General features: G+C 31.0%; 424 protein-coding genes, 3 tRNA genes, 4 pseudogenes, 3 riboswitches and 3 other annotated features (2 of these 437 only partly in view). Of the genes and pseudogenes, 109 read left to right on the top strand and 322 right to left on the bottom strand.

Going from position 1 to position 461,373, the window contains the following annotated elements:
* A protein-coding gene (locus bsdtw1_RS12650) for a hypothetical protein (protein ID WP_183277922.1) crosses the window boundary here: on the top strand, positions 1-377 show its 3' portion. The gene continues 211 nt to the left of window position 1, outside the view; only the last 377 of its 588 coding nucleotides appear in the window; its start codon lies off the left edge, out of view; the stop codon is at positions 375-377.
* A 131-nt stretch (positions 378-508) separates the two neighbouring features.
* Here the strand turns inward: bsdtw1_RS12650 and bsdtw1_RS12655 are convergent, their stop codons facing one another.
* Positions 509-1,090, bottom strand: coding sequence for a LysE family transporter (locus bsdtw1_RS12655; protein WP_183277923.1), 582 nt, complete (start codon positions 1,088-1,090; stop codon positions 509-511).
* 283 nt (positions 1,091-1,373) lie between these two features.
* On the opposite strand from bsdtw1_RS12655, the gene bsdtw1_RS12660 reads away from it, so the two are divergent.
* Positions 1,374-2,291, top strand: a complete 918-nt coding sequence (locus tag bsdtw1_RS12660) for a LysR family transcriptional regulator (protein ID WP_183277924.1) — start codon at positions 1,374-1,376, stop codon at positions 2,289-2,291.
* An 81-nt stretch (positions 2,292-2,372) separates the two neighbouring features.
* Here the strand turns inward: bsdtw1_RS12660 and bsdtw1_RS12665 are convergent, their stop codons facing one another.
* The 5 genes from bsdtw1_RS12665 to bsdtw1_RS12685 all read right to left on the bottom strand — a co-directional run bounded on the left by bsdtw1_RS12665 (position 2,373) and on the right by bsdtw1_RS12685 (position 9,363).
* The gene (locus bsdtw1_RS12665; protein ID WP_183277925.1) at positions 2,373-3,851 is read right to left on the bottom strand and encodes a DUF4153 domain-containing protein; all 1,479 of its coding nucleotides are present in this window, start codon (positions 3,849-3,851) and stop codon (positions 2,373-2,375) included.
* Positions 3,852-3,863: 12 nt separating this feature from the next.
* Entirely contained in the window at positions 3,864-4,070 is a 207-nt protein-coding gene (locus bsdtw1_RS12670; protein WP_183277926.1) for a helix-turn-helix domain-containing protein, read from the bottom strand.
* A gap of 19 nt (positions 4,071-4,089) precedes the next feature.
* A complete protein-coding gene (locus tag bsdtw1_RS12675; RefSeq protein WP_183277927.1) occupies positions 4,090-4,584 on the bottom strand; it encodes a DUF2975 domain-containing protein in 495 nt (164 codons plus the stop codon).
* A 382-nt stretch (positions 4,585-4,966) separates the two neighbouring features.
* Positions 4,967-7,612 carry a glycosylhydrolase-like jelly roll fold domain-containing protein gene (locus bsdtw1_RS12680; protein WP_183277928.1) on the bottom strand — a complete coding sequence of 882 codons (2,646 nt, stop codon included), beginning with the start codon at positions 7,610-7,612 and terminating at the stop codon, positions 4,967-4,969.
* A 383-nt stretch (positions 7,613-7,995) separates the two neighbouring features.
* Positions 7,996-9,363 (bottom strand): PTS transporter subunit EIIC, encoded by a 1,368-nt coding sequence (locus tag bsdtw1_RS12685; protein WP_183277929.1) that lies wholly within the window; start codon positions 9,361-9,363, stop codon positions 7,996-7,998.
* A gap of 262 nt (positions 9,364-9,625) precedes the next feature.
* Here bsdtw1_RS12685 and bsdtw1_RS12690 point away from each other — a divergent pair, with 262 nt between their 5' ends.
* Positions 9,626-10,621, top strand: coding sequence for an AraC family transcriptional regulator (locus tag bsdtw1_RS12690; RefSeq protein ID WP_183277930.1), 996 nt, complete (start codon positions 9,626-9,628; stop codon positions 10,619-10,621).
* 71 nt (positions 10,622-10,692) lie between these two features.
* Here bsdtw1_RS12690 and bsdtw1_RS12695 read toward each other — a convergent pair whose 3' ends face one another.
* From bsdtw1_RS12695 to bsdtw1_RS12745, 11 genes are all read right to left on the bottom strand, one after another.
* Entirely contained in the window at positions 10,693-11,571 is an 879-nt protein-coding gene (locus tag bsdtw1_RS12695) for an AraC family transcriptional regulator (protein ID WP_183277931.1), read from the bottom strand.
* A gap of 151 nt (positions 11,572-11,722) precedes the next feature.
* Entirely contained in the window at positions 11,723-12,283 is a 561-nt protein-coding gene (locus bsdtw1_RS12700; RefSeq protein WP_183277932.1) for an RNA 2'-phosphotransferase, read from the bottom strand.
* A 264-nt stretch (positions 12,284-12,547) separates the two neighbouring features.
* A complete protein-coding gene (locus bsdtw1_RS12705) occupies positions 12,548-13,672 on the bottom strand; it encodes a radical SAM protein (protein WP_183277933.1) in 1,125 nt (374 codons plus the stop codon).
* 219 nt (positions 13,673-13,891) lie between these two features.
* A complete protein-coding gene (locus bsdtw1_RS12710; protein ID WP_183277934.1) occupies positions 13,892-14,107 on the bottom strand; it encodes a hypothetical protein in 216 nt (71 codons plus the stop codon).
* 152 nt (positions 14,108-14,259) lie between these two features.
* Positions 14,260-14,817, bottom strand: coding sequence for a GNAT family N-acetyltransferase (locus bsdtw1_RS12715; RefSeq protein ID WP_183277935.1), 558 nt, complete (start codon positions 14,815-14,817; stop codon positions 14,260-14,262).
* Between the two features lie 530 nt (positions 14,818-15,347).
* Positions 15,348-15,503, bottom strand: a complete 156-nt coding sequence (locus bsdtw1_RS12720; protein WP_183277936.1) for a hypothetical protein — start codon at positions 15,501-15,503, stop codon at positions 15,348-15,350.
* Positions 15,504-15,638: 135 nt separating this feature from the next.
* Entirely contained in the window at positions 15,639-16,073 is a 435-nt protein-coding gene (locus tag bsdtw1_RS12725; protein ID WP_183277937.1) for a hypothetical protein, read from the bottom strand.
* Positions 16,074-16,257: 184 nt separating this feature from the next.
* Positions 16,258-17,811: an ABC-F family ATP-binding cassette domain-containing protein gene (locus bsdtw1_RS12730; RefSeq protein WP_183277938.1), complete on the bottom strand. Its 1,554-nt coding sequence runs from the start codon at positions 17,809-17,811 to the stop codon at positions 16,258-16,260.
* A 481-nt stretch (positions 17,812-18,292) separates the two neighbouring features.
* Complete coding sequence (locus tag bsdtw1_RS12735; protein WP_183277939.1) at positions 18,293-18,568, bottom strand: CD3324 family protein; 276 nt, start codon at positions 18,566-18,568, stop codon at positions 18,293-18,295.
* A gap of 208 nt (positions 18,569-18,776) precedes the next feature.
* On the bottom strand, positions 18,777-19,292 hold the full coding sequence (locus bsdtw1_RS12740; RefSeq protein WP_183277940.1) for a 2'-5' RNA ligase family protein: 516 nt from the start codon (positions 19,290-19,292) through the stop codon (positions 18,777-18,779).
* A gap of 63 nt (positions 19,293-19,355) precedes the next feature.
* Entirely contained in the window at positions 19,356-20,114 is a 759-nt protein-coding gene (locus tag bsdtw1_RS12745) for a class I SAM-dependent methyltransferase (RefSeq protein WP_183277941.1), read from the bottom strand.
* A gap of 651 nt (positions 20,115-20,765) precedes the next feature.
* Here bsdtw1_RS12745 and bsdtw1_RS12750 point away from each other — a divergent pair.
* Both bsdtw1_RS12750 and bsdtw1_RS12755 read left to right on the top strand, forming a co-directional pair.
* A complete protein-coding gene (locus bsdtw1_RS12750; protein WP_183277942.1) occupies positions 20,766-21,458 on the top strand; it encodes a GNAT family N-acetyltransferase in 693 nt (230 codons plus the stop codon).
* A gap of 128 nt (positions 21,459-21,586) precedes the next feature.
* Positions 21,587-22,528, top strand: coding sequence for a DMT family transporter (locus tag bsdtw1_RS12755; RefSeq protein WP_183277943.1), 942 nt, complete (start codon positions 21,587-21,589; stop codon positions 22,526-22,528).
* A gap of 120 nt (positions 22,529-22,648) precedes the next feature.
* Here the strand turns inward: bsdtw1_RS12755 and bsdtw1_RS12760 are convergent, their stop codons facing one another.
* The 7 genes and pseudogenes from bsdtw1_RS12760 to bsdtw1_RS12790 form a co-directional block, all read right to left on the bottom strand.
* On the bottom strand, positions 22,649-23,911 hold the full coding sequence (locus tag bsdtw1_RS12760) for a Ger(x)C family spore germination protein (protein WP_183277944.1): 1,263 nt from the start codon (positions 23,909-23,911) through the stop codon (positions 22,649-22,651).
* A complete protein-coding gene (locus bsdtw1_RS12765; protein ID WP_183277945.1) occupies positions 23,898-25,001 on the bottom strand; it encodes a GerAB/ArcD/ProY family transporter in 1,104 nt (367 codons plus the stop codon). Before bsdtw1_RS12765 ends, bsdtw1_RS12760 begins: the two co-directional genes overlap by 14 nt.
* A gap of 32 nt (positions 25,002-25,033) precedes the next feature.
* On the bottom strand, positions 25,034-26,533 hold the full coding sequence (locus bsdtw1_RS12770; protein ID WP_183277946.1) for a spore germination protein: 1,500 nt from the start codon (positions 26,531-26,533) through the stop codon (positions 25,034-25,036).
* A 383-nt stretch (positions 26,534-26,916) separates the two neighbouring features.
* Positions 26,917-27,933, bottom strand: a complete 1,017-nt coding sequence (locus bsdtw1_RS12775; RefSeq protein ID WP_183277947.1) for a glycosyltransferase family 2 protein — start codon at positions 27,931-27,933, stop codon at positions 26,917-26,919.
* 35 nt (positions 27,934-27,968) lie between these two features.
* Positions 27,969-28,595, bottom strand: a complete 627-nt coding sequence (locus bsdtw1_RS12780; RefSeq protein ID WP_244638164.1) for a hypothetical protein — start codon at positions 28,593-28,595, stop codon at positions 27,969-27,971.
* Between the two features lie 2 nt (positions 28,596-28,597).
* Positions 28,598-31,063, bottom strand: coding sequence for a beta-glucosidase family protein (locus bsdtw1_RS12785; protein WP_183277948.1), 2,466 nt, complete (start codon positions 31,061-31,063; stop codon positions 28,598-28,600).
* A 229-nt stretch (positions 31,064-31,292) separates the two neighbouring features.
* Positions 31,293-32,033, bottom strand: a pseudogene (locus bsdtw1_RS12790) (glycoside hydrolase family 3 N-terminal domain-containing protein); the annotation flags it as partial.
* Positions 32,034-32,729: 696 nt separating this feature from the next.
* Between bsdtw1_RS12790 and bsdtw1_RS12795 the strand changes: the two are divergent.
* Complete coding sequence (locus bsdtw1_RS12795; protein WP_183277949.1) at positions 32,730-33,461, top strand: LytR/AlgR family response regulator transcription factor; 732 nt, start codon at positions 32,730-32,732, stop codon at positions 33,459-33,461.
* Positions 33,461-34,750 (top strand): sensor histidine kinase, encoded by a 1,290-nt coding sequence (locus tag bsdtw1_RS12800; protein WP_183277950.1) that lies wholly within the window; start codon positions 33,461-33,463, stop codon positions 34,748-34,750. Before bsdtw1_RS12795 ends, bsdtw1_RS12800 begins: the two co-directional genes overlap by 1 nt.
* A 96-nt stretch (positions 34,751-34,846) precedes the next feature.
* Here bsdtw1_RS12800 and bsdtw1_RS12805 read toward each other — a convergent pair whose 3' ends face one another.
* From bsdtw1_RS12805 to bsdtw1_RS12825, 5 genes are all read right to left on the bottom strand, one after another.
* Positions 34,847-35,659, bottom strand: a complete 813-nt coding sequence (locus bsdtw1_RS12805; protein ID WP_183277951.1) for a hypothetical protein — start codon at positions 35,657-35,659, stop codon at positions 34,847-34,849.
* A 134-nt stretch (positions 35,660-35,793) separates the two neighbouring features.
* The gene (locus bsdtw1_RS12810; protein WP_183277952.1) at positions 35,794-38,739 is read right to left on the bottom strand and encodes a beta-glucosidase; all 2,946 of its coding nucleotides are present in this window, start codon (positions 38,737-38,739) and stop codon (positions 35,794-35,796) included.
* A gap of 61 nt (positions 38,740-38,800) precedes the next feature.
* A complete protein-coding gene (locus tag bsdtw1_RS12815; protein ID WP_183277953.1) occupies positions 38,801-39,343 on the bottom strand; it encodes a hypothetical protein in 543 nt (180 codons plus the stop codon).
* Positions 39,344-39,815: 472 nt separating this feature from the next.
* Positions 39,816-40,037, bottom strand: a complete 222-nt coding sequence (locus bsdtw1_RS12820) for a DUF2922 domain-containing protein (RefSeq protein ID WP_183277954.1) — start codon at positions 40,035-40,037, stop codon at positions 39,816-39,818.
* A 155-nt stretch (positions 40,038-40,192) separates the two neighbouring features.
* The gene (locus bsdtw1_RS12825) at positions 40,193-40,414 is read right to left on the bottom strand and encodes a DUF1659 domain-containing protein (protein WP_183277955.1); all 222 of its coding nucleotides are present in this window, start codon (positions 40,412-40,414) and stop codon (positions 40,193-40,195) included.
* 420 nt (positions 40,415-40,834) lie between these two features.
* Between bsdtw1_RS12825 and bsdtw1_RS12830 the strand changes: the two genes are divergently transcribed.
* A complete protein-coding gene (locus bsdtw1_RS12830; RefSeq protein ID WP_183277956.1) occupies positions 40,835-41,023 on the top strand; it encodes a YvrJ family protein in 189 nt (62 codons plus the stop codon).
* Positions 41,024-41,086: 63 nt separating this feature from the next.
* Here the strand turns inward: bsdtw1_RS12830 and bsdtw1_RS12835 are convergent, their stop codons facing one another.
* The 9 genes from bsdtw1_RS12835 to bsdtw1_RS12875 all read right to left on the bottom strand — a co-directional run bounded on the left by bsdtw1_RS12835 (position 41,087) and on the right by bsdtw1_RS12875 (position 50,250).
* Positions 41,087-43,036, bottom strand: a complete 1,950-nt coding sequence (locus bsdtw1_RS12835; protein WP_183277957.1) for an FtsX-like permease family protein — start codon at positions 43,034-43,036, stop codon at positions 41,087-41,089.
* Between the two features lie 127 nt (positions 43,037-43,163).
* Positions 43,164-43,925: an ABC transporter ATP-binding protein gene (locus bsdtw1_RS12840; RefSeq protein ID WP_183277958.1), complete on the bottom strand. Its 762-nt coding sequence runs from the start codon at positions 43,923-43,925 to the stop codon at positions 43,164-43,166.
* A 388-nt stretch (positions 43,926-44,313) separates the two neighbouring features.
* Positions 44,314-45,339, bottom strand: a complete 1,026-nt coding sequence (locus bsdtw1_RS12845) for a sensor histidine kinase (protein WP_183277959.1) — start codon at positions 45,337-45,339, stop codon at positions 44,314-44,316.
* Positions 45,336-46,010, bottom strand: a complete 675-nt coding sequence (locus bsdtw1_RS12850; RefSeq protein WP_183277960.1) for a response regulator transcription factor — start codon at positions 46,008-46,010, stop codon at positions 45,336-45,338. The genes bsdtw1_RS12845 and bsdtw1_RS12850 overlap by 4 nt, the downstream gene beginning before the upstream one ends.
* Before the next feature lie 317 nt (positions 46,011-46,327).
* Complete coding sequence (locus tag bsdtw1_RS12855) at positions 46,328-47,197, bottom strand: aldo/keto reductase (RefSeq protein ID WP_183277961.1); 870 nt, start codon at positions 47,195-47,197, stop codon at positions 46,328-46,330.
* 54 nt (positions 47,198-47,251) lie between these two features.
* Positions 47,252-47,617: an ArsR/SmtB family transcription factor gene (locus bsdtw1_RS12860; RefSeq protein WP_183277962.1), complete on the bottom strand. Its 366-nt coding sequence runs from the start codon at positions 47,615-47,617 to the stop codon at positions 47,252-47,254.
* 249 nt (positions 47,618-47,866) lie between these two features.
* Positions 47,867-48,703, bottom strand: coding sequence for an ABC transporter permease (locus bsdtw1_RS12865; RefSeq protein WP_183277963.1), 837 nt, complete (start codon positions 48,701-48,703; stop codon positions 47,867-47,869).
* Between the two features lies 1 nt (position 48,704).
* Positions 48,705-49,625, bottom strand: a complete 921-nt coding sequence (locus bsdtw1_RS12870; protein WP_183277964.1) for an ABC transporter ATP-binding protein — start codon at positions 49,623-49,625, stop codon at positions 48,705-48,707.
* A 202-nt stretch (positions 49,626-49,827) separates the two neighbouring features.
* A complete protein-coding gene (locus tag bsdtw1_RS12875) occupies positions 49,828-50,250 on the bottom strand; it encodes a pyridoxamine 5'-phosphate oxidase family protein (protein ID WP_183277965.1) in 423 nt (140 codons plus the stop codon).
* Positions 50,251-50,384: 134 nt separating this feature from the next.
* Between bsdtw1_RS12875 and bsdtw1_RS12880 the strand changes: the two genes are divergently transcribed.
* On the top strand, positions 50,385-51,341 hold the full coding sequence (locus bsdtw1_RS12880) for a helix-turn-helix transcriptional regulator (RefSeq protein ID WP_183277966.1): 957 nt from the start codon (positions 50,385-50,387) through the stop codon (positions 51,339-51,341).
* Positions 51,342-51,537: 196 nt separating this feature from the next.
* Here the strand turns inward: bsdtw1_RS12880 and bsdtw1_RS12885 are convergent, their stop codons facing one another.
* The 4 genes from bsdtw1_RS12885 to vanR form a co-directional block, all read right to left on the bottom strand.
* Positions 51,538-52,062, bottom strand: a complete 525-nt coding sequence (locus tag bsdtw1_RS12885) for a VanZ family protein (RefSeq protein ID WP_183277967.1) — start codon at positions 52,060-52,062, stop codon at positions 51,538-51,540.
* A 248-nt stretch (positions 52,063-52,310) separates the two neighbouring features.
* Positions 52,311-53,336, bottom strand: a complete 1,026-nt coding sequence (locus bsdtw1_RS12890; RefSeq protein WP_183277968.1) for a D-alanyl-D-alanine carboxypeptidase family protein — start codon at positions 53,334-53,336, stop codon at positions 52,311-52,313.
* A gap of 104 nt (positions 53,337-53,440) precedes the next feature.
* The gene (gene vanS / locus bsdtw1_RS12895) at positions 53,441-54,583 is read right to left on the bottom strand and encodes a vancomycin resistance histidine kinase VanS (RefSeq protein ID WP_371874694.1); all 1,143 of its coding nucleotides are present in this window, start codon (positions 54,581-54,583) and stop codon (positions 53,441-53,443) included.
* Positions 54,561-55,259, bottom strand: a complete 699-nt coding sequence (gene vanR / locus bsdtw1_RS12900) for a VanR-ABDEGLN family response regulator transcription factor (protein WP_183277970.1) — start codon at positions 55,257-55,259, stop codon at positions 54,561-54,563. The genes vanS and vanR overlap by 23 nt, the downstream gene beginning before the upstream one ends.
* A 661-nt stretch (positions 55,260-55,920) precedes the next feature.
* On the opposite strand from vanR, the gene bsdtw1_RS12905 reads away from it, so the two are divergent.
* Complete coding sequence (locus tag bsdtw1_RS12905) at positions 55,921-57,327, top strand: MATE family efflux transporter (RefSeq protein ID WP_244638165.1); 1,407 nt, start codon at positions 55,921-55,923, stop codon at positions 57,325-57,327.
* Positions 57,328-57,751: 424 nt separating this feature from the next.
* Here the strand turns inward: bsdtw1_RS12905 and bsdtw1_RS12910 are convergent, their stop codons facing one another.
* The 8 genes and pseudogenes from bsdtw1_RS12910 to bsdtw1_RS12945 form a co-directional block, all read right to left on the bottom strand.
* The gene (locus tag bsdtw1_RS12910) at positions 57,752-58,375 is read right to left on the bottom strand and encodes a class I SAM-dependent methyltransferase (protein ID WP_183277971.1); all 624 of its coding nucleotides are present in this window, start codon (positions 58,373-58,375) and stop codon (positions 57,752-57,754) included.
* 748 nt (positions 58,376-59,123) lie between these two features.
* Positions 59,124-60,457: pseudogene (locus bsdtw1_RS12915) on the bottom strand (IS3 family transposase).
* 168 nt (positions 60,458-60,625) lie between these two features.
* Positions 60,626-60,904 carry a DUF3892 domain-containing protein gene (locus tag bsdtw1_RS12920; RefSeq protein WP_183277972.1) on the bottom strand — a complete coding sequence of 93 codons (279 nt, stop codon included), beginning with the start codon at positions 60,902-60,904 and terminating at the stop codon, positions 60,626-60,628.
* 133 nt (positions 60,905-61,037) lie between these two features.
* Positions 61,038-61,190, bottom strand: a complete 153-nt coding sequence (locus tag bsdtw1_RS12925) for a hypothetical protein (protein ID WP_183277973.1) — start codon at positions 61,188-61,190, stop codon at positions 61,038-61,040.
* A 163-nt stretch (positions 61,191-61,353) separates the two neighbouring features.
* Positions 61,354-62,421, bottom strand: coding sequence for a hypothetical protein (locus bsdtw1_RS12930; protein ID WP_183277974.1), 1,068 nt, complete (start codon positions 62,419-62,421; stop codon positions 61,354-61,356).
* Positions 62,418-64,556 (bottom strand): hypothetical protein, encoded by a 2,139-nt coding sequence (locus tag bsdtw1_RS12935; RefSeq protein ID WP_183277975.1) that lies wholly within the window; start codon positions 64,554-64,556, stop codon positions 62,418-62,420. Before bsdtw1_RS12935 ends, bsdtw1_RS12930 begins: the two co-directional genes overlap by 4 nt.
* A 14-nt stretch (positions 64,557-64,570) precedes the next feature.
* Positions 64,571-67,351 carry a tubulin-like doman-containing protein gene (locus bsdtw1_RS12940; protein WP_183277976.1) on the bottom strand — a complete coding sequence of 927 codons (2,781 nt, stop codon included), beginning with the start codon at positions 67,349-67,351 and terminating at the stop codon, positions 64,571-64,573.
* 165 nt (positions 67,352-67,516) lie between these two features.
* On the bottom strand, positions 67,517-69,826 hold the full coding sequence (locus tag bsdtw1_RS12945; protein ID WP_183277977.1) for a VWA domain-containing protein: 2,310 nt from the start codon (positions 69,824-69,826) through the stop codon (positions 67,517-67,519).
* Between the two features lie 407 nt (positions 69,827-70,233).
* Here bsdtw1_RS12945 and gdhA point away from each other — a divergent pair, with 407 nt between their 5' ends.
* From gdhA to bsdtw1_RS12960, 3 genes are all read left to right on the top strand, one after another.
* Complete coding sequence (gene gdhA / locus bsdtw1_RS12950) at positions 70,234-71,565, top strand: NADP-specific glutamate dehydrogenase (protein WP_183277978.1); 1,332 nt, start codon at positions 70,234-70,236, stop codon at positions 71,563-71,565.
* 967 nt (positions 71,566-72,532) lie between these two features.
* Entirely contained in the window at positions 72,533-74,584 is a 2,052-nt protein-coding gene (gene nrdJ, locus bsdtw1_RS12955; RefSeq protein ID WP_183277979.1) for a ribonucleoside-triphosphate reductase, adenosylcobalamin-dependent, read from the top strand.
* A 234-nt stretch (positions 74,585-74,818) separates the two neighbouring features.
* Positions 74,819-75,262 (top strand): hypothetical protein, encoded by a 444-nt coding sequence (locus bsdtw1_RS12960; protein WP_183277980.1) that lies wholly within the window; start codon positions 74,819-74,821, stop codon positions 75,260-75,262.
* Positions 75,263-75,447: 185 nt separating this feature from the next.
* On the opposite strand, the gene bsdtw1_RS12965 is transcribed toward bsdtw1_RS12960, so the two are convergent.
* The 7 genes from bsdtw1_RS12965 to bsdtw1_RS12995 form a co-directional block, all read right to left on the bottom strand.
* A complete protein-coding gene (locus bsdtw1_RS12965; RefSeq protein ID WP_183277981.1) occupies positions 75,448-76,017 on the bottom strand; it encodes a hypothetical protein in 570 nt (189 codons plus the stop codon).
* The gene (locus bsdtw1_RS12970) at positions 76,004-76,474 is read right to left on the bottom strand and encodes a DUF5643 domain-containing protein (RefSeq protein ID WP_183277982.1); all 471 of its coding nucleotides are present in this window, start codon (positions 76,472-76,474) and stop codon (positions 76,004-76,006) included. Before bsdtw1_RS12970 ends, bsdtw1_RS12965 begins: the two co-directional genes overlap by 14 nt.
* An 815-nt stretch (positions 76,475-77,289) precedes the next feature.
* A complete protein-coding gene (locus bsdtw1_RS23740) occupies positions 77,290-77,394 on the bottom strand; it encodes a DUF1398 family protein (RefSeq protein ID WP_205245285.1) in 105 nt (34 codons plus the stop codon).
* Positions 77,394-78,872 (bottom strand): Lsa family ABC-F type ribosomal protection protein, encoded by a 1,479-nt coding sequence (locus bsdtw1_RS12980; RefSeq protein ID WP_183277983.1) that lies wholly within the window; start codon positions 78,870-78,872, stop codon positions 77,394-77,396. Before bsdtw1_RS12980 ends, bsdtw1_RS23740 begins: the two co-directional genes overlap by 1 nt.
* A gap of 850 nt (positions 78,873-79,722) precedes the next feature.
* Entirely contained in the window at positions 79,723-80,235 is a 513-nt protein-coding gene (locus bsdtw1_RS12985) for a flavin reductase (protein ID WP_183277984.1), read from the bottom strand.
* 262 nt (positions 80,236-80,497) lie between these two features.
* A complete protein-coding gene (locus tag bsdtw1_RS12990) occupies positions 80,498-80,986 on the bottom strand; it encodes a hypothetical protein (protein ID WP_183277985.1) in 489 nt (162 codons plus the stop codon).
* A 451-nt stretch (positions 80,987-81,437) separates the two neighbouring features.
* Positions 81,438-82,823, bottom strand: coding sequence for a tetratricopeptide repeat protein (locus bsdtw1_RS12995; protein WP_183277986.1), 1,386 nt, complete (start codon positions 82,821-82,823; stop codon positions 81,438-81,440).
* A gap of 628 nt (positions 82,824-83,451) precedes the next feature.
* On the opposite strand from bsdtw1_RS12995, the gene bsdtw1_RS13000 reads away from it, so the two are divergent.
* Positions 83,452-84,018 (top strand): TetR/AcrR family transcriptional regulator, encoded by a 567-nt coding sequence (locus bsdtw1_RS13000; protein WP_183277987.1) that lies wholly within the window; start codon positions 83,452-83,454, stop codon positions 84,016-84,018.
* A gap of 340 nt (positions 84,019-84,358) precedes the next feature.
* On the opposite strand, the gene bsdtw1_RS13005 is transcribed toward bsdtw1_RS13000, so the two are convergent.
* A complete protein-coding gene (locus bsdtw1_RS13005) occupies positions 84,359-86,131 on the bottom strand; it encodes a M3 family metallopeptidase (protein ID WP_183277988.1) in 1,773 nt (590 codons plus the stop codon).
* 313 nt (positions 86,132-86,444) lie between these two features.
* Between bsdtw1_RS13005 and bsdtw1_RS13010 the strand changes: the two genes are divergently transcribed.
* From bsdtw1_RS13010 to bsdtw1_RS13030, 5 genes are all read left to right on the top strand, one after another.
* A complete protein-coding gene (locus tag bsdtw1_RS13010) occupies positions 86,445-88,673 on the top strand; it encodes a serine hydrolase domain-containing protein (protein WP_244638166.1) in 2,229 nt (742 codons plus the stop codon).
* Positions 88,674-89,121: 448 nt separating this feature from the next.
* Positions 89,122-89,736, top strand: coding sequence for a TetR/AcrR family transcriptional regulator (locus tag bsdtw1_RS13015; RefSeq protein ID WP_183277989.1), 615 nt, complete (start codon positions 89,122-89,124; stop codon positions 89,734-89,736).
* 247 nt (positions 89,737-89,983) lie between these two features.
* Complete coding sequence (locus bsdtw1_RS13020; RefSeq protein ID WP_183277990.1) at positions 89,984-90,865, top strand: ABC transporter ATP-binding protein; 882 nt, start codon at positions 89,984-89,986, stop codon at positions 90,863-90,865.
* A 4-nt stretch (positions 90,866-90,869) separates the two neighbouring features.
* The gene (locus bsdtw1_RS13025) at positions 90,870-91,670 is read left to right on the top strand and encodes an ABC transporter permease subunit (RefSeq protein ID WP_183277991.1); all 801 of its coding nucleotides are present in this window, start codon (positions 90,870-90,872) and stop codon (positions 91,668-91,670) included.
* A gap of 39 nt (positions 91,671-91,709) precedes the next feature.
* Positions 91,710-92,504 (top strand): ABC transporter permease subunit, encoded by a 795-nt coding sequence (locus tag bsdtw1_RS13030; protein WP_183277992.1) that lies wholly within the window; start codon positions 91,710-91,712, stop codon positions 92,502-92,504.
* A gap of 299 nt (positions 92,505-92,803) precedes the next feature.
* On the opposite strand, the gene bsdtw1_RS13035 is transcribed toward bsdtw1_RS13030, so the two are convergent.
* The 3 genes from bsdtw1_RS13035 to bsdtw1_RS13045 all read right to left on the bottom strand — a co-directional run bounded on the left by bsdtw1_RS13035 (position 92,804) and on the right by bsdtw1_RS13045 (position 94,430).
* Positions 92,804-93,112, bottom strand: coding sequence for a nucleoside triphosphate pyrophosphohydrolase (locus bsdtw1_RS13035; RefSeq protein ID WP_183277993.1), 309 nt, complete (start codon positions 93,110-93,112; stop codon positions 92,804-92,806).
* A 281-nt stretch (positions 93,113-93,393) separates the two neighbouring features.
* Positions 93,394-94,116 carry a DUF1700 domain-containing protein gene (locus bsdtw1_RS13040; protein ID WP_183277994.1) on the bottom strand — a complete coding sequence of 241 codons (723 nt, stop codon included), beginning with the start codon at positions 94,114-94,116 and terminating at the stop codon, positions 93,394-93,396.
* Positions 94,113-94,430, bottom strand: coding sequence for a PadR family transcriptional regulator (locus bsdtw1_RS13045; protein WP_183277995.1), 318 nt, complete (start codon positions 94,428-94,430; stop codon positions 94,113-94,115). The genes bsdtw1_RS13040 and bsdtw1_RS13045 overlap by 4 nt, the downstream gene beginning before the upstream one ends.
* Positions 94,431-94,731: 301 nt before the next feature.
* Between bsdtw1_RS13045 and bsdtw1_RS13050 the strand changes: the two genes are divergently transcribed.
* Complete coding sequence (locus tag bsdtw1_RS13050) at positions 94,732-95,295, top strand: hypothetical protein (protein ID WP_183277996.1); 564 nt, start codon at positions 94,732-94,734, stop codon at positions 95,293-95,295.
* Between the two features lie 359 nt (positions 95,296-95,654).
* Positions 95,655-96,323, top strand: coding sequence for a hypothetical protein (locus bsdtw1_RS13055; protein WP_183277997.1), 669 nt, complete (start codon positions 95,655-95,657; stop codon positions 96,321-96,323).
* Positions 96,324-96,493: 170 nt separating this feature from the next.
* Here bsdtw1_RS13055 and bsdtw1_RS13060 read toward each other — a convergent pair whose 3' ends face one another.
* Together bsdtw1_RS13060 and bsdtw1_RS13065 are read right to left on the bottom strand one after the other, a co-directional pair.
* Positions 96,494-97,852, bottom strand: a complete 1,359-nt coding sequence (locus bsdtw1_RS13060) for a DUF6179 domain-containing protein (RefSeq protein ID WP_183277998.1) — start codon at positions 97,850-97,852, stop codon at positions 96,494-96,496.
* Entirely contained in the window at positions 97,852-98,355 is a 504-nt protein-coding gene (locus bsdtw1_RS13065; protein WP_183277999.1) for a DUF6323 family protein, read from the bottom strand. Before bsdtw1_RS13065 ends, bsdtw1_RS13060 begins: the two co-directional genes overlap by 1 nt.
* Before the next feature lie 662 nt (positions 98,356-99,017).
* Here bsdtw1_RS13065 and bsdtw1_RS13070 point away from each other — a divergent pair.
* Together bsdtw1_RS13070 and bsdtw1_RS13075 are read left to right on the top strand one after the other, a co-directional pair.
* Positions 99,018-99,398 (top strand): nuclear transport factor 2 family protein, encoded by a 381-nt coding sequence (locus bsdtw1_RS13070; protein ID WP_183278000.1) that lies wholly within the window; start codon positions 99,018-99,020, stop codon positions 99,396-99,398.
* A 275-nt stretch (positions 99,399-99,673) separates the two neighbouring features.
* Entirely contained in the window at positions 99,674-99,988 is a 315-nt protein-coding gene (locus tag bsdtw1_RS13075) for a demethoxyubiquinone hydroxylase family protein (RefSeq protein WP_183278001.1), read from the top strand.
* A gap of 223 nt (positions 99,989-100,211) precedes the next feature.
* On the opposite strand, the gene bsdtw1_RS13080 is transcribed toward bsdtw1_RS13075, so the two are convergent.
* The 16 genes from bsdtw1_RS13080 to bsdtw1_RS13155 all read right to left on the bottom strand — a co-directional run bounded on the left by bsdtw1_RS13080 (position 100,212) and on the right by bsdtw1_RS13155 (position 122,674).
* Positions 100,212-101,600, bottom strand: a complete 1,389-nt coding sequence (locus bsdtw1_RS13080; protein ID WP_183278002.1) for a DUF4179 domain-containing protein — start codon at positions 101,598-101,600, stop codon at positions 100,212-100,214.
* Positions 101,601-101,608: 8 nt separating this feature from the next.
* Positions 101,609-102,142: a sigma-70 family RNA polymerase sigma factor gene (locus bsdtw1_RS13085; RefSeq protein WP_183278003.1), complete on the bottom strand. Its 534-nt coding sequence runs from the start codon at positions 102,140-102,142 to the stop codon at positions 101,609-101,611.
* A gap of 272 nt (positions 102,143-102,414) precedes the next feature.
* Positions 102,415-103,221, bottom strand: a complete 807-nt coding sequence (locus bsdtw1_RS13090; RefSeq protein ID WP_183278004.1) for a Cof-type HAD-IIB family hydrolase — start codon at positions 103,219-103,221, stop codon at positions 102,415-102,417.
* Between the two features lie 41 nt (positions 103,222-103,262).
* Positions 103,263-104,015 (bottom strand): DeoR/GlpR family DNA-binding transcription regulator, encoded by a 753-nt coding sequence (locus bsdtw1_RS13095; RefSeq protein ID WP_183278005.1) that lies wholly within the window; start codon positions 104,013-104,015, stop codon positions 103,263-103,265.
* A gap of 71 nt (positions 104,016-104,086) precedes the next feature.
* Positions 104,087-104,704, bottom strand: coding sequence for a DeoR/GlpR family DNA-binding transcription regulator (locus bsdtw1_RS13100; RefSeq protein WP_183278006.1), 618 nt, complete (start codon positions 104,702-104,704; stop codon positions 104,087-104,089).
* A gap of 822 nt (positions 104,705-105,526) precedes the next feature.
* Positions 105,527-106,135, bottom strand: coding sequence for a histidine phosphatase family protein (locus bsdtw1_RS13105; RefSeq protein WP_183278007.1), 609 nt, complete (start codon positions 106,133-106,135; stop codon positions 105,527-105,529).
* Positions 106,136-106,688: 553 nt separating this feature from the next.
* Entirely contained in the window at positions 106,689-107,468 is a 780-nt protein-coding gene (locus tag bsdtw1_RS13110; protein WP_183278008.1) for a PD-(D/E)XK nuclease family protein, read from the bottom strand.
* Positions 107,469-107,777: 309 nt separating this feature from the next.
* Positions 107,778-108,200: an SRPBCC family protein gene (locus bsdtw1_RS13115; RefSeq protein ID WP_183278009.1), complete on the bottom strand. Its 423-nt coding sequence runs from the start codon at positions 108,198-108,200 to the stop codon at positions 107,778-107,780.
* Positions 108,201-108,389: 189 nt separating this feature from the next.
* A complete protein-coding gene (locus bsdtw1_RS13120; RefSeq protein ID WP_183278010.1) occupies positions 108,390-110,969 on the bottom strand; it encodes a UvrD-helicase domain-containing protein in 2,580 nt (859 codons plus the stop codon).
* A gap of 60 nt (positions 110,970-111,029) precedes the next feature.
* On the bottom strand, positions 111,030-112,421 hold the full coding sequence (locus tag bsdtw1_RS13125; protein WP_183278011.1) for an MATE family efflux transporter: 1,392 nt from the start codon (positions 112,419-112,421) through the stop codon (positions 111,030-111,032).
* Between the two features lie 187 nt (positions 112,422-112,608).
* Positions 112,609-114,228: a beta-N-acetylhexosaminidase gene (locus bsdtw1_RS13130; RefSeq protein WP_183278012.1), complete on the bottom strand. Its 1,620-nt coding sequence runs from the start codon at positions 114,226-114,228 to the stop codon at positions 112,609-112,611.
* 454 nt (positions 114,229-114,682) lie between these two features.
* Positions 114,683-114,910 carry a single-stranded DNA-binding protein gene (locus bsdtw1_RS13135; protein ID WP_183278013.1) on the bottom strand — a complete coding sequence of 76 codons (228 nt, stop codon included), beginning with the start codon at positions 114,908-114,910 and terminating at the stop codon, positions 114,683-114,685.
* 366 nt (positions 114,911-115,276) lie between these two features.
* Positions 115,277-115,915, bottom strand: a complete 639-nt coding sequence (gene pgmB, locus bsdtw1_RS13140; RefSeq protein ID WP_183278014.1) for a beta-phosphoglucomutase — start codon at positions 115,913-115,915, stop codon at positions 115,277-115,279.
* A 78-nt stretch (positions 115,916-115,993) separates the two neighbouring features.
* The gene (locus tag bsdtw1_RS13145) at positions 115,994-117,682 is read right to left on the bottom strand and encodes a glycoside hydrolase family 3 protein (protein ID WP_183278015.1); all 1,689 of its coding nucleotides are present in this window, start codon (positions 117,680-117,682) and stop codon (positions 115,994-115,996) included.
* Positions 117,683-117,851: 169 nt separating this feature from the next.
* On the bottom strand, positions 117,852-120,743 hold the full coding sequence (locus bsdtw1_RS13150; RefSeq protein ID WP_183278016.1) for a glycoside hydrolase family 78 protein: 2,892 nt from the start codon (positions 120,741-120,743) through the stop codon (positions 117,852-117,854).
* 542 nt (positions 120,744-121,285) lie between these two features.
* Positions 121,286-122,674, bottom strand: a complete 1,389-nt coding sequence (locus tag bsdtw1_RS13155; protein ID WP_183278017.1) for an MFS transporter — start codon at positions 122,672-122,674, stop codon at positions 121,286-121,288.
* A 494-nt stretch (positions 122,675-123,168) separates the two neighbouring features.
* Here bsdtw1_RS13155 and bsdtw1_RS13160 point away from each other — a divergent pair, with 494 nt between their 5' ends.
* From bsdtw1_RS13160 to bsdtw1_RS13170, 3 genes are all read left to right on the top strand, one after another.
* Positions 123,169-124,221 carry an AraC family transcriptional regulator gene (locus tag bsdtw1_RS13160; protein ID WP_183278018.1) on the top strand — a complete coding sequence of 351 codons (1,053 nt, stop codon included), beginning with the start codon at positions 123,169-123,171 and terminating at the stop codon, positions 124,219-124,221.
* 804 nt (positions 124,222-125,025) lie between these two features.
* A complete protein-coding gene (locus tag bsdtw1_RS13165; RefSeq protein WP_183278019.1) occupies positions 125,026-125,478 on the top strand; it encodes an NUDIX domain-containing protein in 453 nt (150 codons plus the stop codon).
* Positions 125,479-125,857: 379 nt separating this feature from the next.
* On the top strand, positions 125,858-126,427 hold the full coding sequence (locus bsdtw1_RS13170) for a CPBP family intramembrane glutamic endopeptidase (protein ID WP_280514167.1): 570 nt from the start codon (positions 125,858-125,860) through the stop codon (positions 126,425-126,427).
* Positions 126,428-126,602: 175 nt separating this feature from the next.
* Here bsdtw1_RS13170 and bsdtw1_RS13175 read toward each other — a convergent pair whose 3' ends face one another.
* Positions 126,603-128,282, bottom strand: a complete 1,680-nt coding sequence (locus bsdtw1_RS13175; protein ID WP_183278021.1) for a ribonuclease J — start codon at positions 128,280-128,282, stop codon at positions 126,603-126,605.
* A gap of 905 nt (positions 128,283-129,187) precedes the next feature.
* On the opposite strand from bsdtw1_RS13175, the gene bsdtw1_RS13180 reads away from it, so the two are divergent.
* The gene (locus bsdtw1_RS13180) at positions 129,188-129,415 is read left to right on the top strand and encodes a hypothetical protein (RefSeq protein WP_183278022.1); all 228 of its coding nucleotides are present in this window, start codon (positions 129,188-129,190) and stop codon (positions 129,413-129,415) included.
* 170 nt (positions 129,416-129,585) lie between these two features.
* On the top strand, positions 129,586-130,287 hold the full coding sequence (locus tag bsdtw1_RS13185; RefSeq protein WP_183278023.1) for a GNAT family N-acetyltransferase: 702 nt from the start codon (positions 129,586-129,588) through the stop codon (positions 130,285-130,287).
* A gap of 224 nt (positions 130,288-130,511) precedes the next feature.
* Here bsdtw1_RS13185 and bsdtw1_RS13190 read toward each other — a convergent pair whose 3' ends face one another.
* Entirely contained in the window at positions 130,512-131,465 is a 954-nt protein-coding gene (locus bsdtw1_RS13190) for a flavodoxin family protein (RefSeq protein WP_183278024.1), read from the bottom strand.
* Positions 131,466-131,898: 433 nt separating this feature from the next.
* Here bsdtw1_RS13190 and bsdtw1_RS13195 point away from each other — a divergent pair, with 433 nt between their 5' ends.
* Positions 131,899-133,152 carry a PucR family transcriptional regulator gene (locus bsdtw1_RS13195; RefSeq protein ID WP_183278025.1) on the top strand — a complete coding sequence of 418 codons (1,254 nt, stop codon included), beginning with the start codon at positions 131,899-131,901 and terminating at the stop codon, positions 133,150-133,152.
* Positions 133,153-133,417: 265 nt separating this feature from the next.
* Positions 133,418-133,939, top strand: a complete 522-nt coding sequence (locus tag bsdtw1_RS13200) for a GNAT family N-acetyltransferase (RefSeq protein WP_183278026.1) — start codon at positions 133,418-133,420, stop codon at positions 133,937-133,939.
* Between the two features lie 179 nt (positions 133,940-134,118).
* Here bsdtw1_RS13200 and bsdtw1_RS13205 read toward each other — a convergent pair whose 3' ends face one another.
* From bsdtw1_RS13205 to bsdtw1_RS13215, 3 genes are all read right to left on the bottom strand, one after another.
* Positions 134,119-134,988: a cation diffusion facilitator family transporter gene (locus bsdtw1_RS13205; RefSeq protein WP_183278027.1), complete on the bottom strand. Its 870-nt coding sequence runs from the start codon at positions 134,986-134,988 to the stop codon at positions 134,119-134,121.
* A gap of 29 nt (positions 134,989-135,017) precedes the next feature.
* A complete protein-coding gene (locus bsdtw1_RS13210) occupies positions 135,018-135,725 on the bottom strand; it encodes a TMEM165/GDT1 family protein (RefSeq protein ID WP_183278028.1) in 708 nt (235 codons plus the stop codon).
* A gap of 721 nt (positions 135,726-136,446) precedes the next feature.
* Positions 136,447-137,445: a tetratricopeptide repeat protein gene (locus tag bsdtw1_RS13215; protein WP_183278029.1), complete on the bottom strand. Its 999-nt coding sequence runs from the start codon at positions 137,443-137,445 to the stop codon at positions 136,447-136,449.
* Positions 137,446-137,751: 306 nt separating this feature from the next.
* On the opposite strand from bsdtw1_RS13215, the gene bsdtw1_RS13220 reads away from it, so the two are divergent.
* On the top strand, positions 137,752-138,345 hold the full coding sequence (locus tag bsdtw1_RS13220; RefSeq protein ID WP_183278030.1) for a carboxypeptidase-like regulatory domain-containing protein: 594 nt from the start codon (positions 137,752-137,754) through the stop codon (positions 138,343-138,345).
* 384 nt (positions 138,346-138,729) lie between these two features.
* Here bsdtw1_RS13220 and bsdtw1_RS13225 read toward each other — a convergent pair whose 3' ends face one another.
* A complete protein-coding gene (locus bsdtw1_RS13225; protein WP_183278031.1) occupies positions 138,730-138,951 on the bottom strand; it encodes a YdbC family protein in 222 nt (73 codons plus the stop codon).
* A 255-nt stretch (positions 138,952-139,206) separates the two neighbouring features.
* Between bsdtw1_RS13225 and bsdtw1_RS13230 the strand changes: the two genes are divergently transcribed.
* Together bsdtw1_RS13230 and bsdtw1_RS13235 are read left to right on the top strand one after the other, a co-directional pair.
* Positions 139,207-139,923, top strand: coding sequence for a GNAT family N-acetyltransferase (locus bsdtw1_RS13230; RefSeq protein WP_183278032.1), 717 nt, complete (start codon positions 139,207-139,209; stop codon positions 139,921-139,923).
* Between the two features lie 114 nt (positions 139,924-140,037).
* A complete protein-coding gene (locus bsdtw1_RS13235; protein WP_183278033.1) occupies positions 140,038-140,415 on the top strand; it encodes a hypothetical protein in 378 nt (125 codons plus the stop codon).
* Positions 140,416-140,626: 211 nt separating this feature from the next.
* Here the strand turns inward: bsdtw1_RS13235 and bsdtw1_RS13240 are convergent, their stop codons facing one another.
* The 3 genes from bsdtw1_RS13240 to bsdtw1_RS13250 form a co-directional block, all read right to left on the bottom strand.
* A complete protein-coding gene (locus bsdtw1_RS13240) occupies positions 140,627-142,717 on the bottom strand; it encodes a glycosyltransferase family 39 protein (protein WP_183278034.1) in 2,091 nt (696 codons plus the stop codon).
* A gap of 335 nt (positions 142,718-143,052) precedes the next feature.
* A complete protein-coding gene (locus tag bsdtw1_RS13245; protein ID WP_183278035.1) occupies positions 143,053-144,003 on the bottom strand; it encodes a metallophosphoesterase family protein in 951 nt (316 codons plus the stop codon).
* Positions 144,004-144,281: 278 nt separating this feature from the next.
* Positions 144,282-144,704, bottom strand: a complete 423-nt coding sequence (locus tag bsdtw1_RS13250; protein WP_183278036.1) for a hypothetical protein — start codon at positions 144,702-144,704, stop codon at positions 144,282-144,284.
* Between the two features lie 233 nt (positions 144,705-144,937).
* Between bsdtw1_RS13250 and bsdtw1_RS13255 the strand changes: the two genes are divergently transcribed.
* On the top strand, positions 144,938-145,507 hold the full coding sequence (locus tag bsdtw1_RS13255) for a hypothetical protein (protein ID WP_183278037.1): 570 nt from the start codon (positions 144,938-144,940) through the stop codon (positions 145,505-145,507).
* A gap of 13 nt (positions 145,508-145,520) precedes the next feature.
* On the opposite strand, the gene mnmH is transcribed toward bsdtw1_RS13255, so the two are convergent.
* The gene (mnmH, locus tag bsdtw1_RS13260; RefSeq protein WP_183278038.1) at positions 145,521-146,627 is read right to left on the bottom strand and encodes a tRNA 2-selenouridine(34) synthase MnmH; all 1,107 of its coding nucleotides are present in this window, start codon (positions 146,625-146,627) and stop codon (positions 145,521-145,523) included.
* 415 nt (positions 146,628-147,042) lie between these two features.
* Between mnmH and selD the strand changes: the two genes are divergently transcribed.
* Positions 147,043-148,080 (top strand): selenide, water dikinase SelD, encoded by a 1,038-nt coding sequence (gene selD / locus bsdtw1_RS13265; protein WP_183278039.1) that lies wholly within the window; start codon positions 147,043-147,045, stop codon positions 148,078-148,080.
* Between the two features lie 121 nt (positions 148,081-148,201).
* Here the strand turns inward: selD and bsdtw1_RS13270 are convergent, their stop codons facing one another.
* The 6 genes from bsdtw1_RS13270 to bsdtw1_RS13295 form a co-directional block, all read right to left on the bottom strand.
* Entirely contained in the window at positions 148,202-148,414 is a 213-nt protein-coding gene (locus bsdtw1_RS13270; protein ID WP_183278040.1) for a PF20097 family protein, read from the bottom strand.
* 86 nt (positions 148,415-148,500) lie between these two features.
* Positions 148,501-149,097 (bottom strand): sulfurtransferase-like selenium metabolism protein YedF, encoded by a 597-nt coding sequence (gene yedF / locus bsdtw1_RS13275; RefSeq protein ID WP_183278041.1) that lies wholly within the window; start codon positions 149,095-149,097, stop codon positions 148,501-148,503.
* Positions 149,098-149,189: 92 nt separating this feature from the next.
* On the bottom strand, positions 149,190-149,657 hold the full coding sequence (locus bsdtw1_RS13280) for a DUF3189 family protein (protein ID WP_183278042.1): 468 nt from the start codon (positions 149,655-149,657) through the stop codon (positions 149,190-149,192).
* Positions 149,658-149,867: 210 nt separating this feature from the next.
* Positions 149,868-150,230: a C-GCAxxG-C-C family (seleno)protein gene (locus bsdtw1_RS13285; protein ID WP_183278043.1), complete on the bottom strand. Its 363-nt coding sequence runs from the start codon at positions 150,228-150,230 to the stop codon at positions 149,868-149,870.
* Between the two features lie 132 nt (positions 150,231-150,362).
* Positions 150,363-150,683 carry a rhodanese-like domain-containing protein gene (locus tag bsdtw1_RS13290; RefSeq protein WP_183278044.1) on the bottom strand — a complete coding sequence of 107 codons (321 nt, stop codon included), beginning with the start codon at positions 150,681-150,683 and terminating at the stop codon, positions 150,363-150,365.
* 244 nt (positions 150,684-150,927) lie between these two features.
* Positions 150,928-151,173 carry an SHOCT domain-containing protein gene (locus bsdtw1_RS13295; protein WP_183278045.1) on the bottom strand — a complete coding sequence of 82 codons (246 nt, stop codon included), beginning with the start codon at positions 151,171-151,173 and terminating at the stop codon, positions 150,928-150,930.
* A gap of 441 nt (positions 151,174-151,614) precedes the next feature.
* Here bsdtw1_RS13295 and bsdtw1_RS13300 point away from each other — a divergent pair, with 441 nt between their 5' ends.
* The 3 genes from bsdtw1_RS13300 to bsdtw1_RS23745 all read left to right on the top strand — a co-directional run bounded on the left by bsdtw1_RS13300 (position 151,615) and on the right by bsdtw1_RS23745 (position 154,521).
* The gene (locus bsdtw1_RS13300; protein ID WP_183278046.1) at positions 151,615-152,328 is read left to right on the top strand and encodes a response regulator transcription factor; all 714 of its coding nucleotides are present in this window, start codon (positions 151,615-151,617) and stop codon (positions 152,326-152,328) included.
* On the top strand, positions 152,328-153,719 hold the full coding sequence (locus tag bsdtw1_RS13305; protein ID WP_183278047.1) for a HAMP domain-containing sensor histidine kinase: 1,392 nt from the start codon (positions 152,328-152,330) through the stop codon (positions 153,717-153,719). Before bsdtw1_RS13300 ends, bsdtw1_RS13305 begins: the two co-directional genes overlap by 1 nt.
* A 307-nt stretch (positions 153,720-154,026) precedes the next feature.
* A complete protein-coding gene (locus bsdtw1_RS23745; RefSeq protein WP_371874753.1) occupies positions 154,027-154,521 on the top strand; it encodes a CBO0543 family protein in 495 nt (164 codons plus the stop codon).
* Between the two features lie 181 nt (positions 154,522-154,702).
* Here the strand turns inward: bsdtw1_RS23745 and bsdtw1_RS13310 are convergent, their stop codons facing one another.
* On the bottom strand, positions 154,703-155,092 hold the full coding sequence (locus tag bsdtw1_RS13310) for a hypothetical protein (RefSeq protein ID WP_183278048.1): 390 nt from the start codon (positions 155,090-155,092) through the stop codon (positions 154,703-154,705).
* A gap of 247 nt (positions 155,093-155,339) precedes the next feature.
* On the opposite strand from bsdtw1_RS13310, the gene bsdtw1_RS13315 reads away from it, so the two are divergent.
* From bsdtw1_RS13315 to bsdtw1_RS13340, 6 genes are all read left to right on the top strand, one after another.
* Positions 155,340-155,564, top strand: a complete 225-nt coding sequence (locus bsdtw1_RS13315) for a DUF1659 domain-containing protein (protein WP_183278049.1) — start codon at positions 155,340-155,342, stop codon at positions 155,562-155,564.
* A 43-nt stretch (positions 155,565-155,607) separates the two neighbouring features.
* A complete protein-coding gene (locus bsdtw1_RS13320) occupies positions 155,608-155,823 on the top strand; it encodes a DUF2922 domain-containing protein (protein WP_183278050.1) in 216 nt (71 codons plus the stop codon).
* Positions 155,824-156,155: 332 nt separating this feature from the next.
* Positions 156,156-156,539, top strand: coding sequence for a GntR family transcriptional regulator (locus bsdtw1_RS13325; protein ID WP_183278051.1), 384 nt, complete (start codon positions 156,156-156,158; stop codon positions 156,537-156,539).
* Positions 156,532-157,395, top strand: coding sequence for an ABC transporter ATP-binding protein (locus tag bsdtw1_RS13330; protein WP_183278052.1), 864 nt, complete (start codon positions 156,532-156,534; stop codon positions 157,393-157,395). Before bsdtw1_RS13325 ends, bsdtw1_RS13330 begins: the two co-directional genes overlap by 8 nt.
* Positions 157,388-158,047 carry an ABC-2 transporter permease gene (locus bsdtw1_RS13335; RefSeq protein WP_183278053.1) on the top strand — a complete coding sequence of 220 codons (660 nt, stop codon included), beginning with the start codon at positions 157,388-157,390 and terminating at the stop codon, positions 158,045-158,047. Before bsdtw1_RS13330 ends, bsdtw1_RS13335 begins: the two co-directional genes overlap by 8 nt.
* A gap of 476 nt (positions 158,048-158,523) precedes the next feature.
* Positions 158,524-159,891, top strand: a complete 1,368-nt coding sequence (locus tag bsdtw1_RS13340) for a glycosyltransferase (RefSeq protein ID WP_183278054.1) — start codon at positions 158,524-158,526, stop codon at positions 159,889-159,891.
* A 523-nt stretch (positions 159,892-160,414) separates the two neighbouring features.
* On the opposite strand, the pseudogene bsdtw1_RS23750 reads toward bsdtw1_RS13340, so the two are convergent.
* The 9 genes and pseudogenes from bsdtw1_RS23750 to bsdtw1_RS13380 form a co-directional block, all read right to left on the bottom strand.
* Positions 160,415-160,576, bottom strand: a pseudogene (locus bsdtw1_RS23750) (hypothetical protein); the annotation flags it as partial.
* Positions 160,577-160,844: 268 nt separating this feature from the next.
* Positions 160,845-162,371 (bottom strand): hypothetical protein, encoded by a 1,527-nt coding sequence (locus tag bsdtw1_RS13345; protein ID WP_183278055.1) that lies wholly within the window; start codon positions 162,369-162,371, stop codon positions 160,845-160,847.
* 4 nt (positions 162,372-162,375) lie between these two features.
* Positions 162,376-163,683, bottom strand: coding sequence for a hypothetical protein (locus bsdtw1_RS13350; RefSeq protein ID WP_183278056.1), 1,308 nt, complete (start codon positions 163,681-163,683; stop codon positions 162,376-162,378).
* A gap of 17 nt (positions 163,684-163,700) precedes the next feature.
* Positions 163,701-164,510 (bottom strand): hypothetical protein, encoded by an 810-nt coding sequence (locus tag bsdtw1_RS13355; RefSeq protein WP_183278057.1) that lies wholly within the window; start codon positions 164,508-164,510, stop codon positions 163,701-163,703.
* Positions 164,510-164,884 (bottom strand): hypothetical protein, encoded by a 375-nt coding sequence (locus bsdtw1_RS13360; RefSeq protein WP_183278058.1) that lies wholly within the window; start codon positions 164,882-164,884, stop codon positions 164,510-164,512. The genes bsdtw1_RS13355 and bsdtw1_RS13360 overlap by 1 nt, the downstream gene beginning before the upstream one ends.
* 12 nt (positions 164,885-164,896) lie before the next feature.
* Positions 164,897-165,271, bottom strand: coding sequence for a hypothetical protein (locus bsdtw1_RS13365; protein WP_183278059.1), 375 nt, complete (start codon positions 165,269-165,271; stop codon positions 164,897-164,899).
* Complete coding sequence (locus bsdtw1_RS13370; protein ID WP_183278060.1) at positions 165,258-166,211, bottom strand: ATP-binding protein; 954 nt, start codon at positions 166,209-166,211, stop codon at positions 165,258-165,260. The genes bsdtw1_RS13365 and bsdtw1_RS13370 overlap by 14 nt, the downstream gene beginning before the upstream one ends.
* A gap of 167 nt (positions 166,212-166,378) precedes the next feature.
* Entirely contained in the window at positions 166,379-167,305 is a 927-nt protein-coding gene (locus bsdtw1_RS13375) for a helix-turn-helix transcriptional regulator (protein ID WP_183278061.1), read from the bottom strand.
* 74 nt (positions 167,306-167,379) lie between these two features.
* Positions 167,380-167,667 (bottom strand): helix-turn-helix transcriptional regulator, encoded by a 288-nt coding sequence (locus bsdtw1_RS13380; protein WP_183278062.1) that lies wholly within the window; start codon positions 167,665-167,667, stop codon positions 167,380-167,382.
* Between the two features lie 428 nt (positions 167,668-168,095).
* On the opposite strand from bsdtw1_RS13380, the gene bsdtw1_RS13385 reads away from it, so the two are divergent.
* The gene (locus tag bsdtw1_RS13385) at positions 168,096-168,500 is read left to right on the top strand and encodes a hypothetical protein (protein ID WP_183278063.1); all 405 of its coding nucleotides are present in this window, start codon (positions 168,096-168,098) and stop codon (positions 168,498-168,500) included.
* Between the two features lie 3 nt (positions 168,501-168,503).
* Positions 168,504-169,100, top strand: coding sequence for a VanZ family protein (locus bsdtw1_RS13390; protein WP_183278064.1), 597 nt, complete (start codon positions 168,504-168,506; stop codon positions 169,098-169,100).
* Positions 169,101-169,204: 104 nt separating this feature from the next.
* Here bsdtw1_RS13390 and bsdtw1_RS13395 read toward each other — a convergent pair whose 3' ends face one another.
* From bsdtw1_RS13395 to bsdtw1_RS13445, 11 genes are all read right to left on the bottom strand, one after another.
* A complete protein-coding gene (locus bsdtw1_RS13395; RefSeq protein WP_183278065.1) occupies positions 169,205-170,482 on the bottom strand; it encodes an FAD-dependent oxidoreductase in 1,278 nt (425 codons plus the stop codon).
* Positions 170,479-171,435 carry a sulfide/dihydroorotate dehydrogenase-like FAD/NAD-binding protein gene (locus bsdtw1_RS13400; RefSeq protein WP_183279810.1) on the bottom strand — a complete coding sequence of 319 codons (957 nt, stop codon included), beginning with the start codon at positions 171,433-171,435 and terminating at the stop codon, positions 170,479-170,481. The genes bsdtw1_RS13395 and bsdtw1_RS13400 overlap by 4 nt, the downstream gene beginning before the upstream one ends.
* A gap of 215 nt (positions 171,436-171,650) precedes the next feature.
* Positions 171,651-171,821 carry a hypothetical protein gene (locus tag bsdtw1_RS13405; RefSeq protein WP_183278066.1) on the bottom strand — a complete coding sequence of 57 codons (171 nt, stop codon included), beginning with the start codon at positions 171,819-171,821 and terminating at the stop codon, positions 171,651-171,653.
* Positions 171,822-171,863: 42 nt separating this feature from the next.
* Positions 171,864-172,043: a DUF4177 domain-containing protein gene (locus bsdtw1_RS13410; RefSeq protein WP_183278067.1), complete on the bottom strand. Its 180-nt coding sequence runs from the start codon at positions 172,041-172,043 to the stop codon at positions 171,864-171,866.
* A gap of 39 nt (positions 172,044-172,082) precedes the next feature.
* Positions 172,083-172,430, bottom strand: a complete 348-nt coding sequence (locus tag bsdtw1_RS13415) for a hypothetical protein (RefSeq protein ID WP_183278068.1) — start codon at positions 172,428-172,430, stop codon at positions 172,083-172,085.
* Positions 172,431-172,655: 225 nt separating this feature from the next.
* On the bottom strand, positions 172,656-174,767 hold the full coding sequence (locus tag bsdtw1_RS13420) for a sensor histidine kinase (RefSeq protein ID WP_183278069.1): 2,112 nt from the start codon (positions 174,765-174,767) through the stop codon (positions 172,656-172,658).
* 876 nt (positions 174,768-175,643) lie between these two features.
* Positions 175,644-176,546, bottom strand: coding sequence for a LacI family DNA-binding transcriptional regulator (locus bsdtw1_RS13425; protein WP_183278070.1), 903 nt, complete (start codon positions 176,544-176,546; stop codon positions 175,644-175,646).
* A 131-nt stretch (positions 176,547-176,677) separates the two neighbouring features.
* Positions 176,678-178,846, bottom strand: a complete 2,169-nt coding sequence (locus bsdtw1_RS13430) for an alpha-amylase family glycosyl hydrolase (RefSeq protein WP_183278071.1) — start codon at positions 178,844-178,846, stop codon at positions 176,678-176,680.
* Positions 178,847-179,315: 469 nt separating this feature from the next.
* Complete coding sequence (locus bsdtw1_RS13435; RefSeq protein ID WP_371874696.1) at positions 179,316-180,488, bottom strand: AI-2E family transporter; 1,173 nt, start codon at positions 180,486-180,488, stop codon at positions 179,316-179,318.
* A gap of 45 nt (positions 180,489-180,533) precedes the next feature.
* Entirely contained in the window at positions 180,534-181,253 is a 720-nt protein-coding gene (locus bsdtw1_RS13440) for a phosphatase (protein ID WP_183278073.1), read from the bottom strand.
* Between the two features lie 155 nt (positions 181,254-181,408).
* Positions 181,409-181,702, bottom strand: coding sequence for a hypothetical protein (locus bsdtw1_RS13445; protein WP_183278074.1), 294 nt, complete (start codon positions 181,700-181,702; stop codon positions 181,409-181,411).
* Between the two features lie 204 nt (positions 181,703-181,906).
* Here bsdtw1_RS13445 and bsdtw1_RS13450 point away from each other — a divergent pair, with 204 nt between their 5' ends.
* The gene (locus bsdtw1_RS13450; protein WP_183278075.1) at positions 181,907-183,625 is read left to right on the top strand and encodes a methyl-accepting chemotaxis protein; all 1,719 of its coding nucleotides are present in this window, start codon (positions 181,907-181,909) and stop codon (positions 183,623-183,625) included.
* A gap of 226 nt (positions 183,626-183,851) precedes the next feature.
* Positions 183,852-185,057, top strand: coding sequence for an AGE family epimerase/isomerase (locus bsdtw1_RS13455; RefSeq protein ID WP_183278076.1), 1,206 nt, complete (start codon positions 183,852-183,854; stop codon positions 185,055-185,057).
* Positions 185,058-185,418: 361 nt separating this feature from the next.
* On the opposite strand, the gene bsdtw1_RS13460 is transcribed toward bsdtw1_RS13455, so the two are convergent.
* From bsdtw1_RS13460 to bsdtw1_RS13515, 12 genes are all read right to left on the bottom strand, one after another.
* The gene (locus tag bsdtw1_RS13460; protein WP_183278077.1) at positions 185,419-185,763 is read right to left on the bottom strand and encodes a hypothetical protein; all 345 of its coding nucleotides are present in this window, start codon (positions 185,761-185,763) and stop codon (positions 185,419-185,421) included.
* A 272-nt stretch (positions 185,764-186,035) separates the two neighbouring features.
* Positions 186,036-186,485 (bottom strand): helix-turn-helix transcriptional regulator, encoded by a 450-nt coding sequence (locus bsdtw1_RS13465; RefSeq protein WP_183278078.1) that lies wholly within the window; start codon positions 186,483-186,485, stop codon positions 186,036-186,038.
* Between the two features lie 279 nt (positions 186,486-186,764).
* On the bottom strand, positions 186,765-187,184 hold the full coding sequence (locus tag bsdtw1_RS13470; RefSeq protein WP_183278079.1) for a YfjL-like protein: 420 nt from the start codon (positions 187,182-187,184) through the stop codon (positions 186,765-186,767).
* A gap of 129 nt (positions 187,185-187,313) precedes the next feature.
* Positions 187,314-188,690: a glycoside hydrolase family 1 protein gene (locus bsdtw1_RS13475; RefSeq protein WP_183278080.1), complete on the bottom strand. Its 1,377-nt coding sequence runs from the start codon at positions 188,688-188,690 to the stop codon at positions 187,314-187,316.
* A gap of 280 nt (positions 188,691-188,970) precedes the next feature.
* Positions 188,971-190,353 carry a DUF4179 domain-containing protein gene (locus bsdtw1_RS13480; RefSeq protein WP_183278081.1) on the bottom strand — a complete coding sequence of 461 codons (1,383 nt, stop codon included), beginning with the start codon at positions 190,351-190,353 and terminating at the stop codon, positions 188,971-188,973.
* Position 190,354: 1 nt separating this feature from the next.
* Complete coding sequence (locus tag bsdtw1_RS13485; RefSeq protein WP_183279811.1) at positions 190,355-190,915, bottom strand: sigma-70 family RNA polymerase sigma factor; 561 nt, start codon at positions 190,913-190,915, stop codon at positions 190,355-190,357.
* A gap of 139 nt (positions 190,916-191,054) precedes the next feature.
* A complete protein-coding gene (locus tag bsdtw1_RS13490) occupies positions 191,055-191,948 on the bottom strand; it encodes a DUF1028 domain-containing protein (RefSeq protein ID WP_183278082.1) in 894 nt (297 codons plus the stop codon).
* 520 nt (positions 191,949-192,468) lie between these two features.
* Positions 192,469-192,858: a hypothetical protein gene (locus bsdtw1_RS13495; protein WP_183278083.1), complete on the bottom strand. Its 390-nt coding sequence runs from the start codon at positions 192,856-192,858 to the stop codon at positions 192,469-192,471.
* Positions 192,859-192,863: 5 nt separating this feature from the next.
* The gene (locus bsdtw1_RS13500; protein WP_183278084.1) at positions 192,864-193,547 is read right to left on the bottom strand and encodes an ABC transporter ATP-binding protein; all 684 of its coding nucleotides are present in this window, start codon (positions 193,545-193,547) and stop codon (positions 192,864-192,866) included.
* Positions 193,548-193,553: 6 nt separating this feature from the next.
* Positions 193,554-194,867 (bottom strand): ABC transporter permease family protein, encoded by a 1,314-nt coding sequence (locus tag bsdtw1_RS13505; protein WP_183278085.1) that lies wholly within the window; start codon positions 194,865-194,867, stop codon positions 193,554-193,556.
* A 2-nt stretch (positions 194,868-194,869) separates the two neighbouring features.
* Positions 194,870-195,955, bottom strand: a complete 1,086-nt coding sequence (locus bsdtw1_RS13510) for an ABC transporter permease (protein WP_183278086.1) — start codon at positions 195,953-195,955, stop codon at positions 194,870-194,872.
* Between the two features lie 70 nt (positions 195,956-196,025).
* A complete protein-coding gene (locus bsdtw1_RS13515) occupies positions 196,026-196,331 on the bottom strand; it encodes a hypothetical protein (protein ID WP_183278087.1) in 306 nt (101 codons plus the stop codon).
* 705 nt (positions 196,332-197,036) lie between these two features.
* Here bsdtw1_RS13515 and bsdtw1_RS13520 point away from each other — a divergent pair.
* Complete coding sequence (locus bsdtw1_RS13520) at positions 197,037-197,945, top strand: IS1/IS1595 family N-terminal zinc-binding domain-containing protein (RefSeq protein ID WP_183278088.1); 909 nt, start codon at positions 197,037-197,039, stop codon at positions 197,943-197,945.
* Between the two features lie 800 nt (positions 197,946-198,745).
* Here the strand turns inward: bsdtw1_RS13520 and bsdtw1_RS13525 are convergent.
* Positions 198,746-198,898 carry a hypothetical protein gene (locus bsdtw1_RS13525; protein ID WP_183278089.1) on the bottom strand — a complete coding sequence of 51 codons (153 nt, stop codon included), beginning with the start codon at positions 198,896-198,898 and terminating at the stop codon, positions 198,746-198,748.
* Between the two features lie 148 nt (positions 198,899-199,046).
* Between bsdtw1_RS13525 and bsdtw1_RS13530 the strand changes: the two genes are divergently transcribed.
* The gene (locus tag bsdtw1_RS13530) at positions 199,047-200,642 is read left to right on the top strand and encodes a recombinase family protein (protein ID WP_183278090.1); all 1,596 of its coding nucleotides are present in this window, start codon (positions 199,047-199,049) and stop codon (positions 200,640-200,642) included.
* 680 nt (positions 200,643-201,322) lie between these two features.
* Here bsdtw1_RS13530 and bsdtw1_RS13535 read toward each other — a convergent pair.
* Positions 201,323-202,156, bottom strand: a pseudogene (locus bsdtw1_RS13535) (D-alanyl-D-alanine carboxypeptidase family protein); the annotation flags it as partial.
* 547 nt (positions 202,157-202,703) lie between these two features.
* On the opposite strand from bsdtw1_RS13535, the gene bsdtw1_RS13540 reads away from it, so the two are divergent.
* Entirely contained in the window at positions 202,704-203,195 is a 492-nt protein-coding gene (locus bsdtw1_RS13540; protein WP_183278092.1) for a DUF2953 domain-containing protein, read from the top strand.
* A complete protein-coding gene (gene ytfJ / locus bsdtw1_RS13545; protein ID WP_183278093.1) occupies positions 203,185-203,598 on the top strand; it encodes a GerW family sporulation protein in 414 nt (137 codons plus the stop codon). The genes bsdtw1_RS13540 and ytfJ overlap by 11 nt, the downstream gene beginning before the upstream one ends.
* A 202-nt stretch (positions 203,599-203,800) precedes the next feature.
* Here ytfJ and scpB read toward each other — a convergent pair whose 3' ends face one another.
* The 42 genes from scpB to bsdtw1_RS13755 all read right to left on the bottom strand — a co-directional run bounded on the left by scpB (position 203,801) and on the right by bsdtw1_RS13755 (position 237,588).
* Positions 203,801-204,415: an SMC-Scp complex subunit ScpB gene (gene scpB / locus bsdtw1_RS13550; RefSeq protein ID WP_183278094.1), complete on the bottom strand. Its 615-nt coding sequence runs from the start codon at positions 204,413-204,415 to the stop codon at positions 203,801-203,803.
* Positions 204,393-205,139, bottom strand: a complete 747-nt coding sequence (locus bsdtw1_RS13555) for a segregation/condensation protein A (protein ID WP_183278095.1) — start codon at positions 205,137-205,139, stop codon at positions 204,393-204,395. The genes scpB and bsdtw1_RS13555 overlap by 23 nt, the downstream gene beginning before the upstream one ends.
* Positions 205,140-205,597: 458 nt before the next feature.
* The gene (locus bsdtw1_RS13560) at positions 205,598-206,761 is read right to left on the bottom strand and encodes a D-alanyl-D-alanine carboxypeptidase family protein (protein WP_183278096.1); all 1,164 of its coding nucleotides are present in this window, start codon (positions 206,759-206,761) and stop codon (positions 205,598-205,600) included.
* 243 nt (positions 206,762-207,004) lie between these two features.
* Positions 207,005-207,874, bottom strand: a complete 870-nt coding sequence (locus tag bsdtw1_RS13565; RefSeq protein WP_183278097.1) for a tyrosine-type recombinase/integrase — start codon at positions 207,872-207,874, stop codon at positions 207,005-207,007.
* An 11-nt stretch (positions 207,875-207,885) separates the two neighbouring features.
* Entirely contained in the window at positions 207,886-208,515 is a 630-nt protein-coding gene (spoIIM, locus tag bsdtw1_RS13570; RefSeq protein ID WP_183278098.1) for a stage II sporulation protein M, read from the bottom strand.
* 116 nt (positions 208,516-208,631) lie between these two features.
* Positions 208,632-209,156 (bottom strand): NUDIX hydrolase, encoded by a 525-nt coding sequence (locus bsdtw1_RS13575; protein WP_183278099.1) that lies wholly within the window; start codon positions 209,154-209,156, stop codon positions 208,632-208,634.
* Positions 209,157-209,352: 196 nt separating this feature from the next.
* Positions 209,353-209,706, bottom strand: a complete 354-nt coding sequence (locus bsdtw1_RS13580; RefSeq protein WP_183278100.1) for a hypothetical protein — start codon at positions 209,704-209,706, stop codon at positions 209,353-209,355.
* A 103-nt stretch (positions 209,707-209,809) separates the two neighbouring features.
* Positions 209,810-209,910: riboswitch (SAM riboswitch) on the bottom strand.
* A gap of 519 nt (positions 209,911-210,429) precedes the next feature.
* Positions 210,430-210,876 (bottom strand): MerR family transcriptional regulator, encoded by a 447-nt coding sequence (locus bsdtw1_RS13585; protein WP_183278101.1) that lies wholly within the window; start codon positions 210,874-210,876, stop codon positions 210,430-210,432.
* Positions 210,877-211,223: 347 nt separating this feature from the next.
* The gene (gene spo0A / locus bsdtw1_RS13590; protein ID WP_183278102.1) at positions 211,224-212,039 is read right to left on the bottom strand and encodes a sporulation transcription factor Spo0A; all 816 of its coding nucleotides are present in this window, start codon (positions 212,037-212,039) and stop codon (positions 211,224-211,226) included.
* A 162-nt stretch (positions 212,040-212,201) separates the two neighbouring features.
* Positions 212,202-213,389, bottom strand: a complete 1,188-nt coding sequence (gene spoIVB, locus bsdtw1_RS13595; protein ID WP_183278103.1) for a SpoIVB peptidase — start codon at positions 213,387-213,389, stop codon at positions 212,202-212,204.
* A 222-nt stretch (positions 213,390-213,611) separates the two neighbouring features.
* Positions 213,612-215,309 (bottom strand): DNA repair protein RecN, encoded by a 1,698-nt coding sequence (recN, locus tag bsdtw1_RS13600; RefSeq protein WP_183278104.1) that lies wholly within the window; start codon positions 215,307-215,309, stop codon positions 213,612-213,614.
* 21 nt (positions 215,310-215,330) lie between these two features.
* On the bottom strand, positions 215,331-215,783 hold the full coding sequence (locus tag bsdtw1_RS13605; protein ID WP_183278105.1) for an arginine repressor: 453 nt from the start codon (positions 215,781-215,783) through the stop codon (positions 215,331-215,333).
* Between the two features lie 12 nt (positions 215,784-215,795).
* Positions 215,796-216,632, bottom strand: coding sequence for an NAD(+)/NADH kinase (locus bsdtw1_RS13610; RefSeq protein ID WP_183278106.1), 837 nt, complete (start codon positions 216,630-216,632; stop codon positions 215,796-215,798).
* Positions 216,633-216,645: 13 nt separating this feature from the next.
* Positions 216,646-217,455: a TlyA family RNA methyltransferase gene (locus bsdtw1_RS13615; protein ID WP_183278107.1), complete on the bottom strand. Its 810-nt coding sequence runs from the start codon at positions 217,453-217,455 to the stop codon at positions 216,646-216,648.
* Between the two features lie 246 nt (positions 217,456-217,701).
* Entirely contained in the window at positions 217,702-219,561 is a 1,860-nt protein-coding gene (gene dxs, locus bsdtw1_RS13620) for a 1-deoxy-D-xylulose-5-phosphate synthase (RefSeq protein ID WP_183278108.1), read from the bottom strand.
* 22 nt (positions 219,562-219,583) lie between these two features.
* Positions 219,584-220,456, bottom strand: a complete 873-nt coding sequence (locus tag bsdtw1_RS13625; RefSeq protein ID WP_183278109.1) for a polyprenyl synthetase family protein — start codon at positions 220,454-220,456, stop codon at positions 219,584-219,586.
* A gap of 44 nt (positions 220,457-220,500) precedes the next feature.
* The gene (gene xseB / locus bsdtw1_RS13630) at positions 220,501-220,722 is read right to left on the bottom strand and encodes an exodeoxyribonuclease VII small subunit (protein WP_183278110.1); all 222 of its coding nucleotides are present in this window, start codon (positions 220,720-220,722) and stop codon (positions 220,501-220,503) included.
* A gap of 8 nt (positions 220,723-220,730) precedes the next feature.
* A complete protein-coding gene (xseA, locus tag bsdtw1_RS13635; protein WP_183278111.1) occupies positions 220,731-221,930 on the bottom strand; it encodes an exodeoxyribonuclease VII large subunit in 1,200 nt (399 codons plus the stop codon).
* Positions 221,896-222,768 (bottom strand): bifunctional 5,10-methylenetetrahydrofolate dehydrogenase/5,10-methenyltetrahydrofolate cyclohydrolase, encoded by an 873-nt coding sequence (locus tag bsdtw1_RS13640; protein WP_183278112.1) that lies wholly within the window; start codon positions 222,766-222,768, stop codon positions 221,896-221,898. The genes xseA and bsdtw1_RS13640 overlap by 35 nt, the downstream gene beginning before the upstream one ends.
* Before the next feature lie 26 nt (positions 222,769-222,794).
* Positions 222,795-223,199, bottom strand: coding sequence for a transcription antitermination factor NusB (nusB, locus tag bsdtw1_RS13645; protein WP_183278113.1), 405 nt, complete (start codon positions 223,197-223,199; stop codon positions 222,795-222,797).
* A 388-nt stretch (positions 223,200-223,587) separates the two neighbouring features.
* Positions 223,588-223,980 carry an Asp23/Gls24 family envelope stress response protein gene (locus bsdtw1_RS13650; protein ID WP_183278114.1) on the bottom strand — a complete coding sequence of 131 codons (393 nt, stop codon included), beginning with the start codon at positions 223,978-223,980 and terminating at the stop codon, positions 223,588-223,590.
* A gap of 85 nt (positions 223,981-224,065) precedes the next feature.
* Positions 224,066-224,572, bottom strand: coding sequence for a SpoIIIAH-like family protein (locus bsdtw1_RS13655; RefSeq protein ID WP_183278115.1), 507 nt, complete (start codon positions 224,570-224,572; stop codon positions 224,066-224,068).
* Positions 224,573-224,610: 38 nt separating this feature from the next.
* On the bottom strand, positions 224,611-225,207 hold the full coding sequence (gene spoIIIAG / locus bsdtw1_RS13660; RefSeq protein ID WP_183278116.1) for a stage III sporulation protein AG: 597 nt from the start codon (positions 225,205-225,207) through the stop codon (positions 224,611-224,613).
* 7 nt (positions 225,208-225,214) lie between these two features.
* On the bottom strand, positions 225,215-225,769 hold the full coding sequence (gene spoIIIAF / locus bsdtw1_RS13665; protein ID WP_183278117.1) for a stage III sporulation protein AF: 555 nt from the start codon (positions 225,767-225,769) through the stop codon (positions 225,215-225,217).
* A gap of 5 nt (positions 225,770-225,774) precedes the next feature.
* The gene (gene spoIIIAE, locus bsdtw1_RS13670) at positions 225,775-226,935 is read right to left on the bottom strand and encodes a stage III sporulation protein AE (RefSeq protein WP_183278118.1); all 1,161 of its coding nucleotides are present in this window, start codon (positions 226,933-226,935) and stop codon (positions 225,775-225,777) included.
* A gap of 2 nt (positions 226,936-226,937) precedes the next feature.
* Positions 226,938-227,327 carry a stage III sporulation protein AD gene (spoIIIAD, locus tag bsdtw1_RS13675; protein WP_183278119.1) on the bottom strand — a complete coding sequence of 130 codons (390 nt, stop codon included), beginning with the start codon at positions 227,325-227,327 and terminating at the stop codon, positions 226,938-226,940.
* Between the two features lie 8 nt (positions 227,328-227,335).
* On the bottom strand, positions 227,336-227,533 hold the full coding sequence (spoIIIAC, locus tag bsdtw1_RS13680; protein WP_128212850.1) for a stage III sporulation protein AC: 198 nt from the start codon (positions 227,531-227,533) through the stop codon (positions 227,336-227,338).
* 14 nt (positions 227,534-227,547) lie between these two features.
* The gene (spoIIIAB, locus tag bsdtw1_RS13685; RefSeq protein WP_183278120.1) at positions 227,548-228,069 is read right to left on the bottom strand and encodes a stage III sporulation protein SpoIIIAB; all 522 of its coding nucleotides are present in this window, start codon (positions 228,067-228,069) and stop codon (positions 227,548-227,550) included.
* The gene (spoIIIAA, locus tag bsdtw1_RS13690; RefSeq protein ID WP_183278121.1) at positions 228,059-228,973 is read right to left on the bottom strand and encodes a stage III sporulation protein AA; all 915 of its coding nucleotides are present in this window, start codon (positions 228,971-228,973) and stop codon (positions 228,059-228,061) included. Before spoIIIAA ends, spoIIIAB begins: the two co-directional genes overlap by 11 nt.
* A gap of 339 nt (positions 228,974-229,312) precedes the next feature.
* Positions 229,313-229,678 (bottom strand): CD1247 N-terminal domain-containing protein, encoded by a 366-nt coding sequence (locus bsdtw1_RS13695; RefSeq protein WP_183278122.1) that lies wholly within the window; start codon positions 229,676-229,678, stop codon positions 229,313-229,315.
* 89 nt (positions 229,679-229,767) lie between these two features.
* Positions 229,768-230,325, bottom strand: coding sequence for an elongation factor P (gene efp, locus bsdtw1_RS13700; protein WP_183278123.1), 558 nt, complete (start codon positions 230,323-230,325; stop codon positions 229,768-229,770).
* Positions 230,326-230,574: 249 nt separating this feature from the next.
* Positions 230,575-231,093 carry a shikimate kinase gene (locus bsdtw1_RS13705; protein ID WP_183278124.1) on the bottom strand — a complete coding sequence of 173 codons (519 nt, stop codon included), beginning with the start codon at positions 231,091-231,093 and terminating at the stop codon, positions 230,575-230,577.
* Positions 231,086-231,499: a hypothetical protein gene (locus tag bsdtw1_RS13710; RefSeq protein WP_183278125.1), complete on the bottom strand. Its 414-nt coding sequence runs from the start codon at positions 231,497-231,499 to the stop codon at positions 231,086-231,088. Before bsdtw1_RS13710 ends, bsdtw1_RS13705 begins: the two co-directional genes overlap by 8 nt.
* Positions 231,496-231,936, bottom strand: coding sequence for a hypothetical protein (locus tag bsdtw1_RS13715; protein WP_183278126.1), 441 nt, complete (start codon positions 231,934-231,936; stop codon positions 231,496-231,498). The genes bsdtw1_RS13710 and bsdtw1_RS13715 overlap by 4 nt, the downstream gene beginning before the upstream one ends.
* A complete protein-coding gene (locus tag bsdtw1_RS13720) occupies positions 231,926-232,534 on the bottom strand; it encodes a hypothetical protein (protein WP_183278127.1) in 609 nt (202 codons plus the stop codon). Before bsdtw1_RS13720 ends, bsdtw1_RS13715 begins: the two co-directional genes overlap by 11 nt.
* Entirely contained in the window at positions 232,531-232,701 is a 171-nt protein-coding gene (locus bsdtw1_RS13725) for a hypothetical protein (protein ID WP_183278128.1), read from the bottom strand. Before bsdtw1_RS13725 ends, bsdtw1_RS13720 begins: the two co-directional genes overlap by 4 nt.
* A complete protein-coding gene (locus tag bsdtw1_RS13730) occupies positions 232,680-233,147 on the bottom strand; it encodes a hypothetical protein (RefSeq protein ID WP_183278129.1) in 468 nt (155 codons plus the stop codon). The genes bsdtw1_RS13725 and bsdtw1_RS13730 overlap by 22 nt, the downstream gene beginning before the upstream one ends.
* Positions 233,147-233,620 (bottom strand): hypothetical protein, encoded by a 474-nt coding sequence (locus bsdtw1_RS13735; protein WP_183278130.1) that lies wholly within the window; start codon positions 233,618-233,620, stop codon positions 233,147-233,149. The genes bsdtw1_RS13730 and bsdtw1_RS13735 overlap by 1 nt, the downstream gene beginning before the upstream one ends.
* Positions 233,601-234,092, bottom strand: a complete 492-nt coding sequence (locus bsdtw1_RS13740; RefSeq protein WP_183278131.1) for a prepilin-type N-terminal cleavage/methylation domain-containing protein — start codon at positions 234,090-234,092, stop codon at positions 233,601-233,603. Before bsdtw1_RS13740 ends, bsdtw1_RS13735 begins: the two co-directional genes overlap by 20 nt.
* Positions 234,038-235,066 carry a type II secretion system F family protein gene (locus bsdtw1_RS13745; protein ID WP_183278132.1) on the bottom strand — a complete coding sequence of 343 codons (1,029 nt, stop codon included), beginning with the start codon at positions 235,064-235,066 and terminating at the stop codon, positions 234,038-234,040. Before bsdtw1_RS13745 ends, bsdtw1_RS13740 begins: the two co-directional genes overlap by 55 nt.
* Positions 235,063-236,466, bottom strand: a complete 1,404-nt coding sequence (locus tag bsdtw1_RS13750; protein WP_244638167.1) for a GspE/PulE family protein — start codon at positions 236,464-236,466, stop codon at positions 235,063-235,065. The genes bsdtw1_RS13745 and bsdtw1_RS13750 overlap by 4 nt, the downstream gene beginning before the upstream one ends.
* Before the next feature lie 123 nt (positions 236,467-236,589).
* Positions 236,590-237,588 carry a hypothetical protein gene (locus bsdtw1_RS13755; RefSeq protein ID WP_183278133.1) on the bottom strand — a complete coding sequence of 333 codons (999 nt, stop codon included), beginning with the start codon at positions 237,586-237,588 and terminating at the stop codon, positions 236,590-236,592.
* Positions 237,589-237,669: 81 nt separating this feature from the next.
* Between bsdtw1_RS13755 and bsdtw1_RS13760 the strand changes: the two genes are divergently transcribed.
* On the top strand, positions 237,670-239,385 hold the full coding sequence (locus bsdtw1_RS13760) for an Rqc2 family fibronectin-binding protein (RefSeq protein ID WP_183278134.1): 1,716 nt from the start codon (positions 237,670-237,672) through the stop codon (positions 239,383-239,385).
* 97 nt (positions 239,386-239,482) lie between these two features.
* Here the strand turns inward: bsdtw1_RS13760 and bsdtw1_RS13765 are convergent, their stop codons facing one another.
* The 22 genes from bsdtw1_RS13765 to ychF all read right to left on the bottom strand — a co-directional run bounded on the left by bsdtw1_RS13765 (position 239,483) and on the right by ychF (position 260,248).
* Positions 239,483-240,598 carry a THUMP domain-containing class I SAM-dependent RNA methyltransferase gene (locus tag bsdtw1_RS13765; RefSeq protein WP_183278135.1) on the bottom strand — a complete coding sequence of 372 codons (1,116 nt, stop codon included), beginning with the start codon at positions 240,596-240,598 and terminating at the stop codon, positions 239,483-239,485.
* A gap of 28 nt (positions 240,599-240,626) precedes the next feature.
* The gene (pyrR, locus tag bsdtw1_RS13770) at positions 240,627-241,163 is read right to left on the bottom strand and encodes a bifunctional pyr operon transcriptional regulator/uracil phosphoribosyltransferase PyrR (RefSeq protein ID WP_183278136.1); all 537 of its coding nucleotides are present in this window, start codon (positions 241,161-241,163) and stop codon (positions 240,627-240,629) included.
* A gap of 53 nt (positions 241,164-241,216) precedes the next feature.
* Positions 241,217-242,119 carry an RluA family pseudouridine synthase gene (locus bsdtw1_RS13775; RefSeq protein ID WP_183278137.1) on the bottom strand — a complete coding sequence of 301 codons (903 nt, stop codon included), beginning with the start codon at positions 242,117-242,119 and terminating at the stop codon, positions 241,217-241,219.
* Positions 242,120-242,151: 32 nt separating this feature from the next.
* On the bottom strand, positions 242,152-242,763 hold the full coding sequence (locus bsdtw1_RS13780; protein WP_183278138.1) for a TraR/DksA C4-type zinc finger protein: 612 nt from the start codon (positions 242,761-242,763) through the stop codon (positions 242,152-242,154).
* Between the two features lie 292 nt (positions 242,764-243,055).
* On the bottom strand, positions 243,056-243,658 hold the full coding sequence (locus bsdtw1_RS13785) for a DivIVA domain-containing protein (RefSeq protein WP_183278139.1): 603 nt from the start codon (positions 243,656-243,658) through the stop codon (positions 243,056-243,058).
* Positions 243,659-243,672: 14 nt separating this feature from the next.
* Complete coding sequence (locus bsdtw1_RS13790) at positions 243,673-244,437, bottom strand: YlmH family RNA-binding protein (protein WP_183278140.1); 765 nt, start codon at positions 244,435-244,437, stop codon at positions 243,673-243,675.
* A gap of 1 nt (position 244,438) precedes the next feature.
* The gene (locus tag bsdtw1_RS13795) at positions 244,439-244,723 is read right to left on the bottom strand and encodes a YggT family protein (protein WP_503826565.1); all 285 of its coding nucleotides are present in this window, start codon (positions 244,721-244,723) and stop codon (positions 244,439-244,441) included.
* 90 nt (positions 244,724-244,813) lie between these two features.
* Entirely contained in the window at positions 244,814-245,263 is a 450-nt protein-coding gene (locus tag bsdtw1_RS13800) for a cell division protein SepF (RefSeq protein ID WP_183278142.1), read from the bottom strand.
* Between the two features lie 15 nt (positions 245,264-245,278).
* On the bottom strand, positions 245,279-245,932 hold the full coding sequence (locus bsdtw1_RS13805; protein ID WP_183278143.1) for a YggS family pyridoxal phosphate-dependent enzyme: 654 nt from the start codon (positions 245,930-245,932) through the stop codon (positions 245,279-245,281).
* A 79-nt stretch (positions 245,933-246,011) separates the two neighbouring features.
* The gene (locus bsdtw1_RS13810) at positions 246,012-246,752 is read right to left on the bottom strand and encodes a DUF881 domain-containing protein (RefSeq protein ID WP_183278144.1); all 741 of its coding nucleotides are present in this window, start codon (positions 246,750-246,752) and stop codon (positions 246,012-246,014) included.
* 12 nt (positions 246,753-246,764) lie between these two features.
* Positions 246,765-247,103 carry a small basic family protein gene (locus tag bsdtw1_RS13815; protein ID WP_128212825.1) on the bottom strand — a complete coding sequence of 113 codons (339 nt, stop codon included), beginning with the start codon at positions 247,101-247,103 and terminating at the stop codon, positions 246,765-246,767.
* 13 nt (positions 247,104-247,116) lie between these two features.
* Complete coding sequence (locus bsdtw1_RS13820) at positions 247,117-247,830, bottom strand: DUF881 domain-containing protein (RefSeq protein WP_183278145.1); 714 nt, start codon at positions 247,828-247,830, stop codon at positions 247,117-247,119.
* Positions 247,831-247,842: 12 nt separating this feature from the next.
* Positions 247,843-248,592, bottom strand: coding sequence for a cell division protein FtsQ/DivIB (locus bsdtw1_RS13825; RefSeq protein WP_183278146.1), 750 nt, complete (start codon positions 248,590-248,592; stop codon positions 247,843-247,845).
* 508 nt (positions 248,593-249,100) lie between these two features.
* A complete protein-coding gene (gene spoVE / locus bsdtw1_RS13830) occupies positions 249,101-250,219 on the bottom strand; it encodes a stage V sporulation protein E (RefSeq protein ID WP_183278147.1) in 1,119 nt (372 codons plus the stop codon).
* 20 nt (positions 250,220-250,239) lie between these two features.
* Positions 250,240-251,202 carry a phospho-N-acetylmuramoyl-pentapeptide-transferase gene (mraY, locus tag bsdtw1_RS13835; protein ID WP_183278148.1) on the bottom strand — a complete coding sequence of 321 codons (963 nt, stop codon included), beginning with the start codon at positions 251,200-251,202 and terminating at the stop codon, positions 250,240-250,242.
* Between the two features lie 36 nt (positions 251,203-251,238).
* Positions 251,239-252,603 carry a UDP-N-acetylmuramoyl-tripeptide--D-alanyl-D-alanine ligase gene (locus tag bsdtw1_RS13840; RefSeq protein WP_183278149.1) on the bottom strand — a complete coding sequence of 455 codons (1,365 nt, stop codon included), beginning with the start codon at positions 252,601-252,603 and terminating at the stop codon, positions 251,239-251,241.
* On the bottom strand, positions 252,597-254,069 hold the full coding sequence (locus bsdtw1_RS13845; RefSeq protein WP_183278150.1) for a UDP-N-acetylmuramoyl-L-alanyl-D-glutamate--2,6-diaminopimelate ligase: 1,473 nt from the start codon (positions 254,067-254,069) through the stop codon (positions 252,597-252,599). Before bsdtw1_RS13845 ends, bsdtw1_RS13840 begins: the two co-directional genes overlap by 7 nt.
* Before the next feature lie 171 nt (positions 254,070-254,240).
* Positions 254,241-256,445: a stage V sporulation protein D gene (locus bsdtw1_RS13850; RefSeq protein ID WP_183278151.1), complete on the bottom strand. Its 2,205-nt coding sequence runs from the start codon at positions 256,443-256,445 to the stop codon at positions 254,241-254,243.
* 408 nt (positions 256,446-256,853) lie between these two features.
* Positions 256,854-257,348, bottom strand: a complete 495-nt coding sequence (locus bsdtw1_RS13855; RefSeq protein ID WP_244638223.1) for an FtsB family cell division protein — start codon at positions 257,346-257,348, stop codon at positions 256,854-256,856.
* Positions 257,349-257,386: 38 nt separating this feature from the next.
* Complete coding sequence (gene rsmH, locus bsdtw1_RS13860) at positions 257,387-258,325, bottom strand: 16S rRNA (cytosine(1402)-N(4))-methyltransferase RsmH (protein ID WP_183278153.1); 939 nt, start codon at positions 258,323-258,325, stop codon at positions 257,387-257,389.
* Between the two features lie 11 nt (positions 258,326-258,336).
* The gene (gene mraZ, locus bsdtw1_RS13865; RefSeq protein ID WP_183278154.1) at positions 258,337-258,765 is read right to left on the bottom strand and encodes a division/cell wall cluster transcriptional repressor MraZ; all 429 of its coding nucleotides are present in this window, start codon (positions 258,763-258,765) and stop codon (positions 258,337-258,339) included.
* A gap of 385 nt (positions 258,766-259,150) precedes the next feature.
* Entirely contained in the window at positions 259,151-260,248 is a 1,098-nt protein-coding gene (gene ychF / locus bsdtw1_RS13870; RefSeq protein WP_183278155.1) for a redox-regulated ATPase YchF, read from the bottom strand.
* A 273-nt stretch (positions 260,249-260,521) separates the two neighbouring features.
* On the opposite strand from ychF, the gene pdaA reads away from it, so the two are divergent.
* From pdaA to bsdtw1_RS13890, 4 genes are all read left to right on the top strand, one after another.
* Positions 260,522-261,343: a delta-lactam-biosynthetic de-N-acetylase gene (pdaA, locus tag bsdtw1_RS13875; RefSeq protein ID WP_183278156.1), complete on the top strand. Its 822-nt coding sequence runs from the start codon at positions 260,522-260,524 to the stop codon at positions 261,341-261,343.
* A 358-nt stretch (positions 261,344-261,701) separates the two neighbouring features.
* A complete protein-coding gene (locus tag bsdtw1_RS13880) occupies positions 261,702-262,814 on the top strand; it encodes a glycosyltransferase family 4 protein (RefSeq protein WP_183278157.1) in 1,113 nt (370 codons plus the stop codon).
* Positions 262,815-262,826: 12 nt separating this feature from the next.
* Positions 262,827-263,738 (top strand): glycosyltransferase family 2 protein, encoded by a 912-nt coding sequence (locus tag bsdtw1_RS13885; RefSeq protein ID WP_183278158.1) that lies wholly within the window; start codon positions 262,827-262,829, stop codon positions 263,736-263,738.
* A gap of 62 nt (positions 263,739-263,800) precedes the next feature.
* Positions 263,801-264,436, top strand: a complete 636-nt coding sequence (locus tag bsdtw1_RS13890) for a cyclodeaminase/cyclohydrolase family protein (protein ID WP_183278159.1) — start codon at positions 263,801-263,803, stop codon at positions 264,434-264,436.
* Positions 264,437-264,710: 274 nt separating this feature from the next.
* Here the strand turns inward: bsdtw1_RS13890 and bsdtw1_RS13895 are convergent, their stop codons facing one another.
* The 10 genes from bsdtw1_RS13895 to bsdtw1_RS13940 form a co-directional block, all read right to left on the bottom strand.
* Positions 264,711-265,448 carry a WecB/TagA/CpsF family glycosyltransferase gene (locus tag bsdtw1_RS13895; RefSeq protein ID WP_183278160.1) on the bottom strand — a complete coding sequence of 246 codons (738 nt, stop codon included), beginning with the start codon at positions 265,446-265,448 and terminating at the stop codon, positions 264,711-264,713.
* Between the two features lies 1 nt (position 265,449).
* Positions 265,450-266,580, bottom strand: a complete 1,131-nt coding sequence (locus bsdtw1_RS13900) for a glycosyltransferase family 4 protein (RefSeq protein ID WP_183278161.1) — start codon at positions 266,578-266,580, stop codon at positions 265,450-265,452.
* A 12-nt stretch (positions 266,581-266,592) separates the two neighbouring features.
* Positions 266,593-267,816, bottom strand: a complete 1,224-nt coding sequence (locus bsdtw1_RS13905; protein ID WP_183278162.1) for an O-antigen ligase family protein — start codon at positions 267,814-267,816, stop codon at positions 266,593-266,595.
* Positions 267,817-267,869: 53 nt separating this feature from the next.
* Positions 267,870-269,264, bottom strand: a complete 1,395-nt coding sequence (locus bsdtw1_RS13910) for a sugar transferase (protein ID WP_183278163.1) — start codon at positions 269,262-269,264, stop codon at positions 267,870-267,872.
* Positions 269,265-269,471: 207 nt separating this feature from the next.
* Positions 269,472-270,242 carry a tyrosine-protein phosphatase gene (locus tag bsdtw1_RS13915; protein ID WP_183278164.1) on the bottom strand — a complete coding sequence of 257 codons (771 nt, stop codon included), beginning with the start codon at positions 270,240-270,242 and terminating at the stop codon, positions 269,472-269,474.
* A 5-nt stretch (positions 270,243-270,247) separates the two neighbouring features.
* Positions 270,248-270,928 carry a CpsD/CapB family tyrosine-protein kinase gene (locus tag bsdtw1_RS13920; RefSeq protein ID WP_183278165.1) on the bottom strand — a complete coding sequence of 227 codons (681 nt, stop codon included), beginning with the start codon at positions 270,926-270,928 and terminating at the stop codon, positions 270,248-270,250.
* 12 nt (positions 270,929-270,940) lie between these two features.
* Positions 270,941-271,606 (bottom strand): YveK family protein, encoded by a 666-nt coding sequence (locus tag bsdtw1_RS13925; RefSeq protein WP_183278166.1) that lies wholly within the window; start codon positions 271,604-271,606, stop codon positions 270,941-270,943.
* Between the two features lie 3 nt (positions 271,607-271,609).
* Positions 271,610-272,698: a tetratricopeptide repeat protein gene (locus bsdtw1_RS13930; protein ID WP_183278167.1), complete on the bottom strand. Its 1,089-nt coding sequence runs from the start codon at positions 272,696-272,698 to the stop codon at positions 271,610-271,612.
* A gap of 311 nt (positions 272,699-273,009) precedes the next feature.
* Positions 273,010-274,740 carry a phospho-sugar mutase gene (locus bsdtw1_RS13935; protein WP_183278168.1) on the bottom strand — a complete coding sequence of 577 codons (1,731 nt, stop codon included), beginning with the start codon at positions 274,738-274,740 and terminating at the stop codon, positions 273,010-273,012.
* A 311-nt stretch (positions 274,741-275,051) separates the two neighbouring features.
* A complete protein-coding gene (locus bsdtw1_RS13940; RefSeq protein WP_183278169.1) occupies positions 275,052-275,636 on the bottom strand; it encodes a 50S ribosomal protein L25 in 585 nt (194 codons plus the stop codon).
* A gap of 147 nt (positions 275,637-275,783) precedes the next feature.
* Here bsdtw1_RS13940 and bsdtw1_RS13945 point away from each other — a divergent pair, with 147 nt between their 5' ends.
* Positions 275,784-277,247, top strand: coding sequence for an aminotransferase class I/II-fold pyridoxal phosphate-dependent enzyme (locus bsdtw1_RS13945; protein ID WP_183278170.1), 1,464 nt, complete (start codon positions 275,784-275,786; stop codon positions 277,245-277,247).
* A 431-nt stretch (positions 277,248-277,678) separates the two neighbouring features.
* Here the strand turns inward: bsdtw1_RS13945 and bsdtw1_RS13950 are convergent, their stop codons facing one another.
* The 13 genes from bsdtw1_RS13950 to ytxC form a co-directional block, all read right to left on the bottom strand.
* A complete protein-coding gene (locus bsdtw1_RS13950) occupies positions 277,679-278,119 on the bottom strand; it encodes a 2-thiouracil desulfurase family protein (protein WP_183278171.1) in 441 nt (146 codons plus the stop codon).
* A gap of 17 nt (positions 278,120-278,136) precedes the next feature.
* Positions 278,137-280,494, bottom strand: coding sequence for an endonuclease MutS2 (locus tag bsdtw1_RS13955; protein WP_183278172.1), 2,358 nt, complete (start codon positions 280,492-280,494; stop codon positions 278,137-278,139).
* A 12-nt stretch (positions 280,495-280,506) separates the two neighbouring features.
* Positions 280,507-282,867 carry a U32 family peptidase gene (locus bsdtw1_RS13960; protein ID WP_183278173.1) on the bottom strand — a complete coding sequence of 787 codons (2,361 nt, stop codon included), beginning with the start codon at positions 282,865-282,867 and terminating at the stop codon, positions 280,507-280,509.
* Between the two features lie 171 nt (positions 282,868-283,038).
* Positions 283,039-283,713: a cell division protein ZapA gene (gene zapA, locus bsdtw1_RS13965; RefSeq protein ID WP_183278174.1), complete on the bottom strand. Its 675-nt coding sequence runs from the start codon at positions 283,711-283,713 to the stop codon at positions 283,039-283,041.
* 574 nt (positions 283,714-284,287) lie between these two features.
* Positions 284,288-286,666 carry a phenylalanine--tRNA ligase subunit beta gene (gene pheT, locus bsdtw1_RS13970; protein WP_183278175.1) on the bottom strand — a complete coding sequence of 793 codons (2,379 nt, stop codon included), beginning with the start codon at positions 286,664-286,666 and terminating at the stop codon, positions 284,288-284,290.
* Between the two features lie 12 nt (positions 286,667-286,678).
* The gene (gene pheS / locus bsdtw1_RS13975; RefSeq protein WP_183278176.1) at positions 286,679-287,698 is read right to left on the bottom strand and encodes a phenylalanine--tRNA ligase subunit alpha; all 1,020 of its coding nucleotides are present in this window, start codon (positions 287,696-287,698) and stop codon (positions 286,679-286,681) included.
* A gap of 60 nt (positions 287,699-287,758) precedes the next feature.
* Positions 287,759-287,964 (bottom strand) — a binding site (T-box leader).
* A gap of 50 nt (positions 287,965-288,014) precedes the next feature.
* Positions 288,015-288,791 (bottom strand): TrmH family RNA methyltransferase, encoded by a 777-nt coding sequence (locus tag bsdtw1_RS13980; protein ID WP_183278177.1) that lies wholly within the window; start codon positions 288,789-288,791, stop codon positions 288,015-288,017.
* Positions 288,792-288,807: 16 nt separating this feature from the next.
* Positions 288,808-289,473 (bottom strand): potassium channel family protein, encoded by a 666-nt coding sequence (locus tag bsdtw1_RS13985; RefSeq protein WP_183278178.1) that lies wholly within the window; start codon positions 289,471-289,473, stop codon positions 288,808-288,810.
* Between the two features lie 11 nt (positions 289,474-289,484).
* Positions 289,485-290,831: a TrkH family potassium uptake protein gene (locus tag bsdtw1_RS13990; protein WP_183278179.1), complete on the bottom strand. Its 1,347-nt coding sequence runs from the start codon at positions 290,829-290,831 to the stop codon at positions 289,485-289,487.
* 500 nt (positions 290,832-291,331) lie between these two features.
* Positions 291,332-291,691, bottom strand: coding sequence for a 50S ribosomal protein L20 (gene rplT / locus bsdtw1_RS13995; RefSeq protein WP_183278180.1), 360 nt, complete (start codon positions 291,689-291,691; stop codon positions 291,332-291,334).
* Positions 291,692-291,716: 25 nt separating this feature from the next.
* Positions 291,717-291,914, bottom strand: coding sequence for a 50S ribosomal protein L35 (gene rpmI, locus bsdtw1_RS14000; protein ID WP_183278181.1), 198 nt, complete (start codon positions 291,912-291,914; stop codon positions 291,717-291,719).
* A gap of 20 nt (positions 291,915-291,934) precedes the next feature.
* Positions 291,935-292,456 carry a translation initiation factor IF-3 gene (gene infC / locus bsdtw1_RS14005; protein WP_183278182.1) on the bottom strand — a complete coding sequence of 174 codons (522 nt, stop codon included), beginning with the start codon at positions 292,454-292,456 and terminating at the stop codon, positions 291,935-291,937.
* Positions 292,457-292,482: 26 nt separating this feature from the next.
* Positions 292,483-292,606 (bottom strand) — a sequence feature (ribosomal protein L20 leader region).
* Positions 292,607-292,648: 42 nt separating this feature from the next.
* Complete coding sequence (gene ytxC, locus bsdtw1_RS14010; RefSeq protein ID WP_183278183.1) at positions 292,649-293,539, bottom strand: putative sporulation protein YtxC; 891 nt, start codon at positions 293,537-293,539, stop codon at positions 292,649-292,651.
* A 264-nt stretch (positions 293,540-293,803) separates the two neighbouring features.
* Between ytxC and bsdtw1_RS14015 the strand changes: the two genes are divergently transcribed.
* The 3 genes from bsdtw1_RS14015 to bsdtw1_RS14025 all read left to right on the top strand — a co-directional run bounded on the left by bsdtw1_RS14015 (position 293,804) and on the right by bsdtw1_RS14025 (position 295,926).
* Positions 293,804-294,508: a DUF6873 family GME fold protein gene (locus bsdtw1_RS14015; protein ID WP_183278184.1), complete on the top strand. Its 705-nt coding sequence runs from the start codon at positions 293,804-293,806 to the stop codon at positions 294,506-294,508.
* A gap of 285 nt (positions 294,509-294,793) precedes the next feature.
* Entirely contained in the window at positions 294,794-295,189 is a 396-nt protein-coding gene (locus tag bsdtw1_RS14020; RefSeq protein ID WP_183278185.1) for an HsmA family protein, read from the top strand.
* A 164-nt stretch (positions 295,190-295,353) separates the two neighbouring features.
* Complete coding sequence (locus tag bsdtw1_RS14025) at positions 295,354-295,926, top strand: GNAT family N-acetyltransferase (RefSeq protein WP_183278186.1); 573 nt, start codon at positions 295,354-295,356, stop codon at positions 295,924-295,926.
* Positions 295,927-296,165: 239 nt separating this feature from the next.
* Here the strand turns inward: bsdtw1_RS14025 and bsdtw1_RS14030 are convergent, their stop codons facing one another.
* From bsdtw1_RS14030 to bsdtw1_RS14050, 5 genes are all read right to left on the bottom strand, one after another.
* A complete protein-coding gene (locus bsdtw1_RS14030) occupies positions 296,166-296,855 on the bottom strand; it encodes a putative ABC transporter permease (RefSeq protein WP_183278187.1) in 690 nt (229 codons plus the stop codon).
* Between the two features lie 494 nt (positions 296,856-297,349).
* Positions 297,350-298,819 carry a nicotinate phosphoribosyltransferase gene (locus bsdtw1_RS14035; protein ID WP_183279813.1) on the bottom strand — a complete coding sequence of 490 codons (1,470 nt, stop codon included), beginning with the start codon at positions 298,817-298,819 and terminating at the stop codon, positions 297,350-297,352.
* A gap of 63 nt (positions 298,820-298,882) precedes the next feature.
* Positions 298,883-299,422 carry a cysteine hydrolase family protein gene (locus bsdtw1_RS14040; protein WP_183278188.1) on the bottom strand — a complete coding sequence of 180 codons (540 nt, stop codon included), beginning with the start codon at positions 299,420-299,422 and terminating at the stop codon, positions 298,883-298,885.
* Between the two features lie 12 nt (positions 299,423-299,434).
* Positions 299,435-300,226 carry a phosphoribosyltransferase family protein gene (locus tag bsdtw1_RS14045; protein ID WP_183278189.1) on the bottom strand — a complete coding sequence of 264 codons (792 nt, stop codon included), beginning with the start codon at positions 300,224-300,226 and terminating at the stop codon, positions 299,435-299,437.
* Between the two features lie 20 nt (positions 300,227-300,246).
* Positions 300,247-301,137, bottom strand: coding sequence for an NUDIX hydrolase (locus bsdtw1_RS14050; protein WP_183278190.1), 891 nt, complete (start codon positions 301,135-301,137; stop codon positions 300,247-300,249).
* A gap of 101 nt (positions 301,138-301,238) precedes the next feature.
* Between bsdtw1_RS14050 and bsdtw1_RS14055 the strand changes: the two genes are divergently transcribed.
* Positions 301,239-301,601, top strand: coding sequence for a GNAT family N-acetyltransferase (locus tag bsdtw1_RS14055; protein WP_183278191.1), 363 nt, complete (start codon positions 301,239-301,241; stop codon positions 301,599-301,601).
* A gap of 38 nt (positions 301,602-301,639) precedes the next feature.
* Here the strand turns inward: bsdtw1_RS14055 and bsdtw1_RS14060 are convergent, their stop codons facing one another.
* The 7 genes from bsdtw1_RS14060 to bsdtw1_RS14090 all read right to left on the bottom strand — a co-directional run bounded on the left by bsdtw1_RS14060 (position 301,640) and on the right by bsdtw1_RS14090 (position 310,563).
* Positions 301,640-302,668 carry a LacI family DNA-binding transcriptional regulator gene (locus bsdtw1_RS14060; RefSeq protein WP_183278192.1) on the bottom strand — a complete coding sequence of 343 codons (1,029 nt, stop codon included), beginning with the start codon at positions 302,666-302,668 and terminating at the stop codon, positions 301,640-301,642.
* 152 nt (positions 302,669-302,820) lie between these two features.
* The gene (gene malQ, locus bsdtw1_RS14065; RefSeq protein WP_183278193.1) at positions 302,821-304,299 is read right to left on the bottom strand and encodes a 4-alpha-glucanotransferase; all 1,479 of its coding nucleotides are present in this window, start codon (positions 304,297-304,299) and stop codon (positions 302,821-302,823) included.
* 40 nt (positions 304,300-304,339) lie between these two features.
* Complete coding sequence (locus bsdtw1_RS14070) at positions 304,340-305,173, bottom strand: carbohydrate ABC transporter permease (RefSeq protein ID WP_183278194.1); 834 nt, start codon at positions 305,171-305,173, stop codon at positions 304,340-304,342.
* Positions 305,173-306,015, bottom strand: a complete 843-nt coding sequence (locus tag bsdtw1_RS14075; RefSeq protein ID WP_183278195.1) for a carbohydrate ABC transporter permease — start codon at positions 306,013-306,015, stop codon at positions 305,173-305,175. Before bsdtw1_RS14075 ends, bsdtw1_RS14070 begins: the two co-directional genes overlap by 1 nt.
* A 322-nt stretch (positions 306,016-306,337) precedes the next feature.
* Entirely contained in the window at positions 306,338-307,696 is a 1,359-nt protein-coding gene (locus tag bsdtw1_RS14080; RefSeq protein ID WP_183278196.1) for an ABC transporter substrate-binding protein, read from the bottom strand.
* Positions 307,697-308,259: 563 nt separating this feature from the next.
* Positions 308,260-309,588 carry a ferredoxin reductase family protein gene (locus bsdtw1_RS14085; RefSeq protein WP_183278197.1) on the bottom strand — a complete coding sequence of 443 codons (1,329 nt, stop codon included), beginning with the start codon at positions 309,586-309,588 and terminating at the stop codon, positions 308,260-308,262.
* A gap of 228 nt (positions 309,589-309,816) precedes the next feature.
* Positions 309,817-310,563, bottom strand: coding sequence for a nitroreductase family protein (locus tag bsdtw1_RS14090; protein WP_183278198.1), 747 nt, complete (start codon positions 310,561-310,563; stop codon positions 309,817-309,819).
* Positions 310,564-310,955: 392 nt separating this feature from the next.
* Here bsdtw1_RS14090 and zupT point away from each other — a divergent pair, with 392 nt between their 5' ends.
* The gene (gene zupT, locus bsdtw1_RS14095) at positions 310,956-311,750 is read left to right on the top strand and encodes a zinc transporter ZupT (protein ID WP_183278199.1); all 795 of its coding nucleotides are present in this window, start codon (positions 310,956-310,958) and stop codon (positions 311,748-311,750) included.
* Between the two features lie 479 nt (positions 311,751-312,229).
* The gene (locus bsdtw1_RS14100; RefSeq protein ID WP_183278200.1) at positions 312,230-312,748 is read left to right on the top strand and encodes a nitroreductase family protein; all 519 of its coding nucleotides are present in this window, start codon (positions 312,230-312,232) and stop codon (positions 312,746-312,748) included.
* 104 nt (positions 312,749-312,852) lie between these two features.
* Here bsdtw1_RS14100 and bsdtw1_RS14105 read toward each other — a convergent pair whose 3' ends face one another.
* The 15 genes from bsdtw1_RS14105 to bsdtw1_RS14175 all read right to left on the bottom strand — a co-directional run bounded on the left by bsdtw1_RS14105 (position 312,853) and on the right by bsdtw1_RS14175 (position 324,115).
* A complete protein-coding gene (locus tag bsdtw1_RS14105) occupies positions 312,853-313,860 on the bottom strand; it encodes a WYL domain-containing protein (protein WP_183278201.1) in 1,008 nt (335 codons plus the stop codon).
* Entirely contained in the window at positions 313,844-315,127 is a 1,284-nt protein-coding gene (locus bsdtw1_RS14110) for a WYL domain-containing protein (RefSeq protein WP_183278202.1), read from the bottom strand. Before bsdtw1_RS14110 ends, bsdtw1_RS14105 begins: the two co-directional genes overlap by 17 nt.
* Before the next feature lie 104 nt (positions 315,128-315,231).
* On the bottom strand, positions 315,232-316,452 hold the full coding sequence (locus bsdtw1_RS14115) for an RtcB family protein (RefSeq protein ID WP_183278203.1): 1,221 nt from the start codon (positions 316,450-316,452) through the stop codon (positions 315,232-315,234).
* Positions 316,433-317,893, bottom strand: coding sequence for a TROVE domain-containing protein (locus bsdtw1_RS14120; protein WP_183278204.1), 1,461 nt, complete (start codon positions 317,891-317,893; stop codon positions 316,433-316,435). Before bsdtw1_RS14120 ends, bsdtw1_RS14115 begins: the two co-directional genes overlap by 20 nt.
* Positions 317,894-318,314: 421 nt before the next feature.
* Positions 318,315-318,860: a cysteine hydrolase family protein gene (locus bsdtw1_RS14125; protein ID WP_183278205.1), complete on the bottom strand. Its 546-nt coding sequence runs from the start codon at positions 318,858-318,860 to the stop codon at positions 318,315-318,317.
* A gap of 78 nt (positions 318,861-318,938) precedes the next feature.
* Positions 318,939-319,217, bottom strand: a complete 279-nt coding sequence (locus tag bsdtw1_RS14130) for an ArsR/SmtB family transcription factor (protein WP_183278206.1) — start codon at positions 319,215-319,217, stop codon at positions 318,939-318,941.
* Between the two features lie 146 nt (positions 319,218-319,363).
* The gene (locus bsdtw1_RS14135; protein WP_183278207.1) at positions 319,364-319,684 is read right to left on the bottom strand and encodes a rhodanese-like domain-containing protein; all 321 of its coding nucleotides are present in this window, start codon (positions 319,682-319,684) and stop codon (positions 319,364-319,366) included.
* A 155-nt stretch (positions 319,685-319,839) separates the two neighbouring features.
* Entirely contained in the window at positions 319,840-320,535 is a 696-nt protein-coding gene (locus bsdtw1_RS14140) for a hypothetical protein (RefSeq protein ID WP_183278208.1), read from the bottom strand.
* Positions 320,519-321,178 carry a nucleoside deaminase gene (locus tag bsdtw1_RS14145; protein WP_183278209.1) on the bottom strand — a complete coding sequence of 220 codons (660 nt, stop codon included), beginning with the start codon at positions 321,176-321,178 and terminating at the stop codon, positions 320,519-320,521. Before bsdtw1_RS14145 ends, bsdtw1_RS14140 begins: the two co-directional genes overlap by 17 nt.
* A gap of 417 nt (positions 321,179-321,595) precedes the next feature.
* Positions 321,596-321,670, bottom strand: a tRNA-Cys gene (locus bsdtw1_RS14150).
* Positions 321,671-321,689: 19 nt separating this feature from the next.
* Positions 321,690-321,765: transfer RNA gene (locus tag bsdtw1_RS14155), tRNA-Phe, on the bottom strand.
* 3 nt (positions 321,766-321,768) lie between these two features.
* Positions 321,769-321,845: transfer RNA gene (locus bsdtw1_RS14160), tRNA-Asp, on the bottom strand.
* Positions 321,846-321,904: 59 nt separating this feature from the next.
* Complete coding sequence (gene hslO / locus bsdtw1_RS14165) at positions 321,905-322,789, bottom strand: Hsp33 family molecular chaperone HslO (RefSeq protein ID WP_183278210.1); 885 nt, start codon at positions 322,787-322,789, stop codon at positions 321,905-321,907.
* A 2-nt stretch (positions 322,790-322,791) separates the two neighbouring features.
* Positions 322,792-323,541, bottom strand: a complete 750-nt coding sequence (locus bsdtw1_RS14170; protein ID WP_183278211.1) for a class I SAM-dependent DNA methyltransferase — start codon at positions 323,539-323,541, stop codon at positions 322,792-322,794.
* Positions 323,542-323,863: 322 nt separating this feature from the next.
* Complete coding sequence (locus tag bsdtw1_RS14175; protein WP_183278212.1) at positions 323,864-324,115, bottom strand: alpha/beta-type small acid-soluble spore protein; 252 nt, start codon at positions 324,113-324,115, stop codon at positions 323,864-323,866.
* A 540-nt stretch (positions 324,116-324,655) separates the two neighbouring features.
* On the opposite strand from bsdtw1_RS14175, the gene bsdtw1_RS14180 reads away from it, so the two are divergent.
* Genes bsdtw1_RS14180 through dapB form a run of 3 tightly spaced genes read left to right on the top strand, consistent with a single transcriptional unit; the run spans position 324,656 to position 327,350 of the window.
* A complete protein-coding gene (locus tag bsdtw1_RS14180) occupies positions 324,656-325,645 on the top strand; it encodes an aspartate-semialdehyde dehydrogenase (RefSeq protein WP_183278213.1) in 990 nt (329 codons plus the stop codon).
* A gap of 48 nt (positions 325,646-325,693) precedes the next feature.
* Positions 325,694-326,575, top strand: a complete 882-nt coding sequence (gene dapA, locus bsdtw1_RS14185) for a 4-hydroxy-tetrahydrodipicolinate synthase (protein WP_183278214.1) — start codon at positions 325,694-325,696, stop codon at positions 326,573-326,575.
* A 13-nt stretch (positions 326,576-326,588) separates the two neighbouring features.
* Complete coding sequence (dapB, locus tag bsdtw1_RS14190) at positions 326,589-327,350, top strand: 4-hydroxy-tetrahydrodipicolinate reductase (protein WP_183278215.1); 762 nt, start codon at positions 326,589-326,591, stop codon at positions 327,348-327,350.
* 110 nt (positions 327,351-327,460) lie between these two features.
* Here dapB and bsdtw1_RS14195 read toward each other — a convergent pair whose 3' ends face one another.
* On the bottom strand, positions 327,461-328,600 hold the full coding sequence (locus bsdtw1_RS14195) for a pyridoxal phosphate-dependent aminotransferase (protein WP_183278216.1): 1,140 nt from the start codon (positions 328,598-328,600) through the stop codon (positions 327,461-327,463).
* A 1-nt stretch (position 328,601) separates the two neighbouring features.
* Positions 328,602-329,141, bottom strand: coding sequence for a cob(I)yrinic acid a,c-diamide adenosyltransferase (gene cobO / locus bsdtw1_RS14200; RefSeq protein WP_183278217.1), 540 nt, complete (start codon positions 329,139-329,141; stop codon positions 328,602-328,604).
* Between the two features lie 479 nt (positions 329,142-329,620).
* On the opposite strand from cobO, the gene dapD reads away from it, so the two are divergent.
* On the top strand, positions 329,621-330,331 hold the full coding sequence (dapD, locus tag bsdtw1_RS14205; protein ID WP_183278218.1) for a 2,3,4,5-tetrahydropyridine-2,6-dicarboxylate N-acetyltransferase: 711 nt from the start codon (positions 329,621-329,623) through the stop codon (positions 330,329-330,331).
* Positions 330,332-330,455: 124 nt separating this feature from the next.
* Here dapD and bsdtw1_RS14210 read toward each other — a convergent pair whose 3' ends face one another.
* The gene (locus bsdtw1_RS14210; protein ID WP_183278219.1) at positions 330,456-331,115 is read right to left on the bottom strand and encodes a single-stranded DNA-binding protein; all 660 of its coding nucleotides are present in this window, start codon (positions 331,113-331,115) and stop codon (positions 330,456-330,458) included.
* 117 nt (positions 331,116-331,232) lie between these two features.
* A complete protein-coding gene (locus tag bsdtw1_RS14215) occupies positions 331,233-331,991 on the bottom strand; it encodes a polysaccharide deacetylase family protein (protein WP_183279814.1) in 759 nt (252 codons plus the stop codon).
* 131 nt (positions 331,992-332,122) lie between these two features.
* Between bsdtw1_RS14215 and bsdtw1_RS14220 the strand changes: the two genes are divergently transcribed.
* From bsdtw1_RS14220 to bsdtw1_RS14240, 5 genes are all read left to right on the top strand, one after another.
* Positions 332,123-332,653 (top strand): DUF4364 family protein, encoded by a 531-nt coding sequence (locus bsdtw1_RS14220; RefSeq protein ID WP_183278220.1) that lies wholly within the window; start codon positions 332,123-332,125, stop codon positions 332,651-332,653.
* Positions 332,654-332,874: 221 nt separating this feature from the next.
* A complete protein-coding gene (locus tag bsdtw1_RS14225; protein ID WP_183278221.1) occupies positions 332,875-333,126 on the top strand; it encodes a TIGR03905 family TSCPD domain-containing protein in 252 nt (83 codons plus the stop codon).
* Positions 333,127-333,530: 404 nt separating this feature from the next.
* Positions 333,531-334,175 carry a hypothetical protein gene (locus tag bsdtw1_RS14230; protein WP_183278222.1) on the top strand — a complete coding sequence of 215 codons (645 nt, stop codon included), beginning with the start codon at positions 333,531-333,533 and terminating at the stop codon, positions 334,173-334,175.
* 257 nt (positions 334,176-334,432) lie between these two features.
* Positions 334,433-335,470: a glycosyltransferase family 4 protein gene (locus tag bsdtw1_RS14235; RefSeq protein ID WP_183278223.1), complete on the top strand. Its 1,038-nt coding sequence runs from the start codon at positions 334,433-334,435 to the stop codon at positions 335,468-335,470.
* Positions 335,471-336,487 (top strand): lysylphosphatidylglycerol synthase transmembrane domain-containing protein, encoded by a 1,017-nt coding sequence (locus bsdtw1_RS14240; RefSeq protein ID WP_183278224.1) that lies wholly within the window; start codon positions 335,471-335,473, stop codon positions 336,485-336,487.
* Between the two features lie 135 nt (positions 336,488-336,622).
* On the opposite strand, the gene bsdtw1_RS14245 is transcribed toward bsdtw1_RS14240, so the two are convergent.
* Positions 336,623-337,819: a glycosyltransferase family 4 protein gene (locus bsdtw1_RS14245; RefSeq protein WP_183278225.1), complete on the bottom strand. Its 1,197-nt coding sequence runs from the start codon at positions 337,817-337,819 to the stop codon at positions 336,623-336,625.
* Between the two features lie 589 nt (positions 337,820-338,408).
* Between bsdtw1_RS14245 and bsdtw1_RS14250 the strand changes: the two genes are divergently transcribed.
* Both bsdtw1_RS14250 and bsdtw1_RS14255 read left to right on the top strand, forming a co-directional pair.
* Positions 338,409-339,764, top strand: a complete 1,356-nt coding sequence (locus tag bsdtw1_RS14250) for a putative DNA modification/repair radical SAM protein (RefSeq protein ID WP_183278226.1) — start codon at positions 338,409-338,411, stop codon at positions 339,762-339,764.
* Between the two features lie 12 nt (positions 339,765-339,776).
* Positions 339,777-340,517: a TIGR03915 family putative DNA repair protein gene (locus bsdtw1_RS14255; RefSeq protein ID WP_183278227.1), complete on the top strand. Its 741-nt coding sequence runs from the start codon at positions 339,777-339,779 to the stop codon at positions 340,515-340,517.
* A 363-nt stretch (positions 340,518-340,880) separates the two neighbouring features.
* Here bsdtw1_RS14255 and bsdtw1_RS14260 read toward each other — a convergent pair whose 3' ends face one another.
* The 5 genes from bsdtw1_RS14260 to bsdtw1_RS14280 all read right to left on the bottom strand — a co-directional run bounded on the left by bsdtw1_RS14260 (position 340,881) and on the right by bsdtw1_RS14280 (position 352,168).
* Positions 340,881-341,183: a hypothetical protein gene (locus tag bsdtw1_RS14260; protein ID WP_183278228.1), complete on the bottom strand. Its 303-nt coding sequence runs from the start codon at positions 341,181-341,183 to the stop codon at positions 340,881-340,883.
* A 12-nt stretch (positions 341,184-341,195) separates the two neighbouring features.
* The gene (locus bsdtw1_RS14265; RefSeq protein WP_183278229.1) at positions 341,196-343,055 is read right to left on the bottom strand and encodes an LTA synthase family protein; all 1,860 of its coding nucleotides are present in this window, start codon (positions 343,053-343,055) and stop codon (positions 341,196-341,198) included.
* A gap of 265 nt (positions 343,056-343,320) precedes the next feature.
* Positions 343,321-344,628: a bifunctional folylpolyglutamate synthase/dihydrofolate synthase gene (locus bsdtw1_RS14270; protein ID WP_183278230.1), complete on the bottom strand. Its 1,308-nt coding sequence runs from the start codon at positions 344,626-344,628 to the stop codon at positions 343,321-343,323.
* 14 nt (positions 344,629-344,642) lie between these two features.
* Entirely contained in the window at positions 344,643-347,285 is a 2,643-nt protein-coding gene (locus bsdtw1_RS14275; RefSeq protein ID WP_183278231.1) for a valine--tRNA ligase, read from the bottom strand.
* Positions 347,286-347,535: 250 nt separating this feature from the next.
* Positions 347,536-347,837 (bottom strand) — a binding site (T-box leader).
* A 56-nt stretch (positions 347,838-347,893) separates the two neighbouring features.
* Positions 347,894-352,168 (bottom strand): 2-hydroxyacyl-CoA dehydratase, encoded by a 4,275-nt coding sequence (locus bsdtw1_RS14280; protein WP_183278232.1) that lies wholly within the window; start codon positions 352,166-352,168, stop codon positions 347,894-347,896.
* Between the two features lie 177 nt (positions 352,169-352,345).
* On the opposite strand from bsdtw1_RS14280, the gene bsdtw1_RS14285 reads away from it, so the two are divergent.
* Positions 352,346-352,702: a tetratricopeptide repeat protein gene (locus bsdtw1_RS14285; RefSeq protein ID WP_183278233.1), complete on the top strand. Its 357-nt coding sequence runs from the start codon at positions 352,346-352,348 to the stop codon at positions 352,700-352,702.
* Positions 352,703-352,715: 13 nt separating this feature from the next.
* On the opposite strand, the gene bsdtw1_RS14290 is transcribed toward bsdtw1_RS14285, so the two are convergent.
* Genes bsdtw1_RS14290 through bsdtw1_RS14300 form a run of 3 tightly spaced genes read right to left on the bottom strand, consistent with a single transcriptional unit; the run spans position 352,716 to position 355,797 of the window.
* A complete protein-coding gene (locus bsdtw1_RS14290; RefSeq protein ID WP_183278234.1) occupies positions 352,716-353,885 on the bottom strand; it encodes a transglutaminase domain-containing protein in 1,170 nt (389 codons plus the stop codon).
* A 6-nt stretch (positions 353,886-353,891) separates the two neighbouring features.
* Positions 353,892-354,533, bottom strand: a complete 642-nt coding sequence (recX, locus tag bsdtw1_RS14295) for a recombination regulator RecX (RefSeq protein WP_183278235.1) — start codon at positions 354,531-354,533, stop codon at positions 353,892-353,894.
* Positions 354,526-355,797, bottom strand: a complete 1,272-nt coding sequence (locus bsdtw1_RS14300; protein WP_183278236.1) for a M16 family metallopeptidase — start codon at positions 355,795-355,797, stop codon at positions 354,526-354,528. The genes recX and bsdtw1_RS14300 overlap by 8 nt, the downstream gene beginning before the upstream one ends.
* A 373-nt stretch (positions 355,798-356,170) precedes the next feature.
* Between bsdtw1_RS14300 and bsdtw1_RS14305 the strand changes: the two genes are divergently transcribed.
* Together bsdtw1_RS14305 and bsdtw1_RS14310 are read left to right on the top strand one after the other, a co-directional pair.
* The gene (locus tag bsdtw1_RS14305; protein WP_183278237.1) at positions 356,171-356,845 is read left to right on the top strand and encodes a response regulator; all 675 of its coding nucleotides are present in this window, start codon (positions 356,171-356,173) and stop codon (positions 356,843-356,845) included.
* A complete protein-coding gene (locus bsdtw1_RS14310; protein ID WP_183278238.1) occupies positions 356,842-358,335 on the top strand; it encodes a sensor histidine kinase in 1,494 nt (497 codons plus the stop codon). Before bsdtw1_RS14305 ends, bsdtw1_RS14310 begins: the two co-directional genes overlap by 4 nt.
* Positions 358,336-358,410: 75 nt before the next feature.
* On the opposite strand, the gene ymfI is transcribed toward bsdtw1_RS14310, so the two are convergent.
* The 3 genes from ymfI to glyA all read right to left on the bottom strand — a co-directional run bounded on the left by ymfI (position 358,411) and on the right by glyA (position 361,645).
* Positions 358,411-359,154 carry an elongation factor P 5-aminopentanone reductase gene (ymfI, locus tag bsdtw1_RS14315; protein WP_183278239.1) on the bottom strand — a complete coding sequence of 248 codons (744 nt, stop codon included), beginning with the start codon at positions 359,152-359,154 and terminating at the stop codon, positions 358,411-358,413.
* 61 nt (positions 359,155-359,215) lie between these two features.
* Complete coding sequence (locus bsdtw1_RS14320) at positions 359,216-360,151, bottom strand: dipeptidase (RefSeq protein WP_183278240.1); 936 nt, start codon at positions 360,149-360,151, stop codon at positions 359,216-359,218.
* 258 nt (positions 360,152-360,409) lie between these two features.
* Positions 360,410-361,645, bottom strand: a complete 1,236-nt coding sequence (glyA, locus tag bsdtw1_RS14325) for a serine hydroxymethyltransferase (RefSeq protein WP_183278241.1) — start codon at positions 361,643-361,645, stop codon at positions 360,410-360,412.
* Positions 361,646-362,104: 459 nt separating this feature from the next.
* Between glyA and bsdtw1_RS14330 the strand changes: the two genes are divergently transcribed.
* Both bsdtw1_RS14330 and bsdtw1_RS14335 read left to right on the top strand, forming a co-directional pair.
* On the top strand, positions 362,105-362,872 hold the full coding sequence (locus bsdtw1_RS14330; protein ID WP_183278242.1) for a threonine/serine exporter family protein: 768 nt from the start codon (positions 362,105-362,107) through the stop codon (positions 362,870-362,872).
* A gap of 1 nt (position 362,873) precedes the next feature.
* Positions 362,874-363,341: a threonine/serine exporter family protein gene (locus bsdtw1_RS14335; RefSeq protein ID WP_183278243.1), complete on the top strand. Its 468-nt coding sequence runs from the start codon at positions 362,874-362,876 to the stop codon at positions 363,339-363,341.
* Positions 363,342-363,406: 65 nt separating this feature from the next.
* Here the strand turns inward: bsdtw1_RS14335 and bsdtw1_RS14340 are convergent, their stop codons facing one another.
* From bsdtw1_RS14340 to bsdtw1_RS14435, 20 genes are all read right to left on the bottom strand, one after another.
* Complete coding sequence (locus bsdtw1_RS14340) at positions 363,407-363,703, bottom strand: metal-sensitive transcriptional regulator (RefSeq protein WP_183278244.1); 297 nt, start codon at positions 363,701-363,703, stop codon at positions 363,407-363,409.
* Positions 363,704-363,897: 194 nt separating this feature from the next.
* Entirely contained in the window at positions 363,898-365,682 is a 1,785-nt protein-coding gene (gene aspS, locus bsdtw1_RS14345; protein WP_183278245.1) for an aspartate--tRNA ligase, read from the bottom strand.
* An 11-nt stretch (positions 365,683-365,693) separates the two neighbouring features.
* Complete coding sequence (gene hisS, locus bsdtw1_RS14350; protein ID WP_183278246.1) at positions 365,694-366,950, bottom strand: histidine--tRNA ligase; 1,257 nt, start codon at positions 366,948-366,950, stop codon at positions 365,694-365,696.
* Between the two features lie 16 nt (positions 366,951-366,966).
* On the bottom strand, positions 366,967-368,391 hold the full coding sequence (locus bsdtw1_RS14355; protein WP_183278247.1) for a coproporphyrinogen III oxidase: 1,425 nt from the start codon (positions 368,389-368,391) through the stop codon (positions 366,967-366,969).
* 26 nt (positions 368,392-368,417) lie between these two features.
* Positions 368,418-369,017 (bottom strand): MBL fold metallo-hydrolase, encoded by a 600-nt coding sequence (locus tag bsdtw1_RS14360; protein ID WP_183278248.1) that lies wholly within the window; start codon positions 369,015-369,017, stop codon positions 368,418-368,420.
* Positions 369,018-369,029: 12 nt separating this feature from the next.
* Entirely contained in the window at positions 369,030-369,479 is a 450-nt protein-coding gene (dtd, locus tag bsdtw1_RS14365) for a D-aminoacyl-tRNA deacylase (RefSeq protein ID WP_183278249.1), read from the bottom strand.
* A gap of 15 nt (positions 369,480-369,494) precedes the next feature.
* Positions 369,495-371,678, bottom strand: coding sequence for a RelA/SpoT family protein (locus tag bsdtw1_RS14370; protein WP_183278250.1), 2,184 nt, complete (start codon positions 371,676-371,678; stop codon positions 369,495-369,497).
* Positions 371,679-371,857: 179 nt separating this feature from the next.
* Positions 371,858-372,376: an adenine phosphoribosyltransferase gene (locus bsdtw1_RS14375; protein ID WP_183278251.1), complete on the bottom strand. Its 519-nt coding sequence runs from the start codon at positions 372,374-372,376 to the stop codon at positions 371,858-371,860.
* Between the two features lie 38 nt (positions 372,377-372,414).
* Positions 372,415-373,266, bottom strand: a complete 852-nt coding sequence (locus bsdtw1_RS14380; protein ID WP_183278252.1) for a DHH family phosphoesterase — start codon at positions 373,264-373,266, stop codon at positions 372,415-372,417.
* A 146-nt stretch (positions 373,267-373,412) separates the two neighbouring features.
* Complete coding sequence (secF, locus tag bsdtw1_RS14385; RefSeq protein WP_183278253.1) at positions 373,413-374,282, bottom strand: protein translocase subunit SecF; 870 nt, start codon at positions 374,280-374,282, stop codon at positions 373,413-373,415.
* A 5-nt stretch (positions 374,283-374,287) separates the two neighbouring features.
* Positions 374,288-375,553 carry a protein translocase subunit SecD gene (gene secD / locus bsdtw1_RS14390; protein WP_183278254.1) on the bottom strand — a complete coding sequence of 422 codons (1,266 nt, stop codon included), beginning with the start codon at positions 375,551-375,553 and terminating at the stop codon, positions 374,288-374,290.
* A 76-nt stretch (positions 375,554-375,629) separates the two neighbouring features.
* Positions 375,630-376,991, bottom strand: coding sequence for a thioether cross-link-forming SCIFF peptide maturase (scfB, locus tag bsdtw1_RS14395; RefSeq protein ID WP_183278255.1), 1,362 nt, complete (start codon positions 376,989-376,991; stop codon positions 375,630-375,632).
* A gap of 70 nt (positions 376,992-377,061) precedes the next feature.
* Positions 377,062-377,199, bottom strand: a complete 138-nt coding sequence (scfA, locus tag bsdtw1_RS14400; RefSeq protein WP_128212712.1) for a six-cysteine ranthipeptide SCIFF — start codon at positions 377,197-377,199, stop codon at positions 377,062-377,064.
* Positions 377,200-377,268: 69 nt separating this feature from the next.
* The gene (locus bsdtw1_RS14405) at positions 377,269-377,637 is read right to left on the bottom strand and encodes a TIGR04086 family membrane protein (protein ID WP_183278256.1); all 369 of its coding nucleotides are present in this window, start codon (positions 377,635-377,637) and stop codon (positions 377,269-377,271) included.
* 53 nt (positions 377,638-377,690) lie between these two features.
* Positions 377,691-377,969: a preprotein translocase subunit YajC gene (yajC, locus tag bsdtw1_RS14410; protein ID WP_183278257.1), complete on the bottom strand. Its 279-nt coding sequence runs from the start codon at positions 377,967-377,969 to the stop codon at positions 377,691-377,693.
* A gap of 32 nt (positions 377,970-378,001) precedes the next feature.
* Positions 378,002-379,141 carry a tRNA guanosine(34) transglycosylase Tgt gene (gene tgt, locus bsdtw1_RS14415; RefSeq protein WP_183278258.1) on the bottom strand — a complete coding sequence of 380 codons (1,140 nt, stop codon included), beginning with the start codon at positions 379,139-379,141 and terminating at the stop codon, positions 378,002-378,004.
* A 23-nt stretch (positions 379,142-379,164) separates the two neighbouring features.
* Positions 379,165-380,190: a tRNA preQ1(34) S-adenosylmethionine ribosyltransferase-isomerase QueA gene (gene queA / locus bsdtw1_RS14420; RefSeq protein WP_183278259.1), complete on the bottom strand. Its 1,026-nt coding sequence runs from the start codon at positions 380,188-380,190 to the stop codon at positions 379,165-379,167.
* An 11-nt stretch (positions 380,191-380,201) separates the two neighbouring features.
* Positions 380,202-381,227 (bottom strand): Holliday junction branch migration DNA helicase RuvB, encoded by a 1,026-nt coding sequence (gene ruvB, locus bsdtw1_RS14425; RefSeq protein WP_371874754.1) that lies wholly within the window; start codon positions 381,225-381,227, stop codon positions 380,202-380,204.
* A 25-nt stretch (positions 381,228-381,252) separates the two neighbouring features.
* Positions 381,253-381,858 (bottom strand): Holliday junction branch migration protein RuvA, encoded by a 606-nt coding sequence (ruvA, locus tag bsdtw1_RS14430; RefSeq protein ID WP_183278261.1) that lies wholly within the window; start codon positions 381,856-381,858, stop codon positions 381,253-381,255.
* Between the two features lie 265 nt (positions 381,859-382,123).
* Positions 382,124-382,711: a hypothetical protein gene (locus bsdtw1_RS14435; protein WP_183278262.1), complete on the bottom strand. Its 588-nt coding sequence runs from the start codon at positions 382,709-382,711 to the stop codon at positions 382,124-382,126.
* A gap of 208 nt (positions 382,712-382,919) precedes the next feature.
* Between bsdtw1_RS14435 and sufC the strand changes: the two genes are divergently transcribed.
* The 7 genes from sufC to bsdtw1_RS14470 all read left to right on the top strand — a co-directional run bounded on the left by sufC (position 382,920) and on the right by bsdtw1_RS14470 (position 393,022).
* Positions 382,920-383,672 (top strand): Fe-S cluster assembly ATPase SufC, encoded by a 753-nt coding sequence (sufC, locus tag bsdtw1_RS14440; RefSeq protein ID WP_183278263.1) that lies wholly within the window; start codon positions 382,920-382,922, stop codon positions 383,670-383,672.
* An 8-nt stretch (positions 383,673-383,680) separates the two neighbouring features.
* Positions 383,681-385,081, top strand: a complete 1,401-nt coding sequence (gene sufB, locus bsdtw1_RS14445) for a Fe-S cluster assembly protein SufB (RefSeq protein WP_183278264.1) — start codon at positions 383,681-383,683, stop codon at positions 385,079-385,081.
* 13 nt (positions 385,082-385,094) lie between these two features.
* A complete protein-coding gene (gene sufD / locus bsdtw1_RS14450; protein WP_183278265.1) occupies positions 385,095-386,204 on the top strand; it encodes a Fe-S cluster assembly protein SufD in 1,110 nt (369 codons plus the stop codon).
* Positions 386,197-387,423, top strand: coding sequence for a cysteine desulfurase (locus bsdtw1_RS14455; RefSeq protein WP_183278266.1), 1,227 nt, complete (start codon positions 386,197-386,199; stop codon positions 387,421-387,423). The genes sufD and bsdtw1_RS14455 overlap by 8 nt, the downstream gene beginning before the upstream one ends.
* Positions 387,410-387,838, top strand: a complete 429-nt coding sequence (gene sufU, locus bsdtw1_RS14460) for a Fe-S cluster assembly sulfur transfer protein SufU (RefSeq protein WP_183278267.1) — start codon at positions 387,410-387,412, stop codon at positions 387,836-387,838. The genes bsdtw1_RS14455 and sufU overlap by 14 nt, the downstream gene beginning before the upstream one ends.
* A 253-nt stretch (positions 387,839-388,091) precedes the next feature.
* Positions 388,092-390,317, top strand: a complete 2,226-nt coding sequence (locus tag bsdtw1_RS14465) for a sensor domain-containing diguanylate cyclase (RefSeq protein ID WP_183278268.1) — start codon at positions 388,092-388,094, stop codon at positions 390,315-390,317.
* Between the two features lie 683 nt (positions 390,318-391,000).
* Positions 391,001-393,022, top strand: coding sequence for a DUF5050 domain-containing protein (locus bsdtw1_RS14470; RefSeq protein WP_183278269.1), 2,022 nt, complete (start codon positions 391,001-391,003; stop codon positions 393,020-393,022).
* Positions 393,023-393,439: 417 nt separating this feature from the next.
* On the opposite strand, the gene bsdtw1_RS14475 is transcribed toward bsdtw1_RS14470, so the two are convergent.
* The 7 genes from bsdtw1_RS14475 to hflX all read right to left on the bottom strand — a co-directional run bounded on the left by bsdtw1_RS14475 (position 393,440) and on the right by hflX (position 400,172).
* Complete coding sequence (locus bsdtw1_RS14475; protein WP_183278270.1) at positions 393,440-394,180, bottom strand: YebC/PmpR family DNA-binding transcriptional regulator; 741 nt, start codon at positions 394,178-394,180, stop codon at positions 393,440-393,442.
* Between the two features lie 175 nt (positions 394,181-394,355).
* A complete protein-coding gene (locus tag bsdtw1_RS14480; protein ID WP_183278271.1) occupies positions 394,356-395,003 on the bottom strand; it encodes a YigZ family protein in 648 nt (215 codons plus the stop codon).
* Entirely contained in the window at positions 394,984-396,420 is a 1,437-nt protein-coding gene (gene pdxR / locus bsdtw1_RS14485) for a MocR-like pyridoxine biosynthesis transcription factor PdxR (protein ID WP_183278272.1), read from the bottom strand. Before pdxR ends, bsdtw1_RS14480 begins: the two co-directional genes overlap by 20 nt.
* A 43-nt stretch (positions 396,421-396,463) precedes the next feature.
* Complete coding sequence (locus bsdtw1_RS14490) at positions 396,464-397,357, bottom strand: nucleotidyltransferase domain-containing protein (protein WP_183278273.1); 894 nt, start codon at positions 397,355-397,357, stop codon at positions 396,464-396,466.
* 115 nt (positions 397,358-397,472) lie between these two features.
* A complete protein-coding gene (locus bsdtw1_RS14495) occupies positions 397,473-397,694 on the bottom strand; it encodes a hypothetical protein (protein ID WP_183278274.1) in 222 nt (73 codons plus the stop codon).
* A gap of 52 nt (positions 397,695-397,746) precedes the next feature.
* Positions 397,747-398,304 carry a hypothetical protein gene (locus bsdtw1_RS14500; RefSeq protein ID WP_183278275.1) on the bottom strand — a complete coding sequence of 186 codons (558 nt, stop codon included), beginning with the start codon at positions 398,302-398,304 and terminating at the stop codon, positions 397,747-397,749.
* Positions 398,305-398,381: 77 nt separating this feature from the next.
* Entirely contained in the window at positions 398,382-400,172 is a 1,791-nt protein-coding gene (hflX, locus tag bsdtw1_RS14505) for a GTPase HflX (RefSeq protein WP_183278276.1), read from the bottom strand.
* 339 nt (positions 400,173-400,511) lie between these two features.
* Between hflX and hpt the strand changes: the two genes are divergently transcribed.
* A complete protein-coding gene (hpt, locus tag bsdtw1_RS14510) occupies positions 400,512-401,039 on the top strand; it encodes a hypoxanthine phosphoribosyltransferase (protein WP_183278277.1) in 528 nt (175 codons plus the stop codon).
* Between the two features lie 17 nt (positions 401,040-401,056).
* Here hpt and yunB read toward each other — a convergent pair whose 3' ends face one another.
* On the bottom strand, positions 401,057-401,716 hold the full coding sequence (gene yunB, locus bsdtw1_RS14515; protein ID WP_183278278.1) for a sporulation protein YunB: 660 nt from the start codon (positions 401,714-401,716) through the stop codon (positions 401,057-401,059).
* Between the two features lie 92 nt (positions 401,717-401,808).
* On the opposite strand from yunB, the gene bsdtw1_RS14520 reads away from it, so the two are divergent.
* Positions 401,809-404,328, top strand: coding sequence for a transglycosylase domain-containing protein (locus bsdtw1_RS14520; RefSeq protein ID WP_183278279.1), 2,520 nt, complete (start codon positions 401,809-401,811; stop codon positions 404,326-404,328).
* A gap of 68 nt (positions 404,329-404,396) precedes the next feature.
* Positions 404,397-405,751 (top strand): IS3 family transposase gene (locus bsdtw1_RS14525; RefSeq protein ID WP_183276183.1). Its coding sequence is split into 2 segments (ribosomal slippage): positions 404,397-404,856 and positions 404,856-405,751, totalling 1,356 coding nucleotides; the frame shifts between segments, so codons are not numbered across the junction.
* A 48-nt stretch (positions 405,752-405,799) separates the two neighbouring features.
* On the opposite strand, the gene bsdtw1_RS14530 is transcribed toward bsdtw1_RS14525, so the two are convergent.
* The 3 genes from bsdtw1_RS14530 to bsdtw1_RS14540 all read right to left on the bottom strand — a co-directional run bounded on the left by bsdtw1_RS14530 (position 405,800) and on the right by bsdtw1_RS14540 (position 407,868).
* A complete protein-coding gene (locus bsdtw1_RS14530) occupies positions 405,800-406,198 on the bottom strand; it encodes a hypothetical protein (RefSeq protein ID WP_244638168.1) in 399 nt (132 codons plus the stop codon).
* A 45-nt stretch (positions 406,199-406,243) separates the two neighbouring features.
* Positions 406,244-406,669, bottom strand: coding sequence for a DUF2721 domain-containing protein (locus bsdtw1_RS14535; protein WP_183278280.1), 426 nt, complete (start codon positions 406,667-406,669; stop codon positions 406,244-406,246).
* Between the two features lie 107 nt (positions 406,670-406,776).
* Positions 406,777-407,868, bottom strand: a complete 1,092-nt coding sequence (locus bsdtw1_RS14540) for a GNAT family N-acetyltransferase (RefSeq protein WP_183278281.1) — start codon at positions 407,866-407,868, stop codon at positions 406,777-406,779.
* A 338-nt stretch (positions 407,869-408,206) separates the two neighbouring features.
* Between bsdtw1_RS14540 and bsdtw1_RS14545 the strand changes: the two genes are divergently transcribed.
* The 5 genes from bsdtw1_RS14545 to bsdtw1_RS14565 are packed head-to-tail and all read left to right on the top strand — an operon-like array spanning position 408,207 to position 412,478.
* A complete protein-coding gene (locus tag bsdtw1_RS14545) occupies positions 408,207-408,746 on the top strand; it encodes a helix-turn-helix domain-containing protein (protein WP_183278282.1) in 540 nt (179 codons plus the stop codon).
* A gap of 19 nt (positions 408,747-408,765) precedes the next feature.
* Positions 408,766-409,812: a spermidine/putrescine ABC transporter ATP-binding protein gene (gene potA, locus bsdtw1_RS14550; protein ID WP_183278283.1), complete on the top strand. Its 1,047-nt coding sequence runs from the start codon at positions 408,766-408,768 to the stop codon at positions 409,810-409,812.
* The gene (locus tag bsdtw1_RS14555; RefSeq protein WP_371874755.1) at positions 409,809-410,648 is read left to right on the top strand and encodes an ABC transporter permease; all 840 of its coding nucleotides are present in this window, start codon (positions 409,809-409,811) and stop codon (positions 410,646-410,648) included. The genes potA and bsdtw1_RS14555 overlap by 4 nt, the downstream gene beginning before the upstream one ends.
* Positions 410,642-411,418: an ABC transporter permease gene (locus bsdtw1_RS14560; protein ID WP_183278284.1), complete on the top strand. Its 777-nt coding sequence runs from the start codon at positions 410,642-410,644 to the stop codon at positions 411,416-411,418. The genes bsdtw1_RS14555 and bsdtw1_RS14560 overlap by 7 nt, the downstream gene beginning before the upstream one ends.
* Before the next feature lies 1 nt (position 411,419).
* Positions 411,420-412,478, top strand: coding sequence for an ABC transporter substrate-binding protein (locus bsdtw1_RS14565; RefSeq protein WP_183278285.1), 1,059 nt, complete (start codon positions 411,420-411,422; stop codon positions 412,476-412,478).
* Between the two features lie 22 nt (positions 412,479-412,500).
* On the opposite strand, the gene ndk is transcribed toward bsdtw1_RS14565, so the two are convergent.
* A complete protein-coding gene (ndk, locus tag bsdtw1_RS14570) occupies positions 412,501-412,917 on the bottom strand; it encodes a nucleoside-diphosphate kinase (protein ID WP_183278286.1) in 417 nt (138 codons plus the stop codon).
* A 251-nt stretch (positions 412,918-413,168) separates the two neighbouring features.
* Between ndk and bsdtw1_RS14575 the strand changes: the two genes are divergently transcribed.
* A complete protein-coding gene (locus tag bsdtw1_RS14575; protein ID WP_183278287.1) occupies positions 413,169-413,438 on the top strand; it encodes an acylphosphatase in 270 nt (89 codons plus the stop codon).
* 141 nt (positions 413,439-413,579) lie between these two features.
* On the opposite strand, the gene speE is transcribed toward bsdtw1_RS14575, so the two are convergent.
* The 4 genes from speE to bsdtw1_RS14595 form a co-directional block, all read right to left on the bottom strand.
* Positions 413,580-414,431: a polyamine aminopropyltransferase gene (speE, locus tag bsdtw1_RS14580; RefSeq protein WP_183278288.1), complete on the bottom strand. Its 852-nt coding sequence runs from the start codon at positions 414,429-414,431 to the stop codon at positions 413,580-413,582.
* 17 nt (positions 414,432-414,448) lie between these two features.
* On the bottom strand, positions 414,449-414,865 hold the full coding sequence (speD, locus tag bsdtw1_RS14585) for an adenosylmethionine decarboxylase (protein WP_280514168.1): 417 nt from the start codon (positions 414,863-414,865) through the stop codon (positions 414,449-414,451).
* A gap of 243 nt (positions 414,866-415,108) precedes the next feature.
* Positions 415,109-415,282, bottom strand: a complete 174-nt coding sequence (locus bsdtw1_RS14590; RefSeq protein WP_183278290.1) for a small, acid-soluble spore protein, alpha/beta type — start codon at positions 415,280-415,282, stop codon at positions 415,109-415,111.
* A gap of 116 nt (positions 415,283-415,398) precedes the next feature.
* On the bottom strand, positions 415,399-415,965 hold the full coding sequence (locus tag bsdtw1_RS14595) for a hypothetical protein (protein WP_183278291.1): 567 nt from the start codon (positions 415,963-415,965) through the stop codon (positions 415,399-415,401).
* A gap of 570 nt (positions 415,966-416,535) precedes the next feature.
* Between bsdtw1_RS14595 and dapF the strand changes: the two genes are divergently transcribed.
* Positions 416,536-417,504, top strand: coding sequence for a diaminopimelate epimerase (dapF, locus tag bsdtw1_RS14600; RefSeq protein WP_183278292.1), 969 nt, complete (start codon positions 416,536-416,538; stop codon positions 417,502-417,504).
* A 70-nt stretch (positions 417,505-417,574) separates the two neighbouring features.
* On the opposite strand, the gene adhE is transcribed toward dapF, so the two are convergent.
* On the bottom strand, positions 417,575-420,175 hold the full coding sequence (adhE, locus tag bsdtw1_RS14605) for a bifunctional acetaldehyde-CoA/alcohol dehydrogenase (protein WP_183278293.1): 2,601 nt from the start codon (positions 420,173-420,175) through the stop codon (positions 417,575-417,577).
* Positions 420,176-420,508: 333 nt separating this feature from the next.
* Between adhE and bsdtw1_RS14610 the strand changes: the two genes are divergently transcribed.
* Positions 420,509-420,994 (top strand): HD domain-containing protein, encoded by a 486-nt coding sequence (locus bsdtw1_RS14610; protein WP_183278294.1) that lies wholly within the window; start codon positions 420,509-420,511, stop codon positions 420,992-420,994.
* A gap of 53 nt (positions 420,995-421,047) precedes the next feature.
* On the opposite strand, the gene bsdtw1_RS14615 is transcribed toward bsdtw1_RS14610, so the two are convergent.
* The 3 genes from bsdtw1_RS14615 to bsdtw1_RS14625 all read right to left on the bottom strand — a co-directional run bounded on the left by bsdtw1_RS14615 (position 421,048) and on the right by bsdtw1_RS14625 (position 422,844).
* Positions 421,048-421,437 (bottom strand): hypothetical protein, encoded by a 390-nt coding sequence (locus bsdtw1_RS14615; RefSeq protein WP_183278295.1) that lies wholly within the window; start codon positions 421,435-421,437, stop codon positions 421,048-421,050.
* A 66-nt stretch (positions 421,438-421,503) separates the two neighbouring features.
* Positions 421,504-422,232 carry a PAS domain-containing protein gene (locus bsdtw1_RS14620; RefSeq protein WP_183278296.1) on the bottom strand — a complete coding sequence of 243 codons (729 nt, stop codon included), beginning with the start codon at positions 422,230-422,232 and terminating at the stop codon, positions 421,504-421,506.
* Positions 422,233-422,262: 30 nt separating this feature from the next.
* Positions 422,263-422,844 carry a DUF1836 domain-containing protein gene (locus bsdtw1_RS14625; RefSeq protein ID WP_244638170.1) on the bottom strand — a complete coding sequence of 194 codons (582 nt, stop codon included), beginning with the start codon at positions 422,842-422,844 and terminating at the stop codon, positions 422,263-422,265.
* A 227-nt stretch (positions 422,845-423,071) separates the two neighbouring features.
* Here bsdtw1_RS14625 and trhA point away from each other — a divergent pair, with 227 nt between their 5' ends.
* Entirely contained in the window at positions 423,072-423,719 is a 648-nt protein-coding gene (trhA, locus tag bsdtw1_RS14630; RefSeq protein ID WP_183278297.1) for a PAQR family membrane homeostasis protein TrhA, read from the top strand.
* Positions 423,720-423,985: 266 nt separating this feature from the next.
* On the opposite strand, the gene bsdtw1_RS14635 is transcribed toward trhA, so the two are convergent.
* Entirely contained in the window at positions 423,986-425,260 is a 1,275-nt protein-coding gene (locus bsdtw1_RS14635) for a DL-endopeptidase inhibitor IseA family protein (RefSeq protein ID WP_183278298.1), read from the bottom strand.
* A gap of 274 nt (positions 425,261-425,534) precedes the next feature.
* Between bsdtw1_RS14635 and bsdtw1_RS14640 the strand changes: the two genes are divergently transcribed.
* Together bsdtw1_RS14640 and bsdtw1_RS14645 are read left to right on the top strand one after the other, a co-directional pair.
* Entirely contained in the window at positions 425,535-426,647 is a 1,113-nt protein-coding gene (locus bsdtw1_RS14640; protein WP_183278299.1) for a M20 metallopeptidase family protein, read from the top strand.
* 31 nt (positions 426,648-426,678) lie between these two features.
* A complete protein-coding gene (locus tag bsdtw1_RS14645; RefSeq protein ID WP_183278300.1) occupies positions 426,679-427,359 on the top strand; it encodes a DUF554 domain-containing protein in 681 nt (226 codons plus the stop codon).
* Positions 427,360-427,485: 126 nt separating this feature from the next.
* Here the strand turns inward: bsdtw1_RS14645 and bsdtw1_RS14650 are convergent, their stop codons facing one another.
* Positions 427,486-428,685: an aspartate kinase gene (locus bsdtw1_RS14650; protein WP_183278301.1), complete on the bottom strand. Its 1,200-nt coding sequence runs from the start codon at positions 428,683-428,685 to the stop codon at positions 427,486-427,488.
* Between the two features lie 246 nt (positions 428,686-428,931).
* Positions 428,932-429,104: riboswitch (Lysine riboswitch) on the bottom strand.
* A 355-nt stretch (positions 429,105-429,459) separates the two neighbouring features.
* On the opposite strand from bsdtw1_RS14650, the gene dusA reads away from it, so the two are divergent.
* Complete coding sequence (gene dusA / locus bsdtw1_RS14655) at positions 429,460-430,485, top strand: tRNA dihydrouridine(20/20a) synthase DusA (RefSeq protein WP_183278302.1); 1,026 nt, start codon at positions 429,460-429,462, stop codon at positions 430,483-430,485.
* Between the two features lie 70 nt (positions 430,486-430,555).
* On the opposite strand, the gene bsdtw1_RS14660 is transcribed toward dusA, so the two are convergent.
* From bsdtw1_RS14660 to bsdtw1_RS14695, 8 genes are all read right to left on the bottom strand, one after another.
* On the bottom strand, positions 430,556-432,289 hold the full coding sequence (locus bsdtw1_RS14660) for a ferredoxin hydrogenase (RefSeq protein ID WP_183278303.1): 1,734 nt from the start codon (positions 432,287-432,289) through the stop codon (positions 430,556-430,558).
* A gap of 640 nt (positions 432,290-432,929) precedes the next feature.
* Positions 432,930-433,790: a DegV family protein gene (locus bsdtw1_RS14665; RefSeq protein ID WP_183278304.1), complete on the bottom strand. Its 861-nt coding sequence runs from the start codon at positions 433,788-433,790 to the stop codon at positions 432,930-432,932.
* 130 nt (positions 433,791-433,920) lie between these two features.
* Entirely contained in the window at positions 433,921-436,242 is a 2,322-nt protein-coding gene (locus bsdtw1_RS14670) for a VIT and vWA domain-containing protein (RefSeq protein ID WP_183278305.1), read from the bottom strand.
* A 338-nt stretch (positions 436,243-436,580) separates the two neighbouring features.
* Entirely contained in the window at positions 436,581-437,573 is a 993-nt protein-coding gene (locus bsdtw1_RS14675; RefSeq protein ID WP_244638171.1) for a DUF4003 family protein, read from the bottom strand.
* 358 nt (positions 437,574-437,931) lie between these two features.
* Positions 437,932-438,483 carry a GNAT family N-acetyltransferase gene (locus bsdtw1_RS14680; protein ID WP_183278306.1) on the bottom strand — a complete coding sequence of 184 codons (552 nt, stop codon included), beginning with the start codon at positions 438,481-438,483 and terminating at the stop codon, positions 437,932-437,934.
* Positions 438,484-438,495: 12 nt separating this feature from the next.
* Positions 438,496-439,392 (bottom strand): DUF2156 domain-containing protein, encoded by an 897-nt coding sequence (locus bsdtw1_RS14685; RefSeq protein WP_183278307.1) that lies wholly within the window; start codon positions 439,390-439,392, stop codon positions 438,496-438,498.
* Positions 439,393-439,462: 70 nt separating this feature from the next.
* The gene (locus bsdtw1_RS14690; protein ID WP_183278308.1) at positions 439,463-440,449 is read right to left on the bottom strand and encodes a Gfo/Idh/MocA family protein; all 987 of its coding nucleotides are present in this window, start codon (positions 440,447-440,449) and stop codon (positions 439,463-439,465) included.
* Between the two features lie 111 nt (positions 440,450-440,560).
* Positions 440,561-441,541 (bottom strand): ribonuclease Z, encoded by a 981-nt coding sequence (locus tag bsdtw1_RS14695; RefSeq protein WP_183278309.1) that lies wholly within the window; start codon positions 441,539-441,541, stop codon positions 440,561-440,563.
* Positions 441,542-441,863: 322 nt separating this feature from the next.
* On the opposite strand from bsdtw1_RS14695, the gene bsdtw1_RS14700 reads away from it, so the two are divergent.
* Together bsdtw1_RS14700 and rpsD are read left to right on the top strand one after the other, a co-directional pair.
* The gene (locus tag bsdtw1_RS14700; protein WP_183278310.1) at positions 441,864-442,304 is read left to right on the top strand and encodes a tellurite resistance TerB family protein; all 441 of its coding nucleotides are present in this window, start codon (positions 441,864-441,866) and stop codon (positions 442,302-442,304) included.
* Between the two features lie 345 nt (positions 442,305-442,649).
* The gene (rpsD, locus tag bsdtw1_RS14705; RefSeq protein WP_183278311.1) at positions 442,650-443,228 is read left to right on the top strand and encodes a 30S ribosomal protein S4; all 579 of its coding nucleotides are present in this window, start codon (positions 442,650-442,652) and stop codon (positions 443,226-443,228) included.
* A gap of 111 nt (positions 443,229-443,339) precedes the next feature.
* Here rpsD and bsdtw1_RS14710 read toward each other — a convergent pair whose 3' ends face one another.
* The 8 genes from bsdtw1_RS14710 to bsdtw1_RS14745 form a co-directional block, all read right to left on the bottom strand.
* Positions 443,340-444,698 (bottom strand): APC family permease, encoded by a 1,359-nt coding sequence (locus bsdtw1_RS14710; protein ID WP_244638172.1) that lies wholly within the window; start codon positions 444,696-444,698, stop codon positions 443,340-443,342.
* 477 nt (positions 444,699-445,175) lie between these two features.
* Entirely contained in the window at positions 445,176-446,636 is a 1,461-nt protein-coding gene (locus tag bsdtw1_RS14715) for an MFS transporter (RefSeq protein ID WP_183278313.1), read from the bottom strand.
* The gene (locus tag bsdtw1_RS14720; protein WP_183278314.1) at positions 446,620-447,093 is read right to left on the bottom strand and encodes a MarR family winged helix-turn-helix transcriptional regulator; all 474 of its coding nucleotides are present in this window, start codon (positions 447,091-447,093) and stop codon (positions 446,620-446,622) included. Before bsdtw1_RS14720 ends, bsdtw1_RS14715 begins: the two co-directional genes overlap by 17 nt.
* A 269-nt stretch (positions 447,094-447,362) precedes the next feature.
* Complete coding sequence (locus bsdtw1_RS14725) at positions 447,363-448,184, bottom strand: YdcF family protein (RefSeq protein WP_244638173.1); 822 nt, start codon at positions 448,182-448,184, stop codon at positions 447,363-447,365.
* Positions 448,185-448,548: 364 nt separating this feature from the next.
* On the bottom strand, positions 448,549-449,424 hold the full coding sequence (locus bsdtw1_RS14730; RefSeq protein WP_183278315.1) for a DMT family transporter: 876 nt from the start codon (positions 449,422-449,424) through the stop codon (positions 448,549-448,551).
* Between the two features lie 29 nt (positions 449,425-449,453).
* Positions 449,454-449,921 carry a chemotaxis protein CheX gene (locus tag bsdtw1_RS14735; protein WP_183278316.1) on the bottom strand — a complete coding sequence of 156 codons (468 nt, stop codon included), beginning with the start codon at positions 449,919-449,921 and terminating at the stop codon, positions 449,454-449,456.
* 440 nt (positions 449,922-450,361) lie between these two features.
* Positions 450,362-450,826: a chemotaxis protein CheX gene (locus bsdtw1_RS14740; RefSeq protein ID WP_183278317.1), complete on the bottom strand. Its 465-nt coding sequence runs from the start codon at positions 450,824-450,826 to the stop codon at positions 450,362-450,364.
* On the bottom strand, positions 450,808-451,683 hold the full coding sequence (locus tag bsdtw1_RS14745; protein WP_183278318.1) for a response regulator: 876 nt from the start codon (positions 451,681-451,683) through the stop codon (positions 450,808-450,810). Before bsdtw1_RS14745 ends, bsdtw1_RS14740 begins: the two co-directional genes overlap by 19 nt.
* 241 nt (positions 451,684-451,924) lie before the next feature.
* On the opposite strand from bsdtw1_RS14745, the gene infC (bsdtw1_RS14750) reads away from it, so the two are divergent.
* Both infC (bsdtw1_RS14750) and bsdtw1_RS14755 read left to right on the top strand, forming a co-directional pair.
* A complete protein-coding gene (gene infC / locus bsdtw1_RS14750) occupies positions 451,925-452,458 on the top strand; it encodes a translation initiation factor IF-3 (RefSeq protein WP_371874702.1) in 534 nt (177 codons plus the stop codon).
* Positions 452,459-452,671: 213 nt separating this feature from the next.
* Positions 452,672-453,154: a CarD family transcriptional regulator gene (locus tag bsdtw1_RS14755; RefSeq protein ID WP_183278319.1), complete on the top strand. Its 483-nt coding sequence runs from the start codon at positions 452,672-452,674 to the stop codon at positions 453,152-453,154.
* A 181-nt stretch (positions 453,155-453,335) separates the two neighbouring features.
* Here the strand turns inward: bsdtw1_RS14755 and bsdtw1_RS14760 are convergent, their stop codons facing one another.
* From bsdtw1_RS14760 to cbiB, 4 genes are all read right to left on the bottom strand, one after another.
* Entirely contained in the window at positions 453,336-455,288 is a 1,953-nt protein-coding gene (locus bsdtw1_RS14760) for an elongation factor G (protein WP_183278320.1), read from the bottom strand.
* Positions 455,289-455,691: 403 nt separating this feature from the next.
* Positions 455,692-456,252 carry a nitroreductase family protein gene (locus bsdtw1_RS14765; RefSeq protein ID WP_183278321.1) on the bottom strand — a complete coding sequence of 187 codons (561 nt, stop codon included), beginning with the start codon at positions 456,250-456,252 and terminating at the stop codon, positions 455,692-455,694.
* A gap of 199 nt (positions 456,253-456,451) precedes the next feature.
* Positions 456,452-457,525, bottom strand: coding sequence for a pyridoxal phosphate-dependent aminotransferase (locus bsdtw1_RS14770; RefSeq protein WP_183278322.1), 1,074 nt, complete (start codon positions 457,523-457,525; stop codon positions 456,452-456,454).
* The gene (gene cbiB, locus bsdtw1_RS14775; protein ID WP_205245286.1) at positions 457,506-458,468 is read right to left on the bottom strand and encodes an adenosylcobinamide-phosphate synthase CbiB; all 963 of its coding nucleotides are present in this window, start codon (positions 458,466-458,468) and stop codon (positions 457,506-457,508) included. The genes bsdtw1_RS14770 and cbiB overlap by 20 nt, the downstream gene beginning before the upstream one ends.
* 217 nt (positions 458,469-458,685) lie before the next feature.
* A riboswitch (glycine riboswitch) is annotated at positions 458,686-458,777 on the top strand.
* Positions 458,778-459,086: 309 nt separating this feature from the next.
* Between cbiB and bsdtw1_RS14780 the strand changes: the two genes are divergently transcribed.
* From bsdtw1_RS14780 to bsdtw1_RS14790, 3 genes are all read left to right on the top strand, one after another.
* Positions 459,087-459,356, top strand: coding sequence for an ACT domain-containing protein (locus bsdtw1_RS14780; protein ID WP_183278323.1), 270 nt, complete (start codon positions 459,087-459,089; stop codon positions 459,354-459,356).
* Positions 459,357-459,391: 35 nt separating this feature from the next.
* On the top strand, positions 459,392-460,750 hold the full coding sequence (locus bsdtw1_RS14785) for a PFL family protein (protein ID WP_183278324.1): 1,359 nt from the start codon (positions 459,392-459,394) through the stop codon (positions 460,748-460,750).
* A gap of 392 nt (positions 460,751-461,142) precedes the next feature.
* Positions 461,143-461,373, top strand: the beginning of a protein-coding gene (locus tag bsdtw1_RS14790; protein WP_183279822.1) for a DEAD/DEAH box helicase. It continues 1,002 nt past the right edge of the window; only the first 231 of its 1,233 coding nucleotides appear in the window; the start codon lies at positions 461,143-461,145; the stop codon falls past the right edge of the window.

A 461,373-nucleotide genomic window follows, 5' to 3' on the forward strand; every position in this document is an offset into this window, starting at 1 on the left:
ATTTTGTAATATCTCCTGGAACTTACTTCGTGGATCATGAAATAGTTGAGGTTGGAGATGATGTCACAGGATTTTATGATGCCACTAAACCTGCAATCCTTATATATCCCCCTCAATTTCCCGCAATAGTAATGACAAAAAACTCTTCACAGCAAAATGTTACTGTAGACTACTTTAACAATGATCTAATAAGCAGCGATGGTATGTTGAAGCTAAATATTTCTCCTTCTACTGAGGTCTTTTTAACAAATGATCAGCCTTTTGAAAGACCACTTGAAAATAGAAATCTAGTGGTTATATTCGGTCCGACTACTAAGAGCATACCAGCACAGACTACTCCCTATAGGATTATTGTGCTTTGTCAAACTTGTATATAATTATTCTATCTCTTACCATAGAATAGATAGCAAAATTTATATAAGTATTTCAAACATATGAAAACCCGGGCATTAACTCCCCTGGGTTTTAGAGTTGCTAACACAGCTACTAATTTATACATGCCAATAGATTATATTATTAAGGTAATTGCAGAATAAACTAAAAGCAAAGCCATTATTATATTTACTGCAACACTATACTTTTCAAAAAATCTCTGGAATACTGCTCCAAAAATAGCCCAAGATAAAACCCCCGAACATCCAAAAACTGTGATTAGCAGTGTGAAAGCCCCAATAGAAAAGAAAGAGCTGTAAAAAGGCAGGATAAAAGTAGAAATAGCTGTTATACCATATAATATAATTTTTACATTTACAAATTGAAGGATAAAACCTGTGATAAAGCTATCTGCTTTCTCTGTACTTTCTTCCTGTGACTGTGATTTACTTTTAACCACATGCCAGGCAAGCCATAAGATATACGCCACTCCAATATAAGTCATAACAGGTTTAATCCTTGGGATTATATTTATAAGGATTAAACTAAAAATACTGCATAATACCATCACAGATAAAAAACCCGTAAAAATCCCTTTAATCAATCCAATACTTTTCTTCAATCCATGCTTGCTAGTGTTAGACATGGCTAATATATTATTTGGACCAGGTGTAAAGGCTGTTAAAAGAGTAAAACTTAAAAATGCTGCTAAATTCATAATATAAATCTCCTTCTAAAAATACTTCTTGAAGATACTTGTCCTATATTTGATTTCTCAAGATCTCCTCCGTTAATTTATACTAACAAACCATCATATATTTGTAAAATTGATGTTTTCGAATTGACAATTCATTTTTTTCAATATATCATTTATAGTTAGTAATCAATAGATTTGAACTCAGCACTTTTCTGATTCTCTAAATAGATTTATATACCCTTATTTTATATGTGAAAATGAGTTCAGATTTAAAATTTACTATAGATAAGTTGAGGTAAAATAAATGGATATAAGGCATTTCAAAACCTTTAAATGTATAATTGAGGAAGGCAGTTTTTCAAATGCAGCATTAAAAATTGGGTACACTCAATCTACTGTTACATCGCAGATTCAACAATTAGAACAAGAGCTTTCAATAAAACTATTCGAAAAAATAGGACGCAACATGGTATTAACGCCTCTCGGAAAAGAGCTGATATCATATACAGACGAGCTACTTGAAACGGTAAAGAAGATTGAAAGTATAGGAAAAAATGATAGTATCCCTAGGGGTGAATTAAAAATTGCTATAGCAGACTCATTGATGTCCTATAAACTGCAAAATGTCCTTGGATTATTTAAACAAAAGGCTCCTGATGTGAAAATTTCTATAGTTTCATTAAATTGCTTTGTGATTAACGATATGTTATCGAAGGGTGAGATAGATATCGGTTTACTTTATGATGTAGGAACTCATAAGGAAAGTTTAACTTCTGTTGAACTAACTGAGTTTTCATTAGCTCTAGTATGCTCACCTTTGTTTAATCATGATAATGTTGACTTTAATAACCCAAACCAAGTAATAGATACAAGCCTTGTTATTAATGAACCTAATTGTATTTATAGAAGAATATTTGAGAATTATCTTCGTGAGAATAACATAACCATGAATAATACAATAGAGCTATGGAGCATTGAAGCAATCAAAAACTGTGTTGCAAGCAATTTAGGAATATCTTTCTTGCCTCGTTTTGTAGTGGAGAATGAACTTAAAAATAATCGATTAAAAGAAATTAAAACGAACTGCTCTGATACTAAAATTACAGCAATATATTCTTATCACAAAAATAAGTGGGTAAGCCCTGCAATGTCATTGTTTATGCAGTTAGTTAGAGAAAACTTTGAAAGCAACTCTTGTGTTGGAGCTTATGACCCAATTTAATATTGAATTGTAACAGCTACAAGGCAATACTTACCTCTTTTTAAGTATACCATCTTATTATTAATTCAAAAAACCAGGGCATTAACTACCCTGGTTTAACAATTTCCTAACATTATTCTTACTAAAGTTGAATTCAGTCCATGACTTCTCTCTATCAAGTACTTCTTTTCTATACTTTAAATTTCCATTAATAATATTTTTTATATTATTGTCCCCCTTATCTCTAAGTTCAATCAGATAAGGAACGGCTTCAAAAGATAAAGAAGTCAAATAATTAACATCAATCTTTCCGGTTTGATTATAGATCTCTATATTCTTTTTAGCAATAAAGCCATCTATATTAAGATAGTTTATCACTGTATACATACTTATTGTTATCACAATTATGCTTTTCATTATAGGAATCTTTTTATACCAAATACCCGCAACTATAACTAAACATAGTATGAAAAGTAGTAACATAAACAAATGCACTGATACCCTTAAGAAGGTATACCCGAAAGCAGCTTCATACAAAGTAAGTTTGAAATTTGCGGAGAAAAGCATATTTAAGGTAAATATTACAAGCACAGTTAAAAGAAGATTTGCTAATTTTAAAGTTTTTGTATTATCTTTTTTTATATATTTTAAACAACTTAGTACTATTACAAAATTAATAACGGTAACTGCTGCAAGTTCAAAGAAACCTCTTCTAGCATAATCCGCATAAGTAAAACCTGCTGGAAGTGCTAACTTACCACCACCATATAGATAAGAAAATTGAATCATTGTGAAAATCAGATAAAGTATATTTAACGCAATTAATACTGTTATTACAGTGATGCTACCCCAGTTTTCAGCAGTAGGGTTTAAGTTTTTCTCAATGGTTTTTTTATCATCTTTAAAACTCCAAACATACCCAAATAGATAAAATGAAACAACTAAAACTATTATGGTATGAGGTACAAAGTCTCCTATTTCTATATTATTAAAAACCTCTGTCAGATTAGAAAAATAATATCCAAAAACCATATCTGCAGAGCTTAAAAGTACTATTAGAATCACAAGCAAAGGCAGAGAAACAAGTATTCCAATTAATATCTGCTTTTTTCCTTCCTCCATTTTAACAGTTTTTCTTATTTTTATTGAAGCTTTTAAAATCGAAAAAGGCTTAGGGATATTGTCAAACATTTTTGCCACTGCTCTCCTTAGCATATCACCTATAAAGCTAGCTTTATCCCATCTAAGTTTTGGATTCACTATTAAGATTGAGCTTGCAATCATAAGTATTGGAACTGCTAAAAAATCCAAAAAATTAAACACTTGATTAGTATGAATGGTGAAGCTAAAAGATAGTAAAGCTATAGGTACAAGTAAAAACCAGCCAAAGCTTTTTTCAATTCTTCTAACTTTTACGGTCCATAAGAAAAATATAATGCATAGCCCTATAAATATGAAGAAGGATATTCCAAGGGCCTTATCGATAAATAATCTGTCAAATATCACACCAAGTAGCAGTGAAAGTAGTATACAGTATAATCCATCCTTAGTTATAGCTTCTAAATTTTTATTATCTTCCATTTCTTCACCCCTCTATTCCTCTCTATACTCTAAGATATCTCCCGGCTGGCATTGGAGCTCCTTACAGATGGCCTCCAGAGTAGAAAATCTTATTGCTTTTGCCTTTCCGGTCTTTAATATAGATAAATTGGCATTGGTTATACCAACCTTTTCAGCAAGTTCATTAAGAGATATTTTACGTTTTGCCATCATTACATCGAGATTTACAATTATAGCCATAATAAGCCTCCTTTACTGTCTAAACTGTGAAGTCATTTTCTTCTTTTACTTCTACAGCCTGCTTGTATATTTGAGCTAGTATCAAAACAAAGCACCCAGCAAAGAAGAATATCAAAAATTCTGTATCCGTATGTATGCCTGTTTGGTCTATCTCAATTAGCTTAAAGCTCTTAAATTGATTGTTGTAAAAGAAGTTTATTAAGTAAGCTACAGTTATAACAAAACAACTAAAAGCTATATTTTTTAGGCTTCTTACATTACTCATATTAAATGGTCCTTCCTTTATAACAGACTTTAGAATTTTTCTAAGACAGTAAAGAATGAATACCAAAGAAGAAGTACCACCAAAAAACAATAAGCAGTTCACTATATATTTTCCGCTTGCCATTCCTGAGTTTCCTGAAGTTAAAGTGCTTATAACTATGCTTAGAAAGGTTACTACTCCAACAACAATTAGCACATTTAGTACCATTATCAAAATTTTTGCCATAGAATTATAATTGTTTTCTTTCATATATTAATGCCTCCATTTATATTGATGTATCACTTCATAGTAAAACTTATTATTTTTAAATTCTCTCACCAGAGCCGGTGAGAATTTTAAAAATATATTTCGGATTAAAGTGGTACATCTTTACAAGTTTCTGATTTCATAATACTATACCTTTTTAATAATTTCAATAATTATTTATCGAAAAACAATAAATAATTATTGAGTATACATAAACACACAAAAAAGAGGATATTAAAAAACTCGCTGAAGCTACCTTTCTTCAGCGAGTTTTTGTGCATCTGCCTTTCCCAATATATATCGGAAAATCTGGCTGTATAATATATTTTGTTTTTTACTACATCACCTACTCCAAGTAATGTAGCTTTTTACCTCACGATACTATTTATTCTAGAAATGTTGATACCTTAACTGGTCCTAGTAAACCCACTGGTTCTTGTACTGCATATTGAGAAAATGCATCTTTATGAGCCTTAACTAATGTATTAGTAACCTCAACTACTAAGGAATTAACGCCTTTTTTTATATAGTTTGAAATATCAAACTTGTATGGTGGACATATTCTCACTCCAAGATTTTCTTCGTTTAACCACAGCTCTGCAACCTCATAAACTCTGCCGAGATCCAATAGAGCTTTTTCTGCAGTTTCTTTTACTTCAAAATTTATTTCATATCGTGCAGTCCCGGAGAAACTTGGATATAGCTTAGGCTTTGCTAAATTCACTAATTCATCTAACTTTATCTCTTCCTTAAAGTTTGGATAATCTAAAGGTCCTGCCATAGAAACCTTCCAGCTTCCTTCGATGTTAAACTTTTCTGATGCTTTTAAGACTTCTATATTGTCCACATCATAATTTTCAAAATCATCACTACTAAATATAATGATCTTGGACTCATACGCACTTAATTTTAAATCTATTTCTACGCCTCCATCTTTAAGCTGAGATTTACAGGCTTTTATTGAATTATTAAAAGCGTCATAAGATACAGATTTTTTATTCAATGGAATATATACCTTTGTATCTATGCTTTCATATGGATGCTCATTGAAAAACATAAATATATCTTCATCCTTATGCTTATAGTGATAGTAAGTTACATTAGGTTCAAAACTATCTAATGTAATTTCATTTATACTTAAACTTTTTATTTTCTCTGCTATACTACTAAGCTTTGCTATTTCACAGTTATCTCTTTCTTGCAAAGTAACTATAAGTTCCTCAACCTCAACACCTTCACTTGCTCTCTCAGGTAGCTTATCTATAAAAATCACTTTAAGCCCTTTTTCTGTGAGTTCAGCGATACTCTTTAATAAATTCTGTGGTAAAGCTTCAGCATAAGGTATTACAACACATTTAAAGCTTTCATTATTTAAAAATATCTTTCCATCTTTCACAGGTAAATCGCCACTGAAAACATCTGCTGGAACTACATCACAATCAATTTGATTTTGTAACAGTTCCTTAACTACTTTATTGAAAGGCATATATTCTCCTGACCATTCAGCTTCTCCATGGTATAACACAGCAGCAGGTGCTATATGAGTTCCTTCTGAAAGTAGGTGGCTTATCCTATTTGTATAATCTGACCATTTTTTCATGAACCTGAACTGAGGATCATTTCCTCCAGCATAAAAATGTGGCGGACAGTCCCAATCTGGGAAAGGCTTTGGTGAAAATGCATGTGGTACAAAATTGTTGACACCTCTTACTAAAAGATGATCAGTAAGCCACTTCATAAGCTTTAATCCTTCAACCCATCCATAGGCTCCGAAAAGTTCACACATAGTTCTGCCCTTTTTCTTTGGATCAAGGTGACCCAAGGAAGCCCCTAATTTCGCTAATCCATAATGAAAGAATTCTCCGTCCCAGCCTGCTGCAGTAAATCCGCTATGTGAGAAATCCATTCCAGGAACGATTTGACCTCCAATAACATCAATGCCAGACATGTCCTGTCCTTCTAAAGCTCTAAAGAAATGGCCTGGTCCATATCCTAATCTACTGTGTGCTCCGTTATCTTCAATTACATGTCCTATATATTCCACTTCATGCTCTCTGCACCAATCACCTAACTGCGTAGTGAAATTTTTGCCATAAAGTCTGCTTACAATATCCATATAGTGATATCTGATAGTATGATCCTTATCTTCTACACCATCAACAAACAGAAGTGGTAGGTTTACTAGAGCCTCTTCTCCAACTTCACCTTTCAATATTTCAAGCATCTCATCGCTCCACGGAAGTACCATTTTAGTCCTACCGATAGATCCTTCAAAGCCTTTTAGATTTCCGAACCTTGGCTCATCAGAAAAGAATCCAGCCAAAGTTTTCCCAAAGTCTTCTTTATATCTATTGTAATGTGGTTCATATACTGCATCTATCAAAACTCTTGTAGCTTCAGCAACTATTGGATTTAAATAATCCTTAGTTATTTCTTCCCCTCCGTCACGAGTCATAAAGACAACAAATATACTCCAGTTTCCTTCCGGTAAGTCCCAATAAAGAACTCCATCCTGAACAAATTCCGAAACGTCAATAAGTGTCTTTTCATCAATTGCACCTGTTTCTATATTTGATATTTTAGCAGCTATAACTACCAAAACCTTATCTTCACCTTTATAACCAGGTATTGCTGAGGCCCGTCCTGGATAATATTTTATTATAAAAGAAGAATCTTTCATTGGTCCTGGAACATCAATACGGTGTGCATTTAGATACCACTTCTTAAGCTCTGGATATTCCTCTTTTATCTTACCTGCTGCATAGCCTGTAGGAAAATGGCTGTCATCCAATACCCATACCTTCATCCCACGATTTCTTGCTTCCTCCATTATGATATCCATATCTCTCCACCATAAAGGTCCAACAAAATCTGGATGAGGTCTTGATTCTATGCAAACTGCTTTGATACCTGCTTCATTTATATGCTTCATATAATCTCTTAGAGTTTCTTCATCTTCACCATGCTGCCAAAAGAAAGGCAGTATATAGTTTTTTTCTTCATTATTTAAAACTTCATTCAATCTTTTCATAGTTTACCTTCCTCGTCTGCTAATCTTTAAAATGCTCCATTACAGAAACTTAATCTGTACATGCTTGATATTCATCATTTCAAAGGAATAATGATTATATGGGTACAACAATTCATAATTAAATTTATATTTTCAAAATTGCTCTCAGAACCATGAGTAGTTTTAAGAATAGTTTTCAAATCAGAGTGTTACATCTATAGTAAGTTATATTATCATTTATATATTTTAATAAAAATATCAAAACACAACATATTTACTGACCAAACTTAACATCAGTACTATTTACCTTTAATTTTCAGCTAGATTCAAATAGGAGGATTAGCCATTTGTACATCTTTAACAAAAGTAATCCTCCTAAATTTACCAAATATAGCTTTTAAATATTATTTCTCGTCTCCTTTTACTCCAATAAAGAAGCTTAGAACACCGGAAACTGCAAATGAAACTACTGAAGCTATTATATATATGACAAATCCACTATTGCTGCCTGATGGGTTGATAAACATTGGTGCTGATAGCAGTCCACCACCAGCGAAACCATACATAACAACATGGCCAGCTGCTGTGATTGCACCACCTATAGCTCCACCAATGAAGGCACTTACAAAAACCTTCCTATAAGGTAATGCTATACCGTAAATGATAGGTTCAGTAACACCTAGTAAACCTGTAATAACATTAGAGAAACCAAAGGCTTTCTTTTCTTTATCCTTAACTTTCAATGCAAACCCTAAAGTTGCTCCTGACAATGCAAATACAGTTACTGATAGAATGGCATTTACTGGATCTTGATGCATAGTTGCAATATTGTTTATTAGAATTGGAATAAATGCATAGTGAAGCCCAAATATTACTATTAGTTGCCAGAATGCTCCAAGAATTATACCTGCAAGTATAGGACTAAAATTGAAAATACCTGAAGTTAAAGCTGCTAATCCACTACTGATATATGTTCCTATAGGTCCAATTACCAAGAAAGTTAGTGGCACTACTATCAATGCTGTAAAGAAGGGTGTAAACATCAATTGCATTTGTGTAGGTAATGTTTTCTTAAAGAACTTTTCAACTTTTGATGCTACATACACTGCTAGTATGATTGGGAAAACAGAACTTGTGTAATTCATCAAAATTACAGGTATTCCTACAAACGTCATACTTGCTTGCTTACTAAAAGCTGTTATGATATCAGGATATACCAGTGCTGCACCAATTGCTGCACCGAGGTATTGATTTGACTTGAATTTTGCTGCAGCTGAGAAACCTAAAATTATTGGTAAAAAGTAGAAGAATCCATCTGCAAATGCATATAGAATTTTATAGGTTCCTGTATCCGCTGATAATAGGTGAAAAGTAGTGCATATAGCTAGAGTTGCTTTCATAAGACCAGCTCCACCTAATGCTCCAAGCACTGGACCGAAAATGCCTGAAAGAGTTTTAAAAAGCGTATTAAACCAAGTATCCTTTTTCCCATTTTCAGATGCTTCAACTATAGCAGCATCTTGTTTAATACCAAGAATTTCAGTCACTGCGGCGTATGCCTTTCCTACCTCATTACCTATAACTACTTGATACTGTCCCCCTTGGCGTACTACAGATAAAACACCCTTTGTGCTCTTGATTGCCTCTGTATTTGCAATCTTCTCATCTTTCAATACAAAACGTAGTCTTGTTATACAATGTGTTACACTTTCAATATTATCTTTTCCACCAACAAGCTCTACTACCTGTTTTGCTAAAGCCTTGAAATCCATTTTTTCTCCTCCCATCAATAAAAAACAAATTATTATAATTGCTACATGTAAATGATAACATTTTATATAATGCTTCAAAAATATCAAAACAAAAGATGTTGACTAACCAAACTTAATATTATAACCTATAGATATTATTATATGTATTTACCACAAAGTAATAAAGTTTATATTTTTAAATTCACTCACCAAAACCCGTAAGAGTTTTAAAAATAGATTTCTGATTGAAGTGGTATATCTTTAGCAAAGGATGGATTTTTATATGGAATATGTTGAGTTAGATAAGAAGCTGCAAGCCTTAACAGAAAGTGAAAAGCGACATAAGGAAAAACCTTTTACTTCTGAAATATATAATAGTATGGAGCAAGTAAATGTAAATGGCAAACCTGCATATGTATTTAATTTTGATGAGGCTTTTCAACAGGGTAAATTTCTTATAAATAAACACACTCGTTTTTCAGAAGTTCCTATGCATATACATACTCATATAGAGCTTAACTACATATATTCAGGTCAATGCACCCAAATCATTAACGACAAGGAAATAATACTTAGAGAAGGACAGGTTTGTATTGTAGATACGGGCGTTCCCCATGCAGTTTTGGCAACTACAGAGAATGATATTATAATCAATTTTCTAATGAGTAAAGAATACTTTTCCACCGCTTTCCTAAGCAGACTATCAGGAAAAGGAATTATATCAGAGTTTTTGATAAACGCTTTATCAGACAGAAAAGAACATGATAACTACATTATTTTTAACTCTGAAAATAATAAAAAGCTCCCTAATCATATAAGAGAACTTCTATGTGAGTATTTTGACAAATCACTATACTCTGATGAAATAATAGATTGTTATATGATACTTATATTTACAGAACTAATGAGAGTATTTCAGTATGAAACCAATCAGTCTCAAGCAACATCAAACAGAAATGCTACAATAATTGATATACTTCAGTACTTAGAAGAAAATTATATGACCTGCACTTTAGCCTCAACAGCATCACATTTTAATTTTCATCCTAATTACTTAAGTTCTTTGATTAAGAAAAGCACCAATAAATCCTTTAAGGAACTGATCCAGGCTCAGAAACTAACTCAAGCTTCTATTTTACTTACCAACAGTGATTTACCTATTTATGAGATAGCAAATAATATTGGCTACGAAAATTTAAACTTTTTTTATAAGAAATTTAAGAGTTACTTTGATGTTACACCAAATGAATTTCGTGAAAAGCATAAAGGATATAATTAATGAAGATTTAAATCTATATACTAAAACCTCCTCTGAAAATCCAGAGGAGGTTTTTTTACATATGTTTTAGATTAAAGTGATACCCCTTTAACTGGTATCCAAATCTCACTTTTAAAGTTTGGTGAAGATACATCCTTGCTTTCGTTCCATAAAATTTCAGGACCTTCTGCCTGCTCATAGTTTGAAGATGGAAACCATTCCGAATATATACGGCCCCACACATTTTGAAGTGTACCCGGAAATGGTCCTACAGCCTCAAATACAGCCCATGTTGATGCAGCAACATCAAGCTTAGTTAAGTTTACGGGACACTCTTCTGTTGTGGCAACTCCTATATAGTGATCAAGCTCTCCTCTTTCTTCCATTCTTCCTTCTGAGAAGTTTGTAGATGCACTTATTATTCCTCGTGGATCTATATTTGAAAGTTCTTTAAGCTGATGAATCATTTCTTCATTTAAACTTTTCCACATCTCTGCAATACCTGGATTAACTCCGTTAAAGACAATTGGAACCCTCTTCTTTATACCTACTATACTAAATGCCTCTTTTTCTACAATTCTATAATTCATTTCATTTCCCCCTTTAATTGTTAGTTGAAAGGTCATTCTTGGATATGCTTTCAATGATTGACCCTTCAGTCTTGCTTCAGAAGGCGTTATCCCATGCAAGTTTTGAAAAGCTCTTGTAAAGGAATCTGGTGAGCTGTATCCATATTTAATTGCAATATCAATCACCTTTACATTGCTATTATTAAGTTCAAAAGCAGCAAGAGTAAGCCTTCTTCTACGAATATATTCAGATAAAGATATCCCTGCTAGGAAAGAAAACATTCTTTGAAAATGATATTCTGAGCATAATGCCAATCTAGCTACTTCTTTAATATCAATATCATCTGTAAGGTTCTTTTCAATATAATCTAATGCTTCATTCATTCTTTTTAGCGAATCCATTTTGTAACCTCTCCTTTCATTAATAGAATATCAGAATTTACAGAGGTCTATCCGACTTATCTAGTTCAATTTTGTAGGGTATACTGTTTACCGATATTTTAACAATAAATTCATAGGAAAACTAAAAAAGAACCCTGATCGTTCAAGGTTCCTATTGGTTATTACTTTGAATTACTATATATTCCACAGGAACAGAATCAGTTAACCAAACTTTATTCTTTGAAAGATAGAATTTATGTCCATTATTAAACATTCTTATAGAATCAATCTTAAGTACAATGGGCTTTCCATGACGTTTGCCTACTGACAAGGCTGTGTCAAAATCCATAGACAAATGTACATATTGCCTACTTTGTTTTTGTATACCTAAATCCATAATACTATCAATAAATCTTTTTGAGGTTCCGTGATAAAGGTGCTTTGGCGGAATACTTTCCGCTAATTCCACATCAACCTCTATTGAATGACCTTGATTAGCTCTTATTTTTGTTCTATCATCATTAAAACTATATCTTTGCTTATTATTCTCCTTAACAATGCGTTCTAGAGTATCAAAATCTATCCTTTTTCTTGCTCTATTTATTCCTTCAATTAAATCTTCTACCTTTGCCCATCCATTTTCATCTAGGGTAATCCCTATAGTCTCTGGGCTATGTCTTAAAATCAAACTAATAAATTTTCCTAATTCTATGTCTTCTCTATTTTCTTTCACTTTTAACACCACCGTTTTTCCTCAATTCAAAGACCTTCTATAAATTCATTATAAGACTAATTTATCCAGCTCACAATGGAGATACATTTAAGTTTCAGAAAAGAACTTGAAGGATCTTCAACTACAAAAATTAAATTTTAGCTAGTTATAGTTTTTGTCTAATGAAAAAAAGTGCTCCGTCCACTTTAAAATAGCCTTGACATAAGGTCCATTTTAACTAAACGTAAGCACTTCTTCTTAATTATCTATTTTATATACCTGAAACTAAAAAACTAGCTCTCCTGGTCTGTATCCACTTGGCAATTCTTCTTCTACTAAAAACTTGAAGTTGTCATCACGTAGTATTGGTAAAAATACTTCGTATGGGATTTTTGAGAACTCACAGCCATAACTGCTTGCTCCGAACCATTTACCTTCTTTGCTGCTCAAATTTAAGTCTCTAGCAAATTTTGTATGATTTGAGCAATCATGAACTGCTAAATCCCAACCTTCTTCATCAGCTATTTTCATGAATTTTAGAGTTAATTCTCTACTCCAAGTTGGAGATATGTAACCATGTCTTGAGATATACATGTTTTCCCCATAATAGTTGTCTATGTTATTCTCATTTAAATGTAACTCTGCACAATTGATAAAATCTACTTTTGTATCTAATATCGCTTGCTTTTTCTCAAAGAAAGTTTCAAAGAACTCAGGAGTCATTGGAGTTTCAATACCTACACTCTTAAAATACTTCTTTGCTATTTTAATATTTTCAATAACTTTGTCAGAGCAATTAGAAGCACCTAAGTTAAAACGTATCTCGTCAAGACCAGCTTCTGCTAATGCCTTCAATGTCTCTTCTGTAGCTAAAAGACCATTTGTATATAAATGTTGATGAATATTAGCATCTCTAAATTTCTTTACTACTGAGTAGTATTTTTCTATTTCCATAAATGGTTCTAAATAAACGTAGGAAATACCAGTTGGTTTCTTGTGTATTGAAAGAAGAAGATCTATATCCTTCTCATAAAACTTTGTTTCTCCAATTTGCCACATACCTTCACCAATTGGAGGAATATAATCTAGTTCTCCATAGTTGTAGCAGAACTTACACTGTATATTACATTTGTTTGTTTTTCTAATAGCACTCAAACCAGTTCCAAACAGACAAGAGCTACATCCTTTTGAAAACTTATTATCATTTCCTACATAATAAGTTCTATTTCCCAAGGTTTTAAAATTTTTAATTTCTGACATTAACATTTCATTTCTATGATCAATCGCTGCCTCAATTTGGGCAAAGGTAGCGTATATGATTTCTTGTTGCTTTGTCATTGGTTCCTCATCCTCTGGTAACATTGCAAAAAACTCAAACCAACTCAATGCATCCTTTTTTGAAATTTTCATAAAGTTCCTCCTCTAATTATCCTCTTGAAGACTCAAATTAAATCTTCTAGCTATGCTTTTCACATACTCTTCTTCAAAAGACATACATGAACTCATATAATTATATAGCAATTTTGATGTTTTGTATGCAAATTGAGAGTATAATTTTCAATATTGTTATTTAGCATAGAATTCAATTTTAGCATGTGAGTATGATAATGAAAATAAAAACTTGTGGACTTATTCTACTATTATCTCTATCCTTTTTAATTTTTCCTGAACTTCGAAAAACTTTTCTGCTAACTCATCATACTTATCATCTAAATGTTTTCTTACTGCTTCATCTTCTGTCTTGCCCTTTTCTTCCATCAATTTGTCCATATCACTCATTATTGAAAAAAACTCCATAGCTATCATATATGCTGTTCCAGCGTTTGATATATAGTTTGCTATCATATCTCTTACCCCTTTTTTATGCTATTTTTAATATATTGTAGCAACTTATATACTTTATAGCTCGTATTATCTTGAGAATTTTAGTAATATATAAACTTTTTCTATCTCCATCTCATGAATACAGGACTAATTTTACTATTTCGCTTTTAAGTTTACTTCTCAATTCTCCACCATATTATTCCGTCAGTTTCCTTATACTTAACAGCCCCTAAATTTTCTAAAAGCTTATTTGATGGTGTATTGGTTTTTTCCGTATCTGCAATAACCGAAAGTGCTTCAGGATTTTTAAAAATCCATTGAGTCAATTCCTTTAATGCTTCAGTAGCATACCCTTTTCTTTGATGGCTTTCCTCAATTACATATCCAACTATTACCTCACCAAGTTCATTAGGACATCCTTTAAGTATTATGAAACCAATTATTTGATTCTCTTCTTTATGAATTATAGCCCAATTAGTTAGCCATAAATAATTTTCAACATCCTCCAGTACCTTTCTTAACCTTACTTTCATTGCATATTCCATTTCTTCATCAAGAATTACACTTACTACGTTCAATCCTAAATCAGTTTGCATTTTTGCATAATCTTCTAATGCTAATGCAAGTTGATGTGATTGTAATGGGGATATGGTCAATCTTTCGGTCTCCAAACTATGGCTTATTTTCTTTACAGCTATATTCTCATCTCTTTTAATTAACTTATAACTCATTCTTACTTAGCCTCCATAAAATCAATATTAGGGCATAACTATACCCTAGAATAACTTTTTACCTACTCCAATATAGCTATCTATATATTATGAAGACATAAATTAATATCCTTTTTAAATGTACATCAAAATGTTCTTAATCTCTTACATTGGAAGTAGTCCTATTGATGCATCACTTCGTAATAAATCTTATTATTTTTTAAATTCTCTCACCAGAAGCGGTGAAAGTTTTAAAAATAGATTTCGGTTCGAAGTGTTACATCTTTATATAAATTCTGAAATATTAATATCTTACTCATTGGCAACCACTCCTTTAAATACTTCCAATATATACTATAACATAAAGATTTTATAACATGCATCTTTATCTCAAACCCAGATTCCTAGTGTCTTCGAAACTACAAAACTAAAAGGAGCTAGTTATTAAAACTAACTCCAACTAATCTGAAACTATTAAACAATTTTAGTAGCCAATGCCTCACATATAGTTACATAATCATAATTAGCTTTATGGTCGTAAATACTATCTACTAACTATCGATATCGTTACTATCATGCTCTGAAACATAAAAGCAAATAGGAACATGCCTTTCATAACAATCTTCACACATTTCCTTTAAACATTCCGGACATTCTGTCATATCCTCTTCATCGAAATACTCTTCACATAACTGGCATTCTATCATACGTTTTAACCTCCAAATATATATTCTAAGATTATACCACTACATTATATCTCTGTAAAAAATTCTATTTCTTTATACTAAACAAATTTTAATATATAGTAGCTACACCTTTATTTAATATATATTAAGTTATCTTTATAAGACAGTTACTACAAACTTACAACAAGATGCCCCTTGCAATATTGTTTGAACTAATTCAATATTTACCTTACCTTCACCAAATATGGTTTCCCAATTATATAGCAAACTATTTCGTGAACATTCACAAATGTAAGGTGTATTTATATAATTTTTATTAACTAAATCGCACGCACAGAATTTATATTTTATATGATATAAATGTTCTTTTTCTATTACATCAATAATAATTTCCGGAAATGCTTTCTTTAACTTTTCAATAAATTCTTCTTCATTACTTGAATTATTTTTTACATTCAAATAAACCTGCTTAGTATATGAATTTGAACAAGCTTTTCCACATTCTTTTAATATTTGCTTTCTGCTAATATCATCAATTTGATCCAAGGATTTCTGAAAGCCATTAAACCAATACTTTAAAAAATTATCCATTCCCAATCCCTCAATTATACAAATAAAGTTTCCTCACATTATATTCAAATCATTAAACATTATTACACTGTAAGTATACTCCAATCGCAATCTTTCTAAGTAAAATACAAGCAGCAATAATACCCTTTGATATTATTGCTGCTTGTATTATTATCTATATTAGTTTGTAGATTAATTATATATATTATACGATTTTAGTTGTCCATTCCTCACAATTCCAAACATCCGTCACAATATCACTATAAAACTCTGGTTCATGGCACACTAGAATTATGCCGCCTTCATATTCCTTTAAGGCACGCTTTAGTTCATCTTTAGCATGAAGATCCAAATGGTTTGTAGGTTCATCTAAGACCAGTATATTAGAAGGCTTATTTATTAGCTTACATAGTCTTACTTTAGCCTGTTCTCCTCCACTTAATATATTAAATGGACTTTCTATATGCTGCCAGGTTAATCCACACTTTGCAAGACTTTTTCTTACTTCAGTTACAGTAAAGTCCGGGAACACATTCCACACATCATATAAAACCGGGGTTGTATTATCCTCTGTGAGCTCCTGCTCAAAATACCCAATCTTTGTGTATTCACTTAAAGCTATCTCTCCATCTATAGGTTTTAGAAGTCCAAGTAGACTTTTTAGAAGAGTGGTTTTTCCTAAACCATTGGCTCCAGTTATAGCAATCTTCTGTCCCCTCTCCATCTTTAAATTAAGAGGCTTACTTAATGGCTTGTCGTAACCTATATATAAACTATTTGTTTGAAAAATTATCTTTTCTGGCATTGCTACAGTTTTAAAATTGAAATATGGCTTTTTAATATCCTTCTTTATCTCTATTCTTTCAATTTTATTGAGCCTTTTTTCTCTAGCTTTAGCCTGCCTAGCAGTTGCAGTTCTCACCTTATTTTTTCTTATATATTCTTCAAGTTTTTCGATTTCCTTTTGCTGCTCTTTATATTCAATTAACCTTTGCTGTTTTCTTATATCGTAAAGTCTAAGGAAGTAATCATAGTTTCCTTCGTATCTTGTAAGTTCCTTATGCTCAAGATGATAAACTACATTAACTACACTGTTTAAAAAAATATTATCATGGGATATTACTATAAAAGCACCTTTATAGTCTATCAAGTATCCTTTAAGCCACTCTATATGCTCTTCATCAAGATGATTAGTTGGTTCGTCTAAAAGTAAAATATCTGGCTTTTCTAAAAGCAGTTTGGCAAGTAAAAGCTTAGTTCTCTGACCTCCACTTAAGGTTGAAACTTCTTTCTCTAAAAGCTCCTTAAATCCAAGTCCCGCTGCAGTTGCCTGAACTATTGAGTTAATGCTGTAAAAATCATTTTTATCTAATGCTTCCTGCATTGTGGCTATTTTGCTTAGTGTTTTGTTCATTTCTTCTGTATCCATATTTCCAAGCTTATTATATAAATCATTAATTTTATTTTCCATATCATATAGCTTTTTGAATGCTTCTTTCAAGAAATCTATGGCAGTAATTCCTTCTTTTAAATCCACAAGCTGATCCATATATCCAATACTGAATTTTCTATTCCACTGAATAGTGCCACCATCAGGTAATATTTGATTTGTAATAATCTTCATAAAGGTTGATTTACCTTCTCCATTAGCACCAATAAGACCAACATGCTCTCCTTTAAATAATTTGAAGGATGCATTACTGAACAATATTCTATCGCCAAAGGAATGGTTCATGTTTTCAATTGTTAAAATGCTCATGTATCTACACCTCCTTGAACTGTCATAAGGTATATAATGAAGTTCCATCTTTAAATTCTATATATATCAGTTCTATTTGGTAGAATTTAAATAATAATATTATTAACTTACGTGCTAATTTATATTTTATTTAGAACTGGTCTATCTTGAGTTGGAACTGGTGTATATACCATTTCAATTCATAAATCTTTTTAGGACTCCTTCGGGCTCTAAAAGGAGAGCTAAAAAAATAAATTATGAAACGAAGCGGTACATTTAAAGATGAAACACTTCAATCCGAAATCTATTTTCAAAACTCCTCTGGGTTCTGAGAGGAGAATTTGAAAATATAAGTTCAATTATGAAGTGGTTCATCTATATATACTATCACCGGTCGCTCAATGGTCCAAGGTCGCAAATATTTCTGTAATAAATATGATCATATTAAATAACAAAAGGCATATTCTCCACAGAACTAACTGTGAAAAATACGCCTCATCTATCATCCATATTTTCTTTTATTCCTTATTATTCTTCTAATACTGCTTTCAGTTAGGAAATACTGCTCAGCTAAGATCTTTACTGATATTCCAGAGGAATATTTATAAAAAATCTCATTATCTCTAGTACCAAGCTGCTTTTTAGTATCAGTATTTTCTCCCCAAGCCTTTTTGTTTTCGTCTTTTCTAGGGATATAGATATATCCGCCATCAATGTATTTTTGAATTTGTTCTATTATACTGTTTGGTAATATATTCTGTGCTTTCTCATATCTCATAATCTTCGCTCCAATCAACATTTAATTTCTAAATGAAGATGCAACGCTCTATAAAATATGAAAAACTAATCTTTATCTATTGGCTCCAAGCAAAAGTTTTTCATATTCTACAAGCTTTGCATGGAGCTTACTACTATTGCTAAATACATCATAATTCACTTCCTTTTTATCACATGATAAACTACTTTGAGGCCCCTTGTCAATTTTGTCACTTTAGTTCGTATTCTATTACAATAATTGATTCTTCATGCTCGCCAATCATTTCAACGGATATCTTATTAACCACAGTGGAAAATCTATCATTGCACTTACTTACATCATCAAAGGCATTATCAAGCAACTCTTTAGAAGGTAGTTTTCCAACTGTCATATGTGGAATATAATCGTACCCTGAATTAAATTTCTTTAATCTATCTTTATATAGTATGCTATGAATATTTATTATTTCATCCGTACCTTGTACAATATTTAAAAATAGGTAGTTTCCATATTTATCTTGTCTTTTAGTAAAACCGTTCAATTCTATTTTAAATGGATGTATTCCTCTCAAACACTCTTCTAAATGCAAATTAAGTTCCACATTAGTCAACTCACTATTAAAAGGAAATACTAAAGTAATATGCGGCAACACCAGATCTGCCAATTGGTCATATTTCTTACGAATATCATCTATAATATGAATATTTTCAAACTTAGGGAAAATCATAATAGTCCTTGTATCCATAATCATATCTCCTATATAAATTTCTATTTTCTTTCCCAATCATAGGCAACCATAAACATGCAATTACTTTTTCTTTCTGCAAACTATAATAAATCTGTGTTCAGTACTTTCAACATATCCTTTGGTCTTTACCTCTTCATGCAATTTACATAATTCTTCAAAACAGTTCTCCACAGAAAAATTGGGGAATTCCCATTGAATCTTCCTTGCAAAATATACTAATGCTCCAATATCCTTAAAACGTAGATATGGAAAAAACTCTTTAGCATATAAGACCTCAAAAAAGTCTTCTTCTATTTCCTTCAGGTTATTCTCCAAAGTATTCTTAGAGAATAGCGGTTCAAAATCCTTAATTAATGTTTTTGATAAGCTTTCGTTATTTCTGCCTCCTACTTGTTGTGTGATAAATATCCCATTTGGCTTCAATAACCTTTTTACTTCTTTAATATCAAAAGATTCATGTCTATTAATAATCATATCAAAAGCTTCATCTTTGAAAGGTAACTCTGAATCATCAAATACCCGCTTTACTTCTATTCCAAGTGGTGCTAATCTTTTCTCGCACAATTTTACATTAGGGTCCCACTTTTCTGTAACAGATGTATTGCTGAAGAGATGCTTCAATGATAATAGGAATTCGCCTCCACCAGTGCCCATATCAAGTAATTTAAAATCTGGTTTTAAATACTTTCTCACTATCTCTTTATAGTCCCAAGGTAAATCTTCTTCCTCACTTCTATTCTCTAAATGAGAAAAATCCCATCCTTCACTTGTATCTTTCTCTTCTTTTTCCCACAATTCTTTTAATTCTCTATAATCCATGATGCCCCTCATATCTCCCATTTAACTATTTCACTATCTAAAGATTCATCCATATATTACATGCTTATTTTAATACACCACTATTGAAACTCTCCTTTTTCAGGAACATATTCACCAGTAACTTCAATAATATTTCCATCAGGATCAGTCAATTGAAAGTAATAATATGGACTTACATTGCAAACCTGTCCATATTTTTTCTGGTCACTGGAATCTGTAGTAACTTTTCATAAAATTTAATTGATTTATTAAAATCATCTACAATCAAATAAATTGAACCTAAATGCATTTTATCTCTCCTATCAAATAAGTGTTTGTTACTTATTTAGCCCATACCAAAAAGTTTATTATTCTTTTGATTATAACATATTTTGTAAATTTATATTATTTTATTAAAGGATTTTTCATCAAAAAATATAGCCTTATATTAGTTTTTTCTATCATTAATCTTTTGTAAACTTCTCATACTTTAATTATTTTGTGGTGATTGGTTATTTGTTATTTCATATATTTACATACATTATTTTCAAACTTATATTATAATTATGATATCTGTTAAGCGACTTATATCATAATTACGATTTATAAAGTCGTAAGTAGTTATCTATGCATAAAGGATTTCAAAACAAATAAATAATTAAAGGTGAAAAAATGAAAGATATAGCAATTAAATATTTAATAAAAAACCCATTATTACATATGGGCATACTTGAGCCAATACGTAGAGGCACTGCAATCATACTGTATGCTGACACTGATGGCGTATTACTAAAAGAACAAAAGAGTAATGCCTATATGCTTTCAGTAGCTAATTTTGAAAAAGGAAAAGAACTAGTGGATAGCATATCGAGCTGTAACCTAATTCTTTCACATCAAGAATTTATGGTTGACTATATAATAGATAGATTCAGGCTGTCTAAAAAACTTGAATGTTTTCAGGCAGTTTATATAGATAAAGCTAAACTTAGTGTAAGTGAAGAATTAGAAATCAAACAGTTAGATAAGATCCATGTAGAAATCATATTAGAGCATTATGGTAAATTATCAAAGAGCGAACTTGAAACGATTTTAGAAGATGGAAATTTATTCGGAGGATATAAAAACGGTATACTCATAGGTTTTATAGGAAATCACCTTGAAGGAAGCATGGGACTTTTAGAGATATTTCCTCAGTATAGGCGTTTAGGCTATGGCACAATGCTTGAAAGTTATATGATAAATCACATGCTTGAAAAAGATTTAGTCCCTTTTGCGCAAATAGAAGTGGATAATGAAAAATCACTGGCCTTACAAAAGAAGCTTGGATTTAGCATATCAAAGGATAGGTTGTTCTGGTTATTTTAGCAGATTGTTGTAAATATAAGCTTGACATAAAGTTACTTTAGTGTGATATATTTATTTTGCCATTAACCTCATGGTACGGCAATTATAAAGAACTACTATAGTAACTTTTTCAAATTAGGAGGTTTCATATGTTTACAGCAGCTTTAGCTATAGTTATTGGGGTGGGACTCGCAAATCAAACAGCTATTAATTCATATTTAAGAAAATTTGTTGGTTCACCATTCTTGGCTTCAATGATCTCATTTGTAATTGGAACTATTTTTCTAACAGCAGCTACTCTAATTAGCGGTTCCTCACTTACAGTTGCATTGCATCTATTTGCCACTGAGCCTTATTGGTTGTGGTTAGGAGGTGTTTGCGGTGTTATTGCACTTACTTCAAATATTCTTCTATTTTCAAAACTAGGAAGTGTACAAACAACTGTAATGCCGATTTTAGGAATGAGTGTCATGGGAATGCTAATTGATAATTTTGGTTGGTTTAATTCAATAAAACATTCCTTTGGTTTTAATAGAATTATTGGTATTGTTCTAGTATTATTAGGAGTATTTCTATCTGTTGCCGTAAATTCATTTAGTGCTAATAGCGACAATGTCTCAGGGAAAGAAAAGAAAAAATTCGAGCTTTTAATATGGCAGATTATCGGAATATTAGTAGGTTTTTTAATGGCAATTCAATCAGCAATTAATGGTCAGTTAGGTCGTGTGGTTCACTCCTCTTTTCATGCAGCTTTTATTTCGTTTTTTGTAGGTTCATCTCTTTTGATTGTTATAGTAGGATTAAAAGAACGCTCCTATTCAAATGTAATAAACCCAATTACTCAAGGTGCACCTTGGTGGGTCTGGGTTGGTGGTTCTATTGGAGCATTATACATTCTTATCAATGTCTATTTAGTTGGACAAATCGGAACTGGTCAAACTGTAGTTCTTGCTTTATTTGGACAAATTGCAGGAAGCTTACTAATTCAGCAATTTGGTTTATTAAATTCAGTTAAAAACAAAATCACTCCAATCCAAATAGTTGGATTGTTTCTTATGTTGACAGGAGTTGTTTTGATTAAAATATTTTAAAAACAAAAGAACTGCTAAATAACTTAAGGGAAGTGATATTTTTCACTTCCCTTAAAAATTACTACTATGCAAGTTTTTACGTTCTGTTGCTATCATACCTCTTATAATCTAAAAAAACATCTACTTTATAGAAAACCCTTTAATATTTGTTCCTGTGTTATTGACTTTAGCATCTACATTTACTTTAACAGAAACATCACGAAATATATCATCCCAATTCCATTGATAATTATTACGCCATTCTTTAGTATGCTGCCTATAGAAATTAAATCCGAATCCAAATATATCTGAATTAAATTCCTCTTTACCTCTTCTAAGTGCCGCTTCAATATCTGAATATATACTCTTTTCTAAGTTCTTCTCAATTTCATCCACTTCAGCTGAACTTATAAATTCTGCTTCACCACCTTCAAAGCTAAAGTATTTCCTTAATGCTGCCTCAATCTTAACATTTACATATATAACCGGTCTATCATCTTCTATTTTAACTTTAATTTTACTTCCCGACCTAGTTATGTAGAAATACTCTAATTTTGTTGGATCTGAGTAAAGAGGAAAACTGCTATCAGTAGTTAATTCTTCTGAACTAGCAGCCTTATAGGTATTAATTTTATTTCCTAGTATCCAGTTCAATCCTAAGGTTTCCTTATCGTTAAGCCAGCCAACAAATTTATCTCCTTTGAAAGCTGCCATACCGCTAGCCACTATATTACCTTGTTTTTCTATAGCAAATCTAAGATCATCTGAAGCACCGCCTAAGGCTGTACCTTCATTATTTATAGAAGTAGTTAGAATTCTTGGAACCACTGGTTCTACCCCTTCTCTCGTTAACATTATCAAAAGATCATGTAATGTAACGGAATACACATTTCCATTGCTGTTATATGAAGTTAATAGGGTACGTATTTTTTTCCCTGAGGAGGTTGAAGAATTAGGATCAAGAGTTGCAATTACACCTTCCGCTTTTCCAGGTACAACTACCATACTTACAGAGTTACGGACACTTGGGGTACGACGAAAATACTCAGCTATGTCCTTCATAATATATTTCGCTGTATCCTCACCAAGCACTAAAACTTGCAAGTAACCAAAAAATAATTTATTCGGACTTGCTTGCTGCAATTTTGTTAATGCCTCCTCCAAATTTATTGCTGATGCAGAATAGACCGTTCCTTTACTTGAAGCATCTGCTTTTTCCCCTAGAGACTTACTTATTGGAATAAATTGAAGGGTTGCAGTTATATTCTTAGAGCTACTATCCAGGTCTATTCCTAAGGAATAGACCTGAGTCATACTCTCATATTCTCTATAATCCCAACAGCCATTAAAAAAAAACAATAAACTTAATATTGGTAATAATAATATTTTCTTATTCTTTTTCATAACTTCCACTACCTCTTTTAATTATGAGTGTACCTAAAAAAGTAAATACTATGACCACTAATACAAAAGGAAAAACCACATAATACTCCATAAATAGGGAAATAAAAAAGGCTTTATTATAAGAATCTAACCTAGTTGAAAGTACAAAAATCACCAAAGATATTAGCAATAATATTATCACCGAATATCTTTTATTAAATATCTTTTTTATAGGTATCCATGAACAATATAAATACAATGACAATCTCATGATACAAATAAGCTGATAAGTGACTAAGATGAATACTTCTAATCCCCTTAAAAAATCTCCAAAGAAAATACTTCTTGATATTTCAACTCCTGCTGAAGAAGTACTTAATAGTAACTCAGTGCCAGATATGCCCTGCATAATAAATTCTGCTAATGGTAATATAAAACTCCATAATAAGATCCCTTTTATGATACTCTTTTTACAACCAGCAGTCTGGGGCATATGTCCGCCAACTACTATGACGAAGAGTAGTATTTCTGCTGATGAGCAGAATGAAAACAATACTGCTTCTCCAAACTTTAATAGGGTCGTATCAAATATAGGATATATATTTCTAAAATCAAATTCTTGAAAAAAACTAAGCGAGAATCCAGTAAAATAGTTAATTACATACCATATAGTAAGTAGCTCAACAGTTCTTCCAAATAATAAAATCTTATTATTTACAAATAAAAAAGCTAGAATAATATTAATAATTATAATAATCCAAATAGGTGTTAACTGCAGGAAATAAATCTTAATGGTTCCAGCCAAAAAGTTTAAAATAGTTACTGCTAAAACAATATTTATTGCCAAATTAATTGTCACAATAATTATGTATATGAACTTTCCAAATTTAATCTGAATGATATCAAATATGCTACATTTAGGATATCCTTTACTCAAATATAAAATTGCAAGAGTGAAGGGAATTGTTAATAGTATTCCTATTGCTAATGCAATCCAGGAGCTTCTTCCACATAAATATACAGCCCAAGTAAAGTTAAAAGCTATATTGCTACAGCCGCTTGCAAATGTGAGAAAAATTATTTGTTCTTTAGTGAACATATCATACTTCAATGAAATCCACCTTCTCCGAAGAAAAAAATTAGTTATTCATCGCTGTTCTCTTCTTCTTTGTTATTGGTAATAAGCCTAAGCTTTGTTTTCAATACTTTAAAAGGAGCTCTAACTAGGACATCCTTCCATGCTGCAAATTCTACTGGTATAACTGGGTACAAATATGGAACACCAAAAGACTCTAAAATTGACATCCTCCATAAGATGATAAAAATGCCGTAAAACAAACCAACTGTACCTAAAAATCCTGCTATCAATATTAAAAAATAGTTAATTATTCTTGAGGTATTTACTAATACGGTAGATGAAATAGCAAAGGACGCTATAGCTGAGAAAGCTACAACTATTATAAGAGAAACACTTACGTATCCAGCAGATACAGCTGCCTGACCAATAATAACGGCGCCTAAAGTGCCTATAAAATAACCTACCATCCCTGGCATACGGGTTCCTGCTTCACGGATTATATCAATTATAATAGTCATGACAATTAATTCTATTATCGATGGAAAGGGCACACCTTCTCTTCCTTGAGAAATATTTAGTGCCAGTGACAATGGAACTATAGAATGATTGTATGTCACAAAAGAAAGATATAACGCTGATATGAAACTTGATATAAAAAAAGCTATTATCCTAGTAATTCTTAGCATGGTAGCTGCAATAGGCATTTGTGAATAATCATCCATGTTCTTAAAGCTATCCCAAAACATCATTGGTACTATCATTGCAAATGGACTATTGTTACAAAGTATAGCAATATATCCGTCAGTTAATGCCCTTGCTACTAAGTCAGGCCGTTCCGTTAACCTATAGGTTGGAAATACTTGACTAGGCTTATCTTGTATCAATTCAGCTAAAATAGTAGTGCCATCCACCATTTCGATATCAACATCCTTAATCCTCCTTCTTAATTCATCTAAAATCTCGTCGTTGGCTAATCCATTTATCCATGCTATTTTTGTTTCTGTATGAGATAAACTTCCAATACTGAAGGTTTCAAACCTTATTTCTGGTATAGGAAGCCTTCTAATTATCATACTTATATTAGTATGAATATCTTCAATAAAAGAATCTTTTGCAGCAAAAACAGCTGCTTCATTTTCTGGTTTATCTATAGATCTCTTTTCATGCTTTTGACTTTGAATTATAAGAGCGTCCGTATACCCCTCAAAAAAAACAATTGTATTTCCTTTTAGTAAACCAAATATTATATCTTTCATTTGATTAACTTCATTAGTATTTAGTGACGGGATATACAAACTCTTTGCTAATGTAGCTATGCTTTTACCTTTAATGGTATCACGTAGTGAACCCTGTAGTAATGAGGATATCACCTGCCCGTTTACAAGCTCTTCATCGCAAAGAATACCAATATATATAATACCTGCTTCTATTTTTCCACCAAGCACATTAAATTTACCTATAGATAATCCTATACCATCTCCTAAATAACTTTTTATAAACTGTAAGTTTTTATCTATAGATGCATCAACTGATTTATTTTCAAAATCTATATTATGCTGCTGCATATTAATCACATTCCCTATAAAACTTATTAATATTGCTATTTTGTTATATTCTTGTGTATTTTTAAACGTTTATATTCATTATTCACTTAACAATACCTTCTTTAATATACCCAGTCTGTTTTCAGATACTGTTTAAGTTCATAAACTGTCATTCTTAAAATATAATTTAACCTTAATTCGCCAGATTTACTACTACACAAATACCAATTATAAAAAAATAATAACCAAACAACCTCCCCCTATATATCCTACTTTTTCAGTAAAATAAACATAATAGGATGGTGTTTGGTTAAGTTACTTGGTAGGGCACTTTTCTTTAATCATTAGATAAATATTCCTTAATCCAAGCTTATTTAATCTTTCTCTTTTTTCTTATAAATATATTAGTTAAATCCTACAACCTTTTGTGATACTTTGTATATTCCTATTGAAATACTTCTTCCCAATCGTCCAGGTAAATTCAGAATACGCCCCATAATCCCATATCTAATGTTGTTATATAACTCTAGATTTGTATCTTTAACATACTGCCATAATTGTTTTTTCTTCTCTAAGTTTTCTGTTGTTCCAGAACGTATTAATAAGATAGTCGATACTACTGTAACAATTTCTAGGTAGTTAAACATATACTTACGAAGCTTTATATTATTAATATTTTCTAATTGCACTTGCTCTATCATAAGCTTGTTCACTTTAATCTGTTGATCAATTCTTTTTATCATCACACTCTCATTAACAGATTGATCTCCTCTACCTATAAAATATCTATAAAAATCAACATTAACATAGTAGATTTTATTAACATGTTCAAGTGGAACATATACAAATAGGTTATCAACGTAGAAGGTATGCTTTGGCAGTTCTAATCCACAATCTCTTAACAATTGTGTTCTATATATAACAGAGTGCATCAATATATACTGACCTTTTCTAAAATGCTTAATGTCATCCCAAGTAAAGATTGTCCCTTGTGGGAGTGCATTTTCATACTTCATAACCTTCTTATTTTTTGCGCCTTCTTTTTCATACACAAAATTACTTATAAGCATATCAACAGGAGTTTCATCTGAAGTTAGCTTATTTAATACCATTAATATTTCTTCATATGCACTAGAATCTACCCAATCATCGCTATCCACAACTTTAAAATATAGTCCTGTTGCATTTCTTATTCCAGCATTTACAGCCTCTCCATGTCCTCCATTTTGTTGATGTATCGCGGTTACGATAGTTGGATATTTTCTTGCGTATTCATCTGCAATCTCTGCTGTTTTGTCAGTGGAACCATCATCCACTATCAGTAGCTCTACGTCTTCCCCACCTGGTAAAAGTGATTCTATACAATATCTCATATATTCCTGCGAATTAAAGCATGGAATAACTACTGATAATATCTTCATATTTTCACTCCTCTTAAATCTATTACTGTTTTTTCCTACTTCTCAGACTCACTCTTAAAAATAATCTTAAATATAGGGAAAAATACCCAGAAGGAAATAGCACAGTTTATAATCATTGTAATGAAATCTGCTATGGTTTCCCCAGCTGAACCTATTCCCAATTTATTAATGAACAAATTGTAGATTGGTGCTTTATAAATTCCCTGAAGTGCTGCAGCACCTATTGATATTACTATATAAGCTATTACATACCAGAATGCAGCCTTCCAAACGTTGCTGTTGGACTTAAAGGTTATATTTCTCTGTGCAAAGAAATTTATAATCTGTGCAATTGCCATAGTTATTTGAACTGCAAGAAAATATGCAAGTCCACCGCCTCCACCTTGTGCAAGTGAACCAGCTGCATAATTAAATACATAATAAGGACTTCCATCAAAATTATGTCCAACCTGCATAATCTGAAAGCTCGTACTTACTAATGATGTATGTGAGAATATGCCTTTAAAAACTGGCATTAAAATCATCTGTAAAACAGTTATCCCATTGCTAAGCATAAAAAACACTAGAAATTGAGCAAGATTTGGATGGTTATCCTTAAATTTTGTCCAAATGCTTATATTTCCTGCAGCAATTTTATTATTTTCAACTTTTCCACCACTCATTTTTACCTCTCCTTTGCTGCTTCTGTTGATATTTTTTCTACTTTACTAGCACTCTTTATCTTGTTATTCTTAAGCATTTTCCTTCTTTCCTTTAAAAAGTGATTTAACCCTTTAAAGAAGTGTCCATTTGCCATCATCAGTATGCCATCAACCATAGGCATATTTATAACCCCACCTGTCATTCTGGCAATTCCCCTGAATGGCATATGATAAATAGACATCATTATAATATTGGCAGTTTTTCTCTTTCCTATTTTTCTTAAGAACCAATAGGCAAAAGAAATCAGCTTAAATGCAAATCGAGCTACAGCTCCCTTTGCATATTGACACTGTGCAACCGTATCATTATAACCAAGAGGTTTGCTCCTATCCCATTTAGCTTCAGGTAGCTTTTTTTCAATAAGGGCTTCAAACTCATCTTCACTAACATTTTTTACTTCTCCTGAAAAATAAGATGGAAGTTTATATTTATCATAAGGAAGAGAAGCCCCAGTACCCTCTATAAAAATGACATCTGTAAGTTTTATATCTCTACTTGATGCACCAACCATAATTTCATAATCTGCTTCTTCTACTTCCCACTTATTGGTTTTTACGTTAAAATAACGGAAGGTTTTATCGTCAAAAGGTATAGTAACTTTCTTTGTCTCACCAGCATTAATAAATACCTTAATAAAGCCTTTTAACTCCTTTGCTGGCCTAAAGATATTCTTTGACGTACAGCCTATATAAAGCTGTGCAACTTCTTTTCCTGCAAATTTTCCGATGTTTTTTATCTTAAAAGTTACTCCCTCTCTGTTAACCTCTATATCCGAATATTCAAATGTTGTGTAGTTTAATCCATATCCAAAAGGAAAGAGAACCTCTATATCTGCTGTATCATAGTAACGATATCCAATATATATACCTTCTCTATATTCTACAGTAACTTCCTTTCCTGGAAAGTTGTTAAAAGATGGTGTATCTTCATAAGAAATTGGATAGGTTTCTGCTAATTTCCCTGATGGGTTCACATCACCTGATATAATCCTAAGCATAGCTCTTGCTCCAGCCTGCCCACCCAGATATCCATGTAATAATCCTTTTACCTTATAAATCCACGGCATCTCAACTACTGAACCACAGGAGAGAACTGCAATTATATTTGAATTTACTTTACTTACCTCTTCTAATAGGTCGATTTGATTCTGTGGTAACTTCATGTTTTGTCTGTCTAAACCTTCTGCCTCAGTAGCTTCATCTAAACCTAGATATAAAAGTACTACTTCTGCTTTTTGTGCAAGCTCGCAGGCCTCCCTAATCAGTTTAGAACTTTTCTTTCCATATCTCTTAAAACCAGGTGCATATCCTAGGCTTACAATACCTGATTCATCTAAACATTCAAAAGTCTTATCCAATTTTGTTGGATTAACCACTGAAGAACCTGCTCCTTGATATCTTGGATTCTTTGCAAAATCCCCAATGACCCCAACCTTTGTTCCTGGTTTTAGAGGCAAGATATTTTTTTCATTCTTAAGCAACACAATAGATTCCTCGGCTGCAAGCTGAGCCATTCTGTGGTTCTTGTCTAAATTAAAATCCTCACTAGATTGCTTGAATACATCTTCAGTAGTAAAAATCAAATCCAGTATTCTATCTACACATTCATCTAGTACCTCTTCTTTTATTTCTCCACTCCTAATAGAGTTTTCTATATCAATGTTTGTCTCTCCACCGGTAGTAGGCATTTCTAACTCGTTGCCTGCAAGAAGCCCTGCTACACGGTCATTGCTGCCCCCCCAGTCGGTAACTACCACACCTTTATATCCCCATTCATCACGTAGAATATCTTGCATTAAGTGAAGATTTTCGTTTGCATAGGTACCGTTGAGCATATTGTAGGAAGACATTACAGCTTTTGTACCACCTTCTTTTATTGCCATCTCAAAGGCAGTGAGGTATATCTCTCTCAATGTTCTTTCATCTACAATAGTATCAATAGCCATTCTTCTTTCTTCCTGATTATTTACAGCAAAGTGTTTAACGCAAGCTGAAATACCCTTAGATTGTATACCTTTGATGTAATTGGCTGCCATTTTCCCAGCTAGATATGGATCCTCACTGAAGTACTCAAAGTTTCTTCCACACAAGGGGTTTCTTTTCATATTTATGCCTGGTCCAAGAAGCACATTAACCTTCAGTGATACTGCCTCTTCTCCCAGAAACTCTCCTAGTTTTTCCCCAAGTCCTTGGTTCCAACTGTTAGCAATTGTTGCCGCTGTAGGAAAACAAGTAGAAGGAATACTAGGATTTAATCCGAGATGGTCTGCTGCAGCTGCCTGTTTTCTGATACCATGAGGTCCATCAGATAAGAACATACTATTTATACCCAAACGCTGAATATCCATAGACTGCCAAAAATCCTTCCCGGACATAAGAGATGCTTTCTCTTCTAAAGTCATTTTTTCGATTAATTTTCTATATTTCATAAAATCCTTCCCTTTTATATTTCAGGTGGTAGCTTTCGGTATCCTTTACGAAAACCTAAGTCATGCATGTTTGATAATCGTGGATTGTAGCGATTGTCGCAACATACATAATTTAATAGTTGACGTTGGATACCTATAAAGAAGCTACTACCAAAAAACTTAAACCTAATTTTTATATTGTCATTCTGGCTTTTATATTTTAAATATTTATTATTGCACGTAATCTTTGTTACTGTAAGTTTGCAACTTTTTCTTTTCGTTTGTGTAAAAAGCATCTATAAAGAGAAAATAAACAAGCTACATAAATCACTACACTACCTACAATCAATAGTATCTCCCATAAAGGTAGTGATGTATCTGCTTTAAGATGATTAGTGTTAGATACTGCATATAAAATATTATGAGCTCTTTCTCTCATTAAGGAGACAGTATACGCCTTATTTGTATCAACTGAAGGGCCTTGTGTTCCAATTCCTTGTAACCAAAGGTCATTGCCTGCTCTAATACCAGCATTCATATTCATGTAATAAGTGGAATCTCCACCTTTCATTGGAACGTAAGCATCTGATTCACAAACTCCGCGATATCCCCACTCATTTCTTAATAAATCTGTCAATAATGCAAATGAACTACCTGTCCAAGTTGCTCCAATACGATTAAAGCTTGTCATAATTGCTCTATTATCACTTGTTTTAACAGCGATTTCAAATGGTCTTAGATAAATTTCTCTAATTGACTGTTCATTAGCCCATGTGTATAAACCATCGACATTTCTAGCAGTTTCCTGCTCATTTAATGCAAAATGTTTAACCATTGCCACTAACTTATTATCATAGCATCCCTGAATAACTTTTGCAGACATTGTACCTGAAATCAAAGGATCTTCAGAGAAATATTCGCAATCACGTCCTCCGTAAGGAGTTCTGTGTGTATTAGCTCCAGGAGCATACCATATTGAAACATTGGTAGCATTAGCTTCTTGTCATACAGCTAAACCAAACTCATGAGCCAACTCTTTATTCCATGTGCTAGCTATACATACTTCATTAGGATATGCATAACATGGATCCGAAGCTTTGGCACCATTATAGGCATAAGCAGCAGTAATTCCAACACTTTCAAAACCTTTTTTTAAGGATGCAGCCTTACCTGTATCAGCACTGCCTGACCCAGATCCGGAAACAAAAGTATGTGCTGATGCATAGCCAAATAGATTTATCTTAGAAACATTCTTAAGAGAGAGTGAATTAAATAAGAATAATGCATATAACTAAGCAAATAACTTTCTCAAATTGTTATTTTTCTTTTTTCATAGAAAAAAATACACCCTCTCCTTTTTAATTCTATTCAAAGTGTCTTGTACTATTTTTATCTTCTGGAACTGCAGTTCATTATTTACTTTAGCAGATTCATTTTTCTTCTACTATCGCTCTAGAACCAAATGTAAAAATATAGAACGAAATGTAATCGTTTTTTAAACAGTGACTTTTTATAATGTTAATGAGGGGATTTTTAGATAATTTACTACCATAAATATTTAAATTTACAGAAGAAGTTCTTGTAAGACAAGAAAATATCAGTATAAATGAAAAATTGAATTAACTTATTTTTTGTGTATAATATTATATGACAACTACAGGTTAACAAATTATGAGGGGGATTTTAGATGACACTTTATCTGGCTGCAATTTGTGAAGATCAACAGGAAAGTCTGAATTATATAAATATGGAACTTTCCAAAGCTTTCATAAATAAAAATTTTCCTATACATTTTGATTGTTATACCAAAGCTCAAGATCTTTTGTATGCAACTTGTACAGTAAAGAACTACCATATATTATTTTTGGACATTGATATGCCGGGAATGGATGGAATTGAATTATGTAGAAAAATTCGAAAAAATAATTCCAATGTAATGGTTATCTTCATTACTAACAAAGAAGAATTAGTTTTTCAGACTTTTGAAGTTCGTCCATTCCGTTTTATAAGAAAGGCCCACTTTTCAGAAGAATTGCCAGCACTAGTTAGTGATATAATTAGAGAGTTCCAAGAGCAGAAGGGATTCATGATTACCATAAGAGAACTACACTCCGATAAAATTTATTCTTTTAACATAAAAGAAATTATATATATTGAAGTTATTCTAAAACACTGCAGGATTGTAACCACCTCAAAGGAAGTAAATATTCAATACAAGATAATGGATTTCGAAAAACATCTTCGTGAACATGGATTTTTACGTCCTCATAGAAGTTTCTTGGTAAACTATCGTTATATTTTCAGCATTCAAAAAGATTCACTTATTTTGGACAATAAAGCTTCTATTCCTTTAAGCCGCAATCGTGTCAGTGCAATAAAAGAAGAGTTTATTTCATTAATTGATGAGGGGGTTATATAATGATTGTTAAATTTTTAAGTCTTACTGAAGGATTTATAACCTTCTTATTTCTAATGATTACTTTAATAAAAATGTATGGGTGTGAAAAGACTTTTAAATCAAGATATATTGTAGGACTACTGTGGAGCTTGTTATTTTTTTTAGTGTTCGAACCTTTTGAAATTCGCTATGGCAACTTTTACTTATATTTGAGCTTTATGTTAGTTTTTGCTTCTATTTTTTCTATACTTTTTCAAAAAGGTTTTCTAGCCAATAGGATAGTTTTTATTATTATTTATATTTATACTATAGCTTCAATCAAATCAACACTTGCTACAATAATTGGTGTTCAGTTATTGTATAGTGGGTATAATTCATATACTATAGCAATCCATTATATTATTTTTTATTCTCTTATTTTTTTTGCAAGTATATTTTTTATAATGCATCCACTTCACTTTACAAATCAGATTCCTAAAAGACATTGGATGCTAATGGCTCAATGTCCTATTTTTGTTGCAGTGATAACCCAATACTGTTCTTCCCTTGTATTAGGCGCCAATATTTTAAGACAGGTTTTTCTCATACTGTCTTGTTTTATTCTTTGTATCATACTTAGTACCTATTATTTAACATACTTTATGACAAAAACTTATGTACAAATGATAAATACTAATAACATAAATCATCGTCTGCAAATGCAACTCGAATACATGAAACGATCTTCAAGTATTATTAAGAATATAAGAAAAGAAAAGCATGAAATCAAAAACAACTATTTTTATATTCAGTCTTTAGTAAAAAATCGAAAATATGAACAGTTAGAACATTACCTTGACACTGAACTTGCATATCGCTTTAATGCAATGGAAGAATTTCAAACTGGAAATAAACTATTTGATTTCTTACTTACGCAGAAAGTCAGTGAAGCCCGTGAACATAAAATTAACGTGATGACAAATGTATTATTACCATCTGACCTACCTATTAAAGATGATGACATATGCGCTCTTCTGCTTAACTTGGTAGACAATGCAATAGATGCCAGTAAAAATGAAGAACAAGGTGATATACATATTTCTATATCAGTTATAAAAAATTATCTTCAAATACAAATAAAAAACAAGTCATCAATAGATGTCTTAAAAATTAACAAACAATTGAAAACCACAAAAAAGAATAAAGAAAACCATGGCCTTGGCTTACAGATTATACGTTCCATTGTGCATAAATACAATGGTATTTTCAAAACCAGTATGAAATCAAATTACTTTGTTGTTCTCGTAATGTTGCAGTTACAGAATCAATAGTGCAAATTAGTATCTCCCTTGAGTATTAAATGTTCATATAAATACTCAGGGGAGATATTTTGACTTATATATTACCCTAACAGGCAACTTAATTTATTATTGTCCTGCAGGAGGGCCAAATGGAGAATTGTTTTCAGGTTTTTTACCGTCGATATCAACTTTCACAGCCTTTGACCATTCAGAATCTGTAACCTTTAATTCAGTGTTTCCCACTGCCATGCATTTCACCCAATAGCTGGTAGCTTGACCTTCAGCAACTGCGAAATCCACTGAAGCATTATTATAATTGATTGCATTAGGACCAGGGGCAGCATTGGGGTTATGAGTTATATCCTTTCCGAATGTTCCTTCTGTAACCATTTTTGTACATGCTTCATCTGAGAACACTTGGTATTTAAAAGAATATGCGCCTTCTTTTTCTAAGTAATTTTTGCAAGCATCATCCGTAAGCTTTATTGTAGCACCCCAATTATTTTTTGTAACTGAGATTGCTGGAACAGAAAGTGACCCGCTACGTGTAAATGCACTTGAAAATACTGCTTCAGATTTAGTACGCTTAGAACCGGATTTTGGTACTGAGGTTATGACAGCTGTATAGTTTCCATAAGGCAGAGCTTTCACACTACTGGCAGTTCCTTTAACTGTTCCTTTAGATTGAGCAACATTTGCTGTACAAGCAATTTGTGCATCTTTAGAAATTGTTCCGTTGGATATATATTTAGTAAGATAAACGTCTATACGATACATATTAGCACCAGAAACACCTTTAAAGGAAAATGCGCCTTTAGAATCAATGGTGAAGTCTTTTGGGGCATTCAGAGGACCGCTACCACAACCAGAAAAAGTTGTGAGTACACCAATGCATAATACTAATATAAGGAAATACCATGAAAAGCTTTTCTTTTTCATTTTTAATTCTCCTTTATAAATATAATTGCGTTGGATACCATAATATATGAATCATTATATATATGACTTATGATATCCAACAAACTAATTAACCTAAAACTTTGAGTAATCCATCTATTTGGGGTAATATAATATTAAACCACTTTGTCCTGTTGCTTTTTACCTTGACGAACTTTGCGGACTATTAATACTATTCCAAGCACATCTATAATACCTACTACTACTCCAGCAACAATCAAGCCAATCTGCCAAGGAGCCAATGTATAGCTGATTGTAGAACCAGGCACCAACCCAGTCATTATATTGCTGTTAGCCTTGTTGTAGAGTATGTGTTTTACAGCCTGTTGTAAAGAAGCAATAGCAGATGCACTCTGATAGTCTTTAAGAGTATGTGTTCCAAGGAACAAGTCAGTCCCCCCTGATCTCAAAGCATAGTCAGTATTCATATAATTATCAACTCCACCACCTGCATCAGTCAAAGAAGTACCAGTAAATTTCCATTCATTGCGAAGAACATTTACCATCAATGGTGCGCAGGCACCAGACCAAGTTGCTCCAACTCTGTTGTAACTGCTCATAACACCAGTAGCTCCAGACATTGTCTTTGTTTTCATAACTAATTTTCCATTTTCATTTTCATAATAGTTTACCTGTTTTGACGAATCTTTTACATAAATCTCAAAGGCCTTTAAGTAGATTTCACGCATTGCCTGTTCATTAGCAAATGTACTAACACCTGTACGATTAGTTTCCTGATCATTTAATGCAAAATGTTTAGTAAATGTAATTAAGCCTTTACTTGATGCAGCACCAGTTTCAGCAGCACAAATGTACCCAGAAAGAAGTGGATCTTCGCTGAAATACTCGTAATTTCTTCCACCAAAAGCAGAACGGTGAATATTTACGCCAGGACCATACCAACCTGTTAATTTGGTTGTTTGGTTATTAGCTTCTTCTCCGATGGATTCGCCCATAAGTTTAGCCATTTCCACATTCCAAGTTGCAGCTGTAATAGTTTCTGATTGATACCACTTATTTACGTATAGTTTAAATGTATGGCCAAAGAAACCATAAGGTCCATCCATATCTATACTTTCAGGTACACCCTGATCACTGTCTGCATGCTCAACCCATGCGCCGTCTTTGTACATATTGTACAATGATTGCACTGAGAACTGCTGAATATAAGAATTCCAAAGTGTATCGTTAATATCTTTACCACGTAAATCAATCAATTGTATCTTTGTTCCAAGATAGTCTGTAGTAGGCGTATCTTTGACTGTTTCTTTTGCTTTGGTAACATCATATTTCTTAAGCTGTTCTAAAGTTTTTTCGTTTGCAACGCTGTCTTGTGTTGTTGGAGATGTTGGGAAAGTTCCCTTAAAATCTGCTCTAGAGAAGTTAGTTGCATAGCCTGCTGTTTGTTTATCTTTGAACAAGTAGTTTGATATATCATCGAATTGGTTAACAGCAGCAGTACCATCTGAAGGACGCTTATTATCCTTGTTAAATACAATCTTGCTATTTAATGTATAAGTATAGTATTTTGATGAGTCTGAAGCTTCAATGCTTGCCCAGCTATGAGAATCATCGGACAAATAGAAATTGTAATTGCCAGCATCTAAAATGTAGGACTTATCACTCTTGTAGTCATATGAAGTAATATAATCTCTGTCAACAGTTACATTAACCACTTCACTTGCTCCAGGTTTCAAGTTGCTGGTTTTAGCATAACCTGCTAAAATCACTTGAGCTTTTTCAACTCCACCCTTTGTATAAGGCTCATTGCAATAAATTTCAACAACCTTTTTACCTGCAACGTTTCCAGTGTTTGTTACTTTAACTTTAAAGGTAAATTTATTAGTACTGCTATCATATGTTGGTGTTCCTTCATAAGCCATGCTAAAAGTGGTATATGATAAGCCGTAACCGAAAGGATAAATTACTGCATTATCATAATTGAATCCAGAATAGTTTCCATCCTTAGCTTCTTTTGCGGCTGTTTCATAGTAACGGTATCCTACATAAATACCTTCTTCATATTCTACAAAAGCATTAGTATTGGCCTTTGCATAGTAATTACCTGATGAATAATCAACGTTTGTCCATTGATAGTCGCCAACGTTTTTAAATGAAGGATCTTGTGTCAAATCACGAACATAAGTATCTACCAAATGACCAGAAGGGTTAATAACGCCCTGAAGAATATCTGCTACAGCAAGACAACCGGTACTGCCTACACCACCAACCCATAAGGCTGCCTTAATATTGCTAAAATCATAATCCTTACCGGTATATTTGTCATGATATTTTGAACCATCTTTAATAAATCCAAGCTCCATAGTATTTGAAGCGTTAATAAGAACTATAACCTTTTTGAATTTACTACACGCATATTGCAGCATGTTTAATTCAGCGCTAGAAAGAGAAAGTCCTGTTCTACCGTTATCACCTGCAATACTTTTGGTCTGGTCATTACCTTCCCCTGAGTTACGCTCAAATGTTACAATTGCTGCATCACTATAATTTGCATATGTGCTTTCCATTGAAGCATAAGCACTTACTTCTGGCTCTATGTCTGATTGCTTTGTTTTACTTTGGCTTGTATAATAATCTACAGTTGCAGGATTTACTTTAAAGCCTTTTTTTGTCAAAGCATCGTCAATTGAATAACCTCCTTCAGTCTTGATATTTTCACCACCACTCATGTTCATAGATATGGTTTTAATACCAAACAAAGTTACAGCTGCACCTTTTGATAAAGGCAAAGCATTGTTTTCATTCTTTAAAAGAGTAGCCCCTTCACCCTCGATGGTTTGAGTGACCTCTTTAGCATTCGCAGTAGAATCTTTATAATTAGAGGTATTTAATTTAATATAATTAGCATCTAGTCCCTCCGAACCTTTTACTTTAGTCTGTACCATTTCACCAAAGCCAAAAATTGATCCCATTACAGTTGAATAATTATTCATTAATATTGTAGCGACTAAAACAAGTGCAGTTAAAGAAGCCATGGACGGAATACAAATTGCCATAAACTTCTTAGTACTGATACTTTTTTTTGTCCTTTTTTTTGTCATAATAATTCCTCCCTAAAAATCCCCATAGGTTTAAGATTTAACTTACAAATTTGCTATAAACTTAGTTGTCCTTTTTTGCCTTGATATTTAATATCCCAGTTACAATCTGAACTACAGCAGCAAAAGTGCAAACTGCAAAGTTAAATAACGGATACGAAGTCAAAATATATGAGTTAGAATTCTTTGCATAATATATAGTTTTGAACATGGTTTCAGATGCTGTTTTTTCTGCAAGAGGCAATGCATTTAAATATGCAATTCCACAGTAAATGAGAAGTACAGCAACCACAAGTTGGAAAATAGAACGTTTTAAGCTTGTTGCCTTCCTCCAAATGATTCCTGTTGCAATAACAGCAATGATTGGAAGTAAAATACTAGATGAAAGAATAAGATTAAACCCAAATTCATGATAATTATAGATGTATTGCTTTCCCCAATAGTAGAACGCTATCTTCCAACCACAATATTGAGTTCCATCAACAGCGATAATAGGCATAAAAGCAAGCATAATTACTTCAATTAATGCTATGCTCATTGATATTAAAGCAATTCGATTCCCCTTGTTTTTTGTTAAAGTTGTTTTTGAGTTTGTTTGTAATTCCATTAATAGTCCCCCCCTTTCTTTTTTGTTCGTGTAAATTTCTCTACACTACTCTTTCAACTTTTATATAAATTAAAGGTTATAGAGTTTTTTATTGAAGAAACTCTATCCATCTTTAATTTCAGGTTATAAGATTATCTTAGTAACAGTTCTCGATGATATTATCTTACTCATCTCAGAAACGTTTACACACAGATTGTAATTTGGTAATATCTTCATATTTACCTTATGTATTAAATCTATCACATGCACTATCTTGCTACTAGGCATATGGTACCAGATGCATAAATGGGGTATGGAATGTATTTACCACCTTGCTAAAAAATTACTTATAATGCTTTTTTAAATAATCTAAATAAATGAAATCCAATTATTTTGTTGTGCTTATAATGTTACAGTTACAGGATCAATGTTTTAATTAAAAACCCCTTGAATGTTATATGTACTTAACATTCAAGGGGTTTACCTTTTACTTCTACCCTACCTTATATTCATCAATATTCTTTGTTACAATCTGCGCTCCAACCTTTTGAACAAGATTTCCACCGGAACTAAAAAATGTATTTTTAACTATAATAGTGTCCATTGCCTTTGATATTTCTGTTGATATTAAAGTATCCTTAATTCCTCTAAGGGATAGATTAATATTCTCTCCCTTCTCATTCTTAAAGGTCATAACTAAGGTTTTTGTTTCCATTGTTTATCCTCCTTTCTTTGAAGTTAATTATTGCACTATCTGTAACATGACTGTACCACTGCATAATGAAATTTATATCCCTGCTGCTTTCAGAACTCAGAAGTGTTTTGGACATAGCCTTTGAATTAAAGTTGTGCTTTTTTACAAATTTAAGTTTAAATATCCTCCACTAAATAATCCTGCTGCTTTCTTATATAGATAGCATCTGTAGACATTAAACAACTTAATGCTTGTCCAACTTCATAAAAATCATTATCACTTAAGTCTAGTCTTACATTAGAAAATCTCTGACTACTAAAAGTATCGTCCCCCTTTTCATTAGTGCCAGTCTTATACTTCATTATCATAGAATTTCCGCTCAATATTGCTGTTGCCATAGCTTATCACCTCCATCTTATAGCCTCTTTCATTTGGTATATATGCCTGAAACTTAAACTTTACAGTAATTCCAAGGATTTTTTCTATAAAGCTTTTACAGCGTTCCATAGGAAACTACTTAAATTTTTGTATTCGAGCCCTTTCTTAATTTTTATATAGGAAAATTTTTAAACATATAAAAATATAACTTTTTAAAAATTTATGCTAAAATCAAGGTTTCAATTAATTTTGGTATTTTAACAGATATATAAGCTAAATACTTAAAACAATAATTATTTTTAAGGAGATTAAAGATTACTAAGAAAAAGAAAAAGTCAGATGACATACAAGAACGTGCTGCGAATATAATTTAGCAAAATGGAGGTTTTCACTAAAATATTGCTCACTAAAGCATATATGTTATTTAGGAGGTGATATTAATGGAGATAAATGATTTTGTCAATCTTATTGCAAACATAGGCTTCCCGGTGGCAACCAGTGCCTATCTGCTAATAAGACTTGAAAAACAGATTATTGGTCTTACAGCATCTATTAACAAACTCAATACCATAATTTCTACTAAACTCGGTATCGTTATTGATACTGCTGAAAATAACAAAATAGCCTAAGAAACAATGAGTTTGAAATAAAAATAGTCTTAGCCAGGTAAAACTAATGGCTAAGACTAAAATTTAATTATCTGAACTAACAATATTGTAATAGGAGTTTACCGTTAAGAAATAATAAACCATATATATCACAGTATAGGCACCGATTGTTAAAGTTATTGGCAATGCTAGGTTTATCCTCATTATCTTTGATAAAAGTGTTGATGCAACAAGACTGTGGGTTATCCCAATTACTAAAGGTAGCGAGAATACAATAAATATTTGCTTACTTATTGAGATTTTTATTTCCTTATTTGTAAGCCCTATTTTCCTTAGTATGCCATATCTGCTTTTATCATCATTAGCTTCTGATAGTTGCTTGAAGAATATTATGCTTCCTGTAGCTATAAGGAAAAGTAATCCTAAAAAGGCGCCTAGGAAAATTATAAGTCCTGAATACGTAATTCCAGCCCTGTAATCCATATAATATGATGAAAATACAAATGGTTCTCCGTCTTTTTGTGGTATCTCTTCTGATACCAGTTTTGTAATACCTTTTGTGAGATCTTCACTGTCTTTTTTGTTGTCAGTAATATAACCCTTTATTCTGTATGTATTGGCATTAGTGCGATAATTATTGTAAACTTCATCTGAAACAACTACAGAATTTCTCATCATTCCTGAATTTGTTAGGGAGTAAGCCTTAAAGTCGCTAACTTTCAAAGATAACTTTTCATTGTTTTCAACTATTGTAATAGTTTTTCCTAAATAGTCATCATACTCAGAGGTGAAATTTAATATTTGAGTAAATATTGCAGCTTCATTATTATCTTTTAATTTTATCTTATCTTTTAATCCCCTTGCCTTAGCAATCTCATTATAATTACTTTCCGATATTATATAAAAGCTGGTATCAAAAGTCTTTTTTGCTGAAAGTCCCTTTGATAAATCAGGCCATTGCCCCTTTACTTTTGCAAATTTCATATCAACAGCAGAAATAATTTTATTTTTGGGATACTCTGCTATTACGGCCTCAACTTTTTTATCTAGAGAATTGTCATTACTTGCATATGCATAGGTAAATCCATAGTTCTCCTGTAAATTCACTTCAAGTTTGTAATAAAAGCTTGTAGACAGCTCCATTGCTGTAAGTGTTGCAGCACTTAGTACTGCAATTGTAGCTAAAGTCCTCGCACTTGCTTTAATTCTGTATAGCAATTGTGAAGTTCCTATCATGTTAGAGCCTTTAAAGTATCTTCTCTCATTTTTCTTTGCAAGCTTGATGATCAATAATGTTAATGAGGAAAAAAGCATAAAGGTTCCAATTACTGTTAGCAGTAGAGTCACTGGGATTGAAATAACACTAGCACTTAATGAACCCTTTGTATATATTAGATAACCTCCGCCAATTAGCATAACAGATAAAATTGACTTAAAAACTGAAGTCTTTGGTTCCCTCTCGCCTTGGCTTTCTGCCTTAAAAAGCTCTATGAGCTTAAATCTATATATAAGCATGTAGCCGTGTATGGATGTAATGAGGAACAGAACTAAAAATACCAGTGCAGTATTTATAACTGCCTTCAAAGGAATCATAAATGCAATATCAGCTGAAAATCCCATGAGTCTAATTAAAAGCATTATAAATACCTTGGAAAGCAAACTTCCCATAACAATACCTGCTATAAGCGCAGCTGCACCCATCACAATGTTTTCATAAAAAAGCATTGTTCCAATTTGCTTTTTTCTTATTCCCAGAAGAGAATAGAGTGCCACTTCCTTTTTCCTTCTCCTTATAAAAAACGAGTTCGAATACCAGATAAAAATAGCAATAAATACTCCAATAACTGCTGCCGCTGATTTAAATACGGTAGAGAATTGTACCGAGGCACCAACAATCCTTTGAACTTGTGTGTTATATTGTATTGAAGTAAAGGTAAAGTAAATCATTATACTGAATACCATTGAGACGAAGTATAGAAAATAGTTGTAAAAGTTTCTTTTTATATTTTTAATGGCTATATCCATTAAGCCCATAATTATTACACTCCTTTTTTATCTATGAACCACTTCATAGTAAAGTTTATATTTTAAAATTCTCTCACCAGAACCCGTGATAGTTTTAAAAACATATTTCGAATCGAAGTAGTTCATCTTTAGCTTATTACATGTCACTCAGGCCGCCCCCAAGAGTTTTGAGAACATCAAGTATCTTTTGGAAGAATTCTTTTCGAGAACCTCCTCGGTAAAGCTCTGTAAATAGCAAACCATCTTTTATGAAGATTATTCTTTTACAATAGCTAGCCGCAAAGGCATCATGTGTTACCATCATGATAGTCGCTTTGTCTTTTTCATTTAAATCACTTAATGCCTGTAGAAGCTCAGTTGCTGACTTTGAATCTAGTGCTCCTGTAGGCTCATCGGCAAGAACTAGGGCTGGCCTATTTATAATGGCTCTAGCCGCCGCAGTCCTTTGCTTTTGTCCCCCTGAAATTTCATACGGATATTTATTTAAGATATCCTCAATGCCAAGGCCTGAAGCTACCTCCTTAAGTCTCCTTTTAATCTCATCTAGGTTAACCTTTGAAAGTGAAAGCGGAAGTACAATATTTTCCCTTACCGTTAATGTATCTAGAAGATTAAAATCCTGAAAAATAAATCCAAGCTTATTCCTTCTAAAAATAGATAGCTTCTCTTCATTCATTTTTACTATATCCTCTCCACCTATGGTTACAGTACCGCTACTTGGTTTGTCTATAGTAGAAATAATATTTAAAAGAGTTGTTTTCCCTGCACCTGAAGGTCCCATTATACCTACGAATTCTCCCTCGTTGATGTTTAGGTCTATATCATGAAGTGCTGTATACACATTCCCTCTTGAACCATACACTTTCTTTAAATTTTTAGCTGTTAGTACATTGCTCATATTAATACCTCCGATTTTTATCTCTCATCAAATTACAATATTATTGTATAAAATATAGTCTCTCCAATCCATTTATCATCCTTACAGAATCCTATTCTTATCTTACATTTTTGTCACTTATAAGTAAGAACCACTTCGATCAACTTCTATTTTAAAAATTTTCACGGGTTCTAATTAAGAAATTTAAAAAATATAAACCTTATTATGAAGTGGTTCTTGGATAAAGGGTTCCTGTGTCGAAACTTAATTTATACTTGTTTGAAAATCCCGGCCTCTGGGGATTTTCGGGCATGTATAAATTAATAGTTGAGCTAGGAACCCTATAAAACAAAAAAAGTGGCAATGCCACTTTAATAATCTCACATCAATTCAATTGCTTCTATTCCAATCAAAGCTGTAGATAATCCAATAACTTTGGAAATAGAATTGTCACCTTCGTATACGAACCATATTTTGATTCGATTACTATATCATGCCCAAGCTTCCTTGCCAATTTTTTAGAAAGATATAGTCCCATTCCCGTTGCTTTGCTGTTTTCCCGTCCATTATAACCTGTAAACCCTTTATCAAATACCCTCTCAATATCTTCAGGTCTGACTCCAATACCATTATCCTCTATAATAAGTCTCTGTAACCTTTCATCAGTTTCTCCATAAATTTTAATCTTACCTCCTGGTGAAGTATACTTTAACGCATTCGATAGCACCTGATCTAAAATAAAAGAAAGCCATTTTTTATCCGTAATAACCTCTAGTTCAGTATTATGTATTTCTACATTTATTTTTTTATTAATAAAAGTCTTAACCTGCTTTTTTACTGCATCCTTAACCATTCTGTCAAGTCCGGTTTCATTTACAAGATAGTCCTTTGAGAAATCATCAGTTTTAGAATAATACAGAGCCTGCTCTATATAATTTTCAATTTTATCTAATTCTTCCTCAAGGCTGTAGAAAGTTTCTTTCTTAGGAAACTTCGAATTACTTTCAATCAGCAGCCTACTTACTGCTATAGGAGTCTTAATTTCATGAACCCATGAGGTTATAAACTCTTCATACTCCTTCTTTTGTTCATGAATCTTTTCTATCATAGAGCTGTGTTCATTGTATAAAGCTAACAGTACCTCGTGAAAGAGAATTTGCTCATGATTTTTAGGTCTTGGAAGACGATTTATTATTTCATCCCCCTTGCCTTCAACAATATCTAATAAGTTTAAATAGTAATTTCTATGATAGAAATATCTTGCTACTAAATATATTATAAAAAAAGAAAAGGAAACCAAATTAATGTAGAGCACATTTCCTAGGCTTACTCTAACAGACCCATCCAAATAAATCATGGTTGAAATAAATAACATAAGAAGAATAAAGCATAATATTGAAATTTTTCTATCAGCTAAAAACTTAGTGAATTTCATAGGACTAAATACCCCTGGCCTTTCTTCGTTTGAATATAATCAACAAGTCCTAAATCCTCAAGCTTCTTTCTAAGTCTGTTAATATTTACTGTCAAGGTATTGTCATCTACGAAGCTTTCATCTTCCCAAAGAGCCCTCATTATCTTATCCCTGCTTACTATTTCACCATTTTCTTTCATTAGAGTATAGAGTATTTTAAACTCATTTTTAGTAAGTTCTAATTTATTATCCTTATATAAAACAGAATTGTCCTTAATGTTAAGTACCACACCATTAACCTCAATTATATTTGAAAAAGCATTTATATAATTATATGTCCTTCTTAAAAGTGCGTTTATCTTTGCCATCAATACTTCAAGAGAAAATGGTTTTTGTATAAAATCATCTCCGCCCATATTAATTGCCATTACTATATCCATATTAGTATTTCTGGAGGATATAAAGATTATGGGAACCTTTGAGACTTCTCTTATTTTGCCACACCAATAAAAGCCATCATAGGCAGTTAGGGTTATATCCATCAAAACCAGATGAGGCTCATACCTTGCAAAATCCTCTAACACATTATTAAAGTCTTGTACGTAGTATCCCTTAAGTCCCCATCTCTCTATATTCTCAAGAATTATTTCCCTCATCTTATGTTCATCTTCTACTATCAATATTTTAAACATGGTTATCGTCCTTTCAATAAATTACTGACATCTTAAGGCTCAATTTCACCCTTGAAAAATGCCGGTAAATCACTAAAAATATTATATACTAATCTATAATATATTGGAACTTCCATTTAGATTCAACATTTTCACATAATTAACAACTTCAATTATATTACAGTAAAACACAAACATGGATATTAAAATCGTTTTATTTGAAATAAAAAAATCCGTACATCAGATAACGATGCACGGATAAATCAAAGTATGTTTCAGCAATTATGCCACATTATAAATCTTTGCAGCCAACCACTAAGTTTAATAGAAAAACTAATTTACTTAATAAACATTTTCATAATTTTATTATAAAGAGGATTAACCATATAACCTGTAGGACTATGGGAATATCTTTTTCCCGTATTAAGTTGACTTATTTTTTTCATTTCTTCACTGGACAGTTCAAAGTCAAACAACTGGATATTTTCTTTAATTCTTTTTGGGTTTGATGATTTTGGAATAATAATAATTCCCCTTTGTATATGCCAACGTAAGATCACTTGAGCCACTGTTTTCTCATGATGACTTGCAATCTCTTTTAATACTGTATTTTTAAATAACTCCTTATTTCCTTGTCCTAATGGAGCCCAAGCTTCATGCAAAATTTTATTCTTAGCTAAATAATTATGTAATTCATCTTGGGGAAACTCAGGATGGGTTTCAATTTGGTTAATCATGGGTGTTATCTTCGAATGTTTCATTAATCTCTCAAGATGCTGAACTTCAAAATTTGCAACTCCAATGACTTTAATTTTTCCCTCTAGGTACAACTCCTCCATAGCTCTCCATGCTTCAATGTAACTTGGTGCTGCAAAATGGATCAAATACATATCAATATATTCTATATTTAAATTTCTACAAGTTCTTTCAAAGGCTTTCTTGGTAGCTTCATAACCAAGCTCCGTATTCCAGACTTTAGAGGTAATAAAGAATTCCTCTCTAGGTATTTTACTTTTCTGAATTTCTATACCTAAAGCTTTTTCATTCCCATATATTTTAGCTGTATCAAAATGACGATAACCTATTTTAATAGCCTCTCCTACTGCTGTTTCGAAATCTCCTGTCTTAGTTATTTTATATACTCCAAAGCCTACTTGAGGAATTTTTACACCATTAACTGCTTCAATTTCCTTATTAGCTAAATTCATTTACTTACTCCCTTCAAAAAAATTAATATATCAATGCCTATTAAAAACTATCATTTATATCTCTGTTTCATCTAAATTCATTTTCCAGCAATCAACCATAAATTCTTCAAGATGAGAAAATAATGCTTTCATTAAAACCAATCCACTCTTCTTCGGATTATTTATATGATAAAAATTCATCGTCCCTTGTTTTACTACATTCACAATTTTTGCTTCTTTTAATATCTTCAAATGATGGGAAACTGCAGGCCGTGATAGGTTTGTTCTTCTGCTTATTTCTCCAACTCTCATTCCCGGATAACTTCCCTTAGACAAACTTAAAATAATTAATTGTCTTGTCTCATCTCCAATAGCTGTTAGCACAGGTCTACATTCTTTAAATTCATCTTCCAGCTGCTTTAGATTTTCTAATTCATTCATTGACATAGCTCCTTTAAATAAAGATATCAAATAATATAATTAACTTTTTCATATGTTGATGGCTTAATCTTTTAATTCATGATAGCAATTTGTAATTACCTTATCAACATTGGTAAAGTAAATCGAGACGAATATATTATTCTTTATATTAAAATCATCTACAAATTAAAATAACACAAAAAAGCACTATCCTTTCTAGAATAATGCTAATTTTTTTAAACTTGTATTGTGCACATCAAGTATTTTTCATTACCCCCATAATGCACTGGCATCACTTGAACTTCTATTAAGTCGAGAAAAATCTGTTTTTACAAATGAATTAGTCGCTAATATCAAGAATATAATGCCTATAGCCACAATGATAGTAAAAGATATAATAGGAGTAACAATGAATCCGTGAATTTCAATTGCCAATCCCTGTTTCACAAGCTCTTCAGAGGATAAATTTGTTTTTTCCAAAACAACCATACGGAAAAAAGCAGTTGCATAGGTCATTGGATTGATATAAGCAACATATCTAAGTGTACTAGGTAACATCGATAACGGAATATACGCACCTGATATAAAGGTTAATGGCATAGTTACAGCAGTTTTAACTATTTGAAAAGTTTGACCATTACGTACAATGGTAGCTAAATATAACCCAACACCTGAAAAAACAAGTCCAACACTAATCATAGCTAAAAGTACCCAAAGTGGAGTTACCCATGAGGTAAATTTAATACCTATAAATAATCCAAGAATTAATATCATAATCCCTTGTATGGTGGATACAGTTGCTGCCGATAATAATTGGCCCATAGCAACATTTAACCTTTTAGCAGGAGAAACTAAAACTTCTTTCATAAAGCCACTTACCATATCATCAACGGTAGAGGAGGCTAGATTAAGTGAACCTTCAAACACTGTTGTTATGATAACTCCTGAGAGCATATATGCAATAGGATTTTCTATTGAATTAATTTTAAAAATAGCCCCAAACACATAAACAAAGAAAAATGGGAACACAAGTGAAAAAATCAAACCTGTCTTATTTCTTACAAAAGCTTTCAATCCTCTTTTCCACAATGCAAATACAGTATTCATATTATGCCTCCTCCCTAATTTTTCTTCCGGTAATCTCTAAGAAAACGTCATTAAAGGTACCTTTTTTTATTTCAATGTCAGTAATCACATCTTTTTGTAAACTTAAAACTTCCAATAAAGTATTAGTGTTTTCAGCATCTACCTTATAGTATCCATCTTTTTTCTCATAATTCATTTTAAATTCTGTGAGCATTTTTTCAAGCTCAGGTTCATTTTTTGTAGTGATATATGCCTTATCTTTAGTATACATTTTTTTCAAAGCATATGGCGTATCATGAGCCACTATCCTTCCGCCATCTATAATTGCAATCTTATCGCATATTTCTGCTTCTTCCATATAATGAGTGGTAAGAAAAATAGTTATATTTCTCTCTCTTTGAAGCTTCACAATATATTCCCAAATATGAGATCGTGTTTGTGGATCAAGCCCTGTTGTTGGCTCATCAAGAAATAAAACCTTTGGATAGTGTATTAACCCACGAGCAATTTCTACACGACGTTTCATTCCACCAGACAAAGCACCTACTAATTTCTTTCTTTCTCCCAATAAATCAACTAGCTTTAAAACAAACTGGATACGTTCCTCAACTTCTTTTTTGGGAACATTATAAAACACACAATGCATTTTAAGATTTTCATCAATTGTCATCTTTGAATCTAATGTTGAATCCTGAAATACCACTCCAATTGTTGATCTAACTTGATTTTTTTGTGTAGCAACATCTTTTCCATCTATTATAAGTGTACCTGATGTCTTATCAAATATTGTACATAGAGTATTTATCGTAGTACTCTTTCCAGCTCCATTGGGTCCTAAAAAAGCGAAAATACTCCCTTCCTCCACTGTAAAAGAAATATCATCTACAGCTGTAAATTCACCATATCTTTTAGTGAAATCTTTAACTTCAATTATAGGATTCATTTCATCATTCCCTTCATATGATTTTAACTTTTGTATTATAGAGAGATGTACCACTTCGATCCGAAATCTATTTTAAATCTCTCACATGTTCTGTTGAGAGTTTTAAAAATAATAGATTTTATTACAAAGTGGTACATACTTAATTATGTCTTATAATCCATATTTTAATCACTTTACAAGATTATAAAGAACCTTAATTGTATTATAAGGTTAACTTACCCACATTACCATAGCCTACCGTAACTTCAGCTTCATTAAAATGTATTTCATAAACTTCCATCATAGAGCCTGCATTTGCAACTGTAGCCTCGAAACCAGGATACTTTTTAGTAATACCAGCTTTTATATCATGAACTGTTAGATCACTTTTTTGAATCATAGCATTTTTAACTCTCACTATCCCAACTTTTCCATCAGGAATTGTTGTAAATGCTACCTTATTATTTTGTGAAATTTCCACAGTTTTTGCGGATTGCTTAAAGGTCGGAAAATATACAACATTGTTATTTTGGTTATCATAATAAAAAGTAATAATCCTTACGTTTGGAGCATTGTCTACTGAAGTTGCCAGTGCTAATGTAGCACTACTTTCCATTGTCATTTCAAATTCTTTTAAAAAATCCATTTTTATTCTCTCCTATAAATCTATTTATTCACTTACTGTTATTGATAAGTACAGTTCTATTATATTTGAATAACCTTGACATCTATATGTCATGGTTATATGTTATAATAAAAATAAAAACGTAGGTGATACAATTGAAAATTCACAGGTTAATATCCATTATTATGCTGCTGCTTGAGCACAAACAAATCAGTGCCACTAAGCTTGCTGAAATGTTTGAAGTTACACCTAGAACAATATATAGAGATGTAGACGCAATAAGCTTAGCTGGTATTCCCATTGTTGCTTATCCAGGTGTTAATGGTGGTATTAGCATTATGGAGGAGTATAAGATAGAAAAAAGACTTTTTACTGTTTCTGATGTAACTTCTCTATTAATCGGACTTGGAAGTATACATTCAACCATGACAAGCAAAGAAATCCTTAATACTATGGCCAAAATTAAAGGTTTGGTTCCAGAACACCAAATTAGAGATATTGAATTAAAATCAAATCAAATTACTATTGACCATGCTCCTTGGATTGGAAATAAAAATATAAATGTGAATCTTGAGGAAATTAGGACTGCTCTTTCTGAAAATAGATTAGTAGTTTTTAAATATTCCGCTCAAAATGCAATAAAGAGTCAAAGAAAAGTTGAACCCTATAGATTAGTTCTGAAGAATTCAAGCTGGTATTTACAAGGCTATTGCACTACTAGAAACGACTTTCGTATTTTTAAACTATCACGTATTTCATCACTTGAACTTCTAGAAGAGACCTTTCTTCCTAGAGAATTTGAATATAAAGCTCTAGAGCTACCTATTAATATAGATAAAAAAAGTATCAAAATTAAACTTCTTATTGATGAATCACTACGAGACATGATGATAGAATTTTGTGGTGAGGAAAACATTGAAGCTTACGAAAATAATAAATTTATAGTTTCTTTCCCATTTACAGAGGATGATTTTTCCTATAGTATGATACTTCGCTTGGGCGATAAATGCGAATGCTTAGGACCTGAAAATGTTCGGTTAGAGATTATTAGACGAGCTGAAAATTTATTGAATATTTATAAAAAGAGAGAAAAAATTACACCAGAAGAATAATATCGAAACTAATGAATACTTCCAATTAGTTTTACCATTAAATTATAAAATGTTGATATATGTTTTAAGGGGAACTTTGTTAGCCCCCCCCTTAAAACATATTTTTATAACGTTATGTGTAAAGTTTACTGTTGATTATGCTTAATTTCTGAGTTCTTTTTGTATAGGTATCTTCATGAATATGGAAAAAAGATATTTAGAATCTCATTCTCATTATAAATAAATAAAAAAATATACGAGGTAATCCAATGACAGATATTATTGTGATTGCAGTATTTACTTTTTTCTCATCTCGTAAGAAAAACAATAAAAACTTATACCCTAAAATACCAATTAATCCACCCACACAATTTAGAATTATATCATCGATGTCTGATGCTCCTATACCAAAAATCCCCTGAATGATTTCAACAAGCAAACTCACGATAAATATAACCAATAAATTATTTTTTACTCTTTTATCTTTTTTGAATAATGCCAAATATGTGCCAAGAGGAATAAATATAGCTATATTGCCAACCACATTACCAAAAGCAAATGCTCTTACATTAGCAGATTTGCTAGATATATATTCTATTATACTATTAAAAGGAATGACATTGATTGACCTATGCTCCAAATGCGAAATTCTTGATAAGAACAATATCTTGATTAACAAAATTATATAGCAAATAAAAACACCATATAAAAAGACTGTTTTAATTTTTTCTCGTTTATTCATAATACCTCCATTTTTCCGTTTCATCATTTTTTGCTATAGATATCTGACGTTCAGTTTACAAATAACTTTCAGCTCACATTTTTCAACTATTTTTTCTATGTTTATATTAAACAGAGCTAAAATTAAAAGTTTTTTAATCTTCATCCCCCTTCAAAGCCTGTCCAATTCACAATTTCATAATATAGAAATCAGTCAGGTAATGTTGGAATTTTTGCTTATGAAAATCTTAATAATTTCTTAAGGACTTATTATTTCCCTATACTATTGTATACAGTTAATGCATCAGTAATATTATACTGTTTAGTATGGTGATCTCCTTTTGCACCAGCTGAAATCATAATATATTCCTGTTTACCTACTTTTGCGAGACTTGCAAGACATAGACCAGCCTCATCGGTATATCCAGTTTTTCCTCCTAAAACTTCCCCGCCAATAATGTTTTGATTGTTGAGTTCTTCAAACATGGTACTATAAAAGGTTATCCCGCCAGGGTGCTTATTGGTAGGCTGTGTGGAATGACGAGAAGAAGTAAAAATCTCCTTGAAAGTATCATTTTTCAATGCATAGCTTAAAAGAATAGACAGGTCTTTCACCGTTGTATAATGGTTTTCATTGTGAAGTCCAGTGGTATTTTCAAAATGAGTGTTTTTCATACCTAGATCAGCAGCCTTTTTATTCATCATTTCTACAAAATTCTGCTCTGATCCCGCAATTTGATTAGCAAGTCCAATGCAGCACTCCGCACCGCTTGGTAGCAGTACTCCATATAACAAGTCTATTGCCATTACCTGCTCACCTGACTTAAAACCTGCCATTGATGCATCTGCTCCGTACAGACCCTGGAACGTAGAATTGGTCAGTTTGATTTCTTCCTTTAGATTAGGTAAATTCTCTATAGCAACAATGGCTGTCATCATTTTAGTCAAAGAAGCAGGATAGATTTTCTCTTGGCTACTTTTATCCATTAAAATAGTATGATCTTTTAAACGGATCAGAATGGCATAAGGACTTTTCAGCTTATCTGGTGATATGGAAACAGAGGAATTGAGTTCTATCTTTGAAGGAGGAACCAGTGTTGTTCCATTGTCAGAAGAATCCTTTGTCATATTTAAAGAAGAGTATGCCGAGTTTTTATCATCATATTGTTTTTCAAAGATGTTCTGGTATTCTGAAATAGTGGTGAATTTATAAACTAAATCAACAATTCCAACCATCAACAGAAATGCTAAAAATACTCTTATCGCTAATGTTTTCTTTTCTATTTTTCGTACCATAATAAAACAACTCCTTATTCTGTGCTGATATTATTTAAACACAGAACAAGGAGCAATTTTGGAATTCTATCTTATGACTTTCTTATGACTTTATTAAAACTTTCTTATGATGGAAGCTTTACTGTAAATGTAGTATTTTTGGTGCTGCTTTCCACAGAGATTGTACCATCGTGAGCCATGACAATTTCTTGTGCGATTGCCAAACCTAACCCTGCCCCACCGGTGTTGGTGGAACGTGCAGAATCTAATCTATAAAACTTTTCAAAAATAGTCTCGAGTTTTCCTTGGGGAATTGGATTTCCTTGATTAGTAAAAGTTATAATAATATTTTTGTCCTGTTGCTTAGCAGTAATATCAATGACGCTGTCTTCATAGCTATAAGCTATGGCATTTTTCAGAATGTTATTGAACACACGAGCCAGTTTGTCTGCATCTCCCCACATAGTGAGGCCATCAGGTACATTGACGTACACCTGCTTTTCCTGTGAAGTCAGCATTGGATAGAATTCATCTGCCATCTGCTGGAGCATGAACAGTAAATTGATTTTTTCTTTATTCAAAATAATAGTTTGAAGATTAAATCTTGTGATCTCAAAAAACTCATTTATAAGCTCCTCTAATCGATAAGCCTTTTCTAATGTAATACCCACATACTTTGACTTCTGATTAAGGGGCATATCAGGAGCTTCATCCAGAAGACTTAAGTATCCTATAACTGACGTCAGAGGAGTCTTTATATCATGAGCCAAGTAAACTACCAAATCATTTTTGCGTCGCTCGGCATCAAGTGCAGCTTTCTTTTGTTTTTCCAAGTTGTTTTTTATCTGATTTATCTTATTTTCCATAAAATCCAGTTCCGGGGATAATACAATTTCTTCATCGGATTCCTCAACAAGTTTATCCATCCCGCTACTTATTTCATCAAAATATGTTGTAAACCAAGAAACAGAAAATCGAAAAAGGATAACTAATAAAAATATTAGAATTACAACAAAAATGATCATTTCCATATTATTGCGAATCACCAACTGATAGACTTCCTGTGCGTCCGAATTTCTAAAATGAAAAGCGTTGACTAAATATCGAACGATACGATCTCCGATCTTTCCCCGGAGGATATATCTCAATAGATAGACTGTCACAGCGGCAGCAACTGTAATCAGAAGCATTTGAAAAAATACTTTCCTTTTTAATTTTGTATAATCATTACTTCTTTTATCTCTGTTACTTTTCAATCTTATAGCCAACCCCCCATACGGTCTTTATATATTTAGGATGCTCTGCGCTGTCATGCATCTTTTCTCTTAGATGCCTAACATGAACCATTACAGTATTATTGCTATTGGTGAAATACTTATCTCCCCATACCTCATGGAACAATTCTTCCGAACTTACCACACGTCCACGATTGGAGCAAAGCACCCAAAGAATTGAAAACTCTGTAGGAGTGAGAGATAGCTTTTTTTCATTCAGCGTGCATTCACGGGTATCCATATCCAATACCAATCCAGAAAATGCAATGAAGTTCTCTTGCTGTTTTGGCTCCCCAGAATTATATTTGGTAAATCTGCGGAGCTGCGCCTTTACACGTGCAACAAGCTCCAAAGGCCGAAAGGGTTTTGTTATATAATCATCGGCACCTAGTGTAAGTCCTGTAATTTTATCAATTTCTTCTTCTTTAGCCGTCAGCATGATAACAGGGAAATTATGATTTTCCCTAATCTTCTGACAGAGAGTAAAGCCATCAATATCCGGTAGCATGACATCAAGTATTGCAAGCTGTAACTGTTCCGACTGAACACACTTCAGTGCATCTTCACCGTTATAAAATTTGTATATTATAAAACCCTCATTTTTTAAATAAACTTCAATTAAATCTGCTATGGACTGCTCATCATCTACAACTAAAATATTTATTTTCATAAGTTTTATCCCCTTCTTCCTGATTAAATACCATTATTATAGTACTGCTAAATTAAATTAAAATCATAATAATCTTCTTAATAAAATCTTAAGGTTTTATTAAGATAGGCTTCAATCTTTATGTTTAAAATTAATTTTCTCATAGTTTTTAGTTCAGATAGTTTTTTCAAAGCTTTAAATCACTCTATAATTTATTAAAAATTGAACTGCCAAAACTTAGTGAAAGTATACTCTATTATTCCACAACTTTCAATTTATAAAAATGAAATCGCCAATCTAAATTTATTACTAAATATACTATTTGGTTTAAGTTAAAAACGCATAATATTTATAAACAGAAAATTTGTAATGCATTTCACTCAATTATTATTAAAAATACTCTTCTAGCATTATACTTTTAGCTCTAAATCCTTCTCTCCTGCCCCCTAAAGCCTTGAGAGCTCATATATTGATATTTCACTTAAATAAATCTATATTTCTTATATTCTCAATATTTGAAGCTATAAATTATTAAGTTTATAATAGATGATGGTTTATTAACCTTAAAATTTTTTTATCAATAATATATATTAAATGATACTTGAAGCAATACTTTTTATTTTTATACATTAAACTATGAGTAGTAAATCTAAGATTTTATTTAAGGCTGGTGAATGTAAATATGAATATGAATTTAGGTTTTTTACATCAAAATACGGAAGAAAGACGTGAATTGATATTAAATGGTCCTATACTCTCAACTCTTTTCTTACTTTCAATCCCAACTCTTATGATGGGACTAGTTCAATCCATAATTCCAGTAATGGATGGAATTTTTATAAATAATATTGTTGGAACCATTGGTGCAAGTGCTATCACCTACTCAGGTCCAATAATAAATATGGCAATAGCTCTCTCTCAAGGCCTCAGTGTTGCTGCAATTGCTATGATTGGTCAGATGAACGGAAGAGGTCATTATAAGAGAGCAAAATATGTGTCAACTCAAGTTGTAGTCTTCGCATTTCTTATAGGAATAATAACAGCTCCTATACTTTACGTATTGGCATTTCCTATATCAGGAAGAGTTGACCCACAAATATCTCATGACGTTTTTTTGTATCTTGCATTAAATTCATTAGTTCTTCCTTTTTTATTTCTTGAAACTATATATAACTCTATAAAAAATGCCAATGGAAAGCCTGAAGCTACCTTCATAAGAATGATGCTTATGCTAATTTTAAAGTTTATATTTAATATATTGTTTATCGTTGTTTTTCCTTTAGGACTTGTAGGTTCGGTTATGTCCTCTTTTGCTGCAAACCTAATTATCTGTATTTGGATGTTCTATGAATTGTTCGTTAAGGATAGTGATGACAAGCTTATACTTAAGGGCTTTAAATTCGATTTCAAAATTTTGTTCAAGCTTGTAAAATTAGGAATACCTTCTATGATATCAAGCTTAATGCTTAGCCTTGGCTTCTTTCTTATAAATAATGAGATTGAAAAATATGGTCCTATTGTATTGACTGGTCAAGGAATAGCTGGTAACATAACATCCGTTTGCTTTATACTACCTTCTGCCTTTGGTTCAGCAGTAACTACCATGGTAAGCATGAATGTTGGAGCGGGACAAGGTAATAAAGCTCGCAAATCTTGTATTGAAGGTTGTATAGTCAGTGCTATTACTGCAGCATTATTAATTATCACAGTAGTTCCACTGTCTCCTTACCTAACAGTTTTATTTACCAATAAACATGATGTGCTTGAAATTGCCAACAAATCTCTTCATATATATACCTATTCTGTAATAGGCTTTGGGATATGTATGGTAGAGCAAGGTGCCTTCATAGGTTTAGGTCGTACAGGAATACCTCTTATTATGGGCTTTCTTAGAATATGGCTTTTAAGATATGTATTTATTCTTGCAACAGAGCATGTGCTCAGCTTTTATTCAGTATTCTGGGGCAATTTATTCTCAAACTACATGGCAGCTATAATTACAACTATTCTAATAACCAGAATAAAATGGGTATCCGCTTTATCTAAAAAAGAAAGTAAGAGTGAGACTAAGAAACTTGCGTCTGTATAATTTCTTTAAATTAATTGGTTAACCATCCGACGCTTTAATGAGCTTACGCAAAGAATTAATATGATTTTGTCATATTCCATGGCTAAAACTGTAAACTCACTACGTTCGAACAGTACAGTTTTACTTTTTAATAATTCATACTTTTTATAAATCTTTCATATTTTAAATTTAAGAAAATAAAAAGGCTATATGATTAAAAAGTAAAAAATGAAAATATATCGCCTGCCAGAATTTCTTCACATACGTTCAGAAAAGGCAGATGCGTAAAAAAATCGCTAATTAAGAGCAATTAGCGATTTTTTAGAGCCATTCCATCTGAAAAAATCATTTAATTCTAATAGCTAGCTCATATAGCGTCTCCTGTATAACCAATTAATTTAAACAATACTATTAAATATAGACATTCATATAAACTGCTCTTACCCTACTTCTTACACTTTATAACCATGAAATTTATTGAGTGATTACCAGGTCTCTCCTTATTCGGTTCATCTATTTCTGATGCTTCTACTAGATTATATTTTCCAAACTCCTCTTTTATAGAATCAACATCATAGAAAAATAACCTTACGCCATGCATTGTCTCGAACCAATCTTCACTTAGCTTTTTACCATTCCCATACATAGGAGCTTTTTTTGACACAGCAGTAAAAATCATATATCCGTTAGGCTTTAGCTGGTTGTAGCAATCTTGAATTAATTTTGCTCTTTGCTCTTTATCTAATAAATGGATAAGTGCGTAGCAGAATACTCCATCATACAGTTTGTCATCAAAGGGCATATCTGTTACTGAACCATGATATATAGGAATATCCATTCCATTCTCTCTTGCTAAATCAATAGCAGTTTGCGATATCTCAATTCCTGCTACATCAATCCCATTATCTAAAAAAATCTTTGCATTTCTTCCATACCCAATACCAGGGATAAGTATTTCTTTTACTTTATTCTCAAGAAAAAAATCCTTCGCCTGAATTGCTGAGTCTGCAGGTTCCTCTCCCCACATCATTTGTTTTTCTACAAAACTATCTTCCCAAAATTCTCCCATATATAAATCTCCTTTAACGTATATTTTAATGAACCATGCTTAAACATTATTTGTAAGTAAAGAGTTCCTATATCGAAACTTAATTAACACTTGTTCGAAAATCCCGGCTTCTGGGGATTTCCGGGCATGCATAAATTAATAGTTGAGTTAGGAACTTTATATATATCTATTACAATATTATTATCTCCTAAATTTCACGTTTAGCTTTTCTTATATCCCTGCTATTACAGATATTTTATATCTATAATTAAGCTGTGAAAAATTTATAAACCTTAATCAACAAATAGAAACATACACAATTAAATAATGCTCCAATTTTACTATTTCCTTGATTGCAATAAAAAAGTCGCTGATAAAAATGAAATATCCTCTCTCCTCTTGACTAGAACATATAAAAGGTATTACAGACTCTCTTTGTCTATAATAATATAAGTAATGCTTTCTTTTGTCAATGCTAAAATAAATTCCAATTGCTTTTGAACTTTTATTTTTATAAAACAAAAGCAGCCTGGATCTCATTGTAAAGTGGCCCCTTTGTCAAGGACATTTGAAAAAAACGGACTAGAAAGAGTGGGATTTTTTAAATATCCTTGTGTCATGGAGGCGATATGACACAGAGGCACTGGTATTGTATCTCATTTAGATACTTTTTACCAGTGCCTTTAAATTTATCGATATACTTTATGCTTGAAAGTGCAAGGAATTTACTTAATAATGGCTTTCGTACCTCATCGGATGATGAGAGATTTTAAACCTTTATAGGGTATTCACCAGTTTCTAAATATCTAAAATATTGATTTGGTGACAGCTTGGCTAAATTCCATTGGTATCGATCATTGTTATAGTAGTCCATATAGTTGTCTATTTCACTTTTAAGTTCATCAAATGTACAGCATTTACCAATGTGTATTTCATCTTTCATATGTCCAAAGAAAGATTCTTGAGGGGCATTATCCCAACAGTTTCCCCTCCTGGACATTGATTGCCTAATTTCTTTTTTCATTATAAGATCTTGAAATTTAATACTAGTATAATGTATTCCCTGATCAGAGTGAATTATGGTTTCCTTTGTTAAGGAAATACCGTGATCACGTACCAGTATATTTACTGTATTAAGTACAAAATCAACTTCTAGAGAGTCGCTTAAGACATATGCTAAAATCTGTTTTGTGTAAGCATCCAAGATAGTTGAAAGGTAAGCTTTTTCCCCATTTTCGTAGAACATATATGTAATATCTGTTAATAACACCATTATCAGGCCATGCTCCTTGAATTCACGATTAAGAAGATTTTCCGCAACATAACTTGTCTTTAAAGCCTTCGCCATTCGGCGGTACGGGTTTGCTTTTCGTATAGGACATCTTAAATTAAATTTTCTCATAAGCCGGCTTATTTTTTTCTGATTCATTCGTATTCCAATATTCAATAACCGCATGTAAATGCCACGTTTCCCTTTGTCATAGCCCCGAAACCGATAGGCAGCTAAAATAATTTCAAAATCTTTTTTGTCTTGTTCATATTTTCTATTTCTCGCTTCTTGTGAAGAAATCCAATTGTAATAACCTGATCTAGACACACCTGCACATTCACACAGCCAGCTTATATTCAACAAGTTATTATCTCGTTGAATCATTTGCTGAATTATTTTGAACTTTTCTTCTGGCTTTGCTTGTGCTTCCATTGAGCCTGTTGGTTTAGAAAATTTATTTTTTTTAAAAATTCATTTTCTTGTTTTAGGTATTCAACTTGTTGCTGCAAGCGTGCAATTTGTTCATCTGGGGGTAAGTTTTTTGTTGATGGACGTCCAAATGAGCCTTTTCTGATGTCGTTAAATCCATCTTCGCGTTTGCTCATATTCCTAAAGCGCCGAGATATGTTATCAATTCTTTGTTTTCCTAAAGCAATAGTATCAAAACCACAGTTTCTTAATATCTCTGATGGTGGTTTACCGGATTCATATTCTGATACAAAATGTGCTCTAAATTCCTCGGTGTATGTTATGGCTTTTGAGCTGGCGCTCTTTACGTAAGGATTCTTTAATAGATTTTCTAGTTGTTCATCTGTAAAATAGTTTTTCCCTATTATAATCAACCCCTTTAAAATAGTTTACAATAAAAAAAGATCCTATAAAATAGATTCAATCAAAAACCGTGTCTTGCACGTTTTTTTAACTGTCTATTTTATAGGGTCTATTTTATTGTCCAAGCTGCTTTTTAGTATCATAATATTAAATAATCATCTTCAACCTTATTATTGGAAGAACTGCCTTGAATCTTGTTCATCTCTTTTCAAATGTGTCTCAGATATATTGTTTGGCTCACTGCCATCTTCTGATACACATTTAAGATACTCTGATCCATTTTTTGCTTTGGCTATTTCAACATCTTTAAGTACTCCTTGTTTTGCAAACATAACAGCCTCACCTGTTGAAATTTTTTCTCCATTATCTAATTCATATAATATTATCTGATCGTCCTCATCTTTTATAATTTTAGCTATTGTGTGCGCAAGGTTTTTATCTATAGGCATATGATCATTCCTTTCTTAAACTTAATACATATTAAGTTTAAGCAGTTATTGAAGGTATATACATGATTTTAATTAATTTATAAAAAAATCGATGAAGAAAGTAACTTCATCGATTTTTTTTCGCATCTACCTTTTACTCATACCTATCAAGCATCCTTATTACCGCTTTACAAAGCTCAGGATCATTTTTAAGTTTATCTTCATTGAAAGATATTTTGTTTTCTTTAAGAATCTCACAGGCTTTTTTGAATAATATAATATCTTCTATGTTTATAATTTTATCCATGCTATCACCATATTTTGTTTTTGTTATATATTATGATGATAAGCATATAGATGAACCACTTCATAATTGAATTTATATTTTCAAATTCTCCTCTCAGAGCCCGGAGGAGTTTTGAAAATAGATTTCGGATTGAAGTAGTTCATCTTTAATAAGCTACAAACAATTATTTATCGATGCTTGGCACTTCTCCAATTCTAAAGCTGTTATCTTCCTTTAGCTCGCAATAAAAGTATTGTTTGTTATCATTAGTATAATAATTACCTACTAGTTCGTCTGCTCCTTCAACCGCAAGAGCAAGGTTAGTTTGTCCATCTTTTAATGGAATCTTCAGTTCTATAACTTCTATACCCATAGCTCTTATAATAGCAGCAGTACAAACTCCTAAGGAATAGTTATCACCTTCCTGTTTTTCTAAGGTCTCAGAAGGCTTTTGCAGAGTAAAAGTTTTATCATCCACATCTGTCTTATATTTAAATTTACTTATTAGGGAATAAACTACTGAAATTTTTTGAAAATTATCCAGGCCGTTTAGGTCACATAAGCCTTTAATTTGTTCTCCAAAATCTTTAATATTCTTCTCAATCTCTAGCTGTGTTTCTTCATCTTGAACTAGGTGGTTATCTCCTTTTTTAAAGCTTATCTTAAAATCTATAGGCTTCTTTATATTTAAAGCATCTATAGTGTAGCTCCAGTTAAAGTCAATATAATCCTCTCCTACTTCTTCAGCGAGTTCCTTCTTCTCATTATTCTCCTCTTGTTTTATGTCACTCTTTAAGTCTTTTATTACTTTCTTAGGCTTCAATTCTTTAAATATAAATAATAAACATAATACACCTAGTACCATGATTTTAATATCTATTACTTTAAAAAAGATCTGCACAACTAATGATAGACAAATAAGAACTCTTGCTGCTAGGTTTATAGAGCTTTGCCCCTTGGAATATTTAATTAAGCTCCACTGACTTATATCTATATTTTTAAATACGAATAGACTTTTTCTTACTACATTACTTAACAAAAAATAAAGCAGTAAAAATAGAATCACAAAGCTTACCAAATAGATTGTAGGCGGTAAATAATCTGAAGAAATATATAGCAAAAACTTAAAAGGTGGATTTGGGAAAGTTTTTAAAAGATAATCTGCAAATTTTACACAAAGCACATATACCAGTAGGTTTAGAGGGATCACATAGAATACAATAACTAAGAACAAAGCAATAATCTCTATCATATACTGTCACCCTCCTTTATATTCATAAATGGAGTTATACTGCTAAGCTCCACTCCTAAAGTAAGCTTTACTATGGATATGCTATCAATAAAAATATCTTTTCCATCAATTGTAGATATCTCATATCCGCTCAGCTTTGAGTTTAGAACGTCTTTTGTAGCTTCTACAAAACCTTTGGTTGCTACAAAAATACCATGTTTTTCTAACTCTCGGCTATTATTATATTGGAGTAATTCTTTAGACTTGATCACTCCTTTATCAATCCAGCTTGAGATTCCCTCATTTAAGTTTTCCCCGTATTTGAATTTTAAAAACTCATAAAAGTCTAAAGCTACATAACTTTTTGAAGCTTCTAAAGCATATTCTTCTATGGTTTCCTTTATGAGTTTTTCCCTAAACTGTTTAAGATCCGAAAGCTTTGCTGCAAGACCTGAGTAAATGCTTCCAAGATCTTTACTTTGAGTTTCATAGAACCTTCTTCTATCTTTAAAATCAAGCAAGCTGGTTATAAGATTTTCGTCATCCAAATTACTACATTGTGTTATAGCTAAAATATCTGACTTTACCTTTTTGCAATTCTCTATCCCTTCATCAACTTCCACAATTCTTTCATTTATATAATCTATTATAGATTTTTGAACTTCCGCTAATTTATTCTCCATATATTGCTTAACTAAGATACCGGAACTTTTATAAACTTCATCTATATAAGTGTTTATGAAATCATTAAATTTTTTCACTTTATATTTATAGTCTAACCAAGTAAGTGAGGATATTAGCCCTATTAATAGGATTATATATATGATTCTCATGACTAAATTAAAATAAGGAAAAACCAGGTTATTTGAAGAATATAGCAAAAAGGTTATAAGAATAACTATCTTCACTATAAATCCAATGTAATTTGGATAGTTATAAACCTTCTTTTTCAAGGTTTCGTTTAAATAACTTATGTCCTTAGGTGCCTTAGTTCCATAACCTGTAGACTGTTCTTCTGCATTTTTTAATAAATCAAGTAAGAAGTTTTCTCCTTGTTTTAGACTATAACCTAAGGATACTTCATTTAAGTCTCTATTTATTGCCTCTTTAGCTCTATCTACAATTTCTATGGAACTTTTATCTATTTTTTTCTTTATTTCTCCTAGATATTTTTGTTCAAATACCCCTTCCCAGTTTTTCATGATTCTAGGGTACTCCCAAATGTTATCAGTTAGATTAACTTCTATGGCTTCATTGAGCTTTAGTGTAGGTTCATCACCATCTATAAGTGGCACTCCGTTTTTAAGTTCATTTATATGAACATTGCTTTTAATATTTCTAAAGCTGTCATATGGACTGTAATCAATATATTTTTCAAAGCTTATTGCCCGTTCCATAAGATCAAAAGCAAGATAACCTGAAAACTCCTTCAAAATCTTGTCCTTTCGAACTGATAAAGCTGATATTCCAATGGTACCAATCTTAAAGTCACCTTCATGCATTAATATCCTTTGGTTAAAATAGGCTAAAGGCGGCTGTTTTGACGGAAGTATATTTAAATATATTAAATGAGAGCTTATATATTCTAACTCTTCCTTTGAAATTCTGGTACCATCCTTTGAGATGCTGTGAAGAAGATATATCTTAGAATCAATATTTATCATGTTTTCCTGCTTAGTAATGAGCTTTACAATTGTGCTTAAATTATTTACACCTCTTAATTTTTCTTCCTCATTATACGCCCATTCCTTGTGAGCTATTGGAATGATGTATAAGGACACCCCTGAATACTGTGATTTATCTACATTTCCGTAATTCAGATCGTAAATAAGTTCAATTAGTTCACTGGCAGATATCTCTGTACTATACATGTCCCAAAGCACATAAATATTTATCTTTACTCCTTCAATATTCTCATTTCTAACCTTATATCCCAAATCTACAAGCTTGTTAAGATTTTTAGCTGATAAAAGCTTATTATCCACTACTTCCTGAAGCTCACTCTTTATATCCTCAATACTTTCTACATCACAGCATTCTATTAGATTTAAAAAGTGCGCAGGTGTTTCTAAGAGCATATTATTTAAAAAGTCCAGGGCCTTTTTACCAGAAGGCCCTGCAGAAATTACTAATGAAGGATTAAATACTTCATTCATTTAAAACACCTCTACTATAATGATGTTTTATATTTAAGCTTCTCATAAGCAATAAAATCCTTCTCATTTACTTCATCTGAGATGAATTTTATCATATGCTCTTTTAATTCTTCCTTTTTAAAGCTCTTTTCTATGGACATAACAAAATCATGTATTAATTTAATTAACTGCTTGTCTTGTACTAATTTATTAATAACCTCTTGCTGAGAGGTACCTAAGATCAACTTCTTATCTATGGTTGCCTTGTTTTTAGGGAAATCCATACATTCTTCCATATTATCTTCAAACTCAATACAGTAAGGAGAAGAATAGATATATTTGAAACCTTCCCCATATCTAAGATTTTTAACAAAGTCGCCATCCACATTTATTATTAATCCGTAAGCTAAGGATAGGTAGTAATCCTCCATCAGTTTTTCTGTATCTAGATCCAAATCACTAAGTCCAATGTATGACTCATTTAAGTGAAGTGGATAAGCCTTTGTGGAAAGAAGTCTTAAATAAAACTGCTTATAATTTTTTATATCAGGAAGATATCCTGCGCAAGCTCCCATGGTTATATGAATTACATCGATTGAGTATGGATTTGTTGTTTCCACATATCTTGCCTGTCTTGATCTTTCTCCTGTTTGACTTCTGATCCAATTATCTATAGGTTCTTGTGGTTTTATTGTGAAGCCATTTGTTATATTTTCATCCTTTATTGCTCCAATGTAATAACATTCAGTCCAAGATACCTCTGGATTTTTTACAGCAGACCAAAATGGCTTAGATAGTTTAGATGTTATCTCAAGCTGCTCCTTAACATAGTCATTTATACTTATATTTTTATCTTTGGCGTTTTGCTCTAAGATCTCCATTATATTAATCTTAGAATCAACCTTATCAAACTCTCTTTCGCAAATTTCTAATAGCCTGTCTTTTCCTTCTTTAATAACAGAAATAATACTCATATCCTTAAACATTGCTGCAACTTTTTCTGTGAGATTCTTACCAAAATTCTCATAATAATAGTGTTCATAAAATTCCTTTGTTATCATTTCTCTGGAAATAATATTGCCACCGTACTTTTTATTTGCTTGGTAGTTAATCTTATTTAATCTATTATTGACTTGAGCTATAGAAGCATTGATATCTCCGATTACCGCATTTATGCTTGCCTTACAGTCATCAATAATCTCTCCTGCAAGATCATATTTCTTCTTTTGTATCCTATATGACAATTCCCCAAATTTCTGATCTATAAATTTATTAAAGTCGGAAGTTAGTTTTCCATCTACATCCCTCTTGCCACTTTTAACCTTCTTGTCTTTAATGTTATCCATATTATTTTCAATACTTGCTCTATCAGCGCTGCTATTATTTGTATAATCTACATAGGTTTCATAATCACTTGCAAAGCTTGCTTTTAATTGAGTAAGTATTTTATTTAAGCTATTTAATCCATATTCTATAGCTTTTTCGTTTATAAACTCACCAATGATTTCACTTATTTGCTCTTTAATAGTATCTTGATCACTTTTCCATTCCTGATATCTTTCATTAGAGATATTTTCAACTCTCTTTAAATTTGCTTTTTTGCCTATAAACTCAGTATAATTCTTCCCACTATATCTATTACTACTTCTAAAATCTCTAAGTCTTTCTGTGATTTCTAAGGCTTCATTAATTTTTTGCGCTAAGTTCTGAGCTATCTCATAAAGGCTCTCTTCTTCGTTTGAATTAGATATCTTTGATAATATCTCAGAAGTAAGTCTATAAGCACAGTATCGTCTTAAATTTTCTACTGGTACCTCCATTGAGGAAGATGAAAAGGTACTAAAATGCCTATCTCTTTTTAATACTGGGTCCTTATCTTTACATATAAAATTAGCATAGTCTGCTCTTAACTGAGATCCAAGCTTTGTACCAACCTCTTGAAATAGTTGAAGCGAGCATAAATCATAAATATCCTCAATATTTGTCAACACTCCACCCATCTCATTTTTATTTTCAAGTAAGTAGCATATATCAAAAAGCTTCTTTTCAAGCTTGATTTCACCTATATTTGTGTATTTAAAAGAGTATTTTTCATCATCTGGATTTGTGATAGAAGACATGAAAAACTCTAATTCTTTAAGTGCAGCATAGCAGTTTGCCTTGCTTCTGTTTTGGGCATCTAAGTCTGAAGAAAGCTTATCATCATAGCAGCTTTCTAATGTAAATAAGCCAATTATATTGGTATTATCTCTGTTAAATACCTTTGATAACATAACCGCTACATCTAAGAAAGTACCGCAACCAGTGCCCCCAGCCAAAGAACCAACTACATAAACCTTATGCCTGTCTATATTTTCTAAATAAGCCTCTCCAACATCTGTTAATACCTTGTGTAAATCCACAAGATCGTTCTTTGCAGTGTTTAAAGTATCATATACAAGCTGTGCATTTTTAGCTAAGTACATTCTACCGATAGGTCTCATCAGTCCTGCACCTTGATCTGTTGAGGTAAAGAAATCAGGAGTAATAGGTGGATTTTTAGGAAGCCAATCAAAGTATGGATTCTTATAAGCCCAATCTAAGGTTGTCTTAACTCCTTCCCCAAATCTCAGCTGACACTTTTCATTGTTATCTATGTCATCATCTAAAAAAGATTTTAAGTCTGTATCGATTATCAAATATCTTATAGGCAGCTTTTTACCACCGTATCTTTTACTAAATAGCTTTTTAAGTCTTTTAATAACTTGAAAGCCTGTACCTCCGAGCCCAATAACTAAAGTGGGCATAATATCCTTTGGAACTTCCATGTTACGCATTGTATACCTCCTAAATATAATAAATTTCAGGTTATGTTTGTGTCCTGTGTTGAAATTTAGGTACCACTCTGACCATACTTAAACGAGCTTCACAGAGGCGTCCCCTAAATTTCAACTGTAACTATCAGCATAACCAGATTGTAATTATAGCGTTTTACTAATAAATCACATAAAACTAACTCTGATTTTTTCTTTTTTTATAGTTAAGGACACCTCCACTCCTGGTGTGTAGGCTACTTCACTTCCTACCTCTTCATCATTAAGTAGAATTTCCTGTGGTTCTGTACCGCAGTAGTTAAATTTGAAGATATTATCCTTCTTAATTAGATAGATCAACCCAAGTAGGAATTGAGGTTTGTCCTCTATTTTAAGAGTAAAATATCCTATGGAATTGTCATCTATATCATCTATGCCTAAAGCTTTAAGTCTATTATTAAAGTTTAGATACATAGTATTTTGCTGCAAATTCATTGAAAGATTTATTGAACTAGTTCTTGAACCAACAGTGCAATCTAGTTCTTTTGCCACACTATAGCTCTCAATGTTTTTCTTAAAATAGCTCGTCCCTAATAGGTATAAAAATAAAGCTATTAAGGCCAAGGTAACTACAATTATTAATGGAATCTTGAATAAGTTTAGATAGAATAGTGCACCTGATAGTATTACTAATTTTGTACTTATACTTTCAGTTACTTTTACATCATCCGCAGTCTTAAAGGAAAGCTTCAGGTTTCTAGAATTTTTAATAGGTTTTATTGAAACTGATATTTCCTTTTGTCCTTTTGGATCTACTTCAAATTCTCCTACTTTGTTTTTATCTTCATCTAAAATCTCTACTTTTTCTTTGTCATATAATATGACATTGCCTAGCTTTATATTTAAATTTACAGTTTCCCCAAGCTTATAATTTTTCTTAGAAGATGTAACGTCTTCAATATCAACGGACGGCTTGTCTATTACATTAAGACTTTCATAAGGCAGATAGTAGCTAAAGCTTTCATTATTCACTACTCCATTTATGCTGGTAGAGATCTTCACCATTCCTTTTTTATCAAACTGAACCTCACTTAAAAGAGCTCCATTTTCAACTTTTAATGGATATTCTTTTTTTCCTGTACCATCATCTATTACTACAGTTCCACCTAAACTGGTAACCTTTGTACCATCCCTAGGTACAAGTTTTAGCTTCATTTTATCTCCCAGTTTTATATTCTCAGGTAGCTCGGACTCATAATAAAAAGGTGGATAATCATTAACATGTATAACGACTTCTTTTACCCCAATGATACCGCCGTTTCCATCTTGAGCTATTAAGGTAATTGGGTATTGACCAGGCTTGTCCTTATTAAATTCATACTTAAAAACATCGCCTACCTTATTATTAAGGTTTTCAATCTTATCTTGCTCCTTCTTTTGAAGATAAACTCCATCGAGCTTCTTATCACTATCCACTGTTATATCAAACTTTAATGGGATTCCTTTTGGTATGCTTAGAGTTGTCTGCGTTGCATTTATATTTATACTTGCTTTACTTTTTATCTGAACAATAACAGAATTCTTAGAATTGTCTTTGCTATCTATCTTTAAGGTTTTATCGCTGTCATTTTTTAATCTATAAATCTTATAAGTATCCCCAGTTTTATCTGCTGGGACCTCCTCACCATTTGAAGTAACACTAATTAAAGGGGATTTATTTTCACAGGAAGCAACCTTTATAATAACCTCATCAATCATTGAACTTAACTTAATTTCCTGGCTTTTTTGACTTTGAGTATTATAATTAGCTATGGTATAGAAGCCTTCCATATCGCCAAGCATCTTACTAAATGCATTAAAAAGCTCTGCGGAGTTTTCGCAATATAGAAAATCTCCATCTGTATTAAAGGCAATGGAATTTAATCTATTTTGATCCACATCCTTTGAAAGTCCTATGGTGTTAATCTTTATCTTTGAGGAATAGGCTTTTTTAACTAAGGAATTAAGCTCACTTTCATGACTTGCTGTGATCCCATTAACAGGGTCTTCCTTGCCATCAGACAAAACAATAATTGCTTTATCCCCAGTTACTCCATCTAGCTGAGAAATAGCTTCCTTCAAACCTTCCTTAAGGTCAGTACCTTTATCTTCAAACTTTATAGACTGAAAAAAAGTCTTTAAACTTTCTCGTGAAGGCTTTTCACTAAGCTTTTTATCATAAGTCACCGTTTCTCCAAAACCCAAAACATTCACATTTACCTTATCACTTAAGGTATCCATAAGCATAACACCAGCCACTAAGGACAATCCAAAAGGATCAGTTTTTTTCATGCTTAATGATTTATCTATTAAAATAATTAGATTTTTTTCTTGATTTTGCTCCGCAGCGTTAACTTTTTTTACTGCGCCTGCTGCACCAAAATTAAAAAAACTTAATATAAAAGCTACTACTATTGCAATAATATGCAGTTTTGTTTTTCTATCCGATTTTCTTCTCACGCTTCTCCCTCCCAAATAAATTTACTTTAATATACTATTTAAAGTTAATTTATATTAGAACTAACTAGGATAACTCAAATTCTTAAACTTTTCTTAAGACCTCTTAAAGCCTTTAGAAATAAGTAACTATCTGAAGCATCAAAGGCTAGATTAATGCTATTTCAAAGAATATATCTTATAAACTAGCATAAATTAAAGTGAATGCTTTATACCGTTCTATATCTTCTAACTTCAAAAGAAAATTATTGATATTTTTACTCCTAATACAGGATTCCTAACTCAAGTTTCCGTAGTGAAACCCTTTAGCTATTGCTTATAAGTTTTATAATTAATAATATAAATCTCTTCTTTCTACTAATTATGTCAATAATAATCAATATAACCTAATTAAATAGGAGGCAATTTTAATGCAAATTTTAAGACATGTAATGGATGATATTATAAAAAGAAATCCAAATGAACCTGAGTTTCACCAAGCAGTGGAGGAAGTGCTTTTGTCACTTGAACCAGTAGCTGAAAAACATCCTGAATGGGTAAAGGATAAAATCTTCGATAAGATAGTAGAACCTGAAAGGCAGATTATCTTTAGAGTACCATGGGTAGATGATAATGGTGAGGAACATATAAATAGAGGATTTAGAGTTCAGTTTAATAGTGCCATTGGACCTTATAAAGGTGGACTTCGTTTCCATCCATCAGTTAATGTCGGAATAATAAAATTCTTAGGTTTTGAACAAATCTTCAAAAACTCACTAACTGGTCTTCCAATAGGTGGCGGTAAAGGCGGTAGTGACTTTGATCCTAAAGGTAAATCGGATGGAGAAATAAAGAGATTTTGCCAAAGCTTTATGCTAGAACTTAATAGACATATTGGTGAAAATACAGACGTGCCTGCTGGTGATATTGGAGTTGGCGGTCGTGAAATCGGATATTTATATGGTATGTATAAGAAGATAAACAACGAGTTCACTGGGGTATTAACAGGAAAAGGCCTGGGCTGGGGCGGAAGCCTTGCTAGAAAAGAAGCAACTGGTTACGGTCTATGCTACTTCATGAATGAAGCTTTAAAAGCAAAAGGAAAATCCTTTAAGGATGCAACCGTAGTTATTTCAGGTTCTGGTAATGTTGCTATTTATGCTAATCAAAAGGCAACAGAGCTCGGCGCTAAAGTTGTAGCTATGAGTGATTCAAACGGATATATCTATGATGCTAATGGAATAAATCTATCTACCATTCAAAAAATAAAAGAAGTGGAAAGAAAGAGAATAAGTGAATATGTAAAATATCACCCTAATGCAACCTATACCGAAGGCTTTAGAGGAATATGGAATGTGAAATGCGATGTAGCACTTCCATGCGCAACTCAAAATGAAATTGACGAAAATTCTGCTAAGACTTTAATTGCTAATGGATGTTATGCTGTTGGAGAAGGTGCAAATATGCCTTCAACAATGGAGGCAGTTAATCTATTTATCAATAACAAAATAATCTTTGGGCCTGCAAAAGCTGCTAATGCCGGTGGTGTAGCTACTTCAGCCCTAGAAATGGCCCAAAACAGTATGAGATATTCTTGGACTTTTGAAGAAGTAGACTCTAAGCTTCAGGAAATAATGAAGGGCATCTATGAAAAATGCAGCAGCACTGCAAGTGAATATGGTTTTGAAGATAATTTAGTTATAGGAGCTAATATTGCTGGATTTATTAAAGTTGCTGAAGCTATGTATGCACAAGGGATTTAGTTTTTAGGGACTTTAGCCTAACATTCCCTTGCCTTAACAGGCTCCTTTATGAAGCTTAAGTCATAGAGGCTAAAGCATTATTTATACGCGAATATAGAGTTAAAACAACATAACAATAAATTAACCCAGGACAATAATATTTATAATTATAGTCCTGGGTTAATGCTATAGTCTAATCTCAATTTTTAATATCCGAAAATATAAAACTAAACACATTTTTATATATAGATAGACTAATTCCAAATAAAATCTAAATTAATAATTAAATCACCATTAGTAGTTAAAATGACTTCTAATATATTTCAAATTCATGGAACTGGGATATCTATTCCTCTAAACGGATAAACTGCTTCAATCCTTAGGCTCAAAATAAAGATTTCGATGGTTCTACGAATCTTTATTTTGATAAGTTTCAAATATGAAGTAGTTTATATATTCCTAAACTACTTCATATTTGAAACTATAAATGATTCAAATTCTCAATAATAATTTTTAAGTTCATGATTTTAAATAAAGAAAAATTATTCTCGTAAAATTTTTTAATATAGATTTTATTAATAATTAAACACTTCACACTCCTTAATATATAAGCATTAGTTAGACTAACAGCCACTCATTTTTTTCAATTTATTCCACTGTTAACGCTTAATTATCGAATTAAAACATTTGACACTTTCGCACTATATGTAGTATTATTTAGAAAAACATTCCACTATATATAGTGTTGTTTTTTAAGTTGAACTACTTCAATCCGAAATCTATTTTCAAAACTCCTCTGGGTTCTGAGAGGATAACTTGAAAATATAAGTTTAATTATGAAGTGGCTCATCTTTAGATGTACTAGTTCGATCTAAAATCTATTTTTAATATTCCTCTGCTTCTATGAGGAGAATTTGAAAATATAAATTTTATTACGAAGTGGTACATCTTTAAGAAGGAAGATATGCTTTTCAAGGAGGATTTTTTAATGAAGAAATTATTAACTGAAGAATTTTTAAATCAATATGCGGAGATTAATCCATTAGCTCCATTAGGAAGTTTTGTTTACTATAGAACTTATTCAAGATGGTTGCCAAAGGAAGGCAGACGCGAATCATGGCTTGAAACTGTTAAAAGAGCTGTTGAATATAACTGCAGTTTAGCTCCTGATACTTCTAAGGAAGAAGCTGAAGAATTATTCGATTTAGTATTTAACCTAAAAGGATTTCTTAGCGGACGTACCTTTTGGATAGGTGGAACTTCAGCTGTAAATGATCATGCTCTTGCAAATTTTAATTGCAGCCTTATCATATTGGATGGTTTTGATAAACTTGGCGAACTATTTTATGCATTAATGGTTGGAACAGGCGTAGGATTTAGAGTTCTTGAAGAGGATGTTAAATATCTTCCTAAAATAAGACTTGTTGAAGTTATAAATAAGGAGTATGAACCTAAAAGTAAAAATAGCAGACTAGAATCTACAGCTCTAGATTTTTCTAATGAAAATACTAAAGCAACTATACATGTAGGCGACTCTAAAGAAGGATGGGCTCAGGCTTTAAGAATGTATTTTGACATAGTTACTAGAAAAGAATATAAGCATATCTCAACAATTGAGATAGATTATGATAGCGTAAGACCTAGAGGAGAAAGATTGATACGTTTCGGAGGAACTGCCTCTGGACACGATAGCTTAAAAAATATGTTTATTAAGTTCCACAAGGTAGTTAACAATAGGATTGGAAATAATGCTGTTGAAGGTAAGATACACGCTATTGATATGCTAGATTTTGCAAATATAATTGCTGAAAATGTAGTTGTGGGCGGAGTTAGAAGATCTGCTGAAATCGGCTTAATAGATGCCAATGATTCTGAAACAATTCAAGCAAAGAATGGCTTATACACTCAAGATTCAGATGGTAATTGGGTTGTAAATGAAGATATTATACACAGAGCATTATCCAATAATACCATAATCCACTTTGAAAAACCTTCTAAAGATTTTTGGAAATGGCAGTTTCAGCAAATGAGGTTTAGTGGCGAACCAGCAAGCTATAATGGAGCAGAGGCTTTAAGACGTAATCCTAATTTTAAAGGAACTAATCCCTGTGGAGAGGTGCTACTAGACGACCGTCAAACTTGTAATTTAGTTACTACAAATATTTTGGCTCATGTAAAAGATGGAAAGCTTGATATAGATGCACTATTAAAAACTCATTCATTATTAACTAGAGCTTCCTACAGATTAACACTTGTAGAATTAGAGCTTCCAGAATGGGATTATAAATTAAAGAGAGATAGACTTCTAGGGGTAAGTATCACTGGGTATCAAGATGCTATTAATGCAGTAGGCATGAATATAGCTGATCAAGTTGATTTACTAAAGAAACTAAGATTTACTGCTAGAAAAGCTGCCGATGAATTAGCAGATTCTTTAGGCTTAAATAGATCACTGCTTGTTACAACTTTAAAACCTGAAGGTACTTTGTCACTGCTTCCTACGGTTTCTAGTGGGCTTCATTTTTCTCACTCTCCATACTATGTGAGAAGAATAAGGATAAATGCTGAAGATGCATTAGTTAAAGTATGTCAAGAATTAGGCTATCCTGTACACCCTGAAAATGGTTCTACAATGGAAAATGCCAGAACCTTAGTTATTGAGTTCCCTGTTGAGGCACCTAAGGGCAAAACAAAATATGATGTTTCAGCAATTGAGCAGCTTGAAATATATAAAATGTTTATGGACAATTACGTAGACCACAATGCAAGTATTACTGTAAGTGTAAGAGAAAATGAGTGGGATTTAGTTGAAGACTGGGTTTATGAAAACTGGAATTCAATAGTTGGTATATCCTTCTTATCCTTAGATGATAGCTACTACCCTCTTTTACCTTATGAAGCCATTACAAAAGAGGAATACGAAAATAGATTATCAAACATGAAACCTTTCGATGCTAAACTATTAATGAAATATGAGCATGGCGATGAACATGATCTAGATGATAGTGAATGTGCAGCAGGTGTGTGTCCTATAAAGTAATCAAACATATTAATAATAACTATATAGTAGAAAAGTCGCTGCAGAAACCTTCTTCAGCGACCTTTTTATAATAGGAAGAACTTACATAGGTTAACTTATAATTGTTAAATATCCCCAAGATAGTTAACCTCCCAGATACTTTTTAAAAAGTCTTTTAATATTATATTTGTCCACTGTAATATTTAATCTCAATAGCTAATATAAATTATTAAATAATAAAGGATAGGTGATTTAATGTTTCAATTTTTTGCTCTATTAGGATTTTTCTTATTTTTCTTCTCCATAATATCTTTAGTTCTATATATTTTTATGGCTTATGCTTTATACAAAATGGCAGTTCGTCAAGGACTGGAAAATCCTTGGGTGGCATGGATTCCTATAGCTCAATTGTACATTCTAGGTAAGCTAATTAAAGGTCTAAAAATCTTTGATTATGAAGTTCCAAACATTGAGATTGTACTACCAGTAGCCTCCATCATATTTGTAGTATTTCGCCATGTGCATATTTTAGGCACTTTAGTGTCGTTGGTCAACTTTATTCTTGTACTATTTGCATTAAATAAACTATACAAACTCTACAAACCAGAAAATGCTACTTTCTATACAATTTTAAGTATACTAGGATTCACAGTACCATTTATAGTATTTTCTTTAAAGGATAAAGACCCAATAGCATAAAATTTATATGATCTCATATTGTTAGCAGCTCTATGGCTGAAACTATATGTAAAGTTGAAACACTTCAATGGAAAATCTATTTTCAAAACTCCTTTTGTTTCTGAGGGGAGAGTTTGATAATACAATCATGTACACCATATAAAAAGGCGGCTGTTGCTCCAAATCAACAGCCGCCTTTCATAAATTTATATGCTAACAAGTTCTTCTTTATAAATAACTTTTCCGTCTTTATCCAACCCCACAAGATACTTTGTATTTCTTGAATTACTATCTTTATTCCAATTAAAGAGGAACATTCTGCTTTCATCTAACTGATACTTCGGTTCACTTATCTTATCTTCCCCTTCAATTAGAATAGTGGTTATTTTAGTATCGCTTACATAACCATAGACCTTCATAAACATCTCATTGTTCTTAGTGCTAGATCCACTCCAACTATAAGATACTTGCTTTGATGAATCTATAGGGTACCCTCCTACTCCATCTCCTGGATACCATTTAATTAGTTCCTTTCTAACTGTATCTGCCGAAAACCAATCCTTATATCTACCTAAATATATTTTTTGTTTGCCTAAGTCTATCTCTTTTATTATCTTTGAAGGTCCATAGTGATACGTTCTCTCCGACAGTTCATGAGCTTTTAATGGAGAAAAGCTACCATATGATAGAAATGAATATTTGTAGCATATGAATAGAAGTACTGTTGCTATACTCCATTCAATAATTACACTTATGCTTATCTTATTTATTTTCATTGATATTCTTCTCCTTATCAAGTGAAATGGTCATTTCAGCCTTTCTATCATACCAGTCTAGTTTGAGAATTAAATATTTTGCATCTTCATCAATTCTTTCAACTTCCATAAGTTCATCCTGTCCCCATATCTTACCTTTGTTTTCTCCACCCCTATACTGATATTTTTTCCCTTTATCATCAAATATATTAATTACATTAGTCGTAGAAAAAGACCAACCTGGTTCGGAAGTTCTATATATAGATCTAATATAAGTTTTATCATCAGTGTTAATAATTCTTTTAATTGATACAGTATCATTGTCTATCTTCATATCTTTGTTAACTTCAATTACCTGTGCTTTTTTCTGGTTCACCAGCTCTTTTAACTCTTTATCATAGTATTTGCTCTCAGGCAAATTAGTAAATATACCTATGATAATTATAATGAGACAAATTATTGTTATTGGATTTTTCAATAGTTTAATTTTTCTCCCCCCAAACCTCTATTAAAATAATTATATTAATATTATCTTTATCCTTTTCTAATCCTCAAATCACACTAATTAAAGGCTTATTCACTCTTAAATTGAACTCTCACATGTTATTATAAGATAGTTTTAAAATAGATGGTTCATCAACAATCGGTATATTAAAGTTCTAAATTCATCACTCTATTTTAGTACTTTAAATCTTAGAAATCATTTTGTTGATAAAATCATCGTTTACTATTATTAAATTACAATATATCCATATATTAGTATAATATCACATTTAGAATATAACTAGATTAATAGCATGTATTTTTATAAGAATTCTCTTAATTTTGAGTTAATTATTTTCAATTTAAAGGTGGATATAATAGCAGTTGTCATTACTGCACAAAGGGGGATACCTTCTATTTTGTGAATAACCATTTTAATAACAAAAGATTTTTAGTAATCTCAAAGAGATTCTTATGACATTTAAAACAATATAAGGAACTGTATTAAGAAAATGTTGTTATTCTTTCAAAGGATACTTGTCCACATTTTACATTATTAATTTAACTTTTTATCATTAAATCAAACCACTATGCCATATGTACAAGCTATCATTTTTATCACCAACATTTATTTAATACATAACTATAGGTATTTAAAATATCATTCATTACATCCGTTTCTTATCCAAGAAAAGCTGTTTACTGATATGAAATTTGCTTTAAGACGCAGGAAAAGGTATAGCAGAAACTCTGCTATACCTTTTATTTTCTTGAATTCTATAGTTTAATTTGAAATCCTATAACTTGTGGCTATACAGTGGGGATTTTTTCTACAATTAAAATTTGCTCTTCCAAGTCATAATAGCTACAAGTCATTTGGTCTAAGTCTGAAACCCACTTATATATACCAGCCACTACAATCTTATAGTTTTAGTCGCCACGTTCTCACAAAATGTAACATCATGCTCAACAAACAAGATTGTTGGTTCATATTCCATCAAGAGTTCTTCTATCTGCATACGTGAAATAACATCAATAAAGTTTAGTGGTTCATCCCAAATATAAAGGTGCGCTCTATCGCATAGGCTTTTAGCTATTAACACCTTTTTCTTCTGCCCTCCACTAAAGTCTTCCATGTTCTTTTCAAACTGTTCTCTTGAAAAATCAAGCTTTCTAAGCATTGCTTTGAATAAGCTTTCATCTATAGAATTTTTCTCTGCATAAGCAGTAAGATTCCCCTGAAGTGATGAGGTATCTTGAGAAACATAGGAAATTATCAGTTTATTATTCTTTCTCACAATACCTTCATGAGGGATATTTTCTCCATTTATCAATTTCAAGATACTTGATTTTCCACTGCCATTCTTTCCTTGAATTGCAACTCTTTCCCCTTGCTCAATGGTAAAGCTTATTTTTTCACACACAGTCTTGTTATCATAATGAATTGAAACCTCTGAAAGTTCCACAAGTTTTCTATCGTGAAAGGTAAGAGGAACTATTTTTAAGCTTTCATTGGATTCAATATTTTTAAGAAGCTTTGATTTTTCTTCAATGGCATTCTGCTGTCTAGCCTCTATATTCTTAGCACGCTGCATCATTTTTGCAGCTTTGTGTCCAACATAACCTCTATCTATTTTACTTCCAGAATTAGTAGTTCCAAACTTACTACTCTCAACTTTATCAGACCAGATTGAGGAACGTTTTGCTGCTGCTGAAAGCCTATTAATGTCTTTCTTAAGCTTTTCATTTTCAGCCAGCTCAAAACCATCCTGCAATTCTTTATTTCTCCACCAGGAAGAAAAGTTGCCTTTTTGTATTTCAATATTGGTTTTATTTATAGCCAAGATATGATCAATACAGTTATCCAAAAAAGCTCTATCATGTGAAATCAAGATAAATCCCTTCTTCTTTTTAAGGTAATCACTTAATTTCTTTCTACCTTCAATATCTAAATGATTCGTAGGCTCATCAATGAGCAAAAAGGAGTTTTCCTTTAAAAACATTGCAGCAAGCAGAGCCTTAGTCTGCTCTCCTTTAGATAGTGTGTAAAACTGCCTATATAAAGCATCATAGTCCATATCAAGCATAGACAATTCTTTTACTATCTCCCAATCCATTGAATTTGGACTGATTTCTCTTATAACATCAATGGTGAAATTCTCTTGGTCTTTAACTTCATAAGGAAAGTATTCAAAATTTACATTAGCTGAAATATTCCCTTTATATTCGTATTTTCCAAGAAGAAGATTTAAAAAAGTAGTCTTCCCTCTTCCATTCCTTCCGGTAAATCCTAACTTCCAATCAGTATCGATTTGAAAGCTTACATTTTCAAATATATTATCATAACTACCTTCATAAGCGAAGGTTAGATTAGTAACATTTATCATAGACATAGTATCGTCCTCCTCTGTAATTAAATCAGAAAAACCTCAAATCTAAAGCTATCTTTAAGACTCTGTCCTAGCAATGGACAAAGTATAAAATGCAAGCAGATCTTAAGATCCTTCTTTTATAATGTTCTAAATAACAAAGTCGGAACAAAAGGCGACCTTGTTATTACTCCATATCAGCGTCGCCAAAAGTAACCGGCTCTATATGGAGAATATCATGCGTTAGCAAAGTATCTTCAATTTTCATTTTTAATCCTCCTCCTATGCTTCTTACCATAAATATGATTTATAGCATTATCAATCTAATTTTAAGTTTTTTCATAGAATGTTTTACATTATCTATGCTAAAAAACAAAAAAATAAGAGCCGCAAGAAATTATCATTCTTACAGCTCATAGATATACAAAGTTAGGCTAGGCAATAAAGCATAGCACAAAAGTATATGTTAAGAGAAAAAAGAATAACTTTCTTGCATAAAAAAGTACGACAAAAAACAGAATTACTCCGTTTATATTTGTGTCTGTTGTACTTTAAAAATTAGCAAGAAAAATTATACATCTTTTCACCTCAAATTACGATTTTTCTTATTATTCTACTCTTACACTTCAAGAATGTCAACAGCAATTGCTTGGAGAAATATTACGCTTAATTATGTATACCCTATTTCTACCATAAGAAACTATCAGCATTCTATTATTTATCATACATTTGAGACTGTTGTTAAAGTTAAGCAGTTTATTATCCAATACCTTATTAGTTTTATTTTTTTAAGAACTGATAAAGGCTTAAAACTTTAACATATAACTAGTCTAGTATTTAGTGAAATTAAGCTTCGGCATAAATATTCCTTAGTTTAGTTATCATTTCGTACTAAGGCCTTTTCAATCTGACCAAGAAAAATAGTATGGAATGTTGACATATCTTTATAATATTCTTTAAACAATTCCTGTGAATCAAAATTTTCCTTTTCTACATCAGTATGATAAACCTTTTTGCATACAAAAATCATTTTTGCCTCTTCAAAAATCACTGTATTTTCAAATGGAATTGGGTGTAACCCAGACTCGGCCACTTTATCACACTCATTACCATGGACTTTCCCACAAACTTGTAAGGCTGGATGGTGTGGAATGTCAAAGAAAGACACCGTAAAGTAATCACTATCCTTCAAAAACTCATAGGTATATCTATCAGGATGAGCGTATACCTGAATCATAGGTTTAAGAAAGAACTTTCCACACATAACACCTGTGACAGTCATCATGTTAAATTCATCTCTTGTTCCAGCTGTTAAAAGTGCCCAATCATCTACTTTCTTAAAAGGATTAAAATCAAGTTCCTTTAAATTTATCTCTTCAAAATTCATTAAAATTACTCCTTTTACTTTTATATAATTCTTTTTTAGTTTATCTGTAACTAAAGGCTATGTTCAAACATCATGTTAAAACACAGCCTAATAAATCTGAGATTTTTGTGGTCCGGAAATTCCGTATCGCAAATTTCTTTTAAAGATGAACTACTTCGATCCGAAATCTATTTTTAAAACTCTCACGGGTTTTGGTGAGAGAATTTAAAAATAATAAGTTTTATTACGAAGTGGTTCATCTATAACTACCCAAACTCCAAAACTACTTATTCAATGTTTCTAACAGTTTATCATCAGGAAGTAATGGGCCAATTGGACCATAGCCTTCACCTTCAAAATCCATTTGATTACTCTTACTATCATTTTTATCCAAATCAAAATAAAGTTTAGTATAAGTAACAGTTCTCAATTCAGTAGGCTTAGCCGCATACTGAAAGGTCTGCTTCTCAGAATAATCAAACTCCAGTAACATTCCCTTCTTCTTTAAGTCATCTAGCATGAATATACTTGGAGACATATCTTTAATTCCTTTAACTCTTTCATTAGTTATATTAAGAATAGAATAAAATCTATAGTCTGATTTAGTTAAAGTAACATTACCATCTTTCTTATAATAGATAATACTATCCGGAGCTGCTATGCTTCTGTGTTCACTTACTTTAGCCGGAATATTCTGCTTCATTAGTAATGTACTAGCAATTATCACCAAAATCACTAATATTACTAATACAGTAGTTTTCTTTTTGTTCATATAATTTTCTCCTATTATTGGTACATCTTTAGAAAAAACTTTTTATAATAAATATTCTACTACTAATTTTCCCTTTTTATCGCCTCGTTTTAGCATATATATCTTATTATCCTAAAATTATCATGCCATAGCTTTGCTTCTCTTAAGATAACACCTATTTTTTAATCACCAATTAAAATTGCAATATTCACCATTTTCATCCTACAATATATTCATATATTAGTAAACACTGCAACTACAGATCAATAGATTTAGAAAGTAGTTTTCTTAAAGCATAAAAGAGGCAGCTATAAAGATACAGCTGCCTTTTTTATGCTATTATTCTATTATTCAAAATTACCTTCTCGTAAGCTAATATTGAATACTCCCTAATTTAAACATGCACAATAATTTTGACCTATTGAGGCTTTCAGGCATGTATAAATTAATTGTTAAGTTAGGAAGTTTATAGCTACTTACCACAACACTTCTTATACTTTTTACCGCTTCCACAAGTACAAGGGTCATTTCTTCCTATCTTAGGTTCTTCTCTAACAAATGTAACTACAGTATCATCATCAATGCCGCCTGGAGCTGATTGACCATCAGCAGAGTTATCTTCTTCACCTTTAAATAAATCTGGTGATCCGTTTATAAGTTCGAAGAATCTATCACTATGCTTTTCATAACCTTTAAGCATCTTTCTTCTTTCACCATCATTAGCTGCTTTATCAAGGAAATCCCTAATCAAATCATAAAACTCAGGGTAAACCTTTCTAAGTCTTTGAATTGTAGCTTTAAAATCATCGTATTGAGATAATATTTGATATTCATTATAGTAAGCCATAGCATCTTTTCCGTCTTCGTCTAAATCTAAAACACTGTCTGGAAGCACTTCAAGCCCAATAAGAACACCTATTTCTTGCTTTATCTCATCATCATTACTCAATTTATCAAATAAGTCAGCATACTTATTAAAGTTTTCTATTTCTTTCTTAGTATCTAACACATTTTCGTCCTGAGGCAAAATTATTATAGCTGCATCATTAAGCATTTTAGCCTCTTCAGCTCCACCTAACTGCATGAAATATCTTGATATATCACAAAGTATCCATGCTATATCTTCTTTAATTTTTGAGTTGTTTTGAGCAAGTACTACAAGCTTATCAGTAAGATCGCTTATTAAAGAGTTCATTCCAAAGCTTATTTCTAGCATTATAAGCCTGAAATATAATGTAGCAATAAAGCTTATCTCCTTTTGGGCCTCTAGAGATTTTTCAATAGTCTTCTTAGCCTCATCATAATTTTCATCCTTTGTATGAGCATCGCAAAGCCCAATCCATAAAGATATATTATCAACATCTAGTTCTAAGGCTCTTTCATAGGCCTTTATTGCCTTCTTCTGCCATCCTCTAATATGGTATGAATTAGCAAGATAACCTGAAAAAGCTGCATTTTCAGGCTCTTCCTTTGCAAGTTCTTCGTAAAGCTTTATAGCTTTCCCACTATTATTATTCTTCAAATAACCTTCAGCCAAAAGAGCTCTTACAATTAGTAGCTTAGGATTATCTTTTAATATTTCCTCAAGGATCTTAACAGCGGAGCCTAGTTCTCCTTCTTTGATCAAATCACTTGCCTTTTCATACTTTTCTTTTATCTCATTAGACATAAGAACAACTTCATCATATTCAGTCCTTGTCCTATGGTTACTTAAAACTTCATAAGCACTTCTGATGTCCATAAATTCTACTTCATATCTATCAAAAGGAAATTTTCTTGCAGCTGCAAAATATGCTCCCTTTATTTCTTCCTTTGTAGATTGTTTTTCTAATTCTAAAATTCCATAAAAATCTTTCACTTACTTCAACCTTTCTAGACCAGGGTTTATGCTATAAGATTCCATTACGAAAACTTAAGTAATGCATGTTCGAAAATAATACACCTATAACTTTTAGCATTAATTACTTAATACTTGAATTTGGATTTCTACAAAGATGTACGTCATCAATCTGAAAACCATTTTTACACATGCACAAATCAAACTTTCGCAAAGTAACCCTCTAAATCCTTTTGTTCTTTTAAAAAATTAGCCCTTTCTATTATACATAATTTTTCAAAAAAGCAAAGAAATAATGTGGAAATTGTATTAATTTTTACAAGCACATCCGTTTAGTTGTCTCTTCTTTTAATTGCTTTTGTCATGGATTTTCATATAAATTTTGACCAAATCAAAATTTTATTTAATACAAATTTAAATGCACATTGTTATGTAATATAGCTAACATTCTCCATAAGCTATATAATATATTGTAAGTGCTTGACTCAAATTTTTTGCTTATCAAAACCTATAAACTAATAAACTTCTGGCACTTGCTTTTTGTTTTTATTTAAAACTTTTATTAATCTAGACATTTTAATCGTATATTATTAAAAAGATGTATTTCTTTTTCATTATATTTATAGTGACTCAGAATCGGAGGGAACACATGGCACAAACAACTAAGAAAGCACTTGCTGCGTCGTTAAAAAAGTTATTATCGCAAAAGCCTATGGATAAAATCACTATCATTGATATTGTAGAAGACTGTGAAGTTAATAGACAAACCTTCTATTATCACTTTAAAGACATATATGATCTTGTTGAATGGATTTATACTAATGAAGCTTCGCAGGCCCTTGGAGGAAAAAAGACATATGATACCTGGCAGCAGGGATTTATGCAAATATTTGATTACGTGTCTAAAAATAAGGATTTTGTATTAAATACATATCATTCCCTTAATCGAGAACACTTAGAAAATTACCTTTATAGCGAAACTTATAATCTGTTACTAGGTGTTGTAGAAGAAAAAGCTAGTGGTATCACTGTAAGAAATGATGATAAGGCGTTTATAGCCCATTTTTATAAATATGCCTTTGTAGGCCTTATGCTTGAGTGGATTGGTAAAGGTATGAAAGATGACCCATCTGCTATTATAGCCAGAGTAAATATTTTAATATACGGCAGTATAGCCAAGGCGCTTGAAAACTTTAGAACTAATAATCATATTTAGAATTTAGCTTATCTCTATAATTACTAAATAGCTTGTAGCTTAAATTATTATATTACTCACTACCTCTCAAAATGCAATATAAATAATCAAAAAGACCTGCTTCTGTGTAAGTATATAACTAACATGAAAAATCTACTGGCTAAATGTATTAAATAAATGTTGTTATTTTGTAGGACAAGCTATCCTATATAATCACCAACATTTATTTAATACATAACTATATAGAAATAAAAAGGTTCAATAAAACGAACTTATTCAATATTCTCAGGCTTTATTCCAGCTGCTTCTTGAAGTTTTTGGTACAACATATGAGCATCTCTTTTTACTCCTCTTTGCTTTTCTATTCAAATAGATTTATATACCTATCTATCATATCTCCAATTATCATATAGGTATTATCCCAAAAACTCGGATTATTTATGTCTATATCAACTATTCTCAGTATAGCGCATAAATCTCCTTTTCCAGAACTCACTAAAAACCTTTCATATTTATTTACAAACTCTTGTCCTTTATCTAAATACATGGCATAGAACACCTTAGATAGCAAGTCACCAAAGATATATGGGAAATTATAAAAGTTATTCTCAGCATTATAATATTGAGATTTTGTAATCCATGCATACTGGTTCAAATAGCTTTCATCTAAGGTATCCCCAAAAGCTTGCTTCTGAGCATTTATCATAATTTTATTAAGCTCTGTAGCAGTGAGAATCTTGTTTTCTCTAGCCTCAAATAATTGCTTTTCGAATATATAACGGCTATACATAACAAGTATATCTCCAATTATGCAATCTAAATCAAATCCTAATAATTCTATCAGCAATTTAGCATTTGCATTTTTCATAAGAGCATTATTAACAACGGTTGTACTAAAGATTGAAGGAGTTTCAATTATTGCCATAGGAACTTCTGTGTTCAGTATACTTTCCTCTCTCATGCAGTAAAAGTGATATCCATGTCCAAGTTCATGAGCTAAGGATAGTACCGAGCTAATATCTTCCGTAAAGTTTGATGATACTCTTATCTGCTTTATTGGAAGTAAAGGCATACAAAAGTTTCCTTGAAATTTCTTTGATCTAGCCTCTGCATCTACCCATCCACTTTGGAAAGCCTTTTCCATGAATTGAGCCATTGGTAGACTAAAGCTTTTAACACTGTCTACGATCAAATCTTTTGCTTCATCTAAAGTAAACTTTTTATTACTGTCTAACTTAACACTGGTAGTTTCGTAAAATGGCATTCCTTCTGGGTACCCCATAGCTTTTGCCTTAACCTTATAATATTTTTGAAGTATAGGAAGATTTTCTTGAAGCTTTGACATCGCAAGCTCTAAGGTGTGTAGATCCATTTTTGACTTTGCAGTAGTTTCTTCAAGCACAGAATCGTATCCTCTAATCTTTGATAGAATTATTGCTTCCTGCTTTATGTTATTTAGGCAAGTTGCAGAAATATTTTCTATTGATTTTAAAGCCTCCAGTTCAGCCTTAAATATTCTTTCTTTTTCTTCTTTTGAGCCATTTGCAAGCATACTTTCTGCTACAGAGAAAGGAACTCTTTCAACTTTATCCTTCACTATAACCTCAACCTGAAGCGAAGAAAACCATTCAAAATAAAGATTTCTCCATGCATCGGAGCTAACACTTTTCATTGAAGATATTAGGTATTCTTCCTTATCACCTAATGTGCGCTTAGCTTCATCAGCCTTAGACTTTATATAGTGTAAATATGCTTTTAATCCCTCCGAACACTCTAGCTCTTCACTATTAAGTTTTACTTCTTTTAACCATTTCTTAAAAACAGCCTCAGCTTCAAGATATTTAGCATATATCTGATCAACTTGTCCAGCAACTCCTAAGACTTCTTTATCATCTGAGTTAGCATAATATCTTAAATAGCAGTAAGATGTAATCTTTGTGTAAGTGTTAACTATCTCTTCAGATATCTGAATATATTCTTCTAACTTTTCTATTAAATTCTCTCTATTTATAAAACTACTTTTAGTATGTTCGTTCAATAAAGCTATATTTTTTTGTAGTAGTTCTAAGTCAGTCCCAAGTTCTTTACAATCAACTGTGCTGTATAAATCCTCTAAATTATAATCTTTAATCATTTTATAGCCCCCTTAATTCCCTTTACCCTTTAATCTTTATTCAATATTATCATTTCTGGATTAATATGTAAAAATAATAAATGTAAATTTGTTATTAGCTATTACTATTTTTAGATTTTACACAGAATTTAAAATTAAGTTAATCTTTAGATTCTTTTACCATTTCTTAACACTTTTAGTTTAACGCTATGTTAATATACTGTTGCCAGAATTTGTATAAGGTTATCATCTTTTTAGAACTTCAATTAAAACTTATGCTAACCAAATGCAATTTATTGGATAAAAACTTTATAAAAGAGAAGGGGGACTTATAATGAAAAAGCGGTTATTAGCATTTTCATTAGTGATGCTTTTTTCGGCATCCACAACAACTACAGTTTTTGCTGAAGATATTATTACTGGAGGAACACCAGCTGCAAAACTTCCGTTTACAAGCATAAAAACGGATTTCCCTACAACTGATCTACCTTTTACGACTATCGATGGTTATAAGGCGCCAAAGCCAAATATATCTTCACAGCTTAACAAAAAAAATGCACTGGTTAAAAGCTCTTCGGATTCAGCTTATGCTGCCACAAAAGCAGTTGCTGATGAAAAGGCTTCTGTCATTACTTCTTACTATGGGTGTACAAGCCTTCAATATGCTTTGATAGACAATGGTAAAATCGTACTATCTGGTAATTCAGGATTAGCTTCCGTAGAGAAAAATACTGCTCCTACAGCTGACACTATGTATGGTATTGGCTCAGTAAGCAAAATGTTTGCCACAACCGCAGTAATGAGTTTAGTAGACAAGGGCAGAATTAACTTAGATGCTCCAGTTACCCAATATATTAGAGACTTTAAAATGGCAGATGAAAGATATAAAAAGATTACAGTTAGAATGCTTCTAAATCATTCTTCTGGACTTATGGGATCAAGTTTATCTAATGCATTACTTTTTGGAGATAATGACGCAAGTTCACATGATAATTTCTTAGCACAACTAAGAACTCAGCGTCTAAAGGCCAATCCAGGTGAATACTCAGTATATTGTAATGATGGCTTTACCTTAGCTGAAATTCTAGTTGAACACGTGACAGGGACAAGCTTTACAAACTATATAACAAGAACAATCTTAAATCCACTAAAAATGGAAGACACAAAGACTCCTGTTAGCTCATTTGATAGAGAAAAACTCGCCAAGACCTATGCTAATGGAATCTCTAATGCTTTACCAGCTGAGAACTTCCTTGCTATCGGTGCTGGCGGTATTTACTCAAGCGCAGAAGATTTATGTAACTTTGCATCAATCTTCACAAACAATTCAAACGGAATTCTTTCAAAGAAATCTCTAAAAGCAATGGAGAACAAAGAATATCTAAGAGGGGTTTGGCCTAAAGATAGTGATAATGTTTTGGGTTATGGTTTAGGTTGGGATGATGTAAATACCTATCCTTTCAATCAATATAATATAAAAGCTTTATCAAAAGGCGGCGACACACTTTACTACCATACTAACTTTACAGTTCTTCCAGATCAAAATATGGCAGTGGCAGTTATAAGCTCCGGTTCCTCCAGCACTTACAATCAAGTAATGGCTCAAGATATACTTCTTGCTGCATTAAAAGAAAAAGGTGTAATAAATGAAATTAAACCAGATAAAACTTTTCCTGTCTCCGAAAAAGCTACTGTTCCAGCAGAGATAAAAAAATTAGAAGGCATGTATCTATTATCCTCAGGATTTCTTGATACCAAGGTAGATACGGAAAATGGTACCTTAAGTTTATCCTATCCTCAGATGCCTCAATACGGTACACAGACTTTCAATTATACTAAAGATGGTTACTTTGTATCCTCTGATGGCACTGAAAAACTTAAACTAGTAAAGGAAACTAATGGAGAAACCTATCTTGAAGAAGGGGTATATGCAAATCTTCCTCTTCTTGGACAAACTGCTATAGACTATTATATAGCACAAAAGGAAACCCTTAATACACTTCCAGAAAATATCACTAAAGGTTGGAATAAAAGAGATGGAAAAAATTATTACCTTTTAAATGAAAAATATTCCTCTATGCTCTATCTCCGTGGATACCCTGTAGCGCAAGTAGGATTTTCAAAAGGCTTTGAAGGATATCTAGGAGTAAACAAAATTGTAGATAAAAACACTGCTTCTTCTGTATTAGACGGACCAGGCACTATGTCACGAGATCTAGTAGACTTTAATTTCTTTAAACTTGGTAAATACGAATATCTAAGTGCTGACGGCAGGCTCTATGTAGAAGGCTCTGCAATAGATACTCTCTCTTCAAATAATGCTTTCACTTGTAAAATTGATAAAGATGGATTTGCAAAGTGGTATAAGATAGGCAGCGAGTCTGCTGATAAAAAGATTACTGTAAATCTTCCATGCAATTCAGCCTTTGTAGTTTACGATAGCGATGGTGCATTAGTAAATGATTCATTAGTCACAGGTTCTAACAAAGTTAAATTACCTAAAGATGGAACAATAGTATTCTTAGGTAACGCACATTCTGAATTTAAGGTTCAGTATAATTAGAGAGTTCCTTTTGAAACTTATAAAACATTTTATTCCATCACAATTTAATTTATAATTGTCCAAAATACGCTAACAATACTTTCTATAAAAAAGCAGAGGAGATTCTAATCTCTTCTGCTTTTTTAATGTTTAGGAATGCCTAATGAAATCAGATCCTACGAAAAGTACAATAAAAATAACCTGTCTTTTTCCTAGAAAACTATAAAATTTTCAACTTAGCTAAACATAGGTATTTCAATGGTTTTAAAAGTCTCTTGTGGCTATACAGTAAAAAATATTACGGCATTTATGATAATGCAAAATAGATAAATCCACTTAACATTAATAACAATATACTATAGCCTAACCTACATTTAAAAAATATTTTTTCACCCCATTGACCGAATCGGTTTATAGAGTTACAATTAAATAAACCGATTCGGTTTATAGCAATTGTGAGGTGGTGTTTTTGGAAAAATTTAAAAACTTACCAAAGGAAAAGCAGGATACAATTATTAATGCAGCCCTAAAAATTTTCGGATCAAATGGTTATAAAAAAGCTTCAGTTAATGATATTGCTTCTGCTGCTGGTATTTCTAAGGCCATGGTATTTCACTATTTTGGTACAAAAAAAGCCTTTTACCTTTACCTAATTGAGCTTTGCGGAAATATCGTTATGAATGAGATTATTAATAGATTTGATACTACAGTCACTGACTTTTTTGACAGAATCAAAATGACTACTGAAATAGAACTTTCTGTTATGAAGCAGTACACTGCTATTCCTACTTTTTTAACAAGTATGTATTTTGAAGCTGATGAAGAAGTTAAGGATGACATCAAATCTATCATTGCTCAAGGAGATGGCTTTAGAGAAAAGATAGCCTTTGAAGGTATAGATTTGTCAAAATTTAAAGAATCAGTTGATCTTAAAGTTGTTATGAAAATGCTTACTTGGATGACTGATGGCTTTATGAATCAGTTTTCAGGTAAAACAGATGTAGATTTCGAAGATATCTGCAACGAATTTTACGATTGTATGGACATGCTAAGAAAGAACTTTTATAAGGAAGAATATTTATAGTGCATAAATACTAAATACATATTAAAGATGTAATACTTAAATCTAAAAAATAATGTTTTAAATTTCTCTTGCTTCTGAGAGAAAGCTTTAAAAATATAACTTTTATTATAAAGTGGTACATCAATAAAGATTTCCTATGTATATGCTTAATTTGTACTTATTCTATAATCGCGGCTTCTGTTTATGCTAGGAGATCTATAAATATTAAAAATTAATTTATACTATTAAAATTTAGGAGGCTTCAATTATGAATGTGATTGAAATTAACAATCTTACAAAACAATATGGTAAGTCTAGAGGTATCATTGATGTTAATCTAAATATTGAAGAAGGAGAAATCTTCGGTTTCATTGGACCAAATGGTGCTGGAAAGTCCACTACTATTAGAACACTTCTAGGACTTATATATCCTACCAGTGGAAGTGCAACTATATTCGGGAAAAATTGTATTGATAATCCTGAAGTAAGACAATCCCTAGGTTATCTTCCATCAGAAGTTTTCTATTACGATAACATGAGAGTTATAGATCTATTAAAATACTCTGCAAGCTTTTACAAAAAAGACTGTACGAAAAGAATACATGAGCTTGCCGAAATTATGGATTTAGATTTAAAAAAGAAGATAGATGACCTTTCCTTTGGTAACAAGAAAAAGGTCGGTATCGTACAAGGACTTTTACACGAACCAAAGTTAATCATATTAGATGAACCAACCAGCGGTCTTGACCCGTTAATGCAGCAAAGATTTTTTGAGCTTATTAAAGAAGAAAATAAAAAAGGTGCAACTGTATTCTTCTCTTCTCATATTTTAGGTGAAGTTCAAAAGATGTGTGACCGTGTAGCTTTTATAAAAGATGGTAAGATAATTAAGCTAGAAAAAATGAGTACTCTACAAGAAAATAACTATAAAAAAATAAGCATAGAAGCTAAATCAGGAATTAAAAAAGATGACTTCAATATTAATGGCATAAACAACCTTAACATAGAAGGAAATACTGCTAATTTCATTTTTAAGGGCAATATTAACTCAATTACTAAGAAGCTTTCTGAAATAGATCTAAGTAATATATCCATTGTGGAACCAGATTTAGAGGAAATCTTTATGCACTATTATAATAAGGAGGATTAGAACTATGAATATGTTTCTACATGAGCTAAAATCTCTCCGAAAAACAACAATTATATGGACGGTTTCTCTAGTTGCTTTACTTGCACTATATCTTTCCATATATCCTGGTATGGCAAAAGATGCAACAGATTTTAAGGCCTTACTGGGAAACTATCCTGCACCTGTTAGAGCTATTCTAGGTATTAATCTTGACACTATTACCTCTATCTTAGGATTTTATTCAATGATATTTTCCTTTATTGTAGTTTTCGGTGCTGTTCAAGCCATGAATCTTGGAGTTTCAATATTATCAAGAGAAGCTAGAGAAAGAACCGCTGATTTCCTACTGGTAAAACCAGTGTCACGTACATCCATTGTAACTGCAAAACTTTTAGCAGCTTTCACTGATATTGTTATTACAAATGTGATTTTCTTAGCTGTCTCTTTCATCATGGCAAATGCGGTTAAAACCTCAGATTTTGATTTAAAAGCATTTTTCTTAATTAACCTTACACTATTTTTTATCCAAGTTATATTCCTTGCAATTGGAATGATTTGTTCAGTATTTTTCAAGAAGCTTAAAAACATTCTTCCTTTATCACTGGGAGTAGTTTTTGGACTTTACATGGTAGGAGCACTTATTGCTACTGGAAAAGACGTGGACGCTACTCGTTACATCTCTCCTTTTAGGTATTTTGATATTCCTTATATCATTAAGAACTCAAGCTATGAATTTTCATATATGATTACTGGAATAGCCATCGTAGTTATTTCTATAATTGTAAGCTATATCGTTTATAACAAAAAGGATATCCATGCAGTGTAAGCTTAATGCACTTGGATTTAATTATAAGGAGGTTTAATTATGAATATTTTTATAAGAGAATTAAAAGCTAACAGAAAAGCTCTTATAATCTGGAGCATATGTATGGTTTTACTGGTCGTTAGCGGTATGGCGAAATATACAGCCTATTCAAGCGGTGGTTCTGCTGGTGATGTTATTAATAAAATGCCCTTTACTTTAAAGGCGTTACTAGGAATAGGTGCTTTTGATGTTGCTAGTATGGGTGGCTTCTTCGCATTCTTATTTCTTTATATCGAAATAACAGTGGCTATTCATGCCGTACTCTTAGGAAACGGCATTATAGCAAAGGAAGAAAGAGATAAAACCACAGAGTTTTTAATCGTTAAACCGGTTTCTAGATCTACAATAATAACTTCAAAGCTTCTTGCAGCTTTAGTAAATATAGTTATTATTAATTTAATCACTTTGGTTTCTTCAATAGCCATGGTAGGCGTATATAATAAAGGAAAATCTATTAATGGTGAAATATTTACATTCTTCATTAGTATGTTTATCATTCAACTGCTTTTCCTTTCACTTGGCGCTTTATTATCAGCTTTTATGAAAAAAGCTAAAGTATCAGGTTCAGTTGCCACTTCCATACTGCTATTTTCCTTTGTAATATCAAAGATAACTGACATAACAGATCGTATGAATTTTTTAAATGTACTTTCTCCTTTTAAATACTTTAGTTATGTAGACATCGTGAACGGAAACGGCTTAAACTACGTAATAGTTATTATAACAATTGTAATGATAGCATTATTCTCTATACTTACTTATTTCTTCTATAATAAAAGAGACTTATCTGTTTAAGTTATAAATACAGCAATCATGGTGTTGGAATTAAGGGATAACTTCTTAATATATTAATTAGTTTGTTTAAAATCTAATTTAAGCAGTAATATTATATAAAGACAAAATTAAAATGAGCCCTGCACTTTAAATGCAGGACTCATTTTGTATTTTTCATATACACATATCTTTATATACATGCAAAACGCTATCATTAATATGGCTAAACATTTTGAAGAGATATATCTTTTTATTTTTAAATAAAACTAGTGAATCTTATATGTTCTAATCAGAAATACAAGTTCTATATTTTAATCTAGTTACTTAGTAGACCTAAGAATTATTCCATTCTTAAATCCACCACGTTCCTCTCTCTTTTTATTTCTTGCTTTTAAAAGATCCTCTTCACCATACCCCAGTGAATCAGCAAGTCCAAACAACACTTCCATAACATCAGCGAGTTCTTCAATGTTTTTATCTTCTAAAAACTCATTAACCTCTTCTTTAAGTTTTTCTTCTAGAAGTTCATATTTCCTATCCTTTGGTGCTATTTCTATATCACATTCTTTTCCCTGCTGCTTTATGATTTCAGGAATCTTATCTCTTACTAATTTGTTGTATACCTTCATTTTAAAGCACCTCTTAAAATAATCTCTATTCTTAACTGTCTCCTACACTCTCATTTAATACTTACTCCATAACCCTAGGAAACCCCCTTCATAAGACTAATATCTCGTATATGACTTCTTTTAAAATTACCTATCTATCTATTCATTTAAATATATAATCATCTGATTTTTTAATTATAAAATCATATAATTATATATTTGTTTAATTATAAAATTATATAAATATATAGGAAACATGAGACTTTAGGAGAATTGAGCAACCTATACTCTTCCTAACAAACTTAATTAATTTTTATTCCGTTCTTATCTATCTTAATACCAGGCATGCTTATTCCATTGCTGTCTATTTTAATGCCTGGCATACTTATTCCATTGTCACCGATTTTTATTCCTGGCGCCTGTATTCCATCATCATTAATCTTAATACCAGGTGTACTTATACCTTCATCGTCTATCTTAAATTCGGGCCCGCTTATTCCATTTGAATCAATGGCAACATCTTGTGCATTGATTCCATCATCATTAATTGTTAATCCAGGCATGCTGATGCCTTCTTTATCAATGCTTACTCCATCTCCATGAATGCCTGACTGATCGATATTTTTATCACCAATCTTAATCTGATTCACTGAAGTATTTTCAACAATGCCTCTATGAACAGAAAATAGTGAATGAACTGTGAAAATCATTAGAATTATTCCAGCAGCTACCATAAAGACACCTGCTGGCTTTAGCAACCTACTGTTACTATTATATACAGGTGTTGCCTTCATAATCTCTTTTTTATTCACAATGAGTTTATTTTCATTTTTATAGTCAGGTATATAGCTACTTGCAATTTCTTTTGGGTTTCCTAGTTCCATGCATATTACTTCTTCCGTCTTTCCATTTCCCATTGCTATCCTAAAATGCTCTTCGTAATCGTATAATATCTCTTTCCGCTCAGCTTCTGATACTTTATCTAGTCCTCTTTCCATCTCACTCATAAATTCATCTTTTCTCATTCTTTATGCCCCTTTACTATATTATTCACTCCATTTACAAATCCAACCCATTCCTCTAGTAGCTCATCTTTAGTTGTCTTTCCTAAATCCGTTAATCTATAATACTTTCTTGGAGGTCCTTCTTGAGATTCTTTTAAATAGGTCTCAAAATAACCTTCGTTATTAAGCCTTCTCAATATGGGATATATGGTTCCATCGGAAATAGCTATATTCTTTGATATCTCATTTACTAGCTCATAGCCATAACGATCTCCTTCTGAAAGTATACATAAAACACATAATTCTAATATGCCTTTTTTCAATTGAGTATTCATTTAATGTCTTTCTTCCTTTATATGTATGATTTAAGAATAGTATATCACTCAGTACTATTCATTGCAAGGTACTGAATAAAAAAGCAAAAATATTAATAACGTAACGTAATTCTGTGATTAGTTGAGATACAAATCCTATATTTTTAAGGAGTTGTTTCCTAGATTCATTTTCTAAATCCTTTATATTTTTTACATTAATTCTCTTTTATATGTAAATTTATTGTATATTATAGTATAATTTACATATCATTCCGTTCAAAACAATAAATAACTGAGAATTAACAAGAGGAGGATATTAAGTGTGGGGTATTTAGGTTTATCAAACTTGATTTTACTGTTAGCAACAGGATTTATCGTTTATTTTGCATGGAATTATTTTAAGAATGTAATCAGACAAAGAAAAGTTAGTGTTCCAACTCATGTCTTTTTGCTAGGCATAGTACCATTATTAAGTCTTTTTCTAATGTACATTGTAATTACTACTAGCTCTTTAGATTTTTTTGGATACATACTTTTGATATTATTTACTTCCTGTTTGTTTATAAGTGTATGGATCTTTATTGGCTTTAATGGTGAATATAAAAAGGTTGAAATGTCAATGAATATAGTATTTGGAGCAATCATGATAATATCTATGATGCTGATGGGGCTCACAGAAATTCTACCAAACGACATACTTGAGTTTTGTTTAAGACCATTAATTTCAATGGGAAGCCGTTATGATATATGGAGTAGACCACCATATCAATTAGCCCATTTTGTTACTTTTGTCTTTTCGTTTCCTTATATCGCTTCATTTATTTTTGGTAGAATTATCTTAAACTTTAGAAAATATAAAGGGTTAATGAACACTGCAATTCAATAGTTATTATTAAAACATTTGGCTATGTTTTAAAAAGCTGTTGATTGTAGATGAGAATGTTATGTAACTATAAAGATTACCTTTTTTATATCATTTATAATGTTTTTGCATTGTTAATCAGCTCTTATGTGGGATTGAACGGTTTTTGATTGTTCAAAACTAATTTTTTACCTATATTTGTATAGCATTATTTAAATTAAAAGGTATCTACTATTTTATATTAACAACATGCATGAAATCTTACTTGAGAAGTTTGTTGTGAAAGTTTTTAAATTAGAATAATTATATAAATTTATGGGGTTACTTACATTATAATGAAATAAAGAAAAATATAATTAAAGGCGTAGTAAGGTGAAGAGTTTATGAAATTAAAGTGGAAAGTATTACTTATATTAGGGATTGTTCTAGTGGCAAGCTTCATAGTATATCAAATTAAGAATAGGCATGATATCGAGCCATATACTGTACTTGAGGGTGGCCAAGGGATAGAAAATATAAGCGGACAAATTTATGTAAATGGACCCTTAGTTGAACCTGTATCTGTATTAGGTAAACAAATAGGAGAGACTGCTAATAAAGGTAGAATATATGAAATAAAGGGACAACCTAATCATGATTGGATTGTGTATTTAGATTCAGATGAGATGCCTCTCCGAGAAATAATGCGTAAAAAACAAGTTGAACCAGTTAGTATTGCTAATAAGGATTTTAGCAAGATTCGTATAATGGATATTAAAGGATTCAAGCAGGCTGTTGGTATTGCTTCTGCCTCAACTAGTAATAAAGATATTTTAAAAGAGTTAAAGGACAGCGTAAATGGAAAAAGTATAGATAAAAAAGTTGATTTAAAAAATTATAGTTCCTTTCAAGTATTATCAGATGAGTTTAAAGGGCTAGCCTTTTACCTAGGAGTAGAAATAGATAATGATGGCAAGATATATATTTCGGAAAGCGATGAAAAAGGTGAAAGAAAGTTTTTTGAAGTCGGTCCTAAATTGAGTAAATGGCTAAAGGACCATCCTCAAAAGTAAATTATAACCTTAAAAATAAACAATATCTTAAAACATAGCCAAACATTTAAATCCAATTGTCCTTAAAAAATTAATAAAAGGAACCCTCGGGTTCCTTTTATTTTTCTTATTACTTTTACGCTATTTTAAAACTAACAAAAGACCTGTTTTAGCTGCAATAGTTTCATCATCTATACTTCAATCCCCTCAGCCATCCTTAATAACTCTTCTTTCCTTAAAGCATTAATGCTATCTAAAAATTCCTTCAGTTTTCTTTGCCACTCTTTTTCACTTTCTGTTCCATACTCATTATCAAAGGCTTTGCTGGTTGAAGTAGCTTTAATTAATAGAGCTATCTCAAAATCCTCTAAAGCTTTGAATACTTCAATAAATTCAGCCTCAAATATGCAGTCAGCTCCTAGTACATCTACTAGATCTTTAAGACTATGAATTTCATCTGTTATAATTCCTATCTTCTCTTCCACTCTATGACAAGCTCTTATTTCCTCAGTTATCTGTCTAAATATGCTATTACTTAAGCTTTCGCCATCCTCATATTTAAGAAGATTTTCTTTTGATTTCTTTAAGGTAATAAATACTCTTTCTAGCTTATCAATTTTAATAGCATTTTCTATTTGAGGAATGATCTCAAGCACACTACTATTTATATATTCAATAAGAACTTCATCATCGATACAAAGGTTATTGCACAATTTTTCAGCAGCCATAAGCATTAACTTTTCCAGCGTTTCTTCAGGCAAATCTTTAATCATGCTGAAGATGTATACCCTATCCCCTTCAGTTATATCTAAAGAAGTTCCGACCTTTCCAGTAAGAGTGCACCCTATATAATTAGTTAAAACAAGCTGAAAAATATTGACTAGCATGTGTGAATATTCCTTGTTGAACCCTTTTAATAAAGCTTCAATTTCTTCTGTATCAAATAATGCGCAGAATTTATTTTCATGAATTACTTTATTTAAATATTCTTCTATATATTCAATTCCTACTAAATTACATACATCAATAGAAAGCGGATAATCTATAGAACCTGGAGTTTCATGGCTTGCAAATCTAATATCATAGTCTTTAAAAAACAAAGGAATTCCATACTCAATGGTATCTGTGTAAGCAAATGTTTCTACCTTAAGTCTGGTTTCATAAACTGTATTCAACAGCCACTTACACAGCTCAACCTTAGTTTTTAGTATCTTTTCTCCTTCTGTAAATAAGTGTTTAAGCTTTGTATTTTTAATCAGTTCTAGATTTTCATTTATTGACTGCTGCTCTTTTAAACACAATCCAAGAGTATAGCAAAGGGACAATATAATCTGCTCAGCCACTTCTTCTCTAACTGAGGAGCTTTCATTTCTTGTGTAATAACCAATGATTTCTGTAAGTAGTTCAAACATTTGAAGCTGGATAATTTCAAGTTCTCTTATACTTAGCAAATTATTTGAATGCGCTATCTGAAGTAGAGATTGGAAATAATGTTCTTTACTTATTAAGCTTTTTAAAGATTCTTCTTGGTTAATGATAAAGCTTTCCATTATTCTTCATATCCTTCCTCATCCATATAATCATCCATAAACTCTTCCATATCTTCTTTTAAATAGTCATTAGCTCCGTACTTTACGTTGTGAACCAATTGGTATAAGTACCTGTATCTAAGTAAATCCAAATCACCTTGACATTTTTCATTAAAACATTCTTTCATAAACTCAATGAGATCATCATCACTTATCTCCTCCAAAGTTTCGTTTTTAAAATAATAAAAGGCATCTACAAGATCAGTAATGGTTTCAACATAATTATGCTTATGAATAAAGGGTGAATCACAAAAGGCAGTGATAATTTTCTTTATTAAACCTCCTCCAAATTCCACTCTTCCATTGCTGCTTAATGCAGTATTTCTTGTTTCCAAGATAGCTTTTATATCATTTTCTGAAAGCTTTAATCCATATTCTAAAGTTTCCTCGTTAATCTGCTGAATTTCTGATAAGGTCTGATTAGTTAAAATAGAATTTCTCATAAACATTAGATTTTTTTCCACAAATTAACCCCCTAAACTTTTTAATTTTTTATTGACTTTTGTTTTTATATATGTTATGATGAGTATATATAGGTAATTTTAATATCATAATGTATAATTCTATCATTGTGCTTGTTGTAAGTCAATGGTATTTTTTTATGCCCTTTTTTCACTTATCTGTATGTAATAAATACTCTTGTTGAAATATCTTTTCAATTTTCTACTATAGCTAAACTACTTCATATTTAAATCTTTATTTTGAATTCAAGGACTAAAGTATTCTATCTTTTCAGTGGAGTAGATACCTATTCTACAGTATATTTTTATAAATCCTCCTGAAATATCGCATCTATTCTTTTTCTTAAATATCAATCCCCAATTAAGCTAAAGTAATATATCTCTACATCGTTACAAATATAAAATGCCTTATGCAAGTGTCTTCAATAAATATGATTTTCCTTTTATCTGTACACTTCTAAATATATAATTTAAGGTGATAGCGTAATTTATTATCATATATGATTTGGGATAAATCTGTATACATCTCATATAAATTACAGGATCTTGACCATAAAAACTGATACGAATCAATTCTATTAAACTCTGATACTAAAGATCCTAATACTGTTTGAAAAAAACATATTTGAAACTATAAAACTTTGTATATTATAAGGAGGTAGAAAATGGACTCACTTAAAAAATATATACTACAACTTGAAAATGATTTATTAAAGCCTGAGATAAGACAGTCCTCAGAAAAGATCAGTGAATTATTAGCAGATGATTTCATTGAATTTAGTAGTTCTGGATATGTGTATCATTATAAGAAAGGCGATAAAATAGATGATAGTACTACTGTACAAAATATAAGCTGGGAAATAAGAGATTTTTCAGCTACGGATTTAAGTGATGATTGCATATTAGCAACATATAAGGTAATAAAGCATAATGAAGTAAATGAAGATAAAAAATATTCACTTCGTAGCTCCATATGGAAATGCTATGGCGGAAAGTGGAAGATGTTTTTTCATCAGGGAACCTTAACTAATAAAGATTATATATAATACTTCTAACATGAATTAAAGGAAGCCATTTTTATATGTACTTTTTAATTATATCTTCGAAACAATAATGCTGTTAAATCACCGTGTTGAAATTAAGTGGCTAGTAATCTGATTTAAAGTAACCGAAATTAATTAATCTTCAAAGATCTTTTTGAGTTTATAGTTGTAATTGTCTAATCAATGAATACAAATCTCCACTTTGTAAAAGCTAATTATATGCTTTCGAGCAAATTAAATTGAAATTGCAAATATAATATTGAAAAGGATGTGTTTTTATGGCATTACTCGGAAACCCTTTTGTAGCAAATGTCCCAAGAAAAATGAATGCTGAAGAATTAGTTCAAGCCCTTAGAGTTGATATCGCAGGAGAACTTGAAGCCATTATTGGTTACGAGGCACACGCAATGGCTACAGATGATGAGAGAGCAAAAAAAGTTTTATATCATATTGCAGATGAGGAAAGAAGACATGTTGGAGAATTGCAAGAGCTTTTATACATACTAAGTCCAAAAGAAGCTGAAAATACTGAAAAAGGTAGACAAAAAATTCAAGACCAACAAGCAAGTAATTTTCAATCTCCGCTAGAATAATTTATAATACATATTTATGATCTTCATAAAATAACCCAAGACTCTGATGTACTTCCTCTATAGTAGATAGTTTCATTATTTTATCTTTCTACCTAATAAGGATAGCTCATTGTCTTGGGCTTATTTTTCACACAACTTTTATTCAAATATATTTACTTTTAATACTAAAAATGAAGCATTTCGATCCGAAATCTATCTTCAAAACTACCCTGGAATAAATGTTTTATTTCACATCAACAGTAAACTTTAGATCCTCTCTTACATCATACAGCTTTTCTAAATCTGTTGCTGATATTGTATACTTCTTATCTTTATGCAATGGTTCTATTTCAGCTACGAATTTGTTGTGACCTTGATCCTTTACAACATCTTTTTGTAATCCATACCTATTACCATTCTCATCTTTTATTACAAGTCCGTAAGGATCTAATGAAGGCAGCAGATTTGTACATCCATAATAAATTAAAGTCTTATCTTGAAGTAATTCAACCTTATTTATCTTGTATTCTCCATACTTTCCTTCAGATACAACAGTAGTTCCATTTAAATTTAGCAGTGTTGACTTACTATCAAGCTCATAAACTCCATCTGCATCTTTTGTTGCTTTATCCTTATAGCCCCTATTTTCTTTCATCGGAATGAATGTAATTGACTTTGTGTCATCATATATATTTTTAAAATTATATTGCCAGTACATCTTATTAGTATCAGCAGATCCAAAAGCTTCTGCACCTTTCTCTAATAAACTTCTTCCTTTATCGTCAAAAATAATATATCTAGCTGAGTCATCTACCGTCCCATTATCTGATTCAGTTCTTAAAACAGTATTCATAGGAGTAAAAATAACTTCATTTATTTTCAAATTCGGTACAAGTTTTGATAAGTCTATAGAAGTTTTCATGGATTTTACTTTTCCTTTTATTTGATCTAAGGATACCTTAAATTTAAACTCCCACTGTCCTTTTGAACCATCAGAAAATCCCTTTATATTTAAATCCATTGTAAAGTTATCCGGGATAACCACATCACCACCAAGAATATACTTTCTTTGTTCCTTTGGTAAATAATCATTTGATACATTAAAACTATCTACTCCAACATAAGTATTTTTATTTATAAGCTTTCCTGTACCACCTGAACTAAAACTTGTGACCTTTCCATTGATTTTGAATTCTTTATCTAACATATGTGGTGAATTTTTAATTTCTTTTTCGCTTTCAACAGTGTAAGCAATACTTAGGTCTATTCCATCATAAGCTATACTATTTATTGTTACGGTTGTACCATTTGAAGTTTTTGATAAGTTTAAATCTGAGCTGTACTTAACATATTCTTTATCAATGATATTTTTATCACTTAAAAACTGAAATACTGAGTTTACCACTGGAATATTACGTGCATATGCAGGAAATGCAGCACTTAATCCTGTAAAAGCAACTAGTGTAACTGCTGCAGCTACTGCAGTTCTTTTAGCTAATCTTCTATTTTTCTTTCGCTTAGGTAAATCCTCAATTGTCTGTTTTATTTTAAGATTTAAATCTTCTGGTAACTTCAAAGCTTCACCGTTAGCTTTTTCTTTTAATATATCATCAATTAATAAATCATTATTCATATTAATTCCTACCTTTCCTTAAGCATTTCATAAAGTTTAGTTCTTGCCCTAGAAAGCCTAGATTTAACTGTCCCCTCAGGAATACCTAATAGCTTGGATATATCTTTTTGCGCAATATCTTCAAAATAAAATAAAATCGTTACTACTTTTAGATCCTCTTCAAGTAAATTAACTGCATTAGTAAGCTCCATATTACTGTAGTCATCTGCAATAGCTATATCTGCGCTTACTTCCTCAATAGGAACTACCTTTTTTCTTTTTCTTAGTACAGTATTACATTCATTTATCAAGATTTTTATAAGCCAAGTTTTGAAAAACTGATCTTTTTTTAAATAAACTATCCCTTCATAGGCTTTAATTATGGTATTCTGAATTACATCTTCTATATCCTGTTTTTCCTTAAGCATGCTCAGTGCTATTCTATATAAAGTAACTTTATTATTTTCAATTATTCTGCTAAAGGCTTCTTTATCACCTTTTTTAGCAAGCTTTACATCTAGTTCTGAACTATTGGTATTGTTAATTGTCGAGATAAATTCCAAGTCATCTCCTCCTTACTGCGTACTAAAAGTCTTAGCTAAGAACTCTTACATACATTAGATAAACTGACTACAGGAAAGGTTCACGGAAATTTTTTTATTTCATTCTATACCTAAATTCTACAAAACAAATTCAATTCCTCCGAAACAAAAATGCCAAAGTAAAAAGTGCCTAGCGGATTTGCTCCAACTAGACACCATAACTTTATCAAGCATATATAAAACTGATTACTTCCTCAAATTAATAATTTTTGCTCTATTCATCAAGAATATTTTTAATTAATGATATACTTTTCTAACGCTTCCCCTACTCCATCTTCATCATTTGTTAAAGTCACATCATTTGCATGTTTCTTTACATCCTCCGGAGCATTTCCCATAGCTACTCCTACCCCTGCATACTGTAGCATGTCTATATCATTATAATTATCACCCATAGCTATTATCTCTGCTTTGTTTATATCTAATTCCTTTTGCAGACAATTAATTGCAGATGTTTTCGATGCCTTAATGGGCATAACTTCTAAGTATGTTGGCTTAGATGGATATACGTTCAGCTCCGCTGCTTTGATATTTTCTTTTAATATATTTATTTCATCGGCACTAGCCATACATAAAATCTTATTAGGGCCTGTCCCTTCTTCTTTCCAAATCTTGATTAGCTCTTTAAAGTCTATAATTTTCGGAGTAATATTTGTTATTTCACTTTCCTGTTTAGCCCAATAATCCATCTCTTCTATATACCATTCATCATCTTTATATAAGCTAATGTGAATATTATGTTCTCTAACTAATTTATATATTTTCTCAAGTTCTAAGGCATTTATAAATTCTTGATAAATCACTCTACCTTCTTTGTCTAAAACCAAAGCTCCACTGTAGCAAATAATTGGTTCTTCTATTTCAAGTTCTTTTTGTAAAAACTTTATTCCCTTCGGCATTCTAGCAGAAACTAATATTACAGGTATATTCTTTTCATTTGCCACTATATTGATCGCAGCTTTAACTTTTTCAGTAATTTTGTGATTAGAATTTAATAAGGTTCCATCAATATCTAAACATACCATTTTAAAATTATTCATAACCCAATCCCCCTAAAATTTTTTACAAATATACTCCTTTTCTAAACAATAATCAGTTGAATATCATAATCCTCAATAATCTTTGTGAAAGCAGAAGGTGGCATTTTGTCTGTGATTATAATATCTATCTCATCCCAATTTACCCCTTTATAATAACTTAATAGCTTAAATTTCTCGTATTCAGCAAGAACAATTACAGTATCAGCTTTCTTCACTGCAGCTTGCTTAATAAAAGCATCCTCTTCATCCACATAATATATTCCATCTTGGGTTATTGATGCTGCGCCTAAGAATGCCGTATCAAACCTTAATCCATCAATGTAATTTATCCAGTCAGCTTTATAAAAAAATCTATTTTTATTATTAAGACGTCCTCCAATAGAATTAACTAAGATATCCTTCTTTTCAGAAAGTATTTCAATATTATCTAGTGAATGGGTAAGTACCCAAATAGGTTTACTTATTTCTTTTGATAAAAAATTTATTATCGTAGAAACATCGAAAAAATAATGCTTACCTTCTTCAATAAAATCTAAGGCTCTTTTTGCAATATTTCTCTTCTCTTCTGAATAAGCTTCAATTCTCTCTCTATACTCTTTAATTGTGTTTTTTAAAATTGGTAAACTTATTCCTCCATGAGTACGAATTGCTGTTCCATTATCTATAAGCTTTAGAATATCACGACGTGCAGTATCTCTTGATACATTAAACATTTCACAAATATCATGAATAGACATTGTATTATGCTCATTTAAATATTCCAATATTTTTAAAAGTCTTTCTTCTTGATACATTATTAAACCACCTTTTTTTAGTTTATATAAATATACAGCTTCTAATTCAACTATTAACTTATATCCTTTCTCTACATAATAATTAAGCTATTAGGATTAATCGCGATATTTTTTGTTCTTATAATATCTACAAAGGAAGCTACTGACATTGGATCAACAATAATTACATCAATTCTGTCTAAATCTATCCCTTTATAGTACGTATCCGTTTCATATTTCTGGTGCTCAGCAAGTAAAATTACCTTTTTAGACCTTTTTATAACTTCTTGTTTTATAAAAACATCTTCTTCATCCTCATAATAAATTCCATCTTCTCTTATAGCACCAGCACCTATAATTGCTGCATCAAATTCTATTCCTTTAAAATATTCTTCATAATCTGTTCTATAAAAGAAACGATTCTTATTATTAAACTCTCCAGCTATTAATTTTACTAATACTTCTTGTTTTTCAGAAAGTATATTAAAGTTATCTAAGGAATGAGTAAAAACAGTAGTTTTCTTATTTAACTTTTTTGCAAGAAGTTGAACATTAGTTGAAACATCAAAAAAATATGTTCCATTGTTATGGATAAAAATCATAGCCTTTTCAACTATTTTTTCTTTTTCATCAGTATTTAGATTTAATCTTTCTTTATATGAATGTATATTATTTTCATTTGAATTTTTACAGCTATCTTCTTTAACCATATGATCACCTCTATCTTAATAATAAGTAATTATAAGCAATAAGTCAATATTATTAAGTACTTATAAGTGTTTTGTTTTTACACATGACAAACAGCTATGCAAATTAAGTTATTAGATTTTTAATTTATGATGCTTTCAACTATAAATAAAAAGCACTCATGTTATGTATTAAATAAATGTTGGTGGGATATCACGCTTTTAGCAAAAACCATATTCAAGTTAAATTTTATTCGCTCTTTAACTTATGATGTTTTCCACTATAATAAAAAAACACTTATTTTATGTATCAAATAAATGTTGGTGGAATATCACACTTTTAATCAAAACAATTTTCAAATTAACTTTTTTGTTCTTTAATTTATGATCCTCTCTACTATACATAAAAAAACACTAATCTTATGTATCAAATAAATGTTGGTAGGTCGTCAGACCTTTAATCAAAACCACATTCAAGTTAATTTTTTTCGTTCTTTAACTTATGATGTTTTCCACTATAAATAAAAAAACACTTATTTTATGTATTAAATAAATGTTGGTAATGTATTGAATTTTTCATAGACAAGCTATGTATATCTATTATGTATAAAATAGACTTTATACATAATAGATTATTTATAAAGATCATTATTTTTACGAAGGGGCTGGTAGCTTGAATATAGAAAACGCCATCGATTTAATAATATTAATAACTTTTTATTGAAATATATAGGTTTAACCGACTTAAAAACTTTATATTTTTCTATACAGTAAAAAACAACCTTATTTTAGTTTCTTTAAAAACATTAAAATAAGGTTGTTTTAAATCTTCAACTTAATATTTAACTATTCTAAATACGACATATCACTCAATCGTCTGATAATATGTTTCCCATCTTGGTTCTCATTCATAAAGGAAACTCCACCAGCCATACCAAATAAATCACATTTATTTAACATTTCAATATCCAATCCAAGCCACATGGCATTAAATACACTTAATGTATCTCCATGTGAAACTATGATTATATTTTCATGATTATCTGTTAATATGCTTTTATAAAAATCTAATAACCTGTTCCATACGTCTCTTCGTGATTCTGCATCATGTAACATCCTATCATCTACTGTTTTCTCCTTGCACTGAATATTTCCCCTTAGCCATTGTACTGACTTTCCTACTGCAGCCCCTAAATTTCTTTCTCTTAATGCTTCAGTAAAAATTGGAGTAATACCCAAGTGCTCTGAAACTATTTTTGCAGTATTTTTTGCACGTAATAAATCTGATGAATACATTACATATTCTTTTCCTTGTAATTCTCCTATCAACTTTCTACCTATTCTATCTGCTTGTTTTTTCCCTAAGTCAGATAAGTCCCAATCTGTCCACGACCCAACCATCCCATTTGTATGATGAATTGATTGTGTATGCTGAATTGTAATGATATTTTTCATATAATATTCCTCAATTCTAAGTAAACTACCAACAATTTTTTAATACTTAATTTTGTATAAACATTATTTTTACATCTATTAATGCTAAATAATTAACCATTTGGAATCCTAATATTTGAATAAAGACTCTGTTCTTATTAAGACCTTTCGCCATGCATGTCCACATACATATTGATGTATCACCAACATTTATTTAATACATAGTCACAGTGTTTTATTTCACTTTAAGCAATTAACCAAGAGGCCTATATTTTACATCATTATCTAACCCAAATTAGGTAATCAGTTAATTCCTTTATGCGGTAATGCTTGTTCACTTAATCATTGATGCTCCACCAACATTTATTTAATACATAGTCACAGTGTTTTATTTCGCTTTAAGCAATTAACCAAGGGCCAATATTTCACATCATTATCTAACCCAAATTAAGTAATCAGTTAATTCCTTTATGCGGTAATGCTTGTCCTCTTAATCATTGATGCTCTACCAACATTTATTTAATACATACTTTCAGTGTTTCAAATTACTATATCTAACCACTCAAGTTCTAGCCTACTTCATAAAAGCATCCTTCCATTCATCTTGCTCTACCAAATCTTCGGACTCAGCTACTTCTAAGATTTCTTCATCTAATTTCACCTTATTTATGTACTGACTATAAGAATTGCAGGAATGTCTAGCATCACAGTGTCTACAAACTGCCGTTCCAAATGGAGCTTTTTGCCCTTTTTTAACTTCCTTCAATTTTGATAGAGATGGCGCTTTAAATTCTCCCTCTTCAATTTTATCTACAGTTTCACCAAAGCATCTTATCTGTTTTTCAACCTCATTGTTGTCAATTTCAAGTTCAACAATAGGATTCCAATCATCAATTATATCTACTGCTATTTCGTCGCCAATGCCGGTTGCTTGTCTAAGCTCTGAAGATGGTGCAGTTGCTATTACTGCCATATTATTTATTTCAGTACCCTTAAGGTTTTTCCACATATAAGCGTACATATTCAACTGTCCTCTATATAAATCTTTATCATTTCGGACTTCTTCTACATTATGAGTTTTTATATCATACATCGTTATCTTATCTTCTTTTTCAACTATATCTACAATACCTTCTATTGTATATTTTTTGCCCTTTGGAGTTACTTGCTCTGGCAGTATTAGCTTAACTTCCGCTTCTGTCATATTCTTAGCTACTTTTCCTAGTTTCTCATAATATAATTTTACTTGCTGCCATGCAAATTCTTTCATATTTAAAGTTATGGAACGTCCAGTTTCGTATTTTAATTCTTCGTAATTATCTTCAAATATCTCTCTCAATTTCTTTATATCCATACTATACCCCTCATCCCATTTTTCATGTGCTTAAGATATAATTACGTACTCTTTACGCAATGCTTCTGATAAAGTAGTTAAAGGATTCCTATATCGAAACTTAATTTATACTTGTTCGATAATCCCGACTTCTGGGGATTATCGGACACGTATAAATTAATAGTTGAGTTAGGAATCCTATATAAGTTCCCAATTTCAAATATTAAGTTATGCATACCACTATTTTGCATTGCTGCTTATTATAGATAAACTACTTCGATCATTAGACTCCTAGGATAAATTCTAATATGAAGTAGTTTATGTATATCCTTAAACTTGAGATTCAGTATATCTCTTAAAATTATCTAAAATTGACTGCCATCCACTTTTCTGCATCTCAACGGAATTAGTGTCCTCTGCTTCAAATGTTTCATTTATCTCTGTGTTATCACCATGATCCATAAAAGTTATTTGAACTTTTCTTTCATCTCCTAAGGTGTAAGCTAGCACTTCATGCAATCTAACTTCATCGTAAACACCCCCAAAATCAAAACCAAAACTTCCATCTTTAGCTTCCATTCTTGAAAGAAATTTACCTCCAACTTTTAAATCATTTTCAGCAAAAGTAGTATGCCAATCTTCTGAAGCACTATTCCATTTCTTTATATGTTCTGGCTCTGTCCAACATTTCCATACCTTTTCTACAGATGCATTTACTGTTGTCATTATATTTATTGTTTTATTGTTTTTCATATCTTAATTCCTCCTTAAATGCAATTCTCTATTTTAATCTTATTGCTATTTTTCTATTTCTCGCATTAAATATCTTTTATTCAAACAATGCTGAATTACCATATTATTCTCTTTATTTAATGTATTGATACTATACCTCAGTCTCTCATTGCCTTAGCTTAATATTCTTAGTATCTTCTAGTTCTCTCATCATATGCTTCGCATTTCTATATAATAATTGTGGATATCTTCTAAGGTTTTATGTACCAAGCTACCAAAGAAGGTTATTGTAGTTCTCGCAGGGACAAAATTATACTTTTTATAAATCATATATTTTCTAGGGCAATCACTGTAAGCTAAATAATCAGCAGTATAGGAATAAACCTTTGCTATAGTTTCATCTTTCTTACTTGCTTTAGGCATTAAATCCACATCTAGACTTTGAATTAAAGGAAGTCTAGCATTTGCAATATCATCCTTAAAATATGGATGGATTCTTTGACCTAAACCTCTAAAGTTAGGTATTATAAGTAAAATCTCTGCTCTGGATAAAGCTACGTAATAAGATCTCATTCTATCAAAATGAGCTATTTTATTTAATGGTTCATATTCTCCATTTAGATATGGTCTTACTAAAGCCTCCAATTTATTCTCATTATTCATAACTGGTGGTACTGCTCCTAAGATGACCACAGGAAACTCTAAACCTTTTGCCTGATGGATAGTTAGAAATGAAACTCTACCTTTTGGTATTGGTTCATCTTTAATCTCATAATCCCCTTCTTCTCTTTTATATAAAGCCCCTAAATAAGAAGTTACAAATACTCTCTCAAAGGTTCCTTCACAGAGCGCTTGTCCAGTTATTAATCCAAAGTTATGTTCAATAAAAAAGTGAAGATAGTTAGTTATATTAGACAAATTATAAATCGGACCTTCATCAATGCCATTTTCAGCATCGTCAAAGATGTTTTTAAATCTTTCAAAGCCACATAGCTGATAAAATAAATCTAATAGATTCCAATCTAAAGAATTAATCCTAGTAATAAGCCATCTATAATTTAGATTTATACCTTCATTGATTTTCTTTTCTATTATCTTGCCTAAGGATTTTTTATTAAGTTCCTTTTGACCTGTTTCCGATAACTTATTATTTAAAGCAGCTTTTAAATTTTCAAAGCTTTTTTTATTTATTTGGTCATCTAAAGAAATTTTATAATTTTCCATATACCTGAGTATTTCAAAGTAATCATTTTTTAAGTTATCTAATTCAAAGATTGTTTTATCAATAAAGCATTGAAGTTCATAATCCTCAGCTATTATATTCTCTGCTGAAAATAAGCATTGCTGTATCCAATCATTAAACTCCTTATGTTTTCCCACATTAAATCTTTCATCTATTTCTGGCGTTCCAAATAAATAAAATATTAAACCAAACATGTCCACAGGTTCTGAATTATCAAAAAATCTGCCTGCACGAGGAGCATAAACCTCTATACCTATATTTTCAAAAGCAGTTCTTAATTTGGATGCATTTTTATTTCCTTTTAAATAAGTAAATAACACCGCAACCTCTGATGGATCTGATATAACCTCTTTATCTAGCATTTCCTTTACTTTAAGTGCTATTTCTCTGTACACTTTATCAGGAGATTCACCTACGGTGGTTACTACAGAGATTCCAGAATCCGTACTATGTGCTTTTATGTTTTTATCTACATTTCTATAGTACCTGCCGTTTAGCGCTTCATGTGCCCAGTTTTCTTTTTCTATAAAATTAGTGTAGTAATCAACTATATTCTTTCTAGATCTATAATTAATATTTAGCTTAATTTTCTTTGGTTCAACACCTAAATTATCCTTGCATCTAATATCAAACTGAACAAAATTTTCAACTGTTGCTCCTCTAAATCTATAAAGCGACTGATCATCATCACCTACAACGCAGATATTCTTGAATTTATTTGCAAGCTTTAAAAATATCTTTTCTTGAATGTTATTAGTATCTTGATATTCATCTATTATGATGTGTTTAAAAATCTTTTCACTATTATAGCTTTCACATAAGACCTTATATCCAAATTGCTGAAGTAATGACAAGTCAATAGTTTGTCTTGGTTCATTTCTGAGACTTTCAATATAGAATTTGTATAGTTTTCCTAGCATAGAAAGTGTTTCATCACCTTCTGGATTATTTATCACTCTATCTACATCTATACATTCTTCTGAAAATCTATTAAATAGAGATATTAAAGAATTTACAATGGCATTCTTAGAAATAGATCTAGCCCCTAAGTATTCTTTTATTTCTTCCTTATATGTATCAGAAAGCCTTAAAACGCTTTCAGCCCTACCTAAGAATTTATTGCTGCTGACATAAAAATACTGGTCTATTTCCTGCAGGATAATAGGGAGTTTTTTCTTCAAGTCATTTTTAAATCTTTTATCTAAAATAAATCTTTGACATAATGAATGTACCGTTCCTACATACATATTAGAGATATCATAGTATTTTTTTGTTTCTGCTGTGGCAAGAGCTAGAAGCGAAGTTAGTCCTGCTTTAAGCTGCTCCGCTGCTTTCTCTGTAAAGGTGCTTAAAAATATTTCCTCTGGATTAATATCATGAAATACTATTAAATTTACACATCTCCATAGAAGTACTCTAGTCTTACCTGAACCAGGACCAGCCACTATATATAATGGACCATCAATATTCTTTATAGCCTCTTCTTGAGCTTTATTAGGGTTAAATCCACTCTTAATAAATAAATCCTCTATACTAATAATACTCACCCTCTCATCCCTATATTGTGTATTATTTTACCATATAATATCTTATCTGACATCAGATTTCTACATAGCTATTTCCGAATTTTCCTTACGAATATTTTTAGCTAATACCTTCTTAAATTGAATTGCAAAAAGGCTAACTGTAGTCGAAACTGCCATAAAATCAGCTACCGGTTCTGCTATGAATACAGCAAAAACCTTGTCATCAAAAAAATTGGGTAGTATAAATATCAATGGTATTAAAAGAATTATCTTACGCAATATTGCAAGAAAAAGAGAAGATTTTGCTTGTCCAAGCGCTATAAAGGTTTGTTGACAGGCAGTTTGTGCGCTCATAAGAAAGGCTACCGCCATATAAATCCTTATTGCCCACACAGTGACTTTAGAGAGTTCAGCATCAGTACTAAAAATAGATACAAAAACCTCAGGGAACACCATCATAAATATCCAAAATACCAAAGCAAAGCTTACTGAATAAAGTATAAGTAACTTAAAGGTATTCTTTACACGATCATTATTTTTAGCTCCGTAGTTATAGCTCATGATTGGCTGTGCTCCTTGACCTAGTCCGCTCAAAGGAAGACTTAAAATCTGCATCAAACTGGACATAATAGTCATTGCACCTACAGCCATATCTCCTCCGTACTTTTGAAGAGAGGAATTAAAGGCAATATTCAAAAGACTTTCTGTACTTTGCATTACAAAAGGTGCACTTCCGAGCATTAGTACTGGAACTAAAACAGTTTTTCTAAGGTGCATATTTTTTCTACGTATTCTAAGCTTGCTTTTATGTCCAAACAAGAACTTTAGTGTCCATATGGCAGAGCAGGCTTGAGCTATTACATTTGCAGCAGCTGCACCTTGTACTCCCATATTAAGGCCAAATATAAAAATTGGGTCTAATATAAAGCTTACTACTGCTCCGATAGTAACTGTAAGCATACTAATCTTAGCGAAGCCTTGAGTTGATATAAAAGTATTTAAACCTAAGGCGATTTGTACAAATATTGTACCTAGTATATAGATGTTTAGAAAACTTAATGCATACGGAAGTGTTTCAGCACTTGCACCAAACATCAATAATAGTTTTTTCCCAAATGCGAAGAAAAGTAACGTTAATATTATAGAAATTCCTATTAAAGCTACAAAACAGTTCCCTAAAATTTGCTCTGCTTCTTCATGTTTATTCTGTCCCATTCTAATAGAAGCTCTTGGAGCCCCACCTATACCAATAAGTGCACTGAAGGCTGAAATAATCATTATTATCGGAAAGGTTACTCCTACCCCTGTTAAAGCATCTGCCCCAACGTTTGGAATATGTCCTATATAAATACGATCAACAATGTTATATAGCATATTAACTAATTGAGCTATAATTGCAGGTAAAGCTAAACTAATTAACAATTTACCTAGTTTTTCTTTTCCTAATTTGTTAACTTCACTTTTATGTTCCATTTGATACTCCTTAATATTAAAAACTTAACTATACCTTTTATTTTAATACTAATAATGGTAAATTGTATATAATAAAAGGCTCCTATACTTATGGTAAGTTCAGTGGTTCGATAATTATAGTTTCTTATAATTAATGAACCCTTTTACTTAACCGTTAAGCTAGGAACCGTATATCAATGTAGAAAAATTACTTAATCAAATTAAATGTCCACACACTATTATCCTTGTAGAAATTTATTCCTTGATTTCTCATCCTTTCTTCTTGGCTCTTTAATCTATTTTTATACTCAGCCCAGTTTCTTTCTGATTTAGGTGTCCAACCTATTTCTCCATATCCTAGAAGTCTTGGATATATCATATAATCCATAGCTTTCTCATCTGGAATTGTTTCTGTCCATAGTGGTGCCTCTATACCTAAAACTAAGTTCTTTGGAGCAAAATCTGTAGGATCCCATGTATATGCAGTTTCTACTGGAATATATCCTGCCCAGTTCAAACCATATGGTGTTGTTTCATCGTATTTCATATCAAGGTAAGCTTTTTTTGCTACTGAGGTGATAATATTCATATTTTTTTGTCTAGCTGCATTATTTGAATCCTTCCAATTTTGAAGTACTACACTTGAGTCTATTGAAGGAGAGGTGTCAATTGGATCCCATCCTATAGGAGTCTTACCGTATTTCTTAACTATATCAGCTACCCTTCCTACAAAATAATCATAGTCTGGTTTCTTAGTACTTAAGGCTTCATCTCCACCTATATGAATATATTTCGAAGGAGATATCTCAGAAACTTCTCTAATTACATCTTCAATAAATCCATATGTCTTCTCATCATGAGTCATAAAAGAACTAAAGCCTACCTTTGTACCTGTATACAAAGGTTTCTTTTTACCATCTGGATTTAAAAACCCGTAAGAAGCTAAAGCTGCATTGCTGTGACCAGGCATATCAAATTCGGGAACTATTTCTACATATCTATCAGCTGCATATCTCACTATATCTTTAAATTGTTCCTGTGTATAATAACCACCAGGTCCTCCACCTACTTTTGTACTTCCACCTATAGTAGTTAAGTCTGGCCATTTCTTTATTTCTAAACGCCAGCCTTGATCATCACTAAGATGTAAATGAACCTTATTTATTTTATATTGAGCTGCATGATCTATTTGACGTTTTATTTCATCCACAGTAAAAAAGTGTCTAGCAACATCAATCATTAACCCTCTATAACTATATTCTGGTTTATCATCTATAGTTGAAACAGGGATGCTCCACTCTACCCCTGAAACTAAGGCATTTTTCTCAATAGCTGGAGGCAATAACTGCCTTAAGGTTTGAACTGCTCTTGAAATTCCTTCTGGCTTGTATGCTGTTACCTTTACACCTTCTATAGTAGTCGCTACTCTGTATCCTTCATTTCCTTTAGCTGCCTCTGCTCCAACTGTAGTTAAATAAATGCTTTGTGCTGGAACTTGAATATTATCTGCTCTTATAATTTTCAATTCAAAGCCAGTTGAAGCATTCAGCTTTTCTCTTAAAAATTCTGCTACTCTACTGATTTCAGCTGTCTCATTTTCATTATTTCCTTTTACATATATTGAAGTATTGTTTGTAAGAATAAATTTACCGTTTCCTTTTTGATAGTTTAGAGGTTTTGGAATTATATTATTACTGCTCTGTGGTAAATCCTTAGCTTTTACCTCATATTTTCTCGCATAAGTCATCGTTGAAAAAATCATTACTACAATTAACAATAGTAGTCTAATAGATTTAGACTTACCTTGTTTATCATATGTGCTTTTCATTTGTTCACCATCCTTATTTATTTTTAATTTTATAAAATCTTATAGAAATTAACCATAATTCTAATAGAAACTTTATTTAATGGTAATCTCCCTAGAAACTTCATTATTAGCTTATAACAGAATTGAAAAATAAATACTGTACATTATTTGGAAAGTCTGTCAGGCAACCTATTATTCATTAAGTTCTATCATGTTTTAAGTACGTTACGCATACTTATCCATAGATATAATTGAATTATAATTTTCTAAAGAATAAAAAAAAATCAGATTTGAATTGATTAAATCTGATAACAAAATATTTATTAAGTTAAAATAATTCAAACTAAGTATAGGAATACATTTACAAAATTTTTAACAGCTCAATTAAATATAACGGAATTTAAAATCTTTAACTTATAAAAGAATTTATCCTTTGCTAACTAATATTCTTATTAGACATAATACTCAGTAACAGTTATTCTTTTAAATACACTTGCTGATTTGAAGAGGTTTTATCTAGAATGGTTACCTTTAGCGAGGAGTTATTACGTACCTCGTTAAGAAATAAAATACCTAAGTTAAGACGGGTTGATTTGTTTAGTCTTTTCCACACATATCCCTTAAATAAGTCTTTTACTACGAATTCTTCTCCTGATTTAAGATTAGATACTTCTTCTATAACTGTGCTCAATAATGGATTCATAAAGTCACCCCTTGATACGATTTTAAGTGTAAATGTAAACATTTCTGCTTATTACAATATATACGGAATACACAGAAATATTATTACTGTTAGAATTTTTTAGTTTCATACATTTTTTTATCTTGTTAATATAAGTAACTATATGAGCCTTTATTTAGTATTATTCCTCTCTTTCAATTTAAGAAAAAAGCCAGATTCAATTTTCATTAAATCTGACTCTTCTTTAGTAAGTGATATTAAGGTAGTATTATTATTCTTTTGGGATCATGTTCATTTAATCTACAAATTATATTATAGGTTTTAAGATATATGATTTTAATATCCTTTTTTGTAAAAGATATTATCCTTTCTTGCACCCTGCTAAACTTAATCTAGTATACTTAGCAGATCCTTAAAGGAATCTAAATTATAAGTAGCTTTTCCACTAGATACCGCCTCTCCAATTGCTGCACTATCCATTTGTCCCCCAATAGCTGCTTCAAGCCCTGCTACAGCATCCTCTACTACCAAACATTTTTCTGCTGATATATTTAGATACTCTGCTGCTTTTAAAAACACCTCTGGATTTGGCTTTGACTTCGTGATATTATTCCCATCAGAAATAGCATCAAAGAAATCTCCAAGACCTATTTGATTTAATATAAACTTTGCATTTTTACTGGATGAACCAATTGCAAGCTTTACGCCTCTATCTCTAAGCCCGTTTAGAGTTTCTCTTACTTCTCCACTTAAATCCTTTTCTGACATATTCTTAAGTAATTCTTTGTATATATCATTCTTATCTTCAGCATATTTAAGTTTTTTCTCCTCAGATATTACTCCATCATATTTTTCAAGGATAATGTTGAAGCTTTCCATTCTGCTTACTCCACGTAGTCTATGGTTTATAGTTTCATTAAATTCTATATTAAGTTTATCAGCTATAGCCTTCCAAGCTTCATAATGGTATTTATCAGTATGGCAAATTACTCCATCTAAATCAAAAATTATTGCTTCGTATCTCATCTTCTCCTCCAAATATATCCTCTTCGTTTAGGTTACTCTCTCCATAACGTCCTATTAAATGTTAAATACATATCTAAATTAATATCTTGTATCTTCTCTTCCACAGAATGGATCTATAGGACTAACTCCCTTAAACTCACTTCTTCCAAGAATCTTTTCAACTACTTTTTCTAATACAAAATCATTATTTGAGTAGCAGTTTATAAAGGTCTTAACCATTGGCGCATCTAATAAGTTATATGGATTCCCTACGCTTATAAACATGGCTGGAACTTCTTCCACAAACCAAGGAAGGTTATTTCCAAGTCCGAAGAAAGTATGCCAATTTATACGTGATACAGTTTTATTACTTGCATTTTCTATATTTCCTATATATAAAACAAGATCATACTTACTTTTAATATCAGCCACATTATCAAGAGGCATCCCGAAATCTTCTTTAACATATTCCGTAACCTCAAATCCATCGGAAGTTAATAAAGCTTTAATCTTTTCATTTACACGTTTATTGGATGGGAAGTCCCCTAATATCTGAAGTAATACTCTCTTATGCTTTTCAGCACTTATAGGAAGTAAATCTTGAGTATCCTTTACTAAGGTTATAGCCTTATCTGCACAGTCATAAGCCCAAGCTCTATGTTCTTCACAACTTATAACTTTAAGTTCTTCGTCATCTGGATATAAACTTCCATCTCTTTGTTTATCATGAAGCTTTAGAGCTGCCTTAGTAGCCAATATCCTTGTTAATGCTTCCTGTAATCTTTCCTCTGTTATAATCCCATTTTTATACCCTTTCATCATGAAATCATAGTCTTCAGCTAAGTCCTTATTGAATAAGAACATATCACAGCCACTAGCAATTGCTGTTGGCACTGATAATTCCCTGCTCATTGCAGCAGTAAAACCAGCCATTGGAGTAGCATCAGTAACTATCATTCCATTAAAACCTAGTTGTTCTCTTAAAAGTCCATTAAGTAGCTCTGGAGAAAGAGTTGCAGGAACTACCTTACTTGGAAAATCAGGATTAAGTTTCTTTTGATATGCAGGCATGGCAATATGTCCGATCATTGCAGTCAAAGCACCTGCCTCTATAAGTCCCTTATACACTTTACCAAAGCTCTCGTTCCATTGTTCACAAGATAAGGTATTTACAGAAGTCAGAAGATGTTGATCTCTTTCGTCAACTCCATCTCCAGGGAAATGCTTTATAGAAACTGCTACATTACACTCTTTTGCTGCTCTTAAATACTCTAATCCGTTAGCTAAAACCTTTTCTGGATTATCTCCATAAGTTCTTACATTAGTTATTGGGTTTCTGAAATTCATGTCTATATCTACAACAGGTGCAAAAGCCCAGTTACATCCAACAGCTGCACCTTCTCTGCAAGCTATCTTTCCTAGCTTATAGGCATACTCAGTATCATTAGTCGCAGCTACCTCCATCTGTTTAGCAAAGGCTGTCCCATCTGATGCTATGCCGTCTCCCCCTGCTTCTAAGTTAGCAGCTATAAGTAGAGGCACCTTAGAATTTCTTTGAAGAAAGTTGTGAGTTTTTTGCATCTCTTTACTATCACCAGGTCTAAATAATATTCCTCCGATATGCTTACTTAAAATTTCATACTTTAAGTAATTTTCGTCTGGTGACATTCCTATAGGACAAAACAACTGCCCAATCTTCTCCTCTATAGTCATAGTATTTATTGTATCTTCTACCCATTTTATATCTTCATCTGATAAGTAAAATGGCTTCTTCTTTAAATCAATCATTCCTCTTCTCCAATCTCTGTTATATTAAAGCTTCATTTTTTTCTAGTAATTCTGTTGTGATAGAAGATGAACCACTCAACAATAGTTCACCTTCGTAAGACAACTAGTTAACTGTTTTCATTTAATCAGTTCTTATGATTAAATTTGTATCTCTTGCATTAATAAAATCTTATAAAATACTGATTGCTTTACTTTTTAGTTCACTATCAATTTTATTAAGTGCATAATTCCAATCAATTCCTAAGTCCATTCCTCCACAGCTTATTTGCTTTAATGTATTTTGGAATAAGAAACTTAACACTTGATTGTTTACTAAGCTTGGAATAACCTCATCTAATATTTCTTTAACCTCTACGTTATTAATTAATTCGCAAAGTTTATTATCAAGATTATATATATACCTATATTCCTTTGAAGGCATGTACTCAAAGTTGTATCTTCCAGCTGTAAGCTTACAAACTACATTACTACCTTCTTGAACCGCATCTATGTCACTTTCAATTAATGAACTTCCATATATCTTCACATTTTCTAGTAATGCATCAGGAAGTATTAACTCTGCTGTGGTGTTAAATGGAATCTCAAATTCAAAGGTTAATATTCCTTCATCACTTAATTTCCATCCACTTTCAATAGGTCCATTTGGAGAATTAAAGTTTGCCTTCGCATATTTTAAGCTTCCATGTGGTGTTGGCTTAAGTCTTATCTTTCTAAATCCAGGTACATCTTCAACTGGGTTAATTCCACACATATTTCTATACATCCATTCTGCAATAGAACCATAAGCATAGTGGTTTAGAGAGTTCATGCCTGTATCACCAATAGTTCCATCTGGAAGTACAGAATTCCAACGTTCCCAAATAGTTGTTGCTCCAAGCTTTACTGCATATAACCAGCTTGGATAATCATCATTTAATAAAAGTCTATAAGCATCTTCATTTGAGCCATTTTCTGATAATACTCTGCAGAAATAAGGAGTGCCAACAAAGCCAGTAGTTAGATGCATATTGTCTCCATCTAATTTTTCTCTTAAGTCCTTTATAGTTCTTTCTCTATGATCTTCTGGAACTAAATCCATATAAAGAGCTACAATCATTGCAGTTTGGGTATTTATTGCGCTTCTTCCATTAGGTGTAAAATACTCTCTTAATATGGCTTGTTTTATTTCTTCAGCTAGGTTTGAGTATTCTTCTGATAACTCTATCTTGCCTAATATTTTGGAAGCCTTAGCAACTAATTTTGCTGAATAGCAGTAATAAGCTGAAGCTATATAGTACTTGTCCGTTCCACCAGTTAATTCTGCAGGGTTCTTTGCATCTAAAGCTAACCAATCGGCAAAGTGGAAGCCCACTGTCCAAAGTCTTCTTCCTCCAGTATTGTCATCGATACCTTTGATATAATCCACCCAGTCCTTCATAGTATCAAACTGCTGTGCTAAAAGCTCCTTATCTCCATAATGTAAGTACAAGGTCCAAGGAATAATTGTTGCAGCATCTCCCCAAGCAGTTGATCCATTTCCATTAACTATCCCCACTGGATTTTTAGGTTTAATAGAAGGTACAACAAATGGTACCGAACCACCTAGTCTCTTTTGCTCTTCACGTAAGTCATACATGTATTTAGTGTAAAAAGCTGGTGAATACATATTAAAGCAAGCTGTGGATGCAAATACCTGAGCATCTCCTGTCCATCCCATCTTTTCATCACGTTGAGGACAATCCGTTGGCACATCTAAGAAGTTTCCTTTTTGTCCCCATTGAGCATTTTTAAATAATTTATTTACAAGTGGATTAGAAGTTTCAATGCTTCCTGTTAACTCTAAATCTGAGTATATTACGCAGCCTGTAAAGTCTTCTAAACTAACTTCCTTAAATCCAGTAAGTTTTACATATCTAAATCCGTAATATGTGAAATGTGGCTGAACCACTTTACTAGTTCCATCGCTTATATATCTAAACTCTGCCTTTGCCGTACGAAGGTTATCTCTATAGAAGCAATCATCCTGAAGGATTTCTCCAAACTCTAATAGAAGTTCTTGTCCCTTTTCAGCAGAAGCCTTAAATCTTATCCATCCTGTCATGTTTTGCCCCATATCCAATACTGTTTCACCTTTTTTGGTGTGTATTATTTCAATAGGCTTAATCTCTTCTTTTATCTTTACTGGAAGGCTTAGTCTTGCCGTTAGCTTTTCATATCCAATATCTATTAGTTCTACAGCACTCCAATTTCTCTCATCAATACCTGGCTTTGACCATCCTTCTATTTCAGCATTAGCATCATAAACTTCTCCATCATATACTCCACTGAATTTAACTGGTGCCTCTATGGCTTTCCAGCTTTCATCAGTCCCAATAACTGCAGTCATACCATTCTTTAAGGTAACTACTATTTCACAGATTAAAGCAAACTTGTCTCCATAAAGCTCATTGTATCCACCGTCAAAGCCATATCTACCTTTATAAGTTCCATTGCCTAGCATTACACTTAAACAGTTATCCCCTTCTTTAAGGAGCTCTGTAATGTCATAAGTTTGATATTGAAGCCAAAAATCATAGGCATTAAAACCGGGAGCAAAATACTCTTCACTAGCTTTCCTTCCATTCACTTCAAACTCATAAAGTCCAAGTCCACACATGTAAACTCTTGCTGAAATTACTTCCGATGGAAGCTTAAATTCTTTTCTTATTATTGGATGAAGCTCCTTATCAAGGCTTGGAGTAACCCATTTAGCTGTCCATGGTTCTTCAAGCTTTGCTGTTTCAAACCATGCTGTTTCACTAGTTGCAAAATCGCCACTATCTCCCCAAACAGTAACTCTCCAAAAATAACGAGTTCTAACACTTAACTTCATCTCTGGATAAAAAGCCAAACTATCTATATCCTCTCTTATACCACTATCAAAAACTATGTTTTCAAAAGCCTCATCCAAAGCTATTTCTACCCTTGCTGCAGTTTGAAATTTAGAAACTGTATCCTCTGTAATCCAAGACATACGAAGTTTCCCTAATTCAAAACCCAATGGATTTGTAATATGATTGGTTCTTAAATTCTTCACTCTCATTCTTTACAACCTCTATTCTTATTTTTCTAAATATATATTTGTTATCACTTATAACTTTATTTATTAATATAGAATTCCAAATAAAATCTAATTCATTTATTTTTATATACATTTTTTAATTAAATACAATAGACCTTCTAATAAAGCTTCAATGTATAAACCCTATAATCTCCATTACACCTCAATTGTAAAATATCTAACTACAAAAACAAATGGAGTTATTTACTTAAAATAATATGCATTTTTTAATCTCTACTTACGTTTTCAGATATTCACACCCAACCAAGCTTCCCTTCATTACTCCCGCTATAGCATTGAATTCATTAAGCAATACTATAAGTGCAGGCTCTTATATAAAATAAGAATTAGTATAAGCTTATTAAGACGCCGGATGATTAACCGCCTAAATATGAAAAAAGCATTTTAATTCTCACCAAAAATAGAAGAACATGCATCAGGAAATTATAAATCTCCACCTATGCATGCTCTTACAAAAATTCTATAAGCTTTATTTCTCAATTGGTCTTAAAGCATTATCTTGCTTATACTTTACTTGCATTTCTTTCTTGAAGTTCTTTTAGTATAGTTGGGTATTCCTTATCTAACTTATAAGGAACTAAAAGTAATATTTGAACAACTAGTACTACTATAGGTATGAATATAAACAGCGCTTTGATTGAATAAATTGCAGCTGCTGATTGAACTGCTGCTCCTCCTACATATCCTCCAGCTGCTAAAACCCAACCTATCAGAGCTCCACCAAGTCCTGATCCGGCTTTTCCACCATAGCTTTGTGCGCTGAATACTAAGCCTTCAGTTCTGTTACCAGTCTTCCATTCACCATACTCAACTGAGTCAGCGATCATAGCAAAACCTACACCTGTTCCTGGTGCTGTTCCGATACCTCTTATTACTGCACCTATTATTACCATGCCTGCATTAGTTGGATTAAGTAAAGTTATTACATATCCTACTATTGTGATTATATTTCCCGCTATATTCATATTTCTTTTTCCAAATCTTTTAACGAAAGGTGCTAGTATAAATAGTCCACCAATCATCGGTAATAACATAGCTAGTGAAAGAGTTCCAACAAGATTAGGATTACCTAATATATATGTTGCATAATAAATGTTCACTCCCATAGAAATGGCCATATTAACACCGTTTGCAAGACCATTTGCAGTTAGAATAACCCAATATTTATTCTTAAATAAGCCCTTTAGTCCTTCTAATACTGGAACATTTTCTTTCTTAACATTTTCAACTTCTGCAGAAGCTCCAACTCTTTCTTTTGTAAAGAAGAAAGTTATAAAGAATAATACACAAGCTATAATACCAAATATTAAATATGCCATTGTCCAGCCTTTTTGCCCTCCACCTAATGCATTAACTACAGGTAAAGTAAGCATTGTAATTCCAAGACTTGAAACTAAAGAAAATATCATTCTAACAATGTTTAATACTGAACGATCATATTGATCCTGTGTCATTAAGGAGCTTAATGTTCCATAAGGTACATTTATAGAAGTATATATGATATTAACAATATTATAAGTCAAGAATATATAAATAAGTTTGCCTGTTTCACCTAGGTTAGGCACTGAAAATAACAGAACAGTTGCTATTGCGAAAGGTATACTCATTCTTAAAATCCAAGGACGAGCTTTTCCATACTTTGACTTAGTTCTATCAACAACAAACCCCATTATAATATCAATTATTCCGTCAAGTAAACGTGAAATAAGCATTATAGAACCAATAGCAGCTGCACCTACTTTTGCAACGTCTGTATAATAAAATACTAGGAATGCACCCATTGAAGAAAATATTATATTATTTGCAAAATCACCACATGCATAAGATATCTTTTCAAAAAATCCGATTTTGCCTGTAGAAGCATTTACTGATGTATTAACGTTTGTACTCATTTTTATCCCCCTCGGAAAAAATAGTTTAAAGATTATTTTCTTTCATTTAAATTTGTTAAAAACACTCTTAAATATCCTGCCAAACTTATATGCATTTTTTAACCAACAATTGAAAGAATGTTATGAAATTTATATTATTTATCATCGATGATATCGTTTATATTGTTATTATAATTCATATACAGCTCTAAACAAACTGCATAATTTATTGCAATGAATATGCATTTTTTAATATAACTGCTTTTTTATTGCTACAGTTCAATTTTTCTTAATAGGGATATAAATTCTTATTTACAGCGGATTTCAAAACCGTTAATATTAAAAATATAATAAATTACATTAAATTTGGCATATAAAAATCAGCATTTTTTATTAAAGTTACAAAAACGGATTATTATAGAGTTTTTAACTTAACCATTAATTTATACATTGAAAAAGCTATAATTCAAAACATTTTACATATGCATAATTTAATATCTTAATAAGGTGATAAAATGACTATAAAAGAATTAGATAAATACCTAAAGACCTACACAGTAGATGAGCTTTTCTACAAAGAATACTATTTAGCCAAACAAGACCCTGTAAAACTTAAAGAATTTATTGATAAGGCAGATATGAAACTAATTAAGGAAAAAAAACTTATTGTCCCAGATATAGACGATGTAGATATAATGGAACCCTACTTACTTATTGAGGAATATGTATTTGAACATAAAAAGGATTATCATATTCTAGCTTCAAAACATTTCAGATACACACCTGAATTTACACATAAACATTCATTCTTCGAGATGATATACGTGTACTCTGGAAAGTGTGAGCAAAATATAATGGGTGATAAGATTATATTAAAGGAAGGCGACATATGCATTGTTCCTCCCGATGTAGAGCACTCCATATCAGTATTCGATGACTCTGTTGTAATAAATGTAATAATAAGAAGCACAACCTTCAACGATACCTTTTTAGAAGTACTAAGTGAAGAAAATATTCTTTCTTCGTTTTTCACCAAAATCTTATATACAAAGAATTATAATAACTATATTATCTTCAGAACAAATAACAGTGATTCAATCAGAAGCTTTATGTCAAACATAATCATTGAAAGCATTGAAAATCAGCAGTATAGCAATAAGATACTTGATAATTTTCTAATGATTCTATTTGCTCATTTACTAAGAGATAAAAAGCACACGGTAGAATTACCTCAAGAATTACAGAAGAGCAATAAACAACTAACTTCAATACTTACTTATATTCAAGGAAACTATAAAACTGTAACCCTAGAAGATTTATCAAAGGAATTTCACTTTTCTGTGCCTTATCTAAGCAAGCTTATAAAGGCAAATACAGGCCATACTTTTAAAGAAATGATTCAGACCATAAAACTCAATAAAGCAATCGAACTTCTTGCTTCTTCTGACTTAAAGATACGTGATATAAGCGATCTTATTGGATATGAAGATGACAACCATTTTATAAGAACCTTTAAGAAGGTTTATGGTGTGTCCCCTAACCAATATAGAAAAAACATAATGGAATAATATATCTTAAAACAAGTATTAGGAGCCATTAAATGTTAAGCACTATAACATTTGATGGCTCCTACTTAATTAATTTAATGTAATAATTTAAATTTAAAGTACCTACTTTTATTCTATTTGCTCTTCTTACCATCCCTAATTTCTAAACACCTTTTCCATGCATCCTCAGCACTTATTTCGTTATTTTTCAATTCATTTTCTAATTGTCTAAGCATTTGTACTTCCTTTAGACTTGATTCACCATTGTTATTTAGCTTTTCTTCTGGTTTTCTACCAGGCTTTTCTTTAACGAAATTCTCTATAGATTCCTCAATAATAGATATTCCTAGATCAATTTGTTTGATTACTTCTTCTTTATTAGGAACCGAATCAGAAATCCTAGTTTCTGAAGCTTTAATCTTTAAATTTTCATCTAAGCCTTTGATTTCGGCTTTATGACATCCAGAAAATAAAAGAGCTATTCCAACAAAAAGGTTATAATTAAAGACTTATCTCTATCTATCATTAGTTAATCTCCTTTATGTACTAACATTTTTTAATGTTGGTATCCTATCTACATCTATAAAATTATACCTTGATTTACTTATAATTACAATTTAAACTATATATTGGAATATTATTCAAAACACTAGATTATTTCTAAGAACTATGTTGCGGTTAATATAGGCATCCCAGTTTATTCATTTAAAATATGCTAGCAGATATTTTAACTATTCAAAATATCTTAATTGCGCTTTTATAGAAACAACCTAATCTTAATGTTGCCTGGACATAGTCAAAATTAATAAATTAAGGAGGAAAAATATGAGCAACCCACTTTATGTGATAAATGTTGAAGCTGCAATCTATAGAGAAGATAAGTATTTAATTATAAGAAGAAGCGAAAAAGAAGAACATGCCCCAGGAGTTTTATCTTTAGTTGGCGGTAAGGTTGAAGAGAAAATAGCTGAAAATAATGTTTTAGAGAATTCTTTGAAAAGAGAAATCTTAGAGGAAGTTGGAATTGAAGTTTCAAACGCCTTTCACTATATAGAGAGTAATTCTTTCGTATCGGATAAAGGGTATATGGTAGTAAATATAGGTTTTCTATGTAAATATGAATCAGGAGAGCCTAAATGTGTATCTAAAGATGAAGTTAGCGAAGTTCACTGGATGAGCTATGATGAAATATTATCAAATCCTAAGGCGCCTAGTTGGTTAAAGGCAAGCCTCAAGAAAGCAGAAAGCGTTAGGTTAAGAGTAGAAAAAACAATTTAATTCTAATAGCTCGCTCATAGAGCATCTCCTGTATAACCACTTAATTTCAATAATACTCTTAAACATAACATAAACTTAACCTTAAATTTATAATTTTTAGCATTGGAGAATAACTATGCCACATATAAGGAAATTTTCTCAAGCTCATACGTACATTTTCGCATTTACTACAGCATTAATAGCTATAGCTCTTTTGTATATCAGTAACTTTTTTATGTCTAAATCCAACGGTAGATTGGATTATAATTTAAACGGCATAATCACTTATCTAGTACCTTTAATTTTTGTTTTTGTCATCTATGTCTCTATAACGAATATTAAATATGTTACCTTTAATAAAAAAGGCATCTTGAAAGGCTTTTTCCTTGGTTGGCCTTTTATGTGTCTAGGCTTATATAATATTATAGGACTATTTCGGGGTCCCATTCCCTTATCTTCCCCTAGGATAGAGAAAATATTTTTCTTCACCATAATAATGGTTTTAGTGGGAATTTTTGAAGAATTTCTCTGCCGAGGAATTATACTAAATTCCCTAGTAAACAAACTAAACTCTACCAAAGCAGGACTAATAAAAGCAGTAATATTATCTTCATTTATTTTTGGCTTAGGACACTTAGTAAATCTTATTGTATCTCCAAATCTCATAATCAGCACTTTATCACAAATAATTTATACTACCTTGCATGGAATCTTATTTGCAGCCATATATCTTAGATGTAAAAACATATGGTCAGTGGTTCTTCTGCATGCTGTATATGACTGGCTAGTTAAGGTTTCTGGAATCTTTCATGCTGTTAGCATTTCTGCCACTCCAGTTGATATTTCTCCTTTATTAGGAATAGTGAATATTTTGTTTGCATTACCTTTTGCTTTAGTTGGCCTATTCTTACTTAGAAAAGTTGCTATCGAAAATATAGATAAATCTGTATCTACTATAAAATCAATGTAATGATATTATTTATGAAGCGCTACTATGAACATTACCTAACGTTTTTAACACAAAAATAAAGAGTTCAGCCAACAAAACTTGACTGAACTCTTTTATATTATTCACAAATCTTTATATATACTGCTTTTAGCACTTTAATTTTATATACACCGCTTAAATTTCCAGATGCTTAAAGTTATATTTCTGTTATAACTGGTAAAATCGTAGGTTTTCTCTTCATCTTTCTGTAAATAAAACCATCTATTTCTCGTCTAATATTATTCTTTATCTCTGACCACTGCATTACATTGTTATCAAGGCATTTTTCTACACTTTCAGTTGCTATCTGCCTAATCTCTTTAATTAATTTCTCAGAGTCTCTAACATATACGAAACCTCTTGTAACTATGTCTGGTCCTGAAATTATTGTTTTACTTTCTTTATCTATAACTACAACTACAGTTATGATTCCATCTTCACCTAGATTTTTTCTGTCACGAAGCACAACATTACCTACATCTCCGACTCCAGATCCATCTATAAGAATTCTTCCAGCAATTACCTTGCCAGCCTTTTGAGCCTTCTTTCTAGATACCTCTAAAACATCTCCTATCTCTAATAAGAATATGTTTGATTTATCCATTCCAATGCTTTCTGCAATTTCACCATGTCTTTTTAAATGTCTATACTCACCATGTACAGGCATGAAGAACTTTGGCTTTAACAACGTATGAACAAGCTTAATTTCCTCTTCACAAGCATGGCCTGAAACGTGTATATCCTCTATTGCCTTATAAACTACATTAGCACCCTTTTTTGTTAAATCGTTTATAACATTAGAAACAGGCTTTTGGTTTCCTGGTATAGGTGTTGCTGAGATAATAACCATATCTCCTTTTTCTATTTGAATGCTCTTATGAGTCCCAAGTGCTATTCTTGTTAATGCGGACATTGGTTCACCTTGGCTACCAGTAGTAATTATTGTAATTCTATCATTTGCATATTTTTTAATATCATTTAATTCTATTAATACACCGTCAGGTATAGTCAAATATCCAAGATCCACAGCAACTTTACATATTTTCTCCATACTTCTTCCACTTAAAGCAATCTTCCTATTATGCTTTACAGAAGCATTAGCAATTTGCTGTATTCTATGAATATTTGATGCAAAGGTAGCAACTATTATTCTGCCATCTGCCTTTAGAAAAAGATTTTCTAAGGCCTCACCAACAGTTCTTTCAGACATTGTATATCCCTTACGAGTAGCATTAGTACTATCAGCCATTAGAAGCAGTACACCTTTTTTACCTAATTGTGCATATCTGTTTAGGTCTATAGTTTCACCATCAATTGGCGTAAAGTCAATCTTAAAATCACCAGTGTGAACAATAATACCTGCAGGTGTATGCAAAGCAATGGATACACTATCTGCTATACTGTGATTTGTTCTTATAAATTCAACCTTAAAATTGTTACCTATGTCTACAATATCTCCTGCTTTTATCAAATTTAAACTACAGTCGTTAAGAATCTTGTGTTCTTCTAACTTACTTTCAATTAACCCTAAAGTTAATTTTGTTCCATACACAGGAACGTTTAATTGTTTTAAAATATATGGTAAAGCTCCAATATGATCTTCATGTCCATGGGTTATAAAAAATCCTTTTACTTTATCCTTGTTCTTCTGCAAATAAGCTATGTCTGGAATTATAAGATCAATTCCAAGAAGTTCTTCATCAGGGAACGCCAATCCACAGTCTATTATTACTATCTCGTCTTCATATTCGAAAACAGTTAGATTTTTACCTATCTCTCCTAAACCACCTAAAGGTATAACTTTTATTCTACTTCTGTTTTTAATTTTATTTGTCATTTTTTCTCCTTACTTGTAACTAAGGGTATAGAGAATCGCTAGTACGCCTTTAATTAGTGATTATTTTGCGCATCTTTCCTTTCCAAATTAATCTTAAAGAAACTTTGGAAAGTAATAAACCCTCTTTTTTTATTCTTCAGCCTAGAAAAGACTATCTTTTTCTTATAATAAAATATACTCTTCCTAATATTTATCCACATTATAATTTTCAAAAGAATAAAAAATAGAACTTAGTTACTACTAAATTTTTAATATCGTTATATTTTTTTGATCCCGATCATCAATGTTACCTATTAAAGTTTTTCATCTCTAAAGTTATTTTGTCTAAGGAATTTATATCTATGTATCACTTCATATGTCTTCAAAATTTTAAAATTTCGGCTTAAAAACAGTAGAATTTTAAAAATGTTTTTTCCATGGAAGTGATGCAACTTTAATAATTTCGCAAAGATTGAAAATAAACTCAAATTATCCGCACGTTAAAGTTTCTTGTATAAATATTTTTTGCATTTATAAAAAAACTTGAATAAATATAAATCTAGAATAAATTTTAATTAACTTATATTCATTCATCTTCTTTTATAAACATCTATTTATTATATTTCCCTTTTTTTATTAAAAATATCTGGTTTTTCTAAAATCGTTCTCAATGTGATATTATCACGAGTATCATCATTCAGTCAAATTTTATTAATTTTATTCCTATAAATTTAAAGAAAATTCTAATTTATAGGTATTAATGTTCTTTTAAAATTGAATAATACGGTTCAAAAAGTAATAGTAAACTTTTTATATAACATAATTATTTCTTAGGATTAATTGGTTTTTAATGGTATAATTACAAGTAATTAAGTCAGAGTAATATAAGTATTTAAAAAGTACTACACAGGAGGAATGAAAATATCATGAATAAGTGGATAATCATTACTTTAACAGCTACTGTGTTAGGCCTAATTTTAATGTTAGTTTCATTTATAGAAATACGGAAAATATCAAAAAAATTAGATCAAATGGATGAAACAGAAATTGTTCCTGAAAATATAATGTTAAGCCTTATTAAAAATCAAAGAATAGAAGTATTAGGAATATCAATAACTGCAATATCAGGGATCATTCGTGTGTTTTTAAGATAATGTTAATATAAACATAATTATAGTTCGCAGTAGTAAAAAATGATGAAGTAATAAAAGATACTATTTAATTCATAAAATAATTAATAGAGAAGAGGTGCATTATGATAAAAATTGATGATTCCAACAGGCATTATTTAAAGAAACTTTGTTCCTGCAGGAAAGATGATATTATGCTGTTATGGTTTCTTGAAGGCAATCCCTACTGTGATGCATGGGTGGACGATGTAGTACATCCAGAAGAAGCTGTTATTATTGCAGCAGATTTTTGCTACCTTCTGGGTGAGGTAAAACACCTTGATGAAATTGAACAGACATTAGAGGAGAATGCTCGATATAAGATTATTATTCCATGTGGACTGCAGTGGGTTAAATATTTGAATGAACACCTATCCGATAAAGTTCGCTGCTACAAGAGGTATGCAATAAAGCATGAGCCCAATGTTTTTGATAAGAATAATTTAAAACAATTAATTAAGAAAGTTAATCCAGTATATGAAATTAAGCAAATTGATGATGTTATATACAAGGAAGTTCTAAGTATAGATTGGGCTGCTGATGGATGCTGTTTTTTTAGGTCATATGAGGATTTCAAGAAAAATGGTCTGGGGTATGTTATATACAAGGATAGACAACTTGTTTGCATTGCATCCTCGTATATTACATACAAAAGTACCATTGGAATAACGATAGGAACCTTGGAAGAACATAGAAGAATGGGACTTGCTGCAGCCTGTGCTGCTAGCTTAATTTTGACTTGTCTTGAGAGAGGTATTTACCCTGAATGGGAGGCAGCAAATATGAATTCAGTAAATTTGTCGGAAAAATTGGGTTACCATTTTGATAAGGAATTTGAAGTCTATTCGCTTTTATAAAAAGAATTAAGTATAAAGTTAAAATAATATATTATTAATTCGTAATTTTCTAATAAGACGACATAACTCCTCTAGGTTCTAAGAGGCGAATTTGAAAATATAAATTTAATTATGAAGTGGTTCATCTATATATATGATTAATTTCTCCCTCAATTCTTAAAATATAAATTAAGGGAAGTCAAAAGCTCCCCTTATAATAATATAAAAATGCAACAAAGCTGATTTTATTTGTTAATCTCTATAGTTGGAAATTTCAATTCTTTATACTTAACAAACTTTTCTTTTACAGTTGCTAAGTTTTCTTCTGTATAGAATCCCCCTTGTGTGTGCATTATTTCCTTTAAATGATGTTCCCTTCCTTCTACAGATGTACGATCACGACTTAATCCATCTTCTTGAATAACAAATTCCCATTTTCCTTCTTCTGTTTTTTCTAAATTTCCTCCAGCTCCACAAACCTGACATTCAACAGGAAAATGTAGTCCATCCCATTGTAGCTCTCCTAAAACTAATGCATTTGAATGGCAATGCGGACACCATCCCATACCTTCTTCACCAAGCCATCCTCTTTCTTCTACTGGTGTATTTAATGATTTCATGATATTTTGTCCCATCTCATGAGCTCTTTCAAGCATATCATCATGTAGTAAACATTGCTTTGGTGCTGGCACCCTTGTAGCTAAATACATATCCACTACCTTAAAATCATTTGTAAAACATGTTGCTTGCATACTTTCTAGTGCCATTGACTGCCACGAACGTGTAGATCCCCCAACTGCAATAAGTCCAGCAACTCTGTCTCTATGTTCAATAGCTCCAATTGATTCTAAAAATGCTGATTCATAGGCTAAATTCCTATGCATAAACTTTGAGAATGTAGCTGTTGGCATTAAATCATATGTCGGTGCTGAAACAATAATTGCATCTACATTTAGCATAATCTTCATGATTTCTTCTTTATCATCCTTTTTGCTTAATGTACATCCAACATTTTTACCACTACTCATGCCATGTGTACAAGCTGTACAGCCTGAGCACTCAATAATATTATAATTTCTTAAATTAATCATTTTAACATCTGCACCTTGCTCTTGACATGCAAGTAGCGCTTCCTTTAATAGGATTTCTGAGTTTGAATCCTTTCTTCCTGCTGTAATGCCTAACACTGTAAAAGCCATAGTATACTCTCCTCTTAAATTAACCTTATATTGATTTAGAACTGATTTTTAATCATCAGTTTTTCACTATATTAATGTAACTAAAGAGTTCCTGTATCGAAACTTAATTTATACTTGTTCGAAAATCTCGGCTTCTGGGGATTTTCGGGCATGTATAAATTAATAGTTGAGTTAGGAAATCTTCATTAAAAAATTCATATTTTCAAAGCCTCCTCTCAAAAAACAGAGGGGCTTTAAAAATATGTTTAAAGTGTAGGTAAAAGAATGATAATTAAGACAAAACAAATAATTTTGTCTTACACATTTAAATGATTTGTTATAATATTAACATGTTGAAAGTTGTGATTCATCGAAAATAAGTCTTAAATTAAGGCTAATAACTCGATAGTATTTAGACACTTTTTTAATCACCCTATAAAACAAGGAGATATTTATGAAAAAAGAAGTGGATTCATATAAGAAAAAATATGAACTTTACCATAGCCTATTTGCTGAAAGCAGCGTAGATGCAATACTTAGCAAGGCTGAAAACTTTTTAGGTAATCCTATTTTCATATTAGATACTAGTTATCGCATTATTACACGGTCAAATCTCGCAAAAGATGAAAACTCAAGTATCGAATCTAGAAATGGGGAAAATTATCTTTTATCAGGTACTATTGACTTAATGAAAAAGAACAAATGCATAGATACAATCTATAAAACAAACAATTCTTTTTTTCATAGAGCTGATGAAAACTTAATATTTTGCTCCATTAGAGTTAATGACATATCAATTGCATATATAAGCATTTTGCAAAGCAATCGAAATTTTCAAGAAGAAGATTTAGAGCTTACAAATATTTTATCCAATGTACTTTCTATCCAAATTCAGAAAGAACATCTTTTCATAAGTGATTCAGGCTTGGATGAAGAATATTACCTAATGGATTTATTAACAAATAAAATAGATAATCTCGATCATGTGGAAGAACGTCTACTACATAGTAACTTTAATTTAAACAAAAACCTACTTATAATTACAGTCCCCTTTAAACAAAAGTATGAAGACTATAGACATAACTTCGGATTAAGACAGCTAATTAATGGTTTCAAAAACATACTTGGAAATTGTATTTCTACATACTATAAAGATAAAATTATCTTCCTAATAAGTAGTGATTTAGAACAAGTGATTTGTAATAATACAAGAGAAACTCTTTTAGAATTTTTAAAGTTAAATGGTTTAAACTGCGGCATAAGCATTGTTTTTGATGACTTATTGTTTATAAAAGACTTTTACAGCCAGTCTACATACGCCTTAGAGCTATCATCAGCTATGAAAGTAGACAAGCGTATTAATTATTTTGAAGAATATGTTGAATATTACTTGTTCTTTATTGCTTCAAAACAATCTAATGATTTACAAAACATAAATTTGCAAACTTTAATTCATCCTTGGATTAAGAAACTTACTAAATTTGATGTTCAAAATAACACTGAGTTACTTAATACTCTAAAAGTTTATTTAGAAAGTAATAGAAATGCTAATGAGGCTTCAAACAGATTAAACATCCATAGAAGCACCTTCTTCTATCGCTTCAATAAGATACAGAACATACTTGATATTTCATTAGATTCCAATAACAACTTATTTAAATTAGAACTATCTTTTAAAATTGCAAATTATATTAGATTTATGAATTAAAAATATATAATACGTTCCAAATTGATAATTAAGGAAAATCATAAGAATATTTACACTTTATCGTTGATTTAGTATACTTCATACAAAGACATAATTAATTTGAGATTATAGACTTTTATTAATTAATAATGTTAGGAGTTGGTTTTATGAAAAATTTTACAAATGTTAATTCTATCAGGTGGCTTACTACCTAAATTAAATTTATAGGTATTACTCCACCTTTAGTTCTATCAAGTTATTTTAATATTGAAAGGTGGAAAATAAAGTGAATATAAAAAACATAGAAACAACAAGATTAATATTAATCCCAATAACATTGGAAGTAACTAAATCTTTAATCAGTGGAGGCAGTAAAGAAGTTGAAAAACTTGGAATTAAAATAGATGAAAACTGGCCTACTGATGATACTAAGGACATATTGCCTATTATATATGAAACATTAGAAAAGGCTAAAATACCAAGTGGTTTTGAGGCTTGGATGATTGTAAAAAAAGACAATATGCAGGTGATTGGAGACATAGGTTTTCATGGAAAGCCTGATGAAAAAGGTGAAGTTGAAGTTGGCTATGGATTAGTAGAAAATGAAAGAGGAAATGGTATTGGTTTTGAATCATTAAAGGCTATTATAGATTGGGCAATTTCTCAAAAGAGTGTCAAAGTTATTAAAGCAGAGTGTTTGATTGATAACAAGGCTTCTTCCCGGATATTAGAAAAGGTTGGAATGAAAGAAATTAATCGGGACCAGAATTTAATTTACTGGGAACTTATTAAACCAGTTTGCAAGTAATATTGAGAATTATAGGTGTTCAATCCCACCTATAATTTTTTATGGTATATTTCAATACCATATTCAAACATACCCTATTATATAAATAAAACAAAAAACTTTTATATTAGTAAAAAGTCCCTTATAAAATGCAACTTACTCTGTATCTTATAAGGGATTTCATTATACTATCTATTAAATTAATCATTTGGCTCTACATGAATCATTGCCTCACTAATATTAAAATCATTTTTTAAATTTCTTTCTATTTCTTCAGTAATTACATGAGCCTGAACTACATTTAAATCCGCATTAACACCTACAGTAGCATCTATAAGAATATTATTACCAACTGCACGAGCTCGTATCACTTTTACTTTTTCAACTCCAGACACTAATTTTATGTTCTCAGTAATATTATCCAGCTCTTCTTTACTAAAGCCATCAGTAAGATTATGAGAAGATTCTCTAAATATATCCCACCCAGTTTTAATGATTAATATGCCAACTACAACTGCAGCAAGTGGGTCAATCCATGGCAATCCAAACTGGGAGGCTATGATACCAATTGCTGTTCCAATACTAACCCAGGCATCAGAAAGATTGTCCTTAGCTGCAGCCATAAGACCGGCACTGTTTATCTTCACTGCAATTTTCTTATTATATCTATACACAACATATATGATCCCAGCACATAAAACAGCAACTGCAGCTGATATCAAATCTGGTGCCTTAGCTTTAAAATGAATAATCGACTGAACTGCATTATAAAGTACATTTAGTCCCACTGCTATCATAATCAAGGAAGCAACAAGCGAGGCTATGGTTTCTGCCCTGAAATGTCCATAAGGGTGATCTTCATCTGCTGGTATTCTTGATATTTTAAGTCCTATTAGCACAGCAACAGAAGCTATTATATCAGTTGTATTATTAATTCCATCTGCAGATAGTGCTTCTGACCCTGATATATAACCAATTCCTACTTTAATTAAAGATAGTGCAATATATGCAAGAATACTTACTCTAGCTCCTCGCTCGGCTAGTTTTAGATTGTTAAATCTTTCATCCATTAACTTCACTCCTTGACTAATAATAAATTTTATTCATTTACAACTTCAGACTCTTCAATCTTTATAACTTTTCTCTCACACACCTGTCCAAAATATGCAAATTTTACTCCAAATAAATATATAAGTACTCCTAGTATTCCTAAAAATAAAGAAATATATAAAGGTGTTAATAATGAATTTGATACAGAATTATACAAAGTTAATGTTCCAAAAAACATAAATACAATTCCTGCCACCCATTTTATATATACTTCTGGTATATGTCTGCACATCCATGCACCACCTAAAATACCTATTCCATCAGCTATAAGCATTCCTACTGTTGTTCCCATTAAGATGAATAAAGGCTGGGTATTTTCAGCAGCGATAGTTATAGTCATAAGCTGAGTTTTATCTCCCATCTCAGCTAAAAAGAATGCTATTGCAACTGTAACTATTGGCCCAAATTTTACTTTCTTATTTTCTTCATCCTCTAATTTATCCCCACGTATAGTCCAAAGACCAAAAACTAAAAAAGAAACTGCAGCTACTATTTTAACCACATTCATTGGTATCATAGTACTCAAATAACTTCCAACCGCAACTGCTAAAGCATGATTAAGAATAGTAGCTACTAAAACTCCCAAAAGTACTTGTTTCGCTTTATACTTGCTTGCCATAGCCATTGCTAAAAGCTGAGTCTTATCTCCCATTTCAGCAACTACTACTAGAAGTAAAGCTTTAATAAATGATGCCATATTTTATCTCCCCTTAATTATTATGATAGATTTTTTTAAGATGACTAAATTTCCTATCCTTTCTTTACATAATTAATTAAATTTAAAAAAATTGCTGAAGCGACCTTCTTCAGCAGATTTTTTTGCGCATCTGCATTTCCGAATGTATATGAAGAAAATCTTGCAGGCGAATAAGATTCGTTTTTTCTGTATAGCCATAAAATACTTCTAAAACCATTGAAATATCTAGGTTTATCTAGCTTAAAAATTTTATACTTTGCTATACAGAAATAAAGACCTTCAACACAACAAACATTCATCCTGTAGAAATCTTTTTTGATGTAAGAATATTTAACATCAAAAAAGACCTCTAACACAATGAATTCATTGTGTTAAAAGTCTCACTTAACTAAAATTAGTTACGATACAACCAGACCAATGGCCAGTATGTTGACTGTATCACCTTTTTCAAGGCAGTTACTCCCTTTTAACTATACTTCTTTATTTGATAAAAAAATTATATTATATTTTATTCTCTTTTGTCAATTGATATTCCAAATTTAGAAAAATAATGAAGTTATGTTCAAATTCATCATATCCTCAATAGTATCAATAACCCTTCATTTAATTGTATTTATCAAGTGATAATACATCAATGTTCTTGCAAATTAGCTAGCTATATGTTTGTTAAATATACTCTCACTATAGTTATTGTTAAAACTGCTGCTTAAACTACTATCTCTTAAAAGAACAATTTTCTATAAAACTTTAAGAATCTATCACTATTTCTAATTTTGTCAAACAAAGCATCCTGAAAATAATCTATAAAGTTTATTCCTATATTTTCAGCCAATTCTAAATTATTATAGAAAGATTCATATTCATATTTTATCAGATCAATTGTTGCTAGTATAATATAAAAATCACCGTTTTTTGAATCAAGTTCAATTGCTTTCTTAATATTTTTTTCAGCTGCTTTAATGTCTCCTAGCTTTATTTGTATATAAGCATAATTTTTATATGCAGCCGCAAAACTTTCATTTAGTTCTAAAGCTTTTAATACATCAACCAACGCCTTTTCATAATCTTTAAGTAGAATATAAGAAAAAGCTCTATCGTTAAAGCATTCACTAGAATCAAGCCTCAAAGAAATTGCTTTTGAAAAATACTCTACAGCTTCACCATACCCTCTGACTTTTAAGTATATAAATCCCATGTTCTTAAAATACAAATATTCTTTATCATTCATACTAATGGCTTTTTTGTAATCATCCAAAGCTTTCATGAAATTTTTAGTTGCAAGGTATGCCTCACCCCTACCACTATATGCTGAGGGTAAATAATCTACAGAAATATTCATATTTATGCTTTCAGAAAAATCTTTAATTGCTTTATCAAAATCTTTATTTTGTAGATATGAATATGCCCTTAGATAATACGCTAAAGGATTAAATTCATCTATTTCTATTATCTTAGTTGTATTCAAAATAACATTATTAAAATCATTTAATTTAAGATGTATACTACTTTTTAAGTAATAAGTACCAATATCAGTAGGTTCTATTTCAATTGCTTTATCAAATTCAGCCAGAGCCTTATCATATTCTCCACTACTCAAAAATTCATTTCCTTGCTTAATAAATGCATTATACTGCTCTTCTTTCGAATAGGAACTATTTTTAAAGATTACTGCTCCTATTACAAAAACACCTATTAGTACTAATATAATTAAGATATACATCCTTTACTCCAATCTTCTTGTTTTATATCATCTCAAACAAGGGTAATCTTATGTTTATTTATAAGTAAAACTTTCATAATCATAATGATATAAATTTTTTAAGCTATTTTATATGTTTATAATAACATACAAAACTGTACAAGTTCACTATAAAATTTGTGCTTTCAGTTTGATGTTTTAAATCTTAAACGTATTTATAAAGTAAATTTCATGCATTTGACTTCAATATGTTATAATCTTACATGTAATATTATGTAATAATTATATTTTATGCTAAAATAAGAAATTTAAAAAGTGGAGGTCAAAATGAGTCTAATTAGCGGAACTATTACTGATAAAAAAGGTACTCCAATGGAAGGAGTTTATGTTTCCTTAAAGGATTCTGAATTTGAAGATATGTTTTCTACTTTTACAAATGAAAATGGAGAATACTTTCTTGAAGCTGCTGATGGTTATTATCCTTATATGTACGCAGTTAGGGAGTATGCTGAGAATTATCTAGAATTTTGGTGCCAAAACATTAACCTATCTGAAAACACTGTTATCAATGCCAGTATTGATAAATTAGAAATCTATGGTTTGCACTGCTTTGAAATAAAAGGTGGATACCCAGCATTAACAATATATTTTAGACCAATGAGCCTTGTGAAACAGAAGGCAGGACAATCCAATATATGCCCTGACATTACAAGTGATTCTATTAAAATTTCTATCAACGGTAATCAATCTAAAATACTTCATTTAAATAAAGTTGAAGAATACGTTGGAAATTCTTGTATTTATGCATATCTACTTCAAGCTACTTTACCAGATAAGCTTCTACCTACGGATAAAAATCTTCTAGACGTACAGATATTAGACTTAGACTGTTTCTTTGGTCAAGCATCACTTTTCTTTTAGATTTCCCATGAAGATGCCATATCATCATATTTCACCTTGAGTAAGCATAAAAAACTCTTATAAACCATAACTAAAATAAGCAAGTAAAATGAAAGGAGAGAATATGAAAACAAAATTTATGTTAATAATAACAATTCTTCTATTCGTGATCGCAATTCCTTTTTTGTTTAATGATAATACTCATTTGATCGGAACTGTTTTATTGATCATTTCAATGATGTTAAATCTTATTAGATGGTTTGTTAATTTATGGAACGAGCGAAGATTAAAATAAGTCATCTTATTATTATATTAAAAATTATAGGTTGACAATCCAACCTATAATTTTTATTAGGCTATATCCCAACACTATATTAAAACATAGCCTTAAATTTAATCTCTATTTTATAAATCCAAGTTATTTAAAATATCTCTTAGTCCCTTCATTTCCTCTTTAGAGAAGGTAACCCCTTTACCCATCTTCTTATGTTCCCCGTCCCACTCTCTAATGTCATATTTAGCTTCTTTATCGTTCCAGCTAATAAGATTTACTTCTTTCTTCCACCCCTTAGATGATTCTGAAAGAGTTCCTAAACTTTCTTTTATCTCAAATTTAATATCTGCCATAGTGCTTTCCTCCTATACCTTCTCTTAATATTTTTTCTAGTAAATCCTTAATACCTTTTGCTATATTTAACTTTAATATTAAGATTATTGCCCCGATACGTCAACTTCTTTCATATTTGTTCTTATGCTGTACAATAGTGAATACCAAGGATATTAATGGTATAATATACAAATATACTCATATTAATAACCAGAAAACATTGTTTATCTTTGATGAAGAAATGCTTTACCCTAAAAAACAAGGTGGTGTCATAAATGAACAAATCAAGCAAAGTAAAATTTGCACAAGATCAATTGGGGATCTTATGGAATTGCTCTCCACATTTATTTAATGAAAATAAAAATGTATTCATTAAGTCTAATGATACATTTTTCAATATAATTACCTTTGGAAAAAATGCTGTTATAAAAGCAGATCCACTTATTTATGAATGGTGCATTAAAAACTTTTCAAAAACACCTGCACGCTATATTATCGACAGAGAAAATTTATTTGCCATCGAAGCTAAATTACGAGAGTTTGGAAAAATGCTTGGCGGCGAACAAGTTAGATACTTATATTTAGATAATAATAAGCCTATCCCTAAACCTTGTGATTATGAATACAGGCTATTTGATAAAGATAATATAAAAGACTTGTATGATAACAAAGATTTTAGTAACGCATTAAACTTTAGGAATGATGTTATAGCCTTTGGCGCATATAAAGAAAATCAGCTTGTTGCTTTAGCTGGTGCTGATGATACTATGGGTAAGCTATGGCAGATTGGTATAGATACTCTTCCAAAACATCGTAATAAAGGCCTTGCTGCATACCTTGTAAAAACACTAGCTGATGAAATCGAAAAGTGTGGTATGATGCCCTTTTATACTACTTGGAGCCCTAATATTGCTTCAACAACTGTTGCACTTAATACAGGCTTTTTTCCTATTTGGGTTAGTTATGTCGCGCAAGATATTTCAGAGACTTAGAAAACGAATGAACTGAAAAATAGTGCTAAAGCTGAAAGAATGATGGATTAGTATTCCTCTCATTTTAATAAACATCTATAACTAAAAATAATTATTTAGAGAGGTGAAGATTAATTGGAAAACAAAAAATTATTATTAATTTCAATTATAATGCTTTCCTTAAGCATAGTATTTGGTTCAATTTTTATAGGTTATTCAATATCAAAATCTGAAAAAACACAAATTTCAACCAGTCCTTCAATTGAAAGTAATGTTTTAAATTTATCACAGGTAGCTAAATACCTTGATATGTCTGAAGGAGAAGTTCAAGGTATTATCAATACGGAAAAAGCTGCATTAGATCAATCAAAAGTCTTTACTGGAATGATGTTTCCTTATTTCACGGTAAATGATAAACAGTATTTCTATAAAAACGAAATCGATGAATGGTTGAAAGAGGTTTCAAAAACTCACAGACAATATGATACCAAAAAAGGATGGGTTCTTCAGTAAAGCAGCTAAATAAAGGAATTATGATATTATATTATTAAGACCAGCTATTGTATATAAACAAAAAACATACTCCTTCCTGCATTATGTAAGATTGATATATCTTACTTGCAAGAAGGAGTATTTTAATATTTCAACATTAATATAAAAGCTATTTTTAAAACTTCTCTATGGTTTAAGATAAAATCAGAAAAAATGAATTTTTAAATATTATCTATTTTACTGTACCAGCCAAATCATATAACTGCTCTGAACTGCCATTTGTGCTTGATGAAGAATCTGTTGAACCGTAAGAAATAAGCTTTCCATTTTTAGTTACCCAGTTCATTATTTCACTATTTGAGTTACCTCTTCCGTTGCCATCATTAGCTAAGACATATCTTACCTCTCCACTCTTTACAAGTGATTTAAATTGATCTAAACTCATAACAACTTCATTACCTTGGAAACCGCTTAAAGAGCTAACATATAAATCAGTATTTATAGTAAGATTCTCAGCAGTATTTGAAGAAGATACGACTATTTGACTCTTTCCATTAACCTTGTGATTATTAAGGAAGTTAACTAAATCAGTCGTATTGATGCTATTACCTCCGAACCCAAAGCCGCCTCTCATGCCCATATCCATATTTCCATTGCCGTTTTGATTTTGGCTTCCTGAAAGTGTTGCTGGAAGAAGTTCCATACCAGCAGATGGGTTTGTTGAGTTAACTGCATAGAACATCGCAGCACCTGATCCAGCCAGTGGTGATACTAAAATTCCTATCACTCCTAGGGCAGCTAGAACCTTTGTAACTTTTTGTGATCCTTTTTTGAAAATGTTCATTGCTGCCAAAATTAATGCAGGTATGAAGCATAATGCAATTAGTAAAATCACTAAATATTTAACTATCTCAGAAGAATCAGTGAAGTATGAAAGCATTAGCATCTGTACTGCTCCATTTGCTAGTAAAGCTACTGGTAAAAGCCATGCTTTCCATCCTCCCTCTTTGTACATATCCCACATGTATACGAGTCCTATTCCTGTTAATGCTGCAATCGGAGCTGCCATCATTGTAAGATAATGAGGATGGAACAGTCCTGTGTTAAAGCTGAAGTATACAAATTCAGGGAAGAACCACATAAACCACATAACAATGGATTGCTTTCTTTCGTTATCAAGTTTAAACTTCAATTTTTCCTTTAAGGCTGCTGCTAAGAATCCAAAGAAAGCTAAAGGTATAAACCAAACTATTTGATCTGAAAGTATGTTTTTGGAGAATAAACGGGTAATTCCTGCTGGAGTCTGTGCTCCAAAGGTTCCTGTTAGGCCGCTTGATCCACCCATTCTTCCTCCGAAGCCACCGCCCATGTTTCCACCTTTAAAATTTCCATCTGCTCCATCTTGCCCTTTATCTCTAAAACCTTGATCTCCATTTGGTACATTACCTGATGGGGCTCCTTGACCTCCTGGTCCTCCTTGACCAAAACCTCCTGGTCCTCCACCTTGCTGACTACTGCTGCTACCAAATAAACTTCCAAGACTTACTCTTTCTGAACCATTATGGCCTATAATAAGTCCCATTTCAGTATTATTACCACTGCTTCCCACATATGGACGGCTAGCTGCTGGTATAGAATCCACTATCAATGCCCACGAGAAGGATACTGCCAAAAGTATTGCAGTTCCTGCCGCAAGATATGTAATTCTCTTTTTTATAGAAATCGTATTTGAAAGTAAATACATTATATAAATAGCAGGTAGTATCATATATGCCTGTAATGCCTTAATGTTAAATCCAATTCCTATAAGAACCATTCCTATTGCTAAGTATTTGAATTTTCCCTTTCTGGCTGCAGTTGTAAGAGCCCAGCATGCTAGTAATAAAACGAATACTAATTGATTATCAATAGTGTTATTTCTGCTTACTGCAACAAAGACAGGTGTAACAGCTAGAAATAAAGCTGAAAGCAATCCAGCAGAACTTCCAAAGGATTTCTTTACTATTATATATATAACAACAGTTGAAAGTACTCCAGCTAAGGCTTGTGGAAGAAGTATACTCCATCCGCTAAAGCCAAATATCTTTGCCGAAATAGCCTGCATCCAAAATCCAAAAGGTGGCTTATCGATAGTTACAAATCCACCTGGGTCCATGGATACAAAAAAGAAATTCTTGAAATTCAACGTCATGCTCTTTACCCCAGCTGCATAATAAGAATTAGAAGTTCCTTCTATTCCTGAATTTACGAAATTTAATAATGCAGATAAAATTACTATAGCTGCAAGAAATATGTGTTCTTTCATTACTTTAATTTTTTTCAATTTGTATAACCTCCTATATAGATTGCTAACTCTACAATTAAGTTTATATTTTTAAAGCTTCTGCTCAGAACCTACTAGAGTTTTAAAAATAATTTTAGATTTAGAGTTATCTATCCATAAATTCTTCTCAATAATCCTTAAGCAACATTGTAACAGTAAAAAACAAGAAAATTATAAAATAATTATGTAGAAATTATGTGATTTGTATCAGAATCTTATATAAGTTAATCAAAATCTTGAAAAAACTGCCACTATGTCATCATTGCAATACAAATAGATTAAAAACTATAAGACCCACTACTATGCATTTATCTATAGTAGTGGGTCACAACACCCTATGATTTATTAATTTCTTTTGTAAATATCCACTTCTTTTCTTTCATATCTCTGCCTTTAACAACAACCTTATTTCCGTTAACTTCGATATATAAGCCTTTAATATAAGGCAAGTTTTTTCTACCACCTTTGCTATTAGCATCAGGTATGACAGTATAATAAACAGCTCCAGTATGAATCATAGTAAAGGGTTGATCCACCACAACACTGCTTTCAACTAAATCTCTATGAGTATGAGAAGTGAACAGTATTGCTTCAGGATATTTCGAAAGTATTTCTTTAATTTGTTTACTTTGATTAACAGAAGCCCAGTTTTTATTTCCACTATCTAAAGGTTGATGTAAGAATACAAATATAGGTTTTCCCTTTTGATAATTTTCACCTATTTTTTCTTTAAACCAATTTAATTGTACATCCGATATATAAGCTGAAACTGAATCTAATGTTTTAGAATTACCATCCTCAGATCCTAGTGATATAAAATGATAGTTTTTTACCCAGGCATCATGATATACCTTTTTTTGTCCTGAAAACTCAAGATATCTATTTATGAAAGTTTGGACTTGTTCTGGAGAATTAACTTTTATGTTATAATCAAAAAACTCGTGATTCCCTATATTCTCAATAATTGTTTTAGGTATTAAATTCTTGTTTTCATTTAATGTTTTTTTCATTGAAGCGTATTGAGCCTCTATTCCTTGCCCAACTGTATCTCCGTTTAATACTAATGCATCCATGTTAGAATTTATTGTATTCAAATCATCAATTGCTCCTTGAAAATGTTCAATATCATCATGGACATCCCCAAGCACTGCAAAGGCAAGATCTGCATTAGAAACTGGTGCTACAGCTGTTTTATCAGTGTGTTTATTTTCATTTACATATTCGGTAACGATTACACCAGCAATAATTAATATAATTGCAACAACAATTATTCGAATCTTCTTCATTTTAATCACCTCTCTAAAATGCATAGTACTTTATTAAACTAAAGTTAACACGTGTGTAGTGTTACTTATTATTTTTCACATTATTGTAATAAATTATAATCGATTTCTTTATTAAGTTAAATATATAATATATAAAAACCAACAAAGTGATTAAAACTTCTAGCTTTAGCTAATACGAAGTTCCTATAATTTTCTATGAGAAAAAGAGCCCAATTACCAAAATTAACTGAACTCATTTTAAAATGCATTAATTTTTTATATTTCTCTTATGCCTTATCCTAATGCGTTTTAAGAGGATCATAATTTAAGATTACATCAAAAACTAAAGAACCATCAGTATTTACTTTACTAACTGCCACTTTTATGTTTGTGAAGTCATTTGAATGAAGTTTATCACAAACGATATACTGCCTCTTTTCATTATTCTTATCGTAGTGATATAAATATAAGGTTTTAGTTTCATTATTATTTTGATAACATTTCTTAAATTCCTCAAATCCAAACTTCGAAGGATTCTTCAATATACTTTTATTGAAAAATGTTCTGTTGCAGATACTAGTTGTATTTGTTTGTCCACTCTTTATTTTCTTAATTCTAGTGTCCATTTTATGATAATCATCCAGTGTAAAAAATATATTTTCTAAATCCTCATTGGTTTTATTTTCAACATATAAAATTGGTCCCATCTGTATTGCTGACATAATACTTCCTCCTAAATAACATTTATATATAATGTTATGAAAAGAAAGTTTGATAAATATATAAATTTAAACTTTTTTTACACGGTTCCCTTTGCTTTTAGTTTATATTTTCCTTATATATTCAAAGTTAGCACTTTTTATTCCGTCTATGATATTGTTGTGATAAAATTTAATAAATTGATTTTTAGTTTAATATAGAACATCTTTAATATAAACTTTAGGAGGAAAATATAATGCCGCCTTATAATTCTCGATATTTATTGATTTTACTAATACCTATTCTTTTTTTAATTACAATGCTGATTTATGCTTTATTTATAGGAAAACTTAGCGATTCACTTATACAAACAAAGAAAAATTATTCCATGAATAAAGAAGTCACTTTTCAAAAACATATTCAATTTTATATCTTATCAAGGATAGTTTTAATTCTAATTCTAATATCTGCATTTATATATAAAATAAAATCAGATTCAGATTCTCAATCCTTATTTATATGTATTATTTTGATTCCATTAATCATTTATCTTTGTACTTATTGTTTCTTAATTTATAAGGATACTCAAAATTTAATTTCTTCTAAAGGAACTGTTACACAAATAGATACGGAGTCTTTTGATCTAAAATCCCCATATAATAGAAGAACTATACCAATATTCCAAAGAGCCGTAACTGTAGAGTTAGAGAATAACAAAGCAACTCTTTTAAAATCAAGCATTGCTTTATTATCAATTGGTGACAATATTGAAGTATGTTATACTGAAAAACTAAGATTTATATACAAGGTAAGAAAATTGACTTAATTTATATACTTAATTAATACTCCAAACCTTCAATAAACTCTATTACTTCTCTGCTATTACCTCTAAATATTATATTTCTATTAGCTTTATCTAAGGAATGCTTATACATTGGGTCGTAATAGTTGGTTAAAAATAATTCTATCCAATTTCTGTGTTTATCTATGTCATTTGTATCCTTTTGTGTTTTAAAGGCAAGTTTAAGCTCTTCAACTATTACCTTCATCCTGTCTCCACCAAGCTTACCTTTAACTCTTTCCATGCTAGCTACCATATCCTCTAACCATGCTTCTAATCCCAAATCCATATCTTTTAGCGCTTCAATATGTTCTCTTTGACCGTTTACCACATATTCTTCCAATATGTTATAAACTCTTTCTTCTACAGTAGCATCTAAAAATATTACATCTCCACTTTGAAAATAACTATAAAAATCCTTTGGTATAAAGCTCTTCCCAATGTTTTTACTTTCATCCTCTAAAATCATATATTTAAAATTCTTATCTCCATGCTTTATTACACTATAAGCTAAGTTGTTTTCAAAATTTATTTGTGTTGGCTGTGGCGTCACAAAATGCCCAAAGGTAGATCCTCTATGATGTGCGATTCCTTCTAAATCAATAGAATTCTTAATCTTATTTAATAATATAGTTTTCCCAGAACCTGTATACCCCGTTAAAACTAAAGGGGTTGCTTTTATGTTTTCAGGCTCTAAGGAGTCTATAAGATAATTACGAAAAGCCTTATATCCACCGTCAAGCTTTATCATATCTTGACCTGTTGCTTCATATATCCAATTCTGAGCTATAGTTGAACGAGAGCCCCCTCTAAAACAATATATCATGGTATTTGGATCTTCCTTAAACTTTTTGACCCATGAGGTTACTCTATTTTCCTTTATGTCTCCAGATACAAGCTTATAACCTAATTTAGTTGCTTCATCATTTCCTTTTTCCTTATAACAAATACCTATGATATGCCTTTCTTCATTAGACAATATAGGTAAATTTATTGAGTTCAACATTGCTCCTTTTTCATATTCAATTGGAGCTCTCACATCTATTAACTTTGTATCATTCAATACTATACTTTTAAAATCATTTGTTACACTTAATTTTTTCATTTCTGTTCCTTCTATTTTATCTTTCTAATGTTTTTCTAAAGATGTGCCACTTTAATTCAAAAACTATTTTCAAAACTCCTCTGGGTTCTGAAAGGAGAACTTGAAAATATATATTTTACTATGAAATGGTACCTCCATAACAATTATAAATTACTGCAGAAAATTATACAAATTTACATATTTTATGACAAAACTTACATCTTCCAGTTCTGTGAATAAAGCCATAAGAAATTTAAACCTTCTCTAATTCAAGTTTTACATACTCACAACTTTAAATTCCACATTTAACCTACTGAAATTACTAATTTTCATTTATAATGATTAATATAAACTTATTTTGATTATAGACAATTCCTTGAAATTTTATAATGATAAAAAACTATTGAATTGATATAAATTACTGGAGGTTAACATAATGGACAATAACATAAAACTAACTTCACTTACTAAAACTTCAGGTTGCGCTGCTAAAATAGGACCTAGCGTTTTAGATTCTGTTCTTAAAAACTTACCTAAATTTGAGGATTCAAACCTACTGGTAGGCTTTGATAAAAAAGATGATGCCCTTGTATATAAAGTATCTGATGATAAAGTAGTAATACAAACTGTTGATTTCTTCCCACCAATGGTAGATGATCCTTATACTTTTGGACAAATAGCAGCTACTAATGCTTTGAGTGATGTATATGCAATGGGAGGAAGCCCAGCTATTGCAATGAATTTATTATGCTTTCCATCTTGCTTAGATCCATCAATAATGCACGATATCTTAGCAGGTGGATATAGTAAGGTTCAAGAAGCAGGTGCAATTATTGCTGGAGGACATACAATAGCAGACCCTACTCCTAAATATGGACTTTGCGTTACTGGATTTGCTCATCCAAGTGAAATACTTACTAATAGCAACGCTAAAACCGGCGATGTACTTGTTTTAACTAAGCCACTTGGCATTGGTATTTTAAATACTGCTGCAAAAGCTGAGCTATTAACTCTTAACGAGATAAAAGAAGTTACTAAAATAATGATTGAATTAAATAAGTATGCTAAGGAAGCCTTCTCAAATTTAAAAGTGAATTCATGCACTGATATTACAGGCTTTAGCTTAATTGGTCATGGCTATGAGATGGCAAGTGGAAGCGACAAAACCATTGAAATATTTAGTGATAAGGTACCAATGCTTCCAAAAGCTTTAGAATATGCATCCATGGGAATTATTCCAGAAGGAATGTACAATAACCAAGATTATTTAAAGAATATATTCAGCACTGCAACTAAGGTTTCTCAAGAAATGCACGATGTACTGCTTGATCCTCAAACTTCTGGAGGTCTACTGTTATCTATGCCAGAGAAAGATGCTAAAGAATACTTGTCTAGAATGGAATGCTACACTCCATGGGCAAGAATTATTGGTCAGGTAACTGATAAGAAAGACTATTCTATTGTTGTAAAATAAGGTTGTATCCAAATTCAGCTTTAGAGGTAAACAGAGTCTTTATTTTAGAGGACTGAATCAGAAAATATTCAACTTAATAATATAAAGAAAAGGTATGCTTAATTTAGCATACCTTTATTTTTTACTCTACTACATCCATAATCATCTTTTTGCAGTCCTTACAATAATAAGCTTCTATCTTATTTAAATCTTCATAGTTTCTCATTACTACACCACTAGCAAAGGCATTAAAAAATACCCCTTTATCCTTCGATTCCTCAATCCATTTTAAAGAACCTTCTCTTGTATATATGAACCCTTTTTTAGACTCTTTATGACAATAAGGACATTCCATTTCATTACCCCATTCCCTATTTTAGGTTATAAATATGAGCAGTGACCACTTATTTTGCTGTACCACTACTCACTAAGACTAACTTATTATAATGTAATCACCTTGCCAGCTGACTTCATAACTTCAAGAATCGCATACATATTGCTTACTTGTCCTACAGTAACCTTTTCTTTAAGTTCATAGAAATCAAGGCATGCTCCACAAATTAAAAGCTCAACTCCTGCTTCTTCTAGTTTCTTTAAGTGCTCAGCCGCCTGATCATTTAATGTTGGAACCTTTACTCCATCATTCATAAATAATACTGCCTTTGGATAATCCTCAGATTCTGATACTGTGTAGAAGAACATCTTCATCAAAGATTGTCCAAGTTCTTCATTTCCAATCCCAATTGTGCTTTTATTTACAAAAACGCACCAGTCTCCAAGAGGTTTTCTATTTTCAACTTTTGCAATTATCTCTTCACATTCTTCACAGCCATTAGAAAACTTTACATTAAAGTCTCCATTAGCCTCTTCAACATTAACCTCAAAGCCTTGGCTATTAGCAAACTTTCTTAGGTTTTCTACAGCTATTTTATTGTCAACTTGAACTGTAAAGAACTTTCCGCCTTGTTCAATTTCCTTCTTTGCCATCATTACAGGCATAGGACAATTCTTTCCTCTTGCATCTATGTTTCTACTCATCTTAATCACCTTTCAAGAAAATTAATTTTACATTAATTATACACTATAATATTAAATAAATTAAACAGCCAAGGGTGTCCTATGTACAAAAATCATTTTATATTCTCTCGCATATACTCTTTAGTTTTTTTCACTATATCAACAATATCATAATAAGCCTTCAAAGTACCATTAGTGACTATTGGACGGCCAAATGACACCAATCCAAGTACTCTGGAGCTAAAACCACCAATTCTCATAATATTATTCACAGAAGGAGAAGTGTTTGCCAAAAAAAGCCCCTCCATATCACCATTAAGCTCTTTATACAAATCTGAAATAGCAGGTATGACTAATTTCCCCCAATGTCTGCGACATAAAGTATAAACCTTCGAATCAAATTCATCTCTGCCAATATATATGAGCTTTCCTAAATCATTCTTTGTTATATTATCAAAAGTATCAATAGATAACAGCTCCTCTTTTAGCGGTAATATATCCATAGGAAGTTTGTTAATATGTATATTTGCTGCCACAGCTGAGGAATGGCATCCCCCGACATCATGATAAATTACGATCATGGATTTCACCTCCATACATAACTCATAGAAATTGCAAAAATAATCATACTTTTCATAACTGATACATCCTTATTATCCCTAAAAATAAGGTTTGTATGTAAAATCCTGCCTATATAAATATATAAAATTTAAAATTCCCTTTTATAGTGAAAAATAAGTTCCCCGATTTATAACACTAATACTATGCCATAAATCAGGGAACCTAAAAACCTATTTATTCACTATTTCATTTAAGCTTTCAAATGTATGCTCAATTATTTCAGCGCAGCTAACACCATTCTTTTTTAATTCCTTACAAGTCTCTGCTCCGTACTTTTCACGTACACCCTTCATTAGTTGGTTTGTAAGGGCTCTTGCTTCATTTTGTTCTGTATTACTTTCTCTACCTCTTAAAGATCCTATAATAACAGCTGCAGCTCCTACAGCTCCACAAACACTTCCTACTGTAAACCCTGTCCCCATACCGCTTCCAAGCCCTACAGGAATATTTGTATTATTTTTCTCATTGTAAGCCTTTATCACTGCTTCTCCACATGTAAATCCTTGTTTATGATATTCTGATGCTTTATTCATATTAAATTCCTCCTATAGATGTACTACTTCATACTTAATATTTTATATAATAATTTTTAATTATAAGCCCTACTGTTCTGTAAACTTTCTCGCACTTTTTATAGATTATCACCTTTATCACACTTCATCAACTTATCTTTTTAAACTGCCAGTATATCCACCTGTACCACCTGATACATTGATAACTTTAAAACCATTTTTATTTAAAACATTGCAAACTCTTGAGCTTCTAGCGCCAGACTGGCAGATAATATGATATTCCTTCGACTTATCAAGAAGTTTATCTGCATCGGCAATAATTTTATTCACTGGTATATTTTTAGCAGAAGGTAGATGCCCATTTTTATATTCATAAGGTTCCCTAACATCAATAAGATTTATCTTTCCTAAAAGTTCCCCTAATTCATTTGCCTTCACGGACTTAATACTGTTTTTAAACAAGAAATCAAACATTTCCATACCTCCAAGAGATTTAATAACTGCATTTATATATTAGCATATTCTTATATGCTTATGTTATTCTTGTTTTTATAAAATGTCAATACTTATGGATAAACTATTTAAAAACTAATGGTATTTAACTTAATTTGTAGCTTTTATTTGGAACTGATCTATTTATATTTAATAAACTAAAACAAAAAAGCCCAGCTGTAAACCATTAGCTGGACTCATATCCTGAATGCATGTTCCCTTTAATTTATTTAAGTAATTGCTTCTTCTTTGACGCATACTCTTCTTCATTTATTTCACCTTTAGCAAATCTCTCATTTAAAATATCCATTGCATTAGATGAATTTTTATTAGCAGTCAAATTTAAATTTTTTGAGGTCACTGCCTTAAATACAAAGTAGATTACTAGTAAAAATATTATAAGCATTGGTATCATCATAAAAAAACTTGGCCCTCCATAACCTCTAAATCCACCAAATCCATTGCAAAACATATAAAATTCCTCCTTTATTATAGATGAACCACTTCATTATTAAACTTATATTTTCGGATTAAAGTGTTTCATCTTTATTAGGTTTTAACAATTGATCTTAAAACTCTAACTTTTCTTTAATTGTAGTACTTAATTATGGAGAGATTATGGAGAATTTAATTCTTTGTTGCAACGATTTTATAAAAGCCATAACAACTTCTATATTAGTAGTATCAAAAAAACGCTCACCATCAATATCTAAGCAGCATTTGATTTCTTCATAATTCCTCCACACTTGATTTGTACAATTAATTTTGTATATAGAGCTATATTTCTATTTTTACTAAATAAAACTGTTATAATATAATTTAAACTATAAGGGGTACTCCTATTTATGAACTATTTTTAAAATAGGTGCAACGTATAATAAATTCAAAGTACTTAAAATTAGAGGTGGCCATTTTGAATAGTGATTTTAAAATACTAGTAGTTGATGATGAACAAAAAATATTGGATGTAGTAAAAGCTTATTTGGAGAAGGAAAACTATGAAGTAACTACTGCTTTAGATGGAGAAGGAGCTTTAAATATATTTACCAAGGATGCCTTTCACCTTGTAATTCTAGATTTAATGTTACCTAAAATTACTGGCGAAGATGTATGCCATAAAATAAGAGCTATTTCTAGTGTCCCTATTATTATGCTTACTGCAAAAGCTGATGAGGATGAGCGAATAGAGGGTATATCTATCGGTGCTGATGACTACATAACTAAACCCTTCAGTGTTCGTGAGCTAGTTGTAAGAGTTAGAGCACTTCTAAGAAGATCATATAAGGATACTATTCCACTAGCTGATGTTTTAACCTTTAATAATGGAGATTTAGAGGTAGATATAAAAAAACTACTGGTTAAAAAGCAAGGAAAAACTGTAAGTTTAACAACCAACGAGTTCAAAGTTTTAATAGTATTAATTACAAATCCAGGCCAAGTATTTTCAAGGGAACAGCTAGTAGATAAAGCTTTCGGCATTGATTATGAGGGTTTTGATAGAACAATAGATACTTATATTAAAAATATCCGTCAAAAAATTGAAGACAATCATAAAGATCCTAAATATATCACAACTATTTATGGCATGGGATATAAATTTATTCCAAACTCAAATGAGGTGAAATAATGAAAATATCCTTAAGGAAAAAATTATCTATCGCTATCCTAATAGCAATTTTAGGCTCAATTGCTTTAACAAGTTTTATATCAAATTATACAGTAAATAAAAAGTTTAAAGAATATCTAATTGATGAACATAAATCTAAAGAGAATGATGTAATAAAACTAATTGAAGACTTATATGCTAAACAAAACAGTTTCACAAATACAGATAAAGATGAAATTCAAAGATATGCAGAGCTGCAAAAACTATATATTGAAGTAAGAGATCTCAATAATACTACCTTATACTCTTCAGGTAATGATTATTTACAACAAAAAAATGGTATGGGAAATATGATGATGGGTTCTATGATGAGGAACTTTTCCGGAATGAACTTAGGTCAATATACAGAAGATAAATATCCTTTATCTATTAATAGCAAAAATGTTGGTACTATTATTATTGGATATTTTGGAACATCGTATCTATCTTCAGGTTCTGTTACCTTTATGAGCACCTTAAATCATTCTTTTTTATTATCCGCTGTTATAGCTTTAATTTTTGGATTATTAATCAGTATAATAATTTCAAAAGGCATTTCAAAGCCCATTATCAACATAACTAAAACAGCAAATACCATGAGAACTGGTAATCTTGAGGTCAGATCCTTAGTTAACACTACCACTAAGGAAATAGATGAGCTTTCTAATTCTATAAATTACCTAGCTGAAACTTTAAATGATCAAGAAATGCTTAGAAAAAGAATGACCTCAGATATTGCACATGAACTAAGAACTCCTTTAACAACTCTCAAAACTCATATCGAGGCATTTATAGACGGTATATGGGAACCAACTACAGAAAGATTCGAATCTTTTTATGAAGAAATAGAAAGGCTAACTAAGCTTGTAGATAATCTTCGTAACTTAGCTAAACTAGAGCAAACAGACCTTAATTTAAATAAAAGTACAGTAAATATATCTAATGAATTAGAAAAAATAATAGACTCTTTTAAGCCTCTTTATATAAAAGAAAATTATGAACTAAAAGGGATAATTACACAAGATATAATTACCATGCTTGATAAAGATAAATTCAAGCAAATAATAACTAACCTACTTTCAAATTCCTATAGATATTTAAAAGAAAACGGCAGAGTTGCTGTAACTTTAAATAAAGAAAACCAAAATATAATTATCAAGGTTATTGATACTGGAATCGGTATTCCTGAAAAAGATTTACCCTATATTTTTGAACGATTTTATAGAAGTGATATATCTCGTAATGCAAACACCGGTGGCTCAGGTATAGGACTTACTATAACCAAAGCTCTTGTAGAAGCTCATGGGGGAAAAATATCTGTCCAAAGTAAAGAAAATGAAGGAACTACATTTACTATCTATCTTCCAGCTTAAGTTTTTTTATAACTACTATCTTATCAGTCAACTTCTGTTTGATAGATGCTACAGTGCTTATTCCATGACCCTTAATAATTGTATGAAGATATTTACTCTAGAATATCACAAGTAAGTATGACTTACAGTAAATTAGACATCAGTAGTCACAAGTAACCACTTCAGTACAGGTTAAAAGATAAATGAATGATTCTAATTAAGACGCTATTATAATATAAGAATAAAAAGCTCCTAATTGAGGAAAATAACATTATATTGCTTCAATATAGGAGATAACAAACTTATGTATACATTAATTAGAGTAATAATGAGCATAATATGGATTTCTCTTGCTTATAAATTTGCAGATTGGAAAAATTGGAAAATATACTATCCGACCTTACTTTTCTATGGCATGGGAGATTTAATTTATAATGTGGCCTTTAAAGATAACCTCTTATGGAAATTTGAAGTAGATTATTTAGTACCATCTATAAATGGATTATTTATTTACTTTGCAATATTTGTACCCATTATTTTGTTGTACTTATCTAAATTCCCAAAACAGTTTATTTATCAAGTTGGATATATACTGCTTTGGATAGGAATTTTTACATCAATAGAATTATTTACGACATCAATAGGTATGCAGAAGAATTATAATAATTGGAATATATGGTGGTCTGTACTTCACAATGTAATTATGTTCCCGATTATAATATTACATCACAAGAAACACTATGTCCTATCTTGGAGTACGGCTTTAATCTTTCTTGTGTTTATAATGAATATTTTTAAAGTGCCCATTTTCTTGAGCAAATGATGTATAATCATTATTCTATATTTAATTGGGGATTTTCTTAAATTACGAGAAAAGTCCGGCAAATAAACTTGCTGGACTTTTTAATATAACATAATATACATGTGCATTATGTTATAAGAATTATTTTTTATAAGTCTTTATAAAATTTCTCTTGATAAAATTTATGATCCGTCTTTATACTTTACCTATTGTTTTTCATCATAGAATTGTGCATATTAACCATATTATTTCTATCTACAGAACGCATCATCTGCCCCATATTCTTAAAGCCATTTTGCTCCATTAAATCAGTCATCTTCTTATATTGCTCATCAGTAAGATTATTCATCAATGTACTCATTGCATTATAATCCTTACTTTCCATAGCCTTTGCAGCATCCTCAAACCCATTACTTCTCATTAAATCTATCATTTTGTTATAATTTTCACTTCTATTTGTAGTATTCTGATACATCATAGAACCCCTAGTCCCAGATTTAGTTGTATTATCATTTCCCTTTGCATAAACAACAGTCATTGCTCCAATAGTTAATATAGCAGTAATCATAATAACCAATACTTTTTTCTTCATTTTAATCTCCTCCTCATTTACTTACTTTTTACTATGAGTACATAGTAAACCATAATTGTGGGGGAATTATGAGTTTGGCCTAAAGCTTAATGCCTCATCTTTTGATTTTTAGTCATTTCACTAAACACTCCACAAAAAATTTTATTATTATTTTCCCAAACTTTTTCACTACAGCATATATACTAATTGAAAGCTGAAGACACAAGGCTTTAAGCTTCAAAACTACATTTTAAAGGAGGAAAATATTATGGCAGTAAGTAAACTTTTAGACTCAACTTCATTTTCAATCGAGGTTGAAAGCGGAACCGACAAAACAGGTGCAAAGATCTACAAAAAGAAGAATTTCTCTGGAATAAAAAAGAGTGCAACACCTGAAAATGTATTTGCAGTTGCCGATGCTATCAAAGCTGTTTTAAGTGCTGGTACTAGAGACTATTACTTAAACGAAGCATCAAAAATAGTAAATGCATAGTAAATAAACAACAAAATCTAGTTAATTGAAAGGAGAAAAAAACATGGAATACACATTATCTTTAACCTTCATTAATACCGCTGGGGACAAGGCCTCACTAAGTATAGCAGGTGTTAAGCCTGATATAACAAAAGCCGAGGTAAATGCACTTATGGACACCATCATAGCTAAAGATGTATTTGAAAACAAAGGTGTTTCTTTAGCTTCAAAGTACGGTGCACAGCTTTCTCAAAGACAGACTACTAAGTTTGATCTTTAATCAGAAGTTTCATAACATGGATATTTAACTAAAAAGCCTAAAACTTAATTACAGCAAATATACTATACCCCATAGAGTAGATACTTTTAGAAGGTCTATTCTATGGGATATTTTTTTATTCTTTTGAAGTTATAATTCAATAAAACAAATAAATTGTAAGTTACTCTTAATTTCTGTCCAAAACATTTACATAAGACCAATTGTAGTTTGAATATTTTCAGAATCTTAAAAAACTATCCATTGACTAGGTAAAAACCAAGTGTTATTATTTTACATATACAGTATATACACAATAGACTGTAATAACTCAAATGATACAGAGGTGAACATTATTGACTATAATAATCAAAAACTCCTCCGGAATTCCGATTTATGAGCAAATCAAAGAACAGGTCAAAGAGTCTATTCTGAACGATGAGATAAATGAAGGCGATATATTGCCTTCAATTCGTCAACTGGCTGCGGATTTGAAGGTCAGCGTCATTACTACTACAAGAGCATACACAGAACTTGAGCAAGAAGGCTATATAATTAATGTACAAGGCAAGGGGTGTTATGTTGCTCCAAAAGACAGTGAGCTGATACGAGAACAACTTCTCCGCAGAATTGAGGATGGCTTCAATGCTGCGATAAATGCAGCTCGGATTGCAAAACTATCACGGGAAGAATTACAAAAACTATTTGAATTTACATTGGAGGGAAATCAATATGAGTAATGCTTTGGAAGTACTTAATCTCCATAAAACTTACAACGATTTCACGCTAGATTCAGTGTCTTTTTCATTGCCCACCGGATACATTATGGGATTTGTGGGCCAAAACGGTGCAGGTAAAACCACTACCATCCGATGCATCCTTAACATGGCTTCAAAAGATGGCGGTGAGATCAATATCTTTGGGTTAGACAATGTGCGGGATGAACTGGCAGTCAAGCAGAAACTGGCTGTTGTGTTTGACGAGACCTTCTTTGTGGACACATGGCGTATAAAAGATGTAGAAAAAGCCATCCAAGGTTTTTACAGCGGATGGGATAGCAACTTATACTGGGAATACATCAAAAGATTTAAACTGTCACCTAAAAAACAGGTGAAAGATCTATCCCGGGGCATGAAGATGAAGCTGATGCTAGCGGTAGCCATGTCTCATGATGCAAAGTTACTAATCCTAGACGAACCAACTAGCGGTCTTGATCCAGTAGCCCGTGATGAATTTCTTGAAATTTTGCGAGAGTATATCGCTGACGGAGAAAAGAGTGTATTTTTCTCTACACATATTACCTCAGATTTGGAGCACATCGCGGATTATATAACTCTAATTGACAACGGCAGGATTTTCTACACTGGTACCATGGACGACTTGCTTGAACATTTTTCTATCATCAAGGGAAGCAAAACCGATTTGACCTCTGACATTAAAAAGAAAATCATCGGCTTATCAGTTACATCCACCGGCTTTACCGGGATGATTCCGGTGTCAGAGCTTAAAGGGCTGCCAAGAAGTATAGTAATTGAACCACCTACCATTGATGAAATTCTGATTTACATCAGCAAAGGGGGAACATCACATGAATAGAATTATAAATGCCTTAAAGCTAGACTTCTTTGCAGGCAAGTCCACTTTACAATTAACTGCCATTTTGCTAATTCCAGCAACCTTAATCGGCATGATATCAAAGGGACCTATCTATACGATGATATTCACTATGGTATTTGCGGTTACTTCAAGCGGAACTATTTTCTCCATACATGAGAAAAACCATAGTGACAAGCTCTATGGCATTCTTCCACTGAAAAAGTCTGAAATGATCATTGCCAGATACCTATTCGCACTGATTATAGGCACAGTCTATGCCGTAATTTCCGGAATACTAGGCTTGGTAATGTCTCAGGTTATGGACACAAGATTGGATTCCTTCACCTTTTGGTCTACGCTCATGTTGGCGTTTATCTATTTCTGTTTCGCAGCCAGTATTTCCTACCCAATCTACCTGAAGTTCTCCTTCGCGAAAGCCTATATCTTCACGATGCTACCTATGTATGTAATCGCGGTGGTGATCTTATTTATGACGAAAAAGACCAATTTCATAAGCGATCTTGACAAAGTCATAAGATTTTTCACAGATAATCCGGCTTTGATCCCAATCTTCGGCATTCTGATTGGACTTCTACTGCTTACGATCTCTGGGGTTATTGCTAACCTAATCTACACAAGGAAAGAACTTTGACATTAATACAAATTTTTTAAGGAGGATCATTTCATGAATAGAAGTTTACTTATTCCCCTTATACTTGGTATTATTATCATCTTCCACGTGATTAGACTCACCATAAGATCATCTACACATCACTTTAGCTGCTCAGAATGCGGCGAGAACTTTCAAGTGAGTTTTTTCAATTATACGTTCACTGCTCATAGCCTAGATGGAAAATGTAGTGTTAAATGTCCAAAGTGCGGAAAAACCAATATGCTGAAGCCACTAAAAGGCAAAAAGTAGCCTAGTAATTGCAGAAAAGCATAAACAGTTTCAAATGTAGCTTCAGATATATCTTTTTCTAAAACATTATCCATCTTTCTATATCATTTTCTCTATAATCTCTATTTTTCTTATTTCTAAATTTAAGTAGCTCAATGTAAATTTCATGAACAGGTAAAGAGGTTTAATAATAATTTATATAGTAAGTGAAAATTTAGGAGAAAAATATGAAAACTAGTATAATCATACTAACTTATAATAAGCTTGAACATACAAAACAATGTATAGAAAGTATTAGAGAATTTACAGAGAAAGATTCATATGAATTAATAGTTGTAGACAACAATTCAACTGACGAAACACCTCAGTGGTTAAAAGATCAAAAAGACATAAAAACAATATTTAATGAAGATAATAAGGGATTTCCCAAAGGGTGTAACCAAGGAATAGAGATAGCAACAGGAGATAATATATTACTTCTTAATAATGATACTGTAGTGACAAAAAATTGGCTTGAGAATTTGATCACTGCTTTATATAGTGATGAAAGTGTAGGCGCAGTTGGTCCTGTTACTAATAACTGTTCTAATGCTCAAAGCATAGCTGTACCTTACAATAACTTAGAAGAAATGAAAGTATTTGCGGAAGAATATAATAAATCAAATAGTGAAAACTGGGAGCATAGACTTATATTAATAGGATTTTGTTTACTTATAAAAAAAGATGTTGTAGATAAGATAGGTCTTTTAGATGAAAGGTTTTCGCCAGGAAATTATGAAGATGATGACTATTGCTTTAGGATTACTGATGCAGGATACAAACTAATTTTATGTAAAGATACCTTTATTCATCACTATGGAAGTGTAAGCTTTGGTGCAGATTTACTTGCTTTTAATTATTTAATGGTTACTAATGGTATTAAATTTAAAGATAAATGGGGCTTTGATATAGGATATTCCTGTGGAGTTAACAATAACATTATAAGCTTAATGGATTCACCAAAAGATAAGGCGATAAATGTATTAGAGGTTGGATGTGCTTGTGGAGCTACCTTAATAAGAATAAAAGATATTTATAAAAACGCTAATATATATGGGATCGAGTATAATTTAAATGCCGCAAAAATAGCCGCAAAAAATGCCAAAATACTAGGGTATAATATAGAAACTGATAAAATTGAATGCGAAGAGGATTTTTTTGATTATATTATATTTGGAGATGTACTAGAGCACTTGTATGACCCTTCCAAGGTACTATTAGATTTAAAGAAGTTTCTAAAAAAAGATGGCTATATATTAGCTAGTATACCGAATGTTATGCATTATAGTGTTATAAGAGGGCTTTTAAATGGAAACTGGACTTACGAAGATTCTGGATTACTTGATAGAACCCATTTAAGATTCTTTACTTATAATGAAATCAGAAGAATGTTTATTAGTACGGGATATGTTGATAGATATTGTCTAATGGTATATATAGGAAAAGGACCTCAAGATGATGAATTTATTAATAAAATATCAGAATTAATTGATGATAGCCTAAAATGGCAGTTAGATGCATATCAATATATTTTCAAAGCTCAAAGAATAAACTAAAAAGAGTTTTATTTTTAGTTAATAGATAATATATGTGTATAAAATACATATATATTATCTATTTCTTTATTCTTTCACAATCTTCTCTATCTTCTTATTATGTTCTTGCATCTTGCCACAGAAAATATCGTTTCATATTACTTCTAGAAATCAAAACACAAGCATTTTTCTTGCTTTTTTGTAAATTTTGTTTCCTATGATAAAAAACAAATAAAAAAATATCCATATTTCAAAAACATTGCATTGAAAAATCTTAAAAAAATTACGCCTAATCATGAAATAGATCAATACCTAAATTAAAAGCCTGAAGCAAACTACTTCAGGCTTTCCTCAATTTTATTTCTATCCTGCTCAGAATAAATCATATACTATCGCCGCCATCCTCTCATATGTTTTATGCTGATATTATTATTGGGTTCATTATCACCTTTTTTGAAGACTTTAACATTTGTAATTCATCATACTCACTATCTGTCTCTTTAAGTTCCTCCACAACTGTTCCATCAATTATAAATCCCATTCTTTTGAATAATGCAATTGCCTTAGTATTATCTGCTCTTACACGTAAATAAAGAGTATGAATTTTATTTGCTTTACACCAATTATTTAAAGATAGACAAGCAGTGTGTATTCTTAAATCAGATGATCTTTGCAGTTCAATTTGGTATGTTAAAGCTATTATTATCTGTTATAGATTTACCTCCTTTTAAATATTAGTGGTTGGTGAAGCTACTAATATTTGGGAAGGAGGTATTATTTTTTTATGATTATAGTTATAAGTTCTTTTGATTGACAGGTATAACCTGTGGTATCTATTAATACAAGAAATGAATTTCACTTTTTTCTAAATTACATGTATCAAAATGAATACGAATTGCTAGCTTGAAGTGTAGTACGAAAAAGGTTGACTTTTTGTGTCCAAAACATTGAAATAAGAGCATACCTTCATGAATCTATAGAAATTGTATGCCTTTTGAATTATTATATTCGTAAGCAAATAATTTATCTTGATTTTCATCTATTGCCTTTAATTCGTCTTCTATCTTTTCATAAATTCTATTTTCAATAAACTCTTTCTTAACATTAACGATAAATCTCGTATCACAAAACAAGTGTGATAACGTAACTAGAAGCCCACCAATATCAAGATTTTTAGGATTTTTCGTTACAGCAGATAATATTAAATTACTAGTAGTTGCTATTGTATTTGATATTAATAATATTTTCCTTGTACGTACCTCAAACATATCCTTAGTTCCATCTTTATCAGCATCATAATACAAAGAATGAACTAATCCTATAATTATATCAATTAACATAGAAATTGCTGCCGAGGTTCCTATTACTTTTAAATCTCGACTTAGACATAGAGCATCATACTGACTTTTGTATAGATTTCCTGCTAACTTCGGAGCAATTGTTTCTAAAATAGGAACTGGAAGACCTGCCTTAGTAAATTCGTCAGACTTCAAATGAATTTTTTCCGCAGCAAGAGCTGCTGGTAAATTCAATGTACCCGCTTTTACTTTTTCTATTGTTCTATCAAATAAGTCAATTAACGAAACTCTTTCTGGAGTTATTCTAATTGGATCACGTGCGCCTTGGTATGTTGCAAAAGTATCCATTGTAATAGTATCTGTTAAAATATTAGAAGTTCCAAATATCCAGCCCAGAACAGGATCATGTCCTAAAGTATGAATTCTGTGGTATCCACCTTCCATATTAATTCCAATATCAGGAGACCCTTTAGTCGTATCAAATATTGGCTTCCTATATAGAATTTCCATCCATTCTCCATTTTCGTTTCCTTCGTTAGTATTCGTATCTCTAAATTTGTCCTTAGACTTTTTCTCTTCTTCTTTAATAGATTTATCATTATGGTTTTTTCTTCCCTCTTTGTCAAAGCCTTCTCCGTACCCAACCTTTTGAGAAACAATTGGAAAAACCAATGCTTTCGTCACTTGAAGCGCTGTTGCAATTGCTAAGAAAGATAAGTCTGTTTTATTTATAATACTAGTTTTTTTAGCAAATTCATCATTTATTTCATTCTTTAGTTTTTCATATTCTCTCTGACTCAGTGATGTAACAAATGGATCGAAAGTTAAGTCCATTGAGTTTTGCTTTGCATAATTACTATACTCTTCTAAATAATCTTGCCAGTTGTTATTTGTTCTTATACTTGCTGTTTTCTTTATAGTAACCTTTTCAGTTTCCTCAACATCTTCTAAATTCACAACAATTTCATCTAATACAAATGATTCCAGACTCTCCATATTACTTAATAAAGAATCGACTATTTCTTCAGCTTCCTCCAATAACAGAGAGCTTTCTTGATTATTTTGATTAATTGCATCAATTCCACTCAAAATATCGTCTCGTTCTTCCTCCAAAGAGTTCAATTGATAAAATTGAGTTTTTAGTGCATCACCCATTTCGAAAAGGGACTCTTTAGACAAATTAGCAATCTTCTTTTTTCCCATTCACTCAACCCTCATTTTCAGAAGTTTTTTCAATATTGTTGCATTCTGTTTGTTTTTTCTCTGTATCAACTTTCAAGCCTTGGTTTGCAGCTCTTAATCTATCGATTAGCTTTTTGTACTTTTCTTTGTTCACATTACTTTCATTTACTGCCAATTCTAATAGTCCCGCTAAATAATTCATGTCATCAACCAATACATTCATTGTTTTTTGGTTATTTATAATAATCTCATGCAATATCAGATCCCTCTGCTTATTTATTGCTTTTTCAGAAGTATCATCTTTTTTAAAGAAATTTGTATATGCATCTATTCCATATATTGATCCTGAGCAGAATAAATAAGGACCAGGAACATAAGCATTTGTATAACGAATATGTTTGATGAAATCTGACCATTCCTTCTTCAAAGCTTTTATGTCAGAATCCTTATGCTGCATTCTAGAATTTAAATCAACCGAAATAGTCATTGTATCAATCTGCTCTGGGCAAAGATTACACACTTCCATCAGGCTACCAATAAAACCATCATCAGTCCAGCTTTGGTCTTTGTTTTGGATGTTGTGAATATAAATCACATCCTGCATCAAACTAAACCGTAAAGCATCCCAATGTCCAGAATTATTTGCAACTAAAGACTTAATATTTTTTATTAAGACTCCAGTCTTTTCCCTAACCTCAATCGAATTCATATACTTACGTAGCTCAGTTCGTGCATCTGACCCTAGTTCCATTCTAACAGAAAATCTGGCTATCGCATTATATTCATCAGCATCTATAACTTGGTCATTTATAAAAGAATAATTACAAAGAATTTTTAAATATAGAATCTTTAGTTCATCTGGTAAATCATAAGATAATATTCCCTGCTTACTGATAGAAAAATCATGATTTCCTTGCTGTACATTTTTTACTATATACATAAGAATCTGCTCAAATTTATTTACATCTATTCCATCTATACATCCATCAAGTTGTATTTCTTCACCACTCTTTTTTTTCAAAAATATTTTATCCACTGTGAAGATTCCACCGATTTTAGCAGTAGCACTAGCTATATCAGCAAACCTTATACATTGCAAACCAGACTGCAAGTAATTATCAAAATAAAAAGCATTCCCTGTCAATACAAAATTACCAGTTTTGGTATAAGACATTACTAAAATGTAATCAATTATATCCTCATCCAAAAACTTAGAATATTTATTTTTCCACTTTTCTAGTAATTCCGGCTTAATATCTGGGACAATATCAATGTCTCTTCGTGACGATTTTAATTGTACAGCCTGCTGTTTGATTAAACTTTCAATATTCATAAATATCTCTCAACTTTCTATAAGTCATTAAAATCAATTTCTTCTGTATGACTGATTGTTTCACTTGAAGAACTATCTGTACTGTATAGTTTAAGGGCATACCTAGTAGGAACAAACAAAGATTCATTCATTTCTTTAATAAAACGTTCTTCAAAGAGAGGAGGAACATCCTTATTAACTCGTTTAGTCCCTCTAATCATCCGAGTATTTAAAATATCCCCATTAGGCGTAATATGAGTAGCATAAAATTGAGGACAAGAAACTTCATTCAACATTTTAGTAACCGTAGTTCCTTGCGGATTAGCAATAACATACATTAAAAACGGTTGAAACCATTCATCATTTTGTGTTATATTTTGTTGTTCCATCTGCGTTGCGAAGTTCTTGGTTATATTATTAAAGCTTGTTGAATATTTTTTATTTACATAATTCGGAAGCTTTGCCATCCACATCTGCTCACTCATAACCCCTAACCAACGACAATTCATATCCAATTCATTTCTTAATGCTGTATCGTTATCATGCATCTCTTTGCTAATTTGTGTTTTTTGCTTAATTTCTGCTGTTTCTTTCATTTCTTTATCATGTGTTTCTACAGTCTTACTGATAAAACTACCGGCTGTTCCCAATAAAGCGATTAGTAATACTACCCCAATTGCAGCACCAATAACGCTAAAAACACCCTTCCATGAAAATGCTAAATAAGCTATAAGTAAAATAACAATAATAACTATTAAAGTTTTAGAGCCACCAACAAAATCTGCCAGCTTTTGAAAAACAGCATACATGATTCCTAAAATTATTAATACTATAATGATATCTAACATTACTTTTTATCTCCTGGTTTCTGAATATTAAATTTCAATGTTTCATTGCCAATTACACTAGCTGTTTCCCCAACAAATTTGCTTAATGGTAAATTTCTTTTAGCTTCCTTTTTTATAGATTCACCTTGTTGATTTTCGAAGTACAATTCTATACTAAATTCTAGAAGACTTGAGTCAGTGTCACTCTTTTTAACAATACACTCTCCTCCAGAATATTCTAGACCTTCATTCTCAGCAGCTATAATTTGCCGATCTGCATATTCTCCTACTATATCCAAATATGTATCTAAGCTGTATTTTCCTTTTTTTGAGTCGATGCAAAATTTTATAGAATTGAACATTTCTTTGAATGAACCTGAAAATTCATTACTCATAAGCCACCTCCATTAATATGCTAGTACTGCATCTAGTTCCTGTGTATCATCCATATCAAATTCATCATCAAGTGTTCGATATTTTGGCGGAACATCCTCTAATGGTATTTCTCTTGTAACTGTTGTTTCATTCCACTCTCCGATTTCTTCCTCTAAAGAATAATTCTTTGTACCTTCCTGATACTTATTACCAATCTTCCTAAAGAAATGTGATGCCCCCAGAATTATGCCTCTTACTTTTGACGCAAGTTTGTCAACAACAGTTTTCATCATATTTAAGGCCTTTTCAAAGAAATGAGTCATTGCATTTTTTACTTTTACAAATGCACTCTTTATTTTTTCTTTCACGATATAAAAGAGATTCTTTATTCCACTAATTATCCCCATTTATAATTCCCCCTGCTTCGAGTTTTTCTTTAACGTATGATTCAGATACCTTCTTTGTAGTAACTGTAAAGTTATCATCTTTCATTGCTTTCTTGGCTTCAACAATCTTATTTATCTCTTCTTTAATACTTTCTGTATTCAGTTTAAATATTCCATTAAGTGCTGCCTTAACAGCCGCCTTCAAAACAGCAGTAGAAACGTCTGAACCTGTTATATCTTCAATCTCTGCCAATTGAGCTATTACTTCATTTCTTTCACTTGATAATGGTAATTTATCAACCAAATAATGATCCCATAATTTTTTTCTCATCTCTTCATTAGGCATATCAAACTTAATATGGCTCAGAATTCTTCTCATGAAAGCAGAATCAAAATTCTGAATAAAGTTTGTGGTAAAAATAACTACTCCTTGATAGTCATCAAGTATTTTCAATAAAACATTTCTGGTTTGATTTACGCTAACATCCGTAGCACTGTGCATTGCAGTTACTCGTCTTGATAAAAGTGCATCCGCTTCATCAAAAATTATTACTGCATCGTTTTTCTCAGCACTTTCAAAAAGACTAACTAAATTTTTTGATGTTTCACCTACATATTTAGATTCAATTTCAGAGTAGTTCACCATAAGAATTTTTTTATTTAGTTCAGCTGCTATAGCTTGTGCAGTCATGGACTTACCAGTTCCTGAACAACCATACAAATTAATTGATATATTTTTATGGCTTTTCATGACTTGGGACAATCCCCATTCTCCATATATCAATTCGCTGTACTTATCCAAAGCAATAACACTTTTTGTCTCTTCCAAGATTTCAAGTGGTAAAACAATATCATCAAATGTATATTTGGGATTTGTTATTAAAAAACTTATCTTCTGTTTTTCAGCTTTTTCTCGTTTTTCCTTATTATCTTCCACCAAAGGTGTGCGATCTATTGGCATAAGTTTCCTCCTATATAAAAAGCAAAATGTTCAGTGATTTGTAGCCTTCTTGGGTTATATCCAATTGCTCTTCAGTCTATTAATGTGATTTTTATAACGTATAATCATCTTCTATGCTAAGCTTATTTAGTATTTTTATAAAAAAGCAATTTTTTTAACTTTTACATTTATTCAAGCAACTTGACATAATCCCCTTGGCTCTTTAACCACATATTGATTCCATTACCATAAGCCTCTGCACGAATAGTATATACACCGTTTTTCTCTCCAATAATCTCTGCAGTTGGTAACTTGTCAAGAACCGATTCTATTGAAGGACCATTAAATTCAAACATAATTTTTCTTAGTTCACCTGAATACATAAATTGCACTCTTTTTCTAAATTCTCCATCATCGAACTTGTCCTTATATGGAATATTAAAATATTGCTTGGTACCTATCAAATTAGCTATTCGATCTATACGGAATATAGTTGGAAAGTCTTTACTATCATCTGACATAAAGGCGATGAGATAAAAATAGAATTCTGAAAACATTATAGCCACAGGTTTCACATTTCTGTTTTTAGTTATTCCATCTTGCCGTGTATACGCAAAAGTTACTATTTCTTGCTTACTTATAAATTGCGATAACTCCCATATAGGTGACAACAGTTTTTTATTATGTTTAAGAGGTATATATTGAAATAATTCATTTTTTACAATTTCATTTACAGTCTTTCTATCATTTGGAACCACTTGTGACATTAATTTTTTAATAATCCCATTAAGCTCTTCCTTTTGAAAAGCACGACTTTCTAAAAGAATTTTGCTAAGCGCGAGTGCCTCTTGGTTAGTCAGCCATTCACGTTCAAATCGAACAAGATAATATCCGCCTTTTGACTTATTGTATTTTATCAAAATTTCTTTTTCTGAAAAGTGTGTTTCAGCAAGATATGCTCTCAAGTCATCAATATCACGCTGGATAGTTTTTTCTGAAACACCAAATTCGATTGCTATTTTACTTTTTGTGAGTAACTCTCCTTTATTTAACCTCTCATAAATACTAAGCAATCTAAAACCTTTATTTCCACGATAATCTATACTTAAATTCAAACCATCACCTCCTCATCCTCTTAATATCATTATATATATGAAGATGGACACATAATGGGATTCAAAATTTTTTCTTACTTTAATTTTAATTCGCAGTCAAGTTCATCTGTATATATATCAAGTATATTAAGTAGTTTATCTGTTTCAGGATTTTTAATAAAAATTAGTAGTAAGCTTAAAAAAGTATTCCAGGATAACTTAGCTTTCTTATTTTCTACTTGCATTATAGTGTGCCTTGAAACACCAATTAAATTAGCTAATTGAACTTGTGTTAAACCTAATTTTGTGCGGAGCATTGCTAAGTTATCTGCCATGTTTGCTGTAACTTTTTCTCTTACTAACCCTACATTATCAGTTTCCAAAACACACTCACCTCTTTTATGGTAATTCTACCATATAAATTTATCACATAATTTTACATTTTACAATTAATTTGGACAAAATGTTAAAAATAATGACTTTAAAATGCAAAAAAGTACCAATCAGAAAACATTTTATCCCAAGTTGCTACTACGTACATCAAACTTTTATCTCATAAAATTTTTTTAATAAATTGTGATTTTTCTTTAATCATTTAATACTATTAAAATTCAATTAATAAATTAAATAAAAATATATCTTCATGTTCGTAAACTAATTATTTTTCACTTAGATACATTTATTGGATTGATTCATTGCAAAATAATACGATAATTTGACGAAAACATTTCAAAATAAAAATAAGGAGAATAATATTTAACATAGAATTTATATTCTTGTAACAAAATAAATTTATATGGAGGATGAGATTATGAAAAAAGTTATCTCAGCATTATTATTATCAGCAATGGTTCTTACTTTTGGAGGAGCTACTTTCGCAAAAGCCAACGGAGGTAGTATCGATGGTTCCTTCAATACTTATGGAGGCAAGGGGTATCTAGATGGTAGTGCTCAAGCAAAATACTATCACTTGACACCTGGAAACGTAACTGCAAACTTAACAAGTTATTCAGGAACTGGAAACATGTATTTGTACTTATACGAGCAAACTTCTGGTTCTGGGTTAAACTACTATGGAGTAAATACAGTTAATTCAACTGGAGCTTACAGATATAAGGTTGGTTTAGACTCATATCACTACTTCTTATATGCTACAGGTTCAAATAACTACACAACTTATAGCTTTAGTGGTACTATGTACGACTACTACTACTAAAATATGCCACTAGGGAAGGGTATTACAGCCCAGTTTCTATATATATACGGTATTCCTGCTTGGCTTGCAATAAGAATAGCGTGTTTAATTTTTAAACGAATAGGACGTAAAAAGATTGATTTAGTAAGAGAAGTAGTTCTTAATCTCTTTGCTATATATCTAATAGGTTTAATTGGATTAGTCTTTCTACCAGTAGTATTTTTATTAGACGGTACATTTATGAATAATCCTGTTAACATCACTATAATACCATTTGAAGGTGTTACTTATGCAGTTCAGCATGGTGCGTTAAGATCGGTAGTTATAAATACAGTAGGGAACTTACTAATGTTATCCCCGCTTATATTGTTCCTAAAGCTCCTTTGGAATAAATCAATAAAGAATTATAGACAAGCATTCCTTCTAGCGTTTGTAGTTTCTTTCTTTATAGAATTTATACAATTTTTAGAAAGCAAGTACACACCACCATTTAATAGAGTTGTAGATATAACCGATATAATTCTAAATTCATTAGGTGGTCTAATAGGTTTTTACGTATATATGAGTTTATTAAAACAGGAACGTGGCGAAGAAACGAAAGAAGAAATACCAGGTTTATAAACCTGGTATTTTTCTATTTAAATAAATTTATCATTACCTTCTTGCTTCCTATGCCTCCAGCGAAAGCTCCTTCATACTATTCACTCTTTATATCAATTGATTTACTATACAAGCTTCATTCCAAATACATCTGTAAGATTTAATTTATCTATTCTTCTTGCTATTTCATCTTTATCTATAGTGTAAAGACCTTCTGCTTGCATTCTCTTAAAGTAGTCTGAGCCTGCAAAGGTGAATCTGCCTTTTCTTCCTTCTCTTGTCACTGATTTTTCATTGGCATAACTTATCAAATCACCTATAGCTACTGATCTTGGAAGGATTAGTGCTGGCATTCCTAGTGCAAATCTTACTGCGTTGTGTCCAGCAAGTGATCCAGTACTTATAGCTTCTGTATGACCTACGAAAAGTCCTGCTTTTTCTCCTGCACAGAATAAGTTATCTACTCCTATAACCTTCATGTCATCAGTTCTTGGTGCCACTGATAGATATCTTATTGAGTTTCCTTTGCTTCCTGCATATGGATCAACGTATTTTGCTCCTTCAAGTCCTTTTATCTTCCTTAGTTTTTCTAATGGATAGTATGATGTCATCAGTTTTGCATGACCTGTATCAAGAAGTATTATATTTTCTGCAAATTCTTTTAGAGCGTATTGCTGACAAACCTTTGCTTCTAGTTTTCCATAGTTTATATCTTCTTCTGGTACTTGTAGTATTACAACTCCTGTTTCATCAAGCTGTTCTACTATTTCTTTTGATAAGCTTTCTTTTGCTAACTTACATGAACCACTGAAAGCTCCAAGCTCGTCGCCGTTTCTTTCACCTTGAATATCAGAAACTCCTGCCCTTTCACTTATACTGATTCTTGGTCCAAAAGCTGGACATCTTAGGATACACATAGAGCATCCATTACCATATCTTAAACAGTTACCCATTGGTCCTGTAGACCCTGTGGTTTCTATAAATACATCCCCTTCAACATAGCTTCCATCAGCTAAGTAAATCCCTGTTATCTTTTTTCCTGCCATGCTTATATCAGTTACTCTTGCAACTGTATGAACATTTATATCAAGTTCTTTTAGATACTTTAAGACTTCCCCTTCTATTTTGTTTACATCGTAGAGACTTGCATGTTTATGTCCCGGGAAATCAATATTCCTGTGTCTGCTAACTCTGTCTGTTATATGAATCAAATCTCCTGCTCCTAAAGCTATAAGTTCCTCTGAGGCAGTATACCTTCCGTTGTTTCTCATGATTCCGCCAACATTGCCTAGTCCAAGTAGAAGATCTGTTTTTTCAAAAATGTGAACTTCTGCTCCAGCTTTTTTAGCAGTAATTGCAGCTGCACAACCTGCCCAACCTCCACCTATTACTACTATCTTCATATAAATCTTCTCCCCTCAAAAATATTCCTTGGATCTGTTTGTACCTTACATAATCTCTTAACCCTGTGTCCTTGGAATCTAGCAGTACAGCTACCGCAAACCCCTTCACCACAACACATTTTCGCATTGTTGCAGCAAGACACCTTAACATCTCTCTTATCAATGTTGTCTAAGAACTCAATAACCTTAAAGCTCAATATATCTGCACCAGCTACATGAATAAGAGTAACACCATTTGCAATTTCATTTAGAATAAGCTTTTTGATTTCATCTGAAAGCTTACCTTTATCAATAGTATTAATTTCTTCATAGCCTTCAGTATATTGTTTTAGATATTCATTCACATACACATCTTTATAGGGAGACTTGTCTATCACTATTTTCAAAGTATTTTTGTTGTTTGAAAGCTTTCTTATTACTGGTATCGATGGTGCCATACCTATTCCTCTTGCAATAACAAGAGCTTTGTTATCCTTTAACTCATTTATAGATTTTAGGCCGAAAACTCCATTCCAATATGGCCCCCTTATGACCATTTCATCATCTATCTTTATATCAAGTAGTTTCTTTGTTTTAATTCCCCTTATTTCAATCATTATAGATACTATATCGCTTTCTATATCTGACTCCATAATAGATATTGGAACATCAAAATAGAAATTTTCATCTGTTCTAATAAAAACATAACTACCAGGATGAACTAAATCTAAGGCAAGCTTGTGTGGGGCAATGAACCTAATAAGTAATACATCGCCTTCTAGATGTCCTACTTCTTTTACTTTACATCTAAAAGTCTCTCTCCCTTTCTTAGCTGCTTTTCCATTGTTGTTAAATTCCTGATATATGCAAACACCCTTCCAGTTGAGACAATCACAAAAACACTTTCCATGTAGCTGAGAGCACAATATACATTCACCTGCTTCTGCTAAATGACAAGGGCATGGTTCTGTTATAAAAGAGCGACTTTTTTAACGCATCTGCTTTTCCGAATTCATACGAGGAGAATTTGGCAGGCGAATAAGTTTTATTTTTTACTGTATAACGATAAAAACTTCTAAAATTATTGAATATCTAGATTTAGCTACCTTGAAAATTTTATAATCTCCGATACAGCAAAAAAAGGCTCGCAAAAGCGAACCTTTTTACATAGCAGTTATTTCTTTAGGTACTATTTTTCCTCATTCAACTTTAGATAAATTCTTTCCAAAGTATATAAACCAGGTGCCATGAAAAATACAAATGTAAAAATGCAAGTCATTACTGGCTCTCCATTAAATATCGCCCCTCCAATAAAAAAGGCTACAGCTCCACTTACTATAGACATAATAATTAATGCCATAAAACTCCCCTCAATTCCCTAAATATAATCTTTTGAAATATACTATTCTTCCTTTTCGAAAACTAAATCGAACCTTTTTATTAATCCATGACCATCAAATTTTGTAGGTATTGCAGTTATAAATCTCCATCCCTTTGAACTGTATTCATCAATTAATTCTTTATGATTGGCATCTCCAAAGAGCCCTTCGGTTTTTGCCTCTACATATATGTACTTATACATAAAACCTCTCCCTTTTACTTATATTTTTACCTTATAATTCTACTTATCGTCCGCATTATCTTCAGTGACATACCAACCCTTTGAAGTCTTTTTCAAGTGAAACAGGTGTATATTTTCTCCATCTGCTCTGCCGTTATTTCGATTAAACCAATTGAATTGGTCATTACTTACAATGCCGCATATTGCTGTGTCTCCTTTAATCTGAGCCGGTTTTTCATCGATTAAAGTATAGTGCTTTGAAGTAACTGTCTGTAAATATAACTTACAAGCATCTTCTGGTGTAAGTCCATACCTTCTTCTCTTATTTGAATAGACTGTTCCTAAAACTGCCACTAAAACAACTACCACAATTAAACTAATTATAACTTTCTTATTTTTTAGCCCCATTTTCAATAAAACTCCCCCTTAATCTCACCACAATATATTACATATATTACCATAGGCATACTTGTTATTCTACATCTTTTACCATATACATTCATATTTAAGATAAAAAATTTGAGGCTTATCCTAATTTCTAAGGAGAAGCCTCAAAAGCATATATTCAAGATCATCTTTTTATTTGTCTATAGTAAATATTATTATTGAAATTAATTTGTTATATAGGAGATTCTAAGAATATATATCAGAAAATTCGATACTTATTCTTTCCACATTTGATCTAACTTCTGTCTCTTTATGTTCTTCTTGATTTGTGTCTAAAACTTCTACAGGCAAAGTAATATAAAACTCAGTGCCTTCACCTAGTTTACTCTTAACATGTATTAGACCTTTATGGAGTTCAACCAGTGCCTTCACCAAAGACAATCCTATTCCGGTTCCTTGAACAAAATTTAAAAGATTATTATCAGCTTGTCTATATCTTTCAAATATAAGTTCCTGATGCTTTTCATCTATTCCAACTCCACTATCTTTAACAATTATACTTATCTCTTTTCCTACATCCTCAATGTACACAAATATTGTACCACCTTCGTTTGTGAACTTGATAGCATTTGAAAGCAAATTAAGCATAATTCTTTCTATTTTATCGTGGTCAAAAGCCATGTACTTTTCTTCTACTTCAGTATCAAAAATAAGAGTTATATTTTTAGTCTCACAATAGCTTACTATTGACATTGTGATCCCTTCTATAACCTCTACTATATTTCCATTTCTTTTTTTGAGTTCAAAGAAACCTGAATCAATTTTTGATAGGTCAATTAAATTATTGACAAGCCTTAGAAGTCTATAGCAGTTCTGCTTTATGGTTTTGTAATATGCCTGTATTTTATCTATAGAATTTAGCATAGAATCATGGGAATCATATAATCCTAATATTTGAATTGCTCCGAGTATTACATTTAAAGGAGTTCTAAGCTCATGAGAGACATTTGCAAAGTGTTCTGTTATACGCTTATTAAGAAATATTGTATCTTCAAGCATTTTTCCCTTTTCTTCAATGTCAGCTGATAATTTCTCTACTTTCTTTTCAGTACTTAAATCTTTAAAAACTATAAGAACAGAAGGTTTTCCTCTATATATAATATAAGTCCCTTGAATTTTAACAGAAATTTTCCTTCCATCTATAGTTATAAGAGTAGTATCATATGCATCACCATTTCTTCTCTTTGTAAGTATTTCGTTATATATTTCCATGCTGCTATTAAAGTTTTCTTCTTCAATAAATTTAGAAAAATCAGCCTTCATAAGATCTTGTGCTTTAGAAAAGCCAAGCATTTTTGCTGCAGTTTCATTTGCAAATACATGCTTATAATCTGAATGGATAACAATAGCATCACTTGAATTCTCAATTAGAATTCTATAACACTCTTCATTATTTACCATGGCTTCTTCAAACATGATTCTTAGATCACTTTCCTGCAGAAGTTTATCCTTTGTCTCTATTAATGCCCCAGTAACTTTATTGAAAGGTTGTTTAAGACCACACTGAACCACACCTTTGTATAACATATAAAAAGAGATTGTCCTAAAAACAAAAGCGCTAGTGTTTTCAATACATAGAGTGTAATCAAATAAAAGAAGAAGTATTTTATTTATTATTGTAAAAATAATAGATAATTCCATAAAAAAAATCAGTTCTCTGTTATCTTTATTAGAAGCTTTATATAGTATTATTCCGCTTATAAAAAGGATTATAATTATGATTACTCTGCTGGCTTGATTGAATAAGGTATTTCCTATACCTTCTATATAGCTTATTGGAAAAATTTTAAAAACATATATACTTAATATAATTGTTGCTAAAGCAATTATGTATATGAATCTAAATATATTGATATTGATTTTTTTAATACCTCTATATAGAAATATACTCGATATTAAAATAGTTATACTACCAATGTAACTAGCTGAAATCCAAAGGGACGAAGATAAATTGGCTGAATTCAGACCAAATATTCCTACATTGAAATAAGCCACCGTATGAAGTATATCAATTGTACCAACCGTCAAGAATCCCATACCTAAAAGCATACAAAAATCATTGTTGCTAAACCTATAGGTATTACTGGCAAAAAAGTAGATGGCAAAACATATTATTATACCTATAAACATAAGTATACTGTGGTAAAACATGTAGTCAGCTTCTATGAGTTTTTGTGAAATGCAAATACTTAAGATTATTAATAGTAAACTCTTTATTACTTCATTCTTAATACTAAAATCCGTGGTACTTTTACCAATATACTTCGCTGTCTTAATCATTTTATCACCTACACTCATATATTTTATTCCTAAGATCTTATATTCTTTAAAGCAATATCTAATTTCATCCCAAAAATACTTTTAACAAACCTAATTTATTAATAATTGTTCAATTAATCATATTATAACAATATTTTCTATGTAAAGCTTTCATTTTTTATATATTTTTTAAAAAATTTATAAGCAAAAGCTTATTTTGCGACGGATTTTTGAATATGAAATCTTAGCTTTATATAAAAAGCTTTCTATTATCACACTGTATCTAAACAGAATAGATTCAATTACGGATTATTTTTAAAAATTTAAGACAAGAATTTATAGAAAAGATTGTAGGTGTTTCATAAAAACATTATGTAACTATATAAAACATTTCAGATACATCTGTATATACAATCCAAAATTTTGCCCCTTAATCTGAAAAAAACACCCTAGCTTGGTTGTACATAAATTAATATAATAAATACATAAATACAAATATTAACATTAATACACCCTATTTCATTTATTCAACACACATTTTCCCCTGTAGATACATACCAATTTACCTAAATTACGCGCTACTCTTCTTTTATGCTACTAGCCCCCTTGCTAGTAGCATAAATTCTTTATGTCGCAAATCTACTAAAAAGTTTTAGCCAAAGATGCAACACTTCAATCATTAAACTATTTTCAAAACTCTGCTGGGTTCTTAGCAGAGAATTTGAAAATATAAAATCAGTTATGAAGTGGTGCATCAGTGGAATATGACAAAATCATATTAATTCTTTGCATAAGCTCATTAAGGATGAACAACTCTAATCCTAAAAATATAAATTCAGTTATAGAGTTGTTCATCTAAAGAGCGTCGGATGATTAACCAATCAATTTCAACACGGTGCTTTAACAGCTTCAAATTTATCTCTTACCTGGTTCTATAAATGTAAACTTATTCTCATGATATCTTTTATTTATATAATCTAATATTATATCTACTGAGACTTTGGCCTTTCTTTTATTATTAAAATATATTTTATTTTTGTAAGCTTCTAATAAATAATCATTTCCAGATATACAAATAGCTACAGCATTTTCAGTATCTATATGTTCCTTAGCTAATACCGCTAGGAACTCATTAAATATAATAAACTTGCTCTGCTTTTTATCCTTTAAAAACTTATAAAAGCTATCCAAGTGTCTTACTACGTATATATTATCTTTAAAGCAATTGTTTTCGTCATATAATCTTTCAATAATTGATTTACTATTTTCTGAATCCACAATTATATAAGGATTATGACATTGCAATATTTTTATTCCTTCATCAATAGCTGATTTATAGTCTATTAAAACTTTATGAAAAATAGTATCTTCAATAAAATTGTCTACAATTATTATAGGTACCTTAAACATGCTTGCTGTATCATATACTTCTTCAGCATTTATATCTACTAAAAAAACTGCATCTAGAGCTCTTTCACGAATTATATTTAAATCTTTTTTTGAGTCACCAAGATACTCTATAATTACATGGTAACTATGGTCATATAACATCTTTACTAATTCACTTATAAATTGAGAATAATTCTGTAGCCTCCATGGTGCATGCTCTAAATCACTACTCATTATAAAAACTCCTATGAGCCCGGATTTTTTTCTAGTTAATGCTCTTGCTGTTAGGTTTGGCACATATCCTAAATGTTCTATTGCATTTATAACTTTTATTCTTGTGTCCTCTGGTATTGATTCTTTCTCATTATTATTTATAACATAAGAAACTGTTGCAACAGATACACCTGCCGCCTTAGCTACATCTCTCATAGTAACCTGCTTCATTAATTCACAGCCTTTCTTTGCGCATCTGCCTTTTATTCACATATTAAATTTTAACAAAAAGGAGCTAATAACAAAAGACAAATGTCCTTTGCATTAGCTCCCTTAAAACATAAAAATTATGGCTGCCAGTTAACTGTTACTATTCCTGTTGCATTAGAAGGAACAGTATAAGTATGGTTTGATCCACCTTCCCAAGTTACAGTTGAACCATTTTTCTTCAGGTACTTGAACTGTATAGTAGTTCCTGCTGGAACACTTACATCATAGTACCAAGAAGGATATTTGTATACTACTTGGTTGAACATAGCTCCTATTGCCTTATTTGTATCCCAGTTACCTAGTTCAGCAACACTACCAGTCAGGTAAACATTTTCTCCGAGTGCAGTACTCGCATTATTTACAACAAATCTTACTAAAACTTGAGGACCTGATAAAACATCATAGTTTGCATAGGTATTACTTGCAGTTCCACCAGATGTCTTTAATGAAACATTTACTTTACCAGCCGCTATATTTGGTACTACAGCTTTAACCTCGCTATCACTCCATGATACTACTGTTGCTGCTGTTGTTCCAAAAGTTACAGTTCCTGTAGTTGAGCCAAAGCCTCTACCATCAATTACTACAGTTTCGCCTGGTCTTGCCATTGGTTGACCAACATGTCCTATAGTAGGTGCATTAGAAGTTGCAGTGTATTGCCATACAGCAGCCCCTCCAGCAGCTAAAGTAAAGGTATTTACTGCTCCGCCAGTCCCTACTGTTATGCCATTACCTGAAGTTAATCCTCCAAGTACATCACTATAACTTCCAGCTGGAAGTGATGTTATAAGTCCACTTATATTTGCACTTGTAGTTAGGTTCTTGTTAACAGCTATTACTGCTACACTATTACCAAACTTTCTTTCATATACATACACATCGTTATTGATCCACTTTTGTGTTGTATTTCCATAAGCTATTGCTGGGTTTGTCTTTCTTAGTGGCGCTAATTTCTGTACAATTTGATAAGCATTAGTTGTATTGCTGAAACCAGTCATCATAGCTCTGTTGTTAGGGTCACCATTACCAGTCATATATTGTTCAGTTCCATAATATATGGCAGGTACACCTCTTGAAGTTAAAGTATAAACAAGAGCTAAATCTGTTGTTCTAGTGCTTGCGCCATCCTTTGTGAATCTGTCCATATCGTGGTTATCGATAAAAGTAACTTGATCGTTTACATCTTCATAGGCTGTTTGAGTACCAGACACCATAGAATCAAGTCCATACATAGTATCAGTGCCATCTCTAAATACTTGTCTTACTTTTTGAGAGAATCTAAAGTCTAATAAGCTCATACCACTATTGTTTGCGAAGTAGTGATTGTTTGGATCTACTTCATTAGTTCCTAAGAACCATTCACCAAAAGTAAATACAGGCTTGTATCCATAAACAGTGTCCATGAAATTCTTTTGCCATCCCATAGCCATATGCTTTACAGCATCCATTCTGATACCATCTATTCCTAAATCAAGCCATTTCTTTATAGCTGATTTCATGTAAGAATCTACAGTATTGTTTTGATGTTCTAAGTCTGCTAAGTCATATAAATTCTTGTAGATACCATCTTCTAAGCTTGAAAAATCAGTACCACCGTTATGATGGAACATGCCAGTTGGGTCATTTGAATATGAACCAATTAGTGTACCATTATCATATAGCTTTCCGTTTTCAGCATAGCTTGTATTTGTTTGATCTGCTGGAGAAGTATGATTTGGTGCAAAGTCTATTATAACTTTTATATTTTTTGCATGTGCTGCATTGACCATATTTTGAAAATCTGTGAAGTTTCCAAAGTAAGGATTAGTATTCTTGAAGTCTCTTGCCCAGTAACCATGGTAAGAAGTACTTCCATCAGTGAATACTGAATATATATTTTCAACTGGTTGTGATACCCAAATAGCTGTAATCCCCATGTTTGATAAATATCCATCATTTATCTTGTTGATAACGCCTTGCCAGTCACCACCAAAGTATTTTTTAAGCTGAGTTTTTGTTGAATCGTATAGAGCTCCTGTAGGGTTGTTTGCAGTATTACCATCGGAGAAACGATCAGTAACAATCTGATATATAACATCAGTTGAAAAGTTAACCTTATTTGATACTGATGCATCTCCTGTGTACGCACTTGCTGCCTTAACTATTAAAGGATTAGTATTCTGAGTAACATAAATAGGTAATATTAATGCTAATGAAAGTAAGAAAGGTATAAACTTGTTTCTTAATAATCTTGTAGCTTTTCTCATTTTCCCCTCCAAAAATATAAATTCTTTGCGCAACCGTTTTCACAATAAAGAAAAAATTTTTCTCTCCTTTTTGCTCCCTCCTTCACTAAGTTTTTAACTTAATCGGTTAAGTAATAAAGATATATCTTATGTAATTTACTATACACAATGGATTTGGTTAATGTCAAGTGTTACCAAAGTATTTTTTTATATATATTTCGTTACTTAAGATATACTTGTTTTACAAATAATTACACAGGAAGTTTACCAAACGACATTGCTCTGTAAGTTTTATTTTTTAATGAATCCACTAAGAAGTTATCCTAAGCACTTGAAATTCCAAGCTTCTTCTAGCATGAAACTCATATATTTAATTATGAAAAAAAGTGAAAGTATTGCTACTCCCACTTTTTTATATTGCTATATTCTTAAATTCTTATATTTCTGTTTTGAGAACTTAAATTCTAAAAACATACATAATGTATTAATATTAAACCCTTGATTTCTCCATATGCTCATTGTACCATTTTGAGAATATTATCTTTAATGAAGCAGCCACTGGAACAGCTATAAGCATACCTATAAGTCCTCCAACATTTCCACCGATTAAAATTGCTAGCATCGTAAATACTGGATGAAGCCCAACACTATCACCTACTATTTTAGGTGCAAGGAAATTGTTATCCACTTGCTGAACTGCAAGCATTCCTACTATCGCCCATAAAGCAGTAATAGGTTCTCCACTTAGTAATGCCATAACAACTGCCAGTACAGTACCTACTAAAGGCCCAACATATGGAATCATATTGCATATACCGGCTATAATACCAATGACAAATGCATAATCTATTCCTATAAAATAAAGCACAATTGCAGACAAAATTCCTACCATAGAAGCTTCTAGAAGTTGTCCTCTTATGTAATTATTAAAAGTATCATCTAAGATAGCAAATATCTCTCTTAGCTTATGTCCTGCTTTACTTCTTCCAAACAAAAGATTGAATATTTTGTTCCATATATCAATAAAGTACTCTGAATCTTTAACCAAATAAATGCTTAATATAAGCGCAATGAAGAAGGTTGCTATATTGCCCCCCATTGATACCACAAAGTTTGCAAAACCACCTATACTTGCTGTTACATAGGTCTGTACATAACTTACTACTTGTGCAATCTTTTCATTTAAATCAGTTGGGATTGAAATATTCAAACTTTGAAGCTTCTCACTAATATAGTTTACAGATAACTTTGTATTGTTCAAGTATTCATTTAGATATGCTGTCATATTTGCTATAGTTGTGTTGTTTGAAAGCTTTCCACCAACCATTATATATATCCCTATAATAATTGATAAAAATACCCCTATCATAAGAGCATAAACTACAACTATTCCTACAGTTCTTCTAGTAGATGCTTTCTTAAGGATCTTTCTTTTTTCTAGAAATTTTTCTATAGCGTTAACCCCAGGTTTTAATAAATATGCAATCACCAAGGCTATTAAAAGAGGCTTGACTAGCCCATAAGCTGTTCTTAATCCACTAGATACTAAATTATATATATTTGCAATATTATTTAAGATTGATATTCCAATATATATAATCATAACAGTTCCAACTGCATATAAAGAATATTGTAATAACTTTTTATCTAATTTCATTGGCACTTTACCTTTCTAATCTATAGTTTATATTATAATAAGCACATATCACTAAGGTCTATTCTTGTTAATCATCTTCTTAAACTCTTCAACAGATTGATTTATTACTAACTTCTCTGGAAAACTTACTTCCCTAAGCACTTCAAGTGTAAGATTTAGCTCACCTACGTGTTCATCAAAATGAGCATCACTTCCAAGTATTATTGGTGCTTCATACTTTTTACAAAGATTAAGCATATAAATACTATTCTCTCTTGCATTTTTCCTTTGATTTACCGGGTTTATTGAATTATTATTAAGTTCTAGTAAGGTGTTGTACTGTTTTGCACCTTGTACGATAACCTCGTAGTTAAGCGGGCAATCACCGTCATCTGGGTGACTTATAATATCTATCTTAGGATGCTTAATTGCTCCTAGCACAGCACTGGTATTTTGTTCTATAGTTCCATACTCGTAACAAAACTTATGAATACCAGCAATTCTAACATCTAATTTGTCAATATATCTCTCTTCTAAGCTTAAAGTCCCATTATAGTCTAAAATGTTTATCTCTGAGCCAAGCATTAGTTCCACTCCATACATTTCCCTTGGAACCACTCTTAGATTTCCAAAATAAATTTGTGCACAAGTTCCTGGTATCCCAGGTGCATGCTCTGTAATTCCCAAAAGCTTTAGTCCTTTTTCAGAAGCAGCTTTAGCCATCTCTCTAATAGTGCTGTACGCATGGCCACTTGCAATTGTATGTGTGTGAACGTCCAATTCTATATTCATATGAAAACTCCTTGTCCTAAGTCTTTCATATCATTATAGCACATTTTTATTCTCATTTTAACACTTGCTTTCTTTACAAGATCAGAGGCAAAATCATTATTAATGAAGAATTTCTATCATATTGTTACTTCTTTTAACATAAACTACATTTAATATTATTTCTTATCCGAATCTTTCTTTCTAAATAAAGATAATCCTCCAAACCCACTAATTATAGCTGTATAAAACCCTAAATCATACCACCAGCCTGTGTTATTGATCTCATAAACTCTAATTTTATTATTAAAGAGTTCACCTACAAGAGAAATAGGTGCAATCCACCCATGCCAGATTCCAGAGAAAAATCCAGCTGGATTTGATGCAGAGCGACTTCCATCACCTGGTACACAACTTACTAAAAAAGCGGCAGTGGTAATAAGGAGAATTGTGATTATTAATTTCTTTTTCATATAAATTTTACTCCTTTCTTTAAAATAAATTTCAGTAACAAATTCTATAATTAATATGTTCATAAAGCTCTTTCTATGCTGTGTATAACGTGAATTTAACTCACTTTGTCAAATTATAATCACCTAAATATTCCATTCAAGTTCAGTGCAAACTTTGTCGAAAAACTAATATAACTAATGATAAAATTTTTAAGGAGTGTTGTTATGAAATTCAATAAAATTAAGCTTTCGAACAAACTAATAATTGGTTTCTCTTTAATGATATTGCTAGTAATGTTTTCCTCTGCAATAGCCATATTTAGATTGAATGCCATAAATCAAAGTGTTTCTAGATTAGTTAATATCGAAAACAAAAAGGTTAGTCTAGCTTATCAAATGAGAAGTAGTATTAACAAGATAGCAATTAGTTTTAGAAACTTATCAATAAGTAGTAACTCTAATTATATAGCAGATCAACAAAAAATTATTAATGATAACAAAAAGCTATTCGAGGACAGCAATAAGGAATTAGGTTCACTCATCGTTACAAATGAAGGCAAAGAAGTATATCAGACACTTCAAACTAATGCAACCGCGGCCTTCTCTGCTTTTGATAAAGCTATGACTACAGCTTCACAAACTACCCTTACTAATGCACAATTAGAATCTATAATTAATGAAATAGATAAACCTCAAGCTACTTTACTTAAAAGTATAGAGGATCTTATAAGTTTACAAAATACTTCTATGCAGATTGAAGCTGAAAAAGGCAGTTCTACAACAGCAGCAGCATCTTCGCAGATGATTATGATACTTGTTGCAAGTATAGTGCTTGGTATACTTTTAACTTATGTTATTAGAAAAAGTATTGTAAAACAAGTTAAAGAAGTTATGAATGGATCAACAAAGCTTGCGGAAGGTAATTTTAATCTTCAGATGGAAGTTGCAGCTAAAGATGAAATCGGAAACACTGTTATAGCATTAAATGATGCAGTGGATAAACTAAACATAAGCATGCTTTCTATAAAAGATGAAAGTGAAAATATCCTTCAAAGCAGCGAAGTAACAAATACTTTATTTACAGAAGTAAGCTCACAAATCGAGCAAATATCAGCTGCAACTGAGGAGATTTCAGCCGGTATGGAAGAATCATCAGCAGCAGTTCAAGAAGTATCTTCGATGACTTCTAATGTAAGAGATGACATAAATACTACTGCTATAAAAGCTCAACAAGGTTTAGATATAGCATTAAATATTCAACAGAAAGCTACTGCTATAAATAAAGAATCCATTAGCTCTAGACAAAATGCAGAAAGAATATACAATGAAACAAAGATGAATCTTGAGAAAGCACTTGCTGAAGTAGCTGTGGTAAATGAAATATCAGAAGTAGCAAATAGTATCGATGCAATAGCTAGCCAAACTAATCTATTAGCTTTAAATGCCGCAATAGAATCTGCAAGAGCTGGAGAAGCCGGTAAAGGATTTGCAGTGGTTGCAGATGAAGTAAGAAGACTTGCTGAGCAATCTTCTCTTGCAGTTTCTGAAATACAAACAAAGATTAACGCTGTACTTAACTCAGTTGGCAAACTAGCAGGTTCATCTCAAGATGTATTGATGTTTATAGAAAAAGATGTTTTAAAAGATTATGAAAAATTAATCAAGATCAGCGACGAGTATAAAAAAGATGGGGATACCTTTAAAGAATTAATTGGAAACTTTGCAGAAGTTTCAAAAAACATTTCAAGTACAGTAGACCAAATCACAAAGAGCATGGATGATGTTGCAATATCTGTAACTGAAGTAGCCAAATCCTCAACTAACATAGCTTCAAGCATAGTTGAAGTTAGTGGCAAAAATGATTCAATCTTAGCTTCTTCAGATAGTAATGCTAACAGTGCATTGAAACTTGGCAAGCTTATACAGCAATTCACATTAAAATAATCCTTACATATTTTAGTTATGAAGTCTTACTGTTTAAAGGCACAACTATAAATCTAATACTATTTTAAAAACTCTGCTTTGTTTTGAGCAGAGTTTTTATATACCTTTAACTTTATGACTGAGTTTTATTTGTAATTTGACATCAATATAATTACTTTTTCACCATCAACTTAACGAATATATGGATTTTTAAGAGAATATATTTTAATGTTAAGGTGGTGAAAAAATGGTCAATAAGTCTGTATATAGCTCAGATTTTCAAAACCCTGAGTGGTTAAAAAATCATATTTTTAAAATACTCGAATTCTATTATCCAAAGTGCATGGACTATGAAAATGGGGGCTATTTTAGTTACTTTCTTGATGACGGAGCTGTTGGGGACTTTGAAACAAAACATATTTTAGGAACTGCAAAATTTATTTATATGTTTAGCATTGGTGCATTATTGGATAGGGATGCTTTGTGGTGCATCGAGGCGGCAGAGCATGGATTGAAATTCTTACAAGAATTCCACCTAGATAAAAATAATGGTGGATACTACTGGACACTAAAAAAGCAACAAGTGTCAGATTCCACTAAATATACTACTGGTCATGCCTTCGTTTTACTTGCCGCATCTAAGGCTTATGAGGCAGGAATACAGTCCGCTAGAGATATAATTGAGTATGTTTATGAACTCCTTGAGAAACATTTTTGGGAACCTCATCATGAACTATATGTAAATGAAATAAATAGAGATTTTACTATTACATCTCCATATCGTAGCCAAGAAGCAAATATGCATATGTGTGAAGCTATGATAGCCGCTTATGAAGCAACTTCTGATAAAAAATTCCTAAGGAAAAGTTATGAATTATCCAAATCTGTTACAGTAAAGCTGACCTCTAAATCTGGTGGTATGATTTGGGATCATTACGATGAAAATTGGCAAGTTGATTGGAACTATGGCAAAGAGTCCGAAGAAGACATTAGTTCTGCAGCTTTTATACCTGGATTTTCTATTCAGTGGAGTAAATTACTTTTAATGCTTAAGAGAAACTTCTCTCAAGATTGGATGGCAATAAAAGCTGAATATCTTTATAATACTACAATGTCAAAAGCAGTAGACAACGAATATGGTGGCATATTCTACTCCATATCTCAAAAGGGGGCTCCAATTGATACCGACAAATACTTTTGGGTAATGGCAGAGACCCTTGGTGCTTCCGCCCTTTTAGCTTCCGATAGCAAAGAAGCTTATTACTGGAATGTGTACACTTATATATCAGCTTACTGTGAGACATTTTTTATTGATAACGAACACGGCGGTTGGCACCAAATACTAAACAGAACTAACACTAAATATAATAATTTTAAAACAGCTATACCCAAAGTAGATTATCATCCTGTTGCAAATTGTTATGAGGTTATTAAAACTCTTATGTCAAATTAACTAATAAGTTTTCTTTTTATCATTATGAATTTTATGACTTATGAATTTTTATTTACTACAATTGTATACTATAAAAGATAAGCTTTTTAACTTTGCTTAGTAAAGGTTTATCCTTAACACTAGAGGCTTATACAGTAAAAAATAACTGCTAGTGATGGTTCGCCCAACTAGCAGTTACTTTTGTTAACCGAGTATTTAACCCTTTGTGTATAGGATAATCGAAACTTGATATTTTCATACTTTTCTAAGAATTCCTTGAATTTTTCGACCCATTTTACTTTCAACAAACACTCCATGCCAATGAGGCATAATCCCTTTTATCACCTATACCAATCCTTTTCCTCGGCATCCATTTATCTATTCATACTTTGCTTTTACCATAGAACCATCTTCCAAATAAATATCCTAGTCCCCACAGTGGTAAATAAATTACACAATAAAATAATGCTGATGAATTTAGACAGATTAATGATAAAAATGTGAATACCGCTGCCGAAATGCCTAATGATAAAAACACATTTAATTTCATTTTGCCTATAATAACTCCTTGTATTGCAAACAAAATAGGGAATATAAGCAAAAGTGCTAATATTAAAAGACCCATTTTATCATACTCTTTCATTCTATCATTTGAAAAAGAAAATACAGTTATTAACATCATAATAATTGATGGAAATAAGATTGCTATCGCATTTTTAGTTTTCATGATCTCCTCCCTGATTACCTTAAATTTATACTTATATATTGGTGTATACTTCTATATTCCACTGTTCTACTCTGCAAAATTTAGTGGCTATTTTATTAACTGTTAATGGAAACTATAGATAATCCAGTTCTACCTAATAAAACTAAACGCTCCTTCCTTTTACTAATAATAGTAATAAAATTATCAACATTATGTTTTATTTGGAACTGGTATATATATCACTTTGCTAGATACTTTTTGAAACTGATGTATCTATATACAGCCTTACATCTCTATTCTGTTAGTTCTTTAAATCTTTTGTCTATATATTCTATCTCGAAAGAGTAACAAATCCTTCTATTATCACTATCTAGAATTCTATAATGGTTGGAAATTATATTCTGTTGTAAGGTAAATCCTTTTTCACTTTTTATATTATTCCACCACACCTTTCCTCCAAGAGTTGGAGCATATTTTCTCTGTTCATTTGCAAAAGACAAAGATATAATAATTTCATCAATATCTCCTCCAAAAGTTAATTCAAGTATTTCACTATCTTTAAAAATAACACATGCTGCTATGGCTACCGACCAGCCTAAACTTGCCCTTTCCTTTTCAACCTGTACCAGTGTCTTTTTAGATATTCCGAGTATTTCAGCCATCTTATCTTGGGTATATCCTTTTTCAGTCCTTATAAGCTTTAGTTTTTCATCAACTTTTTTTATAAACTCTTCTCTTGTCATTTCGCTCACCTTTCACTTTTAAACACCTTTAATTTAGTTTTTAATGTATCTGCCTTTTCTGAAACTATATGAAGGATCTCTACCAGGCCGATAAGTTTAACTTTTTAGTGCATTACTTAAAAAATTATCATAATCACTTAAAATCCGTGGATTTACCTATAACTAATTTTTCTGTACTATGAAAACAGTTTAGTTTTCCTCTCTATGTGCCATTATTTAAGAAATATATTTTTAAAATGCACTTGCTGATTTCTTAATTAATCGAAAGTATCATCTAACTTAACCTCTTCTAAACATACTGCCATAAAAATATATAATAGAACTTAAAGCAAATAATATAAAGCTTACTTTTAGGGTATTCTCTAAAATTATTGGAGAATAATTAGTTTTATCTACATTTGTTTGTGGCTCTATATCACTAAGAACATTTGAAACAACATTTTTTTCCGTTGCTGCTATAGTGAATTTGTTATTATTTTCTTCATCATATACATCCGCAAAATAGTACCCTCCATATACAAAATTTTTGTTAATCGACTTAATCTCAAATTTTTTTATATGTAGGGAATCTGTCATATAACTTGTTATTTGTCTACTGGCCAAATATTTACTTACAGGATTTCCGTAGAGTCCATCTACAATATTCATCAAAAATAAAAGTATAGTTAAAATCAAAAAAATTATACTAGACCTTTTCAAACACCTCACTCTTGCCTCATCCTTTCAAACAATCATTACGTAAGATATAAAAAACATAAAGCACAAAACTCACCTTTAGTGTAATTTTACACTAAAGGTGAGTTTTGTTCAATATTTTTATCCCATTAATTACAATATTTCCCCATTTGATTCAGTCACTTTCTTAAACCAATCGAAACTCTTCTTCTTATATCTCTTTAGATCTCTTAATTCAGTTTCATCACGATTTACAAAGATAAATCCATATCTCTTCTTCATTTCACCATGTGAACTTAGAATATCTGTGCATCCCCAAGTTAAGTAGCCGATTACCTCTACGCCTTCTTCCATTGCAAGCTTCATTTCTTTTATATGATCTCTCAAATATTCAATTCTGTAATCATCTTCTACAGTATTATTTTCATTCAATTCTTCTCTAACACCAATTCCATTTTCAGTAACGAAAATAGGCATTCTATATCTAGCATACACCTCTTTTAATGCTATTCTGAAACCGATTGGATCTATTGCCCATCCCCATTCATTTGCATCCAGATGAGGATTTCTTGTTATTCCTTTAAATAAAGCAGTGCTTCCTTCTTCATCTGAAACAGCCTTTACTACATCACTTCTATAATAGCTGAAAGTTAAATAGTCTACTGTATTTTCTTTTAATAATTCTTCATCACCAGCTTCAAACACCGGTTTTATGTTTCTCTTATTCCATAGACTTGTTATATATGTTGGGTATTCTCCATGGGCAAATACATCAAAGTATAAGTCATTGAATAATTCCTTCACCTTTTGATTTGCTAAAGCATCCTCCGGCTTGCAAGTCATTGGATATGTTGTAGTATAAGCTACCATCCCACCCATTTTCGCATCAGGAATAATTTCATGTAACAACTTTGTAGCTTTAGCATGAGCAACAAATACATTATGAGTCACTTGAAAAGCTAATTCTTCCCTATTAGCACCTTCAGGTGTAGTTACTCCCCAATATTCGTTCATAATAAGTACTAAATTTTGCTCATTGAAAGTTATCCAGTACTTAACCTTATCTTTATATCTTTCAAATACAAGCTTTGCATAATCTGCAAATAGATCTACTACTTTTCTTGAAGCAAAACCATTATATTTTTCTGCTAAAGCATTTGGTACATCAAAATGATAAAGGGTTATTACTGGCTCTATTCCATTTGCTAATAATTCATCAAACAAATCATCATAGAATTTTAATCCTTCTTCATTAACTTCGCCTTCACCATTTGGCATAACTCTTGCCCATGAAATACTTGTTCTATATGAATTAATTCCTAATTCCTTAAATAACTTTATATCCTCTTTATATCTATGATAAAAATCTACCGCTACTGTCCAATCAGAAAAACCTTCCGGAATCTCCCTCTTATCAACTATCGAAACTCCCTTTCCACCTTCATTATAAGCTCCTTCGCTTTGAAAAGAAGTTACTGCACTTCCCCATAAAAAACCTTCTGGAATTATACCCTTATTATTTTCTCCCATAATTGTATTCTCCTTTTTATAATAATGTTGTAATCTTCAATTTAATTCTACCTCTCATTTTTATTCATTTGTGGTCTTGTCTATACAATAAATTTTAAATCCTCACATTTGAAACAACTAAATTTCGGAGTATTGCTCTTTTTCATATTAAAATAAGAAGTGGCATTAATACAGTGTTATATTAATGCCACTTCATTTATTAAATATTCTTATACTTCTTTTTTATTTCTTAAATCTAGCTAAGTTTTCATATTAATGAGGATATATCTTTAATATAAAATCAATTTATTTTACTTACTAAGTTAACCTCAATTGTATCCCCTTCTAATATCTTAGAAATTGGAAACCACCCCACTGAATACTGATAACTTTTACTACTATCAATATTAGTGAACTCTATACAATAATCATTGGGATTGTTTAAATCAGGTTTATACATCTTTATATTATTTCTTGACACTGTGATTTTGTCCTCTTGCTTATCTCCATTATTCTCATTTAAATGAATGATGTCTTGTATTTTCAAGGATTTTTCTGTACCTTCAATTGTGAAATAGAATTTAATAGTGCTACTACTTCTTACTATTTTATATACATTAACCTTTCCGTATTTTTTAAAATCAAATTCTCTCGTTGTATTTATATCAAATAACTTATCAGCAAAACCTAAGTCATTATGAGAACTTTCTTCATCTTCATTTATCACTTGACTTATATATGGTACAATATACAACTTTCTTGCACCCTTTTGTATAGGACTTAACTTTCCAACCTTTTCATTGCCACCATCAGATATTCCTCCCATGTCTAGATAAATATTACCTTTGTCATCGTAGCAGTAAAAGTTTACGAAATTCCTTTCGTCATTGTCTTTATCTATAGAATACTTTATATTTATATTTAACGGACTTGCTTTTATTTCATTAATATTCACTCTAAATTCTTTTTTGATCTCGCTTATCCCTAAATTCTCTTTAACTATAGTGTCTTGTTCTATCTTCTCTCTTGATACTGGCAACTGAAAATTCACCTTAACTTCTTCATCAAAGGTAGAATGGATATTAACGTTCATATTAAATCTTTTGGGCAAGACTTTCCCTACAGCTGCTTCATTTTCTAAAAGAATCACAGAAGTATTTTCATCTACTATTCTCTGATCAACATAACCTCCTGAAATAGCCCCTCTATCTATACCAGTTAAATCTGCACTCATAACAAAATCAACCTTATTATTAGATTCTGTTTGTTTAGCATTTAATCCTGGCTTAGATATTCTTAATGCAACTAACACAGTATCCTGGTCAGCCACAAGCTTATCTATAGTGAATTTATACCCTTTATCTTCTTTACTCTCACCTATATATTGAGAAAAATCCTTATACTCACTATAATATCCAAGTCTTCCATATAAGCTTTCCATAGCCGGTATATATTGAACTATTGTTTTTGCAAAGGCCGGTGTCATAATACTAGTTCCTATTATTAATGTTATTGAAGCAATTGAAGCAACCTTTATATACTTTTTATTGTTCTTAAATATTCTTTTTTTCAAAGTCTTATTTAGTTTTTTAATCTCTATCTCTGATAATGAGTCTTCAATTTTTTCAAATTCAGTTTGATCAAAATAAATACTATCAAATTCTTCATATATATCTTTTCCCATGCTAAAGCGCCTCCATTTCCATTGGATTTAATTTATCTTTTAAAATCTTTCTTCCTCTAAAAAGTCTATTTTTAATTGCTGGCTTAGTTAGGTTCAAAGCTTCACTTATTTCATTTATTGACTCTCCCATGAAATACTTTCTTATAAAAATATCTTTATCTGGACTTCCTAGAGTATCAATCACTTTAAGAAGCTCTTGTTTACCCTCATTAGATAGAATTTGTTCTTCTACCTGTTTCTCGTCTGCCAACATAAGATCTTCAATGTTGTATTGTTCTTCAATTTTGATTAACTTTCTTTTATAATCCAATGCATTATATTTACTTACAGCAATAAGCCAAGATGAGAATTTGTTTTTTGTTTCATCATGATAACTTATCTTCTCCCACACTTTAAGAAGAACATCATTTACACATTCCATTGCTTCTTCCCTTTTTGCACTTCCAACTATAGAAATAACAACTTTAAAGATAAGGTTGCTATAATTTGCAACTAAATAATCCAGTGCTTTTGGATTTTTATTTTTAAGCTCTTTAACTAAGTTGTCTTCGCTTATCTTCATCTTCACACCGTCCTCTCACTTATAAAGACGTAATAATTTAATATGGGGTCTCAAAATAACAGTATATCTCTCCAAATTACTTGCACAATAAAAAGCAGCATTAATACCCGAAAGTATCAGTGCTGTTTTTATAAATTCATTACTCTTCACTTTTCTTAGCTAATTCTCTTAAAAATGCCAATACTTCTATATCTATATTATCATCTTCACGATAACGCTCGTCAAAGTTTTCTGTAAGGTAAAATCTTTTAAGGCCATCTTTAAATTGATCATCAAACTTTTCATCTATTTCACCATCAAAATATCCAGTTTTCTTAAGTACTTCTTTAATTTCTAAGATCAATTCCCCTTCGATCTTAACTAAATTACCTGGTTTTGTCTTATAAAAATAGAGCTTATACAAATCAAGGAGCCTCTTTAATTCTTTGATTGGCTCTACATGATCATCTACTCTTAGATCAATATATCTATCATTAAACCCACCATAACCGCCTTTATCTTTTACCACTAGTAAGGCAGCTGATTGTTTCCCTCTACTGTCTCCACCTGCTGATTGAGCTCTGTCTAAAGCAGCAACAAGTCGTTCAGCCAAGTCCCCTTTTGTATTTTTAAAAGTATCTGCAAGAGCTTCTACAGTTTCAGGATTCACAAGTATATTCCCTTGGCATGCAAAATTTTCCCCTCCTATTCCACCAGCCCAGTTAAAGCATTCCTTACCTGTAAATGTAGCTCCTTTTCCTTTTGCATCAACAATACCTACTTGTCTATATTCTCTCTGCTCATCGTTTTCCAGTAGCTTTTCTAAAACCTTTTCTGCACTTAATCCTTCTTCTAATAACTTAAGGCCCTCTGGTCCAAAACTAGTATTGCACCAAGATTGAGTTGCTATAGCTCCTACACCAGCCTTTGCCCAAGGCACTAAAGCTCCTACCCCTAAAAACTTTGATTGTACTGCAACTCCCCATTCTTTTGCTTCAGGATCATACCCAACAATTGAAAAAGTAGCTACAAGATGATCTTTATTTGGAATCATTTTTTCATCCCCCTATCTATATAGAGATTTCCAGCTTTAATCTAAAGCTTATACTTTATAACTCTCTCCGTAATTTCTAGAACTCCGACTGTTATAAAACAGCTCTCAGATTAAATTGGTTACTCTTTTGCTTATTGCTAATTATATCTAAAATAACTAATTAAAAACAATATACATTAGCTACAGAAGAATATCAATATTAATATTAAATAAATTTTAATATTAAATAAATTTTATCAGATTATTTGTTACCATTTTAATAATTTCCATCGAATATCTTAGCTGTTGACACTAATTAAACTATATATAATTATGTATTAAAAAAATGTTGGTAAGGCTATCTTGAAAGATTTACACTTTCCTACGAAAAAAACAAGTTCTTTTTCACTATACTTTGTGGAGAATTCGTCTTTATGAGTGATTCATATACAGTAAAAAAGAGGTAGCTCTGATTATATAATCTGCTCCCTCTTAAAATTATAATTTTATAGTTTTATGTTTTAACATTTAATTATACTATTTACTTCTCCTGAGTACAGTCAATTGTATACTTCCCATTAGTTTTTTCTGGAGTAACATTTATCTTCCAATCACCAGCAACAGTCTTAAACTCTTTAACATCTGATGCATTGTCCTTACTAATATTACTCTCCCAAACATTATTTCCTTTTGGATCAGTTACAGTAACTTTAATCGTTCCCTCAGTAAGATCCCCTTTTGCTTGTATTTTAATATTGTCGTACCCGCCTTTTGCACTGAATTTTTTTGTTAAGCCTTCTGAATCCGCGCTCTCAAAAATTCCATTCATACTAGAAGCATTCTTAGAATGTGCAAATTTTTGAAAAACAAGTACACCTGCAGCTAAAACTACTATAACAACTAGACCTACTACATATTTCTTTTTCTTCATAAATATCACCCTCTACTTATAATTTCATTCTTGCATATCATTCCATCTTCGATGGTTATTATCCTATTACAGCTTCTTGCAACCTTTTCGTCATGAGTAACTATCACTATAGTCTTTCCTTCTTCATTTAAACTTCTGAATATCTCAACAACTTCTTCTCCAGTTTTTTTATCTAGTGCTCCTGTAGGTTCGTCAGCTAATATGATATCTGGATCATTTACTAACGCTCTTGCTATAGCTACCCTTTGACATTGTCCACCAGATAACTCCTTTGGAGTCTTGTTCCTTTTATCTGCAATTTGCAATTTCTCAAGGAGTGCTTCAATCTTCTCTTTTCTCAATTTTTTATTTACTTTTCCATACTTAAGTGGAATTTCAACGTTCTCATACACAGTATAATCATCAATCAATGCAAAATACTGAACAACAAATCCAAATCCCTTGTTTCTCAATTTTGCTAAAGCTCTTTGATTTAAATCTTGCACATTTGTTCCATCAAATAGATATTGTCCAGAAGTTGCTTTATCAAGGCATCCAATTATATTTAATAATGTAGACTTACCAGAACCAGAAGCTCCAACTATAGCTACCATTTCTCCCCGTTCTATTTGTACATCTACTTTTTTTAATGCTGTAACCAACGAATCTGATTTTCCGTATGACTTTTCAACTGCTGTAATATTAATCATAATTAGTTACTCCTTTCCTTTCAAAAGCGTATTTAGCTGAACCTTCATAACATCCATAATTGGAACAATTGAAATTAATACTGCAATAATCAAATTGAAAATTTGTAGCTCTATAAATGTTAAAACATCAAACTTTATCATCCCAGCTTTCTGCCCACCAATTATAAGCCAGTAGCTCACATAACCTGAAATTACTGCTAGTACTAGAATTTCATAAAATACTCTTATCGCAATATCAAATAAACTTGCACCACTCATTATATGCACTGCAAATTCTTTATATTTACTTCTAAGTGAATATATTGTGTTTGAAATAATTCCTATAGAGCAAACTCCTAACACTATTACAAATATTGTGTTTATTATATTATTCTGATCTTTAAACATTTGAGTAAAATTATCCAATTCTTTTTGCACACTATAGACCTTAAAGTTAAAAAATTTCATCTCCCTGGACTTTGCGGCAATTTCATTAGCAATTTTATCTTCTTGTCCTTTATATTTATTGTCAATAATAATCAAGGAACTTGTTATATGATTATAAACATCAAGTTTATAATCAGCTATCTTCAACTTATCATCCTCTACATTATTGTAGGCCTCTATTCCAAGCTTTCTTTGAGGAAATATAATAAATTTATTCAAGCTTGTCAAATTATTAAAAGTTATTTGGTCTGCAATAAAGTATTGATCTTTATCAAGAAAACCTACAACTTTAGCTTCTTTAACAACATCATTCTCTAAAAACTTAACAATATCATTCAGCTTAAATCTCTCTTTATAATCACTACCCATTATAATAGGGGTAATTTCTGTGGTATTTATATTTTTATAATAATCATTCGTCTGAAATACCTTTCCACTATCTAATCTTACCGGGAATATATCTAGATATCTGTCATCTATAACAAGAGATTGCAAGCCCTCATAACTTATATTATCTTTGCTCTTTGTCAATCCACCATACATCGGTTTGAACTCACTTGAACCATCAAAATCCAAAATATATACTAGACTCTGTCCATAAGATATATGTTTGAACTTATCTGAATTCTTTAAATAATTATCAAACTCTTCATACTTTGTTGTATCTCCTTCGTTTCTATATACTATATCATAATAATCATCCTTGTTTTGCAGTTTATAAATAATCTTGTTATCAAATAACTTTAATATTTTATTATTTCCGGAGCTTACTTGATTACTTAAATATATACTACTATATAAAAATAATAGCGAAACCGATAACTGAAAAACAGAAAGAAGTACAAACCTTTTTCGTTTAGCCAATCCTGATAATGCATAATTAAAATTCAGCATCTCTATCTTCCTTTCATAGCATCGCTAATATCAATTTTCAATGTTCTTTTAATAGGAATTAATGAAATTATAAGCGTAATAAAAGTAACCACTACCAGTGTTATAATTCCTGATAAAAAGTATACATTACTACCAAAGACTTGGCTTAGCATTCCAAATTTAATTATAATAAAATACATAACCTGAGAAATTAAAAATGCAATTAAACATATAATCTCAAATTCGCATATAATATCAATTGCTATCATAAAACTTGTACCGCCCAAAGCCTTTTTTACTCCTATTTCTTTACGCTTATTTGCTATGTAATTGTAAGTTATATTAAATATATTTAGTCCAATCACAAGCATAGTAACAATCATTATTATAATTGTAAACTTTCTATTGTAGAGTGCACTTGAGATTGAACTTTGAGATCTATCAACCTCTACCTTAGATAATGTAATTTTATTTTTACTGTTTAAATCTCTATTTAAATCGTTAAACAAAGTTTCAGTATCACTAGTTTTCCCATCTAGTAGCCAATAAGTGCCAATAGTTTGTATATTATTATATTTACTCGTAAAATAATCTAGCTTTATATAAAAAGTATTATCAAGTATTGAGGATCTATTGTTATACCCCATAACTCCAATAACCCTATACTTTTCGTTATTGTAATCTATATAACTTTCACCATTTTCAACGATCACTTCATCCTTCATGTCCTTACCAATTACGATTAAAGGTTCATTTTTACTAAAATCATTCTTGTCAAAAAACCTTCCACTAATTATTGGTACTTGCATATTCATATCATAGTTGTAAAAAATCGCTTTACCAGTGTAGATGCTATAAAAAATCTGTTCTTTTACTAAACAGATGTCTTTCTTACTTTTTATTACATCCATTAACTGATCTCCAGAAATTTTATCTGACTGATTTACATTAAATGCAATTGCTTTAGGTGATGTTAGTTGATTAAATTGTGCTGTATTCTCATACAAGGTTTGTACTGTATTTGTTCCTAATGATACAAATAATGAAATGGTAAATATAATTATAAATACGAAAATACCACTCTGTGTAAATCGTCTCCTAAACTTCATTTTCACTATCTCCTTAAAAAATTCGTTACAACAATGTAAATCCAGCTATTGCTGGATTTACATTTGTTTTTTAGTTGCTTCCTGAATATACCAAGTTGTAATCTACATAGTGATTGTGATATGCAGTACTTGAGAATCCTTCAGCTGAACCGCTTATACTATCTCTAGCAGTTTTGTCAAAGACAGTTCCTGCAACCGTTATTCTTACTCTGCATTGATGTCCAGAATTTGAAGTCCATCCCCATGCACTTAAGAAACCTAATGCATTTCTTGTTACGTCGCAGCCATAATCTGTAGCAGCACTTGCGACAGTTGGAACTAATATAACTGCTGATAATGCAAGTGCAGCCACCTTTGTTTTAAAATATTTTTTCATAAAACCACCTCCAAAAATTATTCTACCAGGTTTTACACAATTTGCCACGTTTTTCGTTATACACATAACGACATATTCCAATATTTGATATTTTTTATTAAAAAGTATCAATAGTTTTTGTTAACTCAATATTTCACATGCATTTTTATGTACAAAATCATGATTTATCAATAGTTACACTGATGTAACACAAACAAATTTTACTATCATTAAATATATTTGTTAATTAATTTTAATTACATTCTTTTACATTTTTGTTCAATGAATTTAATTATTACTATACTTTCACATAATAATTCCTGTAACAACATTAAAAAATATTTGTAATTTTAATTTAAATTTTTACGATATCTGATTTACATAAACAAAAAGATTATTTTAGTTACATTTTAATTTTTCATTTTGAAATTCACTAGAATTATCATCAACAGTCATTTATGCTAACGTTATCTCTTCTTTTGTACAATTACAACTTAAACTATACTCTTCTTTGTGAACCTCGGAATTAATATAAATTGTTATAAAAATTAAAATAATTTTTTTCATCGTTGGTTTGTAAGAAGAAAGCTTTTACTCGATAAAATCACTTAACGAATGTATTAAAAAAATGTTGGTAATGATTAGAGGGTTAGTAAGAAGGCAAGAATTAAGATGATAAATAAAACATTCTATCTAATATGATCATTTACATTGGAGGAGTTTGTTTTGATACACCAAGATATAAAATTTGAAAAATTAGATTCTCATATAAGGCAAACTTTAAAAAAAGCTTTATATCATAATAGACGTGTGGATCATTGTCCAGCTTGCAACTGTAGAGAGTATATTAAATACGGATTTTATAAAGGAATTCAACGATATAAATGCAAGGTTTGTGGAATAACTTTTTCTAAGACAACTAATGCTTTGTGGAGTTATTCAAAAAAGGATACTAGAACCTGGATGGAATTCATTGAATTATTATTAGAAAAGAAATCATTAAGATTTTGTGCTAGAAAGCTAAATATTAGCTTAGTTACTGCATTTTATTGGAGACATAAGATACTCAATTCCATAAATCTAGATATTACCCCTGATAAGTTAAGAGGGGTTGTCCATATTGAAAAAACTATCATACGTGAGAACTTTAAAGGTTGCAGAAATATAAAAAGCATTAATATAAGTAGAGATTGTCCTATTAATTTAAGAAAAAATGTGTGGATTATTGGAGCAAAGGGTGATGATGATTCAATGTTTGTAAAACCTCTGTTCAATTCTTGTTGGAATCTTACAACTTTTAATATAAAGTTGTACTCGAAGATAGAAAAAGATTCTTACATTGTTCATTATGATGACAGATATCTGTCTCAGGTTGCAAGAAGACATAATGGAAAGAGAGTTTTAAAAGTAGAAGCATACGATAACTTAAGATACTTCAGATCAAATATAAAGAAATGGTTTAAAGTTTTTCATGGTGTAGCTACAAAATATCTCCAAAGATACCTTAGTTTTTTTGTATTATTTAAATTAGATTTAGAAATTAACAGTATTAATCTAATGTTTCAAAATCTTTTAAATGGAGATAAATTCATAAGAACTAACAGAATTAGATTTATAAAAAATCACTTATACTAATTAAATTCTTTAATGAAACATTATAGGACAGCCATTGAAATTTTAATAAAATTTCTCTTAAAGATTTCATATTTTACAATACTTATTTTAATAAGTAAAACAAAATATAATATATGTAATAAGTAAAATACTTTTTTCTTATATTGATCTAATTTATACGTATAATCTAATTTTACTATGAGTTATAAAAATTTATGAATGCCAGTATGGCATTCTGGTATAATACTTAAAACACTAAATATTCCATCAACATTTTAAATAATTACCAACATTTTTTTAATACATCTTTTAAGTGAATTTATATATATAACATTCATATAGTCCTTAATCATAACTCTTTTTTATACAACACTTATCGTTCTAATCTACATCATACTTACTCAATTTTCTCTTTTTCATTGCTCTTTTAACGATTTGCCCCAAGTATAATGGCAGTCTTCTGGTCACACTTAGCTCTATTAATTTTCCCCTAATCCTTAAGAGCTTTAAATAGTAAATAGCTTTACATATAAAAAAACAACCAATCTACAAGGTTGTTTTCTTTCATATTAATATAACATTTTTATCTACTTGGAAGTTGTTAATTCCATAGAAAGCTTTTTTCATCTTATCGATGTCATTTATTTTCTCATAAATCTTATCTTTTCACTCAGCTAATAAAAATTTATTGAATCATTCCTTAACAAATATATTTTCCAATCAACATTTAAAATCAACTATGAATTATACTTTTATAAATCATATTATTGTTAATTAAATACTTAAGACTATATTTTATAATAAGTCAATTAAGCACTTTATTATTCATTTTTATTTTTATTAAGATTTAGTAATTCTGCGCATGTACTCTTTCCATACTCATTAAGTAAACTAACTGCCAATGTTTTCGAATATTCTATTTTCATTTCCTTTGTCAGCTTTCCTTCTATGATTATAGTAATTTTTTTATTCATATAATGAACCCTCTTTAAGCATTATTACTTATATAATATGAATAACTATAATTAAGTGTTAAACATATACTCGTCGCTATTATAAATTATGTGTCATATTCTTAGTTCCACGTTATTAGAATAGTATCATAAAGCTTAGGAGGTACTTATGAAAGCAGCTATCTATAGTAGAAAATCTATATTTACTGGCAAAGGTGACTCAATTGAAAACCAAATAGAATTATGCAAACAATATGGATCTAAGCTTGGTATAAATGATTATATTATATATGAAGATGAGGGGTTCTCAGGTGGAAATACTAATAGACCTAGATTTCAGCAACTTTTAAAGGATGCAAAGAAAAATTTATTTGATGTACTTATATGTTATAGACTTGATCGTATAAGCAGAAATGTAGCTGATTTCTCAACTACTCTAGACATGCTTCAAAAATATAAAATTAATTTTATAAGCATTAGAGAGCAATTTGATACTACTACTCCTATGGGACGTGCAATGATTTATATCGCTAGTGTTTTTGCTCAACTGGAAAGAGAAACTATTGCTGAAAGAGTTCGCGATAATATGCTTCAGCTTGCAAAATCAGGTAGGTGGCTTGGAGGACAAGAACCCTTTGGTTTTGCTGCCGAAAGAGTTACTTATATTGATAGCGAGTTTAAAGAACGCTCATTGATGCAACTCTGCCCACTTAAGTCAGAACTCAACATAATTAATTTAATTTTTTCTAAATACCTTGAACTACGTTCCTTATCAAAGGTTTCAAGATATTTAAATTCATCAAATATAAAGGGCAAAAATGGAGGACAATGGTCAACTATGCAACTCAGAAGAATTCTCACAAGCCCATTATACGTAAAGTCCTCTGAAACAACAAATAACTTTTTAATGCATTCAGGTATGAATGTATTTGGTGATCCAAACGGAAACGGATACCTTACTTATAATAAAACTAAAAATATCACAACTGACAGAGATATTACAGAATGGATAGTTGCGGTTTCTAGACATGAAGGCATAATAAGTGCTGAAGATTGGATAAAAGTACAGAACATCTTAGATAAAAACAAAGAAAACAGAGTTAAAAGATTGGGTACAGGTGATAATTCAGCTCTCCTAACTGGATTATTGGTTTGTGCAAAGTGTGGATCTAGGATGAAAATAAAACAAGGCCATAAATCTAAAAAACAAAATAGAAGACTCGATTACTATGTATGTTCTGCTAAAGATAACAGCAATGGATCTAAATGTGATAATAAAAATGTGAGAGTTGATATATTAGACAATCTCCTATTAAAACAAATTAAGGCATATGATAAAAATTTATTAGTAAAATCCATTTCCTTATTAATGGAACTGTACGAAAAAGGAACAGATGAAGAAAAGAATATTAACATTTTGAAATCATCAATAAACGAAAAAGAACATATAATAGGTAACTTGGTTAAACAACTATCACTCTCTGAAAATGAACAGGTATCAAAGTATATAATTAAAGAACTCGAAGAACTAGATGCAGAACTGCAAAATTTAAAATTCAGATTGGATAGTCATTATAAAATAAAATTAGACGAATCAAACTCTCCTAAAGTTAACTTCCTTGAAGAGGCTTTACGTATCCCTGGAGATGAATATGAAGTGATAAGAGATGTTATCCATAAAAGAAATTTGCTAAACACTATAATTGACACAATATATTGGAACGGAGATAATATGGAACTTAAGGTAAAGTTTATAAAATCATGATTAGCCTTATTGTATAAATGATGCTTTCTTATAACTGAAGGACAATATTCAGTTCCAGCATCAATACAATCTATTAACTCTCTGTCCATCTACTCCTCCACAATAATTATTTAAGATTTTTAGTATATAAAATTATAATATTTAAAATCCTATACTACTAAATTATTTCATCACAACTCATTTGGTTACTGTAGATATTGAATATTCAAAACTTTATTTTTACTTTAACATATCGATTAGTTATATATTAATCAGCTCGTTTATATATGCTAGTACACTTTGAATTATTACTGATTTTAGCGAAAATTATATTCTACTACCTTATTCAACGTAAACATAGCATCTATTTGTAAAAATAGATATACCACTTCGTAACAAAACTTATATTTTTAAATTCTCACAATGCATGGTGAGAGCTTAAAAAATCCATTCGTTTCGGAGTGGTACGTCTTTATATATAATATAATACAGCCTTAGAATCTTTCAAAATCCTATTTTTTATTAACATACTTTTTTACAACTTCATTTCCATCACTATCGACAACTGTTACCTTGCCACCAATTTCACCTTTTTTATTGCAAAAATCAGTATAATCAATCTTATAAGTTTTTCCTTTAGGCACTACAAAGTCTATTTTACTTTCTGGATTATATCCATTTTTCTCTACTACTTCTTTGCCGATAGCTTCGCTCACAGCTACTGAATGGAAATCATAGTTTTCTTTAATATAATTATAAACTTTCTCAGTAGCCTCCCATCTATCTGGGCAATTAAACACAACTATTATTATATCTCTTCCATTTAAATTTACGGATGACACTAGACATTTTCCAGCCTGCCCAGTATAACCTGTTTTAACTCCATTAGCTTCAGGTATTCTATGTAATATTTTATTTATATTTGTATAATCTCTTGTGAATCCATACTTTTCTTTTCTTAACTCCTTTACAGCTGCTATTTCTCTAAATTTTTCGTTTTGCATCGCAACAGAAGTTAATAAAGCCATATCATAAGCTGATGAATAGTGATTCTGACTATCCAATCCGTGAGGCGATTCAAAATGTGCATCCATAAGTCCTAAACTTGTTGCAAAAGAGCTCATAACCTTTGCAAAGTTCTCTACACTTCCTGCTTGAGCTTCTGCTAAAGCAATAGCTGCATCATTACCGGATCTAGTCATAAGTCCAAATACAAGTTCATGTATACTTATCTGTTCTCCGCTTCTAAAGCCAACTGTTGAGCCTCTTATTGATGCTGCATTTTTGCTAATAACTACTTTTTCATCTAGATTCTTATTTTGTAGAGTTATAAGAGCAGTCATTATTTTCGTTGTACTTGCCATTGGTACAGGCATATAACCATTTTTGCTATATAATACTTGTTTTGAATTTCTATCCATTGCTAATACATATCTAGCACTAGGAGTTAAATCTTTACCATAGACTGTTATATTGTTACCTATTAATAAACTAATAAGAAGAAAGCTCAAAAAATAACTAATTCCCTTTTTAATTTTCATAACATCAGTCCTTTTTTATAATTTAGCTACATAACACTTATTGTTTTATACATCATATATTTTCAAGTCATTCTTTAAAGATAAAAAACTTCAACTCAAAATTTATTTTCAAAACTCTTCTGGGTTCTGAGAATATAATTAGAAAATATAAATTTAATTACGAGGTGACTTATCTATGGTTTTGTAAGATCACAAATTAAACTATATTATGATTTTCTGTAAAAAAGACACTTTACTTTGCATCATATTTTATAACTGCTTCACTTTACCACAGTTCCTAAAAACACAATCTAAAATATTGATTTCAATATAATTATTTATCAAGTTAGCAAAGCTATATATATAAATTCCCCAAAATAAAATTGAAATAACCTAGATATAGATGGTTATACGTAAAAAAATTGGAAATACTATAATTAGAAGGATTAATATATCCTTTATTTTTGGAGGAAGGCTAATGCTCGCATTATATATTTTTATATTAATACTTTTGTTATTAATTGTACCTTTTCCTATAAAACTTAAAATAATATTTAAAGATTTGGATTTAGAAGTTTACTTATATAGATTTAAAGTATTTTCCCTGCAAAAAACATTAAGAAAGAAAAAAGAAAAGGAAAAGTGCAAACCTAAAAAAGAAAAGAAAAAAACAAAGAAAAAAAAGGTTCAATTCAATATAGATATTTTGAAAAACATAACTTACAGATTAAACCATAACCCTATAAAACCTAAAATGAAGTTATGTTATGAAATGAATTATTCCACAGGTGATGCTGCTAGTACAGCTAAAATTTACGGAATCATATATCAAGTTATTACAACAATTTATATGATAATAAACATTCCTTTTAAGATTGTAGAAAACAATACCAACTTAACTCCTAATTTTCAATCCGAAGGTATTTCCGTAAAAATCAAAATAAAAAGTATAATTTTTTTAAATTTAGTAAAAATTATATATATAATTTTATTAATATTATTGTCCTTAAAATATAAGGAGGTGGACCCTAAAGGGGAAAGTTATGGAATGTAATCATCCAATCGAAAACTTAATGAAAACAACCATGGAAAGTCTACGAGATATGATAGACGTTAACACTGTAATAGGGGATGCTGTAGAAACAAAAGACGGAAGTTATATAATTCCTATTTCTAGAGTATCTTTCGGTTTTGCTTCTGGCGGAAGTGAGTTTGGTAAAGAAGTTCCTGAAAAGTATCCATTTGGTGGGGGCTCTGGTGCAGGGGTTACTGTTCGACCAGTTGCATTTTTAGTTCTTAGAGAAAATTCAGTAAGACTTCTTCCTGTAAATCAAACTAATACCTACGATAGAATTGTGGATAATGTTCCTCAAGTCTTAGAAGTTATCAAAGATTTTTTCTCAAAACCTAAAAATAACAAGGAAGAAAATTGCGATAAACCTGAAGCCAATCAATAAGACTAAAAATATAGACTTTCATACACAATGAAAGTCTATATTTGCTTATTCATTTAAAGAATCGTGCAATTCATACAGTTCTATTTAATATCTCTTTAACTTTTATTATTATCATTCAATGTATTATCTATGTACTATCCTCTATTCATGCTTAATATAAATTACGTAAAAATATGTATATTAAAAGACTCTATATTAATTATTATTCCTCAAATTGATTCAAATCTTGTGTATTATCAGCTTCTTCTACTTCTTCAAATAAGTCTAATGAAGGAAGTTCTTTTAAGTCTTCGAGGCCAAATTGTCTTAAAAATTCTTCAGTAGTTCCATATTGAATAGGTCTGCCAGGAACCTCCAGTCTTCCCATTTCCTTAATTAAATTCTTTTCCATAAGTTTCAGTACTGCACTATCGCTTTTTACTCCACGAATTTCATCAATCTCCACACGGGTAACTGGTTGTTTATATGCTATTATAGCTAAGCTTTCTAGAGAAGCTTGTGACAAGGATTGTCTTGTATTCTTTTTAAGTAGCTTTTGTACATAGTCACTGTTTTGTGGCTTTGTTACTAATTGATACATACCATTTATACTTATAATCTTTATTCCTCTTCCTTGGTTTTCATATTCTATTATCATAGATTCTACAATTTCTTCTACAAAGTCTATATCACATTCTAATATTCTCGCTAAATCTTTAGGCCCTAGTGGTTCACCTGTTACAAATAGTAGAGATTCTATTACTGACATATACTGCCTTTTCGTAGAAACCTCTTCAAATTCTAATTGATCTATACTAATCTTGTCCACTAAATTCATTCCTCTCTATGTATATGTTAGAAAAGCTATCTTCCTGTATTACTTTTATTACTCTCTGCTTTATAAGTTCAAGTACTGCTAGAAATGTTACTACCTTTTCCAACTTAGACTCACATTCAAATAAAAGATTCTCAAAGTCAATATGCTTTCTACTAAGTATGGCCTCTGAGATATAACTCATCTTGTCCTCCAATTTATACTTATCTGCATATATTCTCTTTTCAATAACAGTTGTATTCTGCTTATTTTTATAGTTATTAATAAGCTGATTAAAAATATTGTACAAATCAAGCATTGTTATATTCAAGAGTAAATCTTCGGTGTTATCTTTGCCCAAGTCTTCAATTATCTCAGGCTTTTTTGTAAATATCTTACCTGTGTATAAACTTTTTTTGCTAAGAAACACTGCTGCATTTTTTATTTTCTTATATATTATAAGTTTCTCAACTAAATCAAGCTTAGGATCCTTGTCTTCTTCATCTTCCTTAACTGGCTTAGGGAGGAGCATCTTGGACTTAATTTCAAGCAATGTAGCTGCCACCACTATGAATTCTGATGTAATATCTAAATCCATCTCCTTCATTGTATTTAAATAATCCATATACTGATTTGTAAGTTCATATATCTTAATATCATGAATTTCCATCTTATTCTGCTTTATTAAATGCAAAAGAAGATCAAAAGGCCCTTCGAAATTCGTTATCTTAATGCTTGGAAGCTGCATATAATCTCTCCTATTTTTAAATTCATTAAAGTATGTAAAATATAAGTTCTGTCAAAACACATGTTAAAATTAAGCGGTTAATCATCCGATGCTTTAATTACCTTAATCATGACCACTTATTTTCAATAATAGTCTTAAACATAACCAAAATATTAAAGCGTAATACTAAGAAGTATCGCTTGTCTTAAAAACTTCCTATATATATAATATCAATTTAAAGATTATTAAGCAATAAATCAAAAAAGGCAATAAAAAAGTCGCTGAAGCGATCTTCTTTAGTATTTTTTTTGCGCATCTGCCTTTTCTTAAGCGTATGTGAAGAATCTTACAGGCGACATATTCTTCTTTTTTTATTCTTTAACTTTATATTATGTCTTAAGTCTGTTCGCATAATTATCCGCAGATATAATTGAGATACAATTTCCTAAAGAATAAAAAAAGAAGGATTTTACTCCTTCTTATACTCCACCTTTAAAAAGGTTTTGGAAATTGTATTTTATATTCTCTAGGAAATTAGCCTTCTTTATGTCTCTATCAGAATATAATTCAACTGATCCTATTAATTCTTCTCCTAAGAAGAAATCACACTTCCCTACAGTTTCACCTTTTTTAAACTTAACTTTATCTGTTTTCAATGATAATTTTTTAGTAATTTTATCAGCTGAGCCTTTTTCAATGGTTACAACAGCATCAGTTTTAGCTTTTGCCATAAAGAATTTTTCTCCATCTTTGCTCATGCTTATCTTTTCAACATCTTGATCTTTTACAAATAGCTTCTTGCTTTCAAATTTTGAGAAGCCAAAGTTTAATAACATACTAGCATCTCTGTTTCTGATTTTGAAGGTTGGTGCTCCCATAATTACTGAAAGCATTCTTACACCATCTCTTGTAGCAGTTGCGGATATGCAGTACTTAGCATCGTTTGTGAAACCAGTTTTAAGTCCGTCACAACCTTTAAAAAATCTAACCAATTTATTATGGTTTACAAGTTCTATAGGTGATTTTCTTCCTTCAGATATGTTATCCATATATGTACCAGTATATTTTAGTATCTGTGGATGCTTCAACAACTCCCTTGACATTAGTGAAATATCATATGCGGTTGATAAATGTCCATCAGCAGGAAGTCCAGTACAGTTTTTAAAAGTAGTATCCTTCATGCCTAAAGCTTGTGCCTTTTCATTCATAAGACCTACAAAACTGTCTTCAGTACCTGCAAGATATTCTGCCATTGCTACGGCAGCATCATTTCCTGAGGCTATTGCAATACCTTTAAGAATTTCTTCAACTGTTCTTATCTCACCAGTATCAAGAAGCATTGTGCTTCCACCCATCTTTTTAGCATTTTCGCTGGCTGTAATCTTGTCGCTAAATTTTATCTTACCACTATCTACAGCCTCCATAGCTAAAAGCATAGTCATTATTTTTGTAACTGAAGCTGGTGCAAATTTTTCATGAGAATTTTGTTCAAAAAGTATTTTACCACTTACAGCCTCCATTAATATTGCTGATTTTGCCTCTACCTTTATTTGTTCATCAGCTAATACAGGAAATGAGAATAATCCTAATAAGAAAATTAATGATAATGCAAAACATATTGATTGATATTTAATCTTTTTCATATATACTCCTCCTTTCGACATTATTTTTACCAAAATAAAATAAATTATGACAAAAAAAGAAACTCCAGATTATAAAATATACCATTACAACGGTAACTAAAATCTAGAGTTTCTTTTTTAATATTATGTGCTGTTAACGCACCGTGTTGAAATTAATTTGTTAATCATCCGACGCTTTAATTAACTTACGCAAAGAATTAATTTCAACAATAATCTAAACACAGCCTACTATTATAATTTTTTTTACGCTCTTGGATGAAAATTATTGTATGAAATATTAACTTTGTCCTTTGAAACGTAATCGAAATATAAATCCATATAGTTCATTACATGTGTTCCCATAAGTTGTTGCACAATCTTTGGATTGGCTCCATTCTCTAATAAGTGTATAGCAAAAGAATGCCTCAGAGTATTGAGATTTATAATCTTCTTTATGCTAGCTTTTTCATTATACTCTTTAACTATTCTCCAAATACCCTGTCTTGTTAAACCCTTTCCATTCAAATTTAAAAATAACATTTTTTCATCTTTGCTTATCTTTTCTCTTTGACTTAAATACTCGACAATTGCATTTCTAGCCGCTCTTCCAAAGGGGATTATTCGTTCTAATCCTCTTCCATCCTTACATGTAATAAAGTTAAGATCCAGATTGACATCATCAACAGTTAATGAAATCGCTTCAGTAGCCTTAATTCCAGTTCCATATAATATCTCTAAAACAGCTCTGTCTCTTACTCCTTTTATATTGCTTATATCTATACAGTTTATTATTTTTTCCACTTCTTCAACAGTCAAAATTGGACCTATGTCCCTTCTTTCATTTCTATCAACCTTAGGAAACTTAGGGACTTCTTTAATTAGATTCTTATCGCTTAGAAATCTATAGTAACTTCTTAAAGCTATAACACATCTTTCTATTGACTTTACACTTTTTGTTTCGGTGATAGCTTGTACATAGCAATTTACTGAATAATCATTTTCTAAAGGATCTATATTATTTTCCTCTAGAAAATTATAATATCCAACAATATCTGTTATATATGCTTCTACAGTGTTATTGCTTTTATTCTTAGCTATTAAATTTTCTTTATATAAATTAATAAAATCATTCATATTAAAACATCCTATACATAAAATTTCTTGATTATTATCTTCATCAAATTTGGAACTATATATGTTTCTAAGAATATTCCTGCAACTAAAAATATAGCTGAAAACAAATAGAAGTTAACATAACTTAAAATAGCCTCATTGGAAACTACTGATTTAGTAAACTTACCTTTAAGCTTTGCCATAGAAAACTGCACCGCTAAAGAACTACATATTATTATAAAAGGCACGATAACAATATTTTGAGGTACCAGTGCAATGAGAGCTAGTCCAATTCCACGGTTACCAAGTATATTTACTAATAAAGAGAATGAAAACCCAATTAAAAAACCTTTAACAAGTACTATGATAAGTACAAAAGGTGCACCTACTATTATAAAGCCTAACAATAATATTCCGATGAAGAATATTAAATTGTTTTTTAGTGATTCAATTATCAAGTCTTTATAATTTATCTGCTTATCGCTTACCGAAGAAACAAAACTATTAAAATAACTCATGACATCATTTTTACTAGCTTGGCTCATATAAAGTATTGAGTAAATTCCTAAAACTAATCCTACAATAAATACCGCAGTAATTATTAAGTAAATTAATTTATTTTGTCTTAAGTTTTCATTAATTTTATTAATAAATGTGTTCATCTTTTTATCCCCCTTTTTTTGCTTAATAAATATTATGTTCAAATCTCTCAAGATATACTTAAAGAAATTATGTATTTGGTGAATATAAGATGAACTTTTTTTAACAAATATTTTATCTATATAAATTGAAGAGCTGCAATAGTTTTTCCATCCTCAATTTTACCTTGCCTTACCATATCCTTTAATTCTTCTAGTCTAAATTCTTTTAGATTTATAAATTCATCATCATCAAAGTCTGTTTCACCTTTAGTAAGTCCTGTTGCTTTATAAATCCCTATATACTCATCACAAAATCCAGGTGCCGTTGCTATCTTACCTAAGTACTGGATGTTAGTACAGCCGTAACCAGTTTCCTCTTCTAACTCTCTTTTTGCCGCTTCCATAGGATTTTCACCAGCATTTAGCTTACCCGCTGGTATCTCAAGAAGTATCTTCTCTACTGGTTTTCTAAATTGTTCTACTATTAAGATCATTCCATCATCTTTTATAGCCACTATTGCCACAGCCCCTGGGTGTCTAACTATATCTCTATGACCAACTCTTCCATCTGGAAGTTCCACCCTACTTCTTACTACTTTTATAAAATCTCCAGTATATTTCAAATCCTCTTGTAAAGTTTTTTCATCTAACTTGAAACTCATAATTTTCCTCCGAACTTTCGCATCTTTAATTAATCTTCACTTTTTTCTTAATAAAACTAATAATATTATTGATCCATACAAATTTTATTTTTCTATAATAGAAGATTTTTATTAAATTTCATTTTAAGTTAAATAATATACCAAATTTTCACAAAAGTAAATATAGAATAAGCTTATCTCTAAGCTTACACTACAATTACATGCATACTCTTTTCAATTTGTTATAGTAATTATTACGTTTATTTATATCAAATCCATTGGCCGACAATATATCTAATATAAATTTATCAAAAGCAAAATTCCCTCTTTGTCTAAAGTTATCTACATACTTCTGCGATATATTTAGAAATTCATTCTGCCCATGATATAGGCAAAGACTCTCTTCATCTAATAAATAGTCTACTGTATCCGCTCCATTAAATAGGTTGCTGTTTATTAATGAAATAACATAACTTACATATTCTTCTGTATTTGCACTACTCCTTATTACTGTATCCGAAAAAGAGTTTTTGCTAAATCCACTTTTCTTTACTTCATTTAAACCCTTCACAAATATCTCCCCTTTTATTTAAAAATTGCTAATAATTTTATACCTTACTTTACATTAAAAAAGACTTCCTTATATCTATAAGGAAGCCATAATCTCTATATCAATCTTATAGTCCCATATGAAATATGGTAGGTATTAGCACCACACCGTGGTAGGTTGCTGTAAGTTCATCGAGCCCATTCTCTCCCTTACTCTTTATAAGCAAACTATTCAATTTTATATCTTAAAAATAAAATAATCCTCTAATCGTACGATAAGAGGTAGTTTACAATCAAAAAACCACTTATCTTTATTAGTATTACCACCTTGAATAAAACAGGTTGGTGTTATGGTACAAACGAGCTAATCCTCTTCCATAACTCTTGATAAATATTATTTACTTTTATTACATTATAATATTTCTCTACTTTAAAGTCAATTAAATTGTTGTTGTTTCAAAATTGTTAGCACTTTATTTACATTTTAGCATTTTTATATTATTAAATGCCGCTAAAATATTAAGTTGAAATAAAATGGTTAAGCAGGAGATGCTCTATGAGCGAGCTATTAGAATTAAATGATTTTTTCAGATGGAATGGCGTTAATAAACTGTACTGTTCGAACGTAGTGAGTTTACAGTTTTAGCCATGGAATATGACAAAATCATATTAATTCTTTGCGAAAGCTCATTAAAGCATCGGATGATTAACCATTTTATTTCAAAATCATTCTTTGCATAGCATATTACTTAACTTCAACTCTTGCAGTTTCTAGCCATTTGTCTAGTGCATTTTTATTAAAAATATATTTTCCATTAACCTTTAGGTATGGAATTTTTGTATCTGAATTAGCAACAAGTTTATTTAAATCATCTTCTGATATATTTAAATATCTATAGGTATCTACAAAATCAAGCATAGTTTTACCATTCATAATTAAGTTGTTGTTTTGATTGTTCATGACGTTACTTATATTAGAATTTGATTGCGCTATAGCGTACATTCCATTTGCAATAGACCGACCATTAAACTCAGATGAACTCGCTACATCTGTAATAGATTTTTTTAATGAGTTTACACTAAAAACTAAACAAATTCCTAATATAACAATTGCTATTGGCATAGCATTGCCTTTTATGACAGCGTTATAAGCTTTTTTCACTAATTCTCCGTCTTTAAATATTTTCCCCATATTAACTCCCCTTTATATCATAAATCATATACAAAAATTTACTTATTATGTTACCTATGTATATTCTACATAGGTATTATTTAACCTTCAAATTTATTGCATTAGGTTAAAATATTATAAAAAAATCAATAAATGGTGTACTGTAAAATTCTATATTTAAAACATTGTTGAAATTAAATGGTTATAAAGAAGATGCTAAATATACTAAAAATAAAAACCTTCTACATCACCTAAGTGAAAATAGAAGGCTTATTATAAATTATTTAAAATTTATAAATTTGAATATATCCAAAAAAGCTCTTATACTCTTTCAAATTATTCCAAATTTCAAAAGCTATTTAAATATATTAGCTCACTTTATTCTTAAGTCTTAATTTATCAGCGACCATAGCTATAAATTCAGAATTTGTTGGCTTACCCTTATCATTGTGAACAGTGTAGCCAAATAATTTGTTTATAGCATCTACTTGTCCTCTTCCCCAAGCTACTTCTATAGCATGTCTTATAGCTCTTTCAACTCTACTTGCAGTGGTATTATATCTCTTTGCTATAGAAGGATATAATTCTTTTGTTACTGCAGATAATAGTTCCATATCATTTACTACCATGCTTATAGCTTCTCTCAAGTACATATATCCCTTAATATGAGCAGGAACTCCAATTTCATGAATGATGCTTGTTATTTCGGATTCTAAATCTAATGGTTCTTTCTTAGTTTCCACTTTAACTTCTGGTGTTTCCATTAGAGGAACAGTTTTTCTAGTAGAATCTCCTGATATTGTATCATTAAACATTTGTCTTATTCTCTTTGTAAATACATCCATATCAAATGGCTTAACAACATAGTAATCTGCGCCTAGAGTTATTGCTCTTTGAGTAATTTTATCTTGTCCTACAGCAGAAAGTACAATTATTCTTGGAAACGGATCTAAGTTCATGGAAGCAAGTTTTTCTAAAACCCCAAGCCCATCTAAATGTGGCATAATTATATCTAATACAACTAGATCTGGTTTTCTTTCCTCTATTAATTTAAGAGCTTCTAACCCATCCTTAGCAATTCCAGTTACTATTATATCTCTCTGATTAAGAAGATAATCATTTAATATATTACAGAATTCCTTATTATCGTCTGCTATTAATACTGATATTTTTGATTCTTGCATAAAATTCTCCCCTTCGCATAATCATTCCAATTATTAACAATTAATTACAATTAAATAAATTCGACAAAAGTTCTTTATTTCCTTCTTAAAAAATTTTTTATTTAAAAAAAAGATATCTTATAAGATATCTTTTTTCATTATACCACAATATTTACTTTTATGTTACTGTATAATACCCGCATCTTTTAACATCCATTCTATATAAATACCATATCCTACATCAGGCTTATTTATTAAAACATGCGTTACTGCTCCAACTATTTTATTATTTTGTATAATTGGACTTCCACTCATGCCTTGAACAATCCCACCTGTTTTTTCTAATAGCTTAGGATCTGTAACCTTTATGATCATGCTCTTTGGACCTGGTTTATCTTGAGATAAAAGTTTGACAATCTCAATATCGTACATTTGCGGACCACTTTCATCAATAGTTGTTATTATTTTTGCTTTTCCTTCTTTTATTTCATCTCTGAATCCGACTTTTAAAGGCTTACTGCTTCTAGTACCTAATGTTTTATCTGCTGTTCCAAATATACCACAAACAGTGTTATTTACTATTGACCCTAAAGGATTATCTTCTTCTACAAATACACCCTTTAACTCTCCTGGAGTTCCTTTTTGACCTTTTCTCACGCTAATTATTGAGGTGTTAACTAAAGATCCATCTCTTATACTTAGTATAGTATTTGTATCATTATCTGTTATTGGATGACCTAAAGCTCCAAACTTTTGAGTTTTAGCATCATAAAAAGTTAATGTTCCTACTCCTGCTGTAGAGTCTCTTACCCACAAGCCTATTTTGTATTTTTCATCTGTAGTAGCTTTAATACCATTAATAGTTTTATCAACTATTTGATTATTACGATTTATAGTAACTGTTACGTTAGAAGTCGTCAAATTGTTTAATTTTCTTATTAAGTCCTTGGAGTTTTCTATTTCTTCATTATTTATCTTTAAAACTACATCCCCTAATTCTATCCCTGCTTTTCTACTTGGACTTTCAGCTTTTCCTTCATTTGTTTCAATATCTGAAAATCCAACTACTAGGACTCCTTTGGTTTGTATTTTCACACCTACACAACTACCACCAGGATATACTTCTAAGTTTTCAGTTTTTTGAGAAAAAACTGATTTCATTGGTACCATTGCTAGTGCTTTTGGTTTTGCTTGAACTTCTTTGCTACTTGTATCTTTATTAAAGTATGTAAGAATGTTACTGTATCCCTTCTGCACTATATTCATGTAACTTCTAGTGGTTGTAAATTCATTAGAAGAGAATGTGTAAAAGCTTACGAATATAAGTAAACTTAATCCGCAAAACAAATTTCTTATAAGCTTCATATTCATTTTATCTCCTCCTTCTCTTTACCTTTAAGTTACCCACAAATATAGATGCATATGCTGTATTAACTTTGTTATTAAAGACAATAAAAATAAAATAATACTAATTTTATCTTCTTTATATAAAAATTTTACTTGAATTTTTATATAAAAAAGCGCTAATCTACTATAAAAACAAAAAAAATAGAACTATATTGGATAGTTCTATTTTTCCTAAATTTTCATTTATTATGTATTAAATTTCATTTTGTTTTTCTTAATATTTGCCAATTCAACCATTTCCTTCGCATTAACTAGAGTAGCTGAAGTTACTTCAACTCCGCCAATCATTTTAGCTACTTCTAAGTCTTTTTCATCGGAATTCATTATTTTAACCTTAGTATATGTCTTTTCTCCATCAACATGCTTAGATATAAGGAAATGATTGTCTGACATTGAAGCTATTTGCGGAAGATGAGTTATGCAGAAAACTTGATGTTTAACTGAAACTTCGTACATTTTTTCTCCTACCGCTTGAGCAATTCTTCCACTTATTCCTGTATCTATTTCGTCAAATATTACTGTAGGTATTTTATCCTTATTAACAAATACTGTTTTTAAGGATAACATTATTCTTGAAAGTTCTCCTCCAGATACTACTTTTTCTAAAGACTTTAGAGGTTCTCCTGGATTTGTAGAAATGAGGAACACTACCTTATCCATTCCATATGTATTAAATTCCTCTACAGAAGTTATATCTATACTGAATCTACTTTTCTCTAAACCTACATATCTTAATTCTGAGCTTATCCTCTCTTCAAGATCTTTTCCTATGGTAATTCTTAAGTCATGTAACTTCTGACCTAAAGTTCTCATCTGTTTGTAAATCTTATTTTTTTCGTCTACTAATGAATTAATTATTTGTTCTGAGTTTACTATCTGATTATACTGTTCTTCTAGCTGCATTCTGTAATCTAAAATAGCTTCTATAGTTTCTCCATATTTCTTCTTATATAATCCTATTTCATAAGTTCTTCTATTAACCCTGTCCAATTCATCATCATCAAAAACATATTCATCACTTATGTCTCTAAACTCATTGGAAATTTCCTGTAAATTATAAAATATTTCATTTAACTCTTCATAGCTCTTTTTTATCTTATCTGAATATTTAGTTATAGAAGAAAGATCATAGCAGATACGCGATAATTTATCAACAATTGATCCATCTTCACTTCCCCCTCTTAAATCATTATATGTATAAGAAAGAACTTTACTTATTTTTTCAGCATTTGACAATACAGCAAGCTTTTCATTAAGCTCAGCCTCTTCTTCTGGCTTAAGCTTTCCTTCGTCTATGTCATCAATCTGATATTTAATATAGTTGACAAGCTTTTCATTATCTTCATTACCTTTAAGCTCTCTAATCTTTTCTTCTATCACTGAAACTTCATTAAAAAGTTTTCTATACTCAGATAAAGTTCCCGAAATACTTTCTTCGCCGAAACTATCTAAATAGTTGATATGACTTGATTTATTCATAAGATTTTGATTTTCGTGCTGACCATGAATATCTACCAAGGTCTCAGTAAGCTTTTTAAGTGAAGAAATAATTAAACTTTTGCCATTTACTTTAATAACAGATTTTCCGTTTTGAAAAGATTCTCTTGATATTATAATAAGATCATCTGTTTCTATCTCTAATTCTTCAAGTGCATTCTTTGTTCTGGTGCTTTCGATATCAAATATAGCTTCTACAAAAGTTTTATTTTCACCAGTTCTGATAATATCTTTATTAAACTTTCCTCCAAGCACATAATTTATAGCATCAATAATTATTGATTTACCTGCTCCTGTTTCTCCGGATAGTATATTAAATCCTTTATCAAAGCTTAAACAAATTTTCTCTATAAGTGCAAAGTTCTCAATAGTAAGTTGTAATAACATCTTAACCCACCTTACTTAATTTTAAGTATTTAACATTCTTCTCATCTTAGATACTAACTCTTCAGCTTTATCTATAGTTCTAACTAATATAAAAATTGTGTTATCACCAGCTATAGTTCCTGCTATATCAGAAAAATGTAAAGTATCTATCGCTTCTGCAGCAGCAGATGCTGACCCAGACAAAGTTTTCACCACAACCATCTTATCAACATTTTCTACATGTAGAACAGTATTAGAAAATATATTGGCCATTTTATCACTCATATCATTTGTACTATTATTAATAGATGCATACTTGTATTTTCCATCTGAACCAAGTACTTTTATTAACTTTAAAGTTTTTATATCTCTAGAGACAGTAGCTTGAGTTACATCAAAGCCTTCATTCTTTAATGTATCTGCAAGTTCCTCTTGTGTTTCAATTGACCTATTGTTAATTATTTCCAAAATCTTTGTATGTCTCTTTGATTTCACGTTACCCTCACCTTACCATTCGCCATCTTGGCTTAAGATTTTTTTTCTAAGTACGTTAAAATAGTCATATTCATCTAAAAGTATTAAATTACAAGGCTTTTCATTTTTTCCAACCATTATCTTGCAATTATTGCTTAATTTAATGGATTTTTGTCCATCCACAGTTAAAAATATTTCTTCCGCAAAGCTTTCAGCTTGTATTTCAACTGTACTACTGCCGTTTATAACAATAGGTTTCATTGTAGGTGTATGAGAACATATAGGAACTATGGTTATTATTTCTAGTGATGGCATTATTAGCGGACCACCTGCTGAAAATGAATATGCAGTAGATCCAGTAGGAGTTGATATTATAACTCCGTCTCCCTTAAATGATGAATAAAATCTGTTATCAACAAGAATCTTATACTTTACCATTCTTGAAAGAGTACCTTTTGCTATAACTATATCATTTAAGGCTATGTTATCATAAGTCCCACTAGCGCATTGAACATTACATTTTAGCATCATTCTTTTCTCATATCTAAACTTTTTATTTTTAAGACACTCTAATGCATAGTCAACACATTTAATATCAACACTTGTTAGAAATCCAAGATTACCTATGTTTATGCCAAATATAGGCACATCAGTTGGTACTGCCAGATCCCTTGTTGCTCCTAAAATGGTTCCATCACCGCCTAAAACCATTAGACAATCTATATTTTTATTATGTTCAATATCTTTATGATTTTGAACTCTAAAAACACATGAATTCTCAAAGTATTCTTGTGTTTTCTTCATTATTGTATTAATTATGGAACCATCTTTATCTTTAGATGGGTTGATGAAAATACCTATATTTCTCATAGTTCCCTCCGTGCTATATGTTATTATGAGAGTCTTGAACTACCTTTTCAATTCTTTCATCTATATTGAAGTCTCCTTCATATTGTGCCTTAGTAAAATATACTAAATACTCAATATTTCCTTCAGGACCTTTAATTGGTGAAAAATCTAAACCTTTGATTGATAAATTTAGTGATAATATAAATCCTACAATTTTCTTGATTACTTCTTTATGAGTTTCAGGATCTCTAACTACGCCTTTTTTACCAACTTTCTCTCTTCCTGCTTCAAATTGAGGCTTTATTAGCGCTACAACCTCACCTTGTTCCTGAAGAAGATTTACCACTGCAGGGGTTACCTTTGTAAGCGATATAAATGATACATCAATAGAAGCAAAATCTGCTTTTTCAGCTAATTGATCTTCAGTTACGTATCTTACATTAGTTCTTTCCATACATACAACTCTCTCATCAGTTCTAAGCTTCCAAGCAAACTGCCCATAACCAACATCTATTGCATAAACCTTTTTCGATCCATTTTGCAGCATACAATCAGTAAATCCACCAGTGGATGCGCCTATATCTAAGCATACTTTATCCTTCAGCTCTATATCAAAGGATTTTATAGCTTTCTCTAGTTTAAAGCCACCTCTGCTAACATATGGAATATCATTACCTTTTACTATAATCTCCGCTTCTACCTTTACTTTTTCGCCACTCTTATCTACTCTTCTTCCATCTATAAAAACATTTCCAGCCATTATGCTGGTCTTTGCTCTTTCTCTAGATTGAAAGAATCCTTTTTCTACAAGAAGAATGTCCAATCTTTCCTTTTTGTCTCCCATTTTATCTCCTCTATATCTGCACTTATGTATATATCTATATAATCTATTTCTATCCAACAAAACTATTAGTTACCTATGTTAATTAATAATGATAATAAAGTTATCAACTATATGTTTTATTAGGAACTGATTTATCTATATACGGTTCCAACTTAAACTATTAATTTATACATGCCGGAAAATCCCCAGATGCGCTATTTTCGAGCAAGTATAAATTAAGTTCTCGTAATAGAAACCTATATTATCCTATTCTAATATACTTACTATTTCATCTTTTATTGAAGTAATATCAAGTTTGTTCAATTTATACAGAGTACTTAAATCCCCATGTTGTATAAATTTATCTTCATATCCTAAGTTTACAATCTTACCTTTATATCCTATTGAGTTAAAGTAACTCAATATTTCTCTACCTAGTCCGCCACTTATAACATTATCTTCTATTGTAATTACATACTTGTAATCTTTAGCTATATCATCTAAAAGATTTTTATCTAATGGTTTTATAAAGGTAGCATTAATTAGTGCTACATTATACTCTTCTCCAAGAAGTTTAATAGCAGCCTCTGAATGTTGAACCATCTTACCAGTAGCAATTACAACTAAATCCTTACCTTTCCTGATTAAATCCCATCTACCTTTTTCTACTTTTTCAATAGGATTTAATTCTATCCCTGTTAGATCTCCACCTCTTGGGTATCTAATAGCCACAGGTTCATCTTGCATAAGTGCCCATCTTAGTATAGGTTTCACTTCCTCAAGACATTTTGGTGCCACTATATTAAGATTAGGTATATGTGAAAGATATGATATATCAAATACACCTTGATGTGTTTCACCATCTTCTCCAACTATACCAGCTCTGTCTATAGCAAAAACCACTGGTAGATTTTGTACACACACATCATGTAACACCTGATCATAAGCTCTTTGCAAGAACGTTGAGTATACTGCAAATACTGGTCTTAAGCCTTCCTTCGCCATACCAGCTGCCAATGTAGTTGCATGCTGTTCTGCTATTCCTACATCGAAAAATCTATGTGGAAATTCTTTTGCAAATTTTTTTAGTCCAGTTCCATCAGGCATAGCAGCAGTTACAGCCACTACTTCATCAATCTCTTTTGCAATATCAATTAAACTTTCTCCAAAGGCATTTGAATAGGTTCTTGTGTTTGAAGGACATAATTCTCCGCTACAACTATCAAAAGGAGCTATGCTATGAAATTTGTTAGGATTCTCTTCTGCAAAGTTATAGCCTTTTCCTTTTTGAGTAATTGTATGTATAATCACTGGTCCATCTGATTTTTTTGCTTTGTAAAGCATATCACTTATTTCATCAATATTATGACCATCGATTGGACCTAGATATTTCAATCCCATATCTTCAAAAAGCATACTTGGCACTACTAACTGCTTTATGCTATCTTTTATCTTACTTATTGATGTAGCTATATTTTTACCTACAGTTGTTTGATTTAATGTGTTGTTAATTTCATTCTTTAATCTATTATACCCTGGGTCTAATCTAACCTTACTTAAATAAGTTGAAAGCCCGCCAACATTATCTGAAATAGACATCTGATTATCATTCAAAATTATTATTAAGTTAGTTTTACTATATCCTACATCATTAAGTGCTTCAAAAGCCATTCCACCTGTTAAAGCACCATCACCAATCACCGCTATCACATGGTTATCTTTTTTTAATATATCCCTTGCTCTTGCCATTCCTAAGGCTGCAGATATAGATGTACTACTATGTCCTGTATCAAATGAATCATACTTACTTTCACATCGCTTAGGAAATCCACTTATTCCACCATATTTTCTTAAAGTTTCGAATTTATCTTTTCTTCCTGTGAGGATTTTATGTACATAGCTTTGGTGTCCTACATCCCAAACAATCTTATCTTTTTCTAGGTTAAATACCTTAAATAAACTTAAAGTTACTTCTACAACACCTAAATTTGATGCTAAATGCCCACCAGTCTTAGATACATTATCAATTAAGAACTCTCTTATTTCACCTGAAAGCGCTAAAATTTCAGTAGAATTTAACTTTTTAACATCATTAGGACATTTGATTTTATCTAAATATCTATACATATTTTTCATTCCTTCTATTTAATTATGATTCCCTATGTAAAAGCTCTAGAGTTAACTCCTTAAGTTTACTTGTATCTTTATTTAATTTTTCTAAAAGAGCTAAACATTCTGCCGTAATTTCCTTACATAGCTCTTCAGATTTTTCTATACCATAAACAGTAATAAAGTTAGTTTTGTTATTATTTTCATCACTTTTTACTTTTTTCCCAAGCTTTTCTGTGCTGCCTAAAACATCTAGAATATCATCCTTTATCTGAAAAGCAAGACCTAATTTATATCCATATTCTTTTAAAGTATCAATATCTTTTTCAGTTGCCTCACCCAAAATCGCTCCAGCTAATATGGCCGCCTTAATAAGTTCACCAGTTTTCTTTTCATGCATATATTTAAGGGTACTTTCTGAAATTGATTTACCTTCGTTAATTATGTCTACTACCTGACCACCAATCATTCCGTTTCCGCCAGCAGCATCTGTTATTACTTTTGTTGCTTTTAAGGCTTCTAACCTCTTGTCTGAAATGGAGTAATTAATCATAATTGAAAAAGCCTCGTTTAGAAGACCATCACCTGCTAAAACTGCCATAGCTTCTCCAAAAACTTTATGACTGGTAGGCTTTCCACGTCTTAAATCATCATTATCCATGCAAGGTAAGTCATCATGTATAAGCGAATATGTATGTATCATTTCTAAAGCTGCAGCCATTGGCAGTATCTCTTTAAAGTTTTCCTTATACAAGCTATATGTTAACATCATTATTATAGGTCGTATTCTTTTGCCACCTATATTTAAGCTATAAGCCATTGCATCATATATTAACTTATTTTCTCCATCTCTTGCGATGAAATAATTATCAAGATATTCATCCATCAGTCCTTTAATATCTTCAATGCTCATTACTTACTCCTTTTATTTTAACGTAAATTTGAAGTTTTAATCCTCTATCCTTCAATTGTAAAATCTTTAATTTCTTCTTTTGAATTAATAATCTTTATCTTTCCTTCCATGTCATTAAGAGTCTTATAAAGTTTATTAACCAATTTTACACCTTCTTCGTAAACCTTTAATGATTCCTCTAAATTTAATTCAGAACTTTCAAGGTCTTTTACTATGTCATCAAGTTTATTAAACATCTCATCATAAGATTCACTCTTCTTTACCATAAGACACCTCACCTTTTAGGTTCAATTTTAAAATTACCGCTTCCATCTTTCATCTTTACTTCAATCTCTTTCAAAGAATTTAAAGTATCTATATCTTGAACTAAGTTTCCATTGTTATCCTCTATTATAGCATACCCTTTGTTCAAAACATTTATGGGATTAAGCAATGTTAACATATTATTTATATTAATTAGATTTGATCTATTGTTTTCAATTTTTTTCATTATAAGATTAGTCAATTTTTCCTTCATACTGTCCACATCTCTATATTTGTTAATTATAAAATTCTTTGGACTATTATTTTCTAGTATTCTATTAACATAGTTTATTTTTTCTTTTTCACTGATTAACCTACTATTAATGAATTGATTCAAATATGCTTTATGCCTAACTAAATTGTTATTTATTTCTTCAAGCTTCGGAGCTACAACTTCTGCAGCTGCAGATGGTGTAGGCGCTCTTAAATCACTAACAAAATCAGTTATAGTAAAATCTATTTCATGACCTACTCCAGAAACTACAGGGATTTTTGATTTAAATATTTCATAAGCTAAACTTTTATCATTAAATGCCCAGAGTTCTTCAATAGAACCTCCTCCACGGCTTATTATAATCACATCAACACTCTTACTTTTATTAAAATACTTTATTCCCTCTATTAGACTGGCCGGTGCATCTTTGCCTTGAACTAAGGATGGATATACAACAATGTCTAAATAAGGACTTCTCCTTTGTAATACATTTATTATATCTCTTATTGCAGCCCCTGTTTCAGAAGTTATAACTCCTACAGTTCTTGGTAAATATGGAATAGGCTTTTTGTATTTTTCATCAAAAAGCCCTTCATTTAATAGCTGTTTCTTTAATTGCTCAAATTGAGCATATAAGTCCCCTACTCCATATTCATTTATCTCTTTACAATAAACCTGATACGAACCATCTCTAGTATATATTGAAAGTCTTCCTCTTATCTCAACCTTTGCTCCATCCTTAATATTTGATGATACATTTACAGCATCACTCTTAAAAATAACACAGTTCACCTTGCTATTTTCATCTTTTAAGGAAAAATAAATATGTCCACTTGAATGAACTTTAAAGTTAGATACTTCTCCTTTTACTTTTAGGTTGTTAAGAATAAAATCATTATCTGTTATCTTCTTTAAATAATTATTAACTTCTGTTACCGAAAGAGTCTTTAGAATCATAATCTTCCATCGCCTCACATACATTTAAAAATAGAAGGGTAGTTGTAAGTGACCCTACTCCTCCTGGTACTGGAGTAATCATTGCAGCCTTTGTAACGGCGTCATCAAACAAAACATCACCTGTGATTTTTCCATTTAATGAAGAAGTCCCTACATCTATAACTACTGCATCCTTCTTTATATAACTCTTATCTATAAAATGTGGTTTTCCCATAGCTACAACTAAAATATCCGCTTCACTACAAACATCATTTAGATTATTTGTTCTTGAGTGGCATATTGTTACAGTTGAGTTCTTTTGAAGAAGTAATTGTGCAACAGGCTTGCCAACAACATTGCTTCTACCTACTACCACAGCCTTTTTTCCTTCTAGAGGAATATTGTAGTAATCTAAAAGAGTCATTACACTTCTAGGCGTACACGGTATAAACCCATCATTTCCACTATAAAACTTTCCTATTGATACGTCAGTAAGACAATCTATGTCCTTTGAAGGATCTATAGCAGCTATGATCTTCTTTTCATCAAGACTAGCTGGTAAAGGTAGTAATAAAATTATACCATTAATACCTTTATCATCATTTAATTGCTTTATAGTATTAATTGCTTCCTCCTCAGTACAGCTGGAAGATAAATTAATTTTCTTGTAATCAATGCCCAAATCAGCTGCAATTTTAAACTGACTGTTCTGATAATAAATTGAGCCACCGTCATCTCCAATAAGAATTGAAGCAACTGTTGGAACTTTCTTTCCTTCTAGAGCCCTACTTCTTATAAATTCTTTGATATTTTCCTTAACTGTTGCTGCAACTTTTTTTCCATCAATTATCTCGCCCATATTCATAGCCCCCAAACTTTCTAAAACTACATGTCTTTTAATGCTTTATCTAATACTCCATTGATGAAGGAAACTGATTTCTCATCTGAGAACTTCTTAGCAATCTCTAAAGCCTCATTAATAGCTACTTTATTAGGAATGTCTTCAAAATGAAGTATTTCATAAAGAGCTACTCTTAAAATTGATAGATTAACTTTTGAAACTCTACCAAGTTTCCAGTTTACTAGATATTTTTCTATAATAACATCTAGTTGATCTTTTTTCTCATTTACACCATTAACAACTTGATTTAAATATGTATCATCTATTTCAGTTATGTCACCTTCAAAAGCTTCTTTAAAGCTCTCTATAGCTTCTGATGGTTCTTCTTTATTTATCATCATTTGGTATGTAAGTTGTACTGCAATCTCTCTAGTTTTTATTCTGTTCATATGTCCTCCTAGACTTTAAAAGGTATTAATATTTTAGTCGCTGAAGCGATCTTCTTCAGCGAATTTTTGTGCGTTTACATTAAAATAGGTCCATAATACTTTACAAGTACTTTCTAGTGCTTTCATTATAACAAATTCTAGATTACCATACTAATTAAATTAGTAAATATCCTCTAGAAATAATAGAGCTAAAACACATAAAATAGTAAATATTGAAAAATATTTATGGATTTTAATGGTATACTTTCAGAAGTATACCATTATTATTATAGTCGAAAAATATAAAGCTTAAACAGTGAGTCTAAGTTAAGTTTTCATATACACCAAGGTTGTTCGACTTTATAATTCTACACAAGGAAATACCCTCTGTAAACAGAGGGTTTTAAAACTACTCATGAACTTCTTCTGACTTCTCGTCAATCTTAGGAACAATTATGTTTTGTATAAAAATATTAACTGCTGCAACAGATAATCCTGTCATAGCTTCAACAGTCTTCTTAACATTATCTTGAACCTGCACAACTACGTCAGGAATTCTTGTTCCATAAAGTACTGCTAAAGTTAACTCTATCTGTGCTTCACCATTTTCAATTGATACTTTTACACCTTTTCCAGTATTCTTCTTACCAGTGAATATTTGAGTTATTCCACCAGTAACACCTGGATTACTTTCTACTACTCCACTAATTTCTGCTGCCGCTATACCAGCTATTACACTAACAACTTCATCAGAAATCTTTACAACTCCAACGTTTGTTTCTTCTCTATTTAATTCGTCCAACGCTCACTACCTCCTTAAGCTTCACATTAGCAAAACCTGTTAATCATAGGTATATTATATCAAAATATTATTGTGAATACAATTGTTATTGTTTTGCCTCAATTACAACATCTTTTATCTTTGAAACGCTAGCTACAGATTCTTGAATTTGTATGCTTTGCTTTTCATTTAAGTTGTCTTTTGACTTAACTATTACTCTAGCTTTATTTCCTTCTATTAGGCAAAGTGCATCATCAAATCCTTTACCTTTTACACTTAATTCAATTCTAGTTTCATAATTTCTAGCCATTGTTAATGCTGTAAGCTCTTTTTGAGCCTCAGTTTTTTGATTTGCAGATGTATTCTTATCCTCTATAATGGATTTTAAGTTCTGCATTGTTTGAGAGTCTTGTTGCTCTCTATCATTTCTTGATTCATAGAAATAATCCTTTGTGTTTGATGTTTGTTTGTCAGTGTTTGTGAATGGTAATGAAGAACTTAAGCTACTGCCTGTCCCATCATCGACTTGTCCATTAACCCTCGCTGCTAAGATACCAGCACATACTATAAGTGCTAGTAGTGTTAAAATTATACCTGCTTGTTTTCTGTTCATTTACAAAAACCTCCCATCTGTTTTCATAGAATTATATGCTACTTTTTCATCGGATATACATTAACTTTATCCATTGGCAAATTATATAAATTCGACACCGCTTTAGAAATGTCGTATTTTATCTTACTATTTTCTGAACCTTCAGCTACAACAACTACACCAACAACTTTTGGCTTATATGTTTTCACTATAAGAGGCTCATTTCCACTACTATTGGAAGTTATAACAACCTTGCTTGAATCTGACTCTTGACTGTTACTTTGTTTCCCTCCCTCCTTGTCAGTGGTTTCATTAGTATTTTTTTGAGAATTTGTGTCTACTGCTGGAACCTTAGTTTCATCACTTTCAAAGGTTATCATTACATCTACATTCCCAACCCCCTCTATTTGTTTTAAGATATTTTTCAGTTGACTCTTTTGCTCATCTTCATACTGTTGTCTTGTTTGTTTATCAGTGGAATCACTCTGTTGTGTACTATTTTGATTTGAAGAAAATGTAGGTATCATTGGTTTATTTGTAAAAAAAGTAAACACTATATAAATAAAAATAAATGTTAAACATATTAAAATTAAATTTTTTGTCTTAGCACCTTCTGAAGAGTTTTTTAGCTTTTGGAATAACTTTGAAAAATCCACTTTCTAATCACTCACCTTTATACACATATATTTTTTTCTCATCTATATTTAGCTCCTTACTTAGTATGCTTTTGATTTGTTTGCTTGTAGTAGAGTTAAATTCTTGTTTATTTGTATTATTTACAGCTGTATTATCTAAACTACTTACCTTTTTATCTTTTACATAAACTTCTATATGATTTATATCAAAATTTGTCGCTTTTACATCAAGCTTACCTGCAATTTTTACATCGCAGTTCAGATCACTTAAGTTTGTTTTTATCAATTGTACACAGTTCTTTTCCAAATTAGAAAAAAACTTTTCTTCTGTAACACTAGTTGTGCTACTATTATCAGCATTTGAAGCAACAATGTTCTCATACTTTGCTACAAAAGTATTAATATCTATAGTGTTCTTGGTAAATAGCCTTATAAAGGGATTTATAATAACTGCTATTAAAATAAGCCCCAGAACAAATTTTACATATTTTTTCGTACTGTTATCAGGCAATAATAATTCTATCGCAGTCATGAATATTAAGGTTGTACATAAAGAGATTATCCAGCTTCTAAGTAGATCCATAAGCTCTAACCTCCCACTATGAACTTGCCTGCACTTGACATTATTGCAGTCATAACAAAGAACATAACTGTTATGCTTATAAGGCTTGAGGTAATTAAAACTAAAGAATCTGCAGCGGTTGTTATACAACTTACAATTCTTTTATCTGCCACTGGTTCTATAACAGCAGCAGAAATTTTATAGATAAAAACCATAACTACCATCTTTATTATTGGAAAAAGCATTAAGAATATCATAATTATAAGCCCAATGGAACTTACAGCATTCTTAAGTAGTAGTGAATATCCAGCCACAGTTGCTATAGCATCGGATAGTGCCTTTCCAACTATTGGTATGAAATTATCTACAGCAAATTTTGCTGTTTTTAAAGTTACTGCATCTATTGTATTTGATGCTATTCCTCTTACAGTAAGTAAACCAATGAAAATCGTAAGAACTATTCCTTGCATCCATAAAATTACTTGCTTACCTACTTTCACGAGCCCATCAATTTTATGCTCATTTGATATATTGTTTACGAACCCTAGGACGAATATCATCAAGATTAATGGAATTATTATGTCTACATATAATCTAGGCGTTAAGCTTACTGCACCTAGAACTATGGGATCCATTGTAGCTGCCTGAGTTATTCCACCAGCTGTTGATAATAAAAGCACAAGTGCGGGCAATAACACAGCAACAAAGTCTGTCAGCTCTTTAATAGTATCCTTTGCTAAGTTTACTGATATTAAGAAGCTTTTACTAAGTATAAGTATCATCACAGCATAACAAGCGTAAAATGCTATATTACTTATATTTTCACTGGAGAAAGCTCCTTGTATATTTTTTAAAAGAGTACTAAGGATAGCAAGAACTATTACTGATATCATTAATTTTAGTGTCGACTGCACCTCTTTAATAAATACACTTACACAGGCTCCAACGATCCTATCAAAGCTTAGAGGATCTTTTCCATCCTTCAAATAGCTTTGGACATATTCACTGGGACTCATACCATTCATGATTTCTTCATTAGTTTTCATATTATCCATATACTGATATAACCTTTGTATCTGATTACTATTATCTATTCGTTGCTTGTCCAAATTATCATCTGCGTATACCACTTTACTAGTCATAATGACTAGAAAAAAACTTATTAGTAACGTATACCATTTTTTCATAATCACACCTGCATTATACTTAATATAGAGTCCAGTACAGCCATAAGTACCGGTATTGATAATACTAGTATCATAACTTTTCCTGAAAACTCAACCTTTGATGCTATGCTATTTGCTCCTGAATCTTTGCATATTTCACTACAGAAAGATGTAAGATATGCTATTCCAACAATTTTTAGTACAATTCCGATATAAGCAGTATCTATATTAGCTTTGTTTGCCATATTGTTTACAAAATCAATTATTTGAGTTATTTGAGGAATCAGTACAAGAAATATCAATATTCCTGCGACTATTGATATAAATACTGAAATTTCACTTTTTCTTTCTTTTAGCAGCAGATATAAGAATAAAGATACAAAACAAAATCCAACAATTTTTACAATAAGCATGTCCACACCTAAAGCATAAACATAGTTTTTACTGAATCGAATAACTTACTGATTAGATTTATAACCATTGTAAGTATTATCACAATTCCAGCAATATTAGCTATAGTAGCAACATCATCTTTTCCACTGCCTTTCAAGACTTTATCAATGATAAGCAATATTATACCTGCACCTGCAATTTTAAAAATGAGAGAAAGATCTAACATTTACTCGCCTCCTACTAAATCAAGAAGATAATTAGCATAAATCCAACACATACACCTAGTGATTTATACATCTTTGAATATTTATCGCACTCTTTTTCTGCCTTTTCTGTATTGCTTTTTATTCTGTCTATGGTTATGGAAAATATCTTTCTTTGCCCATCAATACCGGTAGTTCCCAAAGACTTTGCTAAATCTAAAATTATATCTATATCAACTTCATTAAGATTAATCTTATCCTTATAGAGCTCTAAACTATCCTTAGTAGATAGAAACACGTTGTCAGCTTCATTATCTTTAAGTTTAGTCCCTATTGAATTAAATAGCTGTGCTATGGGATCTTTAAGTCTTTTTCCAGTATTAATAAAGGCTTCTGGCAATGGAGTAAAGGTATAGGTCATTTCATTCTCTAAATTTATATATCCATTTATAAGTTCATGAAGGCAAAACACCCTCTTCTTAAACTTTTCTCCATATACATACCCAGTTGCTGATGACAATGCCATTATTATAAGCAGCAGCAAATATTTAACCAACATTTATCACCTGCCTATCTGAATTAATATCCACTATTTTATCTATGGTTCCAACTCCATTTTTATTACTTAAAACTATTATTTTTTCGATGACCTTATTTTCAATTAGCTTCTTAAATACAGGTCTGCTATAAAGATCATCTTCGTTGTTTCCATGTATAGTGGATATGATATTCACCCCGCAATTAAAGGCGGAAACAATTGCTTCAACATCTCTGTCTGTGCCAATTTCATCACATGCGATAACTTCAGGAGACATACTTCGTATAGCCATCATAAGTCCCACATACTTCAAACAGTTATCATATATATCTGTTCTTACTCCTACATCCATTTGCGGAATCCCCATATGACACGCAGCAATCTCACTTCTCTCATCTATAACACATACTTTTTTCCCCGTTATATTATATTTTAAATATCCATTCGAAATATTTCTTATAAGGTCTCTAAGTATAGTAGTCTTCCCACATTTAGGAGGAGATACCAAGATGGTATTGTACACCTTGTCCCCTTTTACAACATGTGGTAATAAGCTATTAGAACAACCTATTATTTCTCTGGCTATTCTTATATTTATAGAAAAAACTGACTTTAATGACTTTATTACTCCGTCATCATTTACCCAATGCCCAGTAACCCCTATCCTATGACCACCTCTAATAGTTATAAAACCTTGCTTTATGTCTTCCTCAAAAGCATAAACTGAGAAATTACTTATCTTATTAAAGATATTATTAATTTCATTTTTATTAGTGATATAATTTAGGATTACTTCTTTATTGTCTATGTTTAACATCACTGGTTTATTGCACTTAAGTCTAATCTCTTGTAGTTTACTTGAATCTGGCCTATCTTCTATGAGCCTTATCAAATTTATCGGTAGAACATTTTTCAAATCATCCATAAAATCCCCCTCTCTCAACTTTTGTTATTTGTATAATATTATTAAGTTAAGTAAAAAAATATTACACCTGTTTTAAAAAAGTTATATCGATGAAAAATCATTTAATTCTAATAGCTCGCTCATATAGCATCTCCTGTATAACCAATTAATTTCGATAACACTCTTAAACATAGTAAAAAATAAATTCTAATGAGCTGATATATCCAAAAAATCAAAAAGAAGCCAGCAAATTATTAAACAAAATAATTTGCTGGCTTCTTTTTAAGGTTTCATCGTTAAACGTTAAGGTTTCATACGATGACCAAAGTAATTTCATTTTCTACTCACTAAGTAAGCAGTCTATTTATTGATTTCTGAACCGCAGTAAGGACAAGGAATTATAGTATTGTTATCTAATGCAGACTGCTCAAAGAATATGCCTTTTCCACAATTCTTACATGTTATCTCAACATATTCTTCATCTCCGCATTCCAAGTCGTCTACAGATACATCTTCAAATAAATCCTCTTGTATATCAGAGATATCGTTATTTAAAAATTCTACATTCTCTGCTATACTTTCTTGGTTAACTTGAAGAGTTTCCACCTCGTCGCAAATATCACCTAAGATTTCTATTACAGCAGCTTTAAAATTTTTGTCTTCAGTACCAGAATCTCCACTAAGAAATTCACTAAGTTTTGATATCTTTTCCTTTAATTCCTTCATATTCTACACATCCTTTAAGTTAGGATAAAAGCTTAATAAAGAATAAAATGAATATGCTAAGTTCATTTCGAACTTAGCATATATTCAGCCTATACTCTTTCCATGTACTCCCCAGATCTTGTGTCGATTCTTATTACGTCACCTTCATTTACAAATATAGGCACGTTTACTACTGCGCCAGTTTCAACAGTTGCAGGCTTTTGAACGTTTGTAGCAGTATTTCCTTTAACACCTGGTTCAGTTTCAGTTACTTGTAGTTCAACAAAGTTTGGAGCTTCAACAGAGAAAGCTGAACCTTTGTAGAACTTGATTACTGCAAACATGTTCTCTTTTAAGAACTTTATTGCATCTTCAACTTTTTCGTGGTTAAGAGGAATTTGCTCAAATGTCTCTTGATCCATGAAGTAGTATAGCTCTCCATCTGAATATAAGTATTGCATTTCTTTTCTTTCAATAACAGCTTCTTGAAGTTTTTCAGTTGGGTTGAAGTTTCTATCTATAACTCCAACTGACATTACATATCTTAATTTTGTTCTAACGAATGCTGCTCCCTTACCTGGTTTAACATGTAGGAAATCAACAACAGTAAACACTTGTCCATCTAATTCAAAAGTTGTACCTTTTCTTAAATCTCCTGCTGATATCATTATGGTATCCCTCCAAAATCTATTAATTCATTATATATTATAACCCGTTCAGGTAATTTAATACCAACAACTTTAAGCTGCGAATCCAAAAAAGAATTCTTCATGGGCTATTGAGCGTAGTGCATAATTTCTCTATAAAAAGTCAAATTTTCGTTTAATTTCTCTCTTAAAACACATCACAAATTAACCCTCACTCACACACAACAATGATATTTTATCAGAAGGTGAGATTAATTGCAATTATTTTAATTAAAAATGGGTATTTATACTATTTATGGACATTATGATTTTTTCACAGATTTCATCCGGTGTGTCATCATTGCATTCTATTATAATATCAGCTTTTTCGTAGATGGAGGATCTACTATTCAATAGGTTTTCTAAAGTCTTTATAGCGTCTGGATCCTTAAATAAAGGTCTATTTTTTCTATCAAGTCTATCACTTAAATTTTTTATAGTTGTTTTAAGATAAATTACTGTTCCATACTTTTTTAAAAGTTCCATATTATTTGATTTCACCGGCATTCCGCCACCAGTAGAGACTACACTATTTTCTAACTTAGCTATTATATCTAGTATGACACTTCTCTCCATTTGTCTGAAATGTTCTTCTCCATGGTCACTAAATATTTGCTCAATTGATTTAGAAGCATTAGCTATTATATATTGATCTGTATCAATATATTCAGCCTTTTTTCTTTCAGCTAAAACCTTTCCTACAGTGGTCTTTCCTGAGCAAGGCATTCCTACTAAAATTACATTATTCATTTACTTTCCCCCTATATTGCCCCAAAATATTGCATCTAAGTATATTATCCTTTTGTTGGATATCATACTTTATAATTATGATATCATTGTCTTGAAAAAAAGCAACTAAATTTGTCAATTTATTTATCTCAGTATTAACACTAAAACTAATCTCTTTATATCCATCTTTTTTTGTTATGCTATTAATACTTATCTCTTCTTTCTCTTTAAGTTTGCTTATAACATCATAGAGGGGTTCTTTAACTTTATCCTCATTACTTAAATGATCATTTTGTATACTTTTAGACTCTAACTTATTATTTAATTCATAGTCGTACTGTTTCCGCCCTAAGTTGTAAAATGTTTGAATTAAAATCAAACATAAGAAAGTAACTATAACTAGTATCCTAATAATAACTTTCCTCATGTTATCCTCACTACAAATCTGAAGTCTTTTTCATTTTGTCTATCTACATTTACTAGTTCAAACCTGTTTTCAGTAAAATACTTTATATATGAATCGAGCATATTGTAATTACCTATAAAAGTTATTGTATTATCTCCATAACTAAAATCTTTTATATTCATGCTTGACACTAGTTTAGATATTTTTTCTATAACTGAAAAATCCACTTGTTTTTTATTTTTACTCTCATCTACAACCGCTTTAGATTCTACTTGCAACTTTTCTTTTTCTTTAATTTGTTGTTTTAAATCTAAGTATTTACTGTATGAAAGTGGAATTAAACATAAATTGAATATAATCATATATACTATTATCCTATTTAACTGACTAAGAATTTTTTTATTCTTTAGTTCAATCACTCTTTCCGGCCAAAATTCTTTGTATATCCTATGGTACATTTATAGCCTCTCTTTCTAAATATTCTACATTATACTTAGTAGCATCATAAATAAAGCTATTCTTGCGCTTTCCTACAACATATATATTTTTTTGAATAGGTACATGATTGTAATTTAAAACCTCTTCTAAGTTAATAACATTACCGTCTTGTTTATACAATTTATTATGTTTTATACTGCCATCCTCTACATCAATGAAATATGTAGTTTTATCAAAACTATACATAATACTAAAGCTTCTACTTTTAACAACTTTTTTCACTGCATTAACCACTAAGTACTGTATAGGATAAATATTCTTTATCTTGAAACTTGAACAAAGTATTTCTATTTTTTCATTTGCATTTATACCGTAAATAGTCAATATTTTTCTATTTTTATGAGTTTCTATCTCATGATGAAACAAAAACTTTGAAGTATCAAACATGGTCTTTATTTCTCCATTCAGGAATCTCTTTAAATCTTTTCCACTTGAGAACTCAAATTTTCTAATGAATAATTCTTTTTCCGTAATCATAATACTAGCAGATCTTTTTTTATCAAACTTGTCGCTAAAGGTCTCTCTGTATGAATCAATAATTATGAAATTACTTTTCATTGAAATTCACTCATTTCATTTAAAGTGGCCTGTTCCTCTAGGTTAGTTAGGCTGCAGCTTCTGAACGTTCTTAAAAGCGCCAAGGAACTTATAGATAATGCAATGGATAGAATTATAAGCACCTCTAAAGATACATATCCTTTTCTTATTTTTTTAGTGCTAAACATTTATTTATCTCCTCTTCTCCAACTTTGATATCTAGATACAATAGATTATTTTTTTTATAAAAACTTAAGATTTTTATTCCGCTTAATAATGTCTTACTTTCCTTTAATACAGTAATTTTATTTGCTCCATTAACTATATACCCCACTCTTAAAAATCTTAATTCTCCTGAAGATAATGTAAAAATTCTATCTTCATGATCTGAGGTATCTAATGAGATAGTGAATTTACTATTCTCCACAGCATATTTTTTAGATCCAGGTTCATTCATCTGATTATCTAAATAGTTAACTAGATTAATCATATTATCATATGATATTTCATCTTTCTTTCCTTTGTTAAAATCCTTTAGGGATATAATCAAAATATTAAAAGTGATTGCAACAATAATCATTGCTACTGAGATATATAATAAAAGTTCTACTAGTAGATAACCTTTTTTCTTCATTAATTTTTAACCTTTCTCAGTGAATATGTCTTGTTTAAATTGATACCATTTAAAGAACTATTAACTTCTAAACTAATATTTATATGCTTTTCATCTAAATCATCGGAAAACTTTAAACTAATATAATTACTTGAACATTCACTACACAACAAAAAAAGCTCCTTTGCTTTCAGATTATCTAATGTTAAGTCCTCTATTTTAAACTTATATACTCCTAAGGGATCTATAGTTTTTATCTTTAACTGGTCGTAGGTGTAGTTATATTTCAATTCTTTTATCACATAATCTAAAGCTTGATTATTCTTAGACTTCTGCTTATTTAAACTATAATTTTTTTCACTGACTTCTAATGTAAAGAAAATCGCTACTGAGATTGATAGTAATATGGCAGTTCCAACTACAGCATCAATAAATATACTTCCTCTTCTTTTAATTATTTTCAACTTCTTTTCATCATTCTTTAACCTTAACATATAAATTATCAACTGATATGCTCATTGCTATGTTTCCACCTGTTGGACATTGTATTGTAATAGTTCCTGATGTATAAATTTTTCCATTATTGTTTATCAACATTAAATTATCCACAGTACCTGTATTAAAACTTATTGCATATCCCTTTCTTAAATTTATTTGTTTTTTTACATCATCGCCTATTTTAAACACAACCTGATCTCTATTGAAAATCACTTTTCCATCAAGCTTCATATTTTTGCATGAATACGTAGAAAAGGTTATTAAACTATGAACTTCTTTTTTTAAATCATCCTTGTAATTATCTTCATATATTTTAGAAAGGTTTTTGTAAGAAACCCAAAATACTGATATAAAAACAAGTAAAACTGAAATATAAATCATAAGTTCTATTAAAGTAACCCCTTTAGTCTCTCTTAAATGTTCATACTTGAATAAATAGGCACCATCATTATTAATATTAGAAAACATACTAATACTCCTATCACTAAAATTAATATTGGTTGTATAAACGAAGTTAGTGTTTCTATATTTTTTTGCAGATTGCTTACTAACATAGATTTTAGTTTTTCCAAAGCATAATCTAATTTGCCTGATTCTTCACCTATAGTTATCATGTTTAAGCTTAGTTCAGAAAATGTGCCAATATTATAAAAAGCAGCACTTAAATTCATACCATTATTTATCGATATTTTTATATCATTAAAGCAATATTTAACTTTACTGTTATTAAATATATCAATTAATATCTCAAGTCCAAGAACTAATGGAAGTCCACATTTAGTTATCAAAAGCAGAGCTTCTATCTCTAAAACTTCTTTAAAATTTCTCATAAGTTTATTTTTACTTACTATGCTGAAAAACAATTTATTTTTTGATATAAGATTAAATAATAAGATCAGTACGCAACTCCAACAAACAAAAGATAAAAAAACAAGAAGATTATTTTCTCTTATAAAATTGCATATAGAAAGAATGTTTTTCGTGTACCAAGGAACACTACCTCCAGATCCTTGCACAAATTCTCCAACTGCAGTGGAAATGACTTGTACATAGAATATAAGCATAGTTATCAAAGTAAACACTAAAATAATTGGATATATAGAAACGTTAATAACCTTCTTCTTAACATCTCTTCTAATAGTATAATAACTGCTCAATTCCTCCAGCACAGTGGAAAGATTTCCGCTAGCTTCTCCTATATGTATCATTTGTATGTATAGTTCTGGGAAGTATTCAGTATATTCTTGGAATGCATCTGCTAAAGAACATCCTCCATGAATCTTTTCAACTATTTTATTTAAGATAAATTTATATTTCTTATCACTTACCGAACTTGAAAGAATCTTAAAAGCATTAAAAATAGATATTCCTGACCCTAAAAGCATAGAAAGATCTGAACTTATTCTAATAATACAATCATATTTAACTTTATTTCTTGTCAAAAAGCTTCTCCCTCCACAAATTCTAGGTAATCCACAAAAGAGATTACTCCATTTTCAAGAAGTAATTTGCATTGTTTTTTTAATTCTTTTTGAGTATCTATATTTTTCTGACTCTTAATGAATAAATTAATTTTGTCTCTATTATTTCTATCAACAAGCAAAATCTCACTTATTAAGACTCTTCCTGAATACCCTGTTTCATTGCATTTTTTACATCCATTTGGTTTGTACAACTTAATTTCATTTTGTATTTCGCCATGTCTTTTTTCATACTCACCTGACATATACTCTACTTTGCAATCACATAATCTTCTAACTAATCTCTGAGATATAACTCCTTTGATAGCATCAAGAAGTAAATATTCTTCCGTCCCCATATCTTTAAGTCTTGAGAAGACCTCTATCGCCGAGTTAGTATGTATTGTAGAATATACTTTATGTCCAGTTATAGATGCTCTTAATGCTATCTTTGCAGTTTCCTCATCCCTAATCTCGCCTACCATAATGACATCTGGATCCTGTCTCAAAATGCTCCGTAAGCCACTTGAAAAGGTGATTCCAGCTTTTTCGTTTACATTTATTTGACTTATACCATCTATGAATATTTCAACTGGATCCTCAATTGTTGTAATATTTATATCATTTCTATTAATGCTCTTTAAAATCGAGTAAAGAGTTGTTGATTTTCCACTTCCAGTAGGACCGCATATCAATACCAATCCATGTTTAAGCTCAATTAGTTTACTTATCGCCTCTATCTGTTTTTCATTATAACTAAGATTATGAATATCAAAGGGAAATATTTGATTATAAAGTATTCTTAAAACAAGTTTCTCCCCGTAAACAGTGGGAATTGAGGAAACCCTAATATCATACTTTTTATTTTTACGAGAGAATAGTATTTTCCCATCCTGAGGCTTTCTCTTTTCAGTAATATCCATATTGGCTAAAAGCTTCATTCTAGTAAGCAGTGAATTATATATTACTTTATCTGTCTTTCTAAATATAATAAGCTTTCCATCCACTCTTACACGAATTATAGCTTGGTTTTCCATAGGCTCGATATGAATATCACTTGCCCCCTTATCAATGGAGTAGGATATATACTCCTGCATAATATCTGCTACTATAACATCTTTATTTAATTTATTATCTTTATTGCTAATAGCTAAATAAAACTTGTTGATAAATTGGTTAAACTGTTCTTGTGAAACCTCGCAGTAATTTATATTCTTTTCAAATACAAAACTTAAATATTCACTACCCTCAACAGAATTAGTTACACATAACGCATATACCGACTCTTTATCTTCTTTATAAGGTAGTACCTTCATAGCCAAAGCTGCATTTTTAGGTACCTTTTTAAGAGTATCTATATCAATTTCTTTTACATCGACCATATAATCCCTCCCTAGCAGTATTATGTCCACACCTTTGTAACTTTAAACAACATAATAGTTACAATTACACAAAATGGTAGCAAAATAAAAAACATGTACTTAAATTTAACTTTAAATACATGTTTAAAATAAAATATCATATTGACCTTGATTATCAACTAATATGTCAATAGCCTTTTCCTTTATATTGTAACGTACTACTAATTCATTCTTATCTTCATCATGTCCTACTAGAATTATTATATTTCCTAAACCCAGTATCTTCTTATCTTCAACAACTCCACTTGGGAAATCATATATTAATCTTACGGAATTGCCTTTATTTAAAGGTATTCTATATAAACTATATACATTATCCTTTACTAATCCTGTAAAATACAATTCTTTTCCATTATAATAAATATCGCCAATTTTTTGTATTTTATCAGACACCAACTTTTCTTTAAACTCATTTGGGTCTAACATGTAGGTTTTTCTTTTATCATCATTATTTACAATGTATACAAAAACACCATTGTCTTCAACGAACTTTTCAATTATACCTTTTATGATTAGACTCTTATTAATCTTTTTAGTATCTGAATTATACTCAAATATTCCTCCTTTGTTTTCTCCATCAATCCCATAAAATATTACACTGTCTTTATCCTTCCAAAAATACATATCACCAGAAATTATTAAGTTTTCTAGTTCTGAAGAAATATTCTTTTGTACTGAATAAAGATAGTAACTTACTGAGCCATCCTCTTTTTCTACACTATAAAGTATTTTTTCACCATCTGGACTAACTTGACATCTTTTTATCTGCTCTTTAATGTTTAATTTTAATTTATTTCCATCCTTACTTAAATAGTATACTTTACTATCTATATCTTGATATAGCAATATCTGTTTATCTGAATTAATATATAGTACATTTCCTGATATCAAAGGCTCTGATTTCCTTATACTTTCATCATTTATGCTATAATAAGTATAGTTATCTCCATTGGAGTACATTATCAAATGCTGCGACCACTGAACATTGCTTTTTTCATCATTGACCTGTTCCGGTTTTTCATCATTGCAGCCAAATAAAATTACACACATAATTACCATTAAGGCAACTATAATTTTTTTCATTTTTATCACCAGCTCATTTTATTGATATAAAATGGTGAAAAATGTTATACTATTTTTAGTTAAGTATGAAAGGAAGATATTATGGCTTTAGACGGAGTATTTTTATCAACCCTAATAAAGAGTTTAAAAGAAAACTTATTAAATTGCAAAATAGATAAAGTCAATCAGCCTGAAAAGGATGAGGTTATTCTAACAATTAGAGGCTCAAATCGCTTAAAACTACTTATTTCAGCAAGTGCCAATAATCCAAGAATACAATTTACAAAGATCTCAAAGGAGAATCCAAATCAACCTCCTATGTTTTGTATGGTCCTAAGAAAATACCTGCTAGGAAGCAAAATCTTAGATATATACCAATACAAAGGGGATAGAATAGTTGTAATTGATTTCGAATCCACTGACGAACTGGGTTTTGACAGTGTCTATACCTTGATGGTTGAAATAATGGGAAGACACAGTAATATAACCCTCATAAGAAAAAGAGATAATAAAGTCATGGAATCAATTAAACATATAACTCCTGATATAAACAGTTATAGAGTTCTTTATCCTGGAGTTCAATATGTACTTCCCCCAGACAGTAATAAGATAAATCCTTTTTCCTTTGAAAAAATTGATTTAGAAAATTATCTATCAGAAAACAAAATTGAATTTAATGAAAATTTCTTTTCTAAGCTCTTAACTGGTGTTAGTAAAATTTTATCAAAAGAATTATATAATATGTTTACAAAAAAGTATATATTTGATATTAATAATTTATACCAATTTGTAAAAGAATTTTTCGAATCACTTGATGATAATAAAAACTTTATCTCTTACATTGATAAAGAAACTAAGACATTAAAAGATTTCTATTGTTTGAAGTTAGACTTATATGATAATTATGAAATGGTTTCTTATGATGATCCTTCAACTCTTTTAGAGAGTTTTTATCACGCTAAGGATAAACAAGATAGACTTCATTCAAAATCACAGGATCTTCAAAAGCTTATCACCACCAATATAGATAGATGTGAAAAGAAGAAGAGAATCCTTGAGGAAAACTTAAAAGAATGTTCCGAAAAAAATGACTATAAGATTAAAGGCGATATATTATCAGCATATATTTATAGTATTTCTAAAGGATTTGATAAAGTTACACTATCCAATTTCTATAGCGAAGACGGCGAAGATATCACAATAGCCTTAGATGCAAATAAGACACCTTCAGAAAATATTCAATATTATTATAAAAGATATAACAAAATGAAAAAATCAGAGGAATCTGCTGTACTTCAATTAGAAAAAAATGAAGATGAGTTGAAATACTTAAATTCTGTGCTTACAAATCTTCTAAATGCTGAAAATTACACTGAAATTGAAGATATAAAATCAGAACTTATAACTGAAGGCTATATAAAATTTAAGAAATCCAGCGGAAAGGCGCCAAAACCTTCTAAGCCTATACACTTTGTTTCTTCAGAAGGTGTTGACATATATGTTGGCAAAAACAATATACAAAACGACTACTTAACTTTAAAATTTGCGGACAAAAATGACACTTGGCTCCATACAAAGGTTATTCCTGGATCACATGTAATTATAAAAGGAAGAGATTTTACTGATATAACTCTTCTTGAAGCGGCTAACCTAGCTGCATATTATAGCAAAGGAAAAGATTCAACAAAAATTCCTATTGATTATACTATCGTAAAAAATGTAAAGAAACCTTCTGGTGCAAAACCAGGAATGGTAATATATTATACGAACAAAACATTATATATAACCCCAGAAGAACCAAAAATAAAAAGAGTGTAATCACACTCTTTTTATTTTGGATATTATGAAAAATTTAGGTGTCCCTACTCCGACACTTTAATGAGCTTTGCTAAGAATTAATTATCCGTAGAAACTATTACTTAGCCAGGTATTGATAGTAATAACACTTTATCTTACCATTATAAAGCTTTCTGTTCTTTGAAGACTTTTCACCAAAGATGTCTTCAAAGCCTTCGAAGGATGTAAGCACGTTCATATCCCAAGTTGGAAGGTTGTCATGCTGCTCTCCTAACTTCTTATAAAGTGCTTTAACTTCATTTATTTCACCAATTCTTTGACCATATGGTGGATTAGTTATAATGAAGCCATACTTCTTTTTTGAAGAAAACTCATAAAAATCTAACTTTTGAAAATCTATGTACTTATCTACCCTTGCCTTCTGAGCATTTTCTCTTGCTTTTCTAAGAACTGGCCCATTTATATCGTAACCTATAAGTTTCATATCAAAATTCTTAATTGAACTTAAGGCACCTTCTCTAACTTGATCGAAGATTTGTTGATCCATTGTAGGCCAATTTTCACATTCAAATTTTCTGTATAGTCCTGGGGCTTGATTTGCTCCTATCATAGCAGCCTCAATCAATATAGTACCTGAACCACAGAATGGATCAATTAACAAATTTTCATTTGTCCATCTTGAAATAAGTACTAAGCTTGCCGCCAAAGTCTCTTTAAGAGGAGCCTCCCCTGCATTTTCTCTGTACCCTCTTTTATGCAAACCAGGTCCTGTTGTATCAATAGTTAAAGTAACAATGTCTTTTAAAAGAGCAACCTCTATCTTATACACTGGACCATCTTCTGGAAACCATTCAGTATTATACTTACTTTGCATACTTTTAACTACTGCTTTCTTTACAATAGACTGACAATCAGGTACACTAAACAATGTAGATTTTATTGACTTACCTACAACATGCATCTTACCGTTTGCAGGAATTATACTTCCCCAATCAACTGAAAGGGTTCCTTGAAAAAGTTCTTCAAAAGTTGTTGCTTTAAATTCAGCCATTTTTATTAATATTCTATCTGCTGTTCTAAGCCAAGTATTTGTTATTGCGATATCCATTTCGTCGCCTGAAAAAGTAACTTTACCATTCTCGATAGTCAAATCTTCATATCCAAGCTTTTTCAGTTCTTTTGCCGTAATAGATTCTATTCCAAAAGTACTGGTGGCTATTAAATCATAATCCATTTAAAAACTCCTATTCTTATCCCTAAGTTTATCTTTCATATATCTTGACGGAATCAGTCCCATCAATTTCTAGTATCTCTACTCCTATATTTTCCAGCTTTGATGTTGGCACATTTTTTCCTACAAAATCTGCTCTTATAGGAAGCTCTTTATGCCCCCTATCTATTAGAACTGCTAATTGTATATTTTCAGGTCTTCCTGAATCCATAATTGCTTCTATGGCAGCTCTTACAGTTCTGCATGTATAAAGCACATCATCAACAATAATAACTTTTTTATTTCTTACTGTAACCCCAATGTCAGATTCCTTAACTGTTGGTTTGTCCCCTATATCAGTTAAATCATCTCTATATAGAGTAATATCTACACTTCCAACGGGAACTTTTATTCCTTCGAATTTTTCAATAAGCGCAGATATTCTCTTAGCTAAAGGATACCCTCTTCTTTTTATACCTATAAGGACAATATCATCAACACCTTTGTTTTTTTCAATTATTTCGTGAGCTATTCTCACTAAACTTCTTCTTATAGCTTCTTCATCTAAAAGTATTGCCTTTAGATTCATATTATACTCTCCTCCAAATTAATTACTTCTTTATTATTAACCTTTAACATCTACTAAAGTTTATTTAAAATCTCCAAAAAATATGGTGGTAGTTCAGACGTAAACTCCATATAGGTATTTTTAGTTGGGTGTATAAAGCCAAGTGTCTTTGCATGGAGCATTTGCCCTTCTAGCTTAAATTTCTGTTTTTTAAATCCGTATACTGGGTCTCCTACCAAAGGATGTCCTAAATAAGCCATATGTACTCTTATCTGATGTGTTCTACCTGTTTCCAAGCTACATTTAACCAATGTGTTGCTCTTAAATCTCTCTATGACTTCATAATGTGTAACTGCTCTTCTTCCGCCTTCAACTATAGCCATTTTTATTCTGTCCTGTGGATGCCTAGCTATAGGTTTATCAACAATGCCATTATCATTTTTAAATACGCCTTCTGTAAGTGCATAATATTCTCTTTTTATTGAGTGAACTTTAAATTGCTCTGTTAATTTGCTATGGGCAAAATCATTTTTTGCTACTACCAAAATCCCTGATGTATCTTTGTCAATTCTATGTACTATTCCAGGTCTTATCACTCCATTTATACCGGATAAATCCTTACAATGATATAAAAGAGCATTTACTAGTGTTCCATTATAATTACCAGGGGCAGGATGAACAACCATCCCTTGCTTTTTATTAATAACAACTACATCATCATCTTCGTATATAATATCTATATCTAAATTTTCTGGTTCTACACTCAATATTTCTGGCTCAGGTATATTTAAAATAATAACATCATTTTCTTTTAATTTGTAGTTACTTTTTATTATTTTATTATTAACAAGTACTGCTTCATTATCAATCAGGTTCTGAATATGAGATCTAGATCTATCTGTTATCTTTTCTGATAAAAACTTATCTATCCTTATATCTTTTTCTTCCGAACTTATTTCAAAAATCAACTCATCCATAGTATATAAAAAATTTCCCCCATCCTTTATCTTTAATCCGGTAATTGGTTCTTATACTGTTCGTTACTTACCTTTTCTACTGGCTCCACATACATATCATCATCATCATATACGTCAAATCTATTTTGCAATCTATTAAAGTTATCAACAGCCTGAAAAGAATCTTCAGCATCAAACCCAACCTTTTCATATTCATTATAATCATTATAACCATAACCAAAAGGATTTCCTATAACATCTTCTTCGATTGGTCTTCTGTTACTCCTATACTCTTTTATTGAACCTATAACAGTTTGACACTTAATACAATATTGCGCATATGGAAGAAAGTCAAGTCTTTCCTTACTTATTTCTACACCACATCTTTTACATACACCATATTTTCCTTGATCTAATGATTGCAAACTTTCATCAATCTTACTAAGTATCTCACGTTCATTACCTTTTAATGCCTTACCTCTTTCAAAATCGAAAGTTTCAGTAGCCAAATCTGATGGGTGATTATCATAAAAAGAAAGTTCCGAAGCCATTTCTGCATGAGAATCTACGGCTTCATTTTCTTTTAGTTCTTTTATTAAGCTTAGAACCCTCTCTTTTTCCTTATTTAATTTAATACGATATCTATCATAATCCTTTCTATCCATATTATCGCTTCCTTTCAAAAGAATTGGTTTTCAAAAGTGATTTATATATTATTATTCTTTCAAAAGATAGACTTTTTATAACAAAGTTATAAATATAATATGATTAACAAAAGATAATATAAGTTTAATTTCAATAATATTTTTCAACATAGGCTGAAATAAAAATAAACCACCTCACTCATTTAATATAAGCAAACTTTGAAGTTCTCCTTCAATACAAGTTTGAAATATTAATTAATGAAGTGGTTATTCATAGAAAATAATCAATGGATTCTTAAAATCAGAAGTAAAACTATCTGTTAGCGAAAAAACTCTTTATTTCTTCCATATCATCTTTTTCTACTTGTTCGTTTTTATAATTACTTATTGCATTTTCCTCTATGCCATTATGTATATCTTTTTCACTTATTTCTTCAATTGGATGAGATATGTTAAAATTTTTGATAAAGCTCTTTTCAAGGTCATCAAAAGTTTCTAGCTGAGTCTTCATGAAATTTCTAAATTGAGCACGGAACTTTACAAATTCTTGCTTTACTCTATCATATTCATCATTAATCTGAATTACATCATTATGCGCCTTATCAAGAATCTTTTGAGCAGTCTCATTGGCACTATTTACAACCAATTCAGCTTCTTTTTGAGCATTCAATTTTGCTTGTTCAGCTGTATTTTGAGCTAATAATAAAGTATTTTGTATAGTATTTTCTATTTTTGCATAATGCTCAACTTTTTCTCCTACTGAAGCTAGCTTTTCTTTTAATAGTGAATTTTCTTTGTATAAATCTTCGTAATCTTCAACTACTTTTTCTAAGAATTCATCTACTTCATCAGAACTATATCCTCTTAGGCCTCTTTTAAATTCTTTGTTGTTTATTTCCATGGGAGTCAGTTTCATGCGAATCACCTCTGCTATTTATATTTTTTTACCATTAGTTTTAAATTATCACTTTTCGTTTTACCGACAATATCTTCAATTATAAATTTACCTATTCCTCTTATTGTTATTGTACTTTTCAACTTTACTTCTGTACTCTTATTCCTATTTTCCTTGTAGTCTAAAAGTACACTCCCATTAGAAATCAAATCCATTGCATCATTTCTTGATTTTCTGCTTATTGACGCAACTATGGCATCTAATCTCATAGAAGCGACTTGTATATTTACTTCTTCGAAATCAACTTTAGGTACAATTTCTAAATCCTTAATAGTTTTTATGTTTATGCTATGTCTTCCTATCTTTGTAAGATTGGAGATAATATATTCATACACATCTTTATGTACAGAAACAAAACAACTGAAATCTTTTACTCTTAAATCGCCAATTTTTTCACGCTTTATTCCTAGAGATAGGATCGCTCCCAAAAAATCTCTATGTCCTAAAGTTCCAAACTTACCGTTATAGTTTATTTGAAGAATTTCATAAGGCCAATCAATATCAAAAGAATTAACTGCTATCATTCTGCGTTCACTATCTTCAAAGCCACCTTCAACAAGAACACTTACCCCTATTCCTTTAAAATATTCTTGTAATCTATTCCATACAATAGGGGCGTAAAACTCATTAGTTACAATAGGAATATCTCTCTCAATGGAAGTTGTTAGCTTATTATATAAATTACTATACTCACCTACGTCGTCTAATCCTAGTATTGAAATGAATTCTTTTTTATTCATACTATACTATTGCAAAAACTATAGTTTGGATAATAGATAGCGCAACTATAGCCAGTATTGGTGAAAAATCCAAAGGAGAATTAGGTGCTATTTTCCTTTGTAATTTTTGAAAAGGCGACAATATTGGGTCAGTAATTATTCTCACATAATAAGTTAATTTATTTTCTTTCCCCATGAAAACAAGAGAAAGTATAACATCCACAAAAATCATAAATTGTATAAAGTCAAATAACAATGTTAAAATTTCTTCTATTAAAGATATATAAATCTCCTCCGATTCATAGATGTACTACTTCATAATTGATTTTATATATTCAAATTTTCTCTTAATGAATAAGATAGTTTTGAATTTTTTTAAGAATTGAACAGCACACCTTTACTTTGACCAATTAAATAGTCCTTTTGTTGAAAGTTCACTCTTAAGTTCACTAGTAACTTCTACATTAGATGGTGATAGTATATATACGCCTCTCTCAACTTCTTGCAATTCACCAGAAAGTGCAAAGCAAGCACCGCTTATAAAATCTAAAAGTCGTTGAGCTATTTTATTTTCTAAGTTACTTGTATTTACAACTACAATCTTTCTACTCTTAAGTGCATCGCAAATTTCAGTTGCATCCTCATAAGCAGATGGTTTTGTTATCATAACTTTAGCTGATGCAGCAGAATGAATATTTACAACCTTATTATTTTTCTTACCTGATAATACTGGTTCAAGGGTTTCATCTGCAGCTAATTCTTCTTCTTCATCAAATTCATCGTACTCTTCATCGTATTCCTCAAAGCCTAAAATCTCTTTCATCTTATTAAACATTTTTGCAGCCATAGTTAATCCTCCTATTTATATTCTCTTACCAAAAATTCCCTCACCTATCCTAACAAGAGTGGCTCCTTCTTCTATTGCAGTTTCATAGTCGTGAGTCATTCCCATAGATAGTATTTCCATAGTTACATTTTGGTATTTCTGTTTCTTAATATTTTCAAAAATATTTTTTGTTCTTTTAAAATAATATCGGTTACTTTCTTCATTACCTTTAGGAATAATAACCATTATTCCTTTAATTTTTACATAATTACATCTTTCTACCTCATTCAAGACCTCATTTAGCTGTTCTTCGTAAAAACCATACTTGGTATCTTCCTTGCCGATATTAATTTGAATAAGTGTATTTATCTGCATTTGGTTTTTAGAGCATTGTTTTTCAAGCTCCTTAAGAAGTTTTGTGCTGTCTAAAGAATGAATAAGAAAAGCTTTATCAATTATATACTTTATCTTATTGGTCTGCAGATGTCCTATGAAGTGCCATCTTACGTCCTTATGAAAAAGTTCAAATTTTTCTATTAGTTCTTGAACCTTATTCTCACCAAAGTCTCTAATCCCTGCCGTGTAAGCTTCCTCCAGAAACTCGATAGGCTTAGTCTTGGAAACAGCAACTAAAGTCACATCTTCCGGCATAGATTCTTTTATCTGCTCTATATTCTTTTTTATACTCAAAATAATCATGCCTCCACTTCTTTAAAATATATATTCTTCATAAACTTAAAAAATCCTTCAAAATATTTAAATCTTACACCTATTTTGTTTTAGGTGTAAGATCATTAAAGTTCGCATCCCCTAAATAAGGATCTATATTTATATTATCTTTCTTCTCTATAGATATTTCAACTCCCCTATTCATTAGGGATCTTATAAATCCATCATCTCTTTTTAGTATACTGTCAAGTGTGTCTGGATCTCCGATAGCATACACATCAAAAGAAGGTCCTGGTATCTGAACTCCATTAATATCTAAAAAAGCCCACTTACACAAAATTGCCGTATTAGGAAGAACTCTCTGTCCCCCGATAGATATTGCCTCAGCACCAGCAACTCTTAATTCATTTACAACTCTTATCATATCATCATCGTGTATAGTTCGAAGTAGTATAAGCTGAGAATTTTCATATTCATATCCTTCTGTTGTATCAATTGTACCATCCCTTAAGGTTATCTTTACGCCCTTACCTTTTACTCCACTAAAACCTACTTCCATCTTATTACTATTTGATTCATCATTAATGTCCTGAGTTATTTTCTCACTCTTAGTGTCGTCATATTTATATTTATTCATCTTTTCTATCATTTTAGAATTAGAATCTCTAAGGTTAGAAACCTCTCCATATAACTTATTTTTTTGATTATATGCATCTTGATACTGTTTGGCACTCATTTGAAAACTTCTCGTAGTTCCCTTTAAATTTATATTAAGAGCGATAAGAATTCCTATTATAATTGAAGCTATAAAAACAAATATCGATGCTTCGTTATTTCTCATATATACACCCCTCTATCGGGATCTTGCTTTCTCAATCAAAAGCCTTCTCACTATAGCAAAATTATCAAAGATTCTTCCACCAAAAACTATTACTGCCGCTATATAAATAGGAATTCCAAGTTTATCTCCTAAATAAGCTAAAGCTACTGCAAGTGCGGCATTTCCAAAAAAGCCTGAAATAAAAATATCCGCTTGAAAATTCTTTGATAAACTAGCTCTAATAGCTCCAAAAACCGAATCTAAACAAGCTAGTATAGCAACTGACATATATGGCGAAAATTTTTCAGGTATATCCACTTTCCAAACTATTCCAACTATAATTCCAATCAAAAGTCCTATGAATGCTATCATTTAATAATCACTCCTACTGTACAGGTTTAATAAAATCATTATGAATAACTTGAGATGATTTAGGTATAACTACCTCATTGCTTTTCTCTATTTTTCTTTCATAATTAGATAGAACACCGTAATCTAAAGCGCCTTGAAAAGTTAATCCTGCGTCTAGCTTTGCTTTATCACCTATGGCTTTTATGACTATTTTATCGCTTGGTGATATTCTTTCATTTGAGCCAATCCAAATAAAATTACTTGCATTTTTTATACCTGTCTGAGAGGTAACTCTTTTCTCGTTTATAGATATTGCTTCTGCACCGGAAAAGTTTAAGATATTAACAATATGAATAAGTTCATTTTCAGATATATAGTCTGCGTTATTGCTAGAAAAAATAGAGGACTTTGGTGTAAGATAAAAAATCACACCTTGACCCTTTACATCAACAGTACCTAGTATCATTCTGGTTTTATCAAGCTGTTGCTTTACTTCTGTATTTACATCACCTTTTTTAGCTGCTGATTCTTCTATCTTCTTTAAATCTTCAGTCAAAGAGTTATTCTGCTTTACAAGTTCATCTTTTTCTTTCTTAAGAGCATCTATTTCAGCTGTAATATCTGTTTTATCCACATTATCTTTAACAGCACTTTCTTTGTTATTTATCAATTTAAATTGATATGCCAATAAAAACCCTAATAATGCACATACAATAGCAACAACTATCTGCGAAGTTACCTTTTTCATTGCACTTCCTCCTTATTCCTTTTTTATAACTGGATCTCCATCAAAACTAACATCAATATAGCCTTTTGTAATTCCAATGCTACTTTCTTTTAATATTTTTATGCAATTATTAAGTTTAATCTCAAGATTTTCATCGTTACCCAACAATAACTTTACGTCACCTACTAAAATATTTAATGAGGTGGTATTTTCTAAATTTACTAAATTGAACTTTACATCGCTCTTATTTTCTTCTAGTAGATTACCTATATTGTCAGCTATTCTTTTTATTTTCTCATCACTGTTGAAGTATGTCCCTACATCAGTAGAAGTCGGAGAAACCCCTGTAAGTTCAGTAAGATTTAATCCATCTATACTAGCCCTTTTTTCTAGAATTTTCAGTTCAGAATTTAGTACATATATTCCATCAGAACCCTTTACAAAATATACAGCCTTTCTTTCTACTACATTTATAATGATTCCACTCGGAAATACTCTTTTGAGATTAACTTTCTCAATATAAGGATTTGCTGTAATTTTATAACTAACATCTTTTTGGTTTATGTAAAAAATATTTTTCCCGAGTAGCTCTGATCTACTTATAATTTCTTTGCTATCTATTATTTTATTATTTTCAACTTTAACATCAGCTATATTAAAAAATGGAGCCTTTAATAATATAAGAATAGTTATAGAAAAGAAGAAAACAAAAAATAAAACCAATTTTTTTCTAACTTTTTTCTTTTTGTGCTTTTTTATATATTCATTTATTTCATTATTCATATAATACCTTCTTAACTTTTGATATAATTACTAAAATTATGGTTATATTACAATTTATATAATACCATTATATCTATGTTTTTTCATTACAAAATTATTAAAAGATATTGTTTATTATGTAAATATATTACTCTTAATTATTTAAACTAAAAATAAACTTTTCTTTTATTATCGTGCACTTTTTTGATATATTAATATATAACTAGAATTAATATATCAAAACAAAAAGCTGGCCGTTCATAGGCTCAGCTATTTTATTTTATATTATTCAATTTAATTTGTCTATTGTTGATGTGCCACTTCACAATAAATTTATATTTTCAAATTCTCTCACAAAAAGCCGTGAGAGTTTTGAAAATTGTTTTCTGTTTGAATTGTCACATCCTTAGATGTGCCACTTCACAATAAATTTATATTTTCAAATTCTCTCACAAAAAGCCGTGAGAGTTTTGAAAATTGTTTTCTGTTTGAATTGTCACATCCTTAGATGTGCCATTTCATAATAAATTTATATCATTCTCTTTTTCTCTACTTGTCTCGATATATTAAGCAGAACTCCCATGGCGGCCATGTTAATGACCAGAGAGCTTCCTCCATAACTTATAAACGGTAATGGTACTCCTGTAACAGGCATTGATCCAGTTACAACGGCTATATTGATAATAGCCTGAACTGCAACTATAGATGTTATTCCAGTCGCTAACAAGGTTCCAAAGGCATCTTTAGCGCTCATAGCAATTCTAATCCCTCTAAAAACGAAGATGATGAATAAAAGTATTATTAGCGCACAGCCTATAAGTCCTAACTCTTCTCCTATTATAGCAAATATAAAGTCGTTATGTGGTTCTGGCATATACAAAGTCTTTTGTCTTGATTGCCCAATACCAAGTCCAGTAACTCCCCCTGCACCAAGAGCATAAAAAGACTGAATAAGTTGATATCCGTCACCAGCAGGATCTTGCCATGGATTTAAGAAGTTTAATAATCTTGCTTTTCTGTAAGGTTCACTAAATATAAAGAAAGTTGCAGCTGCAAACATTGCTGGAACTACTCCAAAAGCAAGGATATTAGTTTTAGCACCTGCCACAAACATTACTATCAATGTAACTATCATTATTACAGATGCAATACTTAAGTTTTTCTCCAAAAGAATCATACCTGCAAAAAATCCTGATACTATTAAATAAGGCAGTATCCCCTCTTTGAAGGTTTTCATCTTCTCCCCTTTTTTCTCCATACTGGTAGCCATAAACAAAACAACAACATACTTAACCAACTCTGACGGCTGAAACTGTCCTAGTGGACCTAGTTGTATCCATCTCTTGGCACCATTTACGTCTGCTGAGAAAAAAACAGCTATTAGCAAAGGTAAGGATATAATCATCATTATTCTTGTATACTTTTTAAGCTTATGATAGTCAACAGACATCATAAAAAACATAACCGCGACGCCTAGAACAGACCACTGTAGCTGCTTCTTTAAAAAGAACATACTATCATTATTCTTATACATTGCGTAGTATGAACTAGCACTATATACCATTACTACACCAATCGCCAACAGGAAGAAAATCGTGTAGAACATTACATAATCGATTTGTCCCATTTTAGGCTTGTTTTTTTTCATTCAAATTCCTCCTATAATTACTACAAAGACAAAAAGGCAATAAGACAAAGTAAAAGGGTGCAAATCGAGAATACCGAAACAATCTTTGTTTCACTCCATCCTATTTGCTCAAAGTGATGATGTATCGGAGCCATCTTAAATACTCTTTTTCCAGTAAGCTTAAAAGATGCCACTTGAATTATAACCGAAAGAGTTTCTAAAACATAAATTCCACCTACAATTATTATAACAAGTTCCATTTTAAGCATCATTGCTATAGCAGCTACAGCTCCTCCTAGAGCAAGCGAGCCTGTATCTCCCATAAATATTCTAGCCGGAAATGCATTAAATCTTAAAAATCCCAGTAAAGCACCAGCTAGCGCTACACAGAATATAGAAAGTCTATAATGCCCCATATTTAAGCTTAAGATAGATAGGAAAGTCATTACTAATATAGTTATCGAAGTTGCGAGTCCATCCAATCCATCTGTAAGATTTACTGCATTAGTTGTTGCTGCAAAATAGATTATTATAAAAGGTATAAATAACCATCCCATCTCCCATTGTTGTCTAGAAAATGGTACATTTATTGAAGTTCCTATGCTCACATACGCATAATAAGCTAATGCACCAGAAACTATAAGAAGCAGCACCATCTTCTGCCATGCTCTCAAGCCCAGGTTATTTCTATGAATAATTTTCAATAGGTCATCCAAAAAGCCTACAAACCCAAAGGCGATAAATGCATATAACACTACCATAGACTCATCAGTGAAACTAGGTATCATGACAAGCATGGTAATTAATGTGGCTAATATAAATATTATTCCTCCAATTGTTGGTGTTCCTGCCTTTTTCAAATGACTTCTTGGACCATCTTCTCTTATATTTTGTCCAAATTTAAGCCTATGTAAAAGAGGTATTATAACTGGACCTATTATTGATGCCACAATAAAACTTATTAAAATTGATATTATTAACGCTGTATTAGCTAAATTCCCCATATATTGCCGTCTATATTAGACAGCTCACCTCCTTGGTTATAGATTCATTTTTTTAAGCTCGTTGACTATTTCTTCAAACTTCATACTTCTCGATGCTTTGACAAGAACAACATCTTTTTCTTTAATTAATTCTTCTAACGCTTTAATTAATTGTTCCTTTGATTGAAAAACTGTACACCCTTCATCTGAAAAACCATTCTTAAAACCATCAGAGTATTCGCCGCAACATAATAATAAATCTATACCATTATTCTTTGCATAAACACCAGTATCAATATGCGCATTTAGTGATTCATCACCTAGTTCTCTCATAGTTCCAAGTATAGCAATTTTTCTACAGCCATCAATATTTTTCATAACATCTATAGCAGCTTTCATTGATGACGGGCTTGCATTGTAGCAATCATTAACAATTGTAATTTTATCAGTTTCTATTATCTCCAACCTCATGGAAGTTGATTGTATATTTTTTAATCCATTATTCATTTCATCCAGTGACAAACCAAGCAAGTTTCCTGCTGCAATGCAAAGCAAGCAATTTTGCACGCTGTGTTTTCCAAGCATCGGTAGCTCAAAAGAAACTTTTTGCCCTTGAAAGTTTACTTCAAATTCACTATGGTCTTTCAATAAAACTACATTTTCAGCAATGATGTTATTCGAATCATTTAGACCTGTTTTAATAATCTTGTAGCTATCACTAGTTACGCTATCTAGAAGATCATCATCACCATTAATAATTAAAGTATTTCTCTCATTGAAATAATCAACTATTTCCATCTTTGCTTTCAAAATATTTTCTCTAGTCTTGAGGTTTTCTATATGTGATAATCCTATATTAGTTATTATCGCAGTATCTGGTCTCGCTATATCTGCAAGAAGGTGAATTTCATTTAAATTACTCATCCCCATCTCTAACACTGCAATATCCACAGTTCCATCAAGTTCAAGTATCATAAGTGGCAATCCTATATCATTATTAAAATTGCCTTTAGTCTTAAATACAGTGTATTTTTCTCCTAATATAGCTGCTAAGATATCTTTACTTGATGTCTTACCATTTGAACCTGTAATCCCTATAACCTTTAACCCTAATTTTTCTCTATAGTATTTTGCAAGTTTCTGAAGTGCTTTTTTCGAATCTTTTACTTTTATAACATTTGCTTCGTAGCCTAAAAATTCTTCTTTATTTTCATCTACTATACAAACACTTGCGCCTTTATCAATTGCTTCTTTTATATAATTATTACCATTAAAATTCTCGCCTCTAAGTGCAAAGAATATACTATCTTTTTCAATTTTTCTTGTATCTGTACTAACTTTTTCAAAATGTTCATTTTTATTTGTTGTGATAAAATTACCATCTACAGCTTTTACGATTTCTTCTAAGGTTAAGTCTAACATTTTTTCACTCCTAATTGCTCTAATATTTCTACCACTACTTCCCTCTCATCAAAATGAATGGTTTTATCTTTTAAAATTTGATAATTTTCGTGTCCTTTACCTGCAATTACTATTACATCTCCTGACTTACCAATCTCAAGTGCAGTTTTAATAGCTTCTCTCCTATTTTCAACAACTTCATAACTATTGGTATTCAAACCTGATATAATGTCATTTATTATTGACATAGGCTCTTCACTTCTAGGATTATCAGAAGTAACAATAGCAATATCGCTTAGCTCTGTGCCAATCCTACCCATCATAGGTCTCTTAACCTTGTCTCTATCTCCGCCACATCCAAATACTGATATTAGCCTACTCGCAGTAAACTCTCTAGCAGTTTTAAGTATGTTTTCTAATCCATCTGGAGTATGAGCGTAATCAATTATTACTTCATACGGAATATCGTATTCAATAGCTGTCCTCTCACATCTTCCTGGAACAACTGCCTTATTTAGTCCTTTAACTATTGATTCTAAGGAAATTCCCAAATTCTTAGCTAAAGTTATTACTGAAAGTGCATTATAAACATTATATAAACCAGGCATTTGAAGATTAAATTCATACTCTTCGTTATCTAAAGTTACATTGAACTTAACACCTTTTGATGAGTTAACAATATCCTTTGCTTTTATATGAGCATTTTCATGGATACCATAGGTAAATATATCTGTTTTTATATTTTTACTTTTCAAATCCGAAATTATATTTTTTCCATAATCGTCATCTAAATTTATTATAGCCCTATCTGTTCTCTCAAACAGTTTAAATTTAGCATTATAATAATTTTCAAATGTCTTATGAAAATCCAGATGATCTCTTGTTAGGTTTGAAAATATTGCACCTACAAATCTTACTCCATAAACTCTATCAAGTTCTAGAGCATGCGAGGAAACCTCCATAACACAGTATTCAACATTCTCTTGAACCATTTCATTAAAAAGTTCTTGAAGTTCTAAGGATTCAGGAGTAGTTCTTTCTGTCTTAATCACCCTATCTCCGATATAGTTCGCTATAGTTCCTATTAATCCAACTTTATAACCACTATCCTCAAGAATCTTTTTTGTCATAAAAGCAGAGGTTGTCTTACCATTTGTTCCAGTAATTCCTATCACCTTCAGTTTTTCTGTAGGTCTTTCATAATAATTTGAAGCTATCAATGCCATGGTCTTTCTTGTATCTTTTACCTTAAGTACAGTAATGTCTTCACTAATACTTAAATCATCCATACAAAATACTACCTTAGCTCCGTTTTTTACAGCACTGTTTGCAAACTTATGTCCATCACTTGCAAATCCTTTAATGCAGAAGAATATATCTCCCTCTTCAGTTTTCCTATTGTCATAGGTAATCTTATTTACATCTTGATCTAAACTTCCTTTTATAAGTTCAAATTCTATTTCATTTAATAAGTTTCTTAGAAGCATTGTCCACTCATCTCCTTAAATAATATGCTATTAAATCCTCCTAAATGATATATAGATATACATTCTGATAACAAAGTATCAAATATTAATTAATATTCATCAAATGCTACTTGCATAAAGATTGCAGCAATATAACAAAATACTAGCATGTGGCTAGAAGCCACATGCTAATTAATCATCTACATCATCACTTAAGGTAAGCCTAATAGAATCTCCTTTTTTCACAACTTCTCCTGGCTGAATACTTTGTTCATCAACCATAAGACCTTCTCCAGAGAAATCACCTTTAAGGCCCACTTTTTCAAGAATTTTAGTAGCTCCCTCTTTAGTATAGCCCTTTATGTCAGGAACAATAACATCTTTATTATAATTTCCTGAACTTCCACTGTAAAGATTGACCTTACTGCCTTCCTTTACTGTATAACCAGGTGTAGGCTTGATATCTGTCACATACTCTCCCTGTCCCTCTATATCAAAATCTAGCTTTACTTCCTTAAGTTTTTTCTTTGCTTCATCTATTTCCATGCCTCTAACTTCAGGAACAATTACATCAGGAGCACTTACAATGCTACTTGTGTCCTTTGATATAGCAGAAGGATCTAAATAATTAAATATGTCGTTAAATACTATTTTTGCTACTGGTACAGCAATTACACCACCATAATACTCTCCTGCACTAGCTTCATCAATAGAAACCATAACAGTAAGCTTTGGATCATTTGCAGGAGCCATTCCTACAAAGGACGAAATATATTTTCCACTTTCATAAGTACCATTTGTTGGATTTACCTTTTGAGCTGTTCCAGTTTTTCCTGCAATATGATAACCTTCAATATATGTCCTCTTTCCAGATCCTTCAGAAACAACCTTTTCAAGATAATCCCTTAGTTTTGTTGTCTTTTCTGCACTTGCTACTTGTTTTGTCTTAGGATCAAAGTTTCTATCAACTACTCGCTTACCTTGATCGTCTACATGACTGATTTCTTTCATCACATGAGGTTGAATCCATGTACCATTGTTAGCAATTGCATTAAATGCAGCCATGAATTGTATTGGGTTTACTGTGTTAGTTTGTCCAAAAGAAATGGTTGCAAGGTCAATATCAGTTATTGTTGCAGCTGATTTAGTTATACCCTTAGCCTCACCAGGAAGGTCTACTCCTGATTTTGCTCCAAAACCAAACTTCTTTATATATTCAGCTAATTTTTCTTTACCTAACTTCTTACCTACTTCTATAAATCCCATGTTACATGAATTTTTTATTATTTCTCCAAAAGTCTCTGTTCCATGTCCACTTCTTTTCCAACATTTTATAATTCTATTTAGTACTCTAACACTACCTGCGCATGAGTATGTCTCCCCTTTATCAGCGACTCCTTCCTCCATAGCAGCTATTGCAGTAAAAACCTTAAATATAGATCCCGGTTCAAAAGAATCACTTACAGCTCTATTTCTCCACATTTTCTGAAGCTTGTCTGTAGCTGTTGCTCCATCGAAGTTTTCAGCTCCTTCATAAGGAGTATTTGGATTGAAATCTGGCTTGTTTGCCATAGCTAATACTTCTCCCGTTTTAGGGTTCATAACTATAACACTTACCGCTTTTGCTTTATTGTCACTTAAAGCTTGTGCTGCAGCTTTATCTGCAAACATTTGTATTTGCCTATCTATAGTTAACTCTACATCCTTACCTGGAATTGGAGCAGTGAAACTTGAAATAGTATATGGTAAATCTTCACTCTTTCTATTAATTTCTGCTATTCTTACTCCAGGGGTTCCTGAAAGTTCTTTGTCGTATTGAAGTTCTACTCCATTTAGTCCTTTACCATCAGAGTTTGTGTTTCCTAGAACATGAGATAATAGATTATTGTTAGGATAATATCTCTTTGTATCAGGAGATACCATTACCCCATTTATTTGTAGTGCTTTAACTTTATCAGCTATATCCTTTTCTATTCTTCTAACCACATGAGCTGCTCCAGCATCTGCTCCGCTAGGTAGCTTAGTATTAAGTTTATCCAATATTTCTTTTTCAGTAAGACCTAATGCAGTTGCTATTTTAGGAGCAATATCCTGGCTTGTAAGTTTATGTTTTTTTAAGTACTCTCTAATAGCATTTAAGTCAAAATCTACTCTATAGACATTACCACTAACAGCCAATTCTGAGCCATTGCGATCTAAAATTTTTCCCCTTACAGCATCTATTTGTACTTTACTTGTCCATTGTTCAACCGCCTTAGTTGAATATTCGTTACTCTTAACTATCATTACATACGCTAATCTTAAAGTTAATCCAAAGAATAATATAGTTAAAAAAACTACTGTTATCCACATTCTCTTCTTAGTGGTAGCTTTATCCCTGTAATTATGCTCAATCAATAACTATACCTCCAAAAACATTGCTCGATCATTCAGAAATAAAGTTATTCTTAATATTAACTTACTTAATATTTAACTATTCTATTGAACTTTATTTTTCCAGATGCATTATTTATTAATAAATATATCCCCTTACAAATAAATAGTGCTTTCAAATATTCTTTGTATTAAGCAATCTTTTATTTTGAACATAAACTACTTCAATCATTAGAGTAAGATAGGAACCTTAATAAAAACTTCTATCTTACTCAATTAACGCTTGAAGTAGTTTACCAAAATACATAAATATACCAAGACTAATTTAGATTATAAATTACCCCGAATTTTATACAAAAATATTCATCATGGATTTTTAAAATTCAAAGAACAAATTAAACATACTAACACAGCTTAGATAAATACATCCTACTAGAATAAAAATTCTTTAATCTTAGCTAGAAGACCCCAACCATTATTAGTAACCTGCTTGTCCTTTACATCTGTTGCAAAATAATTTTCGTTAGAATTTGTTCTTAAGACGTCCCCATCCCCTGGGATAATCATTCCTAATTTACTTTCAGCTGTAGTTTTAATTGTATCTAACGAAGAAGATTTAAGTATGTCAGCCTTTAACGATTCATTTTCAGCACTAATCTCCTTTATATCTGAGTTTATTTGAGTTAGCTGAGCTTGAACAGTATAGACCTTTACATCTCTCCAAATTGTTGCAATTCCTAAAACAAAAAGCATTACAATAACCTGAGTGGCAGCTCTTCTATTTCTTTTTTGTCTTTCCTTTAGTCTCCTATCTCTATCGATTTTAGACTTTTTAAGATCCTCATATTGTTTATCTCTTTGTGGGTCATTGACCTTTCTTTTCGGATTTAACGCTGTATTACCGTTAACATAATCGAATTCCTTCACTACCAACTTATTCACATCCCTACCATAATATAACTATTTTATTTATTTTTTTGTACAACCCTTAATTTAGCACTCCTACTCCTAGGATTTTCCTCAACTTCAATATCTGATGGTTCTATAGGTTTTCTAGTTAATACTTTCACTTCTGAAATCTTACCACACACACAAACTGGAAATTCTTTAGGACATGTACATGGATTTTCAAGTTCCTTAAAAACAGTTTTTACTATTCTATCTTCAAGAGAATGGAAAGTTATTATAGCCATTCTACCATCATCATTTAATCTTCTTACACCATCTGTAATTGCCTTATCAAGAATAAACAACTCCTTATTTACCTCGATTCTTATAGCCTGGAAAGTTCTCTTTGCTGGGTGAGGTCCTTCTCTTCTAGCCTTAGCAGGTATTGCTGCTTTTATTATGTCAACTAACTGAAAGGTCGTTTCTATAGGTCCCTTCTCTCTCTCTCTTACAATAAAGTTAGCAATTCTACTAGCAAAGTTTTCTTCTCCGTATCTTTTTATTACTTTGAATAATTCCTCACTGCTATACCCATTTATTACTTCATAAGCTGAAAATTTATTTTCTCTATTCATCCTCATATCAAGAGGAGCATCTTGCATATAACTAAAACCTCTTTCACCAGCATCTAGCTGATATGATGAAACACCTAAGTCCATAAGTATCCCATCAACTTTTTCTATATTTAAAGTAGTTAATATAGAATCTATGTTATAGAAGTTATCATGAACCAATGTAACTCTATCACCATACTCTTCAAGTCTCTTACCTGCGGCACTTAAAGCATCTTTATCTTGATCAATGCCTATAAGTCTTCCTTTAGCAGATAGCCTTTTTACTATCTCTGAAGAATGTCCAGCACCGCCTAAGGTACAATCTACATAAATTCCATCTTCCTTTATATTCAACGCTTCTATACATTCATTTAACAACACTGATACATGCTTAAATTCCATATCGTTTCTCCTTATATTCCTAAGTCACTCATCTTTTCTGCTATAGCATCAAAATCTATATCAGAATTATTGTAGTCTATCCACTTTTCTTTGCCCCATATTTCAATTCTAGTTAAAACCCCAATACTTACTATTTCCTTATTTATTGCTGCATATTCAATAAGATTTTGAGTAATGACACCTCTTCCCTGTTTATCAGTTTCAATCTCAGTTGCACCTGAGAAAAAGAAACGCACAAAGGCTCTAGCATCTTTATTCGTTAGAGGAAGACTTTTAAGTTTTTCTTCTAACACCTTCCACTCTGTCAATGGATAAACGTATAAGCATCCATCTAGTCCTTTAGTCATGATGAATTTATTGCCTAGTTCTTCTCTAAATTTAGAAGGCATGATTATTCTGTTTTTATTATCCAACCCATGTTGGTATTCTCCTATAAACATCCCACACCTCAAACTAGGTATAAGTGAGGAAAGTGTCACCACTTTACACCACTTTTCACCACTTTAACTTTATTATTCTATAAAAAATTTAAAATCCCTCCTTTTTTATAGATTTTTTAATTTTTTTCAAAATAAAATTAATATTTAGCCATAGATATAATCCTTATTTTGGCTATTATTGATTAAGCTTACAAAAATATAACAATCACAACTTTAATTATCACTTTACCGCCATGAATAGGAACAAAAAAAAATCGCCAGAGTTTTCTCCCCTAGCGATTTTTTTTGCACATCTGCCTTTTTAAACATATGTGAGTAAAATATGACAGATAAATGAACCTTATTCTTTTCTTATAGATATAAAAAACTAACAAATTAAATAAAACTAAACATTAAATCTAAATAATATAACGTCTCCGTCTTTTACTATATATTCTTTACCTTCTAATCTGTATAGTCCTTTTTCTTTAGCTGCTGCTTCTGATCCACAGTTAACCAAATCATTGAATGCTATTACTTCGGCTCTGATAAATCCTCTTTCTATATCTGAGTGTATCTTACCAGCTGCTTGTGGCGCTTTCATTCCTGTTGTGATAGTCCAAGCTCTTATTTCTTGTGGTCCAGCTGTTAAGTAACTGATAAGTCCTAGTAGTCTGTAACTTACATTTATTAACTTATCTAATCCTGCTTGATCTAAACCATACTCTTCTAATAATTCTTTCTTTTCATCATCTTCTAATGAAGAAAGCTCTTCTTCTAGTTTAGCACAAATAACAACAACTTCTGCATTTTCTCCAGCCGCATGCTCTTTAACAATCTTCACATACTCATTATCAAGATTGCCTTCCATCATGTCATCTTCTGATATATTGCAAACATATAGAACAGATTTTGAGCTGATAAGGAACAATGATTGAACAAATTCATTTTCCTCTTCAGTAACTTCTAAAGTTCTAACTGGCTTATTTGATTCTAAATGAGCCTTCATTCTTTCCATTAAAGCATACTCTTCTTTTGCTTTTTTATCTCCTGATCTTACAAGTTTCATTGCCTTTTCCATTCTTCTTTCAAGAATTTCTAGATCAGAAAATATAAGTTCTAAGTTTATTGTTTCTATATCTCTTATAGGATCTACTGAACCTTCAACGTGAACAACATTTTCATCGTTAAAACATCTAACAACATGACAAATTGCTTCAACTTCTCTTATATGAGATAAAAATTTATTTCCAAGTCCTTCACCCTTGCTTGCTCCTCTTACTAGGCCTGCAATATCATAAAACTCCACTGAAGTAAAAACTTTCTTCTTAGAATTATACATTTCTTGTAGTACATCTAATCTTTTATCCGGAACACTAACAACACCTACATTAGGTTCTATAGTACAAAATGGATAATTTGCTGATTCAGCTCCTGCTTTAGTAATAGCATTAAATAAAGTACTTTTCCCTACGTTTGGTAATCCAACAATACCTAATTTCATTTATGTACATCCTTTCTAACTTTAATACCACGTAATAGTTTTAAATATTGAAAAGCCTTAATTAAAAATATTTAATTTTTTTGTTTCATAAATAATAAGGCATTTAATTCAAAATTGAAATAAAGTGGTAACTTTAAACTAATAAATAACACTTATAAGATTATACCTTAGTAAAGACAACATTTCAACAAGTTATATTATGTGGAATTAATGGCTATATAACACCAGTATCCTAATAAATTTTATGAAAACAATATAATTGAGGTGATTTAAATGAATTTTTCTTTTTTAAAAAACACTTTAATAAATATTTCACTGATTACATCCATAGCTACTACAAATGTTAACTTCGATCTTAGTAAATTTGATTTTTTTAAATTCAACACACATACAGAACATTCTTTAAGTAACAAAGAATACAGTTGGTATTATATGTGGAATAAAAATTCTACCCCTGACGCTCCAAAAGAAACAAAAAACTTCGTATTTAATTATGATAGTTACTACCTTGGAGATACTTCTAAAAAAGTATTATATATAACTTTTGATGAAGGTTATGAAAATGGAAATACAGGCAAAATATTAGATGTACTAAAAAAGAATAAGGTTCCTGCTGCTTTTTTCGTTGTGAAACCTTACATAATTCAAAATCCAGATTTAATAAAACGCATGGAATCAGAAGGACACCTTGTTTGCAATCATTCTTCACACCATCCTTCCATGGCTTCAGTAACTGATCCAGAAAAATTCAAAAAAGAATTCACTGAAGTTGAGGAAGAATATACGAAACTAACAGGCAAAAAAATGCCACCATACTTTAGACCACCAATGGGAAGATATAGTGAAGCTTCTTTAGCTAAAACTAAGGATTTAGGTTATAAAACAATATTTTGGAGTTTTGCTTATAAAGATTGGTTAGTTGATCAACAACCTGACCCAGTAGCAGCTAAAAAAAGAATTTTAGAAAGAACAAGCGATGGATGTATAGTACTTTTACATGCAGTTTCAAATACTAATACAAAAATATTAGATGAGCTGCTAAAAGAATGGAAGTCCCAAGGTTACGAGTTTAAATCTTTGGATGATTTAAAATAAAACTTACATTTAATGCTGAATTCATATGAGTACATAAATTTATCTGACACTTCATATAATATGTAATCTTAAAGTATCACTAGATACGAATTATTATAATAAACTACTTCAACATATGGCTTGCACTAAAAAAGCCCATTGAGAAGTAGTTTATTTAATTTTACTACTCTTAAAAGCTAAGTTTAGCTTAATAAGTTTATACTGCCATGCTTTAATGAGTTTCCAAAGAGTTAATATAGTTTTCTACATATAACTTTCACCTTTAACACCCCTAATTCCAAATATGGTTTTAATTATGTAATATATATATTATAATTGTAAATAACTCAATTATTTTGTGTACAAGAAGGTGAAAATTTTGAAGTATTGTGTTTTATTTCCTCAAGCAAAAAATGTACATTTAATCAAAGATGTAGGAATGATTGCCTACAAACTTCATAAATTATATTCTGTTGAAAGTTATGTAGCCTGCTACAATAATGATAGATATGATTACATAGATGGTGACTTAAAAGGACTAAAACTAGATTTTATAAACAAGAAGCATAATAATGATATTATCGATGGTTCCTTATATTTAAGAAAAAATGCTAAAACTATAGACGTGCTGCAATTATTTCATGTAACTGCTAGATCTGTGGTATATGCAATGGTCTATAAGCATTATAATAGGAACGGTAAAATCTTTCTTAAATTAGACTGTACTGAAAACTTATTAAACAAAATAAAATCCCTAAGTACAGCAGGGCGTAAATTCTTCAATTACTTTTTTAAGAAAGTTGACATAATCGGAGTAGAACAAAAAAAACTTTTCAATGAAATGCAACTGTTATTACCTAATTTTAAAGAGAAATTTAAATACATACCAAATGGTATAGATTATGATTTGTTTAAATCAAGAAATATTAAATTTGAGAATAAAGAAAATAACATTCTACATGTTGGAAGACTAGGCGCAGAGGAAAAAAACTCTGAAATGTTAGTTGAAGCATTTGTTAAACTAAATGAAATCAATAATGATTTACCTTGGAATTTGATACTTGTAGGCGAAAGTACTGAGGCATTCACTCAATATGTAGAAAATTGCATTCGAAAACATCCAAGTTTAAGAGATAAAATTAAACAAACTGGTCCAATATCAAACAGAAAAGAACTTATAGATATTTATGCAAAATCAAAGATTTTCTGTTTAACTTCTCACTTTGAAAGCTTTGGAATTGTGCTTATAGAAGCAGCAGCTCTTGGCAATATAATCGTCTCTACTAATGTCGGAATTGCAAATGAACTAGTGGCATATAATGGCGGAAGTCTAATAGAGGATTCAAATATTGAAGATTTAACAAATAAGCTTTCTTACTACATTTCCAACGGAGATATTGAAAGACTTTCATCAAACAATGTAAATCTTATACAAGAAAATTATGATTGGGATAAAGTAGTAATGAATCTATATAACGAAATTACCAAATAGCAAGGAGATTTTATGAACAAGAAACCTTTAGTATTTATAATAATATTAAATTTTAATTCTTATAAAGAAACTCTTAGATGTTTAGATAGCGTCCTAAACATAGATTATGATAATTATAAAGTTATTGTTGTAGACAACAATTCAAGTGACAACTCAGTTGAAGTATTAAGCCAAAGCGCTGACAAATTCATACTATTAACTAATACTACAAACTTAGGCTATGCCCATGGCAATAACATAGGCATAGAATATGCACTGAAACAAAATCCTGATTATGTGTGTATTTTAAATAATGATGTAGAAGTAGAAAAAGATTTTCTATCAAAAATAATCTCTTACATGGAGATAAACGAAGATGCTGGAATAGCTGGGCCATGTATCTGTGATTTTGAGGAAAGAAATAAAATACAATCCATGGGAGCGAACATTAATTTATTCACGGGTCTCGCACAAGCAAAAGGAAAAAATGCTCCATACAGTTCCTTAACAGATAAAACTTTGTCCGTTGATTATCTTGGTGGTGCATGTTTCGTTGCAAGAACTGAAGTCTTTAAAGAAATAGGATTAATACCTGAAATGTATTTTCTGTTTTTTGAAGAAACTGAATTTTGCTTAAAAACTAAAAGAGCAGGGTTTGATCTTATTTGCGTTACTGACAGCAAAATTTATCATAAACAGTCCGCTACAATTTCTAAGTACAAAGGATTAAGTTATTTCTTCTTAAATAGAAACCGAATTGTATTTATGAGAAGGAATGCAAAATTTTATCATAAGATAATTTTTTCTTTTTATATCCTTATTGAAACAGTAGGAAGAATGCTTATAAAAAAGGAACCGATATCTATCTTTAAAACTTATCTAGCAGGCCTAAAAGCTGATACTAATAAGATAGATATGGATGAGGTTAATCAATTCTTTAAATAATTATATTATATTGAAATACTAAAATTAAATTTTAGATGTACAAAAGCTTAGGAGGTTTTTATATGTATTTTAAAGATAAGAGCATTAATGATTTTATAGATGAGTTAAGTTCAAGTAGTCCAGTACCAGGTGGTGGTGGTGCAGCTGCAGTATCAGCTTCACTATCAACAGCTCTAAGCAGTATGGTATTTAATCTTACAGTAAATAAAAAGGCATTTGCCAGTGTTAGTGAAAATGAAAAGGATACAGTATTTACTGCAATGGACAACTGTAAGAAAAAGACAGAGGATTTTCTAAACTTTATTGATAAGGATGGAGAAGCTTTTTCAAGTTTGATGTCAGCTTATAAATTGCCTAAGGATACAGAAGAAAATCTTGCCGTAAGAGAAGAACAAATCCAGGCTGGTCTTCAAAATGCTATGTTAGTTCCATTAAGCCTTGCAACGGAGCTAGTTGACGTAATGGAAAATATTAAAACAGCAGCTATATATGGTAACACAAATGTAATTTCAGATGCTGGTGTTTCTGCTATACTTGCTTATGCATCAATAGAAAGTTCAATACTAAATGTAATGGTAAACTTAAAGTTTATAGAAAGTAATGATACCAACCAAATAAAAGAAGATTGCAATGATCTATTGAAGAAAGCCGCAGAACTAAAAAAAGTAATAATGACTTTAGTTTATGAGAAACTATAAGGTAAAACCTTAAGTTTAGGTATTAATAAAGTTTTATATATCAAAGAAAAATAACTACTACAAAGTATATAAAAGTCCTAAACAATACAAAAGCCATGTATAAATAGAGAGCTACTTTCTCTATTATGCATGGCTTTATTCTTATTAAATTAAGGTTATCTTTAAATACATTTTTGAAATTAAGTGGTTATCATATTAATTCTTTGCGTAAGCTCATTAAAGCATCGGATGAATAACCACTTAATTTCATTATAGTTCTTAACATTTATCACAATTACTTACTTTCAGTCTTTTTAAACAGACCAATTCTATTTAGAAAAACAATAAATATAAATTTAGGGATTTTCCCTAATCTTTTTATTCTAAAAGGCTCTTTCCAAACTCTGTATAGCCATTCAAGACCTAATTTTATCATAATTTTAGGAGCTCTATTTAACTTTCCAGCAAAAACGTCAAAGCTTCCTCCAACTGGCATATATATATTACATGGCAATTGTGACATATTTTCAATAATAAAATTTTCTTGTTTGGGCGATCCCAATGCTACCAACAAAATGTTAGCCTGAGAAACTTTTATATCCTCAACAATTTCATTTATGCTGTCATCTTTAAAGTATCCATTCCTACATCCGCATATATCAATATTCTTATATTTGTTAATGATATTGTTTTTACATCTCTGAATTATATCCTCTGAAGCTCCTAATAGGTAAACTTTATATCCTTTTTCATTTGATACCTTTAAAAGTTCATCCATCACTTCTATTCCTGCAATCTTTTCTCGGACTGGTTGTCCAGCTATTTTGGCCGATATAACCGTCCCAACTCCATCTGGTATTATGATAAAATCATCACTGTTAAATCTATGAAAAAGATTTTTATTGCTCATACCGTTAAGCAAAACTTCTGGATTGCCCGATATTATGCATATCTTTTTCTTAGCAAAAACCAATTTTATCAATTCACTCTTACTTTGATTAAAAATCTTATATCCAAGTATATTACTGAACACTTTATCTACTCTCCATTGTTTTATCATAGACTTTAAGTACATCTTCAACAAATAAATCTACTGTAAAGTTCTTCTTATAATAATTATAACCACTTTTCCCTACATTAATAAGCATATCTTTGTTATCTAATATATACTTAAGCTTTTCATATAGCTGTTCTACACTTTCTGGGTCTACTATAAAACCATTACTTCCATCTTCTATCATATCAGTAAGTGCACCAACTTTTGTGCATAGTATAGGTTTTGCCAAAGTCATTGCCTCTAAGATTGCATAAGGCATTCCTTCTTTTACAGAAGGAAGTACAAACAAATCCATACAGTTTATTAAATCATAGTTATCTTTTCTAAAACCTAAAAACTTTATGTTAGTATATCCTTCTGCCTTTTTCATCATTTCTTCTTTAGTCTTTCCATCTCCAATTAGAAGACAAGAAAATTTATAACCTTCGTTTGTTAACTTAATCAACGCATCTATCAAATAACGATGGCCTTTTGTTTCATAGAAATTAGCAGCAACTCCTAATACAAAATCCTTTTCTACTTGAAGCTGTTGTTTTAAAACATCACAGCTTTTAAGAGATTTTCTGTCAACTTCATTTACTGCATTAGGTATATAATAAATATCTTTCTTACGTCCTAATTTATAATCAATAGCACACTGATAATCCTTCTTTGAAACAGCTATCAGTCTATTTCCAAATAATGCACCTATTTTTTCAATAGCTATATATATTTTTCTTTTTGAGTTACTCATAGGTTCATTAAATACAAAGCCATGAGCTGTATAAGTTATAATTTTTACTCCTGCAATTCTTGCTGCAATTCTTCCAACCAAGCCAGCTTTTGAACTATGACAATGCACAATATCAAACTTTTCTTTTCTAAATATCTTTATAAAGCTTATTATAGCCTTTAAATCGTATACTAAAGATATTTCCCTTTTTAAATTTGATACTCTTTTAAAATCTATATTTAGTTTCTCTAGTTGCAATTCTAAACCTGATCCTTCTCCTGCATATACCTTAACCTCATTGCCCAATTTCTTTAATTCGTCACTTAAAATCAAAAGATGTTTTTGAGCTCCGCCCATTTCTGCCTGAGTAATTATTTGAGCTACTTTATATGACATTTCTTCACGCTCCTAAAAAGTACTTCTTTTCTTCCTATAGGAAAAAAGTATTGCGACCATTATCCAAAAATATGTTGCTACCTTTGGAACAAATAGAATGTTATCAAAGCAATTCATAACTAGAAAAGGTACAATAACAACAACAAAACCTTCTAAAAAATATGAGTTTAGCGATTCACTTTTGTGTTTTATAAAATAAAAGGCTTCTCTTAAAATTAATAGGAGAACTACAATAAAACTTAACTCTCCAACAAATCCAAGTTCACTTCCAACCTTTAAAAATGAATTGTGACTTGGAAAAACATCTACCCCTTCTTCTTTAAACTGAGGATACATTTTTACATACTTAGGGTAATTGGTTATAAAGTTACCATTACCTACTCCACCTATAGGATGATCCTTTATCATTTTTGCAGCTATATTCCATATCTTTACTCTTGAATCGTTTTGACTGCTATCACCTATTTGTTTTATTCTATTAATTGTGCTAGGTAAAACCAGTAATACAGCTGCAACTGGTACAAACAACAACAATATCTTCTTGCCAAAAATTATAGTTAACAGTACTAATCCTGCTCCAAATCCCAACAGAGCACTTCTTGACATAGACATAACTAAGTTTATTAAGGCTAGAACTGAAGTTATAATAGCAAAAACTCTAAACACATTGTGACTATTTTTAAGTCTTATCATAGATAGTAACGGAAAGAACATAAGAACTTCAAATGCACCTAAAGTATTAGGATTATCTAAAGTAGCTTGAATTCTAAACTTTGACTCAGTTACTAAAAAAACATCTGCTCCAATTCCAGTAAAGTATTGTATTATCCCTAAAACTGAAACTACAAAGGTAGTAAGTACAAAAGTAAAGATAACTCTCTCCTTTTCTCTTTCATCAAAACATTGACTGATCAAGTACATCGTTACAATATAAGTAAAGAATCTAATACTCTCTTTTACTGCAAGTGACCTATCAGCAGCATATATGGCTGATAGCACCATTATTCCTAGGAATATTATTAAAGCTATATAGATTTTATTTGTTACGAACTCCACGATATTCTGCTTTATTTTATTTACTTTTTTTGTTTTTATCATTTGAAAGACGTATAGAATAACTGATAAAAACAATACTATCTGTGTGAGATTACTATAATTTTTCCCGTTTATCTCTGAAGGAATCAATGGTATTAAAAATATATAAATGCAGAATAAAATATTTGTTAAATCTTTCATTGTAGTATTTCCCCCTATAATAATAGGAGACTAAAAAGCCTCCTATTTGGTAATTAGTCTTCGATTTTATCTATAGTTATTTCAGCATTAGTAGTCTTTATGAGCTTTGTCAAAGGCAAATCATCCTTTAAGCCTTCTGAGCTTTCTTTCATAAACATTATTTTTATAGTCTGTAAGATTAGTTTTAAATCAAGAAGTATAGAGTAATTCTTGATATATAATATATCATATCTAACCTTATCTTCTGGCGTAGTTGAGTATTTACCTAGTACCTGAGCAAGTCCTGTAAGCCCTGCTTTCACAATAGTCCTATATTTATAATCCGGTATTTCATCTTTAAACTGTTCTACGAAAAATGGTCTTTCTGGTCTAGGGCCAACTACACTCATATCCCCTAAAAGTATATTAAAGAATTGTGGCAACTCATCAAGCCTTGTAGCTCTTAGAATTCTTCCAATCTTAGTTATTCTAGGGTCGGCTTCTCCAGCAAGCACTGGGCCAGTTAGTTTTTCAGCATTCATTACCATAGTCCTAAACTTTAGCACAAAAAAACTTTTTTCATCTATAGTAACTCTTTCTTGCTTGTAGAATATTGTTCCTCCATCAGATAACTTTATCGCTGCTATTACAATAAGCATAATAGGGCTAGAAAGTATTATTCCTACTAAAGATACAAGTATATCGAGTAAGCGCTTAAAAAATCTCGCTTCCAAGGTTAATCCTAACTTTTGAACTTTAAACATCGGTATATCATCCGCTCTGTTTAACTTTGAGTTAAGTATCGCAATTTCGTAGATATCAGGAATTATATATATACTTTTTCTACTTGCAAGACAACTGTCTACTATTTTCTTTTTAATATTTAACTCTACATCATTACATATAAAAACCACATCTACGTTGTCTAAATAGTGATCAATATTCTTGCTTTTACTACCGCATATATATTTTATTTTATATAGATCTCTTTGCTTTAACAATATCTTCTTAGTTAAATATTCTAATGAACTTTCTCCTATAACTAAACACTCTTTTACCCCATGAAAAGATCTGTTTATCTTCCACACAACAGTTCTCCAAATAGATAAAATTACAAATTGCACAATAGTACTTATAACAAGAACCATTCTTGGATAGGCAAAGCCACGTGCAAAGAAAGTTATTCCTGCTGTTGTTATAAATAACGCAACAACTGTCAGCCCTATTGAATATATAGTTTCCGTAATACTCTTTTTTAGTAAATCACCAAGACCAAACACATACATATATATTAAATAAGCTATAACTATAAAAGGTATTATGTTAATGAATGGATTAAAGTTGTAATCTGGTGGGGTGGACTTAAACTGTATTAAAAAAGACAGATAAACTGAAAAAACAACTAAAACTGCATCTATAAAATAAGTACCAAATTTAAAAAACTCTGTAACTATATTGTTTCTCTTCATAAGTCACCTCTAAAACTTTTAAACTCTTAATAATTTTACACTCAATATATTTTAAAGTCAAATTATATATAGAGATAAACCACTTCGATCCGAAATCTATTTTTAAAACTCTCACGGGTTCTTGTGAGAGAATTTAAAAATATAAGCTCTATTACGAAGTGGTTCATCTATAAAAGTAAGAAAAAAAGAAGCAATTAGATGTACTAATTACTTCTTACTAAATAATCTAGAAAACAAACTTGTTTTCTTTAACTCTCTTACTGGCAACGGAGAAACCTCTTCCCCGTTCAATATATTAATTTCATTTTCTTTAATCCACTTATGTAATTCAGGGTTAAGTTCTTTTATACTAGATAGGGCTTTTTTAACAAAGGTGTTTCTTCTCTCATTGTTATGTCCATCGCTTCCAACCATATGAACTAAATTTCTCTTAACTAATTGCTCTGCAGCTTCCTTTATCGTACTTCCATAAGCACCAGTTAAGCTTCCTGCGTTAACCTGCGCAAGGTTCCCTTGCTCAACAAGATTTTTTAATATTTCTGGATTATTTGAAATTTTAAAATTTCGTTCCGGGTGAGCTAATATTGGAGTAACACCTTTTAGCCTTAGTTCATAAAACACATCTTCAGTATACAGAGGAAATTCTCTCATAGGAAGTTCTATAAGCATATATTTTCTGTCATTCAGACACCAAATCAAACCATTGTTATAAAGATCTAAAAGGTTAGGAGTTATATAAACCTCTAACCCTTTAATCACATTTATACCTATATCTTGTCCTATTTCCTTAACCTTTAAAAACGTACTATCATAAGTATCTTTTTGTTGCTCGAATTCACCAGGTATATAGTGTGAAGTAGCACAAATATGTGTTGCACCCTCCAAAGCAGAATTCTTAAGCATATCTTTTGTTATATCAAAAGACTGTGATCCATCATCTACATTAGGTATTATATGACTATGAAAATCGATCATCATATCACCTACTCTTTTTCGTAATAACCATAATACTTACTATAGTAATATTCGTTTGCTTTAGTTGGAACCATGTTTAAGACTACACCAACTAGCTTTCCGCCTACCTTGTCCAACATTTCCTTTGATTTTGCAATTGCTTTCTTTTCTGTCTTTCCATAAGAAGCTACAAGTAATGTTCCATCAGCATTAACAGAAAGAATTTGAGCATCAGTAACTGCTAAAACTGGAGGTGCATCAATTAGAACTATATCAAATATTTCCTTGAATTCATTAAGATATTTAGTCATTGATTTGCTACCTAAAAGTTCCGATGGATTAGGTGGCAAAGTACCACATGTTAGTATATAAAGATTCTTTATCTCTGTTGCTTTTAAACATTCTTCTATTTTGTTTTCACCTATTATTATATTTGCTAATCCTTTTGAGTTAGGAATACCAAATTTTTTGTGAATAGTAGGTCTTCTAAAATCGCAGTCTATAAGCAATACCTTTTTGCCTGCTTGAGACATTGAAGTAGCTAAATTTGATATAACAGTACTCTTACCTTCTGAAGGACTTGATGAAGTGACTACAATCACACGCATTTCTTCGTCAAGAGAAGAGTATTGTATATTTGTTCGTAGAGTTCTAAAAGCCTCAGCCCCTCTAGATTTATTATTAACTAAAGAAATTAAATTCTTATCCATTGGCTTCCTCCATTATTCTTCAATTGTAGGAATTACACCTATTACAGGAACCCCAAGTAATCTTGTCAATTCTTCTTCATCTTTAACTGTATTGTCAAGATATTCTATTAAGAAAACAATACCTATAGACAACATAAGACCAACAAACAATGCTACAGCAATATTTAAAAGCGGTCTTGGACTATCTGGACTTGTTGGTTCTACAGCATCATCAACCAACTTAATATTGTCTTGATTGTAAATTTCAATTGATTCCTTTTTTAAGGATTTAGCAATTTGATTTGCAATCTTTGCAACTTGACTTTTATCCTTTGATTTTACTGTAATAGTTAAAAATTCAGTATCACCTTTTGGTGCAACAGAAATCATCTTAATTAGCTGATCTGCATTCATATCTAAATTTAACTCATTTATTACATCATTAGCAACAGTTTTAGTCTGAACAAAGATACTATAGGTTTTAACCATCTTTTGATACATCATCACATCGTTATAGTTTTCCTTTGTAGCAGAGTCACTCTTTTGATTTTGTCCAATCAGTACAGATATATCAGCTTTATAAACTGGTTTTATTACAAAGTAGCTCACTACTGCACTTATCAAGGTACAACTTAAGGTTATTAAAATAACTAATAATAATCTTTTTCTCACAATGTTAAAGTATTCTTTTAATTCCATTAATTATCCCCCTATTATTTTATTTAGCTGTTTAACAATTTCATCATTTGGCTCAAGCTTGTTAGCTATATCTAAGTGGATCTTTGCATCATCCATTTTTCCAATATTGTAATAGCACATTACTAGATTAGTACATATCTCAACATCTTTAGTTGCTTCAAAAGCTTTTCTAAAATACATTATTGCATTTTCAAAATCTCCGATAGCAGCATAATTTATTCCCAATTCATTTACAGTCTCTACAATAGAGCTGTCTATTTCTAAACTCTCATTTAAATAATATATTGCTTTTTCATAGTTATCAAGCTTTCTATATGATAAACCAATATAATAATATATGAGTGGATTATCTTCAAATTTGTCTAATAAAGGCAGAAGTTTCTTTATGGCTTCTAAAGGATTAACATCAATCTCTTCTTTTCCTTTCTCATATGCAACTATATCAGAAACCTCTAAGAAAAGTTGTTCGATCTCAGTTGATCTTTCTCCACCAAGTCTTATATATTCGTTAAGAGACATTAAGACCTTTGAATATTCTCCTTCATCTTTAAGCGTCAGCGCCTCATACATATATGGTAAAGCGCTCTTAGGATAAACCTTTTTGTAATTTTCTATATCTTCGAGATGTAAATTTTTAAAATCTCTATTATTTTCTCTTATTGTACTTCCTACTACTAATAGCTTTTCAAAGATTTCCTCTTCCCCGTACGACCTACATAGTCCTCTTAAAAGCACATAACTATCATTATAATTTCCTTGTTTAACTTTTGATGCAACTATTCCTTTAATAGCTTCTTTTGAATTGCTTATTGAATCCAAGATACTTTTATAATCTTCATTATAGGAAAACTTCTCATCTGCACCTATAGCATAAAACATTCCTTCAATAAATTCATATAATGGTATATCTTTAAGTTCTTGATTTTGTTTTACTTTTTCCGCTAAAAATTCCATACTTACCGGAATAAATAACTCTTTATTTTTTAACTTTACTTGTTTATCACTTATCTTTTTTAAAAAAGCCTCAACATTTCTTATTTCTAAAAATAATAATTTAGATAGCTTATCCTTAAAAAGTGAATTATAGTCCAATACATTCACCCCATTGTTTAATTCTTTCTATAATATTGTAAAATAATCAATAATATTCTTCATGTGTACATCAAGTAGCATAATATATTATATATAGATAAACCACTTCATTTTAGAATCTACATTTTCAAAACTCCTCTCAGAAACCAGAGGAGTTTTGAAAATAGTTTGCAGCTTGAAGTGGTACCTTTTAAGTAAACTAGTTTTTAATAAAATTCTATCTTTTCAATTTTATCAATAAAATCTTCAAATAGAAACTCAAAATATATCATTATTAAACAACTTGTTTATCCTTAATCATATTTTCAAATTTAACTTAATTTTTCGTTTATAATTTTCATCACTTCTTCAGTATACTTCTTTATCTTATTTTCTGCATCTACTAAGCTGCTGCCAACAATGGATAAGTATACCTTCATCTTTGGTTCAGTACCAGAAGGCCTAACTACAAACCAAGAATCATCTTCTAATATATACTTAAGAACATTAGATTTAGGCAAATCTATAGAATTTACAGAATTACTTACAACATCTACTTCTTCACTCTTCTTATAATCGAATCTCTTAACTATCTTAACTCCATTTACATTAGATACTGGATTATTTCTCATATTATCTATGCAACTTGCTATCTTTTCTTGACCTTCTTTTCCTTTTAATTCTAGAGAAACTAGGTTTTCTTTATAGAACCCATATTCATTATAAATCTCGATTAAGCCATCGTATAATGTCTTACCTTTTGATTTATAATAAAGAGTCATTTCTGCAATTAACATAGATGCGATAACAGCATCTTTATCTCTTACAAATTCTCCTGCTAGGTATCCATAGCTTTCTTCAAAACCAAAAAGATATTTATGACTTCCTGTTTCTTCAAACTCTCTAATCTTTTCTCCAATGTATTTAAATCCTGTTAATACATCTATTAACGTAACATTATAGTGAGCAGCCATCTTTCTTACTGCTTCAGTTGTTACAATCGTCTTAATTACTGCACCATTGCTAGGTAAACTATTTGTGTCTTTAAGCGCATCTAGTACATAATGAGTTAAAAGCATTCCAGTTTGATTTCCTGTTAAAACCTTATACTCACCTTCATTATCCTTAACAACAACTCCAATTCTATCACAGTCTGGATCTGTTCCAAAGATTATATCTGGTTGAACTTCTTTTGCTAGTTCTAAAGCTAACTTAAATACAGCTGGTTCTTCAGGATTAGGATATGATGCAGTCGGGAAGTTTCCATCTGGTTTTTCTTGTTCTTTTACTACATGTAAATTCTCATAACCTAACTCATTCAAAACTCTTCTCACAGGAATATTGCCTGACCCATGAATCGGAGTATATATTATCTTTAAATCTTTAGCATTCGAATTAACTAACTCTTTTCTTATTGTTAAAGCTTTAACTGCATCTATATAAGTTTTATCTATATCTTCACCTATATATTCAAGTAGTCCTTTTTCTAACGCTTCTTCCTCGCTTAAGGTTTTAATATCAGCGTAATCAGATATAGCATTTACGTATCCTATTATCTTCTTTGCTGGTTCATCTGTAACTTGTCCACCATCATCGCCATATACCTTATATCCATTATATTGCTTAGGATTATGAGACGCTGTTATTACAATACCAGATTTACAGTTTAATTTTCTAACTGTATATGATAGCATTGGTGTTGGTCTTAAATCTTCAAATAGATATACTTTTATGTTATTTGCACACAAAGTTAAAGCTGCAGCTTTAGCAAATTCTCTTGACATATTTCTTGAGTCATATGCAATAGCAGCTGATTTACCTTCTGTATATGCTTCATTTATATAATCAGCAAGCCCTTGAGTAGCCTTTCCAACAGTATATATATTCATCCTGTTAGTTCCTGCACCAATAACGCCTCTTAGCCCACCTGTACCAAAATCTAATTCTTTATAAAATCTATCTTCAATTTCTTTCTCATCAGTTATTCTTCTTAATTCATTCTTTATATCTTCATTAATAGTAGGTGATTGTATCCATTGTTCGTATTTTTCACTGTATGTCATTATTATCCCTCCTTATAATTTAACATTAAATATTATACACTAAAAAATGGACAATTAAAACTTTTATATACAAATTTATGAAATTATATGAATTATATACTAGTTAATATATCTTTATCTTGTAATTTTTTACGCATCTTATTTTTATAATAAATGTGATGAAATTCTCACAGTATATCTATCTTTCTTTTTTCACTATATGAGTCAATAAATTTTAAAAAAACGTTACGTAATGGAACTATTGCCTAACTTTATGTATATCATGTTTTTCTAAAGAGTAAAAATAAACCCTATGTAGTCATAGGGCTTAGTTATCCTTTTTTCTCTTCTGGCTCCACAGCCTCTACTACCTTTTGCTCGTAGCTCACAGAACCAAGGACAGTATTTAAGTCATCAACTATTGATATTTCTGCTCCTACTTCCAAATCACATACCTTATAAGTGCTTCCTATAGTAGATTGAGAAACATCTAGCTCTAAAAATTTAGGCAACTTATCTGGAGTACAGCTTACCTTTACTGCTGACTTTTCTTTTTGAATTATAGCTCCGTAAGAATTTATTACTCCCTCTCCTTTAAAGTGAACTGGTACAGTTGTAATAATCTTTTGGTCTTTATCTATAGACTCTAAATCTAAGTGAATTATTTTATGTGTAACAGGATCTCTTTGAAGTTCTTTAATTAGTACTTTCTTTTTTTGTTGTTCTAAGTCGATATCAATTACACCATGCTCGCCATGTTCAAATATAATTTGATTTAATTCTAATTCACCTATTTCGAACATAAAGTTCTGCATTCCTTTTCCATATACAACGCCTGGAACCTTTCCTGCTCTTCTTACCTTATTAGCTGTTTTACCTATTTTGTTACTTCTACTGTTCAATTTAATATTTTCCACTTTAATCCCTCCTGCCTTATAGTATTGTCAGAAGAAATAAATATTATTCATATCAATTTTTTTATTGCATTACAGTTACTCATAACATATAATTATATTGTTTTTCATAAAAGATATTTATTTGTTGAAAGAAGGTGCGGTATCAAAGTGTACAGATTTGACCAAAATGAAACTCCTTTGTTTGATGCCCTAATGGAATATGTAGATAGAGATACAATTCCATTTCACGTTCCTGGTCATAAGAAAGGCGTAGGAATAGATGAGGAATTCAAAAACTTTATAGGTGAAAACCCATTTAAGATAGACGTAACGGTGTTTAAATTAGTTGATAGTCTACATCATCCCACAGGACCAATAAAAAAAGCACAAGAGCTAGCTGCTGATGCATATGGTTCAGATGCTTCGTTTTTCTCAATCCACGGAACCTCAGGTGCAATTCAAGCCATGATTATGTCTGTGGTAAGTCAAGGAGACAAGATAATTGTCCCTAGAAATGTCCACAAATCAATTACAGCTGGAATAATACTTAGCGGAGCAGTTCCTGTGTTTATGCAACCAGAGCTTGATAAAAAATTAGGTATAGCTCATGGTGTTACCCCTGCAACAGTAAAAAGAGTTTTAGAAGAAAATAAAGATGCTAAGGCTGTATTAATAATAAACCCAACGTACTATGGTGTTGCAACCGCAATCAAGGAAATTGCTGATATTGTTCACAGTTATGATATTCCTTTAATAGTAGATGAAGCTCATGGTCCTCATCTAAAGTTTAATGAAAAACTCCCTATGTCTGCAATGGAAGCAGGTGCTGATATCTGTGCACAAAGCACTCATAAAATAATTGGAGCGTTGACTCAGTGTTCTTTACTTCAAGTTAAAAGCAATTATATTGACCCTGCAAGAGTTCAGCAAGTTCTGAACTTACTTCAAACAACTTCACCATCTTACATTTTGATGGCAAGTTTAGATTGTGCTAGAAGGCAAATTGCTTTAAATGGAGAAGAACTTTTAGATAAAACTATAGATTTAGCTAATTATGCTCGAACTGAAATAAATAAGATTAATGGTTTCTACTGTTTTGGCGAAGAAATACTAGGAAGACCTGGAGTTGTAGCTTTAGATCCAACTAAGATTACTATAACTTGTAGAGACTTAGGAATTACAGGATATGAATTAGATATGATATTATCAAACAAATATCATATACAAATGGAACTTTCTGATTTATATAGCGTACTTGCTGTAGGTTCTTTTGGAGATACAAAAGAAAGTATAGATAAGTTATTACACGCACTTAGAGAGATATCTGATGAATATTCTTCTAAAGGAAAAGTAAGACCTGACTTTTTAGATATACCATCTATTCCTGAGAGTGTTCTTATTCCAAGAGATGCTTTTAATAGCCAAAAAGAATCAATACTTCTTAGAGATAGCATCGGAAAAGTAAGTGGCGAATTCTTGCTTGCATATCCACCTGGTATTCCACTTCTTTGCCCTGGTGAGATAATAACAGAAGAAATTATAAAATATGTTGAAGAACTAAAAGAGGTTGGTCTTTACGTACAAGGTACTGAAGACTCAAAGGTTGAATATATTAAAGTAGTTTCAAAATAAACTTTAATATAAAAAAATCACTGAAGCGATTTTCTTCAGTGATTTTTTTTGCGCATCTGCCTTTCCGAATGTATATGAGGAAAATCTGGCAGGCGACATATTCTTCTTTTTATTCTTAAACTTATATTATGTCTTAAGTGTCTTACTCATACTCATCTATAAATACAATTAAGTTATAAATTCTAAAGAATAAAAAATCACTGAAGCGATTTCCTTCAGTGATTTTTTTGCGCATCTGCCTTTCCGAATTCATATGAGGAAAATTTGGCAAGCGACACATTCTTCTTTTTTTGTTCTTTAACTTATATTATCTTTTAAGTGTGTTACGTATACTTATTCACAAATACAATTGAATTATAAATCCTTCAAGAATAAAAACATCACTGAAGCGACTTACTTCAGTGATGTTTTTTTATTCTTTTTTATGTTTTTTAATCTTCTTCACTAAATACTTCTATCCCGTTTAGTTTTAAAAGCTCTGCCGTAACACCGTTACCTTCAACAATCCTACCAGAAAATGTACCATCATATATCTTTCCAGCCCCACATGAGGGACTTTTAGCTTTTAAAATTGCTTTCTTAACATTGTTTTTAACAGCTATGTCCAGTACTTTATTAGCACCTTTAATAAAATTCTCAGTAGCATCTGTTCCATTAGCTGATAATACTTTAGCTCTGCCTTCTAAGACATCAATTCCGCTTCCACCTTGTATTTCTACTGGTTCTCTAGGCGTGCTAAGTCCGCCCATCTCTTCAGGGCAAACCAGGATAGCTTCACCCTCATCATAAATTTTCTTTATCTTTTCATTATAGTTATTCCCACCATTATACTTACAATTACATCCGCATAAACATGCACTTATTATAATCATATACAAATACTCCGTTTTTACTTTAATTGAACTACAGTAACTCCAGTTCCACCTTCCCCATATTCACCTAGTCTATAAGACTTAACATGAGGATGGCTCTTTAGCATGTCATTTATACTTTTTCTAAGAATTCCGGTTCCCTTTCCATGAATCAAAGACACTTCTCCAAGACCAGCCATATATGCTTCATCCAAGTACTTATCAGCATTATAACAAGCTTCTTCTGCATCAAGACCTCTTAAATCCACAGAACTAGATACTGACTTAGTATTGAGATTAACCTCACGTTTTACTTTTTTCTTAACTTCCTTAGTTTCTTTAGATTTTCTTAGATCTTTTAGCTTAACATTTACTTTCATTATACCAGCTTCAACTTGAACATCACCTTTTGAATCTGGCATTGTTAGAATAATTACTTTCTGATTTAAGGAAGGTAAGAATGCTTCCATTCCAGGCTTAACTACTTCAATTGTCTCGCCATTATCCTTTTCAGCTTTATCTATAACACTTTCAGTTTTGTTAAGCTTATCTCTCAGCTTACTCCTCTGCTCTTCTAGTTTTCTTCTTGCATCAGAGTCAAAGCCTAACCTCTCAAGCTCTCTCATATTCTTAAGAATTTGATCTGCTTCTTCTTTAGCTTCTCTAAGAATCTGTTTAGCTTCTCTTCTTGCCTCTCCAAATGCATTTTCTCTAGTTTTTTCTAAATTTTCTAGTTTAACTTCATATTTTTCTCTGAGTTTTCTAGCATCAAGTTTCAGCATTTCAGCTTCTCTTGCATCTCTCTCCGCTTTCATACTCTTTTCTTGAAGGCTTTGTATTAAATCCTCAAATTGAAGCGACTCACTAGAAATCAGTTCTTTTGATTTCTCTATTACATCATCGCTTAATCCTAATCTTCTTGATATTTCAAAAGCATTTGATTTACCAGGTATACCTATTAAAAGCTTATAGGTTGGTCTTAAGGTTTCCACATCAAATTCTACCGATGCATTTTCAACGCCTATGGTTCTTAATGCATAGCCTTTCAACTCACTATAATGAGTTGTAGCAACTATCTTACAGTTTCTATGTCTAAGTGTCTCAAGTATAGCTACTGCAAGCGCAGCACCTTCAGTAGGATCTGTACCTGCACCTAATTCATCAAATAAAACAAGCGATTCATTATCTGCTTCTTCCATTATTGATACTATGTTAGTCATATGAGAAGAAAAAGTAGATAAACTTTGTTCAATACTTTGTTCATCACCTATATCAGCATATATTTCTCTAAAGAAACTCACCGTAGAGTTTTCTCTAGCAGGTATTAAAACTCCACTCATAGCCATTATATGAAGTAGCCCAACGGTCTTTAAAGTTACGGTCTTACCACCAGTATTTGGACCTGTTACTACAAGACTTGTAAATTCTCTTCCTAAGTATATATCTGAAGATACAACCCTTTTAGGATCTATAAGCGGATGTTTAGCTTGAACTAAGTCAACAATTCCATTGTCATTAACCGCAGGACATATTCCATCAATAGCACTTGCATATTTAGCCTTTGCAAATATAAAATCTAATTCATTTAAAATATTAGCATTATTTCTAACTGCTATAATTTCATCATATACAAAGCCTGACAACTCTTGAAGTATTCTTTCGATCTCAGCTTTTTCTTTCAACATAAGCTCTTTGATTTCATTGTTTATCTTAACCAAGCTCATAGGTTCTATAAAAAGTGTTGCTCCTGTTGAACTTTGATCATGAATAAGTCCTGGCACTGCACCTTTATGCTCTGCCTTTACTGGGATAACATATCTATCACCTCTCATGGTATAAAGGTTATCCTGTAAAAACTTCGAGTTTTCTCTTAAGATAGAGTTAACTTTATCCCTAACCGAAGAATTTTTTTCTTTAAGAGATCTTCTTATATTATTAAGAGTTTGACTAGCTTTATCAGATATTTCTTCTTCACCTATTATTGCATTGAAGATAGTATCCTCTAACTTCCTTATAGGTGTTAAGCCTGCACATATATCTTCTAATATATTATAAGATTCCTCTTCATCTTTTCTTTTTATGAAATCTATAAATCTTCTAGCACATCTCACCATATTACCTATTCTGAGTAGTTGCCCTGGATTCAATGTACCACCTTTTCCAGCCCTTGTAACAGCTTCTCTTACATCGTATAAACCTTCAAAAGGTGGTGTTCCCTTCTTTTGAAGCAGTGTTAAAGCTTCTTTGGTTTCTTGAAGATGCTCCTTTACTTCATGTATATTTTCATATGGAGTCAGCTCATCTATAGTATCCTTTGAAGCACCTGTAAGTGCATATCTTTTTATCTCTTCTTTTACTTTACTGAATTCTAGAATTCTTAATGCCTTTTCATTCATAAGATTTCTCCTTTATTCTACTCCTCTTTTATAATGTCCCTTTGTATAACTAATATTTTTATTGTCCACTTCTTCTTTTCCTATCACCCTTATAATACGACTAACTTCATTATAATCTTCATCGATAAAATCCACTCTAAAGCTACTTATGCCAACTTGTTCCATTCTTTCAATCTCATCTATAAGATTTAAAGGAACACTATTATATATATGCGATCTACAGAACCTATCAGTAGTCATCACAAACTTTTCCTTCATTCTATCTTCTAAGATAAAATCATCTTTTACACAGCTTTGATTACAATTATTATTAGAACTTTTCTGTCCAAAAGTACTTCCTATAGGGCAATACTCACTAACCATCATTTCAACTCTTCCGTAAATCAAAGCTTGATATGAAGATTTTTTTCCTCTCGTTAAAGAAATAATTTCACTTCTATTAAGCTCAACACTGATTGGCAACACATCTATAGACTTTTCATAAAACTCTGCAGCTTTACTGTTAAATATATTAAGTTTATAGTCTCCAATTATACTAGTTTTACTATTGTATCTATATATAATTCCTGTATTAGCAGTTACAATTCCTTTAATACTTCCAATATATTTATCAATAACTGAACAAACATATTGATACTCATTTTTTATTATATTCGGAACTTTTAGATATACTTTTGATAAATCTATATTTTTTATATCCTCTTCTAATAAGGAATTTAAACTCTTTCCAAAAATATCCACTGCATAATTCTCACAGTTGTTTTCAATAACAGCTCTTAACTGTTGTTTAGTTCTAACAGTATATAAAACTCCGTTAAATTCTCTAGTATTCCTCTTGTTATCTTTTGATGTGTCATAATCCAAATCACTAACTTCTCTTTTATATTTCTTTATTTCATTTGCTTCGATAGCTTCAATTATCTCTCTTCTTAAAGCATTTATAGATGATACCGGTACAAATCCCTCTTCAAAACTTAGGAATTGTATAGAACTTATCTTATATGGAGTTTCCCCAGATTTCATTATATTTTCTTCAACCTTATCTTTAGATAGCGGTTTTTTAAGAGCCGCTTGAACCACTTCACCCTTTACCTCATAGTTTTTATCATTATAAGTTAAAGTAATACACATAGGCTCTCCAACTTTAAAAATCATTGAAGCTTTCATTTCAATCTTATTTTCATAAGGATTTAAGTAAGATGTTTTATACTTCTCCATTAGTTCCACATCTAAAGTTTTATACAACTTATCATTGTTCTTATATCTTGCTGGCAATAGCTTCACACTCATACCTTTATCAGAATTTTCTAAGCTATTTTTCCCAGAAATTATCTTGCTTATAGTAAATCCGTCTTTACCGCAGCTTATTCCATCTCCAACTGAAACACTTTTCTCTAAAATCACTTCACCTTTACTATTTACAGATCCTATATATACACCAGTATTTTTAGGATTTTTAAAAGCCATCATGTCTTTTCCTTCATTTTTATATAGATACGCCTTAGAGAATCCCTCTCTATTAAACAATTGCATAAGCGTATCCTTTGAAGCTTTTACATTAAATTCCTTATTCTTTTTCATCGCACTGTCTACTGCATTTCTATAAGCTTCTACTACTCCAGCCACGTATTCAGGTCTTTTCATTCTTCCTTCAATCTTTAAAGATGCAGTTCCAGTACTTACAATCTCTTCCACATCTTCTATTGTACACATGTCTTTTGGGCTTAGCAAATACCCTTCTTTCTTTGCATTATCTCCTATCCTTATAATATTGTAAGGAAGTCTACAAGATTGAGCGCATCTACCTCTGTTTCCACTTCTTCCACCTATCATACTGCTCATAAGACATTGCCCTGAATAACATACACATAACGCACCATGAACAAAAATCTCTGTTTCTATATTAAGATCTTTGGATATATATTCAATTTCTTTTAAAGACAATTCTCTTGATAGCACTATTCTCTTAAAACCACTATCTTTAAAGAATAAAGCTCCATCACCATTATGTACAGTCATTTGTGTAGACCCATGAAGTTCAATTTGTGTATACCTTTTTTTAGTTTCATTGAATATTCCCAAATCTTGTATAATAAGACCATCTACACCAATTCTGTATAGAAAATCTATATAATTCAAAGCTTCTTCAAACTCATTCTCTTTTATTAATGTATTTATAGTTATATAAACTTTAACACCATACATATGAGCATAATCCAACACTTCTTCCAATTGTTCATCATTGAAATTCGAAGCATATGCTCTTGCAGAAAATTTACTTCCACCAAGGTAAACAGCATCTGCACCTTTATTTATTGCTGCATATAAACTTTCTTTACTTCCCGCTGGCGCCAAAAGCTCTATTTTATTCATCAGTTCATCTCTCCTATGATAATGCAGTATAACCTGCTATCCTTCTAATATTGTATAACCTTTAACTATCCGAATACAATTTTTTTCATAAAGAATAAAAAAATCGTACTCTACTATTATATCAGAATAAAAGCTTACTTGTCATGCAAGTAAGCTTTTGAGTATATAATTCTATTTATTATCCTTTATCTTTAAATAAGGCTCCCTTTTCTTTATCTCAGTTGCTAAATTTATTTGACTATCCAAATACTTCTTTTCCAAGTCCATAACTTTATATTTAGAACTTTGAAGCTCAAATTTTATTTCTCTATTTACTAACTTCAATGAATTATTTTCTTCTAAAAGTTTCTTTGCAGCTGCTTCAAGCTCAGCTATTTGCACACTTAAATCTTGCTGATCTTCTTTTAATTCTACATTTTTTAATTCTTCTAATTCATCATTTTTAGAATTTAAAACCTCTACTAATGATGAATTTTTTTCTTCTAAAGAAATTTTCTCTAGTTTTAAATCTTCTATAGCTTGCATCATAGATGTATACTCTTCTTTTTCTTCATCTTTTTTCCGTTCTACATCTTCTAAGCATTGCTTAAGCTCATCATTTTCTTTTTGAAGACTTTCAAAGTTTCCTAAAAGATCATTATAATCATTATTAACTTTAAAAAGTTCATCTGATATATTTATAGCTGCAAGAACAGTAGCCGCAACAGAACTAAGTTTATTATTCTTACTTAGTATTTCTTTTACCTTTTCATCAACATAATTAGCTATATAATTTAAGTACTCTTCATCATCTTTTCCCTTTAGATTATAATCAATTCCATTTATTCTTACAGTTACGGAGCCCATAACAACACCTCTTAATAATCAATATCTTTCTTTAATGTTATCATATAAATATATATAATTTCAAAGTTTATTTATAAAACTTTAATTTTACTTAATTATCCATAATCTCAATCCTATATTTTTACCTTTTATTGGATACTAGTTAACCTTTTATTAATACTTTTCTGCACCCTTGCCTTTTTTTAGGCAACACTTAAAATCTTACACTCGATTTTTTTTGCTGTATACATTAAAAATTTAGCAAAGTGATAAAACTTGATAAGCTCAGCTACCATAAAATTATATATTTTCCTTAACAGTAAAAAAGTCGCTGAAGCGACCTTCTTCAGTGAGCTTTTTTAACGCATCTGCCTTTCCGAATGCATATGAGGAAAATTTGGCAGACGACATAAATTTTATTTTTTGCTGTTTACCTTAAATAGATGTTCTAATTTCTTGAAATTACTAAGTTTAACTAGCATAAAAATCATACACTTTCCTACACAGTAAAAAAAATCAATCCCTTGATACATAAAAATATGTTAATTCAGAGGGATTGATTCTTATTTTATCAATAAAGTAATTATTGATTATTTTATCTTAATTGTGCTCCTAGCTTATATTCTAATGAACGCAATATCTTTTCATGCACTTTATTAACTTCATTATCAGTTAAAGTCTTATTCTCATCTCTATAAGAAATAGCATAAGCTATGCTCTTTTTACCCTCTGGTATTTGCTTTCCTTTATATACGTCAAATAACTTCACAGTCTCTACTAAGTTTCCACCAGCTTTTCTTATAGTTTCTTCAATTTCTTGAACTAATATAGCATCTTCAACAAGCAGTGCTATATCTCTTGTTACAGCAGGATACTTTGGTAATGGTTTATACTTTTTCTCTGTGTTAGAATTTGCATAAAGTATATCTAAATCAAGTTCTGCCACATAAGCATTTGCATCTATTCCATAGTTATCAGCTACATCAGGATGTATCTCACCAAGTACGCCTACTTTTTCTTTTCCTATAAATAATTCAGCAGTTTTTCCTGGATGATAGCTTACATTTTCACTTTGTCTCTTATATGATGGATTCTTTATTCCCATTGCATCTATGAGATTTTCAACTACTCCTTTTAGATCCAAATAATCAACATCTCCATATAGACCTATTGTAAGTATATTCTTTTCATTTGGTAATTGATTTTCATCAGCCTTTGGAATATAAACCTTACCTAGTTCAAATAATCTTGCAAATTCGTTGCTTCTTGAATAATTTCTTCCAAGACACTCCATCATTGAAGGAAGAGTTGATGTTCTCATTATGCTGTAATCTTCACCTAATGGATTCTTAATCTTTACAACATTTCTAAGTTCGCTATCTGAAGGCAAGTTTATCATATCAAATACCTTTGGACTTACGAAAGAGTAAGAAATAGATTGATTTAATCCACTTGAAATCATAGTATTTATAACTAAGTCATCTAATTTTAATTTCTTGTTCTTAGCATCCTTTGGAGAATTAGCACCAATTACTGTCATAGGTACGTTGTTATAACCGTATATTCTTGCAACTTCTTCTGCTATATCTTCTTTTATTGCTATATCAATTCTGAAAGTTGGTACAGCTATAATTAAATTATCATTTTCAATAGTTGTTTTAAGCTCTAATCTATCTAGGTATTCTTTCATTTGTTCCTTTGAAATATCTGTTCCTAAGAATCTATTCACCCAGTTAGAATCTACTGTCATAGTATGAGGCTCTTTTCTTTCATTATATATATCTATAGTTCCCTCTACTATTGTTCCAACCTTAAGTTCCTCTATAAGTGCACAAGCTCTATTTAATGCAAGTTCAGTTAAGTTTGGATCAATATCCTTTTCAAATCTTGAAGAAGCCTCTGTTCTAAGATTAAGCTTCTTTGAATTTACACGGATATTAGTACCATCAAAACTAGCACTTTCAAAGATTATCTCAGTTGTATCATCCTTAATTCCTGATTGAAGTCCGCCCATTATTCCAGCAAGACCTATAGTTTCTTCACCATCTTTTATACAAAGAACATCTGTATCTAGATTTCTTTCTATTTCATCAAGAGTTACAAACTTTTCATTTTCCTTTGCTCTCTCAACAACAATCTTGTTAGATTTAATTTCTCTTTTATCGAAAGCATGCATTGGTTGGCCAAGCTCTAACATAACAAAGTTAGTTATATCTACCACATTATTTATTGGTCTAACTCCTGCTTCTAGAAGTCTTTCTTGCATCCATGTTGGTGATGGTTCTATCTTTATATCTTTTACTGCTCTAGCCATATATCTTCTGCATAGAGCATCTTTTACTTCTACTTTTACTATGTCTTCAACATTGCCTGTTCCGCTAGTTTTATATTCTACTGAAGGATTTTTGTATTCTATCCCTAAAGTAGCTGCTGTTTCTCTAGCTATTCCGAGTACGCTTAAGCAATCAGGTCTGTTAGAAGTTATTTCAAAATCTATTACAGCCTTATTTAAACCTAATACATCTTTTATATCCTTGCCAATAGGTGTATTTTCAGGTAATATCATAAGCCCATGAACTGGTTCATCTCCAGCTATTCCTAGTTCTTCTTCAGAACACATCATTCCATTTGATGGAACACCTCTAAGCTTACCCTTCTTTATCTTTAATCCATTTGGTAGAGTTGAACCATGAAGAGCAACTGGAACTATATCATTTTCCTTCATGTTCTTAGCTCCTGTAACTATTTGAACAGGTTCCTCTTGACCAACTTCAACTTGACATATAACCAGTTTTTCTGCATCTGGATGTGCCTCTATCTTAAGAAGCTTACCAGTTACAACATTTGTTATATCTTCTCCTGAAGTTATTACTTCCTCAACCTTTGATCCTGATAGTGTAAGCCTATCAGCTAGTTCATTTGCATCTATATCTATATTTACATAGTCTTTTAGCCATAAATAAGGTACTTTCATATTAAATTCCTCCTAAAACTGATTTAAAAATCTCATATCACTTTCATATAGTTGTCTTATATCATCAATGCCGTACTTAAGCATTACCATTCTGTCTACGCCCATACCGAAAGCAAATCCGCTATATTCTTCTGGATCTATACCACAGTTTCTAAGAACTTGTGGATGTACCATACCGCATCCGTAAAGTTCTATCCAACCGCTACCTTTACATACTCTACAGCCTTCTCCTCCGCAAACGAAGCAAGTTGCATCCATTTCTGCTGAAGGTTCAGTGAATGGGAAGTGATGTGGTCTGAACTTAGTTTTAACATTTTCTCCAAACATCTTTTTAGCGAATAATTCTAGAGTTCCTTTTAAATCAGCAAAAGTTATACCCTTATCAATTACTAAGCCTTCCATTTGATAAAATATTGGTGAATGTGTAGCATCAGCTGCATCTGATCTGAATACTTTACCTGGAGAGATCATCTTTATAGGTGGTTTTTGTTTTTCCATAACTCTAATTTGTACTGGTGAAGTTTGAGTTCTTAGAACTACATTATCATTTATATAGAATGTATCTTGTTCACTTCTTGCTGGATGATTCTTTGGTATATTAAGTGCTTCGAAGTTGTAATAATCTTTTTCTATTTCAGGCCCTTCCTCTATAGTAAAGCCCATTGATATGAATATTTCCTTCATGTGCTCTAGAGTTAAATCTAGTGGATGTCTCTTGCCTACTAGGTTCTTTCTACCAGGCATAGTTATATCTATAACTTCACCTTCTAGTTTCTTTTTCTTTTCAATATTCTTTATTTCCGTGGAAATTTCATCTAATCTATTTTCAATTTCTGCTCTTACTTCGTTTGCAAGCTTACCTATGATTGGTCTCTCTTCATTAGTAAGACCTCCCATACCTCTTAATATTGTAGTTAATTCACCTTTTTTACCTAGATATTTAACTCTAATATTTTCAATCTCACTGCTGTTTTTTACATCTTCAAGAACTTTTAATGCACTATCCTTGATTTCTAAAAGTTTTTCTTTCATATTGTTTTCTCCTTTCAAAAAGTAAAACTGCATTTTTTTGCAAAATAAAAACCGCCCCTATAAAGGGACGGAGGTTCCGCGGTACCACCCTAATTAGCTTAATACTCTCTTATATATATAACGGTTCCCCGCTAACTACTACTTTATTTCACAGTTAGAACTCCTGAGTGAACTTCAGAATATATATCAATAAAGAGACTTCCAGTCTTCGATCTCTTCTCCCTGTAAAGCTAAAATATTCTTACTCTCTCATTCACAGTTTTTTCATATTCAATTCTATAGCCTATTATACATATTAATCCATGTTAGTTCAATACTATTTACATAGATTTTGCCTAACTTTTTCATAAATCATTATTGAAGCAGCCACCGAAGCATTCAAAGACTCTGCATTTCCTGGCATAGGTATCTTTGCTTTCAAGTCGCAAAGCTTATAAATCTCATCAGAAACTCCATTTCCTTCATTACCTACCACCAAAATAATTTTATCACTTAAATCTACTTCATAATAGTTAAAATCCGTATCTAAAGAGCTTGCCAGGAGCTTAAAACCATCTTCCTTAAACTTTTGTACCACTTCGAGGTTCTTATCTTCTATTATGTTAGTGTAGAATATTGATCCCATTGTACTTCTAAGAGTTTTATCATTATATATATCAACAGTCCCATCTCTAACAATAATTCCATCAACTGCTGCAGCATGAGCAGTCCTTATTATAGTACCAACATTTCCAGGATCTTGTAGTTTATCTAAAAGCACATAAAAACTTCCCTTATAATTGTTCTCACTACAGCCAATTTTTATAACCGCTATAATACCTTGCGAATTTTCTGTACCTGATAATTGATTAAACAATGATGACTTTAAAAGCGTAATTTTATCATCATTAACTTTTAAGCATATGTCTTCAAATCTTTCTTGCTTTGCTTCATCGATAATAATCTCGTCTATAGCTGCATCAGCTTTTACTGCTTCTTCAACAAATCTTAATCCTTCTATTATATATAAACCAAGCTGTTTTCTATACTTCTTTTCCTTTAGCTTCTTTAGTTCTTTAAAATGCTTGTTATCATTACTTTCAATTAAATGCACTGCTTACACCTCTGAATTATTTTCTTGATATAAATGATTCCAATTTCCCCAAATCTTCTGTTGAACCAATAGCAACTAATATATCACCCGCCTCAATTACTTCTTCAGCGTTCGGAGTTATATTTATATCATTTTCTTTTTTTATTGCCATTACGTTTATTCCAAATCTTGTTCTAAGACTTAAATCTCTTAGGTTATTATTATGCCACTCTTTCGGACTTTCTATTTCTATTATACTATAGTCAGGTGAAAGATCTATATAATCTAATATAGTTGACGATACTAAATTATGTGCTACCCTAACTCCCATATCTTTCTCAGGAAGTATTACTCTATCAGCACCTATTTTATATAAAACCTTAGCATGAAGATCACTATGACCTTTAGCCACAATATATTTTACGCCTAATTCCTTTACTAAAAGTGTAACCATTACACTTGCTTGAATATTCTCACCTATGGTTATTACCGCTACATCAAAATTTCTAATTCCTAGAGTCTTTAAAGCACTTTCATCTGTAGCATCCATTTGAACTGCATGAGTCACACTATCAGAAATTTCCTGAACAAGATCTTCATCTACATCAATAGCCAAAACATCATTTCCTAAATCATAAAGAGTTTTTGCAACAGAAGTACCAAATCTTCCAAGTCCAATAACAACAAATTGTTTATTACTCATATAACTTCCCCCTACCCTACTAATATCTTGTCCTCTGGATATTTATAATTTTGTTTTTTCTTTACTTTTGTTATAGCAACCGCAACAGTAAGAGGACCAACTCTTCCTAGATACATAGTTAATATTATCAGCATCTTTCCAATTAGGCTTAATTTAGGTGTTAATCCTAAAGTTAAACCAACTGTTCCAAAAGCAGAAGTCGCTTCATATAATAAGTATTCAAAAGGTGCAGATACTTCAGTAATTGATAGAACCATAGTTACTGACAAAACTAAAGCTAATGCAATACTAAATATAGCAAAGGATTTATAAACAGTCTCTTTTGATACTCTTCTCTTAAACACTTCTGTATCTTCTCTACCTTTTACAGTTGATATTAATGTAAAAATTAATATACCGAAGGTAGTTGTTTTTATTCCTCCAGAAGTAGAACCTGAGGACCCTCCTATAAACATTAAAATTATAGTAAGAAGTTTACCTGCAGGAGTCATATCTGCAGTAGATATAGAATTAAACCCTGCAGTTCTAGGTGTTACTGATGCAAAAAATGAATTTACAAGTTTATCTTTTAAATTCATGCCTCTCATAGTTCCAGGGTTATTAAATTCAAATAAAAACATTAAAATCGCTCCGCCAAATACTAAAACTGTTGTGATTAGAATTACCATTTTCGAATGAAAAGATAACTTTTTAATACCTTTAAAGTTATATATCTCCATCCAAACTGTAAACCCAAGACCACCAATTATTATTAATGCTGCTGTTGTTAGAATAATTACTGAATTATTATAATATATTGTTAAACTTCTAAAGTCCCCCAACAAATCTATTCCAGCATTACAAAAAGCGGAAACCGAATGAAAAACACTATAGTATATGCCTTTTGCCAAGCCAAATTCAGGAATAAATTGTGTAGAATATAAAAGTGCACCAAGCCCTTCTACCGAAAATGTAAAGATCAAAATATACCTTACCATTTTAACTAAACCTTGAATACCAAAGGTATTCATGGCTTCTTGCATTACTAGCCTTTCCTTAAGAGTAATCTTTTTACCTATAAGTATAGCTAATAAAGTTGCAAAGGACATAAAACCTAGTCCACCAACTTGTATTAATATCATTATAACAGTCTTACCAAAATAATTCCAATGAGTGCCAGTATCTAAAGTTACCAGTCCTGTAACACAAACTGCTGTAGTAGAAGTAAACAGGCTATCTATAAAATTTGTGGCTGTCCCACTTTGTGACGATATAGGCAAACTTAACAGAATGCCTCCTATGAGAATTACAATGGCAAATCCCAAAGAAAGAGTCTGAACAGCATTAAATTTAAATTTGTGTCTTAAAGTTATATTCATCAATTTCACCTCTACTCCTTACAAGCTTTTTACACATATTAACAATAAAAACAAGCATTTATATCTATTATACAATAACTTGGATTGTAAAAAAAGGGAATTAAAAAATCGCTGAAGCGAACTTCTTCAGTGATTTTTTTGCGCATCTGCCTTTCCGAATGTATATGAGGAAAATTTGGCAGGCGACATATTCTTCTCTTTTTATTCTTTAACTTATACTATGTTTTAACTCTGTTACACATTCTTATCTACAGATCTCATTGAATTATAATTTTCTAAAGAATAAAAAAATCGCTGAAGCGAACTTCTTCAGTGATTTTTTTGCGCATCTGCCTTTCCGGATGTATATGAGGAAAATTTGGCAGGCGACACATTCTTCTTTTTTTATTCCTTAACTTATATTATATTTTAAATCTGTTACACATTCTTGTATACAGATCTCATTGAATTATAATTTTCTAAGGAATAAAAAAAATGCGACATAAAGTCGCATTTTTATATTAAGCGTTTAAGTGCTTCTTTGCTAATTCAACTAAATCAGTAAATGCTTTTGCATCGTTTATAGCGATTTCTGAAAGCATCTTTCTGTTTATATCAACACCAGCTAATTTGATTCCATTCATGAATCTTGAATATGAAAGACCATTAACTCTTGTAGCAGCATTTATTCTTGCTATCCAAAGTTTTCTGTAATCTCTCTTCTTTAATCTTCTACCAACATAAGCATTTCTTAATGCTCTTACAACTGATTCGTTTGCTGTCTTGAATAACTTGCTCTTTCCACCGTAGTAACCTTTTGCAAGCTTCAATACCTTTTTATGATTTTTACGAGCGTTTACGGCTCTTTTAACTCTTGCCATATTACAAACCTCCTACTCCGTATTCTTATAGATATGGTAATAATTTCTTCATTGCTTTTTCTTGTGCAGTTGAAACGTAAGCAGTTTTTCTAAGATTTCTCTTTCTCTTAGAGCTCTTCTTAGTTAATATATGGCTCTTGAAAGCTTTAGCTCTCTTCAACTTACCTGATCCTGTCTTTTTAAATCTCTTTGCTGCACCTCTATGAGTTTTCATTTTTGGCATTATAGTTTCCTCCTCTCAAGTTATGCTTTTTTAGGAGCCAAAATCATAATCATATTTCTGCCCTCTAGTTTAGCAGGCTTCTCAACCACGCATAATTCTGATACTCTACCTAAAAAGTTTTCAAGTATCTTATATCCTACGTGTGCATAATCAGCCTCTCTACCTCTAAACCTTACAGTTACCTTAACCTTGTCTCCATCTTCAAGAAATTTCTTGGCATTATTTGCTTTGATTTCAACATCGTGTTCTTCAATGTTAGGGCTAAATCTGATTTCTTTAACACTAATAACTTTTTGCTTTTTCTTGGCTTCCTTTTCTTTTTTAGACTGTTCGTATATGAATTTCCCAAAATCCATAATCCTACTTACAGGCGGATTAGCAGTTGGGGAAATCAAAACCAAATCAAGTTCCTTTTCTTCAGCTAGTTTTAAAGCTTCTTTTGTAGACATTATGCCTAACTGGCTACCATCATCAGAAAGAACTCTCAATTCTTTTTGTCTAATTTCTTCATTGATTGCAAAATCTTTATTAATATTTTTCACCTCCGGTAGATAAGAACACCTTTATATAAATAATAAAAGGGCGGCATAAAGCCGCCCTCAATTACCACATTCACCGAAAAAAATCGTAAGTAATTCATAACCTTACTAGCTTTGCTGTAAGGTGAGAAACGGCTGTTTCTTCTTGACACAATAAATAATATATCATTTGCAGTAATTACTGTCAATACTATATTAAATTTTTATTTTATTTTTTCCACACACTTTGCAATCATCGCAGTAAGTTACTCTTTCCTCAAACACATTTGATATGGTATCTAAAAACTCTCTATTTAGGCATAACTCCCTGTTATGAATGATTATTTTTTCAGGACAATTAGTTATAAGACCACTTATTATAACATCTTCTACATTAACTCCAGCTCCAAGCTTACATTCACTTAAGTCACTTATAAAATCTTGAAATATATCTTTTCCATCACTGTCAGTTATCTTATATCCACCTTCATCTTCTACAATTAAATTTACTTCTTCTATTCTGCTCTCCTGTATATCAACAAAGTATTTTAAAAGTTTTATAAATTCTTTGTATTCTTTCTCCACCATATATTTTTCTACTACTTTATCAATTATCCTCTCTATTTCCCCTATTAGTTCCCTCATTCTAAACGTAATAAAACCGTTTATATTAATTTCATCATTTTCCTCTATGCAATCTCTTATCACTTCAATAATAGAATTAATTCTATTCATACAGTAAACACTTGTTTCATCAGAAATGGCTTCTTGCATATTTAGCACACTCATTATATCTTCTTCAACTTCTAGAAGTTCATCATGCTTTAAGAAAAAATATGTGTCTGTAAGATATTCAAACATTTCTCTTTTCTTAAATACATCTATTACAACTCTATATAATATGTTGCTTATATAGAGATATATTATTGATTTTAATCTATCATTATAGTCATCATCATCACAAAATATCTTTACGAAGTGGGTATTATTTTCTAAACTTTCAGAAATACCAATTGTTATATTTTTTTCTTTAAGCATATTTCTGATATTCTGTATATCTTCTATGAAGTACTGTTCTCCTTCGTAAGCAAGCTTCAGCAATAACATTCCGCTCACTCCTTTCTTAAATATAGTATGTATTAAAATTTCTCCTATATACAGAAATTAAACATTCACAAATCGACATTGCATAATGATAATTTATCTATTACACTTACTTTACTGGGGTTAACACACTTTAATCTCACTATATTTTAATTTAAAAAATTTATTTTTTAATAAGCTTTGACTTATAGGACAAAGTCAATTTTTATACTAATCTTTAAAATATATTATGTACGTTGTTACAATTAAAATTTAAGGAGTGATATATTGAATTATTGTTTTGTTGATTACAGAATCTTACCAGAAGAAGAAAAAAACTTAAGATCTTTAAACGTTGCTATCATTAAAGTACCTAGATGCAAAAACTTATATACTGCTATAGATGGTCACCCAGATATACAGCTTAATATATTGGACAACAATACTGTTTTAGTTCACAAAGATATAACTGAAAATTTTATAGAGGAATTAAAAAATACAGGATTAAATCCGATCTTTTCACATAAGTGCTTATCTAAAAAGTACCCTGAAGATATAATATTAAATGCTGTTAATCTAAAAGATACTTTTATACACAATATAAAATTCACAGATAAAATGCTACTAAAATATATCGAACATAAAAGACTTATTAACGTAACTCAAGGATACACTAAATGTTCCTGTGCAGTTGTAAGCGAAAGAGCTATAATAACTTCTGATATAAAGATACATAACGAACTAATTTCAAATGGTTTTGATGTTTTGCTTCTTCCACCAGGTCATATTGATTTACCTGGGTTAAATTATGGTTTTATCGGCGGAACCTGCGGTTTACTTTCTGAAAAGGAACTTGTCTTTTATGGTAATTTAAAAAATTATAAATATGGTGAACTAGTAATAGATTTCTTAAATAAGCATCAAGTTAAACCTATATTTCTTAGCGATACTCCATTAGTTGATAGGGGTAGCTTATTATTTTTTTCTGCCTAATCCATATATTTTACGCTTATAATGAATAAATGTTGATAGATATGCATATAATAAATACTTTCTATTTATGTCAAAAAAATTTATAATTCCCCAAACAAAAAACAACAAGTGGTTGTATAAAGTAGTATTGTGCTGTTATGTTCTAAATACCATACTTTAATATTGACAAACTATAATAATCTACATAAATTGAGATGTAAGTTTTTTGTTTTAATTAAATTTGGTCATGTTTAGACCACAAATCAGTTATACAATATTAATGATTAAAATAGAGGGGGTACTGCAATGGATTTTAAATTAATAGTTGCTATAATATCAATCACTTTAGCATTAGTTTTTTATACTATAGGCGTATTTTGGGAAAGAAAAACAAAGATTTTAACAAAGTATCAGGTATGCGTTTTTTGGACTGGTTTTTTATTTGATACAGTAGGCACTAGTCTAATGACTATGATTGCAAAGGACGATAATTCTGTAAAATCAAGTCTGGCTCAAAATATACACGGTATAACTGGAGCTTTAGCAATTTTACTTATGGCGTTCCATGCACTTTGGGCTACTTATGTCATATACTCTAATGATGTTGAAAAGAAAAAGTTTTTTCATAAGTTTAGTATTTTTGTATGGCTAGTTTGGTTGATTCCATATTTTATAGGTATGTTTATGGGCATGTCTAAGTAGCATTAAGGCAACTCAACTTTTGTTGCTACATATTTAAAGCTTAGCTGTATAAGAGCAGCTAAGCTTTTATTGTTCTTTGGAAAATAGCTTGTGCAAGTAATTTATGGTAAAATATCTTTGTATCTACTGTATAAAATAGGATATATTTAAATAAAGGAGCATAAATGAATTCAATAGATTCCATTTTCACAAACTTTCCTGAACTAGAAACGGAGAGATTTATATTAAGACAGGTTAAAGCTAAAGATTCTAAAGATTTATATGAATTGTACTCTGACCCACTTGCTGTAAAATATCAACAAACTGAAGTAATGAGTGATATTGACCAGGCAAAAAAAACAGTTATAGCTTTTCTTAAAGGATATTCAAATAAGAAATTTATCCGTTGGTGCATTGCAGATAAATTAACTGACAAAGTGGTTGGTTTAATATCCTTGCATAGCTTTGACATTCTTAATTTCAAAGCAGAAATAGGTTATATGCTGAACAGTAAATATTTTAATCAAAATATAATGACTGAATGTGTAGTAAAAGTACTAGATTTTGTCTTTAATATAATAAATCTAACAAAAGTAGAAGCATCAATTCATCCTGACAATGAACGTTCCATACATTTAGTTCTTAAGCTTGGCTTTAAAGAAGAATTTCTGCTAAAAGGAATTTCTTTTAATTTCAAAACTGCTTTATTTGAAGATAGGGTCATTTTTGCACTTACAAAAAATCAATATTATACGTAAATGCCGCTCTCGATTTGGGCTTGCCATAGATTTACCTTTTAAATGAAACTTATATAAAAAACTACAAGCTGGTAAGGTTACTCTCCTGTACAACTTGTAGTTTTTTATATTTCTTTTATAAGTTTAAAAGCTATCTCCTGCATATTCTAGAAGGTCTTATGTGGTTATTTTCACTTTATCACTAAAAGAGTACATTAGTATATTTTCTATGAAGATTTTATCCAAATTACTTTTGTACATTACTTAGCCTTGTTTTCAACATAAATCATATTAGGATAAACCTTTTTCAATTTTGAATCAGGATAGTGTTTGTCTAAAAATCTCTCAATAGAATTAGAAGCAGGTATTCCACTGTGCCTCTCAGTCCCTCTAAATACTGCCATAGCAGAAATACTAGCGTTAAAAGTCATAAAGACTACTATGACCCAGGTTATGATTATTCCATTTTTATATGGTATTTTTTCAATAATTGAAGACATACCTGGATAAATTACTTTAATCCAGATAACAGATAAAATGCCCCAAAATATACAGTAAAAGAGGTTTGTTCTTCCTTGAATACTAAGTATAATTCCGCTGTACTCCCACGACACCGTGCCAAATATCACTTCTTGTATCCAACTGCAAATATATTCAAAGATTCCGCCAACTAAAAATCCACCTATAAAAACAAATATGCTGTCTTTTTTGCGAAGCCAATACAAACTTAAAGTTATCGCCATTGACCCAAAACCATAAACCAGATTAAATGGTCCATAAATTAAACCACTTCTGCTTTCTATTCTATGTAGAGTTAAGTAACACCATAAAGTTTCCACCAAAACTCCTAATATACTGCCAATAAAGAAAATCCACACTAATTTATAAAAATTGAGTCCTTCTGCAAAAGTTTTATTTTTCTCTTTAAGTGGATCTTTTGAAAATAACATATTAATATCTCCTTCATAAAATTCTTGTTATCTTAATCCTCTTTTCTCACATTTTTAAATTACTCTCCATATATCATAAATTCATATATATTAAACATATTTGTCAGATTTGAAATCCAAACATCAAAATAACTACTTATTCATCAACTTCGTGAATTTTCTATCATATCTATTTATATTTAAGATAAATACTAACTAATACCAAGTTGCACTTATTATAAAAAATATATTAATCTAACACCCCATTCCTAAATTTATAAATGACCCGCCTCGCAATAAATTTTAAATTTTAGTCTTATAATTATTAATATGCATTTGTATTTAAATTTGATAAATAAAAAAACTTCTAAAAATATTTAAATATCTAGGTTCAGCTAACTTGATAACTTCATATTTTCCTTTACAATAAAGAAAAAGCTCAACATTAAGTAAATTAATGCTGAACTTTTCATATAATTTTACATACATCTAATTTTTAGTTTAATATTCATATCTTAAAATCTTGAATGCAATCTATCTCTTATTTCTTTTAGAGAAAAGTCTTTCACAAGTTTTCCATCTTTAAACACAGTTTTTAAAAGATTATCATCTAGTTTCTCTTGTTCATTTAGAGTTAACTCGTCCTTATACAGAATATCTTGTCCATCTCTATAAACATAACACATACCTTTTTGAGATTTTTTAAAGTTGCCTGTATCTGTTTTTGGATCCTTAAATATAAATTTCTCTGTTCCATTTATGATTGCATGAGTAGCTTTTAGAGCAAATCCAAAGGTATCTCTAGTGTTATACTGATAAGTATAAGAACCAATGCCTAGAGTGCAATTGCTCACTGCGTAGCCTTTTTCTTCCAAGCCCTTACATATTTTTTCACATCTTTCAACTGTAATGCTATCACCATAAATAGTTCCTATTTTTTCATTCAAAACCTTATAACCCTTAGTATTTATATAACCTCCGAAGATTTCGTATAAAAGTTCTACGGTTCCTTTATATTCTGGACTATTCCTTAAAGCATCCTTATCTCCACAGATTATCTTAATAGGATCTCCACTATCCCCTCTTATTATTATCTTGCCATCTCTTTTTAGGATATCTTCTTTTAACTTTGGAAGTAGGGAGGTTATGACATTCCAATAGTCGTAAGTGTCTGATACTATACTTAGATTTCCCTTTGGGAACTTATCATTTATAAGAGTTTTATATGCACCTATTTCATCATCTCCATAGCTGCACATTACACTATGCTCTGTTGACGGAGTTCCCACAGCAACTAATTCCTCATCAATGTTACAATTATAGTATTTCTCCAAATAATCAATTGCTGGTATTGTTGCGGTGCCTATAAAAGAAAGCAAATGACCTGAACTGCTAGATTGCGCACTCTCTATAGAGCTGAAACCTCTCATGCTGAAATCACCACAAGCTCTTCTAACCTCTCCAACATCTACGGTTTTATTATAATACCCTTCAACTATTTCTCTATATCTATAAGCTATAGTTGCACTAGTCATAGGCTGCCATATATTACAACTCATGAAGGTCTCTAAGTAATTCACAAGCCAAGCAAAGTCATCATGAGTATTAGTAATTTCAATCATAGGGGTTTTTATATTTACTCTTTCCCCTTCTTCAATAGCCTTAATTTGTATTGGTAGATATCCTAGATCATGGAGTGCCTCAATGTGCCTTGTATCTGCTGCTATCTCCCCCATTGTTCTAGATATAATTCTTTTGTACTCTGACACTATTTCTTCTTTTGAAACATTAAAAAAGTTCTCATTAAAATACTCAATCAAATATTTTTTTAAAAAAGATTGAAGTCCAAACATAACAACCTTATTCATTTTTTCTTTTCTAGACATTCTTGGAGTCCAGTAACTTACAAGCTTAGTCATTCCTTCTGCATAACATATATGATGAATTGTTTTATAAAAATCTGTGAGCAATAGTGGATTCATAATTATTCCCCTTTTATTCTCTATAAATATATTTCTTTAGGTTAATATTTATATAATAATACATTTTTATCTCACAACCTTCACTTGTAAGCTTTCAATTACATGTAACGCTTTATCATGAAGATCTTCATCGAAGCTTGCACATAATGCACCATCTACGCTTATATCAGCATTTGTATACTGTGACTGAAAGGTTACCACATTACTTACAACACACATATTTGTAACTACTCCTATAAGCTCAATAATTCCTATATCATCACCTAAGTCCTCTACTATCTTTATCATATCTGCAGGGCTTATTCCAAAGCTTCCTTTATTATAATGGTACGTGTTCTTCACTTCCTTAAATTCCTTAAGACTTCCATAAAGATCATGGCCCTCTGTACCTTCAATGCAATGTATAACAGGCAAATTCTTTCCCTCTCTTGTTTCAAGATAATTTTCATGATGAGTGTCATAGGTAAATAGGACTTTTTCACCTTCATCTAAATACTTCTTAACTTTATCATATATAGGCTTTTCAAGCTCTACAGCCTTGTCAAATCCTAATGCTCCGTCTACAAAATCCTTTTGATAATCAACCACTACTAACAACTTTCTCATAAATATCCCCTCCTATATTTCATGTACTCTAATTTTTTCGTGGTCTTTGCTTAGTATACTATTGGTTGTAAATACTTCTTTAATCAAATCAGTCTTCAATATATCACCTTCAAAGATGGTATCTTCACAGTGGGTTACAACTAGGTATATCTCGTCAGCTCCAAGCTTTTTAAGTTCTTCTGCAGTTAATATAAATGTTCCACCTTTTGAACATAAATCATCAACAATTATTGCTCTAAAAGCTTTAGAGGAAACCTCTCCATTTATTTTAAGATTCTTAATACGTCCTGTTTTAAAATCTCTTTCTTTATTTGCTGTAAGCACATTTCCATGCTCTAGCTGCTTTTCATATCTTTTTGCAGCCCCTGCATCCGGATAAACTAAATATATTTCATCATCATTAAGATCTTTCAAAAGTTCTTTTGTCAAAGCCTGAGACATATTTACAACCTTAACTCTATCTAACAATGCAACAGACACCTCTGAATGAGGTTCATATACAGTAACTCTTTCAAAATTTAAACTATTTATTAATCTACAAAGATGTTTAAGAGTAAAAACCGTCATCCCCTCAGTTCTATCCATTCTTGAATAAGGCATATAAGGTATTATAAGACTACATTTTTTATTAAGCTCATCTAAATGTCCTTTTAAAAATATCAAATGAGTTATATCTTCATCACTTTCAAACTTTATCTTTATTTCATTGTCATAACTATTAATAGCTAAGCTCTCATTATTAATTAATGCCTCTCCGTTAGGAAACTTCTTAATTTGTACTTTTTTATTATTTAGATATATCATAAAGACTTCCCTCCCTATTATTAAAAATTATGTTCCCAGTTTTCGTTGAACTTGAATACTTTTGCAGGTCTAAAAGGCTTTCCTTCTATCTTTTCGTCAGTTTCAATTATCATATCATCCATTTTTCGTCTAAAATTAAGTATTTCTCTTCCCATGATAGCTTCATAGACATTTTGTAGTTCCTTTACTGTAAATAACCTTGGAAGCAAATTGAATGCAATTGGAGTATATTCTACTTTATTTCTTAATCTATCAACTGCGTAATCAAGAATCTTATAATGGTCAAAAGCCAGATTTTCTGTAGATTCATCTAACAGAATATAAGTCATTTCTTTTCTTCTATATATATTTCTATCAATCTTCTCTATTATTTGGTATTTTACTTCAACCTCATTATCTTCAGATTTTAGAGTGAGTATGTGATTATTTTCTATATGGCTATCATTTTTCTTGGTTTCAACAAGAACTTTATCTATCCAAAACCACTTACTTTCTTTCAATTCGTTTGTTTCTTCAAACTTTATAATTTCTTTTTCAATTAAAGCCATGTTTCCAATGCTAATAACCCTAGTTCTCTTGTCTCTATTTATATCTCCAAAGGTATAAAGTTGCTCAATATAAACATCATCTACTCCTGTTTTTTCTCTTAGTTTTCTTTTTGCTCCCTCTTCCAGTCCTTCGTTTATATCAATAAAACCGCCAGGTATGGACCATCTTCCCTTATCAGGATACTCATCTCTTTTAACTAAAAGAACCTGCATTCCCTTTTTAGGAACCTTTCTTTGGTTTTCTTCTTTTATATCATCTGTAGTAAATATTATTACATCATTTGTTACACTCGGTCTTTCATATTGATTTACATCATAGTTTTTAAAAAATTCTGCTTCGTTATCTATAAAATGTTTATCCAAGTTTTGCACTCTCCAACTTATTATCTTTTAGATAATATCAAATTGATATTATGTTTTTATAATATGCTTAATTCTATTTTTTGTCAACTGATTTTTATATAATGATGGACGAAGATTTATTTATTAAATATGCTACTGAAATTGATGAATCCTGTTTTAATTTATGGGGAACTTCAGAAAACTTCATAAGAAATGGTTTTGGTTTTTGCATATTAAAAGATAACGAATTTGTTAGTGTATGCAATACTTACTATGTAAAAGATGGCTCAGCTGAAATTGATATTATTACCCTAAATAACTTCAGAAATCAAGGCTTTGCCCTTATGACATGCACCGTTTTTACAAAATATTGTATGAAACATAATATAAATCCAATATGGGATTGCGACAACGGAAATAAAGAATCTAAAAACTTAGCAAAAAAAATAGGTTTGCAAAGTTTACGACAAACCTATCTCCTTTAGTATACCTAAATTTTATTTAATTTTCAGAATTTCTTTTCTTATATACTTTTAGTAGATTGTCCTACAACAAGTTCCCCTTGAAAAGTCTTATGCTCAACTAAGGTTTTTTTGCTAATAACATTGAATAAAATCTTTATGGTTTCTTCAGCTATTTCTTCAACTGGTTGCCTAATAGTTGTTATAGAAGGATTATAATAACTGGCAATATCAAGTCCGTCAAATCCTAATACCGAATAATCTTCTGGAACGGTTTTACCTATATCAAAAATAGCCTTACATGCTCCTATAGCCATACTATCACAAATAGCATAAATTGCAGTGAAATCCTCATTTTTATTTAAAAGTTCTGTAGCAACAGCATAACCATTTTCCATAGAATAGCTTTCAAGCTCATCTTTCATTATACCAATTAAATTTTTATTTATTTCAATTCCATTATCTTTTAAAGCTCTAGTATAGCCATTAAATCTAAGCATACCAATACTTTCGTCATCCATTGGGGCAGTTATTATCGCAATTTTTTTATGACCTTGTTTGCATAAATAATCTACAATTTTATAACTTTCTTTAAAATCGTCAACTGATACCGAGGAACAAATAGATTTATCTAAGTTTTCCATAGTTGCAATTGTACTTAAAACAAATGGTACATTTAACATTCTTAGCTTTTCGTCTGGATGAGAAAAGTGGCCGCCTAAGAACACAATACCTTTAAGCTTCTTCTCTTTTATAAGCTCAATAGCTATATCTACTTCATTTTCTTTATTATCAACATGCTGAAGAATGAAAGAATACTTCTTTTCCTTTATCTTTTTTTCGAATATTTTAATCATGTTGCTGAAGAAAGGATTTGTAATACCTTTTATAAGAACCGCAATTGCTTTAGAATCTGTTCTCTTAAGGTTACGAGCACTGTTATTAGGCACATAGTTATTTTCTCTAATAACCTGCATAATCATCGCCTTAGTTTCCTCATTAATATCAGGGTGATTATTTATAGCTCTAGAAACTGTACTTACTCCCACTCCACATAATCTTGCAATATCCTTTATTGTAATTATCTCCATATTATTCATCCTTCTCATTCCCCAAACCTAATAAAATATGTTAAAATTTAATATTTTATGTATAATATTATTATAATAGCAAAAACATGTAAATGTAATGGAATTTTCAACGAATTTTGAAATCCCCAACAAATAATTGGGGATTTCTTGGTTTACCTTCCGTATAACTTGGTTATTTTCCTTATCTTTTCTGCTAATTCTGGTGTAAAATCGTTGTGTGAAAGTCTCCACTTCCAATTATTCCCCAATGTAGAAGGTATATTTATCCTTGCTTCGCTACCAAGACCTAAATAATCTTGAATTGGAATAATAGCAAGGTCTGATACAGTTGAAAAAGCTAATCTTATAAATTTCCAATTAACATCCTCTATATTATTTTCATCAATATCTAAATAATCAATTGCTAATTTTTTATCTTCAGAATTAAGTTTATGGTACCATTCCGAAATAGTCTCATTATCGTGAGTTCCTGTGTATACAACAGAATTTCTATTATAATTATGAGGCATATAATCTCCTGCTTCTCTTGAGTCGAAAGCAAACTCCAGTACTTTCATTCCTGGATAGCCTGTTCTTCTAACAAGTTCTAACACGCTCTCGGTAAGGAATCCCAAATCTTCAGCAATTATATCCAAATCTCCAAGGGCACTCTTTATGGCATCAAAAATATCATAACCTGGGCCTTTTTTCCACTGTCCTGTTTGTGCTGTTAGAGCACCAAAAGGAATTGAATAATACTCATCAAATCCTCTGAAATGATCAACTCGAACAACATCATACAGTTTAAAAGAATAAGCGATTCTCTGTATCCACCAAGTATATGAGTTTCTCTTATGATACTCCCAATCATATAGGGGATTTCCCCAGAGCTGACCAGTTGCAGAAAAAGCATCAGGTGGACATCCGGCTACAGAAATCGGGCGCCTATTTGAATCAAATTGAAACAACTCTGGATTAGCCCAAGCATCTGAACTATCAAAAGCTACATAAATTGGAATATCACCTATTATTCTTATCCCATTCTGATTTGCATAAGCTTTTAGATTTAACCACTGTTTTATAAACATAAACTGTTGAAATTTATAGAATGATATTTCATCTGCATATTCATTCTTGTATCTCTCTATGGAAGACTGCTCTCTAAGTTTTATATCGTCATCCCATTCACTCCAGCTTTTACCTTTGTAACTATTTTTAACAGCCATATAAAGAGAATAGTCTTCTAACCAATATGAATTTTCTCTTACGAATTCATTAAATTCACTATTATTAGTAATATTACTTCTCTCATATGAAGTTCTTAATATCTTGAATCTAGATAGATATACTTTCTCATAATCGACATATCTATCATTATTTCCAAAATCATAACTTTCACATTCTTCTCTTGTCAAATACCCCTCAAAGATCAAAGCTTCTAAATCGATAAAATATGGATTCCCAGCAAAAGTAGAAAATGATTGGTAAGGTGAATCACCATACCCAGTTGGTCCTAGAGGCAGTATCTGCCAAAATTTTTGACCTGCCGCTTTTAGTTTATCTATAAAGTCATATGCATTTTTCGAAAAAGTCCCTATGCCATATTTTCCTGGCAAACTTGATATAGGCAACAATACACCACTGGCTCTCATATCCTTCCTCCTTTATAGTATATTTTATATTATATTCACCTTATCCTTTAACAGCTCCTGCAGCTATACCTTTAATAATGTGTTTTTGACAAGTGAAGTAGAATATCACAATTGGTACAATAGCTAATACTAGCATAGCCATCATAGCTCCCATATCAATAGACCCATATCCACCTTTTAAGTATTGAATAGCGATTGGTATGGTCTTATATTCACTACCTATAAGCAAGTATGGAAGTAAATAGTCATTCCATATCCACATTGCATTAAGTATGGAAACAGTTATAGATATTGGTTTTAAAATTGGAAATACGACTTTAAAAAAGGTTTGAATAGGATTGCACCCATCAATAAGAGCGGCTTCTTCAATTTCTAATGGAATAGATTTTACAAAACCTGAGAACATGAACACAGATAAGCCTGAAGCGAATCCAAGATATATTACAATAATTCCAATAGGATTATCCAAATGAAGCATATTAGCAACCTTAGTTGTAGTAAACATTACCATCTGGAATGGTACAATCATGGAAAATACAAATAAATAATACATAAACTTTGTTATTTTGCTTTTAACTCTAGTTATATACCAACCTGTCATTGAAGTGAACAACACTATAACAATCACCGAAGATACAGTAATAAAAAATGAGTATCCAAACGCTTTTAAAAATCCAGTCTTTATTAAACCATTAGTATAGTTTTCCAATCCAGTAAAAGTTTGTTTTGTCGGAAAAACAAAAGGAGTATCACTGATAAAGAATTTCCCTTTGAAGGAATTCATTAACACTATTAGAATAGGAACTAAAAATGCTATAGCAAGTACAAGTAATATAACAAATATCACACTATCTTTAAACTTTGAATCCTTCATTAACTTTCTACCTCCCTACTTCTTGTAAATATAAGCTGTGCAAACGCAAATACTCCAACTAGTAAAAAGAAAAGAACTGCTTTTGCTTGGCCTACGCCTTCTGAGCCAACAGAGCCATAGAAAGTATTATATATATCTAATGCTAGCATAGCTGTTTTCTTTGCAGGTGCACCTGCAGTTAATGCTAAGTTCTGGTCAAATAACTTAAAAGAGTTTGATATGGTTAGGAATAAACATATTGTTATAGAAGGCATAATCATAGGTATCTTTATATTTCTAAGTATTCTAAGGGAGCTTGCCCCATCTATCTTTGCTGCTTCTACAAGATCCTCAGGAACATTTTGAATTCCTGCAATATATATAATCATCATATAGCCTATAAGCTGCCAGTTCATTAAAACTACAAGGCCATAGAAACCAAACTTAGGATCATAAGTCATAGTAACACCGAATTTATATAAAACACCATTGATTATAAGCTGCCATATATATCCGAGAACTATTCCCCCTATTAAATTAGGCATAAAAAATGCAGATCTAAAAATATTTGAACCCTTTTTACCTCTTGTAAGCAATAGTGCTAATATAAAAGCAAATATATTTATTGTTATCACTGATATCACAGTAAACTTAGCAGTAAAAATTAACGCATTCATAAAATCTTTATTATGAATAGCTTTTACGTAATTGCTTAATCCTATAAATTTAGAATTAGTTACCGTTGTAAACTCTGTAAAAGATAAATACATCCCTAATATAAATGGCACTAAAAAAGCTATTAAAAAGGCTATCAGGGTTGGAAGTAAAAATATATGAAAATACTTTTTTAATATCTTCTCCACGTTATCTTCTCCTACTCTTAATTTTAAAATGGTGAGTTAGAGTAATTCTCTATGCTCACCATTAGTTAATTATTTTAAGTTATATTATATTTAAAAATATTATTGAAATTAAGTAGTTACACAGGAGATGCTCTATGAGCGAGCTATTAGAATTAAATGATTTTTTCAGATGGAATGTCGTTAAAAAACTGTACTGTTCGAACGTAGTGAGTTTACAGTTTTAGACATGGAATATGACAAAATCATATTAATTCTTTGCGCAAGCTCATCAAAGCATCGGATGTGTGACCACTTAATTTCACACATCCTAATTACATTTTAACTACTTCTTATTTGCTTTTTCTGTTTGCCATGAGTCCTTAACTGTCTTTACTACATCGTCCCAAGATTTATTACCTTGGCTATATTCTAACAAAGCATCACCAAATGCGTTCTTGAAGTTTTCACTTGGGAAAGAAGCAAATGTCCAAGATACATTATTGCCACCCTTGCTGTTCCAGCTTAAAATTTCCTTAGCTAATGGATCTGATGGTTTTTCACTATCACTAAAAGTATTAAATGGAGCTATAAATCCTAAATCCTTTGTTACATACTTTTTGCCTGTGTCACTTGAGAATAACCATTCAAGGAATGCAATTGATTCATCTTGTTTTTCTTTTGAAACCTTACTGTTAATTGCAAAGAAATTTTCTGTACCTATGCATAATCCTTGCTTTTCTTCACCAGCTACACCTGTATATATTGGTAAGAATTTAATATCTGATTCTTGTACCTTGTTTCCACTAACACCTTTTATTTGATTCCAAGCCCAGTTACCGTTTTGAACCATAGCTGCATTACCAAGTGCAAAATCAGCCATTGAGTCATCTACAGACTTACTTCCTAATAATTTTTTATCTGTGGATGAGTTATTAATATATAGGTCGAAAATGTTTTTATAATTATTTGCATACTTAAAGTCAATTTTGTCTGCAGCGAGACCTGCTAAAATTGTATTATCATATTTAGTATTCTCTTTAAATTCATAATAGAAAGGTAAATTTGCTAAATGAGTCTGCCATCTCCATTGTTCTCCTGATTTTAAGGAAGTTGATGCAAACACACCCTTTATACCAAGTTGGTCTTTATGTTTAGTCATGTCTTCAACAACCTTCTTCAAAGTATCATAATTAGTTATTTCAGTTGTAGAATTTATTGATACTGCTTTATCAGTAAGTGCAAAATATTTTTTCATGATTGCTTCGTTATAAATTATTCCATATCCTTCAATAGCATAAGGAATTCCATAAACACCGTCACCATTCTTTACTGCTAAGGACTTGTCTGTTAAATAACTATAAAGTTTTGTATCTTTTAAATCTAATGTATAGTCTTTCCAGTTTTGATATCCTACAGGACCATTTATCTGGAATATTGTTGGTGCATCAGATTTTGCTATCTCAGATTTCAAGGTAGTTTCATAAGTGCCACTTGCTGCTGTAACAACTTTTACCTTAACACCTTTTTCTTTTTCATAATCCTTTGCTATATTGTCATATACTTGAGCAATTTCAGGTTTGAAATTTAAAAAATAAATTTCTTTTGTTGCTGATGTTGATGTTTTTCCATTGTTTCCACACCCTGCGAATAAAGTAGACCCCATAGCTACACACATTACAAGACCCAATAACTTCTTTTTCATAATAATTTCCTCTCCCCTATAATTATTTGTAAAGTCATCATCAATATCTATTGATGAATAAATAATTAATCATTGGTACCGTTGTCGGTACCGTTTCCAATTATTACAAATTAAATATAGCATTTTTAAAATACGTTTACAACCATATTTTGGAAATTATTATCCTCTATCTTTTTCACTTTTAATTCATTTTCCGAAACATTATAACTATTTTTTCATTTAATTTACATAATTTGATATTATAGATAAACTCGTTCCAAATAAAGATTCCGATGATTCTACGAATCTTTATTTGGATAAATTCTAATATAAAGCAGTTAATCTATATACGGTACTAGCCATAAAAATTTGGCAAGCAAATGAGATTGTTTTTTTGCTGTATATCTTTAAAAAACCTTGAAACTCATTAAAATCCTTTTCTTTGTAATTTTGCCCCCTATACTTTCCTGAATAAAAATAAAAGAAGCACTTAAGCTTCTTTTATTTTTATGTTATGTTTAATAATATTGTTGAAACTAGTTGATCATGAAGGATACGCTATATGAGCCAGCTACTTTTATAATCTATTTAAATTGAAACTGTTCATGATGAAATTCTTTCACTTTATAATTTTCTTTTTTTAGTTCTTTCTTTAGTTTGTCTCTCATCGGCTTTGGACCACAAAAAAACACTTCAAATTGCTCATCTTTATTAACATATTCTCCAATATGCTCAACACCTAAGAACCCACTTTTTGAACTGTCCATTAAATGTATCCTTAGATTCTTTCTATCTTTTATACCTTTTAACTCATCTACGTATGGCGCATCCTGTTCATTGTTATATGCATAAAAGAAATCTATATTATAGTCTGATGGTATATCAGATTGGAGAAAACTTCTGAATGGAGTTATTCCTATTCCTCCGGCAATCCAAACCTGACGTTTTTCTGCCATTCTATAATTAAATCTACCATAAGGACCTGATACAGCTATTGTATCTCCAACTTTTAAGTTATCTTTCAATTTACTAGTATGATCCCCTAAAACCTTAATACCAAATTGAATTTCACCATTATTCTGCGCTTGGCTCATAGTAAATGGGTGTGAAGGAAATGCTTTCTTTCCTTCTACTACTTTCATAAAAGCAAATTGGCCAGCTGTATAATCCATTACTCTACCACTAGATATTCCAGTAACTTCGAAGGTGTTTTTTGCAATTTCTCTAATCTTACTTACCTTATAGCGATATTTAAAGGCAGTAAATTCATATATGCATATACTATAAATCGCAGACAGTATACCTATCACATTGATTATATTCATCCATATACTAAAAGCACTTAAGTCAAAAACTGGGTATGAGGAACTTAAATAGTAATGAGCTACACCAAAAGCATATGGAATTATCATTAACTTATGAAGAATCTTCCACTTCTCATATTCAAGCTTATATGCAATAAGAAAGAATAGAGTAAAGGCAGTAAAAGTATACAAACTTAAAGTCCCCAGCTGCTTACCATTAGTAAACATATGAAGTAAACTTGATCCACCTTGCCCAGCGAACTCATTAGTACGTTTAAAACCTTCTCCAACAGGTATAAAACCTTCTAGCCTGCCCCCACCTCCTGTTTTTAAGGTAAAATTGTGAGCCCAAATAAGTAAGATTGATATAATACTTAGATATTTGTGATAAGCATAAGACTTATCTAGCCCATCAAAAATCCTATCTATAAGCTTATGCCTGCTAGAAATGTAATTTATCCATGCAAATGCAACCAAGGCAATTGATGCAATAAGTTGAGAATACTGCCTGTTAGAGGCCATCGCACTAGCCTGCTGTTCTGGAATCCAAAAAATATAAGTAAAAACAAAAGTTAATATAATCAGTATTAGACCACGGTATTTTTTCATAACCATTCTCCTTTTAACAAAAAAATAAAATTCCTTCTACAAATTAAGCTTAATTCATATTTGACAACCAAATTTTCCGCTTAATCTATAGTTATTTATTATCAATCGAAGCTAGTTTTATGTATACAACATGTCCAAAACGGCACTTTGTTAAGAATAAGAAAATAGCTATCAATCTAAAATTTTGATAGCTATACAATCTTCTTATAAAATTCATAAAAACTCATTTTACTTATTTCTGAACTTTTTAAGGTAACTTGATGCAGATCTATTCATCTCATTAGCAAATTCAGACATATACTTTCTTTTGCAGAAAGCTTGAACTTGCTCTGTAATATTTTTATCCTTTAGGCCAGAACCTTCATTCTTTGCTTTATGCATCTCTATATGTTCTTCCTCGGAAAGTCTATGATATTTATTTTCAGAAACTATATATTGCTTCTCAAACCTCACTGGTTTCTTTCTATTCCTTTGGGCATCAACAGGATAGCCATAAACTAACATGCAAGCAGGTATAACATACTCAGGTAATTCCAATATTTCTGTAATCTGCTCGCAGTTTTCAATTATATCACCAATATAGCAAGACCCCACCCCTAGCGACTGAGCTGCAACCACTGTGTTTTGGGCAGCTATCATTGCATCTGCCATTGCTAGTACAATATCTCCTTCTCCTGGTTTTCTAGGGTTGCAATCTGTATAAACAAACGAATCATACCATCTTTGATAATCAGCAACAAATACTACTACCATAGGAGCACTTGCAATAAACGGTTGATTATCACATAATATGGATAACCTTTCTTTTAGTTTTTTATCAGTTATATCTATTATGCTATAAAGCATCATCGCTCCTGCAGTTGGTGCTTCTAAAGCAGCCTGCAATATTTCATTCTTAGTATTATCTTCAATTCTCCTATCTTCAAATATCCTCATTGACTTTCTTGTTCTTATTTGTTCCAAAACCTCATTCATTTCATCTATTCTCCCTATTTTATTTAGTTTTCTCCAAATTAAAATTTCTTCTATGTATGAATAGTTTTAATTATACTTAAAAAAGAATACTTACATCATGTAATTCTCATATTTATATAAATTATATAGTCCTATTATATATTAAAACTTTGTTGAAATATCTATATAATAATTCTATTTAGGCAACAAAGGATATTAATCATAATCCCTTAATAAAAATCATATTTATCAAGGTATAGCAAATTCACAGCTTCAATATTCATGTGATAATTAGCATATAAATACTTTGCCTTCTAAAATAATTTAACAAATTGTCGGACAAGCATATAATTTATCTTAATTTTTCAGGATTTTGCTTATTGGAGCTTTACGTCTTTAGAGGAGGATGTTAGATGAATAATATATTATTTGCCTTTGGATTAAGCCTTTTAGCTGGTTTATCCACAGGTATAGGTAGCACTTTAGCCTTTTTTACTAAAAAGACAAACACAAAATTTCTTTCATTGAGCCTTGGTTTCTCAGCAGGAGTTATGATTTACGTTTCACTTGTTGAAATATTTGTAAATGCAAAAGATTCTTTAACTGCTGAACTTGGAGTAAGAGATGGATCTTGGCTTACAGTAATCTCTTTTTTCTGTGGTATTCTTCTCATATATCTCATTGATACCTTTATCCCAAGTGAAGAGAACTCCACAGTTGCATACAGTGTTAAGTTTAATAATGGATATTCTGATGTAAAGTTACTTAGAATAGGACTATTAACTGCTCTTGCTATCGCAATTCATAACTTTCCTGAGGGAATTGCAACATTTATTTCTGCAATACATAGTCCTTCAATAGCGGTTCCAATTGCTATTGCCATTGCTATTCACAATATACCAGAAGGTATTTCAGTATCAGTTCCTATTTATTATGCAACTGGTGATAGAAAAAAAGCATTTTTTTACTCCTTCTTCTCAGGTCTTTCTGAACCTTTAGGCGCTATCATTGGATACCTAGTGCTTATGCCTTTTATAAACAATCTTACTTTTGGCATCATATTTGCAGCAGTGGCTGGAATTATGGTATTTATATCTTTGAATGAATTAATCCCAGCAGCAAGAGACTACGGCGATGAAAATCTCTACATATATGGCCTTGTCTCAGGGATGGCTGTAATGGCTGTTAGCCTACTGTTATTTTTATAAAAAGCCTTTAGTTAAAGCCTAATATTTTAAGATTTTATTCTATAAATTAACAAACTAAGTCAACTGAATTTTTATTGATGTACCACTTCGTAGTAAAGTTTATATTTATAAAATTCTTTCACCCGAACCCGTAAGAGTTTTAAAAATAGATTTAGGATCGAGCTGGTTCATCTTTATATGTTTTATTTAGAACTGTTTTATCTATAAATCATAGTATTTAAAAACCATACTTTACAAATTAATAGACTGGATCAGCTGAAATTTAATTTTTCCAAAATAATTAAATTGTTGCAGTTAAAATATCTAAAATAGTGGATAATATCTTTGTTAAACAAAAAAATATAATGCCAACCACACTTACTGTAAAGTTAGTAAATAACAAATATGTGCATACTTACTTCTTCTAATATTGTCATATATAATTTTTAACTAGATAGTATATAAAATAATTCTGTTTTGTATTAAGAGGAGGTACTTTTATGAGTTTTATTGAACTTGCTAAGGAAAGATATTCTGTAAGAAACTTTGACCCTAGGAAAATAGAAAAAGATAAATTGGATTTAATATTAGAAGCTGGTAGAATAGCACCTACAGCTGCTAACCTTCAACCTCAAAGGATTTTGGTGGTTGAAAGTGATAAGGCTGTGGCTAAGTTAAAAACTTGCACAATCTATTCCTTCAATGCTCCTATGGCATTAATAGTATGTGCTGATAAAAATGAAGCTTGGAAACGTAAGTATGATGAAAAGGTTCATACTGATATAGATGGAAGCATTGTTGCAACTCATATGATGCTCCAAGCCGCTGAACTTGGCTTAGGTACAACATGGGTTGGTCACTTTGATCCTGAATCTGTTATAAAAGCTTTCAATATTCCTGAAAATTTAGTTCCAGTATGTATTTTCCCATTAGGGTATCCAAGTAAGGATTCAAAACCAAATCCGAATCATGAAAAAAGAAAAGATATTTCTGACACTGTTTTTTACAATGAATTTTAACATGTTAAAATTTCAAATATAAATATATTGATAGAAACCTACATTCCTGTAAAGTCAAGATAAGAATTAGGGGGATATGGCTTTGTTGTAACACCAATATCCTCCTAATCTATTTCTAAGGCCTTCTTTACTAAATCTATAATCCTTTCTCTTATCCTAATAGGTTCAATCACCTTTACATGAGGCCCAAGACCTAATATTCTTCTTATAACTTCATTTTCTTCAAAGGTATAATAGAAAAGTTTTACTTCGTACTTTCCTTCTTCAATTATCCTTGTATACCTTTCATAGGAAGAGAAGCTCATAAAACATCTCTCCATTGCGAACTTTTCATCTATCAATTCTAATACAATGGGCTCTTTGCAATATTTTGTATCTTTTATAGCCGCATAAATTTCCTTCTTAGAAAGCTTACATAAGCTATCTTCCTTTATCTCTATATTAGACATAGTATGAAGATTTACCATAACAGATCTATTTTCTTCAATATAGTACATAGAAACTCTTAAAATTTCATCTTTTGTTGAGTATTCTATTCTTAAAGGCAACCCTCTTACAGCTTTATATTGTCTTGAGAACTTATCTACATTATCATAAACTATTTCTCTTTCTTCTTTTATAGCCTGAAGTATCATATAGAAATTTTTATAGTAAGCATCCTCTTTAATTACCTTTAAATTACTTACTGTATTTGTTTTTTCTATAATTCTACTTATATTATTTTCCTTTACATCTTTTAGAGATTGCTCTAATTTTTGTAATATATCCTCACCTATAAGCTTCTTAAAAACTGAATCCTTTAATAGTTCCTTAATCCACTGCTTTTCTACAGTAGTAAATCTTATTGGAACAGGTGATTTCATGTGCTGTGAAAGTAAAGGATAAAATTTTCCTTCTATATTTCTAATTAGATTTAAGTTATCCTCTTTATCATATTTATTTAGCACAAGACCTTCAAAGGTTTTAAAATCCTTACCAATAACCTTTTCCTCATATTCACCTTCATCTATGATAAGCCTTATGTCTTCTTCACATAATCCTTCACTGCACAAATTCAATATTTTTAATATCAATGAGAAATATCTGTTTTTACTTTCATGAAATAACTCCATAAAGCTTTAGCATCTCCTTCCAGTCTTTTTTTAGCTTCCTCTTAAGCTGAATCGGGGATTTTATTACTATATATGATGAATATTCTCTAATCCATGGACACATCTCATACGGATCATTAACTAAAGTTGTAAATTCATATACTCCTTCTTGAATATCCATCGTGTAATTTTTAAGTTCATTTTTTATCTTCTCTACTATATAAAGCTCTTCTTTCTTCTCTATAACCACTGAGAATTCAACCTTCTCGCATGAAGAATCTCCATTTAAATGTACTGCTGACCAGCTATTACCCATGCACTTGTCATACAACACATCTAAGTCAGTATCTTCAAACTCTTCTCTTACAGCCTTAAGATTATAAACTCTATCCAGTCTTGCGTTTACGCACTTTTTACCTTTTGTAAAAGCTACTATATAAAACCTTCCATACTTCACATCATATCTAATCTTATACGGAACAAGATTTCCCTGTTTTTGTGCATTGCGTCTCCTAGAAATAGAATCATAGTTTATACTCTTTTTTTCATTAATAGCTGTAACTATCTGCCATAATATCTCCTCTTCAACTACAGGATGAAAATGAAGATTTTTATACTGAAAAGCTTCTTTAAAATCTATTTCTTTTTCTCTTTCAAATTTCATATAGTTCTTAAGAGTTTCTTCAAAATAATGCCCTGCTACCACTGGGAATGTAATATTTTTATAAAGATTTACAATATAAAAGAGGTGCTCCAACTCCTGACTTGACAAAGTCTTTAGTATATCATCAGAAACTTCATAGTTCTTTACTCTACCAGTTTTACTCATCTTAAGTAATCCAAGTTCACTTTCCATCTCTTTAAGTTTTCTTTCTATGGTTTTACTAGAAATACTATCTGGGTTAAAGCTTGTCTCCTTAACTAAAATGTCTTCGATTCCTGAAAGTGACAAGGCTTTTTTCTTTGAATTAAGAATTAACAATATATAAAAATATAATACTAAATCAATCTTTGTAAAACTTTTATTATAGTAGGTGTTAACTAAAAAATTACTTGGATTAGAAAGAGAATCATAACTCAGATTTAATAGCTTATTTCTGCCATCCTTATCTACCTTTATTAAATCCTTTTCAAGATATTGCTGTATCCTTCTCATCTCATAGCTTATTTTTCTTGAACTCAAAGAAGTTTTATCCTCTAAAGCTTCTCTTGAAAAGCATCCATATAAAAAAACATCTCTTAATATCCATCTAATATTATTATAGTGCTTAATAAAGTCACTAAACATTTCAACACCTCCTACATCACTTATATTATCACAGCAGCTATTATTCCACAAAAAACTGACTACTTAAAAGAAGCAGTCAGAGACTTAAAGAAAAATAAATACATTTAATTTGCCTTAAAATTATAAATCGGTTTAATTATTTTAATATCTTCTACAGTTTCATTAATGTTAGCTAGAATTTCTTCTATTGGTTTATAAACCATAGGTGCCTCATCAATAGTTGCTTCACTCACTGATGTTGTAAATATTCCTGACATAGAAGCTTTATACTCCTCTAAGGATACAACTTCTTTTGCCTTAGTTCTGCTCATAAGTCTACCAGCTCCATGTGGTGCGGAATAGTTCCAATCCTCATTACCTTTTCCTCTGCAGAGTATGCTGCCATCTCTCATGTTTATAGGAATCAATAGCTGCTCTCCTTTATATGCTGATATGCTGCCTTTTCTTATGATATTATCCTTAAAATTTATATAATTATGAGTTGTGTGAAAGAAGTTATAGCTATTTAAATTTCTAGAAAACATCCTATCAAGTATTATTGAAGCCATGGTCTCTCTATTAAGCACTGCATATTCTTGACATATTTCCATATCCTTTAGGTAAAACTCTCTATATTTTCCTGATAAAAAGCAAAGTTCTTTTGGATATTTAGGCTGAAGTTCATCATATTTTCCCCTCAACTTTTTAAGTTCTTTTTCAATTTCTTTTCTTTTTCCCTGAGACTTATATTCTTTAATCAATGCTTCTTTCTCTTCAAAAAAACTCTCTTTTCCACTGCAAATATCTATAGCTAAGCTCTGATAATATTCAGCCACTTGCTTCCCTAAGTTTCTGCTTCCTGAATGAATAACTAAATAATGCTTTCCTTCATCATCTTTGTCAACTTCTATAAAGTGATTTCCACCACCTAAGGTTCCTATACTTCTTTCAATTCTTCTAGTATCTTTAAGTGCTCTGTTACACTCTAATTCTTCAAGCTTTTTAAACCTCACTATTCTGCCTTCATGTGTAGACATTCCTGATGGAACATATTTATTTATTACTTCATCAAGTATCTCTAAATCTATTTCATCTTTACCGAGCTCCACAGTAAGCATTCCGCATCCTATATCTACGCCTACAATATTAGGTATAACCTTATCCCCTAAGTCTGCTGTAAAACCTATAACACATCCTGCTCCTGCGTGTGTATCTGGCATTATTCTAACCTTACACCCCTCTGTAAAACTTTGATCACATAGCTTATATATCTGATTTAGAGCCTCTGCCTCAATATTGTCTGTAAAAACCTTAGCTCCACTATATTTACCCTGTATTTCTAGCATAACTACTCTCCCCTTTAAAATAATATTTTTCTATTTCCTCAGTTAATGTACTTACTCCTAGCTCTGCCTTATTAATAAACTCCAAAACCTTTTCATTCCATCCAGCTATTATATTTACCCTGTCTCCCTTAAATTGCTGAGTTCCATAGCCTAATAAATCAATAGCATGCACCCAAACATTTGGATTAATTTTATTTCTATATGTCTCCACTAATCTTTGACAAGTATTTTCATAACCACAGTTTATCTCATTATCTGAAATTATTATTATTCTATCTATATATATATTATTTTCTATTAAGTATTTTATAGGTAATGTAATATCCGTGCCTCCACCTGTAACCTTCACAGATTCAGCATTAGCAATAATGCCTCCTTCGTTAGACATTGGATTATGATGAAGATTATAATCAAAGGAAACTGTTAGTGCCTCTTCACATATATGGTTTGCCATAGCCATAAATAACACTGCAATTTCCGCACAGGTTGTATCCCCCTTATCGCTTAAATTCCAATTCATTGAACCAGATACATCTGCTGCAATTAGGGTTATTCCGTTTAATTTATCTATATTTTTAATTGATATTTTCATAGCTTTTTCTAAAGCACTATAAGCCTTTGAAGTTATACTTCTCTCATTTTCCAAATTCTTATAAGCAGTATAATATCTGAAGGGTAGCTGCTTACTTTTTAAGACTCTATTTTCATCACTCAATGCTGTATATATCTTTTCAATATTATCTGGTCTTGCATTTATTATATTTCTTAAATTACGAAGCATGGCCATATATCCAAGCTTATTGCATTCTATAAGTTCTTCCCAAACTTCCTTTGTATTACCTCTCTTAGATAAAGTACTTTCCCAAGTTACAGGAGTTTTTATTCTATCCTCTAATATGGCTTTAAACAAGGTTTCCTGTTCCTTATCCTTAGGTTTTGGATGAGTAAGACATAATATATCCTTTAACATAACAGCTTTTTTCCTATTATACTTTCCTAAAGAATATTCATCAAAGGTTAAAAACTTATCAGCTATACCCTTTTTTAGTGAATTTGGCAGCGGTCTACCATAGGTATTGATATAATACGAAAGGATTTCAGTCATATCATCTACTCTTTCTACTACTTGGTTTAATAATTCTCTTACATATGGCTTTCCTTCTTTTGAATATGCAAGTTCCCCAGTTAATACATGAGATATACTTCTTAAGTGAAATTCTCTTCTAGAATATAAAGAAAGGTTAGCTACAAAACTTGGGTCTTCTTTAATAGCTTTCCTAATGTCTTTCAATAAATCATTAGTGTTATCTCCATAAAACTTAGCTTCGCCAAATAAACTTGTAAGAACTTCAGATACTAATCTCTCTTTTAAAGGCATTTCATATGCAACATGACCTGATTTATTCCTAACATACCCCTTTACTCTATTAAATTTACTCATTTTGTAACCTCCATTCTTTTTTTAATTTAGTAAATAGCAATTCATTTAATTTTTAATATGACAGAGAGAAAAGCTATCCGAGTAACTGATGTAACACTTGTAATCATATTTATATTTTTCTAATCAAAGTGATGCATCCTAGTGCTCTACCAACTGAGCTATTCATCTGCCTAAGGCAAATGAAGCTGGAATCGAACCAGCGACACCTATAACTCTAAACGAAGTATCTCGGATATACACTGCTCTATCTGTAAGTATCTTCCTTACAATGTACATTATATAAACTTAAGGATAAATATTACAGACAAAAACTTTGCAATCTTTCATAAAAAAAGATGAAAAATCTCTGCATTAACATATAAATTAAACACGCTATGAGCTTCAACCTCGGCTACATAGCGTGTTCATGTTTATAAAAATATTAATTTTCTTTATCAAATTCAATTTCTTCTGTATACATAGACTTAACAAATCTTCCACCCAAAAGAGTGTTATGATGCTCAACTATTTGATTTGATGTTAGCACAGGTCCATCAAAAGTACTATTTGCATCTCTAACTAATACATTTTCATGATACCCTAAGCTATAAGCACATCTACAAGTAGTGTCCAAACAAAATTCAGTCTGCATTCCTACTATAATAAGTTTTTTTATTCCTTTTTCTTTCAGGGTAGCATCTAAACTTGTTTTATAAAAAGAATCCCAAGTTGTCTTCTCTATTACAGTTTCGTTGTCCAATGGAGTTATTTTCGGATGAATTTGCCATGTTGGTTTCGTCCTATTATACTCATCATCATCTTCACTAGTATGTTGAATATATATTACTGGAGTACCTGAATTTCTAGCTTTTTGAAGTAAAAGATAGATATTATCCAGAACCTTCTCACCGTTATACAAGGATTGATCCTCATAGGAATACATAGCAACTTGTACATCTACAATTAATAGAGCTGTTTCTTTAGCCATTACAAAATCCTCACTTTCAAAGTAATACAAAAATCCTACCAGACCTTTAAGTCATGATAGGACTTTATATTAAGTTATTTAACAATAATTATCCCTTAATACTTCTACAAGTTTACTTACTCTTTGATCTAAGATAAAGTAAGTGCTTGTTAAACCTTTTTTGTTATAATCAACTATCTTGTGTGCTTTTAGCATTGCTAAATGCTGAGAAATAGCAGATTGAGTCAAATTACTCAAACTCTCATTCAGTTCACTTACTGTCATAGGTTTTTCTAGTAAATGACACACTAGCAATAGTCTATTTTCATTTGCGAGCACCTTTAAAACTTCTGAAACTTCTTTAGCTTTGTCTAGCATTATATCCCTGCCTCTCCTATCTTTCAACTTATATATGTCGATCCAATTTACTAAATAGGTCTTAGTTTTTATTTACATCATACTTATATAATACACTTTAATCTTCCATTTGGCTTCATACTAAAGTATTTTTGTAGATTTATTTACTATTTCTCTAGAGGTCTTAAATACGACCCAGTTCCTCCAGAAACATTTACTACCTTGTATCCCCTTGTACTAAGCTCACTACAAGTCTTTGCACTTCTCCCGCCAGATTGGCATATTATATGATATTCTTTTTCTTTATCTAAATATTTTTCTGGATCTCTAAGTATTGTTCCCATAGGAATATTCATCGCTTTAGGTACATGCCCGTCTTCGTACTCATAGGGCTCTCTTATATCTATTAAATTTATCTTATTTATGATATCATCAACATCATGAACACTTATTGCACTAAAATTTCCTCTTTTAATGAATGAAAACATATAATTCCTCCTTTGATATAACAAAAATATCTTTTATATTTTCCCCTTAATTACTAAAAATACAACATAAGAGTATAATAATATTAGAACTTGCTTATTTACTTATATATTATTTCATCCTTTTACTTTAGTCAATACATGAAATAATGAGTCAATTAATCATCAAGAGAGTTTATATTTGATATCCCTTTGAAAACAACTTCTTGCTTATCATTAAACAATATATATTCAAAGGCTTTTGTGCTGTATCCTGAGTACTTGGCCTCTTTATCAAAACCCAACTCTTCACTTACAAATAACTTTTTTTCTTCTTTTGGATGCACTATAAATTCATTTTTTAAAGTAATATACTCTTCATTTATATCCTCTTTTACCAAGGACGGTGTCTTAACCTTTATGTAAAACTTTTGTATATCATTACTACAATTTATTATTTCTATGCTTCCATTTACATTTAGTTTGTCATTATTTCCGTTAAAGTTAACTGAAGTTTTCTCTCTATTAAGATATATAGAATTTAAATCCTTAAAGGATCCTTTATAAAATTGGATGCAGTAACTCCACATCGCAGGAAAGATACTAATCAATACTATTGTTACTATACTTCTTCTTAAAGCTGTCTTAATTAGAGCTTTTTCCTTTATTTCATTAAGCTGTTTTAAACAAAAATATATTCCTACTATAAGTATTAATCCAGCATAATGAAATGTCCAACTATTTCCTCTAATAGGTTTAAATATTCTTTCTATAAATATATCTTTTGTATTATTGCTATCTCCTTCTAATAGAAACAATATTGCTAACACCAAATAGCAAAGTATTATTTTTTGCATTTTAGATAATCTTTTCAAAGCCTTCTCCCTTATGTAATCTGTTAATTACTTCATCATATATCTCCCCAATTGGCTTGCACACACTTAAAGCATTTTGAAAATATTCATCTTCATCCAATTCCTTTGCTAACAAAACTCCATTACTACAATATTCACTCCAGGAATCTAGTACAGCTTGAGGTACACTATGCTGTGTTTTATACTCGTACGCTGATTGAAGGCAAATCTGAAATGCCTCTAGCTCCTCATTTTCTCTACTAAAATTCATATTTTTACTCTTTATATATTCCATCTTATCATTTAGTTCCGTTGCACCAGCGTAACCATCTCTTGCTGCATATTTTATATTTCTTATCCCCACCATAACCATTGCCCCAAAACACATTGGACATGGCTCCATTGTGGTATACAATGTATATTTTTTTATATTTAAGTGTTCTTCTCGTTTCAAAGTTAGCATAGCAGTAGTTTCCGCATGAGCCATCCCAGTGCCAGCCAATGGATTATTGCTTGAAGTATCAAAGATTCTATTTCTACCTTTTGATATAATCTTTCCGCTCTCATCAACTATAACGGCACCAATTGGAATAGTATTTTTCTTAAAAGATTCCCAAGCTAAAGCAAATGCTTCCTGCCAAGCATAATTTAAATCTTTCCACATTAAAATCTCCCCTTCAAATTTACAATTTATAGATATTATAGCACATTATGCCGTAATGGTTGCATTTTTAGTTATTCAAAAAGTTAAATTACTATTTAACTTCTTATAATCATAACATCGTAACTTTATGAAAACTTTAAAATCTTACTTTTAAAACTTTTTAAAAAGTTACCTAGTTAACAATATAACTTTTTAAATATTTGCTCCTGAAATATAGTTTTGGATGGATGCGTCAAACCATGGCGTGATAATAAGTTTTGCTTTTCTACTGCATAGTCATAGAATGTTTACACCCCCATTGAAACATCTAGGTTTAGCAAGCTTAAGAATTTTATAACTTTTTGTGCAGTAAAAAAGAGACCTATATTATAACTTTTTATAAGTTATAATATAGGTCTCTTTCTATCGATATCAATTTGGAGGCGCCACCCGGATTTGAACCGGGGCATAAAGGTTTTGCAGACCTTGACCTTACCGCTTGGCTATAGCGCCAAATTAAATTGAAAATAAATGGTGGCCAGACCAGGAATCGAACCAGGGACACGAGGATTTTCAGTCCTCTGCTCTACCGACTGAGCTATCTAGCCACGTGGCGACTCAGAAGGGGCTCGAACCCTCGACCTCCGGCGTGACAGGCCGGCACTCTAACCAACTGAGCTACTGAGCCATATGCTTCTATCGTCCACGTATTATATTATATGAACTTTAGAAGACTTTGTCAATAAATTATTTCGTCAAAGTATTTATTAATTCCCCAATTTGTTCATTAGTGAATTTATAAGCCTTATTGCAAAAGTGACATTTTAATTCTTCTTCTTTTCCTTCTTCATATATTTCAGTAAGATCTTTTAAACCAATGCTTATAAATGCTCTTTCAACTTTCTCTCTTGAGCAATCACATTTATATAGTGGTTCAATGCTATCATTGATCTTTAAATCCATTCCATCAAATATATATTCAATTATTTCTTCAATAGTTTTTCCTTCAGCTATCATAGTTGTCACAGGTGGTATTTCTTCCATTCTATATGATAGAAGATCTGCTAAGAGTTCATCAGCTCCTGGCATCATTTGAATTATAAATCCACCTGCTGCTTTAATTGATAAATCATTATTAACCAACACTCCAAGTGCAACAGCTGATGGTGTTTGCTCAGATGCTGTAAAGTAATACGCAAGATCTTCTGCTACTTCTCCAGTATAAATTGGCACTTGTCCTACGTATGGATCTTTTAGACCTAAATCTCTTATTACAGTTAAGTTACCATTCTTTCCTATAGCTCCACCTACATCAAGTTTTCCTTTAATATTTAAAGGAAGTTCAACTGCTGGGTTTCCTATATATCCCTTAACAGTACAATCTGGATATGCAGTTACTGTAATACCTTTTGCATCTCCGCCACCATTGATTTGAAGTGTTAAAATTTCTTTTTCAGATTTTAGCATTGCTCCCATTAGAGTTCCTGCAGTAAGCATTCTTCCAAAAGCTGCAGCTGCTGTAGTACTGCATTCATGTATTTTTGTTCCTTCATCAACTAAATTAGTAGTTATTCCAGCTATAATTCTAACCATTCCATCTTTAGCCGTAGCTCTTATAATCTTATCATTCATAATTAATTTACCTCCAAATTCTTAAGTACATATACTATTCTTTCGCTATCTTTTTTTACATCGATATTTTTATATCCATCGTACTTTCCAATTATTTCGAACCCTGCGTCCTTCACCATTGATTCTATAAGATCTTCTTTGTAAGCTCTTTCTTCATGGATTTCTTCAAATCTCTCGTATAGATCTCCATCCTTAACAAAAAAGGTTAGGCTCATTTCCACTATTTCATCTTCAAATATATTTTCCCAAGTATAGAAAATCTCTTCAGAATTATATGTAAAAATATTGTTGCCAAGAATCTCACTTAATTTATAATAGGAATTTATATCAAAAACAAAGATTCCATTTTCACTCATATGCTTTTTTACAGAAAGAAAGTAGTTTTTTAAATCTTCGATATCTAATATGTAATTAGTTGAATCCAAAACACAAGTCACTAAATCAAATTTTCTATTAAGAGATAGTTCACTCATATCCTGACATACTATCTTGCATTTCATTCTTTCTTCTCTAAACTTTTTATCTGCATTTATAAGCATACTATCTGATGAATCAACTAAAAATATGTTTTTAAAATTTTTACCTAATATTGCTGCTACATTTCCTGTTCCACACGCTAAATCTAAGTAATATTCATAGTTTATGTTATTGTCTTTACATAAATTCAGAATGAAATCACTTATACTGTTATAGTTAATATCTTCATATATCAATTGATCATAAAGATTTGCAAATTTATTATAGCTGTCCATTTAATAATAATCCCCCACACTAAATCTACTAAATAATATATTATTAATTTTCTGCTAAGTCAATGATATATGTTTATCTTTCCCTTATATTCGCTAAAATGATGCATATTAGGTATTTAAATGCAATGTTTTAAAATTTGTTGTTATGTATTAAAGATGCACCATTCGATCCGATATATGTTTTCAAACTCTGATTACTTGCAGTAAGAGAATTTGAAAATAGTTTTCGGATTGAAGTAGTACATCTTTATACATTGTAGAAGTCATTGATGTGTGATTTTCGGATAAGTATAAATTAAATTTTTTAATGCTACCACATATATTACTTTCTTCCTAAAATTTCGTCATTGCTTGGTATCTTAAGATTCTTTTTTCTTTTAGTCATTATACCGCCTATTCTTCCAGTTTCTTCTGCTGTGAGTCCCCCCCAGCCTTCTGAATCAACTTTATCTTTAAGTCCTAATTCTTCTGCAATTTCATATTTCATAGACTCTCTAAGCTTTTCAGCATCAGACAGCTCTCTATTTGATTTAATTTTAGATTTTATGATTTTTTTTAATGGTGTTTTGCTCATAAGAAAGTCTCCTTTTTCTTATTTTTTTCTATTATTGCCATATCAATTTACAGTTATACCCCTACTAATATTTAGCTGAATACAATAACTATATTTATTATGTTAATTATTAATATATAAAGAAAAGTTATTTGTTGGCTTTCAATATAATTTTTATTCATACATATTACATGTCTCAATATTCTAAATTGTATTATTATATATTTTTTCAAAACTCTACAGTTATTGAACTTTCTATACTTAACTAAACTTTCATAATTTTTTTTAACTATACAGTGTTTGGATCTAACATTACATGTTATCATCTGTTGAGGAAAATATTAAAGATAAATGATAACACCTTGATAAGATTTAAAAATATATTCTTTATTATGATGCTACATACATATATTATGCGAAAATTAAAATTTAAAATTCAAAAAATTTCATCTGTAGCATAAATTATAGTGTATAATTAATTTAACGTAACATTAGGGTTGTGATATAATATACCTTATTTATATTTATGCATAAATTTTAAAAAACTTAGGAGGGATTGTTTTGTTTAATGTAGCAATTGTTGGGGCAACAGGTAATGTTGGAAGAAAGTTCATTGAAATACTCGCAGAAAGGAATTTTCCAATTAAAGACCTGTACTTGTTTGCATCAAAAAGATCTGCAGGCAAGACTATGAAATTTAAAGATATTGATTATGTAGTTGAAGAATTATGTGATGAGAATATTAAATCTAAGAAAATTGATTTTGCATTATTTTCTGCTGGTGGAGACGCAAGCCTTCAGTTTGCTCCTAAATTCGCAGAAATAGGTGCAGTTGTTATAGATAATAGCAGTGCATGGAGAATGGATCCTAAAGTTCCTCTTGTAGTTCCTGAAGTTAATCCAGAAGACATATCTTGGCATAATGGAATAATTGCAAATCCAAATTGTTCTACTATCCAAGCAGTTGTTGCTTTAAAGCCACTTTATGATAGATACGGAATAAAGAGAATTGTATATTCTACTTATCAAGCTGTGTCCGGTGCAGGACTTCAAGGAATATTAGATCTTCAAGATGGAGTTAAAGGTGAAGCACCAAAGAAATTCCCTTATCCTATAGCAGGAAATATCCTTCCTCATATAGATGTATTTACTGAAGATGGATACACTAAGGAAGAAATAAAAATGATATTAGAAACCAGAAAAATTCTCCATAATGATAATTTAAAAATTACTGCTACAACAGCAAGAGTTCCGGTATTAAACAGCCATAGTGAAAGTATTAATGTTGAACTTTTAAAAGATTTTAATCTTGAAGATGTTATTACTTTACTTGGAAACTCTCAAGGTGTAGTTGTATATGATGATATTAAGAACATAAAGTATCCGACACCATTATACGTAGATGGTAAGGATGATGTTTATGTTGGTAGAATAAGAAGAGATTTTAGTTTAGATAATGGTCTAAACCTTTGGGTTGTTGCTGACAACATAAGAAAAGGTGCTGCTTTAAATGCAGTACAAATTGCTGAAATAATGATCAAGAACAAATAATTATTAAGATGAAATATTTTCAAATTTAATAGGCATGGAGGTATAATTATGTCTTTATTTAAAGGGTCTGGTGTTGCTATAGTTACTCCTTTTACGGAAAACGGAGTTGATTTTAAAAAATTAGAAGAACTTCTTGAATGGCATATAGAAAATAAAACTGATGCTATAGTTGTATGTGGTACCACAGGTGAAGCTTCAACTATGACTGAAAGCGAAAAGAAAGAAACTATAAAGTTTACTGTAGATGTCGTTAAAAAAAGAATACCTGTAATTGCAGGTACAGGTACTAATAATACTGCTTACTCTATAGAAATGAGCAAATGGGCTGAAAGTATAGGAGTTGATGGACTTTTAATAATAACTCCTTACTATAATAAGACATCTCAAAGAGGATTAATAGAACATTTTAAAGCTATAGATAGTGCTGTAAATACACCAATTATACTATATAATGTACCAGCTAGAACAAATGTAAATATAAGTCCAGATGTTCTTTTAAAGCTTACTGAACTTAAAAATATAGTAGCAGTTAAAGAAGCAAGCGGAGATTTAAGCCAAATAGCAAAAATAAAGTCTCTTTGCGGTGATAAAATAGATATCTACTCTGGAAACGATGACCAAATAATTCCTATACTATCTTTGGGTGGAATAGGTGTAATATCAGTGCTTGCAAATGTTATTCCTAAGGAAGTTCATGATATGTGCGAACTTTTCTTAACTGGAAAGACAAAGGAAGCCTTAGATATTCAAATAAGTACTTTAGATTTAGCAAATACTTTATTTATAGAACCTAATCCAATTCCAGTAAAGACAGCTTTAAATCTAATGAATTGCAACGTTGGACCTTTAAGATTACCTCTTTATAAAATGGAAGGCGAAAATCTTGAAAAATTAAGCAATGTTTTAAGAAAGCATAATCTTATTAAGTAATGGGGGTAAAACTATGACAAAAATAATATTGAACGGTTGCTGTGGAAAGATGGGGACTGTTATTTCAAATCTTGTAGAAAAAGATGAAAATCTTCAAATAGTAGCTGGAATAGATAAATTTCCAAAAGGTGAAAGAAGTTATCCTATTTTTAGTGATTTAGATGAGTGCACTATAGAATACGATGTATTACTTGATTTTTCAAGACCAGACTCACTAAGACCAATACTAGCTTTTTCAGAAAAAAATAGTAAACCAGTGGTTCTTTGTTCTACTGGATATACTGCTGAAGATTTGGCTTTAATTGAAGAAAAATCCAAGGTAATTCCAGTGTTCAGATCTGCCAACATGAGTGTTGGAGTAAACCTTGTAAATATGCTTCTTAGAAAAATATCACCTGTCCTATATGAAAACTTTGATATTGAAGTTATAGAAAAACATCATAACCAAAAGGTGGATGCTCCTTCTGGTACAGCGGTTATGCTTGCTGAAACTATAAAGAACTCAATTGAAGAAGATACACACTTCGTATATGGAAGAGAAGGAATTGCAAAGAGAGATCATAAAGAGATTGGTATTCACGCAATACGTGGTGGAAGTATAGTTGGTGATCATGACGTTATTTTTGCAGGTGATGGTGAGGTTATTGAAATAACTCATAAAGCTATCTCAAGAGAAGTTTTTGCTGTAGGTGCTTTAAAAGCAAGTGCTTATATGGGCACAATCTCAAAACCAGGACATTATGATATGGAAGATGTATTAAATCTATCGTTCTAATATTGAAAAAGGCTGCAGTAGACTAAAAATCTACTACAGCCTTTTAATAATTTTATGTTATGTTCACCTAGTGCTTTACCAGCTCCTACTTTCAAATCCTCACGCTCTCTTTATTTCTCAAGCTCATTTATAAACTCTTCAATCAAATCTAAAGCTTTTTCTAATTCCTCAGTACTATAACAATAGGATATTCTCATAAAGCCCTCTCCACCTTGACCAAAAGCACTACCTGGAACACAAGCTACTTTCTTTTTCTCTAATAGCAATTCACAAAATTCCTCAGAACTTAAATTGAACTTCTTTATGGATGGGAATATATAGAACGCTCCCTTAGGCAATTCCACCTCAAAGCCCATATCCATAAGCCTATTATATACATAGTCTCTTCTTTTAATAAATTGAGATTTCATATATTCCACATCATTAAGACACTCTCTAAGTCCCACATACGCACCATATTGAGATATTGAAGTAGCACAAGAAACATTATATTGATGTACCTTCATAAAGTCATCCATTAAGCCTTTATTTAAGCAGAAGTAACCTAGTCTTAATCCTGTCATTGAAAATATTTTAGAAAATCCACCAATGAATATAACTCTATCCTTAAGCTCCTTAACTTGGCCTATAGAATGATATTCATCATAGCAAAGTGCACTGTACATTTCATCTGTTATTACAGTTAGATCATATTTCAATATAAGTTCCTTAAGCTCACTTAGTTGCTTCTCCTCAAGTATTGCACCAGTAGGGTTTGTAGGGAAAGATAACAAAAGATATCTTGAACCACTATCCTTTACAGCGTTCTCTAAAAGGCCTATATTTAGAGAGAAGTCTTCATTAAGCTTATAGTTAACCACTTCTCCGCCTACAAGTTTAACACAGTTTTCATAAGCTGGATATGCAGGAGTTGGAATCAGCACCTTTTCTCCTCTATCAATCAGAGTGGTAAAGACTGTAAAAAGCGCTTCACTTCCTCCTGCTGTTACACAAATTTCGTCTTTGTCATATTCGATTCCAAAGCTACCTAAATATTTGCTTATTTCGATTCTTAATTGCTCTAATCCTGCATTGGATGTATAGGTAGTTTTGCCTTGCTCCAAAGCTTCTATCATCGCCTCTTTGATCCTCTTAGGCACTGGAAAGTCTGGCTGGCCAAGGGTAAGTGATATAGCCCCTTGTATTTTCGCAACCTTATTAGAAAATTTTCTTATACCTGAAAGCTCTATTTTATTTACATTGCTATTCATATTAGTATTCTATCCCCTCTCTTGCTGCTACGCCTTTTTCATAATAATGCTTGATATCCTTCATTTCTGTTACTAGATCCGCTCTGTCAATTAATTCTTTTGGAGCATTTCTGCCTGTCAAAATCAACTCCATATCTTCAGGCTTACTGTCTATAAGGTCTATAATCATTGGAACTTCTAAAAAGTTATTGTAAATAGCTGCCATTACCTCATCTAGTATCAATATATCACATTTTCTTTCTTTTATTACCTCTACAACAAAATTGTAAGCCTGCAGTATTTCACTCTTCAGTTCAAGTTTCTGTTGATCATTTAGAGTCCATACAAAGCCTCTTCTTTTTTCAAATCTATATATCTTAAAATTAGGTGCATGGAACTCTGAAGAATTAAGTTCACCAGTTTTATTACTCTTTAAAAACTGGACCATTATTACTTTCATCCCGTCCCCCACTGCTCTGAAAGCCAATCCTAATGCAGCAGTAGTCTTTCCTTTTCCATTGCCTGTATATATTTGAACATACCCTTTTTCTAATTTTGCCATAAATCAGCACTCCTTTTCCGCATTTGTATTAAGGGGACATAAACTCATTATGAGCTCGTCTTATCCTTTTGCAATCTAATATTTATTCCATTAAACTGCATAAAAATTCATATTTTTTGCATATATAAAAGTTTTTAATATAAAAACCTGCTAATTTATCTACCAGCAACTGCTTTAATATTTATTTTTATTTTACTTACACAAAAAACTTCAACTCACCATGGAAATCAGCAATTATGCAAGGTTTTCTCCATTTTTAATATCTTACAACTAGCCTTAATACTGCAACAAATTGATAAAAAATATTTTTTCTATGTAAGATATTATAAACTATATTTTACATAAGCAGAGTCAATTTCGCCATAATATTTTATAAAAAATGAATTTTTTCTCCTTACCCCTTTCATAATAGGTTAAGTTTTATTATAATTATCTTATTGCATATTACATAACTACGCAATAGAGGAAAGGATGATATAATGAGTTATAATTTTACTGATCCATATGAAATAGCTAGATTTATAAAAGAATCAAAGAAATCAACTCCAGTAAAAGTTTATGTTAATGGAGATTTAAAAGATAGCGACATGAAAAATATCGAATGGTATGGCTCTGATAATTTCTACGTACTTTTTGGGGAAAGTGATGACATAACAAGAGTAATTCTTGATAATAAACATAAAGTAAAGCATTTTAGAGTTGAAAATGATAGAAGAAACTCAGCAATACCTATGCTAAATTTACTTGATATAGATGCTAGAATCGAACCAGGTGCTATTATAAGAGATAAGGTTACAATAGAAAAAAATGCTGTTATAATGATGGGTGCTGTAATAAATATAGGTGCTGAGATAGGCGAAGCAACTATGGTTGATATGAACGCTGTTGTTGGTGCTAGAGGAAAACTAGGAAAGAGAGTTCATCTTGGTGCAGGGGCTGTTGTAGCTGGTGTTCTAGAACCACCTAGCAAAACACCTTGTATAATAGAAGATGATGTTCTTATTGGTGCAAACTCAGTTATTCTTGAAGGAGTAAAAGTTGGAGCTGGATCAGTGGTTGCAGCTGGATCAGTTGTAGTAGATGACGTTCCAGCAGGAGTTGTTGTTGCTGGAACTCCTGCAAAGATAATTAAAAAAGTTGATGATAAGACAAAAGACAAGACTCAAATACTCGACGATTTAAGAAAGTAACTCTAAAGAATCACTAATGAAAACATGTTAGTGATTCTTTATTTTTTATTGTTATTATTTCTAAAGATTTAACGCAAAAAAATAAGGGCGAATATTCGCCCTTTTAATATGTTCAAACTAGCTTTTAAACTGCACCTATTTGATCATCATCTACTAATTCATTTTCCCCATTTACTCTTTCCATCTTTGAAATAGAAACTTCATAAGCTACTTTTCTAATAACTTCTTCATCAGAAACCTTCTTTTGATACTCTCTGCTTTGAAGTCTTCCCCATATTCTAATATTGTCTCCAACGCTTAAAGTCTGGCAGAATCTTGAGTTTCTTCCCCATGCTATTGTAGGTATATAGTCGGATTTGTTGTAAGCTCTATTTACAGCAAGTAGTACATCAGCAATCTCTCTGCCAAAAGGAGTTGTCCTATATACTGGTTCCTTACATATATACCCGTCTAAAAAAATTTCATTTGGGTTTTTGCTTCTTTCATCGCATGGTCTAATGTCACGAGCAAAAACTGTTAATATAAGCTTATTAGCTCCATCTACAAATTTATTATAAGACCTCAATTGTCCTTCAACAATTATATCAGTACCTATGCTTAAATCAAAACTAGTAAGTAATCTTTCAGATATTGTAATGTTTAACATATCCTTCGAATCACTTAGTCTCATTACCTCTAAAGAAAAAGTAAGGAACTTCTCCCCATACATCTCGTGGCTAAAATCCAATCCTGAAGCAACAGTTCCCTCAAGGTAAATTTTATTATTTAACATTAAATTATCCATTTAAACCCCTCTCTCCCTCGTTTTTTAAAAATTTTTATTTTTTGTTATAAAGTATAAATTAGAAAACAACTTATTTCCATTATAATACATTTAATGCCTTTTTTACAATATGTTTTTTTATTGGTTAACTTTATGTTGTTTACCATCGTTGTCCACATCAAAATTATCCTTATAAATAAGGTCACCTACAGGTACAAATTGGTAACCTTCCCCCTCCAACTTCTGAAAGATCTTTTTAAGATTTTCAGGAGTGTACTTTCCGTTATTATGGAAAAGCAGTATAGAGCCTGGCTTTACATTTTTAATTACCCTCTGGTATTCTTCATCTGCTCCTTTATTTTTCCAATCAACACTATCAACATCCCACTGTATACAATAATATCCCATCTTTTTAACTGTATTTACCACAGTATCATTATAAGAACCGCTTGGACACCTAAAAAGCTTTGTCTTATATCCAGTATTATTATATATAATATCTTCAGTCTTTTTTATTTCAGAAACCATCCTATCAGTTGATATCTTGGTGAAATCTGGATGTATGTAGCTATGATTGGCTATTTCATTCCCTCCCTCCTTTATTTTTTTAAGTTTCTCTACATTCTCTTCATTTGAATTTACCCAGCCTCCCATGATAAAAAATGTACCTTTTACATTATATTCCTTCATTATGTCTAATATACTTCCAAGGTTGTCCTCATCTGTCCAATTGATATCAAAGGTTATAGAAATCTTTTTATCCTTAGCATCAACGGAATATATAGGCAAGGACTTTTTTACCATCCAAGCATTCACTACTTTTGAGGCAATAGCTGTTGAGATAAATACAATTACCACAAGTAAAAATATAATTATTTTATTTTTCCTCAAATGAATTCCTCCACAATGAAGTCTCTTTAAAATAATATTCAGCAAGTTACTAAATAATGACAATAAAAATTTTCATAGAGAAATAGTTAAGTTTTATGCTATAATAAAGCTATACTGGTGAGTGGGAGGATAAATTTATGAATGATAGCACATTAGAACTAGCGGAAAACAAGCTTCTGCTTTTATATATAATTAAATCTATTAAGTATCCAATATCTAATGCCCAATTAACTGAAATTGTTTTAGAAAATAGTTTCATTAATTACTTTTTCCTTCAACAGTATATTACAGAGCTTATCTCTTCAGGTTTTATTAAATATGAAGAGATAAATGAAAAAAAACTGTTATATATTACGGATGTAGGGAATAAAGTTTTAACTTTATTTAAGGATAGAATTTCTCCTCAGAGATTAAACGTAATAGATGATTATCTAAAAACAAGCATAGAAAAAATTAAAAGAGAACTCACTATATCTGCAGATTATACACCAGACCAAGATAATACCTTTGTAGTTAATTTAAAAGCAGTGGAAGATGATAGTTTGTTAATGGATTTAAAGGTAAGTGTAGCTTCAAAAAAACAAGCAGTTGCATTATGTAGTAAGTGGAAAGAAAATCCTTCACAAATCTACAATAATATAATCAACATCCTCATAGAAGATAAGTAAGAAAATTGATACAAGTAAAATGCATGCTAAAAACTCTCTTATTAAGATTGTTCTTACGCATGTATATTTTTTTACAAACTTATAATTAAGATATTACGCTTGTCATTAATGCACTTTAATAAAACCTAGTAATATAGTATAATTACTTTATAATGAATTTGGATATAATTTCTACAGATTATATCCAAGTCAAAATCAAAATTAAGAGGGGGAAGGCTTAAATGAACTCGTACAAAACATCTAACGTGTGTGCAAAAGAAGTAAGTTTTGAAATAGTTGACAACAAAATATCTAGTGTAAACTTTGAAGGTGGTTGCAACGGTAACCTAAAAGGAATATCTTCACTTATAGAAGGTATGGATGTTAACGATGCTATGAACAGATTAAGAGGTATTACTTGTGGCACTAAGGGTACTTCATGTCCAGACCAATTATCAAAAGCTTTAGAAGAATACTTAAGCAAAACTGTCTAATTATATATCAATCTAAAGAAAAGCATGAAAAGGTATTTATATCTTTCATGCTTTTTTCGTATTGAAAATTCTTATAACATATCTATATAAATTACTCAATAATAAAAAACTTCTAATACGTCTTTTTTGAATATCGTCCTTTCCTAGTGTATATGAGAAATCTTACAAATTGATAAATTCTATTTTCTACTAACAAAAAATTATACTAAGAGAATGAATTACCTTCGTCACACTTGCTTGAAGATTTTACACTTTCCTACGGAATAAAAATATAGTATAGTAATAATACTAGCTAATTTATATTTTAGCTTCATAGGTACTTGATTGCTGTAATTATAGCGGTACATGCTATTTAGAGACTTATGTAACTTAAAAAAGGAATACTATGCAGAAAGGTGGTAGCAATGGAAGACTTTAATGCACAAAATCATCCTGAACTTGTAGAAATCAAACTTTCAGTTTACGACTCTGACAATATACATTATGGTGGAAGTCAGTATTGGTTTCCGAAAAAGACGCACCAATTAAGCGGTTGTGGTCCTGTTGCTGCAGCTAATATAACTGCTTACTTATCCACGTTAGCTCCAGATAAGTTTAGTAAGCTTTACCCATACAAGGATATTATAAATAAACAAGATTTTATAGACCATATGATAGAAGTCCGTAAATTTGTAGTTCCAGGTATGTTTGGACTTACTTCTGTAACTCAGTTTAGTGATAACATATTAGCTTTTTGTGAAAGCAGAGGCGTATCATTGGTTCCCCATATATTAGACGAACAGGCAAATATGCAAGAAGCTATGGACTTTATCTTAGAAGCCCTTCACCTTAAGCTACCACTTGCCATTTTAGTCCTTAAACATCCAGTAAAGGAACTAGAAGATTATACTTGGCATTGGATGACAATAACAAATCTACGTTTTGAACCTAAAAATAATAAGTATTATATTTCTGTTTCAACTTATGGAGAATTTCACGAAATTGATTTAGACTTGCTTTGGAATAATAGGAGGCCTAAAGACGTAATAAGATTAGCATATTTTACCTAAATAAATTGTTATTTGCTCCTTCAATTAAACTAAGGTATCCTTACATATTATAGCCGCACTCTCTATAAAACTGACCATGACATTTCGATATATCATGGTCAGTTTTTTTATATATTTTTACTTTCTATATTTAATTTTCTATAGATATAAAAATATCTCTATTTTTTTTATTTAATTTTATAATTAAGAATATGTAATTGAAATTTACAAAAACTAAGCATGAAAGTAATTTAATAACTTTTAAAGGAGGAACTTTCATGCCTACTATTAATATGCTCTCCTCTGCTGAAAAAGTAAAAGGTCAAGGAGTTATGTCTGCTTATATCGAACAAGTAAATCTAGTTAAACATGGCCTTACAGAAAATTATAAAGTAAAAGTGAACAACTTATTCTTTTGCGACATAATGCACTACCATACAATTGATTTTAAATTCTTCCTAAGTATTCCAATAGCAAAACTTCTAGGAACAAGTGTTGCTTATGTTCATTTTGTCCCAGAAACTATTGAAGAAAGTCTAAAACTGCCTTCATTTATAAAAAAGATATTTTATAAATATATGATTTGGTTCTACAGAAGTGTCGACCACTTAGTGGTAGTTAATCCTTATTTTATAGATGTTCTAAAAAGTTATAAAATTGATGAACACAAGGTAACGTATATCCCAAACTTTGTATCAGAAGATAATTTTTATAGATATGATACTTCTAAAATCAATAATATAAAGAAGGTTTACGAAATTCCTTTAGATAAGTTTGTGGTTTTAGGAGTTGGGCAAGTTCAAACTAGAAAAGGTGTAATGGACTTTATTGAAGTTGCTAAAAACCTTCCAGACATACAGTTTATATGGGCTGGTGGTTTTTCCTTCGGTTCTATAACCGATGGTTATAAAGAATTAAAAAAAATCATTGAAAATCCACCTTCTAATGTTAAGTTTTTAGGTATCATTGAAAGAAGTAAGATGAATGATATTTACAATATTTGCGATTTAATGTTTTTACCATCATATAACGAGCTCTTCCCTATGTCAATCTTAGAGGCTATGGCATTAAAAACACCTATACTTCTACGGGATTTGGATATATATAAAAACATTCTGTTTGAAAGTTATCTAAAAGGAAATAGTAATGTAGAGTTCATTAACTTAATAAGATCTATTCAGGATAAAGATGCTAGCTATCAATTTTGGTGTGATAATTCATCCAAATGCCATGATTTTTATTCTAAAGATTATGTATTGCAAATGTGGAAACAGTTTTATGATGAAATCTATAATAAAAAACTCAGGAGAAAGTAAATGAAAAATAAGATATTAAATATAATCATTGTGATAGCTTCTGCTTGTATATTTTTATCATTTTTCCTTTTTACTAAAGGTCTTAATACATTAATACGCGAAATAAGAAACTTAAATACAGGCTGGATTATATTATCAGTACTAATGATGATTATGTTTTTGTTTTTCGAAATGTTGGTGTTATACGTAATAACTAAACAATTTTATAAAATTGAAAACTTATTCATCAAATGCATAAGATTTGAAGTGATTGGTCAATTTTTTGGAGCCATTACTCCTTTTGCTGCTGCTAGTCATCCAGCACAATTATATGAAATGAATGAAAGCGGAATCCCTGCTGGTACCGGAGTCTCTATATTGATGATTAAATTCATGCTTCATCAAGTTATAAATATTATTATTTTAGTCTTAGCAATATTATTCAAGTTTAATTATTTCTATTTAAAGGTACCCTATTTTTTATATTTTTGTATATCTGGCCTTGTGGTGCATGTAATAATTATGATAATTGCAACATTGTTTTTAATAAGTAAAAAACTGACTCAAAATATATTATTTTTTTGCTTAAATATACTTAAAAAAATAAAGTTATTGAAGAATCCAGAAGAAACTTATAGACATCTTGAAGTTGAATTAGAAACATTTCATAAAACTGCTACTATGATTATTAAATATAAAAAATTGTGCATCTATGCATCCATTTTTACATTTCTACAATGGCTAGCATATTTTACTATACCTTATTGTATTTATAGAAGTTTTGGATTTAATTACGTAGATGTTTTTACAATGGTAGTAGCTCAAATTTTCCTAATAAACTTCATGGCAATAATCCCCCTTCCTGGAGCTGAAGGTGGTGCAGAAGGTGGCTTTTACCTTATGTATGGTTTATTTTTTAAATCAGGGACTATTATAACAGCTATTTTCTTATGGAGATTAATCACATACTACTCTTCAATTGCAATTGGCAGTGTTTTTACTTTATTACTACCCAATAGCAAGTTAAATAAAAACTAGTATAATACAACGATTATACTAGTTTTTATTTATAGAATTACACTTTATACACTATCTTCTATAAAGTGATTCTACTCTATAAATTCTATTATTTATTTTCACAACTTCATTTTAGTTTAAAGAATTTATATTATATTAAGTTTTATGATTTATCAAAGCACCTAAATCTAGTCCGATTTCTTCACTTCTACTTATTGTTTTAATATACTTTTCTAAAACTTTGTTTGCGAAAATTCTACTTGAATATTCATTAGCTTTTATTTCAGCATATTTTTTCATATCATATCTCAGTGAATCATCCTTTAAAATTCTATCAATATATTTTCTAAATTCTAATTCTTGCTTATATGTATAACCATTCTTTCCTTGATCAATTACTCCATCAATACATGGATCATACTTGCATACTACTGGACATCCACTACTCAAGGATTCAAGGTAAGTTAATCCTTGAGTTTCACTAGTTGATGCTGTAACAAATATTTCAGCAATTTTATAGTATTTATACACCTCATTCGAATCCACCATTCCGGTAAATATAACTCTATCCTCTATATTCTTACTAATTACTTGATTTTTTAAGTTATCTAAATATGGTCCACCACCTACAACTAGCAACTTCAAGTTATTATTTTCTTCTATTAAATTAGGCATAAATGAAATTATTTCACTTATATTCTTTTCCTGTCCGATTCTGCCTATATATGCTATAATTCTATCTTCCTTTTTAATGTTAAGCGCATTCATGATTTCCTGTTTTTCTTCTGTTGACACTTGCTGTTTAAATTTACTTAAGTCGATTCCTGTTGGAATGACATAAATCGGCTTATTAATTCCATAATTCAGTAATGAGCTTTTAGCCTTTTCTGTTGGAGCTATAATACTATCTAAACTATTTAACAACATCTTTATTATTTTAGCTGAAGTATTTTTATTTATTAGTTTTCCACCTAATAAATAACATAGATAATCTTCATACATCGTATGATAAGTATGTATATGCGGAATATCCAACTTATTTGAAATATATTTTGATACCATCATCATAGAAAATTCTGTTTGAGAATGAATAATATCTGGATTCCATCTTATAATTTCACCTACTAATTTATTATGTAAAGGAAATTTAATTCTAGCATCAGGATAAACCCCTATTCCAAGAGATTTTAAATAGTATACATCCCCATGTATTTCTTCATTGCCACTATGAGATAAGGTTAAAATTTTAACCTTATGTCCCATTCTTTTTAATTCCTTATATAAATTGTTCACTGAGGTGATGACACCATTTACCATTGGGAAATATGTATCTGTTGTTATTAGAATCTTCATTAGCTTTGCCTCCTGTTACTGCTATTTAAGGACATCTTTTTATCTAAACTACAAATTTCCTCTAAACATTACTTAGTGTTTCCATTAATTAAATAAAAAATCGCTGAAGTGACCTTCTTGAGTGATTTTTTTTGCGCATCTGCCTTTCCGAATGAATATGAGGAAAATTTGGCAGGCGACATATTCTTCTTTTTATTCTTTACCTTATATTATGTCTTAAGTCCGTTCGCATAATTATCTACAGATCTCATTTGATTATACTTTCATAAAGAATAAACAAATCGCTGAAGTGACCTTCTTCAGTGATTTTTTTTGCGCATCTGAAAAATCATTTAATTCTAACAGCTCGATCATATGGTATGTCTTGCATAATCACCTATTTTAAACAACAGCCTTAAATATAGCCTTAATTTATACTCTATTAAAACTCTGTATTAGCAATTGAATATAACTTATACTTATAACTTGCAGAAAAGATTTAAACCCGTCATGTATATAAAATTATTTTCCAGCAAAACATACCAAGAACACTTGTTCTATCAATCTTATTTGGATATAATAAATTTATTAACATAAAGATGGTGATTATATGGATATAAATGAAAAATTAAGAATCCTAAGTGGTGCAGCAAAATATGATGTATCTTGCTCATCTTCAGGTTCAAATAGATCTTCTAAAAAAGGCGATTTAGGCTCTGTAGCTAGCTGTGGAATATGTCATAGTTTTACTCCTGATGGAAGGTGTATTTCTCTACTAAAGATACTCTTAACCAACTATTGTATTTATGATTGTGCTTACTGCATCAATCGTAGAAGTAACGATATTGAAAGAGCTGCATTTACTGCAGATGAAGTAGTAGATCTTACTATGAATTTTTACAGAAGAAATTATATAGAAGGATTATTCTTAAGTTCTGCAGTTTTTAAAAATGCTAATTTCACTATGGAGACTTTAACAAGAGTTGTTGAGAAACTAAGAGTTGAGCATGGCTTTAAAGGATATATACACCTAAAGGCTATTCCTGGAGCAGATGAGGACCTTATAAAAAGAGCTGGTTCATTTGCTGACAGAATGAGTGTAAATCTAGAGCTTCCATCTTCACAATCCTTAAAGCTTTTAGCTCCAGAAAAAACAAAGGAAACTATTCTTCAGCCAATGAAACTAATTAAAAACAATATCCAGATAAGTAAAATAGAAAATAGATTTTTTAAGAAAGCTCCATTATTTGTTCCTGGTGGACAAAGCACGCAGCTTATCGTAGGTGCTACTAAGGAAAGTGATTTGAATATACTTAATCTTTCTGAAGGGCTTTACAATAAATATTCTTTAAAAAGAGTTTATTACTCTGCCTATGTTCCAGTAAATACCGGAAATAATCTACCTGAGTTAAGAAACCCACCTACGTTAAGAGAACATAGACTTTATCAAGGTGATTGGCTTTTAAGACTTTATGGCTTCAAAGCTGACGAGCTTTTATCAGATAGAAATCCTAACTTTGATATAAACTTTGATCCGAAAACCTTTTGGGCTTTAAATAACATACACTTGTTTCCAATTGAAATTAATAGGGCACCTTATGAAATGCTCATTAGAATCCCCGGAATCGGAATAAGAGGTGCGCAGAAAATAATGAGTGCCAGGAAAATAAATTCTCTTGGTTTTTACGACTTAAAGAAGCTTGGAGTTGTATTAAAAAGAGCACAATATTTTATAACTTGCAAAGGAAGATACTTTGGCTCTGTTCCTCTTGATGAAGAAAAGATAAAAAATGTACTTACACCCAAATTTGATTTAAATATTATAGAGCAAGAAGGGGAACAATTGAATCTATTTGATCATATTGATAAAAAGTTCTTACTTCCCAAGGATTTTAAGACAATTGATTCCAATAGAAAACTTTTACTACTTAACGATAAATCCACTTCGTTAACTGGAGAAATCTAGGAGGACTGTTTCATGAAAGAATTTATCTATGATGGCACCTTTGAAGGTTTACTTACTGCAATATTTTACGCATTTTCTTGTAAAGAACAATGCACAATTAAAAAGAATATTAACTATACTCCCAGTCTTCTTGCCGATAATGTTGACGTTACTACTGAGGAAGATAAATATGATAGAGTATATACTTCAATAGATCGTAAACTTAACTCCAGTACCCTAGAAAACATATATAATCTATATCTTAGTGAATATACAGATAGTGAAGATTTGATTCTAGAGTACTTAAAATTAAGTTTTAAATATGGAGTAAAAGTAAATCTAGCAAAAAATAATGATACAATCATAAAAGTAGACAAATACTACCAAAGAGTCTCCTATGAGGCTCATAGGTTCAAAGGTTTTGTTAGATTCAAACAGATAGGTACATTAACTTATTATGCTTCTATTGAGCCTGACCATAACATACTACCACTTTTGATAAATCATTTTAGTGCTAGATTCTCAGATCAGAATTTTATAATCCACGATATAAAACGTGAAATAGCAATCTTTTACGATAAAAAAGAAGCAATCATAATGGATTTTTCTAAAAAAGATGGTTTAAAATTAGAAGAGCTTAAAGTTGATTCTGACTTTGAAAAACTTTGGAAAACTTTTTATAGCTCAGTTAATATCGAAGAAAGAAAAAATGAAAAACTAAGAAGACAGCATATGCCTAAAAGATATTGGGCTCATCTCACTGAAGTTAAATAAAATGTGATATTGGAACTATGTTGAAATTAAGCGGTTATTCATCCGATGCTTTAATGAGCTTACGCAGAGAATTAATATGATTTTTTCATATTCCATGGCTAAAACTGTAAACTCACTACGTTCGAACAGTACAGTTTTTTAACGCCATTCCATCTAAAAAAATCATTTAATTCTAATAGCTCGCTCATATAGCATCTCCTGCATAACCACTTAATTCCAAAAATAGTCTTAACATTAGCTGACATAAAACTTAATCTACTAAAAACAAAAAACAGCTTTAAGACCATCCTTTAGGATTTCTATAAAGCTGTTTTTCTTCATGATCAAATCTTCGCTCAACTAAACTAGCATGTCTTTATAGTATTACATTAACAATTTAACAAGGTAATTACTCACAAAGTAAACTAGTAGATTATATATAGCTATTATAACTCCACTAATAACAAAATAGCTTATACATTTTTTAAGAGGTTTTTCGTATTTATTTATAGAACTAATTCCCTTATAACAAAAGTATATAGCTACTGTCCAAGGTATTAACCCCTCAATAGAGACTATAGGGAAAATCATACTTAGTACAGGTATAATATATAGAAATTTACTTCTTTTAGCTAATTTTATTTCTGTACCATTTACAATTTCTTTTTCTAAAATATTATTTTCCACAGTAACCTTCACCTACTTCTTAAAATAATCTGCTCTGATAAGCTTGTCACCTAAGTCAATGCTTTCAAGCATTTTGTCTTTTTCTCCTGGGTAGCTTTCAGTACCTAAGAACTGCCTAGTTGATAAGACAGTATAATTCTTTTTCGTATTCAAAAGATTTCTTCCAAATATCTTATCTTCCATAGCATTAACATCGGCTCCGAAAAGATAAGCTAAAGTAGGTAGTGTGTCACATTGACCACCATAGGTTGATATAGTTTTTCCTTTATATCCCTTTGAATATATAATAAGAGGAACTCTCCTATTGTTTTCTTTCCACCAATCACCCTCATATGAAATATTCTTAAGTTCATCGTCATAGAATTTATGAACCCCTTCATGATCTCCATAAAAAACTACCACTGTATTATCTAACACTCCTGATTTATCTAACTGTTCTAACATTTGTCCTATATATTTATCTGTATACTGGATGCTTTGGAAGTAACCTCCGAGTTTTGTACCTTCCAATTCTTTCGGCAATTTGATTTCTTTATATTTATCAGGTATATCAAATGGAGCGTGGCTAGTTAACGTAACCGTATAAGCATAAAATGGGGATTTAAGAGCTTTAATCTTTTCTGGTAATTGCTTCAAATAACTCTTATCACTTATACCTAAATTTATAACCTCTTCAATATTATAATTAGTTGAATCTATGGCTTTCTCAAAACCTATAGATTTAAGTGCAGGCATCCAATTCCAATAAGATCCTTTATCAGGATGTGACGCTAGCGTAGTATATCCTAAACTCTTCATTACATTAGGTAATGAATATTCATAGGTATTAGTTGGATATCTAAAGAAAGTTGCTCCTTCCCTAACAGGGAATACTGAAGTTTGTGTTATAAGCTCACCATCAGAGCTTGTACCATTATAAGTCTGCTCATAAAAATTATTGAAGTATATGCTATTAGATAAAATTTTATTTAAAGTTGGTGTAATCTCTTGATTATTTACTTTTTGGTTTATAACAAAGTTCTCTAAAGATTCCCACTGTATTACCAATAAGTTCTTTCCTTTAAACATTCCCTTATATTCATTATCAGGAAGATTTTCTTTTTTATCATCAAACCATTTTTGCACATTTCTTTGCTCTGAGCTAGAGATAACATATGGTTTACTCTCTACATAAAAATTGTAGGAATCAAATATATGATATCCTATTGGTGTAAGGTTAGACATAGTTTGATTAGGTGACCAACTTTTCCTAAAAATCATCTGATTTGTGAACCCTTTGTTAAGGTTATCTATCTTATAATGAGCATAAGCTAGATATAAAGTCGGAACAATTAATAACAACAAAAACGCAATAACACTTCTTCTATGATATTTTGCCTTTGAACGCCTTCTAAACATAAGAGCTACTTGTATTATCAAATCCACAACGAATATGATATCCACTATTCTTATCATAGAAATTACACTACTACTCAAATTATCTAAGTTTGAGGTCATGCTAAACATATGTAAACTTAAAAATGAACTGTTGCTTCTAAAATACCATAAGTCCCCAATATACAGAATACTTATTATTGTATTTATTACTAAGAAAGCAATAGTTTGTCCTTTGTTTCTAAACAAAAATCCAAAGGATAAAACTAAACAAATAAAACTAAAATAAACAAGGAAAGGAGGCATTGAATAAAAAACTCTCATGGGAACGATCCCATTAGCTTTATCATCTGATATTAAAGCTATGAACAACAATGATTTTATTAATATAGCTGCAAAACAATACCAAAAAAAATAGCTTTCCTTTATAGTTAAAGCAGCCTTTTTTATTATTCCTCCTGGTGTTCTTCTTTTAATTGATCTTTCGTAATTTAACATATAGTAACCTCCAAATTGGGATTGAATCAAGAGTTAATATTTAATTTTAATAATTAAAGAGCATATATAGAATTCCTAACCTAAGTATTAATTTTTACATCCCATATTATCACCAAAACTATTGCTCATCTAGCAACCACAACCAAAGTTTTGATGCAGGAACCATTTAATTATAACATGGTTAAAAGTTTTGTCCATGAACAAAATTTTAACAAAATCTTAACCAATTCTTAAATTTTATTTAAAGAAAAAAGAAGCACTCTTTTTAGAGTACTTCTTTTAAAACCGACCTTATAGTTTTTCTCATATCACCTATCATATATAAGGATCCACACACGAGTATTAAGTCATCTTTTTGTGAAGAACTGAAAGCCTTAATAAAAGAATCTCTATAGTCTTCTATAATTTCCGTCTGTATACCTTTTTTATCAAGCAATTCTTTGATAACAGTGGATGCTTCAGCTCTATCATTATGAGGGGTAGTTACTATGGCAGAGTCAGCTAAAGTGCTTATTTTATCTATCATAGCTTCTACTTGTTTGTCAGCTAGTATACCAACTATAACTTTAAGCTTATCATACTTAAAATATGTGTTTATGCTGTCAACAAGTTTGGTAATTCCATCAATGTTGTGTGCTCCATCAATAACAACTAATGGAGAATTGTTCATAACTTCCATTCTTCCACTCCAGGTTACTTTAGCTAGTGCACTTAATACATGTTGCTTTTCTATTGAAACCCCAATTTCTTTAAGTGTTTCAATAGCCTTTATAGCTACAGTACAATTTAATAATTGATGCTTACCAAGTAGAGACAACTTAATATTATAGGATTCATTATCTGTTGTGATTAAAACTCTTTGAGAATTATTTTCTGCTTTTGGTTCTATAAGCTCTGCCCATTGATTATTTACTTTATATATCTTAGAATTTCTTTCACTGGCTATTTTTTTAATAACTTTCATAGCTTCATCCACTAATGGATAGACAACTACTGGGATATTTTCTTTTATTATGCCAGCCTTTTCATAAGCTATTTTTTCTAAGGTATCTCCTAGAATATTCATATGATCAAAACTTATAGAAGTTATAACAGAAAGCATTGGAGTCACAACATTAGTAGAATCTAGCCTTCCCCCAAGGCCAACCTCTACTACAGCATAATCTACATTTTCATCATAAAAATACTTAAACATAGCTGCTGTTATTATTTCAAATTCTGTAGGGCTTTCATATCCAAGTCTAATCACTTCATCCACAGCCACTTTAACATCACTAACCACTTCTGCTAGATCAGATTTAGGTATATTATTTTTATTTATCTGGATTCTCTCTTCAAATTCCTCGATATATGGGGAAGTGTACATTCCTACCTTATACCCAGATTCCATGAGGATTGAAGTTATCATTGATGTGGTTGACCCTTTTCCGTTAGTTCCTGCTATATGGATTGCTTTTAGCTTTTTATGAGGAGACCCAAGAAGCTCTAAAAGCTTCTCAGTTCTCTCTAGACCATAATTACTTCCAAACTTTGCAGTTTCAGTTATATATTTTATAGCTTCATCATAATTCATAAGAATGCCACCTATTATAATGAGCTAATTCTTGCAAGGACTGCTTCTAACATTTCTTTATATTTTTCTCCCTTAGCTCTCTCAGCATCAACAACTTCCTTTGGTGCCTTATTTACAAAGCCTGGATTATTTACTTTCTTTTCAACTCTTAGTATTTCACCTTCAAGTTTAGTCTTTTCTTTGTTAAGTCTGTCTAGTTCTTTTTCTCTATCAACTAAATCAAGTAGAGGCATGAATAACTCCCCACCTTGAACTACAACTGATACAGCATTTTCAGGAACTTCCTTCTTATCTGTAATGAATGCTACTTCTGAGGCAGAAGCTAATTTTTCTATATATGATCTTCCATTTTCGAAAGCTCTTTTACTTTCATCCGCAATATAAGCTATAACCTTAGCTTTTCTTGATGGAGGTACATTCATTTCCGCTCTTACATTTCTTAGAGCCTTTATAGCCTCAATTATTAAAGTCATGTCTTTTTCTGCAATTTCATCATGAAGATTTTCTTCATATACTGGCCATTTTGATATTGTTATTGATTCATATTCTGCATCTAAGTGAGTGTATATTTCTTCAGTTATAAAAGGCATTACTGGATGTAGAAGTTGTAATCCAGTTGTAAGAACCTTAAATAATACATTATATACAACACCTTTTGACTTTTCATCATTACCATATAAAACTGGTTTTGCAAGCTCTATATACCAATCACAAAGTTCAGTCCACATAAAGTCATATATCTTTTGAAGTGCAATACCAAGTTCAAAGTTTTCTATGTTATCAGTTACTTCTTTTACTATGGTATTAAGCTTTGAAAGAATATATTTATCAGCTAAGCTGTATTCAGTACAATCTTTATACTTATCCATAAGATCTCTATCAAGGTTCATCATAACAAATCTTGAAGCATTCCAGATCTTATTTGCAAAGTTTCTTGCTGATTCAACTTTTTCTGGGAAGAATCTTATATCATTTCCTGGTGCATTACCATTTACAAGCATAAATCTTAAAGCGTCTGCACCGTAAGTTTCGATTACATCTAGTGGATCTACACCGTTACCAAGAGATTTACTCATCTTCTTACCTTCAGAATCTCTTATGATTCCGTGGATTAATACATTTTCAAATGGAACTTCTCCCATGTTATGAATACCTGAGAAGATCATTCTTGCTACCCAGAAGAATATTATATCGTAACCTGTAACTAAAGTACTTGTTGGATAGAAATATTTTAAATCATCAGTTTTATCTGGCCAACCAAGTGTTGAGAAAGGCCATAGTGCTGATGAAAACCAAGTATCAAGCACATCTGTTTCTTGGTAAAGACTTTCTGAATTACATTTTGAACATGTTGTTGGAGTTCCTTCAGAAACTATTATCTCTCCACAATCCTTACAGTACCAAACTGGAATTCTATGTCCCCACCATAACTGTCTTGATATACACCAATCTTGAATGTTTTCCATCCAGTTAAAGTATGTCTTTTCAAATCTTTCAGGTATGAACTTTGTCTTCTTTTCCTTTACAGCATCTACTGCTGGTTTTGCTAAAGATTCCATCTTAACATACCATTGTTTTGATATTATTGGTTCTATAACTGTACTACATCTATCATGAGTTCCTACATTGTGAGTATGAGGCTTAATTTTCACTAAAAGTCCTTGCTCATCTAAGTCTTTAACCATTTGATTTCTAGCATCATATCTATCTAAACCTTGGTATTTACCACCTAATTCATTTATAGTACCTTTATCATCCATAACTCTTATTTGTGGAAGGTTATGTCTCTTTCCTACTTCATAGTCATTAGGATCGTGTGCTGGAGTTATCTTAACTGCTCCAGTTCCAAACTCTATATCAACATAGTCATCTGCTACTACTGGTATTTCTCTTCCTACTAGTGGAAGTATTAAAGTTTTTCCTATTAAGTGTTTAAATCTCTCATCATTAGGATTTACTGCAACTGCTGTATCTCCCAGTAGAGTTTCTGGTCTTGTTGTTGCAATTTCTAAGAATTCATCTGAATCTTTAACTGGGTATTTGATGTGCCAGAAGTTTCCTTCATGCTCTTCATATTCTATTTCAGCATCAGATAATGCAGTCTGACATTTTGGACACCAGTTAGTTATTCTATTTCCTTGGTATATAAGACCTTCATTATATAATTTTACGAATACATGTTTTACAGCTTTATTTAGATTTTCATCCATTGTGAAAGCTTCTCTTGTGAAGTCAGCAGAGCATCCCATCTTCTTAAGCTGAGTTCTTATTCTTTCTCTGTATTCATCAGTCCATTCCCAAACTTTTTCAAGGAAAGCTTCTCTTCCCATTTCTTTTTTCTTAAGGCCTTGCTTTAACAATTCATTCTCAACTTTAACTTCAGTAGCTATACTTGCATGGTCCTCTCCTGGAAGCCATAAAGTACTGAAGCCTTGCATTCTCTTAAATCTTATAAGCATATCTTGAAGAGTATTATCAAGTGCATGACCTAAGTGAAGCTTACCAGTTATATTTGGTGGTGGCATTATTATTGTATATGGCTTTTTATTTTCATCAACTTCTGGAGTAAAGTATTTTTTTTCCTCCCAAGTCTTATATAGTCTTTCTTCAAATTCTTTTGGATCATAGGTAGTTGCAATATTTTTTTCTTCTAGCATCTAAGTTCCTCCTTAATTTCCCGGTAAATAATTTTTCTAAATGTGATTTTTCTAAAGATTTATCATCTGCTATGAACTTTCATATCTGAGTTTTCTATATATACATGCTCTTAACAGTTATATAGTTGTGATAAATCTTACAAGTGAATAAATTCTATCTTTTATTGTTGTAAAAATTAGCAAAGCAAATAAAGTATTTTATCATTAAATGCTTACAATTTTTAAACAATAAAAAAAGAGCCTTCATCCATAAAAGGACGAAGACTCGCGGTACCACCTTTTTTCTCTCAACCTAAGTTAAGAGCTCTTTAACCTTTAACGATATCGCTACCGTCTCTACCTACTTTAGGAATTATATGCAAGCCATCAAAGTTTTTTATATCTACTATAGTACATATAAAACTATAACCTAGCATTTATTTAATTTCCTTTATTCAGCAGAGAAGCTCAAAAGCTACCTTCAAAGCACACCATACGAAAAACCTTACAGCCTACGGATTTTTCTCTCTAATTATGTTCTATGCCTTTACTCCTCTTTTTCAAAGCTTTTACATATAAATTATAGTAATATTATATTACAACATCATATTTTGTCAACTATTGAGATATTATTTTTTACTCGTTGCCACTTCTTCAAATATATCTTTCTTTATTTCTTCATTTTCTTTTAGATTTTTGAACGCTACAGAAAGCATTAATTTAATTCTGTTTAATTGATTAACTTCTGAAGCACCTGGATCATAGTCAACAGCGGTTATATTTGACATAGGATACTTATGTCTTATAGCTTTTATCATACCTTTACCTGTAACGTGGTTTGGAAGGCAAGCAAATGGCTGCATGCATATTACATTATTAACTCCACTCTCTATAAGTTCAAGCATTTCAGCTGTTAGGAACCAACCTTCTCCTGTTTGATGCCCAAGAGATAATATTGTTGATGCAAGTTCTCCTAATTCTTTTATATGCTTTGGAGGAGAAAATCTCTTACTTCTTACAAGTTCTTCCTTCATTGTATTTCTATATCTCTCCATAAACCATATAGCTGCATTAGATATCTCTCTTCCCATCTTACCAAATGATAAGTACTTAGACTTAAAGTCTTGATCATAAGCTGAGTAGAAGAAGAAATCAAGTAAATCAGGAACAACAGCTTCAGCCCCTTCTTCTTCAAGAAGATTAACTATATCATTGTTTGCAGTTGGGTGGAATTTAACAAGTATTTCTCCAACCACTCCTACCTTAGGCTTAACTACATCAGTTATTTCTAAATCATCAAATTCTCTTATTATATTCTTAACATTATTCTTAAATAATCTATGTCCACCTTTTATAACATTTTCCTTAGCTAGATTATTCCACTTCTCATATAGAGCATTAGCTGATCCCTTAACTTTTTCATACGGTCTAACTCTATATAGAACCCTCATTAAAAGATCCCCATAAACTAATGCCATAAGAGCCTTGTCTAAAAGCTTTGGAGTTATCTTAAAACCAGGCTGTGGTTCTAACCCTACTGCATTTAAAGATATTATTGGAATTCCTTGATAACCTGCTTCTCTTAATGCTTTCTTTAAGAAACCAACATAGTTAGTTGCTCTACATCCACCACCAGTTTGAGTTATTATAACAGAAGTGTTATTTGGATCATATTTTCCAGACTTAAGAGCATGAATCATTTGACCAACAACTATTATGGATGGATAGCAAGCATCATTATTTACAAATTTTAATCCTTCTTCAACAGCTTGTTTATCTGTAGAAGGAAGTACTTCCATATTATACCCACTTGCTTTAAAAGCTTCTTGAACTATTTCAAAGTGTATCGGCGACATTTGTGGAGCCAAAATTGTATGAGTCTTTCTCATTTCTTTAGTGAAAGGAACTGTATGATAGCTTGTATCTTCTTTGTGAGGAACATACCCATTTCTTTCTCTTTCTTCTAAAGCTGCTTTTAAAGATCTTATTCTTATCTTAATAGCTCCTAAATTATTTCCTTCATCTATCTTTAATACTGTATATATCTTACCATCACTTGCTAAAATCTCTTGAACTTGGTCAGTGGTTACTGCATCTAGCCCACATCCAAAAGAATTAAGCTGTATCAATTCAAGATTTTCTTGAGTAGCTACAAAGCTCGCAGCTGAATATAATCTTGAATGGTAAACCCACTGATCTACAACTCTAAGTGGTCTTTGGACTTTTCCTAAATGGCTTACACTATCTTCAGTAAGAACAGCCATTCCAAAGCTTGTAATAACATCTGGTATACCGTGATTTATTTCAGGATCTATGTGGTATGGTCTACCAGCAAGCACTATTCCTTTCTTACCAGTCTTCTCTAAGTATTCTAGTACTTCTTCACCTTTTGATTGAATATCTCTCTTATACTGCTCTCTTTCATCCCAAGCAGCATCGACAGCTTCTTTTGCTTCAGCAGCTGTTACTCCAAAGCTCTTAAATTCATCCTCAATTCTCTTATAAAGTCTTTCTTTATTGTTCAATGAGAAGAACGGATTCATAAAGTTTATATCCTTTTCCTTAATAACGTCCATATTATTTTTTATAACTTCTGGATAAGAAGTTACTATAGGACAATTGTAATTGTTGTTAGCTTCTTTAAACTCTTTTTGTTCAAAAGCAACACTTGGATAGAATATATTCTTTATTCCTCTTACTATTAACGCCTCTATATGTCCATGAACTATTTTTGCTGGATAACAAGCTGACTCTGAAGGTATTGATTCTATGCCCATTTCATAAATTTTCTTTGATGAAATTGGAGATAATTCAACTCTAAAGCCAAGCTTTGTTAGCATTGTGAACCAAAACGGATAATTTTCGTAGAAATTTAATACTCTAGGAACTCCTATTGTACCTCTCTTCGCTTCATCCTTCTTAAGTGGTCTATAGCTAAAGGTTCTTTTAAGTTTATAATCATATAAATTTGGTATATCATTCTTCTTCTTATCTTTACCTAATGGTCTTTCACATCTATTACCGGATATGTACTCTTCATCAGTAGAGAACTTGTTAATAGTTAAAAGACAGTTGTTTCCACAAAGCCCACATCTTCTTAAATCAGTGTCTATAGTAAAGCTTTCTAATTGTTCTTTTTCAAGAAGTGTTGTTTTTCTTCCTTCTTCTAATCTTTCCTTAGCTATTATTGCAGCTCCAAAAGCTCCCATAAGACCAGCTATATCAGGTCTCACAGCCTCTCTTTCAGACAGAAGTTCAAAGCCTCTAAGTACTGCATCATTATAGAAAGTACCACCTTGAACAATTATTTTCTTGCCTAGTTCTTTAGGATCTCTTATCTTTATAACTTTAAAAACCGCATTCTTTATTACCGAATAAGAAAGTCCAGCAGATATATCTCCAACAAAAGCTCCTTCTTTTTGTGCTTGTTTAACCCTTGAGTTCATAAACACTGTGCATCTTGAACCAAGGTCAACAGGCTGTTCAGATAAAACAGCTTCCTTAGCAAAATCAGCTATTTCCATATTTAATGAATTAGCAAAAGTTTCTATAAAAGATCCACAACCAGATGAACATGCTTCGTTTAGCAGGATACTATCTATTACCCCGTTCTTTATCTTAAAACATTTCATATCTTGTCCACCGATGTCTAATATAAAATCAACACCTGGTAAGAAATGTTCTGCAGCTTTATAATGCGCTATTGTTTCTATTTCACCTATATCTATATGAAGAGCTGCTTTAATTAAACTTTCTCCATAACCAGTAACAGTAGAATTCGCAATCTCAACATCTGCTGGAAGCTTTGAATATAGGTCATTTAATACGCCTATAACTCTATTTAAAGGACTGCCTTGGTTACTTCCATAATAGGAATAAAGTATCTCATTATTTTCACTAATCAATACCACTTTAGTAGTTGTTGATCCCGCATCAATTCCTAGGTAAGCCTTACCAGAGTAACTATCCAAGTCCCTCCTCTTTGCTGTAGCCTTATCATGTCTAGCTTTAAACTCATCATAATCTTTTTGATCTGCAAAAAGCGGTGCTAATCTTTCTATTTCAGTAGTTTGCATAGTCTTTATTTCACTAACTTTTTCTAACAACTTTTTATAAGATATTAGTTTATCTTCCTTAGATGATAAAGCTGCTCCCATAGCAACAAAAAGCTGTGAATTTTCTGGGAATATTATCTCTTCTTCTGTTAATTCTAAAGTTTCAATAAATCTTTGTCTAAGCTCTGATAAAAAGTACAGTGGTCCTCCTAAGAATGCCACCTTACCTCTTATTGGTTTTCCACAAGCAAGTCCACTAATAGTTTGAGTAACTACTGCTTGGAAAATCGAAGCTGCTATATCTTCTTTTCTAGCCCCTTCATTCAATAATGGTTGTACATCTGTTTTTGCGAAAACGCCACATCTTGCTGCTATTGGGTATATTACGGAGTGCTGTTTAGCCATATCATTTAAACCGCTTGCATCAGTTTTAAGCAGTGATGCCATTTGGTCTATAAAAGCACCTGTTCCACCTGCACAGCTTCCATTCATTCTTTGTTCCAAATTGCCATCAAAATATGTTATCTTAGCGTCTTCTCCACCAAGCTCAATTACAACATCTGTCTCAGGAATATAGCTTTCTACGGTTTTAGTACATGCAATTACTTCTTGTATAAAAGTTATATCAAGCCATTTGGAAACTGAAAGTCCACCAGAACCGGTTACATTTACAGTAACATCGACATCTTTTACATGCTTATAGCCATCTCTTATAAGTGCTATTATAGTACTTCTTATATCTGAAAAATGCCTCTTATACTTGCTGTAGACTATGTTATCTCTGTTATCAAGCAACACCATCTTAACAGTTGTAGAACCAACATCAAGTCCCATATGAAACTTTGTCATATTCTCATCTCCAAACTAATAATAATAAGTAAATATAAATAATATCATTATTATATTATAAAATATTTTTGTTAAATATGTAAGTAATATTTTTTTTACATGAATATTCTTATATCCTATGTCAATAATTATTAAAGAGAATAATTACATTTGTTGTAAAAGTATTGGAGGATTTTTATGAGTAGTTTTGTTAAAGGCAATGAACTTTATAACAATAAAAATTATGGGGAAGCCCTCTCCTATTATATCAAAGCTATAGAAGAAAAGGACAATGAACCTTATTCCTACTACAACGCAAGTGTTTGCTATATAAAGCTTAAGGATTTCTCGAGAGCAATTGATATGCTTACCAAAGCCATTGACTTAAATTTAGACGCCAAATATTTTTTCAACTTAGCTTATTGCTATTCTATGATTAATAGTCCTCAAAAAGCACTACGTTATTTCAATATGGCTTGGGCATTAGATAACAGCGACAAGGATTGTGAAAAAGCAATTAATTTAATTGTTAATAAATACAAAAAAGCACCTTAATGTTAGGTGCTTTTTACCATTCTCCTGCAATTTTCTCTATTTTATGATCGTTATAAAATCTTTTAGAATCAAAATAATTTCCAGCTTTATAAAAAGTAGTATCTACCGTAATCCAACGACTTTCTTCTTTTATATAAACTTCATTCCAAGCATGATTTACCCATTGTTCTCCATTATATCCTTGACCTATGACTAACCTTACCTTAAGGTTAGCAGCTCTTGCCATTGCAACATAAAGACACGAGTAATCAAAGCAAATCCCTGTTCTTGTTTCGTAGGTAGGTATAGCTCCAGACTGTACTCTAAAGTTATTACTAAGTATTTCATTAGCTTTATTATCATCATATTCTATATTTGTACCAATCCAAGAGTACAAAGACTTTGCTTTCTCTTTGTCGCTACTTTTAAATCGGGTAAGTTTTAAAGCCTCCTGATTTATTGTTTCATTTGATTTAATCCCCTGCTCTAATGTTACACCATTATAATAAACTACTTCTCTTGCATTTGTGCTCTTGCTACTATTTTTACTATTTTGATTTTCATCAACTTTTACTACCTTTATTTTAAGAGAGTCATTTAAAACTCTTGGTATTTCTTTGACTATAGGAGAAGTTGTAATCGGGTTTATAACATTCTTGCTTATAGTCTTATATATAGCACTTCCATTGATTGATTTCTTTATTTCACTAGGAAAATCAAGATAGTTGATAAAATTCAAAGATATACAAACAACTATTAAAAATATAATAGCTCGTGGTAACGCAAATATAGCTCCTATAAAACCCCTAAATACGTTTCCTTTTTTCTGTGAGTACCTACTTAAGATATCTATAAATGGTTGTACAGTGAACTTATTAAATATCCTTATTAAAATAAATATTATATTATATACTAAATAAATTATAATCAGAAATACTGCATAATAGCTTATCTGCCTGTATCCATTCAATATAGTATCTAAGTAATCTGATAAGCTACTCAAGTAATCTACTATCTTCGGTAATAATTCTTGTTTAGAACAATAAACTACAGCAAGAACTATTGATAAAAATAGAGCAATACTTTTTTCTATATCAAGTATTTCTTCCATAGCATCTTCTGAACTAAACTTGTTTACAAAACCTGCTATCACAGGTATCACAAACACAGCTATAAGTATAAGATTTGTGGTATTAAAATTCATAATCATCTACTCCAAAAATTGATCAGTTCTCATTATCTTCTTTATCAATCTATTAATCATATCAAATTCATATCCCTTAGATGCCATAAATCTAAATAATTTTTGTGATATTTTTAATGTGTCCGATTCTCTCTTTATTAATGAGTCGTACTTTTTTTTACATAGTGTATAGGCGCCTTCTTCTTCTATCTCTGTATCCACATTACTTATTTTATCCTTTAATAGTTCCTCTGAAACACCTTTTCTTAATAAACTATAATAAATTTTATTCTTTCCTTGATTTCCAATCTTATCTTTTAAATACATTTCAGTATATAATTTATCATCTAAAAAATTGTATTCTTTCAAAAAGTCCAGTGTTCTCTTAATCAGATTTTCTGGAAAAGCTTTTGCTATTAATTTATCTCTTATCTCTTTCTCCGTCTTATAAGCTCTTTCAATTGTCTTTAATGCAGCATTTTTACATTTAATAAAATCTTCTTCTTCGATTATTGTTTTGATTTTCTCTACATCAACTTTCTCATCTTTTCTAAGTCCGTATCTATAGATTAACTCTGCATCACAGCCGAAAGAAAATTCTTCATCGATAAATACATTTACTCTTTTAGGGTTCTTTTTTTGTACTTCAATACCGGTGATTTTACTCATCTATATCCTCTGCTTCCTTATCTGCGTCTGATCTTAAAATATGAATTGTAGGATTATTAAAAACCTTTCTTGCAATATCATATAAATCCACATTTTCGATATGATTAAGCCTTTCCATATCATGTATAAATTCATCTATTGGTTCTTCTTCAAGAACTTGATTAAGTACATAATTTGAGAGTTCTGAACTATCATCTAGAGTAGACACAACTGCAGTTTTATGCACCTTTTTCATTAGCTCAATTGTACTCTTAGGAAAAGGAATTTCCTCAGTTTTTATCTTTTCTATGCAGTCATTTATAGCATCAAGGGCTTCCTCTATATTTTCATCTTCAACTGAAGTAAAGATATATAGAGTTCTAATATCATTTCCTAAATCTAAATTAGTATATATATCGTATGCAAGTCCTCTTTCCTCTCTAAGCTCTCTAAATAGTATAGAATTAGCACTTTCACCAAACTTGTGATTAAGAATCTTTAGAGCTAATTCTTCATCCTTATCTATATTGTCTAAAGTATACAAATATGTTATCGTACTTAACTCTATATCCCTTTTATACGTAGTTACGGTAACTTCCTTATTTTTTTCAAATTCTATCTTATCTCTATGATTTAAGGTACCATTCCAAACACCAAAGAATTTAGAAATAATTGATATAGCCTCTTCATGATCGTAGGACGAAACAATTGTTATTGTAGTATTCTCTGGAGTATAAAATTTCTTATAAAAACTAAGTAAATCATCTTTAGTGAACCTACTTACACTTTCTTCATCTCCACTTATCTCATATCTTAAAGGACTATACTCAAAAGCAATTTCATTGATTCTCTTGAAACTCAAATCTTCAATATCATCTTTACTGGTTTTTATTTCAGCTAAAATGACACCTCTTTCCTTCTCTAGTTCATCTTTGTCAAAGGTTGATTCTATAACCATATCTCCAAGAAGTTCTATTGCTTTCTCAATCTCCTCCTGAAGGCAAGTTACGCTATAAACAGTAGAGCAAAAATCAGTGTATGCATTATATTCTCCACCTAAAAACTCTAACTGGTCATTCAAAGTTTTATTATCTCTTGTCTTAGTTCCTTTAAACAACATATGTTCAATGAAATGGGCTACCCCTTTTTCATTTACTCCCTCATTTAATGAACCAGCCTTAACCCCTACATTTATTGAAGCAAGTTGTGTATCTTTTTTTATGGTTATTACATTAAGCCCATTGCTAAGCTTTGTAGCCTTACTATCTAAATTCAATTTATACATTAAAAATCTCCATTTCTCATTAACGCTCAAGTTTATATTTAAATATACATATACCTCTTCGTAATAAATTTATGTTTCTAGACTCTATTCTATAATTTTAAAAAGTTATGAAATTATTTTTTACTCAATTGATACACATTTATATAGTTCCAACTACAACTTTTAATCTGTACATTTATAAACCCCCACGAAGGCGATATTCTCAAACAAGTATATTTTAAGCTTTGTCTCATGAACTCTTTATCTTTACATTTTATAATAATATCAATATAAACTCAATTATAATATTATTTGAATAAATAGATTCATTGTCTATATATTGACACATTTCTTAGGTATAATAAATTTGTAATAGTTTCAAGGAGGTTTAATTATGGGGTTAACATTACTTATTGTCGAAGATGAAATAAGAATTCGATTTCTCTTAAGGGATTATTTTTTAAAAGAGAACTTTAAAATATTTGAAGCAAAGAATGGTAAAGAAGCATTAAACATATATTCTGAAGAAAAAATCGACCTAGTGATCCTAGATATAATGATGCCAGAACTTAATGGGTTCGAAGTATGCAAAAAAATACGAGAGGTTTCTACAACTCCTATAATAATGCTTACTGCTCGTAGTGAGGAAGATGATAAATTATTAGGCTATGAACTTGGTGCAGATGATTATGTAACAAAACCTTTTAGTCCAAAAGTTTTAGTAGCCAAAGTAAAAGCTCTTTTAAAAAGAACTAGTAATAAAACGGATACAAATATAATGGATTATGATGGTCTTAGGATAAATAAAATTTCACATGAAGTTACGGTCTACGATAAAACTATAAATTTATCACCAAAAGAATTTGATCTATTGATTTACTTAGTTTCAAATGAAGGCATTGCCCTTACAAGAGATCAGATCTTAGATAGTGTGTGGGGCATTGATTATTATGGGGATTTAAGAACTGTAGATACAAATATTAAGAGATTAAGAGAAAAACTTTTGGATAAATCTGAATTCATAACTACTGTTAGAGGAAGTGGTTATAAGTTTGAGGTGAAAGAATGAAGCAAAGTATATCAAAAAGAATTTTCGTTATCACCTTTGGTCTAATAATAGCTTTAATGGTTGCTGCTGCTTTGTTTCAGATGTTTTTCTTTGAGCGCTTTTATACTGATAAAAAAACGAATCTACTGGTAGCTAGTGTAGAAAGCTTTAAAGATTCATACTCAGGTACCACTAATAGAAACGCAATAATCAGTGGATTAAACAATTTACAGTATAGTGCTAGTGCTCAGGCAGGTATTTATTCGTCAAATGGTCTCCCTATGTTTGGTTCAGATCAAAGCTTAGATGTAACAAGTAGTATTTTTAATTCGCTTATTAGCCCAGACAATATTTCTGATATTTTTAGTTCAGGAAAAACTCTAAGCCAAGTTTATGACGATAAAAAGCACAATATAAAACATATAGTAGTAATAACACCTATGTCTATTAACACGAAAAATGACTCAATATTAATAACGGTTTATTCTTTCCAGAGCATTAAAGAAGCCTCTTCGATAATAGGACAGTTTTATAAATATATATTTATTGCCTTGATTTTTATAGGTCTTATACTGTCTTTTATATACTCAGATTTAATATCAAAACCATTGAAAAGGCTTAATAAGGTTGCTCGTAAGATGTCTTCTATGGATTTTACTGAAAAATGTATAGCAGATAGGGAAGATGAGATAGGTGACCTTGCTAAAACACTTAACTTTTTATCAGAAAACTTATCTAACGCTTTAACTGACTTGAGAACAAAAAACCAAAAATTACAGGCTGATATAGAGAAAGAACGTAAACTGGAAAAAATTCGTAAAGACTTTATTGCTGGGGTTTCACATGAATTAAAGACCCCAATAGGAATTATCGAAGGATATGCGGAAGGATTAAAGGATAATATTGTTGATGGAGAGGCTAAGGATATATACCTAGACATAATAATTGATGAATCTAATAAAATGAATAAATTGGTTATGGATATGCTTGAACTCTCAAGACTTGAATCGGATAGCAACAAACTACAAATAGATACCTTTGATATAATAGCTCTTACTAACGAAATACTATTTAAATACTCAAACAATTTTGCAGAAAAAAACTTAAAAATAAATAAATCTTATTCTGATGAAAATATTATCATGGTTATTGGTGATGAATTTAAGATAGAAAGTGTTATAACAAACTTTATAACTAATGCCATAAAATACACTAATGAAAACGAAAGTATAAATATATTTATAGGTGTTGATAACACAAAAGCTTTGTTTTCCATCGAAAACACAGGTGCTTTCTTGCAAAAAGATGATTTAGAGAAAGTTTGGGTTCAATTTTATAGAGTTGATAAGGCGAGAAGTCGCTCTGAAGGAAGTAGTGGTCTTGGCCTTGCGATTGTTAAGCAGATGCTTACACAACATAATAGTACCTTCGGAGTAAGAAACACCGCAAATGGCGTTGAATTTTTCTTTGACTTGAATTTAGCTAACAGTAGCACAACCGAAGCTGAATAAAACATTGATAATTTATAGGTATAAAGCCATACATATTGAGAGATATATTTTCTCATTTATGTATGGCTTATTATGTTAAATCATTCCGCCATCCACTGTGAGTATTTGACCTGTCAAGTAAGAGGATTGTTCTGAGCATAGAAAACTTACCACTTCGGCAACCTCATTCCCTTCACCAAATCTGCACATTGGTATCTCATCTATGAGTATGTTCTTTTCTTCTTCTGAAAGCCACCTATTCATCGATGTATTTATAACTCCAGGTGCTACCCCGTTAACTCTTATCTTAGATGGTGCTAGTTCCTTTGCTAAGGCTTTAGTAAAACTGTTTACCGCTCCCTTAGTAGCACTATAAATAGCCTCACAAGCTGCACCTGACTGCCCCCATATTGAAGAAATATTGATAATAATACCTTTACCTTTACTTAGAAAATGTGGAATTACAAACTTTGATGTATACATTACACCCTTGATATTAGTATCTATCAGTCGATCTATTTCATTTTCATTCATATCCATCAATAATCCAATATAGGAAACACCTGCATTATTTATAAGAATGTCAATTTTGCCAAAGGTTTGGTACGTAAATTCTATAAGCCTTTGAGCTTCTGAATATATTCCTACATTGCTTTGAAATGCTACTGCATAACCACCATTTTCTTTTATAAAGCTAACAACTTCTTCTGCTCCTTCATGGTCCCTATTATAATTGACCACAATTGACGCACCTTTAGCAGCTAAATTTATTGATATGTCTTTTCCGATACCTTTTGAGGCACCAGTTACTATAACTACTTTTCCGTTTAAATCATTCATAAAATATTCACCTTCAAAATCTATATCTAGCTTTAAAACAACCAAAGTTGACTATCATTCACTATAATACTTCTCTTATAATTCTTTCCGCATTTTTATAAAATATCTTTTCAACATCGTCATAAGAAAAATTATTTTTTAGAAGAGCATCTGATAATTTTCCCATTTCACTTGCATCTTTTATTTCAACTTCATTTTCTATTCCATCAAAGTCGCTACCTAAAGCTATACAATCTATTCCACCAATTTTTTTTATGTGCTTAATATGCTCTACCATATCATCTATTTTGGTAGTCTTACTCTTACCTACAAAACCGCTGCAGAAGTTTATTCCCATTACCCCTCCTGCTGTACTTAGTATCTTAATCATCTCATCTGTTAAATTTCTAGTATGGTTTCTTATGGCTCTAGAATTTGAATGAGATGCAACAAAAGGTTTTGTTGAATACTTAGCAACATCAAAAAATCCACCATCAGATAAATGTGAAACATCTATAATGATTCCAAGATCATTCATTTTTTTAACCACTTCTATACCAAATGGTTTCAATCCCTTATCTGCATATTCTTTTTTGCAATGTGGATATCCAATTTCATTTTCAAAATTCCAAGTCAAGGTTATTAATCTAATCCCCATATCATAGAATTCTTGCAGATTATTTATATCACCAGCTATTGCTCCACCTTCTTCTATAGTTATAAAAGCTCCTAGTTTATTTTCATTCTGACATTTTAAGTACTGATCATAATTTCTAACTAAAGCTATATCAGATTTATTTTCATTTAATTCACTAACCAATCTTTTATACATATCAATGCAATCATTTTTTAAATCCCCACATTGATCTTTCTCTAAGAATAATGCAAAGAATTGAGCTTTAGCATTGCCAGCCTTTAATTTCATAATATCAACTGAAAACTGATTTTCTTTTAACTTAGCCTCATTATCATTAAATAGTTTTAATGCTGTATCACAATGTAAATCAATGAAATTCATACAATCACTCCCTTTTATATTATTTTATCACTTTAAAGCTAAAGATGTACCTGTTCAAAGTATAATCAATTAAAATAAAAACTTTCATCACCTTTATAACCACTTAATTTCAACAATACTATTAAACATATCCTATTATACTAATTATAAATAAATATGAACCACTGTAGCTTTAATTAATCACATAAGTCTTCCTACAACTTCAGGAGACTATATGAGTATTCAGCTACAATGGTTCACTAATCAGCTTAATAAAAATTACTTATATAATGGATATTTATCACAAAGTACTTTTACTTTTTCCTTTGCAACAGAAAGATCTCCATCTTTATTTGTTATAACGTAGTCAATTATTTCTGCAATTTCTTTCATATCTGCTTCAACAAAACCTCTTGTTGTAACTGCAGGAGTTCCTATTCTTACTCCACTTGTTACAAATGGGCTTCTAGTTTCGTTTGGCACTGTATTCTTATTTACTGTTATACCTATAGTATCAAGAAGTATTTCTGCTTCTTTACCTGTTATGTCTTTATTACTTAAATCTACAAGTAATAAGTGATTATCAGTACCGTTAGATACCAGTTTAAATCCTCTAGCTATTAACTCTTCGCCAAGAACCTTAGCATTTTTTATAACTTGAGTTGTATATTCCTTAAATGAAGGCTCTAATGCTTCTTTGAAGCAAACGGCTTTCCCTGCAATTATATGCATAAGTGGTCCACCTTGCATTCCAGGGAAAATAGTTTTATCAATATCCTTTGCATACTTTTCCTTACAAAGAATTAGTCCACCTCTTGGACCTCTTAGAGTCTTATGAGTTGTTGAAGTAACAAAATCAGCATATGGAACTGGTGATGGATGAGCTCCTGTAGCTACAAGTCCAGCAATATGAGCCATATCCACCATTAAGTATGCACCAACTTCATCAGCAATAGCTCTGAATTTCTCAAAATCAAGAGTTCTTGAATATGCGCTTGCTCCAGCAACTATCATTTTTGGTTTGCAGTCTAAAGCAATCTTTCTAACTTCTTCATAATCTATTGTTTCAGTAGTTTTATCTACTTTATAAGATACAAACTTAAACAACTTTCCAGAAAAATTCACTGGTGATCCGTGAGTTAAATGTCCTCCATTGCTAAGATCCATCCCTAAAACTGTGTCTCCAGGATTTAACACTGAAAAATATACAGCCATGTTTGCTTGAGAACCTGAATGTGGCTGTACATTAGCATGTTCAGCTCCAAAAAGTTTTTTTGCTCTTTCTCTTGCTATCTCTTCTACTTCGTCTACTACGTGACATCCACCATAGTATCTTTTACTTGGATATCCTTCAGCGTATTTGTTAGTTAGATACGATCCCATGGCTTCCATAACCGCTTCACTAGTAAAATTTTCAGAAGCTATAAGTTCTATTCCATTTTGTTGTCTATGTAGTTCTTTTTCTACAAGATCATATATATCTTTGTCATTGTTTCTTAAATTATTAAAATCCATTCAATCACCCCAATTTCTTTCGTTTATATTGATTATATGTTTTAATAAGAATTTAATCAATATAACCAGTTAATAAAAATTGTAATGAAAACATTTTCACCTATAGATATTGTCAAAATATCTCATTAATACTATTTTAGGTATTTCAATCCTGCTACTAAAAGCAGGATAAGCATTAAAAATTTTATAATTAAATTTGCCTATGGTTAATTATTATTTAAATCTTAGCTAAACAATTAAGTTCCTACAATATATATGTTATAATACAACTGGTGTAGTTTTAGCATAATTATTTCAGGACGTTACCTTTAATTATACTGCTCAGAAACCGCTAATAAATTTGGTTATAAGACTAAGCAAAAATTAAACTTTAATAAATGTACCTGTTATAAATTCCTGTAACACCGTTAATATTAAAATATTACTAATAATCAATTATAAAATTTCAATGAGGTTATTATGGACATAAATAAAATTTTACATGTTGCTACCTTCGCTGGCCAAATTATACTAGAGAGCGGTGGCGAAACTTACAGAGTTGAAGAAACCATTTGGAGAATATGCAAAGCTTTCGGAGTAGAATATGCTGAAAGTTTTGTTACACCAACAGGTATAATGTCTTCTGTTTCAGACGAAAATCATGAAACAACCTCTCTTATAAAGAGAATCCATAGAAGAACTGTTAACCTAGAAAAAATCTCTAGAGTTAATGATCTTTCCAGAAATATAAAAACTTTAAATCTTACAGTTGATCAATTTTATAACGAGCTTATCAATATTGAGAATGGAAAAAGATATAGCGCTCCTGTAACCATATTTTTCTCTGCCTTAGGTGCTGCTGCATTTTCCATATTATTTGGGGGAAATATTAAGGATTTTGTTTCTGCCTTTATCATTGGAGTTATCATAAAGTTATTTTCAAATCTCTGCAGTGAACTTAGCATAAATGACTTCTTTATTAATAGTATAAGCGGCTCTATAGTTGCAGGTATGGCTCTAATTTTAGTTAGTGAAGGTATAGGTTCCAACGTAGATAAGGTTATAATAGGTTCAGTAATGTTACTAGTCCCAGGTCTAGCTATAACAAATGCTATACGAGATACAATTGCTGGCGACTTAGTTTCTGGACTTACACGAGCTGCCGAAGCATTCTTAATAGCTATTTCTATCGCTGTTGGCACCGGTGTTGTGCTTATTCTTTGGTTTAATAAGTTTGGGGGTATATAATATGTTGTTTAAAGAAACTATAGCGGCTTTTATTGCTACCTTCGGATTTGGTATAATCTTTAATATAAAAGGAAAAAACTTAATTTTTTCTTCTATCGGTGGTATGATAAGCTGGATAATTTACAAACTTGCTCTGCAGAAAACTGGTTCAGATATAGCTGGTTTATTTATTTCATCAATTGTATTCAGTGCTTATTCTGAAGCATGTGCTAGAATACTTAAAACTCCAGTTACAACAATAGTTATTTGTGCACTCATACCTCTTGTACCAGGCGGAGGAATGTATTATACAATGTACGAAGCTATTAGAGGGGATATGAATAAATCTTTTCAAACTTTAGCTACAACTTTAGCAAGCGCTGGAACGTTAGCACTTGGAGTAATATTTGTTTCAACAATTACGAGGTTGATCAGTTCTGCTAGACATCATTATATGGAGATAGTGGATAAAAACAGAAGACCTTATTGACTTAAATCACCAAAAATAGGCATCCCCTAAGGAATGCCTATTTTTTATTAATTATTTTTATCAAATTACTTCATAAAGGTATTGATTGTCTTAATCAACTGCTGTAGACCTTCTTCTGCTTCTGAATCATTTGGAATACCCATACAATTTCTAGCATAATCCTCTATAATTAATGCACCAACTTTATTTATAGCTGCTCTAATGGCTGCTATTTGTATAAGAACGTCAGGGCAACATACATTTTTATCTATCATTCCATGAATACCTTTAACCTGACCTTCTATTCTTCTTAGCCTTACTAATATATCCTTTTTAAGTTTCTCACTTTTTTCATCTACAACATCATCAATTATTTCATCCATAATATATCACTCCTGTTAGTATACCAGTATACGGTATATATTGTATCATCTGCCCCTCTTTTATACAATAAATAACTTCTTTAATACAATAATTGCTTTTAAAAATATTATTTTTTGCACACAGAGAAAAATAACTCCAATAGTAAATATTGAAGTTATTTTTTATATCATCCACTGCTTTAATTTATAGCAGTTTATTTTTCACTTTTTACAGTTGCAATTCCAAGCTCAGTTAATTGTTTTTCATCCACAACATTAGGAGCCTCAGTTAAATAACAGAATGCATTTTGATTCTTAGGGAATGTTATAACATCTTTTATGTTATCAGTGCCAGCTAAGAACATTATCATTCTATCAAGACCAAATGCTAATCCGCCGTGAGGTGGTGGTCCGAATTTAAAGGCTTCAAGTAAGAATCCAAACTTTTCCCAAGCTGATTCAGTTGTAAAGCCTAGAGCTTCAAACATCTTTTCTTGAAGTTTAGTGTCATGGATTCTTATAGATCCTCCACCAAGTTCTTCTCCATTTAGAACTAAGTCATAAGCCTTAGCTCTAACTCTTCCTGGTTCAGAAGTTAAGAATTCTATATCTTCATCCATTGGCATTGTGAACGGATGATGTGCTGCAAAGTATCTTCCTTCTTCTTCATCATACTCGAACAGTGGGAATTCAGTTATCCAAGTAAAGTTAAATTCATTTTTATCCTTTATTAAATCAAATTTCTTAGCAAGTTCAAGTCTTAATTGACCTAAGCTTTGGAATACTACAGAGTTTCTATCTGCAACAATTAATATTAAATCGCCATCTTCAGCGTTCATTGTATTGATAATATTTTTAAGTTCATCTTCCTTTAAGAACTTAGCTATTGGAGATTTAACTTCGCCTTCTTTAAGTTGAATCCAAGCTAATCCTTTAGCTTTAAATGTCTTAACGAATTCACCTAATCTGTCTATATCTTTTCTTCCCATAGAAGCTCCGCCTTTTAAGTTAAGAGCTCTAACAGATCCGTTATTTGCTATTGCATCAGCAAACACTTTAAATTCTGCAAATTTAACAACCTCAGTAAGATCAGTAATCTCCATACCAAATCTTAAATCTGGTTTATCTGACCCGTATTTCTCCATACCTTCTTTAAAAGTCATTCTCTTTATTGGAAGTTTAACTTCAACACCTAAAACTTCTTTAAATACATGAGCTATTAAGCCTTCATTTAATGCCATTACATCATCAGCTTCAACAAAGCTCATCTCTAGGTCAACTTGAGTAAATTCAGGCTGTCTGTTTGCTCTTAAGTCTTCATCTCTAAAACATTTAGCTATTTGGAAGTATTTATCAAACCCTGAAACCATTAAAAGTTGTTTAAATAACTGTGGTGATTGAGGTAATGCATAAAACATTCCTGGATAATTTCTTGAAGGCACTAAATAGTCTCTAGCTCCTTCAGGAGTTGACTTTGTAAGAATTGGAGTCTCAACTTCTAAGAAACCATTATTATCTAGAAAATCTCTTATAGCCTTAGTAGCTCTGTGTCTTATCTTGAATATATTTTGCATATCAGGTCTTCTTAAATCAAGATATCTATATTTTAATCTTATATTTTCAGCTGCATCTAAATTTTCTTTTATATATATAGGTGGAGTTTCTGACTCAGATAATATCTTTATGTACTCAGCCTTAAGCTCTACCATACCAGTTGGAATATTGTTGTTTGGGGCTTCTCTTTTTACTACCTCACCAGTAACAGCAATACAGTATTCTGATCTTATACTACCAGCTTTGTTAAATGCTTCACTGTTTATCTCATCTCCAAAAACAACTTGAAGTATACCTGTTCTATCTCTTAAATCTACAAATTCTAATCCGCCTAAATTTCTTCTTCTTTGAACCCATCCCATCACTGTTATGTTTTCGCCTATATTACTTTCTCTTACTTCGCCACACATTATGGTTCTTTTTAATCCTTGTAACGCTTCACCCATGGTGTATCCTCCTATTGCTCTTTTATTAATTTAGCTAAGAAATCTAAATCAGTAAGATTTACAATACTTTCTTCGCCATTGCTCATGTTTTTAAGTTTTGCAGATTTATTAGCAATTTCATCTTCACCTAGTATTAAAGTGAATCTTGCTCCTATTTTATTAGCATATTTCATTTGAGCTTTTACACTCTTCTTCATATGATCACATTCACAGTATATTCCATATTTTCTTAAATCGCAAATCAATTTTAGTGCTTCAAAATTAGATTTTTCCCCAATAGATCCAACAAATAAGTCAATATAATTTGGTTTTGGAATTTCTACATCTTGATTTTCTATTATCATAAGAAGTCTTTCAAGCCCTAATCCAAATCCAAACGCAGGCATTGAAGGACCGCCAATTTCTTCAATCAGCTTATCATATCTTCCTCCACCACAAACTGTTAATCCATCATGGATTATTTCAAAAACTGTTTTTGTATAATAATCTAAGCCTCTTACAATTTTAGGATCAACATTATATTTTATTCCCAATGCATCTAAGTACCCTTTTAAGTTATCAAAATGAGTACTGCACTCTTCACAAATAAAGTCTAGTATAACTGGAGCCTTTTCAGTGATTCCCTTACACTTGTGTTCTTTACAGTCAAGTATTCTCATAGGATTTCTTTCAAATCTAGTTTTACAAGTTGCACAAAGATTATCGTGATTTTCCTTAAGATACTCTTTAAGTGCATTATTAAACTTATCTCTACAGTGAGGACAACCTAAACTGTTTATATTTAAACTAAGATCATTCAGTCCAAATTCTCCTAAAGCTCTCATTGCAAGTGATATGATTTCCGCATCTATAGATGCTTCTTTAGACCCAAATACTTCTATACCATATTGATGAAACTGTCTTAATCTTCCTTTTTGAACATTTTCATATCTAAATGCAGGAGTAAAATAATAAAGCTTTGTAGGCTGTGCATCTGCATACAGGCTGCTTTCAATAAAAGCTCTAACTGCTGGCGCAGTTCCTTCTGGCTTTAAAGTTACACTTCTTCCACCTTTATCTTCAAAAGTGTACATTTCCTTTTGAACGATATCAGTAGTCTCTCCAACCCCTCTTAAAAATAGTTCCGTATGTTCAAACATAGGAGTTCTTATTTCTCTAATACCATATTCTTTTGATAATTTTCTAAACTTCTCTTCTACATAATGCCATTTATATGCGTCACTTGGCAGCATATCCTTTGTTCCTTTAGGTGCCTGTATTGATGACATGTTACTACCTCCAAAACTAATATAATGTGTTAAATAAGGCTATTTTACCTTCTATCATTTCGTCAATTCTATTTATATATTCTTTAACATCCTTAACATTTCCAAAGCGCTCTATTCTATTTTCATCCAAGAATACCACTTTTGAGACAGCATCTGCCCCTAAGGCTATTATGGTTTGACTATCTTCAATCATTTGAATATTATATATACATTCTTTATCAGCTTTTGAATACCCTACATTCTCCATATTGCCAACCATATTTTTTTGCCTATACATATAGTATGGGTGCATATCTAAATCTTCAGCCAACCTTTTTGTTTCTTTGTACATTTTATTTAGTTCTTCTTGCCTCGGAATATGAATGGTCTGTTTTAAAACTAGGTTCTCATGCAATCTGGAACTTCTCTTTATAGACATTCCATGTACAGTTAAGCTATCTGGTTCTAGCTCAAGAATTCTTCTATAGGTATTTTCTACTTCTTTCAAGCCTTCATTTGGCAAGCCAACAATAATGTCCATATTTATATTATCAAAACCTAAACTTCTAGCAAGATTAAATTTATCTATTACATCTGCTACAGTATGATTTCTACCGATTTCTTTTAAAGTAGAATCATTCATAGATTGAGGGTTTATACTTATTCTGTCTACTGAGTATTTCTTCATCGATTGAAGTTTCTTAGCAGTTATGCTATCAGGTCTTCCACACTCTACTGTAAACTCTTTAATATTCTTATCTAAAACAAAACTTTCATAAACTTTCTTCATTATGTCTTCAAACTGATCATCATCTACTGCTGTAGGTGTCCCCCCACCAAAATATACGGTTTCAATAATCAATTCTTTACGATCAACGTACTCTTTAATTGCTTCAATCTCTTTTGATAAAGCTTCTAGATAAGGATCTACTTGTTTTTTACATCCTCCTATAGGATTAGATGCAAATGAACAATACAAGCATCTTGTAGGACAAAATGGCATCCCAACATATATGCTAACGGTTTTTGAATCCTTATTTACGAACTTCTCTTCGTATTTAGCCACCTCAATACATAGTTCAGCCTTCTCTTTTTCCACCAAAAATTCATCAGAATAATGCTTAACTATTTCCGCTTCTGAAACACCTTCGTTTATAAGCTTCAATGCTCTCTTACTAGGCCTTATCCCAATCATTGTTCCCCATGGGTACTTTTCTCCAGTAAGATTTGATAAAGCAGTAAAAATACTTTTCTTTATTTCTTCCTTTTTACCGTCTTTTATATTTCCTTCAAAAAGAATTTCTTGGTCTTTAAGTAATTCCATATAATCACCATTTATAGACACGCAGAAATCTTCACCTTCCTTAACAAAAGAAATGTCTTGAAAGGTGAAGAAAATATTAAACATTTGATATACATCATATCTATACTTTTCATCATTTAGTTTTATCTTAATTTCCATATGTGCTCCTAACATAAAGGTATAAACTATTCTAAAAATGGATTATTACTTCTTTCAAATCCTATTGTAGTAGTATCACCATGACCTGGCAATACTCTTACAGAGTCATCTAAAACCAAAAGCTTTTCTGTGATGCTATTTATCAAAGTAGCAAAATCTCCACCAGTAAAATCAGTTCTACCTATTGACTGCTGGAATAAAGTATCACCAGAGATAAGTATATCACCGATCAAGAAGCTTATTCCACCTGGAGTATGACCTGGTGTATGTATACACTTAATCTTAATCCCTGCAAATTCTAATTCTTGATCATCTTCAAGATAGTGATTAGCCTTTGGTAAATTGCCAAAAACATAAGTGTTTTTTAGTATAAGTTCTTCTTCAATTTCATTTATATAAAATTCAACTCCATACTTATCCATAATGTCTACAACTGCACCAACATGGTCAAAATGCCCATGGGTTATTAGAATTACTACTGGCTTTATATTTTTAGAATCTATAAAATCTATTATCTTTTCACTATCTGCGCCTGGATCTATAATAATTCCTTCATTAGTCTCGTCATTTACGACTATATAGCAATTTTCAAGATTTGAACCAACTGGAATTCTAGCTATATTCATATCAAGACCTCCTTAAAAATTCTTTTTACTATCAAGTATTAATGTTACTGGCCCATCATTTAATATCTGAACCTTCATATCTGCACCAAATATTCCTGTTTCTACTTTTATATCTTCACTTTTGCACATGTCAACAAATATATCATAAAGCTTTTTCGCTTCTTCTCCACCAAGTGCTTCCATGAAATTAGGTCTTCTTCCTTTTCTACAATCACCGTACAAAGTAAACTGAGAAATCAAAAGGAGTTCACCATTTACCTCCTGAAGAGACTTATTCATCTTTCCATTTTCATCTTCAAATACTCTAAGATTTATGATTTTGTCCTTTATGTATTTTAGATCATCGACATTATCATCTTTACTTATGCCTAAAAGCACATTAAAACCAGTAGCTATTTCGCCAACCAGATTGTTATCAACAGTAACAGAAGAGCTCTTTACTCTTTGAACAACTGCTCTCATTCCATCACATCCTATTTAACTATTCATTCTATATACATCTAAAACGCCTTTAAGTTTTCTTATCTTTCTCATTAGTTCTTTAAGTTGTTCTACATTATCTATCTTAACCTTAATATTTATTAAAGCTGTATTAGTCTTAGTGGAATTTGCATTCAGCCCATTTAAAGGAAGCTTTGATTCTGTAATCACAGTCATGATATCAGCAAGGAGTCCATCTCTATCTTCTGACCTAACTTGAATCTCAGCAGTATAAGCACCTTTTGCTCCACCCCAGTTTACCTCAACTATCTTTTCTGGTTCTTCATTCATTATTGTTTTAAAGTTTGTGCAATCTTTTCTATGTACTGAAATACCTCTACCTCTTGTAATAAATCCAACTACTTCATCGCCAGGTACAGGATTACAGCACTTAGCAAAACGAACCATTAAATTACTTTCACCTTTTACAGTTATTCCATAATTAATATCTTTTTTATGTACTCTTTCGCCTTTTGATATATGTTCTTCTATGTTCTTTGTTATTTGTTCATTGGATTGTACTGCCTTCTCGTTTACACTATATTCTTTCAGCCTAGATATTATTGTAGATGCAGATACCATCCCAACCCCAACAGCAGCATATATATCATCTACATTTCTCAAGTTGTTATATTTCTTTAAAAGCTTCTCATATCCTTCACCTTTAATAAGATCCATAAAGTTTACAAGTTGCTTTTTTGCTTCTCGTTCTACGATATCTTTCCCTTTATCAATATTTTCTTCTCTCTTTGCTCTCTTAAACCACTGTTTTATCTTGCTCTTAGCTTGATTACTTGTAGCAATATTAAGCCAGTCAATATTAGGGCCTTTAGCAACCGATGATGTAAGTATCTCAACTATTTCACCAGTTTTCAATCTATAATCCAGAGGAACCATTTTACCATTTACTTTTGATCCCACACACTTATTTCCTACATCAGTATGTATCTTATACGCAAAATCAATTGGTGTGGCATCATTTGGTAAACTTATAACAATTCCTTTTGGTGTAAAGACAAATATTTCATCTGAAAATAAGTCTAGCTTGAAGCCTTCCATAAATTCTTCTGCATCTGCAGTGTCCTTCTGCCATTCAAGCATATCTCTAAGCCAAGACAGCTTAGTTTCAAAAGAATCTTCTCTACTTTCTGCAGCACCTTCTTTATATTTCCAATGTGCAGCTATACCATATTCAGCAGTTTTATGCATTTCAAAGGTTCTTATTTGGATTTCAAAAGTCTTACCTTGATGACCTATAACAGTAGTATGAAGAGATTGATACATGTTAGGTTTAGGCATAGCTATATAATCCTTAAATCTTCCTGGTAACGGCTTATAAATTGTATGAACTATCCCTAAAGCTGCATAACAATCCTTAACAGAATTTACCAATATTCTTATAGCAGTAAGATCAAAGATTTGCTCTATATTCTTGTTCTTATTTACCATCTTTCTATATATACTATAAAAATGCTTTGGTCTTCCATCAATATCTGAGTCTATACCTGCATTTTCTAGATTTTCAGTAAGTTCATTTATTATGCTTTCTATGTAATTTTCTCTCTCTGCTCTTTTTTCAGCGATTTGTTTTACTAAATCATAGTATTCTTCTGAATGTAAATATCTAAACGCTAAATCCTCAAGTTCCCACTTTATTTTAGACATACCTAGTCTATGTGCAAGAGGCGCAAAAATATCTAAGGTTTCCTTAGCTTTTTCCTTTTGTTTTTCTTCAGGCATAAACTTTAAAGTTCTCATATTATGAAGTCTATCAGCAAGCTTTATGATAATCACTCTTATGTCTTTTGCCATAGCAAGAAGCATCTTTCTTACATTATCAGCTTGTTGTTCTTCTTTTGTCTTATACCTGATCATATCAAGCTTAGTTACACCCTCAACAAGATTAGCCACTTCCTCGTTGAACATATTTTTTATATCATTATAAGTGTAATTCGTATCTTCTATAACATCATGCAAAAGTCCTGCAGCTATAGTATTTGTATCCATACCTAACTCTGCTAGTATTGAGGCTACACTCTCAGGATGAATTATGTATGGTTCACCAGATTCTCTTTTTTGAGATTTATGTGCATCTGCAGCCAAGTTATATGCTTTTTCTATAAGTGCTAGATCTACGTTATTACAGTTATGTTTAACTTTATCAATTAAAATATCAAGCATACGAATTACACTCCTCGTTCATAATTGTTAAATTCCGTATCTAAAGTCAAAGGCTGGTTTATTAACCAGCCAAATATATCTACTATTATATTATATATATATATCGAATTTTCAATGGATATATATATGTATGTTTTCTTATTACATACATTTTCTTAGTATTATGAGTTTAGTTATCTTTACACATCATATTGAACTAATGATGTTATATCATAATTCTTAAGTTTATCTCTTCCATTAAGTTCAGTAAGTTCAATTGCAAAAGCAAGTGACACAACTTCGCCACCAACTTGTTCTATAAGTTTTGCAACAGCACCAATAGTACCACCTGTAGCTAATAAATCATCTACAATAGCAACTCTTGCACCTGGTTTTATAGAATCTTTATGAATTTCTAAGCAATCCTTACCATACTCTAGTTCATATTCTACCGCTACTGTATCAAAAGGAAGCTTCCCCTTTTTTCTAACTGGAACAAAACCAACTCCTAGTGCATATGCAACTGGAACTCCAAAAATAAACCCTCTCGCTTCAGGACCTACTACTACATCAATTTGCTTTTCTTTTAGATAGTTAGCTATCTCATCTATTGAAGCTCTTAATCCTTCTCCATCACCTATTAAAGTTGTGATATCCTTAAAGCTTATTCCTTCCTTAGGAAAGTTATCAATTATTCTAATTTTACTTTTAATATCCATTTTTATTCCTCCAATAATTATTAATTGATTATGTAACTTTATCTAATCTTTTCATTATATAAGTATTTTGTTATTTGTCTTGCCCTTGATATATCATTAGTTGTTAAAAGTTCTACAACAATTCTAGCATTATCCTTCTTGTCCACAGCCCCAATTGCAGGAGTTATAACATCTATTATTTTTCTTATACTATCATAATTAAATTCAACAATATTATAGAATTCCATTATTGCTCTTAATCCATAATTATTGGTGTTATTAAGAAAGTTAACTCCTTCCTTAATAAAAACAGAATTTTCTCCTTTGTCCTCTGCTTCAGATGAAATCGTCCCGATTAAAATTAAATCCAAATATCTGTTTATACTCTTCATATTATAATATATTGCAATTGCTTGCATCAATTTAAAAGTTACTCCAGAAGCAGATAAACTTTTATATCTATATGAACAGCCGTCTTGGCTTGGATTTATATAAATTGCTCTAAAATTAGGTTTTAACTTTCTATTTTCTGTAACAATCAAATCTATACCTAAATTGTTACAGAGAATTTCTTGATCTTTTGATTCTATCCCACATCCTACAGTTATAAGAAGCTCTGCTCCTAGAAAGTGTATGTGATTTTTTAGAGTTTCAGTCTCTAAAATGTGCGAATTATTTTTTTCATCACTTACATAATACTCAACATCTGCATTTAAGTATTTTAAAACAAGCAAAAGGGAGGCTAAGCCGCACAAACCATCAACATCGCAACCTGAGTATATAACGATCTTTTCTCTTAGGTTTATTGCTTTAACCAATCTTTCTATGGCCTTATTCATATTTTTTATTATAAATGGATTGTATCCAGTTATATAGCTAGGGCGATAAATGCTCTCCCAAAATTTTTCCATGACTAACTCCTCCAAAAATAGAAAACAACTATATTATAATTTAAAATTGTAGTTTTGACAAACACTTTTGGAGAAAATATGACAGACCTCCACAATTTATGTGAAGGCCTGCAACTTTTTGTCAAATTATCTGATAAAAAACAGTTCTAAGCTGTCTTTACTTTAGCTTTTTCTCTTCTATTTTTAAGCATAACCCAGATTGGACTTGCTATAAATATTGATGAATAAGCTCCTGAAACTATTCCTATTATAAGAGGGAAAGCAAAATCTCTTACAGAAGGTACAAAGAAATAAACCGCACTTGTGGTTATTAATGTAGTTAATGCTGTATTAATTGATCTTGCAAAAGTTTGTGTTATACTTCTATTTGCAAGTTCAACATAATGCATTTTTCTATATTTCTTAGTATTTTCTCTTATTCTATCAAAAATTACGATTGTATCACTCATAGAGTAACCTATTATCGTAAGAACTGCTGCTATAAATGGGGTGTTAACAGGTATATTAAATACTGAATACACAGTTAAAGTTATTAACACGTCATGAACCAATGCAACAATAGCTGCTATACCGAAATTAAATTCAAATCTTACTGCAATATATAATAGAATTACTACTAAAGATATTGCTAATGCAATAAAAGAATTTTTAGTAAGCTCACTACCTATTGACTGACCTATTTCTTGTTTAGTAAAATCTTTATCCTCAATCTTATACTTATCTTTTAAGTCCTTGGTTAAGTTACCAACTTTTGTAGTATCCATATATTTTGTTTTTACTTCAAGCTGAGTACTATTAACAGTATTTGTAACAGCATCATCTAAATATTTCTTTATTATTGTATCAACATCAGCTTTATTAAAATCTTTTTTGAAATCTATAGTTATTTGCGTACCACCTCTAAAGTCTATTCCAAAGTTTAGTCCGCCTCTATATATCATAAAGCCAATACCAATCGCTATTATTAACAAAGAGGAAATAAACCATATTTTTGTTTTTTCAATAATCTTAAACATTTGTTTTACCCCCTTTTCACCCTAAATAACGATGGTTTGCTTAAAAATCCAGCATTAACAGCCAAGTTCATTAATAGTCTAACTATCACTATAGCTGTAAACATACTTAAAACAACACCAATTAGTAGTGTAAGTGCAAATCCTTTTACAGGACCTGACCCAAAGAAATATAATACTAAAGATGAAATTATAGTAGTTAAATTCGAGTCAACTATTGATGACATCGCATTATGGAAACCAGCTTTAACTGATGTCTTTACTGATTTACCTGTTCTTATTTCTTCTCTTATTCTTTCAAACATAAGTACATTTGCATCTACCGCCATACCTATGGTAAGCAAAAGTGCAGCTATACCAGGTAAGGTTAGAGTAACACCAACACTTATAAAAGTGAATAAAACTAGCGATATAAATAAAGTTAATCCAAGACATGCAATTATTCCTGGCACTCTATAATATAAAAGCATAAATATGAATATTATACATATACCTACAGCCCCTGCTTTTAATGCATTAGGTAATGCATTTGCACCAAGCTGAGCACCTACAGTTTGAGTAGATACTGCTTTTACAGGCATAGGAAGTGCACCTGCATTTATTATTGCAGCTATTTTATTAGCTTCTTCAGCTGTTTTGTTTCCAGTAATTTGAGCTTTTCCATCTACAATCGCATTTTGAACCACTGGGCTTGTAAGCAAGTCTTCATCCATATATATTGAGATTTGCTTTCCTATAAGCTTTGTAGTTGCATCTGCAAATTTTTTCTTTCCTGCATCATTAAACTCAAGAGATACGATTATTTGACCTGTTTGTTGATCTGTTCCTGAAGTTGCCTTTTTAACATCCTTACCAGTTAGTAGTACATTTCCGTCAGGATCTTTAAAGCTTAGCTCTCCAGTTTTACTTAAGCTGTCTACAATACTCTTAGAATCGTATTGTCCTGGTATATCAACCCTAATTCTTTTGTTACCTTCTGTTGTAACAACTGTTTCAGCAACACCAGCTTTGTTAACTCTAAGAGAAAGCATTTCTTTAGTTTTATCAAGATCATCTTTACTAACTGTTTTATCTGATTGGATTTCCATAAGTACAGACACCCCACCCTGTAAATCCAATCCTTTTGTAATTGACTTTTCAAATGATTTAAATTCCCACTGGTTTGAACCAGAACCGACAATAAGACCATGAAAGCCTGCGAATGCTAGAAAAAATATCCCTACAACGCAGAGAGTAAAAAGTGTAATACTTTTGCCTTTGCCTTTTGTTTTCATTTTTATCCCCCTCTGTTAATTCTCATACAGTAAATTATAATACCTGCCCCACATTATGTCAATAAATGGGAGCTTTCTATTCCATTGTAACAGCTTTTAGAGCAATCGCACACTCAATTCTCTTTTTCTGCATCTCACAACCTATCTCATATGGTACATGTATATCACCATTGAAGTTAAAGTTGTTTGCTTGACAGCCCCCGCTGCAATAAAATCTAGCCCAACATTCCTTGCATTTTGGTTTGTTATAAATATGTGCAGTTTTAAATTCTTGTTCTAAATCACTATCTATTTCTAAAGTGTCTAAGTTACCGATAAGGAAATCCTTATTTCCTACAAATTGATGACATGGGTATATTTCTCCATCAGGAGTTATAGCAACATATTCATGACCTGCACCGCATCCAGATATTCTCTTATATACACATGGACCACCATTTAAATCAATATTAAAATGATAGAATGTAAATTGGTCTTTTCCGTCTTTATATCTCTTAACCATTTCATCATAAAGTTTATCATATTGATCAAATATAACCGGTAAATCCTCTCTTCTTAATGAAAGTTCATGTTCATCCGGAAGAACAACTGGCTCTATGGATATTTCTTTAAACCCTTCATTAGCTAAAGCCATTACATCTTCAAAGAAATCCGTATTATTTCTTGTGAAAGTACCTCTAGCATAATATTGCTTAGATTTATCTCTCTTATCCACCATTTGCTTTATTTTTGGTAATATTCTATCGTAACTGCCGCTTCCATCTACTCTTACTCTTACAGCATCATTGATATTTTTTCTACCATCTATAGACAGTATTATATTTCCCATGTTTTTATCAATATATTCCATTATTTCATCATTTAATAATGTTGCATTTGTTGTCATTGTAAATCGAATATTCTTTTTGTGTATCTTTTCTTGTACTCTAGCATAATCAACTATTTCTTTAATAGTATCAAATACCATAAGTGGTTCACCACCGAAAAGGTCCACTTCTATATTTCTTCTTGGGCCTGACTTCTTTATAACCCAATCTATTGCCTTTTTACCTGTTTCTGCACTCATTGGTTTTCTGCAACCTTTATACTCACCTTCATCTGCAAAGCAGTATTTGCATCTAAGGTTACAATCATGCACTACATTCAAGCAAAGGGCTTTTATGTAGCTATCATCTCTATCACTCATTGCTATATCCTCATATAAATCCTTCGAATATAACATACCTTCCTCAATTAATTCATTTATATCATAAAGAGCTTCTTCTATTTCTTCTTTTGTGTAAATTCCTGAAAAATCATTTATTAATTGTTCTCTATCTCTTAACTTCTCATCATCTATAAGATCATAAATAAGCTTGTCAACTATATGAACGCTACCAGAATTTACATCAATCGCATAATATTCATTACCTTTAGTAAACTTGTGGATTAATGCCAATTTAAATTCCTCCTAACTAGATTTATGGCAGTAACTTAAAAGTTACTGCCACTACTTCATTATTTTATAATTAATTTTCACACGCTAAGTTTGCTACTGTACATGAAGTCTTACAAGCTGATTGGCATGAATTAGCACATTCCTTACATCCTGGCTTACAAAGACTGTTCTTAAGGCTTGATCTGTTTATTGTTTTAATATGCTTCATTTCATACTCCTCCATTCTATTCGATTACCACGTTATTATATCACATAAAATAGGTATAATAAAGACTTTTTATAGATTTATTCCTAACATTCCAGATAATGCTCCTACTGCCAAAGCAAGTAGAGCTCTCCAAAGGTCATTTATTGACAAAGCAATATTACCTTTTAGCACAGCAGAGATAATTAAAACAATTATAAAGTAACATAACCCAACACCAAATCCTACCAGCCAACCCTTTTCACCGTTTTTACGGGAAGAGTATATGGCACCTAGTAGAATACTTAAGCAAGTGATAACCACCCATATTACGCTTAAGGCCTTAAGACTTAGTAAACTAAAACTCATTACTATACTAATAATTACAACAAAAATCATAGTAGCAATAAGCGCTCTCAAAACTCCTTTTGCAACATTTGCAAAATACCTGCTCCACTCCAAAATAAACACCCCCTATCCACTAAATTCTATGTGGACAAGGGGTGTAATATAACCTATTTATTATCTTCTTTTGTATTTATAACATTAGCTATTCCTTGTCTTGAAAGCTTTATTCTAGCTCTATCAGGACCACTCTCTAATATTATGTAATCATCTTGTAGATTTACTACTTTACCGATGATACCACCTTTACTTATGATCTCATCATTAATTTTCAAATCATTTAACATCGATTGATATTGTTTCTTTCTTTTTCTTTCCGGTATTATTAGTAAAGCATAAAAAATTACGAATACTACTATTAGCGGTAAAAGTTGAATAATATATTGCATATGAATCCTCCTCTATAAGTAAATTAATTATATTAGGCTTTTCCTCCCCATTCCTCAAGTTTTTGTTTCTTGAAGTCTGCGAAATATCCGCCATCAATAGCATCTCTTATATCTTGCATTAGAGTATTGTAGAAATATAAATTATGTAGTACACATAATCTCATAGCAAGCATCTCTTTAGCTTTAAATAAATGTCTTATGTATGCCCTTGTATAATTCTTGCAAGTTGGACATTGGCACCCCTCATCTATAGGTCTCGCATCAGTCTCAAATTGAGCATTCATTATATTTATTTTACCATTCTTTGTAAATACATGTCCATGCCTTCCATTTCTAGCAGGAAGTACACAATCAAAAAAGTCCACACCTCTTTCAACTGCTTCAAGTATATTACTTGGCAGTCCAACTCCCATTAGATATATAGGTTTATCTTCTGGTAGATGAGGAACTACAGCATCAATAATTCTATACATTTCTTCATGAGTTTCTCCAACAGCTAGACCTCCAATAGCATAACCATCCAAATCCATCTTAGCTATTGTTTTTGCATGCTCAATCCTTATATCATCATAAACTCCACCTTGATTTATCCCAAATAGAAGTTGCTCTTTATTTATTGTATCTTCTAAAGAATTAAGTCTTTTCATTTCTTTTACGCATCTTTCAAGCCATCTTGTAGTTCGTTCTACAGATGCTTCCACGTATTCTCTAGGCGAAGGATTAGAAACACATTCATCGAAAGCCATAGCAATAGTTGATGCAAGATTGCTCTGTATCTGCATACTTTCTTCTGGTCCCATAAAAATCTTTTTACCATCTAAGTGCGAGTTAAAATAAACTCCTTCTTCCTTAATCTTTCTCATACTTGATAAAGAGAAAACCTGGAATCCACCTGAATCAGTAAGAATCGGTCTATCCCAATTCATAAACTTATGTAATCCGCCCATCTTTTTAACTACCTTATCACTAGGTCTTAAATGTAAGTGGTATGTATTTGAAAGTTCCACTTGGCAATTTATTTCCTTCAAGTCCATTGAAGATACAGCACCTTTAATAGCCGCTAACGTTCCAACATTCATAAATACAGGTGTCTGTATAGTTCCATGAGGCGTAACGAATTGCCCTCTTCTTGCTTTTCCGTCTTTTTTTAGTAAAGTATATTTCTTAGTCAAAGTTCCACTTCCTTATCTAACTTTTAATGTATAAACATAGCATCTCCAAAGGAGAAAAATCTATAGCCTTCTTTAACAGCAGTATTATAAGCATTTAGTATATTTTCTTTACCTGCCAATGCACTTACCAGCATAATAAGAGTAGATTCTGGTAGATGAAAATTAGTTATCAAAGCATCTACAACCTTGTATTTATATCCAGGATATATAAATATATCAGTCCAGCCACTAGATTCTTTTAGAACTCCTTCACTATCAGCAATTGTTTCCAAGGTCCTCGTAGAAGTAGTTCCTACTGCTATTACTCTTTTCCCTGCCTTTTTTGTACTGTTTATAATTTCAGCTGTTTCTTTAGAAAGCTGATAAAATTCTGAGTGCATATTGTGATTTTCTACATCTTCAACTTTAACTGGTCTAAATGTTCCAAGACCAACATGAAGAGTAAGATACACTACATTTACACCTTTTTGTTTTATCTCTTCAAGTAATTCCTTTGTAAAGTGTAGACCAGCTGTAGGTGCAGCAGCAGATCCCTTTTCTTTCGAATATACTGTTTGATACCTTTCTTTATCTTCTAACTTCTCATGAATATATGGTGGAAGAGGCATTTGTCCTAATTCATCCAAAACCTGTTCAAATATGCCTTCATAGCTAAACTCAATAATTCTATTTCCCTCTTCAGCTATATCTTTAACCACTGCTGTTAGTTTACCATCTCCGAATGTAAACTTAGTTCCCACCTTAGCTCTCTTACCAGGCTTCGCAAGACATTCCCATCTATCATTATCTACTCTTTTAAGAAGTAGAAACTCAATCTTACCTTTCGAGTCTTCTTTTTCACCTATAAGCCTTGCAGGTAGAACTCGAGTATTATTAAGCACTAGAGTATCGCCTTCATTAAAGTAATCTAAAACATCATGAAATATCTTATGCTGTACTTCTCCACTGTTTTTATCAAGAACCATAAGCCTTGAAGTATCTCTTTCTTCTAAAGGAACCTGTGCTATAAGTTCTTCTGGTAAATCAAAATAAAAATCACTTGCTTTCATTTTATCCTCTCCTATTTGTCAAATAAGCTAGATTGTCTAACATCTCCATTATTCTTTGTCTTACTTCTACCCAAGTGCTTGTATGCCTTATCTGTAGCAACTCTCCCCCTTGGTGTCCTAACGATAAATCCCCTTTGAAGGAGATATGGTTCATATACATCTTCGATAGTATCAAATTCTTCGCCTATAAAATAAGCTAAGGTTTCAATTCCAACTGGACCTCCGTTAAAATTGTCGATAATAGCTTCTAGTATACCATTATCAATTCTATCAAATCCTTGACTATCAACTTCTAACAACTCTAAAGCTGCCCTTGCAGCATCTATATCCACAACATTATTGCCCTTGACTTCAGAATAATCTCTAACCCTTTTTAGAAGTCTGTTAGCGATTCTTGGAGTACCTCTAGATCTTCTTGCTATCTCGAAAGCTCCTTCTTCTGTCATTTCGCAATCAAGTATACTAGCCGACCTCACTATAATCTCCTTTAATTGAGTATCAGTATAGTACTCCATGGAACAAAGCACTCCAAATCTGTCACGAAGAGGTGCAGTTAACATTCCAATTCTAGTAGTAGCACCTATTAATGTGAACTTAGGTAAATCTATCCTAATAGATTTAGCTGATGCTCCTTTTCCTATCACTATATCCAAAGCATAATCTTCCATTGCAGGATACAGTATCTCTTCAACACTTCTGTTAAGCCTATGAATTTCATCGATAAAAAGCACGTCATTATCATTTAGAGTTGTAAGTATCGCAGCAAGATCTCCAGCCCTTTCAATTGCAGGACCAGAAGTGACTTTCAAATTACCACTCATTTCTTTTGCTATAATGTTTGCTAAAGTTGTTTTTCCCAGTCCTGGAGGACCATATAACAAAGCATGATCAAGTGCTTCTCCTCTATTTTTGGCAGCTTGTATGAAAATACTCAATCTTTCTTTCACTTTATCCTGCCCTATGTATTCACTTAATTTCTGAGGTCTTAAGCTATATTCAGAATTTAATTCTTCTTCATTCTTATTAGATGATGTTATTCTATCTTCCAAATATGTTCACCTCTTAATTCATAAGTACTTTTAAACAATTTTTAACTATATTCTCTAAACTATCATTTTGCTTAACACTACCAAGAGCTCTCTGAGCTTCCTTCTCAGTATATCCTAATGCCAGTAAAGCTGCTAAAGCTTCAGATATATTTGAAGAATAACTATTGTCATCTTCAGAAAGATTTTTTTCAAAATCACTTGGCATTAAATCTTCATTAGGCTTAAGCTTATCCCTAAGTTCAAGTATTATTCTTTGCGCAGTCTTCTTACCTACTCCAGGTGCTCTTGTAATATGTTTTTCATCACCAGTCATTATAGCGTATTTTAAATTTAAAGGTGAGCTTATTGACAATAATGACAAAGCAGCCTTTGCTCCCACACCATTAATAGTTAGCAATAATTTAAACAAGTCTAATTCTTCCTTTGTCAAAAAACCATATAGACCTATAAAGTCTTCTCTAACTATCTGCTCTAAAAACAACTTCACTTCCTCATCAACTTTAGGCATTTTTGCAAGTGTACTTCCTGATGTAAAAATTTTATATCCTATTCCGTTATTCTCCAAAACAGCATAGTCTTTATTTATGCCCTTATATTTACCTACAATATATTCGTACATTAAAATACCTCCAAATGCCTATCAAACAGTTTTAAACCTACATATTACTTTAACATTTTACCTTATTTTTATCAACAGAGGAAATCTATTTATTGATATTGAATTTTATGACAGGCTACTTTCAAGGCTCACAAGAAATCATATTTCACTATCTCTAATCATTCATTTATATACAATGCAAAAATTAAAGGCTCAGTAGAAAATTATACTAAAAATTTATGCCTACTAAGCCTATAATTTATTTTGTTATACTATAAAGCAATTATTAAAAGTATCCACTAGCTGCTTCTTCAGCATCATCTCTGGTATTAAACTGCTTTTTAAAATTTACTATATCTTTTTTATCCTGTTCTGGTAATGTGCTTACTTTCTTTTTATCTGTATAGATATCCGAAGCTGGATTTTCTATATAAGGTACCCCTTTATCATCCGTTTTGAATATAGCAAAGAAATCATTTTTCTCTCCTAAATAATATTTTTTAGGCTGAAGTTTGCTTATAAATGATCTGCTAAGAATTATTTGAGAATCATTCATGCTCTCTATGCTATAGTTTAGAGCCTTGAAATGCTTTTCTAACTGTTCCTTATTTAATCCTTGATCTAAGCCTAAGTCTTTTTTTAGTTCCTTTACAGTATACTCTCCATCAATAACAAATTCATTTGAACCTTGATTTTTTGTTTTAAGTATCAACTTCAATGTATCTTTTAAATAACCATTTTCTGAATTATATACGACGTTACTTCCACTTGTTTTTTTATCTGCTAAGTATGATTTAGTAATATAATAGCTCAGTAAAAATACCATGGAAGAAATTAAAATAAGAATTGATATTTTTAATAAATTTTTCTTCATATAATCACCTCTAATGGATATTTTTGACTATTACCAAAAATAATATACATAATTTTGTAACCACTGGTATTTAAACTTTAAGTTCTGTAAACAATATAATAGAATTATATAGTTTCATCCATTATTGACTTAATTGGCACATAGTGCTATGATTTAAATATAATTCAGAGTAAAACACTCTACATTAAGAAATTGAGGTGCAATGATAATGAAAGATTTACTTTTGGAAATTAACAACCTTAAAACAAAGGTTGATGATAAGGAAATTTTAAAAGGTTTAAACCTTAAAATAAATAAGGGTGAAGTCCATGTTGTTATGGGACCAAATGGTGCCGGAAAGTCAACTCTTGCCAATACAATAATGGGCCATCCAAAATACACCGTTGTGAATGGAGATATTTTATTCGAAGGTGAAAATATAAATGATTTCAAACCAGATGTAAGAGCTAAAAAAGGAATATTCTTATCTTTTCAAGCTCCTGAGGAAGTACCTGGAATAACAGTTGAAAACTTTATAAGAACAGCAAAATCAAATATCGAAGATAAACAGATCAGTTATTTGAGCTTTAACATGAAGCTTCAAAAGAAAATGGATCTTTTAAAAATAAATAAAGAATATGCTGAAAGATATTTAAATGTAGGTTTCTCTGGTGGAGAAAAGAAGAAAAATGAAATCCTTCAAATGATACTTTTAGAGCCTAAGCTAGCTATTCTTGATGAAACTGATTCAGGTTTAGATGTAGATGCAGTTAAACTTGTATCTCAAGGTGTTAGTATGTATAAGAACGATGAGAACTCAATGCTTATAATAACTCATAATACAAAAATACTGGAGCATATTAGTCCAGATTTTGTCCATGTTTTGGTTGATGGTAAGATAATTCATACAGGCGATGCTTCCTTAGTAGAAGAAATAAATAATAATGGTTTCGAAAAATTTCTAAGCGAGATAAATAAGTAGGTGATAACATGAGTAAAACATATGTTGATGATATAGATAGAGGCATTTACGATATCTATAATGAAGATAACTTTAGCTATAAGTCTGAAAAAGGATTAACAGAGGACATAATAATTAACATATCTAAGGAAAAAAACGAGCCCGAATGGATGTTAAACTTTAGACTTAAATCATTAAAAATATATAATTCTATATCCGTACCTAACTGGGGTCCAGATATAAGTGAACTTGATATGGACAATATAGTAACTTATGTTAAGCCAGATACTCCAATGACAGGCTCCTGGGATAAGGTTCCTGAAGATATAAAGAGCACTTTCGAAAGACTTGGTATCCCTCAAGCCGAAAGGGAGTCTCTTGCAGGGGTTGGAGCTCAATATGACTCTGAAGTAGTTTATCACAATGTTAAGGAAGAATTGGTTAAACAAGGCGTTGTTTATACTGATATGGAGACAGCTGTAAGAGACTATGAGGATATAGTAAGAGAACATTTTATGAAGCTCGTTCCTCCAAGTGATCATAAGTTTGCTGCACTTCACGGTGCTGTGTGGTCAGGTGGTTCTTTTGTATATGTACCAGAAGGAGTTCAAGTAGACATTCCACTGCAAAGTTATTTCAGACTAAACTCCCCTGGATCAGGTCAATTTGAGCACACACTAATAATTGTAGAAAAAGGAGCAAAGCTTCATTTTATAGAAGGTTGTTCTGCACCTAAATATAGCGTAACAAATCTACATGCTGGATGTGTAGAGCTATTTGTAAGAGAAGATGCAAAACTTAGATATTCAACCATAGAGAATTGGTCAAGAAACATGCTTAACTTAAACACCAAAAGATGTGTTGTAGAAAAAAATGGTTCAATCGAATGGGTATCAGGATCTTTTGGTTCTAAAGTTTCTATGCTTTATCCAATGAGCATACTAAAAGGCGAAGGAGCAAAATCAGAATTTACAGGAATAACTTTTGCATCAAGCGGTCAAACCTTAGATACAGGTACAAAAGTGGTTCATGCAGCACCAAACACTTCTTCTACTATACATTCAAAATCAATATCTAAAGATGGTGGTACTGCTATCTATAGAGGTGTAGTAAAGATTAATAGTAATGCAGTAAATTCTAAATCTTATGTATCTTGTGAATCCTTAATGTTGGACAGTAAATCAAAATCAGATACTATCCCAGTAATTCAGATAGAAAATGATGAAGTGGATATCGGACACGAAGCTAAAATTGGAAGAATCAGCGATGATGCAATTTTCTATTTAATGAGCAGAGGTATTGATGAAGAAGAAGCCAAAGCAATGATCGTAAGAGGCTTTGTTGACCCTATCACAAAGGAACTACCTCTTGAATATGCTGTAGAAATGAATAACTTAATAAATATAGAACTTGAAGGTACTATTGGATAAGGAGGGATGAAGATTGGAAACCAAAATATTGAAGGACTTAAACACAATACCCGTAAGCACATTTAGATGGCTTAAAGTAAATAATATATCTTTAAATGAAGAGATAGACATTCCAAGCGTTAGTTACGAAAGAGAATACTGCGAGTTCAAAGAAACTTCAGACTACTCTCTTCATCCAATAGAAAACGCTAATACTTTAGTTGATATATTTAATACAGATAATTTTGAAGGTGTTTCAAGATTACAATTAGATGAAACTATCAATTCAAGTAATTGTGGTTTTTCACTGGAAGTAAACGCTAATAGAACCATTGAAGACTTAATTTATATTGATTATGAATTAAATTCTGAAAATCCTAAGATTGTAGATAAAAACCTAATTGTTTTAGGTGAAAAAAGTACAGTTAATGTTTTAATCAAATATACATCTGTTGATGAAAATATTTACTATCACAATGGTTTTACTAAAATACACGCCAAAAAAGATTCTACTGTAAATATTTTTATAGTTCAAAATCTAAACTACAATACTAATCATTTTAATTCTCTTTTTTCCAAAGTAGAAGAAGGAGCAAAAATTAATCTCATCCCTATAGAATTGGGTGCTAAAAAAGCTATAACAAACTATTCATCAGATCTTGTAGGAGATAACAGTGAAAGTACTATTAGTTCCGTCTACTATGGAGATTCAGATAGACTGATAGATATAAACTTTAAAATGACTCATATTGGCAAGAAAACTTCTAGTAATATAGATGTAAAAGGAGTTTTGGATGATAAAGCCAAAAAGACTTTTAGAGGAACATTAGATTTCAAGACAGGTTCTTCTAAGTCAAAAGGCTCTGAGGAAGAATATGTTATGCTTCTTTCAAAAAGCGCAAGGAATAATTCGATTCCTCTCCTCCTATGCAGCGAACATGACATTGAAGGTCAGCATGCTGCTTCAGCAGGAAAAATCGATGAAGACGCATTATTTTATCTTATGAGCAGGGGCATAAGTGAACTTAATGCTAAAAAGCTCATGATAGAAGGTTATCTAACACCAATAATAGATAAAATACCAGTAGATAATTTAAGGCAGCAATTAATGGATTCGGTTAAGGATAGGTTGAAAAATGAATAACTTAAAAGAACTTTTTCCTATTTTAGATCAAAGTTTTAATGACTTGCCAGTGGTATATCTTGATAGTGCTGCCACCACTCAAAAGCCGTTATCTGTTATAGAAGCTTTGAATAAATATTATAAGGAAATAAATGCAAATCCTCACAGAGGAGCTTATACTTTAAGCGTTAAAGCAACTGATAGTTTTGAGCAAGGTAGAGAAAAGGTAAAAGATTTTATAAATGCCAAATCATCAAAGGAAATAATATTTACTAAAGGAACTACCGAAGCTCTAAATTTAATAGCATATTCTTACGGGAATTTAAAATTAAATAAAGATGATGAAATAGTTATAGGAATTACAGAGCATCACTCAAACCTTATTCCTTGGCAGCAAATAGCTATTGCGAAAGGCTGCAAACTAAATTATTTATATATTGACTCAAACTATGAATATACAATAGCTGAAATAGATAAAAAGATAACAGACAAGACTAAATTAGTAGCTATAGGTCATGCTTCTAATGTACTTGGAACCTTAAATCCTGTAGAATATATAATTCATAAAGCTCATGAAGTTGGAGCTAAAGTCGTTATTGATGCTGCGCAGAGCATAGCTCATAGAAAAGTAGACGTACAAAAATTAGATGCTGACTTTTTGGTATTCTCAGGGCATAAAATGTTTGCACCTATGGGCATAGGCGTACTTTATGGAAAACAAGAATTATTAGAAGAAATGCCCCCATTCTTATATGGCGGTGATATGGTAGAATATGTTTATGAGCAAGAGACTACCTTCGCTGAACTACCTCATAAATTTGAAGGTGGTACTCAAAACGTAGAAGGTGTTATAGGCTTATCTGAAGCTATTGACTTCATCAATTCAATAGGGATAGAAAATATAATTAAACATGAGCATGAAATCATTTCATATGCCTATGATAAATTAAGTAAACTGGGCTTTGTAAAGATTTATACTACAACCAATAAAGACTTATTAGGCTCTGTTTTATCCTTTACTATTGATGGTATACATCCTCATGACTTAGCTACAATACTTGACTCAAAGGGAGTGTGTGTAAGAGCTGGTAATCACTGCGCTCAACCACTTATGAGATATCTAAATATAAATTCTACCTGTAGACTAAGTGTTTCAATCTACAATAATAAAGAAGATATAGATGCTCTAGTAACTGCACTTGAGTATGCTAGGAGGTTATTTGGTTATGGATCTCAGTAATATATACACTCAACTTATAATGGAGCACAACAATTCAACTAGAAACAAACGTCACTTAGAAGAAATAGATAGAGTTGAAAAAGGTCACAATCCGAGTTGCGGTGACGAAATACAACTTGAAATAAAATTTGATGGTGATTATATAAGAGATGCTGCTTTCACAGGTACAGGTTGCGCTATTTCGCAAGCCTCTACTTCTATAATGATAGACCTTATTAAAGGAAAAAGAAAAGCCGAAGCATTAGAGCTTGTAAATACATTTATATCAATGATAAAGAAAGATATCACTGATGATGAAGAATTAGAAAAACTTGAAGATGCTCTCATATTCAAAAATATATCTAACATGCCAGCAAGAGTAAAATGTGCTGTCCTAGCATGGCACACCTTAAATGAAGCTATTAAAAGCGAATAAATTTAATTTGTGTTGATTAAATGTAAGAAGGGATTCCTAATTTTTTTAGAGAATCTCTTCTTATTTTATTTTCATTAAATATTAATAGTTGGTTAAACTATTAATATTAAAAACTTATTATTCTAATTTTTACCTGAATATTAATATTTAATTAAAATTTAACATATTATTATAATTTTGTTGGATTCAATGTAGGTTTATGGTATATTTATAAATAAAATTAAAAGTTTTATAAATTAAATGGGGAGTTCTTATGAATACAGAAACCAATATAAACGAAATAGACATGCTTCTCTTAAAAATAAATGAAGTTAGATATAATAATCCCGAAAAAGCCATAAAGCTTTCATTAGAAGCCCTATCACTATCAGAAAGTATAAACTACGCTTTAGGTGTAGCAGCATCAAAACATATGATATCTAGCTGTTACTATACTATAGGGAATTATGAAGAAGCTATAAGTTTGACCTTTGACTCTCTAGATTTTTTTATTAAAGAAAATATATATGATCTTCAATGGAGCTCTTACAACTTACTAGGCAACAGCTTTAGTGAACTTGGTGATTATGAAAGAGGTATGGATTTCTACAATAATGCTGAAGAAATAGCATATTTAGTGGATGACGGAAAGAAGTTTGATACTAACTCTTCTAAAGAAAAAGCAATGGTTCGTACATTAAACAATATTGCTGAAAATTATAAGCTTCTAAAAGCCTATGATGAGTCACTAGAATATTGTAATAGAGCTTATGATATTGATAAAAATTATGATTTTCAATTTTCTAAGGGCGTAACAATTCTCAGCTTAGGAGAATTGTATTATCTACTTCAGGACTATGATAAGGCAAATACCCTATCCTTTAGAGCACTTGAATATTTTAAAAAATATAACTATACATTAGGTCAACCAGAATGTTATAAACTTGCAGCCCTTACCTATTGGAAGAAGAATGATTTTGATAAAGCAGATGAGTATTTTAATATCACAATAGATAGGATTGAAGCTCAAAGTTCGCCTTATAATGAAATAGATGTTTATATAAATTATTATCAATATCTTAAGGATAGAAATAATTTAGAAAAATCTTTAACTATTCTTCACAAGGCATATGATCTATCTATAAAAAATAATTTTGTAGAAAAAATATCGGAAACTGCTTCTATCCTATCAATATTTTATGCTGAACTCAAAGATTTTCAAACTGCTTTTAACTACTTTAACATGCATCTAGAGAACGAAAGAATTAATGCTGCATATTTAAATAAACATAGAGTAAACAACTTGAATATAAGTAAAAAAATTAAAAAAATAGAGCTAGAAAAAAAGGAAATTATAGATAACAATGAAAATCTTCAAAGAAAGTCAGAATCTCTCCAAATGGTTGTAGAGAAATTATCTATAATAAGTGAATTAGGTCAAAAAATCACTTCAAACCTAGATTTAGACTCTATTATTGATATTCTTTATTCAAGTATAAAAGATTTTATGGATTTAACATATTTGAGTATTGGTTTATATGATGAGGAAAACTCAGTAGTTAACTACTTAGATGTAATTGAGCATGGGAAAAAGAAAAAAAAGAAAAGCACAAATGTTGAAAATCAGTCGAACTTTACAAGCATATGTATCGAAACAGAAGATTTTGTAATCATAAATGATATGAACAAAGAATTTTCAAAATACATGGATAGCGAAACCTACCAAGCTGTTATGGACAAAGATCAATATGAGTTGCAATCTTTAATTTTCTGCCCTCTTAAGGTAAATTCTAAGGTAATCGGTGTTATGTCCATACAAAGTGAAGAAAAAAATTCTTTTACTTCTTATCACGTAGAAATGGTTAAATCACTTTCGTCATATGCTGCTATTGCTATAAATAACGCTATAAAATCAAAACAATTAGAGATGGAGATAGAGAAAACACATGCCGTTCAATTTGAACTAAAAAAATTAAATGAAAAATTATTATTTCTTTCTGAAAATGATAGTATGACTAAAATTCCTAATAGAAGAAAACTTGATAAATATTTATATGAGTTATGGGAAAAGTATGTACAAGAAAAAAAGGTTTTATCTCTGATAATTTTTGATATCGACAACTTTAAAGAATATAACGACAACTATGGTCATATTGCCGGTGATAAGTGTATCGTTACTATAGCTAATATTTTATCCAGTGTTAAAGATGAAAATTACTTCCCTGCAAGATATGGCGGAGATGAATTTGTAGTTGTATTGCCTGAATATCAACTAGATAGAGCTTTAGACTTTGGTGAAAGTTTAAAACAAAAAGTGGCTATGGCAAATATACCACATAAATTTTCAACAGTATCTGATAAAGTAACACTATCAATCGGAATAACTTCACTTGTTCCAAGCAATGATCTAACTATAAATGAATTTATGAACAAAGCTGATGATGCTCTATATCTTGCTAAGAAAAGAGGAAAAAATCAGATAGCTAGTTTTATTAATTAATAACAATACTATGATGGTAGCTTTGTAATTTGTATTATATTTAAAGACACTAATCAAGCTTAATTTTACTTGATTAGTGTCTTTGACTGTTTTATTCAATTTTAAGCAAAAAAATAACTAAAATAATGGCTCTTTAGTTATACAGCTTATGTTCTTCATAACGTCAAATCAGATTATAAAGGAATACTTAACCATTGTTCTAAAAGCAAATACTCGAATCATTTTTCACATCAATCAGTTATTTTTGTTACATAAATCTTGATATCAATGTTAACTTAGTTTATAATTATACACAAGAACACATATATTATTGTGTTCTTTCTCCTAACCTTACCTGGACACTGCAACACACAGTGTCCCCCCTTATTTTTTCTTCGTACCACATCTATATTTCACTCTTATAGGCTTACATTAAGTCATATATTTTTAAAAAGGTTACCCTCTCTATATGTCTTACTTTCCTTCAAAAATAGCACATGAAGCTGGCAATTTAATTCCCATAAACAATTCAGCTTTTTCCCAATTTATTTCAACCTCTTCATAGATTAAAGCGTAATACTGTATTTATCTGGATTTTTTTATACATAATGTATAACTATTATGATATATTTAAATTGGATATATTCATTTCAATTTAATACTATAAAGAAGTTTTTTACTAAAAATAAAAGGGGACATCAATTATGAAATCTAAAAAATTAGTATCATTATTGTTATCACTGCTCACTGCAGTATCTTTTACAGTAATACCTCGTAATATCTCTATAGTAAAGGCAGCCACTTCTGATGATGTGGGGATTCAATATACAGCCCACGTACAAAATATAGGTTGGCAAAGTCCAGTAAAAGATGGACAAGAGGCAGGCACTGATGGAAAATCTCTTAGAGTTGAGGCTTTAAAGATTAAACTAGTCAATGCTCCCTCTAACAGTCATATAAAATATCAAGCTCATGTGCAAAACATAGGTTGGCAGGCTCCTGTTTCAGATGAACAAGAGGTAGGTACTGATGGAAAATCTCTTAGAATTGAAGCCTTAAAAATCTCATTAGTAAATATGCCTGGATATTCCGTGCAGTATAGAGTCCATGTTCAAAATATAGGTTGGATGGATTGGGTAAGTGATGGCCAACAGGCAGGTACCGATGGAAGATCCTTAAGAGTTGAAGCACTGCAAATAAGAATTGTAAAGACTTCACAAAACACTTCACTAGGAGTACAGTATCAAGGGCATGTTCAAAATATAGGCTGGCAAGCTCCTGTTTCAGACGGAGAAGAGGCTGGTACCGAAGGAAAATCTCTTAGAATTGAAGCCTTAAAAATAGGTTTAACAAATGCTCCTGTAGACGCACATGTAAAATATCAAACCCATGTCCAAAATATTGGTTGGCAAGATCCTGTAGAAGATAATGTAACGGCTGGGACAAGTGGAAAATCTCTAAGAATAGAAGCTATTAAAATATCATTAGAGAACATTTCTGGATACTCGATACAATATAGATCATATGTGCAAAACATAGGGTGGCAACCTTGGGTATCGGATGGTCAAGAAGCTGGTACAAGCGGGAAATCTCTTAGAATTGAAGCTATAGAAATAAAAATAGTAAAAAAATCTGATGGAACAACACCAAATATAATTCCTGTATCTTCAATAAATTTAAACAAAACAACTAGTACTTTAAAATTAGGAAGCAAAGATACTTTAACTACAACAATAACACCGAGTAACGCGACAGATAACACAATATTATGGTCTTCTACAAATACAAGTGTTGCTACAGTAGCTGATGGAGTTGTAACTGCTGTAGGTATCGGAAACACAATTATTAAAGCGACTTCTAAAGATGGAAGTAAATCTTCTACATGTACTGTAACTGTAAATAATTCTGGAACATTTTTTGGAAATACAGAAGGCAATATAGTGAATGGCGGAATATCAGTTCAGCAAGGTGATTGGATTTATTATTGCCAATATGATAATACTGCCAATTATCCAGGTGCTCCTGATAATAGTGCTATATATAAAATGAAATCTGACGGAAGTAATGTAACCAAACTCATCACTACAAAATCTTTTAATTTGAATATAAAAGATGATTGGATATATTATATAAACATGTCTGATAGCAAAATGTATAAAATCAAGACAGATGGAAGTAGCAGTCAGAAACTTTCAGATACAGAAGTCTTATACGACATGATTATTGTTGGAGATTTGATATACGTTAAACCACCCTCAGGCCCAATCACACGCTTCGGCCTTGATGGTAATTTTTATGATGTCTTTTGGGGAGGCGGAAGAGACTTCGTAGTAGCAGATGATACTGTTTACTTCACGTATATGGGTGACAACGAAAGTATATGGACCACTTTTCCTAACAATACTAAGTTAAATAATGAACCTTCTTACAAAATTAATGTTTATGGAAATCATATTTATTACATCAATTCACAAGATAATATTTGTAGCATGAATACTAGTGGAGGCAATAGCACCCTACTATCAAGCGATAAAGTTCAGTCACTATTAGTGGATAATAACTGGATTTACTATAGCAACAAAAATGATGGGTTTAAGTTGTATAAGATGCAAGTAGATGGCACCAATAAAACTATGGTAAGCGCTGAAAGTATACCAGAATTTAATATAGTAGGCGATTTAGTTGCATATAGCTCTAATGGTAAAACTAACTTTATAAAAAAATAGATATATCCTAAGTTGTTTAATAGTAACAATTACATTCAAATGCATCTATTAAATCAAATAATAATAACAACAATAAAATATGCATACTGAGTAACTAAATCATAAAAAAGACTTGGCTAATTTCAAGTCTTTTTTATATTCCTCTTATCACAATATATAAAAGCTTTTCATTGTTGCAAATTTTCAACCTAAAGTTCAAACATAATTTTTTTGAGCTTCCTCTGATAGCATAAATAAAAATGCTACTTTTCAAAACAAATTTTCATCAATCTGTTTTGAAAAGCAGCTTAATTTTATATCTTAATCGATAATTGCCATAATCAAGAGAATCCTACAGATTTCACATAGATGTTACTTTACTGTAAAACAACTTTAAAAAATTCTTTAAATACTGAATATTGCTACATTTGAAACCTACTACCCTTCCCATCCTTCAGGGAACTCAGCATTGTGATAAACATTCTGAACATCATCGTCATCTTCTAATTGATCAAGCATCTTTTGGAATTTAACTGATGTTTCTTCATCTATTGCTGTATATGTATCTGCAACTGCTTTAATATCAGCTTCCAAGAATTCTAGGCCATTTGATTCTAAAGTTTCTCTTACTGAACCAAAATCTTCAGGTGCAGTGGTTATAACAAACACTTCATCTTCAGCTGAAAAGTCCTCAGCGCCTGCATCTAGTGCCATCATCATCAATTCATCTTCATCTACTGAATCTGATTTTTCTATTACTATTTCACCTTTCTTTTGGAACATAAAACTTACGCATCCTAAAGCCCCCATGTTTCCACCTTGCTTTGTGAAAGCGTGTCTTACATTACCAGCCGTTCTGTTCTTGTTGTCAGTTAATGTTTCTACTATAACTGCTATTCCTGATGGGCCATATCCTTCATAAACGATTTCTTCATATGTAACCGTATCAGCCTCACCAGCAGCTTTTTTTATTGCTCTTTGTATATTATCATTAGGCATGTTTGCAGCTTTTGCTTTAGCTACAACATCTCTAAGCTTTGAATTTGTATCAAGATTTGCTCCACCATTTTTTATTGCCATTGCAAGCTCTTTACCTATCTTTGTAAAAACCTTACCTCTTTTAGCGTCAACTTTACCTTTTTTTGCTTGTATATTATGCCATTTTGAATGTCCTGACATTATTGTTCCTCCTAACCATCATATGAATACAATAAATTCCTAAATATTATATCATAGCCATTTTCCATATTCAACTTATCTAACCTTCAACTGAAGTTAAATACACTCATTTAAAACAATCTAAACTTTTTGCGCTATATTAAGTTACTAATATTCAACCCAATTACTTTTAAACTTATATTTCTTTAAAAAGTCTATTATCTTGCCTAAAATATAATCCTTCTTCATCCTCGAAAATGATTACTTTTCCGTTAGTTTGTTCCGTAAGACTTTGTTTGATTATCTCACTTTCTTGCTTTTCAGCCAAAATATATAGATCCACTACATCTGTATAATCTATGTTCTCTATATGCCATTGATTTTGACCACATATATATTGAATCTTCCCTAACAAATCGTATTCTAATGTGACATTGATTCTTACACCTAGTACCTTATCTACTATTCCAGCAGCCTTGATTGCAACAGCTGCTCCTTTTGTATAAGCTCTTGTAAGTCCTCCTGCACCTAAAAGTATTCCCCCAAAATATCGAGTTACTACTACAGTGCAATCTGTAATTTCATTTTTCTTTATAACCTCAAGAATTGGAATTCCAGCTGTTCCTTGAGGTTCTCCATCATCACTGTACCTCTGTATATTCATATTCTGCCCAACTATATAGGCATAGCAATTATGGGTAGCATCCTTATGTTTATTCTTAATTTCAGTTACAAAGGCTTTTGCTTCTTCTTCTGATTCTGTTCTCTTAATATATCCAATAAACTCTGATTTTTTTTCGTCAAAGCTATCTTCTCCATATCCTTTAATTGTTAGGTACGCCATAAACTTTAGCCTCCTCTGATAGTACACTTGAAATTATATCTATACCCTTTCTTATTTTATCACAGTCAGTTTGAGAAAAGCCTATTTTAAAATATCTTTCTCCCTCATTTGAATGTTTATAAAACATAACACCAGGGGTTATCAGTACACCTTTTTCTCTCAGCTTATAAAACAATTCTATAGAATTAATTTGTATTCTATCACTTAGTTTAAGATAAAAATGTAAACCTCCACCTGGAGGATTAAACTCTACACTTTCATTTAATTTATTCTGAATCTCTGTTTTCATAAAGTCATATCTTTCTTTATATTTCACATTCAAAAGTTTAATATGCTCAATCCAATATTCTCTTTCCATATACATTTCAAGAGCCCTTTGCATAAGAGAAGATGTAGATATATCTGTATTGACCTTCGAGTTCTGTACTGAATCCTTAAATATTCTAGGACATACTAAATAGCCAATTCTTATCCCTGGTAGAAATATCTTTGAAAAACTCTTTATATATATTACACGGTCATTTTTATCATAAGATTTCATAGAAGAATACTTAGTGCTTTCATCATATATAAGCTCAGATAAATAATCATCCTCAATAATATAAAAATCATGTTCTTCTGCTAGTTTTAGAAGTTCTTCTTTTTTATAATTCGAATAGCTGACAGTAGAAGGATTTTGAAAATAACTCATAAAATAAAAACATTTAATCTTATTCTTTTTTAGTATTTTTTTTAGTGCCTCTAGGTCTACACCATCTTTTTCTATTGGAACTTCAAAGATATTTGCTTTTCTTGATTTAAATACAGAAAGCGCTCCGCTATAGGTAGGCTTTTCAACAATGATATTATCATTTACATTAATAAGTGCTTTTGAAACTATATCAATTCCTTGCTGTGCTCCAGAAACTATAAGTATATCATCAAAATCTAATTTGTTATCCCAAAACTTTTCATTTATTCTCTCTCTTAGTTTTTCATAACCTAAAACATCTTGATATATTAAAGCTTCTGCACCATCTCTATCAAGAACATCGTTTAAAACTGCTTTCAAATCAGCAACAGGGAAAAAATCTGCGGAGGTTGTCTCTCCTGTAAAATCTATAACATCACTGAGTCTCCCGCTACTAAGTCTTTTGAATGTAATAGAATAACTCTTCTTAAATCCTCTTATACTATCTCTTCTCTTAGCATAAGTACCGCTTCCAATTTTTTGATTAGCATAACCTTCTGCTTGCAGTTTTTTATAAGCATTAATTATAGTAACTTTATTTAACTTTAAAAAATCTGCTAATTCTCTTATTGAAGGTAGTTTCTCACCATCTTCAATTTGATTTTTATCAATTAAACTTTTTATATGTGCATATAACTGAATATATTTATTAAATTCATCATTAAACTTCAATCTATATTTATCCATAATATTCCCCTAAACTAAGAAGTACCCATATATACGGATACCTTTAGCAATATACATTTTCCTCACCTATTAAGTTTCCAGAAAGGCTTTTTATACTTCTAAAATCTTTTCTTATAATTTTCCTATATGCTAATTCTTTTAAAATATCTTCCATATGTATATTAAATCCTTTAAAAAACACATCTAACTTTATCTCTTCAGCGCTCATAAATTCTTTATGTTCTCTAAAATATTTTATCAATGCACTACAGCAGCTTCTCATATTTTTTTCTAAAAAATCTTCAACAAATCTTAAAGCGCTATATATAGCCTCTTCCAAATCATCAGATTCTTTAACAAGTTTGTCTAAAATAACGTGAAAGTTATCATCCAAATTTATCGCAACGCTTACTACATCTTTACTTACTAAGTAACCATTAAAATTTAGAAATAAGCTCGCAAAATTTTCAACAGTTCTCATGCAAGCCAAATAAGCTGATTTTATATTGTTATTAGCAATTAATTTCTTACAGTGGCTTATATCTTTTAATATATCTCCCAGATAAACTAAATTCCATTTTTCTCTTTCACTATCGTTTATATACCTAAAGCTGTTAAAAACATTTGTTATGTACTCATCCTTTGAAAATATTAATTTAGAGGATATTAGTATTCTATGCATATATCCTCCTATAACATTATTCTCATAAAAATTCAAAAAGTTTTCCTTACTTAATAGCTTCATATGTACTGAAATACCGTTTTCTTCAGTATAAATATTTCTTATACTCTCTTGTTGTTCCTTCACTATCACGAAGATATCAATGTCTGACCCTTCCCAAAGATCACCTGTAACCATACTTCCAAAAGCCATAACAGCTAGGATATCCTCATTTTTTCCAAGTCTATCAATAACAGAGTTAAAAACCTTCTGATATCTCAAAATCTCATTTGTCATATATATTAGCCCCCAATATATAATTATTATATATATATATCATACACAAATTATTTCAGTAATTATTATACTATGAAACATAAAACTTCACCATAATAAAGTGCCCCATAAATTGTTATATGTATAAGCTTTTTATCCCAACATTCTTGAGCTCATTACATTGATTACATTGAAATACATGTCTGCAATCACCATTTTCATATTCTAACTCATCTTCAGGCGCATAAGAGTCTCTAAACTCCTGCACTCTTCCTTTGTCTTCCATCTCACCACCACATACTGAACATGTTATTTTTATATTTGACAAACTGTTACATAAAGGACAAATTCTTTCCATAATAAATCCCTCCAAAAGTTTATACTATAATATAAACCTTAATTTTGGAGGGTTATTCATAAGGATCAATATTCTTTTCAAAAAATCTTACTCTTGCTCTGACTAAGCCCCATAGTTCATCAGCCTCATCTAGAATACTTACGGCTAAATCTAGTGATTTTTTAACATCTCTTTTTTTTCCATAATTATTAGCTTGAATAAGGTTCGACATACCCGCAAAATTTTGAGCTACGGTACTTAACTCGTAAATTGTATCAACTAAAGGTCTAACTTTTCTATCAAAATATATCTTTTCTAATTCATTAACTTGTAATGATTGTGTAGCAGTCTTTAGCTCATCTGTTTTTGCAATTACATCTCCAGCTAACAAGTATTTTCCAGCAGTAGTTAAATTATCTGATGATGTGGAACCTGATTGTTTCTGTTTATCAGGACTTGTTTGTAATTGATATAGAGCACTGTTTGGATTTGGCCCCTGACCACTAGCTGGGTATGTTCCCACACCTTGATTGATAAATCTATCACCAGTTTCATTCAAATCGTTATTTTCTTGCGCTTCCTCATCATTAGAATCACTATTTTTCTGAAACTCCTTATCTTTTTCATCCATATTGATATTCAACTCTCGATATTAGTCATATATATTTATATTAAAAATAGAGTTATTTTATTCAATAATGGAAAAAGTTAATGTTGCAGTTCGTAACTCTTACTTTTATTATAAATCTCCTCATCCACTGTAGCTTTTATATAGGTACCATCCTCTTTATATTCTTCTTCAAGAACCTTTCCGTTTCTATGAAGAAAAGCTACCATATGTTGATCAGAGTAGGGAACTAGAACTTCTATATCTCTCATTTTACTTGGTAGTTGTTTACCTATTTCTTTTAAAAGACCATCTAAATTAATCTTATTTCTAGCTGATATTTCGATTATTTCATATTGAGAGTTATTTTTTCTTAATTCTTCTATTACATCATTAGTTGTTTTATCAATCTTGTTCAATACTAATATTATTGGTTTTTCTCTCACACCAAGTTCTGCCAGCACCTCTTCAACTGCATAAATTTGCTCCTGAGCATAGGAAGATGCTGCATCAACTACATGACACAATATATCTGAAAATATAACTTCCTCCAAAGTAGATTTGAAGGCTTCTACCAAATCATGAGGCAACTTTCTTACAAATCCTACTGTATCAGTAAGGGTAGCTACTCTATTATCTAAAAGTGTAATAGCTCTTGTAGTGGTATCCAAGGTTGCAAAAAGCATATCAGCTTCAAATACCTTTTCTTTATTCAATGTATCTCTAGAAGAAGCTAGGTCGCAAAGAGAATTTCTAAGAGTTGATTTCCCAGCATTAGTGTACCCTACTAAAGAAATTTGAGGTATATTTTGCTTGTTTCTCTTCTCTCTTTGAGTTTCTCTATTTTTCTTAATCTTTTTAAGTTCGCTAGATAGATCATAGATTTCTTCCCTTATATGTCTTCTATCAGTCTCCAACTTCTTCTCTCCAGGTCCCCTAGTACCAATACCTCCACCAGTTCTAGATAAAACAGTGCCTAATCCTCCAAGCCTTGTAAGTCTATATTTAAGTTGAGCCAATTCTACTTGGATCTTTGCTTCTCTTGTTTTAGCTCTTCTAGCAAATATCTCCAATATAAGAGTTGTTCTATCTATAACCTTAGTCCCTATGGCTTCCTCAAGGTTTCTAACTTGAGATCCAGATAGTTCATCATCAAATATTATTAAATTAGCTCTATAAGTCTGTCTTAACATAGCTATTTCAGCCACTTTTCCACTACCTATAAAATACGCAACGTCTATTTTGTTTCTATTCTGGAAAACCCTAGTTATAACAGGGATGTCACATGCACTAGTTAACTCTTCAAGTTCATCTAAACTATCTTCACTATCACAGCCAACAATAATAGCTTTTTCAGTATAATCTTCTATTACATTATTAGACTTAATAATATCTTCTATATGATTAATTCTATCTAATATATTCATGTTCAAAACAGTTTCAACTGAGAGATTTGTTTCTTCTTCAGTTATGAGTTTGTCGTTTTCAACAAAGCAAAAACCTAAGGATAAATCAGTAACTTTCCCTTCTGATACCCCTATTGCTACTATACAATCAAGTTTTAACTTAAGCAAAGCAGATAAATCTAACGCTGATAGATTTGAAGCACCATTTGGATGAGTATGTATTATTCTTACACCAGATAATTTTTTTTCGCTTATATCAATTAGCGGCATCTCAACGGATGTACTGTCACCGATTGCTACACTCACAACTGATCCTTTTCTATCAATAGCAACACTTACTTCTCTCTCTAATATAGTGGTAATTTCTGCTATTTTATTTACTATTTCTTCTATACAAACAGAGTACTTAGGCACCTTATAGTCATAAATACTCTCTAGTTCATTTAATATGCTATTTTTTACGCCTTCAACGTTTCCATATATCATTATATAAGCACCTCCTTTAAGGTATATCCTTACTTGACAACTTTCATATTATTTTATATTATAAAAACAACTTTGTAAATGTTGCTATATTATTTTGAGCGTTTTATAAAGATTCTATTTACAAATAAAAATTAATTTATTTTAAAATTAATTTTTATTAATATTAATCAGTTAAGTTTTTATTAACTATAACAATACGAATAAAATATATTTTTTTATTGTGGATAAGAATTAAAAATATATCTATATCCTATAAAACATATATGGATGTACCACTTCAATAAATCCAACGATAAAGAAACATATAATTATATAATTTAATTTTGATGGAGGATCATCATGGAGGATAAAAACCGTAATATACTTTTTAGTGAAGAACAAATTTCAGCTAGAATAAAAGAAATAGGTAAAGTTATAACAGAAGATTATAAAGGTAAGAACCTATATGTTTTATCTTTATTAAGAGGTAGCTTTATATTTGCTGCTGATTTAGTTAGAAATATAGATACAAATGCAAAAATAGGTTTTATGACTACTTCAAGCTATGGACATTCAGAAGAAACTACCGGTGTAGTAAAAGTGGTTAATGATATTCCTGATAATATAGAAGGATATGATGTATTAATAGTTGATGATATAGTTGATTCAGGTATCACTATGGACTTCGTTGTAAATCATGTTAAGAAGTTTGGCGCTTCATCTGTAAAGACTTGTGTGCTATTAGATAAACCTTCAAGAAGAAAGGTATCTATAGAACCTAATTACTGCTGTTTCCAGATCGAAGATGTTTTTGTAGTTGGTTATGGACTTAACTACGGAGATTACTATAGAAATGTTCCTTACGTATTTAACTGGGAAGAAAAATAAAACACACTCTGTGTGTTTTATTTTTTTATTCCATCCATATTTAAATCTATAGATGTTCTTGGAATTTTTCCTACTATTACTGTTTCAGCTATAGGTATTTGATTTTTCACTTCTACCTCATCATGTTCCAGTGGAATTATTACTTTCATCTTAGTATAAACTTCAATATAAATTTTGTGTCTGGTTTGATTTATTCCTGCGGTTTCAAAATCAGAAGAGTATTTTGTTTCTATTCTTCCCAAAGGTTCCATTTTAACTGTAATCTTTGGTCCCCAGTATGACATTATGTTGCTTTGGGTTATATAGCCTAACGGTAGTTTTATGCCAACTGATCCGATGGAATTAAGTTCTTTTTGGGACTTCAATGCAACCTCAGAAGCAATGGCACTCATTTTTACAGTATCAGCCTTCAGCATTACTATATTCCCATCATTATCCTTGTCCACTCTTATTATGTCATCATAATTAAATTTTTCTGAATAAACCTCTAATATATTTTGGTTTATTATTTCTGTAGCTTTAGATCTCATTTCAGCATTTGCCACTACCATAACCGTTGGAGTAATAATTTTATCGAAATAGTATATAAAACAGGTAAAAGTGGATATGATTACAAGTGAACATGAAATTATTATTATTTTTAATTTTTTATATTTGCTTGTCCTAATTTTTTTCACCTACTTATCATAGTGTATTCATCTTATTAATATGCTATAATATTGTAGAATATTTTTATTTCCTGCTTGAAATTAAATTTTAGGAGGATGAGATGGCAGAGAAGAAGAAAAAGAATATAAATAACAAACGTAAAAAGAAGAAGAAGTCTAGGAAAGTACTTAGAATATTTCTATTTTCATTTTTATTTTTAATATTATCGGCATTTGTAGTTGGTGGTGGTTACGTTTATGCAATCGTAAAGAACGCACCTGAATTAAACGTAAATAACGTTCTTTCACTTAGTCAACAATCCCGTATATATGATAATAAGGAACAGTTAATGGATAATGTTCAAACTGACGTTCAACGTATCGTCGTACCTTCCGATGATATTCCTCAATCACTTAAGGATGCCTTTGTCTCAATTGAAGATGAAAGATTTTATGAACACAAAGGAATTGATGCCCAAAGAATACTTGGAGCTATTTACATTGATGCAAAGAATATAGTTACAGGAAAAAGAGGACTTCATGGTGCATCCACTTTAACACAACAATTACTTAAGAACACTATTTTAACTAATGATGTTACACCTCAAAGAAAAATAACTGAAATGTATTTAGCATTAAAATTAGAAGGACTTTTAACTAAACAACAAATATTAGAAGCCTATCTAAACACAATTCCATTAGGTGGACAGGTATACGGAGTTGAAGCTGCTTCACTTAAATACTTTGGTCAAAGTGTAAAGGACAAAAAATTAACTTTGGTTCAGTGTGCATACCTTGCAGGTATGAATCAAGCACCTTCATACTATGATGCATTTTCGCCACAAAACCAAAAGAACCCTGCATCTTATCGTAATAGAACAAAGACTGTTCTATCTAAGATGTTAGAGAGACAAACAATAACCCAAGCTCAATACGATCAGGCAATTAAAGATGTTGATGCAGGAAACTTTGGATTCCAACAAAAAACAAGTGTTACTGAGAAAATGAATTTTGAATGGTTCTCAAGACCTGTTATACAACAAGTAAAGAATGATTTGATGCAAAAATATAAATATTCTGAGGCTGAAGCTTCAAAAATGCTGACTAATGGTGGTTTAAAAATATATACTACAATGGACAGAGATCTTCAACAAGCTACCCAACAAATACTTGATGACAGCAATAACTTTAATTTATCAAACAATAAAACCGAATATTATGAATCTGGAAGTTACAAATGGCCTAAACTTCAAGCTTCTGCTACTATAATGGATTATAAAACTGGCCAAGTTAAAGCTATGGTAGGTGGTAGAGGCAATCAACCTCCTATGAGTATAAACAGAGCCTACAGCACTGCTGGACTTCGTTCAGTAGGTTCTGCAACAAAACCACTTACTGTATACGGACCTGCAATCGACATGAAATTAATGACACCTGCAAGTCCTGAGGAAGATACTCCTTTACCTGAAGAAATAAGCAAAAAATATCCTACTGTCAATGGCAAGCTTTGGAACCCTAAGAATGAAGATGATACTTATAAAGGAACTATATCTCTTAGAGATGCTCTTAAATACTCAAGGAACCCTGTAGCAGTAAAGATTGAAGACGCTATAGGAACAAATGTAGGACTATCCTATGGTGAAAAGTTTGGTCTTAAATACAACAAGGCATCAAAATCAAGTATAGCAACTCTAGCTTTAGGTCAGTTTAACAATGATCCAAAGGATAGAGACGGTGGAAACAGCTATATAATGGCTGCAGCCTATGGAACTTTCGGTAATTCAGGTGTATACACTGAACCGATTTTATATACTACCGTTAAAGATGCTACTGGTAAAGTAATACTTGATAAGACACCTGAAACCAAAAAGATATTGTCACCTCAATCTGCATATGTGATGTATGATTTGCTAAAAGGCCCTGTTAGCTGGTCCTCTGCTCCAGCAAAGTTTGGAGATATACCAGTTGCTGGTAAGACAGGTACTACTACTGATAATAAAGATTTATGGTTCTCTGGGTTAACACCTTACTTGTCTGGAGCTGTATGGGTAGGTTATGACCAACCAACTACTCTTCATGGTTTTAGTGGATCAGCAGTTTCACCAATTTGGGGTAAAATCATGGCTGTAGCTCATCAGGGATTACAATATAAAGAGATCGACACCCCTTCAGGAATTGTGAAGGCTTCGGTTTGTATAGACTCTGGAAAATCCCCTACTGATTTATGCAGCAAAGATTCTAGAGGCAACAGAGTTGTGCAGGATATATTTATAGATGGCACTCAACCTACAGCACTATGCGATGTTCATGTAACAGCTAAAGTAAATAAAGCTAATGGTAAACTTGCCACAGACAATACACCTGCTAACTTGATTGAGGAAAGAGTATTTGTTAAGAATTCAACTCAAGCAGGAATAGGCTTACCAACGGAGCAGGATGATACAAAACCTGTAATTCCAGCTACAGATAATAATACAAATGAAAATAACACTACCACTAATAACAACAGTGGCGCAACCAATGGAAATACAGGAACAACTAACGGTTCCAATAATACCAACTCAAATTCTACTAATAACAATACGAATAATAACTCTTGGACTCCAGCTACTGGCAACACTACTGGAAGTTCAAATCACTAAAAAAGGTAGCTCACTTTGAAGTGCACCCCAAATATTAGACAAAACTAATATTTGGAGGTGCATTTTTTATGTCTAAACATACTTTAGAAGTTAAACTGAAAGTGGTGAATGATGTATTAGAAAAAGGTATGTCAGTCAATTCTGTAGCAAAATCACTCCCTACAGCAAAAGTTGTAGTTCAAAGATGGGTTGCGCTTTATGAGAAATTTGGAGTAGAAGGACTTTCTATGAAGTCTGGAACATATACTGGTGATTTTAAAGTTCATGTTATAGAATATATCCATAAGAATAATTTATCTCTATTCCAAGGGGCTGTTCATTTTGGGATTCCAAATGGTTCAACCGTAGGTGTTTGGGAACGGATATATCTCGAGTATGGTCCCGAAGCTCTGTATAGAGATAACAGAGGGAGGAAGGCAAAAATGAAAAAGGATAAGTTTAAAAAGCCTAATACTGATAACTCACAAAATGAAGATTTAATTGCTGAGGTTCAACGCCTTCGAATGGAGAATGAGTACCTAAAAAAATTGAATGCCTTAGTTCAAGCCAGGGAAAAATCAGCGAAAAAGACAAAGTAGTTGTTATTAGAGAATTAAGGCATAAATATAAGTTAGCTGATTTATTAGAAATTGCAAACATTCCTCGCAGCACGTTCTACTATCGTATAAAAAGCATGGAGAAATCTGATAAATACGATGTTGTTAAGTCCTGTATCGTCCAGATTTTCCATGAGAATAAAGGTAGATATGGATACAGGAGAATTACTTTAGAACTGCACAATAGAGGATATATTGTAAATCATAAAACTGTTCAAAGACTGATGAAGCAGTTATGTTTAAAGTGTATGGTTCGTATTAAGAAGTACAGGTCATACCGAGGCAAAATCGGCAAGATTGCCCCAAACTTGTTATCGCGTAACTTCAAAGCTAATAGACCTAATGAGAAGTGGGTTACTGACGTGACCGAATTCGCTGTCTTTGGAAAAAAGCTATATCTTTCGCCAATCCTTGACTTGTACAACGGAGAAATAATAAGTTATAACTTATCCGAAAGGCCTACATTTCATCAAACAGTTGATATGCTTAAAAAGGCCTTTGAGAAGATTCCTGATGACATAGAATTGATACTACACTCAGATCAGGGATGGCAATATCAAATGAATAAATATCAAAAGATGCTAAAGGAAAAAGGTATTAAGCAAAGTATGTCGCGAAAAGGTAACTGTCTTGATAACTCAGTTATGGAAAACTTCTTTGGATTACTGAAAACAGAGTTGCTATATCTACAGGAATTTGAAAGTATAGATCACTTTATAGAAGAGTTAGTATCTTATATAGATTATTATAATAATAATCGTATTAAGATAAAATTAAAAGGACTGAGTCCTGTTCAATACAGGATTCAGTCTCTAAAAATAGCTTAATTAATATTTGTCTAAAATTATGGGGTCAGTTCACTTGAGCTACCTTTTTTACATCATTCTTTGAAAAGCAATTTCCTTTTCTAAGCATTTATTATCTATATCAATATTTATCCTATATATTTTAGGACATCCTACTTCTCTCCACTTTTTCATATATTTCGCATTAGCTTCTGTTTCATAGTAATAACATTCATCATACTCATCAGAAAATTCTAAAAAACTATTTATACTTTTCTTATGTATTTTCAACAAATTCTTATCTAAATTATTTACTATTATAGCGAGGTATTTCAACGGAATAACATAAGGATACATACTCTTTCCCTTTAGCTTTTTGCTATCCAACAAACATCTTTTCACTATGGAATTTTCTTTAAATTCATCTTTTATATGCGCTCTCAGAATTAAGTTTCCGGTTCTATTTTTTTCTATTTTAATTCCAATCATTATATTCATCCTTCTCATTTGTAAAAGTGACATTTCATTTAAGCTCTATTCAGTTTTATTTTTATCATCTATTTTATTACTCATCTCAGTCAAATCTTCCAATTGGTATACTATAGCATTTACTGATATCTGTAGTTCTAACAGTGAAAGCAGTAATGATATTAGAAGCGCCACCAAGCTTATGCCAAAAGTTATCTGCCCTATAACTTGTTTATTTAAAAATAATGCTAACATCGATAAAACACATAAAAAGAAACTAAATACCCCCATAGTTTGCATGTATTTAATAAGTCTTACCCTTTTATTTAGATTCTTCATTTGTGCTAAAATTCGCCTTTCTGGTGTCTTTCTATACTGTAGGTCTAGTTGTCTAAGCAGTTGGGCTAATGTAGCAAACCTGCTAGTATAGGCAGATATAAGAAGAGAAATCGCTGTAAAAAGTAATGCTGGTGTTGTAAGTTCAAGCTTCAAAATATCCCTCCTAAAAATAAATTGGCTACAGAATGTTACTCTATTATTTAAGATTACTAACACACTATAGTCATCAAATATACCTTTAAGTGTTTCTCTAATATCTTCTACTTATTTTCCATATGATTTATTATTTCCACTACCTTTTCTTCACCTAACAGCTTTTTTATCGCATTAATGCAAATATCTAAACTACTCATTATACTTGATCCTATCATTACTCTTCCGTTATCAACCATTGATTTGTTAACAATCTTAACCTTCGGACAGATCTCTTGAATTTTGTTTCTTAACTTAGAGTGCACAGCTATAGGCATATCGCTTATCAAATTCGACTTTGCAAGTAACATTATACCAGAATCTATTACTAAAACCATCTCACATTCATAATAGCATCTCTTCAAAAAATCACTTATTTTTTCATTATTCAAAATATCTTCGTTATATTTTCCACTTGGTATAATAAGTATGTTTGGGCAGTCAATTTGAGAAAGAGCTGAGTTCGCAGAAAGCTTAAAACCACTAGAAGTTTCTACCATCCCTTCCTCTATTCCAATTGTATTAACATAGAATATATTTTTGTCATGTATTTTATTAGCTAAAGAAAATATCTCAATCGGTCCACTTATACTTAGTAGATCTGCACCTTCTAAGACCATGATTGATACATTTTTATTTTCACAGTTCTCTTCTACAAGAAATTTTTCTTTTGTTAATTTAAAAGTTATATCATTTCCATGCCTTGCAACAGCTTCAAAGCCTAACTTTAAAAAAGATTCCTGAGATTTCTTGTTTGAAACTGTATCCATAATAACAAGACCACCAAACTCATAGAAAAAATACTCTAAAATAAGTTTTGTAGCTTCAGCTCCATAGCCTTGTCCCCTATGACTTGACTCTACCTTTAGATTAAATCTAGCAATTTTTGTTGCTGAGTCATAACCATGAAAGCTTACCTCCCCCACTGGTATATCTTCCTTATTAAAAATTAAGCAGTAAAAATTTTTTCCATCTGTAGGCATGACCATTTTCTTATAAAAATTTCCCCATTTATCTTCTTGGAATGCAAACACTCCCCCTACATCCTTCATGGTTTCATAATCACACCATAACTTCTTTACATAATTTAATTCTTCAAACTTTGGTTGCTTTATATAAACTAATTTTCCATCTCTTCTATATAAATCACTAATCTTCATAAAAAATCACCCAATTTCCATATTTAAAACTTATATTTCTAATATTTTCATAAATTAATTATATCTCAATACTACTACTTTTTATATAAGAATCTTTTCATCGCTAACATTATTTTAGCTAAAAGATTGATAACCACTTAATTTCAACACAGTGCTTTAATAGCCCTATTTTACCTTCATTCTGAAAAATAAACAAATTTTACTTTTTTTCTTAAAAGTATTGATTTAGTTAGTAAAAATTAATATAATAACCTTGTTTGTTTAGTAATTATAAACAATTTGTTTAGTAATACGTATGTGTAATTTTTTACCTATTATAAAAATGGAGGATATGCATAATGCAAATTGGAGAAAAGATTCGAAGATTAAGAATTGAAAAGCAACTCACACAAGAAGAACTTGCAAATAGATGTGAACTATCAAAAGGTTTTATATCTCAGCTGGAAAATGACCTAACGTCCCCTTCAATTGCGACGCTAATGGATATTCTTGAAATTCTCGGGACAAATCTAACAGAATTTTTCAGTGATGATTCAAATGAAAAAATCACCTTTACATATGATGACATGTTTGAAACTGAAAGTGAAGAACTGAAGTATAAGCTTATGTGGCTAGTTCCAAATGCACAGAAAAATGCAATGGAACCAATAATGATTACTCTTAATCCAGGTGGACGATATGTAGAAGAAGAACCCCATGAAGGAGAAGAATTTGGTTTTGTTTTATGTGGAACTATTAATCTTCACCTTGGTGACAGAAAAGTAAAGTTAAAAAAGGGGGAGAGTTTTTACTTCAAACCTAAGGCAAATCATTTCATCTCAAATTGTGGTAAAACAGAGGCTAAGGTTATTTGGGTAAGTACTCCTCCTTCATTCTAATATAAGAGAGGTGTTTATTTTGGATGATAACATTATTGAAATTAAAAATGTGTCGAAAAGCTTCAATAACATAAAAATAATTGATGATTTAAATCTATGTATTAAAAAAAATGAATTTTTGACCCTTCTCGGGCCAAGTGGTTGTGGCAAGACAACTACTCTAAAAATGTTGGCGGGTTTTGAAAGTGTTGATATTGGAACAATTTGTTTTGAAGGAAGTGATATTAATAATATCCCGCCTTATAACAGACAGATCAATACTGTATTTCAAAACTACGCTCTATTCCCTCATCTAAATGTTTATGACAATATTGCTTTTGGTCTTAAGATAAAAAAACTTTCTAAATCTACCATTAAACACAAGATTACATCAATTTTGAAGTTGGTTGCTTTGGAAGGTTTTGAAAAAAGAGACGTAGATTCTCTCAGCGGTGGCCAACAACAGCGAGTAGCAATTGCTAGAGCTTTAGTGAATGAGCCAAAAGTACTACTATTAGACGAACCCCTTGGAGCTTTGGATCTTAAACTCAGAAAAGAAATGCAGTTGGAATTAAAAAACATACAACAAAAACTAGGTATCACTTTTGTTTTTGTAACCCATGATCAAGAAGAAGCACTTACCATGTCTGATACTATTGTCGTCATGGATAAAGGAATCGTGCAGCAGATGGGAACACCTGAAGATATATATAATGAACCAATAAATTCATTTGTAGCTAAGTTTATCGGAGAAAGCAATATAATTGATGGAGTTATGTTAAAAGATTATAGAGTTAAGTTTTGTGATAGCGAATTTGAATGTGTGGACAAAGGTTTTTCAAGTAATGAGAATGTTGATGTTGTTATAAGACCAGAAGATATAAAGATAGTTGATTCTGAAAAAGGAATGCTTAAAGGAGAAATCACATCAGTTATTTTTAAAGGAGTTCATTATGAGCTGGAAGTTCTAGAACATGATAGAAAATGGCTGATACACAATACAAAAAGTGCCCCAATTGGCTCAATGATTGGTCTAAGTATTCATCCTGAAGATATACATATAATGAAAAAAAGGATAACTACATAGTGAAAAAGCGTTCCTATGCTGCTTACCCATATTTTATTTGGAGTGTACTTTTTATTGTAATCCCCCTTTTTATGGTCTTATTCTTTAGTTTCACAAAAAAGGTTGACGGTTCATTTATATTTTCTATGGACAACTATCACAAACTTATTAATCCAATATATTTAAAGGTTTTTTGGAGATCAATTTATCTTGCTTTCATTTCTACTTTACTATGTCTTGTAATAGGATATCCTGCTGCCTACTTTATTTCAAAAATAAACTTAAAAAGAAGAAATCTATTCATACTACTATTTATTTTACCAATGTGGATGAATTTCCTTCTAAGAACATATGCTTGGATGTCCATACTAGGAAAAAATGGGTTTATAAACACCCTATTAATTAAGATAGGTCTACCATCTATAACTTTATTATATACTGATGCAGCAGTACTTTTGGGCATGGTGTACAATTTCCTTCCTTATATGGTACTTCCAATATACACTGTAATCATAAAAATAGATGAAAACCTTATAAACGCAGCACATGATTTAGGTGCAAATAAAACTCAAGTTTTTGGAAAGGTAATATTTCCACTTACTGTACCAGGGGTTATATCAGGGATAACAATGGTATTTATGCCTGCAGTAACAACCTTTGTAATTTCAAGACTTCTTGGCGGTGGTCAGTATATGCTTCTAGGAAATCTTATCGAACAGCAATTTACAAATATAGGAGATTGGAATTTTGGTTCAGCTATTTCTATATTTATGATGCTTATAATATTACTATCTATGGCCATTATGACTAAATTTGATGGAGATGAAAGTAAAGAAGGTGGTGGACAAGTATGGTAAAAAAATTAGGTTCTAAATTTTATTTATCCTTAGTTTTTTTATTCTTGTATGCTCCCATCATTGTATTGATTATATTTTCATTTAACAATTCAAAATCCATGGCTATATGGGAAGGTTTCACTTTTAAGTGGTATAAGGAACTTATAAGTGATGATAGAATTTTAACGGCTCTTTACTATACTTTAAGTGTAGCAATTATATCAGCAACAGTATCCACTGTTGTTGGAACTCTAAGTTCTATTGGCATATTTAAGATGAGAGGATTAAGTAAAAAAATAATTCTTAACATAAACTATCTTCCAGTTTTAAATCCTGATATTGTTACAGGAATTGCCTTGATGAGTCTATTTGCTTTCTTTAGTTTTAAATTTGGATTTACTACTATGCTTTTAGCTCATATAACCTTTAACCTCCCCTATGTAATACTATCAGTTCTCCCTAAACTTAAGCAGTTACCAAATAACATTGAAGAAGCGGCTATGGATCTTGGTGCTACTCCAGGCTACACCCTTAGAAAGGTTATCCTACCACAAATCAAACCTGGAATAGTATCGGGTTTTTTGATAGCATTTACTATGTCCATAGATGATTTTGTAATAAGCTTTTTCACTACTGGCTCAGGTGTTACTAATCTTTCTATTGAGGTATACTCAATGGCTAAGAGAGGAATAAAACCTGAAATAAATGCTTTGTCTACATTAATGTTCATTGTAGTTTTAACTTTATTATTGATAGTTAATAAAAAAGAATCTTTAATAAGAGGTGAATAAATTGGTTAAAATAAAAAAAGTAATTCCACTAATTGCTAGCATTTTAATTTGCACTTCATTATTAGCTGGGTGTAACAGTAAATCTTCTGAATCAGGCAAAAAAGTATTGAATGTATATAATGTTGGTGATTACATAGATGAAGATTTATTAAAGCAATTTGAAGATAAAACCGGAATTAAAGTTAATTACGAAACCTATGATACAAACGAAATTATGTACCAAAAGTTGAAAGGTGGAAACTCTAGTTATGATATAGTTGTGCCTTCCGATTATATGGTAGAAAAAATGATTAAGGAAGATATGCTTGAAAAAATAGACTTCAGTAAAGTTGAAAATTACAAGAATATAGATGAAAAATTTAAAAATCTTTCTTATGATCCAAAGAATGAATACTCAGTTCCTTATATGTGGGGAACATACGGAATCTTATACAACAAAAAATTAGTTAAAGATCCAGTGGATAGCTGGAATATACTTTGGAATACAAAGTATAAAGGACAAATTTTTATGATTGAATCTATAAGAGATTCTATAGGAGTGTCCCTTAGGAGACTCGGTTATTCACTTAATACAACTAAGGATGATGAAATAGCAAAAGCTAAAGAAGAATTAATAAAACAAAAGCCATTAGTTCTTGCGTATGTAAATGATGAAGTAAAAGATAGAATGGTTGCCGAAGAGGCTGCGCTTGCAGTTGTTTATTCAGGTGATGCTGTGACAATGAAACAAAAAAATGCAAACCTTGAATATGTTATTCCAAATGAAGGAAGCAATAAGTGGTTTGATACATTATGCATCCCAAAGAACGCTAAACATAAAACTGAAGCAGAACAATTTATAAACTTCCTACTCGATCCTGAAGTAGCTAAACAAAATACAGAATACATTGGTTACTCCACTCCAAATAAAGCAGCCCTAGAATTATTGGATGATAAAATAAAGAGTGACCCTACTGCTTATCCTTCTGAAGATGCTCTAAAGAAGTGTGAAGTTTTTGTTGATCTCGGAGAAAACCTTAAAAAATATGATGATGCTTGGTTGCAAGTTAAATCAAATTAAAAAAAGCCTATATAGGCTTTTTTTACTGTTCAAATTCAGGAAACCATAGATTGATTTCTTTTTGAGCACTTTCTCTACAGTCAGAGGCATGCACTGAGTTTTCAGTTTTGTTTACACCAAACTTTTTTCTTATAGTTCCGTACTCAGCCATTTCAGGATTTGTGTTACCGTTTATCTTTCTTACCTTTTCTATAGCCCCTTGTCCTTCCAGTATCATAGCAACTAATGGGCTTCTTGTAATATACTTCAATAATTCATCAAAAAATACTTTACCGTCATGCTCTGCATAATGCACTCTAGCCAATTCCTCATTGACTCTAACCATTTTAAGTGCAATTACTCTTAACCCGTTACTCTCATAAAGATCAATTATTTTCCCTGTTACGTGTCGCTCCACTGCATCAGGCTTTATAAGAACCAAACTCTTTTCTATATCCACTACCTTCACCTCCTGTAAATGTTTTCTAACTTTATTATACTTATCAAAGATTGTATTGTAAATATTTTAAAATTACTCCACCATTGTAATTTTTGCTCATTTTCATGAAAAATAAACATAAATATAATTATAAATTTTACGATAATATAAATAACATTAGCTTATACAAGTCTTAAGGTTATATTTACAATTGTTAAGGTTCACAAAAATCTGTTATAATTCTATTAAATAAATCTTGAGGAGGAATGAGTATGATAAGATATCATATCATTGTCCAAGGAAGGGTTCAAGGAGTAGGTTTTAGATACTTCGTTCAATATACAGCCTCTTTACTTAACATAACTGGTACTGCTACAAATCTTGACAATGGTGATGTAGAGATTTTTGCTCAGGGTGATAACGAACACGTAGATGCTTTTTTAGCCAGGGTTAAGAGAGGAAATGGTTTTTCAAGAGTTATTGAATGTAAGGTAGAAGAAATTCCTTCACTTGAAAAAGAAAAATCTTTCAGAATTGTTTAGAGCACAAAACTTAGAGTCTTTGCCTATTTGTAATATGGCAAAGACTCTACTTTTTTAATTATATAGAATTGCTATTTCTTATAAATCTAGCTATGTCATAACTTAACAGATATAATATTATGCCCGAATTATAAGTTGCAACTATTCTTCAGAATTAAGTTGCTCTATAACGTAATTTGGAAGCGCAAAAGCACCTACATGTATGTTCTTGTTATAGTACTTAGTTTTTAATCCACGTTTCTCAAAGTTTTCTTCTTTAAAATCCTTTATAGGATGAAGTTCCTTTGATGCAAATCCAAATAACCAATGTCCAGATGCATAGGTTGGCATATGGTATTGATACGCCTCACATATTGGGAATATCTTCTTTAGCTTTGAGTATGCTCTTTTCATTTCTCTTGAATTATTAGGGTAATAAGGACTTTCACCTTGGTTAACTAATATTCCTTTTTCAGTAAGAGCCTTAAAGCAATTGTTATAAAAATCTACTGTAAATAATCCTTCTCCTGGGCCAATAGGATCTGTAGAGTCAACTATTATAAGGTCATACTCAGCTATCTTTCCTTCAACAAACTTTATTCCATCTTCGAAGTATAAATTAACCCTTGAATCATCAAGTTTACATGCAGTGAAAGGTAAAAATTCTTTAGAAGCTTTAACAACTACTTCATCTATTTCTACCATATCTATCTTTTCTATAGTTTCATATCTAGTTAATTCTCTTACAGTTCCACCATCACCAGCACCTATTACCAACACTCTTTTTATATCAGGGTTTGTAGAAAGTGCCACGTGAGTTATCATTTCATGATAAATGAACTCATCTTTTTCAGTAACCATAGTCCAACCATCTATTACTAAAACTCTTCCAAATTCATAGGTATCAATTACTTCTATCTCTTGGAATGGACTCTTCTCCGCATAGAGATGACTCTTTACCTTCATCGAAAACTTTACGTTAGGCGTTTGATTTTCTGTATACCACAATTCCATTTTTATTCCTCCAAACACTATTCATTCATTGGTTTATGTGTAACATCTATATTGTCATATTGACCATCAGAATAGTTCTTTATCTTTTCAATTATTCCTCTTGATACCTCAGTTGATTCACTTCTTTCAGCCTTAAGCATATCCTCTAAATAGTTAAATGCTTTCCAAGGATTAACACTATCACCACAAGTATATAGATCAACAGAAGCATACCCATATTCAGGCCATGTGTGGATTGTTAAATGTGATTCTTGAATAATTACAGCTCCACTAACTCCCCATGGATTAAAGGTATGAAAACAACTTGTAACTATAGTTGCACCTGATCTTCTTGCCGCTTCATTCATATAATCTTCAATCAAGCTATGATTACTTATTATATCCTTGTCACAATTGTAATACTCTACCAATATATGTCTTCCAAGTTGCTCAATTTTCATTATAACCCCTCCTAATATTAAAAAAACTGATATTCAAATATTAAAATTTAATATAAATATTTACCTATTTATCCTCTAACCTCAACTAAACTCTTGGTTTAATAAAGTTTACTTTTACTAAACCAAGAGTTTATTAATATTAAGTACAAATAAAATATATCATATTTTAAAAATTTGTCAATAGATTTTGAGAGTTACGCATATTCTAAATGAAAAAAATAGACTGTTAAAAACAGTCTATTCATTAGTATCGGTCTGCACTGGTCTAGGCTTATTTTTCCCTAACTTTCTAGATTCCTTTGAGTATCCAATCTCATTTGCAGTTTCAATCTTCATTTTTTCTAATTCTTTCTTGGTTTTAGGATTTGATTTTTTATTATTTTTGCTGTTCTTATTGTTTTTATGAGACATAGATATATCACTCCTTAAAAACTACTATAGTAATACTAAACTACATGATACTAGTATTAGTACTTTTTTAAAGCCTATACCTGAAACATATTAACAAAGAAAGAACTTCAGCCCTTTTATAAATCTTCCCACAATTCTTCTATTGACGGATAGTCAGTAAATATCTTATCCATCAAATTCTCAATATCATCATCATTCCATATATTATATTTTTCTAATGAGTTTAATTTAATTACATTATTGTCTTTTTCACTTCTAACAAGCATCTTTTCAGAACACTTTTCAATATAATCATCTATATGTTCTCTTACTGTATTTTCAAACTCTAATGTTAAATATCTCTCATTATTTTCGTCCCTAAAATCTATTACAATTCTATGCTGATCTCTTAAAAGCTTTAAGAAATCCTGATGATTTTCATCTCCATAATTAAACCATATGTCATATATATTCTCAAAATCTTCACCAAATTTTAATATTATGGCATATACATTAGCTTTTTTATCACCAATAGATGTACTCTTTACTCCCATGGGTGTATCTACGCCAATACTCAATAGATCCTCTTTCATCTCCTTTATTATAATAATTGGATATAAAGCATCTTCAAGTCCAACTACTAATGGAGTAATACTGCCACAAGGTCTATCTGCTATTATATCATTAACTGTTAAGTCACCCATAAGTACACTTCCTTCTTTAATAATACTTTATTAAAAAGTAAAATTCACTCAGCTATTAAGTATAAATGATTGTTGTAAGTATATTATACCAATTATATCAATATATATGAGATATTTTACCGAAAAGAGCATAAAACAACTTACATCAAGCTTAAAACAAAAATTTTTCTAATTAGTTTTTAAAAACTTCATTCGTGATGCAATTTATCTATAGTATTATACGATAAAATAAAATAGTTATACAATAACAATTTACCACTTATTTTCAATAAATACCACTTAAGTTCTGGCAGGCTTCATAATTTTATTTTTTACTGTTTCCCCTAAGCAGCTGTTCTAACCACTTGATATTTCTAGGTTTAGATGCCAAAAAATTTTATACTTTCCTGGACAACAAGATATGGTTGCTACAATATAATCACTTTGCTATAATAAAGTAATTAAAAAAGATGAATTACTTCAATCTAAGCTGTGTTTTTTGAGTTTTAATGTATTCTTTCATTGAGGCTTTAGATACAGAAAAATTTAGTGAAGTTATAGATATCTATATATTGTATTGGGGGAATATAAATGAAAATAGACTTTATAAAATGCCATGGTTCAGGAAATGACTTCATATTAATAGATGAATTAAATAAGTCTCTGAATTTGACAGAAGAAAATAGAAGAAGCTTAGCAATTGAACTATGTGATAGAGCTGGAAAGATAGGGGCTGATGGAATATTATTTGTTCAAAACAGTTCTTTCTGCGATGGAAAAATGAGAATATTTAATGCTGATGGCACAGAACCTGAGATGTGTGGAAATGGTTTAAGGTGCGTAGGAAGATATTTAATTGATGTTCTAAAAAAAGAGTTTATTACTGTTGAAACAATGAAAGCTAAATATGATGTAAAGGCTGTTCCAGAAATCTTTGATGGCGTTAAAACAGTTGAAATAGAAATAGATACCGTTAATTTTAATGTGAACTCTCTTCCTTTAAATCATTCAAAAGATACCTTAATAAACGAGAAAATCCCTGCTTTATCTGACCACTTACTTTTCACTGCTGTAAGTATAACAAACCCACATGTAGTTACATTCATTAATCAATTGAGCAGAGATGAAATAGTTAGAATAGGCAAAGAAGGTAATACAAATAAATCCGTTTTTCCACAAGGCGTAAATGTTAATTTCGTAAGAGTTCTTGAGGAGAACAGTATATATGTTACCACTTATGAGCGTGGTGTAGGTATAACAAAGTCCTGCGGTACAGGTATGACAGCTTCTAGTGCTGCTTATTGCTTAAACAATCCTAATTTATACGGCACAGAACTTAACATATATAATGATGGCGGTATGATAAAGATATATGTTAATAAAGATGATAAAAACAATTACAAGATAAGATTCATAGGAAATGGTTCCTATGTATATTCTTCTTCAGCAAACCTTAATGATTCATTTAAGTTAATATCTCTTACAGACAATAAAGATTTTGAAGAAGAAGTTGCTAGCTATGATAAATTTCTTGATTACACTAAGAATGTTATAGAATAAACTATAGTAAAAATATCACTAACATTATCAAATGTTAGTGATATTTTATTTTAATTGGTATTTATCTAATTCAAACTCCTATGTTATATCCTTCAAAAGCATTTATATACATCTGTCTAATCTCTCCCATAAGTGGGTATCTTGGGTTCGCACCAGTGCATTGATCATCAAAAGCTTGCTCTACCATTTCATCTAGTGAAGAGTAGAACTTTTCTTTAGAAACACCCCATTCTGCTATAGTTCTTGGCATTCCAACTCTAGCCTTCAAATCATCTATAGCTCTTATAAGATTTTCAATTTTTTCTTCCTCAGTGCTTCCTCCAAGCTTTAAATAATCAGCAATAACTGTATATCTCCATTTTGCATTTGGATACCTATATTGAGGAAATGCTGTCTGTTTTCTTGGATCATCTACTGCATTAAATCTTATAACTTCATCTATCAGCAATGCATTTGCCACTCCGTGAGGTACATGATGCATTGATCCTAACTTATGTGCCATTGAGTGGCATACTCCTAAAAATGCATTAGCAAAGGACATTCCTGCTATTGTAGCTGCATGCGCCATTTTTTCTCTGGCTTTTATATTAGTAGTACCTTCATCATAAGCTTGTGGCAAATATTTAAATATAAGTCTTATTGCTTCTAATGCTAAGCCATTTGTGTATTCTGATGCTAAGACTGATACATAAGCTTCAATTGCATGAGTCAAGGCATCTATTCCAGATGCTGCAGTTAAGCCTTTTGGCATATTCATCATAAGTTCAGCATCGATTATTGCCATATCTGGAGTAAGCTCATAATCTGCTAAAGGATATTTTATTCCTGTTTTTTCGTCTGTAATTACAGCAAATGGAGTTACCTCAGAACCAGTTCCTGCTGATGTTGGGATAGACACCATCATAGCTTTTTGTCCGAGCTCTGGGAATTTATACACTCTCTTTCTTATATCCATAAATCTCATCGCTAAATCTTCAAATCTTACCTCTGGATGCTCATACATAACCCACATTATTTTAGCGCAATCCATAGGTGACCCACCTCCAAGCGCTATTATTACATCAGGCTTAAATTTATCCATTTGATCTGCTCCATTTTTAGCGGTGGCTAAAGTTGGGTCTGGTTCTACATCATAAAATACTCTAAAGTCAACATGACCTTCTTCCAATACCTTTATTGCCATATCTGCATACCCTAAATCATATAAAACTTTATCAGTTACAATAAACGCTCTCTTTTTGCCCATGTCTACTAATTCTCTTAACGCTACAGCAAGAGATCCATACTTAAAGTATATTTTCTCCGGTACTCTGAACCAAAGCATATTTTCTCTCCTCTCTGCAACATTCTTTATATTAAGTAGATGCTTTGGACCAACATTTTCAGATACCGAATTTCCTCCCCAAGATCCACAGCCTAGAGTTAAAGATGGCGCAAGTTTAAAATTATAGATATCTCCAATTGCCCCTTGTGATGCAGGCATATTTACTATTGTCCTTGCAGTCTTCATTGCTGCACCAAACTTTCCGATTCTTTCTGCACTTCTTGACTGATCTGTATATAATACCGAAGTATGCCCAAATCCGCCTAATTCAACTAATCTTGAAGCTTTGACCAAAGCTTCATCAAAATTTTTAACACAATACATTGCTAATACTGGTGAAAGTTTTTCATGAGAAAAGGGTTCTTCTATTTCAACTGATTCTACCTCTCCAACCAATACCTTTGAATATCTTGGCACATCAACACCTGCCAATTCTGCTATCTTGTATGCTGACTGACCTACTATGTCTGAGTTTAATCCGCCTTTATCATTCAGTATAATCTTTCTTACCTTTTCTCTTTCTTCTTCGTTTAATATATAAGCCCCTCTGTCATGAAGCTCTTTTCTTACCTCTTCGTATACTTCTTCTAGCACAACTAAAGCTTGCTCTGAAGCACATATCATTCCATTATCGAAAGTCTTTGATAAAAGTATTGAACTTACTGCTGTCTTTATATGAGCAGTTTCATCAATAATTACAGGGGTATTACCTGAACCTACTCCTAAAGCTGGCTTTCCTGACGAATAAGCAGCTTTTACCATCGCTGGTCCACCAGTAGCTAGTATTATGTCAGCCTCTCTCATAACCATTTGTGATAGTTCAACTGAAGGCTCATCTATCCATCCTATTATATCTTCTGGTGCTCCTGCTTTAACTGCTGCATCTAACACTATCTTTGCAGCTGCTATAGTTGACGCCTTTGCTCTTGGATGAGGTGAAAATATTATTCCATTTCTTGTTTTAAGTGATATAAGCGCTTTAAAAATAGCCGTTGAAGTTGGATTAGTTGTTGGGATTATAGCTGCTACTACTCCGATTGGTTCTGCCACCCTTGCTATTCCAAATGATTCATCATAATCTAATAATCCACATGTTCTATCATTTTTATATTTATTATAAATGTATTCAGATGCAAAGTGGTTTTTTATAACCTTGTCTTCCACTACCCCCATACCAGTTTCTTCAGCAGCCAACTTTGCAAGAGCTATTCTAGAATTATTTGCTGCCATTGCTGCCTGCCTAAATATTTCATCAACCTGTTCTTGGGTATAAGTTGAGTAAATTCTTTGTGCTTCCCTTACTTTAGATATTCTCTGGCTCAATTCTTCCGAATTGGTTACTTTCATTTAAATTCCTCCTTTTATTTACACAATACTAAGCCTCATCCGCCTGTTTTATAATTACATAGGCGTAATTTTGTTCTTATTATTCTCAATATATATACAGGAATATTCTAGATCAAAAAAAATATGCACTTACAAATTTTATGCGTCCACAAATCAATAGTTGAAGCTGTATTTCTATAGAAAAATCCTTAATACTTAGTTATACTATTTATATGTAAGCTACAGCTGTTTCTTTAAATCAATATCAAGTTCTCAAAACAAAACTTACCTTACTAAATCATATTAATTCCAGTGTTTCACAACTCACAATTTTAGAAAACAGGAGGTTTATATATGGTAATTTCCAACATCACTAACATAATGATCAAGTACTTTGAAGGCGATGTAAAAAGAATAAATCACGCACTAAAGGTATATTCCTTTGCAAAAATTATTGGAGAGCTAGAACAAGTGTCTAAAGCTGACCTTTTTGTTTTAGAAATTTCCGCAGTATTACATGATATAGGTATTAAGATAAGTGAACAAAAATACAATTCATCTAATGGCAAGTATCAAGAGATAGAGGGCCCACCTGTAGCAAAGGAACTATTAGGCAGTTTCAATCTAGATTCCTCTATAGTTGATAGAGTTTGTTATCTTATAGGCAATCATCATAGTTACGATAAAATAGATTCTGTTGATTTTCAGATTTTAGTAGAAGCTGATTTTTTAGTTAATATATATGAAGATGAAATACCAAAAGACAATATCGCAATTATAGAAGAAAAAATCTTCAGAACCTCTTCCGGTAAAGAGCTTCTTAAATCCATTTATATGTAAGCTTAGCAAACAAAAAGGTAGAAATTCATGATGAATTCCTACCTTTTTGTTTATTAAAACAACCTAATATTATGTTTGCGGAGCATAAATTCTTTAAATTCCTCATCGCAATTGCACTTCCCATCGCAAGAAAAACAGTGATTTTTCAAACTAGCCATGATGGACTTTCTCATATCTTCAGGTTTTTTTATTGGTGAGGCTGTAAGCTTTTCTACAACTTCAATTCCTAATAAAGTAGCCAATGGTATAAACACCATATTTATAGATTCCTTAAAATTCAAATACAATTCTAATGTTCCTACAAATACTATTGCTGAATTCATGACTACTCTAATTCTTTTCATATCCTTTGATAATTTAAGTGACTTTATTAAATCTTCTGCATTTTTTCTACCAGTAAAACTCATATGTTGATAAAATGATTGTGTTCTTATCTCCTCCATACTAACCCTCTTTTATCGTTTTACTGTAAATGTATGCTTAATATTACCAATGAATTCTAAAATTTATTACTTAAACTTGCCAGTTACATCCCTACATACTCCAAAAACTCCAATTAACTCCCCGAACATATTATATTCGGGTATTGAATAATCTTCAATATAATGAAAAACCTCATTCTTATCTCTCCACCTTGTTATAATAGGTTTCGAATAATCTGCATTTCCTTCCGCTTTATCAATTAACTCTTTAAGATAGTCTGGATGAGCGGTTTTAAAGACCAATTCCGGGTCATTATAATAATCTTCTGGACTATATCCTAGTACCTTCTCGATAGATTTACTTATGTATTCGAATCCTTTAGGTTCTACTCTAAAATAATATATTATATCCTTTGAATTATCTAATATTTTTGTTAATAACCGGTGTCTATATTCTAAGTCTTTTTCCTTTGTCACATTTATAATCGACCCATAATATCCTTTATGTATTCCCTCAACATAATGAGATCTATATAATATGCTTATATGTGTAATGACTTTATTCTTCGTTAAAACTGGTATAGTTATTGTGTTTTCTTTATCCGCCACTTCTTTAAATTGTATTAGTACCTTTTGTTCTCCTATAATATCTGAGAGATTTTTCCCAATCAATTCTTCAGCATTTTGTTCTAATAGAGACTCAATTCCATCTTCTATATATATAATTCTACTCATTTGATCTGCAACAAAATAAAACTCCCTTTTAACCATATTAAGGTTTATATCTGAAAAATCATCTCCCATAAAATTTTTCATGGAATCCCTCCATAAGCATGATTGTATTATTTATTTTTCATTCGTATTCTCAAAAAACTTATCAATTAGCTTTTCTGCAATCTTTCTATATCCATTTGCCATGTCAATTATGGATAGAATATATAGCAGAACATCTCCGTCTTCGTCCTTAACTTCCTTTAACTTTTGCTCTGCTGAAGCTTTTATTTCTTCAGAATTATTAGTTTTTATTAGCAAGTACTTATTATATAATGAATCTATATCTACCTTCTCATTATTTTCTATCTTTTCAACTATAGGTTTTAATACATTCTTAATATCATTAATAGCTAAGCTTTGCTTTAGATTGTAGATTATAATCATAAGAATTACATGATCTCTAGTATACTTTTTTTTCTTTGCTGCCATTAGTAGCTTATCTTTAGTATAATTATTTATCATAGTTTTAGTAAGTAATTTATCTTCCACACTTCTTTTAGTTTCAAATAAATTACTTTCGAATAATGTTATTACTTGGTCCATATATAAATCCAGATTAGGTATTTGCTCAGGTTGTATTTCATTGTTAAAATGTAAATCTTCAAAGATCATTTTAAGGTTATTTAAATCTAATTCTAAATCCACGTTATTCATATCTTCCTCCCTAGCTCTGAAAAGCAATAAGTAGTTTTTAAAACCACTTATTTTAATATTAATAGAAAATGCTAGATAATACAAGAATTTTATAGTTATAACGAATAAATTTTGTAATTTCATTTATAATAAATATTGCATAAACAATTCACTATGTCGTATACTATAATAAAGAGAACAAGTAGTTATATTAACTACTTCACATAATATTTATAGGAGTTGGTGTTATGATAAAATATATAAGAGAACCAGTTAATAGTTTAACTCACTTTTTTGGTGCTATAGCATCCTTTGTCGGATTAGTTTTTATGATTTTGAAAGTAATTGATGTAAATGACTCTTTACCTTCAAGACTTACGGGAGCCATTATCTTTGGACTATCTTTAATTTTTCTTTATAGTGCAAGTTCCATATATCACTGGTCAAAATCTTCTGCAAATAAACTGCTTATGTTAAGGAAATTTGATCACGCAATGATTTTTGTTCTCATTGCAGGTACTTATACACCTATATGTTTAGGAGTTCTAGACGGATTTTTAGAAGTATTTGTTTTATCTACTGTATGGATTTTAGCAATCGCAGGAATCTTTCTAAAGATATTTTGGTTCGACTGTCCAAGATGGCTATATACAGCGTTTTACATAATAATGGGTTGGTTAGCCTTAACCTTCAGTGCACCTTTATATAGAACACTGTTAATGCCTGGCTTCATTTGGCTCATAATTGGAGGAGTACTATATACCATTGGAGGAATAATTTACGCATTAAAGTCCCCAAATATATCTTCAAAATTTGGATTCCATGAATTATTTCATATATTCGTCTTACTAGGAAGTTTAAGTCACTTTTATCTAATTTATGCTTTTATTTTATAATTTAATGTATCCTTCTAAAAATTAATTTCCTGAAGAATAAAAAACTCACTGAAATGTTTTTCTTCAGTGAGTTTTTTGCGCATCTGCCTTTCCGAATAAATATGAGGAAAATTTGGCAGGCGACATATTCTTCTTTTTTATTCTTTAACATATATTATATTTTAAGTCTGTTACGCATATGTATCCACAGTTTTCATTAAATTATAATTCTATAAAGAATAAAAAAACTCACTGAAGTGCTTTTCTTCAGTGAGTTTTTTAATAATTTATTTTATCAATAATGTTCCGTCGTTAATCTTCCAAGCATTGTCTTCATATACTAGCTCTACATTACAAACATCCGAAACATCTCCATCTACATACTCCACTCTAGCATTAATCTTGCTTGATCCCTGATCACTGCTTATCACCTTCGTGAAATTCTCTCCATTACTTAATCCTTGTCCATAAAGAACATACTTCTTCCCATCGCTCTCTTTAAAAAAGTTTCTAACGTGATTATTAACGAAAGCTTTAGAAAAATATTGATTAAAGGATTTAATTTCATTCTCTACATTCGTATTCTGATCTTTGATAGCTGCATAACTTAGACTATCTATGGTGATGGTTTGATTACTATCTCCTATTCCCATCAGTTTGCTAATCTCAAAGTTCCTTCCTACTATTAGAGTACTTAAGATCTCCTCATCTTTTAAAGATTTTACAATTGCAGTATTATCAGCAGGCTTTTTTGTGTCATTTGAAGCAGTATTATTTTTTAAATCCGTATTTTGCTTAGTTACAACTTGCGAATTATCACTTGTATTTATTTTCTCTTCCTTAACCGCTATCGGCTTTAAATCCTTATCAAACTTATACCAAGTAAGTTTTTTATCATCATTTAGCTGCGGTATTTCCAAGATACCATCTCCATCAATATCCTGTGCATATTTTTTCAAGCCATTTACAGTACTATTTATAAGCCTTTCAATCTTACCTTTATTCATTATATAGACATCAATATTTGAATCTTTAGATACAGCTGAGTTATCTATTAATCCGTAAGTTCCATCATTTATTTTTCCTACTACTAACTCACCTGGAAATGCAGTATTAGAAGGAGCTACACTATCACTTAAGTCTTGATATTTATCTTTCCTATATTCATAGACCTTAACAGGAGATTTCTTCTCTCCCTTGCTATTATAAGGAACAATATATATTTCAGGAATCTTATCATTATCCAAATCACCAAATGCATATCCATCTTTATTCATATCCCCGATGGTTGTCCAAGATTTATCCTTAGCAAACTTTTCTTTTATAAAGTTCAGCATAAGTTCATCTAATTTGCCAAATTCCTTCACATCTCCTCCGGCAGATATAAATTCAGCATATTTTGATACTGATTCCGGATACTTCTTTTCAGAATAAACCTTATTTAATTGATTTAATATATCCTCTTTATTAGTTTTATTGTTATCATTACTCTTACTACATCCGAATAATGACAAACTAATTATTAGAAATAAAGCTACTGTTAGATTTAATTTCTTAGTCATGCTATTCCTCCGTTTTATTATGTTGTTTCATCTTTAAAGCAGAAAAATCCTACAATATTAGGATTTTTGAATAAATATAAGTATGAGTTCACTTAATAATATTCTTACATTTTCAACTATAAAATTATAGCACAGTGAAACATTTCCTTACATCACTATAAAAATTCATTTATGCCCAATTTGGACACTTTTTTATATTTAATTGACATAAGTCTCTTATTTTCATATCCTTATACTAAATACTAATTTTATTTTAGAAAAGAGGGTTGATTATATGGATATTATAAGAAAAGTAATAGAAGAAAACTTAGAAGAAGTAATTAGTATGTGGCATAAGCTTCATGCTACTCCTGAACTTTCATTTGAAGAATATAAAACACAAGAGCTACTTCTTGAGTTTTTAAATTCTATGGGCTATGAGAGTAAGAAGATTGCTAAAACTGGATTAGTTGCGGTACTAGGAGATGATTCCAAAGCAATTGGCATAAGGACAGATATAGATGCTATAAACGTAGCAGGTCCTCGTCACTCCTGCGGACACGATTTTCATATGTCAACAGTGCTAGGCACTGCTCTAGTTTTAAAGAAATTAGGTGTAAAAAAGACAGTTAAATTTTTATTTCAGCCAGCGGAAGAAGCAATTGGTGGAGCAAAAGTTATGATTGAGGAAGGTGTTTTAAAAAATCCTGAAGTAACTGAAATGATTGGCTTTCATGTATGGCCAAAGGTTCCTGTTGGAACTATTGAAGTTTCACCTGGCCCATCTATGGCTTCAGTTGATGATTTTATCATTACTTTTAAAGGAAAAGGTGGCCATGCAGCAATGCCTTATATTTGTATAAATCCATTATATCCAGCAATGGATTTTATAAATACTATGACTATAAAAACAAAAATAGAAAACAATCCATTAAATCCTCACATTCTTACCTTCACTACTTTACAATGTGGTACAGTAGGTAATGTTATAGCCGAGGAAGCAGTAGTAAAAGGAACTGTAAGAACCTTTGATATGGCTTTTAAGAAAAAGCTTCAAAATCAAATTTTAGCCGAAGCTGAAGATATCGGCAAAAAATATAATTGTTCTGTATCATCCCATTATAATGTATATTATCCGCCTGTTATAAGCGATGAAGCTTTGACAGAAAAATTTACTAAGATTAGTAAAAAGGCTCTAGGCGAAAACAATGTTAGGCCATTGGAAAAAACTTTTACAGCAGAGGATTTTTCTTTCTATTGCGAGAAAGTTCCATCAGTACATTTTAGACTTGGTATATCTGATGGTTCTAAAGGTGAATCACCGCTACATTCACCTAATTTTGACGGATCATTCGAAGCATTGTATTATGGTATATATACTCTTGTAAACTATGTTTTAAACGCATAATCAAATTTATTTTTTATTGGGGGGAAAAGTTTTGTTAGGTACTTTAGTAAACTTTGGGGCTATTGTTATTGGAGGCATATTGGGATTACTTCTAAAAGGAGGAATACCCGAACGATTAAGCAAAACTATTATGAACGGTCTTGCTTTGTGTGTTTTGTATATAGGTATATCTGGTACCTTAAAAGGAGATAATCCACTATTAATAATTATTTCAATTGCAGTAGGAGCATTAATTGGTGAGCTCATTGATATTGATAACTTACTAAGCAAATTTGGAGAATTCATTGAAGAAAAATTTAATAAAATGACAAAGAACTCCCCTATTGCTGAAGGATTTGTCACTTCATCATTATTATTTTGCGTTGGAGCTATGGCAATAGTTGGTTCCCTCCAAAGTGGTCTTGAGGGAAATCATACTGTACTATTTAACAAATCCATTCTAGATGGTATTTCATCAATAGTTTTTGCTTCATCACTTGGTATTGGCGTTATATTCTCTGCCTTTGCAGTACTAATATATCAAGGAGCTATAACACTACTTGCTACGCTGATTCAAGGAATCTTAACAACTACAGTAATAAACAGCATGACAGCAGTAGGAAGCTTGCTTATTATTGGTTTAAGCTTTAATATGCTAGGTATTACTAAAATTAAGGTAGCGAACCTACTTCCTGCCATAATAATACCTATGATATATTCCTTTTTTGCATAGTTAAAGACTTTTATTTCTAGCTAATTTAGAGAACAAGCTCTACAGCTTTCTATTAATTCATTTAGAAAGCTGTAGAGCTCAACATAAAAAAGTCAGCTTACAAGTATTCTGTAAGCTGACTTTTTATTACAAGTTAAAATGCTTAGCTGCTGTTTCAATAGCTTTAATCTTATGCTCTTGTTTTATGGCACAGGTAATTCTGATTTCAGATGTTGTAATCATCTTAACTTCTATATTTGCATCAGAAAACACCTTGAATAGTCTTGCCGCAACCCCAGTAGTATTTTTCATTCCTAACCCTACTAGTGAAAACTTTGTTATATCTTCATCTATTAGTATATTGTCCTTATTTGAAAAATCAGTTAATATTTCCATGCACTCATTTATTTCATTCTTAGGTATTGTGAATGATACATTCACTAAATTCTCCATAGGCGCTGTCTGAGAAATCATATCTATATTAATTTTTCTATTTGCAATTGCCTCAAATAAATCTGATAAAATATTTATATTAGAAGATAAATTTTGTACTGTTACGGAAACATCCTCATCGCTAGTTGCAAGACCTGTTACTGGTTTACTCTCTAAATTCATATCCTTTACCCCCTTAATTACTGTTCCTTTAATATCACTACAACTAAGTCCTACATATATAGGAATATCATATTTTTGTGCGAGTTCTACACTTCTAGAGTGCATTACCTGAGCTCCGAGACTGGCAAGCTCAAGCATCTCTTCATAATCTATAAAATCAAGTTTCTTAGCTTCCTTAAACTTTCTTGGATCGCAGCTATATATACCATCTACATCAGTATATATTTCACATTCTCCTTTAAGCTTTACCGCCAGTGCCACTGCAGAAGTGTCAGAGCCACCTCTTCCAAGGGTTGTAATGTCCCCAATTTCATTTACTCCTTGAAATCCTGCAACAATAACGATCTTTCCTTCGTTAAGACTACTTTTTATCTTCTTTACGTCAATATCATCAATTAGAGACTTTCCATAAATACCTGAAGTCTTTATTCCGATTTGATATGCTGTATAGCTTATAGCATCATACCCTTTATTCTTTAGCGCCATTGCTAAAAGTGAAGCCGATATAATTTCACCTGTAGAAATTAACGCATCCATCTCTCTCTTATCAGGATTTTCGCTAACTGACATTGCAAGATTGATTAGGTCATCAGTTGTATCCCCCATAGCTGATACAACCGCAACTACGTTATTTCCTTTATTTTTCTTTTTTATAAGCGTATCTGCTACTTTTTGTATTTTTTCAGCTGTAGCCACTGAACTTCCACCATATTTTTGTACTACTGTCTTCAACTAGAAGCCCCCTTTTCCCTTATAACGAAATTTGCTAATACAACTTTCATTAGTAACCTTTTTTCAATATACCTTTTCTAAATCTATGTTAAGATAATTGAGCAGATAATATGCTTTATTTTCCACAGATTTAGATAAAAAACTTAAAGTAAATTCTCGGAACATAGTAAAAAATAAAAAAATAAATGCAGCCAAGGTACACCTTAGCTGCATAAAAATACAAAAATATTAAATACGCATCTCGTGTCACCTTGTAGCTCTCCACTTATAAATTTAAGTGACAACTATACATATCTTATACGTATAGCCAGAGAATATATTCGCAGTACATTCTCTTCGGCTGTTGTTCCTTTCTTCATGAATCATCACTTGCCAGCTACTCATGAGTACTTTTAACATCCAGCACCTCTACCCTAGGTTTCTTTAGATAATATTAAGTTCACTTTATGCTAACATATTATCAATAACTTTTCAATACCTAAATTAAACATATTAAAATATTTTTCTCATTAAATATATTTCTATGTTTTGTATATAAAAAGAATATTTATTCATTTTTATTTATAAACTTCAAACTTATCTGTTAAATCTTAAAGCAACCCGTTTATACACTACCACTTAATGGTTAATTTACAAAAGATTTAGATTGCATTTTTCACTTACTCCTATTTATAATAATTATTAATTGATGATAATTATAAGTAGACCACTTAATTCAAACAAAGTGCTAAACAGCATCAAACATTTTAATAGCTTACTAAGGAGAATATATATATGAACAATTCTTTTAACCATATTATAAGCATTGCACCCATGGTGGATAGGACCGATAGGCATTTTAGGTACTTTGCTAGACTGTTAACTAAAAACACCTTATTATATACTGAAATGATTACAGCTCAGGCAATAATAAATGGGGATAGAAAAAAGCTTTTAGATTTTTCTCCTATTGAAAACCCAATAGCACTCCAAATAGCAGGATCTAATCCTGAAGAGTTGTATAAGGCAGTAAAAATAGCTGAAGAATGGAATTACGATGAGATAAACTTAAATGCAGGCTGCCCTTCAGATAGAGTTTCAGGAAATATGATGGGTGCATCATTAATGGCTTATCCTGAATTAATAGCTGAAATGATTTCTTCAATGAAGAGTGCAACTAAAAAGCCTGTTACAGTAAAACATAGAATAGGAATTAGCAGTTCTAAAGTTACTTCTTCATTTATGCCTTACGGATCGTTTCATGATTTCGAGCATCTTTCAGACTTTATGAGCATAATAAATAAGGCAGCTCCTGATAGAAATATAATACATGCTAGAATTGCTATTTTAGAAGGATTAAGCCCTAAAGAAAATAGAGATATTCCCCCTCTAAACTACGACATGGTATATGCTATAAAAAAAGAGTTTACGAATTCTATTATTGAGATAAATGGAGGAATCAAAACCTTAGACGATATACATGAGCATTTAACACATGTAGATAGTGTCATGATTGGGAGAGAAGCATATTCAAATCCTGCTTTTATGGCTAGATTTGATTCATTATACAACTGCCAAACCTTAACCTCATTAACTAGAAGGGACGTCATTGAAGGTTTTCTCCCTTATATTGAAAATTTAGAAAACAAGGGGGAGAATGCACACCTGGCATTATCACATACTATCGGCCTATTTCAAAATCAGCCCGGAAGCTCTTTGTGGAAGAGATTGATTTCAACACCTTCTAAAGGCACTAAAAGTACTATACTAAGAGATGCCTTAGATTCTTTACCTCATGATGTACTTGATAAAAAAATATAATTTTACAATTCTAAATTTGCTTATACAGCAAAAAGAGTTTGAGAAATCTCAAACTCTTTTAATAATTATCTTACTTTGTTTTAGGTGTATATTTGTGGTGAAGTAAATGATGTGCTCTTCCTTCGCCTGGAGTTCCCATGTAAGTTTCGTACATCTTTAATAATGCAACATTTTCATGAGACTTTCTCTTCTTCATACCCTTATCTTCATTATAAAGCACAGATGCTCTTACAGCCTTTATGTCAACAGTCTCTAATGTAGCTGAGCTAACATGAGGTTGTCCACCACCGTTTACACAACCACCTTCACAAGCCATAACTTCTATGAAGTGATATTCTTTTTCTTTCATTCTGTCAGACTTCATAAATTCGAATAAGTTAGCAGCTCCATTGATTACAGCAACATTGTAGTTGTTTCCGCCAATTTCAACTGTAGCTTCTTTTATTCCCTGTAAACCTCTTACCATTTCGTAATCAACATTTTCAAGATCTTTCTTTTCAACAAAGTCCTTAGCAGTTCTTAATGCTGCTTCCATAACTCCGCCTGTTGCTCCGAATATAGTACCAGCACCAGTGTATTCTCCCATAGCTGGATCAGCTATACCATCTTCAAGTGCTGCGAAATTCATCTTAACTTCTTTTATCATCTTAGCAATTTCTCTTACAGTTAAAACTGCATCAATTTGTCTAAGACCGTTGATTTCCATTTCTGGTCTATCAGCTTCAGCTTTCTTTGATGTACATGGCATAACAGTTACAGTAAATACATTCTTAGGATCTAAGCCTGCTATTTCTGGATAGTATGTCTTAGTTGCTGTACCAAAGATTTGTTGTGGTGACTTAGCTGATGAAAGATTTCCAAGCATATCTGGGAAATAGTTCTCAACTTGTCTAACCCAACCTGGGCAGCAAGAAGTAAACATTGGGAATGGACCGTTAGCTTCTATTCTTTGAATTAATTCTGTAGCTTCTTCCATGATTGTCATGTCAGCTCCAAAGTTTATATCAAATACTTTGTCAAAACCTAAGTTTCTTAAAGCTGTATAAGCTTTTCCTGTTACATCTACTCCAAATCCCATATTAAATAATTCACCTAAAGAAGTTCTTACAGATGGAGCCATAGCAACTATAACGTGCTTTTCTGGATCAGCTAAAGCTTCTTTAACTCTATCAATATGAAGTTTCTCTGATAATGCATCTACTGGGCAAGCTATAATACATTGTCCACATAATAAGCAATTAGTGTCATCAAAGCATTTACCGCTTTCATTTCCTATAACCTTTTGTCCATCTTTTTCAACAAACTGTATTGAGCTTGTTCCAGTCTTCTTCTCACACTTAGCAACACATCTACCGCAAAGTACACATTTAGTTCTATCAATTACAAGTGAAGCACTTCTATCATCAACGTATTCTGACTTATCAGCCACTACGAATGGTTTAGATGCTTTTGCTTTAGTCTTAATTACTAACTTTAAGAATTCACAGTTTTCTCTTCTCTTACAAGGTCCACATTTGAATTCATGTCTATCAAGCATAGTTGATACTCTTTCTTTTATGTGGTTTTGAACTCTTTCAGAATTAGTTGTTATAACCATTCCGTCTTCTACATATGTATTACAAGAAGTTGCTAGTTCATCTCTTCCTTCGATTTCAACTACACATACTCCACAATTACCAACATCGTTACAATCTTTTAAAAAGCAAAGTGTTGATACATCTATTCCGTTATCTCTAGCAAGTTTTAGGATTGTCATATCTTCATTTACTTGTACAGCATTACCGTTTAATATTATATTTTTCATTCTTTCACCTCTGATTAAAATATCATTTCAATAAATGCGACTTAAGTAAGGTTTTACCTTACATCTTGTACTTCTTATAATCAAAATCATAATGTGCATTTATATTTTAGCAGATTGTTAAAGAAAATCCTATGTAATATTTAAAATTAAATTTATTTTTTTCTCATAAAAACGTTTACAAATGTGCTATTACGAAAAATTTTTATTTTTATCAAAAAAACCTATGATTTTTTGATAATTTAATTAGTCTGAAAATTGGAAAATTAACGTAATGACTTCACTTAGTTAAAGTTTAGCATTATTGTCGGGATTGTCAACAATAAACTTTGTTATTTTTTTAACTCACTTTGCATATATTTTTCATTATCTTAAGGCAATCCCCTTAACTTTTGTTTTAAATTAAATTTCATAATATATAAAAATGTACCAGTTCGCTCCTGACTCTATTTTTAAATCACCTCACATTTTTTGTTGGAATGATTCAAAATAAAGTTTTGTTACGAAGTGGCACATTTTTAGATAAAACACTTCATATTTGAATCTATCAAAATAAGGATTCGTAGATTTATCGCAATCTTTATTTTGAGTTTAAGTACTAAAGCGTTTCACCTTTATTAATTTCATTTAAATTAATTTATATTTATCTAAGCGGATTCTCAGTGTAATAAGCTAGACCTACTGTTGCTGGACCTACATGCAATCCTATCACTGGTCCTATATCACATAACTGTACTTTTGTTTTTACTATTTCTTCTATAGTTTTTGCTAGTTCTTTTCCTTCTACTTCCGAATTTATGTGATGCACAACTACTTCACCTAAGTTATTTCTATCTATATCTTTTCTAAAAGCTTCAACAATTGTGTCTATAGCTCTCTTCTTTGTCCTTACTTTTGCAAATATTGAAGTTTTTCCATTCTCAACAGTAAGTATAGGATGTATCTTCAAAAATGCACCTATTAATGCAGAAGCACCACCTATTCTACCGCCTTTTTTTAGGTATTCTAATGTATTAGGGACAAATAAAAATCTGCTTCTGAGTTTCATGTTCTCTACTGCAGCTACTATCTCCTCCATTGATTTTCCTTCATAAGAAGCCTTTGCTGCTGCAAGTACTGCATATCCCATCTGCATGCAATTTGACTCAGAATCCAGGATCTCTATTTTAGCATCAGGGTATTTGTCCAATATCATTTCTTTCACAAGATTTGCACTTGAATATGTACCACTCATTTCAGATGATAAAAACACCCCTACTATTGAGTTTTTCTTCAAAACTTCTTTTTCAAAAATTTTATAAAGATCTTCCAACCCTGGTTGAGAAGATGTTGGTATTTCATTAGATATTAATATTTCTTCGTAAAAAGCTGTCCTATCCATAGTTGTTTCATTATAACTTTGTCCTTGAAATATTACATTTAATGAACATACAGAAATATCATACTTTTTAATTAAGTCCTCCGGTATATATGATGTACTGTCTGTTATTATTTTTATACTCAAGATGATTACCCCCAGTAAGATTCTTTGTCTAAAATTATACTCTTTTATATAAATTAATACAAATAATTCCTATCACTATATAATTTATAAATGCTTGTAAAAGATAACTTCTACAAGCATTTATAAAATCTTATATTAACTTTAATATAGCATATTTAGCCACATCTCTTATATTTTCTTTTAAATTGTGTTGTATATTTTCAAACAATTGCTCACTATCAATAGCTTCTGAGGCTATAAAACTTATTGAAATTTCAGTAATTATATCGAATCTATTAAGTTTCATTAGTCCCTCTAATGCAGAGTATTCGTTATATTTGATTACATCCTTGATTACATTCACAGCTTCAACTACATCTTGTTCAGTCTTCGATCTTAATAATCCTTTTTTCTCAACAGCCTTAAATGTACTTAATGTAAGCATACAAAGGTTCTCATCTAATAACTCTTCAACATCAGTTAAGGTTCGAGCCACATACTTTATACCTTTATCAATTTGCTTGTTATAAAGATTTAAATCTTCCTTTCCTAGACCAAAAGCAATCAATGATAAACAAGTATTTTCTATTCTATCGTATAAAGTGCTTTCTTCTGAATTATCAAATGATCCTTCTGCAAACTGATTCCTAGCTATAAGCTTTAATAATTGATTTCTTGAAATTTCTTTGTTTACTTCAACCTTAGGTTTACTCTTATTCAATTTTTCAGATGTATTATAAAGGAAACGTGGTGAATCTATAAAATATCCACTAGCAAAATCTTTCAGTGCCTCTTCAGAAACTATAAGAGGAACTGTCTTCCTAATTATTGCTCCTAACACTGGTTCTTGGAAGCTTTCTACCATAAGAAGTTCTGTTTCTTCACTTAATATTCCACTCTCTTTAGATATTTCTATTATCTTATGCCTCATTGACTCAGCAATTTCTCCACGCTCGCCCCTCATTCTCTCACTTATAGATTCTATACGCATTCTACTCCAGGCTTTTCTGATAAGATCTACATTTTCTTCTAAGTCAAAAGAGTCCATGTTTATAGTAACACTATAATCTTCTTCTCCAACTTTCCCTATTATACTTATATTCCCTTCAATCGCTCCCTTAACCAGTGCGAATATGGAGAACTGTTCTCTATCGTATAGATACTCAATACTTCTTGGATAAGTCCTTAAAACCTCTAAATTTCCCCAATCAATTTTTAATACATCTATCTGAGGACTATTGATTCTGCTAAATTGTCTTACTACCAAATCTTCAATTTTTTCATCATAATAAATGAATTCTGGCTTTCCATAACCTATCTCAGCAATTTTATTTATGAAGTAACTATTTACGGATGTGTCCATACCAAATGGGAATATTCTGTTATCACCAATATTTTCTTTTACATAATTTAAGATAATGTCCTCTTCTTCATCCTCTACATTATCATCTGTAAATAAAAGAATCGTAGAATCACCCTGCTTATTTTTTTCATTTAAAGCTATCTTTAAGGCTTCAATCAAGTTTTCTTCCTCACTACTTGGTGAAAGCGAATTAATAAATTCACTAGCTTTTCTTAAGTTTTCTTGAGTATATGGTACCTTCCCTTGCTCTGAAAAAATTAAAATTTCCTCATCAAAAGCTATAATATTAAAGGTATCATTGTCATCTAGATTTCTTAAACAAAGCTGAAGGGCATTCTTTCCTTGCTCTAGCTTTTCTCCCATCATAGAGTTTGATTTATCTAAAATGAACATATAATTATTTCCACTATCATTTATTTCTTCATCAAGTTTCGGAAAAATACTTAAGTAAAGTATCGATTCTTCTTTTTCTTCATCGACGGTATAATACATACCACTTGCTTCTATAGGACATTTTTCTGTTAGATCAAGTATAAAATCTCTATCTAAGAGTTCTCCATCTTCAAGAGTTATCTTACATAAAGTCTCATCTTCTCTTTCTATATTTATTTTATGTGAAGATGATTCTATAAGCATCTCCCCCATAGATTTAACTATTATACTAAAATAAAACTTATTAGGGATTAATCCGTTGCTAATTATTTTAGGAAGCACTAAGCTATACCCATCATCCTCATATGGCATATGATCCATATAAGATACTTTTATTTTTACTAGTTCACTTGGCAGTATATCTTTTATAGTTAGTTTATATAAATTATTCTCATAACTTTCTAATTTGAGGGGGTTAATCCCATCAAGAAGTGCATCACTATAAATTTTCTGTACATCAGCTTTCCCTTCAACAACAGACTCTAAAATTCTATCTCCTATTCTAACCTCTAATCCAGTTAACACACCGGTTTCAGTCATTGGAAAAGCATATTCTCCATCTATTGTTTTTCCAGTGTTATTTTTAAATGATTGAGATAATGTGAACTCTACAAATTCACCGCATATATGACCATTAATACTCAATCTTTCTACTGTTACATCACTTAAGCTCATCATCTCGTTGCCTCCTAAATCCTTCTATAATCACTATCTATTTGATAGTTATATTTACTTTTATTAATAACTAATCCATGTTTAATTTTATTAAGGTGATTAATAATAACCTAAAAATTATCTATAAACTCACTGACCATATTTTTCTAGTCTTTTTTAAATTTTATTTCTAATTTTCATAATTGTAAAGAGTTTTTTTAATATTCTCAAAATAATAGTTTAGACAAAATCACTTTAATAGATTCTTTAAAGTAGAATTTTTTATAATTTCCTTTACAGTAAAAAGAGCGTAGCCAATTTAATCTACACTCCCTAAAATTTTTTTAAATAAAATGATATATTTAGCTAGATGCTGCTGATGCACTAGCTGCGGCTGCGCAAGCTGCAGCAGCTGCAGCTTGTTGCTGAGCTATCAATATAGCATTTATACTATTTCCTACTGATATCTGTAAAATACCATTCTTTATATTGTCTATATAGTAGCTAGATACTATACTTGCTGCAATCATAGTTCTATTTGATGTATCCAAGCTCCAAAACCCATATCCATCTACCGAATGTATATAATCATAAACTTCTTTTATTTCAGAAACTAATGTATCAACATCAGTAGACACTAATGCAAGAAGCCCTAAAGTTGCTAACGCATCATACCTAAGCTTACATTTTTCACCTTTTAGTTTTTTATATAAAGCTATCGTTCTCCTACAGTTATCTTCTACATTACCTTCACTCAAGGCTAGTATGTGAGATAATGTTTGCAAGGCATTTCCTTTGTAAAATCCATCTTTGTTCAATACATCATAATACTTTTCTATTTTATTTAAAGTCTCTTCAATATCAAAATCTGTGGTTGCTAATATTGCAGCATAAACATAATCATCAGGCGATGTTATCCAAAAGTGGTTTTTCTTCATGCCTTCATAAAATTTTATCATTCTTTCTACATTTTTATTCCACTGAGCTTTTTCAGAAGTAGAAGCTATTACATAAGCTGCCATAGGCAGATATGGGCTACTTCTAAAACCATTACGTTTCATAAGTTCATATGCAGCTTGAACATTATTAAACACGTCTGGATAATTTTCCTCACCAGATAATAAATTCACAAGAATCAATTCATTTGTACCTCTAAAATATGATACCCAACTAGTATGCGACCTTATATAATCTCTTATCCTTAATAAATTGTCCATCTCAGATTTTCTGTTATCTATAGCAAGTGACATAGCTATGAAGTGCTTAACTAAGTTAGCTTCCCACCTAAATCCATGTTTTAATTTATGAAAATTATCGATCATTAAGTTAGTTCTATCTGCTACTAACGAATTCATAACACCCTCCATATTAAATAGTAATCAATAACCCTTTATATAATATAATAATACATATTTATCTATATGTAAATAATCATTTTGTTAACATTTATAATTATTAATTAGACTATACAAATGTACTACTAATAGGCTTACATAATAGATATATTTATTTTTTGTGTACTCTATCTATATACATCCATAAGCTTTTTTATTCCATATAATGACTTAACAATAAGTTGACACATTAAAAACTTATAAAAGCATTGAAATATATAGGTTTAGCTAACTTTGAAATTTTATAATTTCCTATACTGTAAAAAAGCACTGAATTTATCAACAGAATATTGATAAATTCAGCGCCTATTTTCTTTCGTTAAACTTTACTTCTCTCTACCCACTCATCTTTTAATAAGCCGTATAGATACATAGAATATCTTTTGTAATCCCTCAGTATAAACTCTCTATACTCTCCCTCTCTTCTAAACCCAACGGATTCATACAATTTTATAGCACTTATATTGTAAGCCAATACATTTAATTGAATCCTATGAAGATTAAGTTCTGAAAATCCAAAATCTATTAAAAGCCTTATAGCCTCTTTTCCAAGACCTTTATTTCTATATTTTATATTTCCTATACCTATAAACAGTGTTGCTACTCTATTAGTCCATATTATATCATCAAAGCCTATCACACCAATTATCTCATTAGAGGAAACATCCCTTATAGCAAATATCATTCTCTCCTGAGTTCCTTTAAATTCTTCAAATACTTCCTGAACCTCTTTTTCTCCCTTTGGAATCGAAGGAACCATATCATAATATCTCAAAAAATCCGAATCATCATACCATGAATTAATGTAAGTAAAATCTTCATCTTTAATTGAACCAAGCTTTATATTTTCGCCTTTTAGTAGCACTTTCATAAGATAGCACCTCTATATATTAACAATATATTTCCTTTCAAGTCTTATTGGTTGATAAGCTAGCTTTGCTTTCCTAAGTCCTGCAATACCTCTATCTTCTTCTCTGTTTATATATTTTATATTACCTAAATACTCATTCACAAAAGACCTATTTATAAATGCATAAATCCCTTGATAATCTATATTCCCCTTTTCAATGTGTATAATTGCCATATCATCATTTACAATCTCACCTATAGTAAATCCAGCAATTTCATCATCAACATAAACAGCTATACCTATAGCGTTTAAGGATTCAAGATTTTCTAGTACCTCTTTTACACCCTGCTCTTCTATTACTAATTGCTCATCTAATTGATCTTTTTCTATATTCCACTTTGTTTCGAAGGCTATACAATCTTCTACTACCTTCTCGTCTCTTATATCTCTTATTTCATAGCAGTAGCTTTTTATAAACTGATTATATTTGTTTTTTTTGCTATGAAGCTTTTTTCCTGATAGTGTAGCTAACTTTTCAGTTTCATATATATAATCGAAATTATCCTCATCTTCTTCTATAGTTAGCTCTTCTCCATATAATTCTTTTAATTTTATTAGAAAGTTCTCTTCAATATCTCTAAAAAGAGTTTTAATATTAGAATCTTCTTTCTTTATATTTATTAATTCATTAATTATAGACTTCAGATTATCATTTGTATAACCAATAGGCTCCATAAAATATGTGCCTGTATGATTTTCCGTCTTCTTTATAATTAACGCTCCATCGAAAAATCCAAATTCAACCTTAAACAGGTTTTTCCATAAATATAAAGTTAAATATGAATATTCATAAGTTGAAAACTTGTAATCTTTTAAATACTTTTGAAATATATCCTTATCACTAAGCTCTAATGTTTTGAACTGTATCATTGGTATCCTCCTCTGATGTCTACATAACACCATGATTGTCTTAAAAATACTAATTATTCTATACTATATCTTAAATTTCATCTGATTTACCATAGGATATACCCCATTGTCTCCTGATTTCATCCATTATACTCATAACATCCTTAGAAAGATTTAAGCTATTTAAATCATCAGCCTTATTTAAATTTAAAATACTATTATTCATATCTTCTACTTCATATAATAGTGCTTTATTCTTATGGCCGCAACTTATCTTCTCTACTGTTCCATTTAGATATGTTATAACAGCTTCATCTGCTCTTGGATAATCCTCCACTGTTATATATCCTAGGTCCCCCGCTATAACTGCTCTTTTAGGCAACTTAGCTCTCATTGTCAGCGTAACTACAGCCATCTCATCCTTTGAATTTTTTAAAATTATGCCGGATTGTTCATCTACACCAGTCTCAAATTTTTTAACTGTTGTCATCACGACATCAGGTTGTTCTGACAAAAACATTCTTGTAAGAGATAACGCATAACTTCCAATATCAAATAAAGCCCCGCCAGCCAACTCCTTATTAAAAAATCTATTTGTAATATCATATTCCTTACAGCTTCCAAATGAAACATTTATCATCTTTAACTGACCAATTGCGCCCTCGTTTATTAGATTTTTTAACTTTTTAAATAATGGCATATGATATATGGTCATAGCTTCTGCTACAACTAGATTTTTCTCTTTTGCTAAAGCAATGATATTTTTCAATTGACTTCCATTCAGTACTATTGCCTTCTCACAAATTACATGTTTATTATACTTTAAGGCCATCATGATATATTCATAATGATTGCTATGTGGTGTAGATATATAAACTACATCTATAACTTCATCCTTTAACATTTCTTCATAATTTTCATACGCCTTGCTTATTCCATATTGATTAGCAAAGGCTTCAGCTCTATCATAGGAACGAGAACCTACTGCATATATTTCTCCATTTACTTCCGTTATTGCTGCTGCAAAGTCTTTCGCAATAAGCCCTGGTCCTAATATAGCCCATTTCAAACTTTTCATAAATACACCGCCTAAACAATTACTAATTATAATCTACTATAATTATACAACCTACTTTGCCTTTTTAACAAATATAATTTGACAGATTATCCTTATAAATAGGCTATAGCTTTAATTTTCTTTAAAATTTATTGTTTTTACTGCTCCATCATAAGCCAAGGATGTATTCGTAAAAACATTAACAGCATTCTCAATATATTCTCCCGGATTCATCATAGAAGGACTATAGTGAGTTATAATAAGCTCATGAACATCTGCTTCCTTAGCAATAGTTGCACTTTCTCTAAAGGTCATATGTTTATTTTTCATAGCTTTTTCTATATCTTCATCAGCTCCATAGGTCCCCTCACATACTAATAGATCACTACCTTCAACAAATCCTCTTATGCTTTCTACTGGTCTTGTATCTGTTATATAGCTTATCTTTAGTCCTTTCCTCTCTTCAGCTAACACCATAGAAGGGGTGTATGTCTTTCCTTCAAAATCTTGTGGCTCATTTTTTTGCAATTTACTCCATAGCACTTTAGGCACTTGATTTTCAATAGCTTTTTCTACATCAAACTTAGGAGTTCTTCTAATATAAAAACTATAACCAATACATGGACTAGAGTGATCCAGTTCTGTTGTCCTTATTTCTACTTGACCTTTAGGTTCTTGTTTTTCTTCTGATAATGTATTTATATCATTTTGAAATAGAACTGCTTTGTCTTTTTCAAAATCTACTAGTATAGAGTCTTTTGGGTTCTCAATAATAAAAACTTCAAAAGCTAAGTATGGAATAACTACTTTTAGTCCATTCATAACTTCATATAGACCTGCGGGCCCTATTATATAGATAGGTTCTACTCTACCACTATTACTTATAGTTGCTAAAAGTCCTGGTAGTCCAAGTATATGGTCTCCATGAAAATGAGTTATACAAATTATATCTATTGATTTAAATCCCCACCCCAACCTTTTCATAGCGACCTGAGTTCCTTCACCACAATCAATAAGTATCTTCCTACCGTTGTATTTTAAGAACATTGAAGCCAGAAAACGTTCAGGCATTGGCATAGTGCCTCCACATCCTAAAAATGCTACATCTAACATTTCGATTACCTCTCATCTTTTATTTTTATCTTCAATAAGTGTGAAGATATACATTTCTAAATTACATTTTAATTGAATAGTATATACCGGATTTTTAATTATAGTCTCTAAAATACATCTGTTTAATTCCAGGCATATATTTACAAGTATTGTGTTAAGTTGTACTATTAAATTAAGAATTTTAAGAATTATATAAAAACATTTTAAAGTATAAGCATATGATTATATTTATACAATTATTTTTATATATTCATGTAAAGTAACCTAATTGCTATTAAGTTTTCAATAAATATATAAATTATTTAATTTTGGAGGTAATGTAATGTTTTTAAACGAATTATCAAAGAAAGAATCAATACTATTTATTAATCTAGTTAAGAATCTAGCAAATGTAGACAAAGTATTTTCGAAAAAAGAAGAACAGCTAATATCCGATTACCTAGAAGAACTTTCTTTAAACAGCTCAGAGGTGGATTCATTATCCTTTGACGAAACCATAAAAGCTTTATCTTCTTCTGCTTCAAAAACTCAAAATATAATATATTTTGAATTAGTTGGACTTGCTCTTGTAGACGGCTTGTACTCTCGAGAAGAAACTGCCTTTTTATCTAAGGTGGCTGATGCTTTTAATATTAATGAAGCGAAACAAACTTCTTTCCTTAACTTTTTTAAGGATATAAAGGATTTATATGAAATAACAGTTATAGATTATGAAAGTAAAATCTCTGAGTTAAAGAGTAGGATATCAGAACTGTTGGTTTAATGTTCTTAAAATTTTCTACTTCCTTTACAGTAAAAAATCACTGAAGTGATTTTCTTCAGTGATTTTTTTTGCGCATCTGCCTTTCCGAATGTATATGAGAAAACTTACAGGCGAATAAGTTTTATTTTTTTATTCTTTTACCTTATATTACATTTTAAACCGGTTACGCATTCATAACTACAGAAATTATTAAATTTAAAATCCATAAAGAATAAAATCTACCATAAAAGGAATACAAAAGATAATGAATTTCATTTACATTTCTTTTTAACTATGATATAATTTTTCTTGGCTGTCTGGTATAAAATTTGAAACCGCGAAAATATATTTTATTGGAGGATTCAAATGGCAAGATCAATGGGACCAAGATTTAAGGTTGCGAGACGACTTGGTGTAAATGTATTTAATCACCCTAAAGCTTTAAATAGGGGGATAAAGAAACAAAAGTTATCCGAATACGGAGAACAACTTTTAGAAAAGCAAAAGCTAAAAGCATATTATGGTGTACTAGAAAAACAGTTCAGAAGATATGTGTTTGAAGCTATGAGTTCAAAAGAAAAATCTGAAGTCGTTCTGATTCAAAGATTAGAAATGAGATTAGATAATATAGTCTATAGAATGGGCTTCGGTTCAACCTTAAGACAATCAAGACAAATGGTAACTCATGGACACATAAGGGTTAATGGTCAAAAGGTAGACATCCCTTCTTATAAGCTAAAAGTAGGTGACGTAATTTCACTTAAAGAAGCTTCCAAGAAGACTGATATGTTTGTTGAAAACTTTAATTCTATATTACCTTCTGTGAACTATATAGAAAAAGATATTGAATCTTTAAGTGGTACTATAAAAAACATGCCAAACATTGAAGACATCCCTGTAGACGTAAAATTCCCGAAAATAATAGAATTTTACTCAAAGAACTAATCATATGTGTTACTTATTCCTGATTTTCTATAAAATCAGACTTTTATAAATTTAGATATTGAATAAATTAAGCTATACTTAAATCAAAATTTAAGTATAGCTTTTATTTTTCTAATTGGTATTATTTTTTCTTTTAATATATAGATATATCGGAATTCCTATGAGGGTTATGCAGACCCCATATAGCGCATTATACTTATCAGTTATCATTGTACTTATTATAATGTACAATCCACCAACTATACCTATTAGAGGAATAAATGGATACAATGGAACTGAATATTCTCTTTTTATGTCTTTTTGCTTTGTTCTTAATATAAATATGCCTGCTACTGTCATTACAAAGAATATCCACATTACGAAAACAGCTAAGTTTGTAAGTGTATCGAAAGATCCTGAAATTACATATAATATGGCCAAAAACACTTCAAATATAAATGCATTCATTGGTGTGTTAAATCTCTCTTCAACTTTACCAAAAAATTGTGAAAAAGGCATTAATTTTTCTTGAGCCATAGCATATGGAATTCTAACTCCAGTCATCAAATAACCATTAAGAGCTCCAAAAATAGATATCATTATGCCACCTGCAATTAAAGCAGCCCCATTACTTCCAAACAGTATTACAGCTGCATCAGATGCTGGCTTGTTGGATGTAATTATATACCCCAAAGGCATAACTTTTAATAAAGCTATATTCACCAAAATATATACTGCAATAATTATAGTAAGACCTATAATTATTGATCTAGGCAGGTCTTTCTTAGGCTTCTTTAGCTCACCAGCCATATTACCTACACTTATCCATCCATCATATGCCCATAAAGTTCCTAATATAGCTGCACCAAAGCCTGCTAATCCTGAAGTTCCACCTTTTACTACATTTAGATTAACAAAATTATGCTCTCCACCATTTATGAGACCAAATAATATTATTGCTACAATAGGAATAAGTTTAGCAAGTGTAGCAACAAATTGAACCTTACTACCTAGCTTTGTAGACAATACATTAATAGTCATGATAAACAATATAATAAAGATTCCAAGTATCTTTTGGCCAGCCTTAGATAGTTCTATAAAATATGTAGCTTGTGTTGCAAAAACGATAGATAATGCAGCTACTACTCCTGGTACATATATAACAGTTTGAACCCATCCAAATAGAAAAGCCCACTGTTCTCCATATAGCTCTTTCAAATAAGCAAATACTCCTCCAGTTTTAGGTATTGCCGCTGCTATCTCTGCTACAGTTAAAGCAGATGCCATTGTTATGATACCACCTGCGATCCATGCACATATGCCTAGCAATGAACTCCCTGCATTACCAAAAACTGTTGTTGCCTTAAAGAAAATACCAGAACCTATAACTATTCCTATAACCATTGTTATCGCTTCAGGCAACCCTATTTCTTTTTTTAAACTACTTTCAGCTAACTCCGCCTTTTTGCTACTATCCTTTGAATTCTTCATAAGCTTCATCCTTTCTGTACGTTTTTCTTCGAACTATAAATAACTTTTCATCCTTCGTTTAATATTTAAAAAATACATAGGTATATCCAGATATGTAAACCTTTATTTTATTAATATACTTTATTATTTTTACCAAAATAGCGCTACTTAATTATGTCTTCACTTTTACATTATCTAATTCTATAGACAAAAGTACTCTTAGTCAACTTCGGACGAAATTTTTATACTTTCATATACAGTAAAAAAGTCGCTGAAGCGATCTTCTTCAGTGAGCTTTTTTTGCACATCTGCCTTTCTGAATGAATATGAGGAAAATTTGGCAGGCGAATAAGTTTTATTTTTTACTGTATAGCGATAAAAACTTCTAAAACCCTTGAAGTATCTTAAGTTTATCTAAGTTGAAATTTTTATACTTCCATATACAGTAAAAAAGCTGTGCCTAATGGATTTTCACCAATTAGGTACAGCTTTATATTTCTAACTTATTTTTTCAACTATATCTTCAACTCTTTTTTGCGATTTTTTTCTAGTATATAATCTCATAGCAGTTAGTATTGCACCTATTGCACATATAAGGCTAGCCGCTAAGTATGAGTATTTCATTCCGTATACAAATACATCTTCTCTACCAGGAACAAAGTTAGCAACTTGATATCCAATCTTATAACTCATCCTATTATATAAAAGAGCAGTTGATAAAGAAATACCAAAATTCATACCTAAATTCCTAACTAATGCATTAACACTTCCTGCTATGCCTAATTTACTTTTAGGAACAGTTGACATTATTAGAGAATTATTAGGCGATTGAAACATTCCATTTCCTATTGATAGTACTGCCATAAATATAATTAAAATTATCATTGAAGAATTTTGATTTAAAGTTGACATTAACATTAATCCAAAGCTTGAAGCTATAAGTCCTATAAAAGTTAGTACTTCTGATCCAATTTTATCTGACATATGGCCGCTTATAGGAGCTATGAACGCTAATATCAAAGGTGAAACCATCATAAATAGTCCTGTAACTGAAGATGATAGCTTCATAACATCCTGTAAATAAAAAGGCTGAATTATATTAGAACAACTGATGGCAACAAAAGATATAAACCCACAAAAAACACTGAGAGAAAATAGCTTATTCTTAAATATTGAAAGTTCTAACATTGGCTCCTTAACTCTTTTTTCAACATAGATAAACGCCGTGAACGATATTATAGCAATAAGTAAGCTACCTAAAATAATAGGATTCCCATATCCCAATTGTTGTCCTTTTATAATGGATACAAACATCATAACTATAGCTATTGTAAATAATACGGCTCCTTTTAAATCAAGCCTTTCATTTGATATATTCCCCTTAGACTTAGGAAGAATCTTATATGACATTACAAAGGTTATTAATCCTATAGGAACATTTATTAAGAATATATATTTCCAGCTTACTAAATAAACTATGAAGCCACCTAATGGCGGTCCAACCATAGTACCTAAAGCCACTGCTGTACCTGACATACCCAAAGCTTTTCCTCTTTCATTCGGAGGGAAAACACTTGTTATTATTCCTTGACTTGTTGACATTGTGGCAGAAGCACCAATTGCTTGTATAATTCTAGCAGCTACTAAAAGCCATAATGAATTAGATAGCCCACACATTAACGACCCTAAAGTAAACATAATTATTCCAAAACTAAACACCTTAGTTTTTCCTTTTATGTCGCCCAATCTTCCAAATATAAGAATTATAGATGAGATAGTTATCAAATAGCTTGTTACTACCCATTCTATTGATGCCATATTAACATTAAGCTTTTTTGACATTACAGGCAGTGCTACATTTACTATACTGCTATCTAGACATGACATAAAAGTCATCAATACAACATTAAATAATATAAGCCATCTATTTTTGTAGATTTTATCATTTATATTCTCCATTATTTTTGTCCCCCTCTTCAGTATTCATCCTATAGTTTTTTGCATTCTTTAATGCATTATTCAAAAAAAGAATCACTTTATCCACATCTTCATCATGCGATTCTAAGGAAATTATATCAATCCATTTCTGGATTTCCTTTTTTATTTCAGGTATTATCTTTCTTGACTTATCCGTTAAAAACAACCTATATGCTCTTGAATCCTCTTGATCAACTTCTTTCCTTATGTAATCAAGTTCTATAAGTTTCTTTATAGTTCTAGCAGACATTGCTTTATCAACATTAAGCTTTTTACTTATACAGTTTTGACTTATTCCCTCATGATTATGGAGAATTAAAATATATGGATACATTCCACTTGTAAGATTAAATCTTTCTAATGAAACATCTAATTGAGACTGGGTAAATCTGTACAACTTATTTATAAGCTTAATTAGACTGGTTCTACTATCATCCATCCACTTCACCTTCTTCTAAAAATCTTTCATATTTTCTTATACGCCAACCTTCAAATGAGCATTATATTAATAAACTACGTACCTATAGAGTTACTAATTCAACTATTAATTTATGTATAGATTGATTAAACAAATATTATACTACCATCACATAGTTGACTAGTCAACCATAAAAACAAATTAAAACCACTTTATTGACCTATTATCTTAATCATTAATGTTTCAATAAAATGGTTTGCAAATCTAAATATATTGATTAACTTTCTGTATCATACTATTTTTCTCATATCCAAATATTTTTTAAGTATAGGTTCAATTCTTGAATATGCTTCAATTATTTCTTCTGGTATCTCAACATGTTCTATAAAGTACTTTCCTTTTGGACCATACCCATATTCATCATCTTTTAATCTCGGTATTTCCCCCATTATTAATGATAAGTATCTATCTACTTCCCAAATCCCCTCTATATTTGTATTCTCAAATTTAATTTGATTATTAAAAATTCCTACTTTAGGCACGAATGGAGCATAGTTTATAAGTTTCACTTTATTCTCATCACGCCATACTTTTCTAAAAGATGCATCACTTCTAAGCTGCATTGTAGGATCTTGAATCAATATAATCGATTGAGCTTCTATATTCAACTCTCTTAACATCTCAAAAGTCTTATATGCGTTGTCTCCGCAGTTAGTTGATTGATTTTCTATAATTATATCATTTTCACTTATCCCATATACATTGACAAGTATTTCATTTATAATATCTGCTTCCGCCTTGTCTGTAGTATTTATATCTTGATATTTATTATTTTTTCTAACATTGTTTATTAGGTATGAAGTGGAATGACCTATTCCACCTGCTACCATAATTTTATCAACTATACCATCCTTAAAAGTTTTCTGAACTACTTCAATAGTATTAGTTATACTATTTCCGAGGAGAAGACTTATATCAGCTTTCTTAATTCCGTACTTATCATGTAATTCATCACAACTGAGCTCATTTAAATCCCTTTTGGCTAAAAACATCCCTATTATATTTATATCATTTATGATTTCCATATTTAGAATATCCTTATCGTTAATCATATTTACCTCTTCCTTTCATTCACCTTTATAGTTCTCTTATCTCAAATTACAATTTATAGACATTAATGATTAATTATATAATACACTATTAACCTTGTATTTTTATATAAAAACATAGTATATAGATAAACCTCTTCGTAATAGAATTTATATTTTTAAATTCTCTCACCAAAACCCGTGAGAGTTTTAAAAATAGATTCCGTATCGGAGTGGTTCATCTTTAGATAAACTACTTCATATTAAAATTTATCTTTAAAGCCTCTTCTCATAAGTCAGCAGAGTTTCAAAAGTAAAGGCATCAGTGAAATAATCACTAATGCCTTATTACTCTCTATATTGATTTCTTCCATTTCTAGCAGGTACATTAGAACTCCTCACTGTTCTGTTGCGAAGTCCCTATTTTTAAGTTTATTGAAATCATCCCAATTAAAATTAATAATGACCCTATAAGACTATTGCCAGTAAGTTTGTCCCCAATAAATATAGAAAAGATGGCTCCAAAAACAGGCTCTCCTAAATAAATTATAGCTGCATGAGTAGGATTAGTATATGGCTGCATTTCATTTTGAACCCACATTGCTATAACAGTACAAAGTATTGTTGTTACTAAAAGTGCTATAACCACAGTTGTTGTAAATTCAAAGTGTAGATTTTCAACTCCAATAGCTGGTATAAAACTAAATATCCCAACTATAAAAAGTTCTAAAGATGTTAAAAGTCCAGAATCTACTTTCTTTGCATACTTGTCCACAAGTATTATTTGAGCAGCAAAAGCGATTGACCCTAAAAGGGTCAAAAAATCTCCAAAATTAATTCCTGAAGCTCCTTTTGCAGATAATATATAAAGGCCTATTAACGATAATACAATACCTATAATTGTTTTTATATCAGGAATCTTTTTATAAATAACTGCCAACATAACTGGTACAAAGACTACATTCAACCCTGTAATAAAAGCAGATTTGCTTGAAGTTGTATACGTAAGCCCAACTACTTGAAATATAATACCTATTAAGAGTGGCATTCCTATTAAAGCAGCTATTTTTAAATCTCTTAGTTTTATAGTTCTAAATTTTTTATGAAAAAAAGCTGTTAAAATTATTGCTCCTAAAGTATATCTTATAGCAATATAACTATATGGAGGAATGGTTTTAAGAGCTACGCTCATTATTGGAAAACTAAGCCCCCAAAAGGCTGTAACTGTTATAAGATATAGATCTGCCTTCATTTCTTTTGTCATATTTTACTCCTAATTCCTAAATAGCCAAATTACTTTTCCTTATAAGAGATATCTAGTTCTAACTTATCTCCATTTTCAAAGTTTAATGGAATACTTATTACAACTGAATTCGCCTGACTAACTTCTATATTTGTACCTGTCATTATGATAGGAGGAGTTATATCAATGCTTATATTGTTTGAGTAGAATATTGTCGCTGCGTTACCTAGCATCATATTACACAACTCAGATATAGCACTTTTTGCTATCTCATCTAATTCCTTTACTTCCATACCACCCATCATAGCAGATACAATTTTCAACGCTAAACTTTTATTTAGAGAAACGTTAACACTTCCTTGTATCTGTCCTGTTAATCCTATTAGTACCACAACAGAATCAACTGAATATGGAATGGTCTTTTTGTAGATTTGACCTAAACTAGGATTAAATCCAGTAATTTGATTTATAACATTCTTACTCGCTTCTACGATAGGATTAATATATTCTACTTTCATCTTAAGCACTCCAATCTCTTATGTTATAGGTTATTTAATAAATTATATCATTTATATTATTTACATATCAAATTAATTTTATAGCTAAACAATATCTAAGTAATTAGTATAAAAATAAATAATATTATCAAAACACTATCGAAATATTTAAATTTTATTTTTTACCCATCAGCCTTTCTGAGTGTACATGAAAAAAACTAATGGATCAATACGCTTTATTCTTTACTTTATATCCTATAAAAGCTTGCAACACAACTAAAGTTTTAGTTTTATCTATATAGAAAATTATATACTTCCTACACAGCAAAAAAAGTCGCTGAAGCTACATTCTTCAGCGAGTTTTCTTTTGCTATCTGCTTTTTCCTATATACATTTAGTAAAATTAAAACAAGCACATAGTATTATTTTTTATTGTGCTTAAAGATATATTACTTTATTTATTATAATAATTTATCTAGCGATATATTTACTTCAAAAGGCATATTGTTAACAAACATTTCAATACATAGCACTTTATTAGAACTTGCTTTAGCTGTGAACTTTCCATACATTAATGTAGGAGTTGATATATCGATATTAATCCCTTCACGTTCAAAGCTCATACATGCATTAGCTGTAAGCATATTGGTAAGCTCTGATATAGCGCTTTGTGCCATCTCATTTAGTTCTGGCACAGGCATTCCCATCATCATAATCTGTGCAATGTTTTTTGCTGCCTCTATCGTAGTAGTATATATAACATTGCCTTTAGCATCTCCTATTATACCTAAAATAATTATTACCCCTGGACTTTCTACAGAAGCTTCTTTTACTCTTACAGAGCCTTTCCTTATATCATTAATTCCCAATTGAGGAAATACGTTAGAAAATGCATCAAGAAAAGGATTTATATATTTGACATCCATTCTCCATCCTCCTTTTTAAAACCAACACTCATATAAATCTCTCCAAATACAGTATCTACCATAGACGATGTAACTGTATCAAGTTCTGATTTAGATATATTTATCGATTCACCATGAAATATTGCTGGTGGTGCTACTCTCAGCCCAAACAGCTTATTTTTTCTATTGATCATAGAGCAGCCTTGTCCAGATATTATATTATTTAACTCGCTCATCATATTTATTACTTCTTCTAAACTTTTGGGTTCTCTCTTTAAAACTGTTTTAGCAATATTTTCTGCTGTTTCATAGGACATATCAAATATTATTCTTCCAGAGTATTTACCAATTATTCCAATTACGACAGAAACGCCTTTGGATATCTGCCCAATATTTTCATTATATTCTTTTTTAAAATCAGGAATAGTTTTTGCAACTTTGTTAAAGGTATCCATAAATGCTTCTTTGTAGCAAGGATAGTATAAATTCAACAGTTCACCATAAAGGTCTTCACTGGCCATTATTCTATTAATAAGTAAAGTAACTTCTTCTGGATCTGCAGGTTTTTGAATGTAACCTGATACTTTAGCTTTCCTTGCTTTTCTTACAATTTCCTCATCCATCATAGAGCTTATTACAATAACTTTTATATTAGCATCAATTTGATGAATAGCTCTAGTACACTCTAATCCATCTGTTCCAGGAATAGTCATATCCATTGTAACAAGGTCAGGTTTAACCCTACTAACTACTTCAATAGTTTCCTCTAGTGAACCAGCCTCTCCAACAACTTCAAAACCACTATCGACAAGTATATCTCTAATAATAGCAATAGAAAATGGTGAATCGTCAACTATAACAATTTTTGTTTTTGCCATAAATAAACACTCCCAATCTAAATAATATATTGTAAATATCGAGTGTTTTACTATATTCTTGACTGGATTTAACTTAAAAATGATTATATTTTCAGAAAATATAAGTTTTTTAGTGATACAAATATTACTTTATGTTCATATAAACTGAATATTAATAGAAATAAATGAAAAAATAATGTAAGAAATCAATTTAATTCTTGCATAAAATGGATTAAAGTTATACTATTAAATAATGAGCTAAATGCTTATTATTTTGGAGGTGTTGTATATTAATAAAAATTTAGATTTAAATGAAAATATAAGAAGTAAGGAAATAAGATTGTCTGGTGAGAATAGTCAGATTATGAAAACCGAAGACGCTTTAAGATTAGCAAGAGAGCAAAATCTTGATTTGGTTATGATTTCTCCCACTGCTGTTCCACCTGTATGCAGAATAATGGATTACAGCAAGCATTTATATGAGCAATCAAAGAAACAAAAAGAAGCTAAAAAGAATCAGAAAGTAGTAGAACTTAAAGAAGTAAGATTAAGTCCTACTATCGAAGAGCATGACATAGATATAAAATGTAATAATGCTAAAAAGTTTTTATCTAGTGGAAACAAAGTAAAAGTATCAGTTAGATTTAGAGGAAGACAAAATAATGCTACTGGCACCGGCTCTAAGATTCTTGAAATTTTTATTAACAAGATTGGAGATTTGGGTGTAATAGAAAAATCCGCTCAATTCGAAGGCAGAAATATGTTCATAATTATTGCACCAAAAACAAGTAAATAAATTGATTATTCATTAATTGATTCCATAGAAGAAGCCTATAAGCACCCATGCTTATGGGCTTCTTCTATAGATTTATGCTTGATTTTCTTTTTTAAAATTTCCTAAGGGAAATTATTGACATCTACACATATCTTGTGATATCATTAAAATTTGCTATTTTTTCATTAATATATTATAATGAATTAAGTAGACTATTCACATGGAGGTGTTCTGTTGTTTAAAATTGGTGATAAAATTATTTATCCTATGCAAGGTGCAGGTATAATAGACAGAGTTGAAGAAAAAGAAATTTCTCAAGTCAAGTGTAATTATTTTATAATAAACATGGTAAATAATAGTATGCAGGTTATGATTCCTCAAGATAAAATATCAACTTCTGGTATAAGACCTATATCTGATGAGGAAACACTTGAACTAGTATTACAAAGCTTTGCTACAAATGATGCACAATCAGATGATGCTCTTAACTATAAAGAGAGATATCAAACAAATCTAAGAAAAGTTAAAAGTGGTGATCTGAAAGAAGGTTCTGAGGTAGTTCGTGATTTACTACTACTAAACAGTAAGAAGCCACTTAATTCTAGCGAAAAGCAAATGTTAAACACCGCAAAAAAGCTTTTAGTTGGAGAAATATCTTTAATAAGAAATATATCTGAAGCCGAGGCATCTAACTTAATTAATTCAGTCATAGCATAAGTTCATAAATCATTTTTGTTACAAAAAGCTACTGACATAAAGTCAGCAGCCTATTTTGCACTTACATATTCGTATCATATTTATAATCTCATTTATATTACTTAGCCTTTCTATATACTTTTATAGAGTGACTACACGCTAAACTAAGCTTTAGAATTTTAGTTTCTCAATTTTTAACTTGTTAGTGTAAGCAGTGCATATAACTCTCTGCTTTGCTTCCATCAACTATGAAACTCTGTCCCTTGGAACAAAATACCGATGAAGAAGTATACTCTATATCAGCTTTTTTATCATATGCAATTTTAGCTATTACTTCTTCTTCGTTATGACAGAGATCATACCCATCAAAAATAAAGCTAATTCGCCCTCTTCCACTGCTTATATTGATAAATTCCATTCCATAATTCATAAGTTTAGAAACAGGCCCTCTACCAAATATAATTACTTTCTCCCCCTCAAGTATAGGTGGCTCACATTGTGAACTTAACTTTTCCATATCAGAAATCACTCTTCCCATTTGTTCAATTTGAACTTCAATTCTGAATCTATAATAAGGCTCAAGTATTCTACTTTCTGCTTTTTCAAGTCCTTGCCTTAGTGCTCTTAGTGTAGCTTCTCTAAAATCTCCTCCACTAGTATGCTTGTTATGAGCACGTCCTGTAAGCAATGAAATTTTTATGTCAGTAATCGGAGCCCCAACAAGTATTCCCTTATGATCTTTTTCAAAAATATGAGTCTTTATTAAATTTTGATGGCCTACTGTCAAATCATCTGCATGACATAAGCTTTCAAATTTTACACCTTGATTCCTTTCTCCCGGTTCCAGTTTTATGTGTACTTCCGCATAATGCTTTAATGGTTCAAAATGGCCATATCCAATAGCTACTTCCTGGATAGTTTCTTTATATAAAATTTCACAAGGCCCAAACTCTATAGATATTTTAAATCTCTCTTCTACTACTTTTTTTAATACTTCTAGCTGAATAGTCCCCATAACATGTATTTGTATCTCTTTTAAAATATCATCCCATACTACACTCAAAGAAGGATCTTCATCTTCAAGAATTTTAAAATAACTTAATACTTCTTTCTCATTTAGCATCCTATCAAAAATTACCTTTGATTTAAGAGTAGGAACCATGTCATACGTGGATTTTTCACCAACTTCTCCTATTACATCACCTGCATTAAATCTTGTTAATCCTGTAACCCCAAATATTTCACCCGCAACAACCTTATCAGTTGTTATATATTTATTTCCATTATAAATTCTTATTTGATTTATCTTTTCAACTATCTCATCTTCTTCAGAGACTTTAATTTGATCTTTTACATTTAAAATACCAGCTGTAGCTTTAATATAACTTATTCGGTTCCCTCTTTCATCATATTTCACTTTATACACTCTACCGCTAAACTCATTTATCTCAGAATAATCAGTATACGTCAGGTAGTCTAAGTTATCTAAAAACTCATTAATTCCAATATCTTGTAATGCAGATCCACTAAATATCGGAAATAACTTGTTTTGATTTATTGAGCACCTCAATGAATCTACACACCCTTCAACTGTGTATGTTCCATTAAAGTAAGCTTCCAGTAGATTTTCATCTCTATCAGCAATAAATTCTATCTGGTATTCATTTAAGCCTTTAGTTCTCAGTAGTTCACCAACATACATTATGTCTACTGTAAACTGTTTTCTAATTTCAATCATCAATTTTTCTAAATCAGAACCAACCCTATCTATTTTATTTATGAATATAAATGTTGGTATATTATGCATTCTGAGCAAATGCCACAAAGTCTCTGTATAGGCTTGGATTCCTTCCACAGCACTGATTATAAGTATAGCGTAATCCATGACTTTTAAAGCTCTTTCCATTTCAGGAGAAAAATCTATGTGTCCTGGAGTATCTAGTAAATAATATTTTGATCCATTATACTTAAAATTTGCTTGTTCAGAAAATATGGTTATACCTCTTTCCTTCTCTATGCTATGATTGTCTAAAAAGGAATTCTTATAATCCACTCTTCCTTTATTCCTTATACTATTAGTCGTAAATAATACCTGCTCAGCAAAAGTTGTTTTTCCCGCATCAACATGAGCTAGTAGTCCAATTGTCTTATTCACTTAATCACCCTCGGTCACACAAAAATTATATACCTTACTATTCATGCTTATTTGCACCAATCACTACCAAATTCATATTATCAAATTCACTTGTCATAAACAGCTAAAGTTTTACTAATAAACTTCACATTGAATTATTACATCTTTGATTATAACTGTTTAAGCTAACAAAATTCAACTTAATACAAATGCTGTGTGCACAATGAAGAAATTCTGGCAGGCGACATATTCTTCTTTTTTTTATTCTTTAAATTATACTATGTCTTAAGTCTGCTCGCATAATTATCTTCAGATATAATTGAGATATAATTTCCTAAAGAATAAAAAAAGCAAAAGACATATGAATCCATTAAAAAATGGACTTATATATCTTTTGCATCCTTCTTAAAATAATAACATGTTGTTATCTTATATAATTAACTGTATTTTCTTTTCTTGGAGCGGCTTTTGCATTATCATTAGCTTTATATCCAAAAATAGCTGAATATAATGGTTCATGTGTTTCAGGTATTCCTAATTTTTCTTTAAGCTCAGCAGCCTTTGGTGAATTGAATATGTAATCTGAGCTTCCAAGCCAGCAAGATCCTATTCCTATTGCTTCTGCAGCAATCAACAAGTTTTCAGTAGCAGCACCGCAATCAGCCTTTGGAGCTACAGCATTCTTATCTCCTGAAACTATTATAAGTGTTGGTGCATTATAGTATGGCTTAAAGTTTGCACTTTGAGCTCTCTTAACCATAGCTTCTTGATTTGAATTTAAAAGCACTTCCCTAAATGTTTCAGCAAGTAAGTCTATAACTTCCTTATTTTGAATTACAGTAAAGTGCCATGATTGTTGGTTTATAGCGCTTGGCGCGAATTTTCCTGCTTCTAATATTGTCTCTAACTCTTCATCTTTGATTTGCTCATCTTTAAAAACTCTTGTACTTCTTCTGTTTAATAAAACTTTTATTGCCTCACTCATTTTATTTGCCTCCTAAATACTATATAATTTCATAAAAATTGCTCTTTAACTTGTACTATAGTTTTATAAATACTTACATTAAATTATTTAATAACTATTGTTTGGTATATAGTAGCAATTTATTCATATAATCTATTATATCTCTTTCAGAACAAAAGTAAAGCAAATATTTTTATACAATCTACTATAATAAAGTAACTTAAATGTTATCTGTTTCTATTACTTCTTTTAATGAACTAATTAAAATATCATTATTTTTTCTATCTTTTATAGCGATTCTAAAGTTATATCTACTAACTCCACTAAAGCCTTTTGGGAGTCTTATCAAAATATTATATTCAAGGAGCTTTTCTTGTAACCCATAAGCATCCATTTTTTCATCTAAAAGCTTTAAAAACAGAAAATTTGAACTTGAACTATAAACCTTCAAACCATTAAGTTCACTAAGCTTTTGATATAAATAACGTCTTTCTGAGCCAATCCAATCCAATGTAGCTTTTATATATTCATGATCATCAAAAATGCAACTAGCAGCTATTTCTGCAGCTGTATTCACGCTCCACGGTTCCATATTTCTTTCAATGCTATTTATGAGCCCAATATTGCTTGTTATCCCATATCCAAGTCTAATGCCTGGCATTCCAAAAAACTTTGTTGCAGCTCTTATAATAAGCAAATTATCATATTGACTTATAAATTCAACCATAGATGCATCTTTAAACTTCGGTGCAAACTCTATAAAAGCTTCATCTATTATAAGAAACGACTTAGTTTTTTGAAGATTTTTAAGTAGTTCCAAAAACTCTGTTTTCTCTATTAAAGTACCAGTTGGATTATTAGGGTTGCATAGTAAAACAACAGATTGTTCCTTAATATTTTCTATTAAGCCTCCTAAGTCAATCTTCTCATACTCCTGTTCATATAAATTGATTTCTTTCACTGCCATTTTTACCTTTTCCCCTGCTCTCTTATATTCAGAAAAGGTTGGTGTTGATATATATAGACTCTTGTACTCAATAGCTTCCAATGCCCTATAAATTATATCTACTGCACCATTACCTGGAATTATATTCTCAATAGATATATTACCAATATACCTTGCAATATTTTGTCTTAACTTTTTATACTCTCTATCTGGATAAACTGAGAAGTCCGCAATACCTTTAAGCAATGCACCTTTAAAACACTGTGGCACACCTAAAGGATTTATATTGCTACTAAAATCAATTATAGCTTTATTATGTTCATATATATTACCACCATGATATTCCACTTATAATCACTCCTTTTATTATAAAAAACGATGTAGTTGATAATATATAAGACCCATACATTAGTTTAATTGAATCTTTTATATAATCAACTTGTAAGTCCCTTTTATTGAAACCAATAGTAGGCTTCTCCACTGGTTTGCCAAAATAATAGTTAGTACCGCCTAGTTCAATTCCTAAAGCTCCAGCTACAGCTGCTTCTGGATGAGCAGAATTGGGACTTGAGTGTTTTTTTCTATCTTTCGCAAAAATAGTAGCACTATTTTTATAATCATATCTTAATATAAATGCAGCAATCACCATCATTATTCCTGTAATTCTAGCCGGTATAAAATTCACAATATCATCAAATTTAGCAGATGCCCATCCAAAGTTTAAAAACATTCCTTCTTTATATCCAACCATTGAATCCAATGTATTTACAGCCTTATAGGCCATAGCTAAAGGTGCTCCCCCTATAAACATATAAAATAAAGGAGCTATTATACCATCCGAACAGTTTTCTGATATTGTCTCTATAACTGCTTTTGCAATCTGTTTCTCATCTAGATTTTCCGTATCTCTTCCAACTATATAAGAAAGTTGTTTTCTTGCTTCAACTATATTTCCTTGCTTTAGTATCTTATATATTTTAAGCCCTTCACTTGCCAAACATTTTGCTGCTATAGTTGTCCACATTATAAAAATATTGACTATTATATATAAATAGATTGAAATACTCTTACTTATTGCAAGTATAAAATAGGTTATGCCAAAGCATAAGCATACTGTTGTTATGGTTAAAATAATACCAGCTGCCTTTAAAGCTGTATTCTTTAGTTCCATCTTCTTTACTAAATTTTGAACCAGTTTTATGTATTTTCCTATAAATCTAACTGGGTGCGGAAACCAGTATGGATCTCCTAAAATAAAATCAACTATTAATGCTATACATATACTTATCATAAACTATTCTTCCTTATTTTTATTATGATTATCGAATTAATTGACTACCTAATAATATAAAGTAGAAAATCACATAAATCGTAGCACTTTAGGTAGTATTTAGTCAATAATTAATATAAATTAGTTTTACTTATTGAAAATATAAATATTTATGATATAATCTTATTAATTTAATAATTCCGGTAGAAGGTAGCGGGATATATTTTAAACCGCTATTGGACGGAACTCTGGAGAGACTCTTTTTTGAGCACCGAAGGGGAAAGCCATTTTCATGGTGAAACTCTCAGGTAAAAGGACAGAGCATTAGAAACGTTTATGCATTTTTTGTGCATAATCCTTTTTGATATTCGATCTTCAGAGGCTAATACTAATATTAGGCTCTTTTTTACTATATAGAAAAGTATATAATTTTTCAGCTAAACTTATCAACTTAAATTGCTTTTCTATTTTTTAAGCCTAAAACAAAACTTATTCGCCTGCCTGTTTTTCCTATTTATATTTTAAAAGGCAGATGTAAACAAAGCTCACTGAAGAAGTTCGCTTCAGCGACTCTTTTATTCCCAATACATAAAACATGCACTTATTACAAAAATAAAATTATTAAGGAGAGATGGTTCTATGAGATCACTAATAACTGTTATAGGAAAGGATAAAGTAGGAATAATATATGAGGTTACTTCTGTACTAAAAGAAAGTAATGTTAATGTTTTAGATATAACTCAAACTTTGCTTGATGGATTCTTCACTATGGTAATGCTTGCAGATCTTTCAAACGCAACTATGGACTTTTCAGAACTAAAGAACGCTTTAGATACTTTAGGCACTAACTTGGATGTATCAATAAGAATTCAACAAGAAGCTCTTTTCAACTCAATGCACACTATCTAACAAATCTAAATATCATCATACTGGAGGAATTAATTTTGATAAATACTCAAAACATACTTGAAACCATAAACATGATTGAAAAAGAAAAACTTGATATCAGAACTATAACTATGGGGATTTCTCTTCTAGATTGTTGTCATAGCGATGGAAAGATATCAAGACAACTTATATATGATAAAATCACTAAGAGAGCTGAAAATCTCGTTAAAGTAGGAAATCAGCTTGAGGCTGAGTTCGGTATTCCTATTATAAATAAGAGAATAGCAGTTACACCTATTTCATTGGTGGCTCAAAGTTCTAGCGATACTAACTATGTTGAATATGCTAAAATTCTTGATAAAGCTGCAAAAGAAGTTGGAGTAAACTTTATCGGTGGTTTTTCTGCTCTAGTTCAAAAAGGTTATTCTAAGGGTGATAGAATACTAATTGATTCTATACCAGAAGCTCTAGCAGTTACTGATAAAGTGTGCGCTTCTATAAATGTTGGCTGTACTAAATCAGGAATAAATATGGATGCAGTTGCACACATGGGAGAAATAATAAAGCAAGCTGCTTATTTAACTAGAGATAGGGATTCTATTGGCTGTGCTAAACTAGTTGTATTTGCAAATGCAGTTGATGACAATCCATTTATGGCAGGAGCATATCACGGTGTAGGCGAAGCAGAAGCAATAATAAATTTAGGTATCAGTGGTCCTGGAGTTGTTAAAGCAGCTTTAGAATCAGTTAGAGGTGAATCCTTCGATGTTATGGCAGAAACAATTAAGAAAACTGCTTTTAAAATAACAAGAGCTGGTCAGCTTATAGCTCACGAAGCTTCAAGAAGATTAGATACTCCTTTTGGTATAATCGACTTATCTTTAGCTCCTACTCCAGCTGTTGGTGATTCAGTTGCAAGAATACTAGAAGAGATGGGATTAGAGAGCTGTGGTTGTCATGGAACAACTGCTGCATTAGCAATGCTAAATGATGCTGTTAAAAAAGGTGGCGTAATGGCTTCTTATCATGTTGGAGGATTAAGTGGCGCTTTCATTCCTATAAGCGAAGATGAAGGTATGATAGCAGCAGTAAAAAATGGTTCCTTAAGCATAGACAAATTAGAAGCAATGACTTGTGTATGTTCAGTTGGTCTTGACATGGTTGCTATACCAGGCGACACTCCTGCTTCTACGATTTCAGGTATAATAGCAGATGAAGCTGCTATAGGAGTTATAAATAACAAGACTACTGGAGTAAGAATTATCCCTGTATATGGAAAAACCTTAGGTGATGAAGTTGAATTTGGAGGACTTCTAGGAACTGCTCCAATTATGGCTGTAAGCAAATATTCTTCTGAAGCTTTTATAAAAAGAGGCGGTAGAATGCCTGCACCTATCCATAGCTTCAAGAACTAAAATAATAATTTAGAATATTAACCACTGGATAGGTATATTAATACTGCCAGTGGTTTTTTATCGTTTAACCTGTATTATGTTTTAAATCCGTTACGAATATTTATCCATATATTTAGTTGGATTATAGATTTAAAAAGAATAAAAAAAGTTATATTTGACAAATTACTATACTATGTGTAGACTTATGTGAGTTTTTTTACTATACTTATTAACTGTATATCTATTGTTAATAATTATAGATATACTGTTCAGTTTAAAATGTAAATTACCATCAATTGTTAACAGAGTTGTCAGCTAACTTTATATAATAGAACTGGAATATCTATATTTTGTATCTTATTAATAAAATTAGTTATAATTCATGCTTAAATCGTATAATAAAGGAGATTATTATTGTGAGCTCATTCGAAAAACTATCACTTCCTGTAACTCTTATCGAGGGTTTAGCGAAGTCACAAATATCAACCCCTACTGAAATTCAAGAAAAGGTTATTCCTATTGCGCTAGAAAACAAAGATATTATAGGAAAATCTCAGACCGGAAGTGGAAAAACCTTAGCCTACTTACTACCTATCTTCAACAAAGTAGATTCTTCAAAAAAAGAAATGCAGGCAATTATATTA

Origin of the sequence: Clostridium fungisolvens, from assembly GCF_014193895.1 — a bacterium.
Taxonomy (GTDB): Bacteria; Bacillota; Clostridia; order Clostridiales; family Clostridiaceae; genus Clostridium_AR; species Clostridium_AR fungisolvens.

What these genes read in the sequence shown, in the direction of transcription:
- bsdtw1_RS12655 (WP_183277923.1), bottom strand. Translation starts at nt 1,090, where the DNA reads ATGAATTTAGCAGCATTTTTAAGTTTTACTCTTTTAACAGCCTTTACA.
- bsdtw1_RS12660 (WP_183277924.1), top strand. Translation starts at nt 1,374, where the DNA reads ATGGATATAAGGCATTTCAAAACCTTTAAATGTATAATTGAGGAAGGC.
- bsdtw1_RS12665 (WP_183277925.1), bottom strand. Translation starts at nt 3,851, where the DNA reads ATGGAAGATAATAAAAATTTAGAAGCTATAACTAAGGATGGATTATAC.
- bsdtw1_RS12670 (WP_183277926.1), bottom strand. Translation starts at nt 4,070, where the DNA reads ATGGCTATAATTGTAAATCTCGATGTAATGATGGCAAAACGTAAAATA.
- bsdtw1_RS12675 (WP_183277927.1), bottom strand. Translation starts at nt 4,584, where the DNA reads ATGAAAGAAAACAATTATAATTCTATGGCAAAAATTTTGATAATGGTA.
- bsdtw1_RS12680 (WP_183277928.1), bottom strand. Translation starts at nt 7,612, where the DNA reads ATGAAAAGATTGAATGAAGTTTTAAATAATGAAGAAAAAAACTATATA.
- bsdtw1_RS12685 (WP_183277929.1), bottom strand. Translation starts at nt 9,363, where the DNA reads ATGGATTTCAAGGCTTTAGCAAAACAGGTAGTAGAGCTTGTTGGTGGA.
- bsdtw1_RS12690 (WP_183277930.1), top strand. Translation starts at nt 9,626, where the DNA reads ATGGAATATGTTGAGTTAGATAAGAAGCTGCAAGCCTTAACAGAAAGT.
- bsdtw1_RS12695 (WP_183277931.1), bottom strand. Translation starts at nt 11,571, where the DNA reads ATGGATTCGCTAAAAAGAATGAATGAAGCATTAGATTATATTGAAAAG.
- bsdtw1_RS12705 (WP_183277933.1), bottom strand. Translation starts at nt 13,672, where the DNA reads ATGAAAATTTCAAAAAAGGATGCATTGAGTTGGTTTGAGTTTTTTGCA.
- bsdtw1_RS12710 (WP_183277934.1), bottom strand. Translation starts at nt 14,107, where the DNA reads ATGATAGCAAACTATATATCAAACGCTGGAACAGCATATATGATAGCT.
- bsdtw1_RS12715 (WP_183277935.1), bottom strand. Translation starts at nt 14,817, where the DNA reads ATGAGTTATAAGTTAATTAAAAGAGATGAGAATATAGCTGTAAAGAAA.
- bsdtw1_RS12720 (WP_183277936.1), bottom strand. Translation starts at nt 15,503, where the DNA reads ATGATAGAATGCCAGTTATGTGAAGAGTATTTCGATGAAGAGGATATG.
- bsdtw1_RS12725 (WP_183277937.1), bottom strand. Translation starts at nt 16,073, where the DNA reads ATGGATAATTTTTTAAAGTATTGGTTTAATGGCTTTCAGAAATCCTTG.
- bsdtw1_RS12730 (WP_183277938.1), bottom strand. Translation starts at nt 17,811, where the DNA reads ATGAGCATTTTAACAATTGAAAACATGAACCATTCCTTTGGCGATAGA.
- bsdtw1_RS12735 (WP_183277939.1), bottom strand. Translation starts at nt 18,568, where the DNA reads ATGAGATATGAGAAAGCACAGAATATATTACCAAACAGTATAATAGAA.
- bsdtw1_RS12740 (WP_183277940.1), bottom strand. Translation starts at nt 19,292, where the DNA reads ATGGATACAAGGACTATTATGATTTTCCCTAAGTTTGAAAATATTCAT.
- bsdtw1_RS12745 (WP_183277941.1), bottom strand. Translation starts at nt 20,114, where the DNA reads ATGGATTATAGAGAATTAAAAGAATTGTGGGAAAAAGAAGAGAAAGAT.
- bsdtw1_RS12750 (WP_183277942.1), top strand. Translation starts at nt 20,766, where the DNA reads ATGAAAGATATAGCAATTAAATATTTAATAAAAAACCCATTATTACAT.
- bsdtw1_RS12755 (WP_183277943.1), top strand. Translation starts at nt 21,587, where the DNA reads ATGTTTACAGCAGCTTTAGCTATAGTTATTGGGGTGGGACTCGCAAAT.
- bsdtw1_RS12760 (WP_183277944.1), bottom strand. Translation starts at nt 23,911, where the DNA reads ATGAAAAAGAATAAGAAAATATTATTATTACCAATATTAAGTTTATTG.
- bsdtw1_RS12770 (WP_183277946.1), bottom strand. Translation starts at nt 26,533, where the DNA reads ATGCAGCAGCATAATATAGATTTTGAAAATAAATCAGTTGATGCATCT.
- bsdtw1_RS12775 (WP_183277947.1), bottom strand. Translation starts at nt 27,933, where the DNA reads ATGAAGATATTATCAGTAGTTATTCCATGCTTTAATTCGCAGGAATAT.
- bsdtw1_RS12780 (WP_244638164.1), bottom strand. Translation starts at nt 28,595, where the DNA reads ATGAGTGGTGGAAAAGTTGAAAATAATAAAATTGCTGCAGGAAATATA.
- bsdtw1_RS12785 (WP_183277948.1), bottom strand. Translation starts at nt 31,063, where the DNA reads ATGAAATATAGAAAATTAATCGAAAAAATGACTTTAGAAGAGAAAGCA.
- bsdtw1_RS12795 (WP_183277949.1), top strand. Translation starts at nt 32,730, where the DNA reads ATGACACTTTATCTGGCTGCAATTTGTGAAGATCAACAGGAAAGTCTG.
- bsdtw1_RS12800 (WP_183277950.1), top strand. Translation starts at nt 33,461, where the DNA reads ATGATTGTTAAATTTTTAAGTCTTACTGAAGGATTTATAACCTTCTTA.
- bsdtw1_RS12805 (WP_183277951.1), bottom strand. Translation starts at nt 35,659, where the DNA reads ATGAAAAAGAAAAGCTTTTCATGGTATTTCCTTATATTAGTATTATGC.
- bsdtw1_RS12810 (WP_183277952.1), bottom strand. Translation starts at nt 38,739, where the DNA reads ATGACAAAAAAAAGGACAAAAAAAAGTATCAGTACTAAGAAGTTTATG.
- bsdtw1_RS12815 (WP_183277953.1), bottom strand. Translation starts at nt 39,343, where the DNA reads ATGGAATTACAAACAAACTCAAAAACAACTTTAACAAAAAACAAGGGG.
- bsdtw1_RS12820 (WP_183277954.1), bottom strand. Translation starts at nt 40,037, where the DNA reads ATGGAAACAAAAACCTTAGTTATGACCTTTAAGAATGAGAAGGGAGAG.
- bsdtw1_RS12825 (WP_183277955.1), bottom strand. Translation starts at nt 40,414, where the DNA reads ATGGCAACAGCAATATTGAGCGGAAATTCTATGATAATGAAGTATAAG.
- bsdtw1_RS12830 (WP_183277956.1), top strand. Translation starts at nt 40,835, where the DNA reads ATGGAGATAAATGATTTTGTCAATCTTATTGCAAACATAGGCTTCCCG.
- bsdtw1_RS12835 (WP_183277957.1), bottom strand. Translation starts at nt 43,036, where the DNA reads ATGGGCTTAATGGATATAGCCATTAAAAATATAAAAAGAAACTTTTAC.
- bsdtw1_RS12840 (WP_183277958.1), bottom strand. Translation starts at nt 43,925, where the DNA reads ATGAGCAATGTACTAACAGCTAAAAATTTAAAGAAAGTGTATGGTTCA.
- bsdtw1_RS12845 (WP_183277959.1), bottom strand. Translation starts at nt 45,339, where the DNA reads ATGAAATTCACTAAGTTTTTAGCTGATAGAAAAATTTCAATATTATGC.
- bsdtw1_RS12850 (WP_183277960.1), bottom strand. Translation starts at nt 46,010, where the DNA reads ATGTTTAAAATATTGATAGTAGAAGATGAACATAAGATGAGGGAAATA.
- bsdtw1_RS12855 (WP_183277961.1), bottom strand. Translation starts at nt 47,197, where the DNA reads ATGAATTTAGCTAATAAGGAAATTGAAGCAGTTAATGGTGTAAAAATT.
- bsdtw1_RS12860 (WP_183277962.1), bottom strand. Translation starts at nt 47,617, where the DNA reads ATGAATGAATTAGAAAATCTAAAGCAGCTGGAAGATGAATTTAAAGAA.
- bsdtw1_RS12865 (WP_183277963.1), bottom strand. Translation starts at nt 48,703, where the DNA reads ATGAATACTGTATTTGCATTGTGGAAAAGAGGATTGAAAGCTTTTGTA.
- bsdtw1_RS12870 (WP_183277964.1), bottom strand. Translation starts at nt 49,625, where the DNA reads ATGAATCCTATAATTGAAGTTAAAGATTTCACTAAAAGATATGGTGAA.
- bsdtw1_RS12875 (WP_183277965.1), bottom strand. Translation starts at nt 50,250, where the DNA reads ATGGATTTTTTAAAAGAATTTGAAATGACAATGGAAAGTAGTGCTACA.
- bsdtw1_RS12885 (WP_183277967.1), bottom strand. Translation starts at nt 52,062, where the DNA reads ATGAATAAACGAGAAAAAATTAAAACAGTCTTTTTATATGGTGTTTTT.
- bsdtw1_RS12890 (WP_183277968.1), bottom strand. Translation starts at nt 53,336, where the DNA reads ATGGTACGAAAAATAGAAAAGAAAACATTAGCGATAAGAGTATTTTTA.
- vanR (WP_183277970.1), bottom strand. Translation starts at nt 55,259, where the DNA reads ATGAAAATAAATATTTTAGTTGTAGATGATGAGCAGTCCATAGCAGAT.
- bsdtw1_RS12905 (WP_244638165.1), top strand. Translation starts at nt 55,921, where the DNA reads ATGAATATGAATTTAGGTTTTTTACATCAAAATACGGAAGAAAGACGT.
- bsdtw1_RS12910 (WP_183277971.1), bottom strand. Translation starts at nt 58,375, where the DNA reads ATGGGAGAATTTTGGGAAGATAGTTTTGTAGAAAAACAAATGATGTGG.
- bsdtw1_RS12920 (WP_183277972.1), bottom strand. Translation starts at nt 60,904, where the DNA reads ATGCCTATAGATAAAAACCTTGCGCACACAATAGCTAAAATTATAAAA.
- bsdtw1_RS12925 (WP_183277973.1), bottom strand. Translation starts at nt 61,190, where the DNA reads ATGGATAAAATTATAAACATAGAAGATATTATATTATTCAAAAAAGCC.
- bsdtw1_RS12930 (WP_183277974.1), bottom strand. Translation starts at nt 62,421, where the DNA reads ATGATAGAGATTATTGCTTTGTTCTTAGTTATTGTATTCTATGTGATC.
- bsdtw1_RS12935 (WP_183277975.1), bottom strand. Translation starts at nt 64,556, where the DNA reads ATGAATGAAGTATTTAATCCTTCATTAGTAATTTCTGCAGGGCCTTCT.
- bsdtw1_RS12940 (WP_183277976.1), bottom strand. Translation starts at nt 67,351, where the DNA reads ATGCGTAACATGGAAGTTCCAAAGGATATTATGCCCACTTTAGTTATT.
- gdhA (WP_183277978.1), top strand. Translation starts at nt 70,234, where the DNA reads ATGCAAATTTTAAGACATGTAATGGATGATATTATAAAAAGAAATCCA.
- nrdJ (WP_183277979.1), top strand. Translation starts at nt 72,533, where the DNA reads ATGAAGAAATTATTAACTGAAGAATTTTTAAATCAATATGCGGAGATT.
- bsdtw1_RS12960 (WP_183277980.1), top strand. Translation starts at nt 74,819, where the DNA reads ATGTTTCAATTTTTTGCTCTATTAGGATTTTTCTTATTTTTCTTCTCC.
- bsdtw1_RS12965 (WP_183277981.1), bottom strand. Translation starts at nt 76,017, where the DNA reads ATGAAAATAAATAAGATAAGCATAAGTGTAATTATTGAATGGAGTATA.
- bsdtw1_RS12980 (WP_183277983.1), bottom strand. Translation starts at nt 78,872, where the DNA reads ATGTCTATGATAAATGTTACTAATCTAACCTTCGCTTATGAAGGTAGT.
- bsdtw1_RS12985 (WP_183277984.1), bottom strand. Translation starts at nt 80,235, where the DNA reads ATGAATTTTGAAGAGATAAATTTAAAGGAACTTGATTTTAATCCTTTT.
- bsdtw1_RS12990 (WP_183277985.1), bottom strand. Translation starts at nt 80,986, where the DNA reads ATGAACAAAAAGAAAACTACTGTATTAGTAATATTAGTGATTTTGGTG.
- bsdtw1_RS13000 (WP_183277987.1), top strand. Translation starts at nt 83,452, where the DNA reads ATGGCACAAACAACTAAGAAAGCACTTGCTGCGTCGTTAAAAAAGTTA.
- bsdtw1_RS13005 (WP_183277988.1), bottom strand. Translation starts at nt 86,131, where the DNA reads ATGATTAAAGATTATAATTTAGAGGATTTATACAGCACAGTTGATTGT.
- bsdtw1_RS13010 (WP_244638166.1), top strand. Translation starts at nt 86,445, where the DNA reads ATGAAAAAGCGGTTATTAGCATTTTCATTAGTGATGCTTTTTTCGGCA.
- bsdtw1_RS13020 (WP_183277990.1), top strand. Translation starts at nt 89,984, where the DNA reads ATGAATGTGATTGAAATTAACAATCTTACAAAACAATATGGTAAGTCT.
- bsdtw1_RS13025 (WP_183277991.1), top strand. Translation starts at nt 90,870, where the DNA reads ATGAATATGTTTCTACATGAGCTAAAATCTCTCCGAAAAACAACAATT.
- bsdtw1_RS13030 (WP_183277992.1), top strand. Translation starts at nt 91,710, where the DNA reads ATGAATATTTTTATAAGAGAATTAAAAGCTAACAGAAAAGCTCTTATA.
- bsdtw1_RS13035 (WP_183277993.1), bottom strand. Translation starts at nt 93,112, where the DNA reads ATGAAGGTATACAACAAATTAGTAAGAGATAAGATTCCTGAAATCATA.
- bsdtw1_RS13040 (WP_183277994.1), bottom strand. Translation starts at nt 94,116, where the DNA reads ATGAGAAAAGATGAATTTATGAGTGAGATGGAAAGAGGACTAGATAAA.
- bsdtw1_RS13045 (WP_183277995.1), bottom strand. Translation starts at nt 94,430, where the DNA reads ATGAATACTCAATTGAAAAAAGGCATATTAGAATTATGTGTTTTATGT.
- bsdtw1_RS13055 (WP_183277997.1), top strand. Translation starts at nt 95,655, where the DNA reads ATGAAATTAAAGTGGAAAGTATTACTTATATTAGGGATTGTTCTAGTG.
- bsdtw1_RS13060 (WP_183277998.1), bottom strand. Translation starts at nt 97,852, where the DNA reads ATGGAAAGCTTTATCATTAACCAAGAAGAATCTTTAAAAAGCTTAATA.
- bsdtw1_RS13070 (WP_183278000.1), top strand. Translation starts at nt 99,018, where the DNA reads ATGGACTCACTTAAAAAATATATACTACAACTTGAAAATGATTTATTA.
- bsdtw1_RS13075 (WP_183278001.1), top strand. Translation starts at nt 99,674, where the DNA reads ATGGCATTACTCGGAAACCCTTTTGTAGCAAATGTCCCAAGAAAAATG.
- bsdtw1_RS13080 (WP_183278002.1), bottom strand. Translation starts at nt 101,600, where the DNA reads ATGAATAATGATTTATTAATTGATGATATATTAAAAGAAAAAGCTAAC.
- bsdtw1_RS13090 (WP_183278004.1), bottom strand. Translation starts at nt 103,221, where the DNA reads ATGAATAATTTTAAAATGGTATGTTTAGATATTGATGGAACCTTATTA.
- bsdtw1_RS13095 (WP_183278005.1), bottom strand. Translation starts at nt 104,015, where the DNA reads ATGTATCAAGAAGAAAGACTTTTAAAAATATTGGAATATTTAAATGAG.
- bsdtw1_RS13100 (WP_183278006.1), bottom strand. Translation starts at nt 104,704, where the DNA reads ATGGTTAAAGAAGATAGCTGTAAAAATTCAAATGAAAATAATATACAT.
- bsdtw1_RS13105 (WP_183278007.1), bottom strand. Translation starts at nt 106,135, where the DNA reads ATGAAAAATATCATTACAATTCAGCATACACAATCAATTCATCATACA.
- bsdtw1_RS13110 (WP_183278008.1), bottom strand. Translation starts at nt 107,468, where the DNA reads ATGGATATAAAGAAATTGAGAGAGATATTTGAAGATAATTACGAAGAA.
- bsdtw1_RS13115 (WP_183278009.1), bottom strand. Translation starts at nt 108,200, where the DNA reads ATGAAAAACAATAAAACAATAAATATAATGACAACAGTAAATGCATCT.
- bsdtw1_RS13125 (WP_183278011.1), bottom strand. Translation starts at nt 112,421, where the DNA reads ATGGAACATAAAAGTGAAGTTAACAAATTAGGAAAAGAAAAACTAGGT.
- bsdtw1_RS13130 (WP_183278012.1), bottom strand. Translation starts at nt 114,228, where the DNA reads ATGAAAAGCACATATGATAAACAAGGTAAGTCTAAATCTATTAGACTA.
- bsdtw1_RS13135 (WP_183278013.1), bottom strand. Translation starts at nt 114,910, where the DNA reads ATGAATCCATTATTGAGCACAGTTATAGAAGAAGTATCTAATCTTAAA.
- pgmB (WP_183278014.1), bottom strand. Translation starts at nt 115,915, where the DNA reads ATGAGATACGAAGCAATAATTTTTGATTTAGATGGAGTAATTTGCCAT.
- bsdtw1_RS13145 (WP_183278015.1), bottom strand. Translation starts at nt 117,682, where the DNA reads ATGATTGATTTAAAGAAGAAGCCATTTTACTTATCAGATGAAGATATA.
- bsdtw1_RS13150 (WP_183278016.1), bottom strand. Translation starts at nt 120,743, where the DNA reads ATGAGAGTGAAGAATTTAAGAACCAATCATATTACAAATCCATTGGGT.
- bsdtw1_RS13155 (WP_183278017.1), bottom strand. Translation starts at nt 122,674, where the DNA reads ATGAGTACAAACGTTAATACATCAGTAAATGCTTCTACAGGCAAAATC.
- bsdtw1_RS13160 (WP_183278018.1), top strand. Translation starts at nt 123,169, where the DNA reads ATGACTATAAAAGAATTAGATAAATACCTAAAGACCTACACAGTAGAT.
- bsdtw1_RS13165 (WP_183278019.1), top strand. Translation starts at nt 125,026, where the DNA reads ATGAGCAACCCACTTTATGTGATAAATGTTGAAGCTGCAATCTATAGA.
- bsdtw1_RS13170 (WP_280514167.1), top strand. Translation starts at nt 125,858, where the DNA reads ATGTGTCTAGGCTTATATAATATTATAGGACTATTTCGGGGTCCCATT.
- bsdtw1_RS13175 (WP_183278021.1), bottom strand. Translation starts at nt 128,282, where the DNA reads ATGACAAATAAAATTAAAAACAGAAGTAGAATAAAAGTTATACCTTTA.
- bsdtw1_RS13180 (WP_183278022.1), top strand. Translation starts at nt 129,188, where the DNA reads ATGAATAAGTGGATAATCATTACTTTAACAGCTACTGTGTTAGGCCTA.
- bsdtw1_RS13185 (WP_183278023.1), top strand. Translation starts at nt 129,586, where the DNA reads ATGCTGTTATGGTTTCTTGAAGGCAATCCCTACTGTGATGCATGGGTG.
- bsdtw1_RS13190 (WP_183278024.1), bottom strand. Translation starts at nt 131,465, where the DNA reads ATGGCTTTTACAGTGTTAGGCATTACAGCAGGAAGAAAGGATTCAAAC.
- bsdtw1_RS13195 (WP_183278025.1), top strand. Translation starts at nt 131,899, where the DNA reads ATGAAAAAAGAAGTGGATTCATATAAGAAAAAATATGAACTTTACCAT.
- bsdtw1_RS13205 (WP_183278027.1), bottom strand. Translation starts at nt 134,988, where the DNA reads ATGGATGAAAGATTTAACAATCTAAAACTAGCCGAGCGAGGAGCTAGA.
- bsdtw1_RS13210 (WP_183278028.1), bottom strand. Translation starts at nt 135,725, where the DNA reads ATGGCATCATTTATTAAAGCTTTACTTCTAGTAGTAGTTGCTGAAATG.
- bsdtw1_RS13215 (WP_183278029.1), bottom strand. Translation starts at nt 137,445, where the DNA reads ATGTATATCTTAATTATATTAGTACTAATAGGTGTTTTTGTAATAGGA.
- bsdtw1_RS13220 (WP_183278030.1), top strand. Translation starts at nt 137,752, where the DNA reads ATGAGTCTAATTAGCGGAACTATTACTGATAAAAAAGGTACTCCAATG.
- bsdtw1_RS13225 (WP_183278031.1), bottom strand. Translation starts at nt 138,951, where the DNA reads ATGGCAGATATTAAATTTGAGATAAAAGAAAGTTTAGGAACTCTTTCA.
- bsdtw1_RS13230 (WP_183278032.1), top strand. Translation starts at nt 139,207, where the DNA reads ATGAACAAATCAAGCAAAGTAAAATTTGCACAAGATCAATTGGGGATC.
- bsdtw1_RS13245 (WP_183278035.1), bottom strand. Translation starts at nt 144,003, where the DNA reads ATGAAGAAGATTCGAATAATTGTTGTTGCAATTATATTAATTATTGCT.
- bsdtw1_RS13250 (WP_183278036.1), bottom strand. Translation starts at nt 144,704, where the DNA reads ATGTCAGCAATACAGATGGGACCAATTTTATATGTTGAAAATAAAACC.
- bsdtw1_RS13255 (WP_183278037.1), top strand. Translation starts at nt 144,938, where the DNA reads ATGCCGCCTTATAATTCTCGATATTTATTGATTTTACTAATACCTATT.
- mnmH (WP_183278038.1), bottom strand. Translation starts at nt 146,627, where the DNA reads ATGAAAAAATTAAGTGTAACAAATGATTTTAAAAGTATAGTATTGAAT.
- selD (WP_183278039.1), top strand. Translation starts at nt 147,043, where the DNA reads ATGGACAATAACATAAAACTAACTTCACTTACTAAAACTTCAGGTTGC.
- bsdtw1_RS13270 (WP_183278040.1), bottom strand. Translation starts at nt 148,414, where the DNA reads ATGGAATGTCCTTATTGTCATAAAGAGTCTAAAAAAGGGTTCATATAT.
- yedF (WP_183278041.1), bottom strand. Translation starts at nt 149,097, where the DNA reads ATGAGTAGAAACATAGATGCAAGAGGAAAGAATTGTCCTATGCCTGTA.
- bsdtw1_RS13280 (WP_183278042.1), bottom strand. Translation starts at nt 149,657, where the DNA reads ATGATCGTAATTTATCATGATGTCGGGGGATGCCATTCCTCAGCTGTG.
- bsdtw1_RS13285 (WP_183278043.1), bottom strand. Translation starts at nt 150,230, where the DNA reads ATGAATAAAGCATCAGAATATCATAAACAAGGATTTACATGTGGAGAA.
- bsdtw1_RS13290 (WP_183278044.1), bottom strand. Translation starts at nt 150,683, where the DNA reads ATGTTTGATTTCTTGTTTAAAAACAGTATTAAGTCCGTGAAGGCAAAT.
- bsdtw1_RS13295 (WP_183278045.1), bottom strand. Translation starts at nt 151,173, where the DNA reads ATGTTTTGCAATGGATTTGGTGGATTTAGAGGTTATGGAGGGCCAAGT.
- bsdtw1_RS13305 (WP_183278047.1), top strand. Translation starts at nt 152,328, where the DNA reads ATGAAAATATCCTTAAGGAAAAAATTATCTATCGCTATCCTAATAGCA.
- bsdtw1_RS23745 (WP_371874753.1), top strand. Translation starts at nt 154,027, where the DNA reads ATGAGCATAATATGGATTTCTCTTGCTTATAAATTTGCAGATTGGAAA.
- bsdtw1_RS13310 (WP_183278048.1), bottom strand. Translation starts at nt 155,092, where the DNA reads ATGAAGAAAAAAGTATTGGTTATTATGATTACTGCTATATTAACTATT.
- bsdtw1_RS13315 (WP_183278049.1), top strand. Translation starts at nt 155,340, where the DNA reads ATGGCAGTAAGTAAACTTTTAGACTCAACTTCATTTTCAATCGAGGTT.
- bsdtw1_RS13320 (WP_183278050.1), top strand. Translation starts at nt 155,608, where the DNA reads ATGGAATACACATTATCTTTAACCTTCATTAATACCGCTGGGGACAAG.
- bsdtw1_RS13330 (WP_183278052.1), top strand. Translation starts at nt 156,532, where the DNA reads ATGAGTAATGCTTTGGAAGTACTTAATCTCCATAAAACTTACAACGAT.
- bsdtw1_RS13335 (WP_183278053.1), top strand. Translation starts at nt 157,388, where the DNA reads ATGAATAGAATTATAAATGCCTTAAAGCTAGACTTCTTTGCAGGCAAG.
- bsdtw1_RS13340 (WP_183278054.1), top strand. Translation starts at nt 158,524, where the DNA reads ATGAAAACTAGTATAATCATACTAACTTATAATAAGCTTGAACATACA.
- bsdtw1_RS13345 (WP_183278055.1), bottom strand. Translation starts at nt 162,371, where the DNA reads ATGGGAAAAAAGAAGATTGCTAATTTGTCTAAAGAGTCCCTTTTCGAA.
- bsdtw1_RS13350 (WP_183278056.1), bottom strand. Translation starts at nt 163,683, where the DNA reads ATGAATATTGAAAGTTTAATCAAACAGCAGGCTGTACAATTAAAATCG.
- bsdtw1_RS13355 (WP_183278057.1), bottom strand. Translation starts at nt 164,510, where the DNA reads ATGTTAGATATCATTATAGTATTAATAATTTTAGGAATCATGTATGCT.
- bsdtw1_RS13360 (WP_183278058.1), bottom strand. Translation starts at nt 164,884, where the DNA reads ATGAGTAATGAATTTTCAGGTTCATTCAAAGAAATGTTCAATTCTATA.
- bsdtw1_RS13365 (WP_183278059.1), bottom strand. Translation starts at nt 165,271, where the DNA reads ATGGGGATAATTAGTGGAATAAAGAATCTCTTTTATATCGTGAAAGAA.
- bsdtw1_RS13370 (WP_183278060.1), bottom strand. Translation starts at nt 166,211, where the DNA reads ATGCCAATAGATCGCACACCTTTGGTGGAAGATAATAAGGAAAAACGA.
- bsdtw1_RS13385 (WP_183278063.1), top strand. Translation starts at nt 168,096, where the DNA reads ATGAAAAAAGTTATCTCAGCATTATTATTATCAGCAATGGTTCTTACT.
- bsdtw1_RS13390 (WP_183278064.1), top strand. Translation starts at nt 168,504, where the DNA reads ATGCCACTAGGGAAGGGTATTACAGCCCAGTTTCTATATATATACGGT.
- bsdtw1_RS13395 (WP_183278065.1), bottom strand. Translation starts at nt 170,482, where the DNA reads ATGAAGATAGTAGTAATAGGTGGAGGTTGGGCAGGTTGTGCAGCTGCA.
- bsdtw1_RS13405 (WP_183278066.1), bottom strand. Translation starts at nt 171,821, where the DNA reads ATGGCATTAATTATTATGTCTATAGTAAGTGGAGCTGTAGCCTTTTTT.
- bsdtw1_RS13410 (WP_183278067.1), bottom strand. Translation starts at nt 172,043, where the DNA reads ATGTATAAGTACATATATGTAGAGGCAAAAACCGAAGGGCTCTTTGGA.
- bsdtw1_RS13415 (WP_183278068.1), bottom strand. Translation starts at nt 172,430, where the DNA reads ATGGGGCTAAAAAATAAGAAAGTTATAATTAGTTTAATTGTGGTAGTT.
- bsdtw1_RS13420 (WP_183278069.1), bottom strand. Translation starts at nt 174,767, where the DNA reads ATGAGTGTAGGTGATAAAATGATTAAGACAGCGAAGTATATTGGTAAA.
- bsdtw1_RS13425 (WP_183278070.1), bottom strand. Translation starts at nt 176,546, where the DNA reads ATGAGAGATGTAGCTAAGGCGGCAGGTGTATCTGTTGCAACAGTTTCT.
- bsdtw1_RS13430 (WP_183278071.1), bottom strand. Translation starts at nt 178,846, where the DNA reads ATGAGAAAAGCTACAAGATTATTAAGAAACAAGTTTATACCTTTCTTA.
- bsdtw1_RS13440 (WP_183278073.1), bottom strand. Translation starts at nt 181,253, where the DNA reads ATGAATATAGAATTGGACGTTCACACACATACAATTGCAAGTGGCCAT.
- bsdtw1_RS13445 (WP_183278074.1), bottom strand. Translation starts at nt 181,702, where the DNA reads ATGAAAAAGAAATTAATAATCACAATTCTCCTTATTACCACTGCCGCT.
- bsdtw1_RS13450 (WP_183278075.1), top strand. Translation starts at nt 181,907, where the DNA reads ATGAAATTCAATAAAATTAAGCTTTCGAACAAACTAATAATTGGTTTC.
- bsdtw1_RS13455 (WP_183278076.1), top strand. Translation starts at nt 183,852, where the DNA reads ATGGTCAATAAGTCTGTATATAGCTCAGATTTTCAAAACCCTGAGTGG.
- bsdtw1_RS13460 (WP_183278077.1), bottom strand. Translation starts at nt 185,763, where the DNA reads ATGAAAACTAAAAATGCGATAGCAATCTTATTTCCATCAATTATTATG.
- bsdtw1_RS13465 (WP_183278078.1), bottom strand. Translation starts at nt 186,485, where the DNA reads ATGACAAGAGAAGAGTTTATAAAAAAAGTTGATGAAAAACTAAAGCTT.
- bsdtw1_RS13475 (WP_183278080.1), bottom strand. Translation starts at nt 188,690, where the DNA reads ATGGGAGAAAATAATAAGGGTATAATTCCAGAAGGTTTTTTATGGGGA.
- bsdtw1_RS13480 (WP_183278081.1), bottom strand. Translation starts at nt 190,353, where the DNA reads ATGGGAAAAGATATATATGAAGAATTTGATAGTATTTATTTTGATCAA.
- bsdtw1_RS13485 (WP_183279811.1), bottom strand. Translation starts at nt 190,915, where the DNA reads ATGAAGATAAGCGAAGACAACTTAGTTAAAGAGCTTAAAAATAAAAAT.
- bsdtw1_RS13490 (WP_183278082.1), bottom strand. Translation starts at nt 191,948, where the DNA reads ATGATTCCAAATAAAGATCATCTTGTAGCTACTTTTTCAATTGTTGGG.
- bsdtw1_RS13495 (WP_183278083.1), bottom strand. Translation starts at nt 192,858, where the DNA reads ATGAAGAAAAAGAAATATGTAGTAGGTCTAGTTGTTATAGTAGTTTTA.
- bsdtw1_RS13500 (WP_183278084.1), bottom strand. Translation starts at nt 193,547, where the DNA reads ATGATTAATATTACAGCAGTTGAAAAGTCATACGGAAAATCAGATTCG.
- bsdtw1_RS13505 (WP_183278085.1), bottom strand. Translation starts at nt 194,867, where the DNA reads ATGCTGAATTTTAATTATGCATTATCAGGATTGGCTAAACGAAAAAGG.
- bsdtw1_RS13510 (WP_183278086.1), bottom strand. Translation starts at nt 195,955, where the DNA reads ATGAAGTTTAGGAGACGATTTACACAGAGTGGTATTTTCGTATTTATA.
- bsdtw1_RS13515 (WP_183278087.1), bottom strand. Translation starts at nt 196,331, where the DNA reads ATGAAAAAATATTTTAAAACAAAGGTGGCTGCACTTGCATTATCAGCA.
- bsdtw1_RS13525 (WP_183278089.1), bottom strand. Translation starts at nt 198,898, where the DNA reads ATGAATAAAAAAATTACTATAATCATAGAAGGAAAGCTGACAAAGGAA.
- bsdtw1_RS13530 (WP_183278090.1), top strand. Translation starts at nt 199,047, where the DNA reads ATGAAAGCAGCTATCTATAGTAGAAAATCTATATTTACTGGCAAAGGT.
- ytfJ (WP_183278093.1), top strand. Translation starts at nt 203,185, where the DNA reads ATGGAATGTAATCATCCAATCGAAAACTTAATGAAAACAACCATGGAA.
- scpB (WP_183278094.1), bottom strand. Translation starts at nt 204,415, where the DNA reads ATGAATTTAGTGGACAAGATTAGTATAGATCAATTAGAATTTGAAGAG.
- bsdtw1_RS13555 (WP_183278095.1), bottom strand. Translation starts at nt 205,139, where the DNA reads ATGCAGCTTCCAAGCATTAAGATAACGAATTTCGAAGGGCCTTTTGAT.
- bsdtw1_RS13560 (WP_183278096.1), bottom strand. Translation starts at nt 206,761, where the DNA reads ATGAAAAAGATTAAATATCAATCAATATGTTTTGCATTATCATTAATT.
- bsdtw1_RS13565 (WP_183278097.1), bottom strand. Translation starts at nt 207,874, where the DNA reads ATGAATGATTTTATTAATTTATATAAAGAAAATTTAATAGCTAAGAAT.
- spoIIM (WP_183278098.1), bottom strand. Translation starts at nt 208,515, where the DNA reads ATGAACACATTTATTAATAAAATTAATGAAAACTTAAGACAAAATAAA.
- bsdtw1_RS13575 (WP_183278099.1), bottom strand. Translation starts at nt 209,156, where the DNA reads ATGAGTTTCAAGTTAGATGAAAAAACTTTACAAGAGGATTTGAAATAT.
- bsdtw1_RS13585 (WP_183278101.1), bottom strand. Translation starts at nt 210,876, where the DNA reads ATGGGGAAAATATTTAAAGACGGAGAATTAGTGAAAAAAGCTTATAAC.
- spo0A (WP_183278102.1), bottom strand. Translation starts at nt 212,039, where the DNA reads ATGCAAGAATCAAAAATATCAGTATTAATAGCAGACGATAATAAGGAA.
- spoIVB (WP_183278103.1), bottom strand. Translation starts at nt 213,389, where the DNA reads ATGAATATGAAGCTTATAAGAAATTTGTTTTGCGGATTAAGTTTACTT.
- recN (WP_183278104.1), bottom strand. Translation starts at nt 215,309, where the DNA reads ATGTTATTACAACTTACTATTGAGAACTTTGCACTTATAGAGAAAATT.
- bsdtw1_RS13610 (WP_183278106.1), bottom strand. Translation starts at nt 216,632, where the DNA reads ATGAGAAATATAGGTATTTTCATCAACCCATCTAAAGATAAAGATGGT.
- bsdtw1_RS13615 (WP_183278107.1), bottom strand. Translation starts at nt 217,455, where the DNA reads ATGGGAGACAAAAAGGAAAGATTGGACATTCTTCTTGTAGAAAAAGGA.
- dxs (WP_183278108.1), bottom strand. Translation starts at nt 219,561, where the DNA reads ATGTATAGATATTTAGATAAAATCAAATGTCCTAATGATGTTAAAAAG.
- bsdtw1_RS13625 (WP_183278109.1), bottom strand. Translation starts at nt 220,456, where the DNA reads ATGAGCATTGAAGATATTAAAGGACTGATGGATGAATATCTTGATAAT.
- xseB (WP_183278110.1), bottom strand. Translation starts at nt 220,722, where the DNA reads ATGGTAAAGAAGAGTGAATCTTATGATGAGATGTTTAATAAACTTGAT.
- xseA (WP_183278111.1), bottom strand. Translation starts at nt 221,930, where the DNA reads ATGATTCTAAAGACTCTTTCGGTAACAGAAGTTAATAATTATTTAAAG.
- bsdtw1_RS13640 (WP_183278112.1), bottom strand. Translation starts at nt 222,768, where the DNA reads ATGGGCGAGATAATTGATGGAAAAAAAGTTGCAGCAACAGTTAAGGAA.
- nusB (WP_183278113.1), bottom strand. Translation starts at nt 223,199, where the DNA reads ATGAACAGAATAAAAACTAGAGAGATTGCAGTACAACTTACATACCAA.
- bsdtw1_RS13655 (WP_183278115.1), bottom strand. Translation starts at nt 224,572, where the DNA reads ATGAACAGAAAACAAGCAGGTATAATTTTAACACTACTAGCACTTATA.
- spoIIIAF (WP_183278117.1), bottom strand. Translation starts at nt 225,769, where the DNA reads ATGGATCTACTTAGAAGCTGGATAATCTCTTTATGTACAACCTTAATA.
- spoIIIAE (WP_183278118.1), bottom strand. Translation starts at nt 226,935, where the DNA reads ATGAAAAAATGGTATACGTTACTAATAAGTTTTTTTCTAGTCATTATG.
- spoIIIAD (WP_183278119.1), bottom strand. Translation starts at nt 227,327, where the DNA reads ATGCTTATTGTAAAAATTGTTGGATTTTGTTTTGTATCTTTATTCTTA.
- spoIIIAC (WP_128212850.1), bottom strand. Translation starts at nt 227,533, where the DNA reads ATGTTAGATCTTTCTCTCATTTTTAAAATTGCAGGTGCAGGTATAATA.
- spoIIIAB (WP_183278120.1), bottom strand. Translation starts at nt 228,069, where the DNA reads ATGTTGGTTAAATATTTGCTGCTGCTTATAATAATGGCATTGTCATCA.
- spoIIIAA (WP_183278121.1), bottom strand. Translation starts at nt 228,973, where the DNA reads ATGGATGATTTGAAAAATGTTCTACCGATAAATTTGATAAGGCTCATA.
- bsdtw1_RS13695 (WP_183278122.1), bottom strand. Translation starts at nt 229,678, where the DNA reads ATGAAGGAATTAAAGGAAAAGATATCAAAACTTAGTGAATTTCTTAGT.
- efp (WP_183278123.1), bottom strand. Translation starts at nt 230,325, where the DNA reads ATGATATCAGCAGGAGATTTAAGAAAAGGTACAACTTTTGAATTAGAT.
- bsdtw1_RS13705 (WP_183278124.1), bottom strand. Translation starts at nt 231,093, where the DNA reads ATGAATAATGTAATTTTAGTAGGAATGCCTTGCTCAGGAAAGACCACT.
- bsdtw1_RS13710 (WP_183278125.1), bottom strand. Translation starts at nt 231,499, where the DNA reads ATGAGGAAAGTTATTATTAGGATACTAGTTATAGTTACTTTCTTATGT.
- bsdtw1_RS13715 (WP_183278126.1), bottom strand. Translation starts at nt 231,936, where the DNA reads ATGTACCATAGGATATACAAAGAATTTTGGCCGGAAAGAGTGATTGAA.
- bsdtw1_RS13720 (WP_183278127.1), bottom strand. Translation starts at nt 232,534, where the DNA reads ATGAAAAGTAATTTCATAATTATTGATTCATACAGAGAGACCTTTAGC.
- bsdtw1_RS13725 (WP_183278128.1), bottom strand. Translation starts at nt 232,701, where the DNA reads ATGTTTAGCACTAAAAAAATAAGAAAAGGATATGTATCTTTAGAGGTG.
- bsdtw1_RS13730 (WP_183278129.1), bottom strand. Translation starts at nt 233,147, where the DNA reads ATGAAGAAAAAAGGTTATCTACTAGTAGAACTTTTATTATATATCTCA.
- bsdtw1_RS13735 (WP_183278130.1), bottom strand. Translation starts at nt 233,620, where the DNA reads ATGTTAAGGTTAAAGAATGATGAAAAGAAGTTGAAAATAATTAAAAGA.
- bsdtw1_RS13740 (WP_183278131.1), bottom strand. Translation starts at nt 234,092, where the DNA reads ATGTTTTCTAATATTAATAATGATGGTGCCTATTTATTCAAGTATGAA.
- bsdtw1_RS13750 (WP_244638167.1), bottom strand. Translation starts at nt 236,466, where the DNA reads ATGGTCGATGTAAAAGAAATTGATATAGATACTCTTAAAAAGGTACCT.
- bsdtw1_RS13755 (WP_183278133.1), bottom strand. Translation starts at nt 237,588, where the DNA reads ATGAAAAAAATTATAGTTGCCTTAATGGTAATTATGTGTGTAATTTTA.
- bsdtw1_RS13760 (WP_183278134.1), top strand. Translation starts at nt 237,670, where the DNA reads ATGGCTTTAGACGGAGTATTTTTATCAACCCTAATAAAGAGTTTAAAA.
- bsdtw1_RS13765 (WP_183278135.1), bottom strand. Translation starts at nt 240,598, where the DNA reads ATGGATTATGATTTAATAGCCACCAGTACTTTTGGAATAGAATCTATT.
- pyrR (WP_183278136.1), bottom strand. Translation starts at nt 241,163, where the DNA reads ATGAATCTAAAGGCAATACTTTTAGATGAAGAAGCTATAAGAAGAAGT.
- bsdtw1_RS13775 (WP_183278137.1), bottom strand. Translation starts at nt 242,119, where the DNA reads ATGGATGAGTTGATTTTTGAAATAAGTTCGGAAGAAAAAGATATAAGG.
- bsdtw1_RS13780 (WP_183278138.1), bottom strand. Translation starts at nt 242,763, where the DNA reads ATGGATAGAAAGGATTATGATAGATATCGTATTAAATTAAATAAGGAA.
- bsdtw1_RS13785 (WP_183278139.1), bottom strand. Translation starts at nt 243,658, where the DNA reads ATGAAACTGACTCCCATGGAAATAAACAACAAAGAATTTAAAAGAGGC.
- bsdtw1_RS13790 (WP_183278140.1), bottom strand. Translation starts at nt 244,437, where the DNA reads ATGAATAAAAAAGAATTCATTTCAATACTAGGATTAGACGACGTAGGT.
- bsdtw1_RS13800 (WP_183278142.1), bottom strand. Translation starts at nt 245,263, where the DNA reads ATGGCTGCAAAAATGTTTAATAAGATGAAAGAGATTTTAGGCTTTGAG.
- bsdtw1_RS13810 (WP_183278144.1), bottom strand. Translation starts at nt 246,752, where the DNA reads ATGAGAAATAACGAAGCATCGATATTTGTTTTTATAGCTTCAATTATA.
- bsdtw1_RS13815 (WP_128212825.1), bottom strand. Translation starts at nt 247,103, where the DNA reads ATGATAGCATTCATAGGACTTTTGATTGGAATTATAGTTGGAATAGTT.
- bsdtw1_RS13820 (WP_183278145.1), bottom strand. Translation starts at nt 247,830, where the DNA reads ATGAAAAAGGTAACTTCGCAGATAGTTGTTGCTATTGTATGTGCATTA.
- bsdtw1_RS13825 (WP_183278146.1), bottom strand. Translation starts at nt 248,592, where the DNA reads ATGAATAATGAAATAAATGAATATATAAAAAAGCACAAAAAGAAAAAA.
- spoVE (WP_183278147.1), bottom strand. Translation starts at nt 250,219, where the DNA reads ATGAAAAAAAACAAGCCTAAAATGGGACAAATCGATTATGTAATGTTC.
- mraY (WP_183278148.1), bottom strand. Translation starts at nt 251,202, where the DNA reads ATGGGGAATTTAGCTAATACAGCGTTAATAATATCAATTTTAATAAGT.
- bsdtw1_RS13840 (WP_183278149.1), bottom strand. Translation starts at nt 252,603, where the DNA reads ATGTTAGACTTAACCTTAGAAGAAATCGTAAAAGCTGTAGATGGTAAT.
- bsdtw1_RS13845 (WP_183278150.1), bottom strand. Translation starts at nt 254,069, where the DNA reads ATGCTTCTAAGAAACTTATTAAATGAAATAGAATTTGAACTTATAAAA.
- rsmH (WP_183278153.1), bottom strand. Translation starts at nt 258,325, where the DNA reads ATGGAATTTAAGCATGTATCAGTGTTGTTAAATGAATGTATAGAAGCG.
- mraZ (WP_183278154.1), bottom strand. Translation starts at nt 258,765, where the DNA reads ATGTTTATAGGAGAATACCAACATGGGTTGGATAATAAAAACAGAATA.
- ychF (WP_183278155.1), bottom strand. Translation starts at nt 260,248, where the DNA reads ATGAAATTAGGTATTGTTGGATTACCAAACGTAGGGAAAAGTACTTTA.
- pdaA (WP_183278156.1), top strand. Translation starts at nt 260,522, where the DNA reads ATGAATTTTTCTTTTTTAAAAAACACTTTAATAAATATTTCACTGATT.
- bsdtw1_RS13885 (WP_183278158.1), top strand. Translation starts at nt 262,827, where the DNA reads ATGAACAAGAAACCTTTAGTATTTATAATAATATTAAATTTTAATTCT.
- bsdtw1_RS13890 (WP_183278159.1), top strand. Translation starts at nt 263,801, where the DNA reads ATGTATTTTAAAGATAAGAGCATTAATGATTTTATAGATGAGTTAAGT.
- bsdtw1_RS13900 (WP_183278161.1), bottom strand. Translation starts at nt 266,580, where the DNA reads ATGTCATATAAAGTAGCTCAAATAATTACTCAGGCAGAAATGGGCGGA.
- bsdtw1_RS13905 (WP_183278162.1), bottom strand. Translation starts at nt 267,816, where the DNA reads ATGAAAGATTTAACAAATATTTTATTCTGCATTTATATATTTTTAATA.
- bsdtw1_RS13910 (WP_183278163.1), bottom strand. Translation starts at nt 269,264, where the DNA reads ATGAAGAGAAACAATATAGTTACAGAGTTTTTTAAATTTGGTACTTAT.
- bsdtw1_RS13915 (WP_183278164.1), bottom strand. Translation starts at nt 270,242, where the DNA reads ATGATGATCGATTTTCATAGTCATATAATACCTAATGTAGATGATGGA.
- bsdtw1_RS13920 (WP_183278165.1), bottom strand. Translation starts at nt 270,928, where the DNA reads ATGGATAAGAATTTAATTTCTTTAGTTAATAATAAATCTAGAGGGGCT.
- bsdtw1_RS13925 (WP_183278166.1), bottom strand. Translation starts at nt 271,606, where the DNA reads ATGGAATTAAAAGAATACTTTAACATTGTGAGAAAAAGATTATTATTA.
- bsdtw1_RS13935 (WP_183278168.1), bottom strand. Translation starts at nt 274,740, where the DNA reads ATGACATACAGTGAAAAATACGAACAATGGATACAATCACCTACTATT.
- bsdtw1_RS13950 (WP_183278171.1), bottom strand. Translation starts at nt 278,119, where the DNA reads ATGATTATAATAAGTGCATGTTTATGCGGATGTAATTGTAAGTATAAT.
- bsdtw1_RS13955 (WP_183278172.1), bottom strand. Translation starts at nt 280,494, where the DNA reads ATGAATGAAAAGGCATTAAGAATTCTAGAATTCAGTAAAGTAAAAGAA.
- bsdtw1_RS13960 (WP_183278173.1), bottom strand. Translation starts at nt 282,867, where the DNA reads ATGAATAAAATAGAGCTTTTGGCGCCAGCGGGAAGTAAAGAAAGTTTA.
- zapA (WP_183278174.1), bottom strand. Translation starts at nt 283,713, where the DNA reads ATGGGCTCCGTAACTGTAAGAATAAATGGAATTGATTATAATCTAAAG.
- pheT (WP_183278175.1), bottom strand. Translation starts at nt 286,666, where the DNA reads ATGAAAGTACCTTATTTATGGCTAAAAGACTATGTAAATATAGATATA.
- pheS (WP_183278176.1), bottom strand. Translation starts at nt 287,698, where the DNA reads ATGAAAGAAAAACTTTTAGAAATCAAGGATAGTGCATTAAAAGTTCTT.
- bsdtw1_RS13985 (WP_183278178.1), bottom strand. Translation starts at nt 289,473, where the DNA reads ATGAGTAATAAACAATTTGTTGTTATTGGACTTGGAAGATTTGGTACT.
- bsdtw1_RS13990 (WP_183278179.1), bottom strand. Translation starts at nt 290,831, where the DNA reads ATGAATATAACTTTAAGACACAAATTTAAATTTAATGCTGTTCAGACT.
- rplT (WP_183278180.1), bottom strand. Translation starts at nt 291,691, where the DNA reads ATGGCAAGAGTTAAAAGAGCCGTAAACGCTCGTAAAAATCATAAAAAG.
- rpmI (WP_183278181.1), bottom strand. Translation starts at nt 291,914, where the DNA reads ATGCCAAAAATGAAAACTCATAGAGGTGCAGCAAAGAGATTTAAAAAG.
- ytxC (WP_183278183.1), bottom strand. Translation starts at nt 293,539, where the DNA reads ATGTTATTGCTGAAGCTTGCTTACGAAGGAGAACAGTACTTCATAGAA.
- bsdtw1_RS14020 (WP_183278185.1), top strand. Translation starts at nt 294,794, where the DNA reads ATGGATTTTAAATTAATAGTTGCTATAATATCAATCACTTTAGCATTA.
- bsdtw1_RS14025 (WP_183278186.1), top strand. Translation starts at nt 295,354, where the DNA reads ATGAATTCAATAGATTCCATTTTCACAAACTTTCCTGAACTAGAAACG.
- bsdtw1_RS14030 (WP_183278187.1), bottom strand. Translation starts at nt 296,855, where the DNA reads ATGTTATTTTCAAAAGATCCACTTAAAGAGAAAAATAAAACTTTTGCA.
- bsdtw1_RS14040 (WP_183278188.1), bottom strand. Translation starts at nt 299,422, where the DNA reads ATGAGAAAGTTGTTAGTAGTGGTTGATTATCAAAAGGATTTTGTAGAC.
- bsdtw1_RS14045 (WP_183278189.1), bottom strand. Translation starts at nt 300,226, where the DNA reads ATGATATATCTAAATAATAAAAAAGTACAAATTAAGAAGTTTCCTAAC.
- bsdtw1_RS14055 (WP_183278191.1), top strand. Translation starts at nt 301,239, where the DNA reads ATGATGGACGAAGATTTATTTATTAAATATGCTACTGAAATTGATGAA.
- bsdtw1_RS14060 (WP_183278192.1), bottom strand. Translation starts at nt 302,668, where the DNA reads ATGGAGATAATTACAATAAAGGATATTGCAAGATTATGTGGAGTGGGA.
- malQ (WP_183278193.1), bottom strand. Translation starts at nt 304,299, where the DNA reads ATGAGAGCCAGTGGTGTATTGTTGCCTATATCAAGTTTGCCAGGAAAA.
- bsdtw1_RS14070 (WP_183278194.1), bottom strand. Translation starts at nt 305,173, where the DNA reads ATGAAGGATTCAAAGTTTAAAGATAGTGTGATATTTGTTATATTACTT.
- bsdtw1_RS14080 (WP_183278196.1), bottom strand. Translation starts at nt 307,696, where the DNA reads ATGAAAAAGAAGTTATTGGGTCTTGTAATGTGTGTAGCTATGGGGTCT.
- bsdtw1_RS14085 (WP_183278197.1), bottom strand. Translation starts at nt 309,588, where the DNA reads ATGAAAAAATACCGTGGTCTAATACTGATTATATTAACTTTTGTTTTT.
- bsdtw1_RS14090 (WP_183278198.1), bottom strand. Translation starts at nt 310,563, where the DNA reads ATGAATGAGGTTTTGGAACAAATAAGAACAAGAAAGTCAATGAGGATA.
- zupT (WP_183278199.1), top strand. Translation starts at nt 310,956, where the DNA reads ATGAATAATATATTATTTGCCTTTGGATTAAGCCTTTTAGCTGGTTTA.
- bsdtw1_RS14100 (WP_183278200.1), top strand. Translation starts at nt 312,230, where the DNA reads ATGAGTTTTATTGAACTTGCTAAGGAAAGATATTCTGTAAGAAACTTT.
- bsdtw1_RS14105 (WP_183278201.1), bottom strand. Translation starts at nt 313,860, where the DNA reads ATGGAGTTATTTCATGAAAGTAAAAACAGATATTTCTCATTGATATTA.
- bsdtw1_RS14110 (WP_183278202.1), bottom strand. Translation starts at nt 315,127, where the DNA reads ATGTTTAGTGACTTTATTAAGCACTATAATAATATTAGATGGATATTA.
- bsdtw1_RS14115 (WP_183278203.1), bottom strand. Translation starts at nt 316,452, where the DNA reads ATGCTAGAAATACAGGGTAAATATAGTGGAGCTAAGGTTTTTACAGAC.
- bsdtw1_RS14120 (WP_183278204.1), bottom strand. Translation starts at nt 317,893, where the DNA reads ATGAGTAAATTTAATAGAGTAAAGGGGTATGTTAGGAATAAATCAGGT.
- bsdtw1_RS14125 (WP_183278205.1), bottom strand. Translation starts at nt 318,860, where the DNA reads ATGGCTAAAGAAACAGCTCTATTAATTGTAGATGTACAAGTTGCTATG.
- bsdtw1_RS14130 (WP_183278206.1), bottom strand. Translation starts at nt 319,217, where the DNA reads ATGCTAGACAAAGCTAAAGAAGTTTCAGAAGTTTTAAAGGTGCTCGCA.
- bsdtw1_RS14135 (WP_183278207.1), bottom strand. Translation starts at nt 319,684, where the DNA reads ATGTTTTCATTCATTAAAAGAGGAAATTTTAGTGCAATAAGTGTTCAT.
- bsdtw1_RS14145 (WP_183278209.1), bottom strand. Translation starts at nt 321,178, where the DNA reads ATGTGGAAAGATTTAAATTATGCTTGGCAGGAAGCATTTGCTTTAGCT.
- hslO (WP_183278210.1), bottom strand. Translation starts at nt 322,789, where the DNA reads ATGAATGATAAGATTATAAGAGCTACGGCTAAAGATGGAATGGTTAGA.
- bsdtw1_RS14170 (WP_183278211.1), bottom strand. Translation starts at nt 323,541, where the DNA reads ATGGACAGCTATAATAAATTTGCAAATCTTTATGATCAATTGATATAT.
- bsdtw1_RS14175 (WP_183278212.1), bottom strand. Translation starts at nt 324,115, where the DNA reads ATGAGCAAAACACCATTAAAAAAAATCATAAAATCTAAAATTAAATCA.
- dapA (WP_183278214.1), top strand. Translation starts at nt 325,694, where the DNA reads ATGTCTTTATTTAAAGGGTCTGGTGTTGCTATAGTTACTCCTTTTACG.
- dapB (WP_183278215.1), top strand. Translation starts at nt 326,589, where the DNA reads ATGACAAAAATAATATTGAACGGTTGCTGTGGAAAGATGGGGACTGTT.
- bsdtw1_RS14195 (WP_183278216.1), bottom strand. Translation starts at nt 328,600, where the DNA reads ATGAATAGCAATGTAAATAAAATAGAGCTTTCAGGTATAAGAAAATTT.
- cobO (WP_183278217.1), bottom strand. Translation starts at nt 329,141, where the DNA reads ATGGCAAAATTAGAAAAAGGGTATGTTCAAATATATACAGGCAATGGA.
- dapD (WP_183278218.1), top strand. Translation starts at nt 329,621, where the DNA reads ATGAGTTATAATTTTACTGATCCATATGAAATAGCTAGATTTATAAAA.
- bsdtw1_RS14210 (WP_183278219.1), bottom strand. Translation starts at nt 331,115, where the DNA reads ATGGATAATTTAATGTTAAATAATAAAATTTACCTTGAGGGAACTGTT.
- bsdtw1_RS14220 (WP_183278220.1), top strand. Translation starts at nt 332,123, where the DNA reads ATGAATGATAGCACATTAGAACTAGCGGAAAACAAGCTTCTGCTTTTA.
- bsdtw1_RS14225 (WP_183278221.1), top strand. Translation starts at nt 332,875, where the DNA reads ATGAACTCGTACAAAACATCTAACGTGTGTGCAAAAGAAGTAAGTTTT.
- bsdtw1_RS14230 (WP_183278222.1), top strand. Translation starts at nt 333,531, where the DNA reads ATGGAAGACTTTAATGCACAAAATCATCCTGAACTTGTAGAAATCAAA.
- bsdtw1_RS14235 (WP_183278223.1), top strand. Translation starts at nt 334,433, where the DNA reads ATGCCTACTATTAATATGCTCTCCTCTGCTGAAAAAGTAAAAGGTCAA.
- bsdtw1_RS14240 (WP_183278224.1), top strand. Translation starts at nt 335,471, where the DNA reads ATGAAAAATAAGATATTAAATATAATCATTGTGATAGCTTCTGCTTGT.
- bsdtw1_RS14245 (WP_183278225.1), bottom strand. Translation starts at nt 337,819, where the DNA reads ATGAAGATTCTAATAACAACAGATACATATTTCCCAATGGTAAATGGT.
- bsdtw1_RS14250 (WP_183278226.1), top strand. Translation starts at nt 338,409, where the DNA reads ATGGATATAAATGAAAAATTAAGAATCCTAAGTGGTGCAGCAAAATAT.
- bsdtw1_RS14255 (WP_183278227.1), top strand. Translation starts at nt 339,777, where the DNA reads ATGAAAGAATTTATCTATGATGGCACCTTTGAAGGTTTACTTACTGCA.
- bsdtw1_RS14265 (WP_183278229.1), bottom strand. Translation starts at nt 343,055, where the DNA reads ATGTTAAATTACGAAAGATCAATTAAAAGAAGAACACCAGGAGGAATA.
- bsdtw1_RS14270 (WP_183278230.1), bottom strand. Translation starts at nt 344,628, where the DNA reads ATGAATTATGATGAAGCTATAAAATATATAACTGAAACTGCAAAGTTT.
- bsdtw1_RS14275 (WP_183278231.1), bottom strand. Translation starts at nt 347,285, where the DNA reads ATGCTAGAAGAAAAAAATATTGCAACTACCTATGATCCAAAAGAATTT.
- bsdtw1_RS14280 (WP_183278232.1), bottom strand. Translation starts at nt 352,168, where the DNA reads ATGACAAAGTTTCATATGGGACTTGATGTTGGTTCTACAACTGTTAAG.
- bsdtw1_RS14285 (WP_183278233.1), top strand. Translation starts at nt 352,346, where the DNA reads ATGAGTAGTTTTGTTAAAGGCAATGAACTTTATAACAATAAAAATTAT.
- bsdtw1_RS14290 (WP_183278234.1), bottom strand. Translation starts at nt 353,885, where the DNA reads ATGAATTTTAATACCACAAATCTTATACTTATAGCTGTGTTTGTGATA.
- recX (WP_183278235.1), bottom strand. Translation starts at nt 354,533, where the DNA reads ATGAGTAAAATCACCGGTATTGAAGTACAAAAAAAGAACCCTAAAAGA.
- bsdtw1_RS14300 (WP_183278236.1), bottom strand. Translation starts at nt 355,797, where the DNA reads ATGTATAAATTGAATTTAGATAGTAAGGCTACAAAGCTTAGCAATGGG.
- bsdtw1_RS14305 (WP_183278237.1), top strand. Translation starts at nt 356,171, where the DNA reads ATGGGGTTAACATTACTTATTGTCGAAGATGAAATAAGAATTCGATTT.
- bsdtw1_RS14310 (WP_183278238.1), top strand. Translation starts at nt 356,842, where the DNA reads ATGAAGCAAAGTATATCAAAAAGAATTTTCGTTATCACCTTTGGTCTA.
- ymfI (WP_183278239.1), bottom strand. Translation starts at nt 359,154, where the DNA reads ATGAATGATTTAAACGGAAAAGTAGTTATAGTAACTGGTGCCTCAAAA.
- bsdtw1_RS14320 (WP_183278240.1), bottom strand. Translation starts at nt 360,151, where the DNA reads ATGAATTTCATTGATTTACATTGTGATACAGCATTAAAACTATTTAAT.
- glyA (WP_183278241.1), bottom strand. Translation starts at nt 361,645, where the DNA reads ATGGATTTTAATAATTTAAGAAACAATGACAAAGATATATATGATCTT.
- bsdtw1_RS14330 (WP_183278242.1), top strand. Translation starts at nt 362,105, where the DNA reads ATGGACATAAATAAAATTTTACATGTTGCTACCTTCGCTGGCCAAATT.
- bsdtw1_RS14335 (WP_183278243.1), top strand. Translation starts at nt 362,874, where the DNA reads ATGTTGTTTAAAGAAACTATAGCGGCTTTTATTGCTACCTTCGGATTT.
- bsdtw1_RS14340 (WP_183278244.1), bottom strand. Translation starts at nt 363,703, where the DNA reads ATGGATGAAATAATTGATGATGTTGTAGATGAAAAAAGTGAGAAACTT.
- aspS (WP_183278245.1), bottom strand. Translation starts at nt 365,682, where the DNA reads ATGGGTGAAGCGTTACAAGGATTAAAAAGAACCATAATGTGTGGCGAA.
- hisS (WP_183278246.1), bottom strand. Translation starts at nt 366,950, where the DNA reads ATGTCATCAATACAGGCACCTAAAGGAACAAAGGATATGCTGCCAAGT.
- bsdtw1_RS14355 (WP_183278247.1), bottom strand. Translation starts at nt 368,391, where the DNA reads ATGGAAATTAAGATAAAACTAAATGATGAAAAGTATAGATATGATGTA.
- bsdtw1_RS14360 (WP_183278248.1), bottom strand. Translation starts at nt 369,017, where the DNA reads ATGAATATAGCTAGAATTCCAGTTGGTTCAAATCTTGAAAATTGCTAT.
- dtd (WP_183278249.1), bottom strand. Translation starts at nt 369,479, where the DNA reads ATGAGAGCAGTTGTTCAAAGAGTAAAGAGCTCTTCTGTTACTGTTGAT.
- bsdtw1_RS14370 (WP_183278250.1), bottom strand. Translation starts at nt 371,678, where the DNA reads ATGCTTGATATTTTAATTGATAAAGTTAAACATAACTGTAATAACGTA.
- bsdtw1_RS14375 (WP_183278251.1), bottom strand. Translation starts at nt 372,376, where the DNA reads ATGGATATTAAAAGTAAAATTAGAATAATTGATAACTTTCCTAAGGAA.
- bsdtw1_RS14380 (WP_183278252.1), bottom strand. Translation starts at nt 373,266, where the DNA reads ATGGAAAAATTTTGGGAGAGCATTTATCGCCCTAGCTATATAACTGGA.
- secF (WP_183278253.1), bottom strand. Translation starts at nt 374,282, where the DNA reads ATGTTTAAGATTATTGAAAAAACAAAAATATGGTTTATTTCCTCTTTG.
- secD (WP_183278254.1), bottom strand. Translation starts at nt 375,553, where the DNA reads ATGAAAACAAAAGGCAAAGGCAAAAGTATTACACTTTTTACTCTCTGC.
- scfA (WP_128212712.1), bottom strand. Translation starts at nt 377,199, where the DNA reads ATGAAGCATATTAAAACAATAAACAGATCAAGCCTTAAGAACAGTCTT.
- yajC (WP_183278257.1), bottom strand. Translation starts at nt 377,969, where the DNA reads ATGCAATATATTATTCAACTTTTACCGCTAATAGTAGTATTCGTAATT.
- queA (WP_183278259.1), bottom strand. Translation starts at nt 380,190, where the DNA reads ATGAAAGCAAGTGATTTTTATTTTGATTTACCAGAAGAACTTATAGCA.
- ruvA (WP_183278261.1), bottom strand. Translation starts at nt 381,858, where the DNA reads ATGTACGAATATATTGTAGGTAAATATAAGGGCATAAATAAAGACTAT.
- bsdtw1_RS14435 (WP_183278262.1), bottom strand. Translation starts at nt 382,711, where the DNA reads ATGAAGAAAAATTTATTAAAAATATCAATTCTTATTTTAATTTCTTCC.
- sufC (WP_183278263.1), top strand. Translation starts at nt 382,920, where the DNA reads ATGAAAGATTTACTTTTGGAAATTAACAACCTTAAAACAAAGGTTGAT.
- sufB (WP_183278264.1), top strand. Translation starts at nt 383,681, where the DNA reads ATGAGTAAAACATATGTTGATGATATAGATAGAGGCATTTACGATATC.
- bsdtw1_RS14455 (WP_183278266.1), top strand. Translation starts at nt 386,197, where the DNA reads ATGAATAACTTAAAAGAACTTTTTCCTATTTTAGATCAAAGTTTTAAT.
- sufU (WP_183278267.1), top strand. Translation starts at nt 387,410, where the DNA reads ATGGATCTCAGTAATATATACACTCAACTTATAATGGAGCACAACAAT.
- bsdtw1_RS14465 (WP_183278268.1), top strand. Translation starts at nt 388,092, where the DNA reads ATGAATACAGAAACCAATATAAACGAAATAGACATGCTTCTCTTAAAA.
- bsdtw1_RS14470 (WP_183278269.1), top strand. Translation starts at nt 391,001, where the DNA reads ATGAAATCTAAAAAATTAGTATCATTATTGTTATCACTGCTCACTGCA.
- bsdtw1_RS14475 (WP_183278270.1), bottom strand. Translation starts at nt 394,180, where the DNA reads ATGTCAGGACATTCAAAATGGCATAATATACAAGCAAAAAAAGGTAAA.
- bsdtw1_RS14480 (WP_183278271.1), bottom strand. Translation starts at nt 395,003, where the DNA reads ATGGCGTACCTAACAATTAAAGGATATGGAGAAGATAGCTTTGACGAA.
- pdxR (WP_183278272.1), bottom strand. Translation starts at nt 396,420, where the DNA reads ATGGATAAATATAGATTGAAGTTTAATGATGAATTTAATAAATATATT.
- bsdtw1_RS14490 (WP_183278273.1), bottom strand. Translation starts at nt 397,357, where the DNA reads ATGACAAATGAGATTTTGAGATATCAGAAGGTTTTTAACTCTGTTATT.
- bsdtw1_RS14495 (WP_183278274.1), bottom strand. Translation starts at nt 397,694, where the DNA reads ATGGAAAGAATTTGTCCTTTATGTAACAGTTTGTCAAATATAAAAATA.
- bsdtw1_RS14500 (WP_183278275.1), bottom strand. Translation starts at nt 398,304, where the DNA reads ATGGATGAAAAAGATAAGGAGTTTCAGAAAAATAGTGATTCTAATGAT.
- hflX (WP_183278276.1), bottom strand. Translation starts at nt 400,172, where the DNA reads ATGATATATGGAAACGTTGAAGGCGTAAAAAATAGCATATTAAATGAA.
- hpt (WP_183278277.1), top strand. Translation starts at nt 400,512, where the DNA reads ATGGAGGATAAAAACCGTAATATACTTTTTAGTGAAGAACAAATTTCA.
- bsdtw1_RS14520 (WP_183278279.1), top strand. Translation starts at nt 401,809, where the DNA reads ATGGCAGAGAAGAAGAAAAAGAATATAAATAACAAACGTAAAAAGAAG.
- bsdtw1_RS14530 (WP_244638168.1), bottom strand. Translation starts at nt 406,198, where the DNA reads ATGATTGGAATTAAAATAGAAAAAAATAGAACCGGAAACTTAATTCTG.
- bsdtw1_RS14540 (WP_183278281.1), bottom strand. Translation starts at nt 407,868, where the DNA reads ATGAAGATTAGTGATTTATATAGAAGAGATGGAAAATTAGTTTATATA.
- bsdtw1_RS14545 (WP_183278282.1), top strand. Translation starts at nt 408,207, where the DNA reads ATGCAAATTGGAGAAAAGATTCGAAGATTAAGAATTGAAAAGCAACTC.
- bsdtw1_RS14560 (WP_183278284.1), top strand. Translation starts at nt 410,642, where the DNA reads ATGGTAAAAAAATTAGGTTCTAAATTTTATTTATCCTTAGTTTTTTTA.
- bsdtw1_RS14575 (WP_183278287.1), top strand. Translation starts at nt 413,169, where the DNA reads ATGATAAGATATCATATCATTGTCCAAGGAAGGGTTCAAGGAGTAGGT.
- speE (WP_183278288.1), bottom strand. Translation starts at nt 414,431, where the DNA reads ATGGAATTGTGGTATACAGAAAATCAAACGCCTAACGTAAAGTTTTCG.
- bsdtw1_RS14590 (WP_183278290.1), bottom strand. Translation starts at nt 415,282, where the DNA reads ATGTCTCATAAAAACAATAAGAACAGCAAAAATAATAAAAAATCAAAT.
- bsdtw1_RS14595 (WP_183278291.1), bottom strand. Translation starts at nt 415,965, where the DNA reads ATGGGTGACTTAACAGTTAATGATATAATAGCAGATAGACCTTGTGGC.
- dapF (WP_183278292.1), top strand. Translation starts at nt 416,536, where the DNA reads ATGAAAATAGACTTTATAAAATGCCATGGTTCAGGAAATGACTTCATA.
- adhE (WP_183278293.1), bottom strand. Translation starts at nt 420,175, where the DNA reads ATGAAAGTAACCAATTCGGAAGAATTGAGCCAGAGAATATCTAAAGTA.
- bsdtw1_RS14610 (WP_183278294.1), top strand. Translation starts at nt 420,509, where the DNA reads ATGGTAATTTCCAACATCACTAACATAATGATCAAGTACTTTGAAGGC.
- bsdtw1_RS14615 (WP_183278295.1), bottom strand. Translation starts at nt 421,437, where the DNA reads ATGGAGGAGATAAGAACACAATCATTTTATCAACATATGAGTTTTACT.
- bsdtw1_RS14620 (WP_183278296.1), bottom strand. Translation starts at nt 422,232, where the DNA reads ATGAAAAATTTTATGGGAGATGATTTTTCAGATATAAACCTTAATATG.
- bsdtw1_RS14625 (WP_244638170.1), bottom strand. Translation starts at nt 422,844, where the DNA reads ATGAATAACGTGGATTTAGAATTAGATTTAAATAACCTTAAAATGATC.
- trhA (WP_183278297.1), top strand. Translation starts at nt 423,072, where the DNA reads ATGATAAAATATATAAGAGAACCAGTTAATAGTTTAACTCACTTTTTT.
- bsdtw1_RS14635 (WP_183278298.1), bottom strand. Translation starts at nt 425,260, where the DNA reads ATGACTAAGAAATTAAATCTAACAGTAGCTTTATTTCTAATAATTAGT.
- bsdtw1_RS14640 (WP_183278299.1), top strand. Translation starts at nt 425,535, where the DNA reads ATGGATATTATAAGAAAAGTAATAGAAGAAAACTTAGAAGAAGTAATT.
- dusA (WP_183278302.1), top strand. Translation starts at nt 429,460, where the DNA reads ATGAACAATTCTTTTAACCATATTATAAGCATTGCACCCATGGTGGAT.
- bsdtw1_RS14660 (WP_183278303.1), bottom strand. Translation starts at nt 432,289, where the DNA reads ATGAAAAATATAATATTAAACGGTAATGCTGTACAAGTAAATGAAGAT.
- bsdtw1_RS14670 (WP_183278305.1), bottom strand. Translation starts at nt 436,242, where the DNA reads ATGATGAGCTTAAGTGATGTAACAGTAGAAAGATTGAGTATTAATGGT.
- bsdtw1_RS14675 (WP_244638171.1), bottom strand. Translation starts at nt 437,573, where the DNA reads ATGAATTCGTTAGTAGCAGATAGAACTAACTTAATGATCGATAATTTT.
- bsdtw1_RS14680 (WP_183278306.1), bottom strand. Translation starts at nt 438,483, where the DNA reads ATGAAAGTGCTACTAAAAGGCGAAAATATAAAGCTTGGTTCAATTAAA.
- bsdtw1_RS14685 (WP_183278307.1), bottom strand. Translation starts at nt 439,392, where the DNA reads ATGATACAGTTCAAAACATTAGAGCTTAGTGATAAGGATATATTTCAA.
- bsdtw1_RS14690 (WP_183278308.1), bottom strand. Translation starts at nt 440,449, where the DNA reads ATGAAAAGTTTGAAATGGGCTATATTAGGACCAGGGCTTATTGCGAAA.
- bsdtw1_RS14695 (WP_183278309.1), bottom strand. Translation starts at nt 441,541, where the DNA reads ATGTTAGATGTAGCATTTTTAGGATGTGGAGGCACTATGCCAATGCCT.
- bsdtw1_RS14700 (WP_183278310.1), top strand. Translation starts at nt 441,864, where the DNA reads ATGTTTTTAAACGAATTATCAAAGAAAGAATCAATACTATTTATTAAT.
- rpsD (WP_183278311.1), top strand. Translation starts at nt 442,650, where the DNA reads ATGGCAAGATCAATGGGACCAAGATTTAAGGTTGCGAGACGACTTGGT.
- bsdtw1_RS14710 (WP_244638172.1), bottom strand. Translation starts at nt 444,698, where the DNA reads ATGAAGAATTCAAAGGATAGTAGCAAAAAGGCGGAGTTAGCTGAAAGT.
- bsdtw1_RS14715 (WP_183278313.1), bottom strand. Translation starts at nt 446,636, where the DNA reads ATGGAGAATATAAATGATAAAATCTACAAAAATAGATGGCTTATATTA.
- bsdtw1_RS14720 (WP_183278314.1), bottom strand. Translation starts at nt 447,093, where the DNA reads ATGGATGATAGTAGAACCAGTCTAATTAAGCTTATAAATAAGTTGTAC.
- bsdtw1_RS14725 (WP_244638173.1), bottom strand. Translation starts at nt 448,184, where the DNA reads ATGATTAACGATAAGGATATTCTAAATATGGAAATCATAAATGATATA.
- bsdtw1_RS14730 (WP_183278315.1), bottom strand. Translation starts at nt 449,424, where the DNA reads ATGACAAAAGAAATGAAGGCAGATCTATATCTTATAACAGTTACAGCC.
- bsdtw1_RS14735 (WP_183278316.1), bottom strand. Translation starts at nt 449,921, where the DNA reads ATGAAAGTAGAATATATTAATCCTATCGTAGAAGCGAGTAAGAATGTT.
- bsdtw1_RS14740 (WP_183278317.1), bottom strand. Translation starts at nt 450,826, where the DNA reads ATGGATGTCAAATATATAAATCCTTTTCTTGATGCATTTTCTAACGTA.
- bsdtw1_RS14745 (WP_183278318.1), bottom strand. Translation starts at nt 451,683, where the DNA reads ATGGCAAAAACAAAAATTGTTATAGTTGACGATTCACCATTTTCTATT.
- infC (WP_371874702.1), top strand. Translation starts at nt 451,925, where the DNA reads ATGCTTATTATTTTGGAGGTGTTGTATATTAATAAAAATTTAGATTTA.
- bsdtw1_RS14765 (WP_183278321.1), bottom strand. Translation starts at nt 456,252, where the DNA reads ATGAGTGAGGCAATAAAAGTTTTATTAAACAGAAGAAGTACAAGAGTT.
- cbiB (WP_205245286.1), bottom strand. Translation starts at nt 458,468, where the DNA reads ATGATAAGTATATGTATAGCATTAATAGTTGATTTTATTTTAGGAGAT.
- bsdtw1_RS14780 (WP_183278323.1), top strand. Translation starts at nt 459,087, where the DNA reads ATGAGATCACTAATAACTGTTATAGGAAAGGATAAAGTAGGAATAATA.